The sequence below is a fragment of the Mycobacterium sp. NPDC050041 genome (genome assembly GCF_049541695.1).
GTDB lineage: Bacteria > Actinomycetota > Actinomycetes > Mycobacteriales > Mycobacteriaceae > Mycobacterium.
This window is the reverse complement of the sequence record NZ_JBMVDG010000005.1, coordinates 54554-412042: the sequence shown is the minus strand read 5'-3', so window position 1 is coordinate 412042 and position 357489 is coordinate 54554. Positions and strand designations below refer to the sequence as shown.

Sequence of the window (357489 nt, the reverse complement as noted above, 5' to 3'; positions counted from 1 at the left end):
CCGGTGGGCACGGCTATGAGGAACGTCATGAACGAGAAGAACGGCAGCAGCACCGCGCCGGTGGCGTACATGTGGTGCGCCCACACCGCGACCGACAGCGGCAGTACATCATCCCGATCAGCTTGTGATCGGTGGTGGTGACCAGCTTGTAGATCAGGTTGCCCTTGGGGCCGAGCCGCTCCGGGAAGGGGCGCCGAGCCTCGAGTTCACCGACCGGCGCTTCGGCTACCAACGCTCCTCCTACCGCGAAATGCGACCGCAGTCGCACGATCCTACTGTTCAGACGCGTAGGTTAACCTACTTAGTAGCTCAGTACTAGCCTCTGTAGTTGATGACACATCGATAACCGGTAGGACGGATTGCCCGAGACATAAAGGGCTCCGCACCGAAAGCGGCCGCTGACGGCTCGCGCCCGATCCGGCTCCGCGCCACCGTCTGATAGTAGGCCAGGCGTGAGTTCGCCGAATACTTATGTACTACGTACCTACGTGGCACCTATGAGCGGCGGAGTTGTCGTTGAGCCGCAGTTCCAGGCCCTATGGTGAGGTAAGCACTGCATCAGACTAGCTGTCGAGCTCCCGCTGAATTGTCCTTCGGTGGCTTGCCTGACGATGCGCTTTCGGTTAGCGTCGCGGCCATCAAGTAACGAATCGGTAACGGTAAGGAACTTCTCGACTTGGTGGCTCAGCGCCGGATCGCGCGATCGACTTCGCCCATAGAACGCCAGTGGGACGACGAAATCACCGAGATCATCCCCTCAACAAGTTCGGCGCTGCCACAGCCACGGCCTCGGCCACGACGATCGACAGCGGTCCTTTCGCCACCGACATCGATGTACTGACCGCACCCGAACTCGACGACCTCAATGACCTGGTCGACGAACGTCCGCGACTGCTGGTGCCGCCCGTTCTCGCGACCCGCGCAGCACCATCCGTTCCGCGAAGGTCCATAAATTCCATAGGTGTGCACTGCGGAGAATTGTCGGACCGCCAGGGGGCGACTTCGACCGGTCCGCGCCGCCCACGGCCCACGACGCATCGAAGGCCTTCGAAGGCCACGGGCGCGATACACATCAGGCTGGTGATCTCAGCCATCGCCGCCGGGGCGGTCGCCGTGGGGGCCAATGCGGCAGTTGGCGCGTCGGAGGCGGCCGGCGAACCAATCCTGTTGGCGGGCAACGCAGGAGCGGACGGACTACCTCCAGAAGATGCGCCCGCCTTCGAGGTCGTCCAGGTGGTCAGCAATTTCAAGTCCACCATCCACCAAGAAGAATTGGTTCGCGCGACGGCCTTCGCTCAAGAACGAGCGCAACGAGAGGCACGGTTGCGGCGTCCCCAGTTCGCCTTTCCCGCGCAAGGAATTCTGACGTCGGGATTCGGACAACGATGGGGCACCTTGCACGGAGGGCTCGACATCGCGAATGCAATCGGAACCCCAATCTACGCCGCGTCGGCGGGCGAGGTGATCGCCTCCGGACCCACCCCGGGTTTCGGCATGTGGGTCAAGATCCGCGACGTGGTAGGCACGGTCACGCTTTACGGTCACATCGACACCGCCACTGTGCAGGTTGGCGAGCGTGTACTGGCTGGCGATCAGATCGCCACGATGGGCAACCGGGGAAATTCGACGGGTCCGCACCTGCACTTCGAGGTCCACAGAAACGGGGCGGATAAGGCCGACCCCATGTCGTGGTTGCGCGAACGTGGTGTACCGAGCCGGTAGCGACGCTGGGCAATCTAGGCCTAGCACCAATTTTGGCGATTGAGGTCACTGACGGTCTGACCTCCCGCGCCGCCACCCAGCGCCGCGTATGTCGGCGGCCTGCTGCAGCTATGACGAAGTCGGCAATGCTTCTCAAGACCCGAGGTTATCTCCAGTGGAGTGCGCCTCGCGCTCGATGCCGCACGACGCCTAAGCTATCTACTGCCTAATCCAGGAGGTTTACCATGGCTCGTGTGCGCGGCTTCGGAGAACTCGAGGCAGCGATCATCGATCGCCTCTGGAATCGCGACCCTGAGACCGATACGACGGTGAGGGAAATCTTCGACGAGTTGAGCGCTGAACGCCACATCGCTTACACCACAGTGATGTCAACGATGGACAATCTGCACGGCAAAGGCTGGCTATCCCGCAGACGCGATGGCAAAGCGTATCGCTACCGACCGACCTTGACTCGCGAAGAACACAGCGCCCGCCTGATGCTCGAAGCACTGAGTGGGGGCGGCCGCTCGGATGCGGTCCTCAGTCACTTCGTGGCGCAGATCGACGCCGAGGAATCCGCGGATCTGCGCGCTGCGCTGCGACGCCTGGCCCGCAAGTCGGGACGATGACTGTCGCGGCCGCCTTGCTTCTGTACGTCATGGTGGTACTGGCGGCAGGTCCGAAGCTGCTGCTGTTGATCACCGCTGATGGCGGCGCTCCACGCTTGGCGATAGCCGCGTGGCTGACTGCTGTCGTGACCGTGCTCGGATGCTCAATCGCTGCGATGGCGCTGCTGTTAATAGAAGCCGCCGGGCACTGGGACAGTCCCGACGCGCTCCTCGTGTCGTGTCTCGAGCGCCTAGAAGCAATTCTCCTTGGGCACTCGGGGCGGCCGGCGAAGGTCGTCGCGACAGCCTCGGTGGCCATTTCCCTCGGGAGTTTGATTGCCATCGGCGTCCGAGTGGGCCGCGCCCTGGGCCGCATGCGCTCGCACACGTTTGCGCATGCCGATGCAGTACGCCTGGTGGGTCGGTCCGACGGCAGCGACGTGGTGATCATCGAAGCGGCCGAGCCCGCGGCATACTGCGTGGCGGGGCGTCCGCCGGCCATCGTCGTGACCACTGCGGCTCTCGCGGCCCTCGATGAGACACAGCTGGCTGCTGTAGTCGCCCATGAACGGGCTCACCTCGATGGGCGCCACGCCTACGTCGTGGCCGCAGTGCGTGGCCTGGCTGCGGGGCTGCCCAGGATTCGGCTTTTCGCCGACGCCGCTACGCAAGTGTCCTCTTCACTGGAGATGTGTGCCGACGATGCGGCGGCTCGTCGGCATGGTCATCAGCCTCTCCTCTCCGGCCTGTTGAAATTGTCGGGTGCCATCGCGCCGGCCCATGGACTGGCCGCGGCACTTGTCGCCGTACTTGTCCGTGCCGAACGCCTCACAGCTCCACGAAACGGGCTTTCTCAAATTCGAACCCGCCTCACGTTAAGCGGGGCGGTCGCGGCGATGGCTGCAACACCACTGGCTATCGTCGCCCTATCCCTCTCGGGCGCATTGATCTGCTTCGCATAGTCCGCTGATCGCGCTTGCCCGTTTGACTATTCTGCGGCGCGCTTGTCGTCGTGCTACACAGGCTAGTGAGCGCAACATTTGCTACGGGTCACCAGCTTCGCCCCGTCCCCAGCCCATCCGCAACATGATCGTCGCGGACTGTGGTGCTCTGATCACGGCGTGACGACGGACCGAGACAACGCGCCCGCCGCGTGGGCAGCGGCCGGATCGGCGGCCACCAACGCTATCACCGCCAGGGCGAGTGCGACCAGTAGTGCGGCCGAGATCCACCGACCAGTCCTTGCTGATCTTCGCGGTGCACGGCGCTCCCGGTCCCACGTCGCCCGAGGCCCTTCGCAGGACACGGACGATGCGCTTTTCACAGGGCCAATCTACTATGCGTCTACGTATGTAGCCAGAACGCTGCGTACGTGACCACATCCGAGCTGCGGCAACGGCACATGTGCCATCGCATAGCCGCAGTCCGCCACTTAGTCAGATTTTGCACCCGGACGACCCGCGTCGCTGCTTCAGTTGTGCACTTCGGCGCTGGGCCGCTACCCGCTCGATCCTGAAGTAGCGTGCTGACAGGCTCGCTGGTCAGTCGTCGTGGTTGACCGCCTTCCGGACGTGAACACTTCCTGGCTGCTGCATGTGTAGCTGACGTAAAAACGCGTTGTAGGAAGCCAATTCCGCGTCGTCGCGTTCAACATCCGCTTCTCTCCTCGCCGACTCCGACTCCTCGTCACGACGCCAGCGGATGGCGAATATCAGAGTGGTCAACAGCGCGACCGGCTCACCGTAGGACCACGCCAAGGCCCCAGCGACCGCCTGATCGGCCACGGGGTCCACGTTCCAATTCGCTGGAGGTTGGGCGAAAGTGTTTGTAAGCGCTCGCGGTGCCATCATCAGAATCACGCCGATGAAGACGTGCAGCGGCATCTCTACGAAGATGTCGAAGAAGCGGCCAAGATTACTCTGCCGGACGGGCATCGGACCGGTCGACAAGATCGGCAGGATGAACAGCAGCCCGCTCGCGAGGAAGAACACTTGCAACGCGACGTGGCCGGCCACGCTGGCCGCCGTCGAATCGAAGAGATCGGAAAGATACAGGCCGTAGTAGCTCAACAGAAATACCGGAATGGTGAACCCGGGGTGCAGCACGATCCGGCTCGCTCGGCAACGCAGTGCACCCAACGCGGCCATCAATATATAGCGTCCGACGCCACGGTGAGGCGTCGACCTCAGCAGGAGCCGGCCGGGCGCGCCCAACACCAGAAGCGGCGGGACGAGGATCGACAGCGTGAGGTGCTGAATCATGAAGGCACTGAACAACCGGTAGCCGTAGCTGTCGATGGCGAGGCCCGTCACCGCGGCCAAGGCGATGCATCCTGCGAGGAAGCTCGCAGTGCGCATCCACGTCCATTCGCGGCCTTGCGCCCTGACCATCCGAACGGCGAAGAGGTACCACACCGCCAATCCGATTGCTATAACCGGAAGTAACGGAAGTGGCGGGAGAAGCCAGCCGAGCATCGCCGATACCGAGGGCGGCGACGTCGGAAGCACCACCTGACCGATCATGTTGCGCCCTCGTAGCGTCGGGCAGCACTGTGGCGACCGGGTCTCGGTGCGATCAAGGCGGTGATTGCGTCGGCGCGTTGGGTCACTGCTGGGAGCCAGTATCGATCGCGCCCTCGGCTGCAAGGCGTCGGACCACGGGTTCAAGATCCTCGGCGAGAAGTGCCCGTAGGAACACCGCGGCAACGCGATGCGCCCGGTCCAAAACGATGGTAGTTGGGATGACCGTGGTGGGGTACCTGGCCCCCAGGGCGATCATCGTCCGCATCGGTGGGTCATAGATCGACGGGAAGGTGACCTCGCGGTCGATGAGGAAGTCAACCGCGGCTTGGCGGTTGTTGTCACGGACGTCAATACCCAGGAAGGCGACTCCCGCGGTACGCGTCGCGTCATATACCCTCTGTAATTCCGGCATCTCGGTGCGGCAGGGGCCACACCACTGGCCCCATACGTTGATCACCACAACTTGGCCGACGAAGTCCTCGACGGACACCGTGCGGCTCGGATCCAACAGGTCCGGTCCCCGTATTGGGCCGGGCCGACCACGGTTTTCCGGAGGGTCATACAGGATGTCGATCTGTCCGCCCGGCGAAACGAATTCGAATGAACCCCCCTGCGCGACAGCGTCGTCGCCGCTCGAACACGCGGACATCGCGGCACCCAACAGTACCGCGCTGACACCGGCGGCAACGTGTCGCCATATCGCCTGTGCGAAATGGGCAGGTCGTCGCCGACCTTGTCTACGATCAACACGCATGAGAGCCTTGCTAAGCGTATCGGCCGGTCGGTGACTCACTTCACGTCCCACTTGTGCCGACCGCTCGCACAATCAGAGGGTGGCGTTCATGCCCGACAAGTTCGGCGCTGAGCAGCGTCATCGGCAGGATCACCTCCAAGACTCGACGCTTCGTGCAGCCACGACCGATCATTCAGAAGCACCGACGCTGGATGCTCCCGCCGAGGCCCACCGCAGCGCCGACTACGTAGGGACTACGTAAGATGGTAGCGCAACGAGTTCACGACGAATGACGGGACGACACTGATGATGCGGAGCGACTCCGCGGCGATACATCGGCGCAGGGGCATGTGGGGGACGACGGTGGCACTACTAGCCATCGCCGGTTTCGTTCTGAGCGTGAGTGCGTGTGGCGGCCGCACACCGCCGCAGGAACCTGAAGCGATTGTCGATAAGGGCACTCCCTACAGCGACCTCCTGGTTCCGAGCTTGCGGACGTCAGTCACCGAGGGTGCAGTGGGGGTGCCCGTGGATTCGCCGGTCACGGTCGCCGCGGAGACGGGCGTGCTCGGGGCAGTGACCCTGGTCAACGATCAGAACCGGGTGGTCAAGGGCGAATTGAGCGCCGACGGCGTCACATGGCGCTCGGCGGAGCCCCTGGGATACAACCGGAAGTACACCCTGACCGCCGAAGCCCTGGGCCTCGGCGGCATGGCACGCAGCAGCGCGACGTTCGAAACGCATTCGCCTGAGAACCTCACGATGCCGTACGTGCTGCCCAACAACGGTGAGGTCGTGGGCGTCGGCCAACCCATCGCGGTGCGGTTCGATGAGAGCATCCCTGACCGACTCGCCGCTCAACGTGCGATCACCGTCAAGACGGACCCTCCTGTCGAAGGTGCCTTTTACTGGCTCAACGACCGCGAAGTCCGCTGGCGCCCCGCGCAATATTGGAAGTCTGGAACTTCAGTCGAAGTCCAGGTGAAGGCCTACGGCGTTGACATGGGCCAAGGCCTGTTCGGTCAGGACGACGTCTCCACACGTTTCACGATCGGCGACGAGGTGATCGCGACGGCTGACGACGCGACCAAGACGATGACCGTCCGCAGGAATGGTGCCGTAGTCAGGACCATGCCAATCTCGATGGGCAAGAACAAGACTCCGACCGACAACGGTACGTACATCATCGGCGACCGGTACTCCTTTCTCGTGATGGACTCGTCGACCTACGGTGTGCCGGTCAATTCGCCCGACGGGTACCGCACCGAGGTCAACTGGGCCACCCAGATGTCTTATAGCGGCATCTACGTTCACTCGGCACCGTGGTCGGTTGGCAGTCAAGGACGCGCCAACGTGAGCCACGGGTGCCTCAACGTCAATCCCGAGAACGCCAAGTGGTTCTACGACACGACCAAGCGGGGCGACATCGTCGAGGTGATCAACACCGTCGGTCCCACACTGCCGGGTACTGACGGGCTTGGCGACTGGAACATTCCGTGGGACCAATGGAGTGCTGGTAACGCCGCGCTGTAGCGGCCTCCGCGCAACGACGAACGGGCCTAGTATCGCCGCGCGTTGTAGATCGGAGCGGACGAAATGGGAGCCACCTTGACCGGAGTTCCATAGGTTGAGGCATGCACCATGTTTCCGTCGCCGATATAAATCCCTGCATGCGAGGCGTCGGCGTAGAACGTGACGATGTCGCCGGGCCGGAGGTCGGGCACGGCGACGGGTTGCCCGCCAGCCGCAAGAGCCTGGCTTGATCGCGGAAGCGACTTGCCGCTCTGTAGAAAGGCCCACTTGATGAGTCCTGAACAGTCGAACGCGTCAGGTCCTGTCGCGCCCCAAGAGTACGGCGCACCCACACGAGTCAACGCCGCTTGCACGACCGCCACTCCAGCACCCGAATCGGGAGGCAGCCCGGGTGCCGGCAGCAAAGGGCCGGGTTTCGCCACGATGGCGGGGGAATCCGGTGGGATCGGCTGCTGGGGTGGTACCGGCCCGGGATCGGCCAGAACTGCACGCTGATCCGGAGTCAACGAGCGGTACAACGCCTCCACGTCGGTGATCTGCGCCCGAAGCCGACTTTGCTTGGCTTGTAGCTCTGCGCGGACGGCCGCCGCCTGCTGGGCGGCGGTTCGAGCGTCCACCGCCGAGGCTTCCGCAGCCCGCGCAGCAGTGTCGGCCCGCGACAACGCGGCGCGGAAGGCCGTCATGCGCTCGGAGACCTGGGTGGTCATTACCTGCCTCAGGGAGAGTTCGTCGAGCAACCGTTGCGGCGATTGGGCGGTCAGCGCCGCGCTGATGCCGTCAGCGGGGCCGCCCATGTACGCCGCCGCCGCCAGGCCATTCACCGCTTCTTGAAAGCGGGTCAGGTCGGCTCGAGCGACGGCGGACGCATCGGCTTCGACGCGCCGACGGTCTTCGGCCGCGCGCTGCGCTGTCAGCTTGTTCTCGAGATCGAGTTCAGCCGAGTAGATGGCTTCTGCTGTGCGTTCGGCTTCGCGGGAAAGTTCCGTCATGCGGGTCAGGGCGTCCGACGCGGGGTCTGCTCGCCCATTGCCCGAAGAGCCCACAAGCGTCAGCGCAACCACTATTGCGACGACGACACCACAAGCCGATCGGTAAACCGGGGCGGAGCGGCCCACACTCAAAACACAGATCCTCACGACGCAGGGTCATCTATGGTCCAGCTACGTAGATCACAGGAAGGTTACGAGAATCGGCGCGCAATGTCCACGCGCGCGGAGACGCCTGTCGACCATGCGCCATCTGCTATGTGCAATAGTAGCTACTGACTAGCTCAGTAGATAGCCCGCGGGCTCGGTTTCGAGGGATGACATGACAAGCGGAACCGCCATCACGGCGCGTGTTCACTCACTCAATCGACCCAACATGGTTTCCGTCGGAACAATCGTGTGGTTGTCGAGTGAGCTCATGTTTTTCGCCGGGTTGTTCGCGATGTACTTCACCGCCCGTGCCCAAGCAGATGAGTGGCCTCCGCCGCCCACGGAATTGAACCTCGCGCTCGCGGTGCCGGTAACGCTGGTGCTCATCGCGTCGTCGTTCACCTGTCAGATGGGTGTCTTCGCGGCCGAACGAGGCGATGTGTTCGGACTGCGCCGGTGGTACGTCGTCACGTTGGTCATGGGCATCGTTTTCGTGCTCGGACAGGGCTATGAGTACATCAACCTGGTGCACGAGGGAACCACCCTCTCCAGTAGCGCATACGGGTCAGTCTTCTACTTGACCACGGGATTCCACGGACTGCACGTCATCGGCGGCTTGGTCGCGTTCATCTTCCTGCTCATCCGCACGCGAATGAGTAAGTTCACCCCTGCCCAGGCTACGGCCGCGATCGTCGTCTCGTACTACTGGCATTTCGTGGACATCGTGTGGATCGCCTTGTTCGCAACGATCTACTTCGTACGGTGACAGCGGATGCGCCGGAACCCATTCGGACGATGCAGCGAGTCAGCCGGCTCCGTCTGCCGACCTCCATCGTGAGTGTGCTCGCCTGCACGGTTGTCGGGCTAGCTGCACCTGCGCCTGCGGCGGCGTTCGTCGCCGCAGACCCAACGCTCGTGGTGTCAACATCCGTGCGCGCCTCGTCCAGCACCACTGCGCCGACGACACACTTATATGACGACGCGGACAGCGAGCAACGATCCGAGGTCTCAAGCGTCGCGCTCTGGATCTTGGCGGGCGCCATCGCCGGGCTCGCCGCCATAGCCGCCGTCTTGGCTCGCGTCGGTAAGAGACCACGGCATTGACCGCATCAAGGACACCACTCCCGGGGCCACACGACGCTCACCCTCCGAACAAAAGGTACAGACCTGCAAATGTGTACCCGACCATCGTGAGCATCATCGCCAGCTGGCCACTGATCTGATGCCGCCGCGGAAGCAGGCGAAGCGCCCGGTCGTGTGCTGCGATGACGGCCACGATATGACCGATCACCACACACGACACCTTGATCGTCCACAGCACCGACGGATGCTGCGACAGCACGTACTGCACATCACCTGATTCCAATCCGAGCAGATGCCAGCCGCGCCCCAGGGGATCGGCCAGTCGCACGATCGTTTCTTGCCCGCGTTCCACCAGATACGACAGGTAGTGGGCGAAGATGTAGCCGACGACGATCGGAATGAGCGAGTGTGCCAGCTTGCCGGGCAACTGGCGACGTTCATCTCGGCTCACCCCGCCGGTTGCCCGCGCGGCTGCCGAGAAGGTGATCCCTACTACGGAAACGAAAAAAAGAAGTCCGACGGTACGGAGCAGCGACCCGGCCCAGGCCTCGCTGAGCACGGGCACCGACAGCGCTTGCCTATCGACGAAGTTCCGGAATGCCGGCGCCTGCGAGAAACTGTCGAAAGCCGTGGACCCGAGCAGCACCGCGAGTACGGCAATGATCCCGGGACGTACGGGCAGTGTCGTCAGATGATCCATCGGATTGATCGCCGCGATCCGATGGGTGACGGGACTGCGCCGGAAGGGAGCGAGCCGTGACACCGCCATGCTGTACACCTCGAACGGATCTGATCGAGCGAACCACCGCGACCCGAAGAACCATGCGCCCAGCATCATCAAGACGGCATAGACCAGCAACCACGCCTTGATCGCCACCTGCGAGCCAGGGTCGGGGCTGGCGAGTTCGAGCCAGACGAACGCGAATAGTCCGACTGCCGCCGGCCAGTAACCCCACCTCGGCGAATAACTGCGCAACGGCGACGTCTCGGATGTCTCCCTACGAGTCATGCCGAGCATTCGATACAGGGTGCGTAACGGAGAGATGACCCGCCACACCGGACCCAGGACGACCGAGACGGCCACCAGCCCAACCCACAGCAGCACGTAGAACACACCCGGTAGGGCGTTGGCACTACCCTCCGGTCCCCATACGGCGGCAACTGCCACCCAGACCGTGAAGAAGAAGGCTGCAAGGGCCACCAACCAGCGCAGCACCGCAGAGTCAACGACGTGCGTCACCCACAAAGGTAGGTCGCGCCCCGGCCTGTCGGGGTCGAATCGCGGCGCTTTCCACGCCAACGCCACGACGGCGAACGTCGCGGTCAATGCCCACGCAGCGCCTATGAGCGCGAACGACAGCGGCACCGGCAGATCGGTTGATCCACCCACGCCGTGCGCCCACACGGTGACGCTCTGGTCAGAGGTCACGGCCGAACTTGCACGGTCACCACCGTGCGATTGAGATCGTGCAGCTCGACGTCGACTTGGCCCGGCACGTCGACCGTGAATTCGAAGACCTGGTCCCGGCGCGGTTCGACCTGAAAGGTGTTCTCGGGCGACGAGTGCACGTGCAACTGGTCCGCGACGTCGCTGCTCACCTTGAGGACAATGGGTTTGCCGACGACGCCTTGAACCTGCCCGTTCGTGGGTGTGACCACTCCACCGGCGATGTTGATGTCCACTTTGGTGGCGTCCTCAGGCATAGATGGCGACGGGGTCGGCGACGCCGATGCAGCGGACGGTGCACTGGTTGCACTCCGACTCGACGCTGAAGTTGAAGATTCGCCAGGGGCGGTCGACGAACTGCAGCCCACAAGAGCGATCGCCAAGATCGCCGCCGCGATGACACCGCCTACGCGGGGTGCTTCATTACTCATGTAGGCCTGTACCTTTCGTCTTGTGAGTCGCCGGCACCGTCGGGATCGTCGGGACGTCGACGCCTGTCCCGCCGGATGATGTAGAAGACGACCCCAACGATCACCAGGGCCGGTCCGAACGCAGGCAAGGACATCCACAGCCCGACGTCGGTGGCGACGTAGGAGACATCCTCCGGAGTCAGGCTGAGCATCGAGCTGCGTCCTCGACGGGGGCGTGCTTGACGTGTCGGCGGCGAGGTCCAAGGCGCAACATTGTCTCGGCCTCCTCTCATGGCTCTCGACGACGACCGGTAGGCGTTCGCTCCTACCAGTTAGCTCCGTACGTACCATCCCCTCACCTAGCAGACCGAAACATACACTGGGCTGTACACGCCGCGGGTGCCCGAGGCCGCGATCGAATCGAGGAATGTGAACGCTGTCATCCGTCTCACAGTGACGATCTTGGTAGCGCTGGCCTTCTGGTCTACGGGTAGTGGCATCGCCGTCGCTCACACGTCACTGGCCAGTTCGGATCCAGCGGAGAACGCCAACGTGATATCCGCGCCGACCGCCATCACGTTGACCTTCACCGAGGACATCAATGCCGCGTTCGCCACTGTCGCGGTCACCAGCGCTGATGGCCGAAGTTGGGCATCGGGTGATCCGCAGGTCGAGGGGCCACGAGTGAGCGCTGGAATCCGATCAGATCTTCCGGCAACCGGCACCTATACCGTCGGCTACCGCGTGGTATCGGCCGACGGCCACCCAGTGTCCGGTTCGTACACGTTCACGATCGCCGGTGATCCCGGGGAAACTTTGCCGGAGCCCACAGGCGCCGAAGTCGCACCCAGCACCGCCGCTGCTCCGCCTCAATCGGCGTCTCCGACGGGAACGGATACGAAGACATCGATACTGACCGCAGGTGCGATCGGCCTTGCGCTCGGAGGCGCTATCGCATTCTGGCAATCGAGAAGGCACCGGCGGAAGTACGCCGACGATGCGGACGGGTCCAATGCGCCTGCGCGCGACGGGAATAAACCCTAGTGCCTCGACTCAACTGCTCAAGGCAAGCTTGGCGCAAGGTGAAGCTGATGCCGCAGAGACCGGCAACCAGAAAACACGGCAGCCACGTGAAGTCGGGGCGCAACAAATCGTGTCGCACCGTGACGAGGCGTCGGTCCGGCAGCGAGTAAGACCCCGCAATCGATCAGTTCGATCGCGTCGCAATCCGAAGCGCCTCCAGCACGCGATTCTTGGTCGGAAGGTCTAATCGGCACGTATCAGCTGCCAACTCCGTGCCCGGGTTCATAACGTCCACACCATCAACGAGCACCGTCGGCGATGGGTATCTACCCACCCTCTCAACCACCACATCCTCAGCGATACCAACCTCGGATAGACAATCCCCGAGCAACTGTCGAGCCGCCGCAGCATTCCGACACCCCGGGCTCGTGAGAAGTTCCACGCGCATACATTCAGCTTCGCTCAATAGGCGCGGTTTCTGCACGCCCAGGCGGGACTATCTGACGCCGCCCATGCGTAGCGGTCAAGAAGTTCACGGGCCTTCCGCCACGCGCTGCTCGCCCCACCCCGCCGACGGCCGCACACCCGGCGGCCCCGGCCATGCGAACGCAGGGCGATGACCTCCGCGCCCGTTTAGAAAGATATGGCTAGTGACGACCTGTCATGTACCGCCCGCCGCTGAGGCGGTGGTCATCGAAGTTGCGGCGGAAGGTACAGACTCCTGAAGGCGTCTATGTGGACAAGCGACGCCTCAACCTGCTTCACATCCGGCGGCTCGCAGAAAGGAGTTGAACTCGTTCGCGATTAGCTCGATTCCCATATCGAAATCTGGACCCGGAGCGGAGGCGAGAACCTCGTTCAATGATGGGACGCCGTCGTCTCCTACGAAATCGGCAGCGGGTTCGATGACCAAGTCGACAATGACGACGATGTTGAGGCAGACAAGTCGTCCTGATGGATCGCGCCTTCGTCATGAGCGCAAAGGTCGACCTTCTTGAGTCGACCGGTCGCGTCAACCACCCCCTCGACAGGCGAGTATTTGGGCAGCCAGGCGTCAGGTGAAGCGGAGTCCACTCGATTCGGAATTCGACGCCGTCGGCGTTGCGACGACAGCCACCGGCGCAGCGCTCTTCAGGCGTCGATGATGGAAGGTGTGTTAATTCGATGCTGGCCCTATTGAGCCGTGACACCCGACCCGCGGGAGGAGGTACGAATCTGTAAAACCGCCAATGAGCTGCGACTTTGCTCGGTGGTCCCGGCTGGTTTCGAACCAGCGACCTTCCGCGTGTGAGGCGGACGCTCTCCCACTGAGCTACGGGACCTGGTGGGCCGGCCAGAAGTGCGCGGCCGAACGGTGTGGAAGATTATCACGCGCAGAGTTTTCATCTGGAATCCGCTGGTCACTCAGGTCGGCGAAGCCACAGTCGCCCCCGGGCGCGGCGGTGCGTGCCGACGGGGGTTCTGCCGTGATTCGGAGACCGGCCACGGCTTCTCGCTGTCGCGGGGAGGCGTACCGGCTGTTCCGAACCCCCGGGTCGAGGGGATTTGTATAGCCAGGCTCGGGTGGACTATCGTCGTGCTTCGCGACGGGCGACGATCTCGCCCGTGGCGTGCGGATGTAGCGCAGTTGGTAGCGCATCACCTTGCCAAGGTGAGGGTCGCGGGTTCGAATCCCGTCATCCGCTCGAAGGTGCAGAAAGCATCAACCCCAGCGGTGGAGTGGCCGAGTGGTGAGGCAACGGCCTGCAAAGCCGTGCACACGGGTTCGATTCCCGTCTCCACCTCCAGCAGGAACCCGGCGCGATTAGCTCAGCGGGAGAGCGCTTCCCTGACACGGAAGAGGTCACTGGTTCAATCCCAGTATCGCGCACCACGTTTCGCGCACGACAGGCCCGGTTTCTACCGGGCCTTCGTCGTCTCCGCGCAATAAGGCCGGCGGGTTGCGTCATCACCGAGAGGGAGATGAAATGACGCAAGCCACTGCCACCACCGCGTAGCGCCACCCCCCTTCCACCCATCGCCTACAGGCCTTGGTGTGCAGAAGGGAACGGCCACACCGACACCGTTTTCACGCAGGACCAGACCTGCATGGGCGCCTGGCACGAGAATCTTGCTTCGGTCCCTGGCCAAGCCCCCTGCGAAATAAATGTTCTGGCTCACCACGGCCCTGTTCCGGCGAGGCCCGACGTGTGTGTGGCCGTGAGCATTCGGGAGATGAACGCTGATATTCAGTTGACAGTGGGCCAGCTCGAGCACTCATCGAGACCCTGGAAACGGTTGTCGCCATCGTGGAGGGAATCAAATCCGCCTAACCACCGTCTGACCTACCGTTCGGCCCTCCGCCCTCCCCACAAAAGGTGGCGGGCCGAACGCTTCGAAACACACTCTTGCTTCCCCGGCGGATAGAAAACCCTTTCCCGCCCCAAGTCGACTCTGGCGTCTGGGCTATTACAGCGAAACACGGGTAAACGGGACCATTTCTCCTACCAGATGAACGCAGCCCGCCAAGGGGCCGTGACAAGCCAAGGAGAACTCCATGACCACCACGCACATCTCCACTCGGAGGCAGAAGTTATTTTTCACCAAGGTCGCAGCAAAGGCCACCATCGCCGCATTGGCGCTCGCCGGTTCTCTTGCCGCCGTCGCGCCAGCAGCGCACGCAGAGCCCGTCCCAACCGGACCTGGCAGCGGAGATCTCGCCGCCGCCTGCTACAGGATGCAGCAGGACTACATCGACGGAGTTGCCGAGTACAAGGCGGCCTACGCTGCGGGCGACCAAGCCGGCATGGACGCCGCCGGCGTTAAGCTCCGCGGCGCCGAAGACGGCTGGGGGCCTGCTGGATGCGGGGCCGAGTATGGCGCCATCGGCGTCAACCGCATCGGACCGACGGGGAAGCCTGCTACCGACATGGACCCCGTCACGCCGCCAGTCAAGTCCGATCCCACAACCAACCCGAGGCCTGGGACTGGCACGCTTCCGGGCACAGCGCCGGTTAAGTCCGCGAACTAGCTGGGTCCGTCTGACTTACTGTTCGGCCCCGTCATCCTCCCCACAGGTGGGCGGGGCCGAACTTCGATGCGCAATTAGCAACCCGGCGAAAATTTCTCGGACATGACCGCCGAGCAAGTTCTTGCACGAGTATTTGCAGTCGGTCTGTTCGCGTTCTTTGCCGTGATCTTGCAATCGGTTGGTGGCAAAGGCGCCAGAGGCGTAGATCATTCGCAGAGGGGACCTTCGCGAAATAGGGCCGCAATCACGCCACAATCCTCTTCGTTCACCGATTCCGGCCCCGTACCTGATGGCGAAATATCGCGGGTCGAAATCGATGCCTTGCTGGATCAGATCACCGGTCGAGGGTTCTTTCGCGAACTCGCCCCCATGCCGGCGGGGAGGGGTTAAGCCCTTGGTAGGCCATTCTGTCCGGTCGGAGCGACTACCGATCGGTCGCTGATCCGATTGCCCGTTCCGGTCACCGGTCGACGACCGCACCCACCGCGGGGGTTGGCGAAAGTCCCGACGAGGGTAAAGCTCTGTACGATGCCGTCGACGTCCCCGACCGGTGTGTACACCGTGGTCTGAGGTCCGCAGCCCGCGACGGTGGTGAACTGCCAGCCGGCACCGATCCATGCGAGCTGTTGCGTGACACCGTCCGCCGTCACCGTCCCACCGCAGCGCCCGCAATCGGAGACGAACTTCGCCACCGTGGTGGGCGTGGCCGTCCCGTAATGCGTGGTGAGCGGAGTCACTTAGCGAAACATCCCGACCGGCTTGACCTCGGATCTTTCCTATTCGAGCAACGTCGCAGAGACTCAGGGCAGCCGGATGATGTTGAACGCCGCGGGCCGCATCGGCAGCACGCCGCGCCCGCAGTCCGCGGAGGCGACGTTCTGACCCGCCGTGAACTCCGGGTTGATGAACGTCGTCTGCTCCGCACCGACCACCTGGCCGTTGTCACAGGTCACCGCATCGTCCTTGTAGCGGGAGAACTTCCACGCGTTGTTGACGAACCGGTATTCGACGATATTGTCCGGGCCGAAATCCATTGTCAGACAATCATTGCCGCATGAGGTGATGGTCACGTTCTCCTTGAACGGCGAACCCGTGTACCAGTCGAACACGTACCTGCCGTTGACGGCCGGATTGGCCGAGGCCGGGCCCGCCAGCGCCGTGCCCGCCGCCGCCATGCCGGCGACAGCCGCGGCCACCGCAATCGAATTGACGGTCCCGGCAAATCGCCGCGCCCCGTGTCCGCCCATGTTGTCTGCCTTCCCGCCGCACCCGGTGGCCACCGGTTCGGCAGCCTCGACCGTACGAACCTATCCCGCCGCCGCGGCTCGCGCAGCAACTTCTGCAGGGCCTGTGGACAAACGTTCTCAGGCGGGCGGCGCCGCCGCGATCAGCCGCACCTCGGAGATCTCCGTCCGGCTCTTGCCGTCCATCGTGCCGAGCGTGGAGATCCAGACCACGACGTTCGACGTCGCCGCCCCGGCAGGCACCGGGATCCGGTTGCTGCCCGGCTGCACGGGAACCGGCGGGGTCAATTCGGTGGTGTCGGCCAGTGCACCGGGCGCACCTGTTGTCGCCGAGCGGATCTGGATCACCGTGCCGCTGCTCGCCAAATCAACGGTGACCGCGCTGAGGGTCGCGGGCTGACGAAGCTTGATCGACAGGCCGAGGCCCTCTTTGAACGTCGGGAACGGCACGGCGTCCCGGTAGGTGTCGGTGGTCCAGGCCGTCGCCGGGTCACGGTCGACGGCCTTGCCCGCGTCGCCGGGGTTGTCGGGCGAGCCGCCGGGCGCGAACACCACGGCCTCGGCGACGTCGATCGGCGCGTCGGCTGCGGCCGCCCGCATCGTCTGACTGGTCGGCGGGGCGGCAGTGGTCGGGTTGAGCCCGAGCCGCTCGGCGTCCAGCGCGGAGTCCGAGTCGGTGTCGAGCACATTGGTCAGCGACGACACGACCGCCACCACCGCGACGATGACGGTCACCGCCGCCGCGGCCAGCGTCACCCGCGTCAGTTGTCGTTTCGCGGCATCGGCCTGCTGCTCGGGTCCGACGTTGCCGAACCCTGCATAGCCGCCAGGAACCGAGGGAGGCGGCGGAGCGCCACCGGAGTCGTCCCCACCTCCGGCGTCGTCGGCACGCGCCTGCCGCAACAGCGTCATCAGCGTTGCGGCGCTGGTGATCCCGCCCTCGCGGACCAGTCCGGCCGCGGCGGCGGAGACCAGGAACGGTATGGCGGGGTCGATGGCGGCGGGCTCCTGAGGGCGACCGGCCGCGTCGGCGTCGACGGCCGTCCAGCCCGTCGGCATCGGGTCCTGAGCCGGCCAGCGGTCGACGAGCAGGGCGTAGAACGCGCCGCCGATCCCCCGCAGGTCCCCGCGCGGTGTCGCCTCGGGCGTGGTGCCGGGAAACGCCAGCACCGCATTGCCGTCGGTGCTGATGCGCACCCGCGCCGGATGGTCGATGCTCAGCACCAGCCCGGCGCGGTGTGCGGCTTCGGCCGCGACGGCCAGCGACTGCAGCGCACCGGCGACGCCGAGCGGCGACGGGTTGGTGTCGGCGACCTGGCGCAGCGTGCCGCCCGGCACCCAGTCGGAGACCACCACGCCGAACGTGCCGGTGTGGAAGACCTCGCGCACCGCGGCGATCCCCGGCATGTCCAGGCCGCGTTGGCGCACGGTCAGCGAGAGCACCTCGTTCACGCGGTCGACCGCCAGCGACTGCTGTGGGTCCACCAGCGTCAGCGCCACCATGCGCCCGGCCGCGAAGTCGAAGGCCTGCCAGAACTGCAGATGACCGTGCCCGCCCTGCAGGGCCACCAACCGGAACCGGCCGTCGGCGATCAGCGCGCCCGCGGTGAACGGCCCCTCGTTGTCCACGACGGTGTCCACCGGGCCGAGGGCCGGGATGGCGGCGGTGGCATCATCGGCGTCGACGGACTGGTCATCGGGCATGTCATCGATCTCCACCGCGCCGTCTCACCTCATCCCCTCACACAGGACCGCTCGAGCTACTGCCGCAACGGATTACCCACGGATCGGCACTTCACACGGCCGACCTCAGCGTCGGCCGGCGGAAGGCGACCGCATCACCCGAGCGGGCCGCCGCCAGTCACTACGCAGCGTAGCGCTCGGCGGCGTGCCGAACATCTCGCGGTAGGCCACGCTGAACCGCCCGGCATGGGCGAAACCCCAGCGACCGGCGATTGCGGTGACCGTGTCGACCGAGGGGTCGGCCGCGAGCAGGTCGCGGTGCGCGCGGTCCAGACGGACGCGGCGCAGGTACTCCAGCGGGGTGACGCCGAGGTGGCGGCGGAACAGGTACTGCACAGATCTGGGGGTGAGTTGCGCAGCCGCTGCGATGTCGTGCAGGCCGATGTCGGTGTCCGCGTTCTCGTGGATGAAGGCGACGATGCGGCGCAGTGCCGGTGGACGGGAAGCGCCGGAGGTGAGATCAAAGTGCCTGGACATCTCGAAGGCGGATACCCGATAGCAAACTCGACAAAACACTGACACGATCGGTGTATGACCGACCGCTTCGAAGTCCAGCGCACCATCTCGGCGCCGCCGTCCGATGTCTTCGCCGTGCTCTGCGATCCCCAGGGCCACGTCGCCATCGACGCCGCGGGCATGCTGCAGGATGCCGACGGTGAGCCGGTGCGCGCTGTCGGGGACAGCTTCGTGGTGCACATGGACCGTGAGGCGCTCAACGATTTCCCGCTCGGAAAGTACGACGTCACCATCAAAATCACGGAGTTCGAGGCGGACCGGCTCGTGGCGTGGACGATCCTGGGCGATCTGAAGCCGCCGATCGGGCATGTCTACGGGTACCGGCTCGAACCGGTCGACGAGGGCACCCTGGTCACCTCCTTCTACGACTGGTCCGACATCGACCCGGTGTGGCGGGAACGCGACATCTTCCCGATCCTCCCCGAGAGTGCGCTGCGCGCCACGCTCGGCATCCTCGACCGAACGGTGCGGCGGGGCTACCCCGCGGCTGAGCGACGTTCGTCAACCGCGGGTTGACGACCACCCACCGTCAACCTAGAGTTGACGGCATGAGCGAGTCCACCAAGATCACCAACCCCGTCCGCCTCGACGACCTCATCGACGCCATCAAGAAGGCCCACGACGAACCCCTCGAACAACTGACCGACGCGATGATCGCCGCGGACGCGCTCGGCGACATCGCCGACCACCTCATCGGTCACTTCGTCGACCAGGCCCGCCGCTCAGGCGCCTCCTGGACCGACATCGGGGCCTGCATGGGCGTGAGCAAGCAGGCGGCGCAGAAGCGGTTCGTCCCCAAACCGGAGTCGAACCCGCTCGACCCCAACGCCGGCTTCGGCCGTTTCACCCCCAGGGCCCGCAACGTCGTCGTCGGCGCACAGAACCGGGCGCACTCGGCGGGCAACACCGCCATCGAACCCGCTCACCTCCTGCTCGCTCTCTTCGACGACCCCGACGGCCTGGCCGCCAGACTGCTCAGCGGACAAGGGCTGGACGGCGCGAAGGTCTCCGAAGCCATCGAGCTGCCGCCGCGCTCCGAAGGCGAGGTGCCGGCGCTCATCCCGTTCGACAGCCCGGCCAAGAAGGTGCTGGAACTGACGTTCCGTCAGGCGCTGCGCCTGGGCCACAACTACGTCGGCACCGAACACATCCTGCTCGCGCTGTACGAAGCCGAGGACCAGGACGGGCACCTGCACCGACTCGGGGTCGACCGGGAGCGCTTCGAACGTGAACTCGTCGCCGCGCTCGAATCGATCGTGAAGGGCTGATCTCACCGACACGGGCGCCGCGGCGTCTACATGATGTGACAGTGCGACCGTTCGAGGACGTGGTGGCCGAGCACGGCGCGACCGTGCTGCGGGTCTGCCGCGCCGTCGTGGGGCCCGTCGACGCCGAGGACGCCTGGTCGGAGACCTTCCTCTCGGCGCTGCGGGCCTATCCTCGCCTGCCGGCCGACGCGAACGTGGAGGCCTGGCTGGTGACCATCGCCCACCGCCGGGCACTCGACGTCGGCCGGGCCACCTCGCGCCGGGCCGTGCCCACCGACCGCGTCCCCGAACGCCAGGCCACCCACGCCGACCCCGCCGCGCGTGATCCCGACCTGTGGGCCGCGCTGCAACGGCTGCCCACCAAACAGCGCCAGGCGCTGGCCTACCACCACCTGGCCGGCCTCCCCTACGCCGAGATCGCCGGCCTGCTCGGGAACTCGCCCGACGCCGCGCGGCGGGCCGCGGCCGACGGACTCAAGACACTGCGCAAGATCTACCTGGAGGACGAAACCGCATGAGCCTCAACCTGTTCGACATCGCACCCCACGACGACACGGCACTGCCGCGGCTGCATACCCGCCTCGAACGGGCCGCCGCCGACGCCGGCCTGCTCGACGTCGCCTACCGTACGATCGACAGCCCCCTCGGCCCACTGCTGCTCGCGGCCACGCCGGTCGGGCTGGTCCGCGTCGCCTTCGACGTCGAGGACCACGCCGCTGTGCTGGCCGCCCTCGCCGGCGCCGTCAGCCCCCGGGTGCTGCGCGCCCCGGACCGCCTCGACCCCGTCGCCCGCCAACTCGACGAGTACTTCGCCAAGCGCCGCACCGTCTTCGACGTCCCCGTCGACCTGCGACTGGCGGCAGGCTTCCGCCGCAGCGTGATCGAGCACCTACGAAGCATCGGCTACGGCCACCGCGCGAGCTACGCCGCCGTCGCCGCCGCCGTCGGTAATCCCCGCGCGGTCCGAGCGGTCGGCAGCGCCTGCGCCCACAACCCACTGCCGGTGGTGATCCCGTGCCACCGCGTGGTGCGCTCGGACGGCAGCACCGGGCAGTACGTCGGCGGCCAGGCCGCCAAGTCCGCGCTGCTCACCCTCGAGGCCGCGTGAGGGAATGAATCGGCGCCCGCCGCCGTAGAACCCGACATGAACCTGCCCGACTCCGCCCGCGACCTCATCGGCCGCGGCGCCGACGCCACCCTGGTCACCATCAACCCCGACGGCAGCCCGCAGGCGTCGCTGGTGTGGGTGGCGCTGCAGTCCACGGCCGAGGGCGACGAGCTCGTCTCGGCCCACCTGTCCGAGAAGTATCAGAAGGTGCGCAACATCCGGCGCGATCCGCGGGTGACGCTGACGATCCTGCCGCGCAGCCACCCGGGCGGCCAGACGCCGTACCTGTCGATCACCGGCACCGCACGCATCGTCGAGGGCGGCGCCCCCGAACTGCTGACCGACCTCGCCGCAGTGATGCTCGGCCCCGACTCGGGATTCCCGCCCGCGGGATCACCGCCGGGCTTCCTCACCCGCATCCGCATCGACAAGGTCGGCGGACTGGGCCCCTGGACGGCCCGATGACGGCCCAAAGGACCTGAAACACGTTTCAGTTTGTGCGATCATGCGTCCATGCGTCGCTGGCTCGTGCACCTCATCGCCGCGCTGACGGTCGTCGCGGGCTTCGTCGCCCCGACGGCGTCGGCCGCCCCGGCGCCGATCGGCCGCCTCGGCGAGCCGTTGCGGGTCTCGTTCGAAGGCCTGATCGCCGACGTCACCGTCCACAGCATCGACCCGTCGCCGGTGCCGCCGGGATTCGGCTACCCGCCCCGGGCGCCGCGCTACCAGGTGTACCGCGCCCAGGTCAGCGTCCACGCGGTCCAGCTGCCGACGCCGTACGCGATGGCGATCACCTTTCAGTTCCGTGGCGTGACCCCCACCGGTGATGCGTACGAACCGCGAAACAGCGATGCTCCCGACGCCCTGGCGGCCGCGCTCACCAATGCGCCCGCAGGGTCCACTGTCACCGGCGGCGTGTGGTGGGACTGCTATCGCGACCTGGTCTCCAACGTCGTACTGATCGACAAGCTCACCGGCCAGCACCTCGCCCAGTGGAACGTCTAGACCCGCCCCTGCACGTTCGCACGCCCACGGCGACCGACCTCGCCGAACTCGCCGACGTCGCCGCCCGCACCTTCCCGCTGGCCTGCCCGCCGGGCGCCACCGCCGAGAACGTCGCCGCGTTCGTCGACGAACACCTCAGCGCCCAGCGCTTCGGCGACTACCTCGTCGACCCGGCCCGCGACGTGATCGTCGCGGAGCGCGACGGCCGTATCACGGGCTACGCCATGCTGATTCACGGCGTCGCCGACGATGCCGACGTGCAGCGGGCCGTCACGCTGCTGCCCGCCGTCGAACTGTCGAAGATCTACGTGCTGCCCGACGACCACGGCGCCGGCGTGGCGGCCGCACTGATGACCGAGGCGATCGACCGCGCCTGCCGCTCCGGCAGCGCCTGCCTGTGGCTCGGCGTGAACCAGGAAAATCAACGCGCACAACGGTTCTACGCCAAACACGGGTTCACCGTGACGGGTACCAAGACGTTCCGGCTCGGCGCCGGCGTCGAGCGGGACTACGTGCTGGTGCGTCCGCTTTCCTCGGCCTGACCCGCCGCGGTCAGCGCCAGCAGCCGCGACGTCGCGCGCAGGTACTTCTTGCGGAAGCCGCCGGCCAGCATCTCCGCGCCGAAGATGGTGTCGAGCTTGGCGCCCGACGCCACCACCGGGATCCCGGCGTCGTAGAGCCGATCGGTCAGCGACACCAGCCGCAACGCCACACTCTGGTCGTCGAGCGGATGCACCCCGGTGATGTACACGCCGGTCACGCCGTCGATCAGGGCCTGGTACCGCGACGGATGCATGGTCGCCAGGTGCCCGCACAGCGCGTCGAAGCCGTCGAGCACCGCGCCGTCCGGTGCGGCGCCGGCGCGCGCGGCGACCTCCTCGTCGGTCAGCGGCTCCGGCGCGGGCGGCAGGTCGCGGTGCCGGTAGTCCGGCCCCTCGATCCGCACGGTGGTGAAAATCGCTGCCAGCGTGTTGATCTCGCGCAGGAAGTCCTGCGCGGCGAAGCGGCCCTCGCCGAGCTGCTCGGGCAGCGTGTTCGACGTTGCCGCAATCGACACACCGCGCTCCACCAGCGCCGAGAGCAGCCGCGAGATGAGCGTGGTGTTGCCGGGGTCGTCGAGCTCGAACTCGTCGATGCACACCAGCACGTAGCCGGCCAGCAGGTCGATGCACTCGACGAAGCCGAACACCCCGGCCAGCTGGGTCAATTCGCCGAACGTCGCGAACGCCGTCGGCGCCTCGCTGCCCGCGTCCACCCGGTAGTACGACGAGGCCAGCAGGTGGGTCTTGCCGACGCCGAAGCCGCCGTCGAGGTAGAGCCCGACACCGGGCAACACCTCGCGCTTGCCGAACAGCTTCTTCTTGCCTGCGCGCCGCGTCACGGCCTCGTCGCAGAACCGGATGCACGACTGGACGGCGGCGGCCTGCGACGGCTCGGCCGGGTCGGGACGATAGGTGTCGAATGCGACGTGGGTGAACGTCGGCGGCGGGACCAGGCTCGCCACCAGCCGTTCGGGGGTGACGGTGGGCTTGCGGTCGACGAGATGGCCCACCCGATTCGGCACATCACTGGACCCGTGCATGCAGGCAGCGTAGCGACGTGCTGCAATCGTGCGTATGCCCGAGACCGCTGCTGGGACACAGTTCACAGTGCTCGACGCGGTCGAGGTGGTGGACGACGAGCGCGTCGCGGACTTCTACCGCTACCCCGGCGACCTCACCCGCTGCTGGGTCCGCGGCAACATGATCACCAGCGTGGACGGTGGTGCGACGGCCGACGGCAAATCCGGCGCGCTCGGCGGCGACGGTGACCGGGCGCTGTTCGGCATGATGCGCGAGGCCGCCGACGTGATCCTCGTCGGCGCCTCGACGGTGCGGGTGGAGAACTACTCGGGCGCGCAGCTCGGGCCCGCCGCCCGTTCGGCTCGTCAGCAGCGCGGCCAGGCGGAGGTGCCGCCCATCGCCGTGCTGACCCGCGGCGGCCGACTCGACCACGACGCCAAGCTGTTTCACCGCACCGAGGTTCCGCCGCTGATCCTGACCAGCTCCGACGCCGCCCGCAGCACCCGGGACCGGCTCGGCGGGCTGGCCGAGGTCATCGACGCCTCGGGCGCCGACCCGGACTCCGTCGACGCCGCACGCGCACTGACCGTGCTGGCCGAGCGCGGGCTGCTGCGGGTCCTCACCGAGGGCGGCCCCGGCATCCTCGGCATGTTCACCGGCGCCGACCTGCTCGACGAGCTGTGCCTGACGCTCGCGCCGGTGCTCGTCGGCGGCGACGCCAAGCGCATCGTCACCGGACCCGGGCAGGTCCACACGGCCATGTCCCGCAGCCACGTACTCGCCGATGCGCAGGGTTACCTGTACACGCGGTACGTGCGGGCCGACTGAGCACCCGGCGGGCATCGCTACTGTGGTCTCCATGCGTCGGCACCCTGCGCTGCTTACGGCCTTGAGCATGTCGACCGTCACCGTGACGGTGCTGCTCGCCGGCTGCTCCCCCGGACTGGGCGCCAACCCCCGATTCGCCACCGACGCCGGCGCAGGCCCGCAGGGTGAGGCGCCGCCCACCCAGCAGGCCGAAGGGCCGCCGGCGATCGAGGTCCCCAAGAACGACCTGTCGTGGCGGGACTGCACGTCCCGGGTGTTCCGCGACGCCGGCGTCGACCAGGTTCCCGGCGTGACACTCGACTGCGCCGACTACGACTCCGACCTCGACTCGATCGACGGGGCCACCGGCTCGGTGACGATCGGCGTGGTCCGCGCCAAGACCGCGCAGACACCGTCGGACGCCGGCCCGCTCGTGATCACCACCGGAACCGATGTGCCGTCGTCGGCCCAGCTGCCGGCATGGTTGTCGCGCACCGGCGCCGACGTGCTGAAGGGCCGGCCCATCGTGGCCGTCGACCGGCGCGGCATCGGCATGTCCGGCGCACTGGACTGCCGCGACACCTACGACCGCCAGGAGATGCGCGAGCAGGCCCAGTTCCAGTACGGCGACGACCCCGTCGCCAACCTGAGCGCGATCACCGTGACCGCCACCACCAGCTGCACCGACACCATCGCCCCCGGCGACTCCGCGTATGACAACGTCCACGCCGCCGAGGATCTCGAACGGCTGCGCAGCACCTGGGACGTCCCGGCACTGGCGATCCTCGGGATCGGCAACGGCGCTCAGGTAGCGCTGGCGTACGCCGGTTCCCACCCGAACAAGGTGGCCCGGCTGCTGCTCGACTCCCCGCTGCCGCTGGCGGTGGGCGCCGAGGCCGCGGCCGAACAGCGCATCAAGGGCGAACAGGCCGCGCTCGACGCGTTCGCCGCCCAGTGCGCCGCGACCGCCTGCCCTCTCGGACCGGATCCCAAGGCCGCGGTCGACGGCCTGCTGGCCGACGCGCGGGCAGGTGACGGCCCCGGCGGTGCGTCGGTGTCCGCGGTCGCCGAGGCCATCTCCACCGCGCTGGCCTTCCCCCGCGGCGATCGCGTGGCCAGCACCAACGAGCTGGCTGCCACGCTGGCCGCGGCCCGCGGCGGCGACGACAGCGGTCTGCGCGAGCTGGTCACCCGGGCCGAGGATCTGCGCCAGAGCGACGGCCAGTTCGTCAACGCCTGCAGCGACGCCCTCAACCGGCCGACGCCCGACCGGGTCCGCGAACTCGTGGTGGCGTGGGGCAAGCTCTACCCGCAGTTCGGCGCCGTCGGCGCGCTCGACCTCGTCACCTGCCTCAACTGGCCGAGCGGTTCGGCGCCCGAGGAGCCCAAAGACCTCAAGGTGCCGGTGCTGCTGCTCGGCGTGCAGAACGACCCGATCGTGGGTAACGAGGGCGTGGCCGCCGTCGCCGCCACGGTCATCAACGCCGGCACCAACAGCAAGCGGGTGATGTGGCAGGGCATCGGCCACGGCGCCTCGATCTACTCGCCATGCGCGCTGGCGCCCGTCGTCGGCTACCTCGACAAGGGCGCGCCGCCGGAGACCGACACGTACTGCCCGGCCTGATCCGCCGGCCCCTGGCACCGGAGCGCCGGTGTAAGTTTCGCTCGTGCCGTTCACCGATTCGATCCTGAACGCCTTCCGGCCCCGCACCACGCCACCGAGCACCGCGACCGTCCTGCGGTCGGTGTTGTGGCCGGTCGCGATCCTGTCGATCATCCACCGCAGCTACGTGCTGGCCACCAACGGCTACATCACCGACGACTTCGCACCGGTCTACCGCGCCGTCGTCAACTTCAAGCTCGGCATCGACATCTACAACGAGCACTTCGACCACGTCGATCCGCACTACCTGTATCCGCCCGGCGGCACCCTGCTGCTCGCGCCGTTCGGCTACCTGCCGGTAGACGCGTCGCGGTACTGGTTCGTCGCCTTCAACACCCTGGCCATCGTCCTCGCCGCCTACGTGCTGCTGCGGCTGTTCCGGTACTCACTGGCCTCGGTCGCCGCGCCGGCGCTGCTGCTGGCGATGTTCTGCACCGAATCGGTCACCAACACGCTGGTGTTCACCAACATCAACGGCTGCATCCTGCTGGCCGAGGCGCTGTTCTTCCTGTGGCTACTCGACGGCAGACGCGGGCACGAGTGGCTGGCAGGCATCGCCATCGGGCTGACCCTGGTGGTCAAACCGTCGCTGCTGCCGCTGATGCTGCTGCCGCTGCTCAACCGGCAGTGGCGGCCGTTCGTCGGCGCGATCGGGGTGCCGCTGCTGTTCAACGCCGCGGGCTGGTTCCTGGTCAGTGACCCGATGAACTTCGTGTCACGCACCGTGCCCTACATCTTCGGCACCCGCGACTACTTCAACAGCTCGATCCTGGGCAACGGCATCTATTACGGTCTGCCGACCTGGCTGATCCTGGCGCTGCGGCTCGGGTTCGCGCTGCTGGCGGCCGCGTCGCTGGTGCTGTTGTACCGGCACTACCGCACCCGCGACCCGCGGTTCTGGATGCTCACCTCGTCGGGCGTGCTGCTGATCGCGTCGTTCCTGGTGCTGTCGCTGGGCCAGGGCTACTACTCGATGATGCTGTTCCCGTTCCTGATGACGGTGGTGCTGCCGAACTCGGTGATCCGCAACTGGCCTGCCTGGCTGGCGATCTACGGCTTCATGACGATGGACCGCTGGCTGCTCGGCCAATGGCCGACGACAGGGCGGTTCCTGGAGTACGCGAAGATCACCTACGGCTGGTCGCTGATGCTCGTCGTGGTGTTCGCCGTGCTGTACTTCCGCTATCTCGACGCCAAGGACGACGGCCGCCTCGACGAAGGCATCGACCCGCCGTGGCTGAAGAAGGTCGTGCCCAGCACCCCGTCGAAGCCCGAGGCGCCCGCGATCAGCTGACGATCCGCACCGGCTCGTGCGATTTCGTCGCTGCGGCTCCCCGGTCTCGTACGATGAGGCCGGTCGTGGGGAGGCCACGGGGAGGCGACGGATATGCCCGCAATTCCGGTTGGTCCCCAGTGCATCACCCCCGCCTGGCTCAGCGACGTGCTGGAAGCCGATGTCCTCGGCTGCGACGTCGAGCAGATCGCGATCGGTGTGGGCCTGCTCGGCCGGCTGTTCCGGGTCCGCCTCAAAGGCGGGCCCGACCTGCCGCCGTCGGTGGTGGTGAAGCTCCCGACGCTCGACCAGCAGGCACGGACGGCCCTCTGTGAGGATCTCGAGTTCTACCTGCGAGAGGTCCGGTTCTACCGAGAGATCGGCCGGGCCAATCCGTTGCCCCCCGCGCGTCCCTACTACGCCGCCATCGACGAGGCGACGCACGACTTCGTGCTCGTCCTCGAGGATCTCCAACACCTTCGTAAGGCCGACCAGACCACCGGCTGCGCCCTCACCGACGCGGAGTCGGTGATCGACGGCATCGCCAGGCACCACGCCCATTGGTGGGACAACGCGCGGCTCCGGTCGCTGCCCTGGCTGAAGACGTACAGCACACCGGAATTCGCCCGCATCGTGATCGGCAATTATGAAGCCGGCTGGCCGGTGGCGATCGACCGCGTCGGCTCCGGCCTGTCCCCGGCCCTGCGCAGCTTCGGTGAGCGGTTGCCCGCGCTGATGCCATGGCTGCTCGCCGAATTCGCGCGCCCGCCCATGACATTCCTGCACGGAGACCTGCGGCTCGACCAGTTGTTCTTCGCCGTCACGGCCGACGACCCACCCGTCACGGCGCTGGACTGGCAGATCACCGCCACGGGCCGCGGGGCCTACGACGTCGCCTACTTCATCACCCAGAGCCTGGCCACCGACGACCGGCGCGCTTGCGAGGACAGGCTCGTCGAGCGCTACGCCGTACGCCTTGCCGAGCATGGGATCGATTATCCCGCAGAGGAATTGCGGCGAGACTACCGGCTCACCACTGCATCGTGCTTTCTCTATCCCATCATCGCCGCAGGTCGCATCGACGTCGCGAACGACCGTCAACTCGAGCTGCTGGGCGCCATGCTCGAACGCGCCGCCACAGCCGTCGAGGACCACGACTGCCTGGCGCTGAGGCCGGATTGACCATGGCCGGAAACCGCCGCACCTGCGCCTCCTGCGCCACGACCAACGAGGAGGACGCCCGCTTCTGCGAAGGCTGCGGCGGTACCCTCGCGCGGACGTGCACCGCATGCGGCCTGGAGGCGACCGCGACGGCACGGTTCTGCCGGGGATGTGGAACGCCGCTCGACACCCCGGGACTGCCCGCGGCTGCGCCGCCCGCCCAGGCAGCCGCCCGCAAGACGGTGACCGTGATGTTCGCCGACCTGGCCGGGTCGACCAGCTTCGAAGAACGGGTCGACGCCGAGACGGCGCGCGATGTCATGAGCCGCTACCACCACCTGCTGCGGCAGACCGCGCAGCGGCACCGCGCCGGCGTCACGAAGTACATCGGCGACGGCTTCATGGCGGTGTGGGGCATTCCCGGCATCCGTCCCGACGATGCCGCCGACGCCGTGGAAGCGGCGGTCGAACTGCAGGAACGCTTCGTGGACCTCGCCGCCTTCGTCGCCGACGCCCACGGCACCGAGCTTGCGCTGCGGGTGGCGGTGAACACCGGTGAGGTCGTGGTCGGCGCCGGTGATGCGGACCTGGTGGGTGACGCGCTGAACGTCGGGGCCCGGCTCGAGGCGGAATGCCCGCTCGGTCGCGTCGTGGTGGGCGAGGAGACGCGGCGGGCCACCCGCGGGCGGTACACCTATGAGTCCCTCGGTCATGTTCAGGTCAAGGGGCGGACCGCACCCGTGGCGGTGCACCGGTGGCTCGGCCATCAATCGGCAGCCGATGCCACGCCCTTCGTCGGCCGCACCCATGAGGTCGAGAAGCTGCAGACGGTGCTCGACGACGCGGTCACCGCGCGGGCAGCCAGATTGGTGACCGTGATCGGCGATCCCGGCGTCGGCAAGAGCCGCCTGGCCGCCGAGTTCACCGCGGGTGCAGTGCCCCGCGTCCGGGTGATCGAGGCCCGGTGCGACGTCGAAGGCACCGTCGCGCTGGCGCCGATCATCGAGGTGCTGCGGGCCCTCGATCTCGAAAAGGTCTTACCGACAGGCGTTCCCGAGCATGATCGACTGCTGCGCGATCTGAACGGCCTGGCCGCCGGGGTCCCCGGGTCGGTCGAGGAGACCTTCTGGGCGCTGCGCCGGTTCATCGAGCTACTCGCCTCCGACGGACCTCTGCTGCTCGTCGTCGACGACATCCACTGGGCCGACACGCTGCTGCTGGATTTCGTCGAACATCTGGTGGAGTGGGTGCACGACGTCCCGGTTTTCGTGCTGGGGCTGGCACGGCCCGAGCTCCGCGAGGTCCGACCGGAGCTCGTCAGCACGGGTCGGTGGGTGTCGGCGGCACTGCCGCTCGGTGGGCTCGACGCCGAAGCGACCGCGGAACTGGCCGCGAAAGTGCTCGACGCCGATCGACTGCCTGCCGAGCTTCTCCTTCGCCTGCCGTCCTCGACCGGAGGCAACCCGCTGTTCGTGCGCGAGTTGATGTCGATGCTGGCTCACGACGATGTGCTGGTGTCCGAGCCGGGCGGCTGGCGCCTGACCATCGACGTCGACGCCATCACCGTTCCGCCGACCATCCACGCCCTGCTGGCCTCGAGACTGGAGCGGCTGAGCCCCACCGATCGGCGCGTACTCGAGGTCGCCGCAGTCGTCGGCAGCGACTTCTCGGTGGGAGCCGTCTGTGAGCTGGTGGGCTCCGACCCGGCGCGGATCATCGAATCACTCGGCCGCCTCCGCCGGCTCGAGCTGACCCAGCCCAGCGGGGCCTATGTCGGCGACGAACCCGTCTGGCGCTTCCACCACGCGCTCATCCGCGACGTCGCCTACCGCAGACTGCTGAAATCCGATCGCGCCGACCTCCATGAGCGGCTGGCCGACTGGGTAGCATCGGGCCGGCCGAGCGGGGCCTTCGATTCCGACGAGATGATCGCCCGCCACCTCGAAGCCGCCTGCGCGTACCGCAACGAGCTCGGCACACCCGGCGAAGAGTCGGACGGTCTCGCGCTGCGGGCCGCCCGTCACTACGCAGCATCGGCGCGCCGCGCCCTCGACCGCGACGAGCTGCTGTCCGCCGGGAATCAGGCCACCCGCGGTGCTGCCCTCGCCGCCACGGACCACGCTGTGCTGGCGGACCTTCTGCTCATCGGTTGCGAGGCATTCCTGTCCGCGGGCGACGTGGCGGCCGGCGCCCCGCTCGTCGATGGCCTCGACCGCATCGCCGATCAGGCGCTCGCACCGTGGGCCATCTGCTACCGGAGTCAGCTCGCCGTCTACACCGACCCGGAACGACTGCCCGACGTGGACATCCAATTGCAGTCCGCCATCGACGAATTCAGCCGTCGCGCCGAACTGGCCGGGCTGGCCAAGGCGCACCGCGTTCGAGCGGGCGCCCGCGCGCGCCTCGGCCGGATCGGCGACTGCGAAGCCGATCTCTTCGAAGCGCTGATCGCCGCTCGGCACAGCGGCGACCACCGGCAGATCACCGCAGCGCTCGGCGCGGCGCCTGCGGCGGCGCTCTGGGGCCCGAGTCCGCTTCCCAAGGCCGGCGGCCGGTGCCTCGACGTGGTTCGGATGCAGCGGATGACGACGGCCGCGCCCTCGCTCGAGGCCACCTCGTTGCGGTGTCTGGCGCTACTGGAACTTCTCAGGGGCCGCCCGGACAAGGCACGGTCCATGCTGGCCGAGGCACGCCAGGTGGTCGCTGACCTCGGTCTGCGGCACGGGTTGAAGGAGACTGAACTTTTCGCGGGCATCATCGAGTCGATGGAGGGCGACCCGGTCGCCGCCGAGCCGCACTTCCGCACCGCGCTCGAGGGACTGGACGCGCTGGGGGTCGGTGCGGACGCGGGCCTCGCCGCGGCACTGCTCGCGCGATCAGTGCTCGCGCAGGATCGGGTCGAGGAAGCCGACCGGCACGCCGCCGAGAGCGAACATCTCGCCGGACACAACCTGAAGACGGCGATCGCCTGGCGCGCGGTACGGGCGGAGATCCTCGCCGTGGAGGGCCGGCACGACGAGGCCGCCGCGATGGGCCGGGATGCGGTTGCCGTTGCCGAGGGAACCGATCTGGTGCTCGATCACGCCGACGCCTGCCTCGCGCTGAGCCGGGTACTCGCCGCGGCCGGAGACACCGGCGGCGCGAACAGCGCTCGCGCGGAGGCTGATCGGCTCTACGCCGCAAAGGATGTCGCGAGCACGGTCGGCCGGGTGGCTGATGCGGACGAGCCGACGGCTTCGACCCCGCTTCACACGGCACGAGCGCCCACGTCCGCGCGCCTGGCGGTCGACAACCGCTCCTGCGCCTACCTTCCGGCGTTCCTGCGTGCAGTTCAGGCGCACGACGTCGAGGGCACCCTCGATTGGTATTCCGACCGCTTCGTGTACGACGACCGCCGGCGGCTCGCAGGCGATCCCGTCGTCGGCCGTGACGCGATGCGAGCGGCGATCGAGCGCATCTTCGCTCAATACAGCCGATTCGACATCCGGGTGCTTGCCGTGCGGGGTGAGCGCCTGCACCTGGTCTGGACCCGCTGGGCCGACGACGATGGAAACGAGACCACCACGTTCTACGTCAACGAGACCGGCGACGACGGTCGGCTCGTCTATCACGCCCGCTTCGACGAGGACGACTTCCTCGACGCCTACCGCGAGCTCGAAGACCGGTATTACGCCGGCGAGGGTGCGGCATTCGCCGAAGGAGGCACCGTCTCGAGCCAGTGGATCATCGCGATGAACGAGGGCGACTTCGACCGGGCGTTCGTCGAGCTCACCAGCCCTCAGATGCGTGTCGAGAACCGGTCGCGTGCACTCTTCCCCGATCGTTCCGTCGCCGAGTTCCGCGCGACCATGGAAGGGCTGGACGCGATGGTGAGCTTCACACGCACATGGCTTTCCGCAGTTCACTGGCTGGCTCCGCACTGCGGCATCTTCACGCTCGAGCGGCAAGCCGCGGGACAAGACGGCGAGCTGTACACCTGGCGTCGCCTGTGCGCGAACGAGTTCGGCAATGGGCAGCTCCTGTCGATGTGCGAATTCGAACTCGAGGACGAGGAGGCGGCGTTCGCCTACGCCGCCGCACTGTTTCGCACGACCTCGAGCCGGCTGGCTGTCGAGAACCGAGCCGGCCAAACCTCCGATGCGCTCTTGACGGCGGCCCGATCGGGCGACCTCGACACCATGTTCGCCTGCTACTCGGATGAACTCGTCTACGACGACCGCAGGCGCCTCAGCGGCAATCCGCTGTCCGGCAGTGATGCGCTGCGCGAGGCCCAGAGGCGCATCCTCGAGCAGTACCACCACTTCGACATGCACACCCTCGCCGTGCGGGGCCAACGCCTGCACCTCGGCCGGAGCCGCTGGTCGAACGACGCCGGCTACGAGACCACCTGTCTGCACGTGAGCGAAATCGGCGAGGACGGTCGGTTCATCTATGAAGGCCGCTTCGACGAAGACAACTTCGAGGACGCCTTCCGCGTGCTGGAGAGGCGTTTCCACGCCGGCGAGGGCGCTGCGTTCGCCGAAGCGGGGTCGGTCGCGACCGAGGTCACCCTCGCCACCAACAAGGGTGATTTCGACCGGGTGTTCGGCGAGCTGACGACACCCGACTTCCACGTCGCGAGCGGCACGAGATCGGTCTTCGGCGATCGCTCCGCCGCCGAACTCCGTGCGACCTTCGAGGAGCTCTACGCGATGGTGACGTCGGTGCGGACGTGGTTCTCCGCGGCGTCCTGGTTGTCGCCGACGTGCTGCATCGGCCGCAACGAGCGGGAGGCCGTCGGCCACGACGGTGAGCGGTATGCATGGACTCGGATCTACGTGTGCGAGTTCCGCGATGGCCGACTTGCGTCGATGTGCGAGTTCGCGGTCGAGGACGAGGAGGCAGGGTTCGCCTACGCCGAGGAACGGGCGCGGGCCGCCGACAGCAGGCTCGCCGTCACCAACAAGGCAGCCGAGACGGCCGCCGCCCTCGCTCGCGCGGCGCGGCAGCGGGACCGAGATGGCATGTTCGGCTGCTACGCCGGCCGGTTCGTCCACGAGGACCGGAGGCGGCTGACGGGTGATGCCATCGACGATGGCGCAGCACTCCGCGCTGCGATCGACCGCGTACTCCAGCAGTACCACCGATTCGAAGAACGGACGCTCGCGGTGCGGGGCGACCGTCTGCATCTGGGGTGGGGCCGGTGGTCGAGCGCCGCCGGCGATGAGACAGCGCACCTCTACGTGCACGAGGTGGGTGCCGACGGGCGGATCGAGTATGACGGCCGGTTCGACGAGGACGACTTCGACGGTGCCTACCGCGAACTCGAGCGGCGCTACTACGCCGACGAGGGTTCCGACTTCGCCGAAGCGGGTGTCGTCACGGTCGAATACGCACTCGCTGTGAATGCAGGCGACCTCGACCGTGTCTTCGGCGACCTCACCACGGCGGACTTCCGCCTCGTCGAGAAGAGGTCGCGCTCGGTCTTCGGCGGCGACCTGTCGCTCGCGGAGTTCCGCGCCAGCTTCGAACAGCTGAATGCGCTGGTCGCCTCGACGCGAACGTGGGGCTCGGCCGTGTGCTGGCTGACACCGACTGTGGTGGTCGGCCGTTTTGAGCGAGATGCCGTCGGGCCGGGCGGCGAAGAATACGCATGGACACACATCGACGTGTACGAGATCCGCGACGGACGGCTGGCCGCTGCGTCGATGTTCGACGCTGACGCCGAAACGGCGGCGTTCGCCTACGCCGAGGAGCGTGTGCGGGCCGCCAGCAGCCCTCTGCCTCTCACCAACCGGTCCTGCGACGTCGTGCAGGCGATGAACGATGCGTTGTGCAGTGGCGATGTCGACGGCATCATGCGGCACTGCTCGGAAAGAACGGTTTTCGACGACCGCCGGCGAATCAGCGGTGCTCCCATCCGCGGCACAGGCGAATTCCGCGCCGCGTTCGAACGGCTCTGCGCGCAGTACAACCATTCCGAGATCCACATCCTCGCGGTGCGGGGTGAGACACTCAACCTGCATTGGAGCCGGTGGTCTGACGACGCCGGGAACGAGAGCGTGCAGTTGCACGTCGTGGAGATCGACCGGGACGGCCTCATCGCCTCCGAGAGCCGCTTCGACGAGCAGGACTTCGACGCCGCCTGCCGCGAACTCGAGCACCGTTACTACGGCGGTGAGGGTGCGCCGTTCGCACTGAACGGGTTGATGTCGAGTGAGGCGCCGATCCTGGTCAACCGCAACGAATTCGATCGGCTGTTCGATGAACTCTGCGCCCCGGGTATGCAGGTCGAGAATCGGTCGCACAGCGCCTTTCCCGATCGATCGGCGAGTGAGCTGCGTGGCACGTTCGGGACACTGAACACCCTTGTCGCATCGACGCGTACGTGGGTGTCGGCCGTGAACTGGCTGTCACCGGCCTGCAGTCTCATCCGGCTGGAACGCGAGGCGGTCGGGCAGGACGGTGAACGTTATGCCTGGACGATGGTCATCGTGACGGAGCACCGCGACGGCAGGATCGCCTCGATGTGCGAATTCAGCGCAGACGATGAGGAGGCGGCGTTCGCCTATGCCGAGGAATGCGTTCGGGCCGAACGAGGTTGAGACCGCATCACCGGGTCGCCAGAAAGCGCATCGCCTGACCGCGGTAACGCGGTCCGACGTCCACCGACAGCCCTTCGGCCCGGCAGGCGTCGCCGAGTTCGGGCGGCGTCAACAGCCGGAACGGTGACCTGTCGAGGCGGTGCAGCCACGTCGCGGCCGGGGTGCGCACCAGGTCGTACCCCACGAACACCCCACCCGGGCGCAGCACCCGGGCGATCTCCCCGACCGCGGCCTCCCAGTCGATGACGTGGTGCAGCATCAGGCAACTGACCACCGAGTCGAACGCGTCGTCGTCGAACGGAAGGGCGGTGGCATCGGCCGGTACCGCCCGCGCCGCCGGATAGGGCCGCAGGCGGCGATCCGCCGTGGCCACCATGACCGGGTCGAGATCGGTGGCCGTCACCGCCGCATCGGGCAGCACCTGTTGCAGCGCCGCTGCGACCGCGCCACTGCCAGAACCGATCTCGAGGACATCGCGGCCCAATCGGTCGACCTGCAGCGTGCCCACGACGGCGTCGGTGCTGCGGCGCCACAGCGCCCCACAGCAGAACGCCCGCTCGACCTTCGACATCACCGGCATGACATCAGTGTCCGTGCGACGGGGTCACGCGCGCTTGAACGGATCCGTCCTGTCTTCCGCCAGCAGCTGCGCGACCTGGCTCGGCGCGATGCCGGCGAGCTCCCGGCACACCCGGTGGGCGTGGGCGCCGTCGGCGAAGCCCGCCAGGTGGGCCGCATCGGTGACCGACGCGCCGCGGTCGAGATGCGGCAGCGCGCTGAGCAGTCTCGACCACCGGGCGGTCGCCGAGAAGGACACACCCGTCTGCCTGCGGAACAGCCGACCGAGGTAATCCGGTGACACCGCGACCGCGCGGGCGACCGCGACGAGGTCGGCCCGCTTGGGCATGCCCGACGACACCACCTCGACGGCTCGGCGCAGCGCAGGGTGCACCGGCGCGCCGTCGGCCGGGTCGACACCCGCAGTGCGCAGCACCTCCCGCACGGCGACGTCCGCCGCGCCCTGGAGATCGTCCGACCGGCAGCAGTCGGCGATCAGTTCCGCGGTGTCGTCGGCCAGCGGTGCGGTCCATACGCCGGCATCGCCGTCGCGGCGGCAGAGGCCGTTGAGCGCCGCGCCGGTGCGGCCCACCGGGTTGACGTACGCCGACAACGCGGTGCGCGCCCCGCCCGGCCGCAGCGCGTGCCGTGTCCCGCTCGCGATGACCGTCACCCGGCACAGCACGGTCCGGCCGTCGTCGAGCACCACCGCCAGCGCACCGTCGAGCCCGACCGTCACCTGGACCGCGGGGTGGTGATGCAGGTCGATGTCGACGCCGTCGGTACCGGCCAGATCGCCCGCAAGCACCAGACGACCGGGCCGTGCACTCCACCGCCCTCGCATGCCTCACGGTATCCCGCCCCGGGTCCGCGGAGCCGTCGCTGCGCTAACTTGGAACCATGAGTACGCCCAAGGTGCAACTGACCGACGACCAGTGGCGCGACAAGCTCTCCGCAGAGGAGTTCGCGGTGCTCCGCCGGGCCGGTACCGAGCGCCCCTTCACCGGCGAGTACACCGACACCAAGACCGACGGCGTGTACGAGTGCCGCGCCTGCGGAGCCGAATTGTTCCGCAGCAGCGAGAAGTTCGAGTCCCACTGCGGCTGGCCGTCGTTCTTCGACCCGGCCGACTCCGACGCGGTGATCCTGCGCCCCGACGACTCGATGGGCATGCCGCGCGTCGAGGTGGTGTGCGCGAACTGCCACAGCCACCTCGGGCACGTCTTCGAGGGTGAGGGCTATCCGACGCCGACCGATCAGCGGTACTGCATCAACTCCATCTCGCTGCGGCTGGTGCCGAAAGCGCCGTGAACGCGCGCCGAGTGTGAACGTCACGACGAAAATCGCGCTCAGGCGTCGTCAGGTTCACACTCGCGGCCGATGAGGCCGTCCGGCGCTACCCGGGGTAGACCGCGAACTCGGCGTGGTCCTCGGTGTCGGCGACGCACTGGAACAGCAGCGGTGCCGTCATCGCCGTGCCGGACGAACAGGTGAACGGCGCGATGACCTGATACTTGTCGCCGTTGGGGTTGTACTGCGCCGCATAGTCCGACGCCGTGACGCAGTCGATGTCGCCGGCGGTGATGACGATGCTCTGGCCGTTGCGCGGCGGGCACTGTTCGCCGCTGGGGTCCTGCGCGAGCGCGTCGGGTGCGGTGGCCATCGCGGAGACGAACAAGGTGGCGCCGACCCATGCCCTGGTGCTCATCCATTCATGATGCCGGTGCCTACGCCGTCATCAGGGCATTTGCGGCGAATTGCCCGGTGTCAGCTCGTCGCCGCGGCCGGCACCGGTGGGGTGATACCGGAGGCCAGCAGATCCAGCATCGTCGCGGGGTCGACCGGCGGGCTGAAGTAGAAGCCCTGCGCCACCCCGCAGCCGTACTCGCGTAACCGGTCGGCGGTCTCGGCGTCCTCGACGCCCTCGGCCACGGTGACCATGCCGAGCACCTGCGTCAGGTTCACCACCGCACGCACCACCGCCGCGGCACGAGGATCGGAGACCACCGGTGCGATGAGCCGCCGGTCGAGCTTGACCTCGTCGATGGGCAGTTCGCGCAGATAGCTCAGCGCCGAGTAGCCGCTGCCGAAATCGTCGATGGCGACCCGTATCCCACGCTCGCGTAGGTCGTTGAGCACCGAGCGGGTGCGGCTGATGTTGTCCAGCAACAGGTCTTCGGTGATCTCCACGGTGAGTGCGTCCGCGGGCAGGTGGCGGTGTTCGAGTGCCTCGGCGATCCGTGCGGGGAGCTTGACGTCGGCGACCGCGGGCGCGAACAGGTTGATCGCCACGGGCACGCCGAGGCCGGCGCGATACCACCGGGCCACGTCGTCGAGGGCCATGTTCAGCACGAGCCGGGTGATGGGCGCCATCAGGCCGTGCCTGCGGACCAGCGGCAGGAACTCGTCGGGCGCCAGCATCCCGCGCTCCGGGTGCGGCCACCGCAGCAGCGCCTCCGCCCCGACCACCTCGCCGGTCTGCAGATCGATCTTCGGCTGGTAGACCAGCGTCAGCCCGTAGTGGTCGATGGCGTGGCGGAGCTCACCGAGCAGCCGCACCGCGTCGGCTCCCCCGCCACGCTTGCCGCTCTGCCCGGCGGACCACCCGGCGTCCTCGGGATACAGCAGCGCCATCTCGCTGCTGAAGACGTGAACGCCGCCGGTGCGCGACCGTTTGGCGGCGTACATCGCCAGATCGGCCTGCTTGAACAGGCTCTCGGCGGTCAGGTCCGGCTCGTCGGCCTGATTCTCGAAACTGGCCACGGCGAGCCCGACGCTGGGCCGCATCAGCAGCTGATGGCCGTCGATCACGAACGGCTCGTCGAACACCTCGACCACCCGGTGCGCGACGCGGTGCGAGTGGTCGACCCGGCCCTCGAGCAGCACCGCGAACTCGTCACCACCGAGCCGGGCCACGGTGTCACCGGTGCGTACGCAGCCGACCAGCCGCTCGGCGACCCGGATCAGCAGCGCGTCACCGGCGGGGTGGCCGAGGCTGTCGTTGACCAGCTTGAAGTCGTTGAGGTCGAGCGACAGCAGGGCGACCGCCCGGTCGTCGCGCTGCCGCAGTTGCATCGCGTGGGTCAGCCGGTCGTTGAACAGGGCGTAGTTTGCCAGCCCGGTCAGCGGATCGCGCAGCGCCTGGTCGGCGACGACGTTCAACAGCCGCCGGTTCTCGGTGACCACGACGAACTGCCGCAGCAACACGGCCAGGACCAGGCCGAGCGCCACCGGAACGACCGGACCGGTGGTGATGTGGGGCAGGAACTCGACGGTGCCCACCACACCCGCCAGCAGCAGCGGCACGTACGGCAGCAGTGCCGACGCCTGCGACGGGATCTGCGGCACGTCGATGTCCTCGTCCGCGGCGTCCCGGCCGACGAGTGCGGCGACGCCCGTCATCAGCAGACCGGCCAGCCAGCCCAGGTCGAAGATGCCCGTGTAATAGCTGTCCTCGGCGACCTGATAGGCGAATCCGCTGTCGGAGACCGCCATGAACGCGACACCGACGGCCACGAGCACCAGCGGCAGCCGTTGTCCGGCCCGGGTGCGGCCCAGCACCAGCACGGCCACCGTGAGCACGACGAGGTCCGACACCGGGTAAGCCAACGACAGCGAGAGCGAGAACAAGCTCTCCCCGCCCGCCTCGTAGACCCGCCGGAGCACCGTCACCCACGACACCACGAACAGCGACCCGGCGACGATCAGTCCGTCCAGCACGAACCGGGTCCGGGACTGCCCGGTGTGCCCCGCCGGGAACAGCAGCAGCGCCAGACCGGCGCCGACCGGGAAGACCAGGTAGGCCGCGTCGGCCGGTGACGGGAACGGCGAGCGATCGAGGACGAGCTCGTAGTAGGCCCACAACACCTCGCCGAGCGTCCAGCCGATCAGGCCCACGGTCAGCGCCAGCCACGCCGCACGCTGGCGGCCGCGCGTCGCACGGACGGCCAGGACGGCACAGCCGGTGGAGAACATGCCGAGGAACACGAAGGCGAGGTCGCTCATCACCAGGACGGTGTGCGGCCCGCCCCACCCGGCCACTGTCCACACCGCGACGACGGTGGTCAGGGCGGTGGCGACGGCGATGGTCCGCACCGACCTGAGTCGCATGGAATTCTCCTCGCCGTGTGCGCACCCGAAGTGCCGATCTTAGCAAAGCCGACGACCTGGCCATCAACCGATGGCATTTCTTTGCCGAACGGCGTTGCTGTGCGCTTTTTACGTGCTCTACACGTCAGGGCGGAGAATAGCGGATTTCCTGCGCTCGCGCGCATCGGCAGGGCGACACCGGGCGTGCAGCATGAGCAAATTCAGGCCTACGGTCAGGGCAACCGGGCGATGAGTTCCTCGACCCCGACCCGCGGACCCGTGAAGAACGGGGTCTCCTCGCGAACGTGGCGGCGCGCGTCGGTGGCGCGCAGATCCCGCATCAGATCGACGATGCGGTGCAGCTCCGGCGCCTCGAACGCCAGGATCCACTCGTAGTCCCCGAGCGCGAACGCCGGGACGGTGTTGGCCCGCACGTCCTTGTAGCCGCGGGCGGCCATGCCGTGCTCGGCGAGCATGCGGCGGCGTTCCTCGTCGGGCAGCACGTACCAGTCCAGCGACCGCACGAACGGGTAGACGCAGATGTAGTCGCCCGCGGGCTCACCGGCCACGAACGCGGGCACATGGCCCTTGTTGAACTCGGCTGGACGGTGCAGCGCCACGGTGCTCCACACGGGCGTGCTCGCCCGGCCCAGCGTGGTGCTGCGCCGGAAGTCCGAGTAGGTGGCCTGCAGCGCCTCGACGTTGTCGGCGTGCGTCCAGACCATGAAGTCGGCGTCGGCTCGCAGTCCCGCCACGTCGTAGACACCGCGGACCACCACGCCGTCGTCCTCGCGCTGCTTGAGGAACATCGCGGTCTCGTCGACGACCGCCCCGCGGTCCTCGCCGAGCGCGCCGGGCGTCGCCGCATACACCGAGATCATCGAGTACCGGAGCATGGCGTTGAGGGCGTCGTAATCGAGCTTGGCCATGGACCTATCGTGCCACGCCCGACGGCGCAAGCAGCGTGGCCGCCGCCCGGGTGGCCGACGCCACACAGGCCGGGACGCCGATGCCGTCGAGGTACCCGCCCGCCACCGCGAGCCCGCGCGGCAGGCCGGCGCGCAACTCGGCCACCAGGGCGGCGTGGCCGGGCCCGTACTGCGGCATCGCGTCGATCCACCGGTGCACGTGGCTGTCCTCCGGCTCGGCGCGGATGCCGAAGACGTCCTCGAGATCCTGCGTGGCCCAGGACAGCAGGTCCTCATCGCCGGCGCTGCGGGCCAGATCGTCGCCGAAGCGGCCGTAGGACAGCCGGACCAGCTCGACGTTCCCGCGCCGGCCCCACTTGCGCGACGACAGCGTGATCGCCTTGGCGTGCAGGCGCTCCCCACCGGCGACCAGTACCCCCGACTGCTGTGGCAGCGGGGTGCCGCCCGGCAGGGCCAACGCCACCAGTGCCGCCGAGGCCACCGGGATCCGGCGGGCAGCCGCCGCGGTCCGTGGCGCCACCGCCTCGATCACCCGCGGTAGGCCCGGCGCGGGCAGCGCCAGCACGACGGCGTCCGCGGGCCACGCGGTGCCCTCGTCGTCGATTACCGACCAGCCCTGCCCGGACCGGTCGACGCGCTCGACGGCGACCTGCGCCCAGCGCACGTCCGCCTGCTGGACGAGGTGGTCCAGCAGCACCGCGTAACCACCCTCGACGGCGCCGAACACCGAACCCGTCACCGGCCCCGCGCCGGCCAGCGCCTGGCGCACCGCGTCGGTCAGTGAAGGCGCCCCGCGATCGAGCGCCGACGCCAGCGTCGGCACCGCCGACCGCAGGCCGATGGTGGCCGCCGATCCGGCGTACACCCCGGCGAGCAGCGGGTCGACCGAACGGGTGACCACCTGCTCGCCGAACCGCTCGCCCACCACGGCGGCGACCGCTGGATCAGCGCTGCGGTCCCACGCCAGCGGGCGTGCACCCTCGTCGGCGACCCGGGCCAGGGTGGCGTCGTCCACCAGGCCGGCCAGCGCAGACGCCTGCGCCGGGATGCCCTGCAGCGTGCCCTGCGGCATCGGGTGCAGCCGGCCCCGGCTGTAGATCAGCGGCCGGACACCCGTGGTGCCGATCTGCCTGTTCGACAGACCCAGTTCGGCCAGCAGTGCCGGCACCTCGGGCCTGCGGGCGATGAAGGCCTCCGCCCCCACGTCGAGCGGCTGCCCGCCGACCCGTTCGGTGCGCAGCACCCCGCCGAGCCGGTCGGCGGGGTCGAACACCGTGATGTCGGCCTCCGGGCCGCTCGCCACCCGCAACCGGTAGGCGGCGACGAGACCGGAGATGCCGCCTCCGACAACGCAGTAGCGGGCCGTCACAACGAGTGCACCAGTTCGACGGCCTGGGTGATGATGCCCGGATCGGTGGCGGGCAGCACGCCGTGGCCGAGGTTGAACACGTGCCCTGCGGCGCCGGCGTCCACCGCACGCCTGCCGTCCTCGACCACCGCGCGCACCGCGCGCTCCACCACCGGCCATCCCGCGAGCAGCACGACGGGATCGAGGTTGCCCTGCAACGCGATTCCGGGGTCGACGCGGGCGGCGGCGTCGGCCAGCGATGTGCGCCAATCCACCCCGACCACACCGGGTGCTCCTCGTCCCGCGACCGCCTCGCTCATCGCGCCGAGGAGTTCGGCGGTGCCCACCCCGAAGTGCGTCATCGGCACGCCCGCGGGCGCAAGGGCGGCGAACACCCGTGCGGTGTGCGGGAGCACATAGCCGCGATAGTCGGCCAGCGACAGCGTGCCCGCCCACGAATCGAACACCTGGATCGCGTCCACCCCGGCATCGACCTGCGCCTGCAGGAAGCCGATGGTGACGTCGGTGAGCGCGGTCATCAACGCATGCCAGGTGTCGGGCTCGCCGAGCATCATCGCCTTGGTGCGCTCGTGGTGTTTGCTCGGACCGCCCTCGACCAGATAGGACGCCAGCGTGAACGGCGCGCCGGTGAAGCCGATCAGCGGCACGTCCCCGAGCGCGCGCACCAGCATCCCTATCGCGTCGGCCACCGGCGCAACCTGTTCGCGCTCGAGCGGTCTCAGTGCCGCCACGTCGTCGGGGGTGCGGATCGGGTGCTCGATCACCGGGCCGACGTCGGGCACGATGTCCAACGCGATGCCCGAGGCCCGCAGCGGAACAACGATGTCGGAGAACAGGATTGCGGCATCGACGCCGTGCCTGCGCACCGGCTGCAAGGTGATCTCGGTGATCAGCTCGGCGTCGAAGCACGCCTGCATCATGGTGTTCTTCGCCCGCAGCTCGCGGTACTCCGGCAGCGACCGGCCAGCCTGCCGCATGAACCACACGGGCACCCGGTGGGGCTTGCGGCCGGCCGCGGCGGCCAGGTAGGGCGACTCGGGCAGCTCACGACGCATATTCATCGCGTCCAATGCTGCCACGCGGCACGACACCGGGCGTCGGCCGGATCAGCCGCGGGCGGCCTCCATACTCTTGCGGACACCCTTCTTCTCCACCAGCTGGTCCTCCGACAACGTGGGCGGCCACGGCCGCGGGCCGATGCACCGCGGGATGGTCTGCGGGCTGCCGCCCGGCGTCTCGGGCTTCTCCCAGTCGAACGTGACGGCGCGCCACGTCACCGGCGCGTCGAACGCCGCGTGCAGACACCTGAACTTCGCGCGTGCGAAGGACGTCCTGTCCCCCGCGAAGGCCACCTCGCGGAAGGAGACGTCCTCGCCGGTGAAGCGGGTGTCCTCGAACGAGACGTCCGCGCCGTCGAACACCGCCCCGTCGAACGAGACGCGCGCGGCCCGCAACCGTGCGCCGGCAAAGGTGGTGACCGGCGTGACGAACCGCGCCCCGTCGAACGACACCCGGTCGGCGTCGAATGCGGCGCCCTCGAACGACGTGGCGTCGCCGCTGAAGGTCGCCCCGTCGAAGCGCACCCGGCGGCCGCGGAACACCGCCCCGGCGAACGACGCGTCCTCGAACAGCACGCCGGTGAAGTCGAAGTCGTTGCCGGCCCACGACGCGTCGGCGTCGCGCTGCAGCCGGCCGGCGATCACCCGCACGACGGTCTGGCGGACCTCCCCGTCGTTCTGCCGGATGGCCTGCCTGCGGCTCTCCTCGATGTTCGTCGCAGGCGCGGTGGCGGTCCAGGTGGTGGTGGAGACCAGCTCGGCGAGGTGGTTGGCGCCGAATTCGGGGTCATACGGCAGCCGCAGATAGCCGCACAGCACGTCGATGCACTGCTGCCTGCGGGCGAACGTCGAGCTCTCGTCGGCCGCCGCGGCCAGCGCGAACACCCCGGCGATCCGGGTCGCCGCCTCGGCATCACCCAGCTGTGAAGAGGCCGCGCCGAAGCGTTCGGCGAAGCGGCCCCGCTCGGCGTCGAGCTGCCGCCGGAACACCAGCACGAGCAGCACCGCCACGGCGGCGCCGATCAGCAGCGGCAGTGCGGCGCGCAGCGTCGAGGAGGTGTCGGTGGCGCCCGCCGGAAACACCTCACCGGTGACCTTCCAGGTGAGCACCGCGGCCACCCCGGCGCCCAGGACGGCCGCCAGCACCACGGCGCCGAACAGCGGGGTTCGGGTGGCGCGCCTGCGGGAGGCGGTCAGGCTGCTGCGCAGTTCGCGCCGCAGTGTCTGCGCCGGGTGACAGATCCGGGCGACGGACGCGCCCACCAGCAGGGCGGCGACCACCGCGCACGCCAAGCGCAGCGCCCCGAACGGCAGTCCCGCGTCGCGCGCCTGCGCCGCGACCGCTGGCAGCCCGAGCGCCCAGTACACCGCCCAGCCCGCGGCCACCGCCGCGACGACGACCAGAACCGCGAGCACCGGCGCGGGGGTGTAGCGAACGAGCAGGCTGCGCCGCCGCGGAGCGTCAGGTGCGCTCTGTTCTTCGGGTTCGGCGTCGGAGCGGTTCGGTTTCGAGAGTTCTTCGATGGCGTCAGCAAGCCGTTCAGGCATGGTGATCATCGTCTCATCCACCCGCGGATCCACGGTGCACCAGTTGACGGGATCCGGGGCGCTGGGGTTCATGATCGAATTCGGCGCGCCTGCCGACACGCCCGGTCGGATGGGTCTAGCGTCAAACGACGTGACCGCAGGCGAACCGGCTCAGTTCCGTACGGCGGTGGCGGCGATGAACGCCACCACCGTGCGGTCGGAGATCGAGCTCGGTCCGATCCGGCCGCCGCAGCGGCTGGCGCCCTACAGCTACGCCCTGGGCGCCGAGGTCCGCCACCCCGACACCACGATCGTCCCCGAGCGTTCGGAGGGCGACGCGTTCGGCCGGCTGATCCTGCTGCACGACCCGGAGGGCGCCGAGGCCTGGGACGGCACGATGCGGCTGGTCGCCTACATCCAGGCCGACCTGGACTCCAGCGAGGCGGTGGACCCGCTGCTGCCCGAGGTGGCGTGGAGCTGGCTGGTGGAGGCGCTGGACTCGCGGGCCGAGCACGTGACCGCACTGGGCGGCACCGTCACCGCCACCACGTCGGTGCGCTACGGCGACATCTCGGGTCCGCCGCGCGCCCACCAACTCGAACTTCGGGCGTCGTGGACCGCGACGAACCTCGAACTCGGACCCCACGTCGAGGCGTTCTGCGAAGTCCTCGAGCATGCCGCCGGACTTCCGCCGACCGGGGTGACCGACCTGAGCTCCCGCACCCGCGCTTGACATGACCGAGGCGCTTCCCCCCGATCCGGACGACACCGACGCGGATCCCGACACCACACCGGTAGAGCCCGAGGCCGTTCCGCTGCTGACCCCCGCCGACGGGGTCCCGGATCTGTCCGTCAGCCGTTCCGAGATCGCGGCCGCCGCCGAATTGCTGGCCTCCGGGCACGGACCGTTCGCTGTCGACGCCGAACGCGCGTCCGGCTTCCGCTACTCCAACCGGGCCTACCTCGTGCAGATCCGGCGCGCCGGGGCGGGCACGGTGCTGATCGACCCGGTGAATCACGGCGATTCACCGATCGACGTGGTGGCGCCGGTGGCCGCGGTGATGGCCGAGGACGAATGGGTGCTGCACGCCGCCGACCAGGACCTGCCGTGCCTGGCCGAGATCGGGATGCGCCCGGCGCGGCTCTACGACACCGAACTGGCGGGCCGGCTCGCCGGCTTCGAACGGGTGAACCTCGCGGCGATGGTGCAACGACTCCTCGGGCTGCAGCTGATGAAGGGCCACGGCGCGGCGGACTGGTCGAAGCGGCCGCTTCCCGCGGACTGGCTCAACTACGCCGCGCTGGACGTGGAGGTACTGCTCGAACTGCGCGACGCGATCGCCGCGGTGCTCGAGGAGCAGGGCAAGACCGATTGGGCCGCACAGGAATTCGAGCACCTGCGGACGTTCGAGGCGTCCCCCACCCGGCGTGACCGCTGGCGGCGGACGTCGGGGATCCACAAGGTGCGCAATCCGCGGGCACTGGCCGCCGTGCGCGAGCTGTGGACCACCCGTGACCACATCGCCCGACGCCGCGACATCGCGCCGGGACGGATCCTGCCCGACGCGGCGATCGTCAACGCCGCCACCACCGACCCCGACACCGTGGAGAAGCTCACGGCGCTGCCGATATTCGGCGGCACGAAGCAGCGCCGCAGCGCGCAGGTGTGGCTCGACGCATTGATCCGGGCGCGGGAGAACAACGACCCGCCGGACTCCGCCGAAACGTCGAACGGACCGCCGCCGCCGTCGCGCTGGGCCCGGCGCAAACCCGAGGCCGCGGCCCGGCTGGAGGCCGCCCGCGCCGCACTGTCCGCAGTGTCCGAGCGCGTCACGGTGCCTGCGGAGAACCTGATCACCCCGGAGGTGGTGCGCCGGCTGTGCTGGGACTGGCAGCCCCCGGAGTCCGGGGACGCCACCGCCGCAATCGAGGAGTTCCTCATCGAGGCGCGGGTGCGCCCGTGGCAGCGCGAACTCGTGGTGCCCGTGCTGGCCGACGCGCTGAGCAGCGCAGCGCCTCAGGACTAGTCGAGGCGCTCGCTGACCTCGGACTCCGAGACCGCGGTGCCCAGCGCCGCCACCCATCCGGTGATCTGGCGTGCGATGTTCCGGTCGGTGATGCCGACATCGGCAAGCACCTCACTGCGGGAGGCGTGCGCGAAGAACTGCTGAGGCAGCCCCACGTCGCGGCACGGTACGTCGATCTCGTTGCGGCGCAACGTGGCCGACACCGCCGACCCGATGCCGCCCGCGACGCCGTTGTCCTCGAGGGTGACCACCAGCTTGTGCGCGCGGGCCAACTCGGCGATCGCCTCGGGCACCGGCAGCACCCAGCGCGGATCCACGACGGTCACGCCGATGCCCTGGTTGCGCAGCCGCTCGGCCACCTCCAGCGCCATCGCCGCGAACGGCCCGACGGCGACCAGCAGCACGTCGTCGCCCATCCCGGCGGCGGGCACCGCGAGCACGTCGACCACTCCCCGTCGTTCGACAGCCGGGATGTCCTCGCCCACATCGGCTTTCGGGAACCGGATGGCGGTAGGGCCGTCGTTGACGTCGAGTGCCTCGCCCAGTTCCTCGCGCAGCCTGGTGGCATCGCGCGGCGCGGCGACCCGCATGCCCGGGACCACGCCCAGCAGCGACAGGTCCCACATGCCGTTGTGGCTGGCGCCGTCGCTGCCGGTGACCCCGGAGCGGTCGAGCACCATGGTGACCGGCAGCTTGTGCAGCGCGACGTCCATCATGATCTGGTCGAACGCCCGGTTGAGGAACGTCGAATAGATGGCGACCACCGGGTGCAGCCCGCCCATCGCCAGCCCGGCGGCCGAGGTCATCGCGTGCTGCTCGGCGATGCCCACGTCGAAGAAGCGGTCCGGGAAGCGGTCGCGGAACACCGACAACCCGGTCGGACCCGGCATGGCGGCGGTGATCGCCACGATGTCGCGGCGCTTGGCGCCGTAGTTGACCAGGGCCTCGGCGAACGCCGACGTCCAGCCCGGTCCGGCGACCTTTGTGGCCAGGCCGGTCGCGACGTCGATGACGCCGCAGGCGTGCATCTGGTCGGCCTCGTCGTTCTCGGCCGGCGCGTACCCCATGCCCTTGCGGGTGACGACGTGCACGACGACCGGGGCGTTGAAGCCGCGAGCGTGCCGCAGGGCGGACTCGACGGCGTGCTCTTCATGGCCGTCGATGGGGCCGACGTACTTCAAGCCGAGGTCGGTGAACATCACCTGCGGGGCCAGCGCATCCTTGATGCCCGCCTTGATGCTGTGCATGCACTGGTAGCAGACCTCGCCGATGACGGGCACGCCGCGCATCGCCTTGCGTCCGCTCTCCAGGATCCGCTCGTAGCCCGGCTGCAGGCGCAGCGCGGCGAGGTGGTCGGCGAAGCCGCCGATGGTCGGCGCGTAGCTGCGGCCGTTGTCGTTGACGACCATCACCACCGGCCGTCGCGCGGCGGCGATGTTGTTCAGCGCCTCCCAGCACATGCCGCCGGTGAGCGCGCCGTCGCCGACGACGGCGACCACGTGCCGGTTGCGGTGTCCGGTGAGCTCGAAGGCCTTGGCCAGCCCGTCGGCGTAGGACAGCGCCGAACTGGCATGGCTGGACTCCACCCAGTCGTGCTCGCTCTCGCTGCGCGACGGATAGCCCGACAGCCCGTCCTTCTTGCGCAGAGTCTCGAACTCGTGGCTGCGGCCCGTCAGCATCTTGTGCACGTAGGCCTGGTGGCCGGTGTCGAAGATGATCGGATCGTGCGGCGAGTCGAAGACCCGGTGCAGGGCCAACGTCAGTTCGACGACACCGAGGTTGGGGCCGAGGTGTCCACCGGTTGCAGCGACCTTGTGGATCAGGAACTGGCGAATCTCGCCCGCCAGAGCGCTGAGCTGGGACTGAGTCAGGTGCTGCAGATCGGCGGGACCGCGGATCTGTTCAAGCATTCGACCAGTTTACGCACGGCGACCGGTGCGGGTCCTGTCGAGCCGGGACCTTCACAATCACGTCACAGTGCGTCTCGCGCGCCTCGGTACACTTTGTCCACGGTGCGCCGGGAAGTCTGGTCGGCACCGCGGATGCCCGGTTCGGGGCCCGCGGTTCGGTGATGTCGGTGAGACGAGGTGTCGGCTGTGTCACAGAACCCGCAGACCGATTCGGGCGGGTCCGCCCCGCTGCCGCGCCGCCTGCTGGCCCGTGGTTCGTGGGCGGAGACGTCGCGCGTCGCCGACATCCTGCGCCAGGAAACTGTCGGCGGGGCCGTCCTGCTGGTGGCGTCGGTGGTGGCGATCGGCTGGGCCAATTCGCCGTGGTCGGCGTCCTACCTGGCGCTGCGTGACCTTCCCGTCGGCACCGACCGCTTCGGGCTGCACCTCGAACTGACACTGGGCACCTGGGCCGCCGACGGGCTGCTGGCGATCTTCTTCTTCGTGGTCGGACTCGAGCTCAAGCGGGAGTTCGTCGCGGGCGATCTTCGCGACCCGCGCCGCGCCGCGCTGCCGATCGCGGCCGCCGTCGGCGGGATGGTCGTCCCGGCGGTCATCTTCGTCGCGATGACCTACTCGGTCGGTGACGGCGCCACCCGCGGATGGGCGATCCCGACGGCCACCGACATCGCCTTCGCCGTCGCGGTGCTGGCCGTCATCTCGACGCACCTTCCCGCGGCGCTGCGCATGTTCCTGCTCACCCTGGCCGTGGTCGACGACCTGCTGGCGGTCACGGTGATCGCGGTGTTCTACACCGAGGAGATCAAGCTGTGGGCGCTCGCGGCGGCCGCCGTGCCACTGGCGCTGTTCGCTGTGCTGGTGCAGCGCCGGGTCCGGTCGTGGTGGCTGCTGGTACCGCTCGCCCTCGCCACGTGGGTGCTGATGCACGAATCGGGCGTGCACGCGACGGTGGCCGGAGTGCTGCTGGGCTTCACCGTTCCCGTGGTGCGCAGCCGGGCCGCGGGCGGACCCGACGCCGGGCCGGGTCTCGCCGAACACTTCGAGCACCGGATCAGGCCGCTGTCGGCGGGCGTGGCGATCCCGGTGTTCGCGTTCTTCGCCGCCGGTGTGGCGGTCGGCGGGGTGACGGGCCTGACCGACGCGCTGAGCGACCCCATCGCCATGGGCATCGTGCTCGGTCTGGTGGTCGGCAAGACCATCGGCGTGTTCGGCACCGCACGTCTCCTGGCTGGGGTCACCAGGGCGTCGCTGGACAGTGCGCTGCGCTGGGTCGACGTGTTCGGCATGGCGATGCTGGCGGGCATCGGCTTCACGGTGTCCTTGCTCATCGGCGACCTCGCCTACGGCGACGACAGCAGCCGCGAGGACCACGTGAAGATCGGCGTGCTCGTCGGGTCGCTGACGGCGGCCGTGCTCGCGACGGTGGTGCTGCGGCTGCGCAACCGTCGGTACCGCGCCGTGCACGAAGAGGAGACCCGCGACGCGGACCACGACGGCGTCCCCGACGTCTATCAGCGGCCCGACGGCTAGGCCGCCAGCACCGCGATGCACTCGACGTGATGGGTGAGCGGGAACGCGTCGAACACCCGCAGCTCCTCGACGCGGTACCCGTGTCCGCGGTAGAGCCCGACGTCGCGCGCGAACGCCGCCGCCTCACAACCCACGTGGATCACCCGGGGCACACCCGCGGCCGCGAGCTGGTCGATCACCTCGCGGCCTGCGCCGGTGCGCGGCGGGTCGAGCACCGCCACGTCTGCCGGCCGCCGCTCCGCCGCCAGCGCCCGCCGCACCGAATCGGTGACCACCGACACCTGGCCGAGGTCGGCCAGCGCCGCACGCCCCGATCGGGACGCGCCACGTGAGGTGTCGACGCTGAGCACCCGGCCGCCCTCCCCCACTTCTTCGGCCAGCACCGCGGCGAACACGCCCGCGCCGCCGTAGAGATCCCATGCCGTCATGCCCGGCTGCAGGCGGGCCCACGCGCCGATCAGCGCGCTGTAGTGCCGCGCGGCGTCGCGGTGGGACTGCCAGAACGCGGTGACCGGTACCCGCCACACCCGCTCCCCGACGCGCTGCACCGCCTCGTAGCCGCCCTCCACGACCTCGGTGGCCGACCGTCCGCCGGTGCGCGGGCCGGACTGCACGACGTGACGGGTGCCGTCGTCGTCGACCGCGACGTGCACGTGCGCCCCCGGCGGCCAGCTGCGCTCGGCGAGACCGTCGAGCATGCCCGGGGGCAGTTGCGCGCAGTCGAGGTCCTCGACCAGCACCGGGCTGTGATAGCGGTGGAAGCCCGCCCGGCCCTCCGGCGAGGTGTCCAGCCTGACCCGGGTGCGCCACCCGGTGGCGGCCGGTGTTCCGACCGGCTCGGCGACCGGTTCACCGCTCGTGCCGCCCTCGCCCCACTCGTAGCCGCCCAACCGGGCCAGCTGGTTGGCGACGACGGCGCCCTTCAACCGGCGGGCGGCGCCCGGCTCGGCGAACGCCAGGTCGCAGCACCCGGCGCCGTCGACACCCGCGATCGGGCACAGCGAGGCGATCCTGTCGGCGGACGGCTCGATCACCTCAAGAACGTCTGCGTGCCAATAGGATTCGCGACTGCTGACCACCCGCACCCGGACCGTCTCCCCCGGCAGTGCGTAGCGCACGAACACCACGCGGCCGTCATGGCGCGCGACGCAGCTGCCGCCGTTGGCGGCGGGCCCGGTGGTGACGACGAGTTCGCCGGGGTCGGCCGGCGCGGCGGCGCTCACTCCAGGAAGCCCCTCCGGGCGTCACCGGGGGCCGACTGCGGCGCCAGCGTCTTCAGCCTCTCCGAGGAGCTCAGCTGCCATGGCACCGACGTGACCATCACGTTGGGCTCGAAGAGCAGCCTGCCCTTCAGCCGCAGGGCGCTCTGGTTGTGCAGCACCTGCTCCCACCAGTGCCCGACGACGTACTCGGGGATGAAGACCGTGACCACCGTGCGGGGCGACTCCTTGGTGACCCGTTTGACGTAGTCGAGTACCGGACGGGTGATCTCCCGGTAGGGCGAGGCGATCACCTTGAGGGGGACGTTGATGTCGCTGTCCTCCCACTTGTGCACCAGCGCACGGGTTTCGCCGTCGTCGACGCTGACGGTGATGGCCTCCAGCTGGTCGGGGCGGGTGGCCCGCGCGTAGGCCAGCGCCCGCAGCGTCGGCAGATGCATCTTCGACACCAGCACGATCGCGTGGTTGCGGCTGGGCAGCACCATGTCGTCCTCTTCGGCCTCCTGCTCCTCGAGTTCGCGCGCCACCGTGTCGTAGTGCTTGCGGATCAGCTTCATCACCACGAACAAGAAGATCATCGCCAGGATGGCGATCCACGCGCCCACCAGGAACTTCGTCACCACCACGATGACGAGCACGGTGCCCGTCGCGGTCAGCCCGATGCCGTTGATCACCCTGCTGCGCATCATCTTGCGCCGCAGCACGGGATCGGTCTCGGTGCGCAGCAGCCGGGTCCAGTGCCGAACCATGCCGATCTGGCTGAGCGTGAACGACACGAACACGCCGACGATGTAGAGCTGGATGAGCGCCGTCACCTGAGCCTGGAACGCGATCACGAACGCCATCGCCGCAAATGCCAGGAACAGGATGCCGTTGGAGAAGGCCAGCCGGTCGCCGCGGGTGTGCAGCTGGCGCGGCAGGAAACGGTCCTGCGCCAGGATCGATCCCAGCACCGGAAAGCCGTTGAACGCCGTGTTGGCGGCCAGCACCAGGATGAGCGCGGTGACCAGGGCGATGAGGAACAGCCCGATCGGGAAGTCGTGGAACACCGCGCCGGCGAGCTGGGCGATCAGCGTCTTCTGCTGGTAGTCGGCCGGAGCGCCGCCGAGTTGCTCCAGCGGCCGCTCGGCCATCTGCACACCGGTCGCCCTGGCGAGCATGATGATGCCCAAGAAGAGCGTGATGGAGACGACGCCCAGCAGCAGCAGCGTCGTCGCGGCGTTGCGGGACTTGGGTTTCCGGAACGCCGGAACACCGTTGCTGATGGCCTCCACGCCGGTGAGCGCCGCCGATCCCGACGAGAAGGCACGCGCGACCAGGAACACCAGCGCGAAGCCGAGCACGTCGCCGTGTTCGGAGTGCATCTCGAAGTCCGCCGACTCGGCGCGCAACGGCTCGCCGAGCAGGTAGATCTGCACGAAACCCCAGACCAGCATGATCACCATGCCGACCATGAAGGCGTAGGTGGGGATCGCGAAGGCCGTGCCGGACTCCCGGATGCCCCTCAGGTTGAGCGAGGCGAGGATGAGGATCGCCGCGACAGCGAACCACACCTTGTGCTCTCCGATGAACGGCACGGCCGACCCGATGTTGCTCATCGCCGACGACATCGACACTGCGACGGTCAAGACGTAGTCGACGAGCAGGGCGCTGGCGACGGTCAGGCCTGCGGTCGGGCCGAGGTTCGTGGTCACCACCTCGTAGTCGCCGCCGCCCGACGGGTAGGCGTGCACGTTCTGCCGGTAGCTGGCGATCACGATCAGCATCACGCCCGCGACGGCCAGGCCGATCCACGGCGCCATCGAGTAGGCGGTCAGGCCGGCGACCGACAGCACCAGGAAGATCTCCTCCGGCGCGTACGCCGTGGAGGACAGCGCGTCGGAGGCGAAGACCGGCAGCGCGATCCGCTTCGGCAGCAGCGTGTGCGACAGCCTGTCACTGCGGAACGGCCGGCCCAGCACGAGCCGACGCGCTGCGGTCGAAAGCTTGGACACGAGGTCCAAGGGTAAGCGCAGTCGGGTTTGGCGGTAGCGTTCGACGTGCGCGGAGTAGAAGTCCATTTCTCCGCCGGCGTGCTGTGTGAAAGGGACCGTCAGGTGCGTGTAGTGGTGATGGGTTGCGGCCGGGTCGGCGCGTCGTTGTCGGACAGCCTGTCGCGGATCGGTCATGACGTCGCCGTCATCGACCGCGACAGCACCGCCTTCCACCGGCTGAGCCCCGAGTTCCCCGGCGAGCGGGTGCTGGGCATGGGGTTCGACCGCGAGGTGCTGCTGCGCGCGGGCATCGAGGGCGCCGGCGCGTTCGCGGCGGTGTCGTCGGGCGACAACTCGAACATCATCTCGGCGCGGGTGGCCCGCGAGACCTTCGGCGTCGAACGGGTGGTCGCGCGCATCTACGACGCCAAGCGCGCCGCGGTCTACGAACGCCTCGGCATCCCGACGGTGGCCACCGTGCCCTGGACCACCGACCGGTTGCTCAACGTGCTCACCCGGGAGACCGAGACCACCAAGTGGCGTGACCCGTCGGGCAACGTCGGGGTCGCCGAATTGCCGTTGCACGAGGACTGGGTGGGTCGCCGGGTCACCGACCTGGAAGCCGCCACCGCGGGCCGAGTGGCGTTCCTGATCCGGTTCGGCAGCGGGCTGCTGCCCGACCCCAAGACCGTGATCCAGGCCGGCGACCAGGTGTACATCGCCGCGGTGGCCGGCCACATCGCCGAGGCGCTGGCCATCTCGGCGCTGCCGCCGAGCGAGGACAGCGAGGCCCGATGAAGGTCGCGATTGCCGGCGCCGGCGCCGTCGGCCGCTCGATCGCCCGCGAGCTGCTCGAGAGCAACCACGAGGTGACGCTGCTCGAACGCAACCCCGACCACGTCGACGTCGACGCCATCCCCGCCGCGCACTGGCGTCTCGGCGACGCTTGCGAGCTCAGCGAGCTCGAATCGGTGCGCCTCGAGGAGTTCGACGTGGTGATCGCGGCGACCGGCGACGACAAGGTCAACGTCGTGGTCAGCCTGCTCGCCAAGACCGAGTTCGCCGTGCAGCGGGTGGTCGCCCGGGTCAACGATCCCCGCAACGAGTGGCTGTTCGACGAGAACTGGGGCGTCGACGTGGCGGTGTCGACACCCCGCATGCTGGCCTCGCTGGTCGAGGAGGCCGTCGCGGTCGGTGACCTGGTGCGGCTGATGGAGTTCCGCAAGGGTCAGGCCAACCTGGTGGAGATCACGCTGCCCGACGACACCCCGTGGGGCGGCAAACCGGTCAAGCGGCTGGAACTGCCCCGCAACGCCACCCTGGTGACGATCCTGCGCGGGGCCCGGGTGATCGTGCCCGAGGCCGACGAACCGCTCGAGGGTGGTGACGAACTGCTGTTCGTCGCGGTCGCCGAGGTCGAGGACGAGCTGCGCGACGTGCTGCTGAACCGCCCGAAGTGAGCGCCGCTCAGCGGTAGGCCGGTGGCGGCGTCACGCGGTCGTGGCAGATCGCCGCGACGTCCGGGGTGATCCGGTCGAGGTCGACGCGATCGTTGCGGATACCCACCGCCGACACCGCGCCGGCCACCACGAACAGCCCAGCGACCACCAGCACGCCCTGCCGGAAACCGTCGAAATCCATTGTGCCGCCGATGATCACACCGGTGAACGCGATGGCGATCAGGCCGGCCACCCGTGACACCGCGTTGTTCACCGCCGAACCGACACCACTCTGGGCGGGGTCGACCGCGGCCAGCACGGCCGACGTCAGCGGAGACACCGTGATCGACAGTCCGAGCCCGAAGGCCACCAGGCCGGGCAGCATCTGCGTCCAGAAGTCGAACGGCTCGTGGGCGGTGGCCATCAGCACGGCGCCGGCCGCTGCCACCAGCGGACCGACCGCCATGTACAGCCGCGGCCCGTGCCGCCCGGCCAGCGCGCCGAACCGGCGGGCCAGCAGGAACGACAGCAGCGGCATCGGCAGCGTGGCCAGCCCGGCCGCGGTGGCCGACAGCCCGGCCGCCTCCTGCAGGAACAGCGCGACGATGAGCGTGGTGAGCGACACGGCCGGCCGCGTAGAGGAAGACCGTCGCGAGGTTGCCGACCGCGAAGTTGCGCGCCGCGAAGATCCCCAGCGGCATCATCGGATGCGGGGTGCGGCGCTCCCACCACGGGAAGGCCAGCAGACAGACCACACCCACCGCCAGGCTCCCCCACACCGCCGGATCGGACAGGCCGAGACGCTGCTGCTCGATCAGGGCGAAGACGGTGCCGGTGAGTCCCGCCGCGGCCAGTACCGCGCCGACCACGTCGACGGTCGCCGACCGGTCTGCGGCCGACACCTCGGCGGGCAGCCGGACGGTCAGGTAGAGCGTGATCGCCAGCGGTATCACGTTGACCCCGAAGATCCACCGCCAGCTCAGCGCGTCGACCAGCACCCCGCCCAGCAGCGGACCGGCGATGAAGGCGGTGCCGGTCCACGCCGTCCAGGTGCCGATGGCGCGGGCCTGCGCGGCGCCGGTGAACCGGGCGTTGATCAACGCCAGCGAACTGGGCACCAGGAAGGCCGCCCCGACGCCCTGCAGGCAGCGGGCGGCCACCAGCAGCCATCCGCTGGCCGCCAGCGCGCACAGCAGCGACGCGGCCGCGAAGACGACCAGGCCCCACCGCAGCACGGCGAGCCGGCCGAACTGGTCGGACACGGCGCCCGCCACCAGGATGAGCGCACCCAGCGCGAGCAGGTAGCCGTCCACCACCCACTGCTCCAGCGCGAGCCCGCCCGTCGAACCGGGTGCGAGGTCGGCGCTGATCGCCGGGAGGGCGAGGTTGACCACCGAACCGTCGAGGAACGCCACGAACGAGGCCAGCACCGCCACCGCGATCAGCGACCGGTCGGACCCCGTCGTCGTGGCCATGGCGTGCCCGCCGGCCGGTCAGTCGGTCCGGGCGTCTGCGGTCTCGGCGTCGTCGACGGACCCGCCGGGGTCCGGGGCGTCCGGGTCGGCGTGCCCGTCGCGCTCGGCGTGCAGCGCGCGCTGAGCCGCCCGGATGGCGAAGTAGGTGACCAGCGCGGCGACGGCGGTCAGCGGCCAGCCCATGGCGATGCGGGCGAAGCCCAGCCAGCCGGTCTCGTCGGATTCGTACAGGTGTTCCTGCACCACGAAGCGCGAGGCGAACACCAGCACCCAGAACAGGGTGGCGATGTCGAAGGCCCGCACCGCCTTGCGTGCGTCACGCCAGCTGCGGTCGTGGCCGTTGACCCAGCCCCAGATGTAGCCGACGACGGGCCTGCGGATGAGCACCGACAGGCCGAACACCGCGGCCCAGAACAGCGACATCCAGATGCCCAGCAGGAAATAGCCCTTGGATTCGCCCATCAGGTAGGCGATCAGCGCGCAGAACGCGACGCCGAAGAACCCGGAGATCGCGGGCTGGGTGGTTTCGCGCCGGATCAGGCGCCAGATGAGGATGAGGGTGGCCACGCCGAGCGCCGCGCAGATCGCGGGCACCAGGCCGGCGGCCGAGGACACCGGCACGAACACCACGACGGGCAGCGAGGAATAGATCAGACCGCTGACGCCGCCCATCTGGGCGAGCAGGGCCTGCGCGCTCGTGGGCTTGCCCGGCTGATCTCCGGGCGAAGTCAACTCCGGATCTCCCTGCTCACTTCTGAATTTCGTAGTGCGGGTTGTACAAAGCCTTGACGCCATTCTCGAGCTTGCCGATCCGGCCGTGCACCCGCAGGGTGCGCCCGGACTCGATGCCGGGGATGCGGCGCTGGCCGAGCCACACCAGCATCACCGAGTCGGTGCCGTCGAACAGTTCCGCGCGGACGCCGCCGGCGCAGTTCTTCGAGTTGGCCTCGACGCTGCGCAGCGTGCCGACCATTGTGACTTCCTGCCCGCGCTGACAGTCGATCACCTTCTGTGCGCCGGTGCCCGCGGCCTCATCGGAGAGTTCCTCGACGTCGAGTTGCTCGGGGTCCTCCGTCAGGCGTCGGGTGAGCCGGCGCAGATACCCTTCGGCCGTGGCCATGGTCTCTCCTGACTAATGCAGATCCACTCTGGGTCTACCCAATCCAACGCCACGGTAGACCTCTGCGTTCCCTTTTGCCACGTGGGGTGCGCCGCGCCACGCCGGCGTTGCGACGGGCCCCCGTGAGCCGGTGCGCGACGTGCTTGACGCACCCGGCACGATCGTGGAATGGCGGTCGATCTGCGCGGGGTGACGACGGTGCTGCTGGCGGGAACCGGGTCCGACGACGACTACGTCTACCGGGCGTTCTCCTCGGCCCTGCACGGTGTCGGGGCGGTCGTGATGACGCCTCCGCCCCGGCCGGACCGGCTCGTCGAGGGCTACCTGGAGGCGCTGGACGAGGCGGCCCGCGAGGGCCCGATCGCCGTCGGCGGGGTGTCCATCGGTGCGGCGGTGGCTGTCGCGTGGGCGCTCGACCATCCCGGCCTCACGGTGGCCGTCCTGGCCGCGCTGCCGCCGTGGACCGGCTCCCCCGAAACGGCGCCCGCCGCGGCCACGGCCCGGTACTCGGCGGACGTGCTGCGCCGCGACGGACTGGCCGCGGCCACCGCCCAGATGCGCGCCTCGAGCCCGGCCTGGCTGGCCGACGAGCTGACCCGGTCGTGGGTGGGTCAGTGGCCCGATCTGCCCGAGGCGATGGACGAGGCGGCCCGCTACGTCGCGCCGACGTGTCCGCAACTCGAGCGGCTTGCGGCGCCGATGGGCGTGGCCGCGGCGACCGACGACCCGGTGCATCCGGTCGAGGTCGGCCTCGAGTGGGTGTCGGCGGCGCCACGTGCCGCGCTGCGCACGGTCACCCTCGACGAGATGGGCGCCGACCCGGCGGTGCTGGGCGCGGCGTGCCTGGCCGCCCTGGAAGAAGCGTGATCTAGCCGCCGGTGATGGTGCGCAGCTGCTGCATCGCCGAGCCCTGGGCGCTGCGCCTGGCGGTCGGCTCGGGCGGCGGCTGCTGCTCCTCGGCCTCCGGGGCCTGCGGCTGCTGTCCGCCCGACTGGGCGGCGGCCGCCGCACGCAGCTGTGCGGCCATCGGCTCGGGCAGCTGGATCGGTAGCGGCGTGCGCACCGGCAGCGGCGTGTCGCCACGCCGCACCACGGTGTCGCGCAGAGCGGTGCGTGCCTCCTCGGCCAGCGCGTCCACCGATTCGGCGACCCCGTTGACGACGCAGCGGATCATCCAGCGGTAGCCGTCGACCCCGATGAACCGCACCACACCGCTGGCGGTGCCGACCACCTCGCGGCCCCACGGACCGTCCTGGATGCGCACCTCGGCGGAGTCCTTGCGCAGCGAGTCGGCCAGCTCGCCGGCGACCTCACGCCACAGTCCGGTGGACTTCGGGGCGGCATACGCGGCGACGGTGAACCGGCCGTTGGGCGTCACCACCCACACCGCGCTCGGCACGCCGCCCTCGTTGAGTTCCACCTGCACCTGGCCGGCGGCGGGCATCGGGATCAGCACCGACCCGAGATCGAGCCTGCCCTGTTCCGCGACGGCCGGATCGTCGAAGTCGTCGATGTCGAACGGGCCCTCGAGTTCGGCTTCGGCGGCCGCCGCGGCCTCCGAGGTCTCTGCCTCGATGTCGTCCCTGCTCTTACGTTTCCCGAATGCCATCACAAACTCGCATGTCCGCCGGAGGAACCGTGGCCGCCTTCGCCACGGGTGGTGCCTGCCAGACCGGCCTCGTCGAACGAGGCCACCTCGACCAGATCGGGTAGTTCCACCCGCTGCACCAGCAGCTGGGCGATCCGGTCGCCGCGGCGCACGACGATGGGGGTCTGCAGGTCGGTGTTGATCAGTGCCACCTTGATCTCGCCGCGATAGCCGGCATCAACCGTGCCGGGGCTGTTGACAATCGAAAGTCCCACGCGCGCAGCCAAACCCGAGCGCGGGTGCACCAGCCCCACCATCCCGTGCGGGATGGCGACGGCGACTCCGGTGGGCACGAGTGCGCGCTGGCCGGGAGCCAGTTCGACGTCCTGGGCGCTGAACAGGTCGACGCCCGCATCGCCGTCATGGGCTCGGCTGGGCATCGGCAGGTCGGGGTCCAGGCGCACAACCGCCAGAGAGGTGGACACGACGTCACAGATTACTCTGGCCCGCGTGTCAGACACGCGCGCGACCACACAAACGGTGCGCTACCGCGAGCGGTTGTGGGTGCCGTGGTGGTGGTGGCTGCCCGGGCTGGGGCTCGGCGCGCTGATCGCGTACGAGGTGACCCTGGGCGTACGGAGTGCGCCCGGTTGGCTGCCGTTCGCGGTGCTGTTGCCGGTCGCCGCCGCGGTTCTGGTGTGGTTCAGCAGGACCGAGGTGCGGGTGGTGCTGCCCGGCCCCGAGGCCAGCCCCGACACCGGTCCGGAACTGTGGGTGAACGAGGCGCACCTGCCGGTCGACGTCGTCGCCCGGTCCGCGGAGGTTCCCAGGTCGGCGAAGACGGCGGCACTGGGCCGACAGCTCGACCCGGCGGCCTACGTCGTGCACCGGGCGTGGGTCGGCCCGATGATCCTGCTGGTGCTCGACGACCCGGACGACCCGACGCCGTACTGGTTGATCAGCACGCGGCACCCGGACCGGGTGCTCGCCGCGTTGCGCAAGGATTGAGCCGACGTCAGGCAGCGCAGTCGCTGCAGATCATCATGCCGTTCTTCTCACTGGCGAGCCGGCTGCGGTGGTGCACGAGGAAGCAACTCGAACAGGTGAACTCGTCGGCCTGCTTCGGGATGACCCGGACCGACAGCTCCTCTCCCGAGAGGTCGGCGCCGGGCAGCTCGAACGACTCGGCCGATTCGGACTCGTCGACGTCGACGACGGCCGACTGGGCTTCGTTGCGCCGCGCCTTCAGCTCCTCGAGCGAATCTTCGGAGACGTCGTCGGTCTCCGTGCGGCGTGGAGCGTCATAGTCGGTAGCCATCGTCCTCGTCCCCTCCATCAATCCTTGCAGCAGTGCTTTGTACCAGCGTCGAACGCATTCCCCAAACGATTCGTGCCCGTACTGCCACACGTTCCATTGTGATTTACATCACAGTGCCGCTCCGGGTGGCCTCCCACCGCAGACAACCTTCGTCTCACCAGGCCTTAGAGTGCTAGACGTGGTTTCCCACATCACCGAGGGCACGGCCTTCGACAAGCACGGTCGGCCGTTCCGTCGCCGCAACTACCTGCCCGCGCTGATCACGCTGGCAGCGCTCGCGGTGGTGACCATGCTGGTGTGGTCGATGGCGCTGAACCAGGCCCCCGACGTCGTCCAGGCGGCGGTGTGCAACCGGCCGCCCGCGCCTGCGCCCGGTGAACCCACGCCGCCGCCCCTGGGCACCCAGGTGTCGGGCGCGGACATGATCGAGGTCGAGCCGGCCAAGCTCGCCGACACGCGGATCCGCGTGCTCAACGCCAGCGGGCAGGGCGGGCAGGCCGCCGAAGTGGCCGGCGAGCTGCGCGACCTCGGCTTCGCCCAGCCCGAGGCGGCCAACGACGCCGTCTACGCCAGCACCCGGCTCGAATGCCACGGCCAGATCCGATTCGGGCCCTCCGGCCGGGCCGCCGCGGCGGCGCTCTGGCTGGTGGCGCCCTGCGCCGAGCTGTTCGAGGACGAGCGCCCCGACCCCGTCGTGGATCTGGCGATCGGCACCGAGTTCAGCGAACTGAACGCCAGCGACGACATCGAGGCGGTGCTGGCCAGCCTGCGCCCGGACGCGACCGCGGCCGCCGACCCCACCCTGGTCGAGAAGATCCACGGCACCGGCTGCTGACGGGCTGCCTCAGCCCAGCCCCGCCCGGCGGAGCACGTCGATCAATTCGGCGGCCACACCGGGCGCGGCGGCGACGACCAGGCCGGCGCCGCCCACCCCGCCGTCGGGCGGCGGCAGCCACAGCCGGGCACCGGCCTCCGCGGCGATCAGCGCACCCGCCGCCCAGTCCCACACGTTGACGCCGTCCTCGTAGTAGGCGTCGAGCCGGCCGGCGGCGACCATGCACAGGTCGAGGGCACACGAGCCGATGCGCCGCATGTCACGCACCAGCGGCAGCACGCGGGTCAGGATCTCGGCCTGCTCCTGGCGCCGCTGCGGCGCGTAGCCGAAACCGGTGCCCAGCAGCGCCAGCGCCAGCTCGTCGGCGTCGCTGCACCGCAGCGGGCGGGTCCCGGCGCCGTCCCGCGCCTGCGCCCCGTGGCCGCGCGCCGCGGAGTACACCACCCCGGCCGCCACGTCGGCGACGGCGCCCGCCACCGATTCGCCGTCGAGCTGGGCGGCCACCGACACCGCGTACGCCGGGATGCCGTACACGAAGTTCACCGTGCCGTCGATCGGGTCGAGCACCCAGGTGATCCGTCCGGCGCGCACCCCGGCCGCGCCGCCCTCCTCCTCGCCCAGCACGTGCTCGCCGGGTCGCAGCACGGCCAGCCGCTCCCGCAACAACCGTTCGGTCTCGGTGTCGACGATCGTCACGGGATCGGTGCGGCTGCTCTTCGACCGCACCGCACCCCCGTCCGACGGGCCCGCCGCGCCGAACACCTCGGCGCGCCTGTGCCGGACGAATGCCGCGGCCTCGTCGGCCAACTGGTCGGCCACCTCGCGCAGCGTCACCGGGTCACTGTGGATTTCGGTCACTGCGCCATCGCACCACTTTCGGCGCGGAATGTCGCCGACCGGTTGCCCGACAGTCACGCGGGAGCATGGTCGAGCCGATAGTGTGTGGAACGCGAGACGCTTGCCGGGTACCCGCCGGCCGTGTGCTGAAGGAGCGCCCATGACCGCCACTGAGTCCCCCGTCGCAGACCCGGACGCCGGCGGTGACTCGCAGCGCCGCGGATTCGGTATCGACGTCGGCGGCAGCGGGGTCAAGGGCGGCGTCGTCGACCTCGACACCGGGGCGCTGATCGGCGAACGCTTCAAGCTGGCCACCCCGCAACCCGCCACGCCCGACGCGGTGGCCAAGACCATCGCCGCCGTGGTCCGCGAATTCGGTTGGACCGAGCACCTGGGCGTCACCTACCCGGGCGTGGTGACCGAGGGTGTCGTGCGCACCGCGGCCAATGTCGACAAGGCGTGGATCGGCACGAACGCCGCCGAGGCGATCGCCGCCGAACTCGGCGGTCAGAGGGTCACGGTGCTCAACGATGCCGACGCGGCCGGGCTGGCCGAGGAGCGGTTCGGCGCGGGGCGTGACAACACCGGCGTCATCGTCCTGCTGACCTTCGGCACCGGCATCGGGTCCGCGGTGATCCACAACGGCGCCCTGCTGCCCAACACCGAGTTCGGCCACCTCGAGGTGGGCGGCAAGGAAGCCGAGCACCGGGCCGCGTCCTCGGTGAAGGAACGCAAGGACTGGAGCTACGAGCGGTGGTCCGAGGAGGTCACCAGGGTGCTCGTGGCGATCGAGAACGCGATCTGGCCCGACCTCTTCATCGCCGGCGGCGGCATCAGCCGCAAGGCGGACAAGTGGATCCCGCTGCTGAAGAACCGCACCCCTGTGGTGGCGGCCACTCTGCAGAACACCGCCGGCATCGTCGGCGCCGCGATGGCCGCAGCGGTCGACGTCACCTCTACTGCCAAGTAACTTTTCGCCGGACACGCGCGGGGCGGGCCGGATTTGCCGCTCGAGGCGGCGTTACCACACACTGTCGTTACAATGGTCGAGGCGGCCGCCTACCGAATAGCGGCGGGTAATCCCCAGTAGATACAACGCCGCATTCGACATAGCAGACGCTTTCGGTGGCGCACGCCTGCGCAGACCGAAGTACGCACGACCGAAAGGGTGTACGTGGCAGCGACCAAGGCAAGCCCGGCAACCGACGAGCCGGTGAAGCGCACCGCCACCAAGACTCCCGCCAAGAGAGCCGCCCCGGCGAAGACCGCCAACGGGTCGGCGCCCGCCAAGCGCGCCGCCAAGGCTCCCGCCCGCGCGGCCAAGGCCGAGAACGGTGCGGCGCCCAAGGCCCGCGCAGGCGCCAAGCCTGCCAAGGCCGCCGCCAAGGGACCCGCCAAGACCCGCGCGAAGAAGTCGACCGCACCCGAGGCCGGTGCCGGCGAGGAGAGCCTCGTCGAGGACACCGACCTCGAGACGACCGACGACGTCGAGGCCGAACCCGGCGAGGACCTCGAGGCGATCGACGAGCCCGAAATCGACCTCGACGATCTGGACACCGACGACGAGGAACCCGCGGCAGGGGCCGAGGCGGCGAAGACCCCCGCTGTGGCCGCGAAGGTCGAGACGGCGGCCCCGGTCGAAGAGGAAGAGATCGCCGAGCCGTCCGAGAAGGACAAGGCGTCCGGCGACTTCGTCTGGGACGAAGAGGAATCCGAGGCGCTGCGGCAGGCCCGTAAGGACGCCGAGCTCACTGCCTCCGCCGACTCGGTACGCGCGTACCTCAAGCAGATCGGCAAGGTCGCGCTGCTCAACGCGGAGGAGGAGGTCGAGCTCGCCAAGCGCATCGAGGCCGGCCTGTTCGCCACGCAGAAGCTGACCGAGCTCGCCGACAAGGGCGAGAAGCTGCCGGTGCAGCAGCGCCGCGACATGCAGTGGATCTGCCGGGACGGCGACCGCGCCAAGAACCACCTGCTCGAGGCGAACCTGCGCCTGGTGGTCTCGCTGGCCAAGCGCTACACCGGCCGCGGGATGGCGTTCCTGGACCTCATCCAGGAGGGCAACCTCGGCCTGATCCGCGCGGTGGAGAAGTTCGACTACACCAAGGGCTACAAGTTCTCGACCTACGCCACGTGGTGGATCCGGCAGGCCATCACCAGGGCGATGGCCGACCAGGCCCGCACCATCCGCATCCCGGTGCACATGGTGGAGGTCATCAACAAGCTCGGCCGCATCCAGCGCGAGCTGCTCCAGGACCTGGGCCGCGAGCCCACGCCCGAAGAGCTGGCCAAGGAAATGGACATCACGCCGGAGAAGGTGCTGGAGATCCAGCAGTACGCGCGTGAGCCGATCTCGCTGGACCAGACCATCGGCGACGAGGGCGACTCGCAGCTCGGCGACTTCATCGAGGACTCCGAGGCCGTCGTCGCCGTCGACGCGGTGAGCTTCACCCTGCTGCAGGATCAGCTGCAGTCGGTGCTGGAGACGCTCTCCGAGCGCGAGGCGGGCGTCGTCCGGCTGCGCTTCGGGCTCACCGACGGCCAGCCGCGCACCCTCGACGAGATCGGCCAGGTGTACGGCGTGACCCGCGAGCGGATCCGCCAGATCGAGAGCAAGACGATGTCGAAGTTGCGCCACCCGAGCCGCTCTCAGGTGTTGCGCGACTACCTCGACTAGTCGACGGTCTCACCGGTGGGTACCGGCGGGCCGGGATTCCTGGGTGCGCCGTTCTCGACCAGGACCTGATCCGGTATGACGATTCCCCCCGGCCTGCGGATCGGCGAGTTCGCGGCCAGCGGAGCGACGCACGTGCTGGTCGCCGCGTTCCAGTCACCGCCGGACCGGTAGCAGCACCACTGCACGTGCTCGATGTACTCCTCGACGCTGTTGCTCGGCGGCTGATTTCGTTCGCAGCTGTCGAAGTCCCCGATGTCCCACTCGCGGGGTTCGGCGCCCGCGGTCGGGATGACCGCCAGTAGCGCGATTGCCGCTGCGCCGATGACCGGCGAAACCCAGCGGTGTGCTCTGCGACCTGTGACGCTCATATCGGCTCCTGAGATGTTCGGTTGTGTTGTATCCCTGTCGTTACCGATGGTCGCGATGTCCGGACGTCTCCGGAATCGACGACGAGCCACATTCCGCTCGCCATCGGTGAGGATTTGCTATCCGCGGGGTGAGGGTGATGTGTTGAGCGGCCCGTCGGCGGCGTTGAGCCGTTGTTGAGGCCCGTGCGGACACTTCCTTCCATACGACCGACCGGGAGGAAGTCCGCAATGTCGCGACCACTGAGCACCTACGTGTACGCCGATGATCCGATTCTCGAGGCCGGCGTCGTCAGCCAACTGCGCCCCAGGGCCGAGGTCGAGGTGGTCGGCTCCGCCGGCCTGCACGGCGCCGACGTCGCGATCGCCGTGGCCGACGTGCTGGACGACGCAACCGTGAGGATTCTTCGCTCACTGCGCAAAGCCGGTGTGCGCCATACCCTTCTGGTGTTGGGCGCCGTCGATCACGAGACCGTGACGACAGCGGCCGAGGCCGGCGTGAGCGGCGTGCTGCGACGCACACAAGCGACATCCGACGTCCTCGTGCGCACCGTGGGTGACGTCGCCGCGGGCCGTCGCGTCCTGCCCCGCGACCTGCTCGACCGGACGGGCGGGACCCCGCGGCGGACGGGCACGCCGCACCTCGACAAGCTGTCGCAGCGCGAGGCCGACGTGCTGCGCCTGGTCGCCGAGGGCCTCGACACCGACGAGATCGCCCGCACGCTGTGCTACAGCCAGCGCACGGTGAAGAACGTGCTGCACGGCGTCACCACCCGGCTGCAGCTACGCAACCGGTCGCACGCCGTCGCCTACGCGGTGCGCGAGGGCCTCATCTGACCCGCCGTCCGACTCCGGCGCACGAGCGTCGGCACCCCGAGTTCGGCGCGGATCCGGGCGTGTTCGCGGCGCACGCACTCGGCCGACCCCTCGTCCCCGAGCTCGGCGTGCAGGTCGGCCAGCACCAGCCATGCGGTGTCCTGCTCGGCTTCGAGCTGTACCGAACGCTCGGCGGCGGCCAGCGCCTGGTCGTGCTCGCCGAGCGCCAGGTGGTCGGCCGCCAGCGCCGCGGCCACCGCGGCCGCCTTGTGCCGCAATCGATCCCGCTCGACCTCGATGTGCGGCATGCCGGTCAGCTCGGGTAGCAGGTCGCCGGTGTACTGGTCGAGGGCCGCCCGGCGGGCCGCCGTGCGGCCGGCGACGTCACCACGCGCCGCCAGCATGCCCGCCCTCGCGACGGCGTCGGCGAACGCCCCGACGTCGACCGCCGCGGACGCAGGCAGGCACAGCCGATAGGACTCGCCGCGCCTGTCGATTCTCACGCCATGGTCGACGAGTACGCGGCGCACGCTGGACACCGCCACCTGCAGCCGGTGCGTGGCGACCGGATGCGACACCCCGGGCCACAGCAGGTCCTCGAGGTACTCGCAGTGGTGGTCGCGGCCGGGCGCCATGGCCAGTATCTGCAGCACTCGGCGCGCCTGCGGCCGCAGAGCGCCCAGTGCGACGGCCCGCCCGCCCGCCTCGATCCCGAACTCGCCGAAGCACCGGATCAGCACGGCCGGCGTTGCCACTCCGCCGAATTCGCCCGGCTCGACAGTTCTCGTCAATCGTGACACGTGCACCCCTTCGCCGGCCTTGGCGTAGGCCGCCATCGCGGAACGCGGTTCGGCGAACCGCTCGAGCACCTGCGCGCAGCGCCGGTACCACTGCCGCGCCTCGGTTACGCCGTACTCCTCGACGAGGGCCAGTTCGAGATGGGTGCGCAACACCTCGTGATAGCGGAAGTGCCTGCCGCCGTCGTCGGTCGACGTGAACAGTTGCGCCGCTTCGAGCTCGGCGAGGATGCGGTGACTGCCGGTCACGCCGAGCAGTGCGTCGCAGAGCTCACCGGACATTCGCTCCAACGGCGCTGTGCGGAGCAGGAATTCGCGACGGTCCGCGGGCAGCTGACCGATGACGTCGCGATCCAGGTAGGACCGGACGAATCGGCACCGCCCACCGAGATGCGCGACGGCACGGTGCCGGTCGGCGGCGCTGCGCTGCGCGGTGGCCAGTTGGAACAGCCACAGCGCGGCCGCCCATCCGCCGGTGCAGCGCGCCAGTGCGGTGGCGGCGTCGTGCGGCAGTGGGGCGCCGTACACCGCGGCGAACAACTCCTCGATCTCCGGTGTGCGGAATCGCAGGTCGTCGCAGCCGATCTCGCCGAGCGACCCGGACACCCGCAGCCGCGGGACGTTGACACCGGGGGTGCGCCGCGACGCGCAGACGACCCGCAGCCGGCGGGGCCGCAATGCCAGGAACCGCTCCAGTGCCCGTTCGGCCGCCGTACCGGCGATCGTGTGCACGTCGTCGAGGAACAGCACCGCACCAGGACCGGTCCACCGGTCGAGAGCCGCGAGCAGTCCGGCCACCGAGGTCACGTCGTCGACCGCCACCAACCCGCCGAGCGCACCGGCCAGATGGGCGACGAACCGGTCCTCGCAGGTGTCGTCCTCGGTGACGCCGTACCACCCCACGGGCACCTGCGCCGCGGCGGCCAGATGTGACAGCAGGGTCGTCTTCCCGCAGCCGGCGGGCGCCACCACCATCGTGGTAGCGGCCGGTGCCGTCAGCCGGTCGCGGACAAGGCCTGCCGGCTCGGGTGCGCGCAACTTCTCCCGCAACACCGTGCATGTCGTCGTATCCGTCGGGCACCCCACGGGCGCAGCGTATGACCGGCTCATGCGGGGGGTTCGAGTAGTCGACTACTCGACTTGCGCACTGCCGGTAAAGTTCGGCCACGTGCCCGAGAAGTCTTTCAAAGCCCCGCCGGCACGACTGATCGCCGCAGTCGACAAGGTCCGCGCCGGCCTGCAGAAGCTGCACCGGTCCACCGTGCCGGGCAACATCGCGATGCTCGAACTGGCCACCGGCGCGTGGACGACGGCGGCGCTCTACACGGCGGCGAAGCTCGGCATCCCCGATCAGCTGGCGAGTGGACCCGCCCACGCGAACGACGTCGCCAAGAGGATCGGCGCCCACCCCGAGTCCGTGTACCGGCTGATGCGGGCGCTCGCAGGCAAGGGTGTGTTGACGCAGCGCCGCGACGGCCGGTTCGCACTGACCCGCGTCGGGGACGCCCTGCGCTCGGACTCCGACGGCACGCTGCGCGACATGGTGCTGTTCATCGGGCATCCGCTGCGCTGGGAGGACTGGGGCAACCTGGAGCACTCCGTGCGCACCGGACAGACGGCCACCGAGATGCTGCGCGGTAAGCCCGTGTGGGACTTCCTCGCCGAGAACCCGGAGTTCGCCGAGGTGTTCAACCGGGCGATGACGGCTACCAGCGGGCTGACCGACGAGGCCGCGCTGAGTTGCTATGACTTCGCCGGCTCGAAGCTGGTGGTCGACGTGGGCGGCGGGCACGGCGCACTGCTGTCGACGATCCTGCGCAGTGCGCCCGACGCGAAGGGCGTGCTGTTCGACCAGCCCTCCGTGGTGGAGAACGCAGGCCCGACACTCGCGGCCGCCGGCGTCGCCGACCGCACCACGACGGCCGGCGGTTCGTTCATGGAGTCGGTGCCCGACGGCGGCGACGTCTACGTGATGAAGAACATCATCCACGACTGGTACGACGACGACGCGGTGCGCATCCTGCGGACCATCCGCACCTCGATCGCCGACGGCGGCAAGCTGCTCCTGCTGGAGATGGTGTTGCCGGAACGGCCGTCGTCGTTCATCGGCCTGATGCTCGACCTCGAGATGCTCGTCACGGCCGGAGGCAAGGAACGCACCAGGGCCGAGTACGCGAACCTACTTGCCCGCTCCGGCTTCCGCCTGCAGCGGGTGATCGACACCGTGACCCCGCTGTCGATCATCGAAGCGGTACCGGTGTGACATCCGACCGCATCGCGGTCGGTTCGGGTTCGGAGTACGAGGACGCGGTCGGCTATTCGCGGGCCGTGCGGGTCGGCCCGATGGTCGCGGTGGCGGGCACCACCGGCGCCGGCGCCGGCGCCGCGGCGCAGACCAGGGACGCGCTGCGGCGGATCGCCGCGGCACTGGCCGAGGTGGACGCGACGCTGTCCGACGTGGTGCGGACCCGGATGTACGTCACCGACATCTCGTGCTGGCGCGAGGTCGGCGCCGTGCACGCCGAGGTGTTCGGTGACATCCGCCCGGTCACCACGATGATCGAGGTGTCGGCGCTCATCGCGCCGGAACTCCTCGTCGAGGTGGAGGCCGACGCCTACGTCGGCTCCCCGGCCGGCGGGAACACCCCGTCGTCGCCAGGCAGATAGGGCGTGACCTGCAGCACCGCCGCCACCGGCAGCGGTCCGTACAGGTGCGGGAACAGCATGCCGTCGGGATCGGTGGGCACGCCCGGCTCCCATCGCACCTCCGCCGACAGCCTCGCGGGGTCGATGTGCAGCAGCACCAGGTCGGTGCGCCCGGCGTAGAGCCGGTTGGCCGGCAGGTGCACCTGGCCCGGTGCGGACAGGTGCACGAAGCCCACCGCGTCGAGCGACGCGGGGCGGTGTTCGCCGCGATCCTGCGCGACCTGCCACTCCACGGCCGCGCAGAGGTGCACCAGCAAAGGCGTCCGCGCGGGTGGTATCGGCGGTGATTCTGGGTACATACGACTAGCCTGCCCTCCTGGCAACACGGGGTGACGTGAGACACGACACACCGGTGAACCCCCGGGGAACAAGGCCGGAACCGAATACGTCTGACACAGTAGAGATACGCGGTAGGGCATGATCCCGCACCGCGCCGGCTAGAAACGGAGGAGCCATGACCGCAACTCTGACCAGTCCCGAACTCACCCGGGCTGATCGCTGCGATCGCTGCGGTGCCGCCGCCCGGGTGCGCGCGAAGCTGCCTTCGGGTTCCGAGCTGCTGTTCTGTCAGCACCATGCCAACGAGCACGAGGCCAAGTTGGTCGAGCTCGCCGCGATCATCGAAGTGAGCCCGTCGGACTCGTAGGGCCACTTCGGCGAGCACCGCTTATGGGCAGTAGCGCATTTCTTCGGTAATGCTGGTCTGGTCATGACTGACCAGCCGGCTCCGATCCCCCCGTCGCGTCATCACATCTGGCGAACCACTCGACGCACTCTGTCGAAGAGTTGGGACGACTCGATCTTCTCGGAGTCGGCCCAGGCGGCGTTCTGGTGCGCGCTGTCCCTGCCGCCGCTGCTGCTCGGGATGCTCGGCAGCCTGGCCTACATCGCTCCGCTGTTCGGCGCGGAGACGCTGCCCGCCATCCAGGACCAGATCATCAACACGGCGAACAGCTTCTTCTCGCGCAACGTCGTCAACGAGATCATCGAGCCGACGGTGCGCGACATCGTCCAGGGCGCCCGCGGCGAGGTGGTCTCGGTGGGGTTCGTCATCTCGCTGTGGGCCGGCTCGTCGGCGGTGTCGGCGTTCGTCGACTCGATCGTCGAGGCGCACGACCAGACGCCGCTGCGACACCCGGTGCGCCAACGGTTCTACGCGCTGGGCCTCTACGTGGTGGCGCTGGTGCTGGCGATCGCGACCGCACCGCTGCTGGCGCTCGGCCCGCAGAAGATCGCGCAGTACATCCCCGACAGCTGGGACCACGTGCTGCGCTACGGGTATTGGCCGCTGTTGTTCCTGAGCCTGATGATCGCGGTGAACCTGCTCTACCGGGTGTCGCTGCCTAAACCGCTGCCGTCGCACCGCCTGCTGCTCGGGGCGGCACTGGCCACGGTGGTGTTCCTGATCGCGACGCTGGGCCTGCGGGTGTACCTGACGTACATCACCAGCACCGGCTACACCTACGGTGCGCTCGCCACCCCGATCGCGTTCCTGTTGTTCGCGTTCTTCCTCGGCTTCGCGATCATGATCGGCGCCGAACTCAACGCCGCCATCCAGGAGGAGTGGCCGGCGCCGGTGACCCATGCCCACCGGCTCCGCGGCTGGCTGGGCGAGAAGGCCGAGTCGATGAACTCCACGGCGACGGTCGCCGTGGGGAAGCCCGCGAGCACTCCGGCGGCCGCCGATCCGAGCGTGGCCGCACCGCGACCGGCGGACTAGGTCTTGAGCTGCTCGAAGATTCGCTTGCAGTCCGGGCAGACCGGGGAACCGGGCTTGGCGCTGCGGGTGACCGGGAACACCTCGCCGCACAGGGCGACGACATGGGTGCCCATGACGGCGCTTTCGGCGATCCTGTCCTTCTTCACGTAGTGGAAGAACTTCGGCCGGTCACTGTCGGTGCCGTCGTCGACCTGTTCGTCGGTCTCGGTGCGCTCGATGGTGTCGGTCTGCATGTGACCATTGTGCCTGGCAATGGATCGGTAAGAAATCCCACGAGCGCAGCGGGACCTGGCTGTGCCAGAGTGGAAGTATGAAACACGGCCAGGAGCTGGGTTTCGACGACGAGGGTCGGCCCGTGCTGATCACCCGCGCCGCACCGGCCTACGAAGACCAACATCGCGCCCGCGTGCGCAAGTACCTCTCGCTGATGGCGTTCCGGATCCCGGCGCTGATCCTCGCGGCGGTCGCCTACGACATCTGGGAGAACGGCCTGGTGTCGCTGGCCATCATCCTGGTGTCGGTGCCGTTGCCGTGGATGGCCGTCCTCATCGCCAACGACCGCCCACCGCGCCGCGCGGAGGAACCCCGCCGCTACGCGCACGGGCGGCGCATCCCGCTGTTCCCGACGGCCGAGCGGCCCGCGCTCGAATACCGGCCGCCCTCGGCGCCGCAACCGGATTCCGCGGAGTCCGAATACGACGTCCCGCGCTGAGCTCCCGACGCTCGTTTTCCTCAGGACATTCTCAGGTCGTCACCGAAAAACCCCTGATCAAAACGTGTGAAGCGGCGGCGGGGCGGGAACTACTAGCGGCACTTGGGCGTTAAAGCTCATGACAGTTCTAGCCGAGCAGGAGGCCGTCATGGCAAATGCCACCTTTAGCCGCATCGAGAGCGATCTGGACGCTCAGAGCCCAGCCGCCGACCTCGTGCGCGTGTACCTCAACGGCATCGGCAAGACTGCGCTGCTGAATGCCGCGGACGAGGTGGAGTTGGCCAAGCGCATCGAGGCCGGGCTGTACGCACGGCATCTGCTCGACACCAGGAAGCGTCTCGGCGAGGCGCGCAAGCGCGACCTGGCCGCGGTGGTCCGCGACGGCGAGGCGGCCCGCAGGCACCTGCTGGAGGCCAACCTGCGACTGGTGGTGTCGCTGGCCAAGCGCTACACCGGGCGCGGCATGCCGCTGCTGGACCTGATCCAGGAGGGCAACCTCGGTCTGATCCGCGCGATGGAGAAGTTCGACTACGCCAAGGGATTCAAGTTCTCGACGTACGCCACCTGGTGGATCCGGCAGGCCATCACCCGCGGCATGGCCGACCAGAGCCGCACCATCCGGCTGCCCGTCCACCTCGTCGAGCAGGTCAACAAGCTGGCCCGGATCAAGCGTGAGATGCACCAGAACCTCGGTCGCGAGGCCACCGACGAGGAACTGGCCGAGGAATCGGGCATCCCCGCCGAGAAGATCGCCGACCTGCTCGAGCACAGCCGCGATCCGGTGAGCCTGGACATGCCCGTCGGCAGCGACGAGGAGGCGCCGCTCGGCGACTTCATCGAGGACGCCGAGGCGATGTCGGCGGAGAACGCGGTGATCTCCGAACTCCTGCACACCGACATCCGGCACGTGCTCGCCACGCTCGACGAGCGTGAGCAGCAGGTGATCCGGCTGCGGTTCGGGCTCGACGACGGCCAGCCCCGCACGCTCGACCAGATCGGCAAGCTGTTCGGTCTGTCGCGCGAGCGGGTCCGCCAGATCGAGCGCGAGGTGATGTCCAAGCTGCGCAACGGCGAGCGGGCCGACCGGCTGCGCTCCTACGCCAGCTAGGTCGCCGGCCGGGGCCACCGGCCGAGATTTCGACATACAGCGACGGGTCCGCCGGCAATCGGCGGACCCGTCGCTGCCGCCTGCGGCGCGTGTCGGCGCGATGATGCACCGCTGCGCAGGCCCTGGGAACGGTAGACTTTCGCAGGACGGAGGGCTGCGCGCAATGAATGATCTGGTCGACACCACCGAGATGTATCTGCGGACGATCTACGACCTCGAGGAAGAGGGCGTGGTGCCCCTGCGCGCCCGAATCGCCGAGCGGCTCGATCAGAGCGGACCGACGGTCAGCCAGACCGTCTCGCGGATGGAGCGTGACGGCCTGCTCCAGGTGGCCGGTGACCGCCATCTCGAGCTCACCGACAAGGGCCGCCAGTTGGCTGTCGCCGTGATGCGGAAGCACCGGCTCGCCGAGCGGCTCCTGGTCGACGTCATCGGCCTGCCGTGGGAGGAAGTGCACGCCGAGGCCTGTCGCTGGGAACACGTGATGAGCGAGGACGTCGAACGCCGGCTCATCCAGGTGCTCGACAACCCGACCACCTCGCCGTTCGGCAACCCGATCCCCGGCCTCTCGGAACTCGGACTGGCCGGCTTCCCCGGCGCCGACCAGGTGAGCCTGGTCCGGCTGACCGAACTGCCTGCCGGCATGCCGGTCGCGGTCGTGGTGCGCCAGCTCACCGAGCACGTCCAGGGCGACGCCGACCTGATCGCCCGCCTCAAGGACGCCGGCGTGGTGCCCAACGCCCGCGTCACCGTCGAGGCCACCGACCACGGCGGCGTCAACATCGTGATCCCGGGCCACGAGCAGGTCGAGCTGCCCCACCACATGGCGCACGCCGTCAAGGTCGAGAAGGTCTGACGCTCAACCGCTGCGGCGGCGTACCCCGGTGCGCGGCGGCAGCCGCACTCCCAGCCGGTCGGCCATCCGGTACCCGGTGAGCGCGAGTTCACGGATCTGATCGGGCCGCATCCCCGATCGCAGCGCCTGGTCGAGCATGCCGGCCATCCGGTGCCGGGGGTCGAGGCGCAGCGCGGCCTCGAGGGCCACACCGGCCAGCGGACCGTCTCCCCTGGCGTAGGCGGAGAAGGCCAGCAGCACCAGCGCCTCGTTCCGCCACGGCGGCGGCAGTGTCCGCGACAGCAGCACCCACAGCGCCTCCGCCAGATCCGCGTCCTGTCCGATCGCCAACGCGTACAACGTGTCCCGCACCGACGGGTCGGTCAGGGCGCAGGCCATCGCGGCCATCTGCGTGTCGTCGGGCCGCCGGCCGTCGCCCAGCCGGCGCGCGGCGGCGATGGTGTCCTCGATCTCGCTGCGCAACACCGCATCCGGACGGGGCGCGCGGCGGTCCTGCGCGCGGCTGCGGATCATCTCGATCAGCTCCTCGCTGCGGGCCGGCTCCGGGTCGAGCACCGCCTCGAGTTCGGCACGGCTGCGGTACAGCCGCCGGCCGTCCAGCACCGCGGCGGCCGCGAGCGGTGACGCGGACGGGTCGTCGACCGGCCCGCCGGCGCGGCCGTCCACCGAGTGCCAGCGTCCGCCGGCGGCGACCCGGTCCACCACATGCGCGTCGAGCAGGTCGATGCCGTGCTCGGCCAGGGCCGCGTCGAGACGGTCGACGAGCTCGCGATGGGCGTCGTTGCACGGCTCGCAGTCGGCGCCGCATTCGTCGACGATCACGGCGACCACCGCGTCCGGCGCCGCCGCGGCCGCGACCCTCGCCAGGTCGTCGATCGATGCGGCGAGTCCGTCGGACAGGTCGACCCGCAGTACCCCGCCGAGGTCGCCGTGGTGCACGGTGACGAGGACCAGGGACTGCTCGGGCACGAAGCCCAGGACGGCGGGTACGGCGGCGATCAGCCTGCCGGGATGGTTGAGCCGGTAACCGAACTGCTGCGATGAGGTCATGGCCGCAACGCTCGTCGGCGGCACCGTCGAAAGCGGCCGCGCACCGGCCCGTTCGGGGCGACCTGGGGATGAACCGGCGACTGTGGACAGACCTGGCCCGCCGGGTGTTCACGAAGTCTTCGGTGTCGTCGGCATGCGAGAACGTCACAACCGGCGTACACCTTTTGCCATGGGTTCGATGCTGGAGTACGACCTCGTCGTCATCGGTTCAGGTCCGGGCGGGCAGAAGGCCGCCATCGCGGCCGCCAAGCTCGGCAAGTCGGTCGCCGTCATCGAACGCGGCCGGATGCTGGGCGGGGTCTGCGTCAACACCGGCACCATCCCGTCGAAGACGCTGCGCGAGGCTGTCGTGTACCTCACCGGGATGAGCCAGCGCGAGCTGTACGGGGCCAGCTACCGGGTGAAGCAGAAGATCACCCCGGCGGACCTGCTGGCGCGCACCAGCCACGTGATCGGCAAGGAGCAGGACGTGGTGCGCAGCCAGCTGATGCGCAACCGGATCGACCTGATCGAGGGGCACGGCCGGTTCATCGACCCGCACACGCTGCTGGTCGAGGAGCAGACACGCGGCGAGAACACCAAGGTCAGCGGTGAGTACATCGTGATCGCGACCGGCACCAAGCCGGCCCGGCCCGCCGGTGTCGAGTTCGACGAAGACCGGGTGCTCGACTCCGACGGCATCCTGGACCTGAAGTCGCTGCCCACCTCGATGGTGGTGGTCGGCGCGGGCGTCATCGGCATCGAATACGCATCGATGTTCGCCGCGCTCGGCACCAAGGTCACCGTGGTGGAGAAGCGCGACTCGATGCTCGACTTCTGCGACCCGGAGATCGTCGAGGCGCTGAAGTTCCACCTGCGCGACCTGGCCGTCACCTTCCGCTTCGGCGAGGAGGTGACCGCCGTCGACGTCGGCGCCGCAGGCACGGTGACGACGCTGGCCAGCGGCAAGCAGATCCCGGCCGAGACGGTCATGTACTCGGCGGGCAGGCAGGGCCAGACCGAACACCTCGACACGGCGATGGCCGGCATCGAGGCCGACAACCGCGGCCGCATCTTCGTCGACAGCAATTTCCAGACCGTGGTGGACCACATCTACGCGGTCGGCGACGTGATCGGCTTCCCGGCGCTGGCCGCCACGTCGATGGACCAGGGCCGGCTGGCCGCGTACCACGCCTTCGGCGAACCGGCCAAGGGGATGACCGACCTGCAGCCGATCGGCATCTACTCCATCCCGGAGGTCTCCTATGTGGGTGCCACCGAGGTGGAGCTCACCAAGAAGTCGATTCCGTACGAGGTCGGGGTGTCCCGGTATCGCGAGTTGGCCCGCGGTCAGATCGCAGGTGACTCCTACGGCATGCTCAAGCTGCTGGTGTCGACCGACGACCTGAAGATCCTGGGCGCTCACATCTTCGGCACCAGTGCCACCGAGATGGTGCACATCGGACAGGCCGTGATGGGATGCGGCGGCACTGTGGAATACCTGGTCGACGCCGTCTTCAACTATCCGACCTTCTCCGAGGCCTACAAGGTGGCCGCGCTGGACGTGATGAACAAGCTGCGGGCACTCAATCAGTTCCGGCGCTGAGCGCTCAGCAGCCGTCGTCGTCGGCCGCAGGCGCCGCGTCGGCAGGTCCGCCGGCCTCCGCGCGGGCCAGCAGTCGTTCGATGTGGGCGTCGAACGGCGGCGAATACGACAGATCCTCGTCGCAGCCGCCGCCGTCGAGACCGCCGACCAGTCCGGTGACCACCGCGCCGGCGACCCACGGCGCGCCGCTCACCCCGGCGACCAGGCCCTCGCACGGCACGGCAGGGAAGCCGTCCGCCGCGACCGCCGTCGACGCCCGGCAGCCGATCGGGCCGCCCCCGATGCCCATCTGATAGCCGGTCACCGTCACCGGCGTGCCCGGCCGCGGGGCGGCGCCCAGCGCCAGTCCCCCGCCCGCCTGCTGCGCGGGAGTGTCGCCGGCGTCCCGGCTGACCCGCGCGATCGCGTAGTCGGCCAGCGGATCCTGCCCGTCGATCCAGCGCGGATCGAGGTACACCGCGTCGAGGTGCCACGGTTCCTGGCCCTGCGCGGCGGCGTCGAAGCCGGGGACAAACGTCGCGTCCAGGCCGTCGACCAGGCAGTGCGCGGCGGTCAGGATCAGGTCGCCGCGCGCCGAATCCAGCACCGAGGCGGTGCAGGTGTGGACGGGACCGTCACCGACGAAGACGGCGCCGACCCGGGGATCGGCCGACACCGGCCGGGCGACCCCGGCGGACACGCCCTGCGCCTCGGCGGGCTTCTGCACGGCCGGGGACGGCCTGGTACAGCCGACGAGGACGACGGCAGGCAGCACCGCCAGGGCTGCGGTCTTCCGCAGGGCGGCCGCGACCGTGGACCCACGCATGGACCGATGGTGCCCGACGACGCTGGCAATCCGCCGCGTGCCGGTGATTCGGCGCGACCCGATGGGGGCATCCCCAGCGGAATGCGGCCCCGGGGGGCCGTGTTCGAACCATGTGCGGGCCCTAACGACACGCAGGCCCGCACGCAGCGCAGGTTCGGGCCACGAGTGGACGAGTGGGTCCACCACGGCGTACCGGCCGCGATGGGCGACACTAGTGGTCCCGGCACGAGGAGGATGTTGAGATGGCTGACGAGACGGGTGGCGTTGCCGACACCCCAGAGCAGTACTACCAGCCCGAGTCCACCGGCATGTACGAGCTGGAGTTCCCGGCGCCGCAGCTGTCGTCGGCCGACGGCCGCGGGCCCGTGCTGATCCACGCGCTCGAGGGTTTCTCCGATGCCGGTCACGCGATCAAGCTGGCCGCCCAGCACCTGAAGAACACCCTCGACACCGAGCTGGTGGCGTCGTTCGCCATCGACGAGCTGCTCGACTACCGCTCGCGGCGGCCGCTGATGACGTTCAAGACCGACCACTTCACCCACTACGAGGAGCCGGAGCTCAACCTCTACGCGCTGCACGACACGGCGGGCACGCCGTTCCTGCTGCTCGCCGGGATGGAGCCCGACCTGCGGTGGGAGCGCTTCATCACCGCGGTGCGGCTACTGGCCGAACACCTCGGCGTGCGGCGCGTCATCGGGCTGGGCACCATTCCGATGGCGGTGCCGCACACCCGGCCGGTCAGCCTGACCGCGCACGCCACCGACAAGGAGCTGATCGCCGACCACACGCCGTGGGTGGGCGAGGTGCAGGTGCCGGGCAGCGTGTCCAACCTGCTGGAGTTCCGGATGGCCCAGCACGGTCACGAAGCGGTGGGATTCACCGTGCACGTGCCGCATTACCTGGCGCAGACCGCCTACCCGCAGGCCGCGGAGGCACTGCTGGCCGAGGTCGCCAGGAGCGCGTCGCTGCAGATCCCGCTGGCCGCACTGGGCGAGGCGGGCGCCGAGGTGTTCGAGAAGATCAACGAGCAGGTCGAGGCCAGCGCGGAGGTCGCTCAGGTGGTGACGGCGCTGGAGCGACAGTACGATGCGTTCGTCACGGCACAGGAGAACCGGTCGCTGCTGGCGCACGACGAAGAACTGCCCAGCGGTGACGAGCTCGGCGCGGAATTCGAGCGGTTCCTCGCCCAGCAGTCCGGCGAGAAGTTCAAGGAAGACAAGTACAAAGACGGCTACGGTGACGGTTTCGGCGAGGGCGACGACCGGCAGTAGCCCCGCACCGGAGGCCGCATGTCACCACGCAAGCCCGATCTTCGCCCGGTGCGGCAGCTGACGCCGTCGCTGGAGTACCGCACCATCCACGGCTACCGGCGGGCGTTCCGCATCGCCGGATCCGGCCCGGCGATCCTGCTGATCCACGGCATCGGTGACAACTCCACCACCTGGAGCACGGTGCAGACGGCGTTGGCGCAGCGGTTCACCGTCATCGCCCCCGACCTGCTCGGCCACGGGAAGTCCGACAAGCCCCGGGCGGACTACTCGGTGGCCGCCTATGCCAACGGCATGCGCGACCTGCTGAGCGTGCTGGACATCGACCAGGTGACGGTCGTCGGCCACTCGCTGGGCGGTGGCGTCGCGATGCAGTTCGCCTATCAGTTCCCGCAGCTGGTGGAGCGTCTCATCCTGGTCGGCGCAGGCGGGGTGACCGGTGACGTGAACGTGGCGCTGCGGATCGCGTCGCTGCCGCTGGCCAGCGAGGCGCTGGCACTGCTCCGCCTGCCGCTGGTGCTGCCCGCATTGCAGGCCGCGGGCCGCATCGCCGGAACCGCACTCGGTTCCACCCGCGTCGGCCGCGATCTGCCGGAGATGCTGCGGATCCTGGCCGACCTGCCCGAGCCGACGGCGTCTTCGGCGTTCGCCCGGACGCTGCGCGCCGTCGTCGACTGGCGCGGCCAGGTGGTCACCATGCTGGATCGTTGTTACCTCACTGAATCCGTGCCGGTGCAGCTCATCTGGGGTTCGCACGACTCGGTCATCCCGGTCGGCCATGCCGCGATGGCGCACGCCGCGATGCCGGGTTCGCGCCTCGAGGTGTTCGACAAGGCCGGCCACTTCCCGTTCCACGACGAGCCGGAGCGGTTCGTCGAGGTGGTCGAGCAGTTCATCGACGCCACCGAGCCAGCCGTCTACGACCAGGACCTGCTGCGCACACTGCTGCGCAACGGGCTGCGCGAGGGCGCGCTGACCGGGTCGGTCGGCACCCAGGTGGCGGTGCTCGACGCGATGGGCGCCGACGAGCGCAGCGCCACCTGACAACCGGCCAACCGGGCGGGGCGAGCACGTAGCATCGGCGCATGGCTACCGACGTGACAGTGCTGCGGGTGTTCACCGACGCCGACGGCCAGCTCGGCAACCCCCTCGGCGTGGTGGACGCGGGCACCGTGGACCCCGCCGACCGGCAGCGGATAGCGACCGAACTCGGTTACAGCGAAACGATTTTCGTCGACGTTCCCGAGCCGGGCGCGACCACGGCGCACCTCCGCATCTTCACCCCCGCCACCGAACTCCCGTTCGCCGGCCACCCCACGGTCGGCGCGGCCTGGTGGCTGCGCGAGAACGGGTCGACGCTGCGCACTCTGCAGGTCCCCGCGGGCATCGTGCAGGTCGCTTACGACGGCGACCTGACCGCCGTCAGCGCACGCTCCGACTGGGCGCCGGAGTTCGCGATCCACGAGGTGTCCTCACTCGACGAACTCGCCGCAGCCGACCCGTCGGAGTTTCCCGACGACACCCAGCACTATGTGTGGACGTGGACCGACCGCGACAGGGGCGAAGTGCGCGCGCGGATGTTCGCAGCCGTCCTGGGAGTGCCCGAGGACGAGGCGACCGGCGCCGCCGCCGTGCGCCTCACCGATTACCTCAGCCGGGACCTGACGATCGTGCAGGGCCGGGGTTCGGTGATCCACACCCGGTGGAGCCCGGAGGGATGGGTGCGCGTCGCCGGCCGTGTCATCAGCGACGGCGCACGGCAGTTGCCCTGACCGGTCAGCCCGAGGTCCGCACCCGGCGGTGCTCGCGCAGCGCCTCGATCTCACGCTCGAAGTCGTCGGCCGAGGAGAACGACCGGTACACCGAGGCGAACCGCAGGTACGCCACCTCGTCGAGTTCACGCAGCGGGCCGAGGATCGCCAGGCCCACCTCGTTGCTCGGTATCTCCGGTGAGCCCGCCGCCCGCACGGCGTCCTCGACCTGCTGAGCCAGCAGGTTCAGCGCATCGTCGTCGACCTGACGCCCCTGGCAGGCGCGCCGTACACCCTTGATGACCTTCTCGCGGCTGAACGGCTCGGTGACGCCGCTGCGCTTCACCACCGCCAGCACGGCCGTCTCCACCGTGGTGAAGCGGCGACCGCACTCGGGACAGGACCGCCGCCGGCGAATGGCCTGGCCCTCGTCGGTCTCGCGGGAGTCGACCACCCGCGAGTCGGGATGCCGGCAGAAGGGGCAATGCATCGTCGCTCCTTCGCCTCGTCGACCGGTACGCACGTCGAACCACTCTGAGCGTACCTGCGCGGCGCCGGGACGACCCATCGGCGTCGAGGTCGGCGCGCCTCGACGAGGCGCTGCCACTCCCCTTGCGCAGTACGGCGATTCACCGTGCACGACGCGGTCAGCCCACCGGGGCGATCAACGTCTGGCCGGCGTCGACCGCCGCCGAGTCCAGCTCGTTGAGTTCCCGGATGCGGTCCACGACCGCCGCCACCGGCGCCTCGGGCGCCACCCGCTGCGCGACCTGATGCAGTGATTCGCCGGTCTGCACCTGCACCACCGCCAGTTCGGCCGGCACCTGCGCCGGCGTCCCGACCACCCCGCCGAGCTGCGCCACCACGCCCAGCCACACCGTGATCGCCGCGGCCACCAGGGCCAGGCCCACCGTCGCCAGCGGGGTGATCGGCCTGCGCCGGTGCGACGCCCGCGACACCAGCACGCCCGTGCCGCGGTACTGGACGGGCCGCCCGCCGGGGCGGGTGGACTGCGGCCGCCTGCGCGCCCGCGGCGGCCGGCACACGGCCCGGTCGACCGGTCGCATCTCACTCTGCCGGGGTTCTACGATCGTCATCTTCCTGCCCTCTCCGCCGGTGGTCGTTCGCTACTGTGTTCGAAACATACTCGCTCACGTGTTCGATGGATAGAACATGTGATCGAACTGTTGCGAAACGATAGAGCAGGCCACCGACAAGTCTCGGACCCGATCGAGGACGGCCCCCGGCGACGCCCAATCCCCGCGACACACCTCGAACACATGTTTGATCAACGGGCGTCGGGCGACTACATTCGGCTGCATGAGCGACGACAGCAGGGACATCGGCGAAGGCGGCAGCGCACCGGCGAGCACCGGCGGGCGGCGCACCCTCGACACCCTCACCGAACGACAGAGCACCATTCTCGACGTGATCCGGGCGTCGGTCACCAGCCGCGGATATCCGCCGAGCATCCGCGAGATCGGCGACGCCGTCGGCCTGACGTCGACGTCGTCAGTGGCCCACCAGCTCCGCACGCTGGAGCGCAAGGGCTACCTGCGCCGCGACCCGAACCGGCCGCGCGCAGTCGACGTCCGCGCCTCCGACGATCCCGCCACCGCGGTCGTCACCACCGACGTCGCCGGTTCGGACTCACTGCCCGAGCCGACGTACGTGCCGGTGCTCGGCCGCATCGCCGCGGGTGGCCCGATCCTGGCCGAGGAAGCCGTCGAGGACGTGTTCCCGCTGCCCCGCGAGCTCGTCGGCGAGGGTTCGTTGTTCCTGCTCAAGGTGGTCGGCGAGTCGATGGTGGATGCGGCGATCTGCGACGGCGACTGGGTGGTCGTGCGTCAGCAGAACGTCGCCGACAACGGCGACATCGTCGCGGCCATGATCGACGGCGAGGCGACGGTCAAGACGTTCAAGCGCACCCGCGGGCAGGTGTGGCTGATGCCGCACAATCCGGCGTTCGACCCGATCCCCGGCAACGACGCGGCGGTGCTCGGCAAGGTCGTCACCGTGATCCGCAAGATCTGACCGCTCAGTCCGCTCTGACGAATCCATTCGTACGAGCGAATTCTTCACTGGCGAACCATATTTCGGCCACCGTGTCCTGATAGCCGGGACTCTCCGGCGACCAGTACAGACCCGATCGGGTGTCGGCCTTGATCGGGTAGCCCTCCGGTGGCTCGTTCGAGCCGTCCACCGGCAGATGGATCGCGGTGCGGCCCGGCGTCGGCTCGTCGATGTCGATCGCCGCATGCCTGCCGCTGGGCGTCTCGTCCACCACCTCCACCCGGGTGGGCGTGGTGTCGACGTCATCGGAGTTCTCCTGCAGCGCGGCCTCGAACGCCGGTGCCGTCGTCGCGAGCCCGGCCGACGACTGGCCGGCGACGAAGGGCGAAGCTTCGGCCGCCCGCGGATCCCATGGGCTGGCCGGGCTGGCCGGTTCCGGCACCGCGGCGCCGTCATCGCCGTTGTCGTCGTGCCCCCCATAGGGCCGATCGCCGTACAGCGCGGCGTCGTCATGGTGCGGCTCGTCGTGGTGTGGCTCGTGGTGTGGCTCGTCGTGGGGTGCGTGTTCGTGATTCAGGTCGTCGTACCAGCCGTCACCGGCCGCGCCGAACGGCCCGTCGTCGCCGCGCCCGTCGTCGCGATGCCCGCGCCTGCGGCTGAGCACCACCGCGCCGACGACGAGGCCGATCAGGGCGAGGACCGGGATCAGCGCCAGTAGCCACCAGAGATTCCACTGGTCCCACGGCCGCTCGAACCACCGCTTGGAGTCGGTGTCGCCGGACTGGCCACCGGCCGGCGCCTGCGGCTGCTGCTGGCCGGGCACCTCGAGGCCCGCCAACTGCGAGGCCAGGCCGGCTGGTTCGGTGGTGAACTTGCCCGTGCTGCGGTCCCACGACACTGCGCCGCCGCTGAACCGCTGCGTGACCACCTCGCCGTTCTCGCTCTGGTCGGCCATCGGAGCGCCGAGTTCGCCCGTCGCGCCGCCGAGCTTCGACCATGCGGCGTTCATCGCTCCGCGCACGATGACCGGCCCGTAGTCCGGAGTCCAGTAGATGACCGGCTTGTCCTCGGCGGCGAAGGTGCTGACCCGGCTGTTGACGCCCAGGCCGCCATCGGCCTCGTTGCTCGTCGGGAAGCCGAGATCGCCCTCGGGCCCGCCGACGCTCTCGTACTTGTCGAGCACCTGGCCGGACACGACGTTGGCGCCGGTGGCCGGGGTGTAGAAGATCTTTCCGCCGGCGAAGTCCTGCCCGACGCCGTCGGCGCCGATCGTGTACTGCTCGCCCTCCTTGGCGCCCAGCGGACCCAGCGCGCCGCCCGCGGCACGGCGTGCGGCATTGATGGCCGACGTCGCGTCCTCGGGCACCTGGAGACCGGCCAACTGCCCGGCCAGGTCGGGCGGCACCGTGGTGTAGGCCTTGCTCTTGCGGTTCCACGTCACTTCCCCGCCGGTGAACTTCTGCGACACCTGGTCGCCGCGGTAGACCTCGTCCTCGGCGGGCACCCCGAGCGGCCCCGCGGAGCCACCGAGCTTGTCCCACGCCGCGTTGACGGCGCCGCGAACCACGCGCGCGCCGGTGGCCGGGGTCCAGAAGATCACCGGGTTGTCGGCGGCGCTGAAGGTGGTGTTGCGGCTCTCCGGGCTCACCCGGCCCGGCTGTTCGTCGATGGTCGGGAAGCCCAGGTCGCCGTCGGCGGGCCCGCCGAGCGACTCGTACTTCTCCAGGATCGCGCCCTGGGTGAAGTGCGCTCCCGTCTGCGGGGTGAAGAACATCTTGCCCGCGGCGAAGTTCTGCGCGAATCCCGCGCCGACCGGGTAGACGCCGCCGTCGCGGGGGCCGAGCGGGCCGGTCGGTCCACCACTGGCGTCCCACGCCGCGGTGATCGCGCCGTCGGCGTCGGTCTCCGGTGTCGCCCACGCGAGCGGCGCCGGCGCCAGCGCGACGGCCAGCACCGTCAGCCCCACCGCTGCGCGCCCCAACGCCGCTTTCCGCAGGGTCCGCCGCCAGCTCATCCAACCTCCCCTGGTCCGGCAACTTGCCCGAACGTAGCGCTTTCGCCGACGAGGCGTCTGATGACGTCGGACGAGAAAGCATGAGACCGATCTGGAGGAAAATACCCCGCAAACCGTGCCACCGGCGGCTGGTTGGCCTCCCGCGCGCCGTATGACGGCCATCGGGAGGTCAAAACCGCAGGTGGCTACACCCCCAGGCTGCGTCCGATGATCTCCTTCATGATCTCGGTGGTGCCGCCGTAAATGGTCTGGACGCGCGAATCGAGGTACGCGCGTGCGATCGGGTACTCCCGCATGTACCCGTAGCCGCCGTGCAACTGCAGGCACCGGTCGATCAGGTGGACCTGCTTCTCGGTGGTGTACCACTTGGCCATCGCGGCCTGTTCGACGGTGAGCTTCTCCTCGAGGTGCAACCGGATGAACTCGTCGACCATCATCCGCACCAGGGTGGCCTCGGTGGCCAGTTCCGCCAGCAGGAACCTGCTGTTCTGGAAGCTGCCGATCGGCTTGCCGAACGCCTTGCGCTCTTTGGCGTACTGCAGCGTCTGATCCAGGACCGCCTCCATCGCGGCGGCGGCCATGATGGCGATCGAGATGCGTTCCTGAGGCAGGTTCTGCATCAGGTAGATGAAGCCCTGACCTTCCTCGCCGAGGAGGTTCTCCGCGGGCACCCGCACGTCGGTGAAGGAGAGTTCGGCGGTGTCCTGCGCGTCCAGCCCGATCTTGTCGAGGTGGCGGCCGCGCTCGAAGCCCTCCATGCCGCGCTCGACGACCAGCAGCGAGAAGCCCAGCGCGCCCTTGTCGGGATCGGTCTGGGCCACCACGATCACCAGGTCGGCGTGGATCCCGTTGGTGATGAACGTCTTGGCGCCGTTGAGCACGTAGTGGTCGCCGTCCTTGACGGCGCGGGTCTTGATCCCCTGCAAATCACTGCCGGTGCCCGGTTCGCTCATGGCGATGGCGGAGATCAGCTCGCCGGTGCAGAAACTCGGCAGCCAGCGCTGCTTCTGCTCCTCGGTGGTCAGCCGCAGCAGGTAGGGCGCGACGACGTCGTTGTGCAGGCTGAAGCCGATGCCGCTGTAGCGCCCCGCGGAGGTCTCCTCGGTGATGATGGTGTTGTAGCGGAAGTCCGCGTCGCCCCCGCCGCCGTACTCCTCGGGCACCGCCATCCCGAGGAAGCCCTGCTTGCCCGCCTCCAGCCAGATGCCCCGATCGACGATCTTGTCCTTCTCCCACTGGTCGTGGTGCGGCGCCACGTGGCGCTCCAGGAAGCTGCGGTAGGACTCGCGGAACAGGTCGTGTTCGGCCTCAAAGAGGGTGCGCTCGTACTTGATGGCCGCGGATGTGGGCAAGCCCATGTGGTACCTCCGGTACTGGGTTTCGGACGTGCGGCCAACATATACCAACCGGATGGTTGGTCGCCTGCGGCCCGCCGGTCACCCCGGTCCTCCGGCCGTAGACTCGCGACCGTGCGCAACCGCCCCACCAGCCTCACCCACTGGGGCGGCTTCACCGCGGACGTCCACGCCGGCGACATCGCCGCGGTGACACCCCTGCCCGGCGATGCGGACCCCTCACCGCTGCTGGGCAATCTGCCCGGGTCGATCCGGCACCGATCGCGTATCGCCACGCCGGCCGTGCGCCGCGGATGGCTGCGCGACGGCCCGGGACCGACGACGCGGCGCGGCGCCGACGAGTTCGTCGCCGTCGGGTGGGACGAACTGACCGAGTTGCTCGCCGCGGAGCTGCGCAGGGTCGTCGACACCCACGGCAACGAGGCGATCTACGGCGGCTCCTACGGCTGGGCCAGTGCAGGCCGGTTCCACCACGCGCAGAGCCAGGTGCACCGCTTCCTCAAACTGCTCGGCGGCTACACGTTCTCGCGGCACTCCTACAGCCTGGGCGCCACCGGGGTGATCATGCCGCGGGTGGTCGGCACCCACGACGACCTGTTCAAGCGATCGACCGACTGGGAGGTCATGGTCGCCCACACCGACCTGATGGTGTGCTTCGGCGGCGTGGCACTGAAGAACACCGCGATCAACCACGGCGGCACCACTGCCCACCCGGCGCGGGATGCGTTGCGCCGCATGCGGGAACGCGGCACGCAGATCGTGTCGTTCTCGCCCCTTCGCGACGACGTCGACGGCGAGTGCGAATGGTACGCACCGGTGCCCGGCACCGACGTGGCGATCATGCTGGCCCTGGCCTACGTCCTGGCGACGGAGAAACTGGCCGACCAGGACTTCCTGCGCCGGTACTGCACCGGTTACGAACACTTCGAACGCTATCTGCTCGGTGCCGACGATGCGACGCCCAAGACCCCGCGGTGGGCATCGGCGATCTGCGGTCTGCCCGCCGCCGATCTCACCGCGCTGGCCCGCCGGATGGCGGCGGGCCGCACGATGGTCACCGTCAGCTGGTCACTGCAGCGGATCCGGCACGGCGAACAGGCGCCGTGGATGGGACTGACGCTGGCCGCCATGCTCGGCCAGATCGGCCTGCCCGGAGGCGGATTCGGCCACGGCTACGGGTCGATGAACGAACCGGGCCTGCCGCCGCTGCGGTGCGGCCTGCCCAAGTTGCCGCAGGGCCTCAACCCGGTGCGCACGTTCATCCCGGTCGCCGCCGTCAGCGACATGCTGCTGCATCCCGGCCGCCAATTCGACTACAACGGGCTGCGGCTCACCTATCCCGACATCAGGCTGGTGTACTGGGCCGGCGGCAACCCGTTCCACCACCACCAGGACATCCCCCGGTTGCGCCGAGCACTGGGCCGGCCCGACACCGTGGTGGTGCACGAGCCGTACTGGACGGCGATGGCCCGACACGCCGACATCGTCATCCCGTCGACTACCGCGTTCGAACGCGACGACTACTCGGGATCGCGCAACGACCCGATGCTGATGGCGATGCCGAAACTGGCCGAGCCCTACGCACAGTCCCGCGACGACTACACCACGTTCGCCGCACTCGCCGACCGCCTCGGATTCGGCGAGCAGTTCACCGAGGGCCGCACCGCCCGCCAGTGGCTGGCGCATCTCTACGAGAAGTGGTCGGCCGGGCTGGATTTCGACGTGCCGGCGTTCGAGGAGTTCTGGCGGGCGGGCCGGCTGCGGCTGCCGACCGACGACGGGCTGACACTGCTCTCGGATTTCCGTGCTGATCCGCGGGCACACCGGCTGGGCACGCCGAGCGGGCTCATCGAGATCTTCTCGGCCGACATCGACGGGTTCGGCTACGCCGACTGCGCGGGCCATCCGCGGTGGTACGAGCCCACCGAATGGCTCGGCGGTGACCGCGCGCGGCGCTACCCGCTGCACCTGCTGGCGAACCAGCCGGCGTCGCGGCTGCACGGGCAGCTCGACGGCGGCGCCACCAGTCAGGCCGCGAAAGTGGCCGGGCGTGAGGCGATCCGGATGCACCCCGACGACGCGGCAGCCCGCGGGCTGGCAGGCGGCGACGTCGCACGGGTGTTCAACGACCGAGGCGCGTGCCTGGCCGGCGTCGTCGTCGACGACCGGCTGCGCCCGCAGGTGGTGCAGTTGCCGACCGGCGCATGGTACGACCCGGCCGATCCGAGCGACCCGGATTCCCTGTGCGTGCACGGCAATCCGAACGTGCTCACCGAAGACGTCGGGACGTCGTCGCTGGCGCAGGGCTGTACCGGTGCGCACGTGCTGGTCGAGGTCGAGAAGTTCTGCGGCACTGCGCCGCCCGTGCGGGCCCACGCGCCACCGGTGCTTCACGACCGCCGAGACGACGGTTGTTGACGAGAAAGCCGAGAAGAGGTGTCAACAACCGTAGTGTCGGCGCGATGAACAGCTAGAAGGTGGCGAAGTCCCGAAGGCCGGCGGACAGCGCGACCGGAACCCGGGCCTTGATGCGGGTGCCCTGCTCGGTGTGTTCGGTGGCGTCCACCCTGCCGTCGGCGTGGATGCGGGCGACGAGATCGCCGCGGTCATAGGGCACCGTGACGTCGACGACGACGTCGGTGGGCTCCACCAATTCGGCCATCCGCGTGCGCAGCCGGTCGAGCCCCTCTCCGGTGCGCGCCGAGACGAACACTGCGCCGGGCAGCGCGCTGCGCAGCTGGGCCAGCGTCAGCCCGCTCGCGGCGTCGACCTTGTTGACCACCACGAGTTCGGGCGGCGGCGCCATGTCGTAGTCGGCCGCGACGTCGTTGATCACCTGGCGCACGGCGTTGACCTGTGCCAGCGGGTTGACGTCGGACCCGTCGATGACGTGGACCAGCAGGTCGGCGTCGACGACCTCCTCCAGTGTGGAGCGGAACGCCTCCACCAGCTGGGTGGGCAGATGCCGGACGAAACCGACAGTGTCGGTCAGCACGAACGGCCGCCCGTCGTCGAATTCGCCTCGGCGCGTGGTCGGTTCGAGGGTGGCGAACAATGCGTTCTCGACCAGCACGCCGGCCCCGGTGAGCGCGTTGAGCAGGCTCGACTTGCCGGCGTTGGTGTAGCCCACGATCGCCAGTGCGGCGACGTCGCTGCGTCGCCTGACACTGCGCTGGGTATCGCGGATCTTCTTCATGTCCTTGATCTCGCGGCGCAGTTTCGACATGCGCTCGCGGATCCGGCGCCGATCGGTCTCGATCTTGGTCTCGCCGGGACCGCGAGTGCCGACGCCGCCGCCGCTACCACCGGCGCCGCCACCCTGACGGGACATCGACTCACCCCAGCCGCGAAGCCGGGGCAGCATGTACTCCATCTGGGCCAGCGACACCTGCGACTTGCCCTCGCGGCTGGTGGCGTGCTGGGCGAAGATGTCGAGGATCAGCGCCGTGCGGTCGATCACCTTCACCTTGACCGCCTTCTCCAGCGCGTTGAGCTGAGCGGGACTCAGCTCGCCGTCGCAGATGACGGTGTCGGCGCCGGTGGCCAGGACGATCTCGCGGAGCTCCTGGGCCTTGCCGGAACCGATGTAGGTCGAGGCGTCGGGTTTGTCGCGGCGCTGGATCAGGCCTTCGAGCACCTCCGAACCGGCGGTCTCGGCCAACGCGGCGAGTTCGGCGAGGCTGGCGTCCGCGTCGGCGGCGCTGCCCTCGGTCCACACGCCGACCAGCACGACGCGTTCGAGACGCAGCTGGCGGTATTCGACCTCGGAGACGTCGGCGAGTTCGGTGGACAGTCCGGCGACGCGGCGAAGCGAGGCGCGGTCTTCGAGCGCGAGCTCACCGGTGCTCGGGATGTTGCGGTTGTATTCGGGATGAGTCATAGGCGAATCAAGGTTCGCACGGAGTCCATGTGTCATGCACCTCGATTAACGCAGATGGGAGCGCCACCATTCCTCGGCGAGCTCCCCGTCCGCCAGCAGCACCGACGGTCCGCGCAGGTAGCTGGTCGCCTCGGTGACCGTGACGACGACGCTGCCGCCGGGGACGACGACCGTCAGCTGCCCGGTCTGGGCGCCGTCGTGCGCGAGTGCGGCCACTGCAGCGGCGACCGTGCCCGTCCCGCAAGAGCGGGTCTCCCCCACTCCGCGTTCGTGCACCCGCATCGACACCGCACCGTCGACCGGCGCGGTGAGCACCTCGACGTTGACGCCCTGCGGGAACTGGGCGGCGTCGAAGTGCACCGGCGCGGCGACGTCGAGTGCGGCCAGGTCCGCGGCGGTCAGGGAAGCGTCGACGCAGGCCAGGTGCGGGTTGCCGACGTCCACCGCCAGGCCGGCGAAGACCCGGCCGCCGACGGTGGCAGAACCCGGCCCGAGCTGGTTGGCCTTGCCCATCTCGACGGTGACGTCGGCCGACAGTCGATCGACCTGGTGCAGCACCACCGGCCGCGGACCGGCCAGCGAGCCGACGACGAACTCGTCCCGCGACTCCAGGCCGCGGGCGCGCAGGTAGTGCGCGAACACCCGGACGCCGTTGCCGCACATCTGGGCGATCGAACCGTCGGCGTTGCGGTAGTCCATGTACCAGTCGCCGTCGGCCACCCCGTCGGGAAGCCGGTCGAACACGCCGGCGGCCAGCGCGGCGCCTGCCGTCGTCACGCGGAGCACGCCGTCGGCGCCGAGGCCGCGGCGGCGGTCGCAGAGTGCGGCCACCGCGGCGGGTGCCAGGTCCACCCGCGCGTCGAGGTCGGGCAGCACGACGAAGTCGTTCTGCGTGCCGTGCCCCTTGGCGAACTTCACCTGGTCAGGATACGTGCGTTCCGGCCCGGCCCCCCAGATTCCCCGGGTCACTTCGTTCCTGCCCGCCGGCCTCGATCCCCGGGTCACTTCGTTCCTGCCCGCCGCCACACGGCCAGCGCCCGGTCCGCGTTGGCGGCCGCAGCCCCGTCGAGCCAGGTGATGCGGTGATCGCGGCGGAACCAGGAGCGCTGCCTGCGGACGTAGCGGCGGGTGCCGACGAAGGTCGGTTCGCGGGCCGCCGTGCCGTCGCCGCCGCCGTCCAGGTCGGCGATCACCTGCGCGTAGCCCAGCGCGCGGGCCGCGGTGACGCCGTCGCGCAGTCCGCGGTCCAGCAGCGCGTTGACCTCACCGACCAGGCCGTCCGCGAACATGGTGTCGGTGCGCTGCGCCAGCCGCTCGTCGAGAACCGGTGTCGGCCAATCCAACCCGACGATCGCGGTGTCCCAGCGCGGCGGCGCGCCGATGGCGGGCGCCGACGCTGCGAACGGTCGGCCGGTCAGCTCCACCACCTCCAGCGCGCGCACGATGCGCCGCCCGTCGGTGGGCAGGATCGCTGCGGCGGCGTCGGCGTCGACGGCGGCCAGCTCGCGGTGCAGTGCGGCCACCCCGGCCTCGGCGAGCCGCTGCTCGTAGCGGGCGCGCACCGCAGGGTCGGTGGCGGGGAACGACCACTCGTCGAGCAGCGACTGGACGTAGAGCATCGACCCGCCGACGATCACCGGCACCGCGCCGCGCTCCGCGATCGCCTCGACATCGGCGGACGCGGCGGCCTGGTACCGCGCGACGGTCGCGGTCTCGGTCACGTCGAGCACGTCGAGTTGGTGGTGCGGCACGCCGCGTCGCTCGGCCACCGGTGTCTTGGCCGTGCCGATGTCCATGCCGCGGTAGAGCTGCATGGCGTCGGCGTTGACGATCTCACCGCCGATCCGCTCCGCGACGGCCAGGGCCAGCGCCGACTTGCCGGTGCCGGTGGGCCCGATGACGGCCAGCGGCCGAACGCTCACGGCGTCCACAGGCCGGCGAAGTAGCCCACCCCGTACGGCGCGCCGCGGTAGAACTCCTCGGCCGATCGCGGCGCGGGTCCGGCCAGGCCGGCGAGCACCTGGTAGGCGACCCGGCCGACGACCGCGTCCGGCAGCTCGCCCAGCGCGGCGACGTCCCCGCAGGCCAGTGCGTCGTCGAGCGCCTCCTGCACAGGGACCGAGGCGGGGTCGAACCCACCCGGGGCGGGCGGGGTCAGCGTGTTCGCGCCGTCGGCGACGACGAGCAGCCCGACCGGCTCCTCACGCGCGTCGAGCTCGGCGCGCAGCCGTCGGCCCCGCTCGATCGCCTCGCCGGCGTCGAGCCCGGCCGGGTACACCCGCACCTGCGCCGAGGCGGCGGGCTGGGCCTGCCCGCGGATCCAGCCGGCGATCAGGGCGCACAGCGGAAGGTCGTCGGGCGGGGTGCCGTCGCCCGGCGAGAGCGTCACGCGCTCGTCGACGCCGTAGCCGGCGAACGTCCCCGCCCGGGAATCGTCGATGACCGCGTCGTGCATGCCGGCGCCGACGGCCACCCAGCGGGCGGGCAGCGCCGCGGCGGCGGTCACCACACCATCGCGCAGGCCGGTCAGCTCGGCAGCCGCGGCGCCCGCCAGCCGGGGCACCATGACCGGCGCCGAGGGCACGATCGCGATGGCGGTGAGCACGCCACCAAACTAGTGGCCGGCGGGTGTGTCCGCGCCGGCCGCCTCGCCGCGCGCCAGCGCCGCCGTGGCCACCACCATCGCCGCCGCCGCGGCGATCAGGGTGAACCAGCCGGCCTCGCCGGGACGCAGCGCCTCGCCGAGGACGACGACGCCGAGCACCGACGCCACCACCGGTTCGGTCACCGTCATGGTGGGCAGCGACGCGGTCAGCGCGCCCGCCCGGAAGGACGCCTGCTGCCAGGCGGTGCCTGCCACCGCAACCAGCGCCCACGCGTAGAGCTCGGGCATCCGCAGCACCGCGAGCAGACCGTCGTCGAGACGGTCGACCACGCCCTTGGTCAGCACCGCGAAAAGGCCCCAGAGCGCTCCGGACACCACCGCCAGCAGGACGGCGGCGACCGGTCCCGACCAGATCCTGGCGCCGATCACGCACAGCACCAGCGCCGGCCCGAGCACCACAGCGACCGACGTCCAGACCTCCAGCGAGGCCCGGGCCTGACCGGCGGTGGGGTTGCCGACGGTGACGATCACCGCGACCGCCCCGGCCAGCAGCGCCGCCCACAGCCATTCCCACCGGGTCACCCTCCGGTGGGTCAGCCGGGCGTTGATCGGCAGGGCGAACAGCAGCGAGGTGACCAGGATCGCCTGCACCAGCAGCACCGAGCCCAGGCCGAGCGCGGCGGCCTGCAGGGCGAAACCCACCGCCGAGACCCCGCTGCCCAGCCACCACTGGCGATCACGCAGCAGCCGCAGGAACAGCCCGGTGTGACTGACCGGCTCGTCGGTCACCTCGTGGGCGGACCGCTGGTGGACGACGTCGCCGATCGCGATGAACAGCGCGGCGCCGAGTGCCAGCAGCGCGGCGATATCCGCCTTGGCCATCGCGGTGGTGCCTTCCTGCGGGTGGGCGTGTGGCGTCGAGCCTGCCCAGGAAGGCGCGCCGGTTGCAAACCGGGACGGCGAAGGCGTGCGCATCGCGGGCGGTGACCTGTTTCAATTACGTCGGTACATGCGAGGCGCCGCGTCGCGCGGCAGTGCGCGGATCTTCCGCGCGGAGGTGCGAGGAACCGATATGACGACCAGTGAGCCCGGTACGGCATCCGACGACGATCGACCGGCGGACAGTGAGGTGACCACACCGGCCGACACCGGTGCGGACGCAGCCCCGCCTGCGGCCCCGGCGCCGACTCCCCGGCCCGGTCCGAAACCGGCACCCCGGCCGGGTGCGGCACGGCCGGTGCCCAGGCCCGGACGGCCCGCGGCGGCCGTCGCCGCGCCGCCGGCCAGCGATCCGCACCGCTTCGGGCGGGTGGACCCCGACGGCACCGTCTGGCTGATCACCGCCTCGGGTGAACGCACCATCGGCTCCTGGCAGGCAGGCGACACCGAGGCGGCGTACGCGCACTTCGGCAGGCGCTACGACGACCTGCACACCGAGGTGGCGCTGCTGGAGACCCGGCTGGCGTCCGGCACCGGCGACGCCCGCAAGATCAAGTCGGCGGCCGCCGCACTGGCGGAGACCCTTCCGGAGGCGCACGTGCTGGGCGACGTGGACGCGCTGGCCGCCCGCCTGGCGGCGATCGCCGAACACGCCGACGAGGCGTCCGCGGCAGAGAAGGCCCGCCGTGAGGAACACCGGGCGGCCCAACTCGCCCGCAAGGAGGCGCTCGCCGCGGAGGCCGAGGAGCTGGGCGCCAATGCCACCCAGTGGAAGTCCGCGGGCGACCGGCTCCGCGAGATCCTCGACGAGTGGCGCACCATCAGCGGACTCGACCGCAGGACCGACGACGCGCTGTGGAAGCGGTATTCGGCGGCCCGTGAGACGTTCAACCGGCGGCGGGGTTCGCACTTCGCCGAACTGGACCGCGGCCGCGCCGGCGCCCGCCAGGCCAAGGAGGCACTGTGCGAACGCGCCGAGGCGCTCGCCGGGTCCACCGACTGGGGGCCGACGAGCGGGGCGTTCCGCGATCTGCTCGCCGAGTGGAAGGCCGCGGGGCGGGCGGCCAAGGACGTCGACGACGCGCTGTGGCAGCGCTTCAAGGGTGCGCAGGACCGGTTCTTCTCCGCCCGCAACGCGGCCACGTCCGAGCGGGACAACGAGTTCAAGGCCAACGCCGCGGCCAAGGAGGCGCTGCTGACCGAGGCCGAGCGGATCGACGTGACCGACGTCGATGCCGCCCGCGCGGCGATGCGCACCATCGGCGACAAGTGGGATGCCATCGGGAAGGTGCCCCGTGAGCGGAGCGCCGACCTGGAGCGGCGGATGCGCGCGGTCGAGAAGAAGGTCCGGGACGCGGCGTCCACCGGCTGGTCGGACCCCGAGGCGCAGGCGCGCGCAGATCAGTTCCGCACGCGCGCAGAGCAGTACGAGCGGCAGGCGGAGAAGGCCGCCGCGGCGGGGCGCACCAAGGACGCGGAGCAGGCACGCGCGAACGCCGAGCAGTGGCGGCAGTGGGCCGAGGCCGCGGTCGAGGCGCTCGGTAAGCGGCGTTAGGTCGCCGGGGCGTCCGGATCGTCGCCGAAGCCGTCGAGCAGCCCCTTGCGCTGACCCTCGGCGGCCCGCCGACGGCGCTCCTCCTCGGCGGCCAGTTGCACCGCGGTGCGCGACCACACCACCCGTGCCCAGTGGAACGTCAGCACGATGACCGCGATCCAGCCGACGATCAGGCCGATCCCGGGGCCGGGGTACTGCTCGGGCGCGGTCTGTCGTGACCACACGGCGAGCATCCCGATCGGGCAGGCGACCGCCGAACCCGCGAGGGCGATCCATGCGAGTGCCCACCGCCGGGTCAGCAGCGCGAGAATGGAGAAGCCGACCGAGAACACCAGAGCCAGCCACGTGAAGACCCGCGATGGCAGCGAGATGCCCTCGCCGACAGCGGCTTCGGCTCCCACCAGCACGTCGAAGCCCTTGGCGCCACCGGTGTGCGGGAGGATCAGCGACAGCAGCACCACGAACACCAGCACGGCGACCACCATCGCCCGGGAGCCGGGTTCGAATTCGCGCGCCATCCGCCGTTCGACGTCTTCGATGTCGCCCTTGAACTGTTCGAAGCCCCCGTTGCCGGGATCCCCCGCGGCGCTCATCGGCCGCATCCGTCCGAGGGCGCCGCGGCGGGCGGGGCGCCGATGCCCGGGATGCCGAGGCCGACTCCGGTGCGCGGTCGCCGACCCTCGGCGTGCGCGTCACCGGCGCGGGTGCGGCGGTGCGCGAGCAGCCCGGCGTCGGCGATCAGGTGATGGGGCGCGGCGCCGGTCACGGTCGTGGTGACGACGTCACCGGGCCGGATGTCCGCGCCGCCGGGCGCGAAGTGCACCAGCCGGCCGTCGCGCGCACGGCCCGACATGCGGGCGGTGCTGGCGTCTTTGCGTCCCTCGCCGGTGGCGACCAGTAGTTCGACGGTAGTGCCGACCTGTGCGGCGTTCTCCTCCATCGAGATTCGCTCCTGCAGCTCGATCAGCCGCTGATAGCGTTCCGACACCACGTCTTTGGGCAGCTGGCCGGGCATCTCCGCGGCGGGGGTGCCTGGCCGCTTGGAGTACTGGAAGGTGAATGCGCCGGCGAACCGCGCCCGGGCCACCACGTCGAGGGTCGCCGCGAAGTCCTCTTCGGTCTCCCCGGGGAAGCCGACGATCAGGTCGGTGGTGATCGCCGCGTGCGGGATCGCGTCGCGCACGCGGTCGATGATCCCGAGGAAGCGGTCGGCGCGGTAGGACCGGCGCATCGCACGCAGCACCCGGTCCGACCCGGACTGCAGCGGCATGTGCAGTGTGGGGCACACATTGGGTGTCTCGGCCATCGCCTCGATCACGTCGTCGGTGAACTCGGCCGGATGCGGAGAGGTGAACCGGACCCGCTCCAGCCCGTCGATGTGTCCGCACTCGCGCAACAACTTCGCGAAGGCGCCGCGGTCGCGGGCAAGCCCGGGGCCGGCGAACGAGACGCCGTAGGCATTGACGTTCTGGCCGAGCAGGGTGACCTCGAGCACGCCCTGGTCCACCAGCGAGCGCACCTCGGCCAGGATGTCGGCCGGTCTGCGGTCCACCTCTTTGCCGCGCAGCGCAGGCACGATGCAGAACGTGCAGGTGTTGTTGCAGCCCACCGACACCGAAACCCATGCCGCGTAGGCGGATTCACGGGCCGCCGGAAGCGTCGACGGAAACTCCCGCAGCGACTCCTCGATCTCGACCTGGGCGACCCGGTTGTGGCGCGCGCGCTCGAGCAGCGCAGGCAGCGACCCGATGTTGTGGGTGCCGAAGACCACGTCGACCCACGGGGCCTTGCGCAGCACCGCGTCGCGGTCCTTCTGCGCCAGGCAGCCGCCGACGGCGATCTGCATGTCGGGGTCGGCCTGCTTGCGGGGCGCCAGGTGACTGATGTTGCCGTAGAGCTTGTTGTCGGCGTTCTCGCGCACCGCGCAGGTGTTGAACACCACCACGTCGGCGTCGGCGCCGTCGGCCGCGCGCCGGTACCCGGCCGCCTCCAGCAGACCGGCCAGTCGTTCGGAGTCGTGCACGTTCATCTGGCAGCCGTAGGTGCGGACCTGATAGGTGCGCGCAACCGGGCCTGCGGCGCTGTGCGCCGCCGCCTCCCGCGTCACCATCGAAGTCACGCGCCCATGGTACGGGGACCGCGTCGACGCCCGATCGTGCGGATTGATCAGTTCTCGGCATGCTGAGCATTACCTGGGTAAGGTCTGCACCCATGGACAGCTCCGGCCGGGAGGCGCAGGTCGCCGATCCACCGCCGCAGACCGTGCCGATGATCGCGATGGAGCAGGTCAACAAGCATTTCGGCAGCCTCCATGTCCTCAAGGACATCGACCTGCGCGTCGAACGGGGCCAGGTCGTCGTGGTGATCGGTCCGTCGGGTTCGGGGAAGTCGACGCTGTGCCGCACCATCAACCGGCTGGAGACCATCGACTCGGGCTCGATCGCGGTCGACGGCCAGCAGCTTCCCGCCGAGGGGCGCCGGCTGGCGCAGCTGCGGTCCGACGTCGGCATGGTGTTCCAGTCGTTCAACCTGTTCGCGCACAAGACGATCCTGGAGAACGTCACGCTCGCACCGACGAAGGTGCGGCGGCTGTCCAAGGACAAGGCCCGCACCGAGGCGATGGCGCTTCTCGAGCGGGTCGGCGTGGCCAACCAGGCCGACAAGTACCCCGCCCAGCTGTCGGGCGGACAGCAGCAGCGGGTGGCGATCGCGCGGTCACTGGCGATGACGCCCAAGGTGATGCTCTTCGACGAGCCCACCAGCGCGCTGGACCCCGAGATGATCAACGAGGTGCTGGCCGTCATGGCATCGCTGGCGTCCGAGGGGATGACGATGCTCGTGGTGACCCACGAGATGGGATTCGCCCGGCGGGCGTCGGACCGCGTGGTCTTCATGTCCGACGGCGCGATCGTCGAGGACGCCGAACCCGCGGAGTTCTTCGACAACCCGCAGTCCGACCGCGCCAAGGACTTCCTCGGCAAGATCCTCCACCACTGAATTCCCGGCGAAAGGAAACCCAAGACCCATGCCGTCCCTCTCCGTGCCCTCCCGGTGGCGCGCCGCCGGTGTCGTCGCACTCGCCATGGCCCTCCCCTTCGCGGCGACCGCGTGCGGCGGCGGTGGCGGCAGCGGCGACAGCGACAAGATCGTGATCGGCACCAAGTTCGACCAGCCGGGCCTCGGTCTGCGCACCCCGGACGGCAAGCTGACCGGCTTCGACGTCGACGTCGCCACCTACGTCGCCGGTGAACTCGGCTACACCCCGGACAAGATCGAGTGGAAGGAGGCGCCGTCGGGCCAGCGCGAGACACTCATCCAGAACGACCAGGTCGAGTACATCGCCGCCACCTACTCGATCACCGACGCGCGCAAGGAGAAGGTCGACTTCGCCGGGCCGTACCTGCAGACCGGACAGAGCCTGCTGGTGCGGGAGAACAACACCGACATCACCGGGGCGGCGTCGCTGCAGAACAACAAGAAGCTGTGCTCGGTCACGGGATCCACTCCGGCGCAGAAGATCAAGGACGAGTACACCGGTGTGCAGCTGCAGCAGTACGACACGTACTCGGCCTGCATCGAGGCGCTGAAGAACGGCGCCATCGACGCGGTGACCACCGACGAGGTGATCCTCGCCGGCTACGCCGCGCAGCAGCCCGGCCAATTCAAGATCGTCGGCGACACCTTCTCCGAGGAGCGCTACGGCATCGGGCTCAAGAAGGACGACGCCGAGCTGCGCACCAAGATCAACGACGCGCTCGAGAAGATGGAGTCGAGCGGCGCCTGGAAAGAGGCGTTCGACAAGAATCTCGGTCCGGCGGGGATCACGGCGCCCGCACCGCCGAAGATCGACCGGTACTGAGCCGGAGGTCTGGCCCGGGCCGTGGACGTCTTCACCGAGTACCAGGACCAGATCTTCGCGGCGTTCTGGATCACCATCAAGCTGACGCTGTACTCGGCGGTCGGCGCGCTGATCCTCGGCACGGTGCTGGCCGCGATGCGGCTGGCGCCGGTGCCGGTGCTGAACTGGCTGGGCACCTCCTACGTCAACGTGGTGCGTAACACGCCGCTGACGCTGATCATCCTGTTCTGCTCCTTCGGTCTGGGCAACACACTGGGCATCACGCTCGTCGACGCGGACTCCACGACGTCCATCGTCGACAGCGGATTCCGGCTCGCGGTGGTCGGATTGACCCTCTACACCGCGTCGTTCGTGTGCGAGACCGTGCGCTCCGGGGTGAACACGGTGCCGCTCGGGCAGGCCGAGGCCGCGCGGTCGCTGGGCTTCTCGTTCGGCCAGAACCTCCGGTTCATCCTGCTGCCGCAGGCGTTCCGGTCGGTCATCCTGCCGCTCGGCTCGGTGCTCATCGCGCTGACCAAGAACACCACGATCGCCTCGGTGATCGGGGTGGCCGAGGCGGCGACGCTGATGAAGGTGATGACGGAGAACACCGCGGCGCTGTTCCTGGTGGGATTCATCTTCGCCGTCGGATTCGTCATCCTGACGCTGCCGATGGGACTGGTGTTCGGTTGGCTCGGTAAGCGATTGGCGGTGCGACGCTGATGAGCACCGCCTCGGTGTTGTTCGACGTGCCCGGGCCCCGTGCGCGGATCCGGAACATAATCGCCACGCTGATCGCCGCGCTGATCGCGGTCGCCGTGATCGTCTTCGTGCTGTGGGAGTTCTGGAAAGAGGGCCAGTTCACCGCCGCGAAGTGGGAACCGTTCCTGACGCCGAACCTGTGGAAGACCTATCTGCTCCCGGGGATTCGGGGCACGCTGACCGCCGCTGCGTTGTCGATCGTGCTGGCCCTCGCCCTGGGGTTCGTGCTCGGCGTGGGCCGGCTGTCACTGCATCCGCTGATCAGCTGGCCGTGTGCGGTGTTCGTCGAGATCTTCCGCGCCATCCCGGTGCTGGTCATGATGATTTTCAGCTTCGCCGCGTACGGCATCTACGACGTGGTGCCGTCGAAGTATCAGGCACTGGCCGGGGTGGTCACCGGCCTCACCCTCTACAACGGCGCGGTGATCGCCGAGATCGTCCGCGCCGGGGTGAACGCGCTGCCCAGCGGGCAGGCGGAGGCGGCGTCGGCGCTCGGTCTGCGGTGGGGCCAGACGATGCGCGCGATCCTGCTGCCGCAGGCCGTGACGTCGATGCTGCCGGTGCTGGTGTCGCAGATGGTGGTGGTGCTCAAGGACACCGCGATCGGCTACCAGATCCTGTTCCTGGAGGTCGTCCGCCAGGGCACCAACATCGGGTCGGCGTACAGCAACTTCATCCCGGCGCTGATGGTCGTCGGGCTGATCCTGATCGCCATCAACTTCACGCTGTCGGCGTTCGCGACCCGGCTGGAACGCCGCATGCGCCGGTCCCACCGCGGGCCCGCACCGCTGCACGCCGATGCCGTCGAGCAGGAGGGCGCGCCCGGCGCCAAGGCGGTGTAGCGCGGCGAACGTGAAGCTGTACTGAACGATTCCCGTAGCGCGAGTGTGGCGATCTTTGCCTGCGCGGTCGATACGTTCCCTTTCGATGACGACGACGATTACGCAGCCTTCTGGCCACGAATACCTCTGGTACATCCCGAACACCGTCACGCCCGGGCACCGCGGGGACGACACCGCGGCGGGCTGGGGCAGCCTGGACTACTCGGTCGACCTGGCCCAGCGCGCCGAGCAGAACGGCTGGGCCGGCGCCCTGATCGGCACCGGCTGGGGTAGGCCGGACACGTTCACCGTGGCGACGGCGATCTCGGCACGCACCACGAACTTCACCCCGCTGGTGGCGATCCGGCCGGGCTACTGGCAACCCGCGCACTTCGCCGCCGCCGCAGCCACGCTGGCCGCACTCAACGGCGGCAGGCTCTTCATCAACATCGTCAGCGGCACGGACGAACTCGCCGCCTATGGCGACGGCGAGTTCGACAAGTCCCGCCGCTACGACCGCACGCTCGAGTTCCTGCGCGTCGTGCGCCGGTTGTGGCGCGAGGAGGACGTCACCTTTCGCGGCGAGTTCTACCGGCTGGAGAACTCGACGGCGCAGCCGCGACCGTTCGCCGCCGGATTGCCCACGCCCAGGCTGTACTTCGGCGGGGCGTCGCCCGCGGCGGAGCAGGTCGCGGCCGCCGAAGCCGATGTGCAGTTGTTCTGGGGTGAACCGCTCGACGGGATCGCCGAACGGATCGACCGGCTCCGTTCGCTGTCCGACCGGCTCGGCCGCGAACACCCACCACTCGAATTCGGTCTGCGGGTCACCACACTGGTGCGGGAGACGTCGGAGCAGGCCTGGCGGGACGCCGAGGCGAAGCTCGCCGCGTTCGCCGCCGCGCCGGGCGAACTGCACCGCCGCGACCCAGGCGGCGCGGTGGGACAGCGCCGCCTCCTCGAGCTGACCGAGCGCGGCGAGGTGCTCGACTCGTGCCTCTACACCGCACCGGGTAGACATGGTGGGGGCGGTGCGGGGACGACGTGGCTCGTCGGGTCGGCCGCCGAGGTGGCTGCGGCGCTGCAGAAGTACGCCGACCTCGGCGTCACCCACTTCGTGTTGTCCGACACCCCGTACGTGTCCGAGGTCGAGAGGATCGGCCGGCAGGTCCTGCCGCTGCTGAAGCTGCCGGTCGGTCAGTGAGGAGGCGCCGTGGCGCACATCGTGGTCTACGGGGCCGGCGCCATCGGCGGTGTGATCGCCGCACAACTGCGCCTGGCCGGCGCCGACGTCTCAGCGGTGGCCCGCGGTGAACACCTGCGCGCCATCCGCGCCCGCGGCCTGACGCTCGTCACGCAGACCGGCAGCCGGTCGGTCGACCTCCCCGCCGCCGCGGATGCCGGCGAGGTCGACTGGACCGGCTCGCCGGTCGTGGTGCTTGCCGTCAAGGGTCACCAGACCGCCGCGGTGCTCGACGATCTCGCGGCGCACGCCCCCGCCGACACCCCGATCTTCGCCGCGCAGAACGGAGTGGCCAACGAGGCGGCCGCGCTGCGCCGGTTCGCCCGCGTGTACGGGGTCAACGTGATGGCGCCTGCCGGGCATCTGGAACCCGGCGTGGTCGTCCAGCAGAGTCATCCGGTGGCCGGGATCCTCGACGTCGGGCGGTATCCGGCGGGGCGCGACGACGTGGCGCACGCGCTGGCGGCGACACTCACCGCGGCACAGTTCGTCTCGGAGGTCCGCGACGACATCATGGCGTGGAAGCACCGCAAGCTCATCGTGAATCTCGGCAACGGCGTGACGGCGGCGTTCCGGCCGGGGCCCGACGCCGACGAACTCGTCGCCCGGGCGCGCCGCGAGGCCGAACAGGTGCTGGCCGGCGCCGGGATCGCGGTCGTCACGGCGGAGCGGGACCGGGTCCGTCGCGGGGACATCCTGCGGGGGCGGGTGCGCGATGACCTTCTCGGGTCGACCTGGCAGAGCATCGCCCGCGGACGCGCCGACGTCGAAACCGACTGGCTCAACGGCGAGATCGTCCTGCAGGCCCGCCTGCACGGACTCGACGCGCCGGTGAACGAGCTGATCCAGCGGGTCACCGCCGAGCATGCCCGCCGCGGAGGCGAGCCGCGCTCACTCGACGCGGGACAGGCGCTGGCCACACTCCCGGCGACGGTCGCGCACTAGGCGTTCGCCGGGTGGTAGCGCAATTCGTCGCCACTCGGCAACAGATAGCCGAACGAACGCCGTTCCGGCACAGCGCCGTCCGCGGCGATCTCGGCATCGTCGGTTTCGAAGCCGATGATCGCCCGGCGGAAGTCGACCTCCCGGTAGACCTGTGCGCCGACGCCCGCGAGCCACGCGTCCAGTGGGGCCCGCCACGACAGCGACGACGGACCGCCGTCGTCGCCGAACGGGAAGCCGCCGATACGAGGATCAGTCCGCGTCAACGCTCCCAGCGGGAGATACAGGTTGAGCCAGTCGATCCCGTCACTCAGTCGGATCGCCAGCCCGCCACACACCGACACCGCACCGCCGGGCAGGGTGAGCCGGCCGTAGAGGTGACCGAACGTCGACAACGACCGGACCGTCAGCGGCACCGCGTCCTGGTCGCGCGGTTCGCGGGTCCTGTCGGCATAGCAGCCGTGGATGCCCGCAGCGCGCCACAGCGCACCGACCGCGCGGCCGAGCCGCGCGTCGTCCCGATGCCCGACCTCGATGGACAGTTCGTAGAACCCGCCCGCCCAGTTGTCCGGATCGGTGAACGCGTCCGGACCGGGCTCGGCAGGAGAGCCGGTCAGACCCGCCGCCGTTCCCGTTCGCCGGCCACCGCGACCTTCACCACGTCGAGGGCCATCGACTGGCCGTACCCGCGACGGGCCAGCATCCCGACCAGCCGGCGCACCACCTTGGTTTCCGCATCGTCGTCGTCGAGCCGCTCGCGGCGCAGCCGGTCGCGGACCAGTTGCTCGGCCCGCTGCCGTTCGGCGCCCGCATCGACGTCGGCCAGCACCTCGTCGATGACCTCGCGGTCGACGCCCTTGGTGCGCAGCTCGGCCGCCAACGCGCGCTTGCCCTTTCCGGCATGCGTGTGCCGGGAACGCACCCACTGTTCGGCGAAGTCACGGTCGTCGATCAGGCCGACCTGGGCCAGTCGGTCGAGCACCTGCGTGCTCACCTCGTCGGGATAACCCTTGCCGGCCAGCTTCGTCTCGAGCTCGGCCCTGGTTCTCGCCCGCGCGGTGAGCAGGCGCAGGCACAGCGCCCGCGCCTGCTCTTCGCGCGTGGCCGGCGCGACGTCGGTGGACTCAGAAGTCAACGGGAGCCGGCAGGACGTCTTCGGCGTTCACCACGGCCCCGATGCCGAGCTTCTCCTTGATCTTCTTCTCGACCTCGTTGGCGACGTCGGGGTTCTCCATCAGGAAGTTGCGGGCGTTCTCCTTGCCCTGGCCGAGCTGCTCACCCTCGTAGGTGAACCAGGAGCCGGACTTGCGGATGAAGCCGTGCTCGACACCCATGTCGATGAGCGAGCCCTCGCGGCTGATGCCCTTGCCGTAGAGGATGTCGAACTCGGCCTGCTTGAACGGCGGCGACACCTTGTTCTTGACGACCTTGACCCGGGTGCGGTTGCCCACCGCGTCGGTGCCGTCCTTGAGGGTCTCGATCCGCCGGACGTCCAACCGCACGGAGGCGTAGAACTTCAACGCCTTTCCACCCGTGGTGGTCTCGGGCGAGCCGAACATCACGCCGATCTTCTCGCGCAGCTGGTTGATGAAGATCGCGGTGGTTCCCGAGTTGCTCAGCGCGCCGGTGATCTTCCGCAGCGCCTGGCTCATCAGGCGGGCCTGCAGGCCGACGTGGCTGTCGCCCATCTCGCCCTCGATCTCGGCGCGCGGCACCAGGGCGGCCACCGAGTCGATGACCAGGATGTCCAGCGCGCCGGAGCGGATCAGCATGTCGGCGATCTCGAGCGCCTGCTCACCGGTGTCGGGCTGGGACACCAGCAGCGAGTCGGTGTCGACGCCGAGCTTCTTGGCGTAGTCGGGATCCAGCGCGTGCTCGGCGTCGATGAAGGCCGCGATGCCGCCCGCAGCCTGCGCGTTGGCCACCGCGTGCAGCGCGACGGTGGTCTTACCCGAGGACTCCGGGCCGTAGATCTCGACGACGCGGCCGCGGGGCAGGCCGCCGATGCCGAGCGCCACGTCCAGGGCGATCGAGCCGGTCGGGATGACCGAGATCGGCTGGCGCACCTCGTCGCCGAGTCGCATCACCGACCCCTTGCCGTGACTCTTCTCGATCTGGGCGAGGGCCAGCTCGAGGGCCTTCTCGCGATCCGGGGCTTGCGCCATGGTCTTCTCCGTCCTGTGATGTTCGGTGATCGGTGTCGATCAGTTGGCCGTGACGCTAGAGGTAGCCACCGACAAGTCGGCCTGACCAGCATCTAGCCGTCGAACACCGTCCAGAGTAGACGAACACCTGTTCGACTCAAGCGGACACGCCGGTCACCGGCGAGCAGACATGAAATCGCACTCCGGGCCGCGCCTCGATGCGATTGTGCGTCTGCTCACCAAAACGGGTGACCGGGCCTATCGTGGGCGGACCGGCCCGGAACGGGGCACCTGATGCACGAGATGGCGATCACCCAGAGTGTTGTCGACGCGGTGTGCGAGCACGCCGCAGGCCGCCGCGTGCACAGCGTCCGGCTCGAGGTCGGCGCCCTGTGCGCCGTCGTTCCGCACGCCATGGAGTTCTGCTTCGAACTCGCCACCCAGGGCACGGTGGCCGACGGCGCCCGGCTCGACGTCGACCTGCGGCCCGGTGCCGCGCGCTGCCGCACCTGCGGCTCGGAATTCGAACTCGGCGACCTGATCCTGCTGTGCCCCTGCGGCAGTGCCGATGTCGAGGTCCTCGCCGGCCGGGATCTGCGAATACTCTCGATGGAGGTGAGCTGACATGTGCGCGACCTGCGGCTGCGGCGAGGACGGGGCGGTGATCACGATGGCCGGCCAGGCCCCGGCGCATCACCACACCCACGCCCATGACGACCACGACCACACCCATGACGACCACACCCATGACGACCACACCCACGTCCACACCGAGACGGTCTCCCTCGAACAGCGGGTGCTCGCCAAGAACGACCTGGTGGCCGCCGAGAACCGGTGCCTGCTCGCCGAGCTCGACATCCTGGCGTTCAACGTCACCAGTTCGCCCGGCGCGGGCAAGACGACCCTGCTCGAACGCACGATTCGGGACCTCGGCCGGGACCGGCCGATCGCCGTGATCGAGGGCGATCAGGAAACCCTCCTCGACGCCGAGCGCATCCGGCGGGCCGGCGCCCGCGCCGTCCAGGTCAACACCGGCGCCGGCTGCCACCTCGACGCCGAGATGGTCCGCCGCGCACTCGAGGCGCTCGACCCCGACCGCGGCACGTTGCTGTTCATCGAGAACGTCGGCAATCTGGTGTGTCCCGCCATGTTCGACCTGGGCGAGCACAGCAAAGTACTGGTGATCTCGGTGACGGAAGGGGCCGACAAGCCGCTGAAGTACCCGCACATGTTCGCCGCCGCGGGAGTGGTGATCGTGAACAAGATCGACCTGTTGCCCTATGTCGACTTCGATGTCGACACCTGCTCGCGGCACGCCCGCTCGGTCAACCCGGGCCTGGACGTCCTGGCGCTGTCGGCGACGGCGGGCGATGGTACCGCGGACTGGTATGCCTGGATCGCAGATCTGGCAAACGGGGCCAAGTCGGATATGTCTCGAGAACTCGTTGACAAGACAATGTCGGCCGGAGTAGACCGAGAGATTAGCGCCGCGCAAGTGGGCCGAAGGTCGACTCCGGCGGTGTAGGGATCCCCAGCCCGGATCCCGGAGAGCTGTGGCGATGCCCAGTGAGGCTGCAGTCAAAGCAGAAGAGGCCTTGATCCACGTTCTGTGGATCAACGCCGGATTGAGTTGTGACGGTGACTCTGTGGCGCTGACTGCCGCCACGCAACCCAGTATCGAGGAGATCGCCCTCGGCGCCCTCCCCGGCCTGCCGAGGGTCGCCGTGCACTGGCCGCTCATCGATTTCGAATGCGGGCCCAACGGCGGCGCCGACGACTTCCTCGAGTGGTTCTTCAAGGCCGACCGTGGTGAGTTGGAACCGTTCGTGCTGGTGGTCGAGGGTTCGATTCCCAACGAGCAGCTCAAGACCGAGGGTTACTGGTGCGGATTCGGCAACGACCCGGCGACGGGCCAGCCGATGACCACGAGTGAGTGGCTCGACAGGCTCACACCGAAGGCGACCGCGGTCGTCGCGGTGGGTACCTGCGCCACCTACGGCGGAATCCATGCGATGGCGGGCAATCCGACCGGCGCGATGGGTGTGCCGGACTATCTCGGGTGGGACTGGAAGAGCAAGGCGGGAATCCCGATCGTCTGCGTGCCCGGATGTCCGATACACCCGGACAATCTCTCCGAGACGCTGACGTATCTGCTCTACATGGCGACCGACCAGGCGCCGATGATCCCGCTCGACGACGCGCTGCGGCCGCAGTGGCTGTTCGGTCAGACTGTGCACGAGGGGTGTGACCGGGCCGGCTACTACGAGCAGGGCGACTTCGCCGACGAGTACGGCTCGCCGAAATGCATTGTCAAGCTTGGCTGCTGGGGTCCGGTCGTCAAGTGCAACGTGCCCAAGCGCGGGTGGATCAACGGTATCGGCGGGTGCCCGAACGTGGGTGGCATCTGCATCGGCTGCACCATGCCCGGGTTCCCGGACAAGTTCATGCCGTTCATGGACGAGCCGCCCGGCGGCAAGGTGTCCACGACGGCGTCGGGCCTGTACGGCTCGGTGATCCGCAGTCTGCGCCACGTCACGGGCAAGACCGTCGACAAAGAACCGAAGTGGCGCCATCCCGGCCTGAAACTCGAGACCGGAGCGACTCGTACCTGGTAGTGCCGCCGCAATAGACCGCACTCAAGCAGGCGAGGCCATCGTGGGCACGATGCTGCCCGCGCATTGATATTTCGATGAAAGCAGTGCAGTCCGATGACAACGACAGTTCCCGAGCCCTCCCTTGTGAAGCGCGATCCCGGCCAACTGGTCGAGATGGCGTGGGACCCCATCACCCGCATCGTCGGCAGCCTCGGCATCTACACCAAGATCGACTTCGAGAACCGGGAGGTCGTCGAGTGCCACAGCACATCGTCGATCTTCCGCGGCTACTCGATCTTCATGAAGGGCAAGGACCCCCGCGACGCGCACTTCATCACCAGCCGCATCTGCGGGATCTGCGGTGACAACCACGCCACCTGTTCGTGTTACGCGCAGAACATGGCCTACGGGGTGCAGCCGCCGCACGTCGCGGAGTGGATCGTCAACCTCGGCGAGGCCGCGGAATACATGTTCGACCACAACATCTTCCAGGAGAACCTGGTCGGGGTCGACTACTGCGAGAAGATGGTCGCCGAGACCAATCCGAGTGTGCTGGCCAAGGCCGAGAACACCCAGGCCCCGCACGCCGACATGCACGGGCATCGCACCATCGCCGACATCATGCGGGCGCTCAATCCGTTCACCGGCGAGTTCTACCGCGAGGCCCTTCAGGTCAGCCGGTGGACGCGGGAGATGTTCTGCCTGATGGAGGGTCGCCACGTGCATCCCTCCACGCTCTACCCCGGCGGTGTCGGCACGGTCGCCACCATCCAGTTGATGACCGACTACATGACCCGGCTGATGCGCTACGTGGAGTTCATGAAGAAGGTCGTGCCGATGCACGACGATCTCTTCGACTTCTTCTACGAGGCGCTGCCCGGATACGAACAGGTGGGCCTGCGGCGCACACTGCTGGGCTGCTGGGGCTCGTTCCAGGACCCCGAGCACTGCAACTTCGCCTACAAGGACATGGAGAACTGGGGCCGCAAGATGTTCGTCACCCCGGGGGTGGTGGTGGACGGAAAGCTGGTCACCACCTCCCTGGTGGACATCAACCTCGGCATCCGGATCCTGCTCGGCAGTTCGTATTACGACGACTGGGAAGACCAGGAGATGTTCGTCAAGAACGACCCGCTGGGCAACCCCGTCGACCGGCGGCACCCGTGGAACCAGCACACCAACCCCAAGCCGCAGAAGCGCGACTTCGACGAGAACTACAGCTGGGTGATGTCGCCGCGCTGGTGGGACGGCAAGGACCACCTGGCGCTCGACACCGGTGGCGGTCCGCTGGCCCGGTTGTGGTCCACCGCGCTGGCCGGCCTCGTCGACATCGGCTATGTGAAGTCGACCGGTCACAGCGTGCAGATCAATCTGCCCAAGACCGCCCTGAAGGGTCCGGTCGAGTTCGAGTGGAAGATCCCGCAGCACGGCAGCAACACCATTGAACGCAACCGCGCCAGAACGTATTTCCAGGCCTACGCCGCGGCGTCGGCACTGCACTTCGCGGAGAAGGCGCTCACCGAGATCCGGGCCGGGCGGACCAAGACCTGGGAGAAGTTCGACGTCCCCGACGAGGGCATCGGCTGCGGGTTCACCGAGGCGGTGCGCGGTGTGCTCAGCCACCACATGGTGATCCGGGACGGCAAGATCGCCAACTACCACCCGTACCCGCCGACCCCGTGGAACGCCAATCCGCGGGACAGCTACGGCACGCCGGGGCCGTACGAGGATGCGGTGCAGGGGCAGCCGATCTTCGAGGAGAACGATCGCGAGCACTTCAAGGGCATCGACATCATGCGCACCGTGCGCAGTTTCGATCCGTGCCTGCCGTGCGGGGTGCACATGTACCTGGGTGAAGGAAAGAGCCTCGACCTGCTCCACTCCCCCACCCAGTCGGTCACCGGGGAATAGGCGATGCGCCCATCGGAATCGCCGCCCGTGGGCGACGCCGAGGCCGACGCGCGCTGGCGTACCGCAGGCGACCGGATCCAGATTCTGCTGGACGCCAGCGCAATCGGCGGGGTGAGCTCGAGGGAGCGCGCCGAGCAGCTGGTGCGGGAGGTCACCGACCTCTACGGCGCAGGCCTGGAGCGGATGATGCTGCTGGCGGTACGCGCGAAGCCGGAACTCGCCGACGAATTCGTCGGCGACGACCTGGTGGCCAGCCTGCTGCTGGTGCACGGCCTGCATCCGCACACCGTCGAGCGCCGCATCGCCGACGCGCTGGACACCGTCCGGCCCTACCTGGGATCTCACGGCGGCGACGTGCACCTGCTCGGCGTCGACGGCGAGGTGGTCCGGCTGCAGTTCTCCGGGAGCTGCAAGAGCTGTCCGTCGTCGGCGGTCACGCTCGAATTGGCCGTGGAGGACGCGGTGCGGGCCGCGGCGCCGGAGATCGCGTCCATCGAGGTCGTCGCTGCGGACAAGGACCCGGTTTCGGCTGTCATCCCCGCGGAGTCGCTGCTGAACCGCGTCCGGGCCGAGCGGCATCCACCGGCGGACTGGCATCCGGTCCCCGACCTCGAGGCGCTCGCCGCCGGCGAGGTCGGCGGGTTCATGGTGGCGGGCACCACGGTGCTGGCGTGCCGGGTCGGCGACGACCTGTTCGCCTACCGGGACGGGTGCGGCGGATGCGGCGAATCCCTGGCGGGCGCGGTGCTGCACCGGCGGATGGGTTCGGCGGACGTGGTGCTGCGATGCCCGCACTGCCGCGCACATTTCGACGTCGCACACGGCGGGCGATCTGTCGACGACGACCGGCCGGCCGCCCACCTCGACCCGGTGCCGATGCTGGTGCGCGACGGGGTGCTGGCGATGGCGCTGCCCGCCGCGGCGGCCGAGAGTGTCGCCTGATGACGGCCTACGACGTGCTGGCGCGGATCCGGGCCAACCGCACGACGCCACAGGCCGCAGGCGAACGCTGCGAGATGTGCGCCGAGCAGATCGCCGATGCGCACCAGCACGTGGTGAACGTCGCAGGCCGACAACTGCTGTGCGTGTGCCGCGGGTGCTATCTGCTGTTCACCGACACTCACGCCGAGCTGCGCTTCCGTGCCGTGCCCGACCGGTACCTGGAGTTCCCGGACTTCGCCTTGGACCGCCGGTCGTGGGAGGCACTGCAGATCCCGGTGGGCCTGGCCTTCTTCTTCCGCAACTCCGACCTCGGGCGCACGGTGGCGTTCTATCCCGGACCGGCCGGGGCCACGGAGTCCGAGCTGGACCTGCTGGCGTGGAACGACATTCGTGCCGCCGATCCGCGGGTGGACACCATGGCCGACGACACCGAGGCATTGCTGGTGCGGGTCCCCTTCCATGACGACGAAGACGACGAGAGCCGGCCGCCGATCTGTCATCTGCTGCCGATCGACGCCTGTTACGAGTTCGTCGGCAGGCTGCGGATGGTGTGGCGGGGCTTCGACGGTGGCCGGGAGGCGCGCGACTACATGGCCGACTTCTTCGGTGCCGTCGCCGACCGCAGCAAGGTGGTGGTCCGGTGACCGCTCCGACCACCGAGGTGACGTTCGAGGTGCTGGACGTGGCGCCCGAACCGTACGCGGTGACGCCCGTGCTGAGCGCGCGCATCGGCGTGTCCGCAACCGGTGACCAACCCGTGCACGCCATCGCGCTGCGCTGCCAGGTCAGGATCGACCCGCTGCGCCGCGGATACGACGACGCCGAGGCGGTCGGCCTGACCGACCTGTTCGGGCCCCGGGAGCGTTGGGGCAGGACACAGCACACCTTCCTGTGGCAGCACACCGCCGCGATGATCCCCGGTTTCACCGGGTCCACCCGGGTCGACCTGCCACTGGAGTGCACCTACGACTTCGAGGTGGTCGCCGCGAAGTACCTGCACGCACTGCGCGGCGGTGCGGTGCCGCTGCAGTTCCTGTTCAGCGGAACGGTGTTCGTCCAGGGTTCACACGGCTTCGGCGTGCAGCAGGTGCCGTGGGACCGCGAGGACCGACACGACATGCCGGTGTCGGTGTGGCGCGACCTGGTCCACCTGCACTACCCGAACACCGGTTGGGTGCGGCTGGACCACGACACCGTCGAAGCGCTGGCCGGTTACCGGTCGGCGCACGGTCTGCTCTCGCTGGACGAGGCGGTCACCACCCTGCTGTCCAGGACGCCGGTCCCGTGAGTGCCGACTGGAACCGGGCCCGCGCCGTCGCCGACGCGGTGCTCTACGAGGGCTACCTGCTGTATCCCTACCGGGCGACGTCCCAGAAGAACCAGTCCCGCTGGCAGTTCGGCGTCCTCGGCCCGCCCGGCGCCGAAGCCGCAGGCATCGGCGAGGACGACCGGCTCTGCGCGCAGCTCCTGGTCCAGCCGGGCGAATTGGTCCAGCCGGGCGAATCGCCGACGTTGACCGTCGTCGTGCGATTCCTGCAGTTGCAGCACCGCGCCGCGATGCGCGACACCGGCGACGGCCGCGTCGAGGCCGTCGACGAGTTGGTCACCGCGGGCGGTTCATGGATCACGTGGGACGAGGCGGTGGAATGCGAGGCCGGCTTCGGCCCGGTCGGCATCGACGACCTGCGCGCCGGGCAGACGCATCCGATCGTGGTGCCGGCGGGCACCGACGTCGAGATTCTCACCGGCGGACGGCTGGTGCGCACCCGTCGGGCACTGAGCGCCGAACTGATCCTGAAGGCCGAACCCGACGGCGACCTGTTCCGGGTGAGCGTGACGGTGCGCAACACCGCTGCGCCCGCCGAAGACAAGGCGGCGGCGATCGCCACGTCGTTGATCGGCACCCACCTCATCGGCGAGATCAGCGGCGGCGAGTTCGTCTCGCTGCTCGAGCCGCCACAGGCCGCCGCCGAGGCCGTCGCGCGCTGCGTCAGGCACCGGTGCTTCCCGGTGCTCGCCGGTCCGGCGGGGGAACGCGACCTCGTACTGGTGTCGCCGATCATCCTCTACGACCACCCCGAGATCGCCGAACAGAGCGACGGCGCCCTGTACGACTCCTGCGAGATCGACGAGATCCTCACGCTGCGGATCATGACGATGACCGACGAGGAGAAGGCCCAGGCCCGCGCCACCGACCCACTCGCCGCAGCGATCATCGACCGCTGCGACACCATGTCGCCCGAGGCGATGATGAACCTCCATGGCGTGCTGCGGAATCCGCATGCGGCGGTCGGCGCCCCCGCGCTGGTCCCGGAGGTCCCCGACGGCGTCGACTGGTGGGATCCGGTCGCGGACAACGCCGTCGACCCGGGTATCGACGCGGTGCTGGTGAACGGTGTGCCGGTCAGCCGCGGCAGCCGGGTCCGGCTGCACCCGTCGCGCCGCGCCGACGCGCAGGACCTGTTCTACACCGACAAGGTCGCCCGGGTCACCTCGGTGCACGAGACGGTCGACGGCGAGACCCACATCGGTGTGGTGATCGAGGACGATCCCGCCGCCGACCTGCACGAGTGGTACGGCCGCTACCTGTACTTCGCACCCGACGAAGTCCAGCCGCTTCCCGAGAGGAGTTCGATATGCAGACAGTAGGGGTGACGGCGACGGTCGTCGTGGGTCTGGTGGTGGTCGCCGGCCTGGTGCTCGGCGTGCGGTCGATACCCGACGTCAAGCGGTACCTGAAGATCCGCCGGATGTGACAGGGGCGCAGGCATCACGTCCAGAATCCTGATTGCCGGCATCGGCAACATCTTCCTCGGTGACGACGGTTTCGGCCCCGAGGTGGTGCGTCGTGTGCCGCAGCGGCTCGCCGGACCCGACGTCACGGTCACCGACTACGGCATCCGCGGCATGCACCTGGCCTACGATCTGCTCGACGGCTACGACGCCCTGGTGCTCGTCGACGCGCTGCCCGGTCGCGGCACGCCCGGCACCCTGCACGTCATCGAGGCCGACCACGAGAGTCTCTCGGGCACTGCGCGTCTGGATGCGCATGCCATGGACCCCGCGGCGGTGTTCGCGAGCGTGTACGCGCTCGGCAGCACCCCGCCGCGCACCGTGGTGATCGGCTGCGAGGTCGCCGACGTCGAGGACGGCATCGGCCTGAGCGCCCCGGTCGCCGCGGCGGTGCCCGGGGCGGTGCGGGCGGTCGAGGACGTGGTCACCCTGCTGCTGACCAGCGCACCCGTGGAGGGCTGAGCGATGTGCCTCGGAATACCCGGTCAGGTGGTGCGGATGCTCGACGGCTACGGCGACCAACTCGCGCTCGTCGACGTCGTCGGTGAGCATCGCAAGGTCAACATCGGCATGCTGCCCGACGACGTGTTCGCGCCCGGTGACTGGGTGATCATTCACATGGGGTTCGTCGTGGAGCGGACCGACCGCGCGGGGGCGGCCGAGGCGCTGGCCGGTCTGCAGATGATGGGTCGCGGGGTCCCGCCGGGGGATGCGCCGCCATGACCCGGCAGCGGCTGCGGATCTGTGCGCACGGCGTCGTCCAGGGCGTGGGCTTCCGCCCGTTCGTCTACAGCACCGCAGCCACCCTCGGCCTGTCCGGATCGGTGCGCAACGACAGCGCGGGCGCCGTGATCGAGATCGAGGGCGACCCGGGCGCCGTCCGCACGTTCCTGACCCGGCTGCGTGACCATCCCCCGCCACTGGCCGTCATCGAAGACCTCGAGGTCCGCGACCTGCCGTGCGTCGGCGGCACCGGGTTCACGATCGCCGACACGTCCCGCTCCTCCGGTGGCCGCACGCTCACCTCTCCCGACGTCGCCGTGTGCGCCGAATGCATTGCCGAGCAACGCGACCAGGCGGATCGGCGGCACCGGCACCCGTTCATCAACTGCACCAACTGCGGGCCGCGGTTCACCATCATCGGCGCGTTGCCGTACGACCGGGCGAACACCACGATGGCGGACTTCGCGATGTGCGCCGCGTGTGCCCGCGAATACGCCGATCCCGCCGACCGCCGATTCCACGCACAGCCCGTGTGCTGCCCGGATTGCGGTCCGTCGCTGGGTTTCCGCACGGGCACCGGCCTGCAGACCGGCGGCGAAGACGGCCTCCGGCAGGCCCGTCGCCTACTGCGTGCGGGAGGTGTGCTCGCGGTCAAGGGCATCGGCGGCTATCACCTGGCGTGCGACGCCGCGAACACGCACGCGGTCGCGGAGCTGCGCAGGCGCAAGCGGCGCGGTGACAAGCCGTTCGCGGTCATGGTGCCGGACCTGGCGGGGGCGCGCCTGCTCGTCGACGTCGACGAGTGCACCGCCGCGGTGCTGTCCGGCGCGGCGCGACCCATCGTGCTGCGGCCCCGGCGCTCCGACGGCCCTGTCGCCGTCGCGGTGGCCCCCCACAACCCCGATCTCGGCGTGATGCTGGCCTACACGCCGCTGCATCTGCTGCTGTTCGGGCTGCCCGGCGACGAACCCGGCCCGCAGGTGCTGGTGATGACGTCGGGCAATCTCGGTGGCGAGCCGATCTGCTTCGCCGACGACGACGCGTTCGAGCGGCTCGCCGCCCTGGCCGACGGCTGGCTGACGCACGACCGGGAGATCCTGGTGCCCTGCGACGACTCGGTGGTGCGCGTCCTCGACGGTGCCGAGATGCCGATCCGCCGGTCCCGCGGCCATGCCCCGCTTCCGGTCGCACTGCCCGTGGCCGTGCCGCCTGCGATCGCAGTGGGCGGCGACCTGAAGAACACGCTGGCGGTCGCCGAGGGCCGCTATGCGTGGCTGAGCCAGCACATCGGCGACATGGACGACCTGGCGACGCTGTCCGCGTTCGACACCGCCGAGCGGCATCTGCGCGCACTGACCGGCGTCTTCCCCGGTGTGCTGATCGCCGATGCCCACCCGGGATACCGGTCCACCGGCTGGGCGCACCGCAACGCCGCGGGCCGCCCCGTGCGGAAAGTGCAACACCACCACGCGCACATCGCCGCGGTGATGGCCGAGCACGGCCTCGACGGCAGCGAGCAGGTACTCGGATTCGCCTTCGACGGAACGGGTTACGGAGACGACGGAGCGGTCTGGGGCGGCGAGGTGCTGCTGGCCGACTACAAGGGTTACCGCAGGCTCGCTGCGCTGAGCTACGTTCCGCTGGCCGGCGGTGACCTCACCGTCCGGCGGCCCTACCGGATGGCCCTGGCGCACCTCTGGGCGGCCGGGCTGCCGTGGGATGCGGACCTGCCGCCCGTGCAGGCCTGCCCGCCGGACGAACGGCGGGTCCTGCGCCACCAGCTGGAGACCGGGCTGGGTTGCGTGCCCACTTCGAGCATGGGCCGGCTGTTCGACGCGGTGGCGGCGATGGTGGGTGTCCGGCAGACCGTCGAGTATGAGGCACAGGCCGCCATCGAACTCGAAGGGCTGGCCCGCGGCGCCGAACCCGACTGCGGCGCCTATCGATTCGATATCGACGGACCCACCGTGGGTCCGGGCCCCGTCCTGTCGGCGGTGATCGCCGACGTGCGTGCGGGAGTCCCCACCCGGGTCGTCGCCGCTCGGTTCCACCGCGCGGTGGCCGACCTGGTGGTCCACCTGGCCGGTGTGTGCGGCGGACCGGAGCGGACGGTCGCGCTGTCGGGCGGCGTGTTCTGCAACGCCCTGTTGCTGCACACCACGGTGACCGCATTGCGGACGGCGGGTTTCACCGTGCTGACCCACCGGCACGTCCCCCCGAACGACGGGGGAATCGCGCTGGGACAGTTGATGATCGGGACGTCGGGATGACGACGCCCCAGGAGCGGACGAGAGAGAGGATGCGCCCATGTGTCTAGCGGTGCCGGGCAGGATACTGCGCGTCGAGGACCGGGACGGCGCGCTGATGTCGATGGTGGACTTCGGCGGGATCCAGAAGGACGTCTGCCTGGAATACATTCCCGACGCCCGGGTCGGTGAGTACGTGATGGTCCACGTCGGATTCGCCATCCAGCGTCTCGACGAGGAATCGGCCAAACGCACGCTCGCCGAATTCGAGCACCTCGGCGTGCTCAACGAGGAATTCGGCGACGGCTTCGAACTGGCGGCCAGACAGGCCGGGCTGCAGAACCCCCAACACACGGAAAACGGGCAGAGGTGACGTCGTGAAGTACCTGGACGAGTTCAGCGATCCACAACTGGCAGGCAAACTGATCGAGGAGATCAAGGCGGTCACCACCCGACGCTGGTCGATCATGGAAGTCTGCGGCGGGCAGACGCATTCGATCATCCGCCACGGCATCGACCAGCTGCTGCCCGACGAGATCGAGATGATCCACGGCCCCGGCTGCCCGGTGTGCGTCACCCCGCTGGAGATCATCGACAAGGCCATGGAGATCGCGTCCCGGCCCGGGGTGATCTTCTGCTCCTTCGGCGACATGCTCAGGGTGCCGGGCAGCGACAAGGACCTGTTCCGCGTCAAGAGCGAGGGCGGCGACGTGCGGGTGGTGTACTCGCCGCTGGACGCGCTGACGATCGCCCGCGACAACCCGGATCGGCAGGTGGTGTTCTTCGGCATCGGATTCGAGACGACGGCGCCCGCCAACGCGATGACCGTGTACCAGGCCAAGCGACTGGGCGTCGAGAACTTCTCGCTGCTGGTCTCGCACGTGTTGGTGCCGCCGGCGATCGCGGCGATCATGGAGTCCCCCACCTGCCGGGTGCAGGCGTTCCTGGCCGCGGGTCATGTGTGCAGCGTGATGGGCACCGAGGAATACCCCTCGCTGTGTGAGAAGTACGAGATCCCGATCGTGGTCACGGGATTCGAGCCACTGGACATCCTCGAAGGCATCCGGCGGACGGTGCTGCAGCTGGAGTCCGGGCGCCACGAGTTGGAGAACGCCTATCCACGCGCCGTGCGGGCCGAGGGTAACGCCGCGGCGCGGCGCATGCTCACCGACGTCTTCGAGGTGACCGACCGGGGTTGGCGCGGCATCGGGACGATCCCGGACAGCGGGTGGCAGCTCTCGCCCGGCTACCGCGACTACGATGCCGAACACCGCTTCGCCGTCACCGGGATCCACACCGCCGAATCCGCGGAGTGCCGGTCGGGCGAGGTGCTGCAGGGGCTGATCAAACCGCACGAGTGCGCGGCCTTCGGCACCCTGTGCACGCCGCGGAATCCGCTCGGCGCCACCATGGTGTCGTCCGAGGGCGCCTGCGCGGCGTACTACCTGTACCGGCGGCTCGAGGTGAGCCATGCCTGACAGGCCGGCCGTCGACACCCCGAGCATCGACATGGAGGAGTGGGTGTGTCCGGCCCCGTTGCGCGACGCACCCAACATCGTGATGGGCCACGGCGGCGGCGGGGCGATGTCGGCCGAACTGATCGAGCACCTCTTCCTGCCCGCGTTCGGCTCGGCCGCCGACGCCGGCATGGGTGATTCGGCCATCGTCGAGGTCGGCGACGTCCGGCTGGCCTTCTCCACCGACTCGTTCGTGGTCAAGCCGTTGGTCTTTCCCGGCGGCACGATTGGTGACCTGGCGGTCAACGGCACGGTCAACGACCTGGCGATGGCGGGCGCGACGCCGATGGTGCTGTCGACGGCGTTCATCCTCGAGGAGGGCACTGCGCTGGACGACATCGCCCGCGTCGCCCACGCGGTGGGAACGGCGGCGCTGGCCGCCGGGGTGAAGCTGGTCACCGGTGACACCAAGGTCGTCGACACCGGTCACGGCGACGGGATCTACGTCAACACCTCGGGGATCGGGCTCGTGGACCCGCGTGTCGACATCCGCCCGCAGCGCGCTACTTCCGGCGACGTCGTGATCGTCAGCGGTGAGATCGGTGTGCACGGGGTGGCGGTGATGAGCTGCCGGGAAGGCCTCGAATTCGCCACCTCGATCGCCAGTGACACCGCGCCGCTCAACGGTCTGGTGGCCGCGATGATCGGCACGGGCGCCGACCTGCACGCCTTGCGCGACCCGACGCGTGGCGGAATGTCGGCCACGCTCAACGAGATCGCCAAGGCCGCAGGCGTCGGCGTCACCCTGGACGAGACGGCACTGCCCATCCCGCCCGGCGTGCGGGACGCGTGCGGGCTGCTGGGCCTCGATCCGCTGTTCGTCGCCAACGAGGGCAAGCTGGTCGCATTCGTCGCGCCCGAGGACGCCGACCGGGTCCTGGCGGCGATGCGCGCCCACCCGCTGGGCGCGAAGGCGGCGGTGATCGGCCGGTGCGTCGCGGAGCACCCGGGCATGGTGGTCGCGCGCACCGCGCTCGGCGGTACCAGGGTGGTGGATCTGCCGATCGGCGAACAACTTCCGCGGATCTGCTGATGACCGGCGCCGTCGACCAGCAGATCGCGCCGGGACATGTGACGTTCGGCCGGTTCGCGTATCCGCCGAACGAACTCGGCTACTGCGGACCGGCAGGCGTCGCGGCACCCGATCTGGCCGCACACGCCCGCGAGTTCGACGGCGCCTGGCCCTACCTGACGGCGATCGCCGATGCCGCGGGCATCGCCGATCCGCTCGACGAGGAGGTGGTGACCGCCTACTGGATCGGCGGGCCGCTGCTCGGTGAGGTCGATCCGGGCGTCCTGCTCGCGGGCCTGCGCCATGCCTTCCGCGGACAGGTCAGCGGGCTGCTCACGGCGCTGGGCGACAACGCGGAGGTGCTGGCGCACCACAGCCTGCACGTGTTCGCGGTGTACCCGTGGGTGCGATTCCTCGACCGCGACGCCGCGACACCGGTACGGGTGATGGAGAGCTGCCGCATCCGGTGGGGCACGGTCGAATCGGTGACCGGCACGGACGCGGTCATCACGTCGGCACCGCTGACGTTCGCGGCCGGGCGGCTGCGACTCGGCGATCCACGGGCCGAGCGGGTGCGGTGGCATCGGGACGGCACCTCCCTGACCGTCGCACCGGTGCCCGGCGACACGGTGGCCGCGCACTGGGACTGGATCTGCGGAACGCTGACCGCTGACCAGACCGCGGCCCTCGACGCGGCGACGCGCTCCACCCTCGACGTCGTCAACACCACAAGAAGTTCCCTGCCGCGTTCATGCGGCGATCGTGAGGAGATGTCATGAACACACCGGGAAGCCACCTGACCCCCGAACCCCAGGAGGAGCGCGGCGCGCCCGGCTCCCGAGACACCGGATCGGACCAGCCGTCGGGCGGTCCGGCGGACCGGCCGTCGGGCAAGCTGGAGGGCGACGAATCCGTGCCCGCCCACGACGAGGCGGGTGAGCCGCAGCAGACCGGCGGCGCCAAGACCGAGGCGCCGCCCTCCGACGCCGAGCCGGCGGTGCCGCCGTACGAGGGGCGACAGAGCGAGGCGAAGCCGGAGGGCGGCGGCGGTGACAGTCCGGAACGGACCGGCGGCGCCGTCAAGCCGGTCACCGAAGCGCAGTAGACAGTCCCGTCACCACTGATCGCGCGGGACTTCGAAGTCCGCGCACAGCGCCCGCCACACGTCGCGGGGTTCGGTGCCGTCCTCGATGGCCTGCGCCGCAGTCCGCCCGCCGAGCGCCGTCAGCACGTGGTCGACGAGCAGCGACTGCCCGCGGACGGAGCCGAACTGTCCCACGACCAGTTCTCGGAACTCCGTCAGGCGCACGCGACCAATTTACGCCCGGGCGGCGAGCGCCTCGTGGCACACCCGTACCGGATCAGCGACGGCGGTGACCGACGAGCCCGCCGCGCGGGCGGCCGCCGAATAGCGCGGCGACGACAGCACCTGCCGGACCGCGGTCGTCAGCCGATCGGCGTCCAGTGGCCGCACCAGCTCCGCACTGCCCTGGCGCACAACGCGATTGGCGATCTCCCACTGATCACCACCACCGGGCACCACCACCATCGGGACCCCGGCCAGCAGCGTCTTGGACACCATCCCGTGCCCGCCGCCACAGATCGCCAGGTCGGCGTGCCGCAGCAGCTCGTCCTGGCGGCCCAGCCCGACCACCGCCCACGGCGGCACCTCGCCGTCCGGTCCGGCCAGCCGCGACACCACCACCCGCGACCCGTCGGGCAGCACGTCGCCCGGCGTCAGGTGCGCCAGCGCCAGCTCGGCAAGGCCCTGGGTGCCGGTCGTCGCCGTCGAGGGCGCCACCACCACCAGCGGTCCGGTCCCTGCCGGGACGTCGAGCACCCGATCGGTCGGCTCGAAGTGCAACGGCCCCACCACGACGGCTTCCTGCGGCCAGTCCGGCCGCGGCACCTCGAGCGCGGGCAACGTCGCGATCAGCCGGCGCAGCGGACCGGGATCGTCGGCGGGCAACCCGATGTCGACCCGCACCGCCGACCGCTGCTGCAAACCCACTCGCCACGACCGGGCGGTCAGCGCGCGCATCACCGTATCGCGCAGCCGCCCGCGGACCCCGACTCCCGGCGCCAAGCCGCTGCCCAGCGGCGGCAGACCCTTCGACGGCCGGTAGAGCGGATGCGGATTGAGCTCGATCCACGGCAGGCCGAGCAGTTCGGCGGCCAGTCCCCCGCACGCCGTGATCACGTCGGAGACGATCAGGTCGGGCGACAGGTCCCGCAGCCGCGGCACGTTGATGACCGCCATCCGCGCCGCCCGCTGGTGGATCTTCGCGCCGGCGTCGGTGTCGTCGTCGACGTCGATGGGGTCCAGGCCGGCCAGTTCCACCGCCTCGACGCCGGCCGCCCTGGCGGTCCCCAGCCATTCGACGCCGGTGAGCAGCACCGGGCTGTCGCCCGCCGCGGCGAATCGCAGACACAGAGCCAGCGCGGGAAAGGCGTGCCCGGGGTCCGGTCCGGCAACCACGGCGACGCGCACCGCCCCACCCTGCCACAGCCGGTGACTAGGCTGACCACCATGACGCAGACCACACCGGCGCTGGACAGCACCGCCAATGCACGCACGGTCGAGACGTTCCTGTACGCCCTGCAGGACGAGGACTTCGACGCCGCCGAGGCGGCACTTGCCGAGGGCATCGTGTGGCAGAACGTGGGCTACCCGACCATCCGCGGCCGCGACCGCATCGTCAGCCTGTTCCGCCGCGGCCAGGGACGGATGCGCTTCGAGGTCAAGATCCACCGCAACGTCGCCGAGGGTGACACGGTGCTCAACGAGCGGACCGACGTGCTGGTGTTCGGCCCGGTGCGTGTGCAGTTCTGGGTGTGCGGGGTGTTCGAGGTGCACGCCGGGCAGATCACGCTGTGGCGGGACTACTTCGACAACGTGACCTTCTTCAAGGGTGTGGCGCGGGGTCTGCTGGGCGCCGTGATCCCGGCGCTGCGTCCGACGCTGTAGGACCCCGATGGGCAATCCCGCCACCGGTCCCCGGCCCAGCCTGCTGCAGTACATCCCGTACTGCTACGGGCGGCGACTGCCCGATTCCATGCGGATGTGGGTGGCCGAGGACCTGGCGGGTGAGGGCGCTGCCCGGCGGATGATGTTCCGGGTGTTCCTGCCGGCGCTGGTGGTCCTTGCGCCGTTCTGGCTCATCCCGACGACGCTCGACGTGCACCTGAGCATGACGCTGCCGATCCTCATCCCGTTCGTGTACTTCTCCCACGCGCTGAACAAGGTGTGGCGCAGGCACATGTTGCGCAAGCACGGGCTGGATCCCGGCCTGGTCGACGTGATCGCCCGCCGCAAGAAGGCGCACGTACACCAGGCCTACATCGACAAGTACGGGCCGCGGACCGGGCCGCATTCGAGCCACGACATCTAGCGGCTCAGGCCCGGCGCAGCCGCCCCAGCTCGTCGAATGCCTGCGCCCAGCCGTTGAGTCGATCGGTCGCGTTCACCAGCTCGTCGCGCTGACGCCGGGCCGACAATGGCGAACTCGACATCGGACCGCTGTTGGCGGCTGACACCAGTTGCGCAGCGGCCGTGACCATTTCGTGGTACTGGCGGACACCCTGATCCATCTGACCGGTGAAGGCGGTGATGGTGGGCGCCAGGTGGGCGCGGGCCTGCGGTGCGGAACCGAGTGCCCGTTCCATCGACACCACCTCGGCCGCGGTGGCCGCCATGGTCTCCGCCGAGTGCTCGGCCGCCGCCCGGAGTTCACGCAGCTCGTCGGCCGGCAGCATCCGCCCCCGCTCGAGCACCCCGAGCAGTGACAGCAGTCCCCGTTCGGCGTCGACCAGTGCGGCCATCGGCCTGCGGGCCGCGGAGGTCCAAGGCGGCAGCCGCCTGTTTCCGCGCGCCCGCTCCGGGGGCAGCGGCGTGGACCGCAGCCACCGGTAGCGCAGCAGGCACAGAGTCGCGAGGAAGGCGGCGCCCGCCGCGATGGGCGTCGGGATCAGCAGCGCCCAGGCCGGGGTGCTCCAGGACGCCAGCACGACGGTCACCAGCACCCAGAACACCGCCGAGACGACGAAGAACAGGCCAAGCCGCAGCGCCCAGCGGCGCTTGCGCAGCGCCTTGGCGCGGGGATCGGCGGCGGCGTGCAGCTTCTCGGCGAGCACGTCGGAGAACTCGGCAGCGGTGTCGATGCCACGCTGCACGCTCGAGCGCAGGACCGGGTTCCGACGCAACCTGGTTGTCGTCCGGGATGTCATGCGCTGATCCCTTCCAGAGCTATTGACTGAGCGGATTCTCGGGGGTGGCCTGGTTCGGGTTGGCCGCAGGGGTGGCGGGCGTGGCGCCTGCGGCCGGGCTGCCGCCGGCAGGAAGGGCGTCGCCGCGCATCGAGGCGCGGATCTGCTCCAGCCGGGAGTGCCCGGCCATCTGCACGCTGGCCTGCTGCACTTCCATCATCCGGCCCTGCACGGAGTTCTGCGCGAGCTCGGCCTCACCCATCGCGGTGGCGTAGCGGCGCTCGATCTTGTCGCGCACCTCGTCCAGGCTGGGCGTGTTGCCCGGTGCGGCCAGCTCGCTCATGGACCGCAGCGAGGTGCTGACCTGCTCCTGCATCTTGGCCTGCTCCAGCTGCGACAGCAGCTTGGTGCGCTCGGAGATCTTCTGCTGCAGCATCATCGCGTTCTGCTCGACGGCCTTCTTCGCCTGGCCGGCCGCCTGCAGCGCCTGATCGTGCAGCGTCTTGAGGTCCTCGACGCTCTGCTCACCGGTGACCAGCTGCGCGGCGAACGCCTCGGCGGCGTTGTTGTACTCGGTGGCCTTGGCGGCGTCACCGTTGGCGACGGCCTGATCGGCCAGCGTGAGCGCCTGACGGACGTTGACCTGCAGCTTCTCGATGTCGGCGAGCTGCCGGTTGAGCCGCATCTCCAGCTGGCGCTGGTTGCCGATCACCTGGGCGGCCTGCTGGGTCAGCGCCTGGTGCTGGCGCTGCGCGTCCTCGATCGCCTGCTGGATCTGCACCTTCGGATCGGCGTACTCGTCGACTTTCGAGTTGAAGAGCGCCATCAGGTACTTCCACGCCTTGACGAACGGATTGGCCATGAGTTCGCTTCCGCCTTAAGAGTCGTTGTTCGTGTCTTCGGTCCGGGTCGCCGTCGAGATCATCATCGCCGCGACGGAGAGCACCTAGTTCTCCTGTGCCAACTTATCGGTTCCACGCACGTCACCACACCCCCGCGGGAGTTTTGCGCGGTCCCGGGCCGGTCAGGGACTCAGGCGACCGCCATGGAGACGACCTGCGGGATGACCACCTTGGTGCTGACGTCGATGTTGGTCGCGCCGACCGGTGGACGGCTCGCGGCGGCGAGTTCCTGACCCGCCATCTCGTGGCCGGCGTCGGAGAGCACCCGCGACAGCGGCACGTCGAGCGCTCCGCAGATGGCGCCGAGCAGCTCACTGGAGGCCTCCTTGCGGCCGCGTTCCACCTCGGACAGGTAGCCCAGGCTGACCCGGGCGGAGTCCGACACCTCCCGCAGGGTGCGACCCTGTGATGTCCGGGCACGACGCAACACCTCACCGATCACCTCGCGCAGCAATGCCGCCATGTGCCCTCCTCTTTCGCCGGAAGCGTCCTCGTCCGTTTCGACGTCGTCGTTTCAGACGTCATGAATTAGAACGCCGCGGTTCGCCGGGCGGTTCCCGCATCGTCATGACCATTTGCCGCGAGCAAGCGATCACTGTGCTTCGACGATCTCCCGCAACCGGCCGATCGCCTCGTTGACCGCCGCCACCCTGATGTCCCACCGCGAGCCGGACAGGCTCAGCTGCACCACCTCGGTGTCCACCGGCCCGGCCAGGCCGAGGAAGACGGTGCCGACCGGATGGCCGCCGTGCGGTTCCGGGCCCGCCACACCCGTCAGGCCGACACCCCAGGTGGCCCCGCAGCGCTGGCGGGCCCCGACGGCCAGTGCCCTCGCCGTCGGCGCCGCCACCGGACCGACCGCCTCCAGCACCTGGGGCGGCACCCCGGCCAGTGCGATCTTGGTGTCCTCGACGTAGGTGACCAGTCCGCCGCGCAACACCACGCTCGCTCCCGGCACCCCGGCGAGCGTGGCCGCGAGCAGTCCGGCGGTCAGCGATTCGGCGGTCGCGATGCTCTGCCCGCGGACGGTGAGGTCGGCGACCAACGCGCGGGCGTCGTCAGTGAGCAGCGGGTCGTCCACGGGAATCCCTGATCGCCGACACGACGTAGTCCACACCGGTGAGCACCGTGAGCACGATCGCGGCCCACATGATCACCCATGCCGTGGTCAGCCACGGCCCGGGCCAGGCGTGCAGCGGCAGCACGAACAGCCCGATCGCCACACCCTGGACCAGGGTCTTGAGCTTCCCGCCCCGGCTGGCGGGGATCACGCCGTGACGCAGCACGGCGAAGCGCAGCACGGTGACGCCGATCTCACGGGCCAGGATCACCGCCGTCACCCACCACGGCAGGTCGCCGAGCATCGACAGCCCGACCAGCGCCGCGCCGATGAGCGCCTTGTCGGCGATGGGATCGGCCAGGGTGCCGAACTCGGTCACCATGCCGTAGCTGCGCGCCAGCGCGCCGTCGAACCGGTCGGTGATCACCGCGACGGTGAAAACGGCGAAAGCCGTTAGCCGCCAGACTGTCTCGTGACCGTCGCCGACGAACAGCGCGACCAGGAACACCGGGACGAGGGCCATCCGCACACCGGTGAGGACATTGGCGAGGTTCGCGACACGGGCGCGCGGCACCACCGGATCGGTATGGGGTTGGCCCGGCACCGCAACAGAATATCGGTAGCCGATGCGGATACTCTCGCAGCTGTGAGCGGAGCGGACGCCCAGCAGCCCGGCGGGGTCGTGGTGCGCCGTGCCCGGACCTCCGACGTGCCCGCCATCAAGGAGCTGGTCGACGTCTACGCGGGCCGCATCCTGCTCGAGAAGAATCTCGTGACGCTCTACGAGGCGGTCCAGGAGTTCTGGGTGGCCGAGGTGGACGGTGAGCTGCTCGGCTGCGGCGCCCTGCACGTGCTGTGGGCGGACCTCGGCGAGGTGCGCACGGTGGCGGTGCACCCCAAGGTGCGCGGACGCGGCGTGGGACATCTGGTGGTGGACCGATTGCTCGACGTCGCCCGCGAGCTCCGGCTGCAGCGCATCTTCGTGCTCACCTTCGAGGTGGAGTTCTTCAGCAGGCACGGCTTCGCCGAGATCGAGGGCACTCCGGTGACCGCGGAGGTCTACGAGGAGATGTGCCGCTCCTATGACACCGGCGTCGCGGAGTTCCTCGACCTGTCCTACGTGAAGCCGAACATCCTGGGCAACACGCGAATGCTGTTGACGCTCTGACGATGCGCCCGGTCCTCGCGACACCCGCGGTTCTGCTCGTCGTGTGCGCCGCGGGCTGTGTGACCAACCGTGAGGACGACGCGCAGGACCTCGACCGTCATGTCCGCGGGATGCCCGGGGTGGCCGACACCGAGGTGCGCTATCACAACGACTTCACCAACGGGGAGAACGTCGACCTGACGGTGACACTGCGTCCGGACATCACCGAACCGCAGGTCCGCCAGGTCGGCGGGTACTTCGTCGAGCACGCGACCGGCACCGGACTGGCCGAGGACTCCGCCGAACTCTCGCTGCGCCTGCCCGTCGTCCCACCGCCGCCGAAGAACTCCGGCATCCTCGAGTACTCGGAGGCGTCGTTCTCCTTCGGGCGTTCGACCACCATCAGCAATGCCGGTGCCGACGCCGTCGCCGACAGTGCCGCGGTGTGGCTGCGGACGGTTCGGTCGCCGGTGGCCGCCAGAGTCGCGTTGACGCAGCCCCGCTGGAACGGGTCGGGCGACAGCCGCGGCATCACCCTGACGCTGCGCCCGGACGTCACCTCGGCGCAGGCCCTCGCCGCCCAGGCCGCCGATCCGGCACTGGCCGACGCATCCTGGGGTATCTCGCTGCCGGCCGAGCCCTACCGGCATCCGCACACGTACTACTCGACGCCCCGGCCCCCGACCGACGCCGATCTGCAGACCTGGCGCGAGATCAGCACGATCGTGGGCGGTTCGGAGGAGGCGCGCGGAACCACGACGGTGCCTGCCGAGCGCGGCCGCCAGGCCGAGACCGAGGTCGAGATCGGCCTGCCGGACGGATACGGCAGCGGAGCCGACGCGCACCGGATCGCCTTCGCCGTAGCCGGGCTGCTGGCCCGCCTCGGCCGGCCGGTCGAGATGACGGCGCAGACCGGCGAGGGGGCCGCGGAACTGATCGTCGGCGGGTGTTACCGGCACGACGCCGACCACGTACCGCTGCCGCTCGAACGCGAGCTGTCCCAGCAGTACGAGACCTGCTGAGGGGTCAGTCCTCGCCGTCGCCGCCTGCCGCGTCACTGCCGCCGCGGATCAGGGCCAGCGTTCCGGCCAGCTCGTCGGGTTTGACCAGGACGTCGCGCGCCTTGGAACCCTCGCTGGGCCCGACGATGCCGCGGGTCTCCATCAGATCCATCAGCCGGCCGGCTTTGGCGAACCCGACCCGCAGCTTGCGCTGCAGCATCGAGGTCGAGCCGAACTGCGAGGACACCACCAGCTCCACGGCCTGCAGGAGGACGTCCATGTCGTCGCCGATGTCGGGGTCGACGTCCTTGCGCTCGCCGGCCTTCACCGCGGTGACACCCTCGGTGTACTCCGGTTCGGCCTGCTCCTTCGTCGCGGCGACGACGGCCTGGATCTCCTCGTCGGTGATGAACGCGCCCTGCAGCCGGATCGGCTTGTTGGCGCCCATCGGCAGGAACAGCCCGTCGCCCATGCCGATGAGCTTCTCGGCGCCCTGCTGGTCGAGGATCACCCGGCTGTCGGTCAGCGACGAGGTGGCGAAGGCCAGCCGGGACGGCACGTTGGTCTTGATCAGACCGGTGACGACGTCGACCGACGGCCGCTGGGTGGCGAGCACCAGGTGGATACCGGCCGCGCGGGCCTTCTGGGTGATCCGCACGATCGCGTCCTCGACGTCGCGCGGCGCGGTCATCATCAGGTCGGCCAGCTCGTCGACGATGGCCAGGATGTACGGGTACGGCTTGTAGACGCGCTCGCTGCCCAGCGGCGTGCTGATCTCCCCGGTGCGCACCTTCTCGTTGAAGACGTCGATGTGCCGCACCCGGGAGGCCTGCATGTCCTGGTAGCGCTGCTCCATCTCCTCGACCAGCCACGCCAGCGCCGCGGCGGCCTTCTTGGGCTCGGTGATGATCGGCGTGATGAGGTGCGGGATGCCCTCGTACGGGGTCAGCTCGACCATCTTCGGGTCGATCAGGATCATCCTGACCTCTTCGGGCGTGGCGCGCGCCAACAGCGACACCAACATCGAGTTGACGAAGCTCGACTTGCCCGACCCGGTGGAACCGGCCACCAGCAGGTGCGGCATCTTGGCGAGGTTCGCCGAGATCATCTCGCCCTCGATGTCCTTACCGAGGCCGATCACCAGCGGGTGGTGGTCGCGGCGGGTCTTCGGGTCGGTCAGCACGTCGGCGAGCCGGACCATCTCGCGGTCGGTGTTGGGCACCTCGATGCCCACCGCGGACTTGCCGGGGATTGGCGCCAGCATGCGGACGCTCTCGGTGGCCACCGCATAGGCGATGTTGCGGTGCAGCGCCGTGATCTTCTCGACCTTCACGCCGGGGCCGAGTTCCACCTCGTAGCGGGTGACGGTCGGTCCGCGGGTGCACCCGGTGACGGCCGCGTCGACCTTGAACTGGTCGAGCACCGAGCTGATCGAGTCGATCATCTGGTCGTTCGCCGAACTACGGCGCTTGGGCGGGTCACCGGCGATGAGCAGGTCGAGCGGCGGCAGCACGTAGGGACCCTCGACCACCCGGTCGAGCGTGAGCGTGTCGGTGTCGGGTTTGGCCGCCTTCCTGTCGGCGGCCGGCTTCTTGCGCTTCGCCTTGGCGGCGGCTGGTTCGGGCACCGTCGGCGCATCGCCGACGTCCTCCGGGTCGATGGGGTAGTTCTCCATCGGGGTGCCCGACGGTGACGGCCACGCCTGCGGCTCGTCGCCGAGGTAGCCGGCCGGGTCGTCGTAGTAGCCGTCGGAGAAGTCCTCGGCCCCGGCATCGCGCGGCTCGTCGTAGTCGTCGTCGTATTCGTCGTACTCGTCGTCGTGGAACTGCCGGGTCCCGAACATCTCGCGCACGGTGGCGGGCACCTCGCGGATCGTGGTGCCGGTGATCAGCAGCACCCCGAACAGCGCGCCGATGAAGAGCAGCGGCGCGGCGATCCAGGCGGTCAGTCCGTCGGACAGCGGCCCGCCGATCGCGAATCCGGTGAAGCCGCCGGCGTGCTGGCGGTCGGTCGGCGCCTGGGGCGAACCGGACCACAGGTGCCACAGCCCCAGGGCGGGCAGGGCGATCATCGTGGCGCCGAGGATCAGCCGCGGCCGGGCCTCCGGATCGGGTTCGCTGCGCATCAGTGTCACCGCGACCGCGACGAGCAGCACGGGCACCAGCACCACCGCGGAGCCGACCAGCGTCCGCAGGACGGTGTCGATCCATGCTCCGACCGGGCGGGCGGCGTCGAACCAGGAGCCCGCGGCGATCACCACGGCCACGCCGAGCAGCGCCAGGGCGATGCCGTCGCGGCGGTGGCCCGGCTCGATCTCGCGGGCCCGGCCGACCGAACGTGCCGTCGACCCGGCGCCCCGGGCGAGCATCAGCCATCCGGCGCGCGCGCCACGGCCCACGGCGGCCCCGGCGGTGGCCAGTGGCGAGGCGTGTCCGCGTGCGGCGGGCTTGCGGCGGGCGGGCGCCGGCTTCCGTGGTCGCGCCGTGCTCCGCGTACCCGCCTTTGACCTGCCGGAACGCGCTCCGGATTGGGCAACGGTCTTACTTGCCATGACGCTCAGCCTAGTCGCATGAACCCCACTATCACCATCTGCCACACGGGTCACAGATTGGTTGCAAAGACCCCGGTCTGCCTCACATCGCTGCCGGGCCCGCTGTTTAAGGTGGACACCTGTCCGGTCAACGCGCTGGACCGCCACCCGCCGCGCCGCCACGAGGAGTCATCTGCCCATGCCCGTCACCGTCGTCGCCACCATGCAGGTCAAGCCGGAATCCGTGGACACCGTGCGGGAGATCATGAAGCGCACCGTTGCCGAGGTTCATCAGGAGCCGGGCTGCGATCTGTACTCGCTGCACGAGACGAACGGCACCTTCATCTTCGTCGAGCAGTGGGCCGACGGAGACGCGCTGGCGGCGCACGGCCAGGCACCCGCGGTGACGCAGATGTTCGCCGAGGTCGGTGAGCACCTCGCGGGAGCCCCCGACATCAAGGTGGCGCAGGCCGTGGTGGCGGGCGACCCGGCCAAGGGCTCGCTGCGGCCCTGATGAGCGCCGACAAACCGCTCGCGGGCAGGGTCGCGTTCATCACCGGAGCCGCCCGCGGCCAGGGTCGTGCGCACGCCGTCCGGCTGGCGTCCGAGGGCGCCGACGTGATCGCCGTCGACATCTGTGACCAGATTGCGTCGGTCCCCTACCCGCTGGCGACCGCCGACGACCTGGCCGCCACGGTCAAGCTGGTCGAGGACACCGGCGCGCGGATCGTCGCGTCGCAGGCCGACGTCCGGGACCGTGCGGCGCTCAAGGCCGCGCTGACCGAGGGCGTCGAGGCGCTGGGCGGACGGCTCGACATCGTGGTGGCCAACGCCGGTATCGCGCCGATGGCCGGCGAGGACGCCTGGCAGGACGTCATCGACGTCAACCTGACCGGCGTCTTCCACACCGTGGAGCTCGCGGCGCGCCCGATGGTCAAGGCGGGCAACGGCGGGGCGATGGTGCTGACCAGCTCCGTGGCGGGCCTGGTCGGTCTGGCCTCGCCGATGGCGGGCTCCGTCGGTTATGCCGCCGCCAAGCACGGCATCGTGGGCATCATGCGTGTCTACGCCAATCTGCTTGCCTCACACAGCATCCGGGTCAATTCAGTGCACCCGGCCGGCGTCGACACGCCGATGATCGACAACGAGTTCACCCGCAGCTGGCTCGAGGGTCTGGCCCAGGAGAGCAAGGGCGGCCCCGACATGGGCAATGCCCTGCCGGTGCAGACGCTGCAGGCCGAGGACATCGCCGCGGCGGTGGCCTGGCTGGTGTCCGACGAGGCGCGCTACATCACCGGCGTCACGCTGCCGGTCGACGCGGGGTTCGTCAACAAACGTTGACGCGCCGCAGATGAGTGCACTCTCATCTCGGTCTCACCGGCGGCCCGTCTGCCGCGAATTCTCGGTGTTCCCGAAATCTGTTCCCGCAGCACAGCGGCCATCCCGACCGACGTGAACCTTCACTGGTGAAGGATTTTCCTACATCAGTGCAGAAATTTCCTTCACACATGTAGCTTCCGCTGGTACGTTGCGTTCATGGCCACCGCCGTGAAGACGCGTCGACGCAGCCGGGCTGCGCACCTGGGCCCGGAGCGCCGCCGGCCGCAGGTTCTCGACGCCGCCCTGGCCATCACCTTCGAGCAGGGCGTCAGCGAGGTCACCATCGGCGCTGTCGCGCAACGCCTCAACGTCACCCGCCCGGTGGTCTACGCCTGCTTCGCCGACCGGATCCAGATCATCTCGGCACTGCTGGAGCGCGAGACCGCCGTTCTGCGCGACGCACTGGTCGAGGCGCTGCACTCCGCGCGCGGCGACACCCCTGAGGCCGCGTTCACCACCGGCTTCCAGTCGCTGCTGCGGGTCGTTCAGGCACGGCCGCAATCGTGGCGCTTCGTCTTCTTCGCCACCCCGGACCCGGCCGTGGCGAGCCGGTTCGCCCGCGTGCGCGCCCAACTCGGCGATGCGACGTCGGCCTGGCTGGCGCCGGTGCTGGAGAAATGGTGGTCGATGGCCGACGCCGAGGCCAAACTGCCCGTCCTGGTCGAGCTGCTGATGTCCTCCTCCGAGGCAGCCGTCCGGTCACTCCTCGATGACGCAAACCCCTGGACTGCAGACGATCTCGGCGAGCTCTACGGCCGGATGATGTGCCAGGCCTTCGCCGCCGCATAGCACTTTTCGGCAGCTCCACCCACCACTGAAGGGAAGTCGCATGTCCACAACGAGTCTCGAGCGCGTGACCGCTCACGAGGACTACGGGTTCTTCGGGCCTGACTCGGTGACCTGGAAGGTGTGGGGGTATCCGACATCGCTCACGGTCGGTTTCCAGCGCGCCGTGGTGGTCGAGGAACTGGACCCGAACCTCGTCGCCGCGGTCGACACGACGCACGACATCTACAAGCGCCCGCGCACCCGCTACGACCGCACGCTGCATTATTTCGCGCTGGTGGCCTTCGGCGGAACCCGCGAAACCGCCACCGCCTCGGACGTTCTGGTGAAGATCCACTCGAAGGCGATCGGCACCGAACCCTACGGCGGCGGGCGGTACGACGCGAACGATCCCGCCTCGCAGCTGTGGATCCACCTGACCGCGTGGCACTCGATCCTCTACGCCTACGAGAAGTACGGTCCCGGCCCGTTGTCTGCCGATGAAGAAGCGCGCTACTGGGAGGAGTGCGCGGTCGCCGCCGAACTGCAGACCTGCTTACCCGAGGACGTGCCACGCACCCGCGACGGGGTGCGGCACTATTTCGAGGAGATGCGGCCGCAACTGGAGGGCAGCGAGATCGCCGTACAGGCGATGAACCACCTGCTCGACGCCAAGGTGATGCTGCCGCCGATGCCCAAGGCCGCGCGCCCGGTGGCGCGGGTGGCCGCCGAGGTGTTGCGGGCCGGCACCATTGCCACTATGCCGCGGTGGATGCGCGAGATGAGCGGCATCCGTCAGCCCAGGATCGTCGACGTCGCGGTCCGGCCCGTGCTGTGGACGGCCTTCCGGGCGATGACCGTGAGCCCGCGCGCGGAACTCGCCATGCTCAAGGTGCTCTCGCCGATGACACATCCCGTCGTGGCGCCCGTCAAACTCGGTGTGCCCCCGGCCCGCCGGGAGACGCTCACGCCCGCTGAGGCGCGGACGCGCTACGGCTTCGAACCACCCGCCGTCGCGCACCGCGAATTGCGGGACCGTCAGGCCAAGCGCGTGTTCGGGCAGCACATCGCGCCCAGCGACGAAGGCCTCATCGAGTCCGAGCCCATCCTGGGTTCCCTGGCCTGAGCATGCGACTGGTCAGGGCGATGCGCGACCGGGTCACACTGGCGCTGGTCGCAGCGGCGATGATCGGCGTGGGATTCCTGGGGCTGTACTGGTCGACGTCGCTCGACGACTTCGACCAGTGGGGATTCCGCATCACGTGCGGTAGCGGCTTCGCCGCCGACTACAGCCAGGCCGCTACCGCGGACGCCGAAGCGGCAGCAGCGGAAACCCCACCCGCACAGACGGATTACGTCGGACGATGCCGTTCGGCGATCTGGCTCCGGCGCGGCTGGACCGCGTCGCTGATGTCGATCGGCGTCGCCCTGTCCATCGCGCTGCTGCTCAACAGCAGGGAACGCGTCGACGCCGCGACCCTCAGATCTCGATGACCGTCGGAACGATCATCGGCTGACGGCGGTAGGTCTCCCCCACCCACTTGCCGACGGTGCGGCGCACCGCCTGGGCGATGCGCCCGGGGTCGGTCACCGTGTCGGCAGCCAGCGACTCCAACTCGGCCTCCACCTTGCGCGCGATCGGTTCGAGCGCCTTGGGATCTTCGGAGAAGCCGCGGGAGAGCAGGTGCGCCGGACCGGCGGGGCGGCCGGTGCCGCGGTGCAACACCACGGTCACCGCGATGAAACCCGATGACAGGATGAGCCGTTCGCCGAGCGTGGCGTCGCCGACGTCCCCGGTGATCAACCCGTCGACGAACATCTTGCCGACCGGGACCGCTCCGGCGATGCTCGCCTTGCCTGCCACCAGGTCGACGCTGACGCCGTTCTCGGCGATCACCACGTTGTCCTCCGGCACGCCGCTCGTCGTCGCCAGCTTCGCGTTGGCCCGCAGGTGCCGCCAGGTGCCGTGCACCGGCATCACGTTGCGCGGTCGCACGCCGTTGTAGAGGAACATGAGCTCGCCGGCGTAGGCGTGACCCGTGACGTGCACGCGCGCCTGGGCATTGGTGACCACCCGGGCGCCGATCTTCGCCAGCGCGTCGATGACGCCGTAGACGGCTTCCTCGTTGCCGGGGATGAGCGACGACGACAGGATGATCAGGTCACCGTCGGTGAGGGTGATGCTGCGATGCTCGCCGCGTGACATCCGGGACAGCGCGGCCATCGGCTCGCCCTGGGTACCGGTGGTGATCAGCACCACCCGGTCGGGCGGCATCATCTCGGCCGCGCCGATGTCGAGCACGTCATCGGTGCCGACGTTCAGGTATCCGAGTTCCCGCGCGATGCCCATGTTGCGCACCATCGACCGGCCGACGAACGACACCCGTCGGCCCAGGGCCACCGCGGCGTCGATGATCTGCTGCACGCGGTCGACGTTCGAGGCGAAGCACGCGACGATCACCCGGCCCTCGGCGCCGCGGATCAGCCGGTGCATCGTGGGGCCGATCTCGCTCTCCGACGGGCTGACGCCGGGGTGTTCGGCATTGGTCGAATCGCACAGGAACAGGTCGACACCGGCGTCGCCCAGCCGCGACATACCGGGCAGGTCGGTCGGCACGCCGTCGAGCGGCATCTGGTCCAGCTTGATGTCACCGGTGTGCAGGACGGTTCCGGCGCCGGTGTGCAGCGCCACCGCCAGGCACCCGGGGATGGAGTGGTTGACGGTGAAGTACTGGCATTCGAAGACGCCGTGGGTGCTGCGCCCGCCCGCCTGGACCTCCACGAACTTCGGCTTGAGGCGGTGTTCGCGGCACTTCTCCGCCACCAGCGCCAGCGTGAACTTCGAACCCACCACCGGGATGTCCGGACGCAGCTTGAGCAGGAACGGGATGGCCCCGATGTGATCCTCGTGCGCGTGGGTGAGCACCAGGGCCTCGACGTCGTCGAGCCGTCCCTCGACGTGCCGCAGGTCCGGCAGGATGAGGTCGACGCCGGGCTCGTCGTGGGTGGGGAACAGCACCCCGCAGTCGATGATCAGCAGTCGGCCGAGGTGCTCGAAGACCGTCATGTTGCGGCCGATCTCGCTGATGCCGCCGAGTGCGGTGACCCGCAGGCCACCCGGTGCCAGTGGACGCGGTGGTGTCAGCTCGGGAGTCTCCATCACCGTGCCGTCCGGGCGGTGGTCATCTCAGTACCGCCGCAGCGCGCATGTCCCGGGCCAGTTCCTCGACCTCGGCGGGGGTCGCCGCGAGCTGCGGCAGCCGCGGATCGCCGGTCTCGAAACCCTGCAGGCGCAGCCCCTCCTTGGCCATCGTCACACCGCCGAGGCGGGCCTGCGCGTCGGCCAGCGGCGCCAGAGTGCCGTTGATCTTGCGTGCGGTCGCGACGTCGCCGGAGTGGAACGCGGACAGCATGTCGCGGATCTGCCCGGCGGCCAGGTGCCCCCAGACGCTGACGACCCCGACGGCGCCCACGGCCAGCCACGGCAGGTTCAGCGCATCGTCGCCCGAGTAGTACGCCAGCCCGGTCTCGGCGATGATCCGTCCGCCGCCGTGCAGGTCGGCCTTGGCGTCCTTGATCGCGACGATGTTCGGGTGTTCGGCCAGGGTGCGCATGGTCGGCCATTCGATGGGGATCACCGAGCGCGGCGGGATGTCGTAGAGGATCAGCGGCAGCGGGGTCGCGTCGGCGATCGCGGTGAAGTGCGCGAGCAGGCCGGACTGCGAGGGCCGCGAGTAGTACGGCGTCACCACCAGCAGCCCGTGGGCGCCCTCCGCGTGGCAGGCCCTGGCCAGGTTCATGCTGTGGGCGGTGTCGTAGGTGCCCGCGCCGGCGATCACCCGGGCCCGGTCTCCGACGGCCTCGAGCACGGCGCTCAGCAGCGTGAGCTTCTCGCCGTCGGTGGTGGTCGGCGACTCGCCGGTGGTCCCGGAGAGCACCAGCCCGTCGCAGCCCGAGTCGACCAGGTGGGTGGCCAACCGGGCGGCGGTGGCGGTGTCCAGGGAGCCGTCCGGCTTGAACGGGGTGACCATCGCGGTCAGCACGGTGCCCAGTCGGGCCGTCACGTCGAATCCGCCGGTGCTCACGGACACCAAGATTACCCGCTGGTGTTCACGCTTCCGTAGCCAGCGGCGAGGTGGCCACCTCGGTGCCGTCGGCGAGCGTCGCGATGTCGAAGTCGCCGAACACCGCGGGGGCGAGGTCGACGAGCTGGCGCAGGCAGGCGATGGCGAGCCTGCGGATCTCGACGTCGGCGTGCTCGCTGGCCCGCATCGCGATGAAGTGCCGCCAGGCGCGGTAGTTGCCGGTGACGACGATGCGGGTCTCGGTCGCGTTGGGCAGCACCGCGCGGGCCGCCTGCCTCGCCTGTTTGCGGCGCAGCACGGCCGATCGGTCACCGGACTGGTCGCCGATGAGCTTGGCTTCCAGCCGGGCCAGCAGCTCGGTGTAGGTGGCCCGGTTCGCGTCGGCCGCCTCGGTGAAGATCCGGACCAGCTCCGGGTCGTCCTCCATGCCGGGCGGGATCACCACCTGCGAATCGTGTTCGGGGACATAGCGCTGTGACAGTTGCGAATAGGAGAAGTGCCGGTGCCGGATCAGTTCGTGGGTGCACGACCGGGAGATGCCGCTGATGTAGAACGACACCGAGGCGTGCTCCAGCACCGAGAAGTGCCCGACGTCGATGATGTGCCGCAGGTAGGAGGCGTTGGTGGCGGTGCGGGGATTGGGCTTGGACCAGCTCTGGTAGCAGGCCCGGCCGGCGAACTCGACCAGCGCCTCGCCGCCGTCGGCGTCCGTGCTCCACGGGACGTCCGGCGGCGCCACGAATTCGGTCTTCGCGATCAGTTGCACGCGCAGCGGCGCGGTCTCGGCCACGGGCTCACCTTAGTGCGACGGCCGCCGCATTCGTGACCGGTGGCCCGCCGGAGCCGCCTTACGCTGGACGGACCGATGACCGACTACGCCGAGCTGCCCGGATTGCGTGGCCTCTACCTCGAGGACAGCTATGTGCTCGACATCGTCGAAAGCGCCGGACGACTGGCGTTCTCGATGTCGGCCGTTCTCACCCCCGAGCATCCCGCGTACCGCGATCCCCTTCCCGGCGAGCAGTACTGCTACGCCGACGGTGCGCTGGTGTTCTCGGACGTGGCGCACATCGATTGGCTGGAGCGCTCGACGCAGCGCTACGTCGACGCGACCGGTGAGGTCGACCTGGGCAACATCGACAGCCTGACGTCGGCCGCCGGCGGGTACGAGGTCGCGGGTGACTGGGGACGGGTCCGGATTCGGTGCGCCGGCCCGCCGCGGTTCGTCAGCAGGGAGGCGCCGTGACACCGAAGGAGTACGACGTCGTCCGGCTGCGCAGGGCGTTGCCGGAGCACGGTGTCGACGCCGGCCGCGAGGGGACGGTGGTGATCGATCACGGTCGCGGTCGGGGCGGCGCGCCCGCGGCCTACGAGGTGGAGTTCTGCGACGGGCTCGACAGCGTCGTGGTGACGCTCGTCGCCGACGACGTGGAGGTCGTATGGCGGCAGATGTCCGATGACGAGATGGCGGTGATGACGGCCGTCGTCTCGACGCTGCCCGGGTGCGCGGGGCTGCTCGACGGGCTCGCCGGGGCGTTCGTCCGCCGTTCGACCGACTGGATCCTCGACATCCGCACTCCTGGTGACTCGCCGAGTGCCGACGTACCGGACGGTCCCCTGCCGGTGCGGGCATTCGTGCCGAATGCGGATGAGTACCGGGGTGAGATCCTCATCTGGGTCCAGGGTGGGCGGCTGTCCGGGCTCGAATACGCCTGGGTGACCGATGAAGTGCCCACGCGGTGGCCGCGCCCGGACGAGATCGAGGTCATCAGCTGTTGAACGGCGAATTCGAGTTCCTCACCCGCGATCAGGCAGAGTTGCTCGTCGAGATTTTGGCCCGTCGCGGGTCCGAACTGGCCGACCGGATCCGCACGGCGCCTGCGCTGTCGCGACCGGATGCCGTGGAGATCGTGACCACCCTCAGCGAGGAGTTCGTCGATCATCTCGACCAGACGGGGAGCCGACGTGACGACGGATCTCCGATTGCGCGGCAGAACGGTCACGTCCACCCATGTCGAGTACACCCTGCAGGTGCGGCTGTCGGACACGTACAACGTCACGGTGGAATCACCGTTCTGCCTTCATCTGTCGGACGCCTGCGTCGAACTGTCGCCGGAGGCCGACCAGGCGAAGGTGACGGCGCTGGTGGGTCATCTCGTCGGCCACCGCATCGACGACGCTCACGTATCCGAGACAGGCGTGCTGACCATCCGTCTCGACGATTCGACCCGGCTGACGGTCGAGCCGGATCCTGCCTATGAAGCGTGGAACGTCAGCGGTCCGGCCGGGTTCCTGATCGTGTGTATGCCCGGCGGCGCGCTGGCGGTTTGGAACGGCTCCTGACTCATCTCGGCACAGGCGCGCGGACAGCGGCCCGCAGCGCGCCGGCCAGGTCCCCGCGCTCTCCAATCGCCACGTCGGCCATTCCCAGCCAGTCCGCCATCCGACGCAGTTCGACGGCCAGCGCGGCGGCCACCTCCGCCGGGCGCTCCCCCGGCTCGGTGAACGCCCCCACGACGTGCAGCGCATCGGCCGCCCGTTCGGCCTTCAGGTCCACCCGGCCCACCAGGCGGCCGTCGAGCAGGAACGGCCACACGTAGTAGCCGAACTGCCTCTTGGGTTGTGGCACATAGATTTCGATGCGGTAGTGGAACCCGAACAGGCGCTCCACCCGCGGCCGGAAGAAGATCAGCGGATCGAATGGGCACAGCAGCGCGGTGCCCCGGTCCCGGCGCGGCACGGTCTGGCCGGATCGCAGATACGCCGGAGCGGCCCACCCGTCTACCTCGACTGCCTCAAGCTGTCCTGCGTCGAGGAGATCGGCGAGCGCCGGCTTGATCTGTCTGGCCGAGAGCCGGAAGTAGTCGCGGATGTCCGCCTCGGTGGCCACCCCGAGCGCCGTCGCCGCACGCAGCGCCAGTTCGCGGATCGCCTCGTCGTCGTCGACCTGCCGCGCCAGCACCTCCGGCGGCAGCACCCGCTCGGCCAGGTCGTAGTGCCGGGCGAAGCCCACCCGGGTGGCCGTGGTCAGCACGCCGGAGGACCACAGCGCCTCGGCCACCCACTTGGTCTCGCTGCGGTCCCACCACGGACCCTTGCGGCCACGCGGCTCCGCCTCCAGGTGGGCCTCGATCTGACCTGCCGTGGACGGACCGAGTTCGGCCACCGCCGCGATGACGTCCTCGGCGAGCTTCGGGTTGTTCCGGACGATCTCGGTGCCCCACCGGCCGTGCACGTACTCCCGCATCCGCCACCGCATCAGTGGCCAGTCGTCGACGGCCATCAGCGCCGCCTCATGGGCCCAGTACTCGACCAGCAACCGGGGCGAGCGCGCACTGTGCCGCCAGGCCGCCGCGTCGAGCACGTCCCGGTCGTACCCGCCGAGTCGGCTGAACACCGGCGCGTAGTGCGCGCGCACCGTCACCGACACCGAGTCGAGCTGAAGCACCTGGATCCGGCCGATCAGCCGCCGCAGGTGCGCGCGGGTGACCGGGCCGCGCGGCGCTGGCTCGCCGAAGCCCTGTGCCGACACGGCGACGCGACGGGCCTGCGCTGCAGTGAGCGAGACGACCATCAGGTGATCGTGCCCTAACGCACCGACAGGATGCGATCGAAGATCAGCGCGGTCACGTTGTCGATCGGTGCGCTCTCGCCCGTGCTCTTCGCCCGCAGCGCCGCGCCCTCCCACGCGTCGACGATCAGCTCAGCCGCTGCACCGGCGTCGATGTCCTGCGCGAATTCCCCGGACTGCTGCCCGTCGCGGATCGCGGCGGCCAACACGCTGCGCCATCTCCCCAGCGCAGCGACCGCGGCGGCGGTGACCGCGGGCGCGTCCGCGGGCGCCTCGGCGGCGAAGTTGCCGTACATGCAGCCGCGCCGGTAGCCGTACGCGGCGAGGTCCTCCCTCAGGTGTTCGAGGTGGTTTCGGACGCGTTGCGCCGCAGGCACATCGGGTTGGTCGAGCAGTGAGAGCCGCCGCTGTTCGCCGTACCGGGCGAGGACCTCGAGAGCGAGCGCTTCCTTGCTCGGGAAGTGGTTGTAGAACGATCCTTTCGGCGCGTGGGCGGCTGCCGCGATCGTCGCCACGCCGGTCGCGGTGTACCCACCGGCGTGCAACGCGGCGAACCCGGCGTCCAGGAGAGCCTCGCGAAGACTGGGCTTGGGCACGGCCTACCTCCAGACGGTCCGCACGTCGTCGATGTCGACGGACACGGTGACGGTGTCCTCGACCGGCCTGCCGTCGTCGTCGCGCGGGTGGACGATGCGCGTGACCGGCAGCACGATGCCGTCGAATTCGCGGTAGTCGTCCATGTAGTGCGCCGCGGGGGATCCGCCGGCGATGTCGACCTGGTAGTCGCGCCGGCGCAACAGACCGTCGGCGTCGACGTAGAGAACCTGGTCGGAGCTGTGAGTGGCGATGTCGTCGGGATACCGGACGGCCAACCGTCGCCAGGTCTCACCGCGCTCCTGCCAGGTGCCGAGCTCCTCGGTCTGCACACCCGGAAAGGTCAGGTGATAGGGCTCGGTCAGATATGTCCACATGGCATACCCCGAGAAGTACGCGAGTTGAACCGGCGACCACGGCGTCTCGAGAGTGTGACCGGTGAAGGAGGAACGAGGGTCGCGCAGCACCTCCACCTGCTGGTGCTCGTCGTCGTCGTGTTCGATCACCACCTGGCCCGGGGTGAAGTGCGATCGGAATCCCGGCGTCGGTAGCGGTCGGTGCCAGGCGTGCTGCTCCTGCACACGGATGTCCACCGTCGAGTCGTCGAGGATGCCGCCGACGCCCTTCAGCGGCCACAGCACGCCGCCGACGATCTGGTGGATCCCGAGCGTGTCGAGCTGCTGCCACCGGTCGGTTCCGCCGTGAGCGGCGAGGACCTCGTCGAGAAGTTTCATTGCAGTCTCCCTTCATCGCTGTGACCGCCAATACGACCGGTCGTCTTACCCAACGCGACGGTACGGCGCCGCATTCCTGCCGTGGGAAGCGCTCAGTGTGCGGCGACTCAGGATCGGCGGTAGCTGAAGAACCGGTACCTCAGGCCGGCGGCACTGGTCAGCCACTCCCCCTCGGTCCCCACCCAGTCGCCGTTGAGGACCGGTGCCACCGCGTCGGCGTCCTCCCGCGGCAGGTCGATCTCCACCTCGGTGACCTCGCACCGCGTCGCCAACGGCATCGCGAGCGTGTAGATCTGGGCGCCGCCGATCACCCAGTTGTCGTCGTCTCCGGAGATCGCCTCGTCGAGGTCGCCGACCACCGTGGCGCCGTCGGCGGAGTAGCCCGCCTGCCTGGTGATGACGACGTTCCTGCGTCCCGGCAGCGGACGCACCTTGGCGGGCAGCGAATCCCAGGTCAGCCTGCCCATCACCACGGTGTGACCCATGGTGAGTTCCTTGAAGCGGGCCTGATCCTCGGGCAGCCGCCAGGGGATGCCGCCGTCACGGCCGATGATCCCCGAGGTGGACTGCGCCCAGATGAGGCCCAGGGTCAGCGACATCCGGACCTGCGCGCAGTCCTCATACCGCCACCGGGGCCTTGATGGCCGGGTGCGGGTCGTAGTTCACGATCGAGATGTCGTCGTAGGTGTAGTCGAAGATCGAGTCGCGCTGGGCCAGCCGCAGTTGCGGGTACGGCCGCGGCTCGCGGCTCAGCTGCAGTGTCACCTGCTCGACGTGGTTGTCGTAGATGTGGCAGTCACCGCCGGTCCAGATGAATTCACCGACGCCGAGCCCGGCCTGGGCCGCCATCATGTGCGTCAGCAGCGCGTAGCTGGCGATGTTGAACGGCACGCCGAGGAACAGGTCGGCGCTGCGCTGGTAGAGCTGGCACGACAGCCGTCCGTCGGCGACGTAGAACTGGAAGAACGCATGGCACGGCGGCAACGCCATCTGCGGGATCTCCCCGACGTTCCAGGCCGAGACGATGATGCGCCGGGAATCCGGGTCGGAACGCAGCAGGTCGAGTGCCGCGGTGATCTGGTCGATGTGCTCACCCGACGGCGTCGGCCACGACCGCCACTGGACACCGTAGACCGGGCCCAGATCGCCTGTCGGCGAAGCCCATTCGTCCCAGATCGTGACGCCGCGCTCCTGCAGCCATCTCACGTTGGAGTCGCCGCGCAGGAACCACAGCAACTCGTAGACGATCGACTTGGTGTGCACCTTCTTCGTCGTGATCAGGGGGAATCCGGCAGTCAGGTCGTAACGCAGCTGATGGCCGAACAGGCTGCGGGTGCCGGTGCCGGTGCGGTCGGATTTCGGCGTTCCCTCCGAGAGCACCAGACGCAGCAGATCCTCGTACGGCGTCTCGATCGGCACGCCGCCCAGCTTACGTCCACCCCCGGCGAGTAGAAACGAAGCCATGCCGAGTATCAACGCCACGATCGACACCCCCGACGGCGCCTGCCCCGTCACGCTGCACACCCCGAACGGCACCGGCCCCTGGTCGGGTGTGGTGATGTTCCCCGACGCCGGCGGCGTGCGCCCGACCTTCCAGGAGATGGCCGCCCGGCTGGCCGGCTTCGGCCACGCCGTGCTGCTGCCCGACGTCTACTACCGCGACGGAGACTGGGCGCCGTTCGACATGGGCACGGTGTTCACCGACGAGGCAGAACGCAAGCGGCTCTTCGGGATGATCAGCTCCTTGACGCCAGATCGGGTCGCCGGCGACGCCAACGCATTCTTCGACTTCCTCGCCGCCCGCCCCGAGGTGCGCAGCGACCGGTTCGGCGTCTGCGGCTACTGCATGGGCGGCCGCATCTCGGTGACACTGGCCGGGCTGCTGCCCGACCGCGTCGGTGCGGCCGGTTCCTTCCACGGCGGCGGCCTGGTGGTCGACGGCGACGACGCCAGCCCGCACCTGCTCGCCGACCGGATGACCGCGACGATCTACGTCGCGGGCGCCGAGAACGACAGGTCCTTCACCACCGAGGACGCCGAGACGCTGGAGAAGGCGCTGACCGCGGCCCGCGTCACGCACACCGTCGAGATCTATCCCGCCGGGCACGGATTCGCCGTCCCGGACAACGTGCCGTACGACGAGGAAGCCGCCGAGCGGCACTGGATCGCCCTGCAGGAGCTGTTCGAGACCGCGCTGCCCAGTTGACCCCGCTGTCGGACCGGGCGCTGAACCGGGCCACGCTGGCCCGCCAGCTGCTTCTGCAGCGCTCGTCGATGAGCGCTCTCGACGCCCTCGAACATCTCGTCGGCATGCAGGCCCAGGCCCCGTTCCCGCCCTACTACGGACTCTGGAGCCGGCTCGAGCACTTCACCGCCGACGAGCTGTCCGGGCTGCTGCTCGACCGCCGGGCAGTGCGAATCGTGCTGATGCGCGGCACGATTCACCTCGTAACTGCCGCCGATGCCCATCGGTTGCGCCCGCTGGTGCAGCCCCTGCTGGACCGGATGCTGCGCGCGATGCACGGTGCCGCCCTCGGCGACGTCGACGTGGACGCCGTCGCCGCCACGGCCGCCGAGATCCTCGACGCCGAGGCGCTGACACCCGCCGAGTTGGGTTCCCGGCTCGCGCAGCGGTGGCCGGACTGCCCGCTGCGGGCGCTCACCGAGATCGGTCGCAGCCTGGTGCCGCTGGTGCAGGTTCCGCCGCGGGCGCTGTGGCAGCGCAGCGGGCAGGTGCGGCTGACCACCGCGGCGGGCTGGCTCGGCCCGCCGACCGAGACCTTGTCGGTCGACGATCTGGTGCTGCGGTATCTCGGCGCGTTCGGGCCGGCATCGGTGGCCGACATGCAGACGTGGAGCGGGCTCACCCGGCTCGGTGAGGTCTTCGACCGGCTTTCCGACCGGCTGATCCGGCTGCAGACCGACAGCGGCCGACGGGTCTACGACCTGCCCGACGCACCACGGCCGGACCCCGACCAGCATGCGCCGGTGCGGCTGGTCGCGGCGTTCGACAACCTGGTGCTCTCGCATGCCGACCGCACGCGGGTGCTCAGCGACGCGCATCGCAAGCGGCTGTTCGCCGGCGGCAACGGCGTGTTCCCCGGCACGGTGCTGGTCGACGGGTTCGTGGCGGGCACGTGGGAGCTCGAGGGTCGCGCGGCTGCCACGGCGATGCGGGTGACGCCCTACACCGAGCTCGCGGACACCACGCTGGCCGAGATCGAGGCCGAAGGAATCCGGTTGCTGCGCAACGCTTTCGACGCCGAAGACCCGATAGTCAGCTTTTCCCTTGACCGCGGCGCTTGAACAGCGCACGCAACACGCCGCGCGCGGCGTAGATGCCGGTGGCGATGCACAAGATGATCATCGCCACGAACATCAACAGCCAGTTCGGTCGGTCGTGTTTGACGTTCCACCAGATGATCGTGAACAGAATGGCGCAGACGAAGATGAAAATGTCCCGCCAGTCACCCTGGTATGACAGCGCCGTCTGGCGCAGCTGCCGGCTGCGGTCGTCGGCGGCGATCAGTTCGGAGATGCGCTGGTCGATGCTGCGTTTGAGCCCGGCCCGGAGTTCCGGCTGATCGTCCGGGACCCGCTCGAGCAGGTCGAAGTCCTTGATGATCAGTCCCCGGATGTCGGGCCCTTTGACGTTTCCCGCGACGACCCCGAGCAGGGCGCCTCCTGCCAGCGGCGCCGCTCCGAGCGCGAGTTCGGCGATTCCCGGCATGGTTTCTCCTCGTCGTGGGTGAACGTCAGTTCATCAGGGTGGCTGCCAATGTGCCACCCAGTTCGTACGCACGTTCGCGAACGCCGGAATCGACCGGCCCGGCGACCTCGAGCACATCGGCGACCTTCGCCAGCGCCAGACCCGTCGCCAGCTTCTCCACCGCGGCGGCGGCGCCGACGGTGTCGTTGTTGCCGTGCACCCACAACCCGTAGGGGCGGCCTGCGACGTGGTCGAGGCTCGGGTAGTACACCGTGTCGAAGAAGTGTTTGAGCGCCCCGGACATGTAGCCGAAGTTGGCGGTGGTGCCGAACAGGTAGCCGTCGGCGTCCAGCATGTCGGGCAGGGTGGCGGCGAGCGCCGGCCGGAGCTCGACGTCGACACCCTCGACGTCCGGGTCACGTGTGCCCTCGAGCACCGCCTCCAGCAGCTCCCGCGTCGCCGGTGACGGGGTGTGGTGCACGACGAGCAGCGTCCTGCTCACGTCCGCTCCTCCAGTTCGACGGCCTTGCGCATGGTCTCGCGGGCCCGGCTCCGGTCGCCGGCATAGTCGTAGGCCCGGGCCAGTCGGTACCAGCGCACCCAATTGTCCGGCTCGGCTTCCACTTCCGCGCGCACGGTCTGGAACAGCGCGTCGGCCGCGTCGCGTTCGACGCGCCCCGACGCCATCCTCGGCAGTGCGTCGACGTCGAGTTCCATGCCGCGCTCGCGTGCCGTCCGGGCCAGCCGCTGGTGCGCCAGGCCGGCACGCAGCGTGCTCACCATGACCCAGATGCCGATCAGGGGCAACGCCAGCAGCGCCACCCCGAGGCCGATGGCCGCCGCCTCGCCAGAAGTGATGAAGGCCATGGCGATGCGGCCGAGCAGGATGAAGTAGACGACGAGCGCCACGCACATGAAGCCGATGAGCACTTGGATACGCAGCGCGCGCCCGCCTTCGGTCATAGGTCGAGCAGTGGTTCGATGCCGATGGTCAGCCCCGGCCGCTCCGACACCTTCCGCACCGCGAGCAACACTCCCGGCACGAACGACGTGCGGTCGATGCTGTCGTGACGGATGGTGAGCGTTTCGCCCTCAGTGCCGAAAAGCACCTCCTGATGCGCGACGAGGCCGGCCAGCCGTATCGAGTGCACCGGGACACCGTCGACGTCGGCGCCGCGGGCACCGTCCAGGCCGGTACTGGTGGCATCGGGGTTGGGCGGCAGATCTTTTCGCGCTTCGGCGATGAGCCTCGCGGTGCGCGTCGCCGTTCCCGACGGCGCGTCGGCCTTGTGCGGGTGATGCAGTTCGATGACCTCGACCGAATCGAAGAACCGCGCCGCCTGCTGCGCGAAATGCATGGACAGCACGGCGCCGATCGCGAAGTTCGGGGCGATGAGCACCGCGGTGTCGGGCTTGTCCGACAGCCAGTCCCGCACCTGGGCCAGCCGCTCGTCGGTGAACCCCGTGGTCCCCACGACGGCATGAATGCCGTTCTCGATGAGGAACTTCAGGTTGTCCATCACCACATCGGGGTGGGTGAAGTCGATGACCACGGCGGTGTCATTGTCGACGAAGAGGCTCAGCGGGTCACCGGCGTCGACGGCCGCCGACAGGATCAGATCGCCAGCCGCCTCGACACCCGACACCATCGCCGCGCCGACCTTGCCCTTCGCACCCAGCACCCCTACTCGCATGCCTGGGAGCCTAGTCGGCGTCTCTATCTGCGCGAGAGTGCGCGTGTGCTCGCCGACACGCCGTCGCGGACGGCATCATCCGCACGTTCGCCGAGAGGGCGAAATCCCTTCTGTCACTTCTACTTCTCCAGTCACATATGGTCCATTTCCGTCGGACTGTCGAACTAATGTTCGATACATGGAGGCGGTGGACTACCTGGCACTGCTCGACATGATGGATGAGGCGTCCGTCGAGGCGGCGTCATCATGCGAGAACTGGGCGGCGGCCGACATACTGGCGGTGCGGGAACGCCTCGAAACCCACCGCCGCCGCCAACCTGCCCTCGAACACCGACTGATCGGCCGCCTCGACCGCGCCGACCCGGCCGACCTGGGCGGCTCCTCCCTCAAGGACCTGCTGGTGCACCGGTTGAGGATCAGCAGCACCGAAGCCGGCCGGCGCATCACCGACGCCCAACAACTGGGGCCTCGACGGGCACTCACCGGCCAGCCACTGCCACCGCTGTTGGCCCACACCGCCGCCGCGCAGGCCGAGGGCCGCATCGGCGACGAACACATCCAGATCATCCGCAACACCCTGGACAAGAAATTGCCCTCCTGGGTCGACGGCAACACCCGCGATCAAGCCGAACACACGCTGGCGTCCATCGCCTGCACCCTGGACCCCGAACAACTCCAAGCCGCCGCCGACCGGCTGGTCGCCCTGATCGACCCCGACGGCCCCGAACCCGCCGAACGCCAGGCCCGCAAACGCCACCTCACCCTGGGCCGCCAGGACGCCGACGGCATGAGCCGCCTCACCGCGGTCATCGACCCCCAATGCCGCGCCACCCTGGAACCGCTGCTGGCGAAGCTGGCCGCGCCGGGCATGTGCAACCCCGACGACGACACCCCGACCGTCGACGGCGAACCCGATTCCGACGCCGCCCGCCGGGATCTGCGCTCCCCCGGTCAGCGCCGCCACGACGCACTCACCGCTATCGGTCGCACGGTGCTGGCCTCCGGGAAGCTCGGGCAACACCACGGGTTGCCGGTCAGCGTCATCGCCTCCACCACAGTGCAGGAATTGCAGCGCGGCGCCGGGGTCGCGGTCACCGGCGGCGGGTCACTGCTGCCGATGGCCGACCTGATCCGGATGGCATCCCACGCCTACCACTACCTGGCGGTGTTCGACGAACACACCCAACTGCCCCTCTACCTGGGCCGCGCCCGGCGCATCGCCTCCGCCGCCCAACGGATCGTGCTGCACGCCATGGATCGCGGGTGCACCCGGCCTGGTTGCACCGTCCCGGGCTACTGGTGCCAGGTCGACCACCTGAACCGGTGGGCCGACGGCGGAGCCACCGACATCACCGACCTCGGCCTGGCATGCGGACCCGACAACCGGATGAAGGAGAAAGGCTGGACCACCCGCCGTATCAACGGACGCGTGCACTGGATTCCACCCGAACATCTCGACACCGGCCAACCCCGGACCAACCGCTACCACCACCCGCAGGAATACCTGGCCGAACCGACAGCCGACGATGATGACGGCGAAAGACCCGGCGCCGCATGACCTGCGGCGCGGTGCGGGTCAGGCCGGGCGTTCTGAGCGGCGACGTGCTTTGCGCTTGATGTCCTCCGGCAGCGCATCGAGGTGTTGCAACCCGTCGAGCAGCGACGGGTCGCTCAACAGCGCGCGGAAGACGGTCTGGACGGTGACGCCGTGGTCGGGCCGGTCGGTCACGGTGATCGCGTCGCCGGCCCGGACATGCCCGGGAGAGATCACCCGAAAGTACGCACCCGGAAGGGCAGCCGCGGTGAACGTCTTGATCAGGCCGGGGATCTCGAGCCACGCGGCGAACGTCTTGCACGGCGTGCGGGGCGAGGTGACCTCCAGCACGAGTCCGTCCGAACCGACCGTCCAGCGTTCGCCGATGACTGCGGTGGTGACGTCGATTCCCGAAGTCGTGAGGTTCTCGCCGAACATGCCGCTGCTGATCTGCCGGTCCAGCCGGCCGGACCACTGGTCGAGGTCCTCGCGGGCGTACGCGTACACCGCCTGGTCGTCTCCACCGTGCAGTTTGGAGTTGCCGATGGTGTCGTGGGCCAGGCCGGGACCCTTGGGTCCCGGTGCCTGCACCAGAACCGCGTCGCCGGTGGGCGCCTTGTCGATGCCGGTGGTCGTGGACGGCTTCGCGGGATTCGCCCGTGGACGAGCGACATTGACCGACAGCACCAGTGACATGTCGCCCACATTAAGTGGGCGCCGGCGCGACGGCGCGGCGAGGTCACACCGGCGACGCGCCGCGGAGATGTTCGAAGATCAGCGACGTCTGCGTCCCGGCGACGTCGGCGTCGGCGTTGAGGTTCTCCACCACGAACGAGCGCAGGTCGTCGGTGTCGCGGGCGGCGACGTGCAGGATGAAGTCGTCGCCGCCGGCGAGGAAGTACACGTCCATCACCTGCGGGCGCCGCCGGATCTGCTGGATGAAGCTGCGGATCTTGCCGCGGGCATGCGACTGCAGCGTCACCGCGATCATCGCCTGCAGGGACAGGCCGATGGCGACCGGATCGATGTCGGCGTAGAAGCCGCGGATGACACCGGCCTCCTGCAGCCGTCGCACCCTGCCGTGGCACGTCGACGCGGCGATGCCGACGAGGTCGGCGAGTGCGCTGTTCGACATCCGCGCATCGGCGTGCAACGCCGCCAGGATGCGGCGATCCGTCTCGTCGAGGGGCACGGCTCGAACATCCTTCGACTCGAGCGGCTTCGGATACGCTGCGATCGTCGGATCGTCGTTCATTCGGTCACTCTAGCGAATCTTTCGCAGGCTTATTGCGGCTACGTCGAATGTTCTTCACAATTGGTGCAGCCCACAACCACCAAGGAGCGATCATGCGTGTCGGAGTCCCGACCGAGATCAAGAACAACGAATACCGTGTCGCCATCACCCCCGCCGGGGTGGCGGAACTGACCCGTCGCGGTCACGAGGTGCTGGTCCAGGCCGGCGCCGGGGAGGGCTCGGCGATCGCCGACAACGACTACAAGGCCGTCGGCGCGCAGATCATCGACACCGCCGACGAGGTGTGGGCGGAGGCCGACCTCCTACTGAAGGTCAAAGAGCCGATCGAGGCGGAGTACGGCCGCATGCGCACGGGCCAGACGCTCTTCACCTATCTGCACCTCGCGGCGTCCAAGCCGTGCACCGACGCGCTGATGGCGTCCGGCACCACGTCCATCGCCTACGAGACGGTGCAGACCGCCGACGGCGCGCTCCCACTGCTCGCACCGATGAGCGAGGTGGCAGGTCGCCTCGCCGCGCAGGTCGGGGCCTACCACCTGATGCGCACCCATGGCGGTCGCGGCGTCCTCATGGGCGGCGTTCCCGGCGTCGCGCCCGCCAATGTCGTGGTGATCGGCGGCGGTATGGCCGGCGACAACGCCGCCGCCGTCGCCAAGGGCATGGGCGCACGCGTCACCGTCTTCGACCTGAACATCAACACGCTGCGCAAGATCGACGCCGAGTACGGCGGCGGTATCGAGACCCGATACTCGTCGAGCCTCGATCTCGAGGACGCGGTCAAGCAGGCCGACCTGGTGATCGGTGCGGTGCTCGTCCCGGGCGCAAGGGCGCCCAAGCTCGTCACCAATTCGACCGTGGCGCACATGAAGTCGGGCGCCGTGCTCGTCGACATCGCGATCGACCAGGGCGGCTGCTTCGAGGATTCCCGGCCCACCACCCACGACGACCCGACGTTCGCGGTGCACGACACCGTCTTCTACTGCGTGGCGAACATGCCGGGCGCCGTGCCCCGCACCTCGACGTACGCGCTGACCAACGCGACCATGCCCTACGTGCTCAAGCTCGCCGACAAGGGTTGGCAGGCCGCATGTTCCGCGGACGCCGCACTGGCCAAGGGGCTGTCCACACACGAGGGCGCCCTGCTCAACGAGCACGTCGCCGCGGACCTGGACCTGCCCTTCACCGACCCGGCAAGCATCCTGGCCTGATCGCTACTCGAACAACGTCCCGTCGACGTATAACCACCGGCGGGCTCTGACCGCGAAGCGGGACCGCTCATGAAGCGTCCCGCTTCGTCGGTTCTGCAGGTAGTGCGCGCGGAACTCCACCTCGCCGTGGTCGTCCTCCGCGCCACCGGCGACCACGTCCACGATCTCGAGGGCGGTCCACTCCAGTGCGGTGTCCGGCGTCAGCGCGCTCGGCCTGGTGCGGGGATGCCATGTGCGCCATACATAGTCGAGGTCGCCGATGGCGTAGGCGCTGAACCGCGACCGCATCAGGTGCTCCGCAGTCTCGGCGGACCGCTCACCGCGGTGGAGCGGACCACAGCACCCGCCGTAGGGTTCGCCGCTGCCGCACGGGCAGGCATCGGTTGGGCGCACGGTCCCCAGTGTGCCGTCCCGGCCCGTCGTTGACACATGTCAAGTATTGTGGGGCCCATGCAGCTCGCCGACGTCCTGCCCCACGTCCCGACCACCACCGCCGACGCCCTCGCGCTGTTCGACAGCTGCCCCGCCGTGCCGACGGAGTCGATGATCGGCACCTGGCACGGCGCCGAGCTGCCCACCGGCCACCCGCTCGACGGAGTCCTCGAACCCAGCGGCTGGTGGGGCAAGCAGTTCGTCGACGGCGAGACCGTGCACCCGCTGCTGTTCCCGACCGCCGGTGGCGACGCGCTGTGGCCCCTCAATCCGGCTCTGGCGTTCAGCGGTCTCGTCGTGGCAACCAAGTTCCCCGCGGTGAAGAAGCTGGACTTCACCAAACCCATCGCGGCGCTCAAGCCCGCGCTGCGTGCGCGTGGACCCAAGGCCCGGCTGCGCACCACCCGCTACCGCGACGTGGACACCGCCACGATGGTCTACGACCAATTGCCCATCAACGACGTGTTCCGCCGGCTCGATGACGACACCGTGCTCGGAGCGATGGATCTGCGCGGCATCAGGACGCCGTACTTCTTCGTGTTGCGCCGCGACCACTCACTGCAGGTGCGGTAGCTGCCCGACGAATCAGCCGGCCAGCACCCGCAACCGCTCGGGCAGCGTCGTCTCCACCTGCGGCCCGAGCACCGCTGCGCCGTACGACCGCTTGAGCAGCTGCGCGGCGACCGCGTTGACCTCGTCGAGCGTCACCGCGTCGATCAGGTCCAGCGTCGCCTCGATGCTGCGGTGCTCGCCGTAGTTCAGCTCGCTGCGGCCGATGCGGTGCATCCGCGACCCGGAGTCCTCCAGGCCCAGCACCAGACCGCCGCGCAGCGATCCCTTGGCGATCCGGCACTCCGCCTCGGTGATCCCGTCGCGCGCCACCCCGTCGAGCACGTCGGTGGTCACCCGGACCACCTCGTCGAACCGCTCGGGCAGGCATGCGGCGTACACCGAGAGGGCTCCGCTGTCGGAGAAGGTGTCCACGGTCGAGTACACCGAGTAGGCCAGGCCGCGGGTCTCGCGCACCTGCTGGAACAGCCGGGAGCTCAGCCCGCCGCCCAGCGCGCTGTTCAGCACGGTCAGTGCCCAGCGGTGATCCCAGTGCCTGCCGGGCGTGCGCACACCCAGTGACAGGTGGGTCTGCTCACCGTCGCGGTCGACGATCTGCAGTGACGGGCGTCCGCCGATCCGGCCGGTGCCCTTGCGCGGCGGAATCGCATTGCGGCCGCGCACGAGTCGCTCGCCGAAGTGCTCCCGCGCCAGGCGGACGACCTCGTCGTGGTCGACGTTTCCCGCGACCGCCAGCACCATGCGCTCCGGTACGTAGCGGCGGACGTGGAACGAGTGCAGCTGCGCCCGGGTCATAGCCTCGATCGACTCGACGCTGCCGATCACCGGACGGCCCACCGGATGCGAGCCGAACATGGCGGTGAGGAACACGTCGCTGAGTGTGTCCTCCGGATCGTCGTCGCGCATGGCGATCTCTTCGAGCACCACGTCGCGCTCGACGTCGACGTCACCGGTCGCACACCGGCCGCGCAGCACCACGTCGGCCACCAGGTCGACGGCCAGGTCCAGATCCGTGTGCAGCACGTGCGCGTAGTAGCAGGTGTGCTCGCGCGCGGTGAACGCGTTCAGCTCACCGCCGACGGCGTCGACGGCCTGGGCGATCTCGACCGCCGACCGCGTCGGCGTCGACTTGAACAGCAGGTGCTCGAGGAAGTGCGCGGCCCCGGCCACGCTGTGGCCCTCGTCGCGCGAGCCGACACCGACCCACAGCCCGACCGACGCCGAATGCACCGACGGGATGAACTCGGTGACCACCCGCAGACCGCCGGGCAGCGTGCTGCGGCGGAACCGCGACTCCGAGGTGGAGTCGCGGTGACCGCGCCGCAGCGCCGCTGCTCCGGACCTAGCTGCTGCTGGTCGCGGCATCGACAGGCGTTGCGCCCGAATCGGCGGTGGCAGTGCCGTTGCCGCCCTCGGCGGCCTCTTCGGCCACCAGGACCAACGAGATCTTGCCGCGGTTGTCGATGTCGGCGATCTCCACGCGGAGCTTGTCACCGACCTTCGCCACGTCCTCGACCTTGTTGATGCGCTTGCCGCGGCCCAGCTTGGAGATGTGGACCAGACCGTCACGACCCGGCAGCAGCGAGACGAACGCGCCGAAATCGGTGGTCTTGACCACGGTTCCGAGGAACCGCTCACCGATCTTGGGCAGCTGCGGGTTGGCGATGGCGTTGATCTTGTCGATCGCGGCCTGCGCGGCCTCGCCGTTGGAGGCGCCGACGAACACGGTGCCGTCGTCCTCGATGGAGATCGACGCGCCGGTCTCCTCGGTGATCGAGTTGATCATCTTGCCCTTGGGCCCGATGACCTCGCCGATCTTGTCGATCGGCACCTTGATCGTGGTGATACGCGGCGCGTACGGGCTCATCTCGTCGGGCTCGTCGATGGCCTCGGCCATCACCTCGAGGATCGTGATGCGCGCGTCCTTGGCCTGGGCCAGCGCCCCGGCCAGCACCTGCGAGGGGATGCCGTCGAGCTTGGTGTCGAGCTGGAGCGCGGTGACGAAGTCCTTGGTGCCTGCGCACTTGAAGTCCATGTCACCGAACGCGTCCTCGGCGCCCAGGATGTCGGTCAGCGTCACGAAGCGGCGCTCGGTCTTGCCGTCGACTTCCACGTCGTCGGACACCAGGCCCATCGCGATACCCGCGACCGGGGCCTTCAGCGGCACACCGGCGTTGAGCAGCGACAGGGTCGACGCACACACCGAACCCATCGACGTCGAGCCGTTGGAGCTCAACGCCTCCGACACCTGACGGATCGCGTACGGGAACTCCTCGATGCTCGGCAGTACCGGCATCAGGGCCCGCTCGGCCAGCGCACCGTGGCCGATCTCGCGACGCTTCGGCGAACCGACGCGGCCGGTCTCACCGGTCGAGTACGGCGGGAAGTTGTAGTGGTGCATGTAGCGCTTGGACGTCTCCGGCCCCAGCGAGTCGATCTGCTGGGCCATCTTGACCATGTCCAGCGTGGTGACACCCAGGATCTGGGTCTCGCCGCGCTCGAACAGCGCGCTGCCGTGTGCCCGCGGCACGATGGCCACCTCGGCACTCAGCGCCCGGATGTCGGTGACGCCACGGCCGTCGATGCGGAAGTGGTCGGTCAGGATGCGCTGCCGGACGAGCTTCTTGGTCAGCGACCGGAACGCGGCGCCGATCTCCTTCTCGCGGCCGGCGAACTGGTCGGCGAGCCGGCCGAGCACCTCGACCTTGATCTCGTCGGTGCGGTCGTTGCGCTCTTCCTTGCCGGCGATCGTCAGCGCCTTGGACAGCTCGTCGGTGGCCACCGCGGCCACCGCGTCGAACACGTCGTCCTGGTACTCCGGGAACAGCGGGTATTCCGCGGTCTCCTTGCCCGCACTCCCGGCCAGCTCCTGCTGGGCGGTGCACAGTGCCGCGATGAACGGCTTGGCGGCCTCGAGACCCTCGGCCACGACGCTCTCGGTCGGCGCACCCGCTCCGCCGGCGACCAGGTCGATCACGTTGTCGGTGGCCTCGGCCTCGACCATCATGATCGCGACATCATCGTCGGTCTTACGGCCGGCGACGACCATGTCGAACACCGCCCGCTCGAGCTGCTCGACGGTCGGGAACGCGACCCACTGGCCGTCGATCAGGGCGACGCGCACGCCGCCGACGGGGCCGGCGAAGGGCAGTCCGGAGATCTGCGTGGACGCCGAGGCCGCGTTGATCGCCAGCACGTCGTACAGGTCCTTGGGATCGAGGCTCATCACGGTGACGACGACCTGGATCTCGTTGCGCAGACCGGAGACGAACGTCGGCCGCAGCGGGCGGTCGATCAGCCGGCAGGTGAGGATCGCGTCGGTGGACGGGCGGCCCTCACGGCGGAAGAACGACCCCGGGATGCGGCCCGCGGCGTACATCCGCTCCTCGACGTCGATCGTCAGGGGGAAGAAGTCGAAGTGGTCCTTGGGGTTCTTGCTGGCGGTCGTGGCCGACAGCAGCATGGTCTCGTCGTCGAGGTAGGCGACGACGGAACCCGCGGCCTGCTGGGCCAGCCGGCCCGCCTCGAAGCGGATGGTGCGGGTGCCGAAGCTCCCGTTGTCGATCACGGCGGTGGACTCGAACACGCCGTCTTCAATTTCAACTACAGACATAGGCGTCCGTATGGCCTCTCTGAACATCATTCAGCTGTTTCGCGTGGTCACCGTCGGACATGCCGGGCAGCCGTGACGGCGCCGGAGAACCACCAGCCTTGATGCGGCTACGGCCGTCGATCGAAGCTGCCGGATTCCTATCCGGCAGCCACTACCGAAGACCGTGCCATCAGGCGGGTCCCGATATGACACGCGGGGACGGCTTTCGCGGAACTGCGAAACCGCACCCGTTGTCCGCGGGTGAACGAAATCCGCGCGAACAGATCCATGGTACAACCCGGCAGGTCCGGACCCTAAAAAGCGGGTGGATCAGGACACGTCCTCGACGCACACGGTGAACTGGCGCTCGTCATAGGCGTAGCCGACGCCGGTGGCGCACTGGTCGACGTTGGCGACCTCGTCGAGGATCTGGGTGGCCCGCTGCCGGTGCGGCATCGTGCCGTCGTAGCAGTCCACCCGCACCGGGTCCCGCGAGTTCTCCGGGTCGATGCTCATGCAGTCGCCGACCACCCAGTCGATGTCCATGCACACCGTCTGGCCGCCGTCGCGGAACGCGCCGCGCATCGAGTAGTACGAGTCGACGTCGGTGGGGCACTGCTCGCTGTCACCGGCCTCGCCGGAAAGCACAGCGACCACCTTGAAGTTCGACTCCGGCGTGCCGCACTCGACCTTCGTCGCCTCCGGACGGTCGAGGGTGCCGCCCATCTTCAGGCAGTCCCCCACCCCCATGTCGGCCGCGGCGGCCGATGAACAGCCCGTCAGCCCCGCGGTCGCGAACAGCGCGGCCGTTACGACCGCGCGCAGGGTCCGCACGTGAGCGGCGTCAGCGACGCAGGCCCAGCCGGTCGATCAGCGCGCGGTAGCGCTGCACGTCGATCTGCGCCACGTACTTCAGCAGCCGGCGACGGCGGCCGACCAGCAGCAGCAGACCGCGCCGCGAGTGGTGGTCGTGCTTGTGCTGCTTGAGGTGCTCGGTCAGGTCGGCGATGCGCTTGGTCAGCAGCGCCACCTGCGCCTCGGGCGAACCGGTGTCGGTCGCGTGCAGGCCGTAGGAGCCCAGGATCTCTTTTTTCTGATCGGCGGTGAGCGCCACGAATTCACTCCATCTATTTCAGTCCGCGAACTGCGGGAGCCGGTCGGCTCCGAAAGGCACGGCCACCGCGAACTGCAGCAACGTGCCGGGTCGGCGCAGAGTCTAACAGCGCCGGGGCGTTCAGAAGGAATCGCGCAAAATGCTGCGGGCCCGCTCGGTGTCCCCGCCCATCGCGACGATCAGGTCGTCGACCGATGCGAACTTCTCCTGGCCGCGGATCCGGGCGACGAAGTCGACCGCGACGTGCTGGCCGTACAGGTCGGCGGTGTTGTCCAGGACGAATGCCTCGACCGTGCGGGTGCGCCCGGAAAACGTCGGGTTGGTGCCGACCGACACGGCGGCCTGGTACCGCTCGCCGGGGACGACGGTGCCCATCACCGGTCCGCGGCCCAGCACGGTGAACCAGGCGGCGTAGACGCCGTCGGCCGGTATCGCCGAGTACATCGGCGGTGCGACGTTCGCCGTCGGATAGCCGAGGTCCTTGCCCCGGCCGTCACCGCGCACCACCACACCCTCGACACGGTGTGGGCGTCCCAGGGCCTCGGCGGCCGCGACCACGTCGCCGGCGTCGACGCAGGACCGGATGTAGGTCGAGGAGAACGTCACCGACTGTTCGCGGTGGTGTTCGGCGACCAGCGACAGGCTCTCGACGGCGAACCCGAACCGTTCGCCTGCCCTGCGCAGCAGCTCGACGTTGCCCGCGGCCTTCTTGCCGAAGGTGAAGTTCTCCCCCACCACCACCTCGACGACGTGCAGGTTCTCCACCAGCAGCTCGTGGATGTAGCGCTCCGGGGTGAGTTTCATGAAGTCGGAGGTGAACGGCATGACCAGGAAGACGTCGATGCCCATCTCCTCGACGAGTTCGGCACGCCGGGTCAGAGTGGTGAGTTGCGCGGGGTGGCTGCCCGGGAAGACGACCTCCATCGGGTGCGGGTCGAACGTCATCAGCACCGTGGGCACACCACGCGAGCGGCCGGCCTTCACGGCGTGGTTGATCAGTTCGGCGTGCCCGCGGTGCACGCCGTCGAACACTCCGATGGTGACGACACATCGGCCCCAGTCGGTCGGGATTTCGTCCTGACCACGCCAGCGCAGCACACCGCCAGCCTACGGCCCGGGCCGCGCCGTGGGCGCGCTGGATGCCCGGATCAGGTGACGATTGCCTAAACTTGCTAGTTGTGAGTCCGGACAGCAACCCACCTGAGCTGACGATGGTTGCCCAGGACTATCTCAAGGTCATCTGGACGGCCCAGGAATGGTCGTTGGAGAAGGTGAGCACCAAGATGCTCGCCGAGCGGCTGGGGGTTTCGGCGAGCACCGCGTCGGAGTCCATCCGCAAGCTGGCCGACCAGGGGTTCGTCCACCACGAGAAGTACGGCGCGGTGACGCTCACCGACGCAGGCCGCCGCGCCGCGCTGGCGATGGTGCGCCGCCACCGGCTGATGGAGACCTTCCTGGTCCGCGAACTGGGGTACGGCTGGGACGAGGTGCACGACGAGGCCGAGATCCTCGAGCACGCGGTCTCCGACCGGATGCTCGACCGGATCGACGCCAAGCTCGGCCATCCCACCCGCGATCCGCACGGCGACCCGATTCCGGCCGCCGACGGTCAGGTGCCCACGCCCCCCGCTCGGCAGCTCTCGGTGTGTCAGGACGGCGACGCAGGCACCGTGGCCCGTATCTCCGACGCCGACCCCGAGATGCTGAGGTACTTCGACACCGTGGGCATCACCCTCGATTCGCGGGTGCGGGTACTCGCGCGCCGCGACTTCGCCGGGATGATCTCGGTGGCCGTGGAAAGTCCTGCGAGTCCGGATGATTCGGAGACCACCAGTACCACCGTGGACCTCGGTAGCCCGGCCGCCGAGGCGATCTGGGTGGTGGCGTAGACACGGCAACGACCGGTGCGAAGGCCCTCTGTTACGTCGGGGGCGCCACCGAAGTGACGCCCCCGACGCTCAGGCGGCTCCTCCCCCTGACGCCGCCGTGAATAAAGATACATTCCATTCGGAATGCAAACAACTCGGGGCGGCTCAGGTCGGTGGCTGCGCCTCGTCAAGCGCGGATCCGATGTCGCGGCGCAGCCGCGTCGCCGCCCGGTCCCAGCGCCGCCGCAGCCTGGCGGGGTCGCTGTCGGCGAAGCTGCCGACGAAGATCCCCCGCAGCGCGTCCATCGCGGTGTAGACGGCGTCACGCAGTTCCTTCTGCGCGGCGGCCCGCTCCGGCAGCACCTGGGCGATCGCCGCCAGCACCGCACCGTTGACCACGGGTTCGACCCGCTGCACCTGCTCGGCCAGCACCGGGTCGGTCCGCGACGCGATCCACAGCTCGAACGTCGCGACGGTCAACGGCCCCTGGTGGATGTCCCACAGGAACTCGAGGATCGCGGTGGGCAGGTCGTCACTGCGCTCGATGCGGCCGAGCTCGCGGATGGCGGCCTCGGCGCGCTGGTGCGCCAGATGTTCGATCGCCGCGATGACCAGGTCCTCCTTGGACCGGAAGTGGTGGATCTGAGCTCCGCGCGTCACCCCGGCGACCTCCGCGACGCGGTGGGTGGTGGTGCCGGCGTATCCGTGATCGACCAGGCAGTCGACGGTCGCGTCGAGCAGCCGGAGCCGCATCGCTGCGCTGCGCTCGGCCTGGGTGCGGCGCACCCGGCTGGCTGCGCCGTCGGCCACCGTCACGAGCGCAGCCTACCGACCGCAGCCCGCGTCGGCCGGGGTCTCAGTCCTGCGGGTGGCTCAGCCGGTCGGTCACAGCGTCGCAGGCCGCACCACCACAACGCTTCTCGTGCGTTGCCCGTCGTCGGAGAGCAGGGCGATCACCCGGCCGTCGGACGCCGTCGCGGCATACACCCCGTCGATTCCCGCAGGCCGCAGCGCACGGCCGTGACGCGCCGACTCGGCCTCCTCGTCGGTCAGGTCGCGGCGCGGGAAGCCCTGCAGGCAGGCCTCGTCGAGCGAGTAGCTCAGCGACGGCTCCTCGGTCAGCGCGTCGAGCGTGCGCGCCTCGTCGAGGCCGAACCGGCCGACGCGGGTGCGTCGCAGCGCCGTGAGGTGGCCGCCCACCCGCAGCGCCGCGCCGACGTCGCGGGCCAGCGCCCGGATGTAGGTGCCGCTGGAACAGTCCACCACCACGTCGACGTCGACGAGGCCGGTGGCGTCGCGCCGGACGGCGATCACGTCGAACCGCGAGACGTGTACCGGGCGGGCCGGTAGTTCGACGGTGCGGCCCTCCCGCACCAGTTTGTAGGCGCGCTCCCCGCCGATCTTGACGGCGCTCACGGCCGACGGCACCTGCTCGATGTCGCCGCGCAGCGCGGCCACCGCCGCGCCGATCTGCGCGTCTTCCACCGCCGCCGCCGAGACCGTCTGCAGCAGTTCACCTTCGGCGTCCTCGGTGGTGGTGGTCTGCCCCAGCCGAATGGTCGCGGCGTACGACTTGTCGGCGGCGGTCAGCAGACCCAGGATCTTCGTCGCCCGTTCGATGCCCACCACCAGCACACCGGTCGCCATCGGATCGAGGGTTCCTGCGTGGCCGACCTTGCGGGTGCCGAACGCGCGTCGGCAGCGCCCCACCACGTCATGGCTGGTCATTCCCGCCGGCTTGTCCACGACGACGATGCCGGCCGGGGGCGCCGGCCTGCTCACAGGGCGATCGCCGTCAGCGCGATCCCGTCGGCCACCGACCAGCGTCCGGCGAGCGTGCTCAGCGGCGGCCCGAACTCCGCGGCCGGGTCGATCAGGATGCGCGACTGGAATGTGCCCGCCGTGCCGGTGCCGTCGGCCGTGAAGGTGATGTGGGCGTCCTCGAAGCCCAGCCAGCGGTGCGTCAGTGGGTACCACGCCTTGTAGGTCGCCTCCTTGGCGCAGAACAGCATCCGGTCCCAATGCAACTCGGCAGGCAACGCGGCCAACTCGTGCCGCTCCACCGGCAGGCTGATGGCGTCGAGCACGCCGTCCGGCAGCACGTCGTGCGGTTCGGCGTCGATGCCGAGGGACCGCACCTCCGAGCGCCGACCCACCACGGCGCCGCGGAACCCCTTGCAGTGCGTCAGGCTGCCCACGACCCCCTCGGGCCAGCACGGTTCGCCCTTGTCGCCCTTGAGGATCGGCACCGGCGGCAGGCCGAGCTGCGACATCGCCTGGCGCGCGCAGTACCGCACGGTGACGAACTCGTTGCGGCGCTTGGCCACCGCACGCGCCACCAGCGGCTCCTCCTCCGGCAGCGGCGAAAGCCCGGCGGGGTCGTCGTACAGTTCGGCCGTCGCCACCGCCGCAGGCATGACCGCGGGCAGCAGGCTCACCGCGACCGCCTCGCCTGCACCCGCTCCTGCATCTTGCGTGCGCCGTCCCGCATCTCGGTGGTGATCTCGAAGTGACCGCCGAACTCGTTGAGGTAACCGGGCGCGTACTTCGGGTCGGGCAGGATCTGCCGCAACCAGCGGTAGGGCTTGCGCCGCCGCCACTCCCGCGGATATCCCACCGACACCTCCTCGAACCGGACGTCGTCGTACCAGGTGGTGCGTGGGATGTGCAGGTGCCCGTACACCGAGCACACCGCGTTGTAGCGGGTGTGCCAGTCGGCCGTCGCGGTGGTGCCGCACCACAGCGAGAACTCGGGGTAGAACATCGCGTCGCACGGTTCGCGCACCATCGGGAAGTGGTTGACCTGGACGGTCGGCATCATCCAGTCCAGCTCCTCGAGCCGCTTGCGGGTGGCGGTCACCCGCTCCCGGCACCAGGCGTCGCGGGTGGCGTACGGCTCACAGGACAGCAGGAATTCGTCGGTGCCCACGACGTTGCGGTCCCGCGCGATGGCCAGTCCCTCGGCCTTCGTGGCGGCCCCCTCGGGCAGGAAGCTGTAGTCGTAGAGCAGGAACATCGGGACGATGGTCGCCGGGCCGCCCTCGGCGGTCCACACCGGATAGGGATGTTCCGGGGTGACGATGCCCATCTCGTCGCACATGGTGACCAGGTAGTCGTAGCGGGCCCGGCCGAAGATCTGCATCGGATCCTTGGTCGTGGTCCACAATTCGTGGTTCCCGGGCACCCAGATGACCTTGGCGAATCGCTTGCGCAGCAAGTCGAGCGCCCACCGGATCTCGTCGGTGCGTTCGCCGACGTCGCCGGCGACGATCAGCCAGTCGTCCGGCGACGAGGGATACAGCGACTCGGTGATGGGCTTGTTGCCGTTGTGCCCGGTGTGCAGGTCGCTGATCGCCCACAACACCGGCCGCCGGTCTCGCGGCTGCTGGGGAGTGACCACAACCGATCAGCCTACTTGCGCGCCAGCGGTGCCCCCCGCCACCGACTAGAACATGTTCTCGTTTACGGTGGCCGTTACGAGCCGTCGGGCCGCCGCGGACCGATACACTCCCGGCAGGGTCGGACCTGAGAGGGGGTGTGATGGTCGCCAGGATGCGCCTGCTCTCGGCGCTCGGTGCGCTGTTCGCGGCGGTGATCGTGGTGTGGCAGACGGCACCGTCGGCCGGCACCGGGGGTGGCGGTGTGGAGCTGCGATCCACCTTCCTGCCGCTGACCGCCTCGACGACGATCAAGTGGCCGGTGGTCGACATCGTCGATCCCAGCCCGTTCGCCCCGTGTACCGACATCCCGCTCGACGTCGTCCAGCGCATCGGGCTGGCCTTCACGCCGCCGCAGCCGGAGGAGGGCCTGCGGTGCAAGTTCGATGCGGGCAACTACCAGCTGGCGATCGAACCGCTCGTGTGGCGCACCTACGAGGAGACCATCCCGCCAGATGCCGTCGAACTCGACATCGCCGGTCACCGCGCCGCCCAGTACTGGATCATGAAGCCGACCGACTGGAACAACCGGTGGTGGATCACCTGCATGATCGCCCTCGACACCAGTTACGGCGTGATCCAGCAGTCGGTGTTCTACTCGCCGATCTACTCCGAGCCGGATCCGGACTGCATGCAGACCAACCTGCAGCGTGCTCATGAACTGGTGCCGTCGTACACGTTCTGAGATACGGCTGGCTCGCGACCTGCGGAACCGGCTTCTCTAACCTGGCCGTATGACCACCACCGACCAACGGCCGGGTGCCTCGACCGGCCCGCTGCGCAGAGTCGCCGGCCGTGCCGTCAGCCGGCTGCTGCGACTGCCGCCGCACACCAGCGACTTCCGGGTCGAGCGGGGACTGCGGGTCCCGATGCGCGACGGCGTCGATTTGATCGCCGACCACTACGTGCCCGACACCGATCGGCCGGCGGGCACCCTGCTGGTGCGCGGACCCTACGGCCGCGGCTTCCCGTTCTCGCTGCTGTTCGCAGCCGTGTACGCCGCACGCGGCTACCACGTGCTGGTGCAGAGCGTGCGGGGGACGTTCGGCTCCGGCGGGGACTTCACGCCGATGGTGCACGAGAAGGCCGACGGCGCCGACACCGCCGCCTGGCTGCGCGACCAGCCGTGGTTCACCGGGTCGTTCGCCACCGTCGGCCTGTCCTACCTCGGCTTCACGCAGTGGGCGATGCTCGAGGACCCGCCGCCCGAACTCGCCGCGGCCGTGATCGCCGTCGGGCCGCACGACTTCCGCGCATCGTCGTGGGGCACCGGATCCTTCTCGCTCAACGACTTCCTCGGCTGGAGCCACATGGTGGCCCACCAGGAGGACCCGGGGCGGGTTGCGGCGCTGATCCGCCAGGTGCGCTCCCGCCGGGAGGTGGCCCGCGCCACCGCGGGGCTACCGCTGGGCGAGTCGGCGCGCGACCTGCTGGGCAGCGGCGCGCCGTGGTTCGAGTCGTGGCTCGAGCACGAGGACGCCGACGACCCGTTCTGGGCGGCGCTGCGCGCCACCGACGCGCTGGACCGGGTCCAGGTCCCGGTGCTCGTCGTGAGCGGCTGGCAGGACCTGTTCCTCGATCAGTCCCTCGCCCAGTACCGGCATCTGCGCGATCGCGGGGTGCCGTGCGCGCTGACGGTCGGGCCGTGGACCCACTCGCAGCTGATGACCAAGGGCGCCGCCACCGTGGTCGGCGAGACGCTGGACTGGCTCGCCGCCCATCTCGGTGGCGCACCGGCGGAGCGGCGCAGCCCGGTGCGGGCCTTCGTCAACGGTCACGGCTGGCTCGACCTGCCCGTCTGGCCGCCCGCCATGCCCGAGCACGAGGTGTTCCTGCACCCCGGCCACCGGCTGGCCGGCGCCGCCCCGGATCCGGCCGCCCCGTCGTCGTCGTTCACCTACGACCCCACCGACCCGACGCCGACCATCGGCGGGCGGCTGCTGTCCCCCGAGGCCGGCTACCGGGACGACTCGCGGCTCGCCCGCCGCGCGGACGTGCTGACCTTCACCGGTGAGCCGCTCGCCGAGGACCTCTACGTCGTCGGCACGCCGGTGATCGAACTGGCTCACTCCTGCGACAACCCGCACAACGACGTGTTCGTCCGCCTCGGCCACGTCGACGAGCGCGGCCGCTCCCGCAACGTCTCGGACGGTTATCTGCGGCCCGGCGGCGTCAGCGGGACGGTGCGCATCGAACTCGACGCGGTGGCGCACCGCTTTCCGGCCGGATCGCGCCTGCGGGTGCTCGTCGCGGGTGGCTCGCATCCGCGGTTCGACCGCAACCTGGGCACCGGCGACGCGCCGCTGCTCGGAAGCACGGTGGTGCCTGCGACCCACACCGTCCACCACGGCGCAGGTGGCGTGTCGCGACTGGTGCTGCCCGCCGGATCCCGCCCGCCGTCAACCGACTAGCGCACGCACCCGCCCAGCCAGCTCTGTCAACGCGGCCTCGCCGGAGACCGGCGCGCCCCACTGCGGGTCGACCGGCAGCTGCACCCAGCTGGTGCAGCCGCCGTACTCCGGGGCGCGGGTCAGCCGGACCGGCTCGAGGAGCGGACTGACCGCGACCACCAACACGGTCAGCCGGTGCTTCGGCCGGAAGTCCAGGCGATCCGAGCGGATCGAATCGGCGGTCCAGATGTGCAGCGGCGCAAGGTCGTCGATCGCCTCGGGCCTGCTCACCTCGATCGCCTCGATGACGCGGGCGCCGGCCCGCAGCACGACGGCGTCCTCGGTGCTGTCGGCCGCCGCCGGTTCGAGCAGGTCGCGGTGTTCGGGGCGCACCCGTTCGGCGTGGCTGTGCGCGACGGTGGGGAACAGCAGGAAGCGCGACGCGTCCACCCGGAAGCGCTTCTCACCAATCCCGCCCTTGCGCAACAGGATCGACTGCCGGCCTGCGAGCATCGCGTGCACCGCGGCGCTCCACTCCTTGAGCGCCGGACCGCTGGGCGCCTGCGTCACGCCGAGGTCTGCGCGGCCCTGGCGGCGATGCGGGCCTGCACCTCGGGGCGGCGCAGCGGCGGCACGGTCTTCGGCGGCTGGCGCCGCTCCGGCAGCGTCGACAGCAGCCGGGTGGTGGTGGCGGTGACCTCGGCGACCGCCAGTTCGAACGCCTCCTCGTTGGCCGTCGACGGCCGGGTGATGCCGCTGACCTTCCGGACGTACTGGCGCGCCGCGGCCTCGATCTCCTCGTCCGTCGCCCGCGGTTCCAGCCCACGCAGTTCAGTGATGTTTCGGCACATGCCAACCACGATAGGCGCGGTCGCTAGCGTCTACCCCATGACCGACGCCGACGACATCCTGCTGATCGACACCACCGACCGGGTGCGCACCCTGACGCTGAACCGGCCGAAGGCCCGCAATGCGCTCTCGACGGCGCTGCGCAGCAAGCTGTTCGGCGCGCTGCGGGACGCCGAGACCGACGACGACGTCGACGTGCTGATCTTCACCGGCGCCGACCCCGTGTTCTGCGCCGGCCTTGACCTCAAGGAGCTCGGCGACCAGACCGAACTGCCCGACATCTCGCCGAAGTGGCCGCACCTGACCAAGCCGGTGATCGGCGCGATCAACGGCGCTGCCGTCACCGGCGGGCTGGAGATGGCGCTGTACTGCGACATCCTGATCGCCTCGGAGCAGGCCCGGTTCGCCGACACCCACGCCCGGGTCGGGCTGATGCCCACCTGGGGGCTGTCGGTCCGGCTGCCGCAGAAGGTCGGCGTTGGGCTGGCCCGCCGGATGAGCCTCACCGGCGACTACCTGTCGGCATCCGACGCGCTGCGAGCCGGACTGGTCACCCAGGTCGTCGCGCACGACGACCTGCTGCCCACTGCGCGACAGGTGGCGGCCTCGATCGTCGGCAACAACCAGCGCGCGGTGCGGGCGCTGCTGGACTCCTACCACCGCATCGACGAGTCGCAGACCAACGCCGCCCTGTGGATCGAGGCGGACTCGGCGCGCCGCTGGATGGCGACCGCCACCGGCGACGACATCGCCGCCAACCGGGCCGCGGTGTTCGAGCGGGGCCGCGCGCAGGTGCGCTGACCGCCGACGGTCAGCGCGTACCCGGCACCAGCCAGCGGCCGGACAGGGCGCGCCACCCGACGAACACCAGGCGCAGCACCATGAACGTGCTCAGCCCCGCCCAGATGCCGAGCAGTCCCCAGCCGAAGGCCAGCGACAGCCAGATCAGCGGGAGGAAGCCCAGCAGCGCCGCGGCCAGCGTGGCGTTGCGCATGAACGTGGCGTCGCCCGCACCGAGCAGCACCCCGTCGATCGCGAACACGATGCCCGCGATCGGCAGCTGCGCGACCAGGAACCACCACGGCACCGCGATCTCGTCGAGCACCGACCGGTCGCCGGTGAACACGCCCGGCAGCACCGACGCGCCCGCGGCGAACACCCCCGCCAGCGCCGCGGCGGCCGCCGTCGAGAACACCGTCACCCGCCATGCCACCGACTTGGCGTGCGCCAGGTGGCCGGCTCCGAGGGCGGCGCCGACCAGCGACTGCGCCGCGATGGCGAGCGAATCCAGCACCAGCGCAAGGAAACTCCACAGCTGCAGCACCACCTGATGGGCGGCCACCGCGGCGGCGCCGAACCGGGCGGCCACCGCGCCCGCGGACACGAAGCACGCCTGGAACGCCAGCGTGCGCAGCACCAGGTCCCGGCCCATCACCACCTGCGCGCGCAGCACCGCCGGCGCAGGCCGCAGCGCGACGCGCTCCACCAGCAGCGCCCACATGAACAGCAGCGCGGCGATCCACTGGCCGACCAGGTTGGCGATCGCCGAGCCCGGCAGGCCCAGTCGCGGCGCACCGAGCAGGCCGTAGACCAGCACCGGGCACAGCACCGCCGACACCGCGAAGCCGAACACCACGTAGCGCAGCGGCCGCATGGTGTCCTGCACGCCACGCATCCAGCCGTTGCCCGCGGCGGCCACCAGGATGGCGGGCACCGCGAGGCTCGCGATCCGCACCCACGGCAGGGCGGCCTCGGCGACCTCGCCGCCACCGGACAGTGCGGACACCAGCGGCACGGCCGCGATCTGCACCGCCGCCACGATCGCCGTGCCGATGGCGAGAGCCAGCCAGGTGGCCTGCACCCCCTCCCCGACCGCCGCGGTGCGGTCCCCGGCCCCGAAGAAACGGGCCGACCGGGCCGTCGTGCCGTAGGACAGGAACGTCAGCTGAGAGCTGAGCACGCCCATGATCAGCGCGCCGATGGCCAGACCGGCGAGGCTGACGGCGCCGAGGCGGCCGATGACGGCCAGGTCGAACAGCAGGTAGACCGGCTCGGCGGCCAACACGCCCAGCGCCGGGAACGCCAGCGCCGCGATGCGCCGGGAGGTGACCGGTTCCGGCCGTGCCGCGATCGGCTCGGGCAGTGCGCCGTCGGCGTCCTCAGCCAAGGGCGGAATGCAGCGCCGCGACGACGTCGTCGGCCGATCCGCTGGCGGAGTACCCGGCCGCCAGCCGGTGCCCGCCGCCGCCGAACGAACTGGCCACCGTGGCGAGGTCGAAGGACTTGGCCCGCATCGACACCGACCAGTGCAGCGGTTCGATCTCCTTGAACACCGCCGCCACCTCCGCCTGCGCGGTGGTGCGCACGATGTCGACGATGCTCTCCACCTCTTCGGGCCGCGCGGTGGACCATTCGTCATGTGCCACAACGGCATACACCAGGCCGCGGCCGCCCGCGGCGTCGGGCACCAGGCGCGCCGACGCCAGCACCCGCGACAGCATCGGCAGCCACGCGAACGGATGGGTGTCCAGCAGCGTGCGGCTGATCGCGGCGTTGTCGACGCCGAGCTCGACCAGCCGGGCCGCCAGCCGGTGCGCGCGGGCACTGGCCCACCGGAACGACCCGGTGTCGGTGGTCAGCCCCGCGTACAGGCAGTGCGCCACTCCGGCGTCGATCGGCTTGCCCCAGGCGTCGAGCAGTTCGGCGACCAGCATGGTGGTCGAGTCCGCGGACGGATCCACGTAATTCGCACTGCCGAACAGCTGGTTGGACGCGTGGTGATCGATCACCAGCACGTCGCGGTCGGGGTCGACGTCGAAGTCGGCCAGGTCACGCAACGCACCGAGGCGGTTCACGCTCGGGATGTCGACGGTGACCACCAGGTCCGCGTCGCGCCGCATCGCGTCCGGCTGGACGAGCAGATGCCCACCGGGCAGCGACTGCAGCGACTCCGGCAGGTCCTCGGGCGCGGCGAAGCTGACCTGCACGGCCTTGCCCGCCTGTTCGAGGATCAGGGCCAGCGCCAACCCCGCGCCGATCGTGTCGGCGTCGGGATAGACGTGACAGACGACGCTGACGGTGCCTGCCGCGGACAGCAGCCTTGCGGCCGTGTGCGCGTCGACGCGCGTGCCCGGAAGCGCGACGTCAGTCGCCTTGTCTGTCGTTGTCACCGGTGTCCTCAACATCGAGTCCGTTGTCTTGCCCGTACTCCGAGTCCCCGCCGGTTTCCTCCGCCCCTGTCACACGGTACGGGTCGGCGTCGCCGGCATGCCTGGCACCCTGCCGAACTCTCGCCAAATCCTCATCTGCGGCACGCGCGCGCGCCAGCAGCGCCTCCATGTGCGCCGAGGTCTCGGGGACCTTGTCCAGCTCGAAAGCCAGTGTCGGGGTGAAGCGCACCCCGGTGGCAGCGCCGACCTTGCTGCGCAACGTGCCCCTGGCCCGCTCGAGCGCCGCTGCCGCGGCGGCGTAATCCGGTTCGTCCTGCAGCGTCTCGCCGCGCACCGTGTAGAACACGGTGGCGTCGTGCAGGTCACCCGTGACCTTCGTGTCCGTGACGGTCACGAAGGCCAACGGGGGATCCTTGATCTCGAACTCGATCGCCGACGCGACGACGGTGCCGATGCGTTTGGCCAGCCGGCGTGCCCGTGCCGGATCGGCCACTACGTCCTCGCTTTTTCGACGAGTTCGTACGCCTCGATGATGTCGCCTTCCTTGATGTCGGAGTACGTCAGCGTGAGACCGCATTCGTAACCCTCGCGCACCTCGGTGGCGTCGTCCTTCTCGCGCTTGAGCGACGAGATGGTGACGGTCTCGGCGACCACGACGTTGTCGCGCAGCAGGCGGGCCTTGGCGTTGCGCCGCATGATGCCCGACTGGACCAGGCAACCCGCGATGTTGCCGACCTTCGACGACCGGAAGATCGCGCGGATCTCGGCGCGGCCGAGCTCCTTCTCCTCGTAGACCGGCTTGAGCATGCCCTTGAGCGCGGCCTGGATCTCGTCGATGGCCTGGTAGATCACCGAGTAGTAGCGGATCTCGACGCCCTCGCGGTTGGCCAGCTCGGTGGCCTTGCCCTCCGCGCGGACGTTGAAGCCGATGATGATCGCATCCGAGGCCGACGCCAGGTTGACGTTGGTCTCGGTGACGCCACCGACACCGCGGTCGATGACGCGCAGTTCCACCTCGTCGTCGATCTCGATGCCCAGCAGGGCCTCCTCCAGCGCCTCGACGGTGCCGGAGTTGTCGCCCTTGAGGATCAGATTCAGCTGGCTGGTCTCCTTCAGCGCCGAATCCAGGTCCTCCAGGCTGATCCGCTTGCGCGAGCGTGCCGCCAGCGCGTTGCGCTTGCGGGCACTGCGCCGGTCGGCGATCTGCCGGGCGATGCGGTCCTCGTCGACCACCAGCAGGTTGTCACCGGCACCCGGCACCGACGTGAAGCCGATGACCTGCACCGGCCGCGACGGCAGGGCGTCGTGGATGTCCTCGCCGTGTTCGTCGACCATGCGCCGCACGCGGCCGTAGGCGTCGCCCGCGACGATCGAGTCGCCGACCCGCAGCGTGCCGCGCTGGATCAGCACGGTCGCGACGGGGCCTCGGCCACGGTCCAGGTGCGCCTCGATCGCCACACCCTGGGCTTCCATGTCCGGGTTGGCCCGCAGGTCCAGCGCCGCGTCCGCGGTCAGCAGGACCGCTTCGAGCAGCGCGTCGATGTTGGTGCCCTGCTTGGCCGAGATGTCGACGAACATGGTCTCGCCACCGAAGTCCTCGGCGACCAGGCCGTACTCGGTGAGCTGACCGCGGATCTTGGCCGGGTCGGCGCCCTCCTTGTCGATCTTGTTGACCGCCACCACGATCGGCACGTCGGCCGCCTGCGCGTGGTTGATCGCCTCGACCGTCTGCGGCATGACGCCGTCGTCGGCCGCGACCACCAGGATCGCGATGTCGGTGGCCTTCGCACCGCGGGCACGCATGGCGGTGAACGCCTCGTGACCGGGGGTGTCGATGAAGGTGATCGGCCGCTCGGTGCCGTCGTGCTCGACCGTGACCTGGTAGGCGCCGATGTGCTGGGTGATGCCGCCGGCCTCGCCCTCGCGGACGGTGGCGTTGCGGATCGTGTCCAGCAGCCGGGTCTTGCCGTGGTCGACGTGACCCATGACCGTGACCACCGGGGGCCGCTGCTCGAGGTCCTCTTCGCCGCCCTCGTCCTCGCCGTAGGTGAGGTCGAAGGATTCGAGCAGCTCGCGGTCCTCGTCCTCCGGGGACACGACCTGCACGACGTAGTTCATCTCGTTGCCGAGCAGCTCGAGGGTCTCGTCGCCCACCGACTGCGTGGCGGTGACCATCTCACCGAGGTTGAACAGCGCCTGCACCAGCGATGCCGGGTTGGCGTTGATCTTGTCGGCGAAATCGCTCAGCGACGCGCCGCGGGCCAGCCGGATGGTCTCGCCGTTGCCGTGCGGCAACCGCACGCCACCGACGACCGGCGCCTGCATGTTCTCGTATTCGGCGCGTTTCGCCCGCTTCGACTTGCGGCCGCGCTTCGGCGCACCGCCGGGACGCCCGAAGGCACCCGCGGCGCCGCCGCGCTGACCTGGGCGACCACCGCCACCACCACCGGGGCGACCGCGGAAACCGCCGCCGGCACCGGCGGGTGCACCGCCGCCACCACCGGCGCCACCGCCGCGGTAGTTACCGCCGCCACCGGGAGGGCCACCGGGACGACCGCCGCCGCCGCCGGGGCCACGGCCGCCGGGACCGGGGCGCGCACCGCCGGGACGGGCCGCGCCGGGGCGCGGCGCCGCGGGACGGGGCGGCATGTTGTTGGGCGACATGCCGGGACGCGGCGTGCCGGGCCGGGGGGCACCGGGACGCGGCTGCGGCGGCCGCGGGGCCGGCCGCTCCACCGGCTGCGCCGAGGAGAACGGGTTGTTACCCACCCGCGGCGTGCGGGGGGCCGGCTTGGGAGCCGGGCCGGGCCGGGGGCCGGGCGTGGCGCCGGGCGCGGGGGCCGGACGTGCGGGTGCGGCGGGTGGTGCCGCGGACGCGGCAGCCGCGGGCGGCGCCACCGGAGCGGCGGGCGCCGGGGGCGGCGGCGGAGTGGGAGCCGGCGCAGGCGGCGGGGTCGGCGCGGCGGGCCTGGGGCCCGGCTTCACCGAGGAGCCTGCCGACGCGGAGGCCGGGCTGGCCACCTTGGCCGGAGCGCCGTTGCCGGACGCCTTCTGCGGCGCGGACTGGGCGCCGAACGATTCGCGCAGGCGGCGCGCGACGGGTGCTTCGACGGTCGACGACGCCGACTTGACGAACTCGCCCTGGTCTTTCAGTTTTGCGAGGAGTTCCTTGCTGGTGACACCGAGTTCCTTCGCCAACTCGTGTACGCGGGCCTTACCTGCCACTACATCTCCATCTCTAGAGGCGATGGCGGTGGTAGGCGCCGCGCCTCGGGTTAGCTATGACGCATGGTCATCGGGACTTCACGGTGTGCTCATTTTTCTCGCTACCTGTTCTGTCGACCGGGCGTCCGAGTTCCTCGAGATGTCCTCGACGTACTCGGTCACCGCGGTGAGGTCCGGTGAACCGGTGATCCGCAACGCTCGCACGAACGCTCGCCGCCGGATTGCTGCGTGTAGGCATTGCGGGTCGGGATGCAGCCATGCACCCCGCCCAGGCAGATTACCCGCCGTGTCGACGATCGCGGCGCACGCGCCGTTCGCGTCGACCGCGACCACTCGGAGCAGTTCGACAGCCAGCTCTCGCTTCCGGCACCCCACACAGGTCCGCACCGGCCCGACCGGTAGGTCGGCGGCGCGCCCCCGTTGGGACACCGGAGTCTCGCGCTGGATCACGGCTGAGTCTACCGCCACGGACCCGTTGCGCCGAAACCGTGGTCCAGGTGTGGGATTCTGCGACCGGTCAGGCGTCGCGCGCCGCGCCGTGTGGCGCATCGCGCCCGGACGGTGCCGGGCCGGTCGGGGCGGCGTCGCTGCGGATGTCGATACGCCAGCCGGTCAGGCGCGCCGCCAGGCGGGCGTTCTGGCCCTCCTTGCCGATCGCCAGCGACAGCTGGTAGTCGGGCACCACCACCCGCGCGGCTCGGGCGCCCTCGTCGATCACCGAGACCGACACCACCTTGGCGGGCGACAGCGCGTTCGCCACGAACCGGGCGGGGTCGTCGTCGTGGTCGATGATGTCGATCTTCTCCCCCGACAGTTCGCTCATCACGTTGCGCACCCGCTGGCCCATCGGCCCGATGCACGCACCCTTGGCGTTGAGGCCCGGTACCCGCGAGGCGACGGCGATCTTCGAGCGGTGGCCGGCCTCACGGGCCACCGCGACGATCTCCACCGATCCGTCGTTGATCTCCGGCACCTCGAGGGAGAACAGCTTGCGCACCAGGTTCGGGTGTGTGCGCGACAAGGTGATCAGCGGTTCGCGGGCGCCGCGCGAGACGCCCACGACGTAGCAGCGCAGCCGGTCCCCGTGCTCGTAGCTCTCGCCGGGCACCTGTTCGGCGGCCGGGATCACCCCTTCTGAGCCCTTGGTCTCGCTGCCCATCCGGACGACGACCAGCCCGCGTGCGTTGGCGCGGGCGTCGCGCTGGATCACCCCGCCGACGATGTCGCCCTCACGGGCGGAGAACTCGCCGTAGTTCTTCTCGTTCTCGGCGTCGCGGAGGCGCTGCAGGATCACCTGCCGTGCGGTCGTCGCGGCGATGCGGCCGAAACCCTCAGGGGTGTCGTCCCATTCGTGCACGACGTTGCCGTCGGCATCGGTCTGGCGGGCGATCACCTTGACGACACCGGTCTTCCGGTCGATGTCGATGTGGGCGTCGGGTTCATGCCCTTCGGTGTGCCGGTAGGCGGTGAGCAACGCCGACTTGATCGTGTCGACCACGACGTCGACCGTGATGCCCTTGTCCGCCTCGATGGCATGCAGGGCCGCCATGTCGATGTTCATTCCACACCCTCCTTCCGTGGTCGTCCTGCCAGCTCCAGCTCACGCGAATTGGGAGGCGAGAACTCTACTTGGACAACAGCTTTGGTGATCCCGTCGAACGGCAGCTCACGGACCGACAGGGTGGGCCGCCCGCCTTCGCGGACGATCAGCCGCACCAGGCCGTCCGCGCTCTCGCCCAGCCGGCCGGTCACCTGTGACCCGTCGGCCAGCGTCACCTCGACCTTGCGGCCCTGCGCGCGGCGGAAGTGCTTCTCGGTGACCAGGGGACGCTCCACCCCGCGCGAGGTGACCTCGAGCACGTAGCCGGCGTCGGCGCCCTGGCCGGTTTCCGGATCGAGACGGTCGAGCAGCTCGGAGGCGGTGCGCGACAGCTCGGCGATCGCGTCGAGGCTCACACCGCCGTCGGCGTCGGCGATCACGGTGATCCGCGGCGGCCGCGTCGCACCGTCGATCACCACGTCCTCGATCTCGTAACCGGCGCGCGCGAACTCGCCGTCGAGAACGGCGATCACCTGATCCTGCGTCGGTAACCCGGACGATCGTGGGTCGAGCGCCACGGCGAGCTCCTCATCTTGAGTTGTCCGGACACGACTCCCTGGGTTCGGCCCCTTCGAGGCGTCGCCTCGAACCCCCGGAATCGACTATCCACGATACGCCAGGCCGCAGGGCGCACATCGGAAACGGCAGCGCACACGCCCCGCGGAGCTGCCGTCGACCGTCGGGCGCCCGGCTCGTCGGCGTCATCCGCCGGGCAACGGCAATGGCAGGATGTTGCTCGTGCCGAGCGTCAATCCGGTCGTCAGCAGGCGACGCGTGCTGGTGGCCGCGACCACCCTCGCCCTGCTGGGAGCCGCCTCCACCGCCTGCGGGACGCCGCCTCCGCCACCCGAGGTCGACGAGTTGATCGCGCAGATCGAGCGTGCGCGCAACGACGGCTCACTGGCAACCAGGGCGGCGGCGGCCGCCAGACCGCCGATGGCGCAGGCTTTGACCGAGGTGGCCGCCGAACGCGCCGAGCACGTCCGCGCGCTCGAGGACGAGCTGACCCGCATCGTCGCGGCCGCGGACGCGCCGACCACCACCACCACCTCGTCGTCGACCCCCGCGGAGCCGGTGAAACCGCCCACCGCCGCCGAGGTGGCCGGTGCGCTGCGGCAATCCGCCGAGAGTGCGGCAGGCCTGGCGGCCGAGCTGTCCGGCTATCGCGCAGGTCTGCTCGGCTCGATCGCCGCGGCCTGCACGGCCGCCTCGCTGGTGGCCCTTGCGCCCGAGGAGTCGTCGTGACCTCACCCGAACCGACCATGCCGACGCGGCCTTCCGGCCCCGACGCCGGCGCCCTCTACGACGCCGTCGCCACCGAGCACGCCGTCATCTACGGCTACGGCTTGGTGTCCGTGCACTCGACGCCGGAACTGAACGCGTTGGTGTCGGGATCGATGGCCGAGCACCGGGAACGCCGCGAGGCCGCGATCGCGATGCTCGACGGCCGGTCGGTGGCGGCGCCGCTGCCCGAACCCGGCTACCGGTTGCCGTCGCCGGTGAACAGCCCGACCGACGCCGCCGAGCTGGCCGCGCAGATGGAGCGCGACGCCGCGACGGCGTGGCGGGCGGTGCTCGAGCAGGCCACCACCGCCGAGGACCGCACCTTCGCCGTGACGGCGTTGACGCAGTGCGCGGTCAGGACCGCCCGCTGGAACCGGGTGCTCGGTGTCTCGCCGGTGACCGTCGCGTTCCCCGGCGGCAACGAGTAGCGGGCGTCAGCCGGCGATCGCGCCGGATATCTCGGTGGCCGCGGCATCGACGGCGATCTCGCGCGTCTCACCGGTGAACCGGTTGCGCAGCTCGACCGTGCCGTCGGCCCAGCCGCGGCCCACCACCACGATCCACGGCACCCCGAGCAGCTCAGCGTCCTTGAACTTCACCCCGGGCGAGGCCTTCCGGTCGTCGAGCAGCACGTCGACACCGAGCCGGTCGAGGTCGGCGGCCAGCTCGGTCGCGCCGGCGCGGGCGGCCTCGTCCTTGTTCGCGATCACCAGGTGGGCGTCGAACGGCGACACCGACGAGGGCCAGCGCAGACCGATCTCGTCGTGCTGCTGCTCGGCGATCACGGCGACCAGCCGGGACACGCCGATGCCGTAGGAGCCCATCGTCAACCGCACCGGCTTGCCGTCCTCGCCGAGCACGTCGACGGTGAACGCCTCTGTGTACTTGCGGCCGAGCTGGAAGATGTGGCCGATCTCGATGCCGCGCGCACTCACCAGCGGACCGGCGCCGTCGGGCGACGGATCGCCGTCGCGGACGTCGGCGGCCTCGATGGTGCCGTCGGCGGTGAAGTCGCGTCCCGCGACCATGCCGACCACGTGCTTGTTCGGTGCGTCGGCGCCGGTGATCCAGGCCGTCCCGTCGACGATCCGCGGGTCGACCAGGAATCGGACGCCGTTGTCCGCCAATGCCTTCGGTCCAACGTAGCCCTTGACCAGGAACGGGTACCGCGCGAAGTCGGCGTCGTCGAGCAGTGCGTACTCGGCGGGTTCCAGCGCGGCGCCGAGGCGCTTCTCGTCGACCTCGCGATCGCCGGGCACACCGATCGCCAACAGTTCCCACTCCCCGCCGGGTTCGCGGACCTTGAGCAGCACGTTCTTCAGCGTGTCCGCGGCGGTGACGGTGCGGCCGGCGAAGCCGGGCAGATCGGCGCTGTTGGCCCAGTCGACGAGCGTGGCGATGGTCGGGGCGTCGGGGGTGTCGTACACCGTCGCGTCGGGCAGTCCGTCGATCGGCAGCGATTCCGGCACCCGGGTGATCACCGCCTCCACGTTGGCGGCGTATCCCGACTCCAGGCAGCGGACGAAGGTGTCCTCGCCGATCTCACTCTCGGCCAGGAACTCCTCGGAGGCGCTGCCGCCCATCGCACCCGAGACCGCCGACACGATGACGTACTGGACACCGAGGCGGGCGAAGATCCGTTGGTAGGCCTCGCGGTGCGCGTGATACGCCTTCTTCAGTCCGTCGTCGTCGACGTCGAAACTGTAGGAGTCCTTCATCACGAACTCGCGCCCGCGCAGGATGCCCGCCCGCGGCCTGGCCTCGTCGCGGTACTTGTTCTGGATCTGGTAGAGCCGCAGCGGGAAGTCCTTGTAGGAGCTGTACTCCCCCTTCACGGTCAGCGCGAAGAGCTCCTCGTGGGTGGGCCCGAGCATGTAGTCGTTGCGGCGGCGGTCCTTGAGCCGGAACACGCTGTCGCCGTACTCGGTCCACCGATTCGTCGTCTCGTACGGTGCGCGGGGAACCAGCGCGGGCAGCAGGATCTCCTGTCCACCGATGTGCGCCATCTCGTCGCGGATGATGCCCTCGATCTTGCGCAGCACCCGCAGCCCGAGCGGCAGCCAGCTGTACAGCCCCGGCCCCACCGGCCGGACGTAGCCGGCGCGGATGAGCAGCTTGTGGCTGGGCACCTCCGCGTCGGCCGGGTCGTCGCGGAGGGTGCGCAGGAACAGCTCGGACATACGGGTGATCACGAGCGACCACCTTAGCTTGACGCCTCAGAGCTCCCCGGCGTCGAACGCCTCGCGGGTGTGCTGGGCCACCGCGATCTGACGTGCCGAGAAGCCGATGAACAGCGCCGCCGCCCCGACCAGGATCGCGATGGCCGCCACCCACAGCAGGGCATAGGTGTAGCCCTGGCCGAGCGCGTCGAGTTGCCCGTCCGTCATGTCCTTCACCGAGCCGGTGGTGCCGCCCAGGTACAACGTGCGCGAGGTCTGCACCGCCTGGATCGCCACCAGCATCAGCGGCCCGCCGAGGTTGAACACCATCAGCGTGATCGACGAGACCGGACCGATCTCGCGCGGGCCGACCTCGGCTATGGCGCACAGCGGCAGCACCACCGAGATCACCCCGATGCCGAAGCCCGCGAACAGGATCGGCGCGAACAGGTCCGGGAAGTAGGCCACGGTCCGGGTGAGGGTGGAGCCGAACAGCATGGCGCCGAGCACGAAGACACCGGCGCCGATGACCACCCACCGTGGCGCGATCCTCGGCGCCAGCCGGGCGGCGACCACGTTGCCGACCCCGAAGCCGACGGCGAACGGCAGGAACCCGATGCCGGCCTGCAGCGCCGAGTAGCCCATCACGTCCTGGATGTAGAGGCCCATCATCACCGAGATGGTCAGCATCACGCCGCCGGCCAGGAAGTACGCCGCGAGCGTCGCCACCCGGTTGCGGTTGTCGAACACCGAGAACGGGACGATCGGGTGCGCGGCCCTGCGCTCGACGAGCAGGAACGAGATGAAGAAGACGACCGCGGCGGCGCCCGCGGCGATGACGAACGGGTCGATCCAGCCGCGCGGCGGGCCCTGGGTGAAGACCAGCACCGCTGCCGTGCAGCCGAGCGTGGCCAGCAGCGCCCCCACCACGTCGAGCTTGAGCCGCTCGTGGTGGGTCTCGGTGATCCGGTAGACGGCCACGGCGATCACCGCGATGCCGATCGGCACGTTGATCAGGAACGCCAGCCGCCACGACACGACGGTGAAGGCGCCGCCGAGGATGAGGCCCAGCACCGATCCGGCGGCCTGCATCGCCGCCGACACCGCCAGCGCCCGGTTGCGGGGAGCGCCGATCGCGTAGGTGGTCGCGATCAGCGCCAGTCCCGTCGGCGCCGCCACCGCCGCCCCGGTGCCCTGCACCGCGCGGGCGATCACCAGCGTGAGGCCATCGGTGGCCAGGCCGCAGACCAGCGACGCGAGGGTGAACACCCCAACACCCGACAGGAATGCCCGCTTGTGCCCGACCGCGTCGCCGATCCGCCCGCCGAGCAGCAGCAGCCCGCCGAAGGCCAGCACGTAGGCGGTGACCACCCAGCTCTTGGCGGCGTCGGACATGTCGAGGTCGGACTGGATGCGCGGCAGCGCGACGATCACGATGGTGCCGTCGAGCGTCGACATCAGCTGCATGCCGGTGATCGCCACGATCGCGACACCGAGCACCGACCTGGTCAGCGGCTGCGACCCGGAGGACCCCTGCGCCGACATGGCTCACGACCCTACCGTGGCGATTTCGGCGCGCCCGCCGACGCTGTGCGACGGTATCCGCGCCGAAATCGCTCAGAAGTCGGCGGTCGCGGCGTTCTCGCGCTGGGCGGTGACGTCGTCCAGCCGGGCCCGCAACGCCCCGGTGATCAGCGTCCAGGCATCGGAGCCGAGCACCAGGCGGCGCGGCGGGTCGCCGGAGTCGGCGGCACGGATGATGGCCGCGACGGTGCGCTCGGGGTCGTCGGTCATCTCCTCGACGGTGGTGGCGGGCGCGTCGGCGGGCCCGCCGCGGTAGGGCTCGCTGAGCGGAACCCGCGCGGCCGCCTCGAAGAAGCCGGTGCGCACCACACCCGGTGCGATCAGCGTGGTGCGGATGCCGAACGGTTCGATCTCGGCGGCGAGGGCGTCGTAAAAGCCCTCGATGCCCCACTTGGTGACGTGGTAGAGCGAGAAGGCCGGGAACGTCATGTGCCCGCCCATGCTCGACATCTGCATCAGCAGCCCGCCGCCCTGGGCGCGCAGGTGCGGCAGCACCGCACGGGCGAGCTGGATGGACGCGGTGAGGTTGGTGGCGATCATCTGGTCGATCTGCTCGTCGGTGAGGTCCTCCGCGACGCCGAACACTCCGTATCCCGCGTTGGAGACGACGACGTCGATGCGGCCGTGCGCGGCGAACGCCTCGGCGACGACCGCACGGACGGCGTCGGTGTCGGTGACGTCGAGCGCCGCCCGCCACAGCCGGTCACCGTGCCGTGCCGCCAGATCGTCGAGCTGTTCGGGTCGCCGCAGCGTCGCCGCGACGGTGTCACCGCGCGCCAGCAGCTGCTCGACGAGTTCGCGGCCCATACCGCGGGACGCGCCCGTGACGAACCAGGTCCTGGTCATGTCGAACTTCCTTCCTTCGGCTTCTCCATGACTCAACCGCGCAGGCCCGGCCGATGTATCCATGCGGGCAATGAGCGATCCGACGGACACCCATACGTAATGCGCATGCCTAGGGTGGAGTCGTGACCGAGATGACGCTCGAGGGGCTACGGGTGTGCCGCGAGATCGCCCTGCTGGGATCGTTCACGGCCGCCGCCCGCTCCCTGGGGTACTCGCAGCCCGCGATCTCGCGGCAGGTCGCGGCGATGGAAGACGCCGCGGGCTACCGGTTGTTCCTTCGCGAGGTGCGCGGGGTGAGCCTCACCCCGGCGGGGGCGGTGGTGGTGGAACACGCTGCTCATGTCCTCGGCGCGGCGGCCGCACTGCGCCACGAACTCGACGGCCTCGGCGACCGGCTCGCGGGTCGGGTGGCGGTGGGCGCCTTCCCCTCGGCGATGGCCGTGCTGGTGCCGCGGGCCGTTGCGCGGCTGGCGGTCGACCATCCGGGCCTGAGGGTGAGCCTGCGCGAGGCGGCCACTCCGGCGCTGCTGCGCGAGCTCCGCGCGCGCCGGCTGGGTGTCGCCGTCGTCGGCACGGGCGCGGGCCTGCCCGACTACGACGTCGACGGCCTCGCCGCGCGCCGCATCTACGCCGGCGACCTGTGCGTGGCGGTGCCCACCGGGCACCGGCTGGCGGCTGCAGGCCGGGTGGCGGTCCGCGAACTCGCCGACGAGGCGTGGATCGCCGGCACGGGTTCGGCGGGCGATCCGCAGTTCACGGCGTGGCCGACGCTGTCCGATCCGGTGATCCGGCACCGGGTGAGCGGATGGCCGGCGCGACTCGGGCTGGTGGCCGCGGGTCTGGGGATCTGTCTGATGCCGGAGCTGGCGGCGAGGTCGGTGCCCGACGGTGTCACCACCGTGGGCGTCGACGACCCGAACTGGCTGGGCCGCAGCACGGTGGCGCTCACCGCGGTGGACGCCGGTGACGAGGTCGGCGCGGTGGTCGCCGCGCTGCGCTCGGTCGCCGGGGAGATCTCGGGTTAGAGCTCTCCGGCGTCGATCGCGTCCTTGACCTCTTGCGCATGCGCGACCTGCTGGCTGGTGTAGCCGATGAGCAGCGCGGCGCCACCGACCAGGACCGCGACGGCGGCCACCCACAGCAGGCCGTAGGTGTATCCGGCGTCGAGGGCGGCCAGCTGGGTGGTGTCCATGTTCTTCACCGGGCCCGTGGTGCCACCCAGGTACAGCGTCCGGGAGGTGATGACGGCCTGGATGATCGCGAGCACGATGGGCCCGCCGAGGTTCTGCATCATCAGCGTGATCGCCGAGACCGGACCGATCTGGTCGAACCCGACACCCGCGATGGCCGACAGCATCAGCGCGACGAAGATGATGCCGATGCCGATGCCGCCCACCACGAGCGGGATCACCAGGTTCGGGAAGTACGGGATGCCGCTGTTGAGCGTCGAGCCGTAGACCATCGCGCCGAGCACGAGAACACCGCCGGCGATCACCAGGACCCGCGGCGGGAAGATCGACACCAGCTGCGAGGAGAGCGCCAGACCGATGCCCATCGCGATGGCGAACGGGATGAAGCCGATCCCCGCCCGCAGCGGGCTGTAGCCGAGGATGTCCTGGACGTAGAGGCCGATCAGCACCGACAGGGTGAACATCACGCCGCCGGCCAGGAAGACCGCCCCGAACGTGGCCAGCCGGTTGCGGTCCTTGAAGAGGTCGAACGGCACTACCGGGTTCTCGGCGGTGCGCTCGACGATGATGAACGCGACGAGGCAGATCAGCGCGGCGATGCCGGAGCCGATGGTGATCGGTGAGATCCAGCCCTGTTCGGGACCCATGGAGAAGGCGAGCACCGCGGCCGTGCAGCCCAGCGTCGCCAGGAGCGCGCCGGTGGCGTCGAGCTTGAGCCGCTCCTTGTGGGTCTCCCGCAGCGCCGTGTGGGCCAGGTAGACGATCAGCAGCCCGATCGGGACGTTGACCAGGAACGCCAGCCGCCATGACACCTCGGTCAGCGCGCCGCCGACGACCAGTCCCATGACCGAACCGACACCGGTCATCGCGGCGAACACCGCGGTGGCGGCGTTGCGGGCCGGGCCCTTCGCGAACGTCGTCGCGACGAGGGCCAGTGCGGTGGGCGAGGCGATCGCCGCGCCGACGCCCTGCAGCAGTCGCGCGATCACCAGCGTGGCCTCGTCCCAGGCGATCCCGCACAGGACCGAGGCGATGGTGAACAGCGCGACGCCGACGATGAACGTCCGCTTGCGGCCGATGGAGTCGCCGAGGCGGCCACCCAGCAGCATCAGCCCGCCGAACGTGAGCACGTAGGCCGTGATGACCCAGCTGCGCCCGGCGTCGGAGAGATTGAGTGAATCCTGGATCTTGGGGAGCGCGACGATGGCGATGGTGCCGTCCATCGTGGCCATCAGCTGCATGCCGGCGATGGCGATCACCGCGGCGAAGAACCGCCGCGACGGAACCCACGCCGGAGCCTTGGCGGTGCGTGCCTTGGCCGTCTTGTCGCCCGACGGCACAGCCCGCCCGGTACCCCCGGCGGCATCGCTGAACATGGCTGCGCGCTCTGCGTCATTGAGAGCCGTCATAACGGGTTACCTTACAGTAATCTTAAGAACCCTTTAACCGCCGAAGGCCGCGACCGGCCCGATCACGATGATCGCGGGAGGTCGGATGCCCTCTTCGCGGATCCGCTGCGGCGCGTCGGCGAGGGTCGCCCGCAAACTCCGTTGCGCCGACGTGGTGCCGTGCTGAACCACCAGGACCGGGGTCTCCGCAGGTCGCCCGCCGTCCAGCAGCGCCTTGGCGAACAGTTCGATGCGTTCCACCGCCATCAGCAACACGATGGTGCCCGTGAGCGCGGCGAGTGCATCCCAATTCACTAACGATTCGGGATGGTCGGGTGCAACATGCCCGCTGACCACCACGAATTCATGCGTGACGTGGCGATGGGTGACCGGGACGCCGGCCAGCGCGGGCACTCCTATGGCACTGGTCACACCGGGCACGACGGTCACCGGAATCCCCGCCTCGGCGCACGCGATCACCTCCTCGTAGCCGCGTGCGAACACGAATGGGTCGCCGCCCTTGAGCCGCACCACGAACTTGCCCGCCCGCGCGCGCTCGACGAGCACCTCGTTGATCGCGTCCTGCGCCATCGCCCGGCCGTAGGGGATCTTGGCGGCGTCGATCACCTCGACGTGCGGCGCCAGCTCGGCGAGCAGCTCCGGCGGCGCCAGCCGGTCGGCGACCACCACGTCGGCCTGCGCCAGCAGCCGCCGCCCACGCACGGTGATCAGCTCGGGGTCACCGGGCCCGCCGCCGACCAGCGCGACGCCGGCCCGCATCGTCTCGGAGTTGTCCGCGGCGATGAGACCCTGCTGCAGCGCCTCGTGGATCGCCGACCGGATCGCCGCCGAGCGGCGGTGCTCGCCGGCGGCCAGCACCCCGACCGCCAGCCCCTCGTACTCGAACGACGCCGGGGTGACCGCCGTCCCGTCCCGGGCCACGTCGGCACGCACGCAGAAGATGCGCCTGCGCTCGGCCTCGGCGACGACCGCGGCGTTGACGCCGGGATCGTCGGTCGCGGCGATCGCGTACCAGGCGCCGTCGAGGTCGCCGTCGCGGAAGTCGCGCAGTTCCAGTGTGATCCCCGTCATGGCCTCCACGGCGGGCGTGGCGGCCCGCGCGATGACGTGCACGTCGGCCTCGTTGGCGATGAGCAGCGGCAGCCGACGCTGCGCGACGGTCCCGCCACCGACGACGACGACCTTCTTGCCGGCCAGCCGCAGTCCTACCAGGTAGGCGTTCTCGGTCACCCGCCGAGCTTAGAGCCGCGCAGCGGCGGCCACGAAACGGGTGACCGCCGCCGGCGCCGCGGCCGGATGGGTGTGCAGGTACGACGCGTGCACGTTGCCGTCGAGGGCACCCTCCTGCGCAGACCGCGCACGGTCGCCGGAGAACCTCCACGCCGGACTGTAGTCGCCGGTGAACTTCGTTGCGGTGCGGTGAAATTCGTGGCCCGTGACGGTGTCGCCCACCTGGTACATCACCGACTCACTGGTCGCGAGCGCGCTGCGGTAGCCCAGTGTGAGTCGCGGGGTGAACTCCGCCGAACCCGACAGCACGCCGCACATCGGGTGGCCGTCGAGTTCGTCGACCAGGTAGGTCAGGCCACCGCATTCGGCGTGCACCGGCGCACCGTCGGCCGCCAGCGTCCTGATCTGTTGACGCAGAATGTCATTGGCGGACAGTTCGGCTGCGTGCTGCTCGGGGAAGCCGCCCGGCAGCACCAGCGCGGCGGTCCGCGACGGCAGCGGATCGGTCAGCGGGTCGAACTCGACCACCTCCGCCCCCGCAGCCCGCAGCATCTCGGCGTGCTCGGTGTAGCGGAAGTTGAAGGCGTTGCCCGCCGCGACGGCCACCGTGACACCGTTGCCCGCCGGTTCTCCGGTGCCGGGATCCCACGGGGCATCGGTGACACGGCCGGTCGCGATCTCGCTGATCCCCATCAGATCCAGGTGGCGGCCCACCACCTCGGTCATCGCCTCCACCGCGTCCCGGGCCTGCGCGCCGTGCTCGCCCGCGGTCACCAGCCCGAGGTGACGTGACGGCACGGCCAGTGCCTCCGTGCGCGGGATCGCCCCGAACACCGGCAGCCCGACGTACTCGCAGGCCTGCCGCAGCACCTGCTCGTGTCGCGGTGAGCCGACACGGTTGAGGATCACCCCGGCGATCCGCACGCCCGGGTCGAAGCTGACGAAGCCGTGCAGCAGGGCGGCGACGCTGTGGCTCTGGCCGCGGGCATCGATCACCAGCACCACCGGCGCACCCAGCAGCGCCGCCACCTGTGCGGTGGAGCCGCGGGCGGGCCCGGTGATCGGCTCGTCGCCGATGCGGCCGTCGAACAGACCCATCACACCTTCGACGACGGCGACGTCCGCTCCCGCGCTGCCGTGCCGGTAGAGCGGCCCGATCAGCGACTCGCCGACGAGCACGGGGTCGAGGTTGCGGCCCGGCCTGCGTGCCGCCAGCGCGTGATAGCCCGGGTCGATGAAGTCCGGCCCCACCTTGAACGGCGCGACGGTGCGGCCCGCCTGTCGCAGCGCGCCCATCAAACCCGTTGCGACGGTGGTCTTCCCGCTGCCCGAGGCGGGAGCGGCGATCACCACGGCCGGCACGCTCACGCGCTCACCACTCGCAGGCCCGTCGGTCGCGCCTCGCTGCGCTCACCACTCGATACCCTTCTGGCCCTTGCGGCCCACATCCATCGGATGCTTCACCTTCGTCATCTCGGTGACCAGGTCGGCGGCGTCGAGCAGCGCCTGCGGCGCGTCGCGCCCTGTGATCACCACGTGCTGATTGCCGGGCCGGTCGGCCAGCGTGGCGACGACCTCGTCGACGTCGACCCACCCCCACTTGAGCGGATAGGTGAACTCGTCGAGCACGTAGAAGTCGTGCCGCTGCTCAGCCAGCCGGCGGGTGATCTCCGCCCACCCGTCGGCTGCGGCCGCCGCGTGGTCGTCGGCACTGCCCGCCTTGCGCGACCACGACCACCCGGAGCCCATCTTGTGCCATTCGACGGGCCCGCCGACGCCGTCGCGGTCGTGCAGGCGGCCGAGTTCGCGGAACGCCGCCTCTTCGCCCACCTTCCACTTCGCGCTCTTGACGAACTGGAACACCGCGATGTCGAACCCCTGGTTCCACGCCCGCAGCGCCATCCCGAACGCCGCGGTCGACTTTCCCTTGCCCGGACCGGTGTGCACGGCGAGCAGCGGCGCGTTGCGGCGAGCGCGGGTGCTCAGCCCGTCGGCGGGGACGGTCAGCGGGCGGCCCTGGGGCATGGCGGTCCTCCTCGGTGGTTCAGGCCGCGGTGCGGTCGGCCCGGCTGACCACCCGGGTCAGCTCGTCGGCGTGCAGGTGCGCCAGCCGCACCGACGGCGCACCGAGATGCGCGGCGAGGTCGTCGGCCAGACCCAGTCGCACGAATGACGTCTCACAGTCCACCACGACCGCCGCGGCGCCCTCGGCGACCAGCCGTGCGGCTGCCGCCCGCGCCCTGCCCACGGGGTCCGGGCCGCCGGTCGCCCGGCCGTCGGTGAGGATCACCACGAGCGCGCGGCGGGCCCGGTCGCGGGCCTTCTCCCGAACAACCACGTCGCGGGCGGTCAGCAGTCCCTGGGCGAGCGGGGTCCGGCCGCCGGTGTCGAAGCGGGCCAGCCGCCTACTGGCGATGTACACCGACGACGTCGGGGGCAGCAGCACCCGCGCGCCGTCGCCGCGGAATGTGATCACCGCGACCTTGTCCCGCCGCTGGTAAGCGTCGCGCAGCAGTGACAGCGTCGCGCCGCCGACCGCGGCCATCCGGTCGCGGGCGGCCATCGACCCCGACGCGTCCACCACGAAGATCACCAGATTGCCCTCGCGGCCCACCCGCACCGCGCGCCGCACGTCCTCGGGCCCGGGGCGCGGACGTCCCGCCGCGCGTTGCGAATTGGCGGCGGCCAGCAGAGTGCCGAAGATGTGCACACCGTGGCCCGCGCCGGGTTCGGCGGTCGCGGACACGACGGTGCCGGTGCGGTTCCTGGCCCTCGAGCGGCGGCCGGGGGCGCCCTCCCCCACGCCGGGCACGGTCAGCGCCTTCGTGCGGAACACCCCCGTCGGCGCCGCATTGGACTGCGTCGAAGGCGGCGACTCTCGTTGTGCGCCGGTCGAATCCGCGGATCCGTCGGCCGAGGCCCCGCCACCGGGCGGATCGGGATCCGGGTCGTCGGGCCCGGACTCGGCGTCGGTGCTCTGCGCACCGGCCTCCTCCATCGCCTCGTCGAGACGCTGCGGGTCCAGGCCGGGGTCGTCGAACGGGTCGCGGCGGCGACGGTGTGGCAGCGCCAGTTCGGCAGCGACCCGGATGTCCTCCTCGGCGACGGTTTCGGCGCCCCGCCAGGCGGCGTGGGCGACCGCGGTGCGCGCCACCACCAGGTCGGCGCGCATGCCGTCGACGTCGAACGCCGCACACAGCGCGGCGATCCGGCGTAACTCGCTGTCGGGCAACACCACCCGGGCGACGAGAGCCCGGGCGTCGGCGATGCGGCGGGCCAGCTCGGCGTCGGATTCGGCATAGGCGGCCGAGAAGCCGGCCGGATCGGCCTCGTACGCCAGCCGGGCCCGGATGACGTCGGCGCGGACGTCGACGTCGCGGGAGGCCGCGACGTCAACGGTGAGCCCGAAACGGTCGAGCAGCTGCGGCCGCAGCTCCCCCTCTTCGGGGTTCATCGTGCCAATCAGGACGAACCGGGCGTCGTGCGAGTGCGAGATGCCGTCGCGCTCGACGTGCACCCGGCCCATCGCCGCGGCGTCGAGCAGCACGTCGACCAGGTGGTCGTGCAGCAGGTTGACCTCGTCGACATAGAGCACGCCGCCGTGCGCGCGGGCCAGCAGACCCGGTGAGAACGCATGCTCGCCGTCGCGCAGCACCTTCTGCAGGTCCAGCGATCCGACCACGCGGTCCTCGGTGGCCCCGATGGGCAGTTCGACGAGCCGCGCGCCTGCGTCGACGGCCGTGAGGACCCGGGCCAGGGCGCGCACCGCCGTCGACTTGGCGGTGCCCTTCTCCCCGCGGATCAGCACCCCGCCGATCTCCGGGCGCACCGCGCACAGCAGCAGCGCCAGGCGCAGCCGGTCGTGCCCGACGAGTGCGCTGAACGGGTAGCCGGGTTCGGCGCTCACTGCGCCGCCCCGGACGCTGCCCGCAGCATGGGCACGTGCGGGATCCCGTCGTCGAGGAACTCGTCGCCGTCGCGGACGAACCCGTGGCCCCGGTACATCTCCTCGAGGTAGGTCTGCGCGTCGATGCGGCAGGGGTGGTCGCCGACGTCGGCGAGGGCGGCCTGCATCAGCCGGTGGGTGTGGCCGTGGCCGCGGGCGTCGCGCTTGGTGCACACCCGGCCGATGCGGAAGCCCTTCTGCCCGCCGGGATGCTCCTCCATCAACCGCAGGGTCGAGATGACTTCTCCGTCAACGCCTTCGAGCCAGAAGTGCCGGGTCTCGGCGAGCAGGTCGCGGCCGTCGAGCTCCGGGTACGGGCACGCCTGTTCGACGACGAACACCTCGACACGCAACTTCAGCAGCTCGTAGAGCGTTGCCGCGCTGAGGTCCTTGGCCCAGCTGCGCCGCAGCGCGACAGTCATCCGCGGACCACGTCAGGCAGTGGCCGCGGTGGGTGAATGCTCGGTGCCTGCGGTGTTCTGGTGATCGACGGTGGCGGGTACCCCGCTGGCCGGCCGGTCCAGCTTGAGGACCTTGGTGCCGTGCGCCCACACCTCGTCGAACAGCTTCGGCTCGTTGGACAACTGAACGCCCAGCGACGGCACGATCTCCTGCAGCTTGGGCAGCCAGGACGTGTAGCGGTCGCCGAAGCAGCGCTCCATCACGTCGAACATCGCGGGCACCGCCGTCGACGCACCGGGCGAGGCACCCAGCAGGCCGGCGATGCTGCCGTCGGCCGCCGCGAGAACGGTGGTGCCGAACTCCAGCACGCCGCCGCGGCCCTTGCGGCGGACCACCTGCACGCGCTGACCGGCGATGTCCAGTTCCCAGTCGGAATCGTTTGCGCTGGGGGCGAATTCACGCAGCACCTCGACGCGGTCGGCCTCGCTGAGCCGCAGCTGTCCGATCAGGTACTTGACCAGGCCCAACTCCGTCACACCGACGCCCAGCATGGACGCCAGGTTGTTCGGCCGCACCGAGAACGGCAGATCGGTGACCTTGCCCTGCTTGAGGAACTTCGGGGACCAGCCGGCGAACGGACCGAACAGCAGATACGACTTTCCGTTGATCACGCGGGTGTCCAGGTGCGGCACGGACATCGGCGGGGCGCCCAGCGGCGGCTGGCCGTACACCTTGGCCTGATGACCGGCGGTCAGGCGCTGGTTGTCGGTACGGAGCCACTGACCTCCGACGGGGAACCCGCCGAAGCCCTTGGCCTCGGCGATGCCTGCGCGCTGCAGCAGCGGCAGTGCACCGCCGCCGGCGCCGACGAAGACGAACTTGGCGTTCAGCTTGCGCTTGGCGCCGGTGCGCCGGTTGGCCACTTTGAGTGTCCAGCTGCCGTCGGACTGCTTGTCCAGGTCGCGAACCTCGTGGCCGAAGTAGGTGGTCATGCCCTGCTTGGCGGCGAAGCCGATGAGCTGGCGCGACAGCGAACCGAAGTCCACGTCGGTGCCGTCCTGCGTCCAGTTCAGCGCGACGGGGTCTGAGAAGTCGCGCTTCTCGGCCATCAGCGGGAGCCGGCGGGTGAACTCGTCGCGGTCGTCGATGAACTCCATCGTGGCGAACAGCGGGTTGGTGACCAGCGCGTCGTACCGCTTGCGCAGGTACTGCACGTTCTTGGCGGCGCTGACGAAGCTGACGTGCGGGATCGGGTTGAGGAAGCTGCGGACGTCGGGCAGCACGCCGTTCTCCACGGCGTAGGACCAGAACTGGCGCGACACCTGGAACTGCTCGTTGACGTGCACGGCCTTGGAGATGTCGATTTCGCCGTCGGGCAGTTCGGGGGTGTAGTTCAGCTCGCACAGCGCCGAGTGGCCGGTGCCCGCGTTGTTCCACGGGTCGCTGCTCTCGGCGGCGGCGCCGTCCAGCCGCTCTATCAGGGTGATCGACCAGTCGGGCTCCACCAGCCGGATCAGGGCGGCCAGTGTCGCGCTCATGATGCCCGCGCCGACCAGCGCGACGTCGGTCTGGGTGGCTGCCTCTGACTTCGACACTCGGCCCTCACATGCTCACGCGGTCCGTTCGACACGGTTCAGCTCTCAGGTTATCCCGACACCGATGCCCCAAACCGGGCCAGGGCTGTGCAACTCCTCACCCCGGCGCCGGTGCGCGGGCTCTAAGGTGGCTGAGGTGACCGGCTGGGAGCCCGACGTTCTGCCCGGCTACTGGCAGCACACCGTGGCGCTGGGTGCCGATCCCGATAGGGAGGGCGAGCTCGTCGCGACCGTGGTCCGCCGCGGCGAGGCCCAGGAGGCCGGGCACGCGGTGCTGCTGGTGCACGGGTTCACCGACTACTTCTTCCACACCGAGCTGGCCGACTGGCTGGCTGCCCGCGGCTTCGCCGTCTACGCTCTGGACCTGCACAAATGTGGGCGGTCGCGGCAGCAGGGGCAGACCCCGCACTTCACCACCGACCTGAGCCGGTACGACGCCGAACTGGAGCGGGCGTGCGAGATCGTCGCGGCCGAGACCGGCGGCGCCGACGTCCTGGTGATGGCGCACTCCGCGGGCGGGCTGATCGTCTCGCTGTGGCTGGACCGGCTGCGGCGACGCGGCCGCACCGCGCAGTGCCATGTGACCGGTCTGGTGCTCAACAGCCCGTGGCTCGATCTGCAGGGCCCGGCGATCCTGCGGTTCGCAGGCACCTCGGCGGCGATGTCGGCGGCGTCGCGGCTGCGCAAGCGCCAGGTGGTGCGCACCCCGGTGCCCGAGGGCGGCTACGGCGCCTCGCTGCACCGCGACTACGCCGGCGAATTCGACTACAACCTGGACTGGAAGCCGGTCGGCGGGTTCCCCGTGACCGTCGGCTGGATCCACGCCATCCGCCGCGGGCATGCCCGGCTGCACCGCGGTCTGGACGTCGGGGTGCCCAATCTGATCCTGCGGTCCGACCACAGCGTGCGCGAGGTGGGTGACCCGGCGGGCATCGACGCCATCCAGCGCGGCGACGCGGTGCTCGACGTGGGGCAGATCGCGCGGTGGGCGGGCTGCATCGGCAACCGGTCGACCGTGGTGCCTGTGGTCGACGCGAAGCACGACGTGTTCCTCTCCCTGGCCGGGCCACGGGCGGTGGCCTACCGTGAACTGGACCGCTGGCTGGACGGTTACCTGACGGACACATGCTCCGACACTCCGTCGACACGAACCCGACAGGAGTGATGGCTGTGGCCGACTTCGACATCGCGATCATCGGCACCGGATCGGGCAACTCCGTGCTCGACGAGCGCTACGTCGGCAAGCGGGTGGCCATCGCGGAGAAGGGGCTGTTCGGCGGCACCTGCCTCAACGTCGGGTGCATCCCCACCAAGATGTTCGTCTACGCCGCGGGCGTCGCCCAGCAGGTGCACGACTCGGCCCGGTTCGGCGTCGACGCCCACGTCGACGCGGTCCGCTGGACCGACATCGTCTCGCGGGTGTTCGGCCGCATCGACCCGCTCGCCAGCGGGGGGGAACACTACCGGCGGTCCTCGCCCGACGTGGAGGTGTTCGCCAGCCACACCCGCTTCGCCGCAGCCGATCCCGGTGCCGACGGTTACCGGCTGCGCACCGACGACGGCGACGAGTTCACCGCCGACCAGGTGGTGCTCGCCGCGGGCTCGCGGGCGACCGTGCCGCCGGCGATCCTGGACTGCGGCGTGGCCCATCACACCAGCGACAGCATCATGCGCATCTCGGAGCTGCCCGAGCACATCGTCATCGTGGGCGGCGGTTTCGTGGCCGCCGAATTCGCGCACGTCTTCTCGTCGCTGGGCTCGAAGGTGACCATCGTGCTGCGCGGCACCACGATGCTCACCCACTGCGACGACACCGTCTGCGAACGGTTCACCGACATCGCGGGCAAGAAGTGGGAGATCCGCAGCCGCCGCAACATCGTCAGCGGCAGCTCCGACGACTCCGGGGTCACGCTGCACCTCGACGACGGGTCCAACCTGCACGCCGACACCCTGCTCGTCGCCACCGGGCGCATCCCCAACGGCGATCAGCTCGACGCCCACCACGCCGGGGTCAAGGTCGAGGACGGGCTGGTGGCCGTCGACGATTTCCAGCGCACCACGGCGCGCAACGTCTACGCACTCGGCGACATCAGTTCGCCGTATCAGCTCAAGCACGTCGCCAACCACGAGGCCAGGGTGGTCAAGCACAACCTGCTGCAGGACTGGGACGACACCGAAAACCTGATGCCCGCCAACCACCGCAACGTGCCGTCGGCGGTGTTCACCGAGCCGCAGATCGCGTCGGTCGGGTTGACCGAGAACGAGGCCCGCGCAGCGGGTTACCGCATCCGGTCGAAGGTGCAGGACTACGGCGACGTCGCCTACGGTTGGGCGATGGAGGACTCGACCGGCTTCGCGAAGCTGATCGTCGACGACGACACCGGGTTGCTGCTGGGCGCGCACATCATGGGACACCAGGCGTCGTCGATCATCCAGCCGCTGATCCAGGCCATGGCGTTCGACCTGCCTGCTCAGGACATGGCCCGCGGCCAGTACTGGATCCACCCCGCGTTGCCGGAGGTCGTCGAGAACGCCCTGCTGGCGCTGTGCGGCGAGCCACCGTGGCCGCCGGCCCGACGGCACTGAGGCCCTTCAGGACTCGCGAGACTGCTGTCAGATCGTGATCGGCTCACCCAGGACGATCTGACCGCAGTCTCGGCGTGACTCATTTTCAGCGCGTCGGCACCACGAAGCCCCATGGCAGTTCCAGCCGGTGGGCGGCCAGCAGGGCGCCGTCGGCGAGCACCGTGCCGATCGGACCGTCGGCGACCACGACGCCGCCGTCCATCACCACCGCCCGCTCACACAGCTGTGCGGCGTAGGGCAGGTCGTGGGTGACGACGAGCATCGTGGAGCCGAGCGTCAGCAGCGTCTCGGCGAGTTCGCGGCGCGCCACCGGGTCGAGGTTGGCCGACGGCTCGTCGAGCACCAGGATCTCGGGCCTGCAGGCCAGCACGGTGGCCAGTGCCGCGCGCCGGCGCTGCCCGGCCGACAGGTGCGACGGGTTGCGGTCGGCGAGCCCGGTCGCCGACACCGTGGCCAGCGCCTCGCGCACCCGGCCGTCCAGCTCGTCGCCGCGGACACCGAAGTTCGCCGGGCCGAACGCCACGTCCTGCGCGACCGTCGGCATGAACAGTTGGTCGTCGGGGTCCTGGAAGACCAGGCCCACCCGGCGCCGGATGTCGCGGACGGTCTTGCGGCCGACCGGGACACCGCCGATCGCGACGGAGCCGGCGGTCGCCGTCAGCACGCCGTTGAGGTGCAGCATCAGGGTGGTCTTGCCCGCCCCGTTCGGGCCAAGCACCGCGACCCGCTCGCCGGCGGCGACGGTCAGGTCGAGGCCGTTGAGTGCGGCCCTGCCGTCGGGATACACATGGTGCAGCCCCTCGATCCGCACCGCGGGCGCGGTCATGTGCTCACCCACGCCGCCGCGCAGACCGCCACGGCCGTCACCGCAGGCGCCATCGCGGCGGCCCACAGCGCCGGCCTGGCGCGGGCAGGAGCGCCGACGGCGGCGAGATCGGGTGCCGCGCCGTCGAATCCGCGGGACAGCATCGCGACGTACACGCGTTCACCGCGTTCGAAGGAACGCAGGAACAGGGTCCCGACGCCGCGGGCGATGGCGCCGGCCTGATGCAGCGCCCGCGGTGAGTCGCCGCGCGAGATCCGCGCCATCCGCATGCGGCCCGCCTCGGCGGTGAGCAGGTCGACGTAACGGATCATCAGCACCAGCACGGAGGTCAGCACGGCCGGAACCCGAAGCCGGCTCAGCGCGGCGGGGAGCTCGGTGGCCTGCGTGGTGGCGGCGAACGTCAGCGCGGCCGCCACGCCGAGCGTGCCCTTGACGACGATGCCCCACGCCGCATACAGGCCGGTGACCGAGAGGTCCATCCCCGAGACGGTGACGCGCGGACCACCTTCGGTGAACGGCAGCAGGGCCGCGAGGACGACGAAGGGCGCCTCGATCAGCATCCGCGGCAGTATCCAGCGCGCCGGGATGCGGGCGACCGACCAGCACGCCACCACCACAGCGGCATACACCGCGTACGACCAGAACATCTCCCGGGGCGTCGCGACCACAGCGAGGACGAACACGACCAGGCAGACGATCTTGACCTCTGCCGGCGTCCGGTGCACCACCGAGTCGCTGTGGCGGTAGAGCGGGTGCGCGCCTGCGCCCATGGGTTAGCGCTTGCTCCTGGCGATGCCCCAGAACGCCCCACCCGCCACCGCGAGCGTGACGAGTACGCCGACGATCCCGGCGATGCCGCCCGTCGCGGAGTGCCCGCCGATCGCGTAGTCGGCCAGTGGCGACGACGCCAGCGGATGCTCGGTCGCGTGCTGTGCGATGCAGGCGCCGCTGAGTTCCTCGCCCGCGGTGGTCTCCACCACGTGGCAGCCCTGCAGCGTCGCGGAGTCGAGACCGTCGGGGCTGCCGCTGGCGAAGTAGGACAGCCCGCCGGCGATCACCAGCACGGCCGCGGCGAAGACGAACCAGAACACCCGCCGCCGCGTCATGCCGACACCCGGGTGCGGTGGCGCAGCAGATGCACCAGGTCGGGCCGGGCGCCCGCGACGGCCACCACGGTGAGGGCGGTGATCACTCCCTCGCCGATCCCGATAAGCACGTGGGTGGTGAACATGTAGCCGGCGACCGTGCTCAGCGACCCGCCTGCCGCCCCGCCGAGCGCGAACTCGACGACGAATCCCATTGCCGCGCAGACCGTCCCGATGAGCGCGGCGAAGAAGGCGATGCCGCCCAGCGTCCTGGTGGACACCTCGCCGCGGCGCCGGGCCAGCGCGTACCCCGCCACCGCCGTGCCGTAGCCGGCCAGCACACCGATCACCGCCATATTGGTGATGTTGGTGCCCAGCGCGCTCACCCCGCCGTCGGCGAACAGCAGCGACTGCACCACCAGGACGATGGCGATGCACAGCGCCCCGGTGTACGGGCCGACGAGGATCGCGGCGAGTGCGCCGCCGAGCAGGTGCCCGCTGACACCGGGCAGGATCGGGAAGTTCACCATCTGCACCGCGAAGACGAACGCGGCGACCAGTCCGGCCAGTGGGACGGTGCGCTCGTCGAGTTCGGTGCGGGCCCGCACGACGCAGAATCCGACTGCCGCGACGGCGATCACGCCGAAGAGCAGCGACACCGGCGCACTGACGATGCCGTCGCTCATGTGCATGGCGACGGCGCTGGTGGCGGCCATCCGCTGAGCCTATGACCGCGCACGACATCTGTCCAGATGAACAGATGGACACGTGTCAGCGCTTCGTCGCCGTCGCGATCAGGTACTCGGCCTCCCAGACCGCCCGGTCCCCGTCGCCGCGGTTGGCGCCGACGAGGAACCGCAGGAAGTCCCGGTCCAGCGCCTCCACGCGGTCCGGTACGCCGGCGTTGTACGCATAGGTCGCGATCGTCGGCCCGTAGTGGCGCTTCCAGTACTCGCGGAACTGCGCGGGCGACGTGCAGTGGTCGAGTACGACCGTCGCGCGCTCGAACGTCCACCCGGTGACCCGATCTCCGAACAGGTTTCGGACGTGGGCCTCGTCACCCCACATCGGCGGCGAACCGGCACCGGGAGGCGGTGGCGCGGCGTAGGGCTTCATGGTGGCGAACAGCTGCCCGACGAAGCCCGAGGGCGTCCAGTTGATCATGCCGATCCTGCCACCGGGCCGGAGCACCCGGACGAGTTCACCGGCGGTGGTCTCGTGGTGCGGTGCGAACATCGCCCCGACACAGGACATCACGACGTCGAAGGCGCCGTCGGCGAACGGCAGCGCCTCCGCGTCGGCCTCCACCCATTCCAGCTCGACTCCGCGCGCCGCGGCGATCCGCCTGCCCGCCTCGAACAGTTCCGGCGCCAGGTCGCCTGCCGTGACCATTGCTCCCGCGGCCGCCGCGGGGATCGCGGCGTTGCCGGATCCCGCCGCCACGTCGAGCACCCGGTCACCCGGCCGCACCGCGCACGCCCGCACCAGTGCGGGCCCGAGGGACGGGATCAGTTCGGCGGCGACGGCCGGGTAGTCACCCGACGCCCACAGCGCGCGGTGCTTCGCCTTGAGCGCCCGGTCGGCCTCGTCGATCGTCGTGTGTTCAGTGGCCATCGGTCCTCCAGTTCTCGGTGGTGGCTCCACGATCGGCGGCCACGATTGGGAGGACCTTCGGCGTTCGTTGAATGCGCAGTTCAGGGCGTGAGGAGGCGCTGCAGACCGGACCGGGCGAGCGCCATGGTCTCCAGGCCGCCCGGGGCGCCGGGCCGGCCGTCGAACCGGTCGTCACCGGGCCGCGCGCGTCGCAACGCCGCGGCGTCGGCGCCGGCCCGCTCCAGCAGCATGGTCACGTAGCGCAGGCAGTACCAGTGCTGCGCCCCGGCGCCGGGACCGGCCTGGCTCCAGTGGTCGAGCACCTCGAGCAGTTGTCCGGCCGCGGCCGCCGGGTCACCGTGCGCGGCGGTCACCGCCGCGGACTCCATCCGGGCGATGCCCGTCAGCCAGTTGTTCTGCACCGGCGCGGCCAACGCGAACGCCTCGTCCAGCACGGCCACCGCACCTTCGGGATCCGAGGACTTCAGGCAGCGGCCCAGTGCGCAGCGAGCCATCGCCATGGTGCTCGGATTCCCTGTGGTCCCAGCGAGGCGGACGGCCTCCTGCGCGGCGGCCAGCCCCGCCTCCGGGACACCGAGGACGTCGTGGGCCACCGTGCTGTTGTAGAGGTTCCACACCATCCTCGGCGCGTCGACGGCGTCGCGCGCGACTGCGCACTCCTCGAGGTAATGCGCAAGGGCCACAGCGGGATCACCGCAGATCACCGCCACGTCGGCGGGGATGTCACCCGGGTACCCGAGGTAGGAGTGACCGCGATCGGGCACCCGGCCGTCGGCCAGGGCGGCGAGCGCCAGGGCGTGGGAGAACCGGCCGAGCACCCACGCGCCACGCGCGGACACCCCGACCGCCGCCGCGAACAGCGGATGGGCGGGGTCGGCGGACTCGATCGCCCGATCCACCCAGTCCATCGAGGTGTAGCCGACCCGCATGTGCATCAGCTCGGGCAGTGACGCGACGAGGCGCAGCGCGAGGCCGGTGTCACCGTCGGCCATCGCGCGCTCGAACGCCGTGCGCAGGTTGTCGTGGTCGGGAGAGGTGAAGGTGGTTCCCGCGGTCGGCGCCATCCGCTCGATCCACGCCTGCTCGTCGGAACCGTGCATGGCCGTCGCGCCGCGCTCGGCCAACTCGGTGAAGTACGTCGCGTGCCGCGCGGCGTACCGGTCACAGGCGTCGTTCTCGTGAGTAGCGTTGCTGCGCAACCGGTCCCGGCCGTAGGCTCGCAGCGTCTCCAGCACCGAGTAGCGGGTCCCGGCACCGCCGTGGGCGGCGACCACCATCGACTTGTCCACCAGGCCGGTCAGCAGTTCCAGCGTGTCGTCCTCGTCGTCGGCAGGCTCGGCGCAGACCCCGTGCACCGCCTCCAGGTCGAAGCTGCCCGCGAACACCGACAACCGGTCGAACAGGGTCTGCTCCCGCTCGGCGAGCAGACGGTAGGACCAGTCGATGGTCGCCGCGACGCTCTGCTGGCGCGGATGGGCGCCGCGCGCACCGCCGCTGAGCAGCCGCAGCCGGTCCAGTCGTCGCGCCACGTCCAGGCTGCTCATCGCCCGCAGACGCGCGGCGGCGAGTTCGATGGCCAGCGGCACACCGTCGAGCCGGCGGCAGATCTCGGCCACCGCGCCGATCGGTTCGGTGGCCAGGTCGAAGTCCGGCCGGATCGCCCTGGCCCGGTCGGCGAACAGGGCCGTGGCGTCGCCCTCGGGCAGCGGTTCGACGGGCAGCAGCCGCTCGCCCTCGATGCCGAGGGACTCCCTACTCGTGGCGAGCACTGCGATCCCGGCACACTCCCGGGTGATGCGGTCGACCAGCTCCGCCGCGGCGGCCAGCACGTGCTCGCAGTTGTCCACGACCAGCAGCAGCCGGCGGGTCCGCAGGTGGTCGACCACGGTCGCGACGGCGGTGCCGCTGCCCTGCGGCAGGCCGAGTGCGGCCGCGACGGCCCGGCCCACCGCGGACCCGTCGTCGAGTGGGGCGAGCTCGCAGGTCCGCACGCCGTCGGGGAAGCCGTCGGCGCGGTCGGCGGCCTCCAGCGCCAGCCGGGTCTTGCCCACTCCCCCCACGCCGGTCAGTGTCAGCGCGGCCCCGGCCTGCAGCGCGCCGGTGATCGCGGCCAGCTCCCTCGTCCGGCCGATGAACCGGGTCGCCCGGCGGGCGGTCGGGCGGGCGGGCTCCGGCCCCGGGGCGGACGCGGCCTGCGGGGTGGGTGTCGATGCGCCGGCGAGGATCTCACGGTGCACGGCCTCCAGCGCCGGTCCTGGTTCGACGCCCAGCTCCGCGACCAGCCGCGCCCGCATCCGCCGGTAGGTCTGCAGCGCGGCGGCCTGACGGCCGCTGCGGGACTGCGCCAGCATCAGCTGTCCGGTGATGCGCTCGTCGAGTGGATAAGCCGTTGCCGCAGCGCTCAATTCGGCGAGCAGCGCGGTGTGGCGGCCCGCGCGCAGCGCGGCGTCGTTGCGGTCGAGCGTGGCCGAGAGCAACTCGGTCTCCAGCGCCGCGCGCACCTCGTTCACCCACGGCGTGTCGAGGCCGGCGAACGGCTCGCCGGCCCACAGCGCCATGGCGCCGTCGAACGCCGCGAGCGCGTCTCCCGGGTGTTCGGCGGCGCGGGCGGCCCCGACCAGGGTGCGGAACCGGTGCAGGTCGACCGACTCTGGCTGCGCGTTCAGCGTGTAGCCGGCCGTTCCGCGGGCGATGTGCACGGCGTCGGCCCCGGCCAGCGCGTGCCGGAGCCTGGACACGTACGCCGCCAGCGCATTACGGGCCCGGTGCGGCGGCTCGTCCGCCCACACCCGCTCGATGAGCTGGTCGGCCGACACCGGCCGGTTCACGTCGACCAGCAGACAGGCGAGCACACAGCGCTGCCGCGCATGCCCGATGTCGAGGCCGTCGCCGTCCACGCGGGCCTCGACCTCACCGAGCAACCGGAAATGCACCCCCATCGGGATACAGCGTCCACCACCGGAGCACCGCGTGCCGGGGAAACACGCGGAGCGGGTCAGTCGTGGCGGGCCCCGATCCAGTGCAGCAGGTCGTGCACCGTCTGGTCCTCGAGGCGGTAGCTGACCGACCGGCCCACCCGGGTCGAGCTGACCCAGCCCTGTTCCCGCAGCACCCGCAGCGCCTGCGAGACCGCGTTCTCCGACCGGCCCAGGGCGGCTGCCAGGTCGCTGACGCAGATTCCGGGCGCTCGGTGCAGCCCGAGCAGGATGCCCAGCCGGTTCGGATCGGACAGCAGGTCGAACCGCTGCGTCCAGCCCGCGGTGTCGACGTCGGCCAGCGCCGAGGTCGCCCGCTCGACGTGCACGTGCTCGCCGGCTCGGATCACAGATCTCAATGTAGCGCTCGACGGGCCCCGGTGAGCGCCGCCGGCATCAGTCGAGGAAGCCGTGCAGCAGCGTGGCCGAGCCGGCGACGTGGACGCACATGGCGTCGGCCGCGCCGTCGGCGTCCCCGGCCAGGATCGCGATCACGATGGCCTCGTGCTGTTCGTCGGAGTGGGCGATGTTGCGAGCCAGCAGCGGGATCCGGTCCAGCATCGCGTTGAGCCGCATTCTGTTCTCGGCCACCAGCGGCACCAGCGACGGCGAGCCGGCAGCCTCGGCGATCGCGAGGTGCAGCCGCGAGTCGAGCCGGCGGTAGTCGTCGGGCGCCGCACCCCGCACGTCGGCCAGCCGCGACCACAGGCCCTCGCGCTCGGCGGCGGTCAGCGTGCGGTGCGCCGCCATCCGGGCGGCGCCCACCTCGAGGATCTCCCGCAGCCGCAGTGCGTCGTCTATCTCCGCGCGGCTGGCACCGGCCTGTTCACCGGTGTGCCGAGGCAGTTCGTCGGCCAGGAAAGTCCCGCCGTAGCGGCCGCGCCGCGCCACCAGATAGCCGGCACCGGCCAGCGACCGGATCGCCTCGCGCACGGTGTCGCGGCTGACTCCCAGCCGCGCCGCCAGCTCACGCTCGGGCGGCAGCGACTCCCCCGGTGCGACCACCCCGAGCCGGATCATCTGCAGAAGTCGGCCGACGGTGTCCTCGAAGGCGTTTCCCAGCCGCACCGGTCGCAGCAGGGCATCGCCTGCTTCCGGGGGAACCGGCACGTCCGGGTCGGCCGTCATTCGCAGTGGCTTACAGCGGGGTGACGTAGTGGCCGCTGATGCCGCCGTCGACCAGGAAGCTCGACGCGGTGATGAACGAGGCGTCGTCACTGGCCAGGAACGCCACTGCCGCGGCGAGTTCCTCCGGCTCGGCGAACCGGCCCACCGGCACGTGCACCAGCCGCCGCGCCGCCCGCTCGGGGTCCTTGGCGAAGAGTTCCTGCAGCAGCGGGGTGTTCACCGGCCCCGGGCACAGCGCGTTGACCCGGATGCCCTGCCGGGCGTACTGGACGCCGAGCTCCCGCGAGATGGCCAGCACGCCACCCTTGGAGGCGGTGTAGGAGATCTGCGACGTCGCCGACCCCATCACCGCCACGAACGACGCGGTGTTGATGATCGACCCCTTCTGCGCCGGGACCATGTGCCGCAGTGCGGCCTTGCAGCAGAAGAACACCGACTTGAGGTTGATGTCCTGCACCCGCTGCCACGCGTCGATGCCGGTGTTCTCGATCAGGTCGTCCTCGGGCGGGCTGATCCCGGCGTTGTTGAACGCGATGTCCACCGAGCCGTGGGTCTCGGCGGCGGTGTCGAACAGCGCGTCGACCGCGGCCTGGTCGGAGACGTCGACGGTGACGAAGGTGCCGTTCAGGTCGTCGGCGACGGACTTGCCCGCGGCCGGGTCGATGTCACCGATCACGATCGTGGCGCCCTCGGCCTTCATCCGCTTGGCGCTCGCCAGCCCGATGCCGCTGGCGCCGCCGGTGATCACGGCGACCTTGCCGGCCAGTCGCTGGGTCAGGTCCATTCAGCTCTCTCCTCTTCGGCTTGTCTTCAGGTCGACGGCGATGAAGACGTTCTTGGTCTCGGTGAACGACAGCGGCGCATCGGGTCCGAGCTCGCGGCCGAGTCCCGACTGCTTGAACCCGCCGAACGGGGTGGTGTAGCGCACCGAGGAGTGCGAGTTCACCGACAGGTTCCCCGATTCCACCGCGCGGGAGACCCGCAGCGCGCGCGACAGGTTGTCGGTCCAGATCGATCCCGACAGCCCGTAGGGCGTGTCGTTGGCCAGCGTGATCGCGTCGGCCTCGTCGTCGAACGGCAGCACGGTGACCACCGGCCCGAAGATCTCCTCGCGCACGGTGCGGTCCTCGCGCTGCGGGGTGAGCACCGTGGGCGGGAACCACCAGCCGGGCCCCGACGGTGCGGCCCCGCGGAACGCCACCGGTGCATCGTCGGGCACGTAGGCGGCGACCGAATCCCGGTGTGCTCGCGAGACCAGCGGCCCCATCTCGGTGTCCTCGGCCCGGGGGTCGCCGACCACCAGGCCCTTGACGGCCGGCTCCAGCAGCTCCATGAACCGCTCGTACACGTTGCGCTGCACCAGAATCCGGCTGCGCGCGCAGCAGTCCTGGCCGGCGTTGTCGAACACGCCGTACGGCGCGGTGGCGGCGGCCTTCTCCAGGTCGCAGTCGTCGAAGACGATGTTGGCGCTCTTGCCGCCCAATTCCAGGGTGACGCGCTTGACCTGCGCGGCGGCCCCCGCCATCACGCGGGTGCCGACCTCGGTGGATCCGGTGAACACGATCTTGCGCACGTCCGGATGGGTGACGAACCGCTCGCCCACCACCGAGCCCTTGCCGGGCAGCACCTGGAACAGGCCGTCCGGCAGGCCCGCCTCCAGCGCGAGCTCACCGAGCCGGATGGAGGTGAGCGGCGTCCACTCGGCCGGCTTGAGCACCACGGCGTTGCCCGCCGCCAGCGCGGGCGCGAAGCCCCACGCCGCGATGGTCATCGGGAAGTTCCACGGCGTGATCACCCCTACCACGCCGAGCGGCTCGTTGAACGTCACGTCGAGTCCGCCGGCGACGGGAATCTGCTTGCCGGACAGCCGTTCCGGCGATGCGGAGTAGAACTGCAGCACGTCGCGGACGTGGCCGGCCTCCCAGGTGGCGTTGCCGATCGGGTGCCCGGAGTTGGCGACCTCCAGCGCGGCGAGCTCCGGCACGTGGGCGTCCACGGCGGCCGCGAAGGAGCGCAGCGCCGCCGCCCGCTCGGCAGGCGCCTGCCGGGCCCACACCCGCTGCGCGGTGACCGCCCGCGCGACCGCCTCGTCGACACCGGCGACGTCGAGGAGTTCGACCGAGCGCAGCACCTCTTCGGTGGCCGGGTTGACGACGTCACTGATGCTGGTGCTCAAAGGTGTTCCTTTCCTTGGCATGTACGGCCGCGGCGGACACCACACCGGCGAACAACCGCAGATCGTCGAGTCGTTCCTCGGGATGCCACTGCACGGCCACCACCCACGCGTCCGGGTGGGCGGTGCGATCCAGCTCCACCGCCTCGATCACCCCGTCGTCGTCGCGGGCACTGACGACCAGGCCATCGCCGAGGCGGTCGATGGCCTGGTGGTGGTAGCACTGCGCGTCCGAGGTCTTCCCGATGAGGTCCGTCAGCCGGGTGCCCGGTTCGGTCCACACGGCCGATGTGCCGAACACCGCGTTGCCCTTCTGGTGATGGGTGTGGCCGATGACGTCGGGCAGGTGCTGGATCAGGCTTCCGCCGAGGGCCACGTTGAGCACCTGGGCGCCGCGACAGATGCCGAGCACGGGCATGCCGCGCCGCATCGCGCCGTCGACCAGGGCGAACTCCCAGGCGTCGCGGGCGCGGTCGGGCTCGTCGGTGAGCGGATGGGGCCGCTGCCCGTAGCGGGCCGGGTCGACGTCCTTGCCACCGGTGAGGATCAGCCCGTCCAGGCCGTCGAGCACCCGGTCGGCGGCGCCTGCGTCGGTGGGCTGCGGCGGCAGCAGGACGGCCACCCCGCCGGCCAGGTTGACGCCCTGGAAGTAGATGGCCGGCAGGAAGCTCGCCTGCACGTCCCACACCCCGGTCTGCGCCTGCTGCAGGTAGGTGGTCATGCCGAGGACGGGGGGCACAGTGCGTCCGGCGGGGTCAGAGCCGCTCAAAACCACGCACCCGCTCCCAGTCGGTGACCGCGGCGTTGAATGCGGCGAGTTCGACGCGGGCGTTGTTGAGGTAGTGGTCCACCACCTCGTCGCCGAACGCGTCACGCGCCACCTTCGACCCGTCGAACAGCGCCGCGGCCTCGGCCAGCGTCGTGGGCAGCCGCTCGGCCCCGCTGGTGTAGGCGTTGCCCTCCAACGGTTCCGGCAGTTCGAGCTCGTTCTCGATGCCGTACAGGCCGCCGGCGATCAGCGCCGACACCGCGAGGTACTGGTTGACGTCGCCGCCTGGCGCCCGGCACTCCATCCGCATGCCCGCGCCGTGGCCGACCACCCGCAACGGGCAGGTGCGGTTGTCGATGCCCCACGCGATCGCGGTCGGGGCGAAGCTGCCCTCGGCGAACCGCTTGTAGGAGTTGATGTTCGGTGCGTAGAACAGCGTGAGCTCGCGCATCGTGGCCAGCTGGCCCGCGATGAAGCTGCGGAACATCGGCGACATGCCGAGCGGGTCGCCGTCGTCGGCGAACACCGACGCGCCGTCCTCTCCGCGCAGCGAGATGTGGATGTGGCAGCTGTTGCCCTCGCGCTCGTCGAACTTCGCCATGAAGGTCAGGCTCTTGCCGTGCTGGTCGGCGATCTCCTTGGCGCCGTTCTTGTAGATCGTGTGGTTGTCACACGTGGTCCGGGCGTGGTCATAGCGGAAGCCGATCTCCTGCTGGCCGAGGTTGCACTCGCCCTTGACGCCCTCGCAGTACATCCCGGCGCCCTCCATGCCGCGGCGGATGTCGCGCAGCAGCGGCTCCATCCGCGTCGAGGCGAGCATCGCGTAGTCGATGTTGTAGTCGGTGGCCGGCCGCAGGTTGCGGTAGCCGGCGCTCCACGCGTCGCGGAATCCGGTGTCGAACACCATGAACTCGAGTTCGGTCGCGGCGTAGGGCACCAGCCCCATGTCCGCGAGCCGGTCGATCTGAGCGTTGAGGATGCTGCGTGGCGCCTGGATCACCGGATTGCCGTCGGTCCACGAGAGGTCGGCCATCACCAGCGCGGTGCCCGGCAGCCAGGGCAGCAGCCGCAGTGTCGAGAAGTCCGGCGTCATCACCATGTCCCCGTAGCCGGTCTCCCAGCTGGAGATCGCGTAGCCGTCGACGGTGTTGTTGTCGACGTCGACGGCGAGCAGGTAGTTGCAGCACTCGGCGCCGTGGGCGGCGGCGTCCTCGACGAAGAGGCGCGCCGACAGCCGTTTGCCGGTGAGCCGGCCCTGCATGTCGCAGAACGCCACGATCACGGTGTCGATGTCGCCGTCGGCGACCGACCGCTCGAGTTCCGCCTGGGACAGCATGCCGGGGTTCGGGCTCATGGGGGACCTTCCTCGAGGACATCCGATCGGCTGACTCAGACCGCCAGATTCAACCATTGAAGCGCACAGCCACCGTTCACACGCCTGCATGTTTACAGGAACGTCACTCCCAAAGGTAGGACATCAGACCATTGCACACCTATTCTTTCGAGCGGCGAACGCCGTCCCGCCGACGAAGGAGCGCATGCGCATGGCCGAACCGAAGAGGTCCGAGGACACCATGAAGTCCTCCGGGGTCACCTACAGCCAGGCCGGCGAGGGGTACTTCGAGAAGCGGCAACTCAAGCGGACCGCAGGCTTCTGGGGGATCTGGGGCATCGGCATCGCGGCGGTGATCTCCGGCGACTTCTCCGGCTGGAACTACGGCATCGGCGAGGCCGGCTGGGGCGGCCTGGCGATCGCTTCGGTCGTCATCATCGTCATGTACTTCGGGATGCTGTTCTCCATCGGTGAGATGTCGGCGGCCATGCCGCACACCGGCGGCGCCTACTCGTTCGCCCGCGCGGCGATGGGGCCGTGGGGCGGCTTCGTCACCGGTTTCGCCGAGACGATCGAGTACGTGTTCACCACCGCTGTGGTGGTGTTCTTCTCCGCCAGCTACGCCAACGCGGTGACCGACGACCTGTTCGGGCTGTCCATGCCCGCCTGGGTGTGGTGGATCATCCTCTACGCGATCTTCATCGCGCTGAACTCCTGGGGCGCCGCACTGTCGTTCAAGTTCGCCCTGGTGGTCGCCGTCATCTCGATCGGCATCCTGGTGCTGTTCGGCGTCCTCGCGGTGGTCAACGGCGCCGTGGACTTCGGCAAGCTGTTCGACATCGCGCCCACCGACGCCGCAGGCGCCAGCACCTTCCTGCCGATGGGCTGGATCGCCGTCCTCTACGCGCTGCCGTTCGCGATGTGGTTCTTCCTCGGCATCGAGGAGCTGCCGCTGGCCGCCGAGGAGGCCCACGACCCCGCGCGTGACATCCCCAAGGCCGGGATCTGGGGCATGATCACCCTGGTCGGCTGCGGGGCCATCGTGTTCTTCCTCAACCCCGCCGTCACCGGCTCATCGGCGCTCGGCGCATCCGACGAACCGCTGCTCGACGGCTTCCGGGCGTTCCTGCCCGCCAACCTGGCCGCGGTGTTGTCGGCATTCGCGCTGATCGGCCTGCTGGCCAGCCTGCAGGGCATCATGTACGCCTACGGCCGGAACATGTACTCGCTGAGCCGGGCCGGCTACTACCCGAAGACGTTGTCGCTCACCGGGTCCCGCCAGACGCCGTACGTCGCATTGCTGGCGGGCGCGGTCATCGGCTACATCGCCCTGGTCGTGGTGAACCTGAACGAGGGCGCAGGCGACGTCGTGCTCAACATCGCGGTGTGGGGCGCGGTGCTGGCCTACGGCCTGCAGATGGTGTCGTTCCTGCTGCTGCGGCGCAAGTTCCCCAACGCGCGGCGGCCATGGGTGAGCCCGACGGGCCGGGCAGGCGCGATCGTCGCACTGGTGATCGCCGCGGTCACGTTCGTCGGCGTGCTGGTCAACCCGACCTACCGGCCTGCGGTGATCGCGATCGTCGTCTTCTACGTCATCGGCCTGCTGGTGTTCGGCCTCTACGGCCGGCACCGCCTGGTGCTCTCCCCCGAGGAGGAGTACGCCGTCACCGGTGGCCTGCACGGCTTCGACCCGGAGGCCGAGGGCCTGGGCGGGACCATCGAGGACGAGATCCTCAAGGGCCACACCGACTGATGCGATCTGGGTCACGCCAGGTCGCTCACCCGTTAATTTTTCCGCCCTGCGGGTAATGTCACCTGCGTGTGTGGAGCCACCGGCGAGGTACGCCTCGACGGCCGAACCCCTGACTTGGCCGCCGTGTCGAAGATGGCCGAGGCGATGTCGCCGCGCGGCCCGGACGGCGCGGGCGCCTGGTCAGCGGGCAGGGTCGCATTGGGTCACCGTCGCCTGAAGATCATCGACCTCACCGAGGCCGGCGGACAGCCCATGGTCGACTCCGACCTCGGTCTGGCGATCGCCTGGAACGGCTGCATCTACAACTACCCCGAACTGCGCCGCGAGTTGTCCGACCACGGCTACCGGTTCTTCTCCACCAGCGACACCGAGGTGATGCTGAAGGCCTACCACCGCTGGGGTGACCGGTTCGTCGACCACCTCAAGGGCATGTTCGCGTTCGCGATCGTCGAGCGCGAGTCCGGCCGGGTGCTGCTGGGCCGTGACCGGCTGGGCATCAAACCGCTGTACATCACCGAGGACGCACACCGCATCCGGTTCGCCTCGTCGCTGCCCGCCCTTCTGGCCGGCGGCGGCGTCGACACCCACATCGACCCGGTCGCGCTGCACCACTACCTCACGTTCCACTCGGTGGTGCCGCCGCCGCTGACCATCCTGCGGGGCGTCAAGAAGGTGCCGCCCGCGTCGCTGATCGCGATCGAGCCCGACGGCCGCCGGACCACCACCACGTACTGGTCCCCCGATTTCAGCCGCCAGGACGACCGCGCGGACTGGTCGGAGCAGGACTGGGAGGACGCCGTCCTCGCGTCGCTGCGGCTGGCCGTCGAGCGCAGGCTGGTGGCCGACGTGCCGGTCGGCTGCCTGCTGTCCGGCGGTGTGGACTCCAGCCTGATCGTCGGGCTGCTCGCCGAGGCCGGCCAGCACGGGTTGCAGACGTTCTCGATCGGCTTCGAGTCGGTGGGCGGCGTGGCCGGCGACGAGTTCAAGTACTCCGACATCGTCGCCGAACGGTTCGCCACCGACCACCATCAGATCCGGATCGGCACCGAGCGCATGCTGCCTGCGCTCGACGGTGCGATCGGCGCCATGAGCGAGCCGATGGTCAGCCACGACTGCGTGGCGTTCTACCTGCTCAGCCAGGAAGTGGCCAAGCACGTCAAGGTGGTGCAGTCCGGCCAGGGCGCCGACGAGGTGTTCGCCGGTTACCACTGGTACCCGCCGATGGGTGAGCCCGCCGCGAGCGGCCTCGACGGTGCGGTGCAGACCTACCGCGGCGCCTTCTTCGACCGCGACACCGCCGGCGTCGGCGGCCTGGTCACCCCCGGCTTCTTCGCCGACGGCGACCCGAGCCTGCGGTTCGTCGCCGAGCACTTCGGTATGCCGGGCGCCGAGTCCGGCGTCGACCGGGCGCTGCGCCTGGACACCACCGTCATGCTGGTCGACGACCCGGTCAAGCGGGTGGACAACATGACCATGGCGTGGGGTCTGGAGGGCCGCGTGCCGTTCCTGGACCACGAGCTCGTCGAGCTGGCGGCCACCTGTCCGCCGGAGTACAAGATCGCCCACGGCGGCAAGGGTGTGCTCAAGCAGGCGGCCCGCAAGGTCATCCCGGCCGACGTGATCGACCGGCCCAAGGGCTACTTCCCGGTGCCGGCGCTGACCCACCTCGAGGGCCCCTACCTCGACCTGGTGCGCGACGCGCTGTACGCGCCGGAGGCCAAGGAGCGCGGCCTGTTCCGCCCGGAGGCCGTCGAACGGCTGCTGGCCGACCCCAACGGCAGGCTGACACCGCTGCGCGGCAACGAGCTGTGGCAGATCGGGCTGCTCGAACTGTGGCTGCAACGGCACGGCATCAACGGGGCCGCGGCGTGACCGACACAGATCCACATGTGGTGTCCGCCGGTGATCACACCGAGGCCATCACCATGGGTCTGCACGACGCGTCGCCGCAGCACCTCGTCGACGCGATGGCCGACGACGTCGTTCTCGAACTCGGTTGGGGCCGTTTGATCTTCGGACAGACCTTCGCCGACCCGGAACGGCTGGCGCAGGCCCTGCAGCAGGAGGGGCCGGGGCGTCGCGACATCTGCATCTACGCCAGGGAGTCACACGTCCTCGTCGCGCGGTCGCCCTCGGAACTGTTCATCGACCCGAGTCACACCTACCGGTTGCGCTTCGCCGAGCGCGAGGTGCCCGACGCCGATCCCCTCGGGTTCACGGTGCGACCGCTCGCCGACGCCGCCGAGGCCGACGCGATGAACCGGGTGTACGTGCGCTGCGGCATGGTGCCCGCACCCGTCGACGTCATCTGGGCCAACCACCGCGACGTGGACGCGGTCGACTACCTGGTGGCGGTCCGCGACGATGACGGAACGGTGATCGGCACCGTCACCGGCGTCGACCACGAACTGCTCTTCGACGACCCCGAGGACGGGTCGAGCCTGTGGACGCTGGCGGTCGACCCCACCACCAGCCTGCCCGGCGTTGGGGCGGCGCTCACCCGGGTGCTGGCGGCGACCTACCGGGACCGCGGCCGCGCCTACATGGACCTGTCGGTCGCCCATGACAACGCCGCGGCGATCGCCCTGTACGAGAAGCTGGGCTTCCAGCGGGTGCCAGTGCTGGCGGTGAAGCGCAAGAACGCGATCAACGAACCGCTGTTCACCCACCCCCCGGAGACGGTCGACGACCTCAACCCCTACGCGCGGATCATCGCCGACGAGGCGATGCGTCGCGGCATCTGGGTGGAGGTGCTCGACGCCGGCGCCGGTGAGATGCGGCTCTCGCACGGCGGCCGCAGCGTGATCACCCGTGAGTCGCTCTCGGAGTTCACCTCCGCGGTGGCGATGAGCCGGTGCGACGACAAGCGCCAGACCCGGCGCATCGTGTCCGAGGCGGGCATCAAGGTGCCCAAGGGCCGGCTCGCCACCTTCGACGCCGAGGACCACGCGTTCCTCACCGAGGTCGGCGACGTCGTGGTCAAGCCCACCCGCGGCGAGCAGGGCAAGGGCATCACCGTCGGTGTCGACGGCCCCGAGGAACTCGACGCCGCCCTGGTGCGGGCGCGCGAGCAGCACCCCGAGGTGCTGATCGAACAGCGCGCCACCGGCGACGACCTGCGCCTGGTCGTGATCGACGGAAGGGTGGTCGCCGCCGCGCTGCGTAAGCCCGCGGAAGTCGTCGGCACGGGCAAGCACACCATCGGCGAACTGATCGAGACGCAGAGCAGGCGGCGGGCCGCCGCGACCGGGGGCGAGTCGCGCATTCCGATCGACGAGGTCACCGAATCCACCGTCCGCGAGGCCGGCTGGACCTTCGACGACGTACTGCCCGAGGGCGAGCGGCTGCGGGTGCGCCGCACCGCCAACCTCCATCAGGGCGGCACCATCCACGACGTCACCGCCGAGGTCAACCCCGAGTTGTGCCGGGTGGCGGTCACCGCCGCAGAAGCACTCGGCATCCCGGTGACCGGCATCGACCTCCTGGTGCCCGACGTCACCGACATCGAGTACGTGTTCATCGAGGCCAACGAGCGGCCGGGGCTGGCGAATCACGAACCTCAGCCCACCGCAGCGGCTTTCATCGATTTCCTGTTCCCGAACCAGCCGGGCCTGCCGCAGGCCTGGACTCCGGACGAGACAACTTCCTAGCCGGTCACCAGGTGCTGGTGCGCAGCACGATCTCGGCGGCGACCTGCGCCGTGGCGTCATGCGCATTGCGCCGGCCGAGCAGCTCGACCAGCCGGAACTCGCCGTACACGTAGCGCTGGCTGGCCTTGGCCACGGCTCGCGAGGCGGGGGTGCTCACCAGCGCCGTGGTGTTCATCTCGACCGGCGGGCAGTCCTCGTCGCGGACCACTCCGGACAGGTCGGCGACCCGGGGATGCCCCCGGTCGATGACGACCAGCCCGATGAACCGGTCGAGCCTGGTGGCCGCCAGCTCCCACGCCAGCTCGCCACCCACCTTGTCCCCCACCAGCAACGCCCAGCGCACGTCGAGTGCGTCGAGGATGCCCACCACCGCCTTGGGGGTCAGCCGCGGATCGGGACCGATGATGACCGTGCGCAGCGACGCGGTGTGCAAGCGCGCGCAGACCGCGTCATAGCTCGCGGGGGAATGATTGGCCGCGCCGAGGACCACCACGGTCGAGCCCTTCTCCGGGCCCGCCACGTCCACCGGGACGGAGAATCCGTCGACGGTGACCATGGATGAGAGCATTCGGCCACGCTACAGGGAGAAGCCGGGTCGCCCGGGCGGAATTACGTTCTTGACCCGACTCTCACTGTGCCCCAGCGCGTTGCGCCTGTCGGTCCGCGGTATCCAGAAACGTCTGCGGCAGCGTGCCTTTGACGGCGATGTCCGGATTCTCCGTCGGGAACGCGATGCCGAAGACGGCCATCGTGCCGACGTTCTCGAAGCTGAAATAGACACTGTTGTCGACGCCGGCGAGCGTCATCGTCTGTTGGTACACCAGCGCTTCGGGGCGAGGTGCAGGCAGTCGTGTGGTGGTCATCGGGATGCCCGGGGTGGCCGGGTCGAAGAACGTCTCGAATTTCGCGCACCGGTCGGCGGTCGCGGCGAGCTGCTCGACGTCCAGCGGCCACGTCAGAACGGTCATCACGATTCGCACGCCGTCCCAGGCGACCACGTACTCGGCCGCACTCCCGGGGCCGCGCTCACCCGATCCGGCGATCACCCTGGTGAGCCCGTCCGAGCAACCGGGCGGCTCGGACAGCATCGACGGCGGACCGCTTCGGGCACCGGGTTCGCCGGTCCCGTCGACGATCCGGTCGTACTGCACGCCGGCCGGGAAGTCCGCGGCGGTCAGCAGCGCTCGCTCCAGCCGGGCCCCCGGCCAGGTGGGTGTCCCGGTGACGGTCGTGCCGCATCCGGTGAGCGCGCACGCCGCCGCGAGCAGCGCCCCCCACCGGCCGACCATGAGGCCAGGGTAGGCGAGCTCAGGCGCGCGTGGTGACGAGCGTGGGGCGTGGCGGTGGGCCGTGCGCGACGAGGTCGCAGACGGCGTCCACGTCGAGGTGCCCGGCCAGCAGGTCGGCCATCACGTCGAGTTGGGCGTCGCGCCGCGCGGATACGTCGGTGTCGTCGGCGACGACGAAGCCCGGCCGGCCCGCCGCCGCGGCCACCTCGCTGAGCCAGCGCCTGCGGAAGGCGTCGTTGTCGAGCAGTCCGTGCCAGTGGGTGCCGTAGACACCGTCGCGGCGCAGCCCGACCGCGGCGCCGGTGCCGGCGTCGGTCCACTCGTCGGCGGAGCTGTCGGCCACCTGGCCGTGGTGGATCTCGTAACCCCGCAGCGGGGCGTCGTGGTGGCGCAGCGTCTTGCCGGCGGCGAACGCGATGTCGGCGTCGAGCAACGCCAGGCCGTCGACCCGTCCCGCCCGCGACTCCACCGAGTCGTCGATGTGGCGGCACAGCATCTGGAAGCCGCCGCAGATCCCGAGCACCGGCCTGCCCGCGTGGGCATATCCGCCGATCGCCTCCGCCAGGCCCCGCTCGCGCAGCCACGTCAGGTCGGCGACCGTCGCCTTGCTGCCGGGCAGCACCACGACGTCTGCGTCGGCCAGGTCGGCGGGCTCGCTGACCCAGCGCACCAGCACCCCGGGCTCGCAGGCCAGCGCCTCGACATCGGTGGAGTTCGAGATGCGCGGCAGCCGGACCGCGGCGACGGTCAGCGGCTGGGCGCCGCGCGGCGGCATCGGCCGCCCGACCACCCGGCCGGTCAGCACCGACACCGAATCCTCGGTGTCCAGCCAGATCTCGTCGCTGTAGGGCAGCACGCCGTAGGTGGGCCTACCGGTCAGCTCGGTCAGCCGGTCCAGCCCGGGCGCCAGCAGTGCCGGGTCGCCGCGGAACTTGTTGACCACGAAGCCGGCGATCAGCGCCTGATCCTGCGGGTCGAGCACCGCGACCGTGCCGTGGAAGTGGGCCAGCACCCCGCCCCGATCGATGTCGCCGACCACGACGACCGGCAACCGGCCGGCGCGGGCCAGCCCCATGTTGGACAGGTCGGTGGCGCGCAGGTTGATCTCGGCCGGGGAGCCGGCGCCCTCGCACAGCACGACGTCGAATTCGTCGCGCAGCGAAGCGAGTTCGTCGGCGATCAGCGCGGCGAGCCGGTCGCGGTGGGCGATGTAGTCCGCGGCGGCCACCGACCCGGCGACCCGTCCGCGCACCACCAGTTGCGACGTGCGGTCGCTGCCGGGCTTGAGGAGTACGGGGTTGAACCGGATGCTGGGCGCCAGTCCTGCGGCGCGGGCCTGTACCGCCTGCGCCCGGCCGATCTCGCCGCCCTCGACGGTGACCGCCGAGTTGTTGGACATGTTCTGCGCCTTGAACGGCGCCACCCGCACGCCTTGGCGGGCCAATAGCCGGCACAGCCCGGCGACGACCATCGACTTGCCCGCGTCGCTGGTGGTGCCGGCGACCAGCAACGCACCCTTCAGCACGCCGAACGTGCGCTCAGTGCGGTGCTCACAGCTGGGTGAGGATCTCGGCGCCGCCGTCGGTGACCACCAGGGTGTGTTCGAACTGCGCGGTCCACTTCTTGTCCCGGGTGGCGACGGTCCAGCCGTCGTCCCAGATCTCGTAGTCCAGGCCGCCGAGGTTGATCATCGGCTCGATGGTGAACGTCATCCCGGGCTCGAGCACGGTGTCCACCGACGGCTGGTCGTAGTGCAGCACCACCAGACCGTTGTGGAAGGTGGTGCCGATGCCATGGCCGGTGAAGTCGCGAACCACGTTGTAGCCGAACCGGTTCGCGTACGACTCGATCACCCGGCCGACGACCGAGAGTTGACGGCCCGGCTTGACCGCCTTGATGGCCCGCATCGTCGCCTCGTGGGTGCGCTCGACGAGCAGGCGGTGCTCCTCGGCGACGTCGCCGGCCAGGAATGTCGCATTGGTGTCGCCGTGCACGCCGTCGATGTAGGCGGTGACGTCGATGTTGACGATGTCACCGTCCTGTACGACGGTCGAATCCGGGATGCCGTGGCAGATGATCTCGTTGAGCGAGGTGCAGCAGGACTTCGGAAATCCCTTGTAGCCCAGAGTGGACGGGTAGGCGCCGTGGTCGACCATGTAGTCGTGGGCGATCCGGTCGAGTTCGTCGGTGGTGACGCCGGGTGCGACGGCCTTGCCCGCTTCGGCCAGCGCGCCCGCCGCGATCCGCCCGGCGACGCGCATCTTCTCGATCACCTCGGGGGTCTGCACCCAGGGCTCGCTGCCCTCGTTCACCGTCGGCCGCCAGGCGTACTCGGGGCGGGCGATCGATTTGGGCACCGGCAGCGTCGGAGACAGCTCACCGGGTCGAAGCGCGGTGCGAACAGGCATGACACCCAGGATAACCAGGAGAACGTCGATCTCTATTTTGGAGAGTGCTGCTATCTTGTCAGCCATGCTCGACGAGTCGAACCTCACGACGCGGCCGATGGTGACCACGCCCGACCACCTGCTCGGACAGCTGGGGCTGCGCGACGTCGTGGTGGCCGACGAGTTGCTCATCCTGGAGATGGACAACCGGCCCGCCTGACCAACGTCCGCGGCGCGCTACAGGGCGGGCTGGTGGCGACGCTGATCGACATCGCCGCGGGGCGCCTTGCCGGCAGGCAGGTCTCCGCCGATCAGGACGTCACCACCGCGGACATGACCGTGCACTTCCTCGCGCCCGTCGTGGCAGGCCCGGCGCGCGCCGAGGCGACAATCGTGCGGGCGGGCAGGCGGATGATCGTCACCGCCGTCGATGTCACCGACGTCGGCCGTGACCGGCTGGCCGCGCGGGCCACGCTGAGCTTCGCGGTGCTCGACCGCAGATAGGTCAGCGCTCGCCGCGCCGCCACCGCCACCCGGTGCGCGGGCCGCGGATGTCCACCGAGCCGAACACCACCTTGCCGGTCAGCACGACGTGCGGCCTGCCCTCGGCGGGGGCGTCCCGGCGGTGGTCGGTGGCGCTGCCGACGATCACCTCGACGTCGTCGATCGAGGCGCTGGCGCCGTCGGGCAGGCGCAGTTCGAGCCCGCCGGCGCGCAGGTCGAGTTCGATGACCACCATCGGGCCGGCGAACCGGGCCCGGGTCAGGTCGAGGTTGATCGAGCCCATCCGGCGGTGCAGCGCCAACCGGGTCGGGACGATCCACTCGCCCTGCCGTTTCAGGGATCCGAACACGCCACGCAGTTCGACCCGGTCGGTGGCCGAGGTGACGATGGCGCCGGGCCCGGGCAGGTCGTCGACGAGCGTGTCCAGGTCGGGCCGCAGCCGGGCCTGCGACACCCGCGCCGAACGTTCCTCGAACTCGCCGATGTCGATCAGGCCCATCGCGACGGCGTTGTGCAGCCGGCGCAGGGTGCCGTTGCGGTCGGCGTCCGAGATGCGCAGTGCGATGGGTTCACCGTTGGGACTGGTCATGACCCGTCCCAATTTACCGCCGCCGGGACGTCAGGCCAGATAGTCCGGCGGCAGACCGTCGAGCATGCCGCGCAGCATCCGCACCGCGTACTCCGAGCTGCCGCCGCCGACGATCAGCGCGGCGAACGCCATGTCACCGCGGTAGCCGGCGAACCACGAGTGCGAGCCGCCGGCGAACTCGGCCTCACCGGTCTTGCCGCGGACGTCGCCGACGCCCTGCAGGTCGTCGGCGGTGCCGTTGGTCACCACCAGCCGCATCATCGGGCGAAGGCCGTCGACCATCGCCGGCGAGATGGGCGTGCGTTCGCCGTTGATGACGGTCTCGCGGCCCTCGATGAGCCGGGGCACCGGCGTGCGTCCGGCCGCGACGGTGGCGGCGGCCATCGCCATCCCGAACGGGCTGACCAGCACCTTGCCCTGGCCGAAACCGTCCTCCGTGCGTTCGGCCAGGTTGACCGTCGGCGGCACCGACCCGGACACCGTGGTGATGCCCTCGATCTCGTAGTCCGGCCCGATCCCGTACTGGGCGGCCGCGGTGGTCAGCCCGCGCGGCGGCATCCGGCTGGCCAGTTCGGCGAAGGTGGTGTTGCAGGAACTGGCGAAGGCCCGTGACATCGGCACGGTGCCCAGGTCGAACCCGCCGTAGTTGGGCACGGTGCGGTGGCCGATGTCCATCTTGCCGGGGCAGCCCAGCAGCGTGTTGGGGGTCGCCATGGCCCGGTCGATCGCCGCGCCCGCGGTGACGATCTTGAATGTCGAGCCGGGCGGGTAGAGGCCCATGGTGGCGATCGGACCGTCGGCGTCGGCGGCGGCGTTCTGTGCGACGGCCAGGATCTCGCCGGTGGACGGCTTGATGGCCACGATCATCGCCTTCTTGCCGGTGAAGTCGACCGCGTTCTGGGCGGCGTTCTGCACGGCCCGGTCCAGGCTGATGGTCACCGACGGCGAGGGATTGCCCGCCACCTCGTTGAGCACGTCGACGTCCACGCCGTTGTGGTTGACGCTGACCACGCGCCAGCCGGCCTGTCCGTCGAGTTCGTCGACGACGGCCTTGCGCACCTCCTCCACGATCGCGGGGGCGAAGCTGTCGTCGGTCGGCAGCATCGCGGCCTGCGGGGTGACGACGACGCCGGGCACCGCGCCGAGCGCCCCCGCCACCCGGTCGTGGTCGGACTGGCGCAGGGTGATCAGGCTCAGCGGCCCCGGCGACGAGCTGGCCACCTCGGCCAGCCGTTGGGCGTCCATGGTCGGGTCGAACTGCCGCAGCGCGTCGGCCGCGGCGCGCGCGGCGGGCATCAGCGCCCCGCCTGCGGCTCCCGCGTCGAGGGCATAGCTGTAGAGCTGGCCGGGCACCAGCACATCGCTGCCGCCCCGTTCGTTGACCGCGGCGCGCGGCGGGGCGTCGGCGCGCAGCGCGAGTGTCTGGTTCTCACCGAGCCGGGGGTGCAGCCCGGTGGCGCTCCACCGCACCTGCCACCGGCCCTCGTCGCGGACCATGTTCAGCCGGCCGTCGTAGGTCCAGGTGCGGTCCTTGGGCAGGTGCCAGGTGTAGCGGTAGGTCACGCTTCCGGTGTCCTCGGCGTAGCGGGCACTGAGGATCTGGGCGTCCAGCGTGCTGGCCTGCAGACCGGCCCACGCCTCGTTCAGGTCGGCGCGCGCCTCGTCGGGCCGGTCGGCCAGCTCGGCGGCAGCGCCGGTGTCCCCGCGGCCCAGCGCCGCGAAGAACTCCTCGGCCGTCGGTTCGGGACCGTTGGGGCGGGGGGTACAGGCGCTCAGCGACGCCGCCGCCGCAACCATCACCAGGGCGGCCAATGCGGACACCCGTAATACTGCTGAGGTTTGAGTTGCCATTGGGGCAGATGTTAAGAACTTTGGCACCGCATGTCCGGGAGGCGCACCGAGACCCGGCCGTGACAATCGCCCCGGCCCTCCGCCGGAGCCGATTTGCCGCATTCCGGCGAAGCGCCCGGTGGTGTCGGTAAGCGGTGCGGGGCATACCGTGATCGACGATGGCCGACACCGATCCGTCCCCGAATTTCGGCGACGTACAGCACCACTACGACCTGTCCGACGACTTCTTCCGGCTCTTCCTGGATCCCACGCAAACCTACAGCTGCGCGTACTTCGAGCCCCCGGACCTCACGCTGGAACAGGCGCAGCTGGCGAAGATCGACCTGTCGCTGGGCAAATGTGACCTACGGCGCGGGATGACGCTGCTCGACATCGGTTGCGGATGGGGCGCCACGATGCTGCGGGCGTTGGAGCGTTACGACGTCAATGTCATCGGGCTGACGCTGAGCGAAAACCAGTACCAGCATGTGCAGGGGCTGCTGGCTTCCCGGCCGAATATCGACTCGGGCAGACACGCCGAGGTGCGGTTGCAAGGATGGGAGGAGTTCCACGATCCGGTGGATCGCATCGTGTCGATCGGCGCGTTCGAACACTTCAAGTACGCCCGCTACCCGATGTTCTTCGAGCGGGCGTACGACATCCTGCCCGGCGACGGCCGGATGATGCTGCACTCCATCGTCACCATGGGCCGCGACATCTTTCGGATGGGCCGCAAGATCACCCGTGAAGACGTCGACTTCTGGGCGTTCCTCGGCCGGGAGATCTTCCCCGGCGGTGAGCTGCCGCTACCACAGAGCATCCCCTCCTACGCCGAGGCGGCCGGCTTCGCGGTGCGCAACGTCCAGTCGTTGCAGCCGCATTACGCCCGCACGCTGGACATCTGGGCGGAGACACTGACCGCCCGCCATGACGACGCGGTACGCATCGCCTCGGAGGACACATACCAGACCTACATCCGGTATCTCACCGGCTGTGCCGACCGGTTCCGTTGGCGCCACGTCGACGTCCGCCAGTACACCCTGACCAAGGCCGCGACGGCCTGACTCAGGACCCGGCGGCCGGGGTGCGCACCACCAGCGGCACCGCCGGGAAGAACGCAGCCATCTCCGAGCGGGACTTGCGCAGTGCCGCGGTGCCGTATCCGCGTTTGCGGAACTGCGGGTGGATCCATACCCGCACGTTGACCTCGCCGCCGGCCAGCTCGCCGAACACCATGCCGACCTTGTCGGAGCCGTCGACCGCCACCAGCCACGCCGCCTCCTCGGCGGCGACCCGCGCCACGGCCGCGGAGATCTCATCCTCCAGATCGCCTGCGGGCCCCCCGGAACCGTCGCCCGCCGCACCGACGTCGGCGGTGCGGGCGGCGAAGATGTCGCCGTCGGCAGTCGCATCGAAGGCCCGCAGTGCCAGCGAGTCCGGTGACGCAGAGGCGGACTCGCCCCTCGTGAAGCTCAGCTGGTTGTTGAGATCCTCCAACTCGGCGGCGATGCGCCGCCGGGACACCTTGGTGAGCCGGTCGAAGGACAGCCGCAGCACTGCCTCAGCACTGGCCGGCGAGGTCTTCAGCAGCGATGCGACCGCCTCGATCGCAGCGTCGTGGTCTTCGGAGTCGACGATCGCGTCGAGCACCTCGTGCCTGTGGTCGAGCGCCCGTACCAGGGTGTCGGCGATCTCGCGGCGGGCGACCTTGGGGTCGGGTTCGGTCATGACGGCAGCCTAAGGGCTGCGGCCCGCTCCCGGGGAACCGGGCGGCGATCAGTCGAGCAGAACCGTCGCGAAGGTGCCGACCTCTTCAAATCCGATGCGCGCGTACGTCGCCCGGGCGACGGTGTTGAAGCTGTTGACGTACAGGCTGGCGATCCGCCCGCTGCGCAGCACCGCCGCCGACAGTGCCGCGGTGCCGGCGGTACCCAGCCCACGGCCGCGCCAGTCCGGATGCACCCACACACCCTGGATCTGGCCGACGGTCGGTGACTGCGATCCGACCTCGGCCTTGAACACCACCTCGCCGCGCTCGAACCGCGCCCACGCACGGCCGGCGGCGATCAGACCGGCCACCCGGCGCCGGTAACCGCGGCCGTTGTCACCCATCCGCGGGTCGACGCCGACCTCGCCGATGAACATGTCGATGGCCGCGGCGAGATACGCGTCGAGTTCCTCCATGCGGGCCGGCCGCACCGCGGCGTCGATCGAGCACTGCGGCGCGGAGTGCAACGCCATCAGCGGCTGGTGCTCGCGCACGTCACGCGCAGGCCCCCAGGCCGTCTCGAGGCGGCGCCACATCGGCAGCACCAGACCGGCCCGGCCCACCAGCGACGAACAGCGCCGCGCCGTGCTCATCGCCTGGTCGGCGAACGCGTTCAGGTCGTCGATCTCACCGCGCAGCGGGATCAGGTTCGGACCGGCGTAACAGAGCGACTCGGCGGCGCCCCTGCGGGTCCACAGCTCACCACCGATGGCACCGGGGTCGACGCCGTGGTCGGCCACCCGGGCGGCGACCATGCAGGACCCGATCGGATCACGGTCGAGCACCTCGAGGACCGTGGCGGCGTCCCGCACCACCGACACCCGTCGCTCGTCGACATGGCGGAACAGCGGCGGTGCCGACATCGCGCGTCTTTCTGTTCGTGCGGTCGTGACCCCGACCACAGGGCCGCCCTCAGCTTACGGTGACAACAGGTGAACCGCTGGCACTTGTCTCGCCGGAGTCCATCTCGGCGGCGATGCGCATCGCCTCTTCGATCAGGGTCTCGACGATCTGCGCCTCGGGCACGGTCTTGATGACCTCGCCGCGAACGAAGATCTGTCCCTTGCCGTTTCCGGACGCGACGCCGAGGTCCGCCTCGCGCGCCTCGCCCGGCCCGTTGACGACGCAGCCCATCACCGCGACGCGAAGCGGTATGTCCATGCCCTCGAGGCCGGCGCTGACCTCGTTGGCCAGCGTATAGACGTCGACCTGGGCGCGCCCGCAGGACGGGCACGACACGATTTCCAGCCCGCGCGGCCGCAGATTCAGCGACTCGAGGATCTGGTTGCCGACCTTGATCTCCTCGACCGGGGGCGCGGACAGCGAGACGCGGATGGTGTCGCCGATGCCCTTGCTCAGCAGCGCGCCGAACGCGACGGCGGACTTGATGGTGCCCTGGAACGCGGGCCCCGCCTCGGTGACACCGAGGTGCAGCGGGTAGTCGCACTGCGCGGCGAGCTGTTCGTAGGCCGCGACCATGATGACCGGGTCGTTGTGCTTGACGCTGATCTTGATATCGCCGAAGCCGTGCTCCTCGAACAGCGAGGCCTCCCACAGCGCCGACTCGACCAGCGCCTCGGGGGTGGCCTTGCCGTACTTCTTCATCAACCGCGGATCGAGCGAGCCGGCGTTGACGCCGATGCGGATCGGGATGCCCGCCGCGCCCGCCGCCTTGGCGACCTCCTTGACCCGGCCGTCGAACTCCTTGATGTTGCCCGGGTTGACGCGCACGGCGGCACAGCCGGCGTCGATCGCGGCGAAGATGTACTTGGGCTGGAAGTGGATGTCGGCGATCACCGGGATCTGCGACTTCTTGGCGATGGCGGGCAACGCGTCGGCGTCCTCCTGCCGCGGGCACGCCACCCGCACGATGTCGCAGCCGGACGCCGTCAATTCGGCGATCTGCTGCAGCGTCGCGTTGATGTCGTGGGTCTTCGTCGTGCACATCGACTGCACGGCGATCGGGTGGTCGCTGCCGACACCGACGTCGCGCACCATCAGCTGACGCGTCTTGCGGCGCGGCGCGAGCACCGGCGCCGGCGGTGCCGGCATGCCCAGGCCTATCGAGGTCACTGCATCTCCGTACGTTCAGGGCCGGCTACTGCAACCTGATCGGGTTGACGAAGTCGGCGGTCACGGTCAGCAGCATGTAGCCGACCAGCACCACCAAGACTACGTAAGTAGCGGGCATCAGCTTGAGATAGTTCACCGGCGCCGCGGCCACCTTGCCGCGCGCCGACCGGATCATGTTGCGGATCTTCTCGAACACCGCCACCGCGATGTGCCCGCCGTCGAAGGGCAGCAGCGGGATCAGGTTCACCGCGCCGAGGACGAAGTTGAGCTGAGCCAGGAAGAGCCAGAACAACTCCCACACGCCGGCGTCGACGGTGTCACCACCGATGATGCTGGCGCCGACCACGCTGATCGGGGTCTCGGGGTCGCGCTCGCCACCGCCGATCGAGTCCACCAGCGCGCCGATCTTGGTGGGGATCTTGGCCAGCGACTCTCCGAGCTGGACGGCAAGGTCGCCGGTGAACGCGAAGGTGCCGGGCACCGCTGTCAGCGGGTTGTACTGCGCCCATTGCAGCGGGTCGGGCGCACCTATGCCGACGGCGCCGACCTCCGACGGGGTGTCGCCGTCGGTGGTGAAGCGCTCGATGCGGGTGACGTCCACCACGGTGGTGAATTCGCTGCCGTCCCGCTCCACCGTGAACGGCGTCGGCCCGTCGAGGGTCCGGACGGCGGTCACCATCTCCTTGAAGTTCGCCACCGGGGTGTCACCGACCTTGACGACGGTGTCGCCGGGCCGGATACCGGCCAGCGCGGCGGGCCCCGGCCCGGTGCACTCGCCCATCTCGGTCTTCGAGACCTGCGGCGCGACACACACGGTCTCCCCGACGACGGCGGTGGTGGGCGGGTTGAGGTCGGGCAGGCCCCAGCTCAGCGCGATGCCGTAGATGATCACCATGCCGAGGACGAAGTTCATGCCGGGGCCGGCGAACAGCACCGCCACCCGCTTCCACACCTTCTGCCGGTACATGGCGTACGCGCGGTCGGCGGGGTCGAGTTCGTCGACCGGGGTCATGCCCGCGATGTCGCAGAAGCCGCCGAGCGGGATGGCCTTGACGCCGTACTCGGTCTCCCCCAGCTTGTTGGGCCTGCGGGTGGACCACAGCGTCGGCCCGAAGCCGACGAAGTACCGACGCACCTTCATACCGGTGGCACGCGCCACCCACATGTGGCCGCATTCGTGCAGGGCCACCGAGACCAGAATTGCGAGCGCGAACAGCGCGACACCAACAACGAACATCATCGGGCGGGCTGAACCTCCTGGGTGAGCACGGAGCGGGCCTTCTCGCGGGCCCATCTCTGCGCCTCGAGTACCTCCTCCACGGTAGCTGGTTCGGCGGCCCACTCGTCGCCGGCGGCCAGCACCTCGCCGACCGTCCGGACGATTGCCGGGAAGGAGATGCGGCCGTCCAGGAACGCCGCGGCGGCCTCCTCGTTGGCCGCGTTGTAGACCGCGGTCAGGCAGCCGCCTGCGGTGCCCGCCGCGCGGGCCAGCCGCACCGCCGGGAAGACCTCGTCGTCGAGCGGCAGGAACTCCCAGGTGGTGGCGGTGGAGAAGTCGCATGCGGCGGCGGCCCCGGGCACCCGGTCCGGCCAGCCCAGCGCCAGCGCGATCGGCAGCTTCATGTCGGGCGGGCTGGCCTGCGCCAGGGTCGACCCGTCGGTGAAGGTGGCCATCGAGTGCACGATCGACTGCGGGTGCACGACGACGTCGATGCGGTCGTACGGGATGCCGAACAGCAGGTGCGTCTCGATCAGCTCGAGGCCCTTGTTGACCAGCGTCGCCGAGTTCAGGGTGTTCATCGGGCCCATGGACCAGGTGGGGTGCTTGCCGGCCTGTTCCGGGCTCACCGAGTCGAGGTCGTCGGCCGACCAGCCGAGGAACGGGCCGCCGGATGCGGTGAGTACCAGCCGGGCGACCTCGTCGGCGGTGCCGCCGCGCAGGCACTGCGCCATCGCCGAGTGCTCGGAGTCGACCGGCACGATCTGACCGGGCGCGGCCGCGCGCAGCACCAGCGGACCGCCGGCCACCAGCGACTCCTTATTGGCCAGTGCGAGCCGCGCGCCGGTGGCGAGAGCCGCCAGGGTGGGCTCCAGCCCCAGCGCTCCGACCAGGGCGTTGAGCACCACATCGGCCTCGGTGTCCTGCACCAGCCGGGTCACGGCGTCCGGGCCGCTGTGGGTGACGTCATCGATGCGCTCGGCGGCCGCGGGATCGGTGACAGCGAGCCCGGTGGCGCCGGTCTCGGCCCGCTGGCGGGCCAGCAGATCGGGGTTGTTGCCGCCTGCGGCCAGCCCGACCACCTCGAACCGGTCCGGATTGGCGGCGATCACCTCGAGCGCCTGGGTGCCGATCGACCCGGTGCTGCCGAGGATCAGCACCCGCTGCCGCGATCCGGATGAGCTCACCGGACTATTGTGCCGCCTTCGGGGAGCCGCCCGGCGCACACCGCGCCCCGATCTTGAATGTGACGCGTTTGTGACGGCGGCTTCCGTGGCCCGTCCGTGACGCACACCACCCCGAATCCCCGGTGTCAGATCACCAGGACGGCGGCACCGCCGCGTCCGCGTACCGAGGAGTGGCAGTGGTTTCAACGAAGAGGTACACCGTCCACCGCAAGGCCGTTGCGGCAGCAGGCCTGAGCGCGTTGGCCGTGTTCGGCGCCGCGGCGTGTTCGAGCGAAGAGGCGTCGAGCACCGGTTCCTCGGCGACCAGCGCGGCGTCGTCGGCCGCGGAGAGCGCCACGTCGTCCGCCCCGTCGAGCGCGGCGGCCGATCCGGCCGCGAACCTGGTCGGCACGGGCTGCGCCACCTACGCCGAGCAGGTGCCGTCCGGCCCGGGTTCGGTGACCGGCATGGCCGCCGACCCGGTGACCGTCGCGGCGTCCAACAACCCGATGCTCAAGACGCTGACCCAGGCGCTGTCCGGGCAGCTCAACCCGAACGTGAACCTGGTCGACACGCTGAACGGCGGCGAGTTCACCGTCTTCGCACCGACCGACGACGCGTTCGCCAAGATCGACCCGGCGACCATCGACAAGCTCAAGACCGACTCGGACCTGCTGACCAGCATCCTGACCTACCACGTGGTGCCGGGTCCGGGCGCGGCTCCCGACAAGGTGGCCGGCACACACAAGACCGTGCAGGGCGCCGACGTCACGGTGACCGGTGAGGGCGAGGGCCTGAAGGTCAACGACGCGGGCCTGGTGTGCGGCGGGGTGCAAACCGCGAACGCGACCGTCTACATGATCGACACGGTGCTGATGCCTCCGGCGAACTGAGCGCCGTTCCAGCAGCGACCGTCCCCCGGGCATTCGACGTGGCCGGGGGACGTCGCGCGCCGATTCGACCTTTCACTGCGCGAAATCTATTGAGGCCGTTACCCATCCGTGAGCCGATCGGTGCCGAATAGCAGTCGAAGTGACGAGGACGGCGACACCTGTCGCCCCTGACGAAAAGGAGCGCGAGTCGATGAATCTCACGAAGAAGGTTGCCGGAGCAGGTTGTGCGGCGGTGGCCGCAATCGGTCTGTCACTGAGCGGCGCCGCGGTCGCTACCGCCCAGCCGGCCACCGGCCTGGTGGGGCCGGGTTGCGCCGGCTACGCGCAGCAGGTGCCGACCGGCCCCGGCTCGGTGATGGGGATGGCCCAGGAGCCGGTCGCGACGGCCGCGTCGAACAACCCCATGCTCAAGACCCTGACCCAGGCGGTGTCCGGCCAGCTCAATCCTCAGGTGAATCTGGTCGACACCCTCAACGGCGGCGAATTCACCGTGTTCGCCCCCACTGATGCGGCGTTCGCCAAGATCGACCCGGCGACCATCGAGAAGCTGAAGACCGACGGGCCGCTGCTCACCAACATCCTGACCTACCACGTCGTCCCGGGCCGGGCCGAGCCCGCGCAGGTGGTCGGCACGCACAAGACGGTGCAGGGCGCCGACGTGACCGTGACCGGTCAGGGCAGCGACCTCAAGGTCAACGACGCCTCGGTGGTGTGCGGCGGCGTGCAGACCGCCAACGCCACCGTCTACATGATCGACACGGTGCTGATGCCGCCCATGAACTGACGCACCCGGCACTGATCCCGTCCCCCGCCACGTTCCCCCACGTGGCGGGGGGCTCCGTGTCGGTGGGCTCCGATCACGGGGCGGTCAGCGCACCGCGCCGTCGAAGCGGCGCACCAGGATGTCACCGGATCCGGTCCGCGCGTGCACCTCCAGTGTCCGGTCTCCGTCCGAGGGGCCGTCCGACGGCTGCAGGGTGTTGCGGACCGTGCCGGACGCGGTGCTGACGTCGAGCCGGGCAGCGGTGCCGTGCGGCAGGCCGATCTCGACGTCGCCGCTGCCGGTGCGTGCTCGCAGCGAGCCGGTCACGGCGGTCGTCACGGTCGTCGGGCCCGAGGCGGTCTGTGCCCGCGCATTGCCGTGCAGTTCCCCGACCGTCAGCCCGCCGCTGGCCGCCTGGAAGTTCAGCTCACCGTGCAGGAGCTCCACCACGGCGTCGCCCGAGGCGGTCGATATCGACACCGGGCCCGCCACGCTCCTGACGGCGACATCGCCGGAAGCGGTGTCCGCCTTGAGATTTCCCTCAACGACGTCCAGAGCGACCCTGCCGCTCGCCGACGAGAAGCGGCAGTCGCCGAGCAGGCCGTCGGCGTACACGTCGGCTGACGCCGTCGACGCCTGGAGCCGTGAGCGCGACGGCAGCGCGATGTCGACGTCGACCGCTCCCCTGCCGCCGAGCGCCAACATCTTGGGGCCGGCGGCGATCTTGAGCCGGCCGTTGGCGAAGTCCACCCGCGCGTTCTCGGCGGCCCTGATGTCGGATGCACGGGACGGGTCACGGGGCCGGATGTCGACAACGGTGTCGTCGCGGTCGCCGGCTGTGAGGCGCACCGACCCGGCGACCACCTCGATGTCGGCGACGATCGGTTCTGGCGTGGGGAACGTGGGCATCGGAATCTCCTCGGGTGGTGTCAGCGGACCCAGCCGCTGAACGACTTGTCGGTCGACGTGCGGGGTCTGCCCCGCTGCGGGGCGAGCGCGGCGGCCACCGAGCGCACCAGCCAGGCGTTGACCGACACTCCGGTCTCACGGGCCGCCGCGTCCACCCCGGGCCGCATGTTCTCGGGCAGTCGCAGGGTGACGCGCCAGGTGCCGCCCTCGTCGTCCGGATCGGGGCCGGTGGGCGCCGGTGGCGGCTCGGGCGGCTCCGCGGGCGCGACCGTGAAGTCGGGGTCGCGGCCGCGCAACCGGACGTCGACGGAGCCGGGGGCGAGCTCACGGGTGATCAGTTCGGCCGCCTCGGAGAGTGCCTCCAGCAGCGCCAGGCGCAGGGCCGATTCGAGTGGGGCGGTCAGCCTGTCCGCGAGTTCGGCGGCGTCCGGCCCGCCGGCGCGGGCGGCCAGGTCGAGCTCGTGGCGCACCGCGTCGACGTAGGGCTGCAGATCCATGACGTCATGATGACATCAGAATGGTGTCACCGCAATGTCACGACGGGAAGCGGGCCGTCCAGTGCCGCGCGATGTCCACCCGCCGGGTGATCCACACCCGGTCGTGGGCCTGCACGTGATCGAGGAACCGCTCGAGCGCCGCGGTGCGGGCGGGCCTGCCGACCAGGCGGCAGTGCAGCCCGATCGACAGCATCTTCGGTGCACCGGCCGCCCCCTCGGCGTAGAGCACGTCGAACGCGTCCCGCAGATGCGTGAAGAACTCTGTGCCGCTGGGGAATCCGCCGGGCGTGGCGAAGCGCATGTCGTTGGTGTCGAGGGTGTAGGGCACCACGAGGTGCGACCGCCCGGCCACGGTGGTCCAGTACGGCAGGTCGTCGGCGTAGGAGTCGGAGTCGTAGAGGAACCCGCCGTGCTCGACCACCAGCCGCCGGGTCTGCGGCGAGTCGCGGCCGGTGTACCAGCCGGCCGGCGGGGCGCCGGTGAGCTCGGTCAGCAGGCGGACCGCGCGGGCCATGTGGTCGCGCTCGACCTCGGGGTCGACGAGCTGATAGCTGATCCAGCGCAGGCCGTGGCAGGCGATCTCGTCGCCGCGGGCGAGGAACGCGGCGACGGCCTCGGGATTGCGGGCCAGCGCGTCGGCGACCCCGAACACGGTGAGCGGCAACCCGCGCCGGTCGAACACCCGCAGCACCCGCCACAGCCCGGCCCGCGATCCGTACTCGTAGAGCGACTCCATGCTCATGTGCCGGTTCGGGAAGGGCTGGGCGCCGACGATCTCGGACAGGAACGTCTCCGACGCCGCGTCGCCGTGCAGCACGTTGTTCTCGGCGCCCTCCTCGTAGTTGAGGACGAACTGCACGGCGATGTTCGCCCCGCCGGGCCATTGCGGATCGGGTGGGTTCGCGCCGTACCCGACCATGTCCCGCGGATAGCCGTCAGGCGTCATGCCCGGATTGTGGCAGCCGGCGGCGTCCGCGTCAGCGCACCCTGGCGATGACGTCCTCGGCGAACCGCTCGATCGGTCCGCGGAACCGGTCGTCTGGGTGGTCGCCCGCACCGGCGCCGCCGGGGCCGAGCCACGGCGCGCACATCACCGCGGTGATGCCGGCGTCGCGGGCACGGTTGTACAGATCGGCGGTGGGTTGCTCGCGCAACGCCAGCAGCACCTCGAACGGCTCGTCGGCGCGGCCGTACTCGCGCCGCAGCGCGGTCAGCCGGTCGACATAGTGGACCGCGTCGTCCCAGGCGTAGGCGTAGCCGACCCAGCCGTCGCACAAACGCGCCGCCCGGCGCAGCGCCGCATCGGACTCACCGCCGCAGAGGATCGGCACCGGCGCGGGTGGGTGGGGCTCGAGCATCAATTCGGGCACGTCGTAGTGCTCGCCCCGCCAGGACACCCAGCCGCCGCGCCACAGCGCCCGCAGCGCGGGGATCATCTCGTCGAGACGCCTGCCGCGGGTCGCGAAGTCCTGGCCCATCAGCGCGTACTCCTCGCGCATCCAGCCGGCGCCGACGCCGAGCGACACCCGGCCCCGGGAGACCACCGCCGCGGTGGCGACCACCTTGGCGACCTCGATCAGCGGGCGGGCCGGCGCAATGTAGACGGCGTTGCCGAACCGCAGATTCGTCGTGACGGCCGCCATCGCGCCGATGAGCACCCAGGAGTCCGGCCACGCGGTCTCGGGCGCCCACATCGGCTTGCCGGTCGGCGAGTCCGGGTACGGCGACGACAGCTCGCGCGGGTAGACCAGGTGGTCGGAACACACCATCCCGTCGAACCCGGTCTCGTCGAGGATCCGCGCGACGGCGATGGCCTCCGTCGTCTCCAGGAACGTCGCTCCGCTCCAGAACTGCATACGTCATCCTTCCGTCAGTCCCACGGTGTTTCCTGCGCGCCGGTTGGGGGCAACATCACAGACATGCCGACACTGCTGTGGTTCCGCCGCGACCTTCGGCTGCACGACCTGCCCCCGCTGATCGACGCCGCGCAGTCCGACGGCGAGGTGCTCGCGTGCTACGTGCTCGACCCGCGGCTGGCCCGTTCCTCCGGACCGCGGCGGCTGCAGTACCTGCACGACGCGCTGCGCGATCTGCGCGACAACCTCGGCGGTCGGCTGCTGGTCACCGAGGGCCGCCCGGAGGAGCGGATTCCCGCGCTGGTCACGGCGATCGGCGCGACGTCGGTGCATGTCTCGGCGGACTACACGCCGTTCGGCAGGCGCCGCGACGACGCCGTCCGGGAGGCGCTGAACGGCATCGGCGACGGTGTGCCGCTGGAGGCGTCCGGCTCGCCGTACCTCGTGGCGCCCGGCCGGGTCACCAAGGGCGACGGCGAACCGTACAAGGTGTTCACCCCGTTCTTCGCCGCATGGCGCAAGCACGGCTGGCGGGCGCCGGCGCGGACCGGACCGGAATCGGCGCGGTGGATCGATCCGGCCGACGCACCCGGCGGGGTCGACATCCCCGACGACGGGGTCGCCCTCGACCTGCCCGCCGGCGAGCGCGCCGCCCGCGCGCAATGGCAGCAGTTCGTGGACACCGCGCTGCGCGGCTACGCCGACGACCGCAACCGGCCCGACCTCGACAACACCAGCCGGATGTCGGCGCACCTGAAGTTCGGCACCATCCATCCGCGTTCGATGGTCGGCGATCTCGGCAGCGGCAAGGGCGCCCAGGCCTACCTGCGCGAGCTCGCGTTCCGCGACTTCTACGCCTCGGTGCTGCACGAGTGGCCGCACAGCGTGTGGTGGAACTGGAACCGCGGATTCGACGCCATCAAGACCGACGAGGGCTCCGAGGCCGAGAAGGCCTTCGAGGCGTGGAAGAGCGGCCGCACCGGCTTCCCGATCGTCGACGCGGGGATGCGCCAGCTCGCCGAGATCGGCTGGATGCACAACCGGGTGCGGATGATCGTGGCGTCGTTCCTGGTCAAGGACCTGCATCTGCCGTGGCAGTGGGGTGCGCGGTGGTTCCTCGACCAGCTCGTCGACGGCGACATGGCCAACAACCAGCACGGCTGGCAGTGGACCGCGGGCAGCGGCACCGACGCCGCGCCGTACTTCCGGGTGTTCAACCCGACCACCCAGGGCAAGAAGTTCGATCCCGACGGCGTCTACATCCGGCGCTGGGTGCCCGAGCTGGCCGACCTGCCGGGCGACGCGGACGTACACATCCCCGCCGACCGCCGGCCGGCCGGTTATCCCGAGCCGATCGTCGATCACGCCAGGGAACGCGCCGAGGCGTTGCGCCGGTACGCGGATCTCGGGTGAGCCGCCCGCCCGCGGCCCCGGCAGTACGACGCTCTGTCGTATGCCCGCGGCGATGTGCCAGAATCATGGGCAGTTGCCCAGCCCGACCGTGAGGAGCACTCCGTGGCCAGCACCGAAGTGGAACGACACACCGGCGTCGACGTCGAAGATGTGCCCTCCGCCGAGTGGGGCTGGAGCAAGGAGAACCACCGCATCATCCACATCGGGCTGCTGCTGGCGGCCGGGTTCCTGCTGACGATGCTGCGCGGCAACCACGTCGGACGCGTCGAGGACTGGTTCGTCATCGGCTTCGCCGCCGTCCTCATCGCCTGGGTGGTGCGGGACTGGTGGCTGCGCCGTCGCGGCTGGATCCGCTGAGTCAATCGATCGGCACCAGGTCGGAGTCGATCGGGCGGTAGCCGCCCCGGTTCATCCTCTCGTCGGCCCCGACCGGGGTGTCGATGCCCGCCGCCGCCATGGCGTGCGTCTTGAACACCCGCGCCGCGGCACTCAACCGGTAGCTGACGGCGTCGGCGCCGCCGAAGCGGTCCGGCCAGCGCCCACCCCACACCGCCACCTCGGTTCTGCCGGTGGCCAGCAGATCCGCCACCGCGTCATGGACGCGTCCGTCGGCCAGCGCCGCCGCCGAGACCGCCAGGCCGGCCGCGTGCTCCGGGTCGGTGACCACCGACTCCAGGGCGTCGCCCAGGTCGAGGACCGTCGCACCGAGGATCTGCATCGGCCGGGTGTCGCGAGCGTCGGTGACCAGGACGTTGACCTGCCAGCCCGCCATCGCGCGATCGAACAGCCAGCCGCCTGCGAACCGGGCGGCGTCGGTCGCGTCGACCGCCAGCACGTCGAGCCGGTAGCGCAGCAGCCTGCTCGAGGCGCCGTTGTCGCGCACATCCGGGCGTCCTCGGCGGAGGTCCCCGTCGGTGCGCGCGGACTGGGTGGCCATGGGCAGCTCCGTTCACTGGTCGACCGGCGACCTCAGCGTGACATTCGAACGGCATTCTGTAAAGCGTCGTTACGGTTTCGTCAGCTGCTCGCGATGTCGTGACGGCCACCGGCAGGCACGCCCGCCCTGGGCGCTACCCCACGGCCGCGGCGAGCGGCAGCGTGTCCACGGTCGGAGTCAGCGGGCTGGAAATGTCGGCCGCAGCGCGGATCTCGCAGAAGGCCCGGCGGATGGCGTCGGTGGCTTCGTGCGGATCGGCCAGCGTGCGGTCGTCGGTGAGCACCGACACGTTGAGCTGGTCGACGTAGCTCCACACGGTGACGTTCATCCCGCTGCCCGCGACCAGCGGACCGACCGAGTAGATCTCGGTGACCGCCGCTCCCTCCACCCGTCCGGGACGCGCCGGTCCGCGGACGTTCGAGACGGTCAGGTTCATGATGGTGCTCGACTCCACCCGCCTGCCCTGGAAACGGAACAGCGGCGGAGTGACCTGCGGCGGCAGGTAGTTCAACCAGGACGCGACGAGCGTCGGGCCGAGCAGCCGGTGGGTCTCCTTGGCGATCGACGTGGACAGCGCGGTCAGCCGGACCCGCTCGCCGACGTCCTCGACATGGGTCGGCAGCGACGGCGTCAGATAGCTGAACTCGTTGCCCACCAGCCGATCCGGCGACGGGTCGATGCTCACCGGCACACCCGCGATCAGGGGCTGGTCCGCCTTGCCGTCGTAGCGCAGCAACAACTCCCGCAGCGCCCCCGACACCGTCGCCAGCACCACGTCGTTGAGCGTGACGCCCAGCGCCGCCGCGGCCTCCTTCACGTCGGCCAGCGCCAGCGGCGTGGTGGCGAAGCGGCGTACCGGCGAGACGACGTGATTGATGAATGTCGGCGGCGGCGCGAAGTTCCGCGCCAGGTCGGGATGCCGGCCGCGTTTCTTCACGTCCCTGCGCACCTCTGCCACCCCCGCCGCCGTCTCGCGCATCAGTCTCGGCAGCCGGCGCACCAGCCGGGCATGGTCGCGGCCTGCGGCGGCGAGCAGGCTGCCCGTCGTCCGCAACTCCGGCGCGCTGGCTGCCACCGTCGTCTCCGGCGGCGCCTCGGGCGCCAGCGCCCTGGCCATCTGGTTGGCCGATGCGGTGCCGTCGGCGAGCACGTGATGCACCTTGTGGATGATCGCGATGCGGTCGTCGGTCAGGCCCTCGGCGAGGTACATCTCCCACAGCGGACGGCTGCGGTCCAGTGGCGTGCTGGCGATCTCGCCGATCAGTTCGTCGAGTTCCCGGCGGCCGCCCGGCGCGCGCACCCGGACCGACCGGACGTGATAGTCGAGGTCTATCTCAGCGTTCTCGCACCACATCGGATGGTGCACCCGCAGCGGGATGTCGACGAGCTGAAGGCGCAGCGGCGTGAGCGCCTGCAGCCGCGGCCCCGCGATGCGGCGGAACATCTCCATGCTGAAGCCGCCGGGCACACCGGACACGTCGAGGATGCCGATCTTCATTGTGTGCATGTGGATTTCGGGCGTCTCGCTGTACAACATGAGCGCGTCAACGCCGTTCAGCCGTCTCACGGGTCCCCCATTCGTCGCCCCACTCCGGTGTGCCCGCAAACGGGCCGGCCTACACCGCACGCACGTGCCCCCACGCGGCGACGAGACAGTGCGCCTGCCATCTGTAACCTCGGCGCATGAGCCTCGTCACCGGTCGCGGCCCGCTCAGCGCCGATCCCGCAGGTTGGTTCCACCCGCCGGTCAGCCCCGGCACGGTGTTCGTCGAACCCCATCCTCGCCGCATCCAGGCGATGGCGCAGGGAAAGACCGTGATCGACACGGAGGCGGCCCTGCTGGTGCATCGCGGCGGCCTGCCGCTGAGTTACGCCTTCCCCGAGGCGGTGGCGAAGGCGCTGCCACACGATCCGGTCGACGAGGCGCCGGGCTACGTCCACGTCCCGTGGGATGCGGTGGACCGGTGGGTCGAAGAGGGCCGCGAACTCGTGCACTACCCGCCCAATCCGTACCACCGCGTCGACTGCCGCCCCGGCGGGCGCGGTCTGCGCGTCAGCGTGGCGGGCACGGTCCTGGTCGACACCGTCGACACGGTCGCCGTGTTCGAGACCGCGCTGGCGCCGGTGCTCTACGTGCACCCGGACCGGGTGCGGATGGACCTGCTGCGGCCCAGCGAGACGACGAGCTACTGCAACTACAAGGGCTGGGCCACCTACTGGTCGGCGGTCACGGCCGACGGAGGCCTCGTCGCCGACGTCGCGTGGAGCTATCCCGATCCGCCGCCGGAGTGCCTGCCGATCACCGGCCACCTGAGCTTCGACGGCGCCCGCGCCGACATGCTGGCCGAGTTGCCCGCGGCCGGCGCCGGCTGCGGGTGTTAGACCCGGTCGATCACCTCGGCACCGAAGCGCTCGACGGCCTCGCAGGCGTGGGTCAGGCTGTCTCCAGGGATGCTCACCTGGATCCAGGTGACGCCGGCCGCCGCGAGCTTCTCGACACCGGCGAGGTAGGCGTCGGCGTCGAAGTCGGCTGACCCCGGGTCGCCGCCTTCGCGGTTGTTGAACGCCACGTCGAGCGTGGCAGGGTCGCGGTCGGCAGCTTCGGCCCGTCGGCGCAGGTCCTCGACGGCGGATTCGAGCGCGCCGACGGAGTCGAGCGCCGCGGTGCGCGCGGTCTGGGCCAGCTGGGCGGGCGCCGCGAACGGGCACCAGCCGTCGCCGTAGCGCACCACCCGGTCACGCGCCGCCGCGGTGTTCCCGCCGATCCAGATGGGCGGGTGTGGCCGCGTCACCGGCCGCGGGTGGGCGGTGATGCCCTTGGCGGTGAAGCCGCTGCCCTCGATGCTCAGGTCGTCCGACGTCCATGCGGCGCGGATGGTCGCCAGCGCCTCCTCGAACAGGATGGTGCGATTCTCGTAGTCCACGCCGAGCGCGGCGAACTCGCGCTTGAGGTAGCCGACGCCGACCGCGAGCGTGAAGCGTCCGCCGGACAGCAGGTCGAGCGTCGCGCCGGCCTTGGCCACCACGAACGGGTTCCGGTAGGGCAGCACGACGATGTTGGGTACCAGCCGCAGCGTGGTGGTGTGCGCTGCGGCGAAGCCCATCGCCACGAACGGGTCCAGCGCGTCGTGGCCGCCGGCCTCCAGCCAGCGCTGCGTCGGCGCGGGGTGGTCGGTGAAGCCGAACCCGCTGAAGCCGGCCGCCTCGGCGGCCACCGCGACCTTCGCCACCCCGGCCCCGGTCACCAGCTCCGGGTTGTACGGGTGGGTGTGCATCGGATGGGTGATCGCGAAGTGCATCGTCGGCCTTTCCGGACACGTCGAGTCGGCTGCGTTGTGGCGGGCGTCCTCAAGAGAATACGATTCTCGCTGATGAATAACGAGAGTTTCACTCCGGCCGGCCGGTCATGACCGACCTCGACATCGGGGTCTACGTGCCGCAGATCGGCTTCTCCTACGCCGACGTGTTGCACCGCGCGCAGCGCTGCGAGGAGGCGGGAATCGGCACGCTGTGGCTCTACGACCACCTCTACGGGCCCGGCGCTCCGGACTACCCGTCGCTGGAGGCGTGGACACTGGCAACGGCGCTGCTCAGCCGCACCGAGCGGCTACGGGTCGGACACATGGTGCTGTGCAACCAGTTTCGTCACCCGGCGGTACTGGCCAAGATGGCCACCACGCTCGACCAGATCTCGGCGGGCCGACTGCAGCTGGGCATCGGAAGCGGCTCGATCGCCGACGAACACGAGCGCACCGGGTTGCCGTGGGGCACGTTCGCGGAGCGCTCGCAGCGCCTGGGCGAGACGCTCGAGATCCTGCACCAGGCCTTCGCCGACCAGCGCATCGACTTCAGCGGCGAGCACTACACCGTCCGGGACATGCCGGTGAAGCCCGGGCCCGTGCAGCGCCCGCGGCCGCCGATCGTGGTCGGCGGGGTGGGCGAGCGCTACACCCTGCCGCTGGTCGCCCGCTACGCCGACGTCTGGAATGTACCGACGTACGCGCTCGGGGACCTCGAGCGCAAGGTCGAGGCGTTGCGGTCCGCCTGCGCCGACGTCGGCCGCGACCCGGCGTCGATCGTCATGTCGGTCGAGGCGGTGATGGCGCTGGCCTCCGACGACGCCGCCCTGCCCGAGGTACGGGCGTTGGCCGAGAAACGGTTCGGCGGGCCAGGTTTCGGTCTACATGACGGCGGCCTGATGGGTACCGCGCCCGCCATCGTCGACCGGCTGCACGCGTTGCGGGAGCTGGGATTCACCCAGGTCGTGCTGTTCACTCACGACCGGGCGTCCGACGCGACGCTGGACCTGCTGGCCGACTCGGTGATCGCCGCGCTATGACGTGCGGGCCGGCGAGTAGTTCGGCCGGCCGAGTCCGAGCGCCTGCTGGGCGATCATGTTGCGGAACACCTCGAGGGTGCCGCCGTAGATGCCGGTGGGGCCGGCCAGCCGGAAGATGTACTCCGCTCCCCCGTTCCCCGCGGTGTCCGCCGGTAGCGCGCCCGCCGTGCCCAGCACGTCCATCAGGTCGGACGAGATGTCGCGCATGGTCTGGGCGATGGCCACCCGCCCGTACATCTGCGGCGTGCTCGACGCCGCCTCGAGCCGGGCGATCGCCCGTCCCAGCCGGTGACACACCGAGCCGTCGTCGGTGAGACGGCGCCCATCGGCGCCGGGTTGGGAGACCGCCGCGGCGACGGCGTCGACCGCCTCGGCCGTGACCAGGAGGTGTTCGGACATCGTCGCCAGCTTCGACAGCCCCTCGGCGTCGCGTTCAACGGTGCCGTGTTCGGCGTGCAGGGCGTCGCGCAGCACCGTCCAGCCGCCGTTGACGTCGCCGACCCGGTATCGGTCGGACACCCGCACGTCGCTGTAGAAGGTGATGTTGGTGCGGTCGCCGTCGACGGTCCGCAGTGCCTGGATCTCCACGCCCGCCGAGTCCAGCGGCACCAGGAACATCGTCAGGCTCTTGTGCTTGGCCGCGCCGGGATCGGTGTTGGTGATCAGGAAGACGTGCTGCGCGTTCTGCGCGTTGGACGTGAACATCTTCGCGCCGTTGATGATCCAGCCGTCGCCGTCGCGGACCGCGCGGGTCTTGCAGGTGGCCACGTCCGAACCGCCCTCGGGTTCGGTGTAGCCGAGGCACAGCCGGTGGTGGCCGGACAGCACCTTCGGCAGCACTTCGTCGCGTAACTCCGCCGACCCGAACCGGACGACGCTGTGGGCGACCATCGCCGTGGTGGGCCAGTGGAACCACGGGGTGTGGGCGCGGCCGATCTCGAGTTCCCAGATCCGGCGCTGCACCGCGGTGAAACCGCCGTCGCTCGCCGCGTTGAAGTCGCGGGTGAGGTAACCCGCCTCGCCGAGCGCGAGATGCACAGCCTCGTCGAAGTTCTCGCCGGTCTGCCGGTCGCGGGCGATGACGTCCTCGGTCACCACGGCGGCCAGAAAGGCCCGCAGCTCGGCCTGGAACGCGGCGTCGTCGTCGGACAGGTCCACCCGCGAGAAGTCCATGGTCAGCTCCCTCGGGCCGTGGCGTGACAAACCTAGGCGCAAGTGTAAGGGGTCGGTCCACGTCGCATCTCAACCCAGGTCGGTGTCGATGAGGGCGTCGAACACCGCCTCGAGAAGGTCCTCGAGTCGATCGGCCTGTCGGCCGTTCAGCGCGCGGACGCCGATGACACGCCGCATCAGGAGCACTCCGCTGATCACGGACAGCACCACCTCGCTGCGCATGCGGCGCCCCGGCTCGGGCAGTTGTCCGGCGAGCCGTTTCCCCACATGGCGCTCGATGGCGTCGCGAACTATTTCGGCGCAGCGGGGATTCGAGGCCGACCGCAACAGGATGAAGAACGGTTCGAGGCCTTCGGCACCCTGCTCGGAACGAGCGACCAGCGCCGTGGCGGTGCTCCGGGCCAGGTCGTCGGCATTGTCGGCAATGAACACCGGCGGTGCGAACGAGACGTCGACCGCCTCTGCGAACAACTGCTCCTTGGTGCCGAAGTACCTGTTCACCATCATCGCGGTGACCCCGGCGTCACGGGCGATCTCGCGCACGCCGACACCGTCGTATCCCGCCCTCGCGAAATGCCGGATCGCCGAGTGCAGGATCGCCTCCCGGGTCGCGGCGGCGTCACGGGATCGGGTTGGGCCAGTCGGCATCCCTCAACGTTAGGGAATTGAACCGGCCAAGTCTACGTATGTATACATACGAAGAAGTCTACGGCTGTAGATCGAAGGAGAATCGTCGTGGAGATGGGATTGACGGGTAAGCGGGCCCTGATCACCGGCTCGAGTGCGGGCCTGGGCCGGGCCGTTGCCGAAATGCTGGCAGCAGAGGGCGCTTCGGTGATCGTGCACGGCCGTGACCCCGACCGCACACACGCGGTCGCCGAACGCATCCGTGCGGACGGAGGTGATGCCACCGCCGTCCTGGGTGACCTGACGTCAGCCGCCGACTCGACGTCGGTGGCGCAGGCAGCGGGCGATGTCGACATCCTCGTCAACAACGCGGGCCGCTACGACGGACTCGCCTGGCGGGATCTCACCGACGACCAGTGGTCGCAGATCTATCAGGTCAATGTCGTCTCCGGGGTGCGAATGATCGGCCACCTCGTGCCGGGTATGCGCACGCGCGGGTGGGGCCGCGTCATCCAGATCGGTGGCGGGTTGGCGATACAACCGGCGGCTACGCACCCCCACTACAGCGCCACCCTGGCCGCACGACACAACCTCACGGTCTCGCTCGCCCGAGAACTCGCGGGAACCGGGGTCACCGCCAACATCGTGGCGCCGGGGGCGATCCTCACCGAGCCGGCGCGGGAGCTGACACTCGAGGCAGCCGAGGAAGCCGGCTGGGGTCCCGGCTGGGACGACGTGGAACGTGCGGCCTCGAAGTCCTGGTTTCCGAACGACATCGGACGATTCGGCCGGCCCGAGGAGGTCGCCGCGGCCGTCACCTTTCTGGCCAGTGAGCGCGCCGCCTACATCAGCGGTGCCGACATCCGTGTCGACGGCGGCACCGTCCGTGCCATCTCGTGATTCGACATAAGCGACAACAAAGGAAACCGACATGACCACACCACCGCTCGTCTTCCTCATCACGGGTGCCTCCCGCGGACTGGGGCGTGCCCTCACCCGCGCCGCATTGGCTGCGGGACACCGCGTCGTCGCCGGTGTTCGCACCGCCTCGGCCCTGGACGACCTCGTGAACGAGTACCCCGACACCATGGCCGTCGTCCGACTCGACGTCACCGACGACGATGACGTCCACACGGCGACGACGACGGCCGTCGAGCGATTCGGCCGGCTCGACGTCCTGGTCAACAATGCCGGCTACGCCAACATGGGCGCGATCGAGGACGTCGACTTCGAGGACTTCCGAACCCAGATCGACACGAACTTCTTCGGGGTGGTGCGCCTGACTCGAGCTGCGTTGCCGATCATGCGCACTCAGCGCAGCGGCCACATCGTGCAGATCTCCTCGGTGGGCGGCCGACTCGTCCGCCCCGGCCTGGCCGCCTACCAGTCGGCCAAGTGGGCGGTCACCGGGTTCTCCGGTGTGCTCGCTCAGGAGGTGGCCCCGCTCGGCATCAAGGTCACGGTGCTGGAACCCGGCGGCATGCGGACCGACTGGGCGGGCGCATCCATGCATGTGGACACCATCCGCGACGAGTACGCGTCGACCGTCGGTGCCGCTGCCGCCGTGAGCAGTTCGACGCACCTCGGCGCCAGTGACCCGGTCAAGGTCGCCTCGCTGGTGTTGCAGATCGTCAACATGGCCCAACCGCCCGCCCGGCTCCTGGTGGGCCCGGACGCCTACCGATACGCCACGGCCGCCGGACGGGAACTCCTTGCGGCCGACGAGAAATCGAAGGCACTCAGCATCTCCACCGCCGCCGACGACATCACGGCCGACCAGGCGGACCCCCTGGGCCACGACCACCGCCATGGGCGGGCCCGATGACCGAACTGCGCATCTACACCCTGGCCGACGCAGCCGCCCTACACCGCTACACCACGATCTTCTGGCCCCGCCACATCCACACTCTGCGCAGACACGGCATCGTCGTTCACGGTGTCTGGGTCGACACCACCGCGGACGGTCACCGGGTCGTGGCGCTCGTCGGCTATCCGCCGGGCGAAGACCCGACCCGACGTGCCGAGGGCTACCGGGCCAGTCGAGACTTCGCCGAGGATCATGCCGACTTCGACGTCTCGTCGATCATCTCCGAGCAGACGGTGACACTCGAACCGATCACGGCGTCGCCACTGCGATGACGACGTGACACATCCGAGGACGACTGTAACGCCTCGTATAGGCTGGTCGTCGGCGGACCGCGCGAGGGAAGGCATCTCCATTGGGCATCGTGACCACCAGTTCCGAGACACTCTTCAGCCAGCCTGCCGAGGCGGTGTACGACTTCGTCACCGATCCGGCCAACTGGGCCAGGACCTATCCGGGCGGGCCGCGGATCAGCGGTCTCCCCGGCGAGCTGCCACTGCGGGTCGGTGACACCTGGCAGGAGGCCCACCCGACGCACGACCGCGTGTTCACCTGGCAACTGGCCGTCGCCGTGCGCCCGAGGATCTGGGTGTTCCACTCGGTCGGCCGCCTGGGAGCCGGCGGGGACGGCGACGGCGGGCTCGAGGGCCGGATGGCCGTCGAGTACCGCTTCACCCGCCCGGCGCCGGACACCACGCTGTTCACCCGGACCATGACGATCGAGGCGTTCCGCGATGCTCCGCTGTCGGACAACTTCTTTCGCATCGTCAACCCGGCACACATCGACGCCTACCACGCGGCCGTCGCGCGGGAGCTCGCCGGTTAGCCCGCGCGCAGGACGAGGTCGGGCGATCGGCCCCGGATCAGGTCGGCGGCCTTCTCGGCGATCATGATCGTCGCGGCATTGGTGTTGACCGACGGGATCTTCGGCATCACCGAGGCGTCGGCCACCCGCAGGCCGGTCAGGCCGTGCACCCGCAGGTCCGGGTCCACCACCGCGTCGGACCCGATGCCCATCGCGCAGCTGCCGACGGGGTGGTAGTACGTGCTGGTGGCGTCAGACACGTAGGCGCGCAACGCCGTCGCATCGGATACTCCCGGCCCGGGCAGCACCTCGCGGGCCCGCCACGGCGCGAACGGTGCGCCCGCGGCGATCTCGCGCGCCACCTCCACCCCGTGCATCAGCCGGCGCACGTCGGACTCCGCGCCGAGGTAGTCGGGGTCGATCAGTGGTGCAGCAGCCGGATCCGCACTCGCGAGCCGGATGGAGCCGCGGGCATCGGGCACCGTGGCGACGGCGAAGGTGTAGCTGTTCACCGGGGCGGCCAGGTGCGGCGGGTGGAACGGCACGTGGATGAACATCAGCTGCATGTCCGGTCCGACGAGGGACGGGTCGCTGCGCCACAGCATCGACGTCTCGGCGTGATTGGTCCGGCCGGCGGGGATCGGTTGCGCCGCCTCGTACACCACCGGGCACAACGGGTGGTCGTGCAGATTGCGGCCGACCCCGGGCAGGTCGTGCACGACGCCGACGCCGACGGCCTCGAGTTCGGCGGCAGGGCCGACGCCGGACAGCAGCAGCAGCCGCGGAGTGTCCACCGCGCCGGAACTGATCACCACCTCGACGTCGGCGTGCGCGGTGAGCCGACGGCCGCGGCGCACGAACTCGACGCCGGTACAACGGTGGCCGTCGAAGCGCAGCCGGAGTGCGCGTGACGCGGTGGCGACGGTCAGATTCGGCCTGCTCCGCACCGGGTGCAGGTACGCCGCCGCGGTGCTCTGCCGGGCACCGCCGGTGATCGAGAGATCGTGCCAGCCCGCGCCTTCGGCATCGGCCCCGTTCATGTCGTCGGTGAGTGGGAACCCCGCGGCCGCCGCACCGTCGAGGAACACCTGTGACAGCGGGTTGGCGTCCTTGGCCGTGGCGGGCGCCGGCGACATCGGCCCGTCGGTCCCGCGGTGGCGCGGATCCCGGCCGCCGGCGGTCTCCATCCGCCGGAAGTAGGGCAGCACGGATGCGTGGTCCCAGCCCACGCATCCGGCCGCCGCCCAGCTGTCGAACTCGCTCGGGTGTCCCCGCAGGTACACCATCGCGTTGATGCTGCCGCTGCCGCCGAGCGTGTGCCCGCGCGGCCAGTTGTGTTCCCGCCCCAGAGTGCCCGCCTGCGCGACGGTGCGGTACGCGTAGTCGACGTCGGTGCCCCACAGCGTCGGCCATGCGGGCGGCGCGGCGATGTCGGGCCTGGTGTCCGCCGACCCGGATTCGAGGAGCAGCACCCGGGCGGCCGGGTCTTCGCAGAGCCGGGCGGCGATCACGCACCCGGCCGACCCGCCGCCGATCACCACGTAGTCGAAGTGATCGTCGTCATCGCCATTGCCATCGCCGCCTGCGACGTCCATCGAATTCCTCTCGTCTGTGCTCGGCGAGCCAGTGTTGGCGATCAGCGGGTGGTCTCGTTCGCGGCCTGCTCGATCAGGTCGGCAACGGCGTCGGGTCGGGAGACGGTGACGGCGTGGGACGCCTCGATGTCCACGTTGTGCGCTTTCGCGCGCTCTCCCATGAACCGCATGGAGTCGGCGGGGATCGCCAGGTCCTTGGTGGTCACCATGTTCCAGGACGGGATCGTCCTCCACGCCGCGGCCGTGGCGGGCTCCTCCAGCGCGGCCGTGGTGATCGGGCGTTGGGTGGCCGCCATCCGGACGGCGACGTCCTGCGGGACGTCGGCGGCGAAGACCCGCTGGAATTCGTCCTGCTTGATGTAGCTGTCGACGCCGGTGCCGCCGCCGAGCCCGGGGACGGGAACGGTGTGCAGGGCGGGGCCCAGTTCACCGCCCGGGTACTTCGCCGCCAGCTGGCCGGTGCTCTCCCCGGGTTCCAGCAGGAAACTGGCGACGAACACCAGCGCCTTGACGTTCGGGCTGCCGTCGGCGGCCTCGCTCATCACCGAGCCGCCGTAGGAGTGGCCGGCCAGCACCACGGGTCCGGAGACGCTGTCCAGCACGCTGCGGACGTACTGCGCGTCGGAGCGCAGGCCACGTAACGGGTTGGCGGCGGCGATGACCGGATAGCCGGCGCCCTCGAGGATGTCGATCACACCGTTCCAGCTCGACGAGTCGGCGAAGGCGCCGTGCACCAGCACCACTGTGGGCTTGTCCCCCGCCGGGGACTGCTCGGCCGCCGTGGTCTCGGCCGCGCGTCGCTCGTCTGATGGGCTGCCGCAACCCGCAGCGAGGGTCGCCAGCGCCACCGCTGCGGTCATCGTGGTGAAGAACGTCCGGATCATCAATCTCTCCTCACGTGACGACGCTCGGCCGCCGTCAATTGATATGCAATATATTGCGTTTCGCATGGCACTCTGTCAACCGTCGTGTCGTCGCGGCGCGGTACGTCCGAGATCCGGCTCACGATCCGGCCGGGAAATCAGCTCCGCGAGAGAGCGTTTCGAGCGCACGGATCTCGGCCAGCGACGCCTCCAGCGTGCTGACCGCGGCATCGAAGCCCTCGCCGCCGAGGACCAGCCGCCGGGGAGGCGGGTCCTGAGCCATGGCGTCGATCACGGCACGAACCCCGCGCCGGGGGTCGCCGGGCTGTGTGCCGTCCCGTCCGATCATCGCGTCGCGCACGCGATCGACGATCGCTCGGTAGGCGGCGACGGCCTCCCGGTTGGTCTCGCCGGCGAAGCCGGCGTAGGCACGGGTGCGGAACGCTCCCGGTTCCACCGCCATCACCCGGATGCCGAACGACGCCACCTCGTCGCGGAGCACCTCGGTGACGGCTTCGACGGCGAATTTGGAAGCGCTGTAGTAGCCGAATCCGGTCACTCCCTGCAATCCCGCCACCGACGACATGTTGACGATCCATCCACTGCCCCTGGCGCGCATGCCGGGAAGCGCCGCACGGATGACCGACAGCACGGCGAAGAAGTTGAGCTCGAACATCTTTCGCACATCATCGTCGTCCATGCCTTCGATGGACCCGAACCAGCCCCGGCCGGCATTGTTGACGAGCACATCGATGCCGCCGAATCGTTCTTCGGCCGCACGCACCGCGTCGCGGACCTGCTCTGCGTTCGTGACGTCCAGCGGCACGACGAGGACCCGATCGCCGTGCGCCTTCGCCCACTCGTCGAGTTCCGCCGGTCGCCGCGCGGTCAGCACCACCCGGTCCCCCAGCTCCAGCGCCGCGTCGGCGAACGCCATGCCGAATCCGCCCGGGGTGCCACCGGTGATGAACCATCGTTTCGTGGTCATGGCTCAGGCCTCGATCGTCAGTCGGCTGATGGCTCCGCCGTCCAGCGCGAACCGGTAGTGCAGATCGGCCGATCCGCCGGGGAAATCCCCCTCCAGGTGCTGTACGACGTCGACACCCGCGGCGGTCGTGGTGGCTCCGCGGTACTCGGTGGTGTAGGTGTACTCGCTGCCCGCGCTGGTCAGCCAGTTCTCGATCTCCGCACGGGTGCGGTAGGTGTGCCCCTCGTCGGTGACGACGGCCTCGGTGGTGAAGGTGTCGATGGCCGTGCCCACGTCTCCGGCCCGATGCGCAGTGAGGTAGGTGGAGACCGCCGCGGGCAGGTCGTGTCGCGAGATGTCCGGGTGGTTCATGCTGTTCTGTGTCATAACCCCACCGTGATGTCTCCCCCAAGGGGAGGGTCAAGCCCCTTGCGCCCACCATCGGGCGGTGTTGACTCTCCCCCAGGGGGAGGCCGTAGAAATTACGGGTGGCCACCACCCTGTCGATCGGCGACTTCTCCCGGATGACGCAGTTGTCGGTCAAGACGCTGCGGCACTACCACGAGGTGGGCCTGCTCGAACCCGCTGCGGTGGACCCCTACACCGGGTACCGAATCTATGCGCCCGAGCAGGTGCCGACCGCTGCGGTGGTGCGCAGGCTGCGGGATCTCGGTATGCCCATCGCCGACGTGCGCACGGTGCTCAATTCCGAACCGCCCGAACGCAACGCGATGATCGGCGCCCACCTGCGACGGCTCGAGGACCAGCTGGCCGAGACCCGCAGCGCGGTGGAGTCGTTACGCGCGATCCTGGACCGGCCCGCCGAGGCGACCCGGATCGAGCACCGCAGTGTGGCCGCGACCCCGGCCGCCGCGATCGAGGTGACCACCGATCTCGAGGAACTGCTGCCCTGGTGGCAGGGCGCCGTCGCGGAGGTGCGCGCGACGGTGGCCGCCGACCGCACGCTGACCCCGACCGGCGTGCCGGGCACTCTGTTCGGCTTCGACATCTTCGCGCGCGGCCGGGGCACGGCGACGGTGTTCATCCCGGTCGGCGGCGCCGTGCGGCCCGTCGGCCGGGTGCGACCGGCGACCATCCCCGCAGCCGAGCTCGCGGTCGTGCGTCACCATGGTCCGCACGACGACGTCGACCTCGCCTACAGCGCACTGGGCGAGTACGCGACCCGTCACGAGATCAGCGTCGAAGCTCCGCTGCGGGAGTACTACGAACGTTTCTCCTGGGACACCGAGGACCCCGGGCAATGGTCGACCGACCTGTGCTGGCCGGTGTTCCGGGCCGACGCGTGAGCACGCCGCACCGCCGAAGCGCCTAGGCGAATTCCTGCCGGTCGATCAGGAGTGACAGGGTCTCCCAGTTGCGCTGCGTCGCCTCCGCAGCGGCATCGGCGTCGCCCTGGCGACAGAACTCGATGATCCGCTTGTGCTGCGAGATCGACTCCCTGCCGGACAGCGAGGAGAAGCGCAGGAATTCGAGCCGCCGCAGCACCGGGGTCACCTGTTCGAGGACCACCGGGATCGTCCGGTTCTGGCTGGCTTCCACGGCGATCGCGTGGAATTCGTCGTCGGCGCGCATGGCCGACTCCGCTTCACCCGCCGAGAATGCGGCGGCGAACTCCCTGTTCGCCTTGACCATTGCGGTGATCTCCCGCTTCCCCATCAGCGGGACGGCGGTGCGCACCGCGAGCGCGTGCATCGTCGCGGCGACGGCCTGCGCATCGAGAAGCGCTTTGCGTTCGATGGAAGCCACGACCGTCGAACGGCCGGGCAAGGTGTGCACCAGCCCCGCCGTCTCCAGCCGGGCGATCGCCTCCCGGATGGGCGTGCGGCTGATCCCCAGCCATGCTTCGAGTTCGGGGTCGCGCAGCTTCTCGCCGGGGGCGAGGGTGCCGTTGACGATCGCGTCCCGCAGCGAGATGTAGGCGTTCTCCCGCAGCAGCGACCTCTTGTGCTTACCGACTTCGTCCGGGACCGGCATGCAATATATCGTATCTCACGACCGTTCCGCCGTGGACGGCCGAGCAGAGGCGTCGCCGTCGCGTCGCCACGTGTGAGGAGAGCGGATGCCCATCGAAGACTTCGAACGCCATCCCCTCACGTTCGGACCCAGTCCCGTTCACCCGTTGCCGAGGCTGAGCAGCCACCTCGGCGGCGCTCGGATCTGGGCCAAGCGCGAAGACGTCAACTCGGGCCTGGCGTACGGCGGGAACAAGACACGCAAGCTCGAGTACCTGATCCCCGACGCACTGAGGCAGGGAGCCGACACCCTGGTCTCGATCGGCGGGGTCCAGTCGAACCACACCCGCCAGGTGGCCGCGGTCGCGGCGAAGCTGGGCATGAAAGCCGTTCTGGTACAGGAGAGGTGGGTGGACTGGCCGGACCCGGTGGCCGACGAGGTCGGCAACATCCTGTTGTCCCGCATCATGGGCGCCGATGTCCGGCTCGACCCGGCGGGCTTCGGGATCGAGTTCAAGGACAGCTGGCGCAGCGCGATCGATGACGTGGAACGTGCGGGCGGGACGCCGTACGCCATCCCGGCCGGCGCGTCCGACCACCCCTTGGGTGGCCTGGGCTTCGCGAACTGGGCCTACGAGGTGCAACGGCAGGAAGAGCAGCTGGGGGTGTTCTTCGACACCGTCGTGGTCTGCAGCGTCACGGGTTCCACCCAGGCCGGGATGATCGCCGGCTTCGCGGGCCAGCAGCGGCCGCGCCGGGTGATCGGCATCGATGCGTCGGCGAAAGTGCAGCAGACGCGCGAACAGGTCGAGCGGATCGCACACAGCACCGCAGAGCTGATCGGACTGGGACGTGCCCTGCGTGACGACGAGACCACTGTGCTCGAAGGCTGGGCGGGCGACTACTACGGCATCCCGGTCGCCTCGACCGTCGACGCCATCAGGCTGACCGGCCGGCTGGAGGGCGTCATCCTCGATCCGGTGTACGAAGGCAAGTCGATGGCGGCGCTGATCGACCTCGTCGCATCGGGTGACATCCCGCCGGAGTCCACGGTGTTGTACGCCCACCTGGGGGGACAACCCGCGCTCAACGCCTACCGCGGCATCTTCTGACATTCGAATGCGCGCCTCAGCGCATCGCCCTGCAATGCGAACAATCCGGTACTGACCTCCCAGTCGGGAACCAGCGAGTCGAACCCGTGGCAGGTTCCCGGGTAGACGTGCAGCTCGGTCGCCACGCCCGCCCGCAGTAGCCGGGCGGCGTAGTCGATCGCCTCGTCGCGCAGCGGATCGAGTTCCGAGCAGGTGACCAGGGCGGGCGCGAGACCGCTCAGGCCTGCGGTGCGCGCGGGCACCGCGTCCTGCGGCACCGAATCGCCCGCCACGTACCGCCACATCAGGTCCACCGCCGCGCCGTCGAATCCGGGGGTGGCGGTGAACTCCCGCCGCGACGGCGTCATCCGGTCGTCGAGCACCGGCTGGTGCAACAGCTGGAACACCACGGTGGGCGCATCGCCGGCGGCGGCGCGCTGCGCCAGCCCCGCCGCGAGCGCACCGCCGGCGCTACTGCCCGCGACCGCCACCCGGTCCGGGTCCAGGTGCAGCGCTGCGGCATTCGAGACGGCCCAGCGCAGTACCGCCAAGGCGTCGGAGTATGCGGCGGGATGCGGATGCTCGGGCGCGAGGCGGTAGTCCACCGACAGCACGGCGCAGCGCCCCCGGCGTGCGAGTTCGACGCACTGCCGGTGGTCGGTGTCGAGGTTGCCCAGCACGAACGCACCGGAGTGCAGGTAGAGCACCGCGGGCGCCGGCGGGCCGCCACCCCGGTACATGCGTACCGGAATCGGCCGGCCCCCAACGGCGGGGACCGACTGCTCGCTGATGTCCACCCCGGCGGTGTCGACCGCGCCCGCCGACTCCCGGCGACGTTCGTCGAGCGACGCCCGCACCGCTGCCAGCAATCCGGGCGACAGGTCGGTCCTGACGCCGGCCAGATGCCTCAGCGCGGGGTGCAGGCGCCACGCGATGCCGGCGTCGCCGTCGGGAGCCACGGCCGTCAGCCTGCGGCGGCAGGGTGCGCACGCACCTCGATGCGGGACTGGCCGGCCGGCGCGTCGAAGGTGTAGTCGGCGGCCCTGAACCGGCGGGTCATCCGCCAGAACATTCCCGCGCTGCGCGGCCACTGCGTAACCACCCGGCCGTTGGCGGCGTGGAAGTAGTTGCTGCAGCGGGTCGTCCACACCGTCCCGGCCATCCACCCGTCGATCCGTGCGATGAAGTCGGCCATCGCCTGCGGCCGCACGGCGACGTAGGTCCTGCGGCGCCGGCGCAGGTGGCGCAGCACCCGCACGATGTAGCGGGCCTGGGCCTCCAGCATGAAGATGACGCTGTTGGAGCCCACGTTGGTGTTCGGCCCGTACAGCATGAAGAAGTTCGGGAACCCGGGCACCGCCATGCCCAGATACGCGTAGGCGCCGTCGCGCCACGTCTCGTGCAGCGAGACACCACCCTCCCCCACCACGTCGATCTGCCCGAGGTAGTCGGCGGCGGCGTACCCGGTGGCGCACACCACGACGTCGACGTCGAGTTCGGTGCCGTCGGCGGTGACCAGCGACCGCGACCGCAGCGCCCGTGCCGGGCTGGACACCACGCGGACATGCGGCCGGGTCAGCGTCTGCAGGTAGTCGGTGGCGAACACCAACCGCTTGCAGCCGAACGGGTGCTGCGGTGTGAGCTGCTCGCGCAACCGGTCGTCGCCGACCGTCTTCTCGAGCACCGTCGTCGCGACGTCGCGGAACTCCCGGGTCTTGTCGCTGCCGTGCTCGATCACCGCGATGTTCGACTCGCTGCGAAGCCACAGCCGGGTGCGGTACAGCCGCTTCGCCAACGGGATGTGCGCGAACATCCACCGCTCACGCGGGGTGTAGGGCCGGTCGGGTTTGGGCAGTATCCAGGTCGCGGAGCGCTGCACGGAGTAGACGGAGCGCGCCACCTTCGCGACCTCGGGAATCAGTTGTGCCGCGGTGGATCCGGTGCCGAGCACGGCGACGTCGCGGCCGGCGAGGTCCACGGAATGGTCCCAGCGCGCCGTGTGCATGACGGTGCCGGCGAACGGTTCCTCCTCGACGAGGTCCGGCATCACCGGCTGGGTGAACAGTCCGATCGCCGAGACGACGACGTCGAAGTCGTGGTGTTCGCCGCCGCCGGTCGTCAGCCGCCACGATCGGCCGTCGGGATTCCAGCGCGCCGAGACGATGTCGGTCTGCAGCCGCAGATGCGGCCCGAGGCTGTGGCGGCGCGCGCAGTCCTCGAAGTAGGCGAGGATCTCGGGCTGCCCCGACCAGAGCCTCGACCAGTGCGGGTTCAGGTCGAACGAGTAGGAATACAGGTGCGATTTCACGTCGCAGGCCAGCCCCGGGTAGGTGTTGATGCGCCACGTGCCGCCGACGCCGTCCTCCCGATCGAAGATGGTGAAGTCGCGAAAGCCCGCTTTGCGCAGCAGTATTCCCAGCGCCAGACCGCCGGGTCCGGCTCCGATGATGCCCACGGACATGCTCGACTTCATCCGATCTGCAGCGTCTGGCCGCCGTCGACGACGAGTTCGGACCCGGTGATGAACGAGGCCTGCTCCGACACCAGGAAGGCCACGGCGTCGGCGATCTCCGCGGGACGGCCCAGCCGGCCGCTGACCGCCCGCTCCACCAGCCGGGCCTGGGTCGCGTCGTCGAGCATCGGTGTCTGCACCGGGCCGGGGAACACCGCGTTCACCCGGATCCCCGCGGGCGCGAGTTCGGCGGCGGCGACCTGCGTCAGCCCGCGCAGCGCCCATTTGGACGAGCCGTAGGCGGCGTGGTTCGGGAAGGCGCGCACCGCCCCGGTGCTGCAGGTGTTGACCACGGCGGCGCCGTCGGCGGCGGTGAGGTGGTCGAGTGCGGCGCGGATGCCGAGGAACGGGCCGAGACAGTTGACCCGCCAGCTGCTCTCGAAGCCGGCGGGCGTCTCGTCGGCGATGGCGGCGCGGTGCAGCACGCCGGCGTTGTTGACCAGCGTCGTCAACGCCCCGAACCGGCCGACCACCTCGGTGACCGCGGCATCCCACTCCTCAGCCGAGGTGACGTCGAGCGGTATCGCGAGCACGGTGCCTGCGTCGTACTGCGCGGCGGTGTCCCGGACGTCGTCGCCCAGCACGTCGCACGCCGCAACCAGGAAGCCGTCGGCGTGCAGGCGCCTTACGATCGCCGCACCCTGACCTCGGGCGGCGCCCGTCACCAGCGCGACACGCAATCCGCTCACCGGTACCCGCCCTCCGCGCGGCCGGGGGCGTCGGCCGTGCCGGTCGCCTCGGCGAGGTGCGCGACGGCGCCGCGGCGTAGCGCCTGCGATTCCGATGCCAGCGTGATCATCTCGAATCCCATCTCTGCGAACATCTTTCCCGGCGCACCTGCGCCGGCGTGCACACCGGAGATCAGGCCGGCGCCCGTGGCCGCCGCCTGGATGCCGGCCATCGCGTCGACCAGCGCGGGGTGACGGTATGCCTCGGTGACGGGATGCCCGAGCGAGATCGCCAGGTCCGCGGGCCCGACGTAGATCCCGGTCAGGCCGGGCACCGCGCAGATCTCCTCGTGCGCGCCGAGACCGCGGGCCGTCTCGATCATCGCGAACACGCCCGCGCGCTCCTGCAGGGCGGCCGTGTCGAGGCCGAGGCTCGCCCGCAGCGGGCCGAAGCTGCGCACCCCGTCGGGCGCGTACCGCGTCGCGGCGACGGCGGCGGCCGCCTGCTCGGGCGTCTCGACCATCGCCACGATGACCGCGTCGGCGCCCGCGTCGAGCACGCGGCCGATCGGCGCGGGGTCGGTGGCGGGCACCCGGACCGCGGTGGCGACCGGGACGTGCTCGAGCCTGCGCAACAGCAGCGCGACATCGGCGTCGTCGAGATAGCCGTGCTGGGTGTCGAATCCGACGTAGTCGTATCCGGCGGCGGCGAACTCCTCTGGTCCGATGATCGTCGGGCCGACCACCCAGCCGCCCCAGAGCTTCGGCCGGTCGGCCAGGGCCCGCCGGAACGCGTTCATCCGGCGATCGCGATCTTGACGCGCCCCGGTGTGGGCCGGCAGGCGAGGTCGAACGCCTCTGCGACGGCGTCCACGCCGAAGGTGTGCGTCAGGTATCCGGGCAGCAGGCCGGGATGGTCGGCGGCGAATCGGCCCGCCTGCTCGAGTACACGGCGGCGGTCTTGTGTCACACCGGATTTCAGGGTCAGGTTGTTGCGCAGCATCGCCCGCATGTTGATCGGGTAGCTGTCGTCGTCGGGCACCCCGAAGTAGAAGACGGTGCCGCCGAACGCCGCAGCCTCGACCGCGTGGTTGAGGGTGGCCACCTGGTGGCCGACGGCCTCGATGACGATGTCGGGCCGGTCGGCGGGATCGAGGTGGCCGACCCACCGGTCGCTGGTGGCGCGCACCGCGGTGTCGACGCCGAACCGGGCGGCCAGCGCGGCCCGGTCGACCGGGTCGACACCGATGACCTGCGCGGCGCCCGCCGCCTTGGCGACGTAGGAGAACAGCAGCCCGATGGAACCCTGGCCGATGATCGCGACCCGCCGCCCGGCCAGTGCGGGCAGCTGTTCGACGGCGTACAGCACGCATGCCAGCGGTTGCAGCCCGACGGCTTGCGCCGGGCTGAGCGCCTGGTCGAAGGGCGCCAGCCCGTCGCCGTCGGCGACCACCAGCTCCTGCAGCCCGTCGAACCCGGATGCCCAGCCCACCACCCGGTCACCGTCGCGGTGGCGCGGATGACGGCTGGCGATCACCTCGCCGGCGATCTCGTGGATCGGGAAGCCGTCCATCTCCGCGGCGTGGGCGCCGGTGTCGCCGGGCAGTCTGCCGCGGGTGCCGCGAAATCCCGGCAGGTCGCTGCCGCAGATGCCTGCGGCCAGGAACCGCAGCAGCACCTGTCCGTCGGCCAGGCTCGCCGCGCAGGGCTCGGGCCGGTCGGTGCGTTCGAAGGTGTACGGCGCGACGAGCCGATAGGACCACATCGTCACACCTCCACCGGCACGTTGTTCCAGCCCCACTGGAAGCTCGACGGCGGCCGGAACGCCCGCGCGGCATCGATGTGGAAGTCGGGCACCCGCCGCAGCCATTCCTGCACCAGGATGGTGATCTCCAGCCGGGCCAGGTGCACACCGAGGCAGAAGTGTTGTCCGCGGCCGAAGGCCAGCAGTCGCTCGACCCGGCGGTCCCACACGAACGCCTCCGGGTCGGGGTACTCGCGTTCGTCGAACTTCGCCGAGGCGAGCAGCGTGATGACCCGCTGACCGGGCTCGATGGTGGTGCCGTGCAGGGTGAACGGCTTGCGCAGGGTGCGGGCGAACCACTGCGCCGGGGCGCAGTACCGGATCATCTCCTCGCGTGCCGTCGGTACGTTCGCGTCGGGATCAGCGCGCACGGCCGCCATCTGCTCCGGACGCGAGCCGAGTTCCCACAATCCGTGCGCGACGATCTTGGGCACGGTCTCCGTGCCACCGATGAAGACGCCCAGCATCTGCACCGCCGCCTCCATGTCGGTGAACCGCGAGCCGTCCGGCAGGGTGTGGCCGAGCAGGTTGTCGACGATCGGCACCGCCTCGCCGAGATCCGCCCGCCGGCGTTGCACCACCGGCGCGAGGTACTCCAGGTAGCCGGGCCGGGCGTCGGCCACCTCGACACCGCTGCCCGGCTGGGCCAGGCTGCCCGCGTTCACCGTGGCCAGCACGTCGGCGGCCTGCTCGACGGGCAGGCCGAGCACGTCGCACACCATCGACGCGGCGACCATGCCGCCGTAGTCCTGGGTGAGGTCGAACCGGCCGCGCGGCAGCAGTTCGTCGAGACGCTCGTTCGCCAGTTCCCGGATCCTCTCGGCGAACCGGGGCACCGAGCGCGGCCGGAACGGCCCCGAGGTGCATCGCCTGACGGTGTCGTACACCGGGGTGTCGAAATTGGCGTGGAACGGCATCGGGTGCAGCGGCGGGTCGGCCACCGGCCCGCTGTTGCGCCGCGCCAGCACCGCCGCGGCGGGCAGCGTGCCCTCCGACGCGACGAACGTACCGTCGTTGACGCCCAACACCTCCCAGATGTCGGCGAACCGCGAGACCGCGTAGGTGTCCAGGTCCGCCACGTAGTACAGCGGGTGCTCGTCGCGCAGCACCCGGTAGTACGGCGTGGGGTCCGCCATCACCGCCGGGTCGAACGGGTGATACGAGAAGCGGGTCTCCTCAGGGGTTCTCATCGCGCTCACTGCAGCGGAGACGGCGGAAGGGCCTGCAGTATCGAATCCTCCCAGCCGTCGCGCAGCGCCGGCGCGACGCTCATCCAGGTGACGATCTCGGCGGGCGGGCTGTCCTTCCACGACGGGTAGTGCTCGGCGAAGCAGTCCCAGTCGCCGTCGAGCGCCCAGTAGTGGATGACCTCGTTGAAGCGGAAGGTGGTGATGAACGAGCCCAACCACCGCTTGCCGGTGCGTTCGGACCACGGCACGTAGAGCCGTTCGAGTTCGCGGATGTAGTCGTCCTGGCGGCCGGGTTTGGTCTGCATGATCTCCTGGATCACCAGGCCCGCCCCGAAGCCGGCCGAGGTCAGCTCGGTCAGCGTGCGGTTGCTGCGGCCCGCGTACATGATCCGGCCCTCGCCGTGGGCGCCTGCGCCGGCCAGGAACGCCGCCCACTGGGCTGCCGGTGCCTCGTGGGTTCCGCCGCGCGACTGCGCCTTTCCGATGCGCGAGTAGTCGGCGAACGCGTCGATCTCCCAGATGACGGTGACCTGCGGCCAGTGCCCGTTGTAGGGCGTCGTCTCCCACATCGCGAACAGCCGGGCCCCGAGCTCGGCCATCATCGGATGATAGGTGGCGGTGAAGGCCTCGGTGAAGCGATCGCTGCACATCGACCCCAGTGCGATGGTCTCGTGCAGATAGAGCAGGGTGTGGCTGTGGTACTTCTTCATGACCTGTCGCCGGTGGTCATCGCGACCGGGCGCGGGTGGTTGACAGTGGCACCCAGCGAGCGTGACACTTGTGCCGTGTTTTGTAAAGGTGCGCAGTGACGCCGCTGGCGTCCGGCTTCTGCTTCGGCGAGGGGCCGCGGTGGTTCGAGGGAATGTTGTGGTTCTCCGACATGCTCGGCGAGGCGGTCCACACCGTCGACATGACGGGTTCGATGACCACGCTGCCCGTCGCCGGGCACGCGCCGTCGGGTCTCGGCTTCCGGCCGGACGGGACGCTGCTCATCGCGTCCACCGAGCGGCGCGAGATCCTGGCCTACGACGGCGACACCGTGGTGACGGTGGCGAATCCGGCCGACCTGGCGCCTGCGGCATTGGGCGACATGGTGATCGACGACGCGGGCCGGGCGTTCATCGGGTCGCAGGCACGGTCAGGCGGGGTGATCCTGCGACTCGACCCCGACGACACCGTCACGGTCGTCGCGGGCGGTCTCGACTTCCCCAACGGCATGGTGATCACACCGGACGGCTCCACGCTGATCGTGGCGGAGTCCACCGGCCGGCGCCTGACGGCGTTCCCGCTCCGCGGCGACGGCGCACTCGGGGAGCGGCGCCCGTTCGCCGAGCACCTGGCCGGCCCGCCCGACGGGCTCGCGATCGACGCCGAGGGCGGGGTGTGGACGTCGATGACGCTGGCGCACGAATTCGTCCGGATCGTCGACGGCGGCAGCCAGGGGGCCCAGGTGACCGACCGGATCGACACCGGCGGGCGGACCGCGATCGCCTGTGCGCTCGGCGGCCCGGAGGACCGGGTGCTGTTCCTGCTCACCAGCACCGACGCCTACCCGGAACGCCTTGTCGGGAGCAGGGACTCGCGGGTGGACACCGTGGTCGTCGACGTCGCCGGCGTGCACGGCGCGGGAGTGCACGGACATGTCTGACGCGTACTACGAACTCGTCGACGCCGACGACCCCGTCGGCGAACGGTTCTCGGCGACCGATCTCGTACGCAGCACCTGGTCGGCGTCGATACAGCACGCCGCGCCCGTCTCGGCGCTGCTGGTGCGTGCCCTCGAGCAACGCGAACAGCGCGCCGACACCCGGCTGAGCCGGGTGCTGGTGGACCTGCTCGGCCCGGTGCCCGCGGACGGCGACCTGTGGCTGCGGTCCCGGATCGAGCGGCGAGGCAGGCAGATCGAACTCGTCGCCGCCGAGATGCTCGCGCCGGGGCCCGACGGTGCACCGCGGCCCGTCGCCCGGGCGACCGGATGGCGGCTGCAGCGGCTCGACACCTCGGCGCTGCAGCACGCCGCGGCGCCGCCGCTGCGTCCGATCGCCGGAGCCCGCAGCCGCGACCTGGCCAAGGACTGGGACCGCAACTACGTGCACAGCCTCGACTGGCGCTGGCTGACCGACCCGCTGAACGCCGGCGCGGGCGAATCGTGGCTGACACCGACCGTCGACCTGGTCGCCGACGAGACGATGACACCACTGCAGCGGTTGTTCTCGGTGGCCGACTGCGCGAACGGGATCGGCACCCGGCTCGACCCGCGCCACTGGACGTTCCTCAACACCGACCTCGCGGTGCACGTGCATCGCGTCCCCGACGGCCGATGGATCGGCATTCGCGCCGAGACCGACTACGGACCCGACGGCATCGGCACCACGATCGGCACGCTGTTCGACCAGACCGGCCCCGTCGGCGCCATCGCCCAGTCGGTGCTGGTGCGCCCTCGGCCGCGCTGAACGGCCGCGCGGCCTAGGCTGACGCAGTGCGGTGGATCGTCGACGGCATGAACGTCATCGGCTCACGCCCGGACGGGTGGTGGCGCGACCGGCGGCGGGCGATGACAGTTCTGGTCGCCGACCTCGAACGCTGGGCCGGTGCCGAGAACGTGGATGTGACCGTGGTTTTCGAGAAGCCGCTGTCGCCGCCGCTGGAGTCCGCCGTGATCACGATCGCCAACGCGCCCGCGGCAGCGCCGAACTCCGCAGACGACGAAATCGTCCGGCTGGTCGCGGCCGACGAGCGGCCGGCCGACATCACGGTGGCCACCTCCGACCGGGCACTCACCGACCGGGTACGCGCGGCGGGCGCCGCCGTCGTCGCGGCGAAGGGCCTGCGCGACAGAATCGATCCGCGCTGAGCGCCGGGTTTCAGCGGATCACGGCGGGCAGCCGCTTGATGCCGTGCACGAATGTGCTGTGCAGCAGGTCGGGTTCGCCGAACTCGACGTCCACACGAGTCAGCAACTCGCGGAACAGCACCCGCAGCTCGACCCTCGCGAGGTTGCTGCCGAGGCAGAAGTGCGGGCCGCCGCCGCCGAAGCCGAGGTGCGGGTTGGGTGAGCGGGCCAGGTCGAAGTCGTGCGGATCGCCGAAGACGGCCTCGTCGCGGTTGGCCGAGCAGTAGAACAGGCCGACCTTGTCGCCCGCCGCGACCGGTGCGCCGTTGATCTCGGTGTCGGTCGTCGCGAATCGGGCGAACTGCATCACCGGGGACGCCCACCGCACGAACTCCTCGACCGCGGGGCCGATGCGGTTCTCGAAATCGGCCAGCAGCCAGTCGCGTTGGTCCGGGTGGTGGCTCAGCGCCAGCACGGCGTGCGAGGTCGTCTGCTTGGTGGTGTCGTTGCCTGCCGAGGCGAGCAGGATGAGGAACGCGCCCACCTCCTCGTCGGTCAGCCGGTGACCGTCGACCTCGGCGTTGACGATGTCGGTCATCAGGTCGTCGCCGGGATTCTTGCGACGGAACTTCGCCAACTCGACCCCGGTGGCCGACAGCAGCATGATCTCGTTGATGGTGTCGGCGGCGCGCTCCTCCAGCGACGAGTACTCGTCGTCGCTCATGCTGAACAGCTTCTCCGCCGCCTTCGCCACCGCGGGCTGGTCGGCGCGCGGCACCCCCAGCATGTCGGAGATCGTCAGCATCGGCAGCCGCGCCGAACAGGCCTCGACGAAGTCGACCTCGCCCGCCCCGACGAGGTCGTCGACCACCGCGACCGCGTTGTCGTGGATCTGCTGTTCGATCCTGCGGACGTTGCGCGGGGTGAACGCCGCGCTGATCAGCCTGCGGTAGACGGTGTGCTCCGGCGGGTCCATGGTCAGGAAGAACGAGGCGATCCGCTGCACCTCGGCGGGCATCGGATCGAGCGCCACGCCGCGCGCGGAGGTGAACAACTCGGGATGCTGGCTGACGTACACGATGTCGGCGCGCCGGGTGAGCGCCCAGAAGCCGTCCTCCTCCATCGGGAAGAGCGACGGCAGCGGCCGGTGCCAGGTCAGTCCGTCGCCGGCGCGCAGGGTCGCGAACGACCGGTCGCGCTCGGCGAACGGCAGGCTCCAGAACTCCTGAGAGGTGATGTCGACCTGGCTGAATTCGCGGGTGGACACCGTTCCAGCAGCTGAATCACCGTTCGTCACACCGTTTCCCCTCGACTCCGCGACCGGCGGCCCGTCGCGCCCAGATGTGATCAGCGTGACATTGACCCGCGGTTTTGTAAAGCTCGCCCGGTCGGTGCCCGAGGTCTGGTGGGCGGGGTCAGCTCGCGCCCCGCGCCGTGCGCGCCGCCAGCTCGGCGAGTACCTCCTCGGTGTGTTCGCCGAGCATCGGTGCGACGCTTCGCTGTTCGCACGGCGTGCCGTGGAAGTCGGCCGGTGTGGCGACCATCGGGGCGGCGGACTCGCCGTCGGGCACGTAGACCACCCCGCCTGCCGCATGGAACTGCTCGTCGGCCACCACGTCCTCCATGGTGTTGATCGGAGACCAGAAGAAGTCGGGATCGGCGGCGAAGACCTCTGCCCACTCGGACAGCGGCCGGGTCGCGAAGATCTCGTCGAGCCGGCCGATCAGTTCCGCGGAATTGCGCGCCCTGGCGCGGGGCGTGGCGAACCTCTCCTCGGTCAGCCACCCCAGCCGGCTCACCGCCCGGCACAGCGCAGGCCAGTGCCGCTCCCCCTGCAGACCGACGACCCAGAACCGCCGGCCGTCGGACGCGGTGTAGTTGTTCATGCACGGGTTGGCCATCGTCTCGCGCTGACCGATGGCGATCTGGTGCCCTGTCATCAGGAACGTGTTGAGGTCGAAGCTCACCGCGTAGGCACCCTGCCGGTAGAGCGAGGTCGTCACCAGCTGGCCCGTGCCGCGCGCCGCCCGCGCCACCAGCGCGGCGCACAGGGCCCCGGCCATCGTCATCCCCGCCATGTGGTCGCCCAGTCCGCCGCGCTGGAACGGCGGGCTGTCGCCGGGGCGGGTCAGCAGATGCGCGAGCCCGGCGCGCGACCAGAATGCCGCGACGTCGTAGGCCGCCCGGTCGGCGTCGGGCCCGGCCTCGCCGTAACCGGTGATCAGCCCGTAGACCAGCCGGGCGTTGCGGGTCGCCACCGTCTCGAAGTCCAGACCGAGCCGGCGCAACGCACCCGGCCGCACGTTGGTGAGGAAAACATCGGCGTCGCAGATCAACTCGAGTGCGGTGGCCCGCCCCTCGGTCGTCGTCATGTCCAGGACGACGCCGCGCTTGTTGCGGTTGTCCATCTCGAACGGCGGATTGACGTCTCCGTCGATGCCCAGCATGCGGCCGAACATCCGCGCGGGATCGCCCGCCGGGGGTTCGATCTTGACGACGTCGGCGCCCCACTCCGCGAGGACGGCGCCGGCGGCCGGACCCGCCACCCACACGCCGAGTTCGACGACACGCACGCCTGTCAGCGGACCGGCCATGTGACCCCTTCCGAATCGCACGGATCGCGTCAGGCCATTCGGCCTTTACACTTCGGCAATAGTTTGTAAACTGTGCGGACCTACCGGCCAACCTAGGAGGTTATCGACCCGGTGACGATCGCCTCAGGGGTTTCGGCGCGACTCGCCGAACGGGTGGTTCCCGTCCTCGGTCTCGCGGCCCATCTGGGGCGCGGGGTGCAGCGGGTGGTGACCGATGCCGCGATCGGCGGTGCCCGTTCGCTGCCGCGCCGGCCGGCCGACCTCGGGCCCGAGGCGTTGTCGGCGATCATCGGTCGCACCGTGACGTCGGTGCGTCTGGTCGGCGGGGACGCGGGCACGTCCTCGCGTGCACGCTTGGCGCTCACCGGAAACGGCGTTCCGGCAACGGTGTTCGTCAAGATGCCTGCCGAGACGGCGGCCACCCGGCTGATGGGTGAACTGGGCCGGCTGGCCCACACCGAGGTGTGCTTCTACGACCGGCTGGCATCGGGACTGCACGGCGTGCCGACGTCCTACGGCTCGGCCTTCGACCCGCTCACCGGGCGCTTCGTCCTGGTGCTCGAGGATCTGCCCGCCGCCGAGTGCGACTTCCCCGACACCCTGCACCCGCTCGACCGGGACCGGGCGGCGCTCGTGGTCGAACGCCTCGCGGCGCTGCACGCGACGCACTGGGGGCGGCCGCCGGACTGGGTCTACACCCCCTCGGGTGACCACACGTCGCTGCTGACCGGCGCGCTGTGCAGGGCGTCGGCGCGCCGGATCGCCGAGCGCACCGACATCCCGGTCGACCGCGGCCGCTTCATCGACGAGAACTACCGCGCGGTGGCGGCGCTGATCGACCGGCCGCCGCACACGGTGATGCACGGCGACGCCCACCCGGGCAACGTCTACTTCCGCAACGGTGCGGCCGGGCTGCTGGACTGGCAGGCCGTCCGCAGCGGCAACCCCGGCCGGGAGCTGGCCTACACCCTGGTGACCTGTCTGACCACGGCCGACCGCCGGGAAGCCGAGCGCGATCTGCTCGACGTGTACCGCCGGGCGCTGGCGGCCGGTGGCGGCCCGGACTGGGACCGCGACGATCTCTGGCGCCGGTACCGCCAGGGTGCGCTGTATGCCTATGTCGCACCGTTGATCACCGCGGGCATGGGCGGCATGCAGGCCGAGGGCATCGCCATGGAAGGGCTGCGACGCGGGGTGGCCGCGCTCGACGACCTGGACACGGTCGCCGTGCTGCGGGCGGCACTGTGACCGGACTCGTGCCGCGTCGCTGCCGTGACCGCGGGTTACACCATCTACGATTTGTGCAACACCACCACCTGAGGCGCCCACGTGAATGAACCCCTGACCGACCAGCAGGTCCTCGACGACACGTCGACGCGGCACCGGATCCTCGCCGCGACCGCCGAGGTGCTCGGCCGCAGCGGGCAGACCAAGCTCAGCCTGTCCGAGGTGGCGCTGCAGGCCGGCGTCTCGCGGCCCACGCTGTACCGCTGGTTCGCCTCGAAACAGGAACTGCTCGACGCGTTCGGGCGGTTCGAGCGCGATCTGTTCGACAACGGGATCAGCAGGGCCACCGCGGGCTTGCGCGGCACCGAGAAGCTGGACGCGGCGCTGCGCTTCATCGTCGAGTACCAGCAGTCCTATTCCGGGGTGCGGCTGATCGACATCGAGCCCGAGGTCGTCATCGCGCAGCTGTCCCGGATCCTGCCCCTGATGCGGGCCCGGCTGGAGAAGCTGCTCGTGGGCACGAATGCCGGCGTCAAGGCCGCCACCGCCATCCGCGTCGCGGTGTCGCACTACATCGTGCGCAGCGACGACGGCGACCAGTTCCTCGCACAGCTACGCCACGCGGTCGGCATCCGGCCCGCCGACTGATCCGCGCCGACACGCCCGGCGCTGAGCGATCGCCCAAAAGGGCTGACACTCGGGCCGGGGTTTGTAAGGCTAGGGCCATGACGAGCGTGCAGAGCGAGACCGGCGTGCTGGCCGGCGACGAGCGGATGCTGATCGACGGCGAGCTGCAACACACCAGCAGTGGCGCCACATTCGACGTGGTCCACCCGGCCAGCGAGGAGGTGGCCGGGCAGGCGACCGACGGCACCGTCGAGGACATGGGCCGCGCGGTGGCCGCGGCGCGGCGGGCGTTCGACGAGACCGACTGGTCACGCGACGTCGAGTTCCGCTACCACTGCCTGACGCAGCTGCACGCCGCGCTGGAGCGTGACGCCGAACGGCTGCGGCGCATCCTGATCACCGAGGTGGGTTGTCCGGTGACGGTGTCGGGCAGCCAGATCGAGAGCCCGATCGCCGAGGTCAAGCACTGGGCCGAACACGGCCGTGACTTCGACTACCTCGTCGACACCGGCGTGCACGAGACGCAGATGGGGCCCGCCCGGCGCAAGATCCACTACGAGCCGGTCGGTGTGGTCGGGGCGATCACGCCGTGGAATGTCCCGTTCTACCTCAACATCGCCGAGACGGTGCCCGCGCTGATGGCCGGCAACACCGTGGTGCTCAAGCCCGCGCAGCTGACGCCGTGGTCGGGCAGCGAGTACGGCCGCATCGTCGCCGAGGAGACCGACATCCCGCCCGGCGTGTTCAACGTCGTGGTGTCCAACGCCAACGAGGTGGGGGCGGCGCTGTCGGCGGATCCGCGCGTCGACATGATCACCTTCACCGGCTCGACGGCCACCGGGCGGGCGATCCTCGCAGCGGGCGCGGCGACGGTGAAGAAGACGCTGCTCGAACTCGGCGGCAAGTCTGCCCACATCGTGCTCGACGACGCCGACTTCAACTCCGCGCTGCCGCTGGCGGCGATGATGGCGTGCGTGATGAGCGGCCAGAGCTGCATCCTGCCGTCGCGAATCCTGTTGCCGCGCAGCCGGTACGACGAAGGACTCGAGATCCTCAAGTCGATGATGGAGGGCTTCCCGGTCGGTGACCCGTGGACGCCGGGCAACATGCAGGGCCCGCAGATCAGCGAGACCCAACGCCAGAAGGTGCTGGGGCTCATCCGCTCCGGCGTGGATTCCGGCGCGCGCCTGGTGACCGGCGGCGGCATCCCGGAGAACCTACCGAAGGGCTACTACACCCAGCCCACCCTGCTCGCCGACGTCGACCCGGACAGCCAGGTGGCCCAGGAGGAGATCTTCGGCCCGGTGCTGACCGTCACTCCCTACGACAGCGACGACGAGGCCATCGCAATCGCCAACAACTCCATCTACGGGCTGTCGGGTGAGGTGAGCGGCGGCGACGTCGACCGGGCCTTTGCGGTGGCCACCCGGATGCGCACCGGCAACGTCACCATCAACGGCAAGAGCCACTTCGGTATCACCAGCCCATTCGGCGGCACGAAGCAGAGTGGGCTGGGCCGGCGCAACGGCGACGAGGGCTTCAAGGAGTACTTCGAGTCCAAGACCATCGGCATGCCCGACCCGGCGGCGTGAACCACGCCACCGACCACCGGGAGATCGAGGCGCTGCTCTACCGCTACGCCCGCGCCGTCGACACCAAGGACTGGGAGCTCTACCGCTCGGTGTTCACCGAGGACGCCGTCGTCGACTATTCGGCGATGGGCATCCCGGCCGGCCCGCGGGACCGGGTCGCCGACTTCCTCGCCCAGGGCTTCGCCGCGATCCCGTGGAGCATGCACTACATCACCAACATCGAGATCCTCGAGTCGGACGGTGACAGGGCGACTGTCCGGGCGATGTTCCACAACCCGATGCAGCTGCCGGGGATGACCGAGATGTCCTCGTGCGGCGGCTATTACCACCACGAGCTGGTCCGCACGCCCGACGGCTGGCGCAGCCGGTCCCTGCGGGAGGACAACGTGTGGTTCGTCAACCGCCCGGGGAATCAGCCCTCGGCGGCCAACTGACCGCAGGCGGCGGCGATTTCGCGGCCGCGGGTGTCGCGCACCGTGCAGGACACCCCGCGCTCGCGCACCCGGCGGACGAACTCGCGCTCCGCCGGTTTCGGGCTGGCATCCCACTTGCTGCCCGGCGTCGGGTTGAGCGGGATCAGGTTGACGTGGGCCAGCGGTCCCAGCGCGCCGTGCAGTCGCCTGCCGAGCAGGTCGGCCCGCCACGGCTGGTCGTTGACGTCGCGGATCAGCGCGTACTCGATCGACACCCGGCGGCCGGTGGTGTCCGCGTAATACTTTGCCGCGTCCAGCACTTCGGTGACGTTCCAGCGGTTGTTCACCGGGACGAGGGTGTCGCGCAGCTCGTCGTCGGGTGCGTGCAGTGACAGCGCAAGCGTGACGTTGAGGCGCTCGTCGGCGAGCTTGCGGATCGCGGGCGCCAGTCCCACCGTCGAAACCGTCACCGACCGCGCGGAGATCCCGAACCCGTTGGGCGGCGGCGCGATGATGCGCCGCACGGCGGCCAGCACCCGGTTGTAGTTGGCCAGCGGCTCGCCCATGCCCATGAACACGATGTTGGACAGCCGACCGCCGCGCGCGATCGCTTCGCCGTCACGGTCCCTCAGTTCGGCGGCCGCGGCACGCACCTGCTCGAGGATCTCGGCCGCCGACAGGTTGCGCGTGAGCCCGCCCTGGCCGGTGGCGCAGAACGGGCAGGCCATCCCGCAGCCGGCCTGTGACGAGATGCACACGGTGTTGCGGTCGGCGTAGCGCATCAGCACCGATTCGAAGGTGGTCCCGTCGACCGCCCGCCACAGCACCTTGCGGGTCTCCCCGGAGTCGCACTCGATCTCACGCACCGGGTCGATCAGGGCGGGGAACAGCGTCGCCGCGACGTCGTCGCGCACCGCGGCGGGCAGGTCCGTCATCTCATGCGGGTCGGCGATCAGCCGGCCGTAGTACTGGTTGGCCAGCTGTTTTCCCCGGAAAGCCGGTAGCCCCAGTTCGGCGACGGCGGCGGCGCGGCCCGCTTCGTCGAGGTCGGCGAGGTGCCGCGGCGGCATGGCACGGCGCGGCGCATCGAAGACCAAAGGCAGGGATCCAGGCATGGGCAACTGTCAGTATCTCACCTGCGCGTGGCGGAAATTGAATGGCGAGCGCCGCGACCCATCCCCCACGATGGGCTGATGGCCACCGCGACTCCAGCGCCCACGATGGGCGCACGCTCGGCGACGGTGCTGACGTTCTTCTACGCGCTCGGCTATCCGATTGGGGCGCATGCTGTTTCGGTGATGTCGCCGATGGCGGTGCTCGTGCTGCGGTTCGGGCTGGCCGGCGGCATCATCGGCGGCTGGGCATGGGCCTCGAAAGTGACGTGGCCCACCGGCCGGGCCCTGGTTCACGTGCTGGTCAGCGGGTTGCTCACCCAGGCCGTGCAGTTCATCTGCCTGTATCTGGCGCTGCTGCACGGCGCGCCCGCGGTGCTCGGCGCGGTGATCGTGTCGATGAACCCGGTGGTGACGGCGCTGCTCGCGGCCGCCGTGCTGCGCGAGCGGCTCACCTGGCGGCGGGTCGTGGCGCTCGCGCTCGGGATCGTCGCGGTGCTGGCGGCGTGCGCGGGCCGGCTCGTCGCGGTCGGCGGCGTCGACCCGGTGGTGCTGCTGCTGGTGGTGGCGCTGCTCGGGCTGGCCGTCGGCGGGGTGTACCAGCAGCGGTTCTGCTCCGATGTCGACTTCCGGGCCACCGCGGCGCTGCAGAACGGCGTGTCGCTGCTGCCCGTCGCGGCACTGGCGGCGGTGATGCCGTTGACGGTGACCGACCCGTGGCAGGCGGCGGGCGCGGTGGCCGCCGTGGTGCTGCTGAACGCGGTGCTGGGGATGACGCTGTTCGTCCGGGCGGTGAACAACTACGGGGCGGCCGCGGTGGCGATGCTGTTCGCGGTGATCCCCGCCGTGGCCGGACTGCTGTCGTGGCTGATGCTGGGCCAGCGTCCCGACATCGGCATCGCGGTCGGGCTGGTGGTCGGCGCGGCGGCGTGCTGGCTCAACAGCTCGGCGTCACGCCACGCCGGGTCAGGGTCCGGCGGGCAGGAGCGAAGCGACAGGGGGTCAGGCCAGCAGCGTCAGCACGATCCAGCCGGCGACGGCGGACGGGAGCATCGCGTCGATGCGGTCCATGATCCCGCCGTGCCCCGGCAGTAGCGTGCCCATGTCCTTGATGCCGAGGTCGCGCTTGACCTGGGACTCGACGAGGTCGCCGAGCACTCCGGTGATCACCAGCATCAGACCCAGCGGCACGCCGACCCAGGCCGGCTTGTCCAGCACGAACGTCACCGCCAGCACGGCCGCGGTGATGCCGAAGACCAGCGAGCCGCCCAGCCCCTCCCACGACTTCTTCGGGCTGATCGCCGGCGCCATCGTGTGCTTGCCGAACAGCACCCCGGCGACGTAACCGCCGATGTCGGCGAGGACCACCGTCAGGATCACGGTGAACACCCGGCCGCCACCGTGGTCCTGGAAGATCAGCAGCGCGCTGAAACTCGCGAAGAGCGGCACCCACGTCGCGATCAGCACCGCCGCGGACATGTCGCGCAGATAGTTGACCGGCTGCGTGCGCAGCCCGTGCCCGAGCAGGCGCCACACCATGCAGACCACGATCGTGCCGCCGAAGGCGCCGATCAGGCCGGTCGGGCCGAAGGGCCACGTCAGCCAGATCATCGCCTGACCGCCGAGCAGCAGCGGAATCGCGGGGAGTTCGTAGCCGGCCTCACCCAGCCTGCGGATCACCTCGTGGGTGGCGACCGGGATGAAGACGGCCAGCACCGGCAGCCATCCGATCGGCGCGAACAGCAGGACGCCGATGGCCATCCCGCCGAGCAGCACGCCGACACCGATGGCTGCGGGCAGGTTCCGGCCCGCCCGCGACTTCTTCTTGGGCGGTTCGTCGACCGGCGTGTCTGTCACGGGACGTGTGTGCTGATCGGCCACTAGACCTCCAGCAACTCGCCCTCTTTGTGTTTGACCAAGTCGTCGATCTGGCTGGTGTAGGTGTGGGTGCTCTTGTCGAGATCCTTCTCGGCGCGGCTCACCTCGTCCTCACCCGCCTCGCCGTCCTTCTTGATCCGGCCGAGCTCCTCCATCGCCTTGCGGCGGATGTTGCGGATCGACACCCGGGCGTCCTCACCCTTCGACTTGGCCTGCTTGACCAGGTCGCGACGACGCTCCTCGGTCAGCTGCGGGATGGAGATGCGGATCACGTTGCCGTCATTGGTCGGGTTCACCCCGAGGTCGGAGTTGCGGATCGCGTCCTCGATGTTGCGCAGCAGGTTCGTTTCGTAGGGCTTGATCACGACGAGCCGGGCCTCGGGGACGTTGATGCTCGACAGCTGCGTGATCGGCGTCATCGCGCCGTAGTAGTCGATGTTGATCCTCGAGAACATGCCCGGGTTGGCGCGACCGGTGCGGATCGACGCGAGGTCGTCGCGCGCCACCGAAACGGCCTTCTCCATCTTCTCCTCGGCATCGAAGAGAGTTTCGTCGATCACTTCACCTTCTCCCGTCGCTCGCCCATGGACGCATCGTCCCGGTCACGTGGTGACCAGCGTCCCGATCTTCTCACCTGCCACCGCCCGGGCGATATTGCCGTCGGTGAGCAGGTTGAACACCAGGATCGGCATGCCGTTGTCCATGCAGAGGCTGAACGCGGTGGCATCGGCCACCCGCAGCCCGCGGTCGATGACCTCGCGATGGGTGATCGCGGTCAACAGCTCGGCGTTGGGATCCTCGCGCGGGTCGGCGGTGAACACCCCGTCGACGGCCTTGGCCATCAGCACCACCTCGGCGCCGATCTCGAGGGCGCGCTGAGCGGCGGTGGTGTCGGTGGAGAAGTAGGGCAGACCCATGCCGGCGCCGAAGATCACCACCCGGCCCTTCTCGAGGTGCCTGCGGGCCCGCAGCGGGATGTAGGGCTCGGCGACCTGACCCATCGTGATCGCGGTCTGCACCCGGGTGTCGATGCCCTCCTTCTGCAGGAAGTCCTGCAGCGCAAGGCTGTTCATCACCGTGCCGAGCATGCCCATGTAGTCGCTGCGGGTGCGCTCCATGCCGCGCTGCTGCAGCTGGGCGCCGCGGAAGAAGTTGCCGCCGCCGATCACCACGGCGACCTGTGCGCCGCTGCGCACCACCTCCGCGATCTGCCGGGCGACGAGGGCCACCACATCGGGGTCGAGGCCCACCTGCCCGCCGCCGAACATCTCACCGCCCAGCTTGAGCAGCACACGGGTGTACATCGGCCGGATCGGCGGTGTCGCGATGTCGCTGGTTGCCGCCATCCGACTCCTTCGGGGTGCTCGCGCGGGACGACCATCCCGGCGCATGCGCGGGGGACGGCTCCCCTGATCCTGCCAAATCGTACGGCGTGGCTCGTCGACGGGCGGGCGCGACATTGCAATCGGCGGCAATCCCCGCCCTGCTGCGGTTGGATGGCCGGGTGGCCTCCATATCCCGCAGCCGGACGATCGCTGCGCCTCCGCAGGTGATCTTCGACGTCCTCGCCGACTTCGGCGCCCTGAGCACCTGGGCCGACGACGTCACCGAATCCACCGTGCTCGACCAGGGGTCCGACGGCCCGCTCGGCACCAGCCGCCGGGTCAAGGTCGGGCGCGATACCCTGGTGGAGACCATCACGGAGTTCGACGCGCCGAGGGCGCTGGCCTACGACATCGAGGGCCTGCCCAAGATCCTGCGGGACGTGTCGAACCGGTGGACGCTGCGGCCCGGCAACGGGTCGACCGACGTGACGGTGACCAGTTCGGTGCGGGTCAGCGCCGGGCCGGTGTCGAAGGTGGCCGAGTGGGTGGTCACCCGCGTGATGGCCCGCAAGTCCGACGGGATGCTCGCCGGGATGGCCCGTCGCACCGAAACCGGATAGCCGACCGGCCTAACCCAGGTGGGCCGTCAGCAACCACGCCGGCATCGACTTTCGGCCGCCGGCCTCGTCGCGCAGATCCTTCATTCCGAAGACCTCCGCGACGGGCATCTCCGCGGGCAGGTTGGCGTGAATGCGGGCGGGTCGGATCTCGTCGATCTCCCAGTACCTGCCGACGACGTCGCGAAGCTCCTCGGCGGTGACGGCGTTGATCGGGCTCTCGGCAGGCATGCCCGAGGAATCGAAGACCAGCACGAAGTACGACGCACCCGGCGCCGCGGCGCGCACGATCGACTGCTGGTAGCCCTCGCGCAGTTCGACCGGCATCGAGTGGAAGAGGGTGGAGTCGACGATCGTGCCGAACCGGCCGTCGTAGCCGGTGAACGCGCTGATGTCGGCCACCTCATAGCTGGCGTTGGCGAGTCCGCGCCTGGCGGCCTCGGCGCGGGCGAGCTCGATGGCCGTCGGCGACTGGTCGAGGCCGACCGTGGTGAAGCCGCGTTCGGCGAGATACAGCGACACGGCCGCCTCGCCACAGCCCGCGTCGAGCACGTCGCCGTGGACCTTGCCCGCCTCGATCAACGCGGCGATCTCGGGCTGCGGCTCGTCGATGCTCCAGGGCGGCCGGTTGCCCGCGCCCAGGTCGCCGGCATCGCGGCGGTAGGCCGACTCGAACATCACGTTCAGCTCTTCAGGAGGATTCGTCATACCCCCGGTTTATCAATGTAGTTGATATATGTCAATATGCTTGATATGGATGCGCGTGAGGATCAGCCGCTCGGCTATCTGCTGCACCGGGTGGCCTACGCGCTGCGCACCGAGGTGACCGCGACCGTGCTCGACCCGCTCGGGCTGTCCTTCCCGCAGTACCTCTGCATGCGGGTGCTGTCGAAATCCCCCGGCCGGTCCAATGCCGAACTCGCCCGCGACATGTACGTCTCCCCGCAGGCGATGAACACCGTCGTGCGCAGCCTGCAGGACCGCGGGCTGGTCACCCGCCCGGCGTCGGTGGCGTCGGGCCGCTCGCTGCCCGCGGAGCTGACGAGCGCGGGCCGAGACACCCTGTCCCGCACCGACACCGGGGTGCGCGCTGCCGAACAGCGGCTGATGGCGAATTTGAGCGACGCGCAGCGCCGCGACTTCAAGCGCATCCTCGCCGCCCTCGGCGCCGACTGACGCGCCGACACGACGGTTGTTGCCCGGATCCTGCCGGAATCGGTCATCAACCGTAGGGTCGGCGGGGATGACCGGGCACGTCTACGTCTCCCGCCTGCTGACCGACCGGGCGATGGCCAGGCTGCGCGCGCTGGGGCGGCCGGTCCGCGCCGGCGGTGACGGCCCGCCCAGCCGGGCCGAATTGAGCGCCGGGATCGCCGGCGCCGCTGCGGCCGTCGTCACGCTGACCGAACGCATCGACGCCGAGGTGTTCGCCGCCGCAGGCGATTCCCTGCGGATCGTCGCGAACGTCGCCGTCGGCTACGACAACATCGACGTGCCCGCGGCCGCCGAGTCCGGCGTCATCGTCACCAACAACCCATGCGTGCTCGACCGCGCCACCGCTGACCACACCTTCGCCCTGATCCTGGCGGCCACCCGGCGGCTGCTCGACGGCGACCGGTTGATCCGCTCCCGGCAGCCGTGGATCTGGGGGCCGCGGATGCTGGTCGGTCTCGACGTCAGCGCGGGCGCGACGCTGGGTGTCCTCGGCTACGGCCGCATCGGGCGCGCCGTGGCCCGCCGCGCGAAGGCGTTCGACATGACGGTGCTGGCCGTCGCCAGGAGCCGCACGCCGGGCACCGAGGAGGACGGCGTCACGTTCGTCGACACCGCAACGCTGCTCGCCGAGAGCGACGTGGTGACCGTGCTGACGCCGCTGACACCCGAGACCCGCCACCTGATCGACGCCACCGCCCTGGACGCGATGAAACCGACGGCCTACCTGGTCAACACCGCGCGCGGCGGGATCGTCGACGAGCGGGCACTCGTCGACGCCCTGCACGCCGGCCGCCTGGGTGGCGCCGCGCTGGATGTGTTCGAGAATGAACCGCATGTCGATCCCGCACTGCTCGACGCGCCCAACCTGGTCCTCACCCCGCACATCGCCAGCGCGGGCGAGGCGACCCGCGACGCCATGGGCATCCTCGCCGCCGACAACGTCGACGCCGTGCTGTCCGGTCGCGAAGCGTTGACACCGGTCCGATGAAGATCGTCCTCGCACCGGACTCGTTCAAGGAGTCGATGACCGCCGCCGAGGCGATCGCCGCGATGCGCGACGGCGTTGCGGCCGCGCTTCCCGACGCCGAGTGCGTCGGCGTGCCGATGGCCGACGGCGGCGAGGGCACCGTCGACGCGGTGGTCGACGCCCTCGGCGGCAGCAATGTCACCGTCGAGGCCGCCGACGCACTGGGCCGCCCGGTCCCCGCCACGTACGGCCACGTCGCCGACCGCGGCCTGGCGGTCATCGAGATGGCGGCGGCCGCTGGACTGGAGCGCATCGCGACCGCCGAGCGGGATGTGTTGCGGGCGAGCACGTTCGGCGTCGGCCAGCTGATCATCTCGGCGCTCGACCGCGGCGCCACCGAGTTCCTCATCGGCCTCGGCGGGTCGGCCACCAACGACGCGGGTGCAGGCATGCTGACCGCACTCGGAGCGGTGCTGCTCGACGCCGACGGCGCTCCCCTGCCGCCGGGCGGCGCCGCGCTCGAGCGCCTCGACCGGGTCGACCTCACCGGGCTGGACCCGCGCCTGGCCGCGGCGCGATTCCGGCTGGCGTGCGACGTCACCGCGCCGCTGCTGGGCCCCGGCGGTGCGAGTGCGGTGTTCGGGCCGCAGAAGGGCGCCGGGCCGGCCGACGTCGAGCGGCTGGAGTCGGCGCTGGCCCGGTTCTCCGCGGTCGTCGGCGCAACCCACGTCGACACGCCCGGCGCCGGCGCGGCGGGCGGCCTCGGCTTCGCCCTGCTGCAGTTCCTCGACGCCGAGACCCGCCCAGGGGTCGAGGTGATCGCCGAGACCGTCGGCCTCGAGTCGGCGATGGCCGGTGCCGACTGGGTGTTCACCGGCGAGGGTGGGGTCGACGCGCAGACGATGCTCGGCAAGACGCCGTTCGGTGTCGCGCAGGTGGCCGCGCGCGCCGGGGCGCGGGTGGTGATCTTCGCCGGCCGGGTCGGCGACGACGCGGCGGTACTGCTCGATCACGGGGTGGACGAGATCGTCGGGATCACCGCCCCGGGCACACCGCTGGCCGAGGCGCTGCGCACCGGCCCGCAGTCGTTGGCAAGGGCCTGCGCCGAGGTGTGCCGCCGCCTCTAGACGTCCTGGATCCTCGCCCAGGGCCGGGCCTGCTCGAGTTCGTAGGCCAGCCCGAGCAGCCGGGCCTCGTGACCGAGCGTGGCCGACAGCATCATGCCGACCGGTAACCCCTCCGACGACTCGGCCAGCGGCAGCGAGATCGCCGGGTCACCGGTCACGTTCTGCAGCGGCGTGAACGCCACCCAGTCCATCAGCCGGTCGATGATCTGCTGATAGTCCGCGGTCGGGTCCAGATGCCCGACGCGGGGTGTCACCTGGGCCAGCGTCGGGGTGAGCAGGACGTCGTGATCGGCGGCGAGCCGGTTGGTGATGCGGCGCGCCTGCGACAGCCGCGCCATGGCCAGCGGCAGCCGGTGCAGGTTGCGTGCGGCATGCAGTTCCAGGCCAAGGGTGAGGTTGTCGAGCTTGTCGCGCTGAAAGCTCGGGCCGAACGTGCGGCGGCCGCCGCGCACCAGTGCGAACGACAGCAGCGCCCAGTACAGCAGGAAGTCGTCGCCGAACGTCTTGGGCACCGGTGGGTTCTCGATCTGTGTCACCCGGTGACCCAGTTCCTCGAGCAGCGCGGCGGTCTTCAGCGTGAGCTCACGCACGTCGGGGCTGGAGTCGCGCTCGATCGAGCGGGTGCACACCGCGATCCGCAGCCGCTGCCGGGCCGGGCCGGTGACGTCGCCGACCGGCAACAGCTTCGGATGCCGGTACACCCGTTCGGCTTCCCGGTAGAACGCCGCGGTGTCGCGCACCGACCGGGTGAGCACGCCGTTGGCGACGATGCGGATCGGCATCTGGCGCATCTGCCGGTCGAGCGGCAGCCTGCCGCGCGACGGCTTGAGTCCGACCAGCCCGTTGCAGGCGGCGGGGATCCGGATCGAGCCGCCGCCGTCGTTGGCGTGCGCGATCGGCACCACGCCGGCGGCGACGAACGCTGCGGATCCCGACGACGAGGCGCCCGCGGTGTGCTCGGGGTTCCACGGGTTGCGCACCGGGCCCAGCCGCGGGTGCTCGGCGGCGGCGCTGAAGCCGAACTCCGAGAGCTGCGTCTTGCCCAGCGGTATCAGGCCGGTGGCGAGGAAGGCGCGCGCGAAGTCGCCGTCGAGCCGCTGCGGGCGGGGATCCCACGCGTCGGTGCCCTCCATCGTCGGCATGCCCGCGACGGCCACGTTGTCCTTCAGGAAGGACGGGACGCCGTCGAAGAAGCCGCCGTACGGCGTTCGCGCCCCGGCCCTTTCGCGGGCGCGCTCGAAGGCGCGGAAGGCCAGGCCGTTCAGCCGGGGGTTGACCGCATCGGTGCGCGCGATCGCCGCCTCGACGAGTTCGGCAGCCGATACCCGGCCCGAACGCAGCGCGTCCACCAAAGCGACGGCGTCGTGGTCACCGAGGGCGTCGTCGCCGAAGGCCGCAATACGACTCATGCGCCGACGGTACCAAGTGGTACCGCCGGCGCATGAGAGTGAGTCGCGTCAGCTGTGGTGGGCCGTCAGGCCTGGCCGACCTCGAAGCGGACGAACCGCGTCACGGTCACACCGGCATCGTCCAGCAGCGCCTTGACGGTCTTCTTGCTGTCCGACACCGACGGCTGCTCGAGCAGCACGACGTCCTTGTAGTAGCCGTTGACCCGGCCGTCGACGATCTTGGCCAGCGCCTGCTCGGGCTTGCCCTCGTTGCGGGCGGTCTCCTCGGCGATACGACGCTCGTTGGCGACGATGTCCTCGGGGACGTCCTCACGGGACAGGTACTTGGCCTTGAGCGCCGCGATCTGCAGCGCCACCGCGTGGGCGGCCGACTTGTCCGAACCGGTGTACTCGACGAGCACGCCGACACCGGGCGGCAGGTCCGCGGCCCGCTTGTGCAGATAGGTCTCCACGGTGCCGTCGAAGTACGCGACGCGGCGCAGTTCGAGCTTCTCGCCGATCTTGGCGCTGAGGTCCGCGATCGTCTGCTCGACCGTGGTGTCGCCGACCTTGGCCGCCTTCAGCGCGTCGACGTCTTGCGCCTTCGATTCCGCAGCGGCGGCGACGATCTGATCGGCCACTGCTTGGAACTCGGCGTTCTTCGCGACGAAGTCGGTCTCGGAGTTGATCTCGATCAGCGCGCCATTCTTGGCCGCGACGAGGCCCTCGGCGGTGGCCCGCTCGGCACGCTTGCCGACGTCCTTGGCGCCCTTGATGCGCAGCAACTCCACGGCCTTGTCGAAGTCGCCGTCGGCGTCGACGAGCGCGTTCTTCGACGCGAGCATGCCGGCGCCGGTCAGCTCCCGAAGTCGCTTGACGTCGGCAGCGGTGTAGTTCGCCATTTCAGCCTTCCCTATGGGTTCGCAGGGGTGGTGGGTTCGGTCTGGATGTCGGCCTCCGGGGTGCCGGGCTCGGCGCCCGCCGCGGTCGGCGACGCGGTGGCAGTCGCGGTGGCGGACGCCAGCAGCTCCTGCTCCCACTCGGTGAGCGGCTCGGCGGCACCGTCGGCGTCGGGCTTGTCACCCGTGCGGCCGACGTTGGACCGGGCCTGCAGCCCCTCGGCCACCGCGGCGGCGATGACGCGGGTCAGCAGCGCGGCCGACCGGATCGCGTCGTCGTTGCCCGGGATCGGGTAGTCGACGAGGTCGGGATCGCAGTTGGTGTCGAGGATCGCGATGATCGGGATGTTGAGCTTGCGCGCCTCGGCCACCGCGAGGTGCTCCTTGTTGGTGTCGACGACCCAGATCGCCGACGGCACCTTCGCCATGTCGCGGATACCGCCGAGCGACCGTTCGAGCTTGTTCTTCTCGCGGGTCAGCATCAGGATTTCCTTCTTGGTGCGACCCTCGAAGCCACCGGTCTGCTCCATGGTCTCGAGCTCCTTCATCCGCTGAAGGCGCTTGTGCACGGTGGAGAAGTTGGTGAGCATGCCGCCCAGCCAGCGCTGGTTCACGTAGGGCATGCCGACGCGGGTGGCCTCTGCGGCGATCGACTCCTGAGCCTGCTTCTTGGTGCCGACCATCATGATCGAGCCACCGTGCGCGACGGTCTCCTTGACGAACTCGTACGCCTTGTCGATGTACGTCAGCGTCTGCTGCAGGTCGATGATGTAGATGCCGTTGCGGTCGGTGAAGATGAACCGCTTCATCTTGGGATTCCAGCGACGGGTCTGGTGCCCGAAGTGGGTGCCGCTGTCCAGCAGCTGCTTCATGGTCACGACGGCCATGGGTGTACCCAGCCTTTACTTGTCGGTTGTCGCCCGGCGTCGGGGTGATGCCAGGCCCTGGTGTCCGCTGGTTGCCGGACCCGGCCGAAGGAATCTTCGGACGGGACCGCCGGCATCCGGGTAGAACCGCCATGGGGCGGCCTGTGCAGACACGCGAAGTCAGCCCGCGCAAGCGAGCTGCGGTTAGCAGTTTACACCGTCTGACGGGGTGCTTTTGCCACGGTGACCTGGCCATCCACAGGTTGGGCGAGGAGCCTGGCGCAGCGGGCGTGCCATGCGCTGAGCTGGACCGATGCGGTGGCTGATGCTGATCGGCGTGGCGCTGACCCTGACCGCACCCGCGCACGCCGACGGTGTACGCCTGGACTGGCCGCTGCGGCCCCGGCCCGCTGTGGTGCGCGGGTTCGACGCGCCGACGCCCAACTGGCAGCGCGGGCATCGCGGTGTCGACCTGGCCGCCCCGCCCGGCGCGACGGTGTACGCCGCGGCGGCGGGCACGGTGGTGTTCGCCGGCGAGCTGGCGGGCCGCCCACTGGTCTCGATCGCCCACCCCGGCGGCCTGCGGACCAGCTACGAGCCGGTACGGACGACGGTGCGGCGCGGTCAACTCGTCGCCAAGGGCACGGCGGTCGGCGTGCTCGACGCCGGTCACGCGGGCTGCCCGGCCGAGGCGTGCCTGCACTGGGGCGCGATGTGGGGTCCGGCGGCGCGCGCCGACTACGTCGACCCGCTCGGCCTGCTGGCGGGCACCCCGATCCGGCTCAAGCCGGTCGCCGGCTGAACTCCCCCTTCGCGTAGCCCGCGAGCGTGCGTGTCTGCGCGCGACACGCCGATGCGCAGCGGCACTACGCGCACGCTCGGCGGACCGCGGGAGTGCGCTCAAGGTCGAAACGTGACCACGGATGCTCACCGCGCAGGGCCCCGCCGCGTGTGCACACCGAAAACCCTTGTGCTCGAGGCCGACTCGGGGCCCGCTTCGCGTGTGCGCTGCGACCGATAAACTCGGCGATCATGACGGAGCACGAAGCCGACATCGACCTCCCGATCGAATACCTTCCGGACGACGAGGGATTCCGTTGGTTGACGATCGACTCCCCGACCGCCGACATGACCGGATGGCGCGTCGAGGTCGCCGACGACGCGCCGTGGTTGATCTTCCGCAGCATGAAGCCCGACGAGACGTACCGCGACGTTCGCGACTTCGAACGGATGCCGTTCTCGCTCATCGGCGAGAGATGGAGCGCCCCCGTGAACTGGGGCGAGCTCGTCATCCGGTGGATCCCTCCGGAGTCCGCCGAACAGTCCGCCTAGCCGAAGAATGCTGCGGCGTGGGCGAGTGTCATGCCCGCGGGTGCGCCTGGTCGTGCACCGCCCGCAGCCGCGCGACGGTGACGTGCGTGTAGAGCTGCGTCGTGGCCAGCGTGGAGTGGCCGAGCAGCTCCTGCACGATGCGCAGGTCGGCACCGCCCTCGAGCAGATGCGTTGCCGCGCTGTGCCGCAGGCCGTGTGGGCCGATGTCGGGTGCGCCGTCCACCGCCGCGACGGTCTGGTGCACGACGGTGCGCGCCTGCCGCTGGTCGAGCCGCCGGCCGCGGGCGCCGAGCAGCAGGGCGCACCCGGAGCCGGAGGTGGCCAGGGCGGGCCTGCCGTCGGCCAGCCACGACGTGAGCGCCAGCAGGGCGGGCTCTCCGAACGGGACCGTCCGTTGCTTGTCCCCCTTGCCCAGCACCCGCAGCAGCCGTCGCGAGGTGTCGACGTCGTCGACGTCGAGTCCGCACAGCTCGCTGACCCGGATCCCGGTCGCATACAGCAGTTCGACGATCAACCGGTCCCGCAGGGCGAGCGGATCATTCTGCTGCGCACCGGAAGTGGCGGCCGCCATGGCGTCGAGCGCCTGGTCCTGGCGCAGCACCGACGGCAGCGTGCGACGGGCCTTGGGCAGCTGCAGCCGGGTGGCCGGATCGGTGGCGAGCAGGCCGCGGCGTACGGCCCACGCAGTGAACGTCTTGACCGCGGACGTCCGCCGGGCCAGCGTGGTGCGGGCGGCGCCGCCTCCGGCCTGCTCGGCGAGCCAGGAGCGCAGCACCGGCAGGCTCAACCCGGCGATGTCAACGCCGGGTAGCCGCCGGTCGACGAAGGCGAACAGCGATCGGAGGTCGCCGCGGTAGGCGCGGCGGGTGTGCGCCGAGCGCCCGCACTGCAGCTCGAGGTACTCGTCGAACTGGTCGAGGACCTCGTCGATCGTGGCCGTCACGCCCCTACCGTCGCAGAGCGCCCGCGGGTGTCTAGCCGACGCGCCGCAGCGTGTCCGGAGTGAGATCGGCCAGCGTCGGATAGCCGTCGACGGCCATCGTCAGGTCCGCCTCGGCCAGCAGTGACCGCAGCACGTGCACGACGCCGTCGGTGCCGCCGAGCGCCAGGCCGTAGGCGTAGGGCCGGCCGACGCCGACCGCGGTGGCACCCAGCGCGAGCGCCTTGACGATGTCGGCGCCGCTGCGGATGCCCGAGTCGAACAGCACCGGCAGCCCGTCGGCCGCGGAGACGACGTCGGGCAGGCAGTCGATGGCTGCCAGGCCGCCGTTGGCCTGCCGGCCGCCGTGGTTGGAGCAGTAGATGGCGTCGACGCCGCCGTCCTTCGCCCGCCGGGCGTCATCGGGATGGCAGATGCCCTTGACGATCAGCGGCAGGTCGGTCAGCGAGCGCAGCCAGGGCAGATCGTCCCAGGTGACCGGGTTGCCGAACAGCGAGACCCAGTGCAGCACGGCGGCCTGGGGATTCTCCTCGGGTGTCTGCGCCAGGGCGGCGCGAAACACCGGGTCGCTGGTGTAGTTGGAGAGGCACTTCCCCCGCAGCTGCGGGAAGTTCGACGTGGACAGGTCGCGGGGTCGCCAGCCCGGCACCCAGGTGTCGAGGGTGACGATGATGCCCTTGTATCCGGCGGCCTCCGCCCGGTGCACCAGGCTGGCGGCCAGGTCCCGGTCGGTCGGGCAGTAGAGCTGAAAGAAGCCCGGGGTGTCGCCGAATTCGGCCGCCACGTTTTCGAGAGGATCCTCGGTCAGCGTCGAGACGACCATCGGGACGCCGGTGCGCGCCGCGGCCTTGGCGGTGGCCACGTCGCCGTGCCCGCCCTGGGCGCAGATACCGATCACGCCGATCGGCGCCATGAACACCGGGGACGGCAGGTCGAGTCCGAACAGGTTCAGCGACAGGTCGCGTTCGCGGGTCGCGCGGAACATCCGCGGCATCAGTCCCCAGTTGTCGAACGCGGTGCGGTTGAGGCGCTGGGTGCGTTCGTCGCCCGCGCCGCCCGCGACGTAGGAGTACACCGACGGCGGCATCGCGGCTTCGGCCTTGGCCTCCCAGTCCGCGAACGTCATCGGCATCGTGGGCAGGACGCCGGACAGGCCCTGCAGGTAGATCTCGAACTGGTAGTTACCGAAGGTCATGGCGGCCAGCGTGCCAGCCCCGCAGGGTCGGCGGCCAGCCCGGGTGTCAGCCGGCCTCGGCCTTGGCGAGCTCGGCCTTCCACTGCCGGAAGGTCTCCTCGGTACGGCCGCGCCGCCAGTACCCGGAGATCGACGACGCCCACTTCGCGTCCACTTCGCGCTCCTTGCGGATGTACGCCCGCAGGTTGTGCATCACGGCCTGCGCCTCGCCGTGGATGAACACCTGGACCTGGCCCGGCATCCAGAGCGTCTCCTTCACCGCGGCGATCAGCGGCGCGTGGTCACCCGCCCGCTCCTCGGGTACCAGGTCGGCACGGCCACCGCGGTAGACCCAGATCACCGACACCCCCTCGGGGGCGGTGAGCTCGATCTGATCGTCCGGGCCGGCGACCTCGATGTAGGCCCGCCCGACGGCGTCGGCGGGCAGCGCCTCGAGAGCCGCGCCGATGGCGGGTAGCGCCGCCTCGTCGCCGGCGAACAGGTACCAGTCGGCCTCCGGGTCCGGTGAGAACGCCCCGCTCGGCCCCATCAGGTACGCCGGTTGGCCGGGCTGGGCCGCGGCGGCCCACGGACCCGCCACGCCGTGTTCGCCGTGCACGACGAAGTCGATGGTGATCTCGCCGCGCTCGGCATCGACCCGGCGCACGGTGTAGGTCCGCACAGTGGGCTGCTGCTCAGCAGGCAGCGCGGAGAAGCTGTCCATCGTCAGCGGGGTCTCCAGCGCCGACACGTCGACCCCGGATGGCACGAACACGAGCTTGACGTACGAGTCGGTGTTCTCGCCGGGCGTGAAGGTGCCGAAGCCGCCGCTCTTCCCGTTGTGGCCGTCGTTGCGGCCGTCGGTGTGGTTGCCGCCCAACACCACTCGGACCATGTGCGGTGCCAGCTGTTCGCTGCGCACCACCTCGAAGGTGTGTATCGGACGTCCCGCCACTGTGTTCCTCCACTAAGTCTCGCCGTCGCCTCGACTATACGAGCGTGCCCGTCCCGGCGGCCTCCTACCGATTCCGGACCAGTTTCCAGCGGCCGTCGCGCTGCGTGACCAGGCCTGCGAGTTCCATCGCCGCCAGCGGGCCGATGACGCGCGGCCCCGGCACGCCCGCCGCCACCGCGATCTCGTCGACGGTGCGTCCACCGCGGGCGGGCAGCGCGTCGTACACCCGCCGCTGTGCGTCGTCGAGCCCGTCGAGCGGCGTCGTCGGCCGCTGCTCTTCCGGAGCCAGCTCACCCATCCGGCCCACCAGTTCGACGACGTCCTCGGCCCGGGTGACCAGGTCGGCACCGTCGCGGAGCAGCCGGTGACAGCCGACCGACACCGACGACGTGACGGGTCCCGGCACTGCACACACGGTCCGGCCCAGCGTCCGTGCCCATCCGGCGGTACTGGCGGCCCCGCTGCGGGCGCCGGCCTCCACCACCACCGTGGCGCCCGACAGCGCGGCCACCAACCGGTTGCGGGTGAGGAACCGCAGCCGGCCGGGGCGCACGCCCGGCGGGTACTCGCTGACCACCAGGCCGTCCTCGGCGATGCGCCGCAGCAGCGCGGTGTGGCCGGCCGGATACGGCACGTCGATGCCGGCGGCCAACACCGCGACCGTCAGCCCGTCGGATGCCAGCGCCGCGCGGTGTGCCACCCCGTCGATGCCGTAGGCGCCACCGGAGACCACGGCCACGTCGCGGGCGGCCAGCCCCGCGCAGAGGTCGGCGGCGACGTGCTCGCCGTAGGCCGTCGCCGCTCGGGTGCCGACCACCGCGGCGGCCCGAACCGGCACCTCGTCGAGGCGGGCTGCCCCGACCACCCACAGCACCAGCGGCGGGTGGCACTCCCGCGGCCGTGCCGACCGGCCGAACGCCGCGAACGCGAGCGCCGGCCACTCGTCGTCGCACGCCGTCACGATGCGGCCCCCGAGCCGTTCGGCGATCTCGAGATCCTCTCGTGCGCAGTTGATCTCGCGACGCGCCTCGGTGTGGGCGGCCAACCGTTCGCCGACGGCGCCGCAGCGGATGCGGTCGGCCGCCTCTCCAGGACCGACGCGGGCGACGAGCTCGGCGAGCTCGGGACACGGCGGCTCGGCCACCCGCGACAGGTAGGCCCAGACGCGGGCATCGGCGTTCATCGCGCACCTCCGAATTGGCGGAAGCCCAGCGCCGTGACGACGTCGTCGATCTCCGGCGAGGAACGGCCTGCCAGATCGGCCAGTGTCCAGGCGACCCGCAGTGTGCGATCCATGCCCCGGATGGACAACTGGCCGGTGTCGACGGCGGTGCGCAACGGTTTCATCGCCTGCTGGGACAACCGGAATCGGCGGCGCAGCAGCGCGCCGCTCACCTCGGCGTTGGTGCGGATGCCGTGCGATCGCCAGCGGTCCTCGGCGGCGGCACGGGCGGCGGCCACGCGCGCCCGCACCTCGCCGGTGGCTTCACCGTCCTCGGCGGAGAACGCCCCGGTGCGGGCCGAGTGCATCTGCACCCGCAGGTCGACCCGGTCCATCAGCGGACCGGACAGCTTGCCGAGGTAGCGGCGCTTCTCGGCACTGCCGCACATGCAGTCCCGCGGATCGATCGGTGCGCACGGACACGGGTTGGCGGCCATCACCAGCTGGAACCGCGCGGGGTAGCGCGCCACCCCGTCGCGACGGGCGAGCCGGATCTCGCCGTCTTCCAGTGGAGTTCGCAACGCCTCCAGCACGGGCAGGCCGATCTCTGCACACTCGTCGAGGAACAGCACCCCTCGGTGCGCCCGGCTCACCGCACCCGGGCGGGCCATCCCCGTGCCGCCGCCCACCAGGGCCGCCACGCTCGACGTGTGATGCGGCGCGACGAACGGCGCGCGGGTGATCAGCGGTGCGCTGCCCGACAGCAGGCCCGCCACCGAGTGGATCGCCGTGACCTCGAGGGACTCCTCGTGTGACAGCGGCGGTAACAGCCCTGGAAGCCGTTGCGCCAGCATGGTTTTACCCACGCCCGGTGGTCCGGTCAACATCAGGTGGTGGGCACCGGCCGCCGCCACCTCGACGGCATAGCGGGCCTCTGTCTGTCCGACCACATCTGCCAGGTCCACTGTGTCGTCGGGCGTCGCAGGCGGTGCGATGATCCGTTCGGCGAGTGGCGCCTTGCCTGCCAGCCACGCCTGCAGCTGACCGAGGCTGCGGACGCCGAGCACGTCGATGCCGTCGATGAGGCTGGCCTCGGCGAGGTTCTCCACCGGCACCACCACCGTCGGCCAGCCTTCCCGTTTGGCCGCCAGCACTGCGGGCAGCACGCCCTTGATCGCCCTCACCCGGCCGTCGAGCGCCAATTCGCCCAGCAGCACAGTTTTTTCCAGCCGCGGCCACTCCTTCTTCGAGTGCGCCGACAGCACCGCGGAGGCCAGCGCGATGTCGTAGACCGACCCCATCTTCGGCAGGGTGGCCGGCGACAGGGCGAGCGTCAGGCGCGTCATCGGCCACTCGTTGCCGCAGTTGGTGATCGCCGCGCGCACCCGGTCGCGCGACTCCTGCAGCGCCGCGTCGGGCAACCCCACGAGGTGCACGCCGGGTAGCCCATTGGCGATGTCGGCCTCGATCTCCACGATGTGGCCGTCCAGGCCGCGGACCGCCACCGAGAACGCCCGGCCCAGCGCCATCTACCCCACCCCCTGCACGTGCGTGATCTCCGGCACCGGGCGACGTCCGATGCGTACACCGATGACGTCCAGCCGTACCGCCGCCCAGCTGTCGGGCTGACCGGCCAACCACACCCCTGCCAGCCGCCGCAGCCTGCGCACCTTCTGTGGGGTGACCGCCTGCGCCACCCCGCCGAACCGGTCCGATGTCCGCGTCTTGACCTCGACGAACACCACCGCCCGCGTCGCGGGGTCGGTGGCGATGACGTCGAGTTCGCCGTAGCGGCACCGCCAGTTGCGAGCCAGTACCCGCAACCCGAGCGATGTCAGGTGCTCGACGGCGAGCTTCTCGCCGAGTGCGCCGATCTCGGCACGTGTCCACATGGTCATGGCTGCCACGCTGGTCCGGCGCACCGACACCCCTGCCTCGGCCGGCCCGGTTCATCCCCAGTCACGGCTTCGTGCACATCGCGGCACGACCGGGTTTCGTAAGCGTTAAAAACGGGGTATACGGGCGCGTCCCATTCAGTCGAACTGCGGAGTCGCAGGAGGTCCACATGAGTTCCAGACCGACCCAGGGCGTGGTCGACAGGGCCACCGACAGCGACGCTTTCGAATACGCGGCGCGCGCCGGCTTCGCCATCAGCGGGGTGCTGCACCTACTCGTCGGCTACATCATCCTGCGCATCGCCTTCGGTTCCGGCGGCAACGCCGACCAGTCCGGCGCGCTGTCCACGATCGGCAACCAGACCGGCGGCAAGATCATGTTGTGGATCGCGGCCGTGGGACTGGTCGCGCTGGGACTGTGGCGGCTGGCCGAAGCGGTGATCGGCTCCAAGCCCGGTGAGAGCTCCGGCCAGGGACAGGACGACTCGCCCGCCTGGAAGCGGGGCAAGGCCGTGGCGCTGGCGATCGTCAACTTCGCGATCGCGTTCTCGGCGGCGCGCTTCGCCACGGGCAGCGGCCAGTCCAGCGGCCAGCAGAACTCCGGCATGTCTGCGCAGCTGATGCAGTCGGGCTGGGGCAAGGTGCTGCTCGTCGCGGTCGGCCTCGGTGTGATCGGCGTCGGCGGCTACCACGTCTACAAGGGCGTGACGAAGAAGTTCTTCAAGGATCTGCGGGTGTCGGGCGGCAGCGGCGTCAAGGCCGTCGGCATCGCCGGCTACGTGGCCAAGGGCCTCGTGCTCGCCGGCGCGGGCATCTTGGTCATCGTCGCGACGCTGCAGGCCGATCCGGCCAAGGCCTCGGGACTGGACGCCGCGGTGAAGACCCTCGGTGAGGCGCCGTTCGGCAAGTTCCTGCTGGTGGTCGCTGCAATCGGTATCGCCGCGTTCGGCGCCTACAGCTTCGTGCGGGCGCGCTACGGACGGATGTGAACCACGCCGACGCGCCGGGGTGACGGGTTCAGTCCTCTAGCGCGTCGAACAGCGTGGCCAGCTGGCCCGGGGTGACCGCCGTCCCGCACCGGTTCCGCAGGTCGGTCAGCGGCCGGGCGATGTTCTGCAGATCGAAGTACTCGTTCGGGTGGCTCTCGAAGTAGCCGCGCACATTGCGCTCCGCGTCAGCGGCCGGCTGGTTCACCGCGGCGGTCAGCACGTCGTTCGCGCCGGGGTGGGTGGCCAGGTAACCGCCCGCGGCGTTGAGCACACCGCTGGCGGTGGTGGCGTAGCCGCTGGCGCTGCACGGGTCGGGCTGGGCGCTCGCCGCCGGGAGCGCGATGGTGGCCGCCGCGGCACCGCCGAGCAGGCATGCGGCGAACGCGCCGCCGATTCCACGGCGCACGGTCGTTGCTGGGGATGTCATGAGCTTCTCGTCCTCGTGTCGTCGGGCCGGGTCCGGCCTTCGGACCCGCTGGTCAAATACCCGCGGGACGCGGGCTCAACCGCACCGCGGCGTTTGCCGGACAGCGGTAAGTTCGGGCAGGTGAGGCTAACCGAACATCTGAACGCCCACGGCGACGATGTCGCGGTGCTGACGTCAGCGCACACGCTGACCTACGGCGACCTCGCCGACCGGGTGGACGCCGCGGCCCGCGCCCTCGGACCCGACCGCAGGCTGGTACTCCTCGAGACCCGCAACGACGTCCCCACACTCGTGCACCATCTCGGCGCGCTGGCCGCCGGTCATGTCGTGCTCCCTGTGCCCGCGGGACGGGACCACTCGGCGATCCTGCACACCTACGACCCCGACGTCGTGGTCACCTCGGCCGGCGTGCACCACCGCCGCGCAGGCAGCCGCCATGAGCTGCACCCCGACCTCGCGGTGCTGCTGTCGACGTCGGGCAGCACCGGTTCACCCAAGCTGGTCCGGCTCTCCCGCCGCAACCTGAGCTCGAACGGCGCCGCCATCGCCGACTATCTCGACATCCGCCGAACCGACCGCGCCGCAACGACTCTGCCGATGTCGTACTGCTACGGCCTCTCGGTGGTGCACAGCCACCTGCTGCGTGGCGCCGGGCTGATCCTCACCGAGCGGTCGGTGGTCGACGACGAGTTCTGGCAGCTGTTCCGGCGACACCGCGGCACGACGTTCCCCGGGGTGCCCTACACGTTCGAACTGCTGGACCGGATCGGGTTCGACGCGATGGACCTGCCCGATCTGCGCTACCTCACCCAGGCCGGCGGGCGGTTGCCCCCCGAGCGGGTGCGCCGCTACGCCGCACTCGCCGCCGACCGCGGCTGGCAGCTGTTCGTGATGTACGGCGCCACCGAGGCGACCGCCCGGATGGCTTACCTGCCACCGCATCTCGCGGCGACCCGACCCGCTTCGATCGGTGTGCCGATCCCCGGCGGATCGTTCTCCATCGACCCCACCGGCGGCTGGCCCGACGGCACCGGCGAGCTGGTCTACCGCGGCGCCAACGTCATGATGGGTTACGCGCACAGCCCGGCCGACCTCGGGCTCGGGCCAGGCGGCGACACGCTGCGCACCGGCGACATCGCCCGCCGCGGCGCCGACGGCCTCTACGAGGTGATCGGCCGCCGCAGCCGGTTCGTCAAGGTCCACGGTCTGCGCATCGACCTGCAGGCCGTCGAGTCCGCGCTGGCCGAGCGCGGCGTGAGCGCGTTGTGCACCGACCTCGGCGACGGACTGGCCGTCGCGGCGAGCGGGCCGGCGGACGACACCGCGCTGCGGCGTCTCACCGCCGAGGTCGCAGGCGTGCCCGTCGACACGGTCCGCGCGGCGGCGGTGCCCGAACTCCCCCAGCTGCCGTCCGGCAAGCCGGACTACCCGGCCGTGCGGATGCTGGCCGACCGCCCGGACGATGCACCCGACACCTCCGACCTGCGGTCGATCTTCGCCGATGTGCTGCAGATCGAACCCGCGGCCGTCACACCCGAGCGGAGTTTCGTCGACCTCGGCGGCAATTCGCTGTCCTACGTGACAATGTCGGTGCGACTCGAGCGGGCGCTCGGCCGGCTGCCCGCCGACTGGCCGCGCCTCGCGGTGCGGGATCTCGAGCGCGCCGGATCGCCACCGCGGCGGCGGTGGGGCGCGACGCTCGAGACCAGTGTGGCGCTGCGTGCCGTCGCGATCCTGTTGATCGTCGGCTCGCACGCCGGGCTGTTCGAGCTGTGGGGCGGGGCGCACCTGCTGCTCGGGGTGGCCGGCTACAACGTCGGCCGGTTCTGCCTGACACCGCTGCCGCGCCGCGAACGGCTGCGCCACCTGCGGGCCACGATCGCCTGGATCGCCGTGCCGTCTGTGCTGTGGGTGGCGCTGACGCTGCTGTTCATCGACCACTATCACGCGTCGAACCTGTTGCTGGCCAACAAGTTCCTCGGCCCGCACGACAGCATGACCGCGGGCAGGCTGTGGTTCGTCGAGGTGCTGGTGTGGATCCTGGCCGGGGTGGCGCTGCTGTGCGCGTCGGCCGCCTTCGACCGGTGGGAACGGCGGTACCCGTTCGCGGTCGCCGCCGTGTTGCTGGGGTTCGGCGTCGCGCTGCGGTACGACGTGCTCGGCCTGGATCTCGGCCGGGATGCGTGGTTCACGGTGCTGGCCTTCTGGTTCTTCGCGGCGGGCTGGGCCGCGGCGAAGGCGGCGACGGTCTGGCAGCGCCTGACCGTCACGTGTGTCGTCGCCGTCGGGCTGATCGGCTATTTCGGCGACCCGCTGCGGGAAGTGATGGTGCTGAGCGGTTTCGCGTTGTTGATCTGGCTGCCCGCGATCCGCTGTCCGGCGGGCCTGACCGTGGTGGCCGGGGTGGTCGCCGAGGCGTCGCTGTACACCTATCTCACCCACTACCAGGTCTATCCGCTGTTCGACGGCCATCCCGCCGTCGGCGTCGTCGCCGCGGTCGCGGTGGGCGTGGCGCTCACCCAGGCGGTGACGACGCTGCGCAGGCGGCTACTCCCGGTCCGCGATCAGCCCCTCCTGCACCAGCGTGGCGGCGATGACGCCGTCGTCGCGGACCAGGCTGGCGGTGATCACGGCGCGGCCCCGAGCCGCGGCGGGTGAGGTCGATTCGAGCAGGTTCCACTGGTCGGCGCGCACCGGTCGGTGGAACCACACCGAGGAGTCCGTGGTGCCGCTGCGGTGGGTGCGGGCCTGCATGGAGTGGCCGTGCGCCTGTAGTGCCGGATCGATCATGTACAGGTCGGTGACGTAGACCGCGACGAGCGTGTGGGTGAGCGGATCGTCGGGCAGGTCGACGGTGGCGCGCCACCACATCCGCCGCACGAACAGGTCATCCGAGCGTTCGTCGGCGATGCGGATGTCGAGTTCGTCGAGCGGCAGCGACGGCGCGGGCCCCGGTGGCCCGGTCTGCGGCAGGGTGTCCGGATGCGCCGGCATCGCGGATCGCCGCCCGTGCTCGGGTCCGGCGATCGGGGCGGCGAACGCCACGGTCGCGGTGGTGAGCAGGCGACCCGCCTGCTGGGAGTCCACCCGGCGCGCGGCGGCGGTGCGGCCGTCGAACACCGGTGTGACGGTGTAGTCGACCGGGTCACCGGCCTCGCCGCCGCGAAGGAACTCCAGATGCATGTTGGTCGGCGGGCGGGCCGCGTCGACGGTGCGCGCGGCGGCCGCCAGGCTCTGCGCGGCGAACTGGCCGCCGAAGGACCGCTTGCCGGCCGGGCCGCTGGCCGCGCCGGTCCAGCCGCCGTCCTGCGCCGGCTGCACGTCGAGCAGGGTGAGTAGCCGGCTCATGCGGATCCCGTTGCCACGACGCCGCTTCCGACGAGCCGGCCGACGTCGTCGGCGCCCAGGCCCAGCCAGTCGGACAGCACCGCGGCGGTGTCGTCGCCCAGCGCGGGTGCCGCGACGGCCGGTGGGTAGACGCCGCCGATCGCCATCGGCAGCCCCGGCGCGAGGTACTCGCCGATCCGCGGCTGGTCGAGGCGGATGAACAGCGGGTTGTCGGTCACCCGGTCGTCGGTGGCGACGTCGGCGAAGCTGCGGTAACGCTCCCACAGCACCGACGTCGCCGCCAGGGCCGCGGCGATCTCGTCGGCGGTGTGTCCGGTGAACCACACGGTGAACAGCCCGGTCAGCGCGTCGCGGTGGCGGTACCGTTCACCCTCGTCGGTGAAGTCGGCGCCGAGCGCCTGCCCCAGTGCGGCAACGGCTTTGGCGGTGCCGGTCGTCTCGGTCAGGTCGCGGAAGTGCCGGTTGGTGAGCGCGACGACCATGAACGCGGCGCCGTCGCTGCTGGTGAAGTTCTGCCCGTAGGTACCGAAGAGCGAGTTGCCGATCCGTTGCCGCTGCGCGCCGTTGACCATCACCTCGGTCAGGAAGCTCAGGTTGCCCGCCGTGGCGAGCGCGACGTTGTCGAGCGGGATGGCTATCCGCGCGCCGGTGCCGGTGGCGTCGCGGTGCCGCAGCGCCGTCGACACCGCGAGCGCGGTGTACAGCCCGCAGGTGACGTCCCAGGCGGGCAGCACGTGGTTGACCGGTGTGGCCAGCTGAGCCGGACCGGTCACCAGCGGGAAGCCGACCGAGGCGTTGACGGTGTAGTCCACTCCGGTGCCGCCGTCGGCGCGCCCCGACACCTCGACGTGCACGATGTCGGGCCGGAGCGCCACCAGCGTGTCGTACGAGTGCCACTGTCGGCCCGCGACATTGGTGATGAACACGCCGGCGTCGGCGATGAGCCGGGTGACGAGGTCCTGACCCTCGGATGAGCGCAGGTCGGCCGCGACGGACCGCTTGCCCTTGTTCAGGCCTGCCCAGTAGATGCTGTCCCCGGCGTCGGTCACCGGCCAGCGGTGGTAGTCGGCCGCGCCGCCGATCGGGTCGACGCGGATCACCTCGGCGCCGAGCTGCGCGAGCGTCATCCCGGCCAGCGGCACCGCGACGAAGCTCGAGATCTCGACGATCCGGACGCCGGCCAGCGGGCGCGTCGGGTCGGGGGCTGGTTCGGCCATCCGCTCAAGCTAGCAAGCGGCAGTCAGAGCGTGGTCATGGTGAGCACCGCCGACTCGATGGTGTCCTCGGACAGGAGCACCTGCAGGGCGGCATCGCCGAGCGGGATGAAGCTGTCCTCGCCGGCGACGCGGGCCAACGGGCCGGTGTAGCCGTGGGCGAGCAGGGTGGCGAGCACCCCTTCGCCGACGCCGCCGGTCGTCCTGGTCTCGTCGACGACGAGCACGCGGCCGGTGGCGCGGGCCTCGCGCAGCATGTCCTCGACGGGGAGCGGTGCCAGCCAGCGCAGGTCGACGACGCGGATGCCGATGCCTGCGCGCTCGAGACGGCGCGCCACCCGCAGACTCATCCGCACGCCGTTGCCGAACGTCAGGACCGTCAGGTCGGCACCGTCGCCGTGGGTGCGGGCCCGTCCGATCGGCGCGACGTCCTCCGGATACGGCGCCAGCCACTGCTCGTCGCCGTCCATGTACAGGTCACGGGTGTGGTAGAGCGCGATCGGCTCGAGGTAGACGCACACCGTGCCCGCGGCGTCGGCGGCCGCGGCGCAGGCGTGCAGCATCGCCGCGGCGTCGTCCGGTCGCGACGGCGACGCGATCACCACCCCGGGGATGTCGCCGATCGCGGCGATCGAGTTGTCGTTGTGGAAGTGGCCGCCGAACCCCTTCTGGTAGCCGTATCCGGCGATCCGCACGATCATCGGATTGCGGTACTGGCGGTCGGAGAAGAACTGCAGGGTCGCGCCCTCGCCACGGATCTGGTCGGCGGCGTTGTGCAGGTACGCCAGGTACTGGATCTCCGGAATGGGCAGCAGCCCCGACATGCCGGCGCCGAGCGCCAGCCCGAGGATGGCCTGCTCGTCGAGCAGCGTGTCGAAAACGCGAGCGCGCCCGGCCGCGTTCTGCAGTCCGCGGGTCACCCCGTACACCCCGCCCTTGCGGGCGACGTCCTCGCCGAACACCAGTGCGCCAGGCCTGCGTTCGAGGATCTCGCGCAGCGCCCGGTTGATCGACTGCGCCAGCGTCAGCGGGTCACCGGCTTCGCCTGCGGGCGCGAGGGATTCCGGGCGCGCCGATGCCGCGACCGCCTCGGCCATCGCATCGCGCAGCGGCCGCACCACCTCGGCCGTCGTCTCGAGTTGCGGCCGGCCGACAGCCTCGCGCGCTGCGGCGAGCACCTCGGCACGGACGGCCTCGTAGCGGTCGATCACCTGCTCGGGCGTCAGCACACCCGCGGCGACGAGGTGGTCGGCCGTGCCGAGCAAGGGGTCCCGGTCGAGATCGGCCATGATCTCGTCGGGCCTGCGGTAGGCGGGCTCGAAGTCCGAACCCGCATGCCCCATCAACCGGACGGTGCGCAGATGCAGGAAGGCGGGCCGACGGTTGCCGCGCACGTACGCGGCGGCGGCCTGTGCCACGTCGAACGTCTCGGCCGGGTCGGCGCCGTCCGCCGCGAAATACTCCAGCCCGGTGCGGTTCTCGTACGTCCTGGCCACCCAGCCGCGCGGTGTCGGGGTGCTGATGCCGATGCCGTTGTCCTCGCAGACCAGCAGCAGCGGCATCGGTAGACCCTGGTAGGCCGAGTGCATCGCGGTGTTGATGGCGCCGACCGCGGTGGAGTGATTCACCGAGGCGTCGCCGAAGCTGCACACCGCCAGTGCGTCGTCGGGCCAGGCGCCTGCCACGCCGAGCTTGCGCGCCCTGGCGATGGAGAACGCCACACCGACAGCCCGCGGCAGGTGGGAGGCGATGGTCGACGTCTGCGGGATCACGTTGAGCCCGCTGCTGCCGAACACTTTGTGCCTGCCGCCGGAGATGGGTTCCGCCGCCGCGGCGACCAGCCCGAGCAGCACGTCGCGTACGGCGTCCGCCATGCCGTCGCGGCCGCCGGCCTGGCCGGCCCGCGCCACGAAGAAGCCACCGGACCGGTAGTGCAGCAGGGCGGGATCGGTGACGCGAAGGGCCGCGGCCACCGCCGCGTTGCCCTCGTGCCCGGAGGAACCGATCGTGTAGAAACCCTTGCCTTTCGACCGCAGTTCGCGCGCGGCGATGTCGAGGTGGCGGCTGCGCAGCTGGGCGTCGAAGATGTCGAGCCCCTGTTGTGCGGTGAGCGCCGCTCCGTCACGAGGAGGGACCCGCGGCGTGCCGCCGGTCATCGCGCCTACCGCCGCGAGGAAGTGGGTGTCGACGGATTCGGCCATCACGCCGTCCCGGTCGCGGCAGGCAGCACATCGCGCACGAATTCCACGATGCGCGCCGCATCGGCGCCGTCGGTGTCCTGGTCGGGGTCGTAGATCGCGAGGCTGGCGCCCACACATCCGCCGGTTTCGGCCATCGCCAGGACCAGTGCGGTGAGCTGCCGCCACGTCAGGCCGCCGGGTTCGTCGGGGACACCGGGCAGCCCCTGCGCGGGGAACTCGACGGGATCGAGGACGTCGAGATCGATGTGCAGCCACCACCTTTGGGTGGACAGCGCCGCGAGTGCACGGCGCCCGGTCTGCGGCGGGTCGGCCGCGACGTCGGCCAGCGGCGCCAGCCACACCCCGCAGTCGGCCAGCGTCCCGACGTTGAACTGCCTGCGCCACGACTCGTCACGCGGTCCGAGCACCACCAGCCGGTCGCGTTGCAGCGCCGGCAGGCGCTGCGCCAGCGGGCCTTTCAGGAGTCGGCCGGTGATGCCGAGCAGCAGACCGATCTCCGTGTTGGCGGCCTCCCCGTCCTCGGACACGTCGAGCGGCATGGTGTCCTCGTGGCCGTCGACGAACACCAGCCCGGTGCCGGCCGTGTGGTCGCGCAGGCCGGTGGCGATGCCGAAGAGCATGGCGCAGTCGCCGCCGAAGACCACGGGGAACCGGCCGGAGGTGACCGCGGCGCCCACCCGTTCGTTGAGCGCGTCGGTCATCGCGAGAAGGGCGGGCTCGTTGATCAGACCGTTGCGGCCGCGGGCGGGTTCGGCCTGCGGCAGGACGATGTCGTCGTCGCGGACGATCTCGCCGACGTCTGCGAGGCCGGCGGCGCGCAGTGCCGCCGCCGCGCGCGCCTGGTTGCCCGCGCGTCCGTAGCCGTCGAACGGCACACCGATCAGCTCGACGGTCGTCATCGTCAGATGAGCTCGATGGCCTCGGCGATCGACGGCAGCACCCGGCTGGGCCGGAACGGGTACCGCTCGATGTCGGCCTGCGTGGTGGACCCGGTGAGCACCAGGATGGTCTCCAGCCCGGCCTCGATTCCCGCGACCACGTCGGTGTCCATCCGGTCGCCCACCATCACGGTGCTCTCCGAGTGCGCCTCGATGCGGTTCAGTGCGCTGCGGAACATCATCGGATTCGGCTTGCCGACGAAGTACGGTTCGCGGCCGGTGGCCTTGGTGATCATCGCCGCGACCGAACCGGTCGCAGGCAGCGGCCCCTCGGCCGACGGGCCGCTCACGTCCGGGTTGGTGGCGATGAACCGGGAGCCGCTCAGGATCAGCCGGACCGCCTTGGTGATCGCCTCGAACGAGTAGGTTCGCGTCTCGCCGAGCACGACGAAATCGGGGTCGACGTCGGTGAGGGTGTAGCCCGCCTCGTGCAGCGCGGTGGTCAGGCCGGCCTCGCCGATGACGTAGGCCGACCCGCCGGGCAACTGGTCCGCCAGGAACGTCGCGGTCGCCAGCGCCGAGGTCCAGATCGAGTCTTCCGGCACCGTCAGCCCCGACCGGGACAGCCGGGCGGCCAGGTCGCGCGGGGTGAAGATCGAGTTGTTGGTGAGGACGAGGAAGGGCCGTTCGAGTTCGGTCAGTCGCATCAGGAACTCGGCGGCGCCCGGCAGGGCGTGCTCCTCCCGGACCAGGACGCCGTCCATGTCGGTGAGCCAGCACTTCGGTGTGTCACGCACCCGTTCAGTGTGTCAGCCCTGGCAAGAGCCGGTTGCGAAGTAGTGCTAACCCCCACCCGGCTGTCCGGCCAGCACCATTCCGGCCGCACCCCCGTGGCCATAGCGTCATTCCTGTACCGACTCGAAAGGGATGACGGACATGGTGGCTACGGAAATGATTGCCGGAGAACGAATTCTGCGCTCGTGCGGCTCGACCACGATCGACCCGGAGCTGGCCGCGCGATTCGAGCGGGACGCGCTGCCCTACGTCGACCAGCTGTACCGGGGCGCACTGCGCCACACCCGCAGCCGGATCGACGCCGAGGACCTCGTGCAGGAGACGATGATGAAGGCCTACGTCGGCTTCGCCACCTTCCGCGAGGGCAGCAACCTGCGGGCCTCGCTGTTCCGCATCATGAGCAACGCCTGGATCGGCGCCTACCGGACTTCACAGCGCAGGCCCGACGAGTTCCTCACCGACGAGCTGACCGACGCCCAGTTCTACGCCACGGCGGCGACGCGGCCGTCGGCCGAACTGGAGGCCCTGGCGGGGATGACCGACGACCACGTGCGGGCAGCGCTGGACGCACTGCCGGAGGGCCAGCGGCTCGCGGTGTACTACGCCGACGTCGAGGGCTACAAGTACCAGGAGATCGCCGACCTGATGGCCGTGCCGCTGGGCACCGTGATGTCAAGGGTGCACCGGGGGCGGCGGCAGCTGCGCCGGCTGCTCGCCGACGTCGCCGGGGAACGCGGCTATGCGGCGCCGGTCGCCGTCGCGTCCTGAACCCGCGTCACTCCGGCAGCCGTAGCTCCGGCTTCTCGACTTCCTCGATGTTGACGTCCTTGAAGGTGATCACCCGCACCTGCTTGACGAACCGCGCCGGCCGGTACATGTCCCAGACCCAGGCGTCGGAGAGCCGCAACTCGAAGTACACCTCGCCGTTGGCGTTGCGCGGCACCATCTCCACGCTGTTGGCGAGGTAGAACCGCCGTTCGGTCTCTACGACATAGCTGAACTGACCGACGATGTCCTTGTATTCGCGGTACAGCGAGAGCTCCATCTCGGTTTCGTACTTCTCGAGATCCTCGGCACTCATGCGCTGCGCTGTCCTTCTGCTCGGTTCATGTCATCTTTCCTCACCCGACGTCGCCCCGCTGCTCCGGCTCCAGATCCAGCGCGTCCAATACTCCGCCGGGGGCGTCCCGGACCACCACCTCGGTGCGGCTACCCGCGCGTCGCACGTTCACAAACGAATACCGGTGCTCGGGACACGGCCCCAACTCCGCCAGCGCCGCGGTGTGCGTCGACGTGCAGTAGCCCTTGTGCAGGGCGAACCCGTAACCGGGATGCTCGTCCTCCATCGCGACCATCAGCCGGTCCCGGCTCACCTTCGCCAGCACGCTCGCCGCCGCGATGCACGCCGCCGCGGCATCGCCGCCGATCACCGGGAGGGACGGCATCGGCAACCCCGGCACCCGGAACCCGTCGGACAGCACGTACCCCGGCCGCACCGGCAGGCCGGCCACCGCGCGGCGCATCCCCTCGATGTTGGCCACGTGCACACCGCGACGGTCGACCTCGGTCGAGGAGATGAACACCACGTGATAGGCCAGCGCGTAGCGGCGGATCAGCGGGAACAGCCGCTCGCGCTCCTTCTCGCCCAGCTTCTTGGAGTCGTCGAGCGCGGCCAGGCTCTCCAGCCGGTTCGGGCCGAGCACACACGCCGCGACGACCAGCGGACCGGCGCACGCACCGCGGCCCACCTCGTCGACGCCCGCGACGGGCCCCAGCCCACCGCGGTACAGCGCAGACTCGAGTGTGCGCAGTCCGGCGGACTTCCGCATCACCGCCCGGGGCGGCCAGGTCGCCGGCACGCTCAGCCTCCGCATCTCGCGCCGCGGCTCGATCGCCGCCGCTAGGAATCCGTCTGGGGGTCCACCGAGCCGACCCCGCCCCACCGAGACGGCGGCCACGCGATGAACCGCGCCTTGCCGATCACATTGTCCACCGGAACGGTGCCCGCCGTCGGGTCGCCCGTGCAGAGCAGCCCGCGCTGCGCGTCGGCCGGTTGGTTGCTGCAGTGCGCCCGGGAATCGGCGGAGTGGGTGCGGTTGTCGCCCATCACCCACACCCTGCCGTCGGGCACGGTGACCGGCCCGAACTCGTTGCCCAGGCAGGGGTAGATGGCGGGATCGGCCATCATGGTCTGCGGGTCGAGGTACGGCTCGGCGAGGCGCTTGCCGTTGACCGTGAGCCCGGTGGCGGCGCGGCATTCCACCGTCTGCCCGCCCGTGGCGATCACGCGCTTGACCAGATCGTTCTCGTCGGGCGGGACGAAGCCGACGAACGAGAGCGCGTTCTGCACCCAACGGATCGCGGTGTTGTCGGACCGGATCGACTTGTAGCCGATGTTCCAGTTCGGCGGGCCCTTGAACACCACGACGTCGCCGGGCTCTGGCTGGGTGAACCGGTAGGTCAGCTTGTCCACCATGATGCGGTCACCCACACAGCCGGGACATCCGTGCAGCGTCGGCTCCATGGACTCCGATGGGATCAGGTAGGGCCGCGCGACGAACGTCAGCATGACGTAGTACAGGACCAGCGCGATGGCGACGAGGATCGCGCCCTCGCGCAGCGCGCCGCGCTTGCGGTCCGGCTTGTCCTGCTCGCGATCCGGCTCTCGGTCCGGTCCCGCTTCACCGCTGACGGTGTCCTCGGCCATCCCGTCGGCTGGAGGGTCGGCGGGCTCGCTGGATCGGGTCACCAGGTCAGACTAGCCAGCGTGGCGTGCAGACCGCCGCAGCGGCCACAGCGCGGCAAGTCAGCGCTTTTCCTTGATCTTCGCCTTCTTGCCACGCAGTTCGCGCAGGTAGTAAAGCTTGGCCCGGCGGACATCGCCGCGGGTGACCACGTCGACGTGGTCGACGTTGGGCGAGTGCACCGGGAAGGTGCGCTCGACGCCGACGCCGTAGCTCTCCTTGCGCACGGTGAAGGTCTCGCGGACCCCGCCGCCCTGACGGCGGATGACCACACCCTTGAAGACCTGGATGCGCTCCTTGGACCCCTCGATGACCTTCACGTGGACATTGATGGTGTCGCCGGGGCCGAAAGCCGGGATGTCGTCGCGCAGCGACGTCTGGTCGACGAAGTCCAGCGTGTTCATCGGTGACACTTCCTTGTTTGTTCGCGGCGTCGGGGCAGGCTGTCGCAGTGCGGCGCGCCACCGTGCCGGGGTGTTCCGGGCGTTTCGAGGTGTATCACGCAGCACACGGCAGAAACCGGCCGCTGCGGACAACTGCTCAATTGTGCCAGACGGGCACCTGTGCAGTGAAATCGCCGGTCGATCCGGGTGCGGACGGCCGACCGCGCCGGTGCGAAAACGGCGGGCAGGCGTGCCGCAGGCCGACCCGTTAGGCTTGAACCACCGGCCAGGGGGCGACGATGCGACCGCCGGTTCCCACGACTTCCGAGTATGCCGAGGAGAGATATGCGACGGCCGTGCAGGGTCGTGACGGCCGGCGCAGCCCTCGTGGTCGCGGCGCTCACGGTCTCCGGGTGCGAGGCGCGGGTGTACGGCACGCCACCGCCGCCGGCCGACGCCCCGCACCTGACCGTGGTGGCCCCGGAAGGCAGCCTGGCTCCCCTGCCCATCGCGCCGCCCGACCAGCCCGCCGCCACCTTCGACGGCCTGGCCGACCGGGCCCAGCAGGCCACCGCGGAGGCCGCCGACGCCGGAGCCGACATCACCGCCCTGGTGCTCGACCGCAACACCGGCCTGACGGTGTCCAACGGCAACACCCGCGGCATCGCCATCGCGTCGGTGGTCAAGCTGTTCATCGCCGACGAGATGCTGCGCAGCGAGGAGCCGCTGTCGCCGGAGGACCGCACGTTGTTCGACGCCATGCTGCGCAAGTCCGATGACAGTGCCGCCGAGGTGTTCTGGAATCGCTACGGCGCCAGCTCGATCGTCACGAAGGTGGCTGCCCGCTACGGGCTGGGCGGCACCCGTCCGCCGAGCAACGGCCTCTGGTACAACACCATCAGCACGGCCGCCGATCTGGTGCGCTTCTACGACATGCTGCTCTCCGGTGCGGGCGGGCTGGCTCCCGACAAGGTCGACATGATCGTCGGCGACCTGTTCTCGGCGGCGCCGACCGGCCTCGACGGAACCCAGCCCGGCGGAACCTATCCTCAGCGCTTCGGCATCCCCGACGGGTTGCCGGGCGAGCGGGTCGGCTACAAGCAGGGCTGGATGTGCTGCGTCGGGTCGGACTGGATGCACCTGTCCACCGGCATCATCGGCGAGGACCGGCGCTACGTCATGGTGGTCGGCTCCGACCAGCCCACCGGCGCGCCCGCCGCCCGCGAGACCATCACGCAATTCGTCCGGACGATGTTCCCCGGCGGCCGGATCTCCTAGGAGTCGCCGCCGAGCAGGTCGGGCCTGCGGTCCTTCGTGCGCTGCACCGCCTGTTCGCGCCGCCACGCGGCGATCTTCGCGTGATCGCCCGACAGCAGCACGTCGGGCACCGCCAGGTCACGCCACACCGGCGGGCGGGTGTAGCTGGGTCCCTCCAGCAGCCCGTCGGAGTGCGAGTCGTCCCGGTGCGACGCCGGATTGCCCAGCACGTTGGGCAGCAGCCGGACCACCGCCTCGACCATCACGACAGTCGCGGACTCGCCGCCGGTGAGCACGTAGTCGCCGATCGACACCTCCTCGACCCGCATGCGCCTCGCCGCGTCGTCGGCCACCCGCTGGTCGATGCCCTCGTAGCGGCCGCAGGCGAACACCAGGTGCCGTTCTGTGGTCCACCGCTGCGCCGTGGCCTGGTCGAACAGCCGGCCGGCAGGCGTCGGGACGACCAACAGGGTGTCGTCGGTGCAGATCTCGTCGAGCGCGTCGCCCCACACCGGCGCCCTCATCACCATGCCGGGGCCGCCACCGTAGGGCGAGTCGTCCACCGACCGGTGCACGTCGTGGGTCCACCGCCGCAGGTCGTGTACGCCGAACTGGATGTGGCCGGCCTCGATTGCCCTGCCGGGCAACGACTCCCGTAGCGGGTCGAGGAAACGCGGGAAGATCGTGATGACGTCTATCCGCATGCCGTCAGTTCATCTCCAGCAGGCCCTCGGGCGGGTCGATCTCGACATACCCGTCGGTCAACGACACCGAGGTGACGATGGCGGCCACGAACGGCACGAGCACCTCCGCGCCGCCGGAACGGCGCACCGCGAGCAGCTCACCACCGGCGGTGTGCAGCACCTCGGTCACGGTGCCGACCTCGAGACCCCCGACGGTGCGCACGGTGAGGCCCTCGAGCTGGTGGTCGTAGTACTCGTCGGGCTCCTCGATCGGCGGCAGGTCCGCGGAGTCGACGAGGAACACCGTGCCGCGCAGTGCGTCGGCGGCGGTGCGGTCCGCCACGCCCTGCACCCGGACCAGCAGCCGCCCGCCGTGCGGACGCACCGACTCGACGACGTACTCGCGTTCGGCGCCGGTCCTGGGCCGGCCGCGCAGCCGGGCGCCGGCGACGAAACGGCCCTCGGGGTCGTCGGTGCGGACGTCGACGACGAACTCCCCCGTCACGCCGTGCGCCTTGGCGACACGACCGACTACCAGGTCCATCGTGATCCCCGAGTCGTTTCGGCCCTGCCCAGCGGCAGGGGGGCTACTGGTCGGTGTCCACCACGTCGACGCGGATACCCCGGCCGCCGATCGCGGCGACCAGGGTGCGCAGCGCCGTCGCGGTTCGCCCGCCGCGGCCGATCACCTTGCCCAGATCGTCGGGATGGACGTGCACCTCGACGGTGCGGCCGCGCCGGTTGGTCACCAGGTCGACCTGCACGTCGTCCGGGTTGTCCACGATCCCCCGAACCAGATGCTCGACGGCGTCGACGACGACAGTCACGGCCCCGCTCAGCTCTCGGCGTCGGCGGTGGCGCCGGCGATGGTGGCGTCAGCGCCCTCGGCCGCGGGCTCGGACTTGTCGGCCGAACCGGACGGGTCGGCGGTCGCCTCGATGTCGGACGCGGCCTTCTTGGCGGGCGCCTTCTTCTTCTTGGGCTGGGTGGCCTCGGCGCCGGAGCCGCCGTCGGCCTCCGCGAGCGCCGCGTTGAACAGGTCGAGCTTGCTGGGCTTGGGCTCCTTGACCTTCAGAGTGCCCTCCGCGCCGGGCAGACCCTTGAACTTCTGCCAGTCGCCGGTGATCTTCAGCAGAGCGAGGACGGGTTCGGTGGGCTGGGCACCGACACCGAGCCAGTACTGCGCGCGCTCCGAGTCGATCTCGATGAGGCTCGGCTCTTCCTTCGGGTGGTACCGGCCGATGACCTCGATGGACCGGCCGTCGCGGCGGTTGCGTGCGTCGGCGACGGCGATGCGGTACTGGGGGTTGCGAATCTTGCCGAAACGGGCAAGTTTGATCTTGACAGCCATGGTGTGGCGATTCTCCTGTGTCTGCCACGCTTGCAATTCAAGCGACGCGTGCGGGATGCCCGGTCCGGTTTTGCCTTGCGTGTGTGACCACCGGGCGGCCGTGGTCGCCCGGTAGACAGCCGCCCATTGTGCCAGAACCGACAGGTCAAGCGGAAATCACGGCGTCACTGCTTGTCGAAGCACTTCACCTCGACGCGCCTGCTCATCCGCCAGCCTGCCTCGGCGCGGACGAACTCGTCCTCGTACCAGAGGCCGATCAGCATGGTGGTCGGCTGTTCGCCGGCGAACACCATCGGGTTGAAGCAGAACGTGCGGGCGGTCGCGGTATCACCGTCGAGATGGATGGCGGGCAGCCCCAGCATGTGGGCGTAGCCGCTGAAGAACTTCGGCAGCACATCGGCCAGCCAGGGCTTGATCTCCGGGTAGCGGCCGTCGATCCCACCGGTAGCCCGGTAGTCGATGTAGGCGTCGGGCACGAACACCTGGTCCAGCTCATCGAATCGTCGCCGGTCGATCGCCTCCGAGTAGGTGATCAGCAACTGCTGGATCTCCAGCCGGTCCGAGATCTCCGCCTGCGACAACATGGGGTCATTCAACACGACCGCCGCGGCCGGTGATCTTGCGGTCAACGTGATTCAAAGGATCGACCGGACCCGCCGATCGACGTGTACTACAGCAAGCCCTCGAAACGGCCCCGCCGACGCCGCGTTCCCGCGCGTCACCACACCCTCGGAGTTCTCCTGTGTTCAAACGTCTTTCACGCCTCGCCGTGGCATCAGCAGTTCTCCTCGCGACGGTGGTCGCCTGCGCCGACGACAACGGCGGCTCGGGCTACACCCTGCGCATCGGCGCCACCTCCCCCACCGGGACGCCCGCCGGATCGCTGGGATGGGGCGACAAAGAGGGCATCCTCTCCGAGCAGCTCAAGGCCGCAGGCGTCGACAAGATCGAGTACTCGTTCTTCCAGTCCGGTAGCGATGTCGCCTCGGCGCTGTTCGCCGGAGCCGTCGACGTGGCCGCCATCGGTGACAACCCCGCCCTGCGCGCCCGCAGCAGGGATCCGAAAGTCGTTCTGCTGAGCCTTGACTCGATCAACGGGGACGCGTATCTGGTGGGCGCAAGGGGCGGACCGACCGACATCGCAGGCCTGGTCGGCAAGTCGGTCACCGCGCCGCAGGGCACCATCCGGGACCGGGCAGCCAAGCAGCTGATCGCCGCCGCCGGGCTCACCGGCAAGATCGAGGTCCGCGACGTGCCAACACCCGAGTCCATCGCCGGGTTGAGCTCGGGCCAGATCGACGCCACCGTCGTCACCGGTGCCAGCGCGATCGAACTGCAGAACAAGGGCTTCCCCATCATCGACAGCCTGTCGCGGCACGACTTCGGCAGCACCGGGACCAACATCGCACTCACCACGTTCACCGAGGCGCACCCCGAGTTCGCCGACGCCTGGCGCAAGGCCGTCACCGCGGTCAACGCCGACATCACCGAGAACTTCGACGCCTACCTCGCCTGGGTCGCCCAGACCGACGGCACACAACTGGACTTCGTCAAGGAGGCGACGAAGAAGGACGAGTTCAACACCGAACCGTTCCCCGCCGAGGGCGTGGACCAGCTCGAGGCCGCGTACGAATTCCTCAATGCGGACGGCTCACTGGAGAACGAGTACTCGGTACGTGAGTGGGCCGGGGCCAAGCAGTGACGGCCGCGGTCGCGCAGGCACGCCCGGGTGCCCCGGCACCCGAGCTGATCGACGTCGTCGCCGGGCAGCGCCGCCGGCGCGGCGTGTGGGCCCGCATCCCGCGCCCGGTGCGCCGCATGGTGAGCCCGGTGCTGATCCTGGCGGCGTGGACCATCGGGTCGACCACCGGTCTGCTCAACCAGGATCTGTTCCCCAATCCGGCGCACGTCGCCACCACCGCGTGGCGACTGCTGTCCGACGGCCAGCTCGCCCTGCACGTCGGTGCGTCGGCGACCCGGGTGCTGACCGGCACCGTGCTGGGCATCCTGCTCGGTGTGCTGCTGGCGGTGCTGGCGGGCCTCACCCGCACCGGGGAGGACCTGCTCGACTGGACGATGCAGATCCTCAAGGCCGTACCCAATTTCGCGCTCACCCCGCTGTTGATCATCTGGATGGGTATCGGCGAGGGCCCCAAGATCGTCCTCATCACCCTCGGCGTCGCGATCGCCATCTACATCAACACCTACGCGGGAATCCGCGGTGTGGACCAGCAGCTGGTCGAGATGGCCCAGACCCTCGAGGCGCGCAGATTCACGCTGATCACCCAGGTCATCCTGCCGGGTGCGATGCCGAACTTCCTTGTCGGCCTTCGCCTGGGCCTGTCCAGCGCATGGCTGAGCCTGATCTTCGCCGAGATGATCAACACCACCGAGGGCATCGGCTTCCTGATGTCGCGGGCGCAGACCAATCTGCAGTTCGACGTCTCCCTGCTGGTGATCGTGATCTACGCGGTGGCGGGCCTGGCGTCCTACTCGCTGGTGCGGGTGCTGGAACGGGTGCTGCTGTCCTGGCGCAACGGCTTCACCGGTTTCGAAGGCACGGCATGAGCGCTCCGGTGGTGACCGTCCGGGGCCTGCGACGCGCATTCGGCGCGCAACGGGTGCTCGACGACCTCGACCTCGACATCGCCGACGGCGAGTTCGTGGCGATGCTGGGCCGTTCCGGCTCCGGCAAGAGCACCCTGCTGCGAATCCTGGCCGGTCTCGACGACCAGGTGACCGGATCGGTGGTGGCGCCGCGGTCACGGGCCGTGGTGTTCCAGAATCCGCGGCTGCTGCCCTGGCGCCGGGCGCTGCCGAACGTGACCTTCGCCCTGACCGACCGCGGGCCGGACACGCCGAGCCGTACCGACCGTGGCCGCGCGGCACTGGCCGAGGTGGGCCTGACCGACAAGGCCGGCGCGTGGCCGCTGTCGCTGTCCGGCGGTGAGGCCCAGCGGGTCGCGCTGGCGCGCGCGCTGGTCCGCGAACCCGACCTGATGCTGCTCGACGAGCCGTTCGGGGCGCTCGACGCGCTCACCCGGATCAAGATGTACAAGCTGCTGCACGAACTCTGGGCGCGCAGGCGGATGGCGGTCCTGCACGTCACCCACGACGTCGACGAGGCGATCCTGCTGGCCGACCGGGTGGTGGTGCTCTCCGGCGGTCGGGTGTCGCTGGATCGACCTGTCGGACTGCCGTTTCCGCGCACCCGAGGCGACGCGGGCTTCGCCGAACTGCGCGCCGACCTGCTCGCCGAACTCGGGGTCCGCGAGGAGGTGGGCGATGACCGGCACGACGCCGTCTCCTGACGTCCACGACACCGACGTCCTCGTGCTCGGCGGCGGTCCCGCCGCGACGTGGGCGGCGATCTCCGCGGCCGAGAGCGGCAGCCGGGTCACGCTGGTGGACAAGGGTTATTGCGGAACGAGCGGGGCCACCGCCGCCGGGGGCAACAATCTGTGGCTGGTGCCGCCGGGGACGCAGCGGGACGACGCGGTCCGCCGCCATCAGGCCGTAGCGGGCGGCATCACCGACGAGGACTGGATGTCGCGGGTGCTCGCCACCTCCTGGGAGCGCATCGAGCACCTGGCGCAGTGGGGCTACCCGTTCCCGGTCGGCCCCGACGGGGAACCGCTGCGGAGCAGCCTCCAGGGACCCGAGTACATGCGACGGATGCGGCGAAGGGCCCACCGCAGTGGCGTACGGATCCTCGACCACCATCCCGCTCTCCAGCTGACCACCGACCGCGACGGCGCCGTCGACGGCGCCGCGGGCATCGCCCGGCAGGACGGCGGCAGGCCGTGGCGGATCACCGCGGGTGCGGTGGTGGTGGCCACCGGCGGCACCGCCTTCCTGTCCGGGACGTTCGGCACCAACGTCGACACCGGCGACGGACTGCTGATGGCCGCCGAGCGCGGTGCACAGCTGTCCGGCATGGAGTTCAGCAGCGCCTACGCGCTGGCGCCGGAGTGGGGCGTGCACACCAAGGGCCGGATGCTGCAGTGGGGCAGCTTCTACGACGAGGCCGGGCAGCCGCTGGCCACCCGGCCCGGCCTGACCGGCCGGCAGGACGCCCAGTGGGCGCTGGCGCACGGCAGGCGGGTGTTCGCCCGGCTCGACCGCGCTCCGGCACATGTCCGGCAGACGATGCGCGACGCGCAGCCCAATTACTTCCTGCCGCTGGACAAGGCGGGCATCGACCCGTTCCGCACCGCCTATCCGGTGCGGATGGTCTACGAGGGCAGCGTGCGCGGCACCGGTGGTCTGCGGATCATCGGCCCCGATTGTGCGACAACGGTTCCCGGCGTGTTCGCTGCGGGCGACGCCGCGACGCGCGAACTGGTCACGGGCGCGGTCAGCGGAGGCGGTAGCCGCAACGGATCCTGGGCGATCGCCTCCGGGACGTTCGCGGGGCACGGCGCCGCCGAGTTCAGCAGGCGCCGCAGGGCCGAGCCTGCCGCGGTCGCCTCCGGCTCCGTCCGGGGCGGCAGCGGCGCACCCACCGTCGACGAGGTGGTCCTCGCGGTGCAGTCGCACATTCTGCCGCCGATGCGCAGCTACCTGAAGTCGGCGGACCGGCTCCGTGAGTCGGCGGCGGCGCTGGAGACACTGTGGCGCGACGTGTCCGGCGGTCTGGCGCCGCTGCCCGACCGGGAGGCCTACAAGGCGCGTCAGGCGGTGGCGCTGGTGGCGATCGCCCGCTGGATCACCGCCGCGTCACTGGCCCGGCAGGAGAGCCGCGGCCTGCACCGTCGAGAGGACCTCCCCGACACGTCTCCGGCGTTCACGCACCGCATCCTCGTCGGCGGTCTCGACGAGGTGTGGACCGCGACCGATCCGGTCGCAACGGGGTCCGCGGCCGACCCGGTGGCGGCGGGGAGGTGCGCGTGATCGAGATCGTCAGCGCGCAGGCCTGCATCGCCTGCGACATCTGCATCAAGGTCTGCCCCACCGACGTCTTCGACCGCGGGCCGGACGGGGTACCGACGATCGCCCGTCAGGGTGACTGCCAGACCTGCTTCATGTGCGAGGCGTACTGCCCCGCCGACGCCCTGTACGTGTCCCCCGCGGCGACGCCCGTCGCGGCGGACAGCCCGCACGCCGACGAACACGCGGTCGCCCGGTCCGGCCTGCTCGGCGGGTACCGACGGATGGTCGGCTGGGGCCGGGGCCGGGAGGCCGGGGCACGCAAGGACAGGAACCCGCTGCTGTCGGCGGTGCCACCGCTGCCCGAATCCGCGCTGCCCGTCCCGGCGCCGGTCTGCGACCAGATGTGGAACCACCCGCAACCGTCGGGTTAGGCTCACCGCCCATGGGGAGGCTATTGGCGGCTGTGACCGCCGCGCTGTGTCTGTTCGCTTCGAGCGCGACGACGACCACGGTGACGGCGTCGGCCGTGCCCGCGGTGGGCGTCAGCCAGCCGACCGGTTCGCTCCCCATCCCCGACGGCCCCGCCCAGGCCTGGGTGGTGGCCGACATGGACACCGGCCGCGTGCTCGCCGGCCGCGAGCAGAACACCCGCTACGCCCCGGCCAGCACCATCAAGGTGCTGCTGGCACAGGTGGTCCTCGACGAGGTGCCACTGGACTCGACGATCGTCGCCGACGAGGCCGACACCAGGGTCGAGTGCAACTGCGCCGGCGTGCAGCCCGGCCACGTGTACACCGCCCGTCAGCTGCTGGAGGCGCTGCTGCTGGTCTCCGGCAACGACGCGGCCAACACGCTGGCCCGGATGGTCGGTGGCGCGGACGCCGCGGTCGCGAAGATGAACGCGAAGGCGGCGGCGCTCGGCGCGCACGGGACCAACGCGGTCACCCCGTCCGGACTGGACGGCCCGGGCATGCCGTTCTGGTCGACACCGCACGACCTCGCGGTCATCTTCCGGGCGGCGATGGCCAACCCGGTGTTCGCACAGATCACGGCCATGCCGTCGACGGTGTTCTTCACCAAGGCCGGCGACGCCGTGCTTATCAACCAGGACGAACTGCTGCACCGCTATCCGGGTGCGATCGGCGGCAAGACCGGCTTCACCGACATCGCGCGCAAGACCTTCGTGGGCGCCGCACAGCGCGACGGCCGCAGGTTGGTGGTCTCGATGATGTACGGGCTGGTCAAAGAGGGCGGGCCAACGTACTGGGATCAGGCCGCGGCCCTCTTCGACTGGGGTTTCGCGCTCAACCGTGACGCGGGAGTCGGCGCGCTGTAACCCGCGGCCGGCGTCGTCACACCTGTCGACACCGAGCTGCAATGGCTTCGAGACGATTTCGATGCGGCGGCAACACTACGCTCGGCGGCCGTGGCCACGTCGCGCGAGCGTTTCCTGGCGCGCACGCTGGTAGCGGCGCTCGCCGTCCCGATCCTGGCGGTGGTGCCCGCCCCGGCCGCCGCGGCGGACCCCGTCGGGGTGGCCCCCGCGGGTGCCGTGTCGCTGCCCGAAGGCCCGGCGCAGTCGTGGTTGCTCGCGGATCTGGACTCCGGGCGGGTACTGGCCAGCCGCAACCCTCATGAGCCGCACGCACCGGCCAGCACCATCAAGATCCTGCTGGCCACGGTGGTGCTCGACCATCTGCGGCCGGACAACTTCGCTCGCGCCAACCAGTCGCACACACAGGTCGAATGCTCCTGTGTCGGGCTGAAACCCGGCCAGCCGTACACCACCCGCCAGCTGCTGGAGGCACTGCTGATGGTGTCGGGCAACGATGCGGCGAACATGCTGGCCGACATGCTCGGCGGCCAGCGGGTCGCGGTGGCGGCGATGAACCGCAAGGCCGCGAGTGTCGGTGCGCGCAGCACCAGGGCCTCGTCGCCGTCGGGACTCGACGGGCCGGGATGGGAATCCATCACCACCGCGCACGACCTCGCGCTGATCACCCGGGCGGCGCTGCGCTATCCGCTGATCGCCCACATCATGGCGCAGCCGTCGGCGCAGTTCCCCGGCAAGACGATCACCAACCAGAACGAACTGCTCAGCCGCTACCCGGGCGATCTGGGCGGCAAGACCGGCTTCACCAACCTCGCCCGCAAGACCTACGTCGGCGCCGCCCAGCGGGGCAACCGCCGCCTGGTGGTGACTCAGATGTACGGCAGCGGGGACCTCTACGGTCAGGCGACCGGCCTGTTCGATTGGGGCTTCGCCCAAGCCGCGTAGTCCCACCTGCGTTGGGAACGAGGCTTCGCTTCGAGGGTGATGTGTCAGAGCGGCAGAGTAAAATTGAACACATGTTCGAAGCGCTGCCGCCGGAGATGGACGAGCTGCCCGAGTCGGCCGATGCCGAGGTGTGCGAGGCGATCACTGGCTGGGCGCGCATCGAAGCCGCCGCCTGCGCACGCAAACACGCCGCGATGGCCGAACTGTTCACCCGCCGCACCGGCTGTGACACCGCCGAGGACCGCAACATCTGGTGGGTCGACCCCGACGCGGCCGTCGGCGCTGAGATCGGCGCCGCGCAGAACATCAGCAGCGGCCTGGCTTTGTTCCAGACCCACCGCGCCGTCGCCCTGCGCGACCGCCTCCCCCGGGTCGCCGCCCTCTTCGCCGACGGCCAGATCACCGAACTCCTGGTCCGCACCCTGGTGTCACGCACCAACCTCATCACCGACCCCGACGTCATGGCCAAGGTCGACACCGAGCTGGCCGCCCAGGCCCGCCGCTTCGGACCGCAATCGGCCAAGAAGACCGAAGCCGCCATCGACGCCGTCGTGGAAATGCACGACGCCGGCGCCGTGCGCCGCGTCCGCACCGCCATGCGTCGCCGCGACGTCGTCACCAGCACCGACGGCGAAGAGCCCGGTATGGCCTCGGTCTGGGCGCGGCTCTACGCCGGGGATGCCAACGGCCTGGCACACCGCCTCGACGAAATGGCCCGCGCCGTATGCGACGACGACCCCCGCACCCTGAGCGAACGCCGCGCCGACGCCCTGGGCGCCCTCGGTGCCGGCGCAACAATCCTGGCCTGCGCCTGCGGCAACACCGACTGCCCCGCCACCAGCGACACCCCCACCCCCACCCGCAACACCATCGTCTACGTCATCACCGACGAGAGCGAGGGTGGCGGCGAGGCAGGCACGGACGATGACGACGCAACAGACACTGATGCGGGCGCGGGTGAGGCGGGCGACGCGGACGAGGTACGCGAGGCGGGCGGTGCTACCTATGCCGAGTGCCGGCCACCTCACGGTGAAACCCCCGACCCCGGAACGCCACCCGACGACACCGCCACCGCCGCCGGCACCGCCCAACCGGCACCCGCCGCTGACGCCGATCCGGCGCCCGAACCGGCGCCCGCTCAGAAGTCACAGTGCCGGCGGCCCATGGCGTTCGTGCTGGGCGCCGGGATACTGCCCACCGCGCTGCTGGCCGAGACCACCGGCACAGCCCGACGCCGCACTGTCCGCCACCCCGGCGACGCCGCACCCGAACCCCGCTACACCCCCTCACGTGCCCTCGCCGATTACATCCGGTGCCGCGACCTGACCTGCCGCTTCCCCGGCTGCGACAAACCCGCCGACCGCGCCGACATCGACCACACCATCCCCTACCCCGCCGGACCCACCCACGCCTCGAACCTCAAGTGCCTGTGCAGGTTTCACCATCTTCTGAAAACCTTCTGGTGCGGGCCATCGGGATGGACCGACGTGCAATACCCCGACGGCACCATCGTGTGGACCGCACCCACCGGCCACACCTACACCACCCGCCCCGGCAGCGCCCTGATCTTCCCCACCCTGTGCCGACCCACCGGCAACCTACCCTCACCACCGCCAGGCACATTGCCGGACAACATATTCCGCGGCGTCAAGATGCCCACCCGCCGACGCACCCGCGCCCAGAACCGCGCCGAACGCATCGCCGCCGAACGCAAACTCAACGACGACCACGTCGCCGAACGCAACAAACCCCCACCCTTTTGAGGGCAGTGAGTTCAGAAGGTGCGGCCGCGCAGAATGACGAGATCCGGGCTGCTGAGCACCGCGGCGCCGGAGCGCGGATCGGTGGAGTAGCACACCAGGTCGGCCGACTCTCCTGCCACCAGACCGGGGCGACCCAGCCAGTCGCGGGCCGCCCAGCTCGCCGCGCCGAGCGCGTCGGTGGGGCTCATGCCGATCCGCTTGAGCGCGTCCACCTCGTCGGCGATGCGCCCATGGGCGATCATCCCACCCGCGTCGGTGCCCGCGTAGATCCGCACCCCCGCCTCGCGCGCCGCACCCACCCGCTGGTCGCACCTGGCGTGTAGGTCCCGCATGTGCGCCGCGTATGTCGGGTACTTGCCCGCGGCGTCGGCGATGCCGGGGAAGTTCTCGACGTTGATCAGCGTCGGCACCAGCGCGGTGTCGTGCTCGACCATCAACTCGATGATGTCGTCGGTGACCCCGGTGCCGTGCTCGATGCAGTCGATACCGGCCTTGATCAGGCCCGGCAGCGCATCCTCACCGAACACGTGCGCGGTGACGCGCGCCCCCTCGGCGTGCGCCGCGCCGATGGCCGCGACGAGCACCTCGTCGGACCACAGCGGCGCCAGGTCGCCGACCGACCGGTCAATCCAGTCCCCGACCAGCTTCACCCAGCCGTCGCCGAAGCGGGCCTGCGCCGCAACGAATTCCGGCAGTTGTGACTCGTCCTCGATGTCGATCGGCAACCCCGGGATGTAGCGCTTCGGCTTCGCCAGGTGCCGACCCGCCCGAATGATGCGGGGCAGGTCCGCGCGGTCGTCGAGGCTGCGGGTGTCCACCGGCGAACCGCAGTCGCGCAGCAGCAGCGCGCCGGTGCCGCGCTCGGTCTCGGCCTGGGCGATCGTCTCGTCGGCATCGACGGCGCCACCGGGACCCAGCCCCACGTGGCAGTGCGCGTCGACCAGACCGGGAAGGATCCAGCCGTCGGCGAACACCGTCTCGGCGCCGGGCACCGGTTCAGCGCTCAGCACACCGTCGACGATCCACCACTCGACCGGCTGCCCGTCCGGGAGTCCGCGGCCCCGGACGTGCAGGCGCGTGGAGTCCGCGGTCAATTCTTCGGGAACTTCAGCTTGGACAGGTCGATGTTGGCGAGTCCGGGCGGCAGTTCGTCCAATCCCTTCGGCATGTTCGACAGGTCAGGGAATCCGGCGGGCATCCCGGCGCCCAACGGATTGGGCATCTTCGGCTGCGTCGGCCCCCTGCCCTTCTTCTTGCCTGCCTGCTTGTTCTTGCCCTTGCCGCCCTTGCGGTTGTTCGCCTTACGCGCGAACGGCATGCCCATCTGGCCGGCCATCTGCGACATCATCTTGCGGGCGTCGAAGAACCGGTCGACGAGCTGGTTGACCTCGCCCACCGTGACGCCCGAGCCGTTGGCGATGCGCAGCCGGCGGGAGCCGTTGATGATCTTCGGATCGGCCCGTTCGGCGGGCGTCATGCCGCGGATGATCGCCTGCACGCGGTCCAGCTGGCTGTCGTCGACCGCGGCCAGCGCGTCCTTCATCTGACCCGCACCCGGCAGCATGCCCAGCAGGTTGCCGATCGGGCCCATCTTCCGGATCGCCAGCATCTGCTCGAGGAAGTCCTCCAGCGTGAGCTCACCGCTGCCGATCTTGGCCGCGGCCGCCTCGGCCTGCTCGGCGTCGAAATGCTGCTCGGCGGCCTCGATCAGGCTCAGCACGTCGCCCATGCCGAGGATGCGGCCGGCCATCCGGTCGGGGTGGAAGACGTCGAAGTCCTCGAGCTTCTCGCCGCTGGACGCGAACAGGATCGGCACGCCCGTCACCTCGCGCACCGACAGAGCCGCGCCACCGCGGGCGTCGCCGTCGAGCTTGGTGAGCACCACGCCCGTGAAGCCCACGCCCTCGCGGAAGGCCTCGGCCGTGGCGACCGCGTCCTGGCCGATCATGGCGTCCAGGACGAACAGCACCTCGTCCGGATCGACCGCGGCGCGGATCGCCGCCGCCTGACCCATCAGCTCGTCGTCGATGCCCAGCCGGCCGGCGGTGTCGACCAACACCACGTCGTAGTGCTTGGCCCTGGCCTCGGCCAGGCCTGCCGCCGCGACCGCCACCGGGTCACCGACACCGTCGGACTCCTGTGCGCCGGGGGCGGTGCCGGGATGGGGCGCGAACACCTGGACACCGGCGCGTTCGCCGACGATCTGCAGCTGGTTGACCGCACCCGGGCGCTGCAGGTCGCAGGCCACCAGGAGTGGCGTATGCCCCTGTCCACGAAGCCATTTCGCGAGCTTGCCGGCGAGTGTGGTCTTACCGGAACCCTGCAGGCCTGCCAGCATGATCACGGTCGGCGGGGTCTTGGCGAACCTCAGTTGGCGGGTCTCGCCGCCGAGGATGCCGATCAGCTCCTCGTTGACGATCTTGACGACCTGCTGGGCGGGGTTGAGGGCGGCCGAGACCTCCGCGCCCTTGGCCCGCTCCTTGATGCGCGTGACGAAGGCCCGCACCACGGGCAGCGAGACGTCGGCCTCGAGCAGGGCCAGCCGGATCTCCCGGGCGGTGGCGTCGATGTCGGCGTCGGTGAGCCGCCCTTTACCGCGCAGGCCCTGCAGGGCGCCGGTCAACCGGTCGGACAGGGATTCAAACACGGCGTCCAGCCTAACCGGGTCGTGAGGGTCTCAGCAGAGCGGTTGCGCTCAGCCGACCGCCCCCTGCGCCAGCGCCGCGGTCCAGCTGCCGTAGCGGCTGAGGTCGGTGCCCGCGGCAGCGGCCTGGCCGTCGCAGCCGAACCCCGTGCGCCACGTGCCGTCGGCCAGCTCGATCTTGCCCAGCTGCATCGGCGCGGGCAGCGCCGTGAGGAACGCCCCGAGCGCCGCGGTCGACAGCAGCCACCGGTGTCCGGTCAGCGCGGCGCCCGGTGCGCCGTCGCCCACCCGGGTGACGGCGGGCTTCGGCGGCACCGTGTCCAGCGCAGCCATCCGGTAGCGCGGCGCGGTGGTGACCTCCCCGGCGAAGCGCGCGCCCAGGTCGGTCAGCTGATGCGCCAGCGGGCCGCCCCGCAGATGGGCGCCGAACACCACCAGCTCGACGCAGTGCAGCGCAGCCAGCGGCCAGACGCCTGCGGGTGCGGGATCGCCGGTCACCATGGCCGCGACGTCGAGGGCGACGGCGTCGTCGAACGCCCGCGCCAGCACCGTCACACCGAACTGCGCGTCGCCTGCGGTGCCCGCGGGAACGGTGACGCCACACATGCCGAACGCGTCACCGAAGTGGGTGTAGGTGCCCATCCTGGCCTCGACGCCCACCGGATCGGCGGCCGCCTCGTCGAAAGTCGGGTGCATCGGGGCCGCAGGCAACAGCAGCGCGTCCGCACCCTCGAGCTCCGCCAGCGCCACCCGCCGGAGCCGGTCGACCTCGGCGCGGTCGCGGCTCACCTCGTGTGCGGTGACGGCGCGGGCGGCGGCGATGATCGCGGCCACCGCCGGATCCAGTGTGACCCCCGGCCGGGAGTCGACGAATTCGACCACGGCAGAATGGCGTTCGCCGGCCAACGCCCCGTCGCGCAGGAGTCGGCCTGCGGCGAGGAAGGGGCTCAGGTCGATCTCGACGATCACCGCGCCCGCATCCGACAGGGTCGCGACGGCCCGCGCGAACGCCGCGTGCCACGTCGGGTCCAGCGCAGTCAGCTCGCGCGGGACGGCGACCACCGGGTTCGGTGGCGCCGCCAACCGGGTGTCCGCGGGCCATCGGCGGTCGCAGGCTCCGGCGGCCACCACCGCCATCGCGCGGTTGGCGAGCTCGACGCCGGGGGCGAACAGCGAGACGCGATCGCGGGACTCGCCGCCCGGTGCCACGCCCTCGGCGCTGATCACCCCGATGGTCGGCGTGATCGCCACGATGCCCTGCAGCGCAGCAGGTATCCGGCCCGAATCGGTGGCGATCGCGATGTCGGCCGCACCGGCGGCGACCGCCACCGCCGAGCCGGAACTGGCTCCGCCGCTGACGAAGTCGGGACGCCGATGGTCGCGGACGGTCCCGTACGGGGACCGCGTGCCGAGCAGCCCGGTGCCGAACTGGTCCATGTTCGTCTTGCCGACCACGACCGCGCCCGCCGCCCGGAGCGCCGCCACCGCGGCAGCGTCCCGGTCGGGCCGGTGGCTGAAGTCCGGGCAGGCGGCCGTGGTGGGCAGGCCCGCGACGTCCACGTTGTCCGTGACCGCCACGCGGATCCCCGCCAGCGGCCCATGGCCGGCGGCCAGTTCCGAGGCCACCTCGTGCTCGGGGCGCCTGCTGATCCACACCGTCATCTGTGCCTCCGGTGCGGCCTAGCTGGCCTCGGACACCTTCTTGGCGGGCGGCGGCGCGGGCAGCACGCCGTACAGGTCGTGTTCGAGTTCCTCGCGCACCCGGTCCGCCCCCGCCCCCTCGTCGAGGGTCATCGCGGGGATGACGATGCAGAAGGCGTCGACCACCGAGGCACCCAGTGTGGTGACCTTCGCCCACGCGATGTCGACGCCGTCACGCTCGAACACCGCGGTCAGCCTCGCCAGCAGGCCGGCGCGGTCGGTGCTGCGGATCTGCACGATCAGCTCACCGTCGGCAGTGCCGTCGGACCAGAACACGCGCGGCGGGGCGGGCACCTGGTTGCCGGGCACCGCGGCCACCACCTCGCCGGCCCGGGCGGTGCCGTGTTGCGCCGCATCGCGATCCCGCTTGTCCAGCGCCGCCAGCACGTCCAGATCGCCGTCCAGGGCCAGGATGAACTGCTGGCGCAGCAGTTCGGCCGCCGGTGGCGTGCCGAAGTGCGGTGACACCACGAAGGTGTTGATGGCCGAGCCCGCGTGACTGTTGACCGAGGCCGAGTGCACCCGAAGCGAATTGAGCGCCAGCACTCCCGCCGCCTTCGACAACAGGCCGCGGCGATCCGGGGCGATCATGGTCACGTGGTAGATGTGCGGGCTGTCCCCCGCCGTCAGCTCGACATGCACGCCGACCTGGGCGGCCAACTCGAGGTGATGGGGCTCAACGGGATCCGGTTGCGGCAGCGGCTCGCCGGCCATCACCAGCCTGCACCGTCGGACCAGATCGCCGATCAGCGACGCCTTCCAGTCACCCCACACGCCGGGACCGGTGGCCAGCGAGTCCGCCTCGGCCAGCACGTGCAGCAGTTCCAGGACGACCAGGTCGCCGCCCAGCTTGTCCACCACGGCGTCGATGGTCTTGGGGTCCTGCAGGTCCCGGCGGGTCGCGGTGTCCGGCAGCAGCAGGTGGTAGCGCACCATCGTGGACAACACGTCGATGTCGCTGGGCCACAACCCGAGTCGGGTTCCGATCTGGTTGGCCAACTCGGCGCCGATCACGCTGTGGTCACCGCCGCGGCCCTTGCCGATGTCATGGCACAGCGCACCCAGCAGCAGCAGGTCCGGTCGCGACACCCGGGTGGTGAAGGCGCTCGCGCGAGACACGGTCTCCACCAGGTGCCGGTCGACCGTCCAGATGTGCACGACGTCGCGCGGCGGGAGGTCGCGCACCGCGCCCCATTCGGGGAACAGCCGTCCCCACAGCCCGGTCCGGTCGAGCGCCTCGATGGTCGCGACGGCACTCGGACCGGCGGCCAGCATCACCAGCAGGTCCTTGAGCGCCTGCCCGGGCCACGGCGTGCGCAGCTCCGGCGCGTTCTCGGCAAGCCGGCTCAACGTCGACACCGCCATCGGCAGCCCGGTGGCTGCCGACGCCGCAGCGACCCGCAGGATCAGTCCGGGGTCGCGTTCCGGGCGCGCGTCGCGGGCCAGGATCACCTCGCCTGCGTATTCGATGACGCCCTCGTCGAGCGGTCGACGCACGGGGCGGCGCAGCGCGGCGAAGCCCCGCTTCGGCAGGGCGTTGGCGGCGGTGCGCACGCCCGCGTCGACGTAGTAGCTGACGGTGCGCGCCGCGTCGGACAGCATGCGGGCCAGGTCGAAACGGTCCCCGATGCGCAGGGCAGCGCCGATCTCGTCGGCGTGCTGGGCCAGCAGTGTCTCCCGGCCGCGCCCGGAGACCCGGTGCAGCTCGGTGCGCACGTTCAGCAGGGCCATGTGCGCCTCGCCCAGTGAGCCGGTCGGCGAGGCCAGCGACCGGCTGGGGTAGACGTCGGCCAGCTGTGCGATCGCCAGCGCGTTGAGCAGCTGGACGTCGCGCAGCCCGCCGCGGCCGGACTTGAGGTCGGGTTCGGCGCGGTGGGCGATCTGCCCGCTGCGCTGCCACCGCGCCCTGGTGTGCTCGACGAGCTCACCGAACCGGGGCGCGATGCCGGTGCGCCACTGCCTGCGGGCGCCGCCGATGAGCAACGACGACAGGTCCGCGTCGCCGGCGATGTGGCGGGCGTCGAGCATGGCCAGGCCCGCGGAGATGTCCTCGCCTGCCACCTTCAGCGCTTCCGGAACCGTGCGCACGCTGTGGTCGATCCGGATGTTGGCGTCCCACAACGGGTACCACAGCAGCTCGGCGACCTGGCCGACCGCGTCGGCGGGCATGTTGTCGTGCAGCAGCATCAGGTCGAGATCGGAGTACGGCAGCAGTTCACCGCGTCCCAGTCCGCCGGTCGCCACGATCGCGAAACCGCTGGTGGCCGTGATCCCGATCTCGGTGGCCTTGGTGCTGAGCCAGAAGACGTGCAGGTCGAGCAGCGCGTCCCGCAGGGCCACGGTGTCCAACTGGCGTGCGCCCCCGGCGATCAGTTGCGCCGACGCGCTGACGAGGTCGGTTGCCGGCCGTGACGAGCCCGCCGCCGGGGCCTCCCAACGAGGTGCCCCGGCGGCGGGATCTGATGTCTGATCGGTCATTTCGAGTGTCCTCCCGGCCCAGCTAGTTCAACGCTCACGGTGCTCGGCCGGGAGACGACGACTCGATTGGTCTAGAGGGCGTCGGCCCCCCGCTCACCGGTGCGCACCCGCACCACGGTGTCCACGGGGCTCACCCACACCTTCCCGTCACCGATCTTGCCGGTACGTGCGGCCTGCACGATGACGTCGACCACCTTGTCGACCGCGGAGTCGTCGACCACGACCTCGACCCGCACCTTGGGCACGAAGTCCACCGAGTACTCGGCGCCGCGGTAGACCTCGGTGTGGCCCTTCTGACGGCCGTATCCCTGCACCTCGCTCACGGTCATCCCGAGAATGCCCGTCTGCTCCAGGCCGGTCTTGACGTCTTCCAGCGTGAACGGCTTGACGATCGCAGTAATCAGCTTCATGTTTCCCTATCCCTCCACGCCGGGGTGGCGACCCAGAGTCGAGCCCGCTCCGACTGTCGCGAAGTCGTAGCCGGTCTCGGCATGCTCGGCCTCGTCCGGTCCAGTCGATTCATCTTCCTCGCTGAGCCGCAGGCCCACGGTGAACTTGACTATCAGAGCCAAGATAGCGGTACCGACTGCGCTGTAGACCAGAACCGCCCCTGCACCGACCGCCTGGCGCCACAACTGGTCGACTCCTCCGCCGTAGAACAGACCCGCGACACCGGCACCGGTCTCCGGGGCGGCGACCAGGCCGATCAGCAGCGTGCCGACCAGACCACCGACGAGGTGCACACCGACCACGTCGAGCGAGTCGTCATAGCCCAGTTTGTATTTCAGGCCGACGGCCAGGGCGCACAGCACGCCCGCGACCGCTCCGATGACCAGCGCGCCCAGCACGTTGACCGATGAGCAGGACGGCGTGATCGCCACCAGGCCGGCGACGATGCCCGACGCCGCGCCCAGCGACGTGGCCTTGCCGTCGCGGATCCGCTCGGTGAGCAGCCAGGCCAGCATGGCCATCGCGGTGGCCACCGTGGTGGTGACGAACGTCGAGCCCGCCAGCCCGCCGGACGCGGTCGCCGAACCGGCGTTGAAGCCGTACCAGCCGAACCACAGCAGCCCGGCGCCCAGCATCACGAACGGCAGGTTGTGCGGCCGCATCGGGGTGCCCGGCCAGCCCTTGCGCTTGCCGAGGATGACCGCCAGCACCAGACCGGCGATACCGGCGTTGATGTGAACCGCTGTGCCACCGGCGAAGTCGATGGCGGCCAGCTTGTTGGCGACCCAACCACCGGTCTCGGCGGTGCCGCCGTCGAACGAGAACACCCAGTGCGCGACGGGGAAGTACACCACCGTCACCCACAGCGCGACGAACACCAGCCAGCCGCTGAACTTGATGCGGTCGGCCACGGCGCCGGAGATCAGCGCCACGGTGATGATCGCGAACATCAGCTGGAACGCCACGAACACCGTCGCCGGGAAGGTGAACACCAGCGGGATGTTGACCACCTCGGCGGCCTCGATACCCGCGCTCGGGTCAGCGACCACGGCTTCGGCGGCGTTGCCGCCGATCAGGCCCTTGAGGCCGAAGAACTGCGTCGGGTCGCCGAACAGGTTGCCCACGTCGTTGCCGAAGGCAAGCGAGTAGCCGTACAGCACCCAGAGCACGGTCACGACGCCCATCGCGCTGACGCTCATCATGATCATGTTGAGGACGCTCTTGGCGCGGACCATGCCGCCGTAGAAGAACGCCAGACCGGGGGTCATCAGGAGCACCATGGCAGCGCTTATCAACATCCACGCTGTATCACCGGTGTCCGGTATACCCATCGTCGGGAATTGGTCCACTCGCAGTTTCCTCCTTCGACATGCCACGGCCGCAAGGATTCACAACCGTTGACCTGGTCCAAGACAATGCGCAGTGGTTGTTTCCGCGAAGACGCCAGGGTGTTTCGCTCGTGTGAACGGATGGGCGGTCGAGGTTTCGCCGGTGTTACATCGTGGACTTTCGCGTTCTGCGCGTCAGCCGAGCAGCGCGTCGACGAAGGCGCCGGGCTCGAACGGCGCCAGGTCGTCGGGGCCCTCGCCGAGGCCGACGAGCTTGACCGGCACGCCGAGTTCCTGCTGCACGCGGAACACGATCCCGCCCTTGGCCGTGCCGTCGAGTTTGGTCAGCACCACCCCGGTGATGTTGACGACCTCGGCGAACACCCGCGCCTGCGGCAGGCTGTTCTGCCCGATCGTGGCGTCGAGGACGAGCAGCACCTCGTCGACGGAGGCCCGCTTCTCGACCACCCGCTTGACCTTGCCGAGCTCGTCCATCAGGCCGGTCTTGGTGTGCAGCCGGCCCGCGGTGTCGATCACCACGACGTCGGCGCCGGTCGCGATGCCCTTGTCGACGGCGTCGAACGCCACCGACGCGGGATCGGCGTTCTCGGGTCCGCGCACCACGTCGGCGCCCACCCGCGACGCCCAGGTCTGCAGCTGGTCGGCCGCGGCGGCCCGGAACGTGTCGGCGGCGCCCAGCACCACCCGGCGGCCGTCGGCCACCAGCACGCGGGCCAGCTTGCCGACCGTGGTGGTCTTGCCGGTGCCGTTGACGCCGACGACCAGCAGCACCGACGGCTTGTCCGCGTGCGGCAGCGCCCGGATCGACCGGTCCAGGCCGGGCTGGAGTTCGGCGATCAGCACCTCGCGCAGCACCGCGCGGGCGTCGGCCTCGGAGCGGACATTGGCGGCGGCCATCCGGGTGCGCAGCGCGGCGACCACGGAGTCGGTGACCACCGGGCCGAGGTCCGCGATCAGCAGGGTGTCCTCGACAGCTTCCCAGGAGTCCTCGTCGAGGTCCCCGCCGCCCAGCAGGCCGAGCATGCTGCGGCCCAGAGCGTTCTGCGACTTCGCCAGCCGCCCTCGCAACCGGTCGAGCCGGCCGTCGGCGGGGGCGATGACGTCCAGTTCCGGCGCGGCTCGGGTGGCCGGTTCGGGCTCGGGGGCCGGCGCAGGCGGCTCGGGTGCCTCGACGGGCTCGGGGGCGGCTGGGGCCTCGGTGACGGTCTCGGGCTCCGGCAGCCGCACGTCGGCGATCGGGCGCTTGGGGGCGTCGCGCGGCACCGTCGCGTCGTCGCCGACGGCGGGCAGCCCGCCGGTGTCGATCCGCCCGGGTGGCGCCTTGGGCGGCGCGGGCGGCGCTGACGATTGTGTGAACGTGATGCCGGTTGAGGCGGTGTATCCGCCGGAGCGGTCGAGCGGTGTGGCAGTGTCGGGTGCGGCCAGGCTGATCCGTCTCCGCCGGTATCGGACCAGGCCGACGACGAGCGCAGTGACGAGCAGAACGGCGATGACCGCGATTGCGATCCACACTCCGAGTGGCACAGCTTGGGTCACTCCGCCATTGTGTCAGGGGGGCGGGGCGTTGAATTCCGACCCCGGGGGCATGGAGACCCGCAAGCGCCGTCACATCGACGTGTGCCTGGACGGGGACGTCGAGTATCACGGCGTCACCACCGGGTTCGAGCGCTACCGGCTGCCGTACAACGCGCTGACCCAGACCAGCCTCGGCAGTGTCGACCTGTCCTGCGAGTTCCTCGGTAAGCGGCTCGCCGCCCCGGTGCTGATCGGCGCGATGACGGGCGGCGCGGAACTGTCGGGCGTCATCAACCGCAATCTCGCCACCGCAGCGCACCGCCTGGGCGTCGGGATGATGCTGGGTTCGCAGCGGATCATGTTCGACAACGACGCGGCCGCCGAGAGCTTCACTGTCCGCGAGGTCGCCCCGGACGCGCTGCTGATCGGCAACGTCGGCCTGGCGCAGCTGACCGCGGACGTGGTGCCCGCCCTGCGGCGGGTGCTGGAGCGGGTGGGCGCCGACGCGCTGGCCGTGCACACCAATCCGCTGCAGGAGGCCATGCAGCACGAGGGCGACACCGACTTCTCCGGCTCGCTGGCCCGGCTGCGCGAGGTCACGGGCAGCCTGGGCTACCCGGTGCTGCTCAAGGAGGTGGGCCACGGCATCGGCGCGGCCGCGGCGGCCGAGCTCGTCGACTGCCGGCTCGCCGCGGTGGATGTGGCAGGTGCGGGCGGCACCTCGTGGGCGCGCGTCGAGCAGCTGGTGCGCTACGGCGAGATCCGCCACCCCGCCCTCGGCGACTGGGGCATCCCGACCGCCCGGGCGCTGCTCGAGGTGCGCCGCACCCTGCCCGACGTGCCGGTCGTCGCCTCCGGGGGCATCCGCACCGGGATGGACGCGGCCAAGGCGCTGGCGATGGGCGCCGACGTCGTGGCCGTCGCCCGCCCGCTGCTCAAGCCGGCCATCGAGTCCGCGGATGCGGCGACGGACTGGCTGCACCGATTCATCGACGAGCTGCGGATCTGCCTGCACGGCTGCGGTGCGGCCACCCTGACCTCGCTGCGCCGCCGGGGCGTCGAAGACGTCTAGACCCGACCGCGGTCAGGTCGCGGCGCCGGCCGTCAGTTCCTGGCCGCGCATCCGCTGGCTGATCACCTGGGTGATGCCGTCGCCCTGCATGGTGACGCCGTACAGCGCGTCGGCGATCTCCATGGTGGGCTTCTGGTGGGTGATGACGATCAGCTGCGACCGTTCCCGCAGCTGCTCGAACAGGCCGAGCAGCCGGCGCAGGTTGACGTCGTCGAGCGCGGCCTCGACCTCGTCCATGATGTAGAACGGCGACGGGCGTGCCCGGAAGATCGCCACCAGCATCGCCACCGCGGTCAGCGACTTCTCCCCGCCGGACAGCAGCGAGAGCCGCTTGACCTTCTTGCCCGGTGGGCGCGCCTCCACCTCGATGCCGGTGGTCAGCATGTCCTCCGGGTTGGTCAGCAGCAGCCTGCCCTCGCCGCCGGGGAACAGCGACGCGAAGACCTGCGTGAACTCGCGCTCCACGTCGTAGTAGGCCTCGGCGAACACCCGCAGGATGCGGTCGTCGACGTCGGCGATGACGTCTTCGAGGTCCTTGCGGGCCGCCTTGACGTCCTCGAGCTGGGTGGACAGGAAGTTGTAGCGTTCCTCCAGCGCGGCGAACTCCTCGAGCGCCAGCGGGTTCACCCGGCCCAGTTCGGCGAGTTCACGTTCGGCACGTTTGGCGCGCCGCTCCTGGGTGGGCCGGTCGTACGGCATCGGGGCGGGCGCGGTCACCTGTTCCCCGCGTTCCCTGGCCTGTTCGAACTCCGCCATCTCCAGCTCCGTCGGCGGCAGCGGCACCTGCGGGCCGTACTCGGCGACCAGGTCGGCAGGCGACATCCCGAACTGCTCGAGCACGTGTGATTCCAGCTGCTCGATGCGCAGTGCCGCTTGGGCTTTGGCGACCTCGTCGCGGTGCAGGGCGTCGGTGAGGGTGCTGATCCTCGCGCTCAGCGCGGTGACCTCCTCGCGCGCCTTCGCCAGCCCGGCGGCACGGATCTGGCGCTGGGCGGCCAGCTCGTCGCGGTTGCGCGAGGCCACCCCGACCACCGCGGTCAACCGCTGCGCGACCAGGCGACCGGATTCCGCGACTGCGGCGGCCACCGTCGCCGCGTGCTCGCGCGCCTGCCGGGCACGCTGAGCCCGCAGCCGGGCCTCACGCTCGGCGGCTGCCGCCCTGCGCAGCGAATCCGCGCGGCCGCGAACGGCATTCGCGCGTTCCTCGGCGGTGCGCACGGTCAGCCGCGCCTCGACTTCGGCGGAGCGGGCCGCCTCGGCGGCGGTCATCGACGCCTGCCGGTCGACCGGCTCGGCCTCCAGGGTCGGCACCTGCTCGGCGTTGTGCAGGCGCTGCTCGATCTCGGCGAGCTCCTCGACGGTGCGGGCGCGGCCGGTCTCCAGCTCGTCGCGCTGGCTCATCAGCCGCTGCCATTCGTCGTCGGCGGCACGGGCGTCCTGCCCGAGCCGGCCGAGTTGTTCGTAGATGGCCGAGATCGCCGCGTCGGACTCGTTGAGGGCGGCGAGTGCCTCCTCGGCGGAGTCCTGGCGGGCGCGCTGTTCGTCGAGGGCACCGGCCAGCGCGGCGGTCAGCTCACCGACCAGCTTCTCCGCGGCGGCCAGGTCCGTGCGGGCTTTGTCGATCTCCGAGCCGATCTCCAGCGTGCTGGGCTTGCGGTCCGAGCCGCCGCTGACCCAGCCCGCCCCGAACAGGTCACCGTCCACGGTGACCGCGCGCAGGGCGGGTTGCGCCGTCACCAGTTGCTGCGCCGCCGCCAGGTCGCCGACCACGACGACGCCGGCCAGCATCGCCGCGACGGCTCCTCGCAGCCGGTCGGGCGCGTCGACCAGCTCGGTGGCCCACGATGCTCCCGCGGGCAGCGTCCCGGCCGGTGGCGCGGTGGCCGCGGGCCAGTCGCCCAGCACGATCGCGGCGCGTCCGCCGTCGGATTCCTTGAGCGCGGCGACCGCCGACCGGGCGGCGCCGAAGTCGTCGGCGGCGAGTGCGTCTGCGGCCGGGCCGAGCACCGTCGCGATGGCCACCTCGTAGCCGGCGCGCACCTTGAGCAGCTTGGCCACTGTACCGAAAAGCCCTGTGCCACTGTGGTTCTTCTGCAGCCACGCCGCACCGTCACGGCGATCGAGGCCGACCGCGAGCGCGTCGATGCGGGCCCGCAGGGATGCCACCTGACGTTCGGCGCCGCGCTCGGCGGACTGCAGTTCGGCGACGCGTTCGTCGGCCAGTCGCAGTGCGGTGACACTGCGGTCGTGGTGTTCGTCGAGGCCGACCTCGCCGGCGTCGAGCTCACCGACGCGGCTCTGCACCGTCTCGAAATCCGCCCTCGCCTGCTGCGCCTTCGCGGCGGACTCCTCGATGCCCACCGACAGCCGGGCCACGGTTTCGTCGATCGACTCGACCCGGGTGCGCATCGTGTCGACCTGCCCGGCCAGCCGCGCCAGCCCTTCACGGCGGTCGGCCTCGGCGCGGGCCGCGGCCATGTGCGCGCGCTCGGCCTCGGCGGCGATCCGGTCCTTCTCGGACTGTTCGGCACGGGCCTCCTCGAGGCGCCGCCGCGACTCCTCCAGCTCACCGAGCAGCTGCGCCTCCCGCGCGGCCATCTCATCGGCCTCGGCGTCCAGCTCGTCGGGATCGCGACCGGTCGACGGCTCGGGTTCGGAGTCGAGCAGCTGAGCCCGCTCACTGGCGATGCGCACGGTCGCGCCGACCCGCTCGGCGAGCGCCGACAGCCGGAACCACGTCTGCTGGGCGCCCTCGGCGCGTTCGGACAGCGACGCCACCGCCGCCTCGTGGCCGTCGAGTTCGGCGGTCGCGGCCTCCAGCCGGGTGGTGATCTCGTCGTGCTCGCGGCGCAGCGTCGTCTCGGCCTGGTCGGTGTTGTCGAACTCGGTCTTGCGGGTCACCAGGTCGTCGGCGGCCAGCCGCAGCCGGGCGTCGCGCAGGTCGGCCTGGATGGTCTGCGCGCGGCGGGCCATCTCGGCCTGCCGGCCCAGCGGTTTGAGCTGGCGGCGCAGTTCGGTGGTGAGGTCGCTCAGCCGCGCCAGGTTGGCCGACATGGAGTCGAGCTTGCGGACCGCCTTCTCCTTGCGCTTGCGGTGCTTGAGCACGCCCGCGGCTTCCTCGATGAACGCCCGGCGTTCCTCGGGCCTGGACTCCAGGATCTCCGAGAGCTTGCCCTGCCCGACGATGACGTGCATCTCCCGGCCGATGCCCGAGTCGGAGAGCAGTTCCTGGACATCCATCAATCGGCAACTGCTGCCGTTGATCTCGTACTCGCCGGCACCGTCGCGGAACATCCGGCGGGTGATCGACACCTCGGAGTACTCGATCGGCAGCGCGTTGTCGGAGTTGTCGATGGTCAGCGTGACCTCGGCGCGGCCCAGCGGCGCGCGCGACGACGTGCCGGCGAAGATGACGTCCTCCATCTTGCCGCCGCGCAACGTCTTGGCGCCCTGCTCGCCCATCACCCAGGTCAGCGCATCCACCACGTTGGACTTGCCCGACCCGTTGGGCCCGACGACGCAGGTGATGCCGGGTTCGAAGCGAAGAGTCGTCGGCGATGCGAAGGACTTGAAGCCCTTCAGCGTCAGACTCTTGAGATGCATGACGTGCCAGACTACTGACCGCCGCGGCTAACGCTCGCGAAACCCCGTGATCGGCTCGCCCGCGTCGGACCAGTCGGCGACGACGGTGCTGACCACGCCCGGGGTGGTCTCCCCCCGCAGCAGGTCGAGCAGCCGCAGGCAGGCCTCCCGCGGGCCCTGCGCCACCACCTGCACCCGGCCGTCGGGCTTGTTGGCGGCGTAGCCGGTGAGCCCGAGTTCCAGTGCCCGCGACCGCGTCCACCACCGGAAGCCGACGCCCTGCACGCGGCCGTGCACCCAGGCTGTCAGCCGGACGTCACCGTCCTGCGGCATCGCCCGTCCCTGCGTCGACCTCGAAGGTCACCGTGGTGCCCGATTTGAGCGTCCGGCCGACCGTGCACACCTGATCGATCGCCCGCTCGACGACGGTGAGCAGCCGCTCGCGGTCCTGTTCGGACAGCCCGGACAGATCCACCTCGAGCTTCTCCTCGAGCAGCGGGTACCGCTCCTGCTCGCGGTCGGCCACCCCGGACACCCGGATGGTCGCGGCGTAGTCGTCGCCGAGACGCCGGCGCAGCGGCTGGTCGCTCGACATGCCGCTGCAGGCGGCGAGGGCGATCTTCATCAGCTCGCCCGGCGTGAACACGCCGTCCACGTCCTCGCTGCCGATCAGCACCTCGGCGCCGCGCGAGCTCCGCCCGGTGTAGAGACGCGCACCCGTACGCTGCACCCACAGTTCCGTCATGGTCTCTTTCTACAACCTGGTGGCCGCGGGAATTCCCCGCCCCGGCCGGGTGTCGTCGCCGAATCGAGTGCCCGCCCGCATGGCGCCCCGGTGTTACGGTCGTCGCGACTGCCTCAGGAGCAACAGATGACGAACGTTCCACCCACGCCGCCCGATCCGTACCAGGGACAGTGGTCCCCGCAGGGACCCTACGGGCCGCCGCAGCAGTACGGTCCGCCGCAGCAGGGCCCGTACGGGCCACCGTCCGAGCAGTACGGCTCGCCCCAGCAATACGGTCAGCCCCCGCAATACGGCCAACCCCAGCAATACGGGCAACCCCAGCAGTACGGCCAGCCGCAGCAGTACGGGGCACCGCCCTACGGCTACGAGGGCGCGCAGTATCCGCCCGGCGGCTACCAGGGCGGGTACCCGCCGCCCGGGTGGGGCCCCGTCCCGCAACCGCCCGGGTCCGGCGGACGCGGAAAGTGGTTGCTGTTCGGCGGAATCGGCGTCGCGCTGGTCATCGCACTCGTCGTCGTCATCGCGCTGGTGGCCGGCCGCGGCGACGGCGGCAGTGATTCGGCAGGCGGCGGTGGCACCTCGGCCGCGTCGGACGACGAGGCCGCGATCCGTCAGCTGTTCGACGACATCAATGCCAGCAGCGACTTCGACGCCGCACTGCAGAGTTACTTCTGCGCCGGTGACCGTGAGTTGTTCGAGTCGTTCGGGGATCTCGGTGACCTCGGCGATCTGGGCGATCTCGACGTCCCGGGCGATCCCGGCTCGTCGTCGGAGACCGCGGAGATCTCCGACATCGAGGTCGACGGTGACAAGGCGACCGCCCAGGTGGAGACCGGGACCCAGAAAGAGGAAGTGCACTTCAGCAAGGAAGGCGACGACTGGAAGGTCTGCATGACCGCGGCGCCCGGCTTCCCGAAGATCCCGAAGTAGGTCAGGGAGTGCGCCGCACCCGGGGCCTGGCCTGACATCTCGGGCAGTAGAACGACGAGCGGTTCATGAACTTCTCGCGCCGCATCACCGCACCGCAGCGCCGGCACGGCTCCCCTTCGCGGCCGTAGGCGTCCAGCGACCGGTCGAAGTACCCCGATTCGCCGTTGACGTTGACGTACAGCGAGTCGAATGACGTGCCGCCCTGCCCGAGCGCGTCGGTCATCACCTCGGCGGCGGCGTCGAGGAGTTCGGCCAGTTGCCGACGGGTCAGCGCCGACGCCAGCCGGGTGCCGCTGACCTTCGCACGCCACAGCGCCTCGTCGGCGTAGATGTTGCCGATGCCGGACACCACGGTCTGGTCGAGCAGCTGACGCTTGATCTCGGAGTGCTTGCGCCGCAACACCGATATCACCCCGTCGCGGTCGAACCGCGGATCGAGCGGATCGCGGGCCAAGTGCGCCACCGGCATCGGGACATCGGTGCCGTCGACGGTCACCATGTCGGCCAGCTGCCAGCCGCCGAAGGTGCGCTGGTCGACGAAGCTGAGCGCGGTGCCGTCGTCGAGCAGCGCGGCGATGCGCAGGTGGTTCTCGTTGGGAATGGGGCCGAGCAGCATCTGACCACTCATGCCGAGGTGGACGACGAGCGCGGTGTCACCGTCGTCGAGGGTGAGCCACAGGTACTTTCCCCGCCTGCCGGTCCCGGTGACGTGCGCGTCGAGGAGTCGTCCGGTCAGGTCGGCGGGGCCTGCGCCGTGCCGCCGGACCGCCCGCGGGTGATGGACCCGCACCGCGGTGATGGTCCGGCCCGTGACATGGGCGTCCAGGCCTCGCCGGACGACCTCCACCTCGGGTAGTTCAGGCATCGACACCCGTGGCGGACAACGCATTCCACGCCGCGGCGGCTGCCTTGAGTTCGGCTTCCTTCTTGGTGCGGCCCACTCCCCTGCCGTACTCGATGTCCGCGACGACGACGGTGGCGGTGAATTCCTTGTCGTGGTCCGGGCCCGTCGAGGTGACGACGTAGGACGGCGCGCCCATGCTGCGGGCCACGGTGAGCTCCTGCAGGCTGCTCTTCCAGTCCAGCCCGGCGCCCAGTGTCGGAGCGGTGGTGATCAACCCGGCGAACAACCGCAGGATCACCTCTCGCGCGGTCACCAGCCCGTGCTCGACATAGATTGCGCCGAGCAGTGATTCGACGCCGTCGGCGAGGATGCTCGACTTGTCGGCGCCGCCGGAGTGCTCCTCACCCTTGCCGAGCAACAGGTAGGCGCCCAGCCCGTCGGCGCTGAGATTGCGGCCGACGTCGGCGAGCGCGTGGGTGTTGACGATGCTGGCGCGCAGCTTGGCCAGGTCGCCTTCGGACCGATCGGGATGGCGGTGGTAGAGCTCCTCGGTGATGGTCAGGCCGAGCACGGCGTCACCGAGGAACTCGAGGCGCTCGTTGGTCGGCAGGCCGCCGTTCTCGTAGGAGTAGCTGCGGTGGGTCAGCGCGATCGTCAGCAGTTCGGGGGGCAGATCCACCCCCAGCGCCTCCAGCAGCGGCGCGCGGTCGGTCACGAATCGTCCCCCGGTTCCCGGGGCGCCTCGTCGGGCAGCAGCGCCGCCAGTTTCGCCCAGCGCGGGTCGAGCTGTTCGTGGTGGTGGTCCGGCTCGGCTTCGGCCAATCGGACGCCGCATTCGGCGCACAGCCCTTCGCAGTCCGGCCCGCACAGGGGAGCGAACGGCAGTGCGAGACCGATGGCGTCGATGATCGGCTGCTCGAGGTCGACGGTGTCGGCCTGACCGCTCGAGCCCACCCGGCCGATCTCGTCGGCGTCTGTGGTCTCGTCGGTGGCGCTGTCGGGGTAGGCGAACAACTCGGTCAGGTCGATGTCGACGTGGCCGGTGATCGGGGTCAGGCAGCGCCCGCACTCGCCGGCCGTCGGCGCGGAGACGGTGCCGGTGACCAGCACGCCCTCCGACACGGACTCGATCCGCAGGTCGAGCTCGAGTGGGGCATCCTTCTCGACCGCGACGAGGTCCAGGCCCATCCGCAGCGGACTGGGGACCGTCTCGCGGATGGTGAGCATGGAGCCCGGTCGCCGGCCCAGCGTGGACAGGTCGAGTACGAGCCGCGAAGGTGTTGCACGGTGTCGCGCTCGCCGCTGCGTAGCCATGTGTGCGATGTTACGGCGCTGCTCAACGCGGCAGCCGCGGGATCGCGGCTGCCGCAGCGGTGTGCCCCGGTTACCTGGTGACGTAGTCGTGCGTGCCGGCCGCCGTGCGCAGCTGGTGACGGCCGCGACCGACCGAGCGCAGCGTGCCGTTGAGGAACTCCTCGAACTCGGCGAGCTTGCTGTCGACGTAGATGTCGCATTCTCCGCGGAGCCGGTCGGCCTCGGCGTGCGCGGTGTCGACCAGACGGCTGGCCTCGGCGTTCGCGGTGGCGACGATCTCGGTTTGCGAGACCAGCCGCTGCTGCTCCTTGATGCCTTCCTGGACGGCCTTCTCGTAGGAGATGTTGCCGTTCTCGATCAGGCGGTCGGCCTCGGCCTTGGCCCGGCCGGTGGCGGCGTCGTACTCGCGCTTGGCGGTGGCGCTGACCCGCGCCGCCTCCTCGCGCGCCTCGCCGACCATCCGCTCGCTGTGCTGGCGTGCCTCGGCGACCATCCGGTCGGCCTGGGACTTGGCGTCGGCCAGCAGGCGGTCGGCCTCGCCACGCGCGTGGTTGAGCATCGACTCCGCTTCGGCGCGCGACGACGCGACCATGCCCTCGGAGTGCTCCTTGGCGTCGCGCAACAGCGCGTCGCGGGCGTCGAGCACATCCTGCGCGTCGTCGAGCTCGCCGGGGATGGCGTCCTTGATGTCGTCGATGAGCTCGAGGACGTCGCCGCGGGGCACCACACACCCCGCGGTCATCGGCACGCCGCGCGCTTCTTCCACGATCGCGCCCAGTTCGTCGAGCGCCTCAAAAACTCGGTACACGGCAACACCCTCCAGGCGAAGTAATTTGTTACCAGTGTGCCTGGTGTTACCGCTGTGACTCTGCAGCCCGGTCGGTGTGTCGCACCCGGCACATATTCAGCATGCACCAGCGCGCGGCCCGCCGAAACCGCAGGCCGGACGCGGCGCGTGCGGTCAGCGCATCGCCGCGGCGATCGCGTCGCGGGCCCGGTCGAGCATCGAGGCGAACGGGCCGACCGCGAAGTTCAGCTTCGCCGACTCGACGCCGGGATGCGGCCGGGTGGGCGCGATCGCCTGTGCGGCCTGCACGGCGGCGACCATCCGCTTCAGGTCGTCGGCGTCGAGTTCGCGCTGCAGCTTGTTGAACTCCTCGGTCTCCTCGCGTTCCGCGTGGTCGATCACGGCGGCACGGAACAACACCAATTCGTCCAGGAACTCCTTCGAACCGATGTCCATGGCCTCGAGGGCGGAGAGGTGCTCCTTGGCGACGTGTTCCTCCCGCAGGCGGGCGTCGACGATGCGGTCACCTTCGTCCACCTCGCGGCGGACCCGGGGATGCACCACCATCTCCTCCGCGGTCTCGTGCACCGCGAGGAGTTGGCGCAGACTGGTGAACGCCTTCTCCCTGGCCTTGGTCTCCGACGCGTACAGCACGTCGTCGAACATGTCCTTGATGAGGTTGTGCTGGTCCTTGAGGAATGCGACCACGTCGTCGGTCGATTGCACGAATGTCTGAGTCACGACAGTGACCTCCGTAATGCGGGGCTGAATTGTGGGCGGCGCAATGGGCTGTGCGCCACACCCTGCCTACCCCACATCGCGCCAGGTCAACCGTGCCCCGTGGCGTCCTGCGCCGTCGATTCGGGTGGCAGGATGGCGACATGACATCGCCAGGTCAGCCGGTGGGACGCCTGGGCGCCACCTCGATCGACTGCCCCGACCCGGCCGCCCTCGCCGACTTCTACAGTGCGCTGCTCGGCATGCGCCGCCTCGTCGAAGCCCCCGACGGTGGCGTCGTCGCGATCACCGACGGCGCGGGGACACTGGCCTTCATGCGGGTCACCGACTACGTCGCGCCGACCTGGCCTCGCCCCGGGCAGCTGCAGCAGATGCATCTCGACGTCTCCGTCGACGACATCGACGACGCCGTCGCCCGTGCGCTCGCCCTCGGCGCCCGTGAGGCGGCCCACCAGCAGGCGCCGTCCCGGTGGCGGGTCATGCTCGATCCCGTCGGCCATCCGTTCTGCCTCACCACGGTGACACCGGACTGAGCTGCGGGCGAATCAGCCCGCGGCGCCGCGCCTTTCGGCCAACCGGCGGTTGACCGCCTCGGGCAGCAGCTCGGTGACATCACCGCCGAGCATTGCCACCTCCTTGGCCAGCGACGACGACACGAACGAATAGCGCGGTGTGGTCGCGACGAAGAAGGTGTCCACCCCGGCGACGTGCTTGTTCATCTGAGCCATCTGCAGCTCGTACTCGAAGTCGGTGCCGGTGCGCAGACCCTTGACGATCGCGGTCAGTCCCCTGGCCTTGACAAAGTCGACGACCAGCCCGGACCCGGACTCCACCCGCAGGTTCGGCAGATGCGTCGTGGACTCCTCGATCATCGCGATCCGTTCGTCGGGGCTGAACAGCCCCTTCTTGTTCGGATTGCCGAGCACGGCGACGACGACCTCGTCGAACTGCGCGGCGGCCCGCTCGAAGACGTCGATGTGACCAAGCGTGACCGGGTCGAACGATCCGGGGCAGACGGCGCCACTCATGGGTGACGACGCTAGCAGGACGGGCTCGGCGGGCAGGAGCGAAGCGACCCGGGGATTGGCACGGCGGGCAGGAGCGAAGCGACCCGGGGATCAGATCCGCTCAGCCGGATTCTGCGATGTCCAGCCGGGTGTCGCCGTATCGCCGCTGCGGCCACCGGACCCAGTGCTCCGGCCACCGTGTCGGCCCGGCCGAGGCACGGCGCTCGATGACGACGACCGTCCCGGTGCGTACCCAGCCGCCGGAGTCCAGCAGCGCGATCATCTCGTCGATCTCCGCCTCGGCGATGTCGTACGGCGGGTCGGCCAGCACCAGGTCCACCGGCGACGCGGCGCCGCCGAGCGCAGCGGCCACACCGGTCTTGCGCACCAGCGCATTCCGCACGCCGAGGTCGGCGATATTGCGTTCGATGACACCGGCCGCCCGCCGATCCGCCTCGACGAACGTCACGGTCGACGCGCCACGCGAGACCGCTTCCAGCCCAAGGGCTCCGGATCCGGCGTACAGGTCGAGCACCGAGAGTCCCGCCAGCTCGAGCCGGGCCGTGAGCACGTTGAACAACGACTCCCGGACCCGGTCGGTGGTGGGCCGGGTGCCGGTGCGTGGCACGGTGATCCGGCGGCCGCCGAACACCCCCGCGATGAGGCGGGTCAGCTGACCACGACCAGGAGGTCGCCGCCTTCGACCTGTGCGGTGTCGGCGACCGCGATGCGCGCCACCTTGCCGTCCTTGGGTGCGGTGATGGCGGCCTCCATCTTCATCGCCTCGATGGTGGCGATGGTCTGGCCGGCGCTGACCTCGTCACCGACGTCGACGGTGACGTTCACCACGCCGGCGAACGGGGCGGCGACATGGTCGGGGTCGGCGCGGTCGGCCTTCTCCGCGGTGGGCACCTCGCTGGCGATGCTGTTGTCGCGCACCAGAACCGGGCGCAGCTGGCCGTTGAGGATGCACATCACGGTCCGCATGCCGCGCTCGTCGGCGTCGGAGACGGCCTCGAGGCCGATGAGGAGTTCGACGCCCCGTTCGAGGTACACCCGGTGTTCCTCACCCTGACGCAGGCCGTAGAAGAACTGATTGGCACTGAGGCGGGAGGTGTCGCCGTAGACCTCGCGATGGGCCTCGAATTCCTTGGTGGGACCGGGGAACAGCAGCCGGTTGAGTGCGGCCTGGCGCTTCGGGCCGGGCTGGGCCAGCACCGCCTCGTCCTCCGGACTCAGTTCGGTGACGGGTTTGGCGGGGGCGCGCCCGGCCAGCGCCGTGGTGCGCAGCGGCTCAGGCCAGCCGCCGGGCGGATCGCCCAATTCGCCGCGCAGAAAACCGATCACGCTGTCGGGGATGTCGAAGCGGGCCGGGTCGGCGGCGAACTCGTCGGCGTCGGCGCCCGCGCCGACCAGCGACAGCGCCAGGTCGCCGACCACCTTGGACGACGGCGTGACCTTGACCAGGCGGCCCAGGATGCGATCGGCGCCCGCGTAGGCGTTCTCGATGTCCTCGAACCGGTCGCCGAGCCCGAGCGCGATCGCCTGCTGACGCAGATTGGACAGCTGGCCACCGGGGATCTCGTGGTGGTACACCCGGCCGGTCGGCGCGGGCAGGCCCGACTCGAACGGCGCGTACACCTTGCGCAGCGCCTCCCAGTACGGTTCCAGTTCGCACACCGCGGCCAGGTCGAGCCCGGTGTCGCGGTCGGTGTGGGCCGCGGCGGCCACGATCGACGACAGGGCGGGCTGGCTGGTGGTGCCTGCCAGCGGCGCGGCGGCCCCGTCGACCGCCGACGCACCGGCGGCCCAGGCCGCGGTGTAGGTGGCGAGCTGGCCACCGGGGGTGTCGTGGGTGTGCACGTGCACCGGCAGGTCGAACCGCGACCGCAGCGCGCCGACGAGCAGGGTGGCCGCGTGGGGACGCAGCAGGCCGGCCATGTCCTTGATGGCCAGCACGTGCGCACCCGCCTCCACGATCTGCTCGGCCAGCCGCAGGTAGTAGTCCAGCGTGTAGAGATCCTCGCGGGGATCGGCACAGTCGCCGGTGTAGGACATCGCGACCTCGGCGACCGCGCTGCCGCTGGCGCGCACGGCGTCGATGGCCGGGCGCATCGAGTCGACGTTGTTGAGCGCGTCGAAGATCCGGTAGATGTCGATGCCCGTCGCGGTGGCCTCTTCGACGAACGCCGTCGTCACCGACTCCGGATAGGGCGTGTAGCCCACGGTGTTGCGGCCGCGCAGCAGCATCTGCAGACAGATGTTGGGCACCGCCTCACGCAGCGCCGCCAGCCGCTCCCACGGATCCTCCTTGAGGAACCGCAGCGCCACGTCGTAGGTTGCGCCGCCCCAGCATTCGATGGAGAGCAGCTGCGGCGTCATCCGCGCCACGTAGGGCGCGACCATCAGCAGTCCGGTGCTGCGCACGCGGGTGGCCAGCAGCGACTGGTGGGCGTCGCGGAAGGTGGTGTCGGTGACACCGACCGCCGGCCCGTCGCGCAGCCACGCCGCGAAACCCTCCGGGCCCAGCTCCATGAGGCGCTGCTTGCTGCCCGCCGGTGCCGGCGCCTCGAGGTCGAGGGTCGGCAGCTTGTCCTGCGGGTAGACCGCCGACAGCCGTGGGCCGTGCGGCTGGTTGACCGTCACGTCGGCCAGGTAGTTGAGGATCTTGGTGCCGCGATCGGCCGGGGTGCGCGCGGTCAGCAGATAGGGCCGTTCGTCGATGAACGACGTGGTGACCCTGCCCGCGCGGAAGTCGGCGTCGTTGACCACGGCCTGCAGGAACGGGATGTTGGTCGAGACGCCGCGAATCCTGAACTCCGCCAGGGCTCGTCGCGCGCGGGCGACCGCGGTGGAGAAGTCCCGGCCGCGGCAGGTCAGCTTGACCAGCATCGAGTCGAAGTGCGCGCTGATCTCGGCGCCCAGCACGGTGCCGCCGTCGAGGCGGATCCCCGCCCCGCCCGGCGACCGGTAGCCGGTGATGCGGCCGGTGTCGGGCCGGAAGCCGTTGGCGGGATCCTCGGTGGTGATCCGGCACTGCATCGCCGCGCCCCGGATCTGCAGCGACTCCTGACTCAGCCCCAGATCGGCCAGTGATTCCCCGTCGGCGATGCGCAACTGGGAGGCGACCAGGTCGACATCGGTGATCTCCTCGGTCACCGTGTGTTCCACCTGGATCCGCGGGTTCATCTCGATGAAGACGTGGTTGCCGCGTTCGTCGAGCAGGAACTCCACGGTGCCCGCGTAGGCGTATCCGATCTGGCGGGCGAACGCCACCGCGTCTGCGCAGATCTTCTCCCGCAGCTCCGCGGGCAGATTCGGGGCGGGGGCGAGCTCGATCACCTTCTGGTGGCGGCGCTGCACGCTGCAGTCCCGCTCGAACAGGTGCATCACTTCGCCCTGGCGGTCGGCCAGGATCTGCACCTCGATGTGGCGCGGATTGAGCACCGCCTGCTCCAGGTACACCGATGCGTCCCCGAACGCCGACTCCGCCTCCCGGCTGGCCGCCTCGATCGCCTCCTGCAACCCGTCGGGATCGCTGACCCGCCGCATCCCGCGGCCGCCGCCGCCGGAGACGGCCTTGACGAACAGCGGGAACGCCATCGACTCCGCGGCGGTCAGCAGTTCCTCGACCGACTCCGAGGGCGCCGACGACGCGAGCACCGGCAGACCGGCCGCCCGGGCCGCCTCGATGGCCCGTGACTTGTTGCCGGTCAGTTCGAGGATGTCGGCGCCGGGCCCGACGAAGGTGATGCCCGCCTCGGCGCACGCCGCGGCCAGTTCGGGGTTCTCCGAGAGGAAGCCGTAACCGGGATACACCGCGTCGGCGCCGGCGTGCCGCGCCACCCGGATGATCTCGTCGACCGACAGGTAGGCACGCACCGGATGGCCGACCTCGCCGATCTGGTACGACTCGTCGGCCTTCAGCCGGTGCAGCGAATTGCGGTCCTCGTACGGGTACACCGCCACCGTCGCGATGCCCATCTCATAGGCCGCGCGAAAAGCCCGGATCGCGATTTCCCCACGGTTGGCGACCAGCACCTTCGAGATCACGCGCTACTTTAACGCGCCGCGAGGGGCCAAGGCCCGGGGGTGGTCAGAGAAGGGTGGACCAGTAGTCCCAGAACCGCTCGAGGATGAGCAGGACCAGCCCGGTGAACCAGAGCGCGACCAGCGACCACCGCCACTGGTGCAGGGCGCGCGTGACCGCGTTTCCCTGTGCGGGCTGCAGGGCGATCGACGACACCACGACCAGCAGCGGGATCGTCACCGCCCACACCACCATGCAGTACGGGCACAGCGCGCCGATGCGGTACAGGCTCTGGAAGATCAGCCAGTGCACGAACACCGTGCCCAGCAGCGTCCCGGCCGCCAGGCCCATCCAGTACCAGCGCGGCAGCGACACCTTCGCGACGGCGAGCACACCGGTCACCAGCACCACGGTGAACGCGATGATGCCCATCAAGGAGTTGGGGAAGCCGAACGCCGACGCCTGCGGCGTGGTCATCACCGAACCGCACGACAGCACCGGGTTCAGGCTGCACGACGGCACGTAGCTGGGGTCGATGAGCAGCTCGATCTTCTCGACCGTCAGGGTGACGGCCGCCGCGAGGCCGACGACACCGGCGATCAGCACCCACACCGCGCTCGGCGACCGGACGCGACTCCCGGGCCGCGTGTCCGCGGCCGGTTCGACGGCGTTGGGCGCGGCGACGGTCATGACGCCGGCGGGGGAACGGGTCCGGGGGCGGGGCCGTCCAGGGCGGGGATGTCGCCGACGATCTCCTTGACCTTGTTGACCAGGTCGTCCGGCGTGGTCTGGTTGGTCAGCTTGAAGTCCTCGCCGTTGATGCGGATGGTCGGCGTGCCGTTGACGTCCGTCGCATCCGCCATGCCCTTGACCATCTCGACATAGCGGCCCTTGGTGATGCAGTCGGCCACGCCACCGGTGACACCGGCCTGCCGGGCGTACTCGATCAGTTTCTTGTCGTCGGGGTAGACGCCGCTGTTCTCCTGGGGCTGGATTCCCGGGGTGAACAGGGCCGCATGGAAACGCTGGAACGCCTCCTTGTTCTCGTCGGCCACGCAGTAGGCGGCGCTGCCTGCACGCGACGAGTAGCCGTCACCGGCGCGGTCGAGGATCGCCACGGTGTAGTAGTCGGCGGCCACCGCACCGCTGTCGATGAGCTTGCCCACCGTCGGCCCGAACTCCTGCTCGAATGCGCCACAGGCCGGGCACATGAAGTCCTCGTAGAGCGACAGCACGACCTTCGGCTCGGTGGTGCCCTCCTTGACGATCAGGCTGTCCGACGCCAACCGGACGGCCTGCGCCTCGCCGGAGCCGGGACGGTCCTCGGCGGACGACACGATGTAGAGCACGAGCGCGACGGCGAACACCACGACGATGGCGGTCAGGCCGATCTGGATGAACAGGTTGCGCTTGCGATCGGCCGCCTTCAGGTCGTAGCGGGGCGTCTTCTTGGGTTTGGTGGCCACGGGGCCAGCGTACCGGCGGGTGGTCGCCGGGCCCCAGCGTGCACCGCGCGCTAGGGGTGGTGCAGATGCGCCCGCAGCGCGGAGATCATGTCCGCGACGGCCCGCTCGCTGCCCCCGCCGAGCGGGAAGAAGTTGACGAACCCGTGCACCAGGGTGCTCTCCTCGCGCAGCTCGACCGCGTTGCCCGCGGCACGCAGCGCCTCGGCGTAGCGGGTGCCCTCGTCGCGCAGCGGGTCGAACCCGCCGGTCAGCACCAGCGCCGGGGGCAGCTCACGCAGGTCGTCGGCCAGCAGGGGTGACACCACCGGATCGTCGGCCGCGACCGAAGAACCGTCGACGTAGTTCGCGCGGAACCAGTCCATGTCGCGGGCGGTGAGGAAGTAGCCGTCGGCGAACAGCGTCTTGGACCTGGTCTCGCTGCTCAGATCGGTCACCGGGTAGATGAGCAGCTGCAGCGCGGGCGCGCGGACGCCGTCGCGGCGTGCGTGCTGGCAGACCACTGTGGCGAGATTGCCCCCGGCGCTGTCGCCGCCGACCGCGACGCGCTGCGGATCGGCGCCGAGCTCGGCGGCGTGGTCGGCGGCCCAGCGGTAGGCCGCGTCGGCGTCGTCGGCGGCGGCGGGCGCCTTGTGCTCGGGCGCGAGCCGGTAGTCGACCGACAGCACGTGCATGCGGCCGTCGCGGCTGATGCGGCGGCAGAGGTCGTCGTGGGTGTCGAGGTCGCCGATGGTGAACCCGCCCCCGTGGTAGAAGACCAGCAGCGGCGCCGGACCCGACACGGCGTGCACCGGCCGGTAGTGGCGGGCGGGAATCGCCCCCGCGGGGCCGGGGATGTCGATGTCGCTGATGTCGGCCTTGATGCCGCACGGGAACATCGCCGCCACCGTCCGCAGCTGGGTGCGGGCGACGGCCACGTCCTCACTGGCGACCAGCCCGCCGATCCCGGCGACCCGCTCTCCGGTCAGCATCAGCTGCAGGGTGGTGTCCAGCGTGTTGCCGTCCACCGTGACCGATCGGCCGCCGAGCAGCACCCGCTTGGCGACGTCGGGCAGCCGAGGGATGACGCGGAACGATGCAGCCGTGACGGCGTTGACCACGGCGTCACGCACCGTGCTGCGTCCCCGCGGCACCGGCCCCGGCTCGGACTGCTCGGGCCCGACCCGCGGCGCGTGCAGTGCATCACTTGTTGTCATGGGGTTTCCTCACTCACTGTCCGCATCGTGTACCCGCTGTGCCGGACACCCACCCCTGACCGGGTGTTGATTAGGCCGCGTTCCGAACTCGTAATATCGTCATCCGCAAGTCGGTGAACCGATCTCCGGACCTTCAAACCACAGGGTAGGTGACATGACAACGGCGCCAGCGGTTCCCACCGTCACGCTCAACGACGGGCACTCGATCCCGGTCCTCGGACTGGGTGTCGGGGAGCTCTCCGATGCCGAGACCGAGCGCGCGGTGTCGGCCGCGCTGGAGGCCGGGTACCGGTTGATCGACACGGCGGCGGCCTACGGCAACGAGGCGGCGGTGGGCCGTGCGGTGACGTCGTCGGGCATCCCGCGCGAGGAGGTGTACGTCACCACCAAGCTGGCCACCACCGACCTGGGCTTCAAGTCGTCGCAGGACGCGGGCCGCGCGAGCCTGGAGCGCCTCGGGCTGGACTACGTCGACCTCTACCTGATCCACTGGCCCGGCAGCGACCACGGCAAGTACGTGGACAGCTGGGGCGGGTTGATGAAGCTCAAAGAGGACGGTGTGACCCGCTCGATCGGTGTGTCCAACTTCCACGCCGAGCACCTGTCCAACGTCATCGACCTGTCGTTCTTCACCCCCGCGATCAACCAGATCGAGCTGCATCCGCTGCTCAATCAGGCCGACCTTCGCGCCGTCAACGCCGGCTACGAGATCGTCACCGAGGCCTACGGCCCGCTCGGCGTGGGCAGGCTGTTGGAGAACCCGGCGGTCACCGCGGTGGCGCAGGCGCACGGGAAGTCGGCCGCACAGGTGCTGATCCGGTGGAGCATGCAGCTGGGCAACATCGTCATCCCGCGGTCCTCTGACCCCGAGCGCATCGCCGCGAATCTCGACGTCTTCGACTTCGAGCTCACCGACGAGGAGATGGCGACGCTCGACGGGCTCGACGAAGGCACCCGGTTCCGTCCCGACCCGGACACCTACACCGGCACCTAGACAGCCGAGCCCGGCGGTGCCGGTGGTCACCGATGCCGTTGCGTGACAACCGGACCCGTCGCACCCGGCGCTAAGCGGGTCCCAGCAGGATGCGACTGATCTGCGTCGTGGTCTGCACACCGTCGTCATAGCCGCCCTGACCGTCGAGCGAGTTCATGATCGCCAAGGTGTAGCGCTGCTGCGGCCCGGCGAATCCGACGGTGTTGACCACCCATCCGCCCTCCTCCTGCGACCATCCGTTCTTGTTGCCCGGCGTCATCGCGCTGCCCGCCCCCCACACTCCCCACTGCTGTTCGCGGTCGACCCGCTGCATCTCTGCGATGACCGCGGCGGCGTCGCCCGCCGGAAGACCGGTCAGGACGAAGTTCATCAGGCCGTCGAGGTCATCGGCGGTGGCCTTCTGGAATCCCCAGTACGGGAACACGTCACCGAACCCCGGTTGCGGGCGCACATTCGGCATCCCGTAGCGCGGAAAGTTGGCGTTGAAGGCATTGTCGGTCCCCCCGTAGCGGGACCACAGCGCGTCGGCTGCCTCGTTGTCCGAACTGCGCAGCATCGCGACCATGAGCCGCCGATCGCCCTCGCCGAGCCGAACCGAGCCTGCCCGCTCGCGGGTGAGCAGGTCGGCCACCATCGCGAGTTTGATCGTCGATGCCGTCCACACGAGCGTGCCGGCCTCGGCGTTGCGGTACCTGACGCCGGTCGCGCGATCGCGCACCACGAATCCCACGGTTCCCGGCCGTGTCGCCACATACTTCTCCGCTGCTGCGATCCGGGTGCGCAGGTCACACCCGTTCGGTTCGCACGCCGCGCCGGCGACCGGGGAGGCGCCACCGGCCCCGACGAGCAGGGCGACGGCGACGGCGAACAGCCTGACCACTCGCACAGGCACTGACTCCTCTCACGTCGCGGAGGCCGCCCGGCCGCTACCGCCGCGGTGATCGGACGTGACGGCGGCGCGTGTCTTCGCCCGACTCCGTGCCGAAACGCCCGGCTCCCGGGATGAAGCGTCCCACCCGGCGGCCGTAATCGCGGTAACGCGCGCCGTGCGTGCGCAGCAGGTGAGGCTCCTCGACGACCCGCACCTGGAGCTCGATGGACACGACCAGCAAGGCGAATCCGAGCAGAGCGAGCACGTTCGGGTTCATCAGCGCCACCCCGAGGCCGAAGACGAGCATCGCGGTGAAGATGGGGTTGCGCACCCAACCGAAGACCCCGCTGTCGACCAGTTTCGTCACCTCACCGGCGTCGACGCCGATGCGCCACGAATCGGCCATCGACTCCTGCGCCCACAGCGTCGCGGCAATCCCCAGGACCGCGAGAATCGCGCCCGCGACGCCGGTCGCCGGCTGGTTCAGCGCCCCGAGGGGGGTCACCACCCCTGCCAGTTGCAGGATCGGCGCCACGGCGCCGACCACGACGGCGACCGCGAACCCGGCGCCGGCGAGCCACTCCGCCGACCCCGGCCGGCCGTGGAAGCCCCGCATCCCCGTCGATCCGGTGCGGCGCCACTGCCGGTAGCTGCGCCACCCGAAGCCGGTGACGATGAACACCGCGTAGAGCGCCAGCGCTGCGCCTGCCATGTGAGCGGTCCCTTCTGGTCGATGACTCGACCATATATATACACATGCGCATATATCTATAGATAGTAGTGCGGCTTCCGCGGTGTCGCGCTTGTGGCACGGCCTCAGCCCGTCGGGCAGGTGGCCGCGGCGTCGCGCAGTGTGACCGCCGACCGGGTGTCCACCGGTAGTGCGTAGCCGCGCAGCACCGCCGCGAACTGGACGGCGTACTGACACCAGAACGCCCGGTTCGGTGGCATCCACTCACCCGGAGTGTCGTCGCCCTTGTCCTGGTTCGCCGCGCCGGACACGGCGATCAGGTTCGCCGGGTCGTTGGCGAACCGGGCGCGCAGCTGATCGGTCCAGTGCCGGGCGCCCAGATCCCAGGCCAGCGCCAGTGGGACGAGGTGGTCGATCTGCACCGACGCCCCGATCTGGTTGCCGCGCACGAAGGCCACCGTGGCGTTGGTGTACGGGTCGTGCAGCGTGCCGGTCGCCACCGCGATCGGGCAGCGGCTGATCGCCACGTAGGTCTTGTCCACCAGGTCGCGCTCGAGGATGTCGTTTCGAGTGTCGCAGCCGTTGCGGCCGCCGGGCGCGTCGGTGTCGTCGGTCCACGACTCACCGAAGGCGGCCCGCCGGTAGTCGTTCGCCCGGACCCGGCCGGGCACCTCGGGCACGCCGGCGAGGATGTCGGTTCCCGGTGTGACGGTGGGGATCTCGGCCTGGGCGACGAACCGCCCCCGCGGCTGCCCGGTGTTGACCTGCACGGCCACCAGCACCGCCAGCACCGCGGCCACCGCCACCCACCAGGTCCGCCTGTTCATGACTTGTCCAGGTAGTCCACGTCGGTGTCGGTGAACTGGGCGGCGAGCAATGCCATTCCCGGATCCGCAGGCGCGTGCGCGTAGTGCGACTCACACAGCGCCCGGGCAGCCTGGATGATCTCCAGATGGTCGACCAGCGAGAGGAAGTGCAGCCTGAGCCTGCGGCCGGACTGGTTGAGACCCAAGACGTCTCCCTCGCGACGCTGTTCGAGGTCGAGGTCGGCGAGCTCGAAGCCGTCCAGCGTGCTCGCCACCGCCTTGAGCCGCGCCCCCGCTTTGGAACCCTCCGGGAGCCGGGTGGCCAGCAGGCACAGGCTGGGATGGCTGCCCCGGCCGATGCGGCCGCGCAGCTGATGGAGCTGGCTGATGCCGAACCGGTCGGCGTCGATCACCACCATCACCGTCGCGTTCGGGACGTCGACGCCCACCTCGATGACGGTGGTGCACACCAGGACGTCGATCTCGCCGGCCCGGAAGGCGGACATCACCGCGTCCTTGTCGTCGGCGGGCAGCCTGCCGTGCATCAGCGCCAGCCGCAACCCGGACAGCGCACCACCCTTCAGACGCTCGAAGAGCTCCACCACGGTGGTCGGCGGAGGTCCGCCGTCCGCGGCCGGTGCGTCGTCGGATTCGTCGATGCGGGACGCCACCACGTACGCCTGCCGCCCGGCACGCACCTCTTCGGCCAGTCGTGCCCACGCCCGCTCGAGCCACGCCGGTTTGGCGGAGACGAAAATCGTGTTGGTGGTGATCGGTTGCCGTCCGCGCGGCAGCTCCCGCAGCGTCGAGGTCTCCAGGTCGCCGAACACCGTCAGCGCCACGGTGCGCGGGATGGGGGTGGCCGTCATCACCAACAGGTGTGGAGTGAGTCCGGCACGGGCCTTGGCGCGCAACCGGTCCCGCTGTTCGACGCCGAAACGGTGCTGCTCGTCGACCACCACCATGCCCAGATTGTGGAACTCCACGGCGTCCTGCAGCAGCGCATGGGTGCCGATCACGATGCCCGCCGCACCGGAGGACACCGCGGCGCGCACCTGACGCTTCTGCTGCGGGGACATCGACCCGGTCAGCAGCGTCACCCGGGTCGCCCGGTCGGCGCCTTCCAGCTCCCCCGCCATCGCCAGCGGACCGAGCACGTCGCGGACCGATCGCTCATGTTGCGCCGCAAGCACTTCCGTGGGCGCCAGCAGCGCACACTGGTACCCGGCGTCCACCATCTGCAGCATCGCGAGCACCGAGACGATCGTCTTGCCGGAGCCGACCTCGCCCTGCAGCATCCGGTTCATCGGCCGGGTGGCCGCGAGTTCGGACGACAGCTCGACGAGCACCTCGCGCTGACCGTTCGTCAGCTCGAACGGCAGCCGCTCGCGAAGTCCGGCGACCAGACCGTCGTCCCGCAGCGGCGCCGCGGGGCCGGACTCGCCCAGCTCACCGTGGCGCCGGCTCACCAGACCCCACTGCAGCCCGACCGCCTCGTCGACGGTCAGCCGTTCCCGGGCCCGGTCACGCTCCGCCTCGTTCTCGGCCAGGTGGATCGCCCGCAGCGCGGCATCTTCGGAGATCAAATCGCGTTCACGAAGGACGTTGTCGGACAACGGGTCAGGGACGGGATCGAGCATGTCGAGCGTCTGCCGCACGCACGCGTAGATATCCCAGCTCTGGACCTTGGCGGTGGCCGGGTAGATCGGGAAGAAGTCCCGCTCGAACGCCGCCAGCAGGTCGTCGCCGGTCTCGCCTGAGGTCGCCGCGATGGTCTTGAGCGACTTGGTGCCGATCTTCTTCCCGAGTGGCGACTCGAGCACCAGGAAGTCCGGGTGACTCAACTGCAGCGTGTTGCGGAACCACTTCACCTCACCGGACAGCATCAGCCTGGTGCCGACCGGCAGCTTGTCGATCATCCATTCCGCGTTGAAGAACGTCGCCGTCACCTTCGGCGTGCGCTTGCCGATGGTGAGACGCAGGTATTTGCGCCTGCGCTTGCCCGGCTGCGCCTTCATCAGACCCGGATCGGCCTCGGTGATCTCGTCGACGAAGGTGACGTGCTCGCCTTCCTCGAGATCGAGTGCCTCGCCCTCACCGCGCACGGTCATGCCGTCGCTGTACTTGCGCGGGTAGTGGCGCAGCAGGTCGTTCACCGTGCGGATGCCGAGGTGCTCCTCGAGCTTTTTTGCCGATTTCGCGCCGATCACGTTCTCGAGGCGGTCGGAGAGGGTCGCCATGGCTACTCGACGCCGATCAGCAGCGCGTCACCGCCGTGGCCGGTGTGATAGGTGACGAGTTCGGTGCCGAGGTGCTCGCGGTGCACGTGCTCGCGCAGCGCCGCGCCCACCGACGCGTCCACGCCCTCGCCGGTGAGCACCGTGACCAGTTCGCCGCCCGCCACCAGCAGCAGGTCGATCAGCCCGGCGGCGGCGGCGGTCAGGTCGGGACCCACGATCAGCACCTCATCGCCGGCGATGCCAAGGCCGTCGCCGGGTCGGCAGGTGCCGGCCCACGTCAAGGCCTCCTCGGTGGCCGTGCGCACCGTGCCGTGCCGGGCGCCCGCCGCGGCCCGCGCCATCGTGTACCCGTCGTCGACGGCTTGGCGTGCCGGATCGTGCACCGCGAGTGCGGCCAGCCCCTGCACCATCGATCCGGCGGGCACCGGCACCACGTCGATGCCCCAGCCGATGGCGGCGGTGCATCCGGCGACGAGTTCCTCGGCGGCGACATAGCCGTTGGGCAGCACCATGATCTGCGCGGCTGCGGCGTCGACGAGGGCCCGCAGCAACTGGCTGGCGCTGACCGGCCCGTCGGCGGCCGGCCGGAGCACCTGCGCGCCTTCGCCACTGAACAACTCCTCGGCACCGGCGCCGTCGACCACGGCCAGCACCGCCCGGTCACGGCTCCACCCGGCCGCGGGCCGCGCGGCTGCCGCGCCGGTCAGCGCGGTGATCTGGATGCGGCTCGGCGTGCCCACCGCGAGACCGGCCTCCACGGCGGCCCCGGCGTCGTCGGCATGCACGTGCACTGAGTACTGGCCGGCCCCCGACGCCGCGATCGCCACCGACTCCCCGATGCGGTCGAGGTGGCCGCGCAACCGTTCGACGTCGTCGGCGCCGCACTCACCCAGCAGGTACATCACCTCGAACTGCGGCGGCGCCGCAGTGGCGTTCCGACCGCCGCCCGGGTGGGCGCCGGAGGACGGCGGGGAAGCCGGGGACGGCACGTACTCGGCGCGCCGGGCGGCCGCGCCGGTCAGCGTCGCGGTCATCGCGTCCAGCAGGACGAGCAGACCGCGGCCCCCGGCGTCGACGACGCCTGCGGAGGCCAGTACGGCGAGTTGCTGGGGGGTTCGGTCCAGCGCATCGGCCGCGGCGTCGGCCGCCACCTCGGCCACCCGGGCCGCGTCGGCCCCGTCGGCGGCGGCGCCGGTGGCCGCATCGGCAGCGGCCTGCAACACGGTGACGATCGTGCCCGGCACCGACTCCCCCATCGACGCCACCGCGAACGCGGCCGCCTGCCGCAGCGCAGCCGCGTACAGCTCGCCGTCCACCTCGGAGAGCTCGCCGCCGCGCTCGGCGGCGGCCTCGCTGGTGACCACGGCCAGCCCGCGCACGATCTGGGACAGGATCACACCGGAGTTCCCGCGGGCGCCGTGCAGGGCGCCCGAAGCCAGCGCCGCGCTGACCTCGGCGACGTCGCCGGTCTCCTGAGCCTCGACCCGCTCCCAGGCGGCCCGCATGGTGAACAGCATGTTCGTGCCGGTGTCGGCGTCGGCGACGGGGAACACGTTGATGCGGTTGATCTCGTCGGTGTGGGTGATCAGGTCGCCCACCGACACGTGGGCCCACCGGCGCAGCGCGCAGGCGTCCAGCCGCCGACCCGCCATCCCACCTCCAGACCCGAGTAGTCCGCCGTCGCGTCAGCCTAACGAGTGGCGACGACACCGCCGACCACATCAGCCGGGCTGGTCACGCCCTGTGGACGGCCGATCCACAGCCCCGCGGGCGCCGTTTTGGGGAATGCCGCGGCGGCCGGTATCCTGATCAGGTTGTCGGGTCACCCGCTTGCGGTCGTTGGCCCCGAGATCCGAGCACGTTCTGATCCGAGGAGTACTGACTATGGCTGCCGTGTGCGATGTCTGCGGGAAGGCCCCCGGCTTCGGCAAGTCGGTGTCGCATTCGCACCGGCGTACCAGCCGCCGCTGGAATCCCAACATCCAGTCGGTGCGCGCCGCGTCCCGCCCGGGCGGGAACAAGCAGCGCATCAACGTCTGCACCTCCTGCATCAAGGCCGGCAAGGTCACGCGCGGCTGACGCCGCCGGACACCGTCCGCACCGCCCGGGGGTCTGACCACCGGGACACCGAGACTCAGGACCCGAAGTCCGGTGCCCGCAGCTAGGGCAACCGCCAGTCGACGGGCTCTGCACCCATCTGCGCCAGCATCTCGTTCGCGCGGCTGAACGGCCGCGATCCGAAGAAGCCGCGCGACGCAGACAGCGGCGAGGGATGGGGCGACTCGATCGCCACACAGTCACCGCCGGCCAGCATCGGCTTGAGCGTGGCGGCGTCACGTCCCCACAACACGGCGACCAGCGGCCGCTTCCGGTCCGTCAGCGCCGCGATGGCCCGCTCGGTGACCGCCTCCCAGCCCTTGCCGCGATGTGACGCCGGCGTGCCGGGACGCACGGTGAGGACCCTGTTGAGCAGCAGCACCCCGCGCTGCGCCCACGGGGTCAGGTCACCGGTGCTGGGCTGCGGCAGACCGAGGTCGGCGGTGTACTCGGTGAAGATGTTGGCCAGGCTGCGCGGGATCGGCCGCACGTCGGCGCCGACGGAGAAACTCAGCCCGACGGCGTGCCCGGGCGTGGGATAGGGGTCCTGCCCCACGATCAGCACCCGCACCTCGTCGAAGGGATACGTGAAGGCGCGCAGCACATTCGGACCCGCCGGCAGATATCGGTGCCCGGCGGCCAGCTCCGCGCGCAGGAACTCCCCCATCTGCGTCACCTGGTCTGCGACGGGCGCCAGCGCCTGGGCCCAGCCGGGCTCGACGAGGTCTTCGAGTGGACGTGCGGTCACGAGTGGCCAACCTAGCGTGCGCGGTCGCTCAGAACGACTGCCATCCCCGGTTGCCGCGCCACTGCCGGCCGTCCACCAGCACCTCGGACGGGCCGTCGAGCACCCGTCCGATCACCCGCCAGCCCTCGGGAGGCGGCCCGGCGAACGTTGCGACCAGGGCGTGGTCCTCACCGCCGCCGAGCACCCAGTCCCAGGCGTCGGCGCCGGTCGCCGCCGCAGCGGCGGACACGGCGTCGTGATCGGCCCGCAGCGCGTCGGCGGTGATGTCGACGGACACGCGGGCAGCCGTCGCGAGGTGACCGACGTCGGCGAGCAGCCCGTCGGAGACGTCGGTCATCGACGTCGCACCCGCCGCGGCCGCCGCGCGGCCCTCCCCGTAGGGCGGTTCGGGCACCAGGTGACGCCGCCGCAGCTCGGCCCAGCCGTCGACGGAGTCACCGATCATGTTGTCCCACAGCGCGAATCCCGCCGCAGACCGGCCGAGATCACCGGCGACGGCCAGCACGTCGCCCGCGCGTGCGCCGTCGCGGCGCACGGCGGGAGCACCGGCCAGGTCGCCGAGCACCGTCACCGAGATCACCCACTGCGGCGCCCGGACCAGGTCGCCGCCGACGATGCCCGCACCGAGCCGGCCGGCCTCGTCCCACAACCCGTCGGCGAGTTCGACGGCCTGGGCCACAGGTGTGTCGGCGGGCGCTCCGAAGGCCACGACGAAGGCCGTCGCGCGGGCTCCCATCGCCTCGATGTCGGCGGCGTTCTGGGCGATGGCCTTGCGTCCCACGTCGTGTGGTGTCGACCAGTCCAGCCGGAAGTGCCGCCCGGCCACCAGCATGTCGGTCGACACCACCGTCCGTCCGTCGCCGGCCCGCACCACCGCCGCGTCGTCGCCGGGTCCCAGTTCGACCGCCGCCGGTTGGTCATGCCCGCTGACCAGCCGGTCGATCACCGCGAACTCCCCCGCGGTGGCCAGCGTTTCGGCCGGTTCGAAGCTCGCCATGTCGCCTCCTACCGGGTCGTTCGCGAAATGAACACCGGCTCGACCTGCGGTACGTTTGGTCCCTGCGGCAGGGAGTCTATGCAGCGAGACAGAGGAGACGGCAGGTGGTCGAGGCTTACATGCTGATCCAGACCGAGGTGGGCCGCGCCGAGGTCGTCGCCAAGCAACTCGCGGGTCTGCCGGGCGTGGTGTCCTCCGAATACGTCACCGGGCCCTACGACGTCGTGGTGCGGGTGGGCGCCGACAGCATGGCCGACCTGACCGGCACCGTGGTGCCGTCGGTGCAGCAGACCACCGGCATCACCCGCACGCTGACCTGCCCGATCGCCGACGGAGCGCAGCTCTAGGGTTGACCGTGTGAGTGCACCGACCGGGGACGGGCCGCCGCGCGGGCTGATGATCGCGGCGATCGCGGTGGCCGTCGCTGCGGTGGTGGTGCTGCTCGCGGTGGCCGCGATCCGGCAGTCGGACACACCGGAGGAGCCGGTGGCGATCTCCGCGGTGCCCGCGCCTTCGGCCGACGGCCCGGACTGCCGCAGTCTGATCGACGCCCTGCCGGACGAGCTGGGCGAATACCGGCGTGCGCCGACGGCCGAACCCACCCCGGCGGGTGCCGCGGCGTGGCGGGCCGGACCGGACGCCGAACCGGTGGTGCTGCGCTGCGGGCTGGACCGTCCCGCCGAGTTCGTCGCCGGGGCGCCGCTGCAGATGGTCGATGCCGTGTCCTGGTTCCGGGTGGGCGAGGAGCGGGCGGGCGAGGCGCAGCCGGCAGAGGGTGCGCGCAGCACCTGGTACGCCGTCGACCGGCCGGTCTACGTCGCGCTGACCCTGCCCGCCGGTTCGGGGCCGACGCCGATACAGCTGATGTCGGCGACGATCACCGCGACGCTGCCCGCACGTCCGGCCGATCCGGCGCCGATCCGTTAGCGCAGGCCGGTGCCCCTGCTCAGCGCGGTGTCCACCATCGCCGCCAGCAGCGTCGGGTAGTCCACCCCGCTGGCCGCCCACATCCGCGGGTACATCGAGATGGTGGTGAAGCCAGGCATGGTGTTGATCTCGTTGACCACCGGGCCGTCGTCGGTGAGGAAGAAGTCGACGCGCGCCAGGCCCTGGCAGTCCACGGCGGTGAAGGCGCGGATCGCCAGCTGACGGATCTCGTCGGCGACCTCGTCGTCGACCTTGGCCGGCACGTCCAGCTCGGCGCCGTCCTCGAGGTACTTGGTGGCGAAGTCGTAGAACCCGTCCTCGCGGCCGCGCACCCCGGCGACCCGGATCTCGCCGACCGTGCTGGCCTCGACCCGGCCGTCGGGCAACTCCAGCACACCGCATTCCAGCTCGCGGCCGGGCACTGCGGCCTCGACGATCACCTTCGGGTCGTGGCGGCGAGCCAGGTCGATCGCCGCGGGCAGGTCGTCCCAGGCCGCGACCCGGCTGACGCCGATCGACGAGCCGCCGCGGGCGGGCTTGACGAACACCGGCAGTCCGAGCCGCTCGCGCTCCTCGAGTTCCAGCGTCGCCCGGCGAGGCCTGAGCACGACGTGATCGCCGACCGGCAGGCCCTCGGCGATCAGCAGCTTCTTGGTGAACTCCTTGTCCATTCCCGCCGCGCTGGCCAGCACGCCGGCCCCGACGTAGGGCACCCCGGCGAGTTCGAGCAGGCCCTGGATGGTGCCGTCCTCGCCGTACGGCCCGTGCAGCACGGGGAACACCACATCGACCGAGGCCAGGATCTCGCCCGCGGCGCCCTGGCCCAGCGACACCAGCTGACCGCTGCGCTCCGGTGCGGCAGGCAGCGCCATCTCGATGCCGGACGTGGCGCTGACCTCGGGCAGCCGGCCGTCGGTGATCGCCAGTGTCTCCGGGCGGGCGTCGGTGAGCATCCACGACCCCTCGGGGGTGATGCCCACGGCGACGACCTCGAACCGCTCGGGATCGAGGTTACGCAGGATGCTGCCGGCGGAAACACAGGAGATGGCGTGCTCGGAACTGCGGCCGCCGTAGACGACGGCGACGCGCGTGCGGCCGGCGGCGCCGGGCTGGTTGCGAGCAGTCACAACCTGCAGAGGCTACCGCCCCGCCCGCTCGCCGCACGATCTGATTCTCTGACCAGGACTTTCACCGCAGCGCGCGGTCGATGTCGGCGATCAGGTCGTCGGTGTCCTCGATACCCAGCGAGATCCGCGCGAACCCGTCGGGGACCGGGTCCCCCCAGCGGGCCCGCCGGTCCACCGAGGAGTGGATGCCGCCGAAACTGGTCGCGCCCACCAGCAGGTCGCTGCGCTGCACGAGGCCGTGGACGGCGTCGGCATCGGCCAGCTCCACCGACACCACCCCGCCGAACCGCCGCATCTGGCGGGCCGCGACCTCGTGCGAGGGATCCTCGGGCAGCCCCGGGTAGCGCACCGTCCGCACCGCCGGATGGCTGCGCAGCAGCATGGCCAGCGCCTGGGCGTTCTGGCACTGCCGCTCGAAGCGCAGACCGACGGTGCCCAGGCTGCGCAGCAGAAGCCACGCCTCGAAGGCGCCGAGCACCGGACCCGCGAGCAGCCGGTCGCGTTCGATCGCGGCCAACAGCTCCGGGTGGCTGCCCGCGACGTATCCGGCCAGCAGGTCGTGATGGCCGGACAGTGCCTTGGTGGCGCTGGCGACCACCAGGTCGGCGCCCAGCGAGAGCGGTTGCTGCCCGAGCGGGGTGGCGGTGGTGTTGTCGACGACGAGGGTGGACCCGCGGCGGCGGCACAGCGTGGCCAGCCGGTGCAGATCGACGACGTCGAGTGTCGGATTCGCCGGCGTCTCGGCCAGTACGACGTCGGCACCGGCGGCCGCATCGCACATCTGCGCGCAGGTCGCCTCGATCACCGAGACTCCGCGCGGCGCAAGGTGTTCGGTGGCATACCTGCGGACCTGGTAGTAGCCGTCGGCGGGCACCACCAGCGTGCTGCCCGGCGTCGCGAGCACCCGGAGCGCGGTGGTGATCGCGGCCATGCCCGATCCGAATGTCAGCGCGTGGGTGGCGCCCTCGAGCGTGGCCAGCGCCGATTCCACGAGACGCCACGTCGGATTCGACCGGCGGCCGTAACTGTCCAGCGTGTCGTCCTCGTCCGCCGGGATGTGGTAGGCCGCAGCGGGAACCGGCGGCGGCGCAACGGGCGCACCCGGAACCGGCTCGGCTCCCGCAGCTTTCACACTGCGGGTCGAGTCGCCGTAGCCGCCGTCCATCGCCGTCACTCCGGTTTGGTGCTGCGGCCCAGCAGCAGCGCCACCGCTTCGTCCACGCTGAGTCCCCGGTGACACACGCGGTGCACCGCGTCGGTGAGCGGCATCTCGACGTCGTAGCTCGACGCCAGCGAGAGCACCGACTCACACGAGGTGACGCCCTCGGCCACGTGTCCGCCCGCCGCCTCCAGTGCGGACTCCATGGTGCCTCCCCGGCCCAGCCGTTCGCCGAACGTGCGGTTGCGCGAGTGCGGTGAGGTGCAGGTCGCGACGAGGTCGCCGACGCCGGCCAGCCCCGCCAGCGTGGCCGGCTGTGCGCCGAGCGCGATGCCCAGCCGCATGATCTCGGCCAGGCCGCGGGTGATGATGGCGGCCAGGGTGTTCTCGCCCAGCCCCACACCGGCGGCCATCCCGCACGCCAGCGCGATGACGTTCTTGCACGCGCCGCCGACTTCGGCGCCGATCACATCGCTGTTGGTGTACGGACGGAGATAGCCGGTGGCCAGCGCACGCTGCAGGGTGACCGCCCGGCCCGAGTCGTTGCAGGCGACGACGGTGGCCGCGGGCTGTTCGGCGGCGATCTCGCTGGCCAGGTTCGGGCCGGTCACCACCGCCACCCGGCCGGCGTCGGCACCGGTGACGGCGATGATGACCTGGCTCATCCGCATCAGGGTGTCGAGCTCGATGCCCTTGGCGAGGCTGACGAGTGTCGCGTCGTCTCCGATCAGGCCCTTCCACTGCTGCAGGTTCTCGCGCAGCCGCTGGGAGGGCACCGCGAGCAGCACGGTGCAGGCGCCGGCGAGCGCCTCGGCCGGGTCGGCGGTCGCCCGGATGGTGGCAGGCAGTTCGGTGTCGCCGAGATAGGAGGTGTTGCGGTGGGTGGCGTTGATCTCGGCGGCCAGTTCAGGCCTGCGGGCCCACAGCGCCACGTCATTGCCCGCGTCCGCCAGGACCCTCGCCAGGGCGGTTCCCCACGCACCGGCACCCATCACCGCCGCTCTCACCACCGCTTCACCCTAGCGCGGGCCGGTGCGCGTCTCGGCTTTCGGCGCCGCCGGGCATCGGCGAACGCGCCTGGCAGGATGGCGATCATGAGCGGCACACGGACCGCGGCGGACGCCGACGTCGCGGTGGTGATCGCCGTGAAGCGGCTGGCGGCGGCGAAGACCCGGCTGGCCTCGGCGTTCTCGCCGGCCACCCGCGAGACCGTGGTGCTGGCCATGCTGATGGACACCATCGCGGCCGCGGTGCCGGTGGCAGCGGTCACCGTGGTCACCCCCGACGCCGTCGCCGCCGCTGCTGTGCGGTCGCTCGGCGCGAACGTGATCGACGATCCGACACCGGCGGGGCACCACGACCCGCTCAACAACGCGATCATCGCGGCGGAAGCCGAGCTGCGCGCCGGCCACCCGAACATCGTTGTCCTACAGGGTGATCTGCCGGCGCTGCGCTCCCACGAATTCGCGGAGGCGGTCACGGCGGCCCGGGCGCACCCACGCAGCTTCGTCGGCGACCGGCACGGCACGGGTACCGCCGCACTGTTCGCATTCGGCGTTCCCCTCGATCCGCGGCTGGGCACCGATTCGGCACGGCGGCACCGCGATTCCGGAGCGGTGGAGCTGACCGGCGGGTGGCCGGGCCTGCGGTGCGACATCGACACCCCCGACGACCTGGCCGCCGCCCAGCTGCTCGGCGTCGGGCCTGCGACCGCTCGCGCCCTGCCGCAGACCAGATGAACAGCCGGCGAGCAATGTGGGTCCGCGGTGGCCGCACGAACCGCAGATGAGGAATGATTGGCGAGATGACCGAAGCCGAGGCCCAGACACGAACGGATGACGCCGAGCAGGTGCCCGTCGACACGGCGCCGGAGGCCCAGGCATCAGCGGCGGCTCCGGACGCGCCGCCGGCGGCGACATCGCCCGCCGCCGATCCCGCCCAGCCCGCCGCCCTGCCCGAGGACCGCTATCTCAACCGCGAGCTGAGCTGGCTCGACTTCAACGCCAGGGTGCTGGCACTCGCCGCGGACCCGTCGCTGCCGCTGCTGGAACGCGCCAAGTTCCTGGCGATCTTCTCGTCGAATCTCGACGAGTTCTACATGGTGCGCGTCGCGGGGCTGAAACGCCGCGACGAGATGGGCCTGTCGGTGCGCTCGGCGGACGGCCTGTCGCCGCGCGAGCAGTTGCGCCGCATCAGCGAACGCACCCAGCAGCTGGCCAGCCGCCACGCGAGTGTGTTCCGGGAGTCGGTGCGCCCGGCGCTGGCCGGCGAGGGCATCGTCATCGTCACGTGGGTCGAACTCGACGAGGCCGAGCGCAGCCAGCTCTCGACCTACTTCCACGAGCAGGTGTTCCCGGTCCTGACCCCCCTGGCGGTGGATCCGGCGCACCCGTTCCCGTTCGTCTCCGGTCTCTCGCTCAATCTGGCGATCACCGTCAAGGTGCCCGACGACGGCGGTCAGCACTTCGCGCGAATCAAGGTGCCCGACAACGTCGACCGCTTCGTCGAGTTGGACGCGCGGGAAGGAGCCTCCGGCGTCTCGCGGTTCCTGCCGATGGAGGAGTTGATCGCGGCCTTCCTGCCGGTGCTGTTCCCGGGGCTGGAGATCGTCGAGCACCACGCGTTCCGCATCACGCGCAACGCCGATTTCGAGGTCGAGGAGGACCGCGACGAGGACCTGCTGCAGGCACTCGAGCGGGAACTGGCGCGGCGGCGGTTCGGCTCGCCGGTGCGGCTCGAGGTCTCCGACGACATGACCGAGAGCATGCTCGAACTGCTGTTGCGCGAGCTCGACGTCTTTCCCGGCGACGTCATCGAAGTCCCCGGTCTGCTTGATCTCTCGTCGCTGTGGCAGGTGTACGGCGTCGACCGGCCCGCGCTGAAGGACCCGCCGTTCGTTCCGGCGACGCCGCCCGCGTTCGGCGAGCGCGAGACGCCGAAGAGCATCTTCTCCACCCTGCGCGACGGTGACGTGCTGGTGCACCATCCGTACGATTCGTTCTCCACCACGGTGCAGCGCTTCGTCGAGCAGGCGGCCGCCGATCCGAATGTGTTGGCCATCAAGCAGACGCTCTACCGCACCTCGGGTGACTCCCCGATCGTCAACGCGCTCATCGACGCCGCGGAGGCCGGCAAGCAGGTGGTGGCGCTGGTCGAGATCAAGGCCCGGTTCGACGAACAGGCCAACATCAAGTGGGCCAGGGCGCTGGAACAGGCCGGCGTGCATGTGGTCTACGGCCTGATCGGCCTGAAGACTCACTGCAAGACCGCGCTGGTGGTGCGACGCGAGGGCTCGACGATCCGCCGTTACTGCCACATCGGTACCGGCAACTACAACCCCAAGACCGCCCGCCTCTACGAGGATGTCGGCCTGCTCACGGCGGCGCCCGACATCGGCGCCGACCTCACCGACCTGTTCAACTCGCTGACCGGCTACTCCCGAAAGGTGTCCTACCGCAATCTGCTGGTGGCGCCGAACGGCGTGCGCCGCGGCATCATCGAGCGCATCGAGCGGGAGGTGGCCGCCGCCCGCGAGGGCGCCGACGCGCGCATCCGGCTGAAGGCCAACGCCCTGGTCGACGAGCAGGTGATCGACGCGCTGTACCGGGCATCGCAGGCCGGTGTGCGGGTGGAGGTGGTGGTGCGCGGCATCTGTGCGCTGCGACCGGGTGCGGCCGGCTTCTCCGACAACATCGTGGTGCGCTCGATTCTCGGCCGGTTCCTCGAGCACTCCCGGATCATTCATTTCAAGGCCATCGACGAGTTCTGGATCGGCAGCGCCGACATGATGCACCGCAACCTCGACCGCCGGGTCGAGGTGATGGCGCAGGTCAAGGATCCGCGATTGTCCGCACAGCTGAACGACACGTTCGAGTCCGCGATGGACCCGTCCACCCGGTGCTGGGAGCTGGGCACCGACGGGCGCTGGACGGCCTCGCCCCAGGAAGGCCGCACGGTGCGCGACCATCAGGTGTCGCTGATGGAACGCCACCGGCACCCGTGATCCCCGCTCACCGTCTCGGCCGTACGCCCCGAACCGACTGCAGGAGTTGAGGTGAGCAAGGACGCGGGATCGAGTTCCAAGAGTCCCAAGGGCAAGGCGGTGCTGGCTGCCGGTGCGGTGTTGTGGCGCGCCGACGGCGACGACGCGCAGCCACTCGTCGCGGTCATCCACCGCCCGCGCTACGACGACTGGTCACTGCCGAAGGGCAAGGTCGACCCTGGCGAGACGGAACCGGTGACCGCGGTCAGGGAGGTTCTCGAGGAGACGGGCTGCGCCGCACACCTGGGCCGCAGGCTGACCACGGTGAGCTATCCGGTGGACCAGGGCGTCAAGAAGGTCAGGTATTGGGCGGCCCGCCGCGTCGACGGCGAGTTCGCCCCGAACGACGAAGTCGATCAGCTGATCTGGCTCCCGGTGGACGACGCGATCAAGCGGGTGGGGTATCCGCACGACCGGAAGGTTTTGCGCCGGTTCGCGAAACTGCCCGCCGACACCCAGACCGTGCTGTTCGTCCGGCACGGCTCGGCCGGCGACAAGAAGCGTTACCGGGGCGACGACGACAAGCGTCCTCTGGACAAGCGCGGGCGCGCTCAGGCCGAATCGCTCGTCGGACAGTTGCTCGCGTTCGGTGCCGACGAACTGTTCGCCGCGTCCCGCACCCGGTGCCTGCAGACGCTCGAGCCGCTGGCCCAGGAGCTGGGCACCACGGTGACCAGTGAACCCGAGCTCACCGAAGAGGCCTACTCCGAGGACAAGAAGGCAGCCCGTCGTCGGCTTCTTGACATCGTCGCGAAGGCCGGCGAGAGCGGTGCCACTCCGGCGATCTGCTCGCAGGGCAAGGTGATTCCACCCCTGGTCGACTGGTGGTGCGAGCAGGACGGGGTGCGGCCGGACAAGTCACGCAACCGCAAGGGCAGCACGTGGGTGCTGTCGCTCTCCGGTGGCCGGCTGGTGTCGGCGGACCACATCGGCAGCCCCCTGGCAGTCAGCGGCTGAGATCGCCCGCACCCGGTCCGCAGCAGAAAACGCCGCGGGTCGGCTCGACCCGCGGCGCCTCCGGTGGGGAATCTACTTGCGGCCCTTCTTGGCCGGCGCCTTCTTGGCAGCCGACTTCTTGGCGGGCGCCTTGGTGGCGGCCTTCTTGGCAGCGGGCGCCTTCTTGGCCGGCGCCTTGGTGGCGGCCTTCTTGGCGGCCGGCGCCTTCTTGGCGGCGGTGGTCTTCTTCGCCGCGCTCGACTTCGCCGGCGCCTTCTTGGCGGCCGTGGTCTTCTTCGCCGCCGTCGACTTGGCCGGAGCCTTCTTGGCGGCCGTGGTCTTCTTCGCCGCCGTCGACTTCGCCGGCGCCTTCTTGGCGGCGGTCTTGGTCGCGGCCTTGCGGGCGGGCGCCTTCTTGGCGGCCGAGCGCTTGGCGGGCGTCGCCGTCACGCCGCGCTTGACGGCGGGGCCGTCTGCCGGGAGACGCTGCGCGCCAGACACAACCGCTTTGAACTGAGCACCCGGGCGGAATGCCGGCACCGAGGTGGGCTTCACCTTCACCGTCTCGCCGGTGCGCGGATTGCGCGCGACACGGGCGGCGCGGCGGCGCTGTTCGAAAACGCCGAAGCCGGTGATGGTCACGCTGTCGCCCTTGTGCACAGCGCGCACGATGGTGTCGACGACATTCTCGACCGCGGCGGTGGCCTGCCTACGGTCGGTGCCCATTTTGTTCGTCAGTACGTCGATGAGCTCCGCTTTGTTCATTCAAATCCTCCGAGACCAGTGGTCCTCCTTGGACCGACTAGAGGACACGGTAAACCCTTTGACCACTGATTTCCAAGAGCCACGCGCAATTTCAATAGTAGCTGGCGAACAATTCGGCAATCCGGTTGCCGCGCATGGCCTCCTGCCGGAGGTTCGGAGAACCCCTTCCAGGGCGGCGAATTCGGCCCGCCGCGGGGCTTCGATCAGGCCGGCAGGGTCTTCGGTTTCCAGGCCGGCCTGCGCTGTTCATAGGACTCGATCGCATCGAGTTTCTGCAGCGTAAGGCCTATATCGTCGAGTCCGGAGAGCAGTCGCCATGCGGTGTATTCGTCAATTCTGAACGGCACCACAACCGTTCCGGCGGTCACTGTTCGATCTTGAAGGTCCACACCGATTTCCAGCCCGGGATTCTGCTCGATCAGCTTCCACAGCAGTTCCACATCGTCTTGCGCGACTTCGGCGGCCAGCAGTCCCGCCTTGCCCGCATTCCCGCGGAAGATGTCGGCGAACCTAGACGAGATAACTACCCGGAACCCGTAGTCCATGAGCGCCCAGACCGCGTGCTCGCGCGACGACCCGGTGCCGAAATCCGGTCCGGCCACCAACACGGAGCCCCGGTCGAACGGCGCCAGATTGAGAATGAACGACGGGTCGTTACGCCAGGCGGCGAACAAGCCGTCCTCGAATCCCGTTCGGGTGACCCGCTTCAAATACACCGCAGGGATGATCTGGTCGGTGTCGACGTTCGACCGGCGCAGCGGCACGCCGATCCCGGTGTGGGTGGTGAAGGCTTCCATCACTGGGCTCCTCGGTCGGTCAGGTCGGCGGGAGAGGACAGGGTGCCGCGCACCGCGGTGGCCGCGGCGACGGCGGGTGAGACGAGATGGGTGCGGCCACCCTTGCCCTGCCGGCCCTCGAAATTTCGGTTCGAAGTCGACGCGCAGCGCTGCCCCGGGGAGAGTTGATCGGGATTCATGCCGAGGCACATCGAGCATCCGGCCTGCCGCCACTCAGCGCCTGCGGCGGTGAAGATCGCGTCCAGGCCTTCGGATTCGGCCTGCGCCTTCACCCGCATCGAGCCGGGCACGATCAGCATCCGCACCCCGTCGGCGACCGAGCGGCTGTTCAGCACGTCGGCGACCACCCGCAGATCCTCGATGCGGCCATTGGTGCAGGAGCCGACGAACACCGTGTCCACCGCGACGTCGCGCATGGCGGTGCCGGGGCGAAGGTCCATGTAGGTCAACGCCTTCTCCGCGGCCTGCCGCTCGCCCTCGTCGACGATCAGCTCGGGGTCGGGCACCGCACCGGACAGCGGAATGCCCTGGCCGGGATTGGTGCCCCACGTGACGAACGGGCTCAGGCTCGCGGCGTCGATGTGCACCTCGGTGTCGAATTCTGCGCCGGGGTCGGTGCGCAACTGGCTCCACGCCGCGACCGCGGCGTCCCAGTCGGCGCCCTGCGGGGCGTGCCGCCGGCCCCGCAGGAATTCGAAGGTGGTGTCGTCCGGTGCCACCATGCCTGCCCGGGCGCCGGCCTCGATGCTCATGTTGCAGATCGTCATCCGGCCCTCCATCGACAACCGTTCGATGGCGCTCCCCCGGTATTCGATCACATGACCCTGGCCGCCGCCGGTGCCGATCTGCGCGATCACCGCGAGGATGATGTCCTTGGCGCTCACTCCCGGCAGCAGTTCACCGTCGACGTTCACCGCCATCGTCTTGAACGGCCGCAGGGGCAGCGTCTGGGTGGCCATCACGTGCTCGACCTCGGATGTGCCTATTCCCATGGCCAGCGCGCCGAACGCGCCGTGGGTCGAGGTGTGACTGTCGCCGCACACCACCGTCATCCCCGGCTGCGTCAGGCCGAGCTGCGGGCCGATGATGTGCACGATGCCCTGCTCGACGTCGCCCATCGGGTGCAGGCGGATGCCGAATTCCGCGCAGTTGCGGCGCAACGTCTCGACCTGGGTGCGCGACACCGGATCCGCGATCGGCTTGTCGATGTCGATCGTCGGGACGTTGTGGTCCTCGGTGGCGATCGTGAGATCGGGCCTGCGCACCGGGCGTCCGGCGAGCCGGAGGCCGTCGAACGCCTGGGGGCTGGTGACCTCGTGGACCAGGTGGAGGTCGATGTAGATCAGGTCGGGTTCGTCGTGGCCGGAGGCGACGACGTGGTCGGCCCAGACCTTCTCGGCCATGGTCCTGGGCTTGTGCGAGTTGGCCATCACATCTCGATTCGCGTCGTGGCGCCCCGCACGCCGATCTCGTCACGTTGGGCTGGTGTCTCAACATGCGGGACGTTAGTATCTCTCTGTGAGACAGGATAGCGGCATCGGCGTGCTGGACAAAGCCGTGGGCGTGCTGCATTCGGTGGCCGAGTCACCGTGCGGGCTCGCCGAACTGTGCGACCGCACCGGATTGCCGCGGGCCACCGCTCACCGGCTGGCGGCCGGCCTGGAGGTGCACCGGCTGCTCGCCCGCGACGCCGACGGCCGATGGCGGCTCGGCCCGGCGCTCACCGAACTGGCCGGGCACGTCAACGACCCGCTGCTGGCGGCGGGTGCGGTGGTGCTGCCGCGGTTGCGCGAGATCACCGGTGAGAGCGTGCAGTTGTACCGGCGCGAGGGCACCGCGCGGATCTGCGTGGCGGCGCTGGAGCCGCCCGCGGGCCTGCGTGACACGGTTCCGGTGGGCACCCGGCTGTCGATGACCGCAGGCTCGGGCGCCAAGGTGCTGTTGGCCTACGCCGACCCGGCCACCCAGCACGCCGTACTGCCGGAGGCGAAGTTCACCGACCGCGCCCTGGCCGAAGTCCGCAGGCGCGGCTGGGCGCAGAGCGCAGCCGAACGCGAGCCGGGGGTGGCGAGTGTGTCCGCCCCCGTGCGCGACGGCCGCGGTGCGGTGGTGGCCGCGGTGTCGGTGTCAGGACCCATCGACCGGATGGGCCGCCGCCCCGGTGCACGCTGGGCCGCGGACCTGGTGGCGGCGGCGGAGGCCTTGACCCGCCGGTTGTGAGACAGGTCGCAGTCGTGCCGCTCCGTCGCAGAGTCACACGGATCCGGGAACGAGAAACGCCCGCCTCGAGCGAGGCGGGCGAACGGATATCTGGTACCCCCGATGGGATTCGAACCCACGCTACCGCCGTGAGAGGGCGGCGTCCTAGGCCGCTAGACGACGGGGGCTAGAACAAATTCCGGAGAGCCAGCATAGCTCAGGCGTCAGACCTGACCTAATCTCCGGACGCAGCTGGGGTACCAGGACTCGAACCTAGAATGGCGGTACCAGAAACCGCTGTGTTGCCAATTACACCATACCCCAATGGCTACTCGTCACCGCAGGTCACGAGCGCTTTCGGCCCTACCGGCAGCGGCTCGTCGCCGCCGCCCGTGTTTGTGGGCCGACAGGCAGACTACCAAAGATTCCGCGGCCACTTTTCACGCCTGGGGCGTCTCGGCCGCCGCGCGCTCCCGACCGGCGCGCAGCCGCCGCAGGCTGCGGTCACGACCGAGCAGTTCCAGCGACTCGAAAAGCGGCGGGCTGATGCTCGCACCGGTGACCGCCACCCGGATCGGACCGAACGCCTTGCGGGGTTTCAGCTCGAGGCCGTCGATCAGCGCGGACTTCAGCGCCTCCTCGATCGCCGGGGTGGTCCACTCCGTAACACCCTCCAGCGCGGTCGCCGCGGCATCGAGCACGCCCACCGCTTCGGTGCGCAGCTCCTTGGCGGCGGATTTCTCGTCGAGCGCGAATGCGGAGTCGTCGAGGAACTTCAACAGGTCCCACGCGTCACCGAGCACGACGATGCGCGTCTGCACCAACCGGGCGGCGTCCGCGAACCGCCGCTCGTCGAGCCCGGTGTCGTAACCGTGAGCGGTGAAGTAGTCGCGCAGCCTGACGGTGAACTCGTCCTCGCTGAGCAGCCGGAGGTGCTCGGCGTTGAGGGCGTCGGCCTTCTTCTGGTCGAAGCGCGCCGGATTGGAATTGACGTCGGCGATGTCGAACGCGGCCACCATCTCGTCGAGGCTGAACACGTCGTGGTCGTCGGCGATCCCCCACCCCAGTAGCGCCAGGTAGTTGAGCAGGCCCTCAGGGATGAAGCCCCGTTCCCGGTGCAGGAAGAGGTTCGACTGCGGGTCGCGCTTGGACAGCTTCTTGTTGCCGTCGCCGAGAACGCTCGGCAGATGCCCGAATTCGGGCACCCGCTCGGCCACGCCGATCCGGATCAGCGCCTCGTACAGGGCGATCTGGCGCGGTGTCGAGGACATGATGTCCTCGCCGCGCAGCACGTGGGTGATCTTCATCAATGCGTCGTCCACGGGATTGACCAACGTGTACAGCGGATCGCCGCTGGCGCGGGTGAGCGCGAAATCCGGCACGGAGCCGGCAGGGAACGTCGTCTCGCCGCGGACCAGATCCCGCCACGTGAGGTCGTGGTCGGGCATCTTGAGCCGGATCACCGGCCTGCGCCCCTCGGCGAGGTAGGCCGCACGCTGCTCGTCGGTCAGCTCCCGATCGAAGTTGTCGTAGCCCAGCTTCGGATTGCGTCCTGCGGCCACGTGCCGGGCCTCGACCTCCTCGGGTGTCGAGAACGCCTCGTAGGCCTCGCCGGCCGCGAGCAGGCGGTCCACCACGTCGCGGTGGATGTCGCGTCGCTGCGACTGCCGGTAGGGCGCGTACGGTCCGCCGATGTCGGGGCCCTCGTCGTAGTCGAGACCCAGCCAGGACAGCGCGTCCAGCAGGGCCAGATAGCTTTCCTCGCTGTCGCGTTCGGCGTCGGTGTCCTCGAGACGGAAGACGAAGGCGCCTCCCGTGTGGCGGGCGTAGGCCCAGTTGAACAGGGCGGTGCGGATCAGCCCGACGTGGGGCGTTCCCGTGGGCGAGGGGCAGAACCGAACCCGGACCGTCATCACTTAGCCTTTCGCACAACGGGATTGGTCAGCGTGCCGATGCCCTCCACAGTGATGCTGACGGTGTCGCCGTTCTCCAACGGCCCGACTCCCTCCGGCGTGCCGGTGAGGATGACGTCTCCCGGCAGCAGGGTCATCACCGCCGACACCCACTCGACGATGGCCCCGATGTCGTGGATCATCAGCGACGTCCTGCTGTGCTGCCGCAGTTCCCCGTTGACCTCGGTGCGCAGATCCAGATCGGCGGGGTCGAGGTCGGTGACGATCCAGGGCCCGAGCGGGCAGAAGGTGTCGTGGCCCTTGGCGCGGGTCCACTGCCCGTCCTGCTTCTGCTGATCCCGGGCGGACACGTCGTTGGCGATCGTGTAGCCGAGGATGTTCTCGGCGGCGCGGGCGGCGGGCACGTCCTTGCACGGGCGGCCGATCACCACCGCCAGTTCGCCTTCGTGGTGCACCGGATTGGCGCCGGCAGGCAGTTGGATCGGGACGTGCGGACCGATGATCGACGTGTTCGGCTTGAGGAAGATGATCGGGTCCGGGAAGTCGCCGCCACCCATCTCCTCGATGTGCGCGGCGTAGTTCTTGCCCATGCAGACCACCTTGCTGGCAAGGATGGGCGCCAGCAGACGGACGTCGGCCAGCGGCCAGGACCGCCCGGTGAATGTCGGGGTGCCGAACGGATGTTCGGCGATCTCCTTGGCGACGGCCGCCGGATCGTCGGGAGGACCTTCGATGCTGACGAAGGCGACACCGTCTGGGCTGGCGATTCGACCGAGGCGCATCACCACAGCCTAGTGGCCGCGGGGCGGCGGCCGACGGCCGACTCCCCGCCGCCAGTGTCTCATTATTTGAGACATGAGTTCTGCACACTGAGACACCTGTGCCACCATGTCCGCATGGCCACGGCGGCGATCGGCACCCTGCGACGCTGGTCGATGCTGGTCATCGCGCTCACCGCGACGTTGTGCGCCAACGTGTTCATCAACGGTGCGGCGTTCCTCATCCCGACCCTGCACTCCGAGCGCGGACTCGACCTGGCCGTGGCGGGTCTGCTGTCGTCCATGCCGAGCTTCGGGATGGTGTGCACGCTGATCGCCTGGGGCTACGTGGTGGACCGGGTCGGCGAGCGGTTCGTGCTCACCGTGGGTTCGGCGCTGACCGCGGCCGCCGCCTTCGCCGCGGCCGCCGCCGACTCCCTGATCCTGGTCGGCGCACTGCTGTTCCTCGGCGGCATGGCGGCCGCGAGCAGCAATTCGGCCAGCGGTCGGCTGGTGGTCGGCTGGTTCCCTCCCCAGCAGCGCGGGATGGTGATGGGCATCCGGCAGACCGCGACGCCGCTGGGCGTCGGGCTCGGCGCACTGGTCATCCCTCGGCTTGCCGAGTCGCACGGTGTGGCGACGGCGCTGCTGTTCCCCGCCATCGTGTGTGCTGTCGCCGCGGTGATCTGCGTGGCGGGCGTGCTGGATCCGCCACGGCCGCCCCGCGCGGAGGCGCCTGCCGCGGATCTGGCCAACCCGTATCGCGGCGCGGCCGTGCTGTGGCGGATCCACGCCGTCTCGGTGCTGCTGGTGGTGCCGCAGGCGGTGGTGTGGACGTTCACCCTCGTGTGGCTGATGACCGATCGCGGATGGTCGGCGGTGTCGGCGGGAACGCTGGTGACCGTCTCCCAATTGCTGGGCGCCGCGGGACGAATCGCCGCCGGCTACTGGTCCGACCGGGTGCGTCACCGGCTCCGGCCGATCCGGTCGATCGCGTTGGCTGCGGCCGCGACGATGGCGCTGCTCGCGCTGACCGATGCGCTCGGCTCGCCGGTCAGCGTCGCGCTGATGGTGGCGGCGTCGGTGATCACCGTGTCCGACAACGGGCTTGCGTTCACCGCGATCGCCGAGATCGCGGGCCCCTTCTGGAGCGGACGTGCCCTCGGCGCGCAGAACACCAGCCAGCACCTGGCCTCGGCGGTCGCGGCGCCCGCGTTCGGCGCCCTGATCGGCATCGCCGGGTATCCGGCGGCGTTCGCGGTGTGCGCCGTGTTGCCGCTGATCGCACTGCCATTGGTTCCCGTCGACGTCGAGACCCCCTCGGACGCCTGATCGACGGCGGCGACGCCGACTGCCGTGACGCCTTTACTGCCGATTCACGATGCCCGCATCCGGGCGGCGTTACTCTCGCCGCGTGCCGACCGCCGCACTCGACATCATCGACAGGTATTTCACCTGCGAGTTGACCACGCTCGGCCGCGGCGGCGCGCCCCAGACCTGGCCGGTCTCACCGCGTCTGCTCGCCGACGGCCGATTCCTGGTGGCCACCAGCATCGGGCTGCCGCAGAAGGCCTTCAACATCCGCCGCGATCCCCGGGTCAGCATGTTGTTCTCCGAGCCGACCGGCAGCGGCGTCGCCGCTCCGGGCGCCGTGCTGATCCAGGGCGACGCCGTCGCCGAGGACGCCATCGTCACCGACGCACTGGCCGACCCCGATTTCGCCGCCCTGATGCAAACGGTCGCCCGACGCCAGCCCGCCGGGGCGATCTGGCACTCACGGGTGGGCCGGCGCGTGTTCTGGTCGTACTACATGCGCATCCTGATGCACGTCACCCCGCGCCGGGCACTGTACTGGCCGAACCGCGACTTCGCCGCTGCGCCAATAGAACTCGATCTCAGCGAGGTGCGCCGTGTGGAGTGAGGCGGCGAAGGCGCTGCGCCGGTACGACGAAGCCGTCCTCACCGCGATCGACACGCAGGGGTATCCGTTCAGCATCCGCGTCCGCACCGCGGACTACGACCCGACCACCGGAGTGCTCACCGCGGAACTGCCCACCGCGCTGGCGCCCGCCGCAGGCCCGGCGAATCTGCTGTGCCACTTCCACGACGACGAGATGTGGAACATCCGGACGCTGCACGTGCGCGGCCGCCTGGAGCGCCGCGACGACGCATGGGACTTCGTCAGCACCGCCTTCACCACGCCGTCGCGACTGGCTCCACTCGCGATGATCAGGAACGCGAATGCCTCCGCGCGCAGATACCTCGCCCGGCGCGGCCTCGACCGCCCGGCCGTCGACTGGGCGATGGTCAAGGAGATCCAGCGTCGAGTGGACGAACAGCGCTAGAGGTTGGCCGCGATCCGGTCGCCGATCTGGGTGGTCGACAGCTTCTCCTCGCCGCGGGTGGCGAGATGCTGCTCCACCGCACGGTCGACCCGCGCCGCGGCGGCGTCCTCGCCGACGTGGGCCAGCAGCAAGGCCACCGACATCACGGCCGCAGTCGGGTCGGCGATGCCCTGGCCCGCGATGTCCGGGGCGCTGCCGTGCACCGGTTCGAACATCGACGGGTTGGTGCGGGTGGCGTCGATGTTGCCGCTGGCGGCCAGGCCGATACCGCCGGAGACGGCGGCGGCGAGGTCGGTGATGATGTCGCCGAACAGGTTGTCGGTGACGATGACGTCGAACCGACCCGGATCGGTGACCATGTGGATCGTGGCCGCGTCGATGTGCTGATAGGCGGTCTCGACGTCGGGGAATTCGCGGCCGACCTCGGCGACGGTGCGCGCCCACAGCGTTCCGGCGAAGGACAGCACGTTCGTCTTGTGCACCAGCGTGAGGTGCTTGCGCCGCTTGGCCGCTCGCGCGAACGCGTCGCGCACCACCCGCTCGACGCCGAACGCGGTGTTCAGGCTGACCTCGGTGGCGACCTCGTGCGGGGTGCCGGCCCGGATCGCGCCGCCGGTGCCCGTGTACGGGCCCTCGGTTCCTTCGCGCACCACCACGAAGTCGATCGCCGGGTCGCCGGCCAGCGGGCTGGTGACGCCGGGGAGCAGCCGGGAGGGCCGCAGGTTGACGTGGTGGTCGAGCTGGAAGCGCAGTGTCAGCAACAAGCCGCGCTCGAGCACGCCGCTGGGCACCGACGGATCCCCGATCGCACCGAGCAGGATCGCGTCGTGGCCGCGCAGTTCGTCGACCACGCCGTCGGGCAACGTCTCCCCCGTTGCGTGATAGCGCCGTGCGCCCAAGTCGTACTCGGTGCGCTCGACGCCGGGCAGCACGATGTCGAGCACCTTCAGTGCCTCGGCGATGACCTCGGGTCCGATACCGTCGCCGGCGATGACAGCGAGCTTCACGACAGGTCGACCAGTTCCAACGTCGAGGCGCTCACATCGCGGCCGATTCCGGCCAGCACGTCGGCGGGCACCTGGCGGTCGAGCCGCAACATGATGGTCGCGCCGTCGCCGTCCGCATCCTGGGAGAGCTGCGCGGCCAGGATGTTCACCGCGGCACCGCCCAGCAGGGTGCCGATCTTG

The 357489-nt window shown here is 70.1% G+C and carries 361 protein-coding genes, 6 tRNA genes and 3 pseudogenes (1 of these 370 running past the window's edge); 154 read left to right on the top strand and 216 right to left on the bottom strand.

The features are described 5' to 3' along the window. Positions 1–107, bottom strand: a pseudogene (locus tag ACPCHZ_RS18745) (hypothetical protein); the annotation flags it as partial. Between the two features lie 973 nt (positions 108–1080). Between ACPCHZ_RS18745 and ACPCHZ_RS18740 the strand changes: the two are divergent. The 3 genes from ACPCHZ_RS18740 to ACPCHZ_RS18730 all read left to right on the top strand — a co-directional run bounded on the left by ACPCHZ_RS18740 (position 1081) and on the right by ACPCHZ_RS18730 (position 3271). After that, entirely contained in the window at positions 1081–1722 is a 642-nt protein-coding gene (locus ACPCHZ_RS18740) for a M23 family metallopeptidase (RefSeq protein WP_423486079.1), read from the top strand. 224 nt (positions 1723–1946) lie between these two features. Continuing rightward, positions 1947–2330 (top strand): BlaI/MecI/CopY family transcriptional regulator, encoded by a 384-nt coding sequence (locus ACPCHZ_RS18735; protein ID WP_423486078.1) that lies wholly within the window; start codon positions 1947–1949, stop codon positions 2328–2330. Continuing rightward, positions 2327–3271, top strand: coding sequence for a M56 family metallopeptidase (locus ACPCHZ_RS18730; RefSeq protein ID WP_423486077.1), 945 nt, complete (start codon positions 2327–2329; stop codon positions 3269–3271). Before ACPCHZ_RS18735 ends, ACPCHZ_RS18730 begins: the two co-directional genes overlap by 4 nt. Before the next feature lie 579 nt (positions 3272–3850). Here ACPCHZ_RS18730 and ACPCHZ_RS18725 read toward each other — a convergent pair. Both ACPCHZ_RS18725 and ACPCHZ_RS18720 read right to left on the bottom strand, forming a co-directional pair. Next, positions 3851–4831: a cytochrome c oxidase assembly protein gene (locus ACPCHZ_RS18725; RefSeq protein ID WP_423486076.1), complete on the bottom strand. Its 981-nt coding sequence runs from the start codon at positions 4829–4831 to the stop codon at positions 3851–3853. A gap of 82 nt (positions 4832–4913) precedes the next feature. After that, on the bottom strand, positions 4914–5480 hold the full coding sequence (locus ACPCHZ_RS18720) for a TlpA family protein disulfide reductase (RefSeq protein ID WP_423486075.1): 567 nt from the start codon (positions 5478–5480) through the stop codon (positions 4914–4916). Positions 5481–5912: 432 nt separating this feature from the next. Between ACPCHZ_RS18720 and ACPCHZ_RS18715 the strand changes: the two genes are divergently transcribed. Beyond that, positions 5913–7097, top strand: coding sequence for a L,D-transpeptidase (locus ACPCHZ_RS18715; protein ID WP_423486074.1), 1185 nt, complete (start codon positions 5913–5915; stop codon positions 7095–7097). Between the two features lie 26 nt (positions 7098–7123). On the opposite strand, the gene ripC is transcribed toward ACPCHZ_RS18715, so the two are convergent. Beyond that, on the bottom strand, positions 7124–8218 hold the full coding sequence (gene ripC, locus ACPCHZ_RS18710) for a peptidoglycan hydrolase RipC (RefSeq protein WP_423486106.1): 1095 nt from the start codon (positions 8216–8218) through the stop codon (positions 7124–7126). 187 nt (positions 8219–8405) lie between these two features. Between ripC and ACPCHZ_RS18705 the strand changes: the two genes are divergently transcribed. Further along, a complete protein-coding gene (locus ACPCHZ_RS18705) occupies positions 8406–8999 on the top strand; it encodes a cytochrome c oxidase subunit 3 (protein WP_423486073.1) in 594 nt (197 codons plus the stop codon). 375 nt (positions 9000–9374) lie between these two features. Here ACPCHZ_RS18705 and ACPCHZ_RS18700 read toward each other — a convergent pair whose 3' ends face one another. Together ACPCHZ_RS18700 and ACPCHZ_RS18695 are read right to left on the bottom strand one after the other, a co-directional pair. Then, positions 9375–10745 (bottom strand): hypothetical protein, encoded by a 1371-nt coding sequence (locus ACPCHZ_RS18700; RefSeq protein WP_423486072.1) that lies wholly within the window; start codon positions 10743–10745, stop codon positions 9375–9377. Continuing rightward, entirely contained in the window at positions 10742–11194 is a 453-nt protein-coding gene (locus ACPCHZ_RS18695; RefSeq protein WP_423486071.1) for a hypothetical protein, read from the bottom strand. The genes ACPCHZ_RS18700 and ACPCHZ_RS18695 overlap by 4 nt, the downstream gene beginning before the upstream one ends. 378 nt (positions 11195–11572) lie before the next feature. Between ACPCHZ_RS18695 and ACPCHZ_RS18690 the strand changes: the two genes are divergently transcribed. Continuing rightward, positions 11573–12217 carry a copper resistance protein CopC gene (locus ACPCHZ_RS18690; protein WP_423486070.1) on the top strand — a complete coding sequence of 215 codons (645 nt, stop codon included), beginning with the start codon at positions 11573–11575 and terminating at the stop codon, positions 12215–12217. 1229 nt (positions 12218–13446) lie between these two features. Here the strand turns inward: ACPCHZ_RS18690 and ACPCHZ_RS18685 are convergent. Continuing rightward, positions 13447–13518 (bottom strand) — tRNA-Val (locus tag ACPCHZ_RS18685). A 290-nt stretch (positions 13519–13808) separates the two neighbouring features. On the opposite strand from ACPCHZ_RS18685, the gene ACPCHZ_RS18680 reads away from it, so the two are divergent. From ACPCHZ_RS18680 to ACPCHZ_RS18665, 4 genes are all read left to right on the top strand, one after another. Further along, positions 13809–13881: transfer RNA gene (locus ACPCHZ_RS18680), tRNA-Gly, on the top strand. 28 nt (positions 13882–13909) lie between these two features. Beyond that, a tRNA-Cys gene (locus ACPCHZ_RS18675) sits at positions 13910–13983 on the top strand. Between the two features lie 11 nt (positions 13984–13994). Beyond that, positions 13995–14069 (top strand) — tRNA-Val (locus ACPCHZ_RS18670). Between the two features lie 663 nt (positions 14070–14732). Continuing rightward, positions 14733–15206: a hypothetical protein gene (locus ACPCHZ_RS18665; RefSeq protein WP_423486069.1), complete on the top strand. Its 474-nt coding sequence runs from the start codon at positions 14733–14735 to the stop codon at positions 15204–15206. 800 nt (positions 15207–16006) lie between these two features. Here the strand turns inward: ACPCHZ_RS18665 and ACPCHZ_RS18660 are convergent. The 3 genes from ACPCHZ_RS18660 to ACPCHZ_RS18650 all read right to left on the bottom strand — a co-directional run bounded on the left by ACPCHZ_RS18660 (position 16007) and on the right by ACPCHZ_RS18650 (position 18670). Then, positions 16007–16402, bottom strand: coding sequence for a hypothetical protein (locus ACPCHZ_RS18660; RefSeq protein ID WP_423486068.1), 396 nt, complete (start codon positions 16400–16402; stop codon positions 16007–16009). 168 nt (positions 16403–16570) lie between these two features. Beyond that, positions 16571–18169, bottom strand: a complete 1599-nt coding sequence (locus ACPCHZ_RS18655; protein ID WP_423486067.1) for a protein kinase family protein — start codon at positions 18167–18169, stop codon at positions 16571–16573. A 90-nt stretch (positions 18170–18259) separates the two neighbouring features. After that, positions 18260–18670: a helix-turn-helix domain-containing protein gene (locus tag ACPCHZ_RS18650; RefSeq protein ID WP_423486066.1), complete on the bottom strand. Its 411-nt coding sequence runs from the start codon at positions 18668–18670 to the stop codon at positions 18260–18262. Positions 18671–18724: 54 nt separating this feature from the next. Here ACPCHZ_RS18650 and ACPCHZ_RS18645 point away from each other — a divergent pair, with 54 nt between their 5' ends. From ACPCHZ_RS18645 to ACPCHZ_RS18615, 7 genes are read left to right on the top strand one after another with little or no spacing between them, the layout of a single operon-like run. Beyond that, positions 18725–19225, top strand: coding sequence for an SRPBCC family protein (locus ACPCHZ_RS18645; RefSeq protein ID WP_423486065.1), 501 nt, complete (start codon positions 18725–18727; stop codon positions 19223–19225). A 32-nt stretch (positions 19226–19257) separates the two neighbouring features. Then, on the top strand, positions 19258–19977 hold the full coding sequence (locus ACPCHZ_RS18640; RefSeq protein ID WP_423486064.1) for a Clp protease N-terminal domain-containing protein: 720 nt from the start codon (positions 19258–19260) through the stop codon (positions 19975–19977). 41 nt (positions 19978–20018) lie between these two features. Next, positions 20019–20495: an RNA polymerase sigma factor gene (locus ACPCHZ_RS18635; protein WP_423486063.1), complete on the top strand. Its 477-nt coding sequence runs from the start codon at positions 20019–20021 to the stop codon at positions 20493–20495. Beyond that, positions 20492–21085: a methylated-DNA--[protein]-cysteine S-methyltransferase gene (locus tag ACPCHZ_RS18630; RefSeq protein ID WP_423486062.1), complete on the top strand. Its 594-nt coding sequence runs from the start codon at positions 20492–20494 to the stop codon at positions 21083–21085. The genes ACPCHZ_RS18635 and ACPCHZ_RS18630 overlap by 4 nt, the downstream gene beginning before the upstream one ends. A gap of 36 nt (positions 21086–21121) precedes the next feature. Continuing rightward, positions 21122–21550: a PPOX class F420-dependent oxidoreductase gene (locus tag ACPCHZ_RS18625; protein WP_423486061.1), complete on the top strand. Its 429-nt coding sequence runs from the start codon at positions 21122–21124 to the stop codon at positions 21548–21550. A 48-nt stretch (positions 21551–21598) separates the two neighbouring features. After that, entirely contained in the window at positions 21599–22090 is a 492-nt protein-coding gene (locus ACPCHZ_RS18620) for a hypothetical protein (RefSeq protein WP_264012335.1), read from the top strand. Further along, positions 22078–22632, top strand: coding sequence for a GNAT family N-acetyltransferase (locus ACPCHZ_RS18615; RefSeq protein WP_423486060.1), 555 nt, complete (start codon positions 22078–22080; stop codon positions 22630–22632). The genes ACPCHZ_RS18620 and ACPCHZ_RS18615 overlap by 13 nt, the downstream gene beginning before the upstream one ends. Here the strand turns inward: ACPCHZ_RS18615 and zapE are convergent. Further along, on the bottom strand, positions 22599–23708 hold the full coding sequence (gene zapE, locus ACPCHZ_RS18610; protein WP_423486105.1) for a cell division protein ZapE: 1110 nt from the start codon (positions 23706–23708) through the stop codon (positions 22599–22601). The two genes, ACPCHZ_RS18615 and zapE, sit on opposite strands and share 34 nt — an antisense overlap. On the opposite strand from zapE, the gene ACPCHZ_RS18605 reads away from it, so the two are divergent. The 5 genes from ACPCHZ_RS18605 to ACPCHZ_RS18585 all read left to right on the top strand — a co-directional run bounded on the left by ACPCHZ_RS18605 (position 23707) and on the right by ACPCHZ_RS18585 (position 35140). Continuing rightward, positions 23707–24480: a pyrimidine reductase family protein gene (locus tag ACPCHZ_RS18605; protein ID WP_423486059.1), complete on the top strand. Its 774-nt coding sequence runs from the start codon at positions 23707–23709 to the stop codon at positions 24478–24480. The genes zapE and ACPCHZ_RS18605 overlap by 2 nt on opposite strands. Before the next feature lie 31 nt (positions 24481–24511). Further along, positions 24512–26083, top strand: coding sequence for an alpha/beta hydrolase (locus ACPCHZ_RS18600; RefSeq protein ID WP_423486058.1), 1572 nt, complete (start codon positions 24512–24514; stop codon positions 26081–26083). A 43-nt stretch (positions 26084–26126) separates the two neighbouring features. Beyond that, positions 26127–27416 (top strand): arabinofuranan 3-O-arabinosyltransferase, encoded by a 1290-nt coding sequence (gene aftC, locus ACPCHZ_RS18595; protein WP_423486057.1) that lies wholly within the window; start codon positions 26127–26129, stop codon positions 27414–27416. A gap of 93 nt (positions 27417–27509) precedes the next feature. Continuing rightward, positions 27510–28577: an oxidoreductase family protein gene (locus tag ACPCHZ_RS18590; RefSeq protein ID WP_423486056.1), complete on the top strand. Its 1068-nt coding sequence runs from the start codon at positions 27510–27512 to the stop codon at positions 28575–28577. A gap of 2 nt (positions 28578–28579) precedes the next feature. Beyond that, positions 28580–35140 carry a nuclear transport factor 2 family protein gene (locus tag ACPCHZ_RS18585; RefSeq protein ID WP_423486055.1) on the top strand — a complete coding sequence of 2187 codons (6561 nt, stop codon included), beginning with the start codon at positions 28580–28582 and terminating at the stop codon, positions 35138–35140. Between the two features lie 7 nt (positions 35141–35147). On the opposite strand, the gene ACPCHZ_RS18580 is transcribed toward ACPCHZ_RS18585, so the two are convergent. Together ACPCHZ_RS18580 and ACPCHZ_RS18575 are read right to left on the bottom strand one after the other, a co-directional pair. Then, positions 35148–35720: a class I SAM-dependent methyltransferase gene (locus ACPCHZ_RS18580; protein WP_423486054.1), complete on the bottom strand. Its 573-nt coding sequence runs from the start codon at positions 35718–35720 to the stop codon at positions 35148–35150. Between the two features lie 24 nt (positions 35721–35744). Further along, positions 35745–36506 (bottom strand): helix-turn-helix domain-containing protein, encoded by a 762-nt coding sequence (locus tag ACPCHZ_RS18575; protein WP_423486053.1) that lies wholly within the window; start codon positions 36504–36506, stop codon positions 35745–35747. Between the two features lie 92 nt (positions 36507–36598). Between ACPCHZ_RS18575 and msrB the strand changes: the two genes are divergently transcribed. After that, positions 36599–37009: a peptide-methionine (R)-S-oxide reductase MsrB gene (gene msrB / locus ACPCHZ_RS18570; protein WP_364979292.1), complete on the top strand. Its 411-nt coding sequence runs from the start codon at positions 36599–36601 to the stop codon at positions 37007–37009. Between the two features lie 85 nt (positions 37010–37094). On the opposite strand, the gene ACPCHZ_RS18565 is transcribed toward msrB, so the two are convergent. The 6 genes from ACPCHZ_RS18565 to ACPCHZ_RS18540 all read right to left on the bottom strand — a co-directional run bounded on the left by ACPCHZ_RS18565 (position 37095) and on the right by ACPCHZ_RS18540 (position 44763). Beyond that, positions 37095–37406: a hypothetical protein gene (locus ACPCHZ_RS18565; protein ID WP_423486052.1), complete on the bottom strand. Its 312-nt coding sequence runs from the start codon at positions 37404–37406 to the stop codon at positions 37095–37097. A 59-nt stretch (positions 37407–37465) separates the two neighbouring features. Beyond that, on the bottom strand, positions 37466–39808 hold the full coding sequence (locus tag ACPCHZ_RS18560; protein WP_423486051.1) for a putative bifunctional diguanylate cyclase/phosphodiesterase: 2343 nt from the start codon (positions 39806–39808) through the stop codon (positions 37466–37468). 212 nt (positions 39809–40020) lie between these two features. Then, a complete protein-coding gene (hemQ, locus tag ACPCHZ_RS18555) occupies positions 40021–40716 on the bottom strand; it encodes a hydrogen peroxide-dependent heme synthase (RefSeq protein WP_423486050.1) in 696 nt (231 codons plus the stop codon). A gap of 4 nt (positions 40717–40720) precedes the next feature. Beyond that, a complete protein-coding gene (locus tag ACPCHZ_RS18550) occupies positions 40721–42085 on the bottom strand; it encodes a protoporphyrinogen oxidase (RefSeq protein ID WP_423486049.1) in 1365 nt (454 codons plus the stop codon). Further along, positions 42082–43146, bottom strand: a complete 1065-nt coding sequence (gene hemE, locus ACPCHZ_RS18545; RefSeq protein ID WP_423486048.1) for a uroporphyrinogen decarboxylase — start codon at positions 43144–43146, stop codon at positions 42082–42084. Before hemE ends, ACPCHZ_RS18550 begins: the two co-directional genes overlap by 4 nt. Before the next feature lie 45 nt (positions 43147–43191). Further along, positions 43192–44763: a pentapeptide repeat-containing protein gene (locus tag ACPCHZ_RS18540; protein WP_423486047.1), complete on the bottom strand. Its 1572-nt coding sequence runs from the start codon at positions 44761–44763 to the stop codon at positions 43192–43194. A gap of 58 nt (positions 44764–44821) precedes the next feature. Between ACPCHZ_RS18540 and ACPCHZ_RS18535 the strand changes: the two genes are divergently transcribed. Beyond that, entirely contained in the window at positions 44822–45403 is a 582-nt protein-coding gene (locus tag ACPCHZ_RS18535; protein ID WP_302916691.1) for a DUF3000 domain-containing protein, read from the top strand. 1 nt (position 45404) lies between these two features. After that, on the top strand, positions 45405–46697 hold the full coding sequence (locus ACPCHZ_RS18530) for an HRDC domain-containing protein (RefSeq protein WP_423486046.1): 1293 nt from the start codon (positions 45405–45407) through the stop codon (positions 46695–46697). Here the strand turns inward: ACPCHZ_RS18530 and dxs are convergent. Further along, positions 46694–48607, bottom strand: a complete 1914-nt coding sequence (gene dxs / locus ACPCHZ_RS18525) for a 1-deoxy-D-xylulose-5-phosphate synthase (protein WP_423486045.1) — start codon at positions 48605–48607, stop codon at positions 46694–46696. The two genes, ACPCHZ_RS18530 and dxs, sit on opposite strands and share 4 nt — an antisense overlap. Before the next feature lie 186 nt (positions 48608–48793). Between dxs and nhaA the strand changes: the two genes are divergently transcribed. Next, positions 48794–50137 (top strand): Na+/H+ antiporter NhaA, encoded by a 1344-nt coding sequence (nhaA, locus tag ACPCHZ_RS18520; RefSeq protein ID WP_423486044.1) that lies wholly within the window; start codon positions 48794–48796, stop codon positions 50135–50137. Here nhaA and ACPCHZ_RS18515 read toward each other — a convergent pair. Continuing rightward, complete coding sequence (locus tag ACPCHZ_RS18515) at positions 50134–51360, bottom strand: class I SAM-dependent RNA methyltransferase (protein WP_423486043.1); 1227 nt, start codon at positions 51358–51360, stop codon at positions 50134–50136. The genes nhaA and ACPCHZ_RS18515 overlap by 4 nt on opposite strands. Continuing rightward, positions 51357–53351 carry an APC family permease gene (locus ACPCHZ_RS18510; protein WP_423486042.1) on the bottom strand — a complete coding sequence of 665 codons (1995 nt, stop codon included), beginning with the start codon at positions 53349–53351 and terminating at the stop codon, positions 51357–51359. Before ACPCHZ_RS18510 ends, ACPCHZ_RS18515 begins: the two co-directional genes overlap by 4 nt. 102 nt (positions 53352–53453) lie before the next feature. Here ACPCHZ_RS18510 and ACPCHZ_RS18505 point away from each other — a divergent pair, with 102 nt between their 5' ends. Both ACPCHZ_RS18505 and ACPCHZ_RS18500 read left to right on the top strand, forming a co-directional pair. Continuing rightward, positions 53454–54128, top strand: coding sequence for a potassium channel family protein (locus ACPCHZ_RS18505; RefSeq protein WP_364979254.1), 675 nt, complete (start codon positions 53454–53456; stop codon positions 54126–54128). Further along, the gene (locus ACPCHZ_RS18500; protein WP_364979251.1) at positions 54125–54790 is read left to right on the top strand and encodes a potassium channel family protein; all 666 of its coding nucleotides are present in this window, start codon (positions 54125–54127) and stop codon (positions 54788–54790) included. The genes ACPCHZ_RS18505 and ACPCHZ_RS18500 overlap by 4 nt, the downstream gene beginning before the upstream one ends. A gap of 7 nt (positions 54791–54797) precedes the next feature. On the opposite strand, the gene ACPCHZ_RS18495 is transcribed toward ACPCHZ_RS18500, so the two are convergent. The 4 genes and pseudogenes from ACPCHZ_RS18495 to ACPCHZ_RS18480 all read right to left on the bottom strand — a co-directional run bounded on the left by ACPCHZ_RS18495 (position 54798) and on the right by ACPCHZ_RS18480 (position 57364). Next, the gene (locus ACPCHZ_RS18495) at positions 54798–55394 is read right to left on the bottom strand and encodes an MFS transporter (RefSeq protein WP_423486041.1); all 597 of its coding nucleotides are present in this window, start codon (positions 55392–55394) and stop codon (positions 54798–54800) included. 151 nt (positions 55395–55545) lie between these two features. After that, positions 55546–56244, bottom strand: a pseudogene (locus ACPCHZ_RS18490) (MFS transporter); the annotation flags it as partial. Positions 56245–56262: 18 nt separating this feature from the next. Beyond that, positions 56263–56976: a DUF3159 domain-containing protein gene (locus ACPCHZ_RS18485; protein WP_423486040.1), complete on the bottom strand. Its 714-nt coding sequence runs from the start codon at positions 56974–56976 to the stop codon at positions 56263–56265. Between the two features lie 16 nt (positions 56977–56992). Continuing rightward, positions 56993–57364 (bottom strand): OB-fold nucleic acid binding domain-containing protein, encoded by a 372-nt coding sequence (locus tag ACPCHZ_RS18480; RefSeq protein WP_269896147.1) that lies wholly within the window; start codon positions 57362–57364, stop codon positions 56993–56995. A 168-nt stretch (positions 57365–57532) separates the two neighbouring features. Between ACPCHZ_RS18480 and ACPCHZ_RS18475 the strand changes: the two genes are divergently transcribed. Then, positions 57533–58231 carry an alpha/beta hydrolase gene (locus ACPCHZ_RS18475; RefSeq protein WP_423486039.1) on the top strand — a complete coding sequence of 233 codons (699 nt, stop codon included), beginning with the start codon at positions 57533–57535 and terminating at the stop codon, positions 58229–58231. A gap of 1 nt (position 58232) precedes the next feature. Here ACPCHZ_RS18475 and ACPCHZ_RS18470 read toward each other — a convergent pair whose 3' ends face one another. Both ACPCHZ_RS18470 and dut read right to left on the bottom strand, forming a co-directional pair. Then, positions 58233–58973 carry a DUF3710 domain-containing protein gene (locus tag ACPCHZ_RS18470; protein WP_423486038.1) on the bottom strand — a complete coding sequence of 247 codons (741 nt, stop codon included), beginning with the start codon at positions 58971–58973 and terminating at the stop codon, positions 58233–58235. Then, positions 58973–59437 (bottom strand): dUTP diphosphatase, encoded by a 465-nt coding sequence (dut, locus tag ACPCHZ_RS18465; protein WP_264015294.1) that lies wholly within the window; start codon positions 59435–59437, stop codon positions 58973–58975. Before dut ends, ACPCHZ_RS18470 begins: the two co-directional genes overlap by 1 nt. Before the next feature lie 25 nt (positions 59438–59462). Between dut and ACPCHZ_RS18460 the strand changes: the two genes are divergently transcribed. Further along, the gene (locus ACPCHZ_RS18460) at positions 59463–59960 is read left to right on the top strand and encodes a DUF3093 domain-containing protein (RefSeq protein ID WP_423486037.1); all 498 of its coding nucleotides are present in this window, start codon (positions 59463–59465) and stop codon (positions 59958–59960) included. 7 nt (positions 59961–59967) lie between these two features. Here the strand turns inward: ACPCHZ_RS18460 and ACPCHZ_RS18455 are convergent, their stop codons facing one another. Further along, on the bottom strand, positions 59968–60270 hold the full coding sequence (locus ACPCHZ_RS18455) for a DUF4193 domain-containing protein (protein ID WP_090344025.1): 303 nt from the start codon (positions 60268–60270) through the stop codon (positions 59968–59970). Between the two features lie 178 nt (positions 60271–60448). Between ACPCHZ_RS18455 and cei the strand changes: the two genes are divergently transcribed. Next, a complete protein-coding gene (cei, locus tag ACPCHZ_RS18450) occupies positions 60449–61105 on the top strand; it encodes an envelope integrity protein Cei (RefSeq protein ID WP_423486036.1) in 657 nt (218 codons plus the stop codon). 9 nt (positions 61106–61114) lie between these two features. Here the strand turns inward: cei and ACPCHZ_RS18445 are convergent, their stop codons facing one another. Beyond that, positions 61115–61963, bottom strand: coding sequence for an inositol monophosphatase family protein (locus ACPCHZ_RS18445; protein WP_423486035.1), 849 nt, complete (start codon positions 61961–61963; stop codon positions 61115–61117). Between the two features lie 139 nt (positions 61964–62102). On the opposite strand from ACPCHZ_RS18445, the gene ppgK reads away from it, so the two are divergent. Next, positions 62103–62912 (top strand): polyphosphate--glucose phosphotransferase, encoded by an 810-nt coding sequence (gene ppgK, locus ACPCHZ_RS18440; RefSeq protein WP_423486034.1) that lies wholly within the window; start codon positions 62103–62105, stop codon positions 62910–62912. Between the two features lie 204 nt (positions 62913–63116). Next, complete coding sequence (locus tag ACPCHZ_RS18435) at positions 63117–64616, top strand: RNA polymerase sigma factor (RefSeq protein ID WP_423486033.1); 1500 nt, start codon at positions 63117–63119, stop codon at positions 64614–64616. Here the strand turns inward: ACPCHZ_RS18435 and ACPCHZ_RS18430 are convergent. Continuing rightward, complete coding sequence (locus tag ACPCHZ_RS18430; RefSeq protein ID WP_423486032.1) at positions 64613–64984, bottom strand: hypothetical protein; 372 nt, start codon at positions 64982–64984, stop codon at positions 64613–64615. The two genes, ACPCHZ_RS18435 and ACPCHZ_RS18430, sit on opposite strands and share 4 nt — an antisense overlap. 228 nt (positions 64985–65212) lie before the next feature. On the opposite strand from ACPCHZ_RS18430, the gene ACPCHZ_RS18425 reads away from it, so the two are divergent. Beyond that, entirely contained in the window at positions 65213–65818 is a 606-nt protein-coding gene (locus ACPCHZ_RS18425; RefSeq protein ID WP_423486031.1) for a LuxR C-terminal-related transcriptional regulator, read from the top strand. Here ACPCHZ_RS18425 and ACPCHZ_RS18420 read toward each other — a convergent pair. Next, positions 65791–67680, bottom strand: a complete 1890-nt coding sequence (locus ACPCHZ_RS18420; RefSeq protein WP_423486030.1) for a BTAD domain-containing putative transcriptional regulator — start codon at positions 67678–67680, stop codon at positions 65791–65793. The two genes, ACPCHZ_RS18425 and ACPCHZ_RS18420, sit on opposite strands and share 28 nt — an antisense overlap. 82 nt (positions 67681–67762) lie before the next feature. Between ACPCHZ_RS18420 and ACPCHZ_RS18415 the strand changes: the two genes are divergently transcribed. Next, a complete protein-coding gene (locus ACPCHZ_RS18415) occupies positions 67763–68857 on the top strand; it encodes a methyltransferase (protein WP_423486029.1) in 1095 nt (364 codons plus the stop codon). Then, the gene (locus ACPCHZ_RS18410; protein WP_423486028.1) at positions 68854–69261 is read left to right on the top strand and encodes a Rid family hydrolase; all 408 of its coding nucleotides are present in this window, start codon (positions 68854–68856) and stop codon (positions 69259–69261) included. The genes ACPCHZ_RS18415 and ACPCHZ_RS18410 overlap by 4 nt, the downstream gene beginning before the upstream one ends. Here ACPCHZ_RS18410 and ACPCHZ_RS18405 read toward each other — a convergent pair. Further along, entirely contained in the window at positions 69210–69599 is a 390-nt protein-coding gene (locus tag ACPCHZ_RS18405; protein ID WP_423486027.1) for a DUF952 domain-containing protein, read from the bottom strand. The genes ACPCHZ_RS18410 and ACPCHZ_RS18405 overlap by 52 nt on opposite strands. 155 nt (positions 69600–69754) lie before the next feature. On the opposite strand from ACPCHZ_RS18405, the gene ACPCHZ_RS18400 reads away from it, so the two are divergent. Further along, positions 69755–69946, top strand: coding sequence for a DUF7455 domain-containing protein (locus tag ACPCHZ_RS18400; protein ID WP_264015306.1), 192 nt, complete (start codon positions 69755–69757; stop codon positions 69944–69946). Positions 69947–70009: 63 nt separating this feature from the next. Next, a complete protein-coding gene (locus ACPCHZ_RS18395; protein WP_423486026.1) occupies positions 70010–71020 on the top strand; it encodes a YihY/virulence factor BrkB family protein in 1011 nt (336 codons plus the stop codon). Here ACPCHZ_RS18395 and ACPCHZ_RS18390 read toward each other — a convergent pair. Then, positions 71017–71253, bottom strand: coding sequence for a DUF3039 domain-containing protein (locus ACPCHZ_RS18390; protein WP_269896162.1), 237 nt, complete (start codon positions 71251–71253; stop codon positions 71017–71019). The two genes, ACPCHZ_RS18395 and ACPCHZ_RS18390, sit on opposite strands and share 4 nt — an antisense overlap. 77 nt (positions 71254–71330) lie before the next feature. Here ACPCHZ_RS18390 and ACPCHZ_RS18385 point away from each other — a divergent pair, with 77 nt between their 5' ends. From ACPCHZ_RS18385 to ACPCHZ_RS18375, 3 genes are all read left to right on the top strand, one after another. Then, positions 71331–71732: a DUF3099 domain-containing protein gene (locus tag ACPCHZ_RS18385; protein ID WP_423486025.1), complete on the top strand. Its 402-nt coding sequence runs from the start codon at positions 71331–71333 to the stop codon at positions 71730–71732. Between the two features lie 118 nt (positions 71733–71850). Further along, positions 71851–72840 (top strand): sigma-70 family RNA polymerase sigma factor, encoded by a 990-nt coding sequence (locus ACPCHZ_RS18380; protein WP_364979196.1) that lies wholly within the window; start codon positions 71851–71853, stop codon positions 72838–72840. Between the two features lie 163 nt (positions 72841–73003). Beyond that, complete coding sequence (locus ACPCHZ_RS18375) at positions 73004–73696, top strand: iron dependent repressor, metal binding and dimerization domain protein (protein ID WP_423486024.1); 693 nt, start codon at positions 73004–73006, stop codon at positions 73694–73696. A gap of 3 nt (positions 73697–73699) precedes the next feature. Here the strand turns inward: ACPCHZ_RS18375 and ACPCHZ_RS18370 are convergent, their stop codons facing one another. Continuing rightward, positions 73700–74746: a DUF4192 domain-containing protein gene (locus tag ACPCHZ_RS18370; RefSeq protein ID WP_423486023.1), complete on the bottom strand. Its 1047-nt coding sequence runs from the start codon at positions 74744–74746 to the stop codon at positions 73700–73702. 178 nt (positions 74747–74924) lie between these two features. On the opposite strand from ACPCHZ_RS18370, the gene sthA reads away from it, so the two are divergent. Further along, positions 74925–76331: a Si-specific NAD(P)(+) transhydrogenase gene (gene sthA, locus ACPCHZ_RS18365; RefSeq protein ID WP_423486104.1), complete on the top strand. Its 1407-nt coding sequence runs from the start codon at positions 74925–74927 to the stop codon at positions 76329–76331. 4 nt (positions 76332–76335) lie between these two features. On the opposite strand, the gene ACPCHZ_RS18360 is transcribed toward sthA, so the two are convergent. Then, entirely contained in the window at positions 76336–77136 is an 801-nt protein-coding gene (locus tag ACPCHZ_RS18360) for a trypsin-like serine peptidase (RefSeq protein ID WP_423486022.1), read from the bottom strand. 242 nt (positions 77137–77378) lie between these two features. On the opposite strand from ACPCHZ_RS18360, the gene ACPCHZ_RS18355 reads away from it, so the two are divergent. The 3 genes from ACPCHZ_RS18355 to ACPCHZ_RS18345 are packed head-to-tail and all read left to right on the top strand — an operon-like array spanning position 77379 to position 80176. Next, positions 77379–78407: a proteasome assembly chaperone family protein gene (locus ACPCHZ_RS18355; RefSeq protein ID WP_423486021.1), complete on the top strand. Its 1029-nt coding sequence runs from the start codon at positions 77379–77381 to the stop codon at positions 78405–78407. 18 nt (positions 78408–78425) lie between these two features. Further along, positions 78426–79448 carry an alpha/beta fold hydrolase gene (locus ACPCHZ_RS18350; protein WP_364979184.1) on the top strand — a complete coding sequence of 341 codons (1023 nt, stop codon included), beginning with the start codon at positions 78426–78428 and terminating at the stop codon, positions 79446–79448. A 41-nt stretch (positions 79449–79489) separates the two neighbouring features. After that, on the top strand, positions 79490–80176 hold the full coding sequence (locus tag ACPCHZ_RS18345) for a PhzF family phenazine biosynthesis protein (protein ID WP_423486020.1): 687 nt from the start codon (positions 79490–79492) through the stop codon (positions 80174–80176). Between the two features lie 4 nt (positions 80177–80180). On the opposite strand, the gene nrdR is transcribed toward ACPCHZ_RS18345, so the two are convergent. Together nrdR and ACPCHZ_RS18335 are read right to left on the bottom strand one after the other, a co-directional pair. Beyond that, on the bottom strand, positions 80181–80645 hold the full coding sequence (nrdR, locus tag ACPCHZ_RS18340; RefSeq protein ID WP_264015317.1) for a transcriptional regulator NrdR: 465 nt from the start codon (positions 80643–80645) through the stop codon (positions 80181–80183). A gap of 157 nt (positions 80646–80802) precedes the next feature. Beyond that, positions 80803–81252 (bottom strand): LysM peptidoglycan-binding domain-containing protein, encoded by a 450-nt coding sequence (locus ACPCHZ_RS18335; protein WP_423486019.1) that lies wholly within the window; start codon positions 81250–81252, stop codon positions 80803–80805. A 223-nt stretch (positions 81253–81475) separates the two neighbouring features. Between ACPCHZ_RS18335 and lexA the strand changes: the two genes are divergently transcribed. After that, positions 81476–82189, top strand: a complete 714-nt coding sequence (gene lexA / locus ACPCHZ_RS18330; protein ID WP_364979174.1) for a transcriptional repressor LexA — start codon at positions 81476–81478, stop codon at positions 82187–82189. Positions 82190–82193: 4 nt separating this feature from the next. On the opposite strand, the gene ACPCHZ_RS18325 is transcribed toward lexA, so the two are convergent. Then, positions 82194–84182 carry an LGFP repeat-containing protein gene (locus tag ACPCHZ_RS18325; RefSeq protein WP_423486018.1) on the bottom strand — a complete coding sequence of 663 codons (1989 nt, stop codon included), beginning with the start codon at positions 84180–84182 and terminating at the stop codon, positions 82194–82196. A gap of 185 nt (positions 84183–84367) precedes the next feature. After that, on the bottom strand, positions 84368–85534 hold the full coding sequence (locus ACPCHZ_RS18320) for an acyl-CoA dehydrogenase family protein (protein WP_423486017.1): 1167 nt from the start codon (positions 85532–85534) through the stop codon (positions 84368–84370). Between the two features lie 117 nt (positions 85535–85651). Between ACPCHZ_RS18320 and ACPCHZ_RS18315 the strand changes: the two genes are divergently transcribed. Beyond that, the gene (locus tag ACPCHZ_RS18315; protein WP_423486016.1) at positions 85652–87955 is read left to right on the top strand and encodes a molybdopterin guanine dinucleotide-containing S/N-oxide reductase; all 2304 of its coding nucleotides are present in this window, start codon (positions 85652–85654) and stop codon (positions 87953–87955) included. 52 nt (positions 87956–88007) lie between these two features. On the opposite strand, the gene hflX is transcribed toward ACPCHZ_RS18315, so the two are convergent. The 5 genes from hflX to ACPCHZ_RS18290 all read right to left on the bottom strand — a co-directional run bounded on the left by hflX (position 88008) and on the right by ACPCHZ_RS18290 (position 92904). Continuing rightward, positions 88008–89417 carry a GTPase HflX gene (gene hflX, locus ACPCHZ_RS18310; RefSeq protein WP_423486015.1) on the bottom strand — a complete coding sequence of 470 codons (1410 nt, stop codon included), beginning with the start codon at positions 89415–89417 and terminating at the stop codon, positions 88008–88010. A gap of 45 nt (positions 89418–89462) precedes the next feature. Next, positions 89463–90335, bottom strand: coding sequence for a diaminopimelate epimerase (dapF, locus tag ACPCHZ_RS18305; RefSeq protein WP_423486014.1), 873 nt, complete (start codon positions 90333–90335; stop codon positions 89463–89465). 83 nt (positions 90336–90418) lie between these two features. Further along, positions 90419–91339, bottom strand: a complete 921-nt coding sequence (gene miaA, locus ACPCHZ_RS18300; protein ID WP_423486013.1) for a tRNA (adenosine(37)-N6)-dimethylallyltransferase MiaA — start codon at positions 91337–91339, stop codon at positions 90419–90421. Beyond that, positions 91336–92022, bottom strand: a complete 687-nt coding sequence (locus ACPCHZ_RS18295) for a hypothetical protein (RefSeq protein WP_423486012.1) — start codon at positions 92020–92022, stop codon at positions 91336–91338. Before ACPCHZ_RS18295 ends, miaA begins: the two co-directional genes overlap by 4 nt. A gap of 9 nt (positions 92023–92031) precedes the next feature. Beyond that, a complete protein-coding gene (locus tag ACPCHZ_RS18290; RefSeq protein ID WP_423486011.1) occupies positions 92032–92904 on the bottom strand; it encodes a DMT family transporter in 873 nt (290 codons plus the stop codon). A gap of 190 nt (positions 92905–93094) precedes the next feature. On the opposite strand from ACPCHZ_RS18290, the gene ACPCHZ_RS18285 reads away from it, so the two are divergent. Next, positions 93095–94516 carry a DUF349 domain-containing protein gene (locus ACPCHZ_RS18285; protein ID WP_423486010.1) on the top strand — a complete coding sequence of 474 codons (1422 nt, stop codon included), beginning with the start codon at positions 93095–93097 and terminating at the stop codon, positions 94514–94516. Here ACPCHZ_RS18285 and ACPCHZ_RS18280 read toward each other — a convergent pair. Together ACPCHZ_RS18280 and miaB are read right to left on the bottom strand one after the other, a co-directional pair. Beyond that, positions 94513–95109 carry a hypothetical protein gene (locus ACPCHZ_RS18280; RefSeq protein ID WP_423486009.1) on the bottom strand — a complete coding sequence of 199 codons (597 nt, stop codon included), beginning with the start codon at positions 95107–95109 and terminating at the stop codon, positions 94513–94515. The two genes, ACPCHZ_RS18285 and ACPCHZ_RS18280, sit on opposite strands and share 4 nt — an antisense overlap. Further along, entirely contained in the window at positions 95106–96626 is a 1521-nt protein-coding gene (gene miaB / locus ACPCHZ_RS18275) for a tRNA (N6-isopentenyl adenosine(37)-C2)-methylthiotransferase MiaB (RefSeq protein ID WP_423486103.1), read from the bottom strand. Before miaB ends, ACPCHZ_RS18280 begins: the two co-directional genes overlap by 4 nt. Before the next feature lie 158 nt (positions 96627–96784). Between miaB and ACPCHZ_RS18270 the strand changes: the two genes are divergently transcribed. The 6 genes from ACPCHZ_RS18270 (at position 96785) to ACPCHZ_RS18245 (ending at position 102122) form a co-directional block, all read left to right on the top strand. Beyond that, positions 96785–97513 carry an amino acid ABC transporter ATP-binding protein gene (locus ACPCHZ_RS18270; protein WP_364980420.1) on the top strand — a complete coding sequence of 243 codons (729 nt, stop codon included), beginning with the start codon at positions 96785–96787 and terminating at the stop codon, positions 97511–97513. Positions 97514–97541: 28 nt separating this feature from the next. Then, positions 97542–98375, top strand: coding sequence for a glutamate ABC transporter substrate-binding protein (locus ACPCHZ_RS18265; RefSeq protein ID WP_423486008.1), 834 nt, complete (start codon positions 97542–97544; stop codon positions 98373–98375). Positions 98376–98396: 21 nt separating this feature from the next. Next, a complete protein-coding gene (locus tag ACPCHZ_RS18260) occupies positions 98397–99077 on the top strand; it encodes an amino acid ABC transporter permease (RefSeq protein WP_423486007.1) in 681 nt (226 codons plus the stop codon). Then, the gene (locus ACPCHZ_RS18255; RefSeq protein WP_423486006.1) at positions 99077–99958 is read left to right on the top strand and encodes an amino acid ABC transporter permease; all 882 of its coding nucleotides are present in this window, start codon (positions 99077–99079) and stop codon (positions 99956–99958) included. The genes ACPCHZ_RS18260 and ACPCHZ_RS18255 overlap by 1 nt, the downstream gene beginning before the upstream one ends. A gap of 85 nt (positions 99959–100043) precedes the next feature. Beyond that, positions 100044–101138, top strand: a complete 1095-nt coding sequence (locus ACPCHZ_RS18250; protein ID WP_423486005.1) for an LLM class flavin-dependent oxidoreductase — start codon at positions 100044–100046, stop codon at positions 101136–101138. A gap of 9 nt (positions 101139–101147) precedes the next feature. Beyond that, positions 101148–102122, top strand: a complete 975-nt coding sequence (locus ACPCHZ_RS18245) for a ketopantoate reductase family protein (RefSeq protein ID WP_423486004.1) — start codon at positions 101148–101150, stop codon at positions 102120–102122. Here ACPCHZ_RS18245 and ACPCHZ_RS18240 read toward each other — a convergent pair. The 3 genes from ACPCHZ_RS18240 to recA form a co-directional block, all read right to left on the bottom strand. Beyond that, the gene (locus ACPCHZ_RS18240; protein WP_423486003.1) at positions 102119–102535 is read right to left on the bottom strand and encodes a hypothetical protein; all 417 of its coding nucleotides are present in this window, start codon (positions 102533–102535) and stop codon (positions 102119–102121) included. The genes ACPCHZ_RS18245 and ACPCHZ_RS18240 overlap by 4 nt on opposite strands. Positions 102536–102732: 197 nt before the next feature. After that, on the bottom strand, positions 102733–103254 hold the full coding sequence (gene recX / locus ACPCHZ_RS18235) for a recombination regulator RecX (RefSeq protein ID WP_423486002.1): 522 nt from the start codon (positions 103252–103254) through the stop codon (positions 102733–102735). Next, entirely contained in the window at positions 103244–104284 is a 1041-nt protein-coding gene (gene recA, locus ACPCHZ_RS18230; RefSeq protein ID WP_264011351.1) for a recombinase RecA, read from the bottom strand. The genes recX and recA overlap by 11 nt, the downstream gene beginning before the upstream one ends. A gap of 273 nt (positions 104285–104557) precedes the next feature. Between recA and ACPCHZ_RS18225 the strand changes: the two genes are divergently transcribed. The 17 genes from ACPCHZ_RS18225 (at position 104558) to ACPCHZ_RS18145 (ending at position 119106) form a co-directional block, all read left to right on the top strand. Beyond that, positions 104558–104887, top strand: coding sequence for a hydrogenase maturation nickel metallochaperone HypA (locus tag ACPCHZ_RS18225; protein WP_364979118.1), 330 nt, complete (start codon positions 104558–104560; stop codon positions 104885–104887). A gap of 1 nt (position 104888) precedes the next feature. Beyond that, positions 104889–105788, top strand: coding sequence for a hydrogenase nickel incorporation protein HypB (hypB, locus tag ACPCHZ_RS18220; RefSeq protein WP_423486001.1), 900 nt, complete (start codon positions 104889–104891; stop codon positions 105786–105788). A 34-nt stretch (positions 105789–105822) separates the two neighbouring features. Then, positions 105823–106878: a hydrogenase expression protein HypE gene (locus tag ACPCHZ_RS18215; protein WP_423486000.1), complete on the top strand. Its 1056-nt coding sequence runs from the start codon at positions 105823–105825 to the stop codon at positions 106876–106878. A 93-nt stretch (positions 106879–106971) separates the two neighbouring features. Next, the gene (locus tag ACPCHZ_RS18210; RefSeq protein ID WP_423485999.1) at positions 106972–108768 is read left to right on the top strand and encodes a nickel-dependent hydrogenase large subunit; all 1797 of its coding nucleotides are present in this window, start codon (positions 106972–106974) and stop codon (positions 108766–108768) included. Between the two features lie 3 nt (positions 108769–108771). Continuing rightward, complete coding sequence (locus ACPCHZ_RS18205; protein ID WP_423485998.1) at positions 108772–109710, top strand: NifU family protein; 939 nt, start codon at positions 108772–108774, stop codon at positions 109708–109710. Then, positions 109710–110354 (top strand): DUF5947 family protein, encoded by a 645-nt coding sequence (locus tag ACPCHZ_RS18200; RefSeq protein WP_423485997.1) that lies wholly within the window; start codon positions 109710–109712, stop codon positions 110352–110354. The genes ACPCHZ_RS18205 and ACPCHZ_RS18200 overlap by 1 nt, the downstream gene beginning before the upstream one ends. Next, entirely contained in the window at positions 110351–110998 is a 648-nt protein-coding gene (locus ACPCHZ_RS18195; RefSeq protein WP_423485996.1) for a DUF6084 family protein, read from the top strand. Before ACPCHZ_RS18200 ends, ACPCHZ_RS18195 begins: the two co-directional genes overlap by 4 nt. Next, positions 110995–112359: a hypothetical protein gene (locus tag ACPCHZ_RS18190; RefSeq protein WP_423485995.1), complete on the top strand. Its 1365-nt coding sequence runs from the start codon at positions 110995–110997 to the stop codon at positions 112357–112359. Before ACPCHZ_RS18195 ends, ACPCHZ_RS18190 begins: the two co-directional genes overlap by 4 nt. After that, a complete protein-coding gene (locus ACPCHZ_RS18185; RefSeq protein ID WP_372503674.1) occupies positions 112347–112466 on the top strand; it encodes a DUF6893 family small protein in 120 nt (39 codons plus the stop codon). Before ACPCHZ_RS18190 ends, ACPCHZ_RS18185 begins: the two co-directional genes overlap by 13 nt. Positions 112467–112479: 13 nt before the next feature. Beyond that, positions 112480–112965, top strand: a complete 486-nt coding sequence (locus tag ACPCHZ_RS18180; protein ID WP_423486102.1) for a hydrogenase maturation protease — start codon at positions 112480–112482, stop codon at positions 112963–112965. A gap of 3 nt (positions 112966–112968) precedes the next feature. Beyond that, a complete protein-coding gene (locus tag ACPCHZ_RS18175) occupies positions 112969–113226 on the top strand; it encodes a HypC/HybG/HupF family hydrogenase formation chaperone (protein ID WP_423485994.1) in 258 nt (85 codons plus the stop codon). Beyond that, positions 113223–115496, top strand: a complete 2274-nt coding sequence (gene hypF, locus ACPCHZ_RS18170; protein ID WP_423485993.1) for a carbamoyltransferase HypF — start codon at positions 113223–113225, stop codon at positions 115494–115496. Before ACPCHZ_RS18175 ends, hypF begins: the two co-directional genes overlap by 4 nt. Before the next feature lie 37 nt (positions 115497–115533). Next, on the top strand, positions 115534–115845 hold the full coding sequence (locus ACPCHZ_RS18165; RefSeq protein ID WP_423485992.1) for a HypC/HybG/HupF family hydrogenase formation chaperone: 312 nt from the start codon (positions 115534–115536) through the stop codon (positions 115843–115845). Between the two features lie 4 nt (positions 115846–115849). Next, complete coding sequence (hypD, locus tag ACPCHZ_RS18160) at positions 115850–116950, top strand: hydrogenase formation protein HypD (protein WP_423485991.1); 1101 nt, start codon at positions 115850–115852, stop codon at positions 116948–116950. Next, positions 116943–118022 carry a hydrogenase expression/formation protein HypE gene (gene hypE, locus ACPCHZ_RS18155; RefSeq protein WP_423485990.1) on the top strand — a complete coding sequence of 360 codons (1080 nt, stop codon included), beginning with the start codon at positions 116943–116945 and terminating at the stop codon, positions 118020–118022. The genes hypD and hypE overlap by 8 nt, the downstream gene beginning before the upstream one ends. Further along, complete coding sequence (locus ACPCHZ_RS18150) at positions 118022–118780, top strand: DUF6390 family protein (RefSeq protein ID WP_423485989.1); 759 nt, start codon at positions 118022–118024, stop codon at positions 118778–118780. Before hypE ends, ACPCHZ_RS18150 begins: the two co-directional genes overlap by 1 nt. Next, the gene (locus ACPCHZ_RS18145) at positions 118777–119106 is read left to right on the top strand and encodes a hypothetical protein (RefSeq protein ID WP_423485988.1); all 330 of its coding nucleotides are present in this window, start codon (positions 118777–118779) and stop codon (positions 119104–119106) included. The genes ACPCHZ_RS18150 and ACPCHZ_RS18145 overlap by 4 nt, the downstream gene beginning before the upstream one ends. Before the next feature lie 9 nt (positions 119107–119115). Here ACPCHZ_RS18145 and ACPCHZ_RS18140 read toward each other — a convergent pair whose 3' ends face one another. Both ACPCHZ_RS18140 and ACPCHZ_RS18135 read right to left on the bottom strand, forming a co-directional pair. Further along, positions 119116–119310: a DUF3046 domain-containing protein gene (locus ACPCHZ_RS18140; protein ID WP_423485987.1), complete on the bottom strand. Its 195-nt coding sequence runs from the start codon at positions 119308–119310 to the stop codon at positions 119116–119118. Positions 119311–119319: 9 nt separating this feature from the next. Beyond that, positions 119320–120492, bottom strand: a complete 1173-nt coding sequence (locus tag ACPCHZ_RS18135) for a glycosyltransferase (protein ID WP_423485986.1) — start codon at positions 120490–120492, stop codon at positions 119320–119322. A gap of 39 nt (positions 120493–120531) precedes the next feature. Here ACPCHZ_RS18135 and ACPCHZ_RS18130 point away from each other — a divergent pair, with 39 nt between their 5' ends. Continuing rightward, positions 120532–120969 (top strand): limonene-1,2-epoxide hydrolase family protein, encoded by a 438-nt coding sequence (locus ACPCHZ_RS18130; RefSeq protein WP_423485985.1) that lies wholly within the window; start codon positions 120532–120534, stop codon positions 120967–120969. A 7-nt stretch (positions 120970–120976) separates the two neighbouring features. After that, entirely contained in the window at positions 120977–121393 is a 417-nt protein-coding gene (locus ACPCHZ_RS18125; protein WP_364979064.1) for a DUF5313 domain-containing protein, read from the top strand. Between the two features lie 4 nt (positions 121394–121397). Here ACPCHZ_RS18125 and pspM read toward each other — a convergent pair whose 3' ends face one another. From pspM to pgsA, 5 genes are all read right to left on the bottom strand, one after another. After that, the gene (gene pspM / locus ACPCHZ_RS18120) at positions 121398–122228 is read right to left on the bottom strand and encodes a phage shock envelope stress response protein PspM (RefSeq protein WP_423485984.1); all 831 of its coding nucleotides are present in this window, start codon (positions 122226–122228) and stop codon (positions 121398–121400) included. Positions 122229–122247: 19 nt separating this feature from the next. After that, complete coding sequence (pspA, locus tag ACPCHZ_RS18115) at positions 122248–123069, bottom strand: phage shock protein PspA (protein WP_423485983.1); 822 nt, start codon at positions 123067–123069, stop codon at positions 122248–122250. A gap of 170 nt (positions 123070–123239) precedes the next feature. Beyond that, on the bottom strand, positions 123240–123572 hold the full coding sequence (gene clgR / locus ACPCHZ_RS18110; protein WP_423485982.1) for a transcriptional regulator ClgR: 333 nt from the start codon (positions 123570–123572) through the stop codon (positions 123240–123242). A 129-nt stretch (positions 123573–123701) separates the two neighbouring features. Continuing rightward, the gene (locus ACPCHZ_RS18105; protein ID WP_423485981.1) at positions 123702–124190 is read right to left on the bottom strand and encodes a CinA family protein; all 489 of its coding nucleotides are present in this window, start codon (positions 124188–124190) and stop codon (positions 123702–123704) included. Continuing rightward, a complete protein-coding gene (gene pgsA, locus ACPCHZ_RS18100) occupies positions 124168–124773 on the bottom strand; it encodes a CDP-diacylglycerol--glycerol-3-phosphate 3-phosphatidyltransferase (RefSeq protein ID WP_364979050.1) in 606 nt (201 codons plus the stop codon). The genes ACPCHZ_RS18105 and pgsA overlap by 23 nt, the downstream gene beginning before the upstream one ends. A gap of 81 nt (positions 124774–124854) precedes the next feature. On the opposite strand from pgsA, the gene ACPCHZ_RS18095 reads away from it, so the two are divergent. Further along, positions 124855–125337 (top strand): amino-acid N-acetyltransferase, encoded by a 483-nt coding sequence (locus ACPCHZ_RS18095; RefSeq protein ID WP_408633234.1) that lies wholly within the window; start codon positions 124855–124857, stop codon positions 125335–125337. Positions 125338–125339: 2 nt separating this feature from the next. Continuing rightward, positions 125340–126338, top strand: coding sequence for a hypothetical protein (locus tag ACPCHZ_RS18090; protein WP_423485980.1), 999 nt, complete (start codon positions 125340–125342; stop codon positions 126336–126338). A gap of 4 nt (positions 126339–126342) precedes the next feature. Here the strand turns inward: ACPCHZ_RS18090 and ACPCHZ_RS18085 are convergent, their stop codons facing one another. Continuing rightward, positions 126343–128868: a DNA translocase FtsK gene (locus tag ACPCHZ_RS18085; protein ID WP_423485979.1), complete on the bottom strand. Its 2526-nt coding sequence runs from the start codon at positions 128866–128868 to the stop codon at positions 126343–126345. 178 nt (positions 128869–129046) lie between these two features. Between ACPCHZ_RS18085 and ACPCHZ_RS18080 the strand changes: the two genes are divergently transcribed. The 5 genes from ACPCHZ_RS18080 (at position 129047) to ACPCHZ_RS18060 (ending at position 132486) form a co-directional block, all read left to right on the top strand. Then, positions 129047–129361, top strand: a complete 315-nt coding sequence (locus ACPCHZ_RS18080; protein ID WP_264013469.1) for a putative quinol monooxygenase — start codon at positions 129047–129049, stop codon at positions 129359–129361. Continuing rightward, positions 129361–130188 (top strand): mycofactocin-coupled SDR family oxidoreductase, encoded by an 828-nt coding sequence (locus ACPCHZ_RS18075; protein ID WP_423485978.1) that lies wholly within the window; start codon positions 129361–129363, stop codon positions 130186–130188. Before ACPCHZ_RS18080 ends, ACPCHZ_RS18075 begins: the two co-directional genes overlap by 1 nt. A 195-nt stretch (positions 130189–130383) precedes the next feature. Next, positions 130384–131016: a TetR/AcrR family transcriptional regulator gene (locus ACPCHZ_RS18070; protein ID WP_423485977.1), complete on the top strand. Its 633-nt coding sequence runs from the start codon at positions 130384–130386 to the stop codon at positions 131014–131016. A gap of 40 nt (positions 131017–131056) precedes the next feature. Continuing rightward, the gene (locus tag ACPCHZ_RS18065) at positions 131057–132118 is read left to right on the top strand and encodes an oxygenase MpaB family protein (protein WP_423485976.1); all 1062 of its coding nucleotides are present in this window, start codon (positions 131057–131059) and stop codon (positions 132116–132118) included. A gap of 2 nt (positions 132119–132120) precedes the next feature. Further along, on the top strand, positions 132121–132486 hold the full coding sequence (locus ACPCHZ_RS18060; protein WP_423485975.1) for a hypothetical protein: 366 nt from the start codon (positions 132121–132123) through the stop codon (positions 132484–132486). Here the strand turns inward: ACPCHZ_RS18060 and ACPCHZ_RS18055 are convergent. The 3 genes from ACPCHZ_RS18055 to thyX are packed head-to-tail and all read right to left on the bottom strand — an operon-like array spanning position 132473 to position 135867. After that, entirely contained in the window at positions 132473–134152 is a 1680-nt protein-coding gene (locus ACPCHZ_RS18055; protein WP_423485974.1) for a ribonuclease J, read from the bottom strand. The genes ACPCHZ_RS18060 and ACPCHZ_RS18055 overlap by 14 nt on opposite strands. A 22-nt stretch (positions 134153–134174) precedes the next feature. After that, positions 134175–135077 (bottom strand): 4-hydroxy-tetrahydrodipicolinate synthase, encoded by a 903-nt coding sequence (dapA, locus tag ACPCHZ_RS18050; protein ID WP_423485973.1) that lies wholly within the window; start codon positions 135075–135077, stop codon positions 134175–134177. Positions 135078–135102: 25 nt separating this feature from the next. Further along, the gene (thyX, locus tag ACPCHZ_RS18045; protein ID WP_423485972.1) at positions 135103–135867 is read right to left on the bottom strand and encodes an FAD-dependent thymidylate synthase; all 765 of its coding nucleotides are present in this window, start codon (positions 135865–135867) and stop codon (positions 135103–135105) included. A gap of 75 nt (positions 135868–135942) precedes the next feature. Here thyX and ACPCHZ_RS18040 point away from each other — a divergent pair, with 75 nt between their 5' ends. From ACPCHZ_RS18040 to ACPCHZ_RS18030, 3 genes are all read left to right on the top strand, one after another. Beyond that, positions 135943–136323 carry a hypothetical protein gene (locus ACPCHZ_RS18040; protein ID WP_423485971.1) on the top strand — a complete coding sequence of 127 codons (381 nt, stop codon included), beginning with the start codon at positions 135943–135945 and terminating at the stop codon, positions 136321–136323. Next, positions 136320–136856, top strand: coding sequence for a DUF4926 domain-containing protein (locus ACPCHZ_RS18035; protein WP_423485970.1), 537 nt, complete (start codon positions 136320–136322; stop codon positions 136854–136856). The genes ACPCHZ_RS18040 and ACPCHZ_RS18035 overlap by 4 nt, the downstream gene beginning before the upstream one ends. A gap of 186 nt (positions 136857–137042) precedes the next feature. After that, positions 137043–137420, top strand: coding sequence for a DUF6188 family protein (locus tag ACPCHZ_RS18030; RefSeq protein WP_423485969.1), 378 nt, complete (start codon positions 137043–137045; stop codon positions 137418–137420). Position 137421: 1 nt separating this feature from the next. Here ACPCHZ_RS18030 and ACPCHZ_RS18025 read toward each other — a convergent pair whose 3' ends face one another. The 5 genes from ACPCHZ_RS18025 to ACPCHZ_RS18005 all read right to left on the bottom strand — a co-directional run bounded on the left by ACPCHZ_RS18025 (position 137422) and on the right by ACPCHZ_RS18005 (position 141395). Further along, a complete protein-coding gene (locus ACPCHZ_RS18025) occupies positions 137422–138651 on the bottom strand; it encodes a winged helix-turn-helix domain-containing protein (protein ID WP_423485968.1) in 1230 nt (409 codons plus the stop codon). Between the two features lie 14 nt (positions 138652–138665). Next, the gene (locus ACPCHZ_RS18020) at positions 138666–139244 is read right to left on the bottom strand and encodes a TetR family transcriptional regulator C-terminal domain-containing protein (protein WP_423485967.1); all 579 of its coding nucleotides are present in this window, start codon (positions 139242–139244) and stop codon (positions 138666–138668) included. A 3-nt stretch (positions 139245–139247) separates the two neighbouring features. Continuing rightward, positions 139248–139976 (bottom strand): hypothetical protein, encoded by a 729-nt coding sequence (locus tag ACPCHZ_RS18015; RefSeq protein WP_423485966.1) that lies wholly within the window; start codon positions 139974–139976, stop codon positions 139248–139250. Between the two features lie 107 nt (positions 139977–140083). After that, positions 140084–140575 (bottom strand): dihydrofolate reductase, encoded by a 492-nt coding sequence (locus tag ACPCHZ_RS18010; RefSeq protein ID WP_423485965.1) that lies wholly within the window; start codon positions 140573–140575, stop codon positions 140084–140086. Between the two features lie 19 nt (positions 140576–140594). After that, positions 140595–141395: a thymidylate synthase gene (locus ACPCHZ_RS18005; protein ID WP_423485964.1), complete on the bottom strand. Its 801-nt coding sequence runs from the start codon at positions 141393–141395 to the stop codon at positions 140595–140597. A gap of 43 nt (positions 141396–141438) precedes the next feature. On the opposite strand from ACPCHZ_RS18005, the gene ACPCHZ_RS18000 reads away from it, so the two are divergent. Further along, on the top strand, positions 141439–142182 hold the full coding sequence (locus ACPCHZ_RS18000; protein ID WP_423485963.1) for a dienelactone hydrolase family protein: 744 nt from the start codon (positions 141439–141441) through the stop codon (positions 142180–142182). Next, complete coding sequence (locus ACPCHZ_RS17995) at positions 142179–143282, top strand: winged helix DNA-binding domain-containing protein (protein WP_423485962.1); 1104 nt, start codon at positions 142179–142181, stop codon at positions 143280–143282. Before ACPCHZ_RS18000 ends, ACPCHZ_RS17995 begins: the two co-directional genes overlap by 4 nt. Here ACPCHZ_RS17995 and ACPCHZ_RS17990 read toward each other — a convergent pair. From ACPCHZ_RS17990 to dapB, 4 genes are read right to left on the bottom strand one after another with little or no spacing between them, the layout of a single operon-like run. Continuing rightward, positions 143254–143706: a hypothetical protein gene (locus ACPCHZ_RS17990; RefSeq protein WP_423485961.1), complete on the bottom strand. Its 453-nt coding sequence runs from the start codon at positions 143704–143706 to the stop codon at positions 143254–143256. The two genes, ACPCHZ_RS17995 and ACPCHZ_RS17990, sit on opposite strands and share 29 nt — an antisense overlap. A gap of 25 nt (positions 143707–143731) precedes the next feature. Continuing rightward, positions 143732–144187, bottom strand: a complete 456-nt coding sequence (locus ACPCHZ_RS17985) for a flavodoxin family protein (protein ID WP_423485960.1) — start codon at positions 144185–144187, stop codon at positions 143732–143734. Then, positions 144184–144648: a hypothetical protein gene (locus ACPCHZ_RS17980; protein ID WP_423485959.1), complete on the bottom strand. Its 465-nt coding sequence runs from the start codon at positions 144646–144648 to the stop codon at positions 144184–144186. Before ACPCHZ_RS17980 ends, ACPCHZ_RS17985 begins: the two co-directional genes overlap by 4 nt. After that, on the bottom strand, positions 144645–145379 hold the full coding sequence (dapB, locus tag ACPCHZ_RS17975; RefSeq protein WP_423485958.1) for a 4-hydroxy-tetrahydrodipicolinate reductase: 735 nt from the start codon (positions 145377–145379) through the stop codon (positions 144645–144647). The genes ACPCHZ_RS17980 and dapB overlap by 4 nt, the downstream gene beginning before the upstream one ends. 178 nt (positions 145380–145557) lie before the next feature. On the opposite strand from dapB, the gene ACPCHZ_RS17970 reads away from it, so the two are divergent. Next, the gene (locus tag ACPCHZ_RS17970; RefSeq protein WP_423485957.1) at positions 145558–146937 is read left to right on the top strand and encodes an HNH endonuclease signature motif containing protein; all 1380 of its coding nucleotides are present in this window, start codon (positions 145558–145560) and stop codon (positions 146935–146937) included. An 18-nt stretch (positions 146938–146955) separates the two neighbouring features. Here ACPCHZ_RS17970 and ACPCHZ_RS17965 read toward each other — a convergent pair whose 3' ends face one another. Together ACPCHZ_RS17965 and ACPCHZ_RS17960 are read right to left on the bottom strand one after the other, a co-directional pair. Then, positions 146956–147609 carry an MOSC domain-containing protein gene (locus ACPCHZ_RS17965; protein ID WP_423485956.1) on the bottom strand — a complete coding sequence of 218 codons (654 nt, stop codon included), beginning with the start codon at positions 147607–147609 and terminating at the stop codon, positions 146956–146958. A 43-nt stretch (positions 147610–147652) separates the two neighbouring features. Next, a complete protein-coding gene (locus ACPCHZ_RS17960) occupies positions 147653–148168 on the bottom strand; it encodes an Lrp/AsnC family transcriptional regulator (RefSeq protein ID WP_423485955.1) in 516 nt (171 codons plus the stop codon). A 92-nt stretch (positions 148169–148260) separates the two neighbouring features. Here ACPCHZ_RS17960 and ald point away from each other — a divergent pair, with 92 nt between their 5' ends. Further along, on the top strand, positions 148261–149376 hold the full coding sequence (gene ald / locus ACPCHZ_RS17955; RefSeq protein WP_423485954.1) for an alanine dehydrogenase: 1116 nt from the start codon (positions 148261–148263) through the stop codon (positions 149374–149376). A 3-nt stretch (positions 149377–149379) separates the two neighbouring features. Here the strand turns inward: ald and ACPCHZ_RS17950 are convergent, their stop codons facing one another. Continuing rightward, positions 149380–149769, bottom strand: coding sequence for a YchJ family protein (locus ACPCHZ_RS17950; RefSeq protein ID WP_423485953.1), 390 nt, complete (start codon positions 149767–149769; stop codon positions 149380–149382). A 57-nt stretch (positions 149770–149826) separates the two neighbouring features. Between ACPCHZ_RS17950 and ACPCHZ_RS17945 the strand changes: the two genes are divergently transcribed. After that, positions 149827–150381, top strand: a complete 555-nt coding sequence (locus tag ACPCHZ_RS17945) for a DUF4334 domain-containing protein (protein ID WP_423485952.1) — start codon at positions 149827–149829, stop codon at positions 150379–150381. Positions 150382–150393: 12 nt separating this feature from the next. On the opposite strand, the gene ACPCHZ_RS17940 is transcribed toward ACPCHZ_RS17945, so the two are convergent. The 5 genes from ACPCHZ_RS17940 to ACPCHZ_RS17920 form a co-directional block, all read right to left on the bottom strand. Further along, the gene (locus ACPCHZ_RS17940; protein ID WP_423485951.1) at positions 150394–151743 is read right to left on the bottom strand and encodes a M16 family metallopeptidase; all 1350 of its coding nucleotides are present in this window, start codon (positions 151741–151743) and stop codon (positions 150394–150396) included. Next, a complete protein-coding gene (locus ACPCHZ_RS17935) occupies positions 151721–153991 on the bottom strand; it encodes a polyribonucleotide nucleotidyltransferase (protein WP_364978951.1) in 2271 nt (756 codons plus the stop codon). The genes ACPCHZ_RS17940 and ACPCHZ_RS17935 overlap by 23 nt, the downstream gene beginning before the upstream one ends. Positions 153992–154300: 309 nt before the next feature. Next, positions 154301–154804: an LppU family putative lipoprotein gene (lppU, locus tag ACPCHZ_RS17930; protein ID WP_423485950.1), complete on the bottom strand. Its 504-nt coding sequence runs from the start codon at positions 154802–154804 to the stop codon at positions 154301–154303. A gap of 10 nt (positions 154805–154814) precedes the next feature. Continuing rightward, positions 154815–155084 (bottom strand): 30S ribosomal protein S15, encoded by a 270-nt coding sequence (gene rpsO / locus ACPCHZ_RS17925; RefSeq protein ID WP_364978948.1) that lies wholly within the window; start codon positions 155082–155084, stop codon positions 154815–154817. 120 nt (positions 155085–155204) lie between these two features. Then, positions 155205–156182: a bifunctional riboflavin kinase/FAD synthetase gene (locus ACPCHZ_RS17920; RefSeq protein ID WP_364978945.1), complete on the bottom strand. Its 978-nt coding sequence runs from the start codon at positions 156180–156182 to the stop codon at positions 155205–155207. A gap of 113 nt (positions 156183–156295) precedes the next feature. Here ACPCHZ_RS17920 and mntR point away from each other — a divergent pair, with 113 nt between their 5' ends. Next, a complete protein-coding gene (gene mntR, locus ACPCHZ_RS17915) occupies positions 156296–156973 on the top strand; it encodes a manganese-binding transcriptional regulator MntR (protein ID WP_423486101.1) in 678 nt (225 codons plus the stop codon). A gap of 144 nt (positions 156974–157117) precedes the next feature. On the opposite strand, the gene ACPCHZ_RS17910 is transcribed toward mntR, so the two are convergent. From ACPCHZ_RS17910 to ACPCHZ_RS17895, 4 genes are all read right to left on the bottom strand, one after another. Next, a complete protein-coding gene (locus ACPCHZ_RS17910; protein ID WP_423485949.1) occupies positions 157118–157768 on the bottom strand; it encodes a TetR/AcrR family transcriptional regulator in 651 nt (216 codons plus the stop codon). 69 nt (positions 157769–157837) lie between these two features. After that, the gene (gene truB / locus ACPCHZ_RS17905) at positions 157838–158734 is read right to left on the bottom strand and encodes a tRNA pseudouridine(55) synthase TruB (protein ID WP_423485948.1); all 897 of its coding nucleotides are present in this window, start codon (positions 158732–158734) and stop codon (positions 157838–157840) included. Continuing rightward, positions 158731–159369: a 4'-phosphopantetheinyl transferase family protein gene (locus ACPCHZ_RS17900; RefSeq protein WP_423486100.1), complete on the bottom strand. Its 639-nt coding sequence runs from the start codon at positions 159367–159369 to the stop codon at positions 158731–158733. The genes truB and ACPCHZ_RS17900 overlap by 4 nt, the downstream gene beginning before the upstream one ends. 17 nt (positions 159370–159386) lie before the next feature. Continuing rightward, positions 159387–160352 carry a metallophosphoesterase family protein gene (locus ACPCHZ_RS17895; RefSeq protein ID WP_423485947.1) on the bottom strand — a complete coding sequence of 322 codons (966 nt, stop codon included), beginning with the start codon at positions 160350–160352 and terminating at the stop codon, positions 159387–159389. 140 nt (positions 160353–160492) lie between these two features. Here ACPCHZ_RS17895 and ACPCHZ_RS17890 point away from each other — a divergent pair, with 140 nt between their 5' ends. Together ACPCHZ_RS17890 and ACPCHZ_RS17885 are read left to right on the top strand one after the other, a co-directional pair. Further along, positions 160493–161074, top strand: a complete 582-nt coding sequence (locus tag ACPCHZ_RS17890) for a DUF3558 domain-containing protein (RefSeq protein WP_423485946.1) — start codon at positions 160493–160495, stop codon at positions 161072–161074. Positions 161075–161123: 49 nt separating this feature from the next. Continuing rightward, positions 161124–162800: a CocE/NonD family hydrolase gene (locus ACPCHZ_RS17885; RefSeq protein ID WP_423485945.1), complete on the top strand. Its 1677-nt coding sequence runs from the start codon at positions 161124–161126 to the stop codon at positions 162798–162800. Here the strand turns inward: ACPCHZ_RS17885 and ACPCHZ_RS17880 are convergent. Next, entirely contained in the window at positions 162789–163349 is a 561-nt protein-coding gene (locus ACPCHZ_RS17880; RefSeq protein ID WP_423485944.1) for a DUF1802 family protein, read from the bottom strand. The two genes, ACPCHZ_RS17885 and ACPCHZ_RS17880, sit on opposite strands and share 12 nt — an antisense overlap. Next, positions 163346–163630, bottom strand: a complete 285-nt coding sequence (locus ACPCHZ_RS17875; protein WP_423485943.1) for a DUF2277 domain-containing protein — start codon at positions 163628–163630, stop codon at positions 163346–163348. The genes ACPCHZ_RS17880 and ACPCHZ_RS17875 overlap by 4 nt, the downstream gene beginning before the upstream one ends. Before the next feature lie 37 nt (positions 163631–163667). On the opposite strand from ACPCHZ_RS17875, the gene ACPCHZ_RS17870 reads away from it, so the two are divergent. Then, the gene (locus ACPCHZ_RS17870; RefSeq protein ID WP_423485942.1) at positions 163668–164429 is read left to right on the top strand and encodes an enoyl-CoA hydratase; all 762 of its coding nucleotides are present in this window, start codon (positions 163668–163670) and stop codon (positions 164427–164429) included. A gap of 10 nt (positions 164430–164439) precedes the next feature. Here the strand turns inward: ACPCHZ_RS17870 and ACPCHZ_RS17865 are convergent, their stop codons facing one another. The 7 genes from ACPCHZ_RS17865 to rimP form a co-directional block, all read right to left on the bottom strand. Then, on the bottom strand, positions 164440–165759 hold the full coding sequence (locus ACPCHZ_RS17865; RefSeq protein ID WP_423486099.1) for an MATE family efflux transporter: 1320 nt from the start codon (positions 165757–165759) through the stop codon (positions 164440–164442). Between the two features lie 28 nt (positions 165760–165787). Beyond that, complete coding sequence (locus ACPCHZ_RS17860; RefSeq protein WP_423485941.1) at positions 165788–166813, bottom strand: DHH family phosphoesterase; 1026 nt, start codon at positions 166811–166813, stop codon at positions 165788–165790. Next, positions 166773–167291, bottom strand: coding sequence for a 30S ribosome-binding factor RbfA (rbfA, locus tag ACPCHZ_RS17855; RefSeq protein ID WP_423485940.1), 519 nt, complete (start codon positions 167289–167291; stop codon positions 166773–166775). The genes ACPCHZ_RS17860 and rbfA overlap by 41 nt, the downstream gene beginning before the upstream one ends. Continuing rightward, the gene (infB, locus tag ACPCHZ_RS17850) at positions 167291–170023 is read right to left on the bottom strand and encodes a translation initiation factor IF-2 (RefSeq protein WP_423485939.1); all 2733 of its coding nucleotides are present in this window, start codon (positions 170021–170023) and stop codon (positions 167291–167293) included. The genes rbfA and infB overlap by 1 nt, the downstream gene beginning before the upstream one ends. A gap of 78 nt (positions 170024–170101) precedes the next feature. Further along, entirely contained in the window at positions 170102–170572 is a 471-nt protein-coding gene (locus tag ACPCHZ_RS17845; protein ID WP_423485938.1) for a YlxR family protein, read from the bottom strand. Beyond that, entirely contained in the window at positions 170541–171584 is a 1044-nt protein-coding gene (gene nusA, locus ACPCHZ_RS17840) for a transcription termination factor NusA (RefSeq protein ID WP_364978912.1), read from the bottom strand. Before nusA ends, ACPCHZ_RS17845 begins: the two co-directional genes overlap by 32 nt. Beyond that, complete coding sequence (rimP, locus tag ACPCHZ_RS17835) at positions 171581–172141, bottom strand: ribosome maturation factor RimP (RefSeq protein ID WP_423485937.1); 561 nt, start codon at positions 172139–172141, stop codon at positions 171581–171583. The genes nusA and rimP overlap by 4 nt, the downstream gene beginning before the upstream one ends. 211 nt (positions 172142–172352) lie before the next feature. On the opposite strand from rimP, the gene ACPCHZ_RS17830 reads away from it, so the two are divergent. Then, positions 172353–172868, top strand: a complete 516-nt coding sequence (locus tag ACPCHZ_RS17830; RefSeq protein ID WP_423485936.1) for a hypothetical protein — start codon at positions 172353–172355, stop codon at positions 172866–172868. Next, the gene (locus tag ACPCHZ_RS17825; protein WP_423485935.1) at positions 172865–173335 is read left to right on the top strand and encodes a ferritin-like domain-containing protein; all 471 of its coding nucleotides are present in this window, start codon (positions 172865–172867) and stop codon (positions 173333–173335) included. Before ACPCHZ_RS17830 ends, ACPCHZ_RS17825 begins: the two co-directional genes overlap by 4 nt. Positions 173336–173341: 6 nt before the next feature. Here the strand turns inward: ACPCHZ_RS17825 and ACPCHZ_RS17820 are convergent, their stop codons facing one another. The 3 genes from ACPCHZ_RS17820 to ACPCHZ_RS17810 all read right to left on the bottom strand — a co-directional run bounded on the left by ACPCHZ_RS17820 (position 173342) and on the right by ACPCHZ_RS17810 (position 177496). After that, on the bottom strand, positions 173342–175099 hold the full coding sequence (locus ACPCHZ_RS17820) for a proline--tRNA ligase (protein ID WP_423485934.1): 1758 nt from the start codon (positions 175097–175099) through the stop codon (positions 173342–173344). Positions 175100–175123: 24 nt separating this feature from the next. After that, a complete protein-coding gene (locus tag ACPCHZ_RS17815; RefSeq protein ID WP_423485933.1) occupies positions 175124–176611 on the bottom strand; it encodes an MFS transporter in 1488 nt (495 codons plus the stop codon). Positions 176612–176683: 72 nt separating this feature from the next. Further along, the gene (locus tag ACPCHZ_RS17810; protein WP_423485932.1) at positions 176684–177496 is read right to left on the bottom strand and encodes an SDR family oxidoreductase; all 813 of its coding nucleotides are present in this window, start codon (positions 177494–177496) and stop codon (positions 176684–176686) included. A gap of 131 nt (positions 177497–177627) precedes the next feature. On the opposite strand from ACPCHZ_RS17810, the gene ACPCHZ_RS17805 reads away from it, so the two are divergent. Continuing rightward, positions 177628–178521, top strand: coding sequence for a LysR family transcriptional regulator (locus tag ACPCHZ_RS17805; protein ID WP_423486098.1), 894 nt, complete (start codon positions 177628–177630; stop codon positions 178519–178521). Here the strand turns inward: ACPCHZ_RS17805 and ACPCHZ_RS17800 are convergent. Genes ACPCHZ_RS17800 through mqo form a run of 7 tightly spaced genes read right to left on the bottom strand, consistent with a single transcriptional unit; the run spans position 178518 to position 187211 of the window. Beyond that, positions 178518–180095 carry an MFS transporter gene (locus ACPCHZ_RS17800; protein ID WP_423485931.1) on the bottom strand — a complete coding sequence of 526 codons (1578 nt, stop codon included), beginning with the start codon at positions 180093–180095 and terminating at the stop codon, positions 178518–178520. The genes ACPCHZ_RS17805 and ACPCHZ_RS17800 overlap by 4 nt on opposite strands. 33 nt (positions 180096–180128) lie before the next feature. Then, complete coding sequence (gene cobA, locus ACPCHZ_RS17795; protein ID WP_423485930.1) at positions 180129–181325, bottom strand: uroporphyrinogen-III C-methyltransferase; 1197 nt, start codon at positions 181323–181325, stop codon at positions 180129–180131. A gap of 9 nt (positions 181326–181334) precedes the next feature. Next, positions 181335–182693: a cobyrinate a,c-diamide synthase gene (locus ACPCHZ_RS17790; protein ID WP_423485929.1), complete on the bottom strand. Its 1359-nt coding sequence runs from the start codon at positions 182691–182693 to the stop codon at positions 181335–181337. A gap of 42 nt (positions 182694–182735) precedes the next feature. Continuing rightward, positions 182736–183350 carry a cob(I)yrinic acid a,c-diamide adenosyltransferase gene (gene cobO / locus ACPCHZ_RS17785; RefSeq protein ID WP_364978882.1) on the bottom strand — a complete coding sequence of 205 codons (615 nt, stop codon included), beginning with the start codon at positions 183348–183350 and terminating at the stop codon, positions 182736–182738. A gap of 19 nt (positions 183351–183369) precedes the next feature. Beyond that, on the bottom strand, positions 183370–185232 hold the full coding sequence (locus ACPCHZ_RS17780) for a magnesium chelatase subunit D family protein (protein ID WP_423485928.1): 1863 nt from the start codon (positions 185230–185232) through the stop codon (positions 183370–183372). Next, on the bottom strand, positions 185229–185693 hold the full coding sequence (locus tag ACPCHZ_RS17775; RefSeq protein WP_423485927.1) for a GNAT family N-acetyltransferase: 465 nt from the start codon (positions 185691–185693) through the stop codon (positions 185229–185231). Before ACPCHZ_RS17775 ends, ACPCHZ_RS17780 begins: the two co-directional genes overlap by 4 nt. A gap of 12 nt (positions 185694–185705) precedes the next feature. Continuing rightward, positions 185706–187211, bottom strand: coding sequence for a malate dehydrogenase (quinone) (gene mqo, locus ACPCHZ_RS17770; protein ID WP_423486097.1), 1506 nt, complete (start codon positions 187209–187211; stop codon positions 185706–185708). Between the two features lie 193 nt (positions 187212–187404). Here mqo and ACPCHZ_RS17765 point away from each other — a divergent pair, with 193 nt between their 5' ends. Both ACPCHZ_RS17765 and mtr read left to right on the top strand, forming a co-directional pair. Further along, the gene (locus tag ACPCHZ_RS17765; protein ID WP_423485926.1) at positions 187405–188433 is read left to right on the top strand and encodes an alpha/beta hydrolase; all 1029 of its coding nucleotides are present in this window, start codon (positions 187405–187407) and stop codon (positions 188431–188433) included. Positions 188434–188438: 5 nt separating this feature from the next. Beyond that, a complete protein-coding gene (gene mtr / locus ACPCHZ_RS17760; protein WP_423486096.1) occupies positions 188439–189854 on the top strand; it encodes a mycothione reductase in 1416 nt (471 codons plus the stop codon). An 85-nt stretch (positions 189855–189939) separates the two neighbouring features. Here the strand turns inward: mtr and ACPCHZ_RS17755 are convergent, their stop codons facing one another. From ACPCHZ_RS17755 to ACPCHZ_RS17700, 12 genes are all read right to left on the bottom strand, one after another. Then, complete coding sequence (locus tag ACPCHZ_RS17755) at positions 189940–190680, bottom strand: energy-coupling factor ABC transporter ATP-binding protein (protein WP_423485925.1); 741 nt, start codon at positions 190678–190680, stop codon at positions 189940–189942. Beyond that, a complete protein-coding gene (gene cbiQ / locus ACPCHZ_RS17750; protein ID WP_423485924.1) occupies positions 190677–191450 on the bottom strand; it encodes a cobalt ECF transporter T component CbiQ in 774 nt (257 codons plus the stop codon). The genes ACPCHZ_RS17755 and cbiQ overlap by 4 nt, the downstream gene beginning before the upstream one ends. A gap of 3 nt (positions 191451–191453) precedes the next feature. Then, positions 191454–191786 (bottom strand): PDGLE domain-containing protein, encoded by a 333-nt coding sequence (locus ACPCHZ_RS17745; protein WP_423485923.1) that lies wholly within the window; start codon positions 191784–191786, stop codon positions 191454–191456. Then, on the bottom strand, positions 191783–192481 hold the full coding sequence (locus tag ACPCHZ_RS17740; RefSeq protein ID WP_423485922.1) for an energy-coupling factor ABC transporter permease: 699 nt from the start codon (positions 192479–192481) through the stop codon (positions 191783–191785). The genes ACPCHZ_RS17745 and ACPCHZ_RS17740 overlap by 4 nt, the downstream gene beginning before the upstream one ends. Before the next feature lie 55 nt (positions 192482–192536). Further along, complete coding sequence (locus ACPCHZ_RS17735) at positions 192537–193379, bottom strand: class I SAM-dependent methyltransferase (RefSeq protein ID WP_423485921.1); 843 nt, start codon at positions 193377–193379, stop codon at positions 192537–192539. An 80-nt stretch (positions 193380–193459) separates the two neighbouring features. Continuing rightward, the gene (locus tag ACPCHZ_RS17730) at positions 193460–196318 is read right to left on the bottom strand and encodes a BTAD domain-containing putative transcriptional regulator (protein WP_423485920.1); all 2859 of its coding nucleotides are present in this window, start codon (positions 196316–196318) and stop codon (positions 193460–193462) included. A gap of 56 nt (positions 196319–196374) precedes the next feature. After that, a complete protein-coding gene (locus tag ACPCHZ_RS17725) occupies positions 196375–196704 on the bottom strand; it encodes an ArsR/SmtB family transcription factor (RefSeq protein WP_372503793.1) in 330 nt (109 codons plus the stop codon). Positions 196705–196750: 46 nt separating this feature from the next. Next, positions 196751–197482 carry a FadR/GntR family transcriptional regulator gene (locus tag ACPCHZ_RS17720; RefSeq protein WP_423485919.1) on the bottom strand — a complete coding sequence of 244 codons (732 nt, stop codon included), beginning with the start codon at positions 197480–197482 and terminating at the stop codon, positions 196751–196753. 10 nt (positions 197483–197492) lie between these two features. Continuing rightward, the gene (locus ACPCHZ_RS17715; protein WP_364978844.1) at positions 197493–198266 is read right to left on the bottom strand and encodes a 3-oxoacyl-ACP reductase; all 774 of its coding nucleotides are present in this window, start codon (positions 198264–198266) and stop codon (positions 197493–197495) included. Beyond that, positions 198267–199658: an aldehyde dehydrogenase family protein gene (locus tag ACPCHZ_RS17710; RefSeq protein ID WP_423485918.1), complete on the bottom strand. Its 1392-nt coding sequence runs from the start codon at positions 199656–199658 to the stop codon at positions 198267–198269. It lies immediately after the preceding gene. Next, positions 199639–200376, bottom strand: a complete 738-nt coding sequence (locus ACPCHZ_RS17705; protein ID WP_423485917.1) for a gamma-glutamyl-gamma-aminobutyrate hydrolase family protein — start codon at positions 200374–200376, stop codon at positions 199639–199641. The genes ACPCHZ_RS17710 and ACPCHZ_RS17705 overlap by 20 nt, the downstream gene beginning before the upstream one ends. A 34-nt stretch (positions 200377–200410) precedes the next feature. Continuing rightward, positions 200411–201778 carry a glutamine synthetase family protein gene (locus ACPCHZ_RS17700; RefSeq protein ID WP_423485916.1) on the bottom strand — a complete coding sequence of 456 codons (1368 nt, stop codon included), beginning with the start codon at positions 201776–201778 and terminating at the stop codon, positions 200411–200413. A gap of 190 nt (positions 201779–201968) precedes the next feature. Here ACPCHZ_RS17700 and ACPCHZ_RS17695 point away from each other — a divergent pair, with 190 nt between their 5' ends. From ACPCHZ_RS17695 to ngg, 3 genes are all read left to right on the top strand, one after another. Next, complete coding sequence (locus tag ACPCHZ_RS17695; protein ID WP_423485915.1) at positions 201969–203510, top strand: amino acid permease; 1542 nt, start codon at positions 201969–201971, stop codon at positions 203508–203510. A 66-nt stretch (positions 203511–203576) separates the two neighbouring features. Then, the gene (locus ACPCHZ_RS17690; protein WP_423485914.1) at positions 203577–205382 is read left to right on the top strand and encodes an N-acetylglutaminylglutamine amidotransferase; all 1806 of its coding nucleotides are present in this window, start codon (positions 203577–203579) and stop codon (positions 205380–205382) included. 53 nt (positions 205383–205435) lie between these two features. Then, a complete protein-coding gene (gene ngg / locus ACPCHZ_RS17685) occupies positions 205436–207160 on the top strand; it encodes an N-acetylglutaminylglutamine synthetase (protein WP_423486095.1) in 1725 nt (574 codons plus the stop codon). A 4-nt stretch (positions 207161–207164) separates the two neighbouring features. On the opposite strand, the gene ACPCHZ_RS17680 is transcribed toward ngg, so the two are convergent. The 4 genes from ACPCHZ_RS17680 to map all read right to left on the bottom strand — a co-directional run bounded on the left by ACPCHZ_RS17680 (position 207165) and on the right by map (position 210857). Further along, positions 207165–207728, bottom strand: a complete 564-nt coding sequence (locus ACPCHZ_RS17680; RefSeq protein WP_423485913.1) for an alpha/beta fold hydrolase — start codon at positions 207726–207728, stop codon at positions 207165–207167. Between the two features lie 61 nt (positions 207729–207789). After that, complete coding sequence (locus tag ACPCHZ_RS17675; RefSeq protein WP_423485912.1) at positions 207790–208449, bottom strand: hypothetical protein; 660 nt, start codon at positions 208447–208449, stop codon at positions 207790–207792. Positions 208450–208468: 19 nt separating this feature from the next. Beyond that, positions 208469–209974 carry a cobyric acid synthase gene (locus ACPCHZ_RS17670; protein ID WP_423485911.1) on the bottom strand — a complete coding sequence of 502 codons (1506 nt, stop codon included), beginning with the start codon at positions 209972–209974 and terminating at the stop codon, positions 208469–208471. Between the two features lie 25 nt (positions 209975–209999). Continuing rightward, on the bottom strand, positions 210000–210857 hold the full coding sequence (gene map, locus ACPCHZ_RS17665; RefSeq protein WP_423485910.1) for a type I methionyl aminopeptidase: 858 nt from the start codon (positions 210855–210857) through the stop codon (positions 210000–210002). A 97-nt stretch (positions 210858–210954) separates the two neighbouring features. Between map and ACPCHZ_RS17660 the strand changes: the two are divergent. Continuing rightward, positions 210955–211340 (top strand): annotated as a pseudogene (locus ACPCHZ_RS17660) (PaaI family thioesterase). 1 nt (position 211341) lies between these two features. Here the strand turns inward: ACPCHZ_RS17660 and ACPCHZ_RS17655 are convergent. Together ACPCHZ_RS17655 and ACPCHZ_RS17650 are read right to left on the bottom strand one after the other, a co-directional pair. Then, positions 211342–211929 (bottom strand): DUF1707 SHOCT-like domain-containing protein, encoded by a 588-nt coding sequence (locus tag ACPCHZ_RS17655; protein ID WP_423485909.1) that lies wholly within the window; start codon positions 211927–211929, stop codon positions 211342–211344. A 30-nt stretch (positions 211930–211959) separates the two neighbouring features. Then, the gene (locus ACPCHZ_RS17650; protein WP_423485908.1) at positions 211960–213780 is read right to left on the bottom strand and encodes a penicillin-binding transpeptidase domain-containing protein; all 1821 of its coding nucleotides are present in this window, start codon (positions 213778–213780) and stop codon (positions 211960–211962) included. A gap of 158 nt (positions 213781–213938) precedes the next feature. On the opposite strand from ACPCHZ_RS17650, the gene ACPCHZ_RS17645 reads away from it, so the two are divergent. Further along, a complete protein-coding gene (locus ACPCHZ_RS17645; protein WP_423485907.1) occupies positions 213939–214823 on the top strand; it encodes a cyclopropane mycolic acid synthase family methyltransferase in 885 nt (294 codons plus the stop codon). 1 nt (position 214824) lies between these two features. Here the strand turns inward: ACPCHZ_RS17645 and ACPCHZ_RS17640 are convergent, their stop codons facing one another. Genes ACPCHZ_RS17640 through dxr form a run of 5 tightly spaced genes read right to left on the bottom strand, consistent with a single transcriptional unit; the run spans position 214825 to position 220006 of the window. Next, a complete protein-coding gene (locus ACPCHZ_RS17640; RefSeq protein ID WP_423485906.1) occupies positions 214825–215487 on the bottom strand; it encodes a GNAT family N-acetyltransferase in 663 nt (220 codons plus the stop codon). 48 nt (positions 215488–215535) lie between these two features. Continuing rightward, entirely contained in the window at positions 215536–216390 is an 855-nt protein-coding gene (locus ACPCHZ_RS17635; protein ID WP_423485905.1) for a GNAT family N-acetyltransferase, read from the bottom strand. Between the two features lie 49 nt (positions 216391–216439). Continuing rightward, a complete protein-coding gene (gene ispG, locus ACPCHZ_RS17630) occupies positions 216440–217579 on the bottom strand; it encodes a flavodoxin-dependent (E)-4-hydroxy-3-methylbut-2-enyl-diphosphate synthase (protein WP_423486094.1) in 1140 nt (379 codons plus the stop codon). A 46-nt stretch (positions 217580–217625) separates the two neighbouring features. Then, entirely contained in the window at positions 217626–218840 is a 1215-nt protein-coding gene (locus tag ACPCHZ_RS17625; RefSeq protein ID WP_423485904.1) for a M50 family metallopeptidase, read from the bottom strand. Then, positions 218837–220006: a 1-deoxy-D-xylulose-5-phosphate reductoisomerase gene (dxr, locus tag ACPCHZ_RS17620; protein WP_423485903.1), complete on the bottom strand. Its 1170-nt coding sequence runs from the start codon at positions 220004–220006 to the stop codon at positions 218837–218839. Before dxr ends, ACPCHZ_RS17625 begins: the two co-directional genes overlap by 4 nt. Positions 220007–220182: 176 nt before the next feature. On the opposite strand from dxr, the gene ACPCHZ_RS17615 reads away from it, so the two are divergent. Beyond that, positions 220183–220878 carry a fasciclin domain-containing protein gene (locus tag ACPCHZ_RS17615; RefSeq protein WP_423485902.1) on the top strand — a complete coding sequence of 232 codons (696 nt, stop codon included), beginning with the start codon at positions 220183–220185 and terminating at the stop codon, positions 220876–220878. A 190-nt stretch (positions 220879–221068) separates the two neighbouring features. Beyond that, on the top strand, positions 221069–221662 hold the full coding sequence (locus ACPCHZ_RS17610; protein WP_423485901.1) for a fasciclin domain-containing protein: 594 nt from the start codon (positions 221069–221071) through the stop codon (positions 221660–221662). Positions 221663–221746: 84 nt separating this feature from the next. Here the strand turns inward: ACPCHZ_RS17610 and ACPCHZ_RS17605 are convergent, their stop codons facing one another. From ACPCHZ_RS17605 to ACPCHZ_RS17590, 4 genes are read right to left on the bottom strand one after another with little or no spacing between them, the layout of a single operon-like run. Continuing rightward, positions 221747–222550 (bottom strand): DUF4097 family beta strand repeat-containing protein, encoded by an 804-nt coding sequence (locus ACPCHZ_RS17605; RefSeq protein WP_423485900.1) that lies wholly within the window; start codon positions 222548–222550, stop codon positions 221747–221749. Positions 222551–222570: 20 nt separating this feature from the next. Next, positions 222571–223047 carry a histidine kinase gene (locus ACPCHZ_RS17600; protein WP_423485899.1) on the bottom strand — a complete coding sequence of 159 codons (477 nt, stop codon included), beginning with the start codon at positions 223045–223047 and terminating at the stop codon, positions 222571–222573. Positions 223048–223084: 37 nt separating this feature from the next. After that, entirely contained in the window at positions 223085–223993 is a 909-nt protein-coding gene (gene puuE / locus ACPCHZ_RS17595) for an allantoinase PuuE (RefSeq protein WP_423485898.1), read from the bottom strand. 31 nt (positions 223994–224024) lie between these two features. After that, the gene (locus ACPCHZ_RS17590; RefSeq protein WP_423485897.1) at positions 224025–224903 is read right to left on the bottom strand and encodes a TIGR03619 family F420-dependent LLM class oxidoreductase; all 879 of its coding nucleotides are present in this window, start codon (positions 224901–224903) and stop codon (positions 224025–224027) included. 63 nt (positions 224904–224966) lie between these two features. Between ACPCHZ_RS17590 and ACPCHZ_RS17585 the strand changes: the two genes are divergently transcribed. Together ACPCHZ_RS17585 and ACPCHZ_RS17580 are read left to right on the top strand one after the other, a co-directional pair. Next, a complete protein-coding gene (locus ACPCHZ_RS17585) occupies positions 224967–226316 on the top strand; it encodes a cryptochrome/photolyase family protein (RefSeq protein ID WP_423485896.1) in 1350 nt (449 codons plus the stop codon). 102 nt (positions 226317–226418) lie between these two features. Further along, positions 226419–226673 (top strand): DUF2631 domain-containing protein, encoded by a 255-nt coding sequence (locus ACPCHZ_RS17580; RefSeq protein ID WP_364978773.1) that lies wholly within the window; start codon positions 226419–226421, stop codon positions 226671–226673. Position 226674: 1 nt separating this feature from the next. Here ACPCHZ_RS17580 and ACPCHZ_RS17575 read toward each other — a convergent pair whose 3' ends face one another. Together ACPCHZ_RS17575 and ACPCHZ_RS17570 are read right to left on the bottom strand one after the other, a co-directional pair. Next, positions 226675–227253 (bottom strand): hypothetical protein, encoded by a 579-nt coding sequence (locus ACPCHZ_RS17575; protein ID WP_423485895.1) that lies wholly within the window; start codon positions 227251–227253, stop codon positions 226675–226677. 133 nt (positions 227254–227386) lie between these two features. After that, the gene (locus tag ACPCHZ_RS17570; RefSeq protein ID WP_423485894.1) at positions 227387–228820 is read right to left on the bottom strand and encodes a WS/DGAT/MGAT family O-acyltransferase; all 1434 of its coding nucleotides are present in this window, start codon (positions 228818–228820) and stop codon (positions 227387–227389) included. 116 nt (positions 228821–228936) lie between these two features. Between ACPCHZ_RS17570 and ACPCHZ_RS17565 the strand changes: the two genes are divergently transcribed. After that, positions 228937–229635 (top strand): DUF427 domain-containing protein, encoded by a 699-nt coding sequence (locus ACPCHZ_RS17565; RefSeq protein ID WP_423485893.1) that lies wholly within the window; start codon positions 228937–228939, stop codon positions 229633–229635. Here the strand turns inward: ACPCHZ_RS17565 and ACPCHZ_RS17560 are convergent. Next, complete coding sequence (locus ACPCHZ_RS17560) at positions 229632–230552, bottom strand: LLM class F420-dependent oxidoreductase (protein WP_423485892.1); 921 nt, start codon at positions 230550–230552, stop codon at positions 229632–229634. The two genes, ACPCHZ_RS17565 and ACPCHZ_RS17560, sit on opposite strands and share 4 nt — an antisense overlap. Positions 230553–230659: 107 nt before the next feature. Between ACPCHZ_RS17560 and ACPCHZ_RS17555 the strand changes: the two genes are divergently transcribed. Next, positions 230660–231592 carry an LLM class flavin-dependent oxidoreductase gene (locus ACPCHZ_RS17555; protein WP_423485891.1) on the top strand — a complete coding sequence of 311 codons (933 nt, stop codon included), beginning with the start codon at positions 230660–230662 and terminating at the stop codon, positions 231590–231592. Here the strand turns inward: ACPCHZ_RS17555 and ACPCHZ_RS17550 are convergent. Both ACPCHZ_RS17550 and ACPCHZ_RS17545 read right to left on the bottom strand, forming a co-directional pair. Beyond that, positions 231587–232765 carry an acyl-CoA dehydrogenase family protein gene (locus tag ACPCHZ_RS17550; protein ID WP_423485890.1) on the bottom strand — a complete coding sequence of 393 codons (1179 nt, stop codon included), beginning with the start codon at positions 232763–232765 and terminating at the stop codon, positions 231587–231589. The two genes, ACPCHZ_RS17555 and ACPCHZ_RS17550, sit on opposite strands and share 6 nt — an antisense overlap. Positions 232766–232834: 69 nt before the next feature. Further along, complete coding sequence (locus ACPCHZ_RS17545; protein WP_423485889.1) at positions 232835–233413, bottom strand: TetR/AcrR family transcriptional regulator; 579 nt, start codon at positions 233411–233413, stop codon at positions 232835–232837. Between the two features lie 93 nt (positions 233414–233506). On the opposite strand from ACPCHZ_RS17545, the gene ACPCHZ_RS17540 reads away from it, so the two are divergent. From ACPCHZ_RS17540 to ACPCHZ_RS17525, 4 genes are all read left to right on the top strand, one after another. Beyond that, complete coding sequence (locus ACPCHZ_RS17540; RefSeq protein ID WP_423486093.1) at positions 233507–234292, top strand: SDR family NAD(P)-dependent oxidoreductase; 786 nt, start codon at positions 233507–233509, stop codon at positions 234290–234292. A 31-nt stretch (positions 234293–234323) separates the two neighbouring features. Further along, positions 234324–235217, top strand: coding sequence for an SDR family NAD(P)-dependent oxidoreductase (locus tag ACPCHZ_RS17535; protein WP_423485888.1), 894 nt, complete (start codon positions 234324–234326; stop codon positions 235215–235217). Then, entirely contained in the window at positions 235214–235531 is a 318-nt protein-coding gene (locus ACPCHZ_RS17530) for an NIPSNAP domain-containing protein (RefSeq protein ID WP_423485887.1), read from the top strand. Before ACPCHZ_RS17535 ends, ACPCHZ_RS17530 begins: the two co-directional genes overlap by 4 nt. An 80-nt stretch (positions 235532–235611) precedes the next feature. Further along, a complete protein-coding gene (locus ACPCHZ_RS17525) occupies positions 235612–236082 on the top strand; it encodes an SRPBCC family protein (protein ID WP_423485886.1) in 471 nt (156 codons plus the stop codon). Here ACPCHZ_RS17525 and ACPCHZ_RS17520 read toward each other — a convergent pair. From ACPCHZ_RS17520 to ACPCHZ_RS17505, 4 genes are all read right to left on the bottom strand, one after another. Further along, positions 236079–237656 (bottom strand): GMC family oxidoreductase, encoded by a 1578-nt coding sequence (locus tag ACPCHZ_RS17520; RefSeq protein ID WP_423485885.1) that lies wholly within the window; start codon positions 237654–237656, stop codon positions 236079–236081. The genes ACPCHZ_RS17525 and ACPCHZ_RS17520 overlap by 4 nt on opposite strands. Before the next feature lie 41 nt (positions 237657–237697). Continuing rightward, positions 237698–238540, bottom strand: a complete 843-nt coding sequence (locus tag ACPCHZ_RS17515) for an alpha/beta fold hydrolase (protein ID WP_423485884.1) — start codon at positions 238538–238540, stop codon at positions 237698–237700. A gap of 118 nt (positions 238541–238658) precedes the next feature. Further along, the gene (locus ACPCHZ_RS17510; protein ID WP_423485883.1) at positions 238659–239507 is read right to left on the bottom strand and encodes an SDR family NAD(P)-dependent oxidoreductase; all 849 of its coding nucleotides are present in this window, start codon (positions 239505–239507) and stop codon (positions 238659–238661) included. Positions 239508–239510: 3 nt separating this feature from the next. Further along, positions 239511–239873, bottom strand: coding sequence for a nuclear transport factor 2 family protein (locus ACPCHZ_RS17505; RefSeq protein WP_423485882.1), 363 nt, complete (start codon positions 239871–239873; stop codon positions 239511–239513). A gap of 101 nt (positions 239874–239974) precedes the next feature. Here ACPCHZ_RS17505 and ACPCHZ_RS17500 point away from each other — a divergent pair, with 101 nt between their 5' ends. Next, entirely contained in the window at positions 239975–240793 is an 819-nt protein-coding gene (locus tag ACPCHZ_RS17500) for a MerR family transcriptional regulator (protein WP_423485881.1), read from the top strand. 22 nt (positions 240794–240815) lie between these two features. Here ACPCHZ_RS17500 and ACPCHZ_RS17495 read toward each other — a convergent pair whose 3' ends face one another. Beyond that, entirely contained in the window at positions 240816–241481 is a 666-nt protein-coding gene (locus ACPCHZ_RS17495; protein ID WP_423485880.1) for a GntR family transcriptional regulator, read from the bottom strand. Between the two features lie 85 nt (positions 241482–241566). On the opposite strand from ACPCHZ_RS17495, the gene ACPCHZ_RS17490 reads away from it, so the two are divergent. Beyond that, a complete protein-coding gene (locus ACPCHZ_RS17490; RefSeq protein WP_423485879.1) occupies positions 241567–242571 on the top strand; it encodes a 1-aminocyclopropane-1-carboxylate deaminase in 1005 nt (334 codons plus the stop codon). Here ACPCHZ_RS17490 and ACPCHZ_RS17485 read toward each other — a convergent pair. Genes ACPCHZ_RS17485 through ACPCHZ_RS17455 form a run of 7 tightly spaced genes read right to left on the bottom strand, consistent with a single transcriptional unit; the run spans position 242553 to position 249434 of the window. Beyond that, positions 242553–243509 carry an alpha/beta hydrolase gene (locus ACPCHZ_RS17485; RefSeq protein WP_423485878.1) on the bottom strand — a complete coding sequence of 319 codons (957 nt, stop codon included), beginning with the start codon at positions 243507–243509 and terminating at the stop codon, positions 242553–242555. The two genes, ACPCHZ_RS17490 and ACPCHZ_RS17485, sit on opposite strands and share 19 nt — an antisense overlap. Before the next feature lie 5 nt (positions 243510–243514). Next, on the bottom strand, positions 243515–245011 hold the full coding sequence (locus ACPCHZ_RS17480; RefSeq protein ID WP_423485877.1) for a flavin-containing monooxygenase: 1497 nt from the start codon (positions 245009–245011) through the stop codon (positions 243515–243517). An 8-nt stretch (positions 245012–245019) separates the two neighbouring features. Then, entirely contained in the window at positions 245020–245751 is a 732-nt protein-coding gene (locus ACPCHZ_RS17475; protein ID WP_423485876.1) for an SDR family NAD(P)-dependent oxidoreductase, read from the bottom strand. Then, on the bottom strand, positions 245748–246530 hold the full coding sequence (locus ACPCHZ_RS17470) for an HpcH/HpaI aldolase family protein (protein WP_423485875.1): 783 nt from the start codon (positions 246528–246530) through the stop codon (positions 245748–245750). Before ACPCHZ_RS17470 ends, ACPCHZ_RS17475 begins: the two co-directional genes overlap by 4 nt. Beyond that, positions 246527–247495, bottom strand: a complete 969-nt coding sequence (locus ACPCHZ_RS17465) for a zinc-binding dehydrogenase (protein ID WP_423485874.1) — start codon at positions 247493–247495, stop codon at positions 246527–246529. The genes ACPCHZ_RS17470 and ACPCHZ_RS17465 overlap by 4 nt, the downstream gene beginning before the upstream one ends. 2 nt (positions 247496–247497) lie before the next feature. Further along, positions 247498–248724, bottom strand: a complete 1227-nt coding sequence (locus tag ACPCHZ_RS17460) for a cytochrome P450 (RefSeq protein ID WP_423485873.1) — start codon at positions 248722–248724, stop codon at positions 247498–247500. Between the two features lie 5 nt (positions 248725–248729). Then, on the bottom strand, positions 248730–249434 hold the full coding sequence (locus tag ACPCHZ_RS17455; RefSeq protein WP_364978716.1) for an NIPSNAP family protein: 705 nt from the start codon (positions 249432–249434) through the stop codon (positions 248730–248732). 95 nt (positions 249435–249529) lie between these two features. On the opposite strand from ACPCHZ_RS17455, the gene ACPCHZ_RS17450 reads away from it, so the two are divergent. Genes ACPCHZ_RS17450 through ACPCHZ_RS17440 form a run of 3 tightly spaced genes read left to right on the top strand, consistent with a single transcriptional unit; the run spans position 249530 to position 251578 of the window. Beyond that, positions 249530–250372: an SMP-30/gluconolactonase/LRE family protein gene (locus ACPCHZ_RS17450; RefSeq protein ID WP_423485872.1), complete on the top strand. Its 843-nt coding sequence runs from the start codon at positions 249530–249532 to the stop codon at positions 250370–250372. Continuing rightward, positions 250365–251177, top strand: coding sequence for a thioesterase family protein (locus tag ACPCHZ_RS17445; protein ID WP_423485871.1), 813 nt, complete (start codon positions 250365–250367; stop codon positions 251175–251177). The genes ACPCHZ_RS17450 and ACPCHZ_RS17445 overlap by 8 nt, the downstream gene beginning before the upstream one ends. Before the next feature lie 26 nt (positions 251178–251203). Then, positions 251204–251578, top strand: coding sequence for an NYN domain-containing protein (locus ACPCHZ_RS17440; RefSeq protein WP_423485870.1), 375 nt, complete (start codon positions 251204–251206; stop codon positions 251576–251578). Between the two features lie 10 nt (positions 251579–251588). Here ACPCHZ_RS17440 and ACPCHZ_RS17435 read toward each other — a convergent pair whose 3' ends face one another. Then, a complete protein-coding gene (locus ACPCHZ_RS17435; protein WP_423485869.1) occupies positions 251589–252824 on the bottom strand; it encodes a cytochrome P450 in 1236 nt (411 codons plus the stop codon). 148 nt (positions 252825–252972) lie between these two features. Further along, positions 252973–254151, bottom strand: a complete 1179-nt coding sequence (locus tag ACPCHZ_RS17430) for a CaiB/BaiF CoA transferase family protein (RefSeq protein ID WP_423485868.1) — start codon at positions 254149–254151, stop codon at positions 252973–252975. A gap of 111 nt (positions 254152–254262) precedes the next feature. On the opposite strand from ACPCHZ_RS17430, the gene ACPCHZ_RS17425 reads away from it, so the two are divergent. The 4 genes from ACPCHZ_RS17425 to ACPCHZ_RS17410 all read left to right on the top strand — a co-directional run bounded on the left by ACPCHZ_RS17425 (position 254263) and on the right by ACPCHZ_RS17410 (position 258031). Next, entirely contained in the window at positions 254263–255399 is a 1137-nt protein-coding gene (locus tag ACPCHZ_RS17425; protein WP_423485867.1) for a phosphotransferase, read from the top strand. A gap of 81 nt (positions 255400–255480) precedes the next feature. Continuing rightward, positions 255481–256026, top strand: coding sequence for a TetR/AcrR family transcriptional regulator (locus tag ACPCHZ_RS17420; protein WP_364978694.1), 546 nt, complete (start codon positions 255481–255483; stop codon positions 256024–256026). Positions 256027–256103: 77 nt separating this feature from the next. After that, entirely contained in the window at positions 256104–257597 is a 1494-nt protein-coding gene (locus ACPCHZ_RS17415) for an aldehyde dehydrogenase family protein (protein ID WP_423485866.1), read from the top strand. Continuing rightward, positions 257594–258031, top strand: a complete 438-nt coding sequence (locus tag ACPCHZ_RS17410; protein ID WP_423485865.1) for a nuclear transport factor 2 family protein — start codon at positions 257594–257596, stop codon at positions 258029–258031. Before ACPCHZ_RS17415 ends, ACPCHZ_RS17410 begins: the two co-directional genes overlap by 4 nt. Here the strand turns inward: ACPCHZ_RS17410 and rlmN are convergent. Continuing rightward, positions 258010–259125, bottom strand: a complete 1116-nt coding sequence (gene rlmN, locus ACPCHZ_RS17405; RefSeq protein ID WP_423485864.1) for a 23S rRNA (adenine(2503)-C(2))-methyltransferase RlmN — start codon at positions 259123–259125, stop codon at positions 258010–258012. The genes ACPCHZ_RS17410 and rlmN overlap by 22 nt on opposite strands. A gap of 78 nt (positions 259126–259203) precedes the next feature. On the opposite strand from rlmN, the gene ACPCHZ_RS17400 reads away from it, so the two are divergent. Further along, positions 259204–260217: a DMT family transporter gene (locus tag ACPCHZ_RS17400; RefSeq protein WP_423485863.1), complete on the top strand. Its 1014-nt coding sequence runs from the start codon at positions 259204–259206 to the stop codon at positions 260215–260217. On the opposite strand, the gene ACPCHZ_RS17395 is transcribed toward ACPCHZ_RS17400, so the two are convergent. The 3 genes from ACPCHZ_RS17395 to pyrH are packed head-to-tail and all read right to left on the bottom strand — an operon-like array spanning position 260125 to position 262346. Continuing rightward, positions 260125–261003 (bottom strand): phosphatidate cytidylyltransferase, encoded by an 879-nt coding sequence (locus ACPCHZ_RS17395; protein WP_423485862.1) that lies wholly within the window; start codon positions 261001–261003, stop codon positions 260125–260127. The genes ACPCHZ_RS17400 and ACPCHZ_RS17395 overlap by 93 nt on opposite strands. After that, the gene (frr, locus tag ACPCHZ_RS17390; protein ID WP_423485861.1) at positions 261003–261560 is read right to left on the bottom strand and encodes a ribosome recycling factor; all 558 of its coding nucleotides are present in this window, start codon (positions 261558–261560) and stop codon (positions 261003–261005) included. The genes ACPCHZ_RS17395 and frr overlap by 1 nt, the downstream gene beginning before the upstream one ends. A gap of 42 nt (positions 261561–261602) precedes the next feature. Next, positions 261603–262346, bottom strand: a complete 744-nt coding sequence (gene pyrH / locus ACPCHZ_RS17385) for a UMP kinase (protein ID WP_364978674.1) — start codon at positions 262344–262346, stop codon at positions 261603–261605. A gap of 140 nt (positions 262347–262486) precedes the next feature. Between pyrH and ACPCHZ_RS17380 the strand changes: the two genes are divergently transcribed. Then, complete coding sequence (locus tag ACPCHZ_RS17380; RefSeq protein WP_423486092.1) at positions 262487–262945, top strand: SRPBCC family protein; 459 nt, start codon at positions 262487–262489, stop codon at positions 262943–262945. A 9-nt stretch (positions 262946–262954) separates the two neighbouring features. On the opposite strand, the gene ACPCHZ_RS17375 is transcribed toward ACPCHZ_RS17380, so the two are convergent. Continuing rightward, a complete protein-coding gene (locus ACPCHZ_RS17375; protein ID WP_423485860.1) occupies positions 262955–263650 on the bottom strand; it encodes a class I SAM-dependent methyltransferase in 696 nt (231 codons plus the stop codon). A gap of 45 nt (positions 263651–263695) precedes the next feature. Here ACPCHZ_RS17375 and ACPCHZ_RS17370 point away from each other — a divergent pair, with 45 nt between their 5' ends. From ACPCHZ_RS17370 to ACPCHZ_RS17360, 3 genes are all read left to right on the top strand, one after another. Continuing rightward, complete coding sequence (locus ACPCHZ_RS17370) at positions 263696–264118, top strand: MarR family winged helix-turn-helix transcriptional regulator (RefSeq protein ID WP_423485859.1); 423 nt, start codon at positions 263696–263698, stop codon at positions 264116–264118. A gap of 67 nt (positions 264119–264185) precedes the next feature. Continuing rightward, complete coding sequence (locus ACPCHZ_RS17365) at positions 264186–265145, top strand: 2-hydroxyacid dehydrogenase (protein WP_423485858.1); 960 nt, start codon at positions 264186–264188, stop codon at positions 265143–265145. Then, positions 265142–266251 carry a glycerate kinase gene (locus ACPCHZ_RS17360; protein WP_423485857.1) on the top strand — a complete coding sequence of 370 codons (1110 nt, stop codon included), beginning with the start codon at positions 265142–265144 and terminating at the stop codon, positions 266249–266251. The genes ACPCHZ_RS17365 and ACPCHZ_RS17360 overlap by 4 nt, the downstream gene beginning before the upstream one ends. Here ACPCHZ_RS17360 and ACPCHZ_RS17355 read toward each other — a convergent pair. The 3 genes from ACPCHZ_RS17355 to rpsB all read right to left on the bottom strand — a co-directional run bounded on the left by ACPCHZ_RS17355 (position 266248) and on the right by rpsB (position 269425). Beyond that, a complete protein-coding gene (locus ACPCHZ_RS17355) occupies positions 266248–267660 on the bottom strand; it encodes an amidase (protein WP_423485856.1) in 1413 nt (470 codons plus the stop codon). The genes ACPCHZ_RS17360 and ACPCHZ_RS17355 overlap by 4 nt on opposite strands. 65 nt (positions 267661–267725) lie before the next feature. Continuing rightward, positions 267726–268541: a translation elongation factor Ts gene (gene tsf, locus ACPCHZ_RS17350; RefSeq protein ID WP_423485855.1), complete on the bottom strand. Its 816-nt coding sequence runs from the start codon at positions 268539–268541 to the stop codon at positions 267726–267728. 11 nt (positions 268542–268552) lie between these two features. Beyond that, on the bottom strand, positions 268553–269425 hold the full coding sequence (rpsB, locus tag ACPCHZ_RS17345; RefSeq protein WP_264015333.1) for a 30S ribosomal protein S2: 873 nt from the start codon (positions 269423–269425) through the stop codon (positions 268553–268555). A 292-nt stretch (positions 269426–269717) separates the two neighbouring features. Between rpsB and ACPCHZ_RS17340 the strand changes: the two genes are divergently transcribed. Both ACPCHZ_RS17340 and ACPCHZ_RS17335 read left to right on the top strand, forming a co-directional pair. Continuing rightward, a complete protein-coding gene (locus ACPCHZ_RS17340) occupies positions 269718–270206 on the top strand; it encodes a M23 family metallopeptidase (protein WP_423485854.1) in 489 nt (162 codons plus the stop codon). A 230-nt stretch (positions 270207–270436) separates the two neighbouring features. After that, the gene (locus ACPCHZ_RS17335; RefSeq protein WP_423485853.1) at positions 270437–270736 is read left to right on the top strand and encodes a hypothetical protein; all 300 of its coding nucleotides are present in this window, start codon (positions 270437–270439) and stop codon (positions 270734–270736) included. Between the two features lie 28 nt (positions 270737–270764). On the opposite strand, the gene ACPCHZ_RS17330 is transcribed toward ACPCHZ_RS17335, so the two are convergent. From ACPCHZ_RS17330 to ACPCHZ_RS17305, 6 genes are all read right to left on the bottom strand, one after another. After that, positions 270765–271667 (bottom strand): tyrosine recombinase XerC, encoded by a 903-nt coding sequence (locus ACPCHZ_RS17330; protein ID WP_423486091.1) that lies wholly within the window; start codon positions 271665–271667, stop codon positions 270765–270767. A 43-nt stretch (positions 271668–271710) separates the two neighbouring features. After that, the gene (locus ACPCHZ_RS17325; protein ID WP_423485852.1) at positions 271711–272871 is read right to left on the bottom strand and encodes a lactate 2-monooxygenase; all 1161 of its coding nucleotides are present in this window, start codon (positions 272869–272871) and stop codon (positions 271711–271713) included. 46 nt (positions 272872–272917) lie between these two features. Continuing rightward, a complete protein-coding gene (locus tag ACPCHZ_RS17320; RefSeq protein ID WP_423485851.1) occupies positions 272918–273805 on the bottom strand; it encodes a siderophore-interacting protein in 888 nt (295 codons plus the stop codon). Between the two features lie 64 nt (positions 273806–273869). Beyond that, complete coding sequence (dprA, locus tag ACPCHZ_RS17315; protein ID WP_423485850.1) at positions 273870–274988, bottom strand: DNA-processing protein DprA; 1119 nt, start codon at positions 274986–274988, stop codon at positions 273870–273872. Further along, positions 274985–276496 (bottom strand): YifB family Mg chelatase-like AAA ATPase, encoded by a 1512-nt coding sequence (locus ACPCHZ_RS17310; RefSeq protein WP_423485849.1) that lies wholly within the window; start codon positions 276494–276496, stop codon positions 274985–274987. Before ACPCHZ_RS17310 ends, dprA begins: the two co-directional genes overlap by 4 nt. After that, on the bottom strand, positions 276497–276865 hold the full coding sequence (locus ACPCHZ_RS17305) for a YraN family protein (RefSeq protein WP_423485848.1): 369 nt from the start codon (positions 276863–276865) through the stop codon (positions 276497–276499). A 167-nt stretch (positions 276866–277032) separates the two neighbouring features. Here ACPCHZ_RS17305 and ACPCHZ_RS17300 point away from each other — a divergent pair, with 167 nt between their 5' ends. Next, positions 277033–277851 (top strand): DUF1206 domain-containing protein, encoded by an 819-nt coding sequence (locus ACPCHZ_RS17300; RefSeq protein ID WP_423485847.1) that lies wholly within the window; start codon positions 277033–277035, stop codon positions 277849–277851. Positions 277852–277879: 28 nt separating this feature from the next. Here the strand turns inward: ACPCHZ_RS17300 and ACPCHZ_RS17295 are convergent, their stop codons facing one another. Next, the gene (locus tag ACPCHZ_RS17295) at positions 277880–278278 is read right to left on the bottom strand and encodes a heme-binding protein (RefSeq protein WP_423485846.1); all 399 of its coding nucleotides are present in this window, start codon (positions 278276–278278) and stop codon (positions 277880–277882) included. Positions 278279–278398: 120 nt separating this feature from the next. On the opposite strand from ACPCHZ_RS17295, the gene ACPCHZ_RS17290 reads away from it, so the two are divergent. Continuing rightward, entirely contained in the window at positions 278399–280936 is a 2538-nt protein-coding gene (locus ACPCHZ_RS17290; RefSeq protein ID WP_423485845.1) for an AMP-binding protein, read from the top strand. Here ACPCHZ_RS17290 and ACPCHZ_RS17285 read toward each other — a convergent pair. Genes ACPCHZ_RS17285 through ACPCHZ_RS17265 form a run of 5 tightly spaced genes read right to left on the bottom strand, consistent with a single transcriptional unit; the run spans position 280826 to position 286683 of the window. Further along, positions 280826–281626 carry an acyl-CoA thioesterase gene (locus tag ACPCHZ_RS17285; protein WP_423485844.1) on the bottom strand — a complete coding sequence of 267 codons (801 nt, stop codon included), beginning with the start codon at positions 281624–281626 and terminating at the stop codon, positions 280826–280828. The two genes, ACPCHZ_RS17290 and ACPCHZ_RS17285, sit on opposite strands and share 111 nt — an antisense overlap. Continuing rightward, on the bottom strand, positions 281623–282843 hold the full coding sequence (locus ACPCHZ_RS17280) for a CoA transferase (protein WP_423485843.1): 1221 nt from the start codon (positions 282841–282843) through the stop codon (positions 281623–281625). Before ACPCHZ_RS17280 ends, ACPCHZ_RS17285 begins: the two co-directional genes overlap by 4 nt. Before the next feature lie 23 nt (positions 282844–282866). Then, positions 282867–285041 (bottom strand): thiamine pyrophosphate-dependent enzyme, encoded by a 2175-nt coding sequence (locus ACPCHZ_RS17275; RefSeq protein ID WP_423485842.1) that lies wholly within the window; start codon positions 285039–285041, stop codon positions 282867–282869. Beyond that, positions 285041–285940, bottom strand: coding sequence for an arginase family protein (locus tag ACPCHZ_RS17270; RefSeq protein WP_423485841.1), 900 nt, complete (start codon positions 285938–285940; stop codon positions 285041–285043). The genes ACPCHZ_RS17275 and ACPCHZ_RS17270 overlap by 1 nt, the downstream gene beginning before the upstream one ends. Positions 285941–285942: 2 nt before the next feature. Further along, complete coding sequence (locus tag ACPCHZ_RS17265) at positions 285943–286683, bottom strand: HAD-IIA family hydrolase (RefSeq protein ID WP_407667616.1); 741 nt, start codon at positions 286681–286683, stop codon at positions 285943–285945. Between the two features lie 172 nt (positions 286684–286855). Here ACPCHZ_RS17265 and ACPCHZ_RS17260 point away from each other — a divergent pair, with 172 nt between their 5' ends. Further along, positions 286856–287482 carry a sigma-70 family RNA polymerase sigma factor gene (locus tag ACPCHZ_RS17260; RefSeq protein ID WP_423485840.1) on the top strand — a complete coding sequence of 209 codons (627 nt, stop codon included), beginning with the start codon at positions 286856–286858 and terminating at the stop codon, positions 287480–287482. Between the two features lie 7 nt (positions 287483–287489). Here the strand turns inward: ACPCHZ_RS17260 and ACPCHZ_RS17255 are convergent, their stop codons facing one another. The 4 genes from ACPCHZ_RS17255 to rplS all read right to left on the bottom strand — a co-directional run bounded on the left by ACPCHZ_RS17255 (position 287490) and on the right by rplS (position 289862). Next, a complete protein-coding gene (locus tag ACPCHZ_RS17255) occupies positions 287490–287795 on the bottom strand; it encodes a DUF2469 domain-containing protein (RefSeq protein WP_207358246.1) in 306 nt (101 codons plus the stop codon). Between the two features lie 40 nt (positions 287796–287835). Continuing rightward, complete coding sequence (locus ACPCHZ_RS17250) at positions 287836–288573, bottom strand: ribonuclease HII (RefSeq protein ID WP_423485839.1); 738 nt, start codon at positions 288571–288573, stop codon at positions 287836–287838. Between the two features lie 41 nt (positions 288574–288614). Next, positions 288615–289421, bottom strand: coding sequence for a signal peptidase I (gene lepB / locus ACPCHZ_RS17245; RefSeq protein WP_423486090.1), 807 nt, complete (start codon positions 289419–289421; stop codon positions 288615–288617). A 99-nt stretch (positions 289422–289520) separates the two neighbouring features. After that, complete coding sequence (gene rplS, locus ACPCHZ_RS17240) at positions 289521–289862, bottom strand: 50S ribosomal protein L19 (RefSeq protein WP_364978604.1); 342 nt, start codon at positions 289860–289862, stop codon at positions 289521–289523. Between the two features lie 324 nt (positions 289863–290186). Between rplS and ACPCHZ_RS17235 the strand changes: the two genes are divergently transcribed. Further along, on the top strand, positions 290187–291119 hold the full coding sequence (locus ACPCHZ_RS17235) for a hypothetical protein (RefSeq protein WP_423485838.1): 933 nt from the start codon (positions 290187–290189) through the stop codon (positions 291117–291119). Here ACPCHZ_RS17235 and trmD read toward each other — a convergent pair. The 5 genes from trmD to ACPCHZ_RS17210 form a co-directional block, all read right to left on the bottom strand. Continuing rightward, a complete protein-coding gene (gene trmD, locus ACPCHZ_RS17230) occupies positions 291116–291802 on the bottom strand; it encodes a tRNA (guanosine(37)-N1)-methyltransferase TrmD (protein WP_423485837.1) in 687 nt (228 codons plus the stop codon). The two genes, ACPCHZ_RS17235 and trmD, sit on opposite strands and share 4 nt — an antisense overlap. Before the next feature lie 4 nt (positions 291803–291806). Then, on the bottom strand, positions 291807–292325 hold the full coding sequence (gene rimM / locus ACPCHZ_RS17225; RefSeq protein ID WP_423485836.1) for a ribosome maturation factor RimM: 519 nt from the start codon (positions 292323–292325) through the stop codon (positions 291807–291809). Positions 292326–292368: 43 nt separating this feature from the next. Beyond that, complete coding sequence (locus ACPCHZ_RS17220) at positions 292369–292608, bottom strand: RNA-binding protein (protein ID WP_364978592.1); 240 nt, start codon at positions 292606–292608, stop codon at positions 292369–292371. 8 nt (positions 292609–292616) lie between these two features. Next, positions 292617–293132 (bottom strand): 30S ribosomal protein S16, encoded by a 516-nt coding sequence (gene rpsP / locus ACPCHZ_RS17215; protein WP_423485835.1) that lies wholly within the window; start codon positions 293130–293132, stop codon positions 292617–292619. A 164-nt stretch (positions 293133–293296) separates the two neighbouring features. Then, on the bottom strand, positions 293297–293716 hold the full coding sequence (locus ACPCHZ_RS17210; RefSeq protein WP_423485834.1) for a nuclear transport factor 2 family protein: 420 nt from the start codon (positions 293714–293716) through the stop codon (positions 293297–293299). A 185-nt stretch (positions 293717–293901) separates the two neighbouring features. Here ACPCHZ_RS17210 and ACPCHZ_RS17205 point away from each other — a divergent pair, with 185 nt between their 5' ends. From ACPCHZ_RS17205 to ACPCHZ_RS17170, 8 genes are all read left to right on the top strand, one after another. Beyond that, the gene (locus ACPCHZ_RS17205) at positions 293902–294834 is read left to right on the top strand and encodes an ABC transporter substrate-binding protein (RefSeq protein ID WP_423485833.1); all 933 of its coding nucleotides are present in this window, start codon (positions 293902–293904) and stop codon (positions 294832–294834) included. Continuing rightward, positions 294813–295700 (top strand): ABC transporter permease, encoded by an 888-nt coding sequence (locus tag ACPCHZ_RS17200; RefSeq protein WP_423485832.1) that lies wholly within the window; start codon positions 294813–294815, stop codon positions 295698–295700. Before ACPCHZ_RS17205 ends, ACPCHZ_RS17200 begins: the two co-directional genes overlap by 22 nt. Further along, positions 295697–296443: an ABC transporter ATP-binding protein gene (locus ACPCHZ_RS17195; protein WP_423485831.1), complete on the top strand. Its 747-nt coding sequence runs from the start codon at positions 295697–295699 to the stop codon at positions 296441–296443. The genes ACPCHZ_RS17200 and ACPCHZ_RS17195 overlap by 4 nt, the downstream gene beginning before the upstream one ends. After that, complete coding sequence (locus ACPCHZ_RS17190) at positions 296418–298025, top strand: FAD-binding protein (RefSeq protein WP_423485830.1); 1608 nt, start codon at positions 296418–296420, stop codon at positions 298023–298025. Before ACPCHZ_RS17195 ends, ACPCHZ_RS17190 begins: the two co-directional genes overlap by 26 nt. Beyond that, positions 298022–298435: a 4Fe-4S dicluster domain-containing protein gene (locus tag ACPCHZ_RS17185; RefSeq protein ID WP_423485829.1), complete on the top strand. Its 414-nt coding sequence runs from the start codon at positions 298022–298024 to the stop codon at positions 298433–298435. The genes ACPCHZ_RS17190 and ACPCHZ_RS17185 overlap by 4 nt, the downstream gene beginning before the upstream one ends. Positions 298436–298446: 11 nt before the next feature. Continuing rightward, positions 298447–299340 carry a D-alanyl-D-alanine carboxypeptidase family protein gene (locus ACPCHZ_RS17180; protein ID WP_423485828.1) on the top strand — a complete coding sequence of 298 codons (894 nt, stop codon included), beginning with the start codon at positions 298447–298449 and terminating at the stop codon, positions 299338–299340. A gap of 114 nt (positions 299341–299454) precedes the next feature. After that, complete coding sequence (locus tag ACPCHZ_RS17175) at positions 299455–300282, top strand: D-alanyl-D-alanine carboxypeptidase family protein (RefSeq protein ID WP_423486089.1); 828 nt, start codon at positions 299455–299457, stop codon at positions 300280–300282. 71 nt (positions 300283–300353) lie between these two features. After that, positions 300354–302045 (top strand): DUF222 domain-containing protein, encoded by a 1692-nt coding sequence (locus ACPCHZ_RS17170; RefSeq protein ID WP_423485827.1) that lies wholly within the window; start codon positions 300354–300356, stop codon positions 302043–302045. 11 nt (positions 302046–302056) lie between these two features. On the opposite strand, the gene ACPCHZ_RS17165 is transcribed toward ACPCHZ_RS17170, so the two are convergent. From ACPCHZ_RS17165 to ftsY, 7 genes are all read right to left on the bottom strand, one after another. Continuing rightward, on the bottom strand, positions 302057–303139 hold the full coding sequence (locus tag ACPCHZ_RS17165; protein ID WP_423485826.1) for an amidohydrolase family protein: 1083 nt from the start codon (positions 303137–303139) through the stop codon (positions 302057–302059). Then, entirely contained in the window at positions 303136–304692 is a 1557-nt protein-coding gene (gene ffh, locus ACPCHZ_RS17160) for a signal recognition particle protein (protein WP_423485825.1), read from the bottom strand. Before ffh ends, ACPCHZ_RS17165 begins: the two co-directional genes overlap by 4 nt. A 48-nt stretch (positions 304693–304740) precedes the next feature. Continuing rightward, positions 304741–306351, bottom strand: coding sequence for an allophanate hydrolase (locus tag ACPCHZ_RS17155; protein WP_423485824.1), 1611 nt, complete (start codon positions 306349–306351; stop codon positions 304741–304743). Between the two features lie 18 nt (positions 306352–306369). Further along, positions 306370–308868 (bottom strand): [protein-PII] uridylyltransferase, encoded by a 2499-nt coding sequence (locus ACPCHZ_RS17150; protein ID WP_423485823.1) that lies wholly within the window; start codon positions 308866–308868, stop codon positions 306370–306372. 71 nt (positions 308869–308939) lie between these two features. Further along, the gene (locus ACPCHZ_RS17145; protein WP_003881099.1) at positions 308940–309278 is read right to left on the bottom strand and encodes a P-II family nitrogen regulator; all 339 of its coding nucleotides are present in this window, start codon (positions 309276–309278) and stop codon (positions 308940–308942) included. 6 nt (positions 309279–309284) lie between these two features. Further along, positions 309285–310667 (bottom strand): ammonium transporter, encoded by a 1383-nt coding sequence (locus ACPCHZ_RS17140; RefSeq protein ID WP_423485822.1) that lies wholly within the window; start codon positions 310665–310667, stop codon positions 309285–309287. A gap of 174 nt (positions 310668–310841) precedes the next feature. Next, positions 310842–312191 carry a signal recognition particle-docking protein FtsY gene (gene ftsY, locus ACPCHZ_RS17135; protein ID WP_423486088.1) on the bottom strand — a complete coding sequence of 450 codons (1350 nt, stop codon included), beginning with the start codon at positions 312189–312191 and terminating at the stop codon, positions 310842–310844. Between the two features lie 61 nt (positions 312192–312252). Between ftsY and fni the strand changes: the two genes are divergently transcribed. Continuing rightward, positions 312253–313254 (top strand): type 2 isopentenyl-diphosphate Delta-isomerase, encoded by a 1002-nt coding sequence (fni, locus tag ACPCHZ_RS17130; RefSeq protein WP_423485821.1) that lies wholly within the window; start codon positions 312253–312255, stop codon positions 313252–313254. Between the two features lie 12 nt (positions 313255–313266). Here fni and smc read toward each other — a convergent pair whose 3' ends face one another. The 3 genes from smc to ACPCHZ_RS17115 are packed head-to-tail and all read right to left on the bottom strand — an operon-like array spanning position 313267 to position 317581. Next, complete coding sequence (smc, locus tag ACPCHZ_RS17125; RefSeq protein ID WP_423485820.1) at positions 313267–316857, bottom strand: chromosome segregation protein SMC; 3591 nt, start codon at positions 316855–316857, stop codon at positions 313267–313269. 27 nt (positions 316858–316884) lie between these two features. Beyond that, the gene (locus ACPCHZ_RS17120) at positions 316885–317169 is read right to left on the bottom strand and encodes an acylphosphatase (RefSeq protein WP_423485819.1); all 285 of its coding nucleotides are present in this window, start codon (positions 317167–317169) and stop codon (positions 316885–316887) included. Then, positions 317153–317581, bottom strand: a complete 429-nt coding sequence (locus ACPCHZ_RS17115) for an OsmC family protein (protein WP_423485818.1) — start codon at positions 317579–317581, stop codon at positions 317153–317155. The genes ACPCHZ_RS17120 and ACPCHZ_RS17115 overlap by 17 nt, the downstream gene beginning before the upstream one ends. A gap of 126 nt (positions 317582–317707) precedes the next feature. On the opposite strand from ACPCHZ_RS17115, the gene ACPCHZ_RS17110 reads away from it, so the two are divergent. Further along, entirely contained in the window at positions 317708–318511 is an 804-nt protein-coding gene (locus tag ACPCHZ_RS17110) for a hypothetical protein (protein ID WP_423485817.1), read from the top strand. 1 nt (position 318512) lies between these two features. Here ACPCHZ_RS17110 and mutM read toward each other — a convergent pair whose 3' ends face one another. From mutM to ACPCHZ_RS17085, 5 genes are all read right to left on the bottom strand, one after another. Then, on the bottom strand, positions 318513–319376 hold the full coding sequence (gene mutM / locus ACPCHZ_RS17105) for a bifunctional DNA-formamidopyrimidine glycosylase/DNA-(apurinic or apyrimidinic site) lyase (RefSeq protein ID WP_423485816.1): 864 nt from the start codon (positions 319374–319376) through the stop codon (positions 318513–318515). After that, positions 319369–320070 carry a ribonuclease III gene (rnc, locus tag ACPCHZ_RS17100; protein WP_423485815.1) on the bottom strand — a complete coding sequence of 234 codons (702 nt, stop codon included), beginning with the start codon at positions 320068–320070 and terminating at the stop codon, positions 319369–319371. Before rnc ends, mutM begins: the two co-directional genes overlap by 8 nt. Beyond that, positions 320067–320669, bottom strand: a complete 603-nt coding sequence (locus ACPCHZ_RS17095; protein WP_423485814.1) for a YceD family protein — start codon at positions 320667–320669, stop codon at positions 320067–320069. Before ACPCHZ_RS17095 ends, rnc begins: the two co-directional genes overlap by 4 nt. Before the next feature lie 70 nt (positions 320670–320739). Beyond that, the gene (gene sepIVA, locus ACPCHZ_RS17090; RefSeq protein WP_423485813.1) at positions 320740–321477 is read right to left on the bottom strand and encodes a cell division protein SepIVA; all 738 of its coding nucleotides are present in this window, start codon (positions 321475–321477) and stop codon (positions 320740–320742) included. A 153-nt stretch (positions 321478–321630) separates the two neighbouring features. Continuing rightward, the gene (locus ACPCHZ_RS17085; protein WP_423485812.1) at positions 321631–322197 is read right to left on the bottom strand and encodes a hemerythrin domain-containing protein; all 567 of its coding nucleotides are present in this window, start codon (positions 322195–322197) and stop codon (positions 321631–321633) included. Between the two features lie 140 nt (positions 322198–322337). On the opposite strand from ACPCHZ_RS17085, the gene ACPCHZ_RS17080 reads away from it, so the two are divergent. Then, positions 322338–322727: a VOC family protein gene (locus ACPCHZ_RS17080; RefSeq protein ID WP_423485811.1), complete on the top strand. Its 390-nt coding sequence runs from the start codon at positions 322338–322340 to the stop codon at positions 322725–322727. 12 nt (positions 322728–322739) lie between these two features. Here ACPCHZ_RS17080 and coaD read toward each other — a convergent pair whose 3' ends face one another. From coaD to ACPCHZ_RS17050, 6 genes are all read right to left on the bottom strand, one after another. Beyond that, positions 322740–323222 carry a pantetheine-phosphate adenylyltransferase gene (coaD, locus tag ACPCHZ_RS17075; protein ID WP_264011740.1) on the bottom strand — a complete coding sequence of 161 codons (483 nt, stop codon included), beginning with the start codon at positions 323220–323222 and terminating at the stop codon, positions 322740–322742. A 100-nt stretch (positions 323223–323322) separates the two neighbouring features. Then, positions 323323–323874, bottom strand: coding sequence for a 16S rRNA (guanine(966)-N(2))-methyltransferase RsmD (rsmD, locus tag ACPCHZ_RS17070; protein ID WP_423486087.1), 552 nt, complete (start codon positions 323872–323874; stop codon positions 323323–323325). Next, positions 323871–327254, bottom strand: a complete 3384-nt coding sequence (locus ACPCHZ_RS17065; RefSeq protein ID WP_423485810.1) for a pyruvate carboxylase — start codon at positions 327252–327254, stop codon at positions 323871–323873. The genes rsmD and ACPCHZ_RS17065 overlap by 4 nt, the downstream gene beginning before the upstream one ends. A gap of 43 nt (positions 327255–327297) precedes the next feature. Continuing rightward, complete coding sequence (locus ACPCHZ_RS17060) at positions 327298–327921, bottom strand: vitamin K epoxide reductase family protein (RefSeq protein ID WP_423485809.1); 624 nt, start codon at positions 327919–327921, stop codon at positions 327298–327300. After that, the gene (locus ACPCHZ_RS17055) at positions 327918–328697 is read right to left on the bottom strand and encodes a DsbA family protein (RefSeq protein ID WP_423485808.1); all 780 of its coding nucleotides are present in this window, start codon (positions 328695–328697) and stop codon (positions 327918–327920) included. The genes ACPCHZ_RS17060 and ACPCHZ_RS17055 overlap by 4 nt, the downstream gene beginning before the upstream one ends. A 50-nt stretch (positions 328698–328747) precedes the next feature. Continuing rightward, positions 328748–329890 (bottom strand): alpha/beta hydrolase, encoded by a 1143-nt coding sequence (locus tag ACPCHZ_RS17050; protein ID WP_423485807.1) that lies wholly within the window; start codon positions 329888–329890, stop codon positions 328748–328750. A gap of 154 nt (positions 329891–330044) precedes the next feature. On the opposite strand from ACPCHZ_RS17050, the gene ACPCHZ_RS17045 reads away from it, so the two are divergent. Further along, positions 330045–330884: an aldo/keto reductase gene (locus tag ACPCHZ_RS17045; protein WP_423485806.1), complete on the top strand. Its 840-nt coding sequence runs from the start codon at positions 330045–330047 to the stop codon at positions 330882–330884. Positions 330885–330954: 70 nt separating this feature from the next. Here ACPCHZ_RS17045 and ACPCHZ_RS17040 read toward each other — a convergent pair whose 3' ends face one another. From ACPCHZ_RS17040 to ACPCHZ_RS17020, 5 genes are all read right to left on the bottom strand, one after another. Then, entirely contained in the window at positions 330955–331770 is an 816-nt protein-coding gene (locus ACPCHZ_RS17040; RefSeq protein ID WP_423485805.1) for a tat pathway signal sequence, read from the bottom strand. Between the two features lie 40 nt (positions 331771–331810). Further along, complete coding sequence (locus ACPCHZ_RS17035) at positions 331811–332467, bottom strand: methyltransferase family protein (RefSeq protein WP_423485804.1); 657 nt, start codon at positions 332465–332467, stop codon at positions 331811–331813. 104 nt (positions 332468–332571) lie between these two features. Then, positions 332572–333273 carry an HNH endonuclease family protein gene (locus tag ACPCHZ_RS17030; RefSeq protein ID WP_423485803.1) on the bottom strand — a complete coding sequence of 234 codons (702 nt, stop codon included), beginning with the start codon at positions 333271–333273 and terminating at the stop codon, positions 332572–332574. Further along, the gene (gene recG, locus ACPCHZ_RS17025) at positions 333270–335492 is read right to left on the bottom strand and encodes an ATP-dependent DNA helicase RecG (RefSeq protein ID WP_423485802.1); all 2223 of its coding nucleotides are present in this window, start codon (positions 335490–335492) and stop codon (positions 333270–333272) included. Before recG ends, ACPCHZ_RS17030 begins: the two co-directional genes overlap by 4 nt. 2 nt (positions 335493–335494) lie before the next feature. Further along, complete coding sequence (locus ACPCHZ_RS17020) at positions 335495–337144, bottom strand: DAK2 domain-containing protein (protein ID WP_423485801.1); 1650 nt, start codon at positions 337142–337144, stop codon at positions 335495–335497. Positions 337145–337376: 232 nt separating this feature from the next. Between ACPCHZ_RS17020 and rpmB the strand changes: the two genes are divergently transcribed. Continuing rightward, the gene (gene rpmB / locus ACPCHZ_RS17015) at positions 337377–337571 is read left to right on the top strand and encodes a 50S ribosomal protein L28 (RefSeq protein ID WP_364971360.1); all 195 of its coding nucleotides are present in this window, start codon (positions 337377–337379) and stop codon (positions 337569–337571) included. An 82-nt stretch (positions 337572–337653) separates the two neighbouring features. Here the strand turns inward: rpmB and ACPCHZ_RS17010 are convergent, their stop codons facing one another. Both ACPCHZ_RS17010 and ACPCHZ_RS17005 read right to left on the bottom strand, forming a co-directional pair. Beyond that, positions 337654–338337 carry a uracil-DNA glycosylase gene (locus tag ACPCHZ_RS17010; RefSeq protein ID WP_423485800.1) on the bottom strand — a complete coding sequence of 228 codons (684 nt, stop codon included), beginning with the start codon at positions 338335–338337 and terminating at the stop codon, positions 337654–337656. A 28-nt stretch (positions 338338–338365) separates the two neighbouring features. Beyond that, positions 338366–339334 carry a thiamine-phosphate kinase gene (locus ACPCHZ_RS17005; RefSeq protein WP_423485799.1) on the bottom strand — a complete coding sequence of 323 codons (969 nt, stop codon included), beginning with the start codon at positions 339332–339334 and terminating at the stop codon, positions 338366–338368. A 104-nt stretch (positions 339335–339438) separates the two neighbouring features. Here ACPCHZ_RS17005 and ACPCHZ_RS17000 point away from each other — a divergent pair, with 104 nt between their 5' ends. Next, positions 339439–339681: an Lrp/AsnC ligand binding domain-containing protein gene (locus tag ACPCHZ_RS17000; RefSeq protein ID WP_423485798.1), complete on the top strand. Its 243-nt coding sequence runs from the start codon at positions 339439–339441 to the stop codon at positions 339679–339681. A 10-nt stretch (positions 339682–339691) separates the two neighbouring features. After that, positions 339692–340261: a DUF3515 domain-containing protein gene (locus tag ACPCHZ_RS16995; RefSeq protein ID WP_423485797.1), complete on the top strand. Its 570-nt coding sequence runs from the start codon at positions 339692–339694 to the stop codon at positions 340259–340261. On the opposite strand, the gene ACPCHZ_RS16990 is transcribed toward ACPCHZ_RS16995, so the two are convergent. The 3 genes from ACPCHZ_RS16990 to ACPCHZ_RS16980 all read right to left on the bottom strand — a co-directional run bounded on the left by ACPCHZ_RS16990 (position 340258) and on the right by ACPCHZ_RS16980 (position 343539). Continuing rightward, a complete protein-coding gene (locus tag ACPCHZ_RS16990) occupies positions 340258–341388 on the bottom strand; it encodes a D-alanine--D-alanine ligase family protein (protein WP_423485796.1) in 1131 nt (376 codons plus the stop codon). The genes ACPCHZ_RS16995 and ACPCHZ_RS16990 overlap by 4 nt on opposite strands. 61 nt (positions 341389–341449) lie before the next feature. Further along, complete coding sequence (locus ACPCHZ_RS16985) at positions 341450–342553, bottom strand: cystathionine gamma-lyase (RefSeq protein ID WP_423486086.1); 1104 nt, start codon at positions 342551–342553, stop codon at positions 341450–341452. Between the two features lie 5 nt (positions 342554–342558). Continuing rightward, the gene (locus tag ACPCHZ_RS16980; protein WP_364973584.1) at positions 342559–343539 is read right to left on the bottom strand and encodes an NAD(P)H-dependent glycerol-3-phosphate dehydrogenase; all 981 of its coding nucleotides are present in this window, start codon (positions 343537–343539) and stop codon (positions 342559–342561) included. Positions 343540–343641: 102 nt separating this feature from the next. On the opposite strand from ACPCHZ_RS16980, the gene cofC reads away from it, so the two are divergent. The 3 genes from cofC (at position 343642) to ACPCHZ_RS16965 (ending at position 347546) form a co-directional block, all read left to right on the top strand. Further along, a complete protein-coding gene (gene cofC / locus ACPCHZ_RS16975) occupies positions 343642–344286 on the top strand; it encodes a 2-phospho-L-lactate guanylyltransferase (RefSeq protein WP_423485795.1) in 645 nt (214 codons plus the stop codon). A 65-nt stretch (positions 344287–344351) separates the two neighbouring features. Then, positions 344352–346550, top strand: a complete 2199-nt coding sequence (locus ACPCHZ_RS16970) for an RNA degradosome polyphosphate kinase (RefSeq protein WP_423485794.1) — start codon at positions 344352–344354, stop codon at positions 346548–346550. Positions 346551–346601: 51 nt separating this feature from the next. Then, the gene (locus ACPCHZ_RS16965) at positions 346602–347546 is read left to right on the top strand and encodes an NUDIX hydrolase (RefSeq protein ID WP_423485793.1); all 945 of its coding nucleotides are present in this window, start codon (positions 346602–346604) and stop codon (positions 347544–347546) included. Positions 347547–347618: 72 nt separating this feature from the next. Here the strand turns inward: ACPCHZ_RS16965 and ACPCHZ_RS16960 are convergent, their stop codons facing one another. The 3 genes from ACPCHZ_RS16960 to leuC all read right to left on the bottom strand — a co-directional run bounded on the left by ACPCHZ_RS16960 (position 347619) and on the right by leuC (position 350517). Continuing rightward, entirely contained in the window at positions 347619–348290 is a 672-nt protein-coding gene (locus tag ACPCHZ_RS16960) for an HU family DNA-binding protein (RefSeq protein WP_423485792.1), read from the bottom strand. A gap of 203 nt (positions 348291–348493) precedes the next feature. Further along, positions 348494–349087, bottom strand: coding sequence for a 3-isopropylmalate dehydratase small subunit (gene leuD, locus ACPCHZ_RS16955; RefSeq protein WP_364971370.1), 594 nt, complete (start codon positions 349085–349087; stop codon positions 348494–348496). Further along, positions 349087–350517, bottom strand: a complete 1431-nt coding sequence (leuC, locus tag ACPCHZ_RS16950; protein WP_423485791.1) for a 3-isopropylmalate dehydratase large subunit — start codon at positions 350515–350517, stop codon at positions 349087–349089. The genes leuD and leuC overlap by 1 nt, the downstream gene beginning before the upstream one ends. Before the next feature lie 88 nt (positions 350518–350605). On the opposite strand from leuC, the gene ACPCHZ_RS16945 reads away from it, so the two are divergent. Next, positions 350606–351307: an IclR family transcriptional regulator gene (locus ACPCHZ_RS16945; RefSeq protein ID WP_364971372.1), complete on the top strand. Its 702-nt coding sequence runs from the start codon at positions 350606–350608 to the stop codon at positions 351305–351307. A gap of 91 nt (positions 351308–351398) precedes the next feature. Here ACPCHZ_RS16945 and ACPCHZ_RS16940 read toward each other — a convergent pair. The 4 genes from ACPCHZ_RS16940 to ACPCHZ_RS16925 form a co-directional block, all read right to left on the bottom strand. Next, positions 351399–351474: transfer RNA gene (locus ACPCHZ_RS16940), tRNA-Glu, on the bottom strand. A 64-nt stretch (positions 351475–351538) separates the two neighbouring features. Continuing rightward, positions 351539–351610, bottom strand: a tRNA-Gln gene (locus tag ACPCHZ_RS16935). A 116-nt stretch (positions 351611–351726) separates the two neighbouring features. After that, a complete protein-coding gene (gltX, locus tag ACPCHZ_RS16930; RefSeq protein ID WP_423485790.1) occupies positions 351727–353199 on the bottom strand; it encodes a glutamate--tRNA ligase in 1473 nt (490 codons plus the stop codon). Then, positions 353199–353981, bottom strand: coding sequence for a fumarylacetoacetate hydrolase family protein (locus tag ACPCHZ_RS16925; protein ID WP_423485789.1), 783 nt, complete (start codon positions 353979–353981; stop codon positions 353199–353201). Before ACPCHZ_RS16925 ends, gltX begins: the two co-directional genes overlap by 1 nt. Before the next feature lie 114 nt (positions 353982–354095). Here ACPCHZ_RS16925 and ACPCHZ_RS16920 point away from each other — a divergent pair, with 114 nt between their 5' ends. From ACPCHZ_RS16920 to ACPCHZ_RS16910, 3 genes are all read left to right on the top strand, one after another. Further along, positions 354096–355289 carry an MFS transporter gene (locus ACPCHZ_RS16920; RefSeq protein ID WP_423485788.1) on the top strand — a complete coding sequence of 398 codons (1194 nt, stop codon included), beginning with the start codon at positions 354096–354098 and terminating at the stop codon, positions 355287–355289. A gap of 82 nt (positions 355290–355371) precedes the next feature. Then, complete coding sequence (locus ACPCHZ_RS16915; protein ID WP_423485787.1) at positions 355372–355878, top strand: pyridoxamine 5'-phosphate oxidase family protein; 507 nt, start codon at positions 355372–355374, stop codon at positions 355876–355878. Further along, a complete protein-coding gene (locus tag ACPCHZ_RS16910; RefSeq protein WP_423485786.1) occupies positions 355868–356302 on the top strand; it encodes a hypothetical protein in 435 nt (144 codons plus the stop codon). Before ACPCHZ_RS16915 ends, ACPCHZ_RS16910 begins: the two co-directional genes overlap by 11 nt. Here the strand turns inward: ACPCHZ_RS16910 and ACPCHZ_RS16905 are convergent. Both ACPCHZ_RS16905 and serA read right to left on the bottom strand, forming a co-directional pair. Continuing rightward, positions 356299–357309, bottom strand: a complete 1011-nt coding sequence (locus ACPCHZ_RS16905; RefSeq protein ID WP_364971381.1) for a 3-isopropylmalate dehydrogenase — start codon at positions 357307–357309, stop codon at positions 356299–356301. The two genes, ACPCHZ_RS16910 and ACPCHZ_RS16905, sit on opposite strands and share 4 nt — an antisense overlap. Continuing rightward, positions 357306–357489, bottom strand: partial view of a phosphoglycerate dehydrogenase gene (gene serA / locus ACPCHZ_RS16900; RefSeq protein ID WP_423485785.1) — the 3' end only. The gene runs 1403 nt beyond the window's last position; only the last 184 of its 1587 coding nucleotides appear in the window; the start codon falls outside the window, past its right edge; its stop codon occupies positions 357306–357308. Before serA ends, ACPCHZ_RS16905 begins: the two co-directional genes overlap by 4 nt.

What these genes read in the sequence shown, in the direction of transcription:
- ACPCHZ_RS18735 (WP_423486078.1), top strand. Translation starts at nt 1,947, where the DNA reads ATGGCTCGTGTGCGCGGCTTCGGAGAACTCGAGGCAGCGATCATCGAT.
- ACPCHZ_RS18730 (WP_423486077.1), top strand. Translation starts at nt 2,327, where the DNA reads ATGACTGTCGCGGCCGCCTTGCTTCTGTACGTCATGGTGGTACTGGCG.
- ACPCHZ_RS18725 (WP_423486076.1), bottom strand. Translation starts at nt 4,831, where the DNA reads ATGATCGGTCAGGTGGTGCTTCCGACGTCGCCGCCCTCGGTATCGGCG.
- ACPCHZ_RS18720 (WP_423486075.1), bottom strand. Translation starts at nt 5,480, where the DNA reads ATGTCCGCGTGTTCGAGCGGCGACGACGCTGTCGCGCAGGGGGGTTCA.
- ACPCHZ_RS18715 (WP_423486074.1), top strand. Translation starts at nt 5,913, where the DNA reads ATGTGGGGGACGACGGTGGCACTACTAGCCATCGCCGGTTTCGTTCTG.
- ACPCHZ_RS18705 (WP_423486073.1), top strand. Translation starts at nt 8,406, where the DNA reads ATGACAAGCGGAACCGCCATCACGGCGCGTGTTCACTCACTCAATCGA.
- ACPCHZ_RS18695 (WP_423486071.1), bottom strand. Translation starts at nt 11,194, where the DNA reads ATGAGTAATGAAGCACCCCGCGTAGGCGGTGTCATCGCGGCGGCGATC.
- ACPCHZ_RS18665 (WP_423486069.1), top strand. Translation starts at nt 14,733, where the DNA reads ATGACCACCACGCACATCTCCACTCGGAGGCAGAAGTTATTTTTCACC.
- ACPCHZ_RS18650 (WP_423486066.1), bottom strand. Translation starts at nt 18,670, where the DNA reads ATGTCCAGGCACTTTGATCTCACCTCCGGCGCTTCCCGTCCACCGGCA.
- ACPCHZ_RS18645 (WP_423486065.1), top strand. Translation starts at nt 18,725, where the DNA reads ATGACCGACCGCTTCGAAGTCCAGCGCACCATCTCGGCGCCGCCGTCC.
- ACPCHZ_RS18640 (WP_423486064.1), top strand. Translation starts at nt 19,258, where the DNA reads ATGAGCGAGTCCACCAAGATCACCAACCCCGTCCGCCTCGACGACCTC.
- ACPCHZ_RS18630 (WP_423486062.1), top strand. Translation starts at nt 20,492, where the DNA reads ATGAGCCTCAACCTGTTCGACATCGCACCCCACGACGACACGGCACTG.
- ACPCHZ_RS18625 (WP_423486061.1), top strand. Translation starts at nt 21,122, where the DNA reads ATGAACCTGCCCGACTCCGCCCGCGACCTCATCGGCCGCGGCGCCGAC.
- ACPCHZ_RS18620 (WP_264012335.1), top strand. Translation starts at nt 21,599, where the DNA reads ATGCGTCGCTGGCTCGTGCACCTCATCGCCGCGCTGACGGTCGTCGCG.
- ACPCHZ_RS18605 (WP_423486059.1), top strand. Translation starts at nt 23,707, where the DNA reads ATGCCCGAGACCGCTGCTGGGACACAGTTCACAGTGCTCGACGCGGTC.
- ACPCHZ_RS18600 (WP_423486058.1), top strand. Translation starts at nt 24,512, where the DNA reads ATGCGTCGGCACCCTGCGCTGCTTACGGCCTTGAGCATGTCGACCGTC.
- ACPCHZ_RS18590 (WP_423486056.1), top strand. Translation starts at nt 27,510, where the DNA reads ATGCCCGCAATTCCGGTTGGTCCCCAGTGCATCACCCCCGCCTGGCTC.
- ACPCHZ_RS18585 (WP_423486055.1), top strand. Translation starts at nt 28,580, where the DNA reads ATGGCCGGAAACCGCCGCACCTGCGCCTCCTGCGCCACGACCAACGAG.
- ACPCHZ_RS18580 (WP_423486054.1), bottom strand. Translation starts at nt 35,720, where the DNA reads ATGCCGGTGATGTCGAAGGTCGAGCGGGCGTTCTGCTGTGGGGCGCTG.
- msrB (WP_364979292.1), top strand. Translation starts at nt 36,599, where the DNA reads ATGAGTACGCCCAAGGTGCAACTGACCGACGACCAGTGGCGCGACAAG.
- ACPCHZ_RS18565 (WP_423486052.1), bottom strand. Translation starts at nt 37,406, where the DNA reads ATGAGCACCAGGGCATGGGTCGGCGCCACCTTGTTCGTCTCCGCGATG.
- ACPCHZ_RS18560 (WP_423486051.1), bottom strand. Translation starts at nt 39,808, where the DNA reads ATGCGACTCAGGTCGGTGCGGACCATCGCCGTCGCCACCGCCCTGACC.
- hemQ (WP_423486050.1), bottom strand. Translation starts at nt 40,716, where the DNA reads ATGGCCAAGCTCGATTACGACGCCCTCAACGCCATGCTCCGGTACTCG.
- hemE (WP_423486048.1), bottom strand. Translation starts at nt 43,146, where the DNA reads ATGAATATGCGTCGTGAGCTGCCCGAGTCGCCCTACCTGGCCGCCGCG.
- ACPCHZ_RS18540 (WP_423486047.1), bottom strand. Translation starts at nt 44,763, where the DNA reads ATGAACCCCAGCGCCCCGGATCCCGTCAACTGGTGCACCGTGGATCCG.
- ACPCHZ_RS18530 (WP_423486046.1), top strand. Translation starts at nt 45,405, where the DNA reads ATGACCGAGGCGCTTCCCCCCGATCCGGACGACACCGACGCGGATCCC.
- dxs (WP_423486045.1), bottom strand. Translation starts at nt 48,607, where the DNA reads ATGCTTGAACAGATCCGCGGTCCCGCCGATCTGCAGCACCTGACTCAG.
- ACPCHZ_RS18500 (WP_364979251.1), top strand. Translation starts at nt 54,125, where the DNA reads ATGAAGGTCGCGATTGCCGGCGCCGGCGCCGTCGGCCGCTCGATCGCC.
- ACPCHZ_RS18480 (WP_269896147.1), bottom strand. Translation starts at nt 57,364, where the DNA reads ATGGCCACGGCCGAAGGGTATCTGCGCCGGCTCACCCGACGCCTGACG.
- ACPCHZ_RS18475 (WP_423486039.1), top strand. Translation starts at nt 57,533, where the DNA reads ATGGCGGTCGATCTGCGCGGGGTGACGACGGTGCTGCTGGCGGGAACC.
- ACPCHZ_RS18470 (WP_423486038.1), bottom strand. Translation starts at nt 58,973, where the DNA reads ATGGCATTCGGGAAACGTAAGAGCAGGGACGACATCGAGGCAGAGACC.
- ACPCHZ_RS18455 (WP_090344025.1), bottom strand. Translation starts at nt 60,270, where the DNA reads ATGGCTACCGACTATGACGCTCCACGCCGCACGGAGACCGACGACGTC.
- ppgK (WP_423486034.1), top strand. Translation starts at nt 62,103, where the DNA reads ATGACCGCCACTGAGTCCCCCGTCGCAGACCCGGACGCCGGCGGTGAC.
- ACPCHZ_RS18430 (WP_423486032.1), bottom strand. Translation starts at nt 64,984, where the DNA reads ATGAGCGTCACAGGTCGCAGAGCACACCGCTGGGTTTCGCCGGTCATC.
- ACPCHZ_RS18425 (WP_423486031.1), top strand. Translation starts at nt 65,213, where the DNA reads ATGTCGCGACCACTGAGCACCTACGTGTACGCCGATGATCCGATTCTC.
- ACPCHZ_RS18405 (WP_423486027.1), bottom strand. Translation starts at nt 69,599, where the DNA reads ATGTACCCAGAATCACCGCCGATACCACCCGCGCGGACGCCTTTGCTG.
- ACPCHZ_RS18400 (WP_264015306.1), top strand. Translation starts at nt 69,755, where the DNA reads ATGACCGCAACTCTGACCAGTCCCGAACTCACCCGGGCTGATCGCTGC.
- ACPCHZ_RS18395 (WP_423486026.1), top strand. Translation starts at nt 70,010, where the DNA reads ATGACTGACCAGCCGGCTCCGATCCCCCCGTCGCGTCATCACATCTGG.
- ACPCHZ_RS18390 (WP_269896162.1), bottom strand. Translation starts at nt 71,253, where the DNA reads ATGCAGACCGACACCATCGAGCGCACCGAGACCGACGAACAGGTCGAC.
- ACPCHZ_RS18385 (WP_423486025.1), top strand. Translation starts at nt 71,331, where the DNA reads ATGAAACACGGCCAGGAGCTGGGTTTCGACGACGAGGGTCGGCCCGTG.
- ACPCHZ_RS18380 (WP_364979196.1), top strand. Translation starts at nt 71,851, where the DNA reads ATGACAGTTCTAGCCGAGCAGGAGGCCGTCATGGCAAATGCCACCTTT.
- ACPCHZ_RS18375 (WP_423486024.1), top strand. Translation starts at nt 73,004, where the DNA reads ATGAATGATCTGGTCGACACCACCGAGATGTATCTGCGGACGATCTAC.
- ACPCHZ_RS18370 (WP_423486023.1), bottom strand. Translation starts at nt 74,746, where the DNA reads ATGACCTCATCGCAGCAGTTCGGTTACCGGCTCAACCATCCCGGCAGG.
- sthA (WP_423486104.1), top strand. Translation starts at nt 74,925, where the DNA reads ATGCTGGAGTACGACCTCGTCGTCATCGGTTCAGGTCCGGGCGGGCAG.
- ACPCHZ_RS18360 (WP_423486022.1), bottom strand. Translation starts at nt 77,136, where the DNA reads ATGCGTGGGTCCACGGTCGCGGCCGCCCTGCGGAAGACCGCAGCCCTG.
- ACPCHZ_RS18355 (WP_423486021.1), top strand. Translation starts at nt 77,379, where the DNA reads ATGGCTGACGAGACGGGTGGCGTTGCCGACACCCCAGAGCAGTACTAC.
- ACPCHZ_RS18350 (WP_364979184.1), top strand. Translation starts at nt 78,426, where the DNA reads ATGTCACCACGCAAGCCCGATCTTCGCCCGGTGCGGCAGCTGACGCCG.
- ACPCHZ_RS18345 (WP_423486020.1), top strand. Translation starts at nt 79,490, where the DNA reads ATGGCTACCGACGTGACAGTGCTGCGGGTGTTCACCGACGCCGACGGC.
- nrdR (WP_264015317.1), bottom strand. Translation starts at nt 80,645, where the DNA reads ATGCATTGCCCCTTCTGCCGGCATCCCGACTCGCGGGTGGTCGACTCC.
- ACPCHZ_RS18335 (WP_423486019.1), bottom strand. Translation starts at nt 81,252, where the DNA reads ATGACGATCGTAGAACCCCGGCAGAGTGAGATGCGACCGGTCGACCGG.
- lexA (WP_364979174.1), top strand. Translation starts at nt 81,476, where the DNA reads ATGAGCGACGACAGCAGGGACATCGGCGAAGGCGGCAGCGCACCGGCG.
- ACPCHZ_RS18325 (WP_423486018.1), bottom strand. Translation starts at nt 84,182, where the DNA reads ATGAGCTGGCGGCGGACCCTGCGGAAAGCGGCGTTGGGGCGCGCAGCG.
- hflX (WP_423486015.1), bottom strand. Translation starts at nt 89,417, where the DNA reads ATGACTCATCCCGAATACAACCGCAACATCCCGAGCACCGGTGAGCTC.
- ACPCHZ_RS18290 (WP_423486011.1), bottom strand. Translation starts at nt 92,904, where the DNA reads ATGGCCAAGGCGGATATCGCCGCGCTGCTGGCACTCGGCGCCGCGCTG.
- ACPCHZ_RS18285 (WP_423486010.1), top strand. Translation starts at nt 93,095, where the DNA reads ATGACGACCAGTGAGCCCGGTACGGCATCCGACGACGATCGACCGGCG.
- ACPCHZ_RS18280 (WP_423486009.1), bottom strand. Translation starts at nt 95,109, where the DNA reads ATGAGCGCCGCGGGGGATCCCGGCAACGGGGGCTTCGAACAGTTCAAG.
- miaB (WP_423486103.1), bottom strand. Translation starts at nt 96,626, where the DNA reads ATGGTGACGCGGGAGGCGGCGGCGCACAGCGCCGCAGGCCCGGTTGCG.
- ACPCHZ_RS18270 (WP_364980420.1), top strand. Translation starts at nt 96,785, where the DNA reads ATGATCGCGATGGAGCAGGTCAACAAGCATTTCGGCAGCCTCCATGTC.
- ACPCHZ_RS18265 (WP_423486008.1), top strand. Translation starts at nt 97,542, where the DNA reads ATGCCGTCCCTCTCCGTGCCCTCCCGGTGGCGCGCCGCCGGTGTCGTC.
- ACPCHZ_RS18255 (WP_423486006.1), top strand. Translation starts at nt 99,077, where the DNA reads ATGAGCACCGCCTCGGTGTTGTTCGACGTGCCCGGGCCCCGTGCGCGG.
- ACPCHZ_RS18250 (WP_423486005.1), top strand. Translation starts at nt 100,044, where the DNA reads ATGACGACGACGATTACGCAGCCTTCTGGCCACGAATACCTCTGGTAC.
- recA (WP_264011351.1), bottom strand. Translation starts at nt 104,284, where the DNA reads ATGGCGCAAGCCCCGGATCGCGAGAAGGCCCTCGAGCTGGCCCTCGCC.
- ACPCHZ_RS18225 (WP_364979118.1), top strand. Translation starts at nt 104,558, where the DNA reads ATGCACGAGATGGCGATCACCCAGAGTGTTGTCGACGCGGTGTGCGAG.
- hypB (WP_423486001.1), top strand. Translation starts at nt 104,889, where the DNA reads ATGTGCGCGACCTGCGGCTGCGGCGAGGACGGGGCGGTGATCACGATG.
- ACPCHZ_RS18215 (WP_423486000.1), top strand. Translation starts at nt 105,823, where the DNA reads ATGCCCAGTGAGGCTGCAGTCAAAGCAGAAGAGGCCTTGATCCACGTT.
- ACPCHZ_RS18210 (WP_423485999.1), top strand. Translation starts at nt 106,972, where the DNA reads ATGACAACGACAGTTCCCGAGCCCTCCCTTGTGAAGCGCGATCCCGGC.
- ACPCHZ_RS18205 (WP_423485998.1), top strand. Translation starts at nt 108,772, where the DNA reads ATGCGCCCATCGGAATCGCCGCCCGTGGGCGACGCCGAGGCCGACGCG.
- ACPCHZ_RS18200 (WP_423485997.1), top strand. Translation starts at nt 109,710, where the DNA reads ATGACGGCCTACGACGTGCTGGCGCGGATCCGGGCCAACCGCACGACG.
- ACPCHZ_RS18185 (WP_372503674.1), top strand. Translation starts at nt 112,347, where the DNA reads ATGCAGACAGTAGGGGTGACGGCGACGGTCGTCGTGGGTCTGGTGGTG.
- ACPCHZ_RS18175 (WP_423485994.1), top strand. Translation starts at nt 112,969, where the DNA reads ATGTGCCTCGGAATACCCGGTCAGGTGGTGCGGATGCTCGACGGCTAC.
- hypF (WP_423485993.1), top strand. Translation starts at nt 113,223, where the DNA reads ATGACCCGGCAGCGGCTGCGGATCTGTGCGCACGGCGTCGTCCAGGGC.
- ACPCHZ_RS18165 (WP_423485992.1), top strand. Translation starts at nt 115,534, where the DNA reads ATGTGTCTAGCGGTGCCGGGCAGGATACTGCGCGTCGAGGACCGGGAC.
- hypE (WP_423485990.1), top strand. Translation starts at nt 116,943, where the DNA reads ATGCCTGACAGGCCGGCCGTCGACACCCCGAGCATCGACATGGAGGAG.
- ACPCHZ_RS18150 (WP_423485989.1), top strand. Translation starts at nt 118,022, where the DNA reads ATGACCGGCGCCGTCGACCAGCAGATCGCGCCGGGACATGTGACGTTC.
- ACPCHZ_RS18145 (WP_423485988.1), top strand. Translation starts at nt 118,777, where the DNA reads ATGAACACACCGGGAAGCCACCTGACCCCCGAACCCCAGGAGGAGCGC.
- ACPCHZ_RS18130 (WP_423485985.1), top strand. Translation starts at nt 120,532, where the DNA reads ATGACGCAGACCACACCGGCGCTGGACAGCACCGCCAATGCACGCACG.
- ACPCHZ_RS18125 (WP_364979064.1), top strand. Translation starts at nt 120,977, where the DNA reads ATGGGCAATCCCGCCACCGGTCCCCGGCCCAGCCTGCTGCAGTACATC.
- pspM (WP_423485984.1), bottom strand. Translation starts at nt 122,228, where the DNA reads ATGACATCCCGGACGACAACCAGGTTGCGTCGGAACCCGGTCCTGCGC.
- pspA (WP_423485983.1), bottom strand. Translation starts at nt 123,069, where the DNA reads ATGGCCAATCCGTTCGTCAAGGCGTGGAAGTACCTGATGGCGCTCTTC.
- clgR (WP_423485982.1), bottom strand. Translation starts at nt 123,572, where the DNA reads ATGGCGGCATTGCTGCGCGAGGTGATCGGTGAGGTGTTGCGTCGTGCC.
- ACPCHZ_RS18090 (WP_423485980.1), top strand. Translation starts at nt 125,340, where the DNA reads ATGCGCCCGGTCCTCGCGACACCCGCGGTTCTGCTCGTCGTGTGCGCC.
- ACPCHZ_RS18085 (WP_423485979.1), bottom strand. Translation starts at nt 128,868, where the DNA reads ATGGCAAGTAAGACCGTTGCCCAATCCGGAGCGCGTTCCGGCAGGTCA.
- ACPCHZ_RS18080 (WP_264013469.1), top strand. Translation starts at nt 129,047, where the DNA reads ATGCCCGTCACCGTCGTCGCCACCATGCAGGTCAAGCCGGAATCCGTG.
- ACPCHZ_RS18075 (WP_423485978.1), top strand. Translation starts at nt 129,361, where the DNA reads ATGAGCGCCGACAAACCGCTCGCGGGCAGGGTCGCGTTCATCACCGGA.
- ACPCHZ_RS18070 (WP_423485977.1), top strand. Translation starts at nt 130,384, where the DNA reads ATGGCCACCGCCGTGAAGACGCGTCGACGCAGCCGGGCTGCGCACCTG.
- ACPCHZ_RS18065 (WP_423485976.1), top strand. Translation starts at nt 131,057, where the DNA reads ATGTCCACAACGAGTCTCGAGCGCGTGACCGCTCACGAGGACTACGGG.
- ACPCHZ_RS18060 (WP_423485975.1), top strand. Translation starts at nt 132,121, where the DNA reads ATGCGACTGGTCAGGGCGATGCGCGACCGGGTCACACTGGCGCTGGTC.
- ACPCHZ_RS18055 (WP_423485974.1), bottom strand. Translation starts at nt 134,152, where the DNA reads ATGGAGACTCCCGAGCTGACACCACCGCGTCCACTGGCACCGGGTGGC.
- ACPCHZ_RS18040 (WP_423485971.1), top strand. Translation starts at nt 135,943, where the DNA reads ATGACCGACTACGCCGAGCTGCCCGGATTGCGTGGCCTCTACCTCGAG.
- ACPCHZ_RS18025 (WP_423485968.1), bottom strand. Translation starts at nt 138,651, where the DNA reads ATGGTCGTCTCGCTCACTGCAGCGCAGGCCCGTCGCGTCGCCGTGTCG.
- ACPCHZ_RS18015 (WP_423485966.1), bottom strand. Translation starts at nt 139,976, where the DNA reads ATGAAACTTCTCGACGAGGTCCTCGCCGCTCACGGCGGAACCGACCGG.
- ACPCHZ_RS18010 (WP_423485965.1), bottom strand. Translation starts at nt 140,575, where the DNA reads ATGTCGCTGACCCTGGGCCTCATCTGGGCGCAGTCCACCTCGGGGATC.
- ACPCHZ_RS18000 (WP_423485963.1), top strand. Translation starts at nt 141,439, where the DNA reads ATGCCGAGTATCAACGCCACGATCGACACCCCCGACGGCGCCTGCCCC.
- ACPCHZ_RS17990 (WP_423485961.1), bottom strand. Translation starts at nt 143,706, where the DNA reads ATGCCGGGAATCGCCGAACTCGCGCTCGGAGCGGCGCCGCTGGCAGGA.
- ACPCHZ_RS17980 (WP_423485959.1), bottom strand. Translation starts at nt 144,648, where the DNA reads ATGACCGAAGGCGGGCGCGCGCTGCGTATCCAAGTGCTCATCGGCTTC.
- dapB (WP_423485958.1), bottom strand. Translation starts at nt 145,379, where the DNA reads ATGCGAGTAGGGGTGCTGGGTGCGAAGGGCAAGGTCGGCGCGGCGATG.
- ACPCHZ_RS17970 (WP_423485957.1), top strand. Translation starts at nt 145,558, where the DNA reads ATGGAGGCGGTGGACTACCTGGCACTGCTCGACATGATGGATGAGGCG.
- ACPCHZ_RS17965 (WP_423485956.1), bottom strand. Translation starts at nt 147,609, where the DNA reads ATGTCACTGGTGCTGTCGGTCAATGTCGCTCGTCCACGGGCGAATCCC.
- ACPCHZ_RS17960 (WP_423485955.1), bottom strand. Translation starts at nt 148,168, where the DNA reads ATGAACGACGATCCGACGATCGCAGCGTATCCGAAGCCGCTCGAGTCG.
- ald (WP_423485954.1), top strand. Translation starts at nt 148,261, where the DNA reads ATGCGTGTCGGAGTCCCGACCGAGATCAAGAACAACGAATACCGTGTC.
- ACPCHZ_RS17945 (WP_423485952.1), top strand. Translation starts at nt 149,827, where the DNA reads ATGCAGCTCGCCGACGTCCTGCCCCACGTCCCGACCACCACCGCCGAC.
- ACPCHZ_RS17940 (WP_423485951.1), bottom strand. Translation starts at nt 151,743, where the DNA reads ATGCCGCGACCAGCAGCAGCTAGGTCCGGAGCAGCGGCGCTGCGGCGC.
- ACPCHZ_RS17935 (WP_364978951.1), bottom strand. Translation starts at nt 153,991, where the DNA reads ATGTCTGTAGTTGAAATTGAAGACGGCGTGTTCGAGTCCACCGCCGTG.
- mntR (WP_423486101.1), top strand. Translation starts at nt 156,296, where the DNA reads ATGGTTGCCCAGGACTATCTCAAGGTCATCTGGACGGCCCAGGAATGG.
- ACPCHZ_RS17900 (WP_423486100.1), bottom strand. Translation starts at nt 159,369, where the DNA reads ATGCCTGCGGCGGTGGCGACGGCCGAACTGTACGACGACCCCGCCGGG.
- ACPCHZ_RS17890 (WP_423485946.1), top strand. Translation starts at nt 160,493, where the DNA reads ATGGTCGCCAGGATGCGCCTGCTCTCGGCGCTCGGTGCGCTGTTCGCG.
- ACPCHZ_RS17885 (WP_423485945.1), top strand. Translation starts at nt 161,124, where the DNA reads ATGACCACCACCGACCAACGGCCGGGTGCCTCGACCGGCCCGCTGCGC.
- ACPCHZ_RS17875 (WP_423485943.1), bottom strand. Translation starts at nt 163,630, where the DNA reads ATGTGCCGAAACATCACTGAACTGCGTGGGCTGGAACCGCGGGCGACG.
- ACPCHZ_RS17870 (WP_423485942.1), top strand. Translation starts at nt 163,668, where the DNA reads ATGACCGACGCCGACGACATCCTGCTGATCGACACCACCGACCGGGTG.
- ACPCHZ_RS17860 (WP_423485941.1), bottom strand. Translation starts at nt 166,813, where the DNA reads ATGTTGAGGACACCGGTGACAACGACAGACAAGGCGACTGACGTCGCG.
- ACPCHZ_RS17845 (WP_423485938.1), bottom strand. Translation starts at nt 170,572, where the DNA reads ATGCGCCACACGGCGCGGCGCGCGACGCCTGACCGGTCGCAGAATCCC.
- nusA (WP_364978912.1), bottom strand. Translation starts at nt 171,584, where the DNA reads ATGAACATCGACATGGCGGCCCTGCATGCCATCGAGGCGGACAAGGGC.
- ACPCHZ_RS17830 (WP_423485936.1), top strand. Translation starts at nt 172,353, where the DNA reads ATGTTGCTCGTGCCGAGCGTCAATCCGGTCGTCAGCAGGCGACGCGTG.
- ACPCHZ_RS17815 (WP_423485933.1), bottom strand. Translation starts at nt 176,611, where the DNA reads ATGTCGGCGCAGGGGTCCTCCGGGTCGCAGCCGCTGACCAGGTCGGTG.
- ACPCHZ_RS17810 (WP_423485932.1), bottom strand. Translation starts at nt 177,496, where the DNA reads ATGACCAGGACCTGGTTCGTCACGGGCGCGTCCCGCGGTATGGGCCGC.
- ACPCHZ_RS17805 (WP_423486098.1), top strand. Translation starts at nt 177,628, where the DNA reads ATGACGCTCGAGGGGCTACGGGTGTGCCGCGAGATCGCCCTGCTGGGA.
- ACPCHZ_RS17800 (WP_423485931.1), bottom strand. Translation starts at nt 180,095, where the DNA reads ATGACGGCTCTCAATGACGCAGAGCGCGCAGCCATGTTCAGCGATGCC.
- cobO (WP_364978882.1), bottom strand. Translation starts at nt 183,350, where the DNA reads ATGCCCCAGGGCCGCCCGCTGACCGTCCCCGCCGACGGGCTGAGCACC.
- ACPCHZ_RS17775 (WP_423485927.1), bottom strand. Translation starts at nt 185,693, where the DNA reads ATGACTGTCGCGCTGCGGCGCAGCTGGGCCAAGGACCTCAGCGCGGCA.
- mqo (WP_423486097.1), bottom strand. Translation starts at nt 187,211, where the DNA reads ATGAGCGCGACACTGGCCGCCCTGATCCGGCTGGTGGAGCCCGACTGG.
- ACPCHZ_RS17755 (WP_423485925.1), bottom strand. Translation starts at nt 190,680, where the DNA reads ATGACCGCGCCCGCGGTGCGGATCGAGGGGCTGCACCATGTGTATCCC.
- cbiQ (WP_423485924.1), bottom strand. Translation starts at nt 191,450, where the DNA reads ATGGGCGCAGGCGCGCACCCGCTCTACCGCCACAGCGACTCGGTGGTG.
- ACPCHZ_RS17745 (WP_423485923.1), bottom strand. Translation starts at nt 191,786, where the DNA reads ATGACGCGGCGGCGGGTGTTCTGGTTCGTCTTCGCCGCGGCCGTGCTG.
- ACPCHZ_RS17740 (WP_423485922.1), bottom strand. Translation starts at nt 192,481, where the DNA reads ATGGCCGCCACCAGCGCCGTCGCCATGCACATGAGCGACGGCATCGTC.
- ACPCHZ_RS17735 (WP_423485921.1), bottom strand. Translation starts at nt 193,379, where the DNA reads ATGGCCACTGAACACACGACGATCGACGAGGCCGACCGGGCGCTCAAG.
- ACPCHZ_RS17730 (WP_423485920.1), bottom strand. Translation starts at nt 196,318, where the DNA reads ATGGGGGTGCATTTCCGGTTGCTCGGTGAGGTCGAGGCCCGCGTGGAC.
- ACPCHZ_RS17720 (WP_423485919.1), bottom strand. Translation starts at nt 197,482, where the DNA reads ATGACGGCCGACCCGGACGTGCCGGTTCCCCCGGAAGCAGGCGATGCC.
- ACPCHZ_RS17715 (WP_364978844.1), bottom strand. Translation starts at nt 198,266, where the DNA reads ATGGACCTGACCCAGCGACTGGCCGGCAAGGTCGCCGTGATCACCGGC.
- ACPCHZ_RS17705 (WP_423485917.1), bottom strand. Translation starts at nt 200,376, where the DNA reads ATGACCACCTACCTGCAGCAGGCGCAGACCGGGGTGTGGGACGTGCAG.
- ACPCHZ_RS17700 (WP_423485916.1), bottom strand. Translation starts at nt 201,778, where the DNA reads ATGAGCCCGAACCCCGGCATGCTGTCCCAGGCGGAACTCGAGCGGTCG.
- ACPCHZ_RS17695 (WP_423485915.1), top strand. Translation starts at nt 201,969, where the DNA reads ATGGCCGAACCGAAGAGGTCCGAGGACACCATGAAGTCCTCCGGGGTC.
- ngg (WP_423486095.1), top strand. Translation starts at nt 205,436, where the DNA reads ATGGGTCTGCACGACGCGTCGCCGCAGCACCTCGTCGACGCGATGGCC.
- ACPCHZ_RS17680 (WP_423485913.1), bottom strand. Translation starts at nt 207,728, where the DNA reads ATGCTCTCATCCATGGTCACCGTCGACGGATTCTCCGTCCCGGTGGAC.
- ACPCHZ_RS17675 (WP_423485912.1), bottom strand. Translation starts at nt 208,449, where the DNA reads ATGGTCGGCCGGTGGGGGGCGCTGCTCGCGGCGGCGTGCGCGCTCACC.
- map (WP_423485910.1), bottom strand. Translation starts at nt 210,857, where the DNA reads ATGCCTGTTCGCACCGCGCTTCGACCCGGTGAGCTGTCTCCGACGCTG.
- ACPCHZ_RS17655 (WP_423485909.1), bottom strand. Translation starts at nt 211,929, where the DNA reads ATGACCAGTCCCAACGGTGAACCCATCGCACTGCGCATCTCGGACGCC.
- ACPCHZ_RS17650 (WP_423485908.1), bottom strand. Translation starts at nt 213,780, where the DNA reads ATGGCAACTCAAACCTCAGCAGTATTACGGGTGTCCGCATTGGCCGCC.
- ACPCHZ_RS17645 (WP_423485907.1), top strand. Translation starts at nt 213,939, where the DNA reads ATGGCCGACACCGATCCGTCCCCGAATTTCGGCGACGTACAGCACCAC.
- ACPCHZ_RS17640 (WP_423485906.1), bottom strand. Translation starts at nt 215,487, where the DNA reads ATGACCGAACCCGACCCCAAGGTCGCCCGCCGCGAGATCGCCGACACC.
- ACPCHZ_RS17635 (WP_423485905.1), bottom strand. Translation starts at nt 216,390, where the DNA reads ATGTCGGCACCGCCGCTGTTCCGCCATGTCGACGAGCGACGGGTGTCG.
- ispG (WP_423486094.1), bottom strand. Translation starts at nt 217,579, where the DNA reads ATGCCGGCACCGCCGGCGCCGGTGCTCGCGCCGCGCCGCAAGACGCGT.
- ACPCHZ_RS17625 (WP_423485904.1), bottom strand. Translation starts at nt 218,840, where the DNA reads ATGATGTTCGTTGTTGGTGTCGCGCTGTTCGCGCTCGCAATTCTGGTC.
- ACPCHZ_RS17610 (WP_423485901.1), top strand. Translation starts at nt 221,069, where the DNA reads ATGAATCTCACGAAGAAGGTTGCCGGAGCAGGTTGTGCGGCGGTGGCC.
- ACPCHZ_RS17605 (WP_423485900.1), bottom strand. Translation starts at nt 222,550, where the DNA reads ATGCCCACGTTCCCCACGCCAGAACCGATCGTCGCCGACATCGAGGTG.
- ACPCHZ_RS17600 (WP_423485899.1), bottom strand. Translation starts at nt 223,047, where the DNA reads ATGGATCTGCAGCCCTACGTCGACGCGGTGCGCCACGAGCTCGACCTG.
- puuE (WP_423485898.1), bottom strand. Translation starts at nt 223,993, where the DNA reads ATGACGCCTGACGGCTATCCGCGGGACATGGTCGGGTACGGCGCGAAC.
- ACPCHZ_RS17590 (WP_423485897.1), bottom strand. Translation starts at nt 224,903, where the DNA reads ATGCAGTTCTGGAGCGGAGCGACGTTCCTGGAGACGACGGAGGCCATC.
- ACPCHZ_RS17585 (WP_423485896.1), top strand. Translation starts at nt 224,967, where the DNA reads ATGCCGACACTGCTGTGGTTCCGCCGCGACCTTCGGCTGCACGACCTG.
- ACPCHZ_RS17575 (WP_423485895.1), bottom strand. Translation starts at nt 227,253, where the DNA reads ATGGCCACCCAGTCCGCGCGCACCGACGGGGACCTCCGCCGAGGACGC.
- ACPCHZ_RS17565 (WP_423485893.1), top strand. Translation starts at nt 228,937, where the DNA reads ATGAGCCTCGTCACCGGTCGCGGCCCGCTCAGCGCCGATCCCGCAGGT.
- ACPCHZ_RS17560 (WP_423485892.1), bottom strand. Translation starts at nt 230,552, where the DNA reads ATGCACTTCGCGATCACCCATCCGATGCACACCCACCCGTACAACCCG.
- ACPCHZ_RS17555 (WP_423485891.1), top strand. Translation starts at nt 230,660, where the DNA reads ATGACCGACCTCGACATCGGGGTCTACGTGCCGCAGATCGGCTTCTCC.
- ACPCHZ_RS17550 (WP_423485890.1), bottom strand. Translation starts at nt 232,765, where the DNA reads ATGGACTTCTCGCGGGTGGACCTGTCCGACGACGACGCCGCGTTCCAG.
- ACPCHZ_RS17545 (WP_423485889.1), bottom strand. Translation starts at nt 233,413, where the DNA reads ATGCCGACTGGCCCAACCCGATCCCGTGACGCCGCCGCGACCCGGGAG.
- ACPCHZ_RS17540 (WP_423486093.1), top strand. Translation starts at nt 233,507, where the DNA reads ATGGGATTGACGGGTAAGCGGGCCCTGATCACCGGCTCGAGTGCGGGC.
- ACPCHZ_RS17535 (WP_423485888.1), top strand. Translation starts at nt 234,324, where the DNA reads ATGACCACACCACCGCTCGTCTTCCTCATCACGGGTGCCTCCCGCGGA.
- ACPCHZ_RS17530 (WP_423485887.1), top strand. Translation starts at nt 235,214, where the DNA reads ATGACCGAACTGCGCATCTACACCCTGGCCGACGCAGCCGCCCTACAC.
- ACPCHZ_RS17520 (WP_423485885.1), bottom strand. Translation starts at nt 237,656, where the DNA reads ATGGACGTCGCAGGCGGCGATGGCAATGGCGATGACGACGATCACTTC.
- ACPCHZ_RS17515 (WP_423485884.1), bottom strand. Translation starts at nt 238,540, where the DNA reads ATGATCCGGACGTTCTTCACCACGATGACCGCAGCGGTGGCGCTGGCG.
- ACPCHZ_RS17510 (WP_423485883.1), bottom strand. Translation starts at nt 239,507, where the DNA reads ATGACCACGAAACGATGGTTCATCACCGGTGGCACCCCGGGCGGATTC.
- ACPCHZ_RS17505 (WP_423485882.1), bottom strand. Translation starts at nt 239,873, where the DNA reads ATGACACAGAACAGCATGAACCACCCGGACATCTCGCGACACGACCTG.
- ACPCHZ_RS17495 (WP_423485880.1), bottom strand. Translation starts at nt 241,481, where the DNA reads ATGCCGGTCCCGGACGAAGTCGGTAAGCACAAGAGGTCGCTGCTGCGG.
- ACPCHZ_RS17490 (WP_423485879.1), top strand. Translation starts at nt 241,567, where the DNA reads ATGCCCATCGAAGACTTCGAACGCCATCCCCTCACGTTCGGACCCAGT.
- ACPCHZ_RS17480 (WP_423485877.1), bottom strand. Translation starts at nt 245,011, where the DNA reads ATGTCCGTGGGCATCATCGGAGCCGGACCCGGCGGTCTGGCGCTGGGA.
- ACPCHZ_RS17470 (WP_423485875.1), bottom strand. Translation starts at nt 246,530, where the DNA reads ATGAACGCGTTCCGGCGGGCCCTGGCCGACCGGCCGAAGCTCTGGGGC.
- ACPCHZ_RS17465 (WP_423485874.1), bottom strand. Translation starts at nt 247,495, where the DNA reads ATGTGGTCCTATCGGCTCGTCGCGCCGTACACCTTCGAACGCACCGAC.
- ACPCHZ_RS17460 (WP_423485873.1), bottom strand. Translation starts at nt 248,724, where the DNA reads ATGAGAACCCCTGAGGAGACCCGCTTCTCGTATCACCCGTTCGACCCG.
- ACPCHZ_RS17455 (WP_364978716.1), bottom strand. Translation starts at nt 249,434, where the DNA reads ATGAAGAAGTACCACAGCCACACCCTGCTCTATCTGCACGAGACCATC.
- ACPCHZ_RS17445 (WP_423485871.1), top strand. Translation starts at nt 250,365, where the DNA reads ATGTCTGACGCGTACTACGAACTCGTCGACGCCGACGACCCCGTCGGC.
- ACPCHZ_RS17430 (WP_423485868.1), bottom strand. Translation starts at nt 254,151, where the DNA reads ATGGCCGGTCCGCTGACAGGCGTGCGTGTCGTCGAACTCGGCGTGTGG.
- ACPCHZ_RS17415 (WP_423485866.1), top strand. Translation starts at nt 256,104, where the DNA reads ATGACGAGCGTGCAGAGCGAGACCGGCGTGCTGGCCGGCGACGAGCGG.
- rlmN (WP_423485864.1), bottom strand. Translation starts at nt 259,125, where the DNA reads ATGCCTGGATCCCTGCCTTTGGTCTTCGATGCGCCGCGCCGTGCCATG.
- ACPCHZ_RS17400 (WP_423485863.1), top strand. Translation starts at nt 259,204, where the DNA reads ATGGCCACCGCGACTCCAGCGCCCACGATGGGCGCACGCTCGGCGACG.
- pyrH (WP_364978674.1), bottom strand. Translation starts at nt 262,346, where the DNA reads ATGGCGGCAACCAGCGACATCGCGACACCGCCGATCCGGCCGATGTAC.
- ACPCHZ_RS17375 (WP_423485860.1), bottom strand. Translation starts at nt 263,650, where the DNA reads ATGACGAATCCTCCTGAAGAGCTGAACGTGATGTTCGAGTCGGCCTAC.
- ACPCHZ_RS17370 (WP_423485859.1), top strand. Translation starts at nt 263,696, where the DNA reads ATGGATGCGCGTGAGGATCAGCCGCTCGGCTATCTGCTGCACCGGGTG.
- ACPCHZ_RS17365 (WP_423485858.1), top strand. Translation starts at nt 264,186, where the DNA reads ATGACCGGGCACGTCTACGTCTCCCGCCTGCTGACCGACCGGGCGATG.
- ACPCHZ_RS17360 (WP_423485857.1), top strand. Translation starts at nt 265,142, where the DNA reads ATGAAGATCGTCCTCGCACCGGACTCGTTCAAGGAGTCGATGACCGCC.
- ACPCHZ_RS17355 (WP_423485856.1), bottom strand. Translation starts at nt 267,660, where the DNA reads ATGAGTCGTATTGCGGCCTTCGGCGACGACGCCCTCGGTGACCACGAC.
- tsf (WP_423485855.1), bottom strand. Translation starts at nt 268,541, where the DNA reads ATGGCGAACTACACCGCTGCCGACGTCAAGCGACTTCGGGAGCTGACC.
- rpsB (WP_264015333.1), bottom strand. Translation starts at nt 269,425, where the DNA reads ATGGCCGTCGTGACCATGAAGCAGCTGCTGGACAGCGGCACCCACTTC.
- ACPCHZ_RS17340 (WP_423485854.1), top strand. Translation starts at nt 269,718, where the DNA reads ATGCGGTGGCTGATGCTGATCGGCGTGGCGCTGACCCTGACCGCACCC.
- ACPCHZ_RS17335 (WP_423485853.1), top strand. Translation starts at nt 270,437, where the DNA reads ATGACGGAGCACGAAGCCGACATCGACCTCCCGATCGAATACCTTCCG.
- ACPCHZ_RS17325 (WP_423485852.1), bottom strand. Translation starts at nt 272,871, where the DNA reads ATGACCTTCGGTAACTACCAGTTCGAGATCTACCTGCAGGGCCTGTCC.
- dprA (WP_423485850.1), bottom strand. Translation starts at nt 274,988, where the DNA reads ATGAACGCCGATGCCCGCGTCTGGGCCTACCTGTCGCGGGTGGCCGAG.
- ACPCHZ_RS17310 (WP_423485849.1), bottom strand. Translation starts at nt 276,496, where the DNA reads ATGGCGCTGGGCCGGGCGTTCTCGGTGGCGGTCCGCGGCCTGGACGGC.
- ACPCHZ_RS17305 (WP_423485848.1), bottom strand. Translation starts at nt 276,865, where the DNA reads ATGACCATGTGGACACGTGCCGAGATCGGCGCACTCGGCGAGAAGCTC.
- ACPCHZ_RS17300 (WP_423485847.1), top strand. Translation starts at nt 277,033, where the DNA reads ATGAGTTCCAGACCGACCCAGGGCGTGGTCGACAGGGCCACCGACAGC.
- ACPCHZ_RS17295 (WP_423485846.1), bottom strand. Translation starts at nt 278,278, where the DNA reads ATGACATCCCCAGCAACGACCGTGCGCCGTGGAATCGGCGGCGCGTTC.
- ACPCHZ_RS17285 (WP_423485844.1), bottom strand. Translation starts at nt 281,626, where the DNA reads ATGAGCCGGCTACTCACCCTGCTCGACGTGCAGCCGGCGCAGGACGGC.
- ACPCHZ_RS17280 (WP_423485843.1), bottom strand. Translation starts at nt 282,843, where the DNA reads ATGGCCGAACCAGCCCCCGACCCGACGCGCCCGCTGGCCGGCGTCCGG.
- ACPCHZ_RS17275 (WP_423485842.1), bottom strand. Translation starts at nt 285,041, where the DNA reads ATGGCCGAATCCGTCGACACCCACTTCCTCGCGGCGGTAGGCGCGATG.
- ACPCHZ_RS17270 (WP_423485841.1), bottom strand. Translation starts at nt 285,940, where the DNA reads ATGACGACCGTCGAGCTGATCGGTGTGCCGTTCGACGGCTACGGACGC.
- ACPCHZ_RS17265 (WP_407667616.1), bottom strand. Translation starts at nt 286,683, where the DNA reads ATGGACGGCGTCCTGGTCCGGGAGGAGCACGCCCTGCCGGGCGCCGCC.
- ACPCHZ_RS17260 (WP_423485840.1), top strand. Translation starts at nt 286,856, where the DNA reads ATGGTGGCTACGGAAATGATTGCCGGAGAACGAATTCTGCGCTCGTGC.
- ACPCHZ_RS17255 (WP_207358246.1), bottom strand. Translation starts at nt 287,795, where the DNA reads ATGAGTGCCGAGGATCTCGAGAAGTACGAAACCGAGATGGAGCTCTCG.
- lepB (WP_423486090.1), bottom strand. Translation starts at nt 289,421, where the DNA reads ATGGCCGAGGACACCGTCAGCGGTGAAGCGGGACCGGACCGAGAGCCG.
- rplS (WP_364978604.1), bottom strand. Translation starts at nt 289,862, where the DNA reads ATGAACACGCTGGACTTCGTCGACCAGACGTCGCTGCGCGACGACATC.
- ACPCHZ_RS17235 (WP_423485838.1), top strand. Translation starts at nt 290,187, where the DNA reads ATGCGACGGCCGTGCAGGGTCGTGACGGCCGGCGCAGCCCTCGTGGTC.
- trmD (WP_423485837.1), bottom strand. Translation starts at nt 291,802, where the DNA reads ATGCGGATAGACGTCATCACGATCTTCCCGCGTTTCCTCGACCCGCTA.
- rimM (WP_423485836.1), bottom strand. Translation starts at nt 292,325, where the DNA reads ATGGACCTGGTAGTCGGTCGTGTCGCCAAGGCGCACGGCGTGACGGGG.
- rpsP (WP_423485835.1), bottom strand. Translation starts at nt 293,132, where the DNA reads ATGGCTGTCAAGATCAAACTTGCCCGTTTCGGCAAGATTCGCAACCCC.
- ACPCHZ_RS17210 (WP_423485834.1), bottom strand. Translation starts at nt 293,716, where the DNA reads ATGTTGTCGCAGGCGGAGATCTCGGACCGGCTGGAGATCCAGCAGTTG.
- ACPCHZ_RS17195 (WP_423485831.1), top strand. Translation starts at nt 295,697, where the DNA reads ATGAGCGCTCCGGTGGTGACCGTCCGGGGCCTGCGACGCGCATTCGGC.
- ACPCHZ_RS17190 (WP_423485830.1), top strand. Translation starts at nt 296,418, where the DNA reads ATGACCGGCACGACGCCGTCTCCTGACGTCCACGACACCGACGTCCTC.
- ACPCHZ_RS17180 (WP_423485828.1), top strand. Translation starts at nt 298,447, where the DNA reads ATGGGGAGGCTATTGGCGGCTGTGACCGCCGCGCTGTGTCTGTTCGCT.
- ACPCHZ_RS17170 (WP_423485827.1), top strand. Translation starts at nt 300,354, where the DNA reads ATGTTCGAAGCGCTGCCGCCGGAGATGGACGAGCTGCCCGAGTCGGCC.
- ACPCHZ_RS17155 (WP_423485824.1), bottom strand. Translation starts at nt 306,351, where the DNA reads ATGACGGTGTGGATCAGCAGGCGCCCCGAGCACGAGGTGGCCTCGGAA.
- ACPCHZ_RS17150 (WP_423485823.1), bottom strand. Translation starts at nt 308,868, where the DNA reads ATGACCGATCAGACATCAGATCCCGCCGCCGGGGCACCTCGTTGGGAG.
- ACPCHZ_RS17145 (WP_003881099.1), bottom strand. Translation starts at nt 309,278, where the DNA reads ATGAAGCTGATTACTGCGATCGTCAAGCCGTTCACGCTGGAAGACGTC.
- fni (WP_423485821.1), top strand. Translation starts at nt 312,253, where the DNA reads ATGGAGACCCGCAAGCGCCGTCACATCGACGTGTGCCTGGACGGGGAC.
- smc (WP_423485820.1), bottom strand. Translation starts at nt 316,857, where the DNA reads ATGCATCTCAAGAGTCTGACGCTGAAGGGCTTCAAGTCCTTCGCATCG.
- ACPCHZ_RS17120 (WP_423485819.1), bottom strand. Translation starts at nt 317,169, where the DNA reads ATGCCGCAGGACGGTGACGTCCGGCTGACAGCCTGGGTGCACGGCCGC.
- ACPCHZ_RS17115 (WP_423485818.1), bottom strand. Translation starts at nt 317,581, where the DNA reads ATGACGGAACTGTGGGTGCAGCGTACGGGTGCGCGTCTCTACACCGGG.
- ACPCHZ_RS17110 (WP_423485817.1), top strand. Translation starts at nt 317,708, where the DNA reads ATGACGAACGTTCCACCCACGCCGCCCGATCCGTACCAGGGACAGTGG.
- mutM (WP_423485816.1), bottom strand. Translation starts at nt 319,376, where the DNA reads ATGCCTGAACTACCCGAGGTGGAGGTCGTCCGGCGAGGCCTGGACGCC.
- ACPCHZ_RS17095 (WP_423485814.1), bottom strand. Translation starts at nt 320,669, where the DNA reads ATGGCTACGCAGCGGCGAGCGCGACACCGTGCAACACCTTCGCGGCTC.
- ACPCHZ_RS17080 (WP_423485811.1), top strand. Translation starts at nt 322,338, where the DNA reads ATGACATCGCCAGGTCAGCCGGTGGGACGCCTGGGCGCCACCTCGATC.
- coaD (WP_264011740.1), bottom strand. Translation starts at nt 323,222, where the DNA reads ATGAGTGGCGCCGTCTGCCCCGGATCGTTCGACCCGGTCACGCTTGGT.
- ACPCHZ_RS17060 (WP_423485809.1), bottom strand. Translation starts at nt 327,921, where the DNA reads ATGACCGTCGCCGCGCCCAACGCCGTCGAACCGGCCGCGGACACGCGG.
- ACPCHZ_RS17050 (WP_423485807.1), bottom strand. Translation starts at nt 329,890, where the DNA reads ATGACAACAAGTGATGCACTGCACGCGCCGCGGGTCGGGCCCGAGCAG.
- ACPCHZ_RS17045 (WP_423485806.1), top strand. Translation starts at nt 330,045, where the DNA reads ATGACAACGGCGCCAGCGGTTCCCACCGTCACGCTCAACGACGGGCAC.
- ACPCHZ_RS17035 (WP_423485804.1), bottom strand. Translation starts at nt 332,467, where the DNA reads ATGGCAGGCGCAGCGCTGGCGCTCTACGCGGTGTTCATCGTCACCGGC.
- ACPCHZ_RS17030 (WP_423485803.1), bottom strand. Translation starts at nt 333,273, where the DNA reads ATGAACAGGCGGACCTGGTGGGTGGCGGTGGCCGCGGTGCTGGCGGTG.
- recG (WP_423485802.1), bottom strand. Translation starts at nt 335,492, where the DNA reads ATGGCGACCCTCTCCGACCGCCTCGAGAACGTGATCGGCGCGAAATCG.
- ACPCHZ_RS17020 (WP_423485801.1), bottom strand. Translation starts at nt 337,144, where the DNA reads ATGGCGGGTCGGCGGCTGGACGCCTGCGCGCTGCGCCGGTGGGCCCAC.
- rpmB (WP_364971360.1), top strand. Translation starts at nt 337,377, where the DNA reads ATGGCTGCCGTGTGCGATGTCTGCGGGAAGGCCCCCGGCTTCGGCAAG.
- ACPCHZ_RS17005 (WP_423485799.1), bottom strand. Translation starts at nt 339,334, where the DNA reads ATGGCGAGCTTCGAACCGGCCGAAACGCTGGCCACCGCGGGGGAGTTC.
- ACPCHZ_RS16985 (WP_423486086.1), bottom strand. Translation starts at nt 342,553, where the DNA reads ATGGACGGCGGCTACGGCGACTCGACCCGCAGTGTGAAAGCTGCGGGA.
- ACPCHZ_RS16980 (WP_364973584.1), bottom strand. Translation starts at nt 343,539, where the DNA reads ATGGGTGCCGGTGCGTGGGGAACCGCCCTGGCGAGGGTCCTGGCGGAC.
- cofC (WP_423485795.1), top strand. Translation starts at nt 343,642, where the DNA reads ATGAGCGGCACACGGACCGCGGCGGACGCCGACGTCGCGGTGGTGATC.
- ACPCHZ_RS16970 (WP_423485794.1), top strand. Translation starts at nt 344,352, where the DNA reads ATGACCGAAGCCGAGGCCCAGACACGAACGGATGACGCCGAGCAGGTG.
- ACPCHZ_RS16960 (WP_423485792.1), bottom strand. Translation starts at nt 348,290, where the DNA reads ATGAACAAAGCGGAGCTCATCGACGTACTGACGAACAAAATGGGCACC.
- leuD (WP_364971370.1), bottom strand. Translation starts at nt 349,087, where the DNA reads ATGGAAGCCTTCACCACCCACACCGGGATCGGCGTGCCGCTGCGCCGG.
- leuC (WP_423485791.1), bottom strand. Translation starts at nt 350,517, where the DNA reads ATGGCCAACTCGCACAAGCCCAGGACCATGGCCGAGAAGGTCTGGGCC.
- gltX (WP_423485790.1), bottom strand. Translation starts at nt 353,199, where the DNA reads ATGACGGTCCGGGTTCGGTTCTGCCCCTCGCCCACGGGAACGCCCCAC.
- ACPCHZ_RS16925 (WP_423485789.1), bottom strand. Translation starts at nt 353,981, where the DNA reads ATGCGCCTCGGTCGAATCGCCAGCCCAGACGGTGTCGCCTTCGTCAGC.
- ACPCHZ_RS16920 (WP_423485788.1), top strand. Translation starts at nt 354,096, where the DNA reads ATGGCCACGGCGGCGATCGGCACCCTGCGACGCTGGTCGATGCTGGTC.